General features: G+C 73.1%; 310 protein-coding genes, 7 tRNA genes, 1 other RNA gene and 4 pseudogenes. 137 read left to right on the top strand and 185 right to left on the bottom strand.

Features of this window, described 5'->3' with window-relative positions; genetic code table 11:
- A pseudogene (locus ACZ6EM_RS10450) lies at positions 1-500 on the bottom strand (hypothetical protein); the annotation flags it as partial.
- A 180-nt stretch (positions 501-680) separates the two neighbouring features.
- Positions 681-2,042: a type I glutamate--ammonia ligase gene (gene glnA, locus ACZ6EM_RS10445; protein ID WP_359896944.1), complete on the bottom strand. Its 1,362-nt coding sequence runs from the start codon at positions 2,040-2,042 to the stop codon at positions 681-683.
- A gap of 174 nt (positions 2,043-2,216) precedes the next feature.
- Here glnA and ACZ6EM_RS10440 point away from each other — a divergent pair, with 174 nt between their 5' ends.
- A complete protein-coding gene (locus tag ACZ6EM_RS10440) occupies positions 2,217-3,971 on the top strand; it encodes an NAD+ synthase (protein WP_401049290.1) in 1,755 nt (584 codons plus the stop codon).
- A gap of 3 nt (positions 3,972-3,974) precedes the next feature.
- Here the strand turns inward: ACZ6EM_RS10440 and ACZ6EM_RS10435 are convergent, their stop codons facing one another.
- From ACZ6EM_RS10435 to ACZ6EM_RS10425, 3 genes are all read right to left on the bottom strand, one after another.
- Positions 3,975-5,030, bottom strand: a complete 1,056-nt coding sequence (locus tag ACZ6EM_RS10435; protein WP_452178352.1) for an endonuclease/exonuclease/phosphatase family protein — start codon at positions 5,028-5,030, stop codon at positions 3,975-3,977.
- Positions 5,031-5,226: 196 nt separating this feature from the next.
- The gene (locus ACZ6EM_RS10430; protein WP_401049286.1) at positions 5,227-5,856 is read right to left on the bottom strand and encodes a TetR/AcrR family transcriptional regulator; all 630 of its coding nucleotides are present in this window, start codon (positions 5,854-5,856) and stop codon (positions 5,227-5,229) included.
- 161 nt (positions 5,857-6,017) lie between these two features.
- Positions 6,018-7,625, bottom strand: a complete 1,608-nt coding sequence (locus tag ACZ6EM_RS10425; protein WP_380540355.1) for an MFS transporter — start codon at positions 7,623-7,625, stop codon at positions 6,018-6,020.
- A 302-nt stretch (positions 7,626-7,927) separates the two neighbouring features.
- Here ACZ6EM_RS10425 and panB point away from each other — a divergent pair, with 302 nt between their 5' ends.
- From panB to ACZ6EM_RS10410, 3 genes are all read left to right on the top strand, one after another.
- Entirely contained in the window at positions 7,928-8,797 is an 870-nt protein-coding gene (gene panB / locus ACZ6EM_RS10420) for a 3-methyl-2-oxobutanoate hydroxymethyltransferase (RefSeq protein ID WP_359896934.1), read from the top strand.
- A gap of 201 nt (positions 8,798-8,998) precedes the next feature.
- On the top strand, positions 8,999-10,021 hold the full coding sequence (locus ACZ6EM_RS10415) for an ATP-binding cassette domain-containing protein (protein WP_401055773.1): 1,023 nt from the start codon (positions 8,999-9,001) through the stop codon (positions 10,019-10,021).
- Positions 10,018-10,851: an ABC transporter permease gene (locus tag ACZ6EM_RS10410; RefSeq protein WP_452178349.1), complete on the top strand. Its 834-nt coding sequence runs from the start codon at positions 10,018-10,020 to the stop codon at positions 10,849-10,851. Before ACZ6EM_RS10415 ends, ACZ6EM_RS10410 begins: the two co-directional genes overlap by 4 nt.
- A gap of 202 nt (positions 10,852-11,053) precedes the next feature.
- Here the strand turns inward: ACZ6EM_RS10410 and ACZ6EM_RS10405 are convergent, their stop codons facing one another.
- Positions 11,054-14,452 (bottom strand): AfsR/SARP family transcriptional regulator, encoded by a 3,399-nt coding sequence (locus ACZ6EM_RS10405; protein WP_465772230.1) that lies wholly within the window; start codon positions 14,450-14,452, stop codon positions 11,054-11,056.
- Between the two features lie 195 nt (positions 14,453-14,647).
- On the opposite strand from ACZ6EM_RS10405, the gene ACZ6EM_RS10400 reads away from it, so the two are divergent.
- Positions 14,648-15,463 carry a site-2 protease family protein gene (locus tag ACZ6EM_RS10400; RefSeq protein ID WP_401049704.1) on the top strand — a complete coding sequence of 272 codons (816 nt, stop codon included), beginning with the start codon at positions 14,648-14,650 and terminating at the stop codon, positions 15,461-15,463.
- Between the two features lie 27 nt (positions 15,464-15,490).
- Here ACZ6EM_RS10400 and ACZ6EM_RS10395 read toward each other — a convergent pair whose 3' ends face one another.
- Positions 15,491-15,676, bottom strand: coding sequence for a hypothetical protein (locus ACZ6EM_RS10395; protein WP_359896925.1), 186 nt, complete (start codon positions 15,674-15,676; stop codon positions 15,491-15,493).
- A gap of 112 nt (positions 15,677-15,788) precedes the next feature.
- Positions 15,789-16,481: an NADPH-dependent F420 reductase gene (gene npdG / locus ACZ6EM_RS10390; RefSeq protein WP_380540376.1), complete on the bottom strand. Its 693-nt coding sequence runs from the start codon at positions 16,479-16,481 to the stop codon at positions 15,789-15,791.
- A 47-nt stretch (positions 16,482-16,528) separates the two neighbouring features.
- Between npdG and ACZ6EM_RS10385 the strand changes: the two genes are divergently transcribed.
- Both ACZ6EM_RS10385 and ACZ6EM_RS10380 read left to right on the top strand, forming a co-directional pair.
- Complete coding sequence (locus tag ACZ6EM_RS10385) at positions 16,529-17,161, top strand: hypothetical protein (RefSeq protein ID WP_465772229.1); 633 nt, start codon at positions 16,529-16,531, stop codon at positions 17,159-17,161.
- A gap of 95 nt (positions 17,162-17,256) precedes the next feature.
- The gene (locus ACZ6EM_RS10380; protein WP_401049698.1) at positions 17,257-18,594 is read left to right on the top strand and encodes an MFS transporter; all 1,338 of its coding nucleotides are present in this window, start codon (positions 17,257-17,259) and stop codon (positions 18,592-18,594) included.
- 31 nt (positions 18,595-18,625) lie between these two features.
- On the opposite strand, the gene ACZ6EM_RS10375 is transcribed toward ACZ6EM_RS10380, so the two are convergent.
- From ACZ6EM_RS10375 to ACZ6EM_RS10365, 3 genes are read right to left on the bottom strand one after another with little or no spacing between them, the layout of a single operon-like run.
- Positions 18,626-18,889, bottom strand: coding sequence for a type II toxin-antitoxin system RelE family toxin (locus tag ACZ6EM_RS10375; protein ID WP_465772228.1), 264 nt, complete (start codon positions 18,887-18,889; stop codon positions 18,626-18,628).
- Complete coding sequence (locus tag ACZ6EM_RS10370) at positions 18,882-19,151, bottom strand: type II toxin-antitoxin system Phd/YefM family antitoxin (RefSeq protein ID WP_401049696.1); 270 nt, start codon at positions 19,149-19,151, stop codon at positions 18,882-18,884. The genes ACZ6EM_RS10375 and ACZ6EM_RS10370 overlap by 8 nt, the downstream gene beginning before the upstream one ends.
- A gap of 60 nt (positions 19,152-19,211) precedes the next feature.
- Positions 19,212-19,439, bottom strand: a complete 228-nt coding sequence (locus ACZ6EM_RS10365; protein WP_359896920.1) for a hypothetical protein — start codon at positions 19,437-19,439, stop codon at positions 19,212-19,214.
- Positions 19,440-19,551: 112 nt separating this feature from the next.
- Between ACZ6EM_RS10365 and map the strand changes: the two genes are divergently transcribed.
- A complete protein-coding gene (gene map, locus ACZ6EM_RS10360; RefSeq protein ID WP_401049694.1) occupies positions 19,552-20,397 on the top strand; it encodes a type I methionyl aminopeptidase in 846 nt (281 codons plus the stop codon).
- A gap of 42 nt (positions 20,398-20,439) precedes the next feature.
- Here the strand turns inward: map and ACZ6EM_RS10355 are convergent, their stop codons facing one another.
- Positions 20,440-21,135: a bifunctional DNA primase/polymerase gene (locus ACZ6EM_RS10355; RefSeq protein WP_359896917.1), complete on the bottom strand. Its 696-nt coding sequence runs from the start codon at positions 21,133-21,135 to the stop codon at positions 20,440-20,442.
- A gap of 534 nt (positions 21,136-21,669) precedes the next feature.
- Here ACZ6EM_RS10355 and ACZ6EM_RS10350 point away from each other — a divergent pair.
- On the top strand, positions 21,670-21,900 hold the full coding sequence (locus ACZ6EM_RS10350; protein ID WP_452180816.1) for a hypothetical protein: 231 nt from the start codon (positions 21,670-21,672) through the stop codon (positions 21,898-21,900).
- 81 nt (positions 21,901-21,981) lie between these two features.
- A complete protein-coding gene (locus ACZ6EM_RS10345; protein ID WP_359896913.1) occupies positions 21,982-22,179 on the top strand; it encodes a hypothetical protein in 198 nt (65 codons plus the stop codon).
- Between the two features lie 124 nt (positions 22,180-22,303).
- Here ACZ6EM_RS10345 and ACZ6EM_RS10340 read toward each other — a convergent pair whose 3' ends face one another.
- Positions 22,304-22,981, bottom strand: coding sequence for a PadR family transcriptional regulator (locus ACZ6EM_RS10340; RefSeq protein ID WP_359896911.1), 678 nt, complete (start codon positions 22,979-22,981; stop codon positions 22,304-22,306).
- Between the two features lie 171 nt (positions 22,982-23,152).
- Here ACZ6EM_RS10340 and ACZ6EM_RS10335 point away from each other — a divergent pair, with 171 nt between their 5' ends.
- Positions 23,153-23,551 carry an ACT domain-containing protein gene (locus ACZ6EM_RS10335; protein ID WP_465772227.1) on the top strand — a complete coding sequence of 133 codons (399 nt, stop codon included), beginning with the start codon at positions 23,153-23,155 and terminating at the stop codon, positions 23,549-23,551.
- Between the two features lie 102 nt (positions 23,552-23,653).
- The gene (locus ACZ6EM_RS10330; protein ID WP_465772226.1) at positions 23,654-23,911 is read left to right on the top strand and encodes a Prokaryotic metallothionein; all 258 of its coding nucleotides are present in this window, start codon (positions 23,654-23,656) and stop codon (positions 23,909-23,911) included.
- 130 nt (positions 23,912-24,041) lie between these two features.
- Here the strand turns inward: ACZ6EM_RS10330 and ACZ6EM_RS10325 are convergent, their stop codons facing one another.
- Positions 24,042-24,764 (bottom strand): GntR family transcriptional regulator, encoded by a 723-nt coding sequence (locus ACZ6EM_RS10325; protein ID WP_465772225.1) that lies wholly within the window; start codon positions 24,762-24,764, stop codon positions 24,042-24,044.
- Positions 24,765-24,988: 224 nt separating this feature from the next.
- On the opposite strand from ACZ6EM_RS10325, the gene ACZ6EM_RS10320 reads away from it, so the two are divergent.
- From ACZ6EM_RS10320 to ACZ6EM_RS10310, 3 genes are all read left to right on the top strand, one after another.
- Positions 24,989-25,147, top strand: coding sequence for a hypothetical protein (locus tag ACZ6EM_RS10320; RefSeq protein ID WP_465772224.1), 159 nt, complete (start codon positions 24,989-24,991; stop codon positions 25,145-25,147).
- A 238-nt stretch (positions 25,148-25,385) separates the two neighbouring features.
- Positions 25,386-26,768: a methyltransferase domain-containing protein gene (locus ACZ6EM_RS10315; protein ID WP_465772223.1), complete on the top strand. Its 1,383-nt coding sequence runs from the start codon at positions 25,386-25,388 to the stop codon at positions 26,766-26,768.
- Positions 26,769-26,773: 5 nt separating this feature from the next.
- Positions 26,774-27,349, top strand: coding sequence for a class IV adenylate cyclase (locus ACZ6EM_RS10310; RefSeq protein ID WP_465772222.1), 576 nt, complete (start codon positions 26,774-26,776; stop codon positions 27,347-27,349).
- 157 nt (positions 27,350-27,506) lie between these two features.
- Here ACZ6EM_RS10310 and rnpB read toward each other — a convergent pair.
- From rnpB to ACZ6EM_RS10290, 4 genes are all read right to left on the bottom strand, one after another.
- An RNA gene (gene rnpB / locus ACZ6EM_RS10305) (RNase P RNA component class A) lies at positions 27,507-27,904 on the bottom strand.
- Positions 27,905-27,917: 13 nt separating this feature from the next.
- Entirely contained in the window at positions 27,918-29,399 is a 1,482-nt protein-coding gene (locus ACZ6EM_RS10300) for a DHA2 family efflux MFS transporter permease subunit (RefSeq protein WP_401055709.1), read from the bottom strand.
- A gap of 158 nt (positions 29,400-29,557) precedes the next feature.
- Entirely contained in the window at positions 29,558-29,929 is a 372-nt protein-coding gene (locus ACZ6EM_RS10295) for a type II toxin-antitoxin system death-on-curing family toxin (protein ID WP_465772221.1), read from the bottom strand.
- The gene (locus ACZ6EM_RS10290) at positions 29,926-30,315 is read right to left on the bottom strand and encodes a hypothetical protein (protein ID WP_401052195.1); all 390 of its coding nucleotides are present in this window, start codon (positions 30,313-30,315) and stop codon (positions 29,926-29,928) included. The genes ACZ6EM_RS10295 and ACZ6EM_RS10290 overlap by 4 nt, the downstream gene beginning before the upstream one ends.
- A gap of 183 nt (positions 30,316-30,498) precedes the next feature.
- Here ACZ6EM_RS10290 and yaaA point away from each other — a divergent pair, with 183 nt between their 5' ends.
- Positions 30,499-31,284 carry a peroxide stress protein YaaA gene (yaaA, locus tag ACZ6EM_RS10285; RefSeq protein WP_401052193.1) on the top strand — a complete coding sequence of 262 codons (786 nt, stop codon included), beginning with the start codon at positions 30,499-30,501 and terminating at the stop codon, positions 31,282-31,284.
- A 20-nt stretch (positions 31,285-31,304) separates the two neighbouring features.
- On the opposite strand, the gene ACZ6EM_RS10280 is transcribed toward yaaA, so the two are convergent.
- The 3 genes from ACZ6EM_RS10280 to ACZ6EM_RS10270 are packed head-to-tail and all read right to left on the bottom strand — an operon-like array spanning position 31,305 to position 34,046.
- A complete protein-coding gene (locus tag ACZ6EM_RS10280) occupies positions 31,305-32,438 on the bottom strand; it encodes a bifunctional RNase H/acid phosphatase (RefSeq protein ID WP_452180904.1) in 1,134 nt (377 codons plus the stop codon).
- A gap of 4 nt (positions 32,439-32,442) precedes the next feature.
- A complete protein-coding gene (locus ACZ6EM_RS10275) occupies positions 32,443-33,186 on the bottom strand; it encodes a zinc ribbon domain-containing protein (RefSeq protein ID WP_387689403.1) in 744 nt (247 codons plus the stop codon).
- Positions 33,187-33,209: 23 nt separating this feature from the next.
- Positions 33,210-34,046, bottom strand: coding sequence for a Nif3-like dinuclear metal center hexameric protein (locus ACZ6EM_RS10270; protein WP_401052188.1), 837 nt, complete (start codon positions 34,044-34,046; stop codon positions 33,210-33,212).
- A gap of 745 nt (positions 34,047-34,791) precedes the next feature.
- Here ACZ6EM_RS10270 and ACZ6EM_RS10265 point away from each other — a divergent pair.
- The 3 genes from ACZ6EM_RS10265 (at position 34,792) to ACZ6EM_RS10255 (ending at position 38,410) form a co-directional block, all read left to right on the top strand.
- The gene (locus ACZ6EM_RS10265; RefSeq protein ID WP_465772220.1) at positions 34,792-35,871 is read left to right on the top strand and encodes a protein kinase domain-containing protein; all 1,080 of its coding nucleotides are present in this window, start codon (positions 34,792-34,794) and stop codon (positions 35,869-35,871) included.
- Positions 35,868-37,853 carry an alpha/beta hydrolase family protein gene (locus ACZ6EM_RS10260; protein ID WP_465772219.1) on the top strand — a complete coding sequence of 662 codons (1,986 nt, stop codon included), beginning with the start codon at positions 35,868-35,870 and terminating at the stop codon, positions 37,851-37,853. Before ACZ6EM_RS10265 ends, ACZ6EM_RS10260 begins: the two co-directional genes overlap by 4 nt.
- A gap of 383 nt (positions 37,854-38,236) precedes the next feature.
- Positions 38,237-38,410: a hypothetical protein gene (locus ACZ6EM_RS10255; protein WP_401052591.1), complete on the top strand. Its 174-nt coding sequence runs from the start codon at positions 38,237-38,239 to the stop codon at positions 38,408-38,410.
- Positions 38,411-38,576: 166 nt separating this feature from the next.
- On the opposite strand, the gene ACZ6EM_RS10250 is transcribed toward ACZ6EM_RS10255, so the two are convergent.
- The gene (locus tag ACZ6EM_RS10250) at positions 38,577-39,659 is read right to left on the bottom strand and encodes an alcohol dehydrogenase catalytic domain-containing protein (protein ID WP_401052594.1); all 1,083 of its coding nucleotides are present in this window, start codon (positions 39,657-39,659) and stop codon (positions 38,577-38,579) included.
- 285 nt (positions 39,660-39,944) lie between these two features.
- On the opposite strand from ACZ6EM_RS10250, the gene ACZ6EM_RS10245 reads away from it, so the two are divergent.
- The 4 genes from ACZ6EM_RS10245 to ACZ6EM_RS10230 all read left to right on the top strand — a co-directional run bounded on the left by ACZ6EM_RS10245 (position 39,945) and on the right by ACZ6EM_RS10230 (position 44,148).
- Positions 39,945-40,598 carry a class I SAM-dependent methyltransferase gene (locus ACZ6EM_RS10245; RefSeq protein WP_359896888.1) on the top strand — a complete coding sequence of 218 codons (654 nt, stop codon included), beginning with the start codon at positions 39,945-39,947 and terminating at the stop codon, positions 40,596-40,598.
- 137 nt (positions 40,599-40,735) lie between these two features.
- Complete coding sequence (locus tag ACZ6EM_RS10240) at positions 40,736-41,977, top strand: hypothetical protein (RefSeq protein ID WP_465772218.1); 1,242 nt, start codon at positions 40,736-40,738, stop codon at positions 41,975-41,977.
- Positions 41,978-41,984: 7 nt separating this feature from the next.
- The gene (locus tag ACZ6EM_RS10235) at positions 41,985-43,055 is read left to right on the top strand and encodes an N-acetylmuramoyl-L-alanine amidase (protein ID WP_465772217.1); all 1,071 of its coding nucleotides are present in this window, start codon (positions 41,985-41,987) and stop codon (positions 43,053-43,055) included.
- A gap of 187 nt (positions 43,056-43,242) precedes the next feature.
- The gene (locus ACZ6EM_RS10230) at positions 43,243-44,148 is read left to right on the top strand and encodes a hypothetical protein (protein WP_359896883.1); all 906 of its coding nucleotides are present in this window, start codon (positions 43,243-43,245) and stop codon (positions 44,146-44,148) included.
- A 150-nt stretch (positions 44,149-44,298) separates the two neighbouring features.
- Here the strand turns inward: ACZ6EM_RS10230 and ACZ6EM_RS10225 are convergent, their stop codons facing one another.
- The 3 genes from ACZ6EM_RS10225 to ACZ6EM_RS10215 form a co-directional block, all read right to left on the bottom strand.
- The gene (locus ACZ6EM_RS10225; RefSeq protein ID WP_380352536.1) at positions 44,299-45,360 is read right to left on the bottom strand and encodes a prenyltransferase/squalene oxidase repeat-containing protein; all 1,062 of its coding nucleotides are present in this window, start codon (positions 45,358-45,360) and stop codon (positions 44,299-44,301) included.
- The gene (locus ACZ6EM_RS10220) at positions 45,357-46,100 is read right to left on the bottom strand and encodes a class I SAM-dependent methyltransferase (RefSeq protein WP_401049646.1); all 744 of its coding nucleotides are present in this window, start codon (positions 46,098-46,100) and stop codon (positions 45,357-45,359) included. Before ACZ6EM_RS10220 ends, ACZ6EM_RS10225 begins: the two co-directional genes overlap by 4 nt.
- A gap of 170 nt (positions 46,101-46,270) precedes the next feature.
- Positions 46,271-47,581 carry a glycosyltransferase family 4 protein gene (locus tag ACZ6EM_RS10215; protein ID WP_465772216.1) on the bottom strand — a complete coding sequence of 437 codons (1,311 nt, stop codon included), beginning with the start codon at positions 47,579-47,581 and terminating at the stop codon, positions 46,271-46,273.
- A gap of 256 nt (positions 47,582-47,837) precedes the next feature.
- Here ACZ6EM_RS10215 and ACZ6EM_RS10210 point away from each other — a divergent pair, with 256 nt between their 5' ends.
- The 6 genes from ACZ6EM_RS10210 to ACZ6EM_RS10185 all read left to right on the top strand — a co-directional run bounded on the left by ACZ6EM_RS10210 (position 47,838) and on the right by ACZ6EM_RS10185 (position 54,238).
- Positions 47,838-48,434 (top strand): TetR family transcriptional regulator, encoded by a 597-nt coding sequence (locus ACZ6EM_RS10210; protein WP_359896874.1) that lies wholly within the window; start codon positions 47,838-47,840, stop codon positions 48,432-48,434.
- A gap of 123 nt (positions 48,435-48,557) precedes the next feature.
- Positions 48,558-49,979, top strand: a complete 1,422-nt coding sequence (locus tag ACZ6EM_RS10205; protein WP_452178918.1) for a prenyltransferase/squalene oxidase repeat-containing protein — start codon at positions 48,558-48,560, stop codon at positions 49,977-49,979.
- Positions 49,979-50,680 carry an SCO2322 family protein gene (locus ACZ6EM_RS10200; protein WP_465772215.1) on the top strand — a complete coding sequence of 234 codons (702 nt, stop codon included), beginning with the start codon at positions 49,979-49,981 and terminating at the stop codon, positions 50,678-50,680. Before ACZ6EM_RS10205 ends, ACZ6EM_RS10200 begins: the two co-directional genes overlap by 1 nt.
- Positions 50,681-50,700: 20 nt before the next feature.
- On the top strand, positions 50,701-51,807 hold the full coding sequence (locus ACZ6EM_RS10195) for a CbiQ family ECF transporter T component (protein WP_465772214.1): 1,107 nt from the start codon (positions 50,701-50,703) through the stop codon (positions 51,805-51,807).
- Complete coding sequence (locus ACZ6EM_RS10190) at positions 51,804-53,405, top strand: ABC transporter ATP-binding protein (RefSeq protein WP_452178915.1); 1,602 nt, start codon at positions 51,804-51,806, stop codon at positions 53,403-53,405. The genes ACZ6EM_RS10195 and ACZ6EM_RS10190 overlap by 4 nt, the downstream gene beginning before the upstream one ends.
- On the top strand, positions 53,402-54,238 hold the full coding sequence (locus ACZ6EM_RS10185) for an ECF transporter S component (RefSeq protein ID WP_401047389.1): 837 nt from the start codon (positions 53,402-53,404) through the stop codon (positions 54,236-54,238). The genes ACZ6EM_RS10190 and ACZ6EM_RS10185 overlap by 4 nt, the downstream gene beginning before the upstream one ends.
- Here the strand turns inward: ACZ6EM_RS10185 and ACZ6EM_RS10180 are convergent.
- From ACZ6EM_RS10180 to ACZ6EM_RS10165, 4 genes are all read right to left on the bottom strand, one after another.
- The gene (locus ACZ6EM_RS10180; protein WP_465772213.1) at positions 54,235-55,032 is read right to left on the bottom strand and encodes a helix-turn-helix domain-containing protein; all 798 of its coding nucleotides are present in this window, start codon (positions 55,030-55,032) and stop codon (positions 54,235-54,237) included. The genes ACZ6EM_RS10185 and ACZ6EM_RS10180 overlap by 4 nt on opposite strands.
- Positions 55,033-55,263: 231 nt before the next feature.
- A complete protein-coding gene (locus tag ACZ6EM_RS10175; protein WP_465772212.1) occupies positions 55,264-56,352 on the bottom strand; it encodes a methyltransferase domain-containing protein in 1,089 nt (362 codons plus the stop codon).
- Between the two features lie 441 nt (positions 56,353-56,793).
- Complete coding sequence (locus ACZ6EM_RS10170) at positions 56,794-57,231, bottom strand: ATP-binding protein (RefSeq protein ID WP_465772211.1); 438 nt, start codon at positions 57,229-57,231, stop codon at positions 56,794-56,796.
- A 495-nt stretch (positions 57,232-57,726) separates the two neighbouring features.
- The gene (locus ACZ6EM_RS10165; RefSeq protein WP_465772210.1) at positions 57,727-58,005 is read right to left on the bottom strand and encodes a hypothetical protein; all 279 of its coding nucleotides are present in this window, start codon (positions 58,003-58,005) and stop codon (positions 57,727-57,729) included.
- A gap of 752 nt (positions 58,006-58,757) precedes the next feature.
- Between ACZ6EM_RS10165 and ACZ6EM_RS10160 the strand changes: the two genes are divergently transcribed.
- The 5 genes from ACZ6EM_RS10160 (at position 58,758) to ACZ6EM_RS10140 (ending at position 63,234) form a co-directional block, all read left to right on the top strand.
- A complete protein-coding gene (locus ACZ6EM_RS10160; protein ID WP_465772209.1) occupies positions 58,758-59,297 on the top strand; it encodes a GNAT family N-acetyltransferase in 540 nt (179 codons plus the stop codon).
- Positions 59,298-59,457: 160 nt separating this feature from the next.
- Positions 59,458-60,108 (top strand): M15 family metallopeptidase, encoded by a 651-nt coding sequence (locus ACZ6EM_RS10155; RefSeq protein WP_401047373.1) that lies wholly within the window; start codon positions 59,458-59,460, stop codon positions 60,106-60,108.
- A 103-nt stretch (positions 60,109-60,211) separates the two neighbouring features.
- On the top strand, positions 60,212-60,625 hold the full coding sequence (locus ACZ6EM_RS10150; RefSeq protein ID WP_465772208.1) for an NUDIX hydrolase: 414 nt from the start codon (positions 60,212-60,214) through the stop codon (positions 60,623-60,625).
- Between the two features lie 117 nt (positions 60,626-60,742).
- The gene (locus ACZ6EM_RS10145) at positions 60,743-62,143 is read left to right on the top strand and encodes a hypothetical protein (RefSeq protein ID WP_452178909.1); all 1,401 of its coding nucleotides are present in this window, start codon (positions 60,743-60,745) and stop codon (positions 62,141-62,143) included.
- A 227-nt stretch (positions 62,144-62,370) separates the two neighbouring features.
- Positions 62,371-63,234, top strand: a complete 864-nt coding sequence (locus ACZ6EM_RS10140) for a LysR family transcriptional regulator (RefSeq protein WP_452178908.1) — start codon at positions 62,371-62,373, stop codon at positions 63,232-63,234.
- Positions 63,235-63,309: 75 nt separating this feature from the next.
- On the opposite strand, the gene ACZ6EM_RS10135 is transcribed toward ACZ6EM_RS10140, so the two are convergent.
- Both ACZ6EM_RS10135 and ACZ6EM_RS10130 read right to left on the bottom strand, forming a co-directional pair.
- Complete coding sequence (locus tag ACZ6EM_RS10135; RefSeq protein WP_117487522.1) at positions 63,310-63,633, bottom strand: antibiotic biosynthesis monooxygenase family protein; 324 nt, start codon at positions 63,631-63,633, stop codon at positions 63,310-63,312.
- Positions 63,634-63,734: 101 nt separating this feature from the next.
- Entirely contained in the window at positions 63,735-64,172 is a 438-nt protein-coding gene (locus ACZ6EM_RS10130) for a cupin domain-containing protein (protein WP_465772207.1), read from the bottom strand.
- A 35-nt stretch (positions 64,173-64,207) separates the two neighbouring features.
- Here ACZ6EM_RS10130 and ACZ6EM_RS10125 point away from each other — a divergent pair, with 35 nt between their 5' ends.
- The gene (locus ACZ6EM_RS10125; protein ID WP_359907145.1) at positions 64,208-64,684 is read left to right on the top strand and encodes a MarR family winged helix-turn-helix transcriptional regulator; all 477 of its coding nucleotides are present in this window, start codon (positions 64,208-64,210) and stop codon (positions 64,682-64,684) included.
- Positions 64,685-64,698: 14 nt separating this feature from the next.
- Here the strand turns inward: ACZ6EM_RS10125 and ACZ6EM_RS10120 are convergent, their stop codons facing one another.
- Positions 64,699-65,181, bottom strand: a complete 483-nt coding sequence (locus ACZ6EM_RS10120) for a CYTH domain-containing protein (protein WP_401052462.1) — start codon at positions 65,179-65,181, stop codon at positions 64,699-64,701.
- A gap of 44 nt (positions 65,182-65,225) precedes the next feature.
- Entirely contained in the window at positions 65,226-67,298 is a 2,073-nt protein-coding gene (locus tag ACZ6EM_RS10115; RefSeq protein WP_401052464.1) for an MFS transporter, read from the bottom strand.
- A gap of 433 nt (positions 67,299-67,731) precedes the next feature.
- Between ACZ6EM_RS10115 and ACZ6EM_RS10110 the strand changes: the two genes are divergently transcribed.
- The gene (locus ACZ6EM_RS10110) at positions 67,732-68,985 is read left to right on the top strand and encodes a peptidoglycan-binding domain-containing protein (RefSeq protein WP_465772206.1); all 1,254 of its coding nucleotides are present in this window, start codon (positions 67,732-67,734) and stop codon (positions 68,983-68,985) included.
- Between the two features lie 56 nt (positions 68,986-69,041).
- Here ACZ6EM_RS10110 and ACZ6EM_RS10105 read toward each other — a convergent pair whose 3' ends face one another.
- The 4 genes from ACZ6EM_RS10105 to ACZ6EM_RS10090 form a co-directional block, all read right to left on the bottom strand.
- Complete coding sequence (locus ACZ6EM_RS10105) at positions 69,042-69,626, bottom strand: TMEM165/GDT1 family protein (protein WP_387729587.1); 585 nt, start codon at positions 69,624-69,626, stop codon at positions 69,042-69,044.
- A gap of 313 nt (positions 69,627-69,939) precedes the next feature.
- Entirely contained in the window at positions 69,940-70,725 is a 786-nt protein-coding gene (locus ACZ6EM_RS10100) for an ABC transporter permease (RefSeq protein ID WP_452178904.1), read from the bottom strand.
- Positions 70,726-70,827: 102 nt separating this feature from the next.
- Positions 70,828-72,459: a dolichyl-phosphate-mannose--protein mannosyltransferase gene (locus ACZ6EM_RS10095; RefSeq protein WP_465772205.1), complete on the bottom strand. Its 1,632-nt coding sequence runs from the start codon at positions 72,457-72,459 to the stop codon at positions 70,828-70,830.
- 187 nt (positions 72,460-72,646) lie between these two features.
- Positions 72,647-73,951, bottom strand: a complete 1,305-nt coding sequence (locus ACZ6EM_RS10090; protein ID WP_359907161.1) for an MFS transporter — start codon at positions 73,949-73,951, stop codon at positions 72,647-72,649.
- Between the two features lie 144 nt (positions 73,952-74,095).
- Here ACZ6EM_RS10090 and ACZ6EM_RS10085 point away from each other — a divergent pair, with 144 nt between their 5' ends.
- Positions 74,096-74,677 carry a MarR family winged helix-turn-helix transcriptional regulator gene (locus ACZ6EM_RS10085; RefSeq protein ID WP_359907163.1) on the top strand — a complete coding sequence of 194 codons (582 nt, stop codon included), beginning with the start codon at positions 74,096-74,098 and terminating at the stop codon, positions 74,675-74,677.
- Positions 74,678-74,801: 124 nt separating this feature from the next.
- On the opposite strand, the gene ACZ6EM_RS10080 is transcribed toward ACZ6EM_RS10085, so the two are convergent.
- The 3 genes from ACZ6EM_RS10080 to ACZ6EM_RS10070 form a co-directional block, all read right to left on the bottom strand.
- A complete protein-coding gene (locus tag ACZ6EM_RS10080; RefSeq protein WP_465772204.1) occupies positions 74,802-76,625 on the bottom strand; it encodes a glycosyl hydrolase family 18 protein in 1,824 nt (607 codons plus the stop codon).
- A gap of 314 nt (positions 76,626-76,939) precedes the next feature.
- Positions 76,940-77,566 (bottom strand): hypothetical protein, encoded by a 627-nt coding sequence (locus ACZ6EM_RS10075; protein WP_401050819.1) that lies wholly within the window; start codon positions 77,564-77,566, stop codon positions 76,940-76,942.
- Positions 77,567-77,689: 123 nt separating this feature from the next.
- The gene (locus ACZ6EM_RS10070; RefSeq protein ID WP_359907172.1) at positions 77,690-78,250 is read right to left on the bottom strand and encodes a DoxX family protein; all 561 of its coding nucleotides are present in this window, start codon (positions 78,248-78,250) and stop codon (positions 77,690-77,692) included.
- A 221-nt stretch (positions 78,251-78,471) separates the two neighbouring features.
- Between ACZ6EM_RS10070 and ACZ6EM_RS10065 the strand changes: the two genes are divergently transcribed.
- Positions 78,472-79,104 carry a MarC family protein gene (locus ACZ6EM_RS10065; protein ID WP_387689547.1) on the top strand — a complete coding sequence of 211 codons (633 nt, stop codon included), beginning with the start codon at positions 78,472-78,474 and terminating at the stop codon, positions 79,102-79,104.
- A gap of 92 nt (positions 79,105-79,196) precedes the next feature.
- Here ACZ6EM_RS10065 and ACZ6EM_RS10060 read toward each other — a convergent pair whose 3' ends face one another.
- Together ACZ6EM_RS10060 and ACZ6EM_RS10055 are read right to left on the bottom strand one after the other, a co-directional pair.
- Positions 79,197-79,736 (bottom strand): NADPH-dependent FMN reductase, encoded by a 540-nt coding sequence (locus ACZ6EM_RS10060; protein WP_465772203.1) that lies wholly within the window; start codon positions 79,734-79,736, stop codon positions 79,197-79,199.
- Between the two features lie 109 nt (positions 79,737-79,845).
- Positions 79,846-80,307, bottom strand: coding sequence for an Lrp/AsnC family transcriptional regulator (locus tag ACZ6EM_RS10055; RefSeq protein WP_359907181.1), 462 nt, complete (start codon positions 80,305-80,307; stop codon positions 79,846-79,848).
- Positions 80,308-80,494: 187 nt separating this feature from the next.
- On the opposite strand from ACZ6EM_RS10055, the gene ACZ6EM_RS10050 reads away from it, so the two are divergent.
- From ACZ6EM_RS10050 to ACZ6EM_RS10030, 5 genes are all read left to right on the top strand, one after another.
- Entirely contained in the window at positions 80,495-81,325 is an 831-nt protein-coding gene (locus tag ACZ6EM_RS10050; protein WP_452178900.1) for a tryptophan 2,3-dioxygenase, read from the top strand.
- 113 nt (positions 81,326-81,438) lie between these two features.
- Complete coding sequence (gene kynU, locus ACZ6EM_RS10045; RefSeq protein WP_452178899.1) at positions 81,439-82,665, top strand: kynureninase; 1,227 nt, start codon at positions 81,439-81,441, stop codon at positions 82,663-82,665.
- Positions 82,666-82,730: 65 nt separating this feature from the next.
- Positions 82,731-83,366: a TetR/AcrR family transcriptional regulator gene (locus ACZ6EM_RS10040; RefSeq protein ID WP_359907188.1), complete on the top strand. Its 636-nt coding sequence runs from the start codon at positions 82,731-82,733 to the stop codon at positions 83,364-83,366.
- Positions 83,363-84,127 (top strand): SDR family oxidoreductase, encoded by a 765-nt coding sequence (locus ACZ6EM_RS10035; protein ID WP_465772202.1) that lies wholly within the window; start codon positions 83,363-83,365, stop codon positions 84,125-84,127. The genes ACZ6EM_RS10040 and ACZ6EM_RS10035 overlap by 4 nt, the downstream gene beginning before the upstream one ends.
- Before the next feature lie 115 nt (positions 84,128-84,242).
- Positions 84,243-84,740, top strand: a complete 498-nt coding sequence (locus tag ACZ6EM_RS10030) for a F0F1 ATP synthase subunit B family protein (RefSeq protein WP_465772201.1) — start codon at positions 84,243-84,245, stop codon at positions 84,738-84,740.
- 30 nt (positions 84,741-84,770) lie between these two features.
- Here ACZ6EM_RS10030 and ACZ6EM_RS10025 read toward each other — a convergent pair whose 3' ends face one another.
- On the bottom strand, positions 84,771-85,718 hold the full coding sequence (locus ACZ6EM_RS10025) for a hypothetical protein (RefSeq protein ID WP_465772200.1): 948 nt from the start codon (positions 85,716-85,718) through the stop codon (positions 84,771-84,773).
- Between the two features lie 76 nt (positions 85,719-85,794).
- Here ACZ6EM_RS10025 and ACZ6EM_RS10020 point away from each other — a divergent pair, with 76 nt between their 5' ends.
- The gene (locus ACZ6EM_RS10020; RefSeq protein ID WP_401054678.1) at positions 85,795-86,424 is read left to right on the top strand and encodes a TetR/AcrR family transcriptional regulator; all 630 of its coding nucleotides are present in this window, start codon (positions 85,795-85,797) and stop codon (positions 86,422-86,424) included.
- A gap of 188 nt (positions 86,425-86,612) precedes the next feature.
- Here the strand turns inward: ACZ6EM_RS10020 and ACZ6EM_RS10015 are convergent, their stop codons facing one another.
- Positions 86,613-88,067 (bottom strand): choice-of-anchor A family protein, encoded by a 1,455-nt coding sequence (locus tag ACZ6EM_RS10015; protein ID WP_465772199.1) that lies wholly within the window; start codon positions 88,065-88,067, stop codon positions 86,613-86,615.
- 300 nt (positions 88,068-88,367) lie between these two features.
- Between ACZ6EM_RS10015 and ACZ6EM_RS10010 the strand changes: the two genes are divergently transcribed.
- From ACZ6EM_RS10010 to ACZ6EM_RS10000, 3 genes are all read left to right on the top strand, one after another.
- A complete protein-coding gene (locus ACZ6EM_RS10010; RefSeq protein ID WP_465772198.1) occupies positions 88,368-89,075 on the top strand; it encodes a 4'-phosphopantetheinyl transferase family protein in 708 nt (235 codons plus the stop codon).
- Between the two features lie 213 nt (positions 89,076-89,288).
- Complete coding sequence (locus ACZ6EM_RS10005; protein ID WP_359907208.1) at positions 89,289-89,771, top strand: hypothetical protein; 483 nt, start codon at positions 89,289-89,291, stop codon at positions 89,769-89,771.
- Positions 89,772-89,864: 93 nt separating this feature from the next.
- A complete protein-coding gene (locus tag ACZ6EM_RS10000) occupies positions 89,865-90,752 on the top strand; it encodes a helix-turn-helix domain-containing protein (RefSeq protein ID WP_465772197.1) in 888 nt (295 codons plus the stop codon).
- On the opposite strand, the gene ACZ6EM_RS09995 is transcribed toward ACZ6EM_RS10000, so the two are convergent.
- Together ACZ6EM_RS09995 and ACZ6EM_RS09990 are read right to left on the bottom strand one after the other, a co-directional pair.
- Entirely contained in the window at positions 90,749-91,171 is a 423-nt protein-coding gene (locus ACZ6EM_RS09995; protein ID WP_452179319.1) for a hypothetical protein, read from the bottom strand. The two genes, ACZ6EM_RS10000 and ACZ6EM_RS09995, sit on opposite strands and share 4 nt — an antisense overlap.
- Before the next feature lie 156 nt (positions 91,172-91,327).
- Complete coding sequence (locus tag ACZ6EM_RS09990; RefSeq protein ID WP_465772196.1) at positions 91,328-92,320, bottom strand: Lrp/AsnC family transcriptional regulator; 993 nt, start codon at positions 92,318-92,320, stop codon at positions 91,328-91,330.
- Between the two features lie 190 nt (positions 92,321-92,510).
- On the opposite strand from ACZ6EM_RS09990, the gene ACZ6EM_RS09985 reads away from it, so the two are divergent.
- Positions 92,511-93,314, top strand: coding sequence for an inositol monophosphatase family protein (locus ACZ6EM_RS09985; protein ID WP_452179315.1), 804 nt, complete (start codon positions 92,511-92,513; stop codon positions 93,312-93,314).
- On the opposite strand, the gene ACZ6EM_RS09980 is transcribed toward ACZ6EM_RS09985, so the two are convergent.
- The 6 genes from ACZ6EM_RS09980 to ACZ6EM_RS09955 form a co-directional block, all read right to left on the bottom strand.
- Positions 93,315-94,154 carry an amidohydrolase family protein gene (locus tag ACZ6EM_RS09980; protein ID WP_359907261.1) on the bottom strand — a complete coding sequence of 280 codons (840 nt, stop codon included), beginning with the start codon at positions 94,152-94,154 and terminating at the stop codon, positions 93,315-93,317.
- Positions 94,155-94,273: 119 nt separating this feature from the next.
- Positions 94,274-95,908 (bottom strand): acyl-CoA dehydrogenase family protein, encoded by a 1,635-nt coding sequence (locus ACZ6EM_RS09975; RefSeq protein WP_380550469.1) that lies wholly within the window; start codon positions 95,906-95,908, stop codon positions 94,274-94,276.
- Complete coding sequence (locus tag ACZ6EM_RS09970; RefSeq protein ID WP_465772195.1) at positions 95,892-96,593, bottom strand: TetR/AcrR family transcriptional regulator; 702 nt, start codon at positions 96,591-96,593, stop codon at positions 95,892-95,894. The genes ACZ6EM_RS09975 and ACZ6EM_RS09970 overlap by 17 nt, the downstream gene beginning before the upstream one ends.
- 202 nt (positions 96,594-96,795) lie before the next feature.
- Complete coding sequence (locus ACZ6EM_RS09965; protein WP_380550463.1) at positions 96,796-98,316, bottom strand: S28 family serine protease; 1,521 nt, start codon at positions 98,314-98,316, stop codon at positions 96,796-96,798.
- A gap of 206 nt (positions 98,317-98,522) precedes the next feature.
- Positions 98,523-99,377, bottom strand: a complete 855-nt coding sequence (locus tag ACZ6EM_RS09960; RefSeq protein WP_380550460.1) for a S1 family peptidase — start codon at positions 99,375-99,377, stop codon at positions 98,523-98,525.
- Positions 99,378-99,772: 395 nt separating this feature from the next.
- Positions 99,773-100,402 (bottom strand): TetR family transcriptional regulator, encoded by a 630-nt coding sequence (locus ACZ6EM_RS09955; protein ID WP_465772194.1) that lies wholly within the window; start codon positions 100,400-100,402, stop codon positions 99,773-99,775.
- Between the two features lie 120 nt (positions 100,403-100,522).
- Here ACZ6EM_RS09955 and ACZ6EM_RS09950 point away from each other — a divergent pair, with 120 nt between their 5' ends.
- The 3 genes from ACZ6EM_RS09950 to ACZ6EM_RS09940 all read left to right on the top strand — a co-directional run bounded on the left by ACZ6EM_RS09950 (position 100,523) and on the right by ACZ6EM_RS09940 (position 102,327).
- Positions 100,523-100,678 carry a hypothetical protein gene (locus tag ACZ6EM_RS09950; protein WP_224277104.1) on the top strand — a complete coding sequence of 52 codons (156 nt, stop codon included), beginning with the start codon at positions 100,523-100,525 and terminating at the stop codon, positions 100,676-100,678.
- 57 nt (positions 100,679-100,735) lie between these two features.
- Positions 100,736-101,164, top strand: a complete 429-nt coding sequence (locus ACZ6EM_RS09945; protein ID WP_465772193.1) for a hypothetical protein — start codon at positions 100,736-100,738, stop codon at positions 101,162-101,164.
- Positions 101,165-101,442: 278 nt separating this feature from the next.
- Entirely contained in the window at positions 101,443-102,327 is an 885-nt protein-coding gene (locus ACZ6EM_RS09940) for a metallophosphoesterase family protein (RefSeq protein ID WP_465772192.1), read from the top strand.
- A 70-nt stretch (positions 102,328-102,397) separates the two neighbouring features.
- On the opposite strand, the gene ACZ6EM_RS09935 is transcribed toward ACZ6EM_RS09940, so the two are convergent.
- The 9 genes from ACZ6EM_RS09935 to ACZ6EM_RS09895 form a co-directional block, all read right to left on the bottom strand.
- Positions 102,398-104,971 (bottom strand): ABC transporter permease, encoded by a 2,574-nt coding sequence (locus tag ACZ6EM_RS09935; protein ID WP_452179311.1) that lies wholly within the window; start codon positions 104,969-104,971, stop codon positions 102,398-102,400.
- On the bottom strand, positions 104,968-105,723 hold the full coding sequence (locus ACZ6EM_RS09930; protein ID WP_380550445.1) for an ABC transporter ATP-binding protein: 756 nt from the start codon (positions 105,721-105,723) through the stop codon (positions 104,968-104,970). Before ACZ6EM_RS09930 ends, ACZ6EM_RS09935 begins: the two co-directional genes overlap by 4 nt.
- Positions 105,720-106,037: an SHOCT domain-containing protein gene (locus ACZ6EM_RS09925; RefSeq protein ID WP_452179310.1), complete on the bottom strand. Its 318-nt coding sequence runs from the start codon at positions 106,035-106,037 to the stop codon at positions 105,720-105,722. Before ACZ6EM_RS09925 ends, ACZ6EM_RS09930 begins: the two co-directional genes overlap by 4 nt.
- Positions 106,038-106,306: 269 nt before the next feature.
- Positions 106,307-106,984 (bottom strand): response regulator transcription factor, encoded by a 678-nt coding sequence (locus ACZ6EM_RS09920; protein WP_359907250.1) that lies wholly within the window; start codon positions 106,982-106,984, stop codon positions 106,307-106,309.
- Positions 106,981-108,237: a sensor histidine kinase gene (locus ACZ6EM_RS09915; RefSeq protein WP_465772191.1), complete on the bottom strand. Its 1,257-nt coding sequence runs from the start codon at positions 108,235-108,237 to the stop codon at positions 106,981-106,983. The genes ACZ6EM_RS09920 and ACZ6EM_RS09915 overlap by 4 nt, the downstream gene beginning before the upstream one ends.
- Before the next feature lie 94 nt (positions 108,238-108,331).
- A complete protein-coding gene (locus tag ACZ6EM_RS09910) occupies positions 108,332-110,878 on the bottom strand; it encodes an ATP-dependent Clp protease ATP-binding subunit (protein WP_452179308.1) in 2,547 nt (848 codons plus the stop codon).
- A gap of 213 nt (positions 110,879-111,091) precedes the next feature.
- The gene (locus ACZ6EM_RS09905; RefSeq protein WP_465772190.1) at positions 111,092-111,796 is read right to left on the bottom strand and encodes a VIT1/CCC1 transporter family protein; all 705 of its coding nucleotides are present in this window, start codon (positions 111,794-111,796) and stop codon (positions 111,092-111,094) included.
- Between the two features lie 178 nt (positions 111,797-111,974).
- A complete protein-coding gene (locus ACZ6EM_RS09900; protein WP_465772189.1) occupies positions 111,975-114,557 on the bottom strand; it encodes a tetratricopeptide repeat protein in 2,583 nt (860 codons plus the stop codon).
- A gap of 223 nt (positions 114,558-114,780) precedes the next feature.
- Positions 114,781-114,855, bottom strand: a tRNA-Val gene (locus ACZ6EM_RS09895).
- Positions 114,856-115,027: 172 nt separating this feature from the next.
- On the opposite strand from ACZ6EM_RS09895, the gene ACZ6EM_RS09890 reads away from it, so the two are divergent.
- Both ACZ6EM_RS09890 and ACZ6EM_RS09885 read left to right on the top strand, forming a co-directional pair.
- Positions 115,028-116,437: a coiled-coil domain-containing protein gene (locus ACZ6EM_RS09890; protein WP_380353456.1), complete on the top strand. Its 1,410-nt coding sequence runs from the start codon at positions 115,028-115,030 to the stop codon at positions 116,435-116,437.
- Positions 116,438-116,549: 112 nt separating this feature from the next.
- Positions 116,550-116,768 carry an FmdB family zinc ribbon protein gene (locus ACZ6EM_RS09885; RefSeq protein WP_359914456.1) on the top strand — a complete coding sequence of 73 codons (219 nt, stop codon included), beginning with the start codon at positions 116,550-116,552 and terminating at the stop codon, positions 116,766-116,768.
- 16 nt (positions 116,769-116,784) lie between these two features.
- On the opposite strand, the gene ACZ6EM_RS09880 is transcribed toward ACZ6EM_RS09885, so the two are convergent.
- The 3 genes from ACZ6EM_RS09880 to ACZ6EM_RS09870 all read right to left on the bottom strand — a co-directional run bounded on the left by ACZ6EM_RS09880 (position 116,785) and on the right by ACZ6EM_RS09870 (position 121,690).
- On the bottom strand, positions 116,785-117,618 hold the full coding sequence (locus ACZ6EM_RS09880) for an HAD family hydrolase (protein ID WP_465772188.1): 834 nt from the start codon (positions 117,616-117,618) through the stop codon (positions 116,785-116,787).
- On the bottom strand, positions 117,618-120,263 hold the full coding sequence (locus tag ACZ6EM_RS09875; protein WP_465772187.1) for a phosphoribosyltransferase: 2,646 nt from the start codon (positions 120,261-120,263) through the stop codon (positions 117,618-117,620). The genes ACZ6EM_RS09880 and ACZ6EM_RS09875 overlap by 1 nt, the downstream gene beginning before the upstream one ends.
- A gap of 179 nt (positions 120,264-120,442) precedes the next feature.
- On the bottom strand, positions 120,443-121,690 hold the full coding sequence (locus tag ACZ6EM_RS09870) for an HpcH/HpaI aldolase/citrate lyase family protein (RefSeq protein WP_452179302.1): 1,248 nt from the start codon (positions 121,688-121,690) through the stop codon (positions 120,443-120,445).
- Between the two features lie 356 nt (positions 121,691-122,046).
- Here ACZ6EM_RS09870 and ACZ6EM_RS09865 point away from each other — a divergent pair, with 356 nt between their 5' ends.
- Positions 122,047-123,228, top strand: coding sequence for a TerD family protein (locus ACZ6EM_RS09865; protein ID WP_465772186.1), 1,182 nt, complete (start codon positions 122,047-122,049; stop codon positions 123,226-123,228).
- A gap of 101 nt (positions 123,229-123,329) precedes the next feature.
- On the opposite strand, the gene ACZ6EM_RS09860 is transcribed toward ACZ6EM_RS09865, so the two are convergent.
- On the bottom strand, positions 123,330-124,070 hold the full coding sequence (locus ACZ6EM_RS09860; protein ID WP_380549977.1) for a Tellurium resistance: 741 nt from the start codon (positions 124,068-124,070) through the stop codon (positions 123,330-123,332).
- Between the two features lie 340 nt (positions 124,071-124,410).
- On the opposite strand from ACZ6EM_RS09860, the gene ACZ6EM_RS09855 reads away from it, so the two are divergent.
- Positions 124,411-125,580, top strand: a complete 1,170-nt coding sequence (locus ACZ6EM_RS09855) for a DUF2637 domain-containing protein (RefSeq protein ID WP_465772185.1) — start codon at positions 124,411-124,413, stop codon at positions 125,578-125,580.
- An 89-nt stretch (positions 125,581-125,669) separates the two neighbouring features.
- Here ACZ6EM_RS09855 and ACZ6EM_RS09850 read toward each other — a convergent pair whose 3' ends face one another.
- The 5 genes from ACZ6EM_RS09850 to ACZ6EM_RS09830 all read right to left on the bottom strand — a co-directional run bounded on the left by ACZ6EM_RS09850 (position 125,670) and on the right by ACZ6EM_RS09830 (position 129,679).
- Positions 125,670-126,764: a DUF475 domain-containing protein gene (locus ACZ6EM_RS09850; protein WP_380549982.1), complete on the bottom strand. Its 1,095-nt coding sequence runs from the start codon at positions 126,762-126,764 to the stop codon at positions 125,670-125,672.
- 147 nt (positions 126,765-126,911) lie between these two features.
- The gene (locus tag ACZ6EM_RS09845; protein ID WP_359914478.1) at positions 126,912-127,490 is read right to left on the bottom strand and encodes a TerD family protein; all 579 of its coding nucleotides are present in this window, start codon (positions 127,488-127,490) and stop codon (positions 126,912-126,914) included.
- Between the two features lie 227 nt (positions 127,491-127,717).
- Positions 127,718-128,293: a TerD family protein gene (locus ACZ6EM_RS09840; protein WP_359915653.1), complete on the bottom strand. Its 576-nt coding sequence runs from the start codon at positions 128,291-128,293 to the stop codon at positions 127,718-127,720.
- A 230-nt stretch (positions 128,294-128,523) separates the two neighbouring features.
- Positions 128,524-128,982 (bottom strand): peroxiredoxin, encoded by a 459-nt coding sequence (locus tag ACZ6EM_RS09835; protein ID WP_401044728.1) that lies wholly within the window; start codon positions 128,980-128,982, stop codon positions 128,524-128,526.
- A 259-nt stretch (positions 128,983-129,241) separates the two neighbouring features.
- A complete protein-coding gene (locus tag ACZ6EM_RS09830) occupies positions 129,242-129,679 on the bottom strand; it encodes a DUF3052 domain-containing protein (protein WP_359913037.1) in 438 nt (145 codons plus the stop codon).
- A 516-nt stretch (positions 129,680-130,195) separates the two neighbouring features.
- On the opposite strand from ACZ6EM_RS09830, the gene aceE reads away from it, so the two are divergent.
- Positions 130,196-132,946 carry a pyruvate dehydrogenase (acetyl-transferring), homodimeric type gene (gene aceE, locus ACZ6EM_RS09825; protein WP_359913040.1) on the top strand — a complete coding sequence of 917 codons (2,751 nt, stop codon included), beginning with the start codon at positions 130,196-130,198 and terminating at the stop codon, positions 132,944-132,946.
- A gap of 146 nt (positions 132,947-133,092) precedes the next feature.
- Here the strand turns inward: aceE and ACZ6EM_RS09820 are convergent, their stop codons facing one another.
- Positions 133,093-134,691, bottom strand: coding sequence for an MFS transporter (locus ACZ6EM_RS09820; protein ID WP_452180674.1), 1,599 nt, complete (start codon positions 134,689-134,691; stop codon positions 133,093-133,095).
- A 218-nt stretch (positions 134,692-134,909) separates the two neighbouring features.
- On the opposite strand from ACZ6EM_RS09820, the gene ACZ6EM_RS09815 reads away from it, so the two are divergent.
- From ACZ6EM_RS09815 to ACZ6EM_RS09785, 7 genes are all read left to right on the top strand, one after another.
- A complete protein-coding gene (locus ACZ6EM_RS09815) occupies positions 134,910-135,596 on the top strand; it encodes a TetR/AcrR family transcriptional regulator (RefSeq protein WP_465772184.1) in 687 nt (228 codons plus the stop codon).
- A gap of 127 nt (positions 135,597-135,723) precedes the next feature.
- Positions 135,724-137,037: a sensor histidine kinase gene (locus ACZ6EM_RS09810; protein WP_401055547.1), complete on the top strand. Its 1,314-nt coding sequence runs from the start codon at positions 135,724-135,726 to the stop codon at positions 137,035-137,037.
- Complete coding sequence (locus tag ACZ6EM_RS09805; protein WP_359913052.1) at positions 137,034-137,708, top strand: response regulator transcription factor; 675 nt, start codon at positions 137,034-137,036, stop codon at positions 137,706-137,708. Before ACZ6EM_RS09810 ends, ACZ6EM_RS09805 begins: the two co-directional genes overlap by 4 nt.
- Before the next feature lie 141 nt (positions 137,709-137,849).
- The gene (locus tag ACZ6EM_RS09800; protein ID WP_465772183.1) at positions 137,850-138,974 is read left to right on the top strand and encodes an alpha/beta hydrolase; all 1,125 of its coding nucleotides are present in this window, start codon (positions 137,850-137,852) and stop codon (positions 138,972-138,974) included.
- Between the two features lie 26 nt (positions 138,975-139,000).
- Positions 139,001-140,290, top strand: coding sequence for an acyltransferase family protein (locus ACZ6EM_RS09795; RefSeq protein ID WP_452180677.1), 1,290 nt, complete (start codon positions 139,001-139,003; stop codon positions 140,288-140,290).
- A 116-nt stretch (positions 140,291-140,406) separates the two neighbouring features.
- Complete coding sequence (locus ACZ6EM_RS09790) at positions 140,407-140,742, top strand: MmcQ/YjbR family DNA-binding protein (RefSeq protein ID WP_380358825.1); 336 nt, start codon at positions 140,407-140,409, stop codon at positions 140,740-140,742.
- A gap of 211 nt (positions 140,743-140,953) precedes the next feature.
- The gene (locus ACZ6EM_RS09785) at positions 140,954-142,168 is read left to right on the top strand and encodes an alpha/beta hydrolase (RefSeq protein WP_465772182.1); all 1,215 of its coding nucleotides are present in this window, start codon (positions 140,954-140,956) and stop codon (positions 142,166-142,168) included.
- A 17-nt stretch (positions 142,169-142,185) separates the two neighbouring features.
- On the opposite strand, the gene ACZ6EM_RS09780 is transcribed toward ACZ6EM_RS09785, so the two are convergent.
- Positions 142,186-143,178 (bottom strand): helix-turn-helix transcriptional regulator, encoded by a 993-nt coding sequence (locus tag ACZ6EM_RS09780; protein ID WP_401055964.1) that lies wholly within the window; start codon positions 143,176-143,178, stop codon positions 142,186-142,188.
- A 101-nt stretch (positions 143,179-143,279) separates the two neighbouring features.
- Between ACZ6EM_RS09780 and ACZ6EM_RS09775 the strand changes: the two genes are divergently transcribed.
- Positions 143,280-143,858 carry a TIGR03086 family metal-binding protein gene (locus ACZ6EM_RS09775; RefSeq protein WP_380358830.1) on the top strand — a complete coding sequence of 193 codons (579 nt, stop codon included), beginning with the start codon at positions 143,280-143,282 and terminating at the stop codon, positions 143,856-143,858.
- Between the two features lie 61 nt (positions 143,859-143,919).
- Here the strand turns inward: ACZ6EM_RS09775 and ACZ6EM_RS09770 are convergent, their stop codons facing one another.
- On the bottom strand, positions 143,920-144,933 hold the full coding sequence (locus tag ACZ6EM_RS09770; protein WP_401049047.1) for an aldo/keto reductase: 1,014 nt from the start codon (positions 144,931-144,933) through the stop codon (positions 143,920-143,922).
- On the bottom strand, positions 144,930-145,433 hold the full coding sequence (locus ACZ6EM_RS09765; RefSeq protein WP_452177038.1) for a MerR family transcriptional regulator: 504 nt from the start codon (positions 145,431-145,433) through the stop codon (positions 144,930-144,932). Before ACZ6EM_RS09765 ends, ACZ6EM_RS09770 begins: the two co-directional genes overlap by 4 nt.
- 133 nt (positions 145,434-145,566) lie before the next feature.
- Here ACZ6EM_RS09765 and ACZ6EM_RS09760 point away from each other — a divergent pair, with 133 nt between their 5' ends.
- Positions 145,567-146,403, top strand: coding sequence for a serine hydrolase domain-containing protein (locus ACZ6EM_RS09760; protein ID WP_465772181.1), 837 nt, complete (start codon positions 145,567-145,569; stop codon positions 146,401-146,403).
- Positions 146,404-146,407: 4 nt separating this feature from the next.
- Here ACZ6EM_RS09760 and ACZ6EM_RS09755 read toward each other — a convergent pair whose 3' ends face one another.
- Entirely contained in the window at positions 146,408-147,184 is a 777-nt protein-coding gene (locus ACZ6EM_RS09755) for a pirin family protein (RefSeq protein ID WP_452177040.1), read from the bottom strand.
- Between the two features lie 224 nt (positions 147,185-147,408).
- On the opposite strand from ACZ6EM_RS09755, the gene ACZ6EM_RS09750 reads away from it, so the two are divergent.
- From ACZ6EM_RS09750 to fabF, 5 genes are all read left to right on the top strand, one after another.
- Positions 147,409-148,605 (top strand): PucR family transcriptional regulator, encoded by a 1,197-nt coding sequence (locus tag ACZ6EM_RS09750; RefSeq protein ID WP_359913095.1) that lies wholly within the window; start codon positions 147,409-147,411, stop codon positions 148,603-148,605.
- A 91-nt stretch (positions 148,606-148,696) separates the two neighbouring features.
- Positions 148,697-149,647: an ACP S-malonyltransferase gene (locus ACZ6EM_RS09745; RefSeq protein ID WP_359913080.1), complete on the top strand. Its 951-nt coding sequence runs from the start codon at positions 148,697-148,699 to the stop codon at positions 149,645-149,647.
- Complete coding sequence (locus ACZ6EM_RS09740; RefSeq protein ID WP_359913083.1) at positions 149,644-150,675, top strand: beta-ketoacyl-ACP synthase III; 1,032 nt, start codon at positions 149,644-149,646, stop codon at positions 150,673-150,675. The genes ACZ6EM_RS09745 and ACZ6EM_RS09740 overlap by 4 nt, the downstream gene beginning before the upstream one ends.
- 75 nt (positions 150,676-150,750) lie before the next feature.
- Positions 150,751-150,990, top strand: a complete 240-nt coding sequence (locus ACZ6EM_RS09735) for an acyl carrier protein (RefSeq protein WP_224283099.1) — start codon at positions 150,751-150,753, stop codon at positions 150,988-150,990.
- A gap of 186 nt (positions 150,991-151,176) precedes the next feature.
- Positions 151,177-152,442, top strand: coding sequence for a beta-ketoacyl-ACP synthase II (gene fabF, locus ACZ6EM_RS09730; RefSeq protein WP_359913086.1), 1,266 nt, complete (start codon positions 151,177-151,179; stop codon positions 152,440-152,442).
- Between the two features lie 78 nt (positions 152,443-152,520).
- Here fabF and ACZ6EM_RS09725 read toward each other — a convergent pair whose 3' ends face one another.
- Both ACZ6EM_RS09725 and ACZ6EM_RS09720 read right to left on the bottom strand, forming a co-directional pair.
- Positions 152,521-153,015: a DUF3145 domain-containing protein gene (locus ACZ6EM_RS09725; RefSeq protein ID WP_188296478.1), complete on the bottom strand. Its 495-nt coding sequence runs from the start codon at positions 153,013-153,015 to the stop codon at positions 152,521-152,523.
- A 362-nt stretch (positions 153,016-153,377) separates the two neighbouring features.
- Positions 153,378-154,406: an NADP-dependent oxidoreductase gene (locus ACZ6EM_RS09720; RefSeq protein WP_401045743.1), complete on the bottom strand. Its 1,029-nt coding sequence runs from the start codon at positions 154,404-154,406 to the stop codon at positions 153,378-153,380.
- 137 nt (positions 154,407-154,543) lie between these two features.
- On the opposite strand from ACZ6EM_RS09720, the gene ACZ6EM_RS09715 reads away from it, so the two are divergent.
- Both ACZ6EM_RS09715 and ACZ6EM_RS09710 read left to right on the top strand, forming a co-directional pair.
- Entirely contained in the window at positions 154,544-155,008 is a 465-nt protein-coding gene (locus ACZ6EM_RS09715) for a MarR family winged helix-turn-helix transcriptional regulator (protein WP_359915259.1), read from the top strand.
- 119 nt (positions 155,009-155,127) lie between these two features.
- Positions 155,128-156,672, top strand: coding sequence for an LCP family protein (locus ACZ6EM_RS09710; RefSeq protein WP_465772180.1), 1,545 nt, complete (start codon positions 155,128-155,130; stop codon positions 156,670-156,672).
- Between the two features lie 54 nt (positions 156,673-156,726).
- On the opposite strand, the gene ACZ6EM_RS09705 is transcribed toward ACZ6EM_RS09710, so the two are convergent.
- From ACZ6EM_RS09705 to ACZ6EM_RS09685, 5 genes are all read right to left on the bottom strand, one after another.
- Positions 156,727-157,638 carry a 1-aminocyclopropane-1-carboxylate deaminase/D-cysteine desulfhydrase gene (locus ACZ6EM_RS09705; RefSeq protein ID WP_401051122.1) on the bottom strand — a complete coding sequence of 304 codons (912 nt, stop codon included), beginning with the start codon at positions 157,636-157,638 and terminating at the stop codon, positions 156,727-156,729.
- 101 nt (positions 157,639-157,739) lie between these two features.
- Positions 157,740-158,408, bottom strand: a complete 669-nt coding sequence (locus ACZ6EM_RS09700; RefSeq protein WP_465772179.1) for a GOLPH3/VPS74 family protein — start codon at positions 158,406-158,408, stop codon at positions 157,740-157,742.
- A 50-nt stretch (positions 158,409-158,458) separates the two neighbouring features.
- A complete protein-coding gene (locus ACZ6EM_RS09695) occupies positions 158,459-158,686 on the bottom strand; it encodes a type II toxin-antitoxin system antitoxin (RefSeq protein ID WP_359915252.1) in 228 nt (75 codons plus the stop codon).
- Positions 158,687-158,695: 9 nt separating this feature from the next.
- A complete protein-coding gene (locus tag ACZ6EM_RS09690) occupies positions 158,696-159,643 on the bottom strand; it encodes an SPFH domain-containing protein (RefSeq protein WP_380542394.1) in 948 nt (315 codons plus the stop codon).
- 335 nt (positions 159,644-159,978) lie between these two features.
- A tRNA-Ile gene (locus tag ACZ6EM_RS09685) sits at positions 159,979-160,052 on the bottom strand.
- A gap of 188 nt (positions 160,053-160,240) precedes the next feature.
- On the opposite strand from ACZ6EM_RS09685, the gene ACZ6EM_RS09680 reads away from it, so the two are divergent.
- Positions 160,241-161,098, top strand: a complete 858-nt coding sequence (locus tag ACZ6EM_RS09680; RefSeq protein WP_401051117.1) for a trypsin-like serine peptidase — start codon at positions 160,241-160,243, stop codon at positions 161,096-161,098.
- Positions 161,099-161,216: 118 nt separating this feature from the next.
- Positions 161,217-161,963, top strand: a complete 747-nt coding sequence (locus tag ACZ6EM_RS09675) for a trypsin-like serine peptidase (protein WP_401051115.1) — start codon at positions 161,217-161,219, stop codon at positions 161,961-161,963.
- 167 nt (positions 161,964-162,130) lie between these two features.
- Here ACZ6EM_RS09675 and ACZ6EM_RS09670 read toward each other — a convergent pair.
- A tRNA-Asn gene (locus ACZ6EM_RS09670) sits at positions 162,131-162,203 on the bottom strand.
- 62 nt (positions 162,204-162,265) lie between these two features.
- Positions 162,266-162,338 (bottom strand) — tRNA-Asn (locus ACZ6EM_RS09665).
- Between the two features lie 229 nt (positions 162,339-162,567).
- Here ACZ6EM_RS09665 and ACZ6EM_RS09660 point away from each other — a divergent pair.
- The 4 genes from ACZ6EM_RS09660 (at position 162,568) to ACZ6EM_RS09645 (ending at position 167,621) form a co-directional block, all read left to right on the top strand.
- The gene (locus tag ACZ6EM_RS09660) at positions 162,568-162,873 is read left to right on the top strand and encodes a hypothetical protein (RefSeq protein ID WP_380347968.1); all 306 of its coding nucleotides are present in this window, start codon (positions 162,568-162,570) and stop codon (positions 162,871-162,873) included.
- 202 nt (positions 162,874-163,075) lie between these two features.
- The gene (locus ACZ6EM_RS09655; protein ID WP_452177186.1) at positions 163,076-164,509 is read left to right on the top strand and encodes an FGGY family carbohydrate kinase; all 1,434 of its coding nucleotides are present in this window, start codon (positions 163,076-163,078) and stop codon (positions 164,507-164,509) included.
- Positions 164,510-164,611: 102 nt separating this feature from the next.
- Positions 164,612-166,015 (top strand): glutamate decarboxylase, encoded by a 1,404-nt coding sequence (locus ACZ6EM_RS09650; protein WP_401054917.1) that lies wholly within the window; start codon positions 164,612-164,614, stop codon positions 166,013-166,015.
- 397 nt (positions 166,016-166,412) lie between these two features.
- On the top strand, positions 166,413-167,621 hold the full coding sequence (locus ACZ6EM_RS09645; RefSeq protein WP_465772178.1) for a helix-turn-helix domain-containing protein: 1,209 nt from the start codon (positions 166,413-166,415) through the stop codon (positions 167,619-167,621).
- A 13-nt stretch (positions 167,622-167,634) separates the two neighbouring features.
- Here the strand turns inward: ACZ6EM_RS09645 and ACZ6EM_RS09640 are convergent, their stop codons facing one another.
- From ACZ6EM_RS09640 to ACZ6EM_RS09620, 5 genes are all read right to left on the bottom strand, one after another.
- Positions 167,635-168,861 (bottom strand): RNA polymerase sigma factor, encoded by a 1,227-nt coding sequence (locus ACZ6EM_RS09640; RefSeq protein WP_465772177.1) that lies wholly within the window; start codon positions 168,859-168,861, stop codon positions 167,635-167,637.
- A gap of 127 nt (positions 168,862-168,988) precedes the next feature.
- Positions 168,989-170,896, bottom strand: a complete 1,908-nt coding sequence (gene dnaG / locus ACZ6EM_RS09635; RefSeq protein WP_465772176.1) for a DNA primase — start codon at positions 170,894-170,896, stop codon at positions 168,989-168,991.
- Between the two features lie 57 nt (positions 170,897-170,953).
- Positions 170,954-172,264, bottom strand: a complete 1,311-nt coding sequence (locus tag ACZ6EM_RS09630; protein ID WP_401048409.1) for a deoxyguanosinetriphosphate triphosphohydrolase — start codon at positions 172,262-172,264, stop codon at positions 170,954-170,956.
- A 201-nt stretch (positions 172,265-172,465) separates the two neighbouring features.
- On the bottom strand, positions 172,466-173,473 hold the full coding sequence (locus tag ACZ6EM_RS09625) for an SGNH/GDSL hydrolase family protein (protein ID WP_401048408.1): 1,008 nt from the start codon (positions 173,471-173,473) through the stop codon (positions 172,466-172,468).
- Positions 173,474-173,660: 187 nt separating this feature from the next.
- Entirely contained in the window at positions 173,661-174,605 is a 945-nt protein-coding gene (locus ACZ6EM_RS09620) for a PAC2 family protein (protein ID WP_359902927.1), read from the bottom strand.
- Between the two features lie 706 nt (positions 174,606-175,311).
- Here ACZ6EM_RS09620 and ACZ6EM_RS09615 point away from each other — a divergent pair.
- Positions 175,312-176,046 (top strand): GNAT family N-acetyltransferase, encoded by a 735-nt coding sequence (locus tag ACZ6EM_RS09615; protein WP_401054503.1) that lies wholly within the window; start codon positions 175,312-175,314, stop codon positions 176,044-176,046.
- On the opposite strand, the gene ACZ6EM_RS09610 is transcribed toward ACZ6EM_RS09615, so the two are convergent.
- Together ACZ6EM_RS09610 and ACZ6EM_RS09605 are read right to left on the bottom strand one after the other, a co-directional pair.
- Positions 176,036-176,599 carry an ADP-ribosylglycohydrolase family protein gene (locus ACZ6EM_RS09610; protein ID WP_465772234.1) on the bottom strand — a complete coding sequence of 188 codons (564 nt, stop codon included), beginning with the start codon at positions 176,597-176,599 and terminating at the stop codon, positions 176,036-176,038. The genes ACZ6EM_RS09615 and ACZ6EM_RS09610 overlap by 11 nt on opposite strands.
- An 11-nt stretch (positions 176,600-176,610) precedes the next feature.
- Positions 176,611-176,823, bottom strand: a pseudogene (locus tag ACZ6EM_RS09605) (ADP-ribosylglycohydrolase family protein); the annotation flags it as partial.
- A 112-nt stretch (positions 176,824-176,935) separates the two neighbouring features.
- Between ACZ6EM_RS09605 and ACZ6EM_RS09600 the strand changes: the two are divergent.
- Entirely contained in the window at positions 176,936-177,931 is a 996-nt protein-coding gene (locus tag ACZ6EM_RS09600; protein ID WP_359902935.1) for a hypothetical protein, read from the top strand.
- 60 nt (positions 177,932-177,991) lie between these two features.
- Here ACZ6EM_RS09600 and ACZ6EM_RS09595 read toward each other — a convergent pair whose 3' ends face one another.
- The 6 genes from ACZ6EM_RS09595 to ACZ6EM_RS09570 all read right to left on the bottom strand — a co-directional run bounded on the left by ACZ6EM_RS09595 (position 177,992) and on the right by ACZ6EM_RS09570 (position 186,039).
- The gene (locus tag ACZ6EM_RS09595; RefSeq protein ID WP_452177192.1) at positions 177,992-178,543 is read right to left on the bottom strand and encodes a ribonuclease; all 552 of its coding nucleotides are present in this window, start codon (positions 178,541-178,543) and stop codon (positions 177,992-177,994) included.
- 248 nt (positions 178,544-178,791) lie between these two features.
- Positions 178,792-181,500: a pyruvate, phosphate dikinase gene (ppdK, locus tag ACZ6EM_RS09590; RefSeq protein WP_401049659.1), complete on the bottom strand. Its 2,709-nt coding sequence runs from the start codon at positions 181,498-181,500 to the stop codon at positions 178,792-178,794.
- Positions 181,501-182,064: 564 nt separating this feature from the next.
- A complete protein-coding gene (dusB, locus tag ACZ6EM_RS09585; protein ID WP_465772175.1) occupies positions 182,065-183,234 on the bottom strand; it encodes a tRNA dihydrouridine synthase DusB in 1,170 nt (389 codons plus the stop codon).
- Positions 183,235-183,332: 98 nt separating this feature from the next.
- Positions 183,333-184,190, bottom strand: a complete 858-nt coding sequence (locus tag ACZ6EM_RS09580) for a DUF4097 family beta strand repeat-containing protein (RefSeq protein ID WP_465772174.1) — start codon at positions 184,188-184,190, stop codon at positions 183,333-183,335.
- Positions 184,191-184,192: 2 nt separating this feature from the next.
- A complete protein-coding gene (locus tag ACZ6EM_RS09575; protein ID WP_359902950.1) occupies positions 184,193-184,837 on the bottom strand; it encodes a response regulator transcription factor in 645 nt (214 codons plus the stop codon).
- The gene (locus tag ACZ6EM_RS09570; protein WP_401049665.1) at positions 184,825-186,039 is read right to left on the bottom strand and encodes a sensor histidine kinase; all 1,215 of its coding nucleotides are present in this window, start codon (positions 186,037-186,039) and stop codon (positions 184,825-184,827) included. The genes ACZ6EM_RS09575 and ACZ6EM_RS09570 overlap by 13 nt, the downstream gene beginning before the upstream one ends.
- 135 nt (positions 186,040-186,174) lie before the next feature.
- Between ACZ6EM_RS09570 and ACZ6EM_RS09565 the strand changes: the two genes are divergently transcribed.
- Positions 186,175-186,657: a hypothetical protein gene (locus ACZ6EM_RS09565; RefSeq protein WP_401050903.1), complete on the top strand. Its 483-nt coding sequence runs from the start codon at positions 186,175-186,177 to the stop codon at positions 186,655-186,657.
- On the top strand, positions 186,654-187,043 hold the full coding sequence (locus tag ACZ6EM_RS09560) for a hypothetical protein (RefSeq protein ID WP_401050900.1): 390 nt from the start codon (positions 186,654-186,656) through the stop codon (positions 187,041-187,043). Before ACZ6EM_RS09565 ends, ACZ6EM_RS09560 begins: the two co-directional genes overlap by 4 nt.
- Here the strand turns inward: ACZ6EM_RS09560 and ACZ6EM_RS09555 are convergent.
- A complete protein-coding gene (locus tag ACZ6EM_RS09555) occupies positions 187,040-187,924 on the bottom strand; it encodes a helix-turn-helix transcriptional regulator (RefSeq protein WP_401050898.1) in 885 nt (294 codons plus the stop codon). The genes ACZ6EM_RS09560 and ACZ6EM_RS09555 overlap by 4 nt on opposite strands.
- A gap of 102 nt (positions 187,925-188,026) precedes the next feature.
- Between ACZ6EM_RS09555 and ACZ6EM_RS09550 the strand changes: the two genes are divergently transcribed.
- Positions 188,027-189,538 carry an MFS transporter gene (locus tag ACZ6EM_RS09550; RefSeq protein ID WP_465772173.1) on the top strand — a complete coding sequence of 504 codons (1,512 nt, stop codon included), beginning with the start codon at positions 188,027-188,029 and terminating at the stop codon, positions 189,536-189,538.
- A gap of 755 nt (positions 189,539-190,293) precedes the next feature.
- On the opposite strand, the gene ACZ6EM_RS09545 is transcribed toward ACZ6EM_RS09550, so the two are convergent.
- Positions 190,294-190,890: an alpha/beta hydrolase gene (locus ACZ6EM_RS09545; protein ID WP_465772172.1), complete on the bottom strand. Its 597-nt coding sequence runs from the start codon at positions 190,888-190,890 to the stop codon at positions 190,294-190,296.
- A 296-nt stretch (positions 190,891-191,186) separates the two neighbouring features.
- A complete protein-coding gene (locus ACZ6EM_RS09540; RefSeq protein ID WP_401049232.1) occupies positions 191,187-191,366 on the bottom strand; it encodes a hypothetical protein in 180 nt (59 codons plus the stop codon).
- Between ACZ6EM_RS09540 and ACZ6EM_RS09535 the strand changes: the two are divergent.
- A pseudogene (locus tag ACZ6EM_RS09535) lies at positions 191,332-191,625 on the top strand (phosphatase PAP2 family protein); the annotation flags it as partial. The gene ACZ6EM_RS09540 and the pseudogene ACZ6EM_RS09535 sit on opposite strands and share 35 nt — an antisense overlap.
- 294 nt (positions 191,626-191,919) lie before the next feature.
- Here the strand turns inward: ACZ6EM_RS09535 and ACZ6EM_RS09530 are convergent.
- Together ACZ6EM_RS09530 and ACZ6EM_RS09525 are read right to left on the bottom strand one after the other, a co-directional pair.
- Positions 191,920-192,624 carry a response regulator gene (locus ACZ6EM_RS09530; protein WP_465772171.1) on the bottom strand — a complete coding sequence of 235 codons (705 nt, stop codon included), beginning with the start codon at positions 192,622-192,624 and terminating at the stop codon, positions 191,920-191,922.
- Positions 192,625-192,685: 61 nt separating this feature from the next.
- Positions 192,686-194,269 carry a sensor histidine kinase gene (locus ACZ6EM_RS09525; RefSeq protein ID WP_465772170.1) on the bottom strand — a complete coding sequence of 528 codons (1,584 nt, stop codon included), beginning with the start codon at positions 194,267-194,269 and terminating at the stop codon, positions 192,686-192,688.
- Between the two features lie 71 nt (positions 194,270-194,340).
- Between ACZ6EM_RS09525 and ACZ6EM_RS09520 the strand changes: the two are divergent.
- The 3 genes and pseudogenes from ACZ6EM_RS09520 to ACZ6EM_RS09510 all read left to right on the top strand — a co-directional run.
- A pseudogene (locus ACZ6EM_RS09520) lies at positions 194,341-194,487 on the top strand (MarR family transcriptional regulator); the annotation flags it as partial.
- A 267-nt stretch (positions 194,488-194,754) separates the two neighbouring features.
- The gene (locus tag ACZ6EM_RS09515; protein WP_465772169.1) at positions 194,755-194,982 is read left to right on the top strand and encodes a hypothetical protein; all 228 of its coding nucleotides are present in this window, start codon (positions 194,755-194,757) and stop codon (positions 194,980-194,982) included.
- A gap of 103 nt (positions 194,983-195,085) precedes the next feature.
- Complete coding sequence (locus tag ACZ6EM_RS09510; protein WP_401049228.1) at positions 195,086-195,319, top strand: hypothetical protein; 234 nt, start codon at positions 195,086-195,088, stop codon at positions 195,317-195,319.
- Positions 195,320-195,342: 23 nt separating this feature from the next.
- On the opposite strand, the gene ACZ6EM_RS09505 is transcribed toward ACZ6EM_RS09510, so the two are convergent.
- Positions 195,343-196,455 carry a serine hydrolase domain-containing protein gene (locus ACZ6EM_RS09505; RefSeq protein WP_452178218.1) on the bottom strand — a complete coding sequence of 371 codons (1,113 nt, stop codon included), beginning with the start codon at positions 196,453-196,455 and terminating at the stop codon, positions 195,343-195,345.
- A gap of 138 nt (positions 196,456-196,593) precedes the next feature.
- Positions 196,594-197,040 (bottom strand): Lrp/AsnC family transcriptional regulator, encoded by a 447-nt coding sequence (locus ACZ6EM_RS09500; RefSeq protein ID WP_359902968.1) that lies wholly within the window; start codon positions 197,038-197,040, stop codon positions 196,594-196,596.
- 93 nt (positions 197,041-197,133) lie between these two features.
- Here ACZ6EM_RS09500 and ACZ6EM_RS09495 point away from each other — a divergent pair, with 93 nt between their 5' ends.
- The 6 genes from ACZ6EM_RS09495 (at position 197,134) to ACZ6EM_RS09470 (ending at position 203,181) form a co-directional block, all read left to right on the top strand.
- Complete coding sequence (locus ACZ6EM_RS09495) at positions 197,134-197,943, top strand: LLM class flavin-dependent oxidoreductase (RefSeq protein WP_401049676.1); 810 nt, start codon at positions 197,134-197,136, stop codon at positions 197,941-197,943.
- Complete coding sequence (locus tag ACZ6EM_RS09490; protein WP_401049678.1) at positions 197,940-198,377, top strand: nucleoside deaminase; 438 nt, start codon at positions 197,940-197,942, stop codon at positions 198,375-198,377. Before ACZ6EM_RS09495 ends, ACZ6EM_RS09490 begins: the two co-directional genes overlap by 4 nt.
- Positions 198,296-200,203, top strand: coding sequence for a threonine aldolase family protein (locus ACZ6EM_RS09485; RefSeq protein ID WP_465772233.1), 1,908 nt, complete (start codon positions 198,296-198,298; stop codon positions 200,201-200,203). Before ACZ6EM_RS09490 ends, ACZ6EM_RS09485 begins: the two co-directional genes overlap by 82 nt.
- 73 nt (positions 200,204-200,276) lie before the next feature.
- Entirely contained in the window at positions 200,277-200,855 is a 579-nt protein-coding gene (locus ACZ6EM_RS09480) for an NADAR family protein (protein ID WP_401049683.1), read from the top strand.
- Positions 200,852-201,970 (top strand): hypothetical protein, encoded by a 1,119-nt coding sequence (locus ACZ6EM_RS09475; RefSeq protein ID WP_401049684.1) that lies wholly within the window; start codon positions 200,852-200,854, stop codon positions 201,968-201,970. Before ACZ6EM_RS09480 ends, ACZ6EM_RS09475 begins: the two co-directional genes overlap by 4 nt.
- Positions 201,971-202,038: 68 nt before the next feature.
- Positions 202,039-203,181 (top strand): hypothetical protein, encoded by a 1,143-nt coding sequence (locus tag ACZ6EM_RS09470; RefSeq protein ID WP_452178205.1) that lies wholly within the window; start codon positions 202,039-202,041, stop codon positions 203,179-203,181.
- A gap of 156 nt (positions 203,182-203,337) precedes the next feature.
- On the opposite strand, the gene ACZ6EM_RS09465 is transcribed toward ACZ6EM_RS09470, so the two are convergent.
- Positions 203,338-204,720, bottom strand: a complete 1,383-nt coding sequence (locus tag ACZ6EM_RS09465) for a glycine--tRNA ligase (RefSeq protein WP_359902988.1) — start codon at positions 204,718-204,720, stop codon at positions 203,338-203,340.
- A 242-nt stretch (positions 204,721-204,962) separates the two neighbouring features.
- Between ACZ6EM_RS09465 and ACZ6EM_RS09460 the strand changes: the two genes are divergently transcribed.
- Genes ACZ6EM_RS09460 through ACZ6EM_RS09445 form a run of 4 tightly spaced genes read left to right on the top strand, consistent with a single transcriptional unit; the run spans position 204,963 to position 208,133 of the window.
- Entirely contained in the window at positions 204,963-205,982 is a 1,020-nt protein-coding gene (locus ACZ6EM_RS09460; RefSeq protein ID WP_465772168.1) for a metal ABC transporter substrate-binding protein, read from the top strand.
- Positions 205,983-205,996: 14 nt separating this feature from the next.
- On the top strand, positions 205,997-206,761 hold the full coding sequence (locus tag ACZ6EM_RS09455) for a metal ABC transporter ATP-binding protein (protein ID WP_380348007.1): 765 nt from the start codon (positions 205,997-205,999) through the stop codon (positions 206,759-206,761).
- Positions 206,758-207,687, top strand: coding sequence for a metal ABC transporter permease (locus tag ACZ6EM_RS09450; RefSeq protein ID WP_401047048.1), 930 nt, complete (start codon positions 206,758-206,760; stop codon positions 207,685-207,687). Before ACZ6EM_RS09455 ends, ACZ6EM_RS09450 begins: the two co-directional genes overlap by 4 nt.
- 35 nt (positions 207,688-207,722) lie before the next feature.
- A complete protein-coding gene (locus ACZ6EM_RS09445; RefSeq protein WP_189918013.1) occupies positions 207,723-208,133 on the top strand; it encodes a Fur family transcriptional regulator in 411 nt (136 codons plus the stop codon).
- 106 nt (positions 208,134-208,239) lie between these two features.
- On the opposite strand, the gene ACZ6EM_RS09440 is transcribed toward ACZ6EM_RS09445, so the two are convergent.
- The 4 genes from ACZ6EM_RS09440 to leuA form a co-directional block, all read right to left on the bottom strand.
- Positions 208,240-209,073: an isoprenyl transferase gene (locus ACZ6EM_RS09440; protein WP_401047051.1), complete on the bottom strand. Its 834-nt coding sequence runs from the start codon at positions 209,071-209,073 to the stop codon at positions 208,240-208,242.
- A gap of 4 nt (positions 209,074-209,077) precedes the next feature.
- Positions 209,078-209,824, bottom strand: coding sequence for a DNA repair protein RecO (recO, locus tag ACZ6EM_RS09435; protein WP_401047053.1), 747 nt, complete (start codon positions 209,822-209,824; stop codon positions 209,078-209,080).
- Between the two features lie 268 nt (positions 209,825-210,092).
- Entirely contained in the window at positions 210,093-210,638 is a 546-nt protein-coding gene (locus ACZ6EM_RS09430; RefSeq protein WP_359903002.1) for a TerB family tellurite resistance protein, read from the bottom strand.
- 359 nt (positions 210,639-210,997) lie between these two features.
- Entirely contained in the window at positions 210,998-212,794 is a 1,797-nt protein-coding gene (gene leuA / locus ACZ6EM_RS09425) for a 2-isopropylmalate synthase (protein WP_359903005.1), read from the bottom strand.
- A 341-nt stretch (positions 212,795-213,135) separates the two neighbouring features.
- Here leuA and ACZ6EM_RS09420 point away from each other — a divergent pair, with 341 nt between their 5' ends.
- On the top strand, positions 213,136-214,158 hold the full coding sequence (locus ACZ6EM_RS09420; protein WP_401047059.1) for a M4 family metallopeptidase: 1,023 nt from the start codon (positions 213,136-213,138) through the stop codon (positions 214,156-214,158).
- Positions 214,159-214,370: 212 nt separating this feature from the next.
- A complete protein-coding gene (locus ACZ6EM_RS09415) occupies positions 214,371-214,637 on the top strand; it encodes a protealysin inhibitor emfourin (RefSeq protein WP_359903011.1) in 267 nt (88 codons plus the stop codon).
- A 61-nt stretch (positions 214,638-214,698) separates the two neighbouring features.
- Here the strand turns inward: ACZ6EM_RS09415 and ACZ6EM_RS09410 are convergent, their stop codons facing one another.
- The 16 genes from ACZ6EM_RS09410 to hrcA all read right to left on the bottom strand — a co-directional run bounded on the left by ACZ6EM_RS09410 (position 214,699) and on the right by hrcA (position 229,953).
- A complete protein-coding gene (locus ACZ6EM_RS09410; RefSeq protein ID WP_401055555.1) occupies positions 214,699-215,403 on the bottom strand; it encodes an alpha/beta fold hydrolase in 705 nt (234 codons plus the stop codon).
- A 123-nt stretch (positions 215,404-215,526) separates the two neighbouring features.
- Entirely contained in the window at positions 215,527-216,456 is a 930-nt protein-coding gene (gene era, locus ACZ6EM_RS09405) for a GTPase Era (RefSeq protein ID WP_316521324.1), read from the bottom strand.
- A 70-nt stretch (positions 216,457-216,526) separates the two neighbouring features.
- Positions 216,527-216,703 (bottom strand): hypothetical protein, encoded by a 177-nt coding sequence (locus ACZ6EM_RS09400; RefSeq protein ID WP_452178207.1) that lies wholly within the window; start codon positions 216,701-216,703, stop codon positions 216,527-216,529.
- A 159-nt stretch (positions 216,704-216,862) separates the two neighbouring features.
- On the bottom strand, positions 216,863-217,216 hold the full coding sequence (locus ACZ6EM_RS09395) for a cytidine deaminase (protein WP_359903020.1): 354 nt from the start codon (positions 217,214-217,216) through the stop codon (positions 216,863-216,865).
- Between the two features lie 28 nt (positions 217,217-217,244).
- Positions 217,245-217,793, bottom strand: coding sequence for a DUF4383 domain-containing protein (locus tag ACZ6EM_RS09390; RefSeq protein ID WP_452178208.1), 549 nt, complete (start codon positions 217,791-217,793; stop codon positions 217,245-217,247).
- Positions 217,794-217,819: 26 nt separating this feature from the next.
- On the bottom strand, positions 217,820-218,056 hold the full coding sequence (locus ACZ6EM_RS09385; RefSeq protein ID WP_359903026.1) for a hypothetical protein: 237 nt from the start codon (positions 218,054-218,056) through the stop codon (positions 217,820-217,822).
- 33 nt (positions 218,057-218,089) lie between these two features.
- On the bottom strand, positions 218,090-219,415 hold the full coding sequence (locus ACZ6EM_RS09380; RefSeq protein ID WP_401049207.1) for a hemolysin family protein: 1,326 nt from the start codon (positions 219,413-219,415) through the stop codon (positions 218,090-218,092).
- A 19-nt stretch (positions 219,416-219,434) separates the two neighbouring features.
- On the bottom strand, positions 219,435-219,929 hold the full coding sequence (gene ybeY / locus ACZ6EM_RS09375; RefSeq protein WP_359903032.1) for an rRNA maturation RNase YbeY: 495 nt from the start codon (positions 219,927-219,929) through the stop codon (positions 219,435-219,437).
- 14 nt (positions 219,930-219,943) lie between these two features.
- Positions 219,944-221,077 carry a PhoH family protein gene (locus tag ACZ6EM_RS09370; RefSeq protein WP_452178210.1) on the bottom strand — a complete coding sequence of 378 codons (1,134 nt, stop codon included), beginning with the start codon at positions 221,075-221,077 and terminating at the stop codon, positions 219,944-219,946.
- Positions 221,078-221,271: 194 nt separating this feature from the next.
- Positions 221,272-222,195 carry a ribonuclease Z gene (locus ACZ6EM_RS09365; RefSeq protein WP_465772167.1) on the bottom strand — a complete coding sequence of 308 codons (924 nt, stop codon included), beginning with the start codon at positions 222,193-222,195 and terminating at the stop codon, positions 221,272-221,274.
- 6 nt (positions 222,196-222,201) lie between these two features.
- On the bottom strand, positions 222,202-222,555 hold the full coding sequence (locus ACZ6EM_RS09360) for a histidine triad nucleotide-binding protein (protein ID WP_359903038.1): 354 nt from the start codon (positions 222,553-222,555) through the stop codon (positions 222,202-222,204).
- 52 nt (positions 222,556-222,607) lie between these two features.
- Positions 222,608-223,369, bottom strand: a complete 762-nt coding sequence (locus tag ACZ6EM_RS09355; RefSeq protein WP_465772166.1) for an RDD family protein — start codon at positions 223,367-223,369, stop codon at positions 222,608-222,610.
- A gap of 114 nt (positions 223,370-223,483) precedes the next feature.
- Positions 223,484-226,747 (bottom strand): S41 family peptidase, encoded by a 3,264-nt coding sequence (locus ACZ6EM_RS09350; RefSeq protein ID WP_452178212.1) that lies wholly within the window; start codon positions 226,745-226,747, stop codon positions 223,484-223,486.
- A gap of 131 nt (positions 226,748-226,878) precedes the next feature.
- Positions 226,879-227,628 (bottom strand): 16S rRNA (uracil(1498)-N(3))-methyltransferase, encoded by a 750-nt coding sequence (locus ACZ6EM_RS09345; protein WP_401055699.1) that lies wholly within the window; start codon positions 227,626-227,628, stop codon positions 226,879-226,881.
- Between the two features lie 75 nt (positions 227,629-227,703).
- On the bottom strand, positions 227,704-228,843 hold the full coding sequence (dnaJ, locus tag ACZ6EM_RS09340) for a molecular chaperone DnaJ (protein ID WP_380542290.1): 1,140 nt from the start codon (positions 228,841-228,843) through the stop codon (positions 227,704-227,706).
- A gap of 75 nt (positions 228,844-228,918) precedes the next feature.
- Complete coding sequence (hrcA, locus tag ACZ6EM_RS09335; protein WP_359903053.1) at positions 228,919-229,953, bottom strand: heat-inducible transcriptional repressor HrcA; 1,035 nt, start codon at positions 229,951-229,953, stop codon at positions 228,919-228,921.
- A gap of 289 nt (positions 229,954-230,242) precedes the next feature.
- On the opposite strand from hrcA, the gene htpX reads away from it, so the two are divergent.
- Genes htpX through ACZ6EM_RS09320 form a run of 3 tightly spaced genes read left to right on the top strand, consistent with a single transcriptional unit; the run spans position 230,243 to position 232,639 of the window.
- Complete coding sequence (gene htpX / locus ACZ6EM_RS09330) at positions 230,243-231,163, top strand: zinc metalloprotease HtpX (protein WP_401047062.1); 921 nt, start codon at positions 230,243-230,245, stop codon at positions 231,161-231,163.
- 32 nt (positions 231,164-231,195) lie between these two features.
- Complete coding sequence (gene pspAB, locus ACZ6EM_RS09325) at positions 231,196-231,780, top strand: PspA-associated protein PspAB (protein ID WP_380542287.1); 585 nt, start codon at positions 231,196-231,198, stop codon at positions 231,778-231,780.
- A gap of 31 nt (positions 231,781-231,811) precedes the next feature.
- A complete protein-coding gene (locus ACZ6EM_RS09320) occupies positions 231,812-232,639 on the top strand; it encodes a DUF3097 domain-containing protein (protein WP_465772165.1) in 828 nt (275 codons plus the stop codon).
- Between the two features lie 6 nt (positions 232,640-232,645).
- Here ACZ6EM_RS09320 and ACZ6EM_RS09315 read toward each other — a convergent pair whose 3' ends face one another.
- From ACZ6EM_RS09315 to ACZ6EM_RS09305, 3 genes are read right to left on the bottom strand one after another with little or no spacing between them, the layout of a single operon-like run.
- On the bottom strand, positions 232,646-233,203 hold the full coding sequence (locus ACZ6EM_RS09315) for a Uma2 family endonuclease (RefSeq protein ID WP_465772164.1): 558 nt from the start codon (positions 233,201-233,203) through the stop codon (positions 232,646-232,648).
- 40 nt (positions 233,204-233,243) lie between these two features.
- Positions 233,244-234,473: a radical SAM family heme chaperone HemW gene (gene hemW / locus ACZ6EM_RS09310; RefSeq protein ID WP_359903067.1), complete on the bottom strand. Its 1,230-nt coding sequence runs from the start codon at positions 234,471-234,473 to the stop codon at positions 233,244-233,246.
- 57 nt (positions 234,474-234,530) lie between these two features.
- Positions 234,531-236,453, bottom strand: coding sequence for an AMP-dependent synthetase/ligase (locus ACZ6EM_RS09305; RefSeq protein WP_380542275.1), 1,923 nt, complete (start codon positions 236,451-236,453; stop codon positions 234,531-234,533).
- Between the two features lie 306 nt (positions 236,454-236,759).
- Between ACZ6EM_RS09305 and ACZ6EM_RS09300 the strand changes: the two genes are divergently transcribed.
- From ACZ6EM_RS09300 to ACZ6EM_RS09285, 4 genes are all read left to right on the top strand, one after another.
- The gene (locus ACZ6EM_RS09300) at positions 236,760-238,493 is read left to right on the top strand and encodes an ABC transporter ATP-binding protein (protein ID WP_452178216.1); all 1,734 of its coding nucleotides are present in this window, start codon (positions 236,760-236,762) and stop codon (positions 238,491-238,493) included.
- Positions 238,494-238,648: 155 nt separating this feature from the next.
- Complete coding sequence (locus ACZ6EM_RS09295; RefSeq protein ID WP_465772232.1) at positions 238,649-240,547, top strand: ABC transporter ATP-binding protein; 1,899 nt, start codon at positions 238,649-238,651, stop codon at positions 240,545-240,547.
- Between the two features lie 82 nt (positions 240,548-240,629).
- A complete protein-coding gene (gene sigJ / locus ACZ6EM_RS09290) occupies positions 240,630-241,628 on the top strand; it encodes an RNA polymerase sigma factor SigJ (RefSeq protein WP_465772163.1) in 999 nt (332 codons plus the stop codon).
- An 88-nt stretch (positions 241,629-241,716) separates the two neighbouring features.
- Positions 241,717-242,796 carry an NAD(P)/FAD-dependent oxidoreductase gene (locus tag ACZ6EM_RS09285; protein WP_452178217.1) on the top strand — a complete coding sequence of 360 codons (1,080 nt, stop codon included), beginning with the start codon at positions 241,717-241,719 and terminating at the stop codon, positions 242,794-242,796.
- Positions 242,797-242,925: 129 nt separating this feature from the next.
- On the opposite strand, the gene lepA is transcribed toward ACZ6EM_RS09285, so the two are convergent.
- Positions 242,926-244,794, bottom strand: coding sequence for a translation elongation factor 4 (gene lepA / locus ACZ6EM_RS09280; RefSeq protein WP_401053709.1), 1,869 nt, complete (start codon positions 244,792-244,794; stop codon positions 242,926-242,928).
- Positions 244,795-245,237: 443 nt separating this feature from the next.
- Here lepA and rpsT point away from each other — a divergent pair, with 443 nt between their 5' ends.
- Complete coding sequence (gene rpsT / locus ACZ6EM_RS09275; RefSeq protein ID WP_030309778.1) at positions 245,238-245,507, top strand: 30S ribosomal protein S20; 270 nt, start codon at positions 245,238-245,240, stop codon at positions 245,505-245,507.
- A 277-nt stretch (positions 245,508-245,784) separates the two neighbouring features.
- Positions 245,785-246,600 carry a hypothetical protein gene (locus ACZ6EM_RS09270; protein ID WP_401054371.1) on the top strand — a complete coding sequence of 272 codons (816 nt, stop codon included), beginning with the start codon at positions 245,785-245,787 and terminating at the stop codon, positions 246,598-246,600.
- A gap of 76 nt (positions 246,601-246,676) precedes the next feature.
- Here ACZ6EM_RS09270 and holA read toward each other — a convergent pair whose 3' ends face one another.
- On the bottom strand, positions 246,677-247,675 hold the full coding sequence (gene holA / locus ACZ6EM_RS09265) for a DNA polymerase III subunit delta (protein WP_401054372.1): 999 nt from the start codon (positions 247,673-247,675) through the stop codon (positions 246,677-246,679).
- Positions 247,676-247,749: 74 nt separating this feature from the next.
- Between holA and ACZ6EM_RS09260 the strand changes: the two genes are divergently transcribed.
- Positions 247,750-248,043, top strand: coding sequence for a hypothetical protein (locus tag ACZ6EM_RS09260; RefSeq protein WP_380542257.1), 294 nt, complete (start codon positions 247,750-247,752; stop codon positions 248,041-248,043).
- A gap of 158 nt (positions 248,044-248,201) precedes the next feature.
- Here ACZ6EM_RS09260 and ACZ6EM_RS09255 read toward each other — a convergent pair whose 3' ends face one another.
- From ACZ6EM_RS09255 to ACZ6EM_RS09220, 8 genes are all read right to left on the bottom strand, one after another.
- On the bottom strand, positions 248,202-250,853 hold the full coding sequence (locus ACZ6EM_RS09255) for a ComEC/Rec2 family competence protein (RefSeq protein WP_465772162.1): 2,652 nt from the start codon (positions 250,851-250,853) through the stop codon (positions 248,202-248,204).
- Positions 250,854-250,910: 57 nt separating this feature from the next.
- The gene (locus ACZ6EM_RS09250; protein WP_465772161.1) at positions 250,911-251,633 is read right to left on the bottom strand and encodes a helix-hairpin-helix domain-containing protein; all 723 of its coding nucleotides are present in this window, start codon (positions 251,631-251,633) and stop codon (positions 250,911-250,913) included.
- Positions 251,634-252,104: 471 nt separating this feature from the next.
- Entirely contained in the window at positions 252,105-252,950 is an 846-nt protein-coding gene (locus ACZ6EM_RS09245; RefSeq protein ID WP_387695713.1) for a DegV family protein, read from the bottom strand.
- Between the two features lie 83 nt (positions 252,951-253,033).
- A complete protein-coding gene (locus ACZ6EM_RS09240; RefSeq protein WP_465772160.1) occupies positions 253,034-253,825 on the bottom strand; it encodes a hypothetical protein in 792 nt (263 codons plus the stop codon).
- 366 nt (positions 253,826-254,191) lie between these two features.
- A complete protein-coding gene (gene leuS, locus ACZ6EM_RS09235) occupies positions 254,192-257,077 on the bottom strand; it encodes a leucine--tRNA ligase (protein ID WP_401049435.1) in 2,886 nt (961 codons plus the stop codon).
- A gap of 415 nt (positions 257,078-257,492) precedes the next feature.
- Positions 257,493-258,788 (bottom strand): hypothetical protein, encoded by a 1,296-nt coding sequence (locus tag ACZ6EM_RS09230; protein WP_401049433.1) that lies wholly within the window; start codon positions 258,786-258,788, stop codon positions 257,493-257,495.
- A gap of 98 nt (positions 258,789-258,886) precedes the next feature.
- Positions 258,887-258,959, bottom strand: a tRNA-Ala gene (locus ACZ6EM_RS09225).
- A gap of 330 nt (positions 258,960-259,289) precedes the next feature.
- Positions 259,290-260,729: an MFS transporter gene (locus ACZ6EM_RS09220; protein WP_452178650.1), complete on the bottom strand. Its 1,440-nt coding sequence runs from the start codon at positions 260,727-260,729 to the stop codon at positions 259,290-259,292.
- Between the two features lie 102 nt (positions 260,730-260,831).
- Between ACZ6EM_RS09220 and ACZ6EM_RS09215 the strand changes: the two genes are divergently transcribed.
- Entirely contained in the window at positions 260,832-261,731 is a 900-nt protein-coding gene (locus ACZ6EM_RS09215; protein WP_380543238.1) for a helix-turn-helix transcriptional regulator, read from the top strand.
- A 64-nt stretch (positions 261,732-261,795) separates the two neighbouring features.
- On the opposite strand, the gene ACZ6EM_RS09210 is transcribed toward ACZ6EM_RS09215, so the two are convergent.
- From ACZ6EM_RS09210 to ACZ6EM_RS09175, 8 genes are all read right to left on the bottom strand, one after another.
- Positions 261,796-261,868: transfer RNA gene (locus ACZ6EM_RS09210), tRNA-Ala, on the bottom strand.
- A 43-nt stretch (positions 261,869-261,911) separates the two neighbouring features.
- A tRNA-Ala gene (locus ACZ6EM_RS09205) sits at positions 261,912-261,984 on the bottom strand.
- Between the two features lie 164 nt (positions 261,985-262,148).
- Positions 262,149-262,799, bottom strand: a complete 651-nt coding sequence (locus tag ACZ6EM_RS09200) for a histidine phosphatase family protein (RefSeq protein WP_401053796.1) — start codon at positions 262,797-262,799, stop codon at positions 262,149-262,151.
- On the bottom strand, positions 262,796-263,254 hold the full coding sequence (gene rsfS, locus ACZ6EM_RS09195; protein ID WP_359910971.1) for a ribosome silencing factor: 459 nt from the start codon (positions 263,252-263,254) through the stop codon (positions 262,796-262,798). Before rsfS ends, ACZ6EM_RS09200 begins: the two co-directional genes overlap by 4 nt.
- Positions 263,255-263,410: 156 nt before the next feature.
- Positions 263,411-265,321 carry an LCP family protein gene (locus ACZ6EM_RS09190; protein WP_465772159.1) on the bottom strand — a complete coding sequence of 637 codons (1,911 nt, stop codon included), beginning with the start codon at positions 265,319-265,321 and terminating at the stop codon, positions 263,411-263,413.
- Between the two features lie 14 nt (positions 265,322-265,335).
- Positions 265,336-265,968, bottom strand: a complete 633-nt coding sequence (gene nadD / locus ACZ6EM_RS09185; RefSeq protein ID WP_401053795.1) for a nicotinate-nucleotide adenylyltransferase — start codon at positions 265,966-265,968, stop codon at positions 265,336-265,338.
- A gap of 123 nt (positions 265,969-266,091) precedes the next feature.
- Positions 266,092-266,247, bottom strand: a complete 156-nt coding sequence (locus ACZ6EM_RS09180) for a hypothetical protein (protein WP_359910967.1) — start codon at positions 266,245-266,247, stop codon at positions 266,092-266,094.
- A 210-nt stretch (positions 266,248-266,457) separates the two neighbouring features.
- On the bottom strand, positions 266,458-266,604 hold the full coding sequence (locus tag ACZ6EM_RS09175; protein ID WP_359910966.1) for a hypothetical protein: 147 nt from the start codon (positions 266,602-266,604) through the stop codon (positions 266,458-266,460).
- Positions 266,605-266,864: 260 nt separating this feature from the next.
- Between ACZ6EM_RS09175 and ACZ6EM_RS09170 the strand changes: the two genes are divergently transcribed.
- A complete protein-coding gene (locus tag ACZ6EM_RS09170) occupies positions 266,865-267,950 on the top strand; it encodes a M48 family metallopeptidase (RefSeq protein ID WP_380543244.1) in 1,086 nt (361 codons plus the stop codon).
- A gap of 102 nt (positions 267,951-268,052) precedes the next feature.
- Here the strand turns inward: ACZ6EM_RS09170 and ACZ6EM_RS09165 are convergent, their stop codons facing one another.
- The 5 genes from ACZ6EM_RS09165 to proB all read right to left on the bottom strand — a co-directional run bounded on the left by ACZ6EM_RS09165 (position 268,053) and on the right by proB (position 273,242).
- The gene (locus ACZ6EM_RS09165) at positions 268,053-269,114 is read right to left on the bottom strand and encodes an SCO2583 family membrane protein (RefSeq protein WP_401054937.1); all 1,062 of its coding nucleotides are present in this window, start codon (positions 269,112-269,114) and stop codon (positions 268,053-268,055) included.
- 141 nt (positions 269,115-269,255) lie between these two features.
- Positions 269,256-269,840, bottom strand: a complete 585-nt coding sequence (locus ACZ6EM_RS09160) for an SCO2584 family spore wall biosynthesis protein (protein ID WP_387695703.1) — start codon at positions 269,838-269,840, stop codon at positions 269,256-269,258.
- 89 nt (positions 269,841-269,929) lie between these two features.
- Positions 269,930-271,252, bottom strand: a complete 1,323-nt coding sequence (locus ACZ6EM_RS09155; RefSeq protein WP_380543253.1) for a glutamate-5-semialdehyde dehydrogenase — start codon at positions 271,250-271,252, stop codon at positions 269,930-269,932.
- A gap of 154 nt (positions 271,253-271,406) precedes the next feature.
- Positions 271,407-271,931 (bottom strand): hypothetical protein, encoded by a 525-nt coding sequence (locus ACZ6EM_RS09150; RefSeq protein ID WP_401053484.1) that lies wholly within the window; start codon positions 271,929-271,931, stop codon positions 271,407-271,409.
- A 174-nt stretch (positions 271,932-272,105) separates the two neighbouring features.
- Positions 272,106-273,242 carry a glutamate 5-kinase gene (proB, locus tag ACZ6EM_RS09145; RefSeq protein ID WP_401053482.1) on the bottom strand — a complete coding sequence of 379 codons (1,137 nt, stop codon included), beginning with the start codon at positions 273,240-273,242 and terminating at the stop codon, positions 272,106-272,108.
- A 306-nt stretch (positions 273,243-273,548) separates the two neighbouring features.
- Between proB and ACZ6EM_RS09140 the strand changes: the two genes are divergently transcribed.
- Positions 273,549-274,325 carry a hypothetical protein gene (locus tag ACZ6EM_RS09140; RefSeq protein ID WP_452178655.1) on the top strand — a complete coding sequence of 259 codons (777 nt, stop codon included), beginning with the start codon at positions 273,549-273,551 and terminating at the stop codon, positions 274,323-274,325.
- A 102-nt stretch (positions 274,326-274,427) separates the two neighbouring features.
- Here ACZ6EM_RS09140 and obgE read toward each other — a convergent pair whose 3' ends face one another.
- The 5 genes from obgE to ACZ6EM_RS09115 all read right to left on the bottom strand — a co-directional run bounded on the left by obgE (position 274,428) and on the right by ACZ6EM_RS09115 (position 281,751).
- Complete coding sequence (gene obgE / locus ACZ6EM_RS09135) at positions 274,428-275,909, bottom strand: GTPase ObgE (RefSeq protein WP_401054816.1); 1,482 nt, start codon at positions 275,907-275,909, stop codon at positions 274,428-274,430.
- 139 nt (positions 275,910-276,048) lie between these two features.
- Positions 276,049-276,306: a 50S ribosomal protein L27 gene (gene rpmA / locus ACZ6EM_RS09130; RefSeq protein ID WP_030309712.1), complete on the bottom strand. Its 258-nt coding sequence runs from the start codon at positions 276,304-276,306 to the stop codon at positions 276,049-276,051.
- Positions 276,307-276,320: 14 nt separating this feature from the next.
- The gene (rplU, locus tag ACZ6EM_RS09125; protein WP_045696828.1) at positions 276,321-276,638 is read right to left on the bottom strand and encodes a 50S ribosomal protein L21; all 318 of its coding nucleotides are present in this window, start codon (positions 276,636-276,638) and stop codon (positions 276,321-276,323) included.
- Between the two features lie 227 nt (positions 276,639-276,865).
- Entirely contained in the window at positions 276,866-280,552 is a 3,687-nt protein-coding gene (locus ACZ6EM_RS09120; RefSeq protein ID WP_465772158.1) for an Rne/Rng family ribonuclease, read from the bottom strand.
- A gap of 398 nt (positions 280,553-280,950) precedes the next feature.
- Positions 280,951-281,751, bottom strand: coding sequence for a TIGR03936 family radical SAM-associated protein (locus tag ACZ6EM_RS09115; RefSeq protein ID WP_387695373.1), 801 nt, complete (start codon positions 281,749-281,751; stop codon positions 280,951-280,953).
- 350 nt (positions 281,752-282,101) lie between these two features.
- On the opposite strand from ACZ6EM_RS09115, the gene ACZ6EM_RS09110 reads away from it, so the two are divergent.
- Positions 282,102-283,718, top strand: coding sequence for a recombinase family protein (locus tag ACZ6EM_RS09110; protein WP_465772157.1), 1,617 nt, complete (start codon positions 282,102-282,104; stop codon positions 283,716-283,718).
- Between the two features lie 202 nt (positions 283,719-283,920).
- On the opposite strand, the gene ACZ6EM_RS09105 is transcribed toward ACZ6EM_RS09110, so the two are convergent.
- From ACZ6EM_RS09105 to ACZ6EM_RS09085, 5 genes are all read right to left on the bottom strand, one after another.
- Positions 283,921-285,360 carry a replication initiator gene (locus ACZ6EM_RS09105; RefSeq protein WP_465772156.1) on the bottom strand — a complete coding sequence of 480 codons (1,440 nt, stop codon included), beginning with the start codon at positions 285,358-285,360 and terminating at the stop codon, positions 283,921-283,923.
- Positions 285,361-285,487: 127 nt separating this feature from the next.
- Positions 285,488-285,679, bottom strand: coding sequence for a hypothetical protein (locus tag ACZ6EM_RS09100; protein WP_392869933.1), 192 nt, complete (start codon positions 285,677-285,679; stop codon positions 285,488-285,490).
- Positions 285,679-286,986 carry an FtsK/SpoIIIE domain-containing protein gene (locus ACZ6EM_RS09095; protein ID WP_465772155.1) on the bottom strand — a complete coding sequence of 436 codons (1,308 nt, stop codon included), beginning with the start codon at positions 286,984-286,986 and terminating at the stop codon, positions 285,679-285,681. Before ACZ6EM_RS09095 ends, ACZ6EM_RS09100 begins: the two co-directional genes overlap by 1 nt.
- The gene (locus tag ACZ6EM_RS09090; RefSeq protein ID WP_465772154.1) at positions 286,983-287,189 is read right to left on the bottom strand and encodes a hypothetical protein; all 207 of its coding nucleotides are present in this window, start codon (positions 287,187-287,189) and stop codon (positions 286,983-286,985) included. Before ACZ6EM_RS09090 ends, ACZ6EM_RS09095 begins: the two co-directional genes overlap by 4 nt.
- Entirely contained in the window at positions 287,189-287,542 is a 354-nt protein-coding gene (locus tag ACZ6EM_RS09085) for an SCO3933 family regulatory protein (protein WP_465772153.1), read from the bottom strand. The genes ACZ6EM_RS09090 and ACZ6EM_RS09085 overlap by 1 nt, the downstream gene beginning before the upstream one ends.
- A gap of 253 nt (positions 287,543-287,795) precedes the next feature.
- Between ACZ6EM_RS09085 and ACZ6EM_RS09080 the strand changes: the two genes are divergently transcribed.
- Positions 287,796-288,569, top strand: a complete 774-nt coding sequence (locus ACZ6EM_RS09080; protein WP_465772152.1) for a GntR family transcriptional regulator — start codon at positions 287,796-287,798, stop codon at positions 288,567-288,569.
- A gap of 1,575 nt (positions 288,570-290,144) precedes the next feature.
- On the opposite strand, the gene ACZ6EM_RS09075 is transcribed toward ACZ6EM_RS09080, so the two are convergent.
- The 6 genes from ACZ6EM_RS09075 to ACZ6EM_RS09050 all read right to left on the bottom strand — a co-directional run bounded on the left by ACZ6EM_RS09075 (position 290,145) and on the right by ACZ6EM_RS09050 (position 293,657).
- On the bottom strand, positions 290,145-291,365 hold the full coding sequence (locus ACZ6EM_RS09075; RefSeq protein WP_465772151.1) for a hypothetical protein: 1,221 nt from the start codon (positions 291,363-291,365) through the stop codon (positions 290,145-290,147).
- Entirely contained in the window at positions 291,358-291,849 is a 492-nt protein-coding gene (locus ACZ6EM_RS09070) for a DUF4365 domain-containing protein (protein ID WP_465772150.1), read from the bottom strand. Before ACZ6EM_RS09070 ends, ACZ6EM_RS09075 begins: the two co-directional genes overlap by 8 nt.
- A gap of 242 nt (positions 291,850-292,091) precedes the next feature.
- The gene (locus ACZ6EM_RS09065) at positions 292,092-292,385 is read right to left on the bottom strand and encodes a hypothetical protein (protein ID WP_465772149.1); all 294 of its coding nucleotides are present in this window, start codon (positions 292,383-292,385) and stop codon (positions 292,092-292,094) included.
- Positions 292,386-292,547: 162 nt separating this feature from the next.
- Complete coding sequence (locus ACZ6EM_RS09060) at positions 292,548-292,835, bottom strand: hypothetical protein (protein WP_465772148.1); 288 nt, start codon at positions 292,833-292,835, stop codon at positions 292,548-292,550.
- Complete coding sequence (locus tag ACZ6EM_RS09055; RefSeq protein WP_465772147.1) at positions 292,832-293,152, bottom strand: hypothetical protein; 321 nt, start codon at positions 293,150-293,152, stop codon at positions 292,832-292,834. Before ACZ6EM_RS09055 ends, ACZ6EM_RS09060 begins: the two co-directional genes overlap by 4 nt.
- A gap of 145 nt (positions 293,153-293,297) precedes the next feature.
- The gene (locus tag ACZ6EM_RS09050) at positions 293,298-293,657 is read right to left on the bottom strand and encodes an ATP-binding protein (protein ID WP_465772231.1); all 360 of its coding nucleotides are present in this window, start codon (positions 293,655-293,657) and stop codon (positions 293,298-293,300) included.
- Between the two features lie 372 nt (positions 293,658-294,029).
- Between ACZ6EM_RS09050 and ACZ6EM_RS09045 the strand changes: the two genes are divergently transcribed.
- From ACZ6EM_RS09045 to ACZ6EM_RS09035, 3 genes are all read left to right on the top strand, one after another.
- Positions 294,030-295,208, top strand: coding sequence for a hypothetical protein (locus ACZ6EM_RS09045; RefSeq protein WP_465772146.1), 1,179 nt, complete (start codon positions 294,030-294,032; stop codon positions 295,206-295,208).
- 25 nt (positions 295,209-295,233) lie between these two features.
- The gene (locus ACZ6EM_RS09040) at positions 295,234-295,947 is read left to right on the top strand and encodes a creatininase family protein (protein WP_465772145.1); all 714 of its coding nucleotides are present in this window, start codon (positions 295,234-295,236) and stop codon (positions 295,945-295,947) included.
- Between the two features lie 129 nt (positions 295,948-296,076).
- Entirely contained in the window at positions 296,077-296,928 is an 852-nt protein-coding gene (locus ACZ6EM_RS09035) for an SAVMC3_10250 family protein (RefSeq protein ID WP_465772144.1), read from the top strand.
- 327 nt (positions 296,929-297,255) lie between these two features.
- Here the strand turns inward: ACZ6EM_RS09035 and ACZ6EM_RS09030 are convergent, their stop codons facing one another.
- Complete coding sequence (locus ACZ6EM_RS09030) at positions 297,256-299,199, bottom strand: TIGR03960 family B12-binding radical SAM protein (RefSeq protein WP_465772142.1); 1,944 nt, start codon at positions 299,197-299,199, stop codon at positions 297,256-297,258.
- 561 nt (positions 299,200-299,760) lie between these two features.
- On the opposite strand from ACZ6EM_RS09030, the gene ACZ6EM_RS09025 reads away from it, so the two are divergent.
- The 6 genes from ACZ6EM_RS09025 (at position 299,761) to ACZ6EM_RS09000 (ending at position 307,661) form a co-directional block, all read left to right on the top strand.
- Complete coding sequence (locus tag ACZ6EM_RS09025; RefSeq protein ID WP_465772141.1) at positions 299,761-301,065, top strand: M14 family zinc carboxypeptidase; 1,305 nt, start codon at positions 299,761-299,763, stop codon at positions 301,063-301,065.
- A gap of 154 nt (positions 301,066-301,219) precedes the next feature.
- The gene (locus ACZ6EM_RS09020; protein ID WP_465772140.1) at positions 301,220-302,023 is read left to right on the top strand and encodes an IclR family transcriptional regulator; all 804 of its coding nucleotides are present in this window, start codon (positions 301,220-301,222) and stop codon (positions 302,021-302,023) included.
- Between the two features lie 454 nt (positions 302,024-302,477).
- Positions 302,478-304,163, top strand: coding sequence for an ABC transporter substrate-binding protein (locus ACZ6EM_RS09015; protein ID WP_401054376.1), 1,686 nt, complete (start codon positions 302,478-302,480; stop codon positions 304,161-304,163).
- Positions 304,160-305,119 (top strand): ABC transporter permease, encoded by a 960-nt coding sequence (locus ACZ6EM_RS09010; protein WP_359908091.1) that lies wholly within the window; start codon positions 304,160-304,162, stop codon positions 305,117-305,119. Before ACZ6EM_RS09015 ends, ACZ6EM_RS09010 begins: the two co-directional genes overlap by 4 nt.
- Positions 305,116-306,027: an ABC transporter permease gene (locus ACZ6EM_RS09005; protein WP_465772139.1), complete on the top strand. Its 912-nt coding sequence runs from the start codon at positions 305,116-305,118 to the stop codon at positions 306,025-306,027. Before ACZ6EM_RS09010 ends, ACZ6EM_RS09005 begins: the two co-directional genes overlap by 4 nt.
- A complete protein-coding gene (locus ACZ6EM_RS09000; protein WP_465772138.1) occupies positions 306,024-307,661 on the top strand; it encodes a dipeptide ABC transporter ATP-binding protein in 1,638 nt (545 codons plus the stop codon). The genes ACZ6EM_RS09005 and ACZ6EM_RS09000 overlap by 4 nt, the downstream gene beginning before the upstream one ends.
- Before the next feature lie 198 nt (positions 307,662-307,859).
- On the opposite strand, the gene ACZ6EM_RS08995 is transcribed toward ACZ6EM_RS09000, so the two are convergent.
- Together ACZ6EM_RS08995 and ACZ6EM_RS08990 are read right to left on the bottom strand one after the other, a co-directional pair.
- On the bottom strand, positions 307,860-308,906 hold the full coding sequence (locus tag ACZ6EM_RS08995) for an SGNH/GDSL hydrolase family protein (RefSeq protein WP_465772137.1): 1,047 nt from the start codon (positions 308,904-308,906) through the stop codon (positions 307,860-307,862).
- Positions 308,903-310,375, bottom strand: coding sequence for an MFS transporter (locus ACZ6EM_RS08990; RefSeq protein WP_401052237.1), 1,473 nt, complete (start codon positions 310,373-310,375; stop codon positions 308,903-308,905). The genes ACZ6EM_RS08995 and ACZ6EM_RS08990 overlap by 4 nt, the downstream gene beginning before the upstream one ends.
- 206 nt (positions 310,376-310,581) lie before the next feature.
- On the opposite strand from ACZ6EM_RS08990, the gene ACZ6EM_RS08985 reads away from it, so the two are divergent.
- The 5 genes from ACZ6EM_RS08985 to asnB all read left to right on the top strand — a co-directional run bounded on the left by ACZ6EM_RS08985 (position 310,582) and on the right by asnB (position 318,229).
- A complete protein-coding gene (locus tag ACZ6EM_RS08985) occupies positions 310,582-311,769 on the top strand; it encodes an acyltransferase family protein (RefSeq protein WP_465772136.1) in 1,188 nt (395 codons plus the stop codon).
- A 92-nt stretch (positions 311,770-311,861) separates the two neighbouring features.
- Complete coding sequence (locus ACZ6EM_RS08980) at positions 311,862-313,064, top strand: cytochrome P450 (protein ID WP_465772135.1); 1,203 nt, start codon at positions 311,862-311,864, stop codon at positions 313,062-313,064.
- A gap of 203 nt (positions 313,065-313,267) precedes the next feature.
- Positions 313,268-314,887, top strand: coding sequence for an aromatic amino acid lyase (locus tag ACZ6EM_RS08975; RefSeq protein ID WP_465772134.1), 1,620 nt, complete (start codon positions 313,268-313,270; stop codon positions 314,885-314,887).
- 76 nt (positions 314,888-314,963) lie between these two features.
- Positions 314,964-316,415 carry a phenylacetate--CoA ligase family protein gene (locus tag ACZ6EM_RS08970; RefSeq protein ID WP_465772133.1) on the top strand — a complete coding sequence of 484 codons (1,452 nt, stop codon included), beginning with the start codon at positions 314,964-314,966 and terminating at the stop codon, positions 316,413-316,415.
- Complete coding sequence (asnB, locus tag ACZ6EM_RS08965) at positions 316,412-318,229, top strand: asparagine synthase (glutamine-hydrolyzing) (RefSeq protein WP_465772131.1); 1,818 nt, start codon at positions 316,412-316,414, stop codon at positions 318,227-318,229. Before ACZ6EM_RS08970 ends, asnB begins: the two co-directional genes overlap by 4 nt.
- 187 nt (positions 318,230-318,416) lie before the next feature.
- Here the strand turns inward: asnB and ACZ6EM_RS08960 are convergent, their stop codons facing one another.
- Together ACZ6EM_RS08960 and ACZ6EM_RS08955 are read right to left on the bottom strand one after the other, a co-directional pair.
- Positions 318,417-319,256: a class I SAM-dependent methyltransferase gene (locus ACZ6EM_RS08960; protein ID WP_387695386.1), complete on the bottom strand. Its 840-nt coding sequence runs from the start codon at positions 319,254-319,256 to the stop codon at positions 318,417-318,419.
- Positions 319,257-319,335: 79 nt separating this feature from the next.
- Complete coding sequence (locus ACZ6EM_RS08955) at positions 319,336-320,148, bottom strand: cyclase family protein (protein ID WP_359908120.1); 813 nt, start codon at positions 320,146-320,148, stop codon at positions 319,336-319,338.
- A gap of 86 nt (positions 320,149-320,234) precedes the next feature.
- Here ACZ6EM_RS08955 and ACZ6EM_RS08950 point away from each other — a divergent pair, with 86 nt between their 5' ends.
- Positions 320,235-320,741, top strand: a complete 507-nt coding sequence (locus ACZ6EM_RS08950) for a MarR family winged helix-turn-helix transcriptional regulator (protein ID WP_359908123.1) — start codon at positions 320,235-320,237, stop codon at positions 320,739-320,741.
- Between the two features lie 26 nt (positions 320,742-320,767).
- Here ACZ6EM_RS08950 and ACZ6EM_RS08945 read toward each other — a convergent pair whose 3' ends face one another.
- Positions 320,768-322,003: a serine hydrolase domain-containing protein gene (locus ACZ6EM_RS08945; RefSeq protein WP_359908126.1), complete on the bottom strand. Its 1,236-nt coding sequence runs from the start codon at positions 322,001-322,003 to the stop codon at positions 320,768-320,770.
- 213 nt (positions 322,004-322,216) lie between these two features.
- On the opposite strand from ACZ6EM_RS08945, the gene ACZ6EM_RS08940 reads away from it, so the two are divergent.
- Complete coding sequence (locus ACZ6EM_RS08940) at positions 322,217-322,870, top strand: nitroreductase family protein (protein ID WP_401052892.1); 654 nt, start codon at positions 322,217-322,219, stop codon at positions 322,868-322,870.
- A gap of 315 nt (positions 322,871-323,185) precedes the next feature.
- A complete protein-coding gene (locus ACZ6EM_RS08935; RefSeq protein WP_452179347.1) occupies positions 323,186-323,893 on the top strand; it encodes a LuxR C-terminal-related transcriptional regulator in 708 nt (235 codons plus the stop codon).
- Positions 323,894-323,906: 13 nt separating this feature from the next.
- On the opposite strand, the gene ACZ6EM_RS08930 is transcribed toward ACZ6EM_RS08935, so the two are convergent.
- Complete coding sequence (locus tag ACZ6EM_RS08930; RefSeq protein ID WP_465772128.1) at positions 323,907-324,887, bottom strand: LLM class F420-dependent oxidoreductase; 981 nt, start codon at positions 324,885-324,887, stop codon at positions 323,907-323,909.
- Between the two features lie 150 nt (positions 324,888-325,037).
- Between ACZ6EM_RS08930 and ACZ6EM_RS08925 the strand changes: the two genes are divergently transcribed.
- Positions 325,038-325,361, top strand: coding sequence for an ArsR/SmtB family transcription factor (locus ACZ6EM_RS08925; RefSeq protein WP_401048179.1), 324 nt, complete (start codon positions 325,038-325,040; stop codon positions 325,359-325,361).
- A 112-nt stretch (positions 325,362-325,473) separates the two neighbouring features.
- Complete coding sequence (locus tag ACZ6EM_RS08920) at positions 325,474-325,962, top strand: hypothetical protein (RefSeq protein WP_452179348.1); 489 nt, start codon at positions 325,474-325,476, stop codon at positions 325,960-325,962.
- Positions 325,963-326,051: 89 nt separating this feature from the next.
- Here ACZ6EM_RS08920 and rodA read toward each other — a convergent pair whose 3' ends face one another.
- The 8 genes from rodA to folC all read right to left on the bottom strand — a co-directional run bounded on the left by rodA (position 326,052) and on the right by folC (position 335,008).
- A complete protein-coding gene (gene rodA, locus ACZ6EM_RS08915; protein WP_359908141.1) occupies positions 326,052-327,251 on the bottom strand; it encodes a rod shape-determining protein RodA in 1,200 nt (399 codons plus the stop codon).
- A complete protein-coding gene (gene mrdA / locus ACZ6EM_RS08910; RefSeq protein ID WP_465772126.1) occupies positions 327,248-329,548 on the bottom strand; it encodes a penicillin-binding protein 2 in 2,301 nt (766 codons plus the stop codon). The genes rodA and mrdA overlap by 4 nt, the downstream gene beginning before the upstream one ends.
- 51 nt (positions 329,549-329,599) lie before the next feature.
- Positions 329,600-330,238, bottom strand: a complete 639-nt coding sequence (gene mreD / locus ACZ6EM_RS08905; protein WP_465772125.1) for a rod shape-determining protein MreD — start codon at positions 330,236-330,238, stop codon at positions 329,600-329,602.
- Positions 330,239-330,241: 3 nt separating this feature from the next.
- Positions 330,242-331,237 carry a rod shape-determining protein MreC gene (mreC, locus tag ACZ6EM_RS08900; protein WP_465772124.1) on the bottom strand — a complete coding sequence of 332 codons (996 nt, stop codon included), beginning with the start codon at positions 331,235-331,237 and terminating at the stop codon, positions 330,242-330,244.
- Positions 331,238-331,352: 115 nt separating this feature from the next.
- Positions 331,353-332,378: a rod shape-determining protein gene (locus ACZ6EM_RS08895; RefSeq protein ID WP_049648984.1), complete on the bottom strand. Its 1,026-nt coding sequence runs from the start codon at positions 332,376-332,378 to the stop codon at positions 331,353-331,355.
- A 364-nt stretch (positions 332,379-332,742) separates the two neighbouring features.
- Positions 332,743-333,156, bottom strand: coding sequence for a nucleoside-diphosphate kinase (ndk, locus tag ACZ6EM_RS08890; protein ID WP_359908153.1), 414 nt, complete (start codon positions 333,154-333,156; stop codon positions 332,743-332,745).
- 108 nt (positions 333,157-333,264) lie between these two features.
- A complete protein-coding gene (locus ACZ6EM_RS08885; protein WP_401051401.1) occupies positions 333,265-333,615 on the bottom strand; it encodes a DUF4233 domain-containing protein in 351 nt (116 codons plus the stop codon).
- Between the two features lies 1 nt (position 333,616).
- On the bottom strand, positions 333,617-335,008 hold the full coding sequence (folC, locus tag ACZ6EM_RS08880) for a bifunctional tetrahydrofolate synthase/dihydrofolate synthase (RefSeq protein WP_401051400.1): 1,392 nt from the start codon (positions 335,006-335,008) through the stop codon (positions 333,617-333,619).
- Positions 335,009-335,193: 185 nt separating this feature from the next.
- Between folC and ACZ6EM_RS08875 the strand changes: the two genes are divergently transcribed.
- From ACZ6EM_RS08875 to ACZ6EM_RS08865, 3 genes are all read left to right on the top strand, one after another.
- Positions 335,194-336,627, top strand: a complete 1,434-nt coding sequence (locus ACZ6EM_RS08875) for a glycosyltransferase family 2 protein (RefSeq protein ID WP_465772122.1) — start codon at positions 335,194-335,196, stop codon at positions 336,625-336,627.
- A 64-nt stretch (positions 336,628-336,691) separates the two neighbouring features.
- Positions 336,692-337,837 carry a non-hydrolyzing UDP-N-acetylglucosamine 2-epimerase gene (gene wecB / locus ACZ6EM_RS08870; RefSeq protein WP_465772120.1) on the top strand — a complete coding sequence of 382 codons (1,146 nt, stop codon included), beginning with the start codon at positions 336,692-336,694 and terminating at the stop codon, positions 337,835-337,837.
- Between the two features lie 165 nt (positions 337,838-338,002).
- On the top strand, positions 338,003-339,541 hold the full coding sequence (locus ACZ6EM_RS08865) for a chitinase (RefSeq protein ID WP_452179351.1): 1,539 nt from the start codon (positions 338,003-338,005) through the stop codon (positions 339,539-339,541).
- Positions 339,542-339,572: 31 nt separating this feature from the next.
- Here the strand turns inward: ACZ6EM_RS08865 and ACZ6EM_RS08860 are convergent, their stop codons facing one another.
- On the bottom strand, positions 339,573-340,097 hold the full coding sequence (locus ACZ6EM_RS08860) for a hypothetical protein (protein WP_380543344.1): 525 nt from the start codon (positions 340,095-340,097) through the stop codon (positions 339,573-339,575).
- A gap of 312 nt (positions 340,098-340,409) precedes the next feature.
- Positions 340,410-343,049, bottom strand: a complete 2,640-nt coding sequence (locus ACZ6EM_RS08855) for a valine--tRNA ligase (RefSeq protein WP_465772118.1) — start codon at positions 343,047-343,049, stop codon at positions 340,410-340,412.
- 190 nt (positions 343,050-343,239) lie between these two features.
- On the opposite strand from ACZ6EM_RS08855, the gene ACZ6EM_RS08850 reads away from it, so the two are divergent.
- Positions 343,240-344,109, top strand: coding sequence for a hypothetical protein (locus ACZ6EM_RS08850; RefSeq protein ID WP_465772116.1), 870 nt, complete (start codon positions 343,240-343,242; stop codon positions 344,107-344,109).
- Between the two features lie 73 nt (positions 344,110-344,182).
- On the opposite strand, the gene clpX is transcribed toward ACZ6EM_RS08850, so the two are convergent.
- The gene (gene clpX / locus ACZ6EM_RS08845) at positions 344,183-345,472 is read right to left on the bottom strand and encodes an ATP-dependent Clp protease ATP-binding subunit ClpX (RefSeq protein ID WP_045696864.1); all 1,290 of its coding nucleotides are present in this window, start codon (positions 345,470-345,472) and stop codon (positions 344,183-344,185) included.
- Between the last annotated feature and the right edge of the window lie 301 nt (positions 345,473-345,773).

Genomic DNA, 345,773 nt, shown 5'->3' with positions numbered 1-345,773 from the left:
ACCCGGGAGCCGTCGATCAGGCCGAGGTCGGCGGAGCTGGCGGAGTAGATCGCGTCACCGAGCGGGCCGACCGAGCCCGGGTCGATGTTGATGTAGTTCATCTCGTACTTGTTGTTGATCGGCCTGGGGCCGAGGCCCTTGCGGGCGTCCAGGCAGGGCGGCTGCTCCGGGTCGAGCGGCGCCTTGGTCTCGTCGCAGGTCATCAGCGAGTTGCTGACCCGGGTGATGGAGCCGTGGAAGTCGCCCTCGAAGCGGGTGGTGAAGGGCAGTTGGTTCTCGGCGATCGTGGTGGCCCGCTGCTTCGCGCGCTGTGCGGGCTGGGCTTGCTGTGCGTGCTGGACACCCGCCTCCGGCCCGGAGGGCGTCCCCGAACCACGGGCGTCGGCGATGGTCGGGGCGGCCAGCAGCTGGCCGGCGACGGCGGCGACGGCGGCGCCCGCGACGCAGGTCCTGCGGAGGAGCAGACGGGTGGCGGAGGCGCGACTGACGGAGGAGATCATGTGATCCTCTTTCAGGATGGACGGACGAGCAGGCCGGTCGGACCACAACCCTCCGTCACATAAGCATCACATTCCGCCACCGGTGCGGCGATTCCGCCGCAGGTCCACTCCATAGGAGGGCCCGCTGCCGCCCTCCTGGGCGACAGCGGGCCGACGGGGGTTTGAGCGGCCGTCACCCGCTCACAGCACCTGGAGGTTCTTCCGCAGCTCGAACGGGGTGACCTCGGAGCGGTACTCCTCCCACTCCTGGCGCTTGTTGCGCAGGAAGAAGTCGAAGACGTGCTCGCCGAGGGTCTCGGCGACGAGTTCGCTGCGCTGCATCAGGTCGATGGCCTCGCCGAGGTTCTGCGGCATCGGCTGGATGCCGAGGGCGCGGCGCTCGGAGTCGGACAGCGCCCACACGTCGTCGTCGGCGCCGGGCGGGAGCTCGTAGCCCTCCTCGATGCCCTTCAGGCCGGCCGCGAGGGTGACGGCGTAGGCGAGGTACGGGTTGCAGCCGGTGTCCAGGGAGCGGACCTCGATCCGGGTGGAGCCCTGCTTGCCCGGCTTGTACATCGGCACCCGGATCAGTGCCGAACGGTTGTTGTGGCCCCAGCAGATGTAGGACGGCGCCTCGCCGCCGGCCCCGGCGGTGCGCTGGGAGCCGCCCCAGATCCGCTTGTAGGAGTTCACCCACTGGTTGGTGACGGCGGCGGTCTCGGCGGCGTGCTTCAGCAGGCCCGCGATGAAGGACCGGCCGACCTTGGACAGCTGGTACTCGGCGCCGGACTCGTGGAACGCGTTGCGGTCGCCCTCGAACAGCGAGACGTGGGTGTGCATGCCGCTGCCGGGGTGCTCGGAGAACGGCTTGGGCATGAAGCTCGCGTGCACGCCCTGCTCCAGCGCGACCTCCTTCATGACCAGCCGGAAGGTCATGATGTTGTCGGCGGTGGACAGCGCGTCGGCGTAGCGCAGGTCGATCTCCTGCTGGCCGGGGGCGCCCTCGTGGTGCGAGAACTCGACCGAGATGCCCATCGACTCCAGCATGGTGATCGCCTGTCGGCGGAAGTCGTGGCCCACCCCGCGCGGGGTGTGGTCGAAGTAGCCGGAGTGGTCGGCGGGGATCGGCGGGGTGCCGTCGCCGGGCAGGTTCTTCAGCAGGAAGAACTCGATCTCCGGGTGGGTGTAGAAGGTGAATCCCTGCTCGGAGGCCTTCTCCAGGGTGCGCTTGAGCACGAACCGGGGGTCGGCGTAGGACGGCGATCCGTCCGGCATCAGGATGTCGCAGAACATCCGGGCGGTGCCCGGGGTCTCCGAGCGCCACGGCAGGATCTGGAAGGTGGTCGGGTCCGGCTTGGCGATCATGTCGGACTCGTACACCCGGGCGAAGCCCTCGATCGCCGAGCCGTCGAACCCGATGCCCTCCTCGAAGGCCTGCTCCAGCTCGGCCGGCGCCACCGCGACCGACTTCAGGAACCCGAGCACGTCGGTGAACCACAGCCGGACGAACCGGATGTCACGCTCTTCGAGCGTCCGAAGCACGAACTGCTGCTGCTTGCCCATGGGGACAGTCTCACCTCTGCTCTTTACGCTCGTGTTACGCCCCGGAGGCCGTGGAAAGACCTCGTAAAGCGGTTGCCCCCATCATGGCCGATCCCCGCCCGGCCCGGCAGCGCCGACCCCCGCCGCGGACCCCCGCCCAGGACATCGCGTCAGTTGGACGATTACACTCGGGGCATGCCCAATCTCCGTCTCGCCCTGAGCCAGATCGACCCCTGGGTCGGTGACCTCGCCCGCAACGGCGACGAGGTGGTGCGCTGGACCAAGCGGGCCGCGGAGGCCGGCGCGCAGTTGGTCGCCTTCCCCGAGATGGCCCTCACCGGATACCCGGTGGAGGACCTCGCCCTGCGCCACTCCTTCATCGAGGCCTCCCGCGCCGCGCTGGTCGAGCTGGCCGGCCGCCTGGCCGCGGAGGGGCTGGGCGAGGTCCCGGTGGTGGTCGGCTACCTCGGGCGCTCCGAGCACGCCTCGCCGCGCTTCAACCGTCCGGCCGGCTCTCCGCAGAACTGCGCCGCGGTGCTGCACCGGGGCGAGGTGGTGACCCGATTCGCCAAGCACCACCTGCCCAACTACGGCGTGTTCGACGAGTTCCGCTGGTTCGTCCCCGGCGACCAGCTGCCGGTGCTGCGGCTGCACGGGGTGGACGTCGCGCTGGCCGTCTGCGAGGACATCTGGCAGGACGGCGGCCGGGTCACCGCCGCCCGCGAGGCCGGCGCCGGGCTGCTGCTGGTGATCAACGGCTCCCCGTACGAGCGGAACAAGGACGACCAGCGGCTGGAGCTGGTGCGCCGCCGGGCGGCCGAGGCGGGCTGCACCCTGGCGTACGTCAACATGGTCGGCGGCCAGGACGAGCTGGTCTTCGACGGCGACTCGATCGTGGTCGGCGCGGGCGGCGAAGTCCTGGCCCGCTCCCCGCAGTTCGAGGAGCACCTGCTGGTGCTGGACCTCGACCTGCCGGCCGCCGCGGGGGACGACACCGACGGACTGCTGCTGAGCGACGGGCTGCACCTGGTCCGCACCGAGCTGGGCGGCGAACCGCAGGACGCGCCCGCCGGGAGGCTCACCGCCGGGGTGGCGCCGCGGCGGTCCGACGAGGCCGAGATCTGGGCCGCGCTGGTCTCCGGCACCCGGGCGTACGTGACCAAGAACGGCTTCTCGTCCGTGCTGATCGGCCTCTCCGGCGGCATCGACTCGGCGGTGGTGGCCGCGATCGCGGTGGACGCGGTGGGCGCGCGGAACGTGCACGGCGTCTCGATGCCCAGCCGCTACTCCTCCCAGCACTCCCGGGACGACGCGGCCGAGCTGGCCCGCCGCACCGGACTGCCCCTGCGGACCGTCTCCATCGCCCCGATGTTCGACGCCTACCTGGCGGCGACCGAGCTGACCGGCCTCGCCGAGGAGAACCTCCAGTCCCGGCTGCGCGGCACCCTGCTGATGGCGATCTCCAACCAGGAGGGGCACATCGTGCTCGCGCCCGGCAACAAGAGCGAGCTGGCGGTCGGCTACTCGACGCTGTACGGCGACTCGGTGGGCGCCTACGGACCCATCAAGGACGTCTACAAGTCACTGGTGTTCCGGCTGGCCCGCTGGCGCAACGAGGAGGCCGTGCGGCGCGGCGAGGTGCCGCCGATCCCGGAGCACACCATCACCAAGCCGCCGTCCGCCGAGCTGCGGCCGGACCAGGTGGACACCGACTCGCTGCCCGACTACGACCTGCTGGACGGCGTGCTGGCCCGCTACATCGAGGGCGACGAGGGCCGGGACTCGATCGTGGCGGACGGCTTCGACCCGGCCGTGGTGGACCGGGTGGTCCGGCTGGTCGACAGCGCCGAGTACAAGCGGCGCCAGTACCCGCCGGGCCCGAAGGTCTCGGCCAAGAACTTCGGCCGGGACCGCCGCCTGCCGATCACCAACCGCTGGCGGCGCGGCTGACCGCTACGCCGAGTACCGGTAGGTGGCGGCCACCGCGAGGTGGTCGCTGCCGTCCCGGGACAGGGTGCGGGAGTCCACCGGCGTGAGCCCGCCCTTGCTCATGATCTGGTCGATCCGGGCCATCGGGAAGGCCGCCGGCCAGCTGAAGCCGAAGCCGTCGCCGGCGGCGCCCTGGGCCGAGCGCATCTGCGAGGTGACCGGCGCCAGGCTGCGGTCGTTCATGGTGCCGTTGAGGTCGCCGAGCAGCAGGACCTTCTTCAGCGGCTCGGCCTGGATCGCGTTGCCGAGCGCCTGCGCACTGAGGTCCCGCTGGTTGACGGTGAAGCCGCCCTCGGCCTTCAGCCGCACCGAGGGCAGGTGCGCCACGTACACGGCGACCGGGCCCTGCGGGGTGGTGACCTCGGCCCGGAAGGCCCTGGTCCAGCCCATCTTCAGGTCCACCGGGGAGATGTCCTCGATCGGGTACTTCGACCAGAGCCCGACCGTGCCCTCCACGGTGTGGTACGGGTAGGCGCCGGCGAGCCCGGTCTCGTACGAGCGCAGCTGCCGGCCGGCCAGCTCCTGCAGGGCGACGATCTGGGCGCCGGAGTCCACCAGGGTGCGGACGGTGCCCGGCACGTCGGTGTTGGCGGCGGCGACGTTGTGGCTGACCACCGTCCAGTCGCCCTTGCCGCCGCTCTTGTCGGACAGCAGCCCGCCGAACAGGTTGACCCAGAGCACGACGGGCAGCAGCAGGGCCAGCAGCGCGGTGGCGGAGCGGCGCAGCAGCGCGGGTACCAGCAGCACCGGGACGGCCAGGCCCAGCCAGGGCAGGAAGGTCTCCAGCAGGCTGCCGAGGTTGCCGACGCTGTTGGGCACCTCGGCGTGGAAGGCGAGCAGCGCGGCGGTGAGCACGGCCAGCGCGGCGACCACCAGGCCGCGCCGCCAGGTGCCGCTGCCGCGGGCGTCCCGGCCCCAGTGGCGCAGGCCGAGGAAGCCGCCGCGACGCACCGCGGGGGCCGGGCCGTCGGCGTCGCCCCCGGGGGCCGCGATCCGCTCGGTCCTGTCCGCCTGCGCCATGAAGTGGCTCCCGTCGCTCGTGCCGTCGCCGCTCCGGTGTCCGGCCCGTCGTCGGGCGGGCACTCACCGGACCGGTGCCGGTTTGATCGATTGTCCGGCTCAGCCTATGCCGGGACAGACGTCGGTCCCGCTGAGCGGGTTCCGGCGTGGCCGGGTTTGGTGAGCGAGGCCACGTTCGGGCGCGGGTCGGGCGGGGTCAGCGGGGTGCGAGGCCTTCGAGCACGGAGTCGACCAGCTTGCGGGCCAGGTCCGGGTCCTCCAGGTCGGAGTCGTCCCACAGGATGCTGCGGTAGAGGATCGGCCCCATCAGGAGGTCGTTGAGCAGTTCCAGGTCGAGGTCGTCGCGGATCACGCCCTCGGCGACGGCCTGGCGGATCAGGCGGAGCCCGACCTCCCGGCGCGGCTTGATCACCCGCTCCCGGTACGCGGAGTACAGCTCGGGCAGGGTCTGCATCTGGCCGAGGGCGGCCTTGAGCACCCAGCGGGTGCGCTTGGCCAGGCCGCGCCGGCGGACGTGGTCGACCAGGGCGATCAGGTCGGCCCGGGCGCCGGCGCCGGTGGGCTCCGGCAGCGGCTCCTCCAGCCGGCTGACCACGTCGACCAGCAGGGCCTCCTTGTTGGACCAGCGCCGGTAGATGGTGGCCTTGCCGACGCCACCGGCGGCGGCGATGCCCTCGATGGTGAGCTCGGACAGCGCGGTACCGCCGGCCATCAGGTCCTCGACGGCCGTGAAGATGGCCTGCTCGGCGGCCTCGCTCCGGGGCCGGCCACGGCGTACCTCCGCGCAGTGCTGCCCGGTGTCGGCGGTCGGCGTGTCCGTCTTCATCCCCGCTGTCTCTCCCTCGCTCTCCCCGGCGGCGCTGGCGCCGTGGGGTGTCCCTCGGTGGGTCCGCGGCGGGGGCCCGCCCCGGACCGAGGCCCTGCCGCCCGGGGCGCACCCGGGTGGCAGGGCCATTGTCGCTCAGTCACGGTGGGCCCGGCCGCTGGTCAGGCCTCCGCGGCCGCGGCCTCGCGCTCCTGGCCGCGCTGTTCGGGGGCCGGGCCGGCCGGGCCGGCGGGGGCGGCCGAGCGGCGCGGCAGCAGGAACCAGGCGACGACGGCGCCGATCACCGAGACGCCCGCCGAGAGCGAGGCCACCACGTGCATGGCGTGGACGAAGGCGTCGTTCGCCGGGGCGATCAGCGCCTGGCCGCCGGGGATGCGGTCGGCGATGGCCAGGGTGGCCTCCAGCGACTCGCCGGCCTTGTCGCGCAGGCCCTCGGGCAGGTGGGTCAGGGTGTCGGCCATCCCGTCGCGGTAGACGGTGGAGAGCACCGCGCCGAGCACGGCGACCCCGAGCGAGCCGCCGACCTGGCGGAAGGTGTTGTTGACGGCCGAGCCGGCACCGGCCTTCTCCCGGGGCAGCGAGGCCATGATCGCGACGGTGACCGGCGGCATGACGTGTGCCATGCCGGCGCCCATCACCAGGCCGAGCACGACCAGCACCCAGATCGGGGTGGTGGCGGTCAGCACGACGTAGCCGACGAAGCCGACCGCGACCAGCAGCATGCCGCAGGTCGCGGTGGCGGCGACGCCGAAGCGGTCGACCACCAGCCGGGCCCGCGGGGCGAACACCAGCTGGGCGGCGGCCAGCGGCAGCATCAGCACACCGGCCTGGAGGGCGCTGTAGCCGCGCACGCTCTGGATGTAGAAGACGCCGAAGAACGAGACGCCCATCAGCGCGAAGAAGATCACGCCGACGACCACCACGGACGCGCTGAACACCTTGTTGCGGAACCAGGTGACGTCCAGCGCGGGGAACGCGGTGCGGCGCTCGAACCAGACGAAGGCGACCAGCGCGACCACGCCGACCAGGGTCGGCGCCCAGGCCTCGACCGCGGTGAAGTCGGCCAGCTCGCCGCCCTTGATGATGCCGTAGATCAGCGCGACCAGGCCGACGATCGACAGCAGCACGCCGATCGGGTCCATCCGGCCCGGGCTGGGGTCCTTGGACTCGGGGACCAGGATCACCATCGCGATCACCGCGACGACCACGATCGGGACGTTGATCAGGAAGACCGAGCCCCACCAGAAGTGCTCGATCAGCAGGCCGCCGGTGATCGGGCCGATGGCGATGGCCAGGCCGACCGCGCCGGCCCAGATCCCGATCGCCTTGGGCTGCTCGGAGCGCTCGAAGACGTTCATGATGATCGCCAGCGTGGCGGGCATCGCGAGCGCGCCGCCGACACCCATCAGGGCGCGGTAGCCGATGAGTTCACCGGGCGAGGCGGCCAGCGCGGACAGCAGCGAGGCGATGCCGAAGACCACCATGCCGGCCAGCAGCGCGCGCTTGCGGCCGAACCGGTCGCCGAGCAGGCCGGAGGTGAACAGCAGCCCGGCGAAGACCAGGGTGTAGGAGTTGATCGACCATTCCAGGTCGCTCTGGGTGGCCCCGAGTCCGACCGGCGCGGGCGTCGCGATGGTCTTCATCGCGACGTTGAGGATCGAGTTGTCGAGCACGACGACGAGCAGGGCGAGCAGCAGGGTGCCGAGGATCGCCCAGCGCCGACGGTGGATGGCTTCCGGCACGCGGGGTGGCGCGGCTGCGGTGGTCATGGGTGTTTCCCGTCCGTGGTGGTGTGACACTGGCGGGCATTCCGAGCCGCATACGTCTCGTAACCCCCCGCACCAGAGTAACGGGCGATACGATACGAGACGAATCCGTTTCGTAAAGAGCAGGCAAATTCGGCGGCCGCCCGCGCACCCCGGCGGGGGGTGACCCGCGCGCCCGGTGTGTCCTGGATCGCACCGGGACGCCCGCACCCCTCTTTGCGCGGGCGCCGGGGCGTGCAAGCATGGAGGTGATCCGGGGACGCCGTACGGCGCCACGAGACGACAACCCTTCAGGAGTCCGTTCGATGAACGCTTCTACGCCTTCGCCTGCCCAGAACCAGGCGTCGACCGCCACCCTCTACGGCGGGGTCACCAACCGCCGTGTCACCGTCCGCGACCTCGCCGCCGCCAAGCAGCGCGGCGAGAAGTGGTCGATGCTCACCGCCTACGACGCCCTCACCGCGGGCGTGTTCGACGAGGCCGGCATCCCGGTGCTGCTGGTCGGCGACTCGGCGGGCAACTGCCACCTCGGCTACGAGACCACCGTCCCGGTGACCATGGATCAGATGGTGATGCTCTCCGCCGCCGTCGTCCGCGGCACCGAACGGGCCATGATCGTCGCCGACCTGCCGTTCGGCTCGTACCAGGAGTCCCCCGCGCAGGCCATGCACAACGCGGCCCGGCTGATGAAGGAGGCCGGGGTCGGCGCGGTCAAGCTGGAGGGCGGGGAGCGCAGCGCCCGCTCGATCGAGCTGCTGGTCGAGGCCGGCGTCCCGGTGATGGCCCACATCGGCCTCACCCCGCAGTCCGTGCACGCCCTCGGCGGCTACCCCGTCCAGGGCCGCGGCGACGAGGCGGCGCACCAGCTGCTGCGCGACGCCAAGGCCGTCCAGCAGGCGGGCGCCTTCGCCGTGGTGCTGGAGGCCGTCCCGGCCGAGCTGGCCGCCCAGGCCACCGAGCAGCTGGCGATCCCGACCGTCGGCATCGGCGGCGGACCGGACACCGACGCCCAGGTGCTGGTCTGGACCGACATGGCCGGCATGACGGCCGGCCGGGTGCCCAAGTTCGTCAAGCAGTACGCCGACCTGCGGACCGTCCTCGGCGACGCCGCCCGGGCGTACGCCGAGGACGTGCGCTCCGGCGCCTTCCCGGCGGCGGAGCACAGCTTCCGCTGACGCCCGCTCCTCGCGGCCCCGTTCCGGTTCGGAGCGGGGCCGCTGCCGTCCCCGGGGGCCGCTGTCGTACCCCCGGCCTCTGCCGTACCCGGGGCCGCGTCCGGCGCCCGGGGAGCGCCTCCGGCGGCCGGTGACAGCGGCCTGACAGCACACGGCGCCGGCCGACAGGGAGCTGACAGCGCGGACGGACACCCTGGGGGCATGACACGAATCGCGACAGCCCCGAACGACCGGGGAACCACCTCTCGGAACGCCGTGGAGGTGCACGGCATCGTCAAGCACTACGGCGAGACCAAGGCCCTCGACGGGGTCGACCTCACCGTCGAGGAGGGCACCGTCCTCGCCCTGCTCGGCCCCAACGGCGCCGGCAAGACCACCCTGGTGCGCGTCCTCTCCACCCTGATCAAGCCGGACGCCGGCACCGCGTTCGTCGGCGGCTACGACGTGCTGCGCCAGCCCAAGCAGCTGCGCCGCACGATCGGCCTCACCGGCCAGTACGCCTCCGTGGACGAGCTGCTCTCCGGGTACGAGAACCTCTACCTCATCGGCCGGCTGCTCGACCTCCCCCGCAAGGAGGCCAGGGCCCGGGCCGCCGAACTGCTGGAGCGCTTCTCGCTCACCGAGGCCGCCAAGCGGACCGCCAAGACCTACTCCGGCGGCATGCGCCGCCGCCTCGACCTGGCCGCCAGCATGATGGGCCGCCCCCGGGTGCTCTACCTGGACGAGCCCACCACCGGCCTGGACCCGCGCACCCGCAACGAGGTCTGGGACGAGGTGCAGCGCATGGTCGCCGAGGGCAGCACCGTGCTGCTGACCACCCAGTACATGGAGGAGGCGGAGCAGCTCGCGAACGAGCTGACCGTCATCGACCGCGGCCGGGTGATCGCCAACGGCGCCGTCTCCGAGCTCAAGGCCAAGGTCGGCGGCCAGACCCTCCAGGTCCGCCCGACCGACCCGGCCGAGCTGCCGGAGATGGCCCGCTGCCTGCACGAGAGCGGCATCCTCAACGCCACCTTCTCCGCCGACACCGGCCTGCTCGCGGTGCCGATCACCGGCGAGGAGCAGCTGACCGCGGTGATCGGGGTGCTCGGCACCCGCGGCTTCGCCGTCGCCGGCATCGACACCAAGGTGCCCAGCCTGGACGAGGTCTTCCTCGCCATCACCGGCAAGCCCGCCTCCGCCGCGGTGCCCGCCCCCAGCCTCGCCAAGGAGCCCGTCGCATGACCACCGCCACGCTCACCCCCTCCCGGGCCCGGGACGCCCGGCCGCCGGCGGAGGACTCCCGGATCGGCCTGTCCGGCACCCTGCGCCACGTCGGCGCGCTGACCCGGCGCAACCTGATGCGGATCAAGGCCGACCCGGAGTCGATGTTCGACGCCGTGCTGATGCCGATCATCTTCACCGTGCTGTTCGTCTACGTCTTCGGCGGCGCGATGGCCGGCAACCAGGACGACTACAAGCAGTACCTGATCCCCGGCCTGCTCGGACAGACCGGCCTCACCCTCGCGATGGCCGTCGGCACCGGCCTCAACAGCGACTTCCAGACCGGCGTGATGGACCGCTTCCGGACCCTGCCGATCGGCCGGGCCTCGGTCCTGCTGTCCAAGATCGTCGCCGAGACCCTGCGCGGACTGCTCTCCTTCGCGATCCTGATCGGCTTCGCGATGTGCATCGGCTTCGAGGTGCGGACCGGACCGCTGGAGGTGCTGGCCACCATCGGCCTGGCCCTGGTGTTCGGCATGTCGATCGTCTGGATCTCGATGCTGCTGGGCATGGCCCTGCGCAGCGCCCAGGCCGTCCAGGGCGTGGCCATGCTGGTCCTGATGCCGATGCAGTTCGGCAGCTCGATCTTCGCCAGGCCCGACACCATGCCGGGCTGGCTGAAGTCCTTCACCGAGGTCAACCCGCTGTCGGCGCTGGCCGACGCCTCCCGCTCCCTGCTCAACGGCGAGGGCCCGGTGGCCCACCCGGTGATGATCGTGCTGGTCTGGTCGGCCGCCGTCACCGCGATCTTCGCCCCGCTGGCGGTCGCCCGGTTCCGCAAGCGGACCTGACCCCACGACCGCCGTCGGCTCCCCCTCGACTCCCGCCGGGGAGGGCCGGCGGGCGAGAACGGCCGGCCGCCCGGGACAGGCGCCGGCCGCGGAACGGGCCCGTGCGGCCGGTGACCGGGGGACGGGCGCCGGCCGCACGGGCCCAGGGAGTCCGGGGAGTCCGGGAAGTCCGGGGAGCCCGCAGAGCCCGCGGAGCCCGGGGCTAGCCGATCAGCCCCTCCAGCAGCTCGAAGGCCTGCTCCTGGGACGTCCCGACCCCGCCGGCCCGGGCCTCCTCGTACTCGGCGTCGCCCATCAGCTCCCGCAGGACGGCCTCCGTGCGCGCCCGCTCGGACCGCTCCAGGTAGCCGCCCTTGGGGCCGTTCAGCCCACCGTGCGCGCCGATCAGCACCGCCGCCGCCCGGGCCCGCTCCAGGTCCCCGTCGCGCCGGGCGAAGCTGCACAGCACCGCCGTCACCGCGGGCACCACCATGACCGTCATGTGCTCGGCGAAGCCGCTCGCCGCCGTCACCGCCCGCAGCTGCCGCCAGCCGTCGCGCAGCAGCTCGAACCCCGCCTCCGGATCGCCGGCCCGGGCCGTGATCCAGCCCCGGGCGCTCAGCAGCATCCCGGTCACCAGGCTCGGCGCGAAACCGCCGACCCGGACCGTGTCCAGCTCGTCCAGCTCGGCCAGCGCCAGCTCGAACTCGCCGCGCTGGGCGTGCAGACCGCAGAGCGTCAGGTGGCCGAACATCAGGGCCCCGGTGGTGGACTGGTTGAGTCCCGGGGTCTCGATCGAGGCCAGCGCCTCCCGGACGACCCGCTCGCCGCGGTCCACGTCGTGCTCCAGCAGGGCGGTGCCCAGATTCACCCGCAGGATCGGCACCTCCAGCGGCGCCCCCAGCTCCTCGACCAGCCCGATCGCCCGCTCGTACGCCTCCGCGGCGGCCGCGGACTCGCCCCGGTTGGCCAGCGACTCGCCGTGCGCCGACAGCGCCTGGGAGATCCCCCAGAGGTCGCCCGCCCGCTCGTACAGCTCCAGCGAGCGCTTGCCGTCCACGATGCTCTGCTCCGCGCCGCTCGGCCAGTCGTTCAGCATCCTGGCCCGCACCTGCAGGATGAACGCCAGGTCGCTCGGCCCGCCGTACCGCTCGCAGCCGAGCACGGCGTCGTCCAGCAGGTCCTTCATCACCTCCAGGCGGCCGGCCAGGAACGCGCCGAACACCCGCATCAGCGCCGGGAAGCGGTAGGACTGCGGCAGGTCCGGGGTGTAGGCGTCCATCAGCCGCTGGGCGACCTCGACCGCCTCCGGGTCGCCGAGGACGTCCAGGTTGCCCTCGAACAGCCCGATCAGCCGGAACATCGCGAGCAGCCGGCGGGCCTCCTCGACCACCGGCGCGGACAGCGGCGGCTCGTACGCGAACACGCTGTGCTCCAGCGGCACCGCCCGCGGGGCGTCCGGGGCGAACGGGTCCGGGCCGAGCGCGCCGACCGCGGTGTACCAGGTGCGCGCCTCCATGCTGTAGCCGCGCAGCGACCAGTACCAGCTCATGCCGAGGGCGAGCAGCAGCGCCTGATCCTCGTCCCGCAGGTCGATCGCCCGGCGCAGCGCCGCGCGGATGTTGTCCTGCTCGCGCTCCAGCACCGCCAGCCAGTGCAGCTGCCGGGGGCCGTGGATCTGCGTGTCCGCGACCGAGATCATGGTGCGGAAGTGCGCCAGGTGACGGGCCTCGGTGGCGGCGCGGTCCGCGGCGGACGCGGCCAGGCGCTCGGTCGCGTACTCGTGGATGGTCTCCAGCATCCGGTAGCGCGGCAGGCTGGCCCCGTCCAGGTCGGCCACCAGCAGGGACTTGTCGACCAGCGACAGCAGCAGGTCGGCGACCTCGCCGGTGGCCACCTCGACGCCGTCGGCGCAGACCGCCTCGGCGTCCTCCAGCTGCCAGCCGCCCGCGAACACCGCGAGCCGGCGCAGCACCGCCCGCTCCCGCTTGCCCAGCAGGTCCCAGCTCCAGTCGACCACCGCGCGCAGCGTCTGCTGGCGCGGCAGCAGGGTGCGGCTGCCCGCGGTGAGCAGCGCGAACCGGCCGTCCAGCCGGTCGGCTATCTGGCGCGCCGTCATCACCCGCAGCCGGGCGGCGGCCAGTTCGATGGCCAGCGGCAGCCCGTCCAGCCGGCGGCAGATCTCGGCGCAGGCCTCCGGGTCGCCCTGCGGATCGAAGCCGGGACGGGCGGCGGCCGCGCGCTCGACGAACAGCCGCAGCGCGACCGGGTCGGGTAGCGGCTCCACCGGCAGCACCGTCTCCCCCGGCACGCCCAGCGGCTCGCGGCTGGTGGCGAGCACCGTCAGCCCGGGGCACTCGGCGAGCAGGACGTCGGCGAGGTCGGCGGCCGCCTGGATCAGGTGCTCGCAGTTGTCCAGGACGAGCAGCATCCGGCGGTGGCCGCAGTGCTCGACCAGCCGGCGCACCGGGTCCTCGGCCCGCTTCTCGATCACCTCGGCGACCATGCTGGTGCTGTGCAGCACGATCTCGCGCAGGCCGAGCGCCGAGACCACGGCGGCGGGCACCGCGTCCGGGCTCTCCAGCGGGGCGAGTTCGGCCACCCAGACGCCGTCCGGCCAGCCTCCGGCGGACTGCTCGGCGCGGCCGGCCTCCGTCGAGAGGCTGGTCTTGCCGGAGCCGCCGGGGCCGGTCAGGGTCACCAGCCGACGGTCCGTCAGCATCGCGCGCAGCGCGGCGAGATCGTCCTCGCGGCCGACGAAGCTGGTCAGCCGGCCGCGCAGGTTGCCGCCGGGGCGCGGGAGTTGGGGCGCCGCGGGGGCGGGGGCGGGATCCGGGTTCCGCCCCTCCTGGGCCGCCGGGGCCTTCGGGGTCGCCGGGGCCGCCGGGCCCGTCAGCTCCGTCGGGTCCGTCGGAGCGAGCAACTCGGCGTACAGGGAACGGAGTCCGCGCCCCGGGTCGACGCCGAGCTCGTCGGCCAGGGCGCGCCTGGTCCGCTCGTAGTGGCGCAGCGCCTCGGCCGTCCGCCCGCTCTCGTGCAGCGCCCGGATCATCAGCAGCTGCAACGGCTCGTCCAGCGGCTGCCGTTCGCACAGCTCGGCCAGCTCGGCGATCAGCTCGGCGGCCCGGCCGAGGCCGAGGTCCGCGGTGATCCGGTGGCGCCGGGCCTCCTCGTGCTGGGCCTCCAGCCGGACGGCCGGGCCGGTGCGGTCCGGCAGGTCGGCGAGCGCGGGGCCGCGCCACAGGGCCAGGGCGGCGCGCAGCCGCTCGGCCGCGAGCGCGTGGTCCCCGGCGTCCAGGGCGCGGCGGCCCTCACCGGTCAGCCGCTGGAAGTCGGCGAGGTCGGTGGCCGGGCCGGTCAGCCAGTACCCGGCCGGGCCGGAGCCGACCTCGTCCCGGCCGATGGTCCGGCGCAGCCGGCCGACCAGGGTCTGGAGCGCGGCGGAGGAGTCCTGCGGCGGCTCGGCCTCCCACACCTCGTCCACCAGCAGGTCGGCCGGCACCGGCCGGCCCTGCCGCAGGGCCAGGGCGGTGAGCAGGGCCCGCAGCCGGGCGCCGCCGATCGCTACCGGCGTGCCGTCGTCGTGGTGGGCCGTCGTCGTCCCGAGGATGCCGTAGTGCACCGCACCATTCTGGTCGATGCCCGGGGGAAGGGCCGCACAATTGTGCTGGGCCCCTCCCGGCCCCGGCACGTAGGGTGGAACGCCACCGCGCGCCCGGACGTTCACCCGGGACGGCTTGTCCGGTCACCGGCCCGCCCGGCATGATCGACCCGCTCGCGCCCGCCCGCCTTCCCCTCCCCACGGAGCACCCAGACCATGACCTTCGCCGCCACGCCGCGCTCCCGCAGCGAGGACCGCCGGATCAGCCCGGTGTTCTGGGCGCTCCTCGCCGTCCTCGGCACCTCCGGCTGGGCGGTGCACCAGGGTTACGGCAACGCCTCGTTCGGGGTGTTCCTGTTCGTGGTCGCGGGCTGGATGGTCTCCCTCTGCCTGCACGAGTACGCCCACGCGCGCACCGCGCTGCACGGCGGCGACATCAGCGTCGGGGCCAAGGGCTACCTCACGCTCAACCCGCTGAAGTACGCCAACGTGCTGCTCAGCTTCGTGCTGCCGATCGTCTTCGTGATCCTCGGCGGCATCGGCCTGCCCGGCGGCTCGGTCTGGATCGAGCGGCACCGCGTCCAGGGCCGGCTCAAGCACAGCCTGATCTCGGCGGCCGGCCCGCTGGTCAACCTGCTCATCGCGGCGGCGCTGCTGATCCCGATCGGCGCGGGCTGGCTGGACGACCCGACCGTGCACGCGGTCTGGGAGGGCCACGAGCTGATCATCTCGCCGTTCTCCGGCGCGCTGGGCTTCCTCGGCTTCCTCCAACTGAGCGCGGCGGTGCTGAACCTGCTGCCGGTGCCCGGGCTGGACGGCTACGGGATCGTCGAGCCCTGGCTGTCGTACCGGACCCGGCGGGCCATCGAGCCGTTCGCGCCGTACGGGATGCTCGCGGTGTTCGCGCTGCTGTGGCAGCCCCAGGTGAACCAGTTCTTCTTCGGGATCGTCCACGGCCTGATGAGCCTGTTCGGGGTGGACCAGGACTACGCCACGCTCGGCCGGTACCTGTTCAGCTTCTGGAAGAACTAGCCCCACCGGCGGTCCGCGGGCAGGGCCTCAGCCCTGCTCGGCGGCGGCCGCGGCGATCCGGGCCCGGCGACGGTCCATCCACAGCACGTTGCTGGCCACGCCGGCCAGCGGCAGCCAGATCAGGCCCAGCCAGAAGCCCTGGACCAGCGAGACCACCAGGGCCACGAGCGCGAGGACGACGGCGGCCAGGGCGAAGAGGGACGTGCGAGGCATGGCGGGAGGCTCCTAGAACGGGTGCGGGCGGCCGGGTCACGGCCGCCACCCATTGTCGCCGACCTCACCTCCGGAGCCGGTCCAGGGGTGAGGTCGACACGGCCCGTGCCGGTCAGACGTCGGTGATCCGCAGGCCCGCGTGGGCCTTGTAGCGGCGGTTGACCGAGATCAGATTGGCGACCAGCGACTCCACCTGGTGGGCGTTGCGCAGCCGGCCCGCGTAGATGCCGCGCATCCCGGGGATGCGGCCGGCCAGGCCCCGCACGACATCGGTGGCGTCCCGGTCGTCGCCGAGCACCATGACGTCGGTGTCGATGCTCTCCACCGACTCGTCCTGGAGCAGCACCGCCGAGAGGTGGTGGAACGCGGCGGTGACCCGGGAGTCCGGCAGCAGGGCGGCGGCCTGCTCGGCGGCGCTGCCCTCCTCCGGCTTCAGCGCGTACGCGCCCTGCTTGTCGAAGCCCAGCGGGTTGACGCAGTCGACGACGATCTTGCCCGTGAGCTCCTCGCGCAACGCGGTCAGGGTGGCGGCGTGGCCGTCCCACGGGACCGCGATGATCACCACGTCGCTCTCCCGGGCGACGGTGGCGTTGTCGGCGCCGCGCACGCCGAGGCCCAGCTCGGCCGCCGAGGCCTCGGCACGGGCGGCGTCACGGGAGCCGATGAGCACCTGCTGGCCGGCCTTGGCCAGCCGCAGGGCCAGTCCCCGCCCCTGGTCGCCGGTGCCGCCGAGGACACCGACCACCAGCTGCGAGACGTCCGGCACCTCGTGGGCCGGGTTTGTCGCTGAATCGAGGGAAGTCATGGGCCGATCCTGCCAAATCCCCGGCCCGGCGGGACATCCTGGCCCGCATGGACGCGGTGAGAGTTTCGGCACTCCGGGAACGGCTGACGGGAACGGGCTGGCTGGAGGCGGTCGGCGGCTTCGCCGGGGCGCTGCGCCGCTCGGTGGAACGGCGCGGGGCGAGCGGGCTGCTGCTGGTCGGCACCGAGGCGTACGAGCCCTGGCACCTGGCCGCCCACCTGGACGACGAGGCCGCGTGGTCGGACGTCCCCCGGCTGGCGCCCACCCTGCTGCGGCACAGCCCGCCGGCCGGCGCCCCCGCCCACCTGCTGCACGACCTGCGGCGGCTCACCGGGGCCGGGCGCGGCGACACCGTGCTGGTGGTGGTCCCGGAGGCGGCCGGCGCCCCGCTGCTGGAGCGGGTGCAGGACGCCCGGCGGCGCGGCGCGACCGTGCTCGCGCTGGACGGCGGCGCCCCGGCCGGCGCCGGGACGGCCGGCGGCCCCGGTGGCCCCGGCGGCCTCGGCGAGCTCGCGCACGAGCGGCTGGCCGTCGGCACCGCCGCCGAGGGGCCCTTCGACCTCGCCCAGCACCTGGTCAGCGTCGCCGCCGGGCAGCGGACCCACCGCCGCTCCGTCCGGGACCGGCTCGCCCGACTCGCCGAACGGCTGACCTCGACGCCCGCGATCAGCCGCTGGTGAACCGGGCGCCCGAACCACCGGTGCGCGCGTCCCGACCGCCGACGGGCCGAAAACCCTTTGCGGAAGCGGTGACCGCCGTCCGAGGATGACGGTTCGTGAACGTCGACGAACCCCCGTATCCCTCCGTGCCCGGGCGCGCCCGGAGGCTGCTGCGATCGCTGACACCCGACCTGGCACCCTGGCGTGCCTCCCGCGACTTCCGCTACCTGTGGACCTCCGGCTGCGTCACCAGCTTCGGCGGCTTCCTGACCCTCGTCGCCGTACCGATGCAGATCAAGGAGCTCACCGGCTCCTCCTTCGCGGTCGGCCTGATCGGCGCCGTCGAACTCGTCCCGCTGATCGTCTTCGGTCTCTGGGGCGGCGCCCTCGCCGACGCCCTGGACCGCCGGAAGCTGGTGCTGCGGGCGGAGGTCGCGCTCGGCCTGCTGGCCGGGCTGCTGCTGGTCAACGCCCTGCTGCCGCACCCGCTGCTCTGGCCGATCTACCTGGTCGCCGCACTGGTCGCGGCCGCCGACGGCATCCAGCGCCCGGCGCTGGACTCGCTCCTGCCCCGGCTCGTCCCGCACCAGCACCTGACCGCCGCGTTCGCCCTCAGGTCGCTGTACCACAACGCCGCTTCGGTGGCCGGTCCGGCGCTGGCCGGGGTCGTGGTGGCCTTCGCCGGGGTGCAGACCGCGTACGCGCTGGACATCCTCACCTTCGCGGTCTCGCTGTTGCTGCTCGTCCGGATCAAGGCGGTGCCGCCGCCCACCGGCGCCGAACGGCCGTCCGTCCGGGCGGTGCTGACCGGCGTCCGCTACGCCTGGAGCCGCAAGGACCTGCTCGGCACCTACGCGATCGACCTCTGCGCCATGCTGTTCGCCTACCCGGTGGCCGTCTTCCCCTTCCTGGCCTCGGAGTTGGGGGCGGACTGGGCGCTCGGCCCGATGTACGCGGCCTCCGCCCTCGGCGCCCTGCTGGTCGGCGCCACCAGCGGCTGGACCTCCCGCGTCCACCGGCACGGGCGGCTGCTGGTGGCCGCCGCCGTCGGCTGGGGCGCGGCGATGGCGCTCGCCGGACTGTCCGAGCACATCGGGCTGGTGCTGCTCGGCCTGGCGCTGGCCGGCGGTGCCGACGAGATCAGCGGGCTCGCCCGCTCGACCATGTGGAACCAGTCCATCCCCGACGAGTTGCGCGGGCGGATGGCCGGCGTCGAACTGCTCAGCTACTCCGTCGGCCCGCAGCTCGGCCAGGTCCGGGCCGGCACCATGGCCGGGCTGGTCGGCGTGCGCGCCGCCGTCTGGGCCGGCGGCGTCGCCTGCGTGGTCGCCGTGCTCGCGGTCGCCGCCGCCCTGCCGAAGCTGCTCGGCTACGACGACCGCACCGACCCCCACGCCGCCGCCGTCCGCGCCGAGCACGAACGCGCCGAACGGGAGGCCGCCCCGACGGCGTGACGAGCCCGCCGGGCGGGGCCCGGTGTTTCCGTCAGGTGCCGTAGATCGTGGAACGGTGGCCGACGTGGACGATCCACACCACCACCTGCCCGTTGTCGACCGTATGGACGATGCGGTGGCCGCCCACGCGCAGGCGTCGACGCTCGGGCTGCGACACGAGTGCGGTGGTGTTGGAGCCGAACGGATCGCTCTCCAGCTCGGTCAGCTTGGCCAGGATGCGAAGCGCCATGTCACGAGGGATCTTCCGGAGCTCGGCCTGGGCCTCCGGCCGGAAGACGGTGCGGTACTCACTCACTGCGGGCCAGCGTCTCCCGCATGACGTCCTCGATCGGCACGCCCGGCGCGGGATCGGCCATCCGCTCGTCGATGATCCGGTTGATCTCGCGCGCTTCCCACTCCTGGTACTTCCGCAGGACCTCGATCGACACGACGGCGGCAACCTCCTTGCCCCGGCGCGTGATCACGGTGGGTACGTCGTCCCGGTCGGCCCGCTCGACGACCTCTGCCAGGTGCGCGCGGACATCGCGGATCGACTCCCTGGGCAACGGCTGCGTCATGAGCCCAAGTGTACGTGATGACCCAGGTGTACACATGGGCTCGGCACCGCACCGGGCGGGCTACTCGGCGTCGTCCTTCGGCTTGTCGCTCCAGCGCGGGTCGTTCTGCCACTCGCGGTTGCGCTCGTCGGCGATGCGCAGCGCCTGGGCGGCCTCCTCGGGGGTGGCGTACGGGCCCAGGCGGTCCTTCGCCGGGCACTCCGGGCCCTCTTCGACCTTGTTGTGCTTGATGCAGTAGAACCACTCGCCGGGTTTGCCGGTCGGCTTGCGGTTGAATCCGAGGGGCATGGCGCTCTCCCGTTCAGAAGGCCAGAAGGATGGGTCGGTACCGATCATTCCCCGCCCCGGCCCGGGCCGCACACCCCCCGGGGCCCCGGGGACCGGCGACTAGACTCGCGGCATGGCTCTCGTACCCGGCATCCAGTCCCCCACCCGCAAGGTCCCGGCGCACATCGCGCGCCCCGAGTACGTCGGCAAGTCCGCGCCGACGCCGTACACCGGGCCCGAGGTGCAGACCGCCGAGACGATCGAGAAGATGCGGATCGCGAGCGGGATCGCCGCCCGGGCGATGGAGGAGGCGGCCAAGCTGATCGCCCCCGGCGTCACCACCGACGCGCTGGACGCCGTGGCCCACGCCTACATGTGCGACCACGGCGCCTACCCGTCCGACCTCGGCTACCGGGGCTTCCCCAAGTCCGTCTGCACCTCGATCAACGAGGTGATCTGCCACGGCATCCCGGACTCGACGGTGCTCCAGGACGGCGACATCGTCAACATCGACGCCACCGCGTACATCCACGGGGTGCACGGCGACCTCAACGCCACCTACCTGGTCGGTGACGTGGACGAGGAGTCCCGGCTGCTGGTCGAGCGCACCCGGGAATCCCTCGCCCGGGCGATCAAGGCGGTCAGGCCGGGTCGTCAGATCAACGTCATCGGGCGGGTCATCGAGTCCTACGCCAAGCGCTTCGGGTACGGCGTGGTGCGGGACTTCACCGGACACGGCATCAACACGTCGTTCCACTCCGGCCTGATCATCCCGCACTACGACAGCGAGCGGGCCACCGAGGTGATCAAGCCGGGCATGACCTTCACCATCGAGCCGATGCTGACCCTGGGCACCTACGACTACGAGATCTGGGAGGACGGCTGGACGGTCGTCACCAAGGACCGCAAGCGCACCGCCCAGTTCGAGCACACCCTGGTGGTCACGGCGGACGGCGCGGAGATCCTCACCCTGCCGTGACCGGGGCACGGCCGGCGTGACCCGCGCCGCCCGGCGGGCGCCCTAGCCGATCAGCCACTGCTCCTCGGCGACGGCGCCCACCTCGGTGCAGGCGTCGGTGAGCACGTCCAGCACCCGCAGCGGGTCCGGCAGCGGCTGCTCGGGCCCGCGCAGCCACCTCACGTGGGAGCCGTCCGGCAGCGCGGCCGGCGGCAGCAGGGTGTACGAGCCGCGGCAGTGCCAGCGCAGGCCGGGGTGCTCCGACATGGTGTCCGGGGTGGAGTCGAGCGCGCTCGGCCACCACTCGTCCTCGTCCTGGGGGGTGCCGCGGGTGGCGGTGAAGAACAGGTAGCGGTCCTCGCCGACGGCGGCGACCGGGCCCTCGACGCCCAGTGCGGTCAGCCGCTCCAGCGCCAGCCGTCCGGCCTCCGCCGGGACGTCCAGCACGTCGTGCACCCGGCCGGTGGCGGTGATGAAGTTGGCCTGCGGGTCGCGGGCGAGCCAGCGGGAGAGCTGCTCGGGGTCGGTGGTGGCCTGGGTCTGCCAGGCGAAGGAGACCGGGTGCTGGGCGGGGGCCGGGCAGGCCACCCGGTCGCAGGAGCACCGGTAGCCGGCCGGGTGGGCGGCGGGCGCGAGCGGGAATCCGGCGCGCGCGGCACCGAGCAGCTGATCGAGTCCGGCGGCCGGGTCGTCGGCGCCCCCCGCCCGCTGACGTTCACGCTTCTGCCACCAGGTCGTCCACCTGCTGCCGGCTTCCATCGGGCCCCTTCCGCGCAACTGCCGTGCCTGGTGCGACACAGCGTTCGACGTACCACTCGACGCAACGCACGGCGCCCCCGACTGCTTCCCGGGGTGCTCGGCCCTGACGTCCGCGCCCTGCCGGCCGTGGACCGGGGTCACCGGGCGGCCGACGCCCGGGTCACGGTACGCAGTCGCGGCAGCACGCTGTCCGCGCCAAATCGGCCGGAGGGCGCGCGGATTCGCGCCTCGCCCGGCCCGTACGGGCCCGCTGACCCGGGTGGACCCCGAGGGCGTAACAGGAAGGATAAGGGTGCGGGGGGCCTCCGGATGACCGGGGGCGGTGCCTCTCCGGTCACACTCGCGGTGACGCCCACGGGCGCACCCCGGGCACACTCCCGGCACGCCGCCCGCACGCGACGTCCCGCCCGCCCTCCCGTCCGGGAGCCCCCGGTCGTCCCGGCGCTCCCCCTCCGGTGCCCCGTCCGGCGCCCCGGGCACGGCCCCGGCCCTGGTCCCGGTCCCGGTCCGGCGCGGAGGTGAGACCCTGGGGGGATGAAGAGCGCGGACACCGCATTCGTCGGCGGCCCCCTGGACGGGACGATCCTGCCCATCCCCCTGGGGCCGATACTCGGCGTGCCCAAGAAGTACAAGGTTCCGGTCCCCGCGCACGGCGAGGCCGCCGCGCGCACACTGGTGTACGTCCGGAGCAAGCAGGTTCGGGGCCTGAGCTGGTTCTGGCGCTACGAGTACGACGAGGCGGCCACCGTCCGCGCCTCCGGCTGACGGGCCGCGCGCTTCGCCGTCGCCCTGCGTCGCCCCGTGTTGCCCTGTGTTGCCCTTCGTTCGCCTCCCGGGGAGGTCGGCATGGCGAGGACGGTACGGCACCCGAGGAGCCGCTCCCGGGCGGTGGAGCACCACAACCGGCAGGTCGCGGGCGTCACCGGGGTGCTGCTCCTGGTGGTGTGCCTCTACAGCGTGGCCATCGGGCCGAACGCCTGGCTCTGGTTCGGCTGGGCGGTGCTGCTGCTGGTGTCCGTGGCGCTGTTCACGGTCCGGCCGTGAGGGCCATGAGCCCCGCGAGGTCCGTACGGCCCTCCCCCGGACCGCCCGGGCAGGCGGCACCGCCCGTCCCGGTCCCCCGCGGTTCGCCCGGCGGCGCTTCCCACGGGTCCTCCCCCCGGGCCGGTCAGTCGTCCTCGGCGAGGATGAGGTACAGCTTCTTGCGGGCCTCGGTCAGTACGGTCAGGCCCTTGGCGCGCTGCGCCTCGGTGCCGGTGGCCATGACCTGCCGGATCGCCTGGTCGACGGCGGCGAGTGCCTGGCCGACCTCCTGGACGGCCTCCCAGTCGACCTCCCGGCCGGCCTCCGCCCACGGTTCGGCCGGCCCGGCGTCGGCCTCGGCCCGGCCCGCGTCGGTGAGCGAGACCAGCCGCTTGCCACCGACCTCCTGCGCGGTGATCAGGCCCTCCTCCTCCAGCAGCTGGAGGTTGGGGTAGATCGACCCCGGGCTGGGCCGCCAGGCCCCTCCGGTCCGCTCGGTGATCTCGGCGATCATCTCGTAGCCGTGCATCGGCCGCTCCTTGAGCAGCGCCAGCAGCGAGGCCCGGACGTCACCGCGCCGGGCCCGGCCGCCGCGCCGGCCGTGCGGGCCTCCGCGCCGGCCGCCGTGGCCGCCGAAGCCGTGCCCGAACGGGCCGCCCATCGGCCGGCCGGGGCCGCCGCCGCCGAACGGCGGGCCGAACCCGCCGAACGCCTCCCGGCCCTCGACTCCCTCCCCGGGCATCCCCCGGAACTCGGGGCCCGGGCCGCGGCGCCGGCCGCCGCCCGGGCCGCCTCCGCGCGGGCCTTCCCAGCGGAATCGCATTCCTTGACCTTCCGAGCGCATCGCGCCCACCTCCGTCTCCACGGTTCGACGAGGCAGTCGAGTTACTGTCTCGATAGCTCGACGATATATCGGTGACTGTCGCTCGTCAACGGATTCCGACACGCCCACGGAGCACGACGCATCCCCCGTCCAGCCGCTACGGTGGCGGGCATGGCCGCAGAACGAGACCTCGCGACGCTGCTGCGCGCAATGAGCCCGCAGCTCAACCCGGGGCGGTACGTCTACTGCACGCTCCCCGCCCGGGTGCCCGCCGGCATGCGGCCGGTGGTGACCGTCGCCGAACCCGAGGGGGTGACGATGGTGGTCGCCCAGGAGGAGGCGGACGCGCTCGGGCTGCGCTACGAGTACGTGGCGGCCTGGATCACCCTGCGGATCCACTCGGCGCTGGAGGCCGTCGGGCTGACCGCCGCGGTGTCCGGCCGGCTCGCCGAGGAGGGCATCAGCTGCAACGTGGTGGCCGGTTTCCACCACGACCACCTGTTCGTCGCCGCCGACGACGCCGACCGCGCCGTCCGCGCCCTGGAGGACCTCGCCGCCCGCCCCACCTGAGCCGCCGCCCGCCCCCTCCGGGTGGCCGCCGCCGACCGGGCCTTCGACACTGGGAGACGAGCCGCCCCGCCGGGTCGGCCCCACCGGAAGGAGACGGCCGCCATGGCCATCTGCGTCACCTGCGGCAACGACTACTGGCTGGCCTTCGAGATCAAGACGGTCACCGGCGACACCTACACCTTCGACAGCTTCGAGTGCGCGATGGAGAAGCTCGCGCCGCGCTGCGAACAGTGCCACGTCCGCATCGTCGGCCACGGCGTCGAGGTCGCCGGCATGTTCTTCTGCTGCGCCAACTGCGCCCGCGTCAACGGCGGCCTCGGCGACCAGATCCGCGACGCCGTCGGCGCCCGCCCCGCCTGACCGGCGGGAGGAGGGAGCGGGCTGGGAACCCGTTCCTTGTAGTCCTCTGGACGCTCGAAGCAAAGCAAACCGCCCCGGCCTACTCGGCCGGGGCGGTTCTTTCGTTCGGTACTGATCCAGGTCCAGCTACTCAGGTGCCGTACTCGTAGCCGATCGTGACTCGTGTCGGCACGACCCAGAGGCCGAACTCGATCACGCCCTCGTCATCAGACCAGCGGTGAACCCCTCCCAGCACCGGCGATCCCACGCGGAGCCCCAACGCCGATGCCTCCCGGGCATCGCACTCCCGGGCGTGCACGTCGTCCCGGGCATGCGTGATCGTCCGACCAGACGCCTCAAGCACCTTCGCAGTGAGCCCTGCATTCTTGCTGGGCGCGGTCGAAAGCAAGTCAGGCACCAGCGCGGCGAAGTGCGCCGGATACCAGACCACCGCCAGCATGGTGCGGGTCTTGCCCCGTCCGGCGACGTACTCGCGTCGAACAAGCTGGTCGCCGGGGTCGAGATTGAAGATGTCCTGCACGTACAACGGCGGGACAACCAGCTCGGCCGCCGTGACCCGGCTGGTCTCGCCTTCCATCAGGCTGGACCTCAGCCGCTGGACCATCGCCAGCCGATCCCGTCCCGTTGCGGTTGCTGTCGCATCGTCCGCCACGAAGGTTCCGCGGGGGCTGGTCCTGATGAGTCCTTCAACCAGCAGCTGGTTCAAGGCCCTACTGACAGTTGCTGTCGCCACGTTCCACCGCTGGCACATCTCCCTGTTAGTGGGGAGCTTCTCACCGGACACAAGTTCGCCGGTGAGGATCGCCTGCCGGTAGTGGTCAGCGATCGCGGTGAACGTCTTTGGGCTGGCCATGCGCTACTCCTCAGTCGAGGTGATAGTCACTCAGGAGCACACTAGTGCACCGACATTCGACCCGAAAGCACTTCCCTAAGCTCTACCTTCTGCTCTAGGACACGAAGATTGTGCTCTAGGGAGCTGTAGTGGCGGTTCGCAAGAGGTCTCACGCGGTGATCTATCAGCCGAAGGCCGGCGAGGTCGTTAGGGACCGCGCCAATCTCGGTTGCGAGGGCGTCTACATGGAGACGAGGGGAGGTCTGATCTACCTCCGCCCCCGTCGCGGCGGCATCGAGTGGACCACCTTGCCCGGCGAGGTCGAGCAGGTTGGGCCGACGCCGGAGCTGCTTCCCGTCTACGGCCCCGCCCGTACGAGGGCCCAGAAGGGGCTCGCCTCGTGAGGCCCACACGCGCGGTCGTCATCGGCCGTGCTCTTCGCTCTCTGGTCACGGAACCACGCAACACCCTTGCGTGGATGTGGGGCGTGTACCTCCAGTTCACCTGGCCCGTGACGATGTTCAGCTCGTCTCGGCGCCGGCTCGCACGGCGCTACCGGCTACGGCGGAAGCTCGACGCCGCCCGAGCACGGGACTCCAAGTAAGCGATCCAGCAAACCAACTCAACTTCTGGGGTGGACAGTTGAACGGATCGAAGTTCGCCACCGAGTCGAAGACGGATGCCGGCTACCTCGACGTGGCCGCGAACGCGCATGGGGAGGAGAAGGGCTTTCTGGCCTACCAAGCCCTCCAGCGGGTTCGGAGCGACCGCCCGAAGGCGGTCGAGATCGGGCCGGGTGGCGGCTCGGCGGTCATCTTCCTTGCTTCGCAGCTCGCTACCGGCGGCGGCACGCATCGAGGTGTGGACCTCACGCTTGTCGAGGTTCCCGGCGTCGTTTCGGCCTCGCTCAACGAGGCGATGACCGAGTTCCAGAAGGTCGGCACGGTCGAACTCGTCAGCGGGTTCGCCCAGGACATCGGGACGCTGCTGCCGGAGCCCGTCGACGTGATCAGCGCGTCCGCGCTGCTGCACGAGGTCTACAGCTACGGCGGCGGCTACAACGGGCTCCACTCGATGATCCGCACCATCCCGACCGTGCTCCGGCCGGGCGGCCTCTTCGCTTACCGTGACGTGTACGCCGTCGACGGTACGTCGCTGCATGAACGCTCGGTGCAGACCTTCGCCGCCAGGTCTTGGATTCAGTTCCTCCGCATGTTCTTGCCGCAGTACCTCCAGGAGGGAACGCACCCGTACCACGGCGCCCACGACGAGGTGGTCACCCGCCAGGACTCCCGCATCGTCCCCGTCGGTGAGCTCGCGACCGGAACGGCCGCGTTCGTCTCCGCGCCGGTCGGGATCTTCCGCGAGGTCCAGCGGCACTACATCACCTTCCGGGACCACATCTGGCGGTCCGGGGCCCTCGGCTTCGTGCCGTTCCTCGACGGGCAGATGGCAGCGGACTGGATCGACGCCCGGACGGGGCACAAGCGGGTGCACTACCGCCTGACGGACGCCGAGTGGCTGCCCGAGTCGCAGAAGCGCATGATGCACGCGCTGAGCGAGCGCTACGGCGATCACTTCACGGTTGACGGAGACATCTTCGACGAGTGCACGGACATCGCGCTCTCACAGTTCCTCGCCACGGCGGAACGTGGCGACAGGGAGTGCCGGGTGATCTGGGAGCACTGGACCACCCGGGAGGGACGCGAGACCTACGCCTACATGACGCTCGACGCGCTGCTCGCCGCGTTCGCGGCCAGTTCCACCGAGTCGAGCCGGCCGGACCGGACCGTCCTGATGCCGGTGCAGGTGGCGGACGTGACCCAGCGGGATCGGGGCTACTACAACCGCTACTTGCGGCGGGCCCTCCCGAACCCGCTGCGCGACGCGAAGCAACTGGTGCTCTTCTCGAACATTCCGCTCAGCGATTCGGACACCTTGGGGAGGGCGATGGACTCGGTTCAGCGCTGGTGCAGTCACGCGAGCCTGGCCCGAATGTACGCGGCGGTGAACTCGGGAGAATGACCGGCATGACAGAAACCACTGAGGTGGAACGCAAGCGGGAGCTTCCCGACGACGGCAGCAGCATCACGCGACTGCTCTCCGAACTCGGTTACCTGACGGAAGCGCCCGTGACCGAGGAGGACACCTACTACAGCAGGCTGGACGTCGACTACCTGGAGACTGTCGAGTGCCTGCGGGTTCGGCGGCGGGGCGACTTCGCTGAGATCACCTACAAGCCCGCTTCCAACGGCACCACGCACCGCGAGGACGACATGGTGTCCAAGGTCGAGACCAACGCGATCCTCGCCGGGGCCGCTCAGGCGATCAGCGCCGAACGGCTTCTTCTCAACATCGGTATGCGGGAACTGGTCCGGGTGGTGAAGACCCGCGTCACCCACCGCCACCCGGAGATCCCCGGTGTCTCCGTCAGCATCGACACCGTGGCTGGGGCGGGTGTCTTCGTGGAGACGGAGGTGATTCGGGCCGCCCCGGACGGCGCCGCTGAGCTGGTCGAGGAGATCGAGAAGGCCCTGGGCATCGTCGGCCACCCGACGGTTTCACTCCCCTATCGTGACCTGGTTCTCGGGCAGACGGAGCGGTAATCCGGTCGCGATCACCACCACACCATCGCCACAGAGCGCCGGGAAACGGCCCCGAACGGGCAGAGCCACCCTGGATCGACACCCCGGGGTGACCCAGAGAAAGAGGCCCCTTGACCTGCTGTTTTGCAGGTCAAGGGGCCTCATCCAAGCTAGGGGGCGGAAGAGTCGGCCTGTACGCCGGGTTCTGTCTCCCGGGTTGCTTGCGCGGCCCGGGGAGGCGGCCATCCATCTAGGGCTGCCGTTGCCGACAGCCTCGTGCGGTCCACCCGCGGACTCGGGCGAGCAGCCTTCAAACGTCCGCGCACGGTGCCCGAGGGCACCGATCTTGACCTTGCTCCAGGTGGGGTTTACCTAGCCGGCCGAGTCACCCCGGTCGCTGGTGGTCTCTTACACCACCGTTTCACCCTTACCCACCACGAAAAGCGGTGGGCGGTCTGTTTTCTGTGGCACTGTCCCGCGGGTCACCCCGGGTGGGCGTTACCCACCACCCTGCTCTGTGGAGCCCGGACGTTCCTCGGCGGGTCTGGGACCCGTCGCGACCGCCCGGCCGACTCTTCCGCCGTAGTGGTCATGGTAGCCGCTCGGGCGGCGCCTCCCGTACACCGGACCGGACGGCCGGCGGCTCGGCGCCGAGGCGGGCGGCCACCCTGGCGGCCGTCGCGCTCGCCCAGGCCGTGGTGGTGACCAGGCCCAGGACGAGGACGGCGCCGCCGAGGCCGACCAGGATCCACCAGCCGGCGTGGCTGGCCCGGGCGAAGCCGGTCGCGACCGGCCCGACCACCGCCGAGGCGACGACCGTGCCGATCACCGCCACGCCCAGCGACTGGCCGATCTGACGGCTGGTCGAGGCGACCGCGGCCGCCACGCCCGCCTGGGCGCGCGGCATGCCGGACACCGCGGCGTTGGTGATCGGCGCGTTCACCATGCCGAAGCCGAAGCCGAACAGCCCGTAGGCGACCAGCAGCAGGGCGGGCGGGGAGTCGGCGGCGAGCCGGGTCAGCAGCAGCCCGCTCGCGGCGAGGCCGAGCCCGGCCGCGACCAGCGGCAGGCGCGGGCCCCGGCTCGCGACGATCCGCCCGGACAGCGGCGCGCAGACCAGCATCATCCCGGCCATCGGCAGCGTCCACAGGCCGGCCTCGACCGGGCCGTAGTGGCGGACGTCCTGGAGGTAGAGGGTGTTGAGGAAGAGGAAGCCCCCGAGCGCGGCGAAGGCGCAGACCGCGGTGACGGTGGCGCCGGTGAACGGCGCGCTGGCGAAGAACCGCGGGTCCACCAGCGGCTCGGCCACCCGGCGCTCCCAGAGCGGGAAGGCGATCAGCGCGGCCCCGGCGGTGAAGGCCAGCGCGAGGATCAGCGGGGACGTCCAGCCGTTGGCCGGCCCCTCGATGATCGCGGCGGTGCCGCAGCCGAGCAGCACGATCATCAGCAGCTGCCCGACCGGGTCCAGCCGGCGCGGCCGGGGCGCCCGGGACTCGGGCACGAAGCGGGCGGTCAGCGCGATGGCGGCGAGCGCCACCGGGACGTTGATCAGGAAGATCGACGGCCAGCCCGCGCCGTCCACCAGGAAACCGCCGAGCAGCGGGCCGAGCGCCATCGAGATGCCGACCACGCCGCCCCAGACACCGATCGCCCGGGCCCGCTCCTTCGGGTCGGTGAAGGTGTTGGTGATGATCGACATCGCCACCGGGTTGAGCATCGAGCCGCCCACCGCCTGGAGCGCCCGGAACGCCACCAGCCAGCCCAGGCTCGTCGCCTGGCTGCACAGCAGCGAGCCGAGCGCGAAGCAGACCAGCCCGGTCTGGAACACCCGGCGGCGACCGAAGCGGTCGGCCACCGAGCCGAACAGCATCAACAGCGAGGCCAGCACCAGGGTGTAGGCGTCGATGATCCACTGCAGCCCGGACGCCGGGGCGCCCAGGTCCCGCTGGATCACCGGCAGGGCGATGTTCACCACGGTGTTGTCGAGGCCGACGATGAACAGGCTCAGGCAGCAGATCGCCAGGACGAGCAGACGGCGGCGGGAGCCGGGCGCGGGCCCGGGCGCAGGCACGGGCGCGGCGGCGGCGCGGGGCTGGGGGGCGGGCACGGACCGATCCTCCCACCGCGAGGCGGCCCGGGGCGGGTTGGCGGCGCGTCCGGGTGGCGCGTCCCGGGCCTCGCCGCCCCCGGCCGGAGGGGTGGCGCGGCCCGGGAGCCCCGGCAAGGGGCTCACCGCCCCAGCAGGGACTTCAGGTCCTTGGCGGCGAGCGCGACCGCGTCGTCGTAGCCCCCGATGGCGAGCCGGAGCATGAAGGCCACGGCGTCGTCCGGGTGCGGGTCGGTGTACGGCTCGCCGTTGTAGTCCAGGAACAGCAGCATCGCCTCGAAGGCGGTGCGCTTGTTGCGGTCGATCAGGGGGTGATTGCGGGCCAGGCTCTGGCCGAGGGCCGCCGCCTTGGACCAGAGGTCCGGGTAGGCGTCCTCGCCGAACAGGCTCGCCTGCGGGCGGGCGATCGCCGAGAGCAGGCCGCCGAGGTCGCGGACGGTCTCCGGACCGCCGGCGAGGTAGGTGACGTCGTCGAGGTCCAGGTACTCGGTCACAGGTCCTTGAGCCTCTCCAGCGTCTCCGCGTTGGCGGTGCGGATCCGGGCCACCATGGCCGCCCGGCGCTCGGCCCTGCTCTCCCGACCGGCCTCCCGACCGGCCTCCCGACCGGCCTCCCGACCGGCCTCCGGAGCGGTCGGCCCGGTGAGCGCCCTGGGGACGTCGGACTGGCGGACCTCGAAGGCGAGTTCGGCGGTGTCCGCGCCGTCCGGCGCCCCGGTCACCCGTACCCGCCCGGCCATCACCGCCTGCGCGGCCGCCCGCAGCGCGAACTCCAGCGCCGTCCGGGTCTCGGCCGGCAGGCCGGCGGGCAGGCGCACGGACAGGGACTCCTCCACGGCGTCGTCGTCGCCGGGCACCAGGTCCAGGGGTCGCAGGGTCATCGCACTCACTCTCCTCGCCGCTCACCGTACTGGTGAACGCCCGGGTGCCCCACCGAATTGCCTGCCGCGCCCGCCCGCCCGCTGCGGGGCCAGGGCAAGGGGACGGTCGCGAGGGCGGGGTCCGTACGGCGGGCGCAGTAGGGTTGCGGGGTTCGTGTGCCACAGATCGTCGAGGAGTCCGCTGTGCTGGTGCTGTTGCCGCCCTCGGAGGGCAAGGCCGGATCCGGGGACGGCGGGCCGGTGGCGCTGGAGCGGCTGTCGCTGCCCGGGCTGACGGCGGCGCGCGGCGCGGTACTGGACGCGCTGGTGCGCCTGTGCCGGGGCGACGAGGACACCGCCGCCGAGGTGCTCGGTCTCTCCCCCGGCCTGCGCGGCGAGATCGCCAAGAACGCCGGACTGCCGACGGCCGGGGCCCGCCCGGCGGGCGAGGTGTACACCGGGGTGCTGTTCGACAACCTCGGCCTGGCCACCCTGGACGCCGCCGCGTACGACCGGGCCGAGCGCTCGCTGCTGGTCTTCTCCGGCCTCTGGGGCGCCGTGCGGATCTCCGACCGGATCCCGTCCTACCGCTGCTCGATGGGCGTGAAGCTCGCGGAGCTGGGGGCGCTCGGCGCGTATTGGCGGAGCGTGACGGCTCCCGTGCTCCCGGAGGTCGCGGACGGGCTGGTGCTGGACCTGCGCAGCTCCGCGTACGCGGCGGCGTGGAAGCCGGCCGGCGAGGTGGCCTCCCGGACCGCGACCGTCCGGGTGCTCCAGGAGCGCGACGGCAAGCGCACCGTGGTCAGCCACTTCAACAAGGCGACCAAGGGCCGGATCGTCCGGGACCTGCTGCTCGCCGGGGCAGAGCCGAAGACCCCCGGCGAGCTGATGGACGCGCTGCTGGAGCTGGGCCACCAGGTCGAGCTCGCGGCGGAGGGCACGGCGCGCAAGCCGTGGCAGCTGGACGTGGTGGTCACGGACGTGCACTGAGCACGTCCGTGACCGGTGGGTCAGCGCAGGTGCGAGGTGTCGTTGAGCAGCCGCAGCGAGGCGTTGCCGTCCGCGTAGTACTGGACGGCGCAGATCGAGGCGGCGGACAGCTCCATCCGGTACATGGAATCCGGCGGGGCGCCGATCGCCAGCCGGACCAGGGTCTTGATCGGGCTGACGTGCGAGACCACCAGGACGGTCTTCCCCGCGTACCGGGCGAGGATCTTGTCCCGGGCGACGCCGGCCCGGTGGGTGAGCGTGGTGAAGCTCTCGCCGCTGCCGGTCGGCCTGGCCTTGGCGGAGCCGAGCCAGGCGGTCAGGTCGTCCGGGTACCGCTCCCGCACCTCGGCGAAGGTCAGGCCCTCCCAGTCGCCGAAGTCGACCTCGCGCAGCCCGTCCTCGTACCGGACCTCCAGGCCGAGCCGGGCGGCGACGGTCTCGGCGGTCTGCCGGGTGCGGCGCATCGGGGAGGCGACGACCGCCTGGACGCTGCCGCGCGCGGCCAGCGCCTCGGCGGCCCGCTCGGCCTGCCAGCGGCCCTTGTCGGAGAGCTCCGGGTCGCTGCCGCCGCTGCCGGAGAAGCGCTTCTCCGGGGTGAGCGGGGTCTCGCCGTGACGCAGCAGGACGAAGGTGGTGGGGGTTCCGAGGTCGGCCGGGGCCGCCCAGCCGGCCTTGGGCGCGGCGGTCTCCAGCGGGGGTTCCTCGACGGCGGCCGCCGGCTTGCGGGGCTCCCACTGGCGCCCGGCCTTGCCCGCGTCCATCGCCTCGTTGGCCAGCCGGTCGGCGTCCTTGTTCCGCTCGCGCGGGATCCAGGTGTACGTGACCCGGGCGCGCGGGAAGACGGTGCGCGCCTCGGCGGCGAGCGGCTGCATGTCCGGGTGCTTGATCTTCCAGCGCCCGGACATCTGCTCGACGACCAGCTTGGAGTCCATCCGGACGTCCACCGAGGCGTCCGGGTCCAGCTCGCGGGCCGCCTTGAGCCCGGCGATCAGGCCCTTGTACTCGGCCACGTTGTTGGTGGCGTGGCCGATGAACTCGGCGGCCTCGGCGACGATCTGCCCGGTGTCCCCGTCACGGACCACCGCGCCGTAGCCGGCCGGCCCCGGGTTGCCCCGGGACCCGCCGTCAGCCTCGACGACGAAACGCGCCGTCACCGGCTCAGACGCCCGAGTCGGAGGTGCGGACCAGGATCCGCGAGCAGTTCTCGCAACGGACCACCTTGTCGGCCGGCTCGGCCTTGATGGCGTTCAGCTCGGTGATGGAGAACTCGGTGCGGCAGCCCTCGCAGCGGCGCTGGTAGAGGCGGGCCGCGCCGACGCCGCCCTGGGTCTCGCGCAGCTTGGCGTACACCTTCAGCAGGTCGGCGGGGATGACGGTGGCGACGGTCTCGCGGTCGCGCTTGACCTTGTCGGCCTCGCCGTCGATCTCGGCGAAGGAGGCGTCGCGGCGGCCCTCGGCCTCCTTGAGCACGATGGTGGAGTGCTCCAGGCGGGCGGACAGCTCCTCGACCCGGGTGTTGGCGCTCTCCTGGCGCTCCATGATCTCCAGCACGACCTCCTCCAGGTCGCCCTGGCGCTTGGCGAGCGAGCCGATCTCGTGCTGGAGGTTCTCCAGGTCCTTCGGCGAGGTGATCGCGCCGGAGTCCAGGCGCTGCTGGTTGCGGGCGGCACGGGAGCGGACCTGCTCGACGTCCTGCTCGGCCTTGGTCAGCTCGCGGGCGGTGTCGCCCTTCTGGGCCTCGGCGGCGACGACGAGGTCCTTGAGCGCGGTGTGGTCGGCGGTGGCCTTGTCGATCTCGGCGTGCTCGGGCAGGCTCCGGCGCCGGTGGGCCAGCTGGTCGAGCTTCGAGTCGATGGCCTGGAGGTCGAGCAGGCGGATCTGGTCGGCGGGCGCGGCGTTCAAGCGGAGAGCTCCTGTGAATCGGGTCAGGCGGTGAAGGACATGGGGGCGTGCGCGGTCCACGGGTCGGTGACCCGGTGGGAGACCTTGGTCTCCACGGCCCAGCCGCGCGTGTCGGCGACGGCCAGCAGGGCCCGCTCGGCCAGGGTGAGCCAGGGCCACTCGGTGGCCCAGTGGGCGGCGTCGAGCAGCGCGACGGGCGCCGCCTCGGCGGCCTCGGAGGCCGGGTGGTGACGCAGGTCGGCGGTCAGGTAGGCGTCCACGCCGGCCGACCGGACGTCGGCGAAGAGGCTGTCGCCCGAGCCGCCGCACACCGCGACCCGGCTGACCAGCCGGGTCGGGTCGCCGGAGACGCGGACGCCGGCGGCGGTGGCGGGCAGGCCCTTCGCCACCTGCGCGGCGAAGTCGGAGAGGGTCAGCGGGGGTTCCAGCAGGCCGATCCGGCCGGTGCCGCGGCGGCCCAGCGGGTCGGTCGGGTCCGGTACCAGCGGGCCGGTGACCCGCAGGCCCACCGCCTCGGCGAGCGCGTCCGAGACGCCGGGGTCGGCGTGGTCGGCGTTGGTGTGGGCGACGTGCAGGGCGATGCCGTTGGTGATCAGCGTGTGCACCACCCGGCCCTTGAAGGTGGTGGCGGCGACGCTGGTGGTGCCGCGCAGGTAGAGGGGGTGGTGGGTGACCACGAGGTCGGCGCCCCACTCCACGGCCTCGTCGACGACCGCCTGGACGGGGTCGACGGCGAAGAGCACGCGGTCGACCTCGGCCTGAGGGTCCCCGCAGACCAGGCCGACGGCGTCCCAGGACTCCGCCCACTGCGGCGGGTAGACCTCTTCGAGCGCGGTGATGACGTCGGACAGTTTCGGCACCTGTCGAGACTACCGTGCGCGCGGGCGCGGTCGGGCCTCGGCCGTTCGGCGGGCTGCCGGGGGAGTCGCCGCGGCTGTTCGGACGCGGGAGCTGTGGGCGTACGGGTGCGCGTCAATCTGTGACGGGAGGCGCCCGACGGGCCCGCGCGCTCCGTACGCGGCCGCGCGCCGGGCACCCGTTACTCACAGCAGGGTTCTCGTACGAATTCGAAACCACGCCTTGATCACCCTTACGAGTGAAGTGACCGGCTCTGCGTTGAGGCTTCGGTTGGCTCGAAAGTAACTTCACTCCTGCGAACGGGAGTTGCACCGGCGGCAGCCACGACCCGGAGTCGGGCGGATGCCGCGCGGGCCGGACGGGATCCGGGTGGGCACTCCGTGCCGGGGCGGCACCGCCGCCCCCTCCGGGGAAACCGATCGGGCCGGGCCGCCGCGCCGGGTGCCGCGAGCAGTGGGCACCCGGCGCGGCGGCGGAGACGAAGGGATGTGGTGGCGAATGAGGGCGGGCACATCGCTGCGTGCGGCCGGGGGCAGGGGATCGGTGGAGCGCGGACCGGATGCGGCGGGTTCGTGGCCGGAGACGACGCGGGCGGCACTGACCGGTGCCGGAGGCCGGGGAGGCGGCGGTGACCGGGACGTCACCGCTGGCGGCTTCCGGCGCACGGCCAGGCCGCCCGCGTCCTCGCCGCGCGTTCCTGCCCCTTCTTCCGGCGCTGCCCCTTCTTCCCGCAAGGCGCTTCCCTCCGTGCCTGCCCCTTCTTCCGCTTCCGCCGCGGCCCCTTCGGCCGGGGCGAAGCGCCGGGGCGGGGTGCTGCTGGCCGGGCGGTACGCGCTGACCGCCGCCGTCCGGCACGGCGCGAAGGGCGGGGTGTTCCTCGGCCGGGAGGTGTCGAGCGGTGCCGAGGTCGTGGTCAAGCAGGCCCGGGCGCACACGGGGGTGGACCGGGCCGGCACCGACGCCCGCGACGCGCTGCGGCACGAGGCCGCGCTGCTCGCCCGGCTGGCGGGGCAGGGCCTGGCGCCGCTCGCCGTCGAACTGATCGAGCAGGAGGACTCCGTCTTCCTGGTGCAGGAACGAATCGCCGGGCAGCCCCTGGACGACTGGGTGGCCGCGCGGCTGCGGCGCGACGGCAGCCCCGACGTCGGCTGGGCCGAGGCCGGGCCGATGGCGCACGGACTGCTCGACCTCGTCGAACAGGTGCACACCCAGGGGCTGGTGCTGCGCGACCTCTCCCCCGGCAACGTCATGGTCCGCCCGGACGGCACGCTGCGGCTGGCCCACCTCGAACTCGCCGCCGAAACCGGACGGCCCGCGGGCTCGGCCGGCGCCCCCGGCTACCGCGCCCCCGAGCACGGGCCCGGCCGGCTCGCCGCCGCCGACCGCAGCCGCGTCGCCGATCCGGCCGTCGACCTGTACGCCCTCGGCGGACTGCTCTTCCTGCTGGCCACCGGCCACGACCCGCTGCTGTCCGAGGACCTCCCGCAGGCCCGCCCGGTCGCCGAACGCCTCGGCCGCTGGCTCGCCCTCGCGGCCAGGACCGGCGGGACGGCCCGGCGGCTGGCGCCGGCGATCCTCGGGCTGCGCGCCGAGCATCCGCGGCAGCGGTGGGGAGTGGCCCGGGTGCGGGCGGCGCTGCGCGACGACCTCCTGGTGCTCCCGGACGGGGCCGGGGCCTGCCGCGCCCCCGGCTACGGCACCGGCGCGGCAGGCCCGCCGGCCTTCCTGCCGCGGCTGCGCCACGGCGGCCCCCGGCTCCGGCCGGACACGACAGGCCCGTCCGGCGCCGCGCGCCCGGCCGGCACCACCGGGGTGAGCGGAGCATGAACGTGGCCACCCGGACCGTGACCCAGGCCCTGCGCCGGCTGAGCTTCGCCTTCGCCGCCGACGGCAGCCACGCCGCCTGCCTCGCCTCCTCCGCCGACAGCGGCTGGTACGTGGAGAGCTGGCGGCTTCCGCAGGACGGCGGGCCGGCCGCGCCGACCGCACTGGCACTGCCCGGCAACCGCTCGGAGAGCCTGCGCTCGCAGCTGGTCGCCCTGCCGGACGGCTCGGTGCTGATCTGTCGGCACGACGGCGACCGGCACGACCTGGCCCGCCTGACGCCGGGCGCAAGCTCCGCCGTGGAACAGCCGTTGGGTGCGCTCAGGATGGCCGGACTGCGGGTGCTGCCGCTCCCGGCACCGGCCGGGCCGCGGACGCCGGTGGCGGTCGCCCTCGGCAGCGACACCCGCCCGGCGACCACCGCCTGGCTGGTGCGGACGGACGGCAGCGAGCCCGAACAGGTCGCCGAGATCCCCGGGTTGCACGGCGGCGGCACCTGGCTGGACCGTACGGGCACGCTGCTCGCGCTGGACCGGGTGAACGACGGCCTGGTCCGCAGCGTGGTGCTCGACCTGCGCACCGGCCGCACCACCCCGCTGCTGGAGATCGGCCCGCACAGCAACGACCGCCTCGTCCTGTTCGACCCGGAAAGCCGGTTCGCGATGGTGCGCAGCGACGCGCCCGGCACCGACCGGCTCGGCTGGGGCCTCCTCGGCACCGGGGAGCCGCTGCGGTTCCCGGAGTGCCTGCACGTCGCGGGCATGCTCCTGCGGCCGGTGGCCCTGCGGGTGGCGGCGGACGGCCCCCGGGTCGCGGTGCAGATCGACCACGGCGCGGGCTCGACACTCGCGCTGTGGCGGCCCGCCGCCGGACGGCTGGACCCGCTGCCGGCGCCGCCCGGGCGGCTCGGCGCGGTCGGCCACTGGGGCGAGGCCGGGCTTCGGCTGCCGTACTCCTCGCCCGACCATCCGACGGCGCTGGCCACCCTGGACGTCGACGCGCTGCTGGCGCACGGCCCGCTCCCGGCCGCCTCCGCCCCGGTACCGCTGCCGCTTCAACTCGCGCCGCTGGCCTCGGGGTTGCCCGGCCCGTGGCGGGACACCGTCCTGCCCTGGCAGCCCGGCGGGATGCGCCCGGTACGGACCACACCGCCCGGCTGGCGGCTGGACGGCAGCACCCCGCCCGGCGACGGCGGTCGCTGGCAGCCCGCACAGAGCCTCGAACTGGCGGGCTCCGCAGGCCCGTTGGAGGCCGTGGTGTACGGCGGGGACACCTGGCTGAGCAGCCCGCACCTGGTACTGGCGCTGCACGGCGGCCCGGCGGACGCCTGGCGGCTGGAGTTCGATCCGGCGCTGCAGCGGATGGCCGCCGAGGGCCTGGCGGTGGTCGCGCCCAACCAGCGCGGCTCCACCGGCTACGGCGTGGCGCACGCGCTGGCCATCCGGGGCGCCTGGGGCGGCCCCGACCTGGACGACGTCCTGTACCTGCTGGACGGCATCGCGGGCCAGCGCGCCGCCCTGGGCCTGGAGCCGCCCGCCCTCTTCGGGGTCAGCTACGGCGCCTTCCTGGCGCTGCTGGCGGCCGCGCACGCGCCGGCCGGGCAGGTCGCCCGCTGCGCGGTGGTCGCACCGTTCCTGTCCGGCGCCCGGCTGCTGGCCGAAGCGGCGCCCCCCGTAGGGGCGTTGGCCACCCGCCTGGGAGGTGGCGAGCCGATCGCCGACGCCCGCGGACCGCGCGACGTCCTGCAACTCGCACACCGGCTGAGCGCGCCGCTGCTGATGGTGCACGGCAACCGGGACGAGGTCGTACCGGTGAGCCAGTCCCGGTCACTGCGGCACGAACTGCTGCGGATCGGCCGGGTCGAGGGCGAGGACTTCCGGTACGTCGAGGCGGCGGGCTCCGGGCACGAGGTGCTCGCCGACGAGGGCGCCGCCGTCCTGCACGAGCTGCTGGCCACGTTCCTGCGGACCGGCCGTCCGGGCTGATCCGCCGCCCGCCCGCCGAAGCTCACGGACTCCCGGATCCTCCCGCGCGGCCGGGCGGCCCCGACGCCGCGCTGGGCGATCCGAGTGAACTCTCCGCAGGTGGGCGCGGGCTGTCGGCCCGGCCCGGCGACCCTCGGGCACCGCCCCGGTCCACCGCGAGCCGGTGCGCCGCCGGCCCGGCTCCGGGCCCCGGACCAGCACGGGACTCGCGTCAGGATCTCGATAGGATCTCGCCCGTCCCGGCCGTTATGGTGGCCGGGGCACGGGCCGTGATCACCGGCTACGGGCGCGTACCGAGCACCCGATCGGGGACCCGACCGTGCGCCACCGGCGCCGGCCGGGCGCCGATGACCCGCACCCTCCGCACGGAAAAGACGAATCTCATGTCCGACACCCTCACCGACACCACCGGACCCGCGGTTACCGGGACCGACGCCGACGAGAAGACGGCCAAGGACACCGGGTCGCACGGCCGCCACCGCGGTGGCTCCGCCGCCGACGACAGCCCGGAGACCGACCCGCACGGCCGCCACCGCGCGGCCGGCGCGCGGGGCTGACCGCACCACCACCAGGGCGTCGGCACCAAGGGCACCGCGCAGCAGCACCGCACGGCGGTGCCGCGCCCGAGGGCCCGCCCGGGAGATCACGGACTCCCCCGGCGGGCCCTCGCTCTTCCCCGCCCGCCCGGCCGTCCCCGGATCCCGCCCCGGCCCGGCCCGGCCCTCAGTCCATCGTGACGACCGTCCGCAGCGCCTCGCCGCTGCGCATCTGCGCGATCGCCTCGTTGACGTCCGCGAGCCCCACCCGGTGGGTGACCATCCCGTCGAGGTCGATCCGCCCGGCCCGCCAGAGGTCGACCACCAGCCCGATGGTGCGCGTCACCGTCGCCCCGCCGTACAGCGAGGGCAGCAGGCGCTTCTCGTTGAAGAACAGCTCGCCCATGGTGAACTGGGCGAGGTCGTCCTGCGCGCCCGCGCCGATGACCACCACCGCGCCGCCGCGCCGGGCGGCCTCGTAGCCGGCCCGGACGGTGGCCGCGCGGCCGACCGCCTCGAAGACGTAGTCGAAGCCGCCGCCGGGCAGCTTCTTGGCCGCCGCCTTCAGTTCCTCGGGCGCGATCGCCTCGGTGGCGCCGAAGGCCAGGGCGCGCTCGCGGCGCGAGGCCACCGGGTCGACGACGGTGATCCGGCCGGCGCCGCAGACCCGGGCGCCCTGCACGGTGGCCACGCCGACCCCGCCCGCCCCGATCACCGCGACGGAGGCGCCGGGCTCGACCCGGGCGGTGTTCACGGCGGCGCCGATGCCCGTGGTCACGCCGCAGCCGATCAGCGCGGCGGCCTCGTAGGGGAGGTCGGCGGGCACCTTGATGACGGCGTTCGCCGCGACCACGACCTCCTCGGCGAAGGCCCCGGTGCCGTAGAAGCCGGAGGCGTTCAGCTCGCCCTCGGCGATCCGGAAGCCCGGGGCGCCGAGGGCGCGCAGGCTGGCGATGCACAGGTGGCCGCGGTCCCGGCGGCAGTGGTCGCAGCGTCCGCACGGGGCCATCCAGCAGAGCACCACCCGGTCACCGGCGGCGAGGCCGGTGACGCCCTCGCCCACCTCCACCACGTCCCCGGCGCCCTCGTGCCCGGGGACGAACGGCGCGGGCTGCGGCAGCACGCCGCTCATCGCGGAGAGGTCCGAGTGGCAGAGGCTGGCGGCGCGCATCCGGACCCGTACGGTGCCCGGCCCGAAGCCCACGGCCGTCACGTCCTCGCGGACGTCGAGGGTCTCCTGGCCGGTCTTGTGCAGGACGGCTGCGCGCATGGTGCTGCTCCCGGGGTGCCTGGTGTTCCTCGGATCGGCGGTCGCGCCGATTCTGGCACGGGCGGCGCGGCGCGACGAGAACGCGTTCCACAACGACCGGCCGGCGGAACTGTGCGGATTCACCGTCCTTCCACCACCGGAACACGCCATGATCACCACCGTGTCGATACCCCCGCTGGCGTCCCCACCGACGTCGTCGCCGATGTCCCCGCCGCTCTCCCCGCCGCTACCGTCGAGTAGGGTCCGTGCACGTCCGCCCGCGTCCCGACCCCCGAGGAGCACCGCATGTCCGACCTGCTGCTGAGCGCCGAGCCGGCGCCCGAGGTGCTGGCGGCGTTCGAGGAGGCCACCGGGTTCATGCCGGTGGACGAGGGGCTCGCGCTGTACGCGGCGGCGGTGGCGGTGGCGCGCGGCACCGGGCTGCCGGTGCTGGAGATCGGCACCTACTGCGGCCGCTCGGCGATCCTGCTCGCGGCGGCGGCGCGGGAGGCCGGGACGGTCGCGCTGACCGTCGACCACCACCGCGGTTCGGAGGAGCAGCAGCCCGGCTGGGAGTACCACGACTCGACGCTGGTCGACCCCGAGGTCGGGCTGATGGACACCCTGCCGAGGTTCCGCCGCACCCTGCACGCCGCCGGGCTGGAGGAGCACGTGGTGGCGCTGGTCGGCCGTTCGCCGCGGATCGCCGCGCTGTGGGGGCGCCCGCTGGGCCTGGTGTTCATCGACGGCGGGCACACCGACGAGCACGCGACCGGCGACTACGAGGGCTGGGTGCCGCACCTGGCGCCGGAGGGCCTGCTGGTGGTGCACGACGTCTTCCCGGATCCGGCGGACGGCGGCCAGGCCCCGTACCGGGTGTACCTGCGGGCGCTGGCCGAGGGCTTCGAGGAGGTCTCGGTGACGGGCTCCCTGCGGGTCCTGCGCCGAGCCGCCCGGTAGCGCGTTCGTTCCCGCGTCCCCGCACCGATGCTCTAACGTCGTGCCAGGGCTGTCGGGCGGGGGTTCGAACGGTACGGTGGCCGCGCAGCACCAGGCAGAGCGCAGGGCATCGGCGGACGGTGGGGGCCAGCAGCGACATGACGGACCAGCAGAACAGCGCTCCGGCGGTCTGGGACCCCACCGCGCGCGGCGGCGCCGGCGGCTGGGTGCGCGGCCCGCAGCGCCCGGCCGAAGCGCAGTCCGCCCCCGGGGCACCCGTCGCCCCCCAGCCTCCCGCAGCCCCGCAGTCCACGGCTCCGCAGGCCGCCGCCCACCCCGGCCCGATGGCCCCGCCGTCCGTGCCCGGCGCCGTCGGCGACCAGGGCCCGCCGCTGGGCGCCCGCCCGTACCTGGCCGCCTCGCCCGGCTACGATCCGCCGACCGCCCGCCTGTTCCCCGCCGCCCCGCCGCCCCCGGCCGCCCCGCCCCCGGCCTCGCCGTTCCCCTCCCATGCGGGTCCGCAGTCCCACGCCCCGCAGCAGGCGCCGCAGCAGGCCCCCGGCTACGACTACCTCCTGCAGCCGCCCGCCGCCCCGCCGCAGTCCCCGTACGGCGCCCAGCCCCCCTACGGCACCCAGCCCGACCATCCGACCGGCCACGGGGACGACGAGGACCGGCCCACCAGCCGCAGGACCCCGCTGCTGATCGGCTCGGCCCTGCTGCTGGTGCTGGCGATCGGCGGCGGCCTGCTGTTCGCCCTCCAGGGCGGCGACAAGGACGACCGGGCCGCGCCCGCCCCGGCCTCCGCCCCGGCGACCGGCCCGGACAACCTGCCGCCCGCCCCCGCGCCCACGGGCACGGACGGCGCACCGAGCGCCGCCGCGAGCGCCTCCGGCTCGCCCACCGGCACGCCGTCCCCGACCGCGACCGGCCCCGGCCCGGCCGCCGGCACGCAGGCCCAGGCGCTGGACAGTCTGCTCAGCGAGGGCGAGAACGCCAAGGCCCCGATCGGCAGCGCCGTCGCCAAGGTGACCAGCTGCCCGCCGAAGGCCGACATCGAGAGCGCCGCGCAGGACTTCGACAACGGCGCGAGCCAGCGGGCCGCCCTGCTGGCCAAGCTCTCCCAACTGACCGTCACGGACGTGCCGGGCGGCGCGGACGCGGTGAACTCGCTGAAGTCCGCCTGGCAGCTGTCGGCCGACATCGACAAGGCGTACGCGAGCTGGGCGCGCGCCGTCGCCGCCCAGGGCTGCACCGGCAGGGCCCCGGCCACCCCTGACAAGAAGCGCGCGGACGAGCTCAACCCGAAGGCCACCCAGGCGAAGACGGACTTCATGACCAAGTGGAACGTGATCGCGAAGAACTACGGTCTGACTCCGCGCACCCAGGACAGGATCTGACCGACCAGTGACCGGTTCCGCCGCCCGACCGCCCCGCCGCTCCGCCCTGCTGCGCGCCACCACGGCCGCGGCCGTGGCCGTTCCGCTCTGCACGGCGGGCTGGTTCGGCTGGCGGGCCCTCGACCACTCCGGCCCGGCGGGCGCCGCGGCGGCCCCGGCCACGTCGTCCCCGGCCACGTCGCCCCCGGGCTCGGCCCCGGCCGCCGAACCCCCGGCTCCGACCACGGCTCCGACGGCCACGGACCAGCCGGCCACGGACCAGCCGGCCGCCACCGGCACACCCCTCACCCCTCCGGTCGCGCCGGCGCCCACCGACAGCGGCCCCACCGGCGGCGCCCCCTCGGCCGGGCCCCCGGCCCCGCCCGCCGACACCGCCACCGGCCTGGCCGGCCGCACCGTCCTGCTCGACCCCGGCCACAACCCCGGCAACTCCGCCCACACCGCCGAGATCAACCGCCAGGTGGACATCGGCAACACCCGCAAGGAGTGCGACACCACCGGCACCGAGACCAACGCGGGCTACTCCGAGGCCGAGTACACCCTGGACGTCTCCCGCCGGGCCCGCGCCATCCTGACCGCCCGGGGCGCCAAGGTGGTGCTGGCGCAGGACGGCGACCGCCCCTGGGGCCCGTGCATCGACGAACGCGCCCGCGCGGGCACCGACGCGCACGCCGACGTCGCACTCTCGGTGCACGGGGACGGCGGCCCGGCGAGCGGCAGCGGATTCCACGTGATCATGCCCGCCAGGGTGGTGGCCGGAAAGGCGGACAACGCGGCCATCGTCGATCCCTCGCACCGGCTCGGCCTCCTGCTGCGCGAGCGGTTCCACGCCGCGACCGGCGAACCGTACGCGGACTACATCGCCAAGGACGGCCTGGACACCCGCTCCGACCTGGGCGGCCTCAACCTCTCCACCGTCCCCAAGGTGTTCATCGAGTGCGGTAACATGCGCAACTCGACGGACGCGAAGCGGATGACGGACCCTCAGTGGCGCCAACAGGCGGCCCAGGGGATCGCCGACGCGCTGACCGCGTTCCTGACGACCCAAGAGAAGACCGAAGAGCGACACGGGAGTTGAACCGCACACCCCCGGAGGACGACGCTCCGCCCGGACCGCACGGTTTGCAACGACTTCGCCCCATTCCCGGTCCCGCCGTGCACCGGCAGGACGGTTGGGCCTAGGCTTCTGGTCCGTTCGGGAGTTTCGGCCGGTCGGCCCGACCGCACGAACCACCGTCCACGACACGTCAACGAGGGGAACGTTAGTGAATCTGCGCGCTCTCACCAGGGGAGACGCCGCCGTCGCAGGCGCGGCCGTCCTGCTCTTCATCGCCTCCTTCCTGCCCTATCTGGCCGCGGACTGCAGCGGTCGGCTCTGTGCGGACGCCTCAAAGAACGCGTGGAGCACCGATCTGTTCCCCGTCCTGCCCTCGATCTACCTGCTCGGCATCGTCGCCGCCGCGCTGATCCTGGTGCAGCGCTTCCAGGGCCAGGCCGCGGCCAACCGACAGGTCCTCGGCCTGCGACTGGACCAGTGGGGCATCGCCTTCGCGGTCGCCGCGCTGTGGACCTCGGTCTGGTCCCTGGGCGCCAGCCCGTACGGCCCGAACGTCAGCCACGGCTTCGGCGCCTGGCTCGGCTTCATCGCGCTGATCGTGCTCGCCGGCGCGGCCGCCGCGAGCCCCCTGGTGCCCGCACTGAAGGCCCCGCTGGTCTCCGACCGCCCGGCGGCCGTCCCCGGCCAGTACGGCTACCCGGGCCAGCCCGGTCACCCGGGTGCGCCCGGCCAGCCCGGTCAGTACGGCTACCCGGCCCAGGGCCACGACCCGGCGTTCGGCGGCCAGGGCGGCTACGGCTACCCGGGCGCCGGCCAGCCGCAGCCCGGCCAGCCGGTCCAGCCGCACGACGCCGGCACCCCGGTGCCGCAGCCGGCCCCGGCCGCGCAGCAGCAGGCGGCCGCCCCGGCGGCGGACTTCCAGCCGTTCTGGTTCGCCGTCCCGGCCCCGCGCCAGCTGGCCCCGAAGGACAACCCGGCCGGCGCCCCGGTCGGCGAGGTCGTGCCGGGCACCTGGTACCTGGCCGTCGAGCAGCGCGGCGCCGCGCTGGTCGCGCAGCTGCCGGACGGCAGCCAGGGCGTGCTGGCCGACACCACGGGCATCCAGCGCGGCTGACGCCCGCGGGCGCGTACCGCGAGGGGCGGGACCGGTTCTCCGGTCCCGCCCCTTCCGCTTGAGCGCTCGCCTTCCGTACGCGTACTCGACCGCCGTACGCGTCCGACTGCGCGTCCGACTGCGCGTCCGGCTACCGCACGCGCGTCCGGCTCAGCAGCAGTCCTCGACCACCAGCCCGGCCGGCAGCTGCTCCCCGCCGAAGACCGAGACCGTCGCCGGGTCCCCGCCGAGCGCGGCCACCGCGAGCAGCAGCGCCCCGGCCGTCCAGGTGGTGCGCTCCTCCGGCCAGATCGCGTCGTCCTCGAAGACGTACCCGGTCCAGTACGAGCCGTCCTCGTGCCGCAGGTGCTTCTGGATCCAGCGCAGGATGTCCACCGCGCGGTCGGACTGGCCGATCGCCCAGAGCGCGAGCGCCAGCTCGGCGCTCTCCCCGCCGGTCACCCACGGGCGGTCGCTGACGCAGCGCACGCCGAGGCCGGGGACGACGAAGCGCTCCCAGTCCCGCTCGATCCGGGCCACCGCCGCGTCGCCGCGCAGGCCGGTGCCGAGCACCGGGTAGTACCAGTCCATCGAGTATCGGTCCTTGTCCAGGAACCGCTCGGGGTGGTGGGAGACGGCGTGCCCCAGCCGCCCGGCCGCGAGCTCCCAGTCGGGCTGCGGCTCCTCCAGGTACTCGGCGACGGCCAGGCCGCAGCGCAGCGCGTGGAGGATGCTGGACGAGCCGGTGAGCAGCGCCTCGTCGGTGGCGGTGCCGTCCTCGGAGACCCGCCAGGCGATCGGGCCGCCGGGCAGCCGCAGGCCGACGATGAAGTCCAGGGCGCGCCGGACGACCGGCCAGATCCACTCCAGGAAGGCGTCGTCGCCGGTGCTGAGGTGGTGGTGCCAGACCCCGACCGCGACGTACGCGCAGAAGTTGCTCTCCTTGGCCCGGTCGGTGACCACGCCGTCGGTGTAGGCGGCGTACCAGGAACCGTCCGGGTTCTGGGCGGCGGCGAGCCAGCGGTAGGCGGCCTCGGCGGCGGCGTGCTCGCCGGCCGTGTCGAGGGCCATCGCGGCCTCGGTGTGGTCCCAGGGGTCGAGGTGGTGGCCGGCGAACCACGGTATGGCGCCGTCGGGGCGCTGCTCGGCCAGGATGCTGCGGACGGTGTCGGCGGCCTGCTCGGCGTCGAGCACCCCGTCGAGCAGCAGCACCTCGGGGACGGCGGCGGTCATGCCGTCCTGCCCGGCGCGCGGTTGGGCTTGGAGGCGTACGCGACGAAGCTCTTGCCGATCACCGGGTTGAGCGCCCGCTCGGCGGCCTTGGTGAGGCTGCTGATCACCGGGGTGCCGACGATGTCCCAGACCAGCAGCTGGTGGTACGCCTTCACCGGCAGCGCCTTGTCGTTGTCGACGCCGACCGCGCACTTGATCCACCAGTACGGCGAGTGCAGCGCGTGCGCGTGGTGGGTGCCGTACGGCTCCAGGCCGGCGTCCTTGAGTTTGCCGAGCAGCTCGTCGCCCCGGTAGATCCGGATGTGGCCGCCCTCGACCTCGTGGTACTCGTCGGACAGCGCCCAGCAGATCTTCTCGGGCAGCCAGCGAGGCACGGTGACGGCGAGCAGGCCGCCCGGCTTGAGGACCCGGAACATCTCGTTGAGCACGCCCTTGTCGTCCGGGATGTGCTCCATCACCTCGGAGATGATGATCTTGTCGAAGGACTCGTCCTCGAACGGCAGCGCCAGCGCGTTGCCCTCCATCGCGACCGCCGACGCCCCCTCGGGGGCCTCACCGGCCTGCTCCATCGCCGCGAACCACTTCCTGACCTCGGCGATCTCCCCGGCGTTCTGGTCGAGGGCGATCACGTTGGCGCCGCGGCGGTAGCACTCGAACGCGTGCCGGCCCCCGCCGCAGCCCAGGTCGAGCACCCGGTCGCCAGGGGCGAGCGGGAAGCGCGAGAAATCGACGGTCAGCACTGCTGGACTCCCATTCCTATTGCTGCCAAGCGTTCTTGACGCCTCGTCAGGCCTTCGTTCAGCACGTCGCACTGCGCCGGGCGGGCCCCGACCCGCCGTCACCGACCCGCCGTCACCGGCCGGGCGGCCGACCGGGACGGCGCCGCCGGCCCGTGCGCGTCGACCGGGCCCTAGGCCACGTACCGCCAGCCCGGCCCCGAGCGGGCCCGGGCGCCGACGCCGGTGGCGATCGCCGCGCGGTAGGCCTCGGCGGTCAGCTCGGCGGCCCGCTCCCAGGTGAACCGGGCCAGCACCCGCCGCCGTCCGGCCGCGCCGAGTCCGGCCCGCAGCTCGGGGTCGTCCAGCAGCCGGCCGAGCGCGGCGGCCAGCACGTCCGCCTCCCCCGGCGGCACCGCCAGGCAGGTCTCCCCGTCCGGCCCGGCCACCTCGGGGATCGCCCCGCCGGTGGTGGCGACCAGCGGGGTGCCGGTGGCCATCGCCTCGGCGGCGGGCAGCGAGAAGCCCTCGTACAGGGAGGGGACGCAGGCCACCTCGGCCGAGCGGTAGAGGTCGACCAGCTCGCGGTCGGTCAGTCCGCTGCGGAACTCGATGTGCCCCGCCAGCCCGAAGCGGCGCACCGCCTCGGCCACCGGCCCGTCCTCCTTCTGCGGCTTGCCGACCACCACCAGGTGGGCGTCCCGCTCGGTGCGCACCTTGGCGAGCGCCTCGACCAGGAAGACCAGGCCCTTCAGCGGGACGTCCGCGCTGGAGGTGGTGACGATCCGGCCGGGGACGCGCCCGATCTCCGCCGAGGGCGACCAGAGCCGGGTGTCGGCGCCGATCGGCACCACCGAGATCGCGTCCGGCGCGGCTCCCAGGTGCTCGGCGATCTCGCGCTGCGAGGTCCCGGAGACGGTGATCACGTGGTCCAGCCGGGCGGCGACCCGGCGCTGCATCCGGGTGAAGGCGTACCAGCGGCGCAGCGAGAGCCGCTTGCCCCGGGTGGTGGCGGCGTCCAGCTCCAGCTGCCGGTCCACGGTGATCGGGTGGTGGATCGTGGTGACCAGCGGGAAGCCGTGCCGGGCCAGGCCGAGCAGGCCGTAGCCGAGGGTCTGGTTGTCGTGGACCACGTCGTAGCGGCCCTTGTGGGCGGCCAGGTACCGGCGGGCGCGCAGCGAGAAGGTGAGCGGCTCGGGGAAGCCGCCGGTGCGCATGGTGGCGAACTCCAGCACGTCCACCGGGCCGCGGAACTCGCCCCGGGCCGGGGTGCGGAAGGGGTCGTCGGCGCGGTAGAGGTCCAGGCTGGGCAGCTCCACCAGGCGCACCGAGCCGGGGCCGTCGACCTCGTCGAGCACCGGGTAGGGCTGGGCGCCGATCACGTCCACGTGGTGGCCGAGCCGTGCCAGCTCGCGGGAGAGGTGTCGTACGTACACGCCCTGACCCCCGCAGAAGGGGTCACCGCGGTACGACAGCAGGGCAATCCGCAGCGGCTGCGCGGTCATCCTGGGCCCTCTTCTCTAGCTGCTATCGGTGCTGCCGGTCGTGCTTCCGGTCGCTAAAGTAGATCAGGTTTCAGTGGCTGGGGAACTCGTCGTCGACCACGTGAACCATGAGAGACCTCGAAGATACCGGCCCGTAGCTTTTCCCCAGGAGCCAGGGCTGGTGATTCCCGCCACGCCGAATCCTGCCGACCATGTGGAGCACGCCGCCACTCTCGCCCGCCCGGGAGCACCCTTGCCGCCACCCCCTCCTTCGACGTTGCCGCCGGTCTCCCCTCCGGGCGAGCCGCCGCTGACCGCGCGCCAGGCCGAACGGCGCCGGCGCATCCTGCGGGCCGCCACCGCACTGGCGGTGCGCGGCGGGTACGAGGCGGTGCAGATGCGGGAGGTCGCGGAGAGCGCGCAGGTCGCCCTCGGCACGCTCTACCGGTACTTCCCGTCCAAGGTGCACCTGCTGGTGGCGGTGATGCTGGAGCAGCTGCAGGGCCTCCACGAGCACATCCGGCGCCACCCGCCGACCGACCTCGAACCGGCGCTGCGGGTCGCCGACACCCTCACCCGGGCCTTCCACGCGCTGCAGCGCGAACCGCTGCTGGCCGAGGCCATGGTCCGGGCACTGTCCTTCGCGGACCGCTCGGTCGGGGCCGAGGTGGACCAGGTCAGCGTGGCCACCGGACAGCTCATCCTGGACGCGATCGGCCAGTCCGGACCGCCCACCGGGAGCCAGCGCGCGGCGGTACGGGTGATCGAGCACACCTGGCACTCGGCGCTGGTCGCCTGGCTCTCCGGCCGCGCCTCGATCGCCGAGGTACGGGCCGACCTGCACACCGCGGCCCGGCTGCTCACCCTGCCGTGAACCGTCCTCCTCCCGCCGCCGACTGGAACCTGTTCCTGCCCGCCCCGGGCCGCTCGTCGTGCTCCGGCGGCTAGAGTCGACAGTCGGCACAACTCGATCCCGCTCCTCCCCCGGGGAAAGCCGGTGCGAATCCGGCGCCGACCCCGCAGCCGTGAGACCGGCGCCGCCCTCGGCCGCCCGGACGAGTCGGAGCACCCGGGGAGGGGCGAGCGGCCCGTCCGGACGCACGCGCCCGGCACCGTCGAGGACTACGGAACGGCCCCGACCGGGCCACCACCGCTCACCGAAAGGCACACCCGCACCATGCTGACCGCCGCCCGCCTGGGCGCCGCCGCCCTGTCCGCCGCGCTGCTCACCGGCGTCGCCGCCGGCCCGGCCCTCGCCGACGTCTCCCCGCCCACGGTCCCGGACGGCCTGTACGGCAAGAGCGACCCGACGTACGACGGCGTCTGGCGGCAGTCCCTCGCGCTCACCGCGCTGGCGGCGGCCAAGGTCACCCCGGCCGACTCCGCGGTCGGCTGGCTCACCGGCCAGCAGTGCGAGGACGGCGGCTGGCCCTCCTACCGGAACGCCGGCACCGCCTGCGACCCCACGTTCGAGGACAGCAACGCCACCGCCGTCGCCGTCCAGGCCCTGGTCGCCCTCGGCGGGCACCAGGAGGCCGTCGACAAGGGCGTCGCCTGGCTCAGGACCAACCAGAACGCCGACGGCAGCTGGGCCTACAACCCGGGCAACCCCGGTGACGCCGACTCCACCGGGCTCGCCGTCAACGCGCTGTTCGCCGCCAAGGCCGACCCGGCGGGCGTCGCCAAGGCCGGCAGGTCCGCCTTCGACGGGCTCGCCCTGTTCCAGCTCGGCTGCGCCGCCCCCGCGGACCAGCGCGGTGCCTTCGCCTACCAGCCCGACCCGGCCGGCGGCACCCTCACCCCGAACGCCCTGGCCAGCGGCCAGGCCGCGCTCGCCGCCGGCGGCGGCCACCTGCCGGTCGCCACCTCGGTGCACGCCGACTCCGCGCCCAAGGCCCTCACCTGCGCCTCCGACGCCGCGGCCGCCTCCGCCCCGGTCCCGCACGCGGACTCCGGCGAGGCCGTCGGCGCCTACCTCACCGCCCAGCTCGCGGCCGGCGGCGACCACCTCACCCTCACCACCCCCGGCGCCGCCCCCACCCCGGACTACACCGCCACCGCCTGGGCCGCCCTCGCCCTCACCCAGAGCGGCCACCCCCAGCAGGCCGCCGGCGCCGTCGACTGGCTCACCAAGGAGGGCGCCACCTGGACCAAGGGCGGCACCGACGCCGGCGCCACCGCCACCCTCCTGCTGGTCGCCCAGGCCGCCCACCGCGACACCGCCGCCCTGACCGGCCAACTCACCGCCCTCGGCCCGACGCCCAAGGCCGCCGAAGCCGCCGCCTCGGCGACGGAGGCCCCGAAGGAGAAGAAGGACGGCGGCATCGGCCAGTACTGGCTCATCGGCGTCGGCCTCCTCGTCGGCATCGGCGGCGGCCTCGTGCTCAGCCTCCAGCGCAAGCGCACCCCCCACCTCTGATGCGCCCCGCACCCCGCCCCGCCCCGGCGGGCGCCGACGTCCGCACCCGCCGGGCCGTCGCCGCGCTGCTCCTGCCCCTCCTCGGGGCGGTGCTGGTGCTCACCTCCGCCGCCCCCGCGCAGGCCGCCGGCTACCGCTACTGGTCGTTCTGGCGCGGCGCCGAGGGCGGGGCCTGGACGTACCAGCAGCAGGGGCCCGCCGTCGCGGTACCGCCGGACGGCTCGGTGGACGGGTGGCGGTACGCGCTGAGCCCGGACGGCGGGCAGGACGCCGCGCAGCCCCGGACCGCCGGGAGCTTCGCGGAGATCTGCGCGGACACGCCCGCCCAGGAGGGCCGCAAGCGGGTGGCCGTCGTGCTGGACTTCGGGACCGCCGAGGACGCCGGTTCGTCCGCCGCCCCGGTGCCCGGGCAGCGGACCGCCTGCGCCGCCGTCGCGCCCCGCGCCACCTCGGCCGAGGTGCTGGCCGCCGTCGCCCCGCCGCTGCGCTACGACACCAACGGGCTGCTGTGCGCCATCGCCGGGTACCCGCAAGCGGGTTGCGGCGACCGGATCGGCGCGGCGGGCGCGGCCCGGACCGCCGACCAGGGCGGCGGCAGCAGCGGCAGCGGCCCCGACATCGGCCTGATCGCCGGTGGCGCGCTGCTCGCCGTCCTCGCCGGCGGTGCCGTCCGGCAGGCGCGCCGCCGCCGTCACTCCTAGTCCCCCACCCAGGAAACACCGTGAGCAGCACCGCCCGTAGCACCCGGCCGCCCACCGGCCCCCGTCAACTGCACCCCGGGGCCTGGTGGTTGTGGGCGCTCGGGCTGGGCGCGGCGGCCACCCGCACCACCAACCCGGCGATCCTGCTGCTGCTCGCCGCCGTCGCCGGGTACGTGGTCGCGGCCCGGCGCGGCGATGCGCCCTGGTCGCGCTCGTACGGGGCGTTCCTGCGGCTGGGCCTGCTGGTGCTCGGCATCCGGCTGGTGTTCGCCGTGTTCCTCGGCTCGCCGGTCGCCGGCACCCACGTGCTGTTCACCCTGCCCGAACTCCCGCTGCCCGTCTGGGCGCAGGGCGTGCGGATCGGCGGCCGGGTCACCGCCGAGGGGCTGCTCGCCGCACTGTACGACGGGCTGCGGCTGGCCACCCTGCTGATCTGCGTCGGCGCCGCCAACTCCCTGGCCAGCCCGGCCCGCCTGCTGCGCACCCTGCCCGGCGCGCTCTACGAGGCGGGCGTCGCCGTCGTCGTGGCGATGACCTTCGCGCCCAACCTGGTCGCGGACGTCCGCCGACTGCGTGCCGCACGGCGCCTGCGCGGCCGCACCGACAAGGGCGTCGCCGCCGTGCTGAGCGTCGGAATCCCGGTACTGGAGGGCGCGTTGGAGCGGTCCATCGCGCTGGCCGCCGCGATGGACACCCGGGGCTTCGGCCGCACCGCCGACGTCCCGCGCCGGCTCGCCCGGGCGACCGCGGCACTCACCCTGGCCGGGCTGCTCGGGGTCTGCCTGGCCGCGTACGGGCTGCTGACGGCCGGCGGCGCGGGCTGGGCCCTGCCCGTCCTGCTGCTCGGCCTGGCCGCCGCCTTCGCCGGACTGCTGCTCGGCGGCCGACGCTCCGCCAGAAGCCGCTACCGGCCGGACCCGTGGGCCCTTCCGGAATGGCTGACCGCCGGTTCCGGCGCGGCCGTGGCAGCCCTCACCGTCTACCTGGCCGCGCGGGACCCGGCCGCCTTCGCCCCCACCGTCGTCCCACCGACCGTCCCCGCGCTGCCCCTGACCGCCGTGCTGACCGTCCTGCTCGGCCTGGTGCCGGCGTTCGCCACCCCGACCCCGCCCCGGAGGGCATCGTGATCACCTTCGAGCAGGTCTCCGTCCGGTACGCGGACTCCGCCGCGCCCGCGCTCGGCGGCGTCGACCTCACCGTCCCCGAGGGCGAACTCTGCCTGCTGGTGGGCCCCTCCGGCTCCGGAAAGTCCACCCTGCTGGGGACGGTCAGCGGCCTGGTGCCGCACTTCACCGGCGGGGTGCTGCACGGCCGGGTCACCGTCGGCGGCCGGGACACCCGCGAGCACCGGCCGCGCGAACTCGCCGACCTGGTCGGCACCGTGGGGCAGGACCCGCTGGCACACTTCGTCACCGACACGGTGGAGGACGAACTCGCCTACGGCATGGAGTCCCTGGGCCTGCCGGGCGACGTGATGCGCCGCCGGGTCGAGGAGACCCTCGACCTGCTCGGCCTCGCCGACCTGCGCGACCGCTCGCTGACCACCCTCTCCGGCGGCCAGCAGCAGCGCGTCGCGATCGGCTCGGTGCTCACCGTGCACCCCCGCGTGCTGATCCTGGACGAACCCACCTCGGCACTCGACCCGGGCGCGGCCGAGGAGGTGCTGTCCGTCCTCCAGCGGCTGGTGCACGACCTCGGCACCACCGTGCTGATGGCCGAGCACCGGCTGGAACGCGTCGTCCAGTACGCCGACCAGGTGCTGCTGCTCACCCCCGGCGCCCCGCCCGTCCTCGGCGGGCCCGCCGAGGTGATGGCGCACTCCCCGGTGCATCCGCCGGTGGTCGGCCTCGGCCGGCTCGCGGGCTGGCGGCCGCTGCCGCTCTCGGTCCGCGACGCGCGCCGCAAGGCCGCCCCGCTGCGCGCCGAACTGGACGGCCGGACACCCGCCGCCGTTGGTTCTTCGTCCGGCACCCCCATCGCCGTTGCCGACCGCCTCGCCGTCCGGCGCGGGCCGGTCCCCGCCCTGCGCGGCGTGGACCTCGCGCTCCGCCCCGGCGAGATCACCGCCCTGATGGGCCGCAACGGCGCCGGCAAGTCCACCCTGCTCGGCAGCCTGGTCGGCCTGCACACCCCGGCCTCCGGCAGCGTCGAGGTCGGCGGCCGCACCCCGCACCGCACCCGCCCCGCCGAACTGATCCGCGAGGTCGGCCTCGTCCCGCAGGAACCGCGCGACCTGCTCTACGGCGAGTCGGTCGCCGCCGAGTGCGCCGCGGCCGACACCGACGCGGGCGCCGCCGCCGGCACCTGCCGCGCCCTGGTGGAACGCCTGCTGCCCGGCATCGCCGACGACGCCCACCCGCGCGACCTCTCCGAGGGCCAGCGGCTCACCCTCGCCCTCGCCGTCGTACTCACCGCCCGGCCCCCGCTGCTGCTCCTGGACGAGCCGACCCGCGGCCTCGACTACGCCGCCAAGGCCCGGCTGGTGGAGATCCTGCGCGCCCTCGCCGCCGAGGACCACGCCGTACTCCTCGCCACCCACGACGTCGAACTGGCCGCCGAACTCGCCCACCGCACGGTGATCCTGGCCGAGGGCGAGATCGTCGCGGACGGGCCGACCGCGGAGGTGGTGGTCTCCTCGCCGGCCTTCGCCCCGCAGGTCGCCAAGGTACTGGCGCCCGGGCCGTGGCTCACCGTCGGGCAGGTCGCGGAGGCGCTGGGCGCATGAGCACTCGTCCCGTCCCCCTGGGGCGCCGGTCCGTCACCGCGCTGCTCCTCGTCACGGCCGTCGGCGTGACGGCCTTCGGCTGGCCGCTGCTCGCCTCCACCAAGTCGGCGCTGGTCGGCCACTCCGCGGACGCGCCGTGGCTGTTCGCGCTCCTCCTCCCTCTTCTCCTCGCCGTCGTCATCGCCCAGATCTCCGAAGGCCGCTCGGCGGGCGGCGGGGCGCCCGGGCTGGACGCCAAGTCCGTCGCCCTGCTGGGCGTCCTGGCCGCGGCGGGCGCGGCGCTGCGGCCGCTCGGCGCGGGCACGGCGGGGCTGGAGCCGATGTTCTTCCTGATGGTGCTCTCCGGGCGGGTGCTCGGACCGGGCTTCGGGTTCGTGCTCGGCTCGCTGTCGATGTTCGCCTCCGCACTGCTGACGGGCGGGGTGGGGCCGTGGCTGCCGTTCCAGATGCTGGCGATGGGGTGGGTGTGCCTGGGCGCGGGTCTGCTGCCGGGTGCTTCCTCCCTGCGCGGGCGCCGCGAACTCTGGCTGCTCGCGGGGTACGGCGCCGTCGCGTCCCTGCTGTACGGCACGATCATGAACCTCCAGGGCTGGCCGTACATCGGCGGCCTGGCCGGCTCCATCTCCTTCGTGCCGGGCGACCCGCTGCCCGCCAACCTGGTCCGCTTCGCCGCGTACTGCCTGACCACGTCCCTGGGTTGGGACCTGCCCCGGGCCGCCCTGACCGTCGTCCTGTGCCTCACTCTCGGCACCCCCGTCCTGCGCGCCCTGCGCCGGACCACCCGCCGCGCCGCCTTCGACGCCCCGGTCACCTTCCGGCCGCCGGAGCCCTAACGGCGGCACACCCCGCACACCTGCCCTGCGCTGGCGACGGGCCGCCCGCACATCCCGCCCCGACCGGGGCACTCGTGTTGGCGCGGGCCGCCGCTTTCCTGCCTGGGTGCCGGAACGATCGGCACCTTGGCGATCCGCGCCGCCACGATCGCCCCCACGCTGTGCGTGACCCTGTCCGGCAGCGGCGCCGCGATGATCCCCGCCAGCGCGTCTCGCGTCCACCCGCCCGCGAGCAACCCCTCCACCCGCGCGGCCTGATCACTCAAGGGCTTCCCCGCCAATGCCATCCGGGGCTCCCGGCGACCGAGTTCGAGCAGCAGCGCCATGCCGGCCGTCAACTTCTCGGGAGGACGGACGGAAGGCTCTTCCACGTCCTTGGCCTTCAGTTCCTTGGAAGGGCTTCCCGCCTCCCCGCCGCCTGGCTTGCCTGGAGCTGGGGCACCGGCGGCCGGGGCCACGGGAAGCGGCGGCACGGTGTGCACCGCCTTGCCCGTCACCGGCACCTCGTGAACGGAAACGACCGTCCGCACCTGCCCGGTCAGCGGGTCCCGCAACGTACGACGCACGTAGTGCCCCGCCGCCTCCAACTCCCTGAGCGCTCGGGCGACGGTCGTGCGCCCCTCCACACTCTTGGCGGCGAGGGTACGGATGTCCTCCCGTGCCCCGTCCGGCAGGCTGAGCAGGTAGCTCAGCAGCCCGCGCGCGGCCCAACTCAGCGAGTGCTTACGGACGACGTGGCCGTTGTCGAGGATCGTGTACCCGGGGGCATGCTGTGGGATACGGTGAATCTGCATCTTGGAGTCTTCTTCTCCTGGTGCCATACCCCGGGGTGTTGGCGCACCGCCGGGGTTACCTATGTGCTCACGCACCGAGCACCCTCCCGAGCACCCGGCACCGCAATATTCACCGTAATTCGGTAACGCCTCATCAAACTCCATCTCACATCACCTATTCGGGCGGAGCGTGCGCGCACAACCCAGCGCGCCCCGGGCTCGCGAGCCCGGGGCGCGCTTCACCGCACCTCGTCAACCGACCACGTGGTCCGGGTCGTCCAGCCACGCCCGGTGCTCGCCGGCGACGGTGACGGTCAGGCCGAACCGGTCGAGGCCAGGCTCGCCCTGGCGCTGCCACCAGGCGTGGGCGGCGGTCACCTCGTCCCACAGGTCGCGGGGGCCGGACTGCGAGACGGCGTGCCTGCCATCCCAGTCGGCGAGGCGGCAGTGGGCGTACGAGACCCCATCCCAGGCCTCGAACCGGCCGGTGCCGAGCCGGTCGTAACCAGCCGAGACCTCCTGCCGGAACAGGCCAGGCAGCCGCAGCCCGATCGCGAAGGCGGCGTCGGTGTGCTCGGCCACGGCGGCGGGGTCGAGTCCGGACGGGCCGTGCCGGACGTCCTCGATCTCGAACTCGCCGCTGCCGGGGCGTTGGCCCCTCACCCACATGAAGGCGACGTCCTCGACGAACGGCCCGCTCGCAGACCGGCCGTCCTCGGCGACGGTGAGCTTCAGCAGCCCGCCGTTGCAGAACGCCGTGCCGTACGGGACGACGATCACGCCGCCGGGCACCGTCTGCTCGATCAGCGCCGCAGGGAGGCGCTGCACGGCGGCGGTGACGTGGACCCGGTCGTACGGCGCGCCCGCCGGATGGCCGAGCATGCCATCGCCGACAACGGCCTTGACTGGAAATTGATTTGATGCCAGACGGTGCTGCGCGGCGACGGACAGTTCGGCGTCCAGCTCGACGGTGGTGACGTTCGCCGCCCCGAGCCGGCGGGCCAACAGCGCGGCCGTCCAGCCCGTGCCGGTGCCGATGTCCAACACCCGCACGCCGTCCGCCACCTGGAGATGCCGGAGCATCCGGGCCACGACGGTGGGCATCGAGCCGGCCGAGGACGGCGTGCTGCCGTCCTCGTCCAGCCGGGTCACCAGGGGGAGGTCGGAGCCGACCAACTCACCCCACTCGACCGGGCGTTCCGTCCGATCGATCCACTCACCGCCGTGGTGGATCCGATCCGGAACGAACAGCCCGCGCGGCACGGCCCGGAACGCCCGCTCCCAGTCAGCCGACAGCGCCCCGGATTCCAGGAGTGCGTCGGCGAGCGCGTTCCACTTCACGTAGCTGCTCCTCTCAAGGCTTCGACCGCTTGGGCAGGTTGGTGGGCGGGGCGTCCCGCCTGCCGTCCTGCGACGCCGTGTCCGGCTTCCCGGAGTGGCTGCCACCCTTGCCTCCGCCCGCCGTGCCGGGCCCGTCACCGCCGGGCCCTCCGCCGTGCTTTCCCATCTGCCTGCTCCTCTCGACGCGTTGGAGATCGTGGTCGCCGGCCCACCGGTCCGGCGGGCGGGGCGTGCGCGGACCCGCCGGCTTCGGCGGGGGCGTTTTCGGCTCCTGCCAGGACATGGCGGCACTCCTTTCAAGGCGGAAAGCGGAGGAAGAGACGATCCCGGCCGCGCCGCCGGCCCGGCGGCGCGGCCGGGATTCAGTGGTGCGGCCGGAATTCAGTGGTGCGGCCGATCAGCACCAGGCCCGCGACGACGACATGCAACTCAGCGGCCGGTTCACCGCGACGTCGGATCGGACATCGGGAGATCAGCGTGCACGACCTTCCCGAACGGACGGAGGCTGACACCCCAGCGGCCTTGAGTGAGCCGGTGGACCAGCGCAAGCCCGCGCCCCGACGTCGCGTAGGGCCCGGCCTGGATCGTCACGGGCATCGTGCGGGAGCCGTCACCGACGAGAATGCGGACGATCCGGTCGCTCGGGCGACGCACGGCGACAACCATGTGCGTCTGGCAGCCGGTCTCGACGGCGTTGGTGGCCAGCTCACTGACGATCAACAAGGCATCGTCCACCAACGCGTCCAGCCCCCAATCCCGCAACTTCGCGCCAACGACGCGACGCGCAGCGCCCACAGACTCAGCCTGGTACGGCAGGCAGGCAGTAGCCGGCCTGGTGGCCACCCGAGGGATGACATCGAGGTCGGTGCCAGTGGTCACCGGAGGGCAGGTCGGCTGCTTCCGATTCAGGTCTACCTGGGCTGATGGCATAGGCGGAGACATCGAGGTCACTCCCTCGGGTGGTCTGGTCGATTCCTCCCTAGCGTCTGATCTGCCGGCGAGGTATTCCTAGTTCACTGCCCCGAGACCGCGCATGGGGCTTGTGCGACCGGACGTTTCACCGGACTTTTGGTTCCGGCAGGCATGTCCGGCGGAAGAGCGCGTATGACGGCTGGGGGTTCTGTGGCAACGCGATCACTGGGCGAGTTGCGGAAGGCTGCCGGCTACACGCAGGAGAACTTTGTTTCCGCGTTCTTGGACATGGCACGACGCATGGATGTCCGCTCTACGGTGAGCGTTCGCCATCTCAGGAGATGGGAGTCCACCAACCCTCCGCTGCCTCACCCTGGCCAGCAGGCTGTACTCGAAGCTCTGCTGGGTGTCCCCCTGGCTGAACTCGGCTTCGCAATGCCGCAGGAACGGGCAGCCGTCGCATCACAGGGCAGGTGTCAGGAGGACGCCGTGCAGCGTCGGCGGTTCGTTGTAGATGTCGGAGCGCTTCTTGGGGCTTCCGTCCTGCCCCCCGCGAGGAGGGGTCGGCGAATCGGTGCTGCCGATATTCAGACCTTTCGATCGAAGGTCGCCGACCTGTACACCATCGACCACTCGCAAGGTGGCCGCGTCGCCCGGCAAGCTGCCGTGAGCGTGCTCCAGAGCATCGAGAAGGCCATGACCGGAGGCGCCTATCTCGCTCCCATCGGACGCGATCTTCACGCGCTGGTCGGAACGTTGCACTCCCACCTCGGATGGATCGAGTTCGACGCGGGGAGATCGGCTTCCGCCCGTGCGGCGTGTACCGAGGCGCTGACCTCCGCCCGCCTGGTCGGCGATCCACTGTTGGAGGTTCGCGCCCTCGACAGTTTGTCCTTGCTGGCGGTCGAGCAGAAGCGGCCATGGGAGGCGGTCGCTGCCGCGACCGCCTCCGGGGAGATCGCTCAGACACAGGGCGGACCCAAGGTGAAGTCAGTGGTCGCCCTGCGACAGGCTCGGGCTCTCTCAGCTGCTGGTGACTACGCAGGTGCTCGGCGAGCCCTCTCTCGGGCAATGACATGGCAAGACCGATCGGATGGAGACACCGACGCACCTCCATGGACGGCGTTCGCCGGCCAGGTCGAGGTGGACTATGCCACTGCTGCGTGGCACGTGGAAACAGGACAACTCGCATACGCGGTCCCGTTCCTTCGGTCAGCAATCGAACATCTCGGTCCGACTTACAGCCGAAATGCAGCGCTGTACCGGGCGCGGCTGGCCGAGGTACTGATGAGGGCTGGAGAGGTCGAGGAGTCCTGCGCAGAGGCGGTGACCAGTGCCAGCGCGGCGAAAGGGATGACTTCGGCCCGGCTGACGGACCGGCTGCGCATGGTGGCGTCGCTGGCGGCCCACATGGATACGGCGGTAGCGCGAGACTGTGTTGAGGAACTTCGGGTACTTGGGGTTTCGGCCCGGAAGCAGAGGGCGGTGTGACAGTGACGGTTCAGCTCCTGAACGGTGAGCAAACTGCCGAGCTGGAGTCGGAGTTGAAGCAGGTGTTCGCCGAAGCATTCGCGGAGCCTCCCTACGGTGAAGGTCCGGCCGATGTGGAGCGAGCGTTTCGGCGGTTCCGCTCCCAGACACGGCGGCGCGGGTTCCGATCAGCGATCGCCTCCGACGACGACACCGTCGTGGGGATGGCCTACGGCTACCCGCTGTCGGCGGGCACCGGGTGGTGGGACACCCTGACCGATCCCGCGCCCGCCGATCTCAGGCACGAGGACGGCGAACGGACCTTCGGCCTCTTCGAACTGGCGGTCCGGCCTCAGTGGCGCCGCCAAGGCATCGCCTCCCGCATGCACCATGTCCTCATCGAAGCGCTCGACGACAGCCGAGTGATGCTGAACACCCGACCGGAGGCGACGAACGCCCAGGCCGCCTACCGGGCCTGGGGCTACCGGCGGGTCGGATCAGCAATTCCCTGGGAGGGCGCGGCCCGACACGATGTGATGGTCCTCGATCTGCCCCACCCGTAGCCCGACTCGCCGAACCGCTCAGACCGGCAACAGTCGGAGCAAGAACTGAGCGTCTCCGGGCCTACGCAAGCCGGCGCAGGGCCCGGCCCGCACTCAGGCCCTCTACCTGGAGCACGGCGTTCCCCTGCCGTAGCGTGGGTTCCCTTCCCCAGGAGGCGTGTTGAGCGAGATCATCCTCATGTCCGACCCGAAGGTCGCCGCGATCCCCGCCGGGGAGAGCGACGAACAGCTGCTGGACGTACGGAGCGGCACCAGGCTCCTCGTCGACGAGCGCAAGCAGGACGGCGACGGGGCCTTCGCGCAGCTGCGGGCCGGCGTCCTGGACCGGCTGCTCGACGCGCAGGCCGCTCTGCCCGACGGCCTGCGGCTGCTGTTCGTGGAGGGTTACCGGCCACCGGCGCTCCAGAGCCGCTACTTCGACGAGTACGCCGCCGAGTTGCGGGCCGCGAACCCCGACTGGCCGGACGACCGGATCAGGTCGGCGACGAGCCGCTACGTCTCACCGCCGGAGATCGCGCCGCACAGTGCCGGGGCCGCCGTCGACCTCACCCTCGTCGACGCCGACGGCCGTGAACTCGACCTCGGCACCAGGGTCAACGCCAGTCCGGAGGAGAGCGCCGGGGCCTGCTACACCCACGCCGAGAACGTCGGCGCGCAGGCCCGCGCCAACCGGCGGCTGCTCAGCGACGCCCTGACCGGCGCCGGTCTCGTCAACTACCCCACCGAGTGGTGGCACTGGTCGTACGGGGACCGCTACTGGGCGCTGGCCACCGGCGCGCCGTCCGCGCTCTACGGACCGGCGCACCGGTAGCCGGCGGCGGCCACGACACGCGGCCGCCCACCGGTACCCGATCGTGGCCTCGGCCTCGGGCCAAGATGGCGTCGACACCGGAGCAGGCCCGAGGAGCAGAGCGATGACCGAGCAGAACCCCGAGCAACTCCCCACCGTCGCCGTCGCGATCGTGGTCAAGGACGGCCGGGTGCTGATGGTGCGGCGGCGGGTCGCCGAGGGCAGGCTGTCCTGGCAGTTCCCCGCCGGGGAGGTCGAGCCGGACGAGTCCCCGGAGGAGGCGGCCGTGCGCGAGACCGCCGAGGAGACCGGCCTCCACGTCGCCGCCGCCCGGCTGCTCGGCGAGCGGGAACATCCGCAGAGCGGGCGGCGGATGGCGTACACGGCCTGCGAGGTGGTCGGCGGCACCGCCATGGTGAGGGACTCCGACGAACTGGACCGGGTGGTCTGGGTGTCCCGCGCCGAGCTGGCCGAGTACGTACCGCTCCCGCTGTTCCCGCCGGTGCGGGAGTACCTGGACGGCACGCTCGCCGGGTAGGGCACACGCGGCGGCGGCTCCCCTCGCAGCGGCGCGCCGGCGGTGGCCCGGAACTCCTCGCCGGTGGAAGGACGTTCGGCCGGGAGACCCCTCGTCCCCCGCCCCGGAAGGAATCGCGTGACACCCACGCACGGAGCCCCGTCCGACCACGCCGCACCGCGAGCACGCCGGTGGGGACGGGACCCCGTCACCGACGAGACGGTCGCCCGGCTCCGGGTCCAGGCCCGCACCGACCCCGCCTCGGGCCTGCCCGCGCTGGCCGAGGCGCTGCGGGGCCGGGCCTACGGCCGGCCCAGGCCCCGGCCCGAGGACGCCGTCCCGTTCCTGGAGGAGTCCGCCGGCATCTACCGCGCCCTGGTCGCCGACGGCGGCACCGAACACCTGGCCGCTGCCGCCCGCGCGCTGTCCTCCCTCGCCCTGCACCACTCCCGAGCGCATGCCGACGGCCCCGCCCTCGCCGCCCGACAGGAGGCGGCCGACCTGGCCTCGCGCGCCGAAGCGGCCCGGCCGGTGGAGGGCCTCGGCCAGGCCGCCGTCCTGCACGCCGACCTCGCCCACGGCCTCGCCGAGGAGGGACGGTTCGACGAGGCCGTGGACGCCGCCCGCGCGGTGGCCGACCGCTCCCGGGCGGTGACCGAAGCCGGCGGGAGCGACCTGACGTGGCGACTGCTCGACCTCACCGCGCTGCTCCGCCTCGCGGACCGCACCGAGGAGGCCGTGGCCATCGAACACGAGGCCCTCGCCTGGCTGCGCGAGGGCCGCACGGAACCGGCCCGCAGTCCCGTCCCGGCCCTACGGGCGGCCGGCGCCGCCCTGTGGTTCGCCGATCTGGGCCGCACCGAACAGTCGCACCGGCTGCTCGCGGATGCCGCCCGCTCCTGCGAGCGCCTGCCCGCCCGCGGCGACGCCGGCGACTTCGGCTTCAACGAGGGCCTGCGGAGCGCCTTGTTCGCCCGCTCCGGCGTACGGGACGAACAGGCCGCGGCCGACGCCCCGGACCCGCTCGCGCTCGGCGTCGACCCGGGACGGCGCCTCCAACCGGTGCTGGGCCTGGACCTCCACCACTGGTCCTTCAGCCTGCGCGCGTCCTTCGAGGACGGACTGGTCGCCCTCGCGCGGGCCGTCGAGGCCATCACGGGCAAGCCCGAGCCCACCGACCGCCTGCCCGACGAGGAGGGCCCGTCCGAGCACGCCGACGGCCCACTGCCCCTGCCGGAGGACCGCGACCTGCTCGCCACCCTCGGCACCCTCACCCGGCGGCTCGACCTGCGCCGGGCGGTCCGTGGAGACCATCCCAGCTCCTACGCCCACCTCACGCTCCCCCGGCTGCGGCGGAGCGTCCGGATCGAACGCCGCCTCCACACGACCGGCCCCGCCCACGACACCCGGCGCCTGGTCAGGGCGCTCACCGACCTGGCCATGGCCCAACTCGTCCACGGCGACCACGCCGGGGCGACCGGCACCCTGCACGAGGCCCACGCCCTCGCCGTACGGACGGAGAACCCGACCGGGCGCTGACCTCCGGTGGCGGCAGGCGTATTGCCCACCCGGAGCAGGTGGGCGTACCGGCCGTCCCGGGCCAGCAGTTCGGAGTGGGCGCCGCGTTCGTGGTCCGCCCGGGTTGGACGGGCCTCCGAAACCGGCCGGAATCCCCATCCGCCCCGTACACCCCCTACCCTGTCCCGCAGCACGGACACGGGTACGGACCTTCGGGGGAACCGGGGAAACCAGTGGAACTACGTCAGTTGCGCGTCTTCGAAGCCGTCGTCACCCACCGCACCGTCACCGGCGCGGCCGTGGCACTCGGACTCGCCCCGGCCTCCGTCTCCGAACAGGTCCGCACCCTCGAACACAGCCTCGGCACCGACCTGTTCGACCGGGCCCGGCACGACCTGACCCTCACCTCGGCCGGGGAACGACTACTGCCCTGGTCCCGCCGACTCCTCGACCAGGCCGAACAGGCCCGCCGCGAGGTCGTCGTGACCCGGACCCGCCTGCGCCTCGGCGTCCTGGCGGCCGTCGCCGCCACCCACCTCCCGACCGTCCTGGCCCGCCTCACCGACCGCCGCCCCGACCTGGACATATCCCTCCACACCCATGGCACCCGGGACGTCCTGCTCGACGGCGTCGCCGCCGGAGCCCTGGAAGCGGCGCTCATCCTCGACGCCCCCGGCCCGCTCGGCGCCCTCGGCTTCCCCCTGCCACCCGCCCTGCTCGACCACCTCGACCTCCAGGCCGTCCCCCTCGCCCTGGTCGCCGCCCCCACCCACCCGCTCGCCCGCGCCTCCACCCTCACCCCCGAGAACCTCCGCGGCCACCGCCTCCTCGTCGACACCCCCGCCTGCTCCTACCACCTCGCCGGTGAACGCCTCCTCGGCCACCACGTCCAACGCCTCCGCACCGGCGCCGTCCCCACCACCCGCGCCTGTGCCGAACAGGGCCTCGGCATCGCCCTCCTCCCCACCCACGCCGTCCACGACCACCTCACCGCCGGCACCCTCACCCGCCTCCCCCTCGACCCCCCACCCCTCCACCTCCGCCTCCTCTGGCGCGCCGACCACGCCCCCCTCCCCGCCCTGCGCCCCCTCCTCCGCACCACCCCGGCCTGAACTCCCCCGGCCCCCTCGAACAGCAGCGCGCCCCGGGTTCCGCGGAACCCGGGGCGCGCAACTGCCGGACGAACCTCAGGCCTTGGGGCCCGCCGACTGGACGACCTCGAAGGACCAGAGGGTGGAGCCGGAGGCGGCGGGGCGCTTGGGGGCCTCGCCGGAGGGGCCGTTCTGGTGGGCCGCCTTCATGGGGCCCTCCATCCAGGCCTTGAAGTCCTCCTCGCTGCGCCAGCGGGTGTAGACGAGGTACTGGTCGGTGCCCTCGACGGGGCGGAGGAGCTCGAACCACTCGAAGCCGTCCGAGTTCTCCACCGCGCCGGCGCGGGAGGCGAAGCGCTGCTCCAGCACCTCGCGCTGCTCGGCCGGCACCGTCAGCACGTTGATCTTGACGACGGACATGGGGCTCCTTCTGCTCCGGGGACTGCTTACGGCAGCAGTCTGCTACACCTCACGGCCGGGGCGGGCCCCCGGCCGTCCCCGTGGGCGCGAGCGGGTCGGGCTCAGGCGATCCACGGCGGCAGGACACGCTGGTCGTCGCGCGGGGCGAGGCCGCAGGCGCCCTCGGGGGTGCGGGCGTCGGGGTTGTAGGCGTGGGCGGGGGACGGGGAGGCGACGACGGCGGTGAAGCCGGTGTCGGTGGCGATCTGCCGGACAGTGTCGGCGGGGAGGACGGCGGTGTCGCCGGCGGCGAGGGTGAAGGCCTCCCCCGCCAGGTCGACCCGGGCGGCGCCGGTGAGCAGGGTCCAGATCTGCTCGGTGTCCATGGCGTGCAGCGGGCCCTTGGCGCCGGAGGCCATGTCGACGTGCCAGACGGCGAGGGCGGCGGAGCCCTGGGTGGGCGAGGCGTAGGTGGTCATGACGGCGTTCGGGGTCGCGGTGCGGCGGGCGTCGGTCCGGCGGATCACGGGCATGGTGAAGGAACCCCCTAAGATGGTCAATGAAGTTGTCTATATGGTCAATGAGGTTGTCTATCGTGTCAAGTGAAGCGCCCCCGCCGGGCTTCGAGCTGCCGCTGCGCCTGCTGCTCGCCTTCCGGACGATCATCGACGAGCTGCACGAACGCATCGCCCGCGAGGGCCATCCCGACCTGCGCCCGATGCACGGCTTCGTCTTCCAGGCGATCGGCCCGCACGGCACCACCGCCTCCGAACTCGGCCGCCGCCTCGGCGTCACCAAGCAGGCGGCGGGCAAGACCGTCGACAACCTGGAGCAGCTCGGCTACGTCGAGCGCGCCGCGGACCCCTCCGACACCCGGCGCAAGCTGGTCCGGCTCACCGGGCGCGGGGTGGACTGCCTGGTCCGCTCCGCCCGGATCTTCGACGAGCTGCGCGAGGAGTGGGCAGCGACCCTGGGCGAGGAGCAGCTGCGGCAGCTGGAGGACGGCCTGCGCCGGCTCGCCCCCGGCGACCCGTTCCGCCTCGACACCCCGCGCTGGTTCGGGGCGCCCTAACCCCGGCACCGAGGTCAGGACCCGGGGAGCCCGAGGGTCGCGAGGGTCTGGTTCTTGTACGCCTTCACGCCGGTGATCTCGGCGCCGAACCACTCCGGCACCGAGAACGCCTCCGCCTCGGCCTCCGAACCGAACTCGACCTCGACGGTGCGCAGCCCGGCCAACTCCCCCTGGTAGACGTCCGCGTAGACGGTGACGCCGGACGCCTCGAAGGTGTAGCGGTCCTTGACCAGGCGGGCGCCCTCGGTGGCCGGCCAGAGCTCGGTGAACTCCCGCTCCCCGAGCTCGCGTTCCACCTCGATCCGTACGGGGGATCCCTCCGAGGAGGAGGCGCTCCGCTTGACGCCGAGGACGCGGCTGTCGCCGATCCGCCGCAGCCGCACCTCCGTCCCGTCGCTCTTGATCGCGATGTACCCCTGCTCGATGCGCTGCCGCACCGCCGTGCCCGGCGGCTCGAAGGCCTCCAGCAGGAACTTGCGCTCGATTTCGAGCGGCATGCCGCACCACCCTTCCCTGCCACACCCGACGGGCCGACGCATGGTCAGAACGACCGCCCCTCCCCACGGTACGGCGGCTCCGGCCCCGAGGAGTCCGGCCGGTCCCGCAGGTCCGCGCAGAGCGAGGAGCTGAGCCGGTTGAGCACCCCGGCGAGCTCGGCGTACCGCTCCTCGTCCCAGTCCCCCAGCAGTTCGGCGAGCTGGGCGCGCCGGGCGGCGACCAGCCGCAACGCCACCTCCTCCCCCGGTTCGGTGAGCCGCAGCGGCAGCCCGCCGGACCGCGCCGCCAGCCCCCGGCCCTCCACCTCCCGGGCGGCCTCCTCGACGACGGCCACCGGGACGATCCGCCGCTCGGCCAGTTCGGCCGGCTCGACCGAGCCGTGCTGGTGCATCTGGAGGAGCAGCCAGCTGGAGGCGGGCCGCAGGTCCAGTCCGGCGGTCTCGGTGATCCGCCGGAAGAGGTCGCGCCGGGCCTCGCGGCCGTTCAGCACCGAGAGCGCGCGGGCGATCTCGTCCAGCGAACTGCGCTCGACCGGATTGACGCCGATGGACTCGCTGAGGTCCGGCGCGGTGACGGTGGAGCGCAGCTTCTGCTCGCGCAGGAACAGCGACAGCACGAAGGCGACCACCGCGACCGGCACCGCGTACAGGAACACCCGGGTGATCGACTCGGCGTACGCGTGGTAGACCGCCGGCTGGACGGCGGCCGGCAGTTGGGGGATGACCCGCGGGTCGGCGGTGATGGCCTCCGGCTGGAAGCCGGGCGGCAGCGGCACCCCCGCCAGCGCGTCGGCGAGCCGGCTGCGCAGGCCGCTGGCGAAGACCGTCCCGAAGATGGAGACGCCGAAGGAGGCCCCGATGGAGCGGAAGAAGGTGGCGCCCGCGGTGGCCACGCCGAGGTCCTCGTAGCCGACCGAGTTCTGCACGATCAGCACCAGCACCTGCATCACCAGGCCCAGCCCGAGGCCGAAGACCAGGAAGTAGAAGCTCATCTCGGCGGTGCTGCTGTGCTCGTCCAGCCGGGAGAGCAGCAGCAGCCCGACGGTGGTCACGGCCGTCCCGGCGATCGGGAAGATCCGGTAGTGGCCGGTGCGGGCGACGATCTGGCCGGAGCCGATCGAGGTGAGCAGCATGCCGAGCACCATCGGCAGCATGTGGATGCCGGACAAGGTCGGCGAGACCTGCTGGACCACCTGGAGGAAGGTCGGCAGGTAGGTCAGCGCGCCGAACATCGCGAAGCCGACGACGAAGGAGATCACCGCGACCAGGCTGAACGTCCGCGAACGGAACAGCCGCAGCGGCAGCACCGGCTCCACCGCGGTCCGCTCGACCTGGACGAAGGCGAGCAGCAGCACCAGGCCGAGCACGCCGAGGCCGACGGTCTGCCAGGAGGTCCAGGCCCAGGTGGTCCCGCCGAGCGAGGTCATCAGCACCAGGCAGGTGGCGACGGCGGCGATCAGGACGGTGCCGAGGTAGTCGATCCGGTGCTCGCGCCGGACCTCCCGCCCGTGCAGCACCGTCGCGATCACCACCAGGGCGACGATGCCGATCGGCAGGTTGATGTAGAAGACCCAGCGCCAGCTGAGGTGGTCGACGAACACTCCGCCGAGCAGCGGCCCGAGCACGCTGGTGACGCCGAACACGGCACCGAAGAGGCCCTGGTAGCGGCCGCGGTCCCGGGGGGCGACGAGGTCGCCGACGATCGCCTGGGAGAGCACCATCAGCCCGCCGCCGCCCAGGCCCTGGAGCGCGCGGAAGGCGATCAGTTCGCCCATGTTCTGGGCGATCCCGCACAGCACCGAGCCGAGCAGGAAGATCACGATGGAGGCCTGGAAGAAGCGCTTCCGGCCGTACATGTCGCCGAGCTTGCCCCACAGCGGGGTCGCGGCGGTGGAGGCCAGCAGGTAGGCGGTGACCACCCAGGAGAGGTGGTCGAGGCCGCCGAGGTCGCTGACGATGGTCGGCAGCGCGGTGGAGACGATGGTCTGGTCGAGGGCGGCCAGCAGCATCGCCAGCAGCAGAGCGCCGATCGGCACCCAGAGGTTGGGGACGGTGACCGCCGGCGGGCCCGTCCCGGCAGCGGCGCTCCGGTCGGACGCGGCGTGCGGCTCCGTCATGACGTCTCCGTCATGGCTTCTCCGTCGGCCATGGCTTCTCCGTCGACATCACGCGACGTCTCCGTGGGCATGGCGTCTCCGTGGGGGGTCGCGGGCCCGTCGGCCGGGCCGGCCAGATGATCACTCCCAGCTCACAACGCTCGCTGGTTCGTCCCGATTTGTTCCACCGGGTTGAGCCGAGCGTAAGCGCCGGGGACAACCGCCGCGCCCCGGGCGTTCTCCGGAGAGCCAACCGGCACCAATCGGCACAACCTCCCCGCGGGGGGACGGACGCCCCTGTCCACCCTTCGGGCGGTCCTGCATAATCAGGCGCGATCGTGCGCCCGGTTCCGCCCGGACGGCGCACCGAACGACCGAACAGCCGAACGACCGAACAGCCCGACGACCGAACAGCCGCCCGCGAAGTCGACGCGAAACCGAGGAGGACCGGCCGATGCCGGACCAGCACTGCCCGACGTGCGGCACCGCACGCTCCACCGGGTGCGGCTGCGTCCCGGACCCGAGCCTCACCGAGACCGCCGTCCTGCCCCACATCGAGGGCCCGCCGCTGGTCCGCCCGTACGTCCCGCAGACCGCCGACCAGCTGGCCGACGAGACCCACCCGAACGCACCGGTGGTGGACCCGTTCGCGACCACGGTGCTGCCGCCCGTACCCCCGGGGCAGCCCGGGCCGCCGGCCGCTCCGCCGCTCGGACCGGACGCGGACGCGTACGCCACCACCGTGCTGCCGCCCGTCGCCCCGGGGCAGGCCCCGTTCGGGCCGGGCGTCGGTGCCCACCCGGGCGCCGACGGCTACGCGGACGCACATGCCTACCCGGGCGCCGACGGCTACCCGGCAGGCGACGGTTACCCGGCGGCCGACGGCTACCCGGACCCCGGCGCCCACCCGGAGGCGTACGCCACCACCGTGCTGCCGTCGGTCCCGCAACCGCGAACGCCGGCCTCGGGGCCGGCCGGGAACGAGATCGGCCTCTTCTCCGTCGGCCCGGCCTCCGACACCGGTCAGGCCGCGCCCGGGCCGGAGGCCGGTGGCGGACGGGCCGCCAGGAGGGCGGCCGAACAGGCCGACCGGCACCCGCTCGCCCGGCGCAAGGGGCTGCTCGCCGGGGTCGGCGCCGCCCTGGTGGCGCTCACCATCGGTGTCGCGTACGCCGTGACGCCCTCCAACGAGCCGCCGGCCAAGCAGGCGCAGCCGCTGCCGACGACCACCCTGGCGCCCGCGCCGGTGGACCCGCCCACCCTGGCGACGCCCGTCCCGAGCGCGGCGGCGCCGACCAGCGACGCGCCGAGCCCCACGCCCACCCCCACCCGCAAGCCGAGCCCGACGAAGACGGCCACCCCGCCCCCGGCCGTCGCTCCGACCGCCGAGGCCCCGGCCGCTCCCCCCGTCACGGCTCCCACGCCGACCGCACCGGCACCGAGCACCCCCGCCCCGACCCCGACGCCCACCGCCAGCTCGACGCCGCGCGTCCTGCAGTACGGAATGAGCGGCCCCGACGTCACGGCCCTCCAGCAGAAGCTCGCCGTCGTCGTCTGCTGGGCGAGTGTGCCGGTGACCGGGCAGTACGACGACACCACCGTGAACACCGTCGGCTACGTCCAGTGGATGTGGGACGTCAAGGGCGACAAGCGGGGCATCTTCGGCCCCAACACCCGTGCCGCCCTGGACAAGCACAGCACCTGCTGACCGGAACGGCCCGGCCGGCGGTCACCCCTCGGGCCGACCGCCGGCCGTCCCCCGGATCAGCCGGTGATCGCTCCGAAGATGCTGATGCCCGCCAGCACGACCATGATCGTCGCCGCCACCCGGATGATCAACTTCATCGGCACGTACTTGAGCAGCTTCTGCCCGCCCACGATGGCGACCCCGCCGACCGCGCACAGCGCCAGCCAGGAGCCGAGGCCGACGGCCAGCGGGTCGGCGTACTTGGCGGCCAGGTTGGCGGTCATGATCTGGGTCAGGTCACCGAACTCGGCGATCGCGACGACCACGAAACTGGCCCCGGCCACCTTCCAGAAGCTGTTCGAGGACGGCTCCTTGGCCGCGTGCTCGTCCTCGTCCTCGCCGCCGTGGAACAGCAGCATCGCCGCGCCGACCAGGAACAGCAGGCCGGTGACGCCCTCCACCCAGCGGTGCGGCAGCAGCGTGAGCAGGTGCCCGGCGACGAGCGCGAGGCCCACTTGGAGGGCGAAGGCGGCGGCGATGCCCGCGAAGACGTAGCTCGCGCGGTACTTGGTGCCGAGCACCAGGCTGGCCAGCGCGGTCTTGTCCGGCAGTTCGGCCAGGAAGATGATGCCGAAGGTCAACGCGGCAACGGTGATACTCATAGGAGTCCTCGGTCGGGCTGCCCGGCCTCCGCAGGTCCGTCAGGGGACGCTTCGGCCCGACAGCACTGGTCATGGTCACAGCACTGCGGCCGAAGGTCTCGCCGGCACCGCTCATCGAGCGGTACCCCGGGCGCCGGGCCCCTGGGGGCCAGTATGTCGACGGTCCGGTGGAGGGCTACTCCCCTTCAACGGCCCCAAGCGTACCCGACGGCGTCGAGCGATCCGCCCCGGGAGATCCACGGAGGTCGACGCGGATCGACGGGGATCGACGGAGTCCGACGGCGGCCAACGGCGCTCGACGGCGGTCGACCCCCTACCGGGCGCCCCCGTCCGGCTCGGCCGCGATCAGCCCGCGCCCGACCAGTTCCAGTACCACCACGATCGCCACCGACTCCACCGCCAGCAACCCGATCAGCACGAACAGCTGCACCGCCCCCGCCTGGACCGGCGAGGCCCCGCCCAGCAGCATCCCGACGAAGGCCCCGGGCAGGGTGACCAGGCCGACCGTCCGGGTCTGGTCCAGCGCCGGGACGAGCGAGGTCGCCGCCGCCGTCCGGCAGATCTCCAGCCGGGCGTCGCGCTCCTCGAAGCCGAGCGCCAGCGCCGCCTCCACCTCGCCGCGCCGCAGCCGCAGCTCGTCCAGGGCCCGCCGCCCGGCCAGCGAGGTCGCGCTGAGCGCCCCGCCGATCAGGATGCCCGCGACCGGGATGACGGACAGGCCCTCGGGCGGCAGCAGCCCGACGCCCAGCAGCAGGGCGAGCACCGGCAGCACCCCGGCGCCGATCGGGGCGGCCGCCCAGACCCAGGCCGGGCCCGGGGTCATCCGCCGTCCGGCGGTGCGCACCGCGACCGAGAACATCAGCACCACGAACAGCGCCGACCACCAGAGCGAACCGACCACCCAACTGATCACCGCGGCGACGGCGGCCAACTGCACCACGGCGCGCAGCCCGGCCCGCAGCACCGCGTGCCCGTGGCCGAGCAGTCCCCGCCCGGCCACCGCGACGGCGGCCAGCAGCAGCACGGCCGTGACCACCCCGAGCACCGGGGTGACCGGCAGCAGCTGGCCACCGGAGGCCGCCAGGTCCGCCGGGGCCATCAGATCCGGCCCCTTCGGATCCCACCGGTGCAGGTCCCACCCGCAGAGATCCCACCCGTGCAGATCCCATCCGTCCAGATCCGGCCCATCGGGCGCGGGCCCTCAGATCCAGCTGGTGAACCACATCCGGTCCTGCCAGGACGACATCGGGATCACCTCCGCCGTGTACAGCGGGTAGAAGAAGGCGAAGCAGCCGACGATCGCGAGCACGATCGCCCCGGCCCCGATCGCCCCGATCCGGCGTCGCTCGGGGGTGCATCCGGGCGGGCCGAGCACCGCCCCGAGCATCTGGGCGACGGCCAGGCACAGGAACGGCACCAGCACGACCATGTAGAAGGAGAAGATCGTCCGCTCCTGGTACCGGAACCAGGGCAGGTAGATCCCGGCCACCGCGCACAGCACCGCGCCCGAGCGCCAGTCCCGCCGGAAGAACCAGCGCCACAGCAGGTAGACCAGCGCGAAGCAGGCCGTCCACCACAGGAAGGGCGTACCGAGGCCGAGGATCTGCGAGGCGCAGCCGCCCGAGGAGGTGCAACCGCGCTGCCCGTACGGGATCTGCTCCCAGTACATCGAGACCGGGCGGCCGTCGACCAGCCAGGCGAAGGGGTTGGACTGGTAGGTGTGCGGGGTGCTCAGACCGGTGTTGAAGTCGTACATCTGCGAGTGGTAGTGCCACAGGCTGCGCAGTGACGCGGGCACCCAGCTCATCGGGACCTGCGGCAGCGGGATGCCGAGGACGCTGTCCGGGGAGAGCCCGGCGCGCCCGTCGGCCCAGTGCCGGTCGTAGCCGCCCCCGCCGGTCGGGCCGGAGCCGCCGGTGGCCAGCCAGCCGCTCCAGGCGCCGACGTACACCACCAGGGCGGAGCCGACCATGGCGAGGAAGGCGGGGGCGGCGTCCCGGCGCAGCATGGAACGCCAGGGGCGGCGGGCGCCGGCGGCGCGGCGGCCGGACTGGTCCCACAGGACGGTCAGGACGCCGAAGGCGGCGAGGATCGGGGCGCCGTTCCACTTGACCGCGCAGGCGGCGCCGAGGAGCACCCCGGCGGCGATCCGCCAGGGGCGCCACCCGAGCCGGACGGCGTCGCCGCCGACGGTCTCGGCGGCGACGGCGAGCCGGGCGCGGACGTGGTCGCGGTCGATCAGCAGGCTGCCGAAGGCGGCGAGCACGAAGAACATCTGGATGCCGTCGAGCAGGCCGACCCGGCTCATCACCAGTTGGAGGCCGTCCACCGACATCAGCAGCGCGGCGGTGCAGCCGATCAGGGTGGAGCCGAAGAGGCGGCGGCCGATCCGGGCCAGCATCAGCACGGTGACGGTGCCGAGCAGGGCGGTCATGAACCGCCAGCCGAAGGGGTTCAGTCCGAACAGCTGCTCGCCGACCGCCATCACCCATTTGCCGAGCGGCGGGTGGGCGATGAACTCGGGCGCGGAGGTCAGCGGGATCGACTGCGGGGCGGACAGGATGTCGGCGTTGGCGTGGTCGGGCCAGGTGCCCTCGTAGCCCTGCTGGAGCAGGGACCAGGCGTCCTTGGGGTAGTACGTCTCGTCGAAGACGAAGGAGTCGGGGTGGCCGAGGTTCCAGAACCGCAGCAGGCCGGCGAAGAGCGCCACGGCGATCGGTCCGAGCCAGCCGGAGCGGTCGGCCGCCCAGCGGACCAGGCCCCCGCGCGGGGCCGGTGCCGGGGCGGCGGTGGCCGGGGCCGCCGGTGGGTGCGTGAGCGCCGCTTGCGTCATAGCCTCGCCGATTCGCCTGTCTGCTCTGTCCGGGTCCTGGCTCCGCCCGGGTCGTGCCGCTCCGGCCGGGGCAGGGCGGTCAACAGCCACTGACACTATGTGGCGGTGCGCGCGAAGCCAAGCGCGACGGGCGCCGACCAGGTGACCTGGTCGGCGCCCGTTTCGAACCCCCTTGCCGCCCGTTCCGCTACGCGGCGGTCTGCAGCTCCCGGACCGGGACGGTGTGGACCACGGCCGGGGCCGCGTTGTCCTGCTCCGGCGTGAGGTACGGGCGCAGCCGCAGCGCCATGGCGACGATCAGCAGCGTGGAGCCCGCCATGGCCGCCAGGTAGAGCGGCCAGGTGCCGGAGCCGACCAGCAGCACGCCGACGGCCGGGCCGACCGCGATCGCGATCTGCTTCACCAGGGCGTACCCGGCGTTGTAGGTGCCGAGCAGCCGGGCCGGGGCGAGGTCCGCGACGATCGGGCCCATGGTGGGCGCGAGCAGCGACTCGCCGACTCCGAAGAGGGCGTAGATCGAGACGATGGCGACCGTGGCGGCCATGGTCTCGGTCCGTATCAGGCCGGCCACCAGGGCCATCGCCCAGGCGCCGAGCCAGACCACGCCGGCCGCGGCCATCGCGGTGGTGCGGCGGCGCTTGGCGGTGATCCGCACCATGAACATCTGCAGCACCACGATGGTCAGCGCGTTGGCGCCGATCGCGAAGCCCAGGGTGGAGGGTGCGGTGCCGACGGTGTCGGTGGCGAAGGCCGCGACGCCGGACTCGAACTGGCCGTAGCAGGTGAAGAAGATCAGCCCGGCGAGGATGCTGAGCCGCACCATCGCCTTGTCGGCGAGCAGGGCGCGCAGACCGGTCGGGCCGTCGGCCTTCCCGTGGACGGCGGTCAGCTGGGTCCTGGGCATCCGGGCGGTGCCGGTGACCAGGGCGAGGCCGAGGAACGTCACCGCCTCGATGGTGAACAGCCGGGTCAGGCTGGCCGGGTCCGACACGTTCACGATCTGCCCGCCGACCAGCGCACCGATGCCCATGCCCAGGTTGACCAGGGTGAACTGGAGCGCGAAGGCGTGCGAGCGGGTGGCCGCCGTGGAGCAGCGGACGATCATCGTGGCGAGCGCCGGCTGGCAGGTGGTGACACCGGCGCCGAACAGGAAGGAGGAGACCAGCAGGGCCGGGGTGCCGGTGGCGTGGCCGAAGGCGAACGCACCGGTGGCGGCGAGCGCCGTACCGGCCAGCAGCACCGGGCGGGGACCGTACCTGTCGATGCCGCGGCCAGTGAACGGCAGGACGGCGAGGGCCGCCAGCGCGAAGACGGTGAACACCATCCCGGCCGCCAGCGAGCCCAGCCCGCGCACCTGGTCCACGTACACGAACATGTACGGCATCGTGAACCCGCTGCCGAACGCACTGAGCGCGTTGCCGATCTGGACGCGGCGCAGCGGGCCGCCCGCTCCACGCCGCTGCTGCCTCTGCTGCTTCACCGTGCCGGTCACCGTGCACATCCCTTCCTGGTTTCAACTGGATACTCTTAAGTCCAGAAGATTTCAGAGCTAAAGTTTGACGAGATAAAGTCTTAGCACCCGAAGACTGCGGAGTCAAAGGCTTAAGGAGTGCACCCTCGTGCGACACTGGTCCGCATGACTACGGACAAGCCGCCGCCGGCTGCCGGCAAGCCCGCCCCGGCCACCCCCCTGGAGTTCGGCATCGCCGAGCAGGTGGCCCTCTACCAGCGGGAATTCCCCACCGTCGACCCCCAGGTGGAGACGATCGTGCAGACCCTCAACCGGGTCTCCCGGCGGATGGGCGTGGCGTACGACCGGCAGCTGACTGTGCTCGGAATCACCTCCGCCGAGTGGGAGGTGCTCAAGGCGCTGGTGGTGTCCGGCAGCCCGTACCGGCTCGGGCCGGGCGAGCTGGCCAAGCGCCTCGGGCTCACCCCGGCGGCGATGACGCACCGGATCGACCGGATGGTGGCGGACGGGCTGGTCACCCGGGAGCGGGACGAGACCAACCGGGTGCGGGTGATCATCGAGCTCACCGAGACCGGCCGCGACAAGTGGCTGGAGTCGATGCGGATGGCCGCGGTCTTCGAGGAGGAGCTGCTCCAGGACGTCGTGGGCGAGGAGCGGACCGCGCTCTCCGCGATGCTGGGCCGGATGCTGCGGCGGATCGAGGAGAGCCGGCCGGACGCGCTCGGGCGCACCGCCGGCCTGGACTGACCCCGGGAGGCCGGGGAACGCGAAACGGGTCCGGCCCGCCGGGAGGATGCTCCTCCCGGCGGGCCGGACCCGTCGCTTCAGGTGCTGCGAGGATCCGTCAGGCCCTCGGCGGTCCGGTGGACCGTCAGCAGGGGCCGTTGTCGGTCCAGACGCCCCACTGGCCGCTCAGGCTCGGGTCGTCGCCCTTGGTCCACCACTTGTTGGTGTAGTAGTGGCCCTTCCACGAGACCTTGGTGCCGCCGGCCGCGTAGGTGGTGTTGGTGTCCCAGCTCGGGGCGGCCGGGCAGGAGGCCGGCGTGGTCGGGGTGCCGGTCGGGGTGCCCGTGGGGGTACCGGTCGGCGTACCCGTGGGGGTGCCGGTCGGCGTGCCGGTGGGGGTGCCGGTGGAGGTCGGGGTCGGCGTGCCGGTCGGCGGGGCCGGGCAGGCGGAGGCGGAGCCGTTGGTGGCGCTCACCATCTTGTCGAACAGGGCGGTCTTGGTGCCCAGGTCGTACAGCGAGAAGGCGAAGGAGCCGCCGAGGCCGTTGCAGTGCGCGTAGTCGAGCTTGGCCTGGATGGACTTGGCGTCCTCACCGCTCCAGAAGGTGTTGCCGTCGTAGAAGTACGTGGCCTGGGCCCCGTCGTCCCAGAAGGTCTTGGACGGGTTGTCGACGAAGCCCGCGAGCTCCTTGTACATCTGGATGCCGGGGACGTTGCCGGACATCGCCGCGCCGGCCGCCGGCTGGGTGGCGGGCTGGTACAGGCCGTGCTTGCCGTTGTCCTTCACGCCGGTCCAGCCGCGGTAGTAGAACGGCACACCCATGTTGATCTTGTTGGCGGGGAAGCCGCCGGGGATGCCGTACTCCTTGTCACCGGCCGTCCACGCCTTGATCGCGTTGTCGATCGAGTACTTCCCGTTGCCCGGCTTGGCCGGGGTCGACGGGTCGTCCGGGGTCGAGTAGAGCGCGGCCTGGTGGTTGGTCGGCCCCTGGGCGTCCCAGCCGCCGTGCATGTCGTAGGTCATGACGTCGAGGAAGGTCAGGTACTGACCGATCTTGTCGGTCTCGACGTTCATGATCTTGTCCTGGCCGGCGCCGACCGCCGCCGACAGGGCGTAGGTCTTCTTGTCCGCCGCGCCCTGCGCGTCCAGCTGGGTGCGGAACTCCTTCAGCAGGGCGGTGAAGTTCTGCTTGTCCGCCGGGCTGGAGAGGTTGCCGGTGTGGCCGCCGCCGCCCGGGTACTCCCAGTCGATGTCGATGCCGTCGAAGACGCCGGCCGCCGAGCCGGGGCCGCCGAAGCCGGCGTCGCTGGGCAGGTTGCCCTTGATGAACATGTCGATGCAGGACGACACCAGGTGCTTGCGCGAGGCGTCCGTGGCGGAGGCCGGCGAGAAGTACTTGGAGTAGGTCCAACCGCCCAGCGAGAGCAGGACCTTGAGGTTCGGGTTCTTCGCCTTCAGCTTCTTCAGCTGGTTGAAGTTGCCCGCGATCGGCTGGTTCCAGACGTCGCCGACGCCGTCGACCGAGATGTCCGCGCCGAAGCTCTTCTGGTAGTCGGCGAACGCGTCGCCCGCGCCGTCACCCGCGTTGGGGTTGTTGTCGTTCCCGTCGGCGGCCTTGGTGGCCTCGAAACAGCCCAGGTCGGTCGGGTGGATGTTGGCGAAGGAGTAGATCATGTAGTCCAGGTTCTTGGCGACGCCGGTGTCCTGGATCGTCTTGGGGTAGTACGCGTTCGCGTAGACCGACCACTGGTCGAAGTAGGCGACCTTGATGCCGCCGCTGGTGGCGGGCGCGCCGGTGGAGTTGGTGGTCGCGGCGTTGGCCGCGCCGCCGCCGGACAGCGCGAGGCCGGCGCCGAGCAGCAGGGAGGCGGTGGTGCCGGCCGCGATGGCGGCCATGCTCTTCGGGCGGCGTCGGCGGCCGCCCTGCGGCGCCGGGGTCCCGGCCCTTTCAATGCGTGAGCGCAGCATGGGTGCGTGACTCCTGGTTGTGGGGGTTCCCGTCGTCCCGGGGGCGCGCGTCCGGGGTGGGGCCGGACGACCGGGACATGACAGGTGTGGGTGGGGAATCGAGCGGGATCAGACCATGACGGACTACCGGGATGTGCCGAACCGGCGCCCGCGGCACGAGGCCGCTGACGCCGGTTCAGGGGCTCCCTGCACCTGGGCAATAAAAATGGACTAGACCAACTCACCCGTCAAGGGGTGCCGTTGGGCCTTGAGACCCGCTTAAGGTTCCACCCCCGCGCCGAGCTGGGCTGCCGCGTCCCGGGACGGCCCCGGAGTCAGTAACGGACGGCGTTGGCCACCTCGGCCTTGACCGTGCCGGAGAGGTCCCGGTGGGCGTGCGCGGTGGCCTGGGAGCTCTGCCCGACCGCCACGTCCTGAATGGTCACCGCGGCCGCGTCCATCACCTTGCCCGACTCGTCGGTGAAGTTCACCTGGATCACGTACCGGTACGACTGCTGCCCGTGGTTGGTGACGGTCAGCGGCACCTGCGGCTTGCCGTCCGAACCGGTGGTCACCGCCCCGGCGGTGACGTCCCCCTTGGCGTCCAGCCCGCCCTTGATCCCGGAGACGGCCGAGGAGGCCGCCGACACCGCTGCCGAGGCCTGCGCCTCGGCCGAGGCGATCGCGGACCCCGCCCCGCCGGCCGCCGAGCCCAGCGCCGAGGCGGCGGAGGCGACGGCGCTCGCGCCCTTCTCCACCGCGGACGCCGCCGCGGAGGCCACGCCGCTCACGGTCTTCCCGGAGGAGGAACAGCCCGCGAGCGCCGCCGTACCGACCACCGCCGCGACCAACACCCCCGCCACCGCCCGGCGTTGGTGACGCACCGGTGGTGCGTCCAGGTCCTGCGCGGTGACCCTCGGCGGGGTCGGGGAGCTGGCTCGGGTGAGCGGCTGGCGGTCCATGCGGTCCCTCGTTTCCGGTCGGCGCCGGGCTGCCCGGCGCACCTCCACGCCCACCCTCCGAGGGCCGCGGAGCCGCCGCCAGCAGGGCTGCTGCCTCCGGGTGAGCCGGGCCGGGAGAGCGCGTCAGGACAGCCCCGAGCCCTCCTGGGAGTCCGACTCCACCGCGGCCCGCTCCTCGCGCAGCCGCACCAGGTGGCGGCGCCGCGCGACGACGCCGTACGCCCCGGCGGCGCTCGCCACGAAGGAGGCCAGGCCGAGCCACGGCCGGTCGAAGACGTGGCCGGTCAGGTGGTCCAGCGAGTACCGGCCGGCGCCCGCCAGGCCGAGCGCCAGCCCGGTCGCACCGAGGAAGGCCGGGTACTCGTAGCCGCCGGACATCGCGAAGAAGCCGGCCGGGGCGTGCACCGACACCGCGCCCGCCATCGTCCCCGCCACCACCGCGCCGGCCGCCGGGGTCGCCAGCCCGGCCACCAGCAGCGCGCCGCCGCCCGCCTCGCCGAGGCCGGCCGCCAGCGCGCTCTGCCGGGCCGGGTGGAAACCCATCTGCTCCATGGCGTGGGTGGCGCCCTCCAGGCCGCCGCCCCCGAACCAGCCGAACAGCTTCTGGGTGCCGTGCGCGATCAGCACGCCGCCGACCGCGCCGCGCAGGGCCAGCAGGCCCAGGTCCTTACGGTTCAGGCACATGTCGCATCCTCGCTTCCGCGGCGGAGTGACCCCGCTCGGTGACAGTGGTGACGGTCCTGCCTCCATAGCAACCGAGGGCGCCCGTCCCTTCGAGCCGGGGCCGCCATCCGGGCGAATTCGGCCGCGACCGGGAATGAACCGCCGGCGGGGTGATCCACGCCGCGCCCGGCCGCGGGGCGTGGCGGACCGGCTGCCCGGGGCCCCGAGGTCATGCTTGGCCCATGTTCGTCTTCAACCTGGGCAGCGCCTTCATCACCTTCTTCGCCGTGGTCGGCCCGCCGAAGACCCTGCTGGCCTTCGCCCGGCTGGCCGGGACCCGCAGCAACCGGGAGCTGCGCCGGCTGGCCGCGCTGAGCACGGCCATCGCGGCGGTGATCGGCCTGGTACTAGGCTTCGGGGCCGACGAGCTGACCACCCTCTTCCACATCAGCGACCAGTCGCTCCAGCTCGCGGGCGGGGCGATCTTCTTCGTCTACGCCGTCGCCCTGGTCTTCGGCGTCCACCTCGGCTCGGACGCCGACGACGACGAACACCTGTCGAACCCGCTGGTGGACGGCATCCGCGAGCTGCTGCTGCCGTACATCGCCAGCCCGCTCGCCATCACGGCCGTCCTGGTCGCCTCGCTCAACCAGGACAACCTGGGCTGGAAGGCCGCCGTCTCCGGGGCGTACGTGGCCGTCGCGGTGATCAACTACCTCTGTGTGGCGGTGCTCGCGCCGCTGATGCGACGCACCCACCGCACCTCGCTGGAGGTGCTGTCCCGGCTGCTCGGGCTGCTGCTGGCGGCGGTCGGCGTCGAACTGTTCCTGGAGGGCCTGGCCGGGCTGGGAGTGCACCTGCCGGAGGGGCACTGAGCCCGCCACCGCACCCGCACCCGCACCGGGCTGACGGGCGCCGAACGGCGCTGACCGGCCCTGAACGGCGCCGAGCCCGGCGCCCGCCCGGGTCAGCCGGCCGCGAGGCGTGCCAGCACCTCGCCGATCCGCTCGCGGACCAGTGGATCGGCGACCAGCCCGTCCGGGCCGACCGCGCCGCGCTCCAGCGGAAGCCGGACGCAGGCCTCGTCCAGCACGGCCGCGCCGGTGTAGCCGAGGACGGTGCGCAGGGTGGCCTCGGCCCCCTGGCCGCGGCCCGGACCGGCGGCGTTGATCCAGCCGGTGGGCTTGTCCGAGATCTCGATCCCGCCGACCGTCCAGTCCAGCAGGTTCTTGAACGCGCCCGGCAGCGTCCCGGCGTACTCGGGGGTGCAGACCAGCAGCGCGTCGGCCGCCTCGATCGCGGCCCGCAGCTCGGCCACCGGCTCCGGCAGCGGGTCGGTGTCGTGGTCCGGGTTGAAGTGCGGCAGCCCGGCCAGCCCGGCGTAGTACGTGGTCCGCAGGCCCGGGGCGGCCGCGGCCACGGCGGCCACGGTGCGCAGCACGGTCTCGTTGGTGGAACCGGCTCGCAGGCTCCCGGGCAGCAGCAGGATGTGGCGCTCGTTCGGCATGCCGGGCAACCTACTCCTTGACGTCCGCGTCAAGGACAGCCGCCCGCCGCCCGCCCCGTCATCGGCACCGGCCGTGGACCAGTGACAGTGGCAGCGGCAGCGGCAGCGGTCAGCGCGGCACCACCGGCCGCCAGGGCACCGGGCTGGAGAGGATCATCGAGCTGGACGGCTGGCCGTAGCTTCCGAGCCGGTCGCACACCGCCTCGAACTCGGCCATCGTCGACACCGCGACCAGCAGCACGCAGCACGCCCCGCCGGTGACCCGGTGCAGCTGGACCACCTCCGGCCAGGTCGGCACCTCCGGATCGCGCAGCACGCAGCGCGGGCCGTAGCACTGGATCTGGACCAGCGCGGTGATCGGCAGCCCGGCCCGGGTGAGGTCCACGTGGGCGTGGTAGCCGCTGATCACCCCCTCGGATTCCAGCCGGCGGACCCGTTCGGCCACCGCGGGTGCGGACAGGCTCACCCGGCGGGAGAGTTCGTTGTACGAGAGCCGGGCGTCGGCCTGGAGCTCGGCGAGCAGGCGGCGGTCAACGGCGTCCAAGGCGACCTCCCGGGTGGTCGGGATCAAGGGATTTCCATTCGTAAAGCGAATCGGCGGAACGCATCGCGAACGACAGCTCCGAAGGCGGTTGCGATGCCCGTCGACCATTCAAACGGGGGGCACCGCCGCCGCACAATGGGCACCCGGTGGAACCCGGCAGTCCGGCTGGTTCACCGGACCGGGCGATGCGGCCCGGAGGATCAGGAGGATCGGGATGGGGCACGACACGGTGGAGACACCCAACCTGTCGTTCGGCCGGGGCGGAGCACCGGGCCGGGGCACCCCGTACGCCCAGTACGTGCGTCTGGAGGAGCTGCACGGCCTGCAGCACCCGCGCAGCAAGGAGCCGGCCGAGCTGTCGTTCATCGTCACCACCCAGGTGATGGAGCTGCTGTTCGACCTGCTGCGGCACGAGTGGACGCTCGCCCGGCAGGCACTGCGCGAGGACGACCTGCCCGCCGCGCTGGCCGCGCTGCGCCGGGGCACCCACGTGCAGGACGTACTGGTGGAGTCCTGGGACCTGCTGGCCACCATGACCCCGCACGAGTTCAACTCCTTCCGCTCGCTGTTCGGCGAGGCCTCCGGCTTCCAGTCCGCCGCCTTCCTGCGGCTGGAGTTCCTGCTCGGCAACAAGAACGCCGCACTGCTGAAGATGTACGACGGGATGCCCGACACCCAGGCCGAGCTGACCGAGGCCCTGCGCTCCCCCGGCCTGTACGACGAGGCGCTGGCGCTGCTGGCGCGCCGCGGCCTGGCCCCGCACCGGGCGCCCTCCGAGGAGCGCCACCAGCCGTCCGCGGAGGTCGAGGCGGCCTGGCGGCGGGTGTACACCGAGCCGGAGTTCGCCGCGCTCCAGCCGCTCGGCGAGGCCCTGTTGGACGTGGCCGAGCGGGTCACCCGCTGGCGCCAGCGCCACCTCTCGGCGGTCAAGCGGACCATGGGCGGCAAGCCCGGCTCGGGCGGCTCCAGCGGACTGACCTGGCTGCGCAAGTCGGCCGAGCAGGACGTGTTCCCGGAGCTGTGGACGATCCGGGACGGGCTGTGACGGAGCGGGCCGTGACGGAGCTTGATGCGACAAGGCTTGATGCGACAGAGCGCGATGCGACGGGACGGGCAGGGACGGAGCGGGCTGTGGGCGAGGGGCACGAGAGGACGGGCATGACCACGCGCGAGGACTGCGCGGCGCTGGACGCCGTCGACCCGCTGGCGGCGTTCCGCAAGGAGTTCGCCCTGCCGGACGGGGTGATCTACCTGGACGGCAACTCGCTGGGCGCGCTGCCGGTGCGCACGCCCGAGCGGGTGCGCCGGGTGGTCGAGGAGGAGTGGGGCCGGGAGCTGATCCGCAGCTGGAACGACGCCGGCTGGTTCGAGCAGCCGTACCGGCTGGGGCAGCGGATCGCGCCGCTGATCGGCGCCGGTCCGGCGGAAGTGGTCGTCTGTGACACCACCTCGGTCAATCTCTTCAAGGTGCTGTCGGCCGCGCTGCGGCTGCGCCCGGGCCGGCGCACCGTGCTCGGTGACGCCGAGGCCTTCCCCACCGACCTGTACATCGCCGAGGGCGTGACCGGTCTGGTCGAGGGCTCGCGCAGTGCACTGATCCGCCCCGAGGAGCTGGACCGGCATCTGGACGGGGACGTGGCCGCGGTCGTCCTCTCGCACGTGGACTACCGCACCGGCGAGCTGCTGGACATGGCCGGCATCACCGCCCGGGTGCAGGCCGCGGGCGCCCTGATGATCTGGGACGTGTGCCACTCGGTGGGTGCGCTGCCGGTCGAACTCGGCGCCGCCGGCGCGGACTTCGCGGTCGGCTGCACCTACAAGTACCTGAACGGCGGCCCCGGTTCGCCGGCCTTCCTGTACGTCGCCGAGCGGCACCTGGCGGCCGGTCCGCTCCAGCCGCTGAGCGGCTGGTTCGGCCACGCCCGGCCGTTCGCCTTCGAGCCCGGGTACGACCCGAAGCCGGGCATCGGCCGGTTCCTCACCAGCTCGCCCTCGCTGCTCGGCCAGGCCGCCCTCGACGCCTCGCTGGACGTCTGGGAGCGGGTCGACCAAGCGGCGGTGCGGGCGAAGAGCCTGGCGCTGACCGACCTGTTCGTCTCGCTGACCGAGGGGCTGGACGGCGTCGAGGTGGCGACCCCGCGCGAGCACGCCCGGCGGGGCAGTCAGGTCGCGCTGCGGCACGCCGACGGCTACCCGGTGGTGCAGGCCCTGATCGAGCGCGGGGTGATCGGCGACTTCCGCGCACCGGACCTGATGCGCTTCGGCTTCACGCCGCTCTACGTGTCGTACACCGAGGTCTGGGACGCGGCCCGGCAGCTGGCCGAGGTGCTGGAGAGCGGTGAGTGGCGGGCGGAGCGTTTCTCCCGCCGGGGCGAGGTGACGTAGGCCGGGGACCGGGACCGGGCCTGCCTCCTTTGCCATTAATAATGCGCAGCATTAATCTTGCGCGCATGGCAAGGACATCGGCGGGCCACGAGACCCGCGAGAGGCTGCTGCGGGCGGCGGAGGAACTCTTCGCCACCCGCGGCGTGGAAGCCGCCCTGACCAGGGACATCACCCGACTGGCCGGACAGAGCAACCCGTCCGCCGTGCAGTACCACTTCGGCTCCCGCGAGGGCCTGCTCGACGCGATCATGGCCGGCCGCCAGGAACGCGCCGAGCAGGCCCTCGCGCCGCGTCTGCCCGCCCTCGCGGACGCGGACCTGCCCGGACTGCTCGGCGCCCTGGTCGCGGCCGAGGCCACCGAACTGCGCACCGAACAGGGCCGGCACTGCCTGCGGATCTCCGCGCAGGTCAGCCACAACAGCGGCGTCCGCACCCGGACCCCGCACCCGACGCTGGCCGGCGGCGGCTACTGGCGCCTGATCGAGCTGGTCGAGGACCGTATCTCCGCCCTGCCGGAGCCGATCCGGCTGGAACGGATCGACCTGGTCCTCACCCTGATCGGTGCGGCCCTCGCCGACCGGGCGCAGCAGTACCTCACCGGCTCCACCCCCCTGACGGACGAGGAGACCTTCCTCGCCGACCTGGTGACGATGTCCGCCGCCATGCTCTCCTCCCCCACCCCCCGAAGGAGCAGGTCATGAACGACCTCACCGGCAAGACCGTCATCGTCACCGGCGGCGCCCGCGGCCTGGGCGCCGAGGCCGCCCGGCTCGCCGTCGCGTCCGGCGCCAACGTGGTGATCACCGACGTCCTGGAGGAGGACGGCAGGACCACCGCCGCCGAACTCGGCGAGCGGGCGCGGTTCGTACGCCACGACGTGACCTCCGAGGAGGACTGGCAGCGCGTGGTGGACTTCGCGGTGGCGGAGTTCGGCGCCCTGCACGGCCTGGTCAACAACGCGGGGATCTCCACCGGCACGCTGCTCGCGGACGAGAGCGTCGAGCACTTCCGCAAGGTCCTGGACATCAACCTGACCGGCGTGTTCATCGGGATGAAGACCGCCGTCCCGGCGATGCGCGCGGCCGGCGGCGGCTCGATCGTCAACATCTCCTCGGCGGCCGGCCTGATGGGCCTGGCGCTCACCGCCGGCTACGGCGCCTCCAAGTGGGGCGTGCGCGGCCTCAGCAAGATCGGCGCGGTCGAGCTGGGCACCGAGCGGATCCGGGTCAACTCGGTGCACCCGGGCATGACGTACACCCCGATGACCGCCTCGGTCGGCATCCGGCGCGGCGAGGGCAACTACCCCAACACCCCGATGGGCCGGGTCGGCGAGGCGCCCGAGATCGCCGGCGCCGTGGTCTACCTGCTCTCCGACGACTCCTCCTACGTCACCGGCGCCGAGCTGGCGGTGGACGGCGGCTGGACCGCCGGCCCGACCGTCAAGTACGTCATGGGGCAGTGAGCCCCCCGGCCGCCCGGGCCGCCGTGACGCAGCTCATGTCCGGGCCGAGTTCGACCGGCGTCACCCCTGGGGAAGCTTCCGACCGACGGAACGTCATACCCTGGGGAGGTAACGCGTGACGCTCGAACTCGGCCCGCTCAAGCCCGAACCGGCCCCACTGGTCCTCGGCCTGGCACTGTTCTTCCTGCTGCTGTGGGTGCTCGGCCGCCACTTGCTCCCCCGGATCGAACGGGTGCAGTCCGAACGCTGGGAGGCCACCGAGGGTCGCACCGAACGCGCCGAGGCCCTGCTCGCCGAGGCCGAGGCCACCCGGGAGGCCCGCCTGCGGGAGCTGGCCGAGGCCCGCCACGAGGCGGCCCGGATCCGGGAGGAGTACGCCGAGCGCGGCGCGGCGACGATGGTCGCGGCCCGCGCGGAGGGCATTCGCGACCGGGACGAACTGCTCGCCACCGGCCGCGCCCGGATCGCCGCCGACCGGGCCGAGGCGGCCCGCCTGCTGCGACAGGACGTCGGCGAGCTGGCCGTCGCCCTGGCCGGCCGGGTGATCGGCGAGCCGGTGGACGCCGTCGCCGCACAGCGCCGCACGGTGGAGCGCTTCTTCGAGGCGAACTAGCGGAACCGGCCGGCTCTCGTCAGCCCGCCGTCAGCCCCTCGTCAGCTCCTCGACCAGCGCGCGGTACACCGCGAAGGCCGGCTTGGGCGTGTAGTCGTCGCGCATCAGGCCGAAGTGCGGGAACAGCCCGGCGCCCGCACTGTCCGCGTCCCGCAGGGCGAAGAACGCGTAACCAATGACATTGAGTTCGGTGGCGAGCCCGGCGACCGTCCGGACCACCTCCGCCACCACCCCGGCCTGCCGCGCCTCGCTCCGCCCGGGGCCGGTGGGCCAGCCGTTCTCGCAGATCCGCAGCGGAACACCGGGCCCGATCCCGGCTCCGGGCAGCGTGTCCCGGCGGAAGCCGGTGAGCACCGCCCGTACCGCGTCGGCGAGTCGACCGGGTGGGACGGGACGGAAGACGTCCGGGAAGAAGTCCAGGCCTACGTAGTCCAGGGCACGGTGGAAGCGCTCGTCGGCGAGCCGGCCGAGCTCGGGCCAGAAGGTGTCCGCGGAGTCGAAGGAAGGCACCGCGTTGAAGCCGACGGCCAGCCGGTCGAATCCCCGGGCCAGCGCCTCCTCCTTCGCCGCGATCACGCCTTCGACCAGCGCCCGGCGGACGTTGGGGATGCTGCCGTCCACGGGCGGGAGGTCCAGGTTGGGCTCCTCGCAGATCTGGAGCAGCCCGAGGCGGTGTCCCTCCGCGCGGACCGTCCGCCGGACGAAGTCCAGCCAGCCCGCCAACTCCCCGCCACGATCCCGGTACTGGACCACCAGGTCGAGCCGGCGTCCCTCGACGGCGTACTGCTCGGGCCGCGCGGGGGTGTGCTCGCCGCCCGGGTAGGAGCGGTAGGCGCGGACCAGGAACTCCGCCGCACCGCCCTGGAGTTCGCGCAGGGCGGCGGTGATCCGGGCCGGGTCGTCGGGGCGGACGGGCGCGATCACGCCGGTGTCGTCACCGGCCAGTCCGCCGGGGTAGATGCCGAAGGTGAAGGTCATGCCGCCACCGTAGCGGATATTTTTGGTGTCACTGCAACTTTGGAGTGACACCATGCACTGCGGATAGGATCCGGCCATGGGACTTCGCGAACTCAAGAAGCAGCAGACCCGGGAGCTGCTCTCCGACACCGCCATGGGCCTGTTCGCCGAACGCGGCTTCGACCGGGTCACGGTGGTCGAGGTGGCCCGGGCCGCCGGGGTCTCACCGAACACGGTCTTCAACTACTTCCCCACCAAGGAGGACCTGTTCTTCGACCGGCAGGAGGAAGTCGTCGCCCACCTGGCCGGGGTGGTCCGGCGCCGCCCCGCGGGCAGCTCGGCCGTGGACGCCGTCCGGGCCGACCTGCTGGCGGCCTTCGCGAGCGGGGAGCCGACGGTCGGACTGCATCCGGGGATGGCGGCGTTCTGGCGGATCGTCGAGGACAGCGCCGCACTCCGGGCCCGGCTGCTGGAGCTCGGCGAACGGGCCGAGGCGGCGCTCGCGGCCGCCCTGGCCGAGGAGTCGGGAGCCGCGCCGGAGGACCCGCTCCCCCGGATCGTGGCCGGAGCCGTCACGGGGGCCCACCGGGCGGTGCTCGGCGAGATCCGGCGGGCCATGGTGGCCGGGGAGCCGGCCGAAGCCGTGCGGGCCCGGGTCGAGGCGGCGGTCGACCGGGCCTTCGGCCTGCTCGCCTCGGGCCTCGCCCACTACCCGTCCGAGCGGTAGGCGGCCGGGGCCGGGGAACGGCGCGCCGGAGGAAACGGGAGACGCGGACGGGGGCCACGAACGGGGACGGGCCGGGACCGGGGGCCGGGGGCCGGAACGAAACCGGGACGGCGCAGGCCGCCCGGTCGAGTCGACCCGGGCGGCCTGCGCCGCTGTTCGGCTGTTCGGCTCCTCAGCCGTACGGACCGTCAGCCGTGGCGGCCGCGACGACGACGGGCGGCCAGCACGGCCAGGCCGCCGAGGCCGAGCAGGCCGACGCCCGCCACGCCGAAGACCACCGGGGCGTTGCCCGCGCCGGTGGAGGGCAACTCACCGCCGCCACCGGGGTGGTGGCTGGTCGGCTGCCCGGTCGGACGGTGGCTGGTCGGGGCCGGACCGGCACTCGACGTCGTCGCACTGGCCGACGGCGAGGTCGGCGCGGGTGAGGTCGGCGACGGGGACGTCGGGGTGGGAGACGTCGGCGACGGCGACGTCGGGCTCGGAGACGTCGGCGACGGCGACGTGGGGGACGGTGAGGTCGGCGACGGGGACGTCGGGCTCGGAGATGTCGGGGACGGCGAGGTCGGCGAGGGCGAGGTCGGCGAGGGCGAAGGCGTCGGTGAGGTCGGCGACGGGCTGGGCGTCACGACGCAGTCCGGCAGGTCGCCGTCGAACGGGTAGCTGTGGATCTCGTAGCCGCCGGTGCCGGTGTGGATCAGGTTGCCCGCGAGGTACACCCGGCCGTTCATGCCCGGCTGGGCGATGGTCGTGGTGCCGCCGGGGTTGCCGGCCATGACCGAGCCCTGGAACTGGGCGCTGCCGAGGATCTGCGCCGAGGTCGCGGTCGGGAAGTTGTACATGAGCTTCGAGCGCATGTCGGTGGTCTGGTCGCCGGCCAGCCCGGTACCGGTGTAGGTGTTGATGATCGGGCTGTCCCCGAGCATGTTCACCACGACGGTGGCGCCGGCCGGGATGTTGTTGAAGACCAGGCCGATCTGCCCGCCGGACGGCGAGGCGAGGTTCTGGGTGACGTTGAAGACCTGCTTCATGCTGGTCCCGTCACCGGTGAAGGTCGCCTGACTGGAGGAGATGTCGACGGTGCCGGTCGCGGTGGCCCGGCCGACGCAGTCGGAGACCTCCTCGATCTGGGTCAGCACCGTCTGGTACGGCGCGGCGGCGTTCGGGTCCTGGATCGACTCGCCGGTGGGGTCGATGTTCACGGTGCCGGTGACGGAGCCCGCGTGCCGCAGGTTGCCGAAGGCCGGCCCGTGCGAGTCACTGCCGCCGATCAGGATCGCGTTGCCGGTCACCACGTCGACGTTGCCACCGGTGGTCACGAAGTCGCTGCCGTTCGGCGGCACCACGCGCGAACCGACACCGACGACGCCCATGTTGTAGATGCCGCCGCCGTTCTTGTCGACGGTCAGGTTCCCCAGCGCGACGATCTTGCCCTCGGCCTCCGCGGCCCGGCCGTTCACGGTGTAGTTGCCACCGGTGAAGACGTTGATGGTGGAGTCGCGGCCGGTGAAGTCGCCGTTGTTGGGCGGCGGCCAGGTGGCGGGGCAGTCGGGTCCCGTGCAGGCGCCCAGCGGCGGGGCCAGCGGAGCGGCCGAACCGACCGTCAGCACCGCGGCCAGCGGCAGCGCGGTGACGGCGGTCGCCACCGCGATCCTGATGGCCCGGCGCCCGCGCGTCGCCGGAGTTCTCACGGCGGTCGTTCTGTGATCCGGCGAACCGGTGGCCTGATCCATCGACAATTCCTCCGTGCACGAGAAAAGGGCGAGACCGGATGACCCGCCACGTTCCATACGATCTGCTGGCGATCCCATAGATCCGGGATATCCAATACCAAAACGGACTTATCGCAGCCTACAGACCCTCAGATCGGATCCGAAACTCATACGTACGGAGCAGGGATCCCCAGGGCGGGCGGCGACCGGCGGCGAGGGCCTAGGTTGGGAGGCATGACCACCGAGGCCCAGGAACAGAGCGCGCCGCTCGTCTCCGTCGCGTCCGCCGACGCCGTACTGCGGCATCCCGAGGCGGGCGAGCACCTGCTGACCGCCATGGAGCGGGAACGCGCCGCGCGCTTCCGGCACGAGTCCGGTCGGATCGACTTCACCGCCGGGCACCTGCTGGTCCGGCTCTGCGCCGCCCGGCTGCTCGACGTACCGGCGGCCGGCCTCGTCCTCGCCCAGCAGTGCCCGGACTGCGGGCTCGCCGACCACGGCAAGCCCTACCTGCCGGACCACCCCGGGGTGCACGTCAGCCTGTCGCACACCCGGGGCGTGGTCGCCGCCGGCGCCGGGTTCCAGCCGGTCGGGGTCGACGTCGAGCTGTCCGACCGGGGCGGCTCGCTGCGTTCGGTCGCCCGCCGGGTGCTGGCCCCGGCCGAGCTCGCCCTGGTCGAGGCCGACCCGGAGCCGGAACAGGCCTTCCTGCGGCTCTGGGTGCGCAAGGAATCGCTGATCAAGATCGGACGGGCCACCCTGGACACCCTCGGCCGGGTCGACCTCTCCGCCCTGCCGCTGTCCGTCCCGCCGGGCCCGCCGCTGCGCAGCCGGTGGGAGGACCTGCACCTGCTCGACTGGACCGACCCGGAGCACGCCGCCGCCGTGGGCGCCGTCAGCACCGCCCCACCCCGGATCGTGGAGCTCACGGCGGCGGGCTGAACGGCCGGGCCGGAGGGGGCTCGGCACCGGGACGGAGCCGGCTCGGTGCCGGAACGGGACGGGACGGGCCGAGTACCGGGCCGGAGCGGGCTCCCCGGCGCCCACCCGCGCGGTGGGCCGGGAAGTAAGCGGTGTTAGCGTGCCTGGTCGTGGGCACGCCGAACGCGGGTGCCCGCCCACCAGCTGCCCACCGGATCCAAAGGGTGCCCCGCCATGGCCAAGTTCCTGCTGAGCCTGCACGTCCTCGTGTCGGTCCTGTTCATAGGCCCGGTCGCGGTGGCCGTCAGCATGTTCCCGCGCCGGGCGAAGGCCGCGCTGGCCGGCGGCCCGGACCGGGCCTCCGACGCCGGCGTGCTGCGCGTGCTGCACCGGATCACCCAGGTCTACGCGCTGCTCGGGGTCGCGGTGCCGGTGCTGGGCATCGGCCTGGCCCAGGTGATGGACGTGCTCGGGCAGTCCTGGGTGATCGTCTCGATGGTGCTGACCGCGATCGCCGCGCTCGCCCTGCTGCTCTTCGTGCTGCCCGGCCAGCAGGCCGCGGTGGACGCGCTCGAACTCGACCCGTCGGACGAGCAGCACACCAAGGCCGTCGGCGGCCTGAAGATGCTGCCGATGACCGCCGGGGTGTTCAACCTGCTGTGGGCCGTGGTCGTGGTGCTCATGGTCATCCGCCCGGGGTCGAGCACCGGCGTCTGAGGCCCTGCTCCCCGGTCCCCTGCTCCCGCCGCGCCCTCCCGACCACCGCGCCCCCTCCCGCCGACCGGGCCCGTTCGAGTACCGTCCTGGGCCATGACGATCATGGCGGGCATGGGCAGCCCGACGGGAACCGGTGTCGGCCCGCTGCTGCGCGGCTGGCGGGAACGACGGCAGCTCAGCCAGCTGCAACTGGCACTGCGGGCGGACTCCTCGGCCCGCCACCTCAGCTTCGTCGAGAACGGCCGCTCCCGGCCGAGCCGGGAGCTGGTGCTGCGACTGGCCGAGCAACTGGACGTCCCGGTGCGCGAGCGCAACACCCTGCTGCTGGCGGCCGGTTACGCCCCGCACTATCGCGAGACACCGCTGGACGACCCGTCGATGGCCGCGCTGCGCGGCGGACTGGAACGGCTGCTGGCCGCCCACGACCCGTACCCGGCGGTCGTGGTCGACGGGTCCTTCCGGGTGCTGGCGGCCAACCGCTCGCTCGGGCTGCTCATCAACGGCGTCGCCCCTCACCTGCTGGAACCGCCGTTCAACGCGATCCGCGTCACCCTGCACCCCGACGGGCTGGCTCCGCGCATCGTCAACCTGCGGCAGTGGCGGCAGCACCTGCTGGAGCGGATGGAACGGCAGCTGGAGCTGGTCCGCGCCGAGCCGCTGCGCCGACTGTACGAGGAGGTCCGCGGCTACCCCGAACCGCCCGCCGAGGACCCGGCGGGCGGACCGACCGGGAACGGCTCGGCCGGGAACGGACCGGCCGCGGCCGGATCCGTCACGGGCGGACCGGCCGTCGACGGGTTCCCGTTCGCGCTGCCGATGCGGATCCGGCACGAGGGACGGGTGCTCTCCTTCCTCTCCACCATCGCGACCTTCAACACGCCGGTGGACGTCACCGTCTCCGAGCTGGCCATGGAGACCTTCCTCCCCGCCGACACGGAGACGGCACGGTTCCTGCAGGCCGCCGTCGGGCCCGAACGCTAGGCCCGCTCGCGGGCCTCTCGCCGCAGGGCGGTGAACTGGAGGACGGCGAACAGGGCCACCACCGCGGCCTGCATCGGGATCCAGACCGACCCGGCGGTGGTCGGCTCCAGCCACACCTCCATCGCGACCAGGCTGAGCACCACCCAGGCGAGGTTGACGTCGATCACGGTCCGCACCCCGAGCACCGGCGGCCGTCGGCGGGCGGCCAGCGCGCCGACCGCGAGCGCGTAGCCGAGGAGCAGCAGCCCGACATCGACCAGGGTGGTGCGGCCGGCGCCGAGCAGTTCGCCGAGCGGGCCGGAGAGGACCAGGTAGGCCAGGCCGTTGCCGCCGGTGACCAGGGCGTCCAGGGCGAGGGCGCCGCGCACCGTCCGGGGCGAGAGGACGGAACCGGGCCTGGCGGGGGTGAGGGTGTTCACGTGGGCGGACACGGCGGATCGCCTCCTGTCGGGGGTGGGAGCCCGGGACCGTGGCGGCCTCACCGGGTGCCACCACCCTGCCCGGTGCGGCGGCGGGCGTCGATTACCCCGCGGGTAACGGCCGTCGGGTGCCCGGCGGGAATTGTCAGACACGCCCTACGGCCTCCGGGGCGGCTGCCGGAGCAGCACGCCCGCCCGCTTCACCGCGCGGGCGGTGACGGTGGTCTCGGCGCGGGCGACGCCGAGCGGGCCGAGGGTGTCGGTGAGGAAGCGGTACAGCTCGCCGTGGTCCGGGCAGAACACCGTGGCCAGCAGGTTGGCCGGACCGCTGGTGGCGAACACCCCGTGCACCTGCGGGTGACGGGCCAGCGCCGCCCCGACCTCGGCGATCCGGCCGGGCGGCACGTCCAGCCAGAGGTTGGCGTCCACGGCCATGCCGAGCAGCCGCGGATCCACGGTGGCGTGGGTGCGCAGCAGCCCCGCCCCGTCGAGCCGGTGCAGCCGGCGGCGCACCGTGGACTCGGGCGCGCCGACGGCCGCGGCCAGCACGGCGTGGGACTGCCGGGCGTCCTCGCCCAGCCGCTCCAGCAGCGCGCGGTCGAGGCCGTCCAGCGGCGGGGGTGCGGCGGGGCGCGGGACGGCGGGCCGGGCGAGCGCCTCGGCCTCCTCCTCGGTCAGGTGCCCGGCCTGCCACTGCCCGGCGTCGGCGAAGGCGTGCAGCACCGCGTGGGTGGTGGTCTCGGTGACGGCGCCGGTCGCGGGCAACTGCCCGTACAGCAGCCGGTCGCGGGAACCGGCGTCGGTGACCATCACGGCGCCGACCTCGTGGCCGCCGAGCATCACGTCGACGAACGGGACGTCGGGGCGGTCGGCAAGGGCCTGGGCGATGGCGTCCACCCGGCCGCTCAGCACCCGGACCCGCAGCAGCAGCGCGCCCACGGCCGCGTCCTCGACGTCCGGCAGCCGGACCACCCGCAGCACCCCGGCCTGCCGCATCCGGCCCAGCCGGCGGGTGACCGTCCGCGCGGACACGCCCAGGACCTCGGCGATCCGGCCGGGCTCGGCCCGTCCGTCCACCTGGAGGGCGCACACCAGGCGGCGGTCGAGGACGTCCAGCACACTGTCCGGATCGGCGGTGGAGAGGTCCATGGTGTCCGATCCCCGTCACTCTCGGCGGCTTCTGCGTCCTGTTCGGCAGCCCTGACGGTACTCCTTGTCCCGGGCGGCCGGAGCACACCGGCCCCGAGCCCCGGTCGGAAGCTCCGGTCCGGGGGCTCCGGTCCGGGGGCTCCGGTCGGGGCCCCGGCCCGGGGTGAGGAATCGAGGAGGAGGAGTCACCGTGACGAACGAGCTGTGGACGCTGGCGGAGGGTGTGGAGGCCGCGGTGCGGGAGGTCGGTGCGGGGCTGGCCGCACGCCGGTCCGCCGACCCGGTCCCCGCCCGGACCGCCGAGGAGGCCGCGGCCCGCTTCGCCGAACTGGACGGCCCGGCCGCCGCCGTACTGCGGGAGCGGCTGACGGCACTGCACCCGCAGGCCGGCTGGGTGCCCGAGGAACTGGACGGGTCGGTGCCCGCCGAGGGCGAGTGGTGGCTGTGCGACGCGACCGACGGCGCGGTGCAGTACCTGCTCGGGCAGCCGCACTGGGCGGTGACCGCCACACTGGTCCGGGACGGCGCGGCGGTGCTGGCCGTGGTGCACGCCCCGGAACAGGACGGCCGCACCTACCGGGCGGTGCTCGGCGGCGGCGCCGAGCTGGACGGACGGCCGATCGCGCCCCTGGAACGGGAGTTGGCCGTCACCGTCGCCGCCACCAGCCAGCCGCCCCGGGTGGCCGCCGACCCGGTGGCGCTGCGCCGGGCGGGCGAGTCGCTGTCCGCGATGGCGGGTGCCGTCCTGGCGGTGCGCAACCTCGGCCCCACCGCGCTCCAGGTGGCCCAGGTCGGCTCCGGCCACCTGGCGCTGTTCTGGGAGTACGGCCTCGACGCGGGCAACCTGCTGCCCGGCGCGCTGATCGCGCGCGAGGCGGGCGCCGCGGTGACGGACGCCGCCGGGTCGGCCTGGACGACCGGCTCCGACGGCTTCCTCGCCGCCGCGCCCGGGCTGCACGCCCGGGCGCTGGAACTGCTGCGGACGGTGCGGTGATCAGTCCTCGGGCTTGATGCCGAAGAGGGCGGCCGCGTTGTCGTGGCAGACCGCCCGCAGCCACTCCTCCCCCAGCCCCAGCCCGGCCAGCGCCTCCAGCTGGTGCACGTACCGGTACGGGATGTTGGGGAAGTCGCTGCCGAGCAGGACGCGCTCCCGGAGCCCGCGCAGGCGCGGCAGCTCCCCGCGCGGGAACGGGACGTCGGCCTCGGCGAAGTCGGTGAACGCGATGGTCGTGTCCAGCCGGACGGCCGGGTGGCGCTCGGCCAGGTCGAGGAAGCCGCGGTACTCGGGCATCCCGAGATGGGCGACCACCAGGACCAGACCGGGGTGCCGCTCCAGCACCGCACCGATCGGGCCGGGGCCGGTGAACCTGCCCGGCACCGGCCCGGACCCGCAGTGGGTGACCACCGGGGTGCCGGTCTCGGCGAGCAGCCCCCAGACCTCGTCCAGCAGCGGGTCCGCCGGATCGTAGCCGCCGACCTGGAGGTGCGCCTTGAACACCCGGGCACCGTCCTCGATCGCCCGGGCCACGTAGCCGGGCGCCCCGGGCTCGGGGAAGAAGGTCGCGGTGTGCAGGCACTCCGGGGTGCGGGCGGCGAATTCGGCGGCCCAGGCGTTCAGCCAGCCGGCCATGCCGGGCTTGTGCGGGTAGAGCATGGACGTGAACGCCCGGACGCCGAAGTCCCGCAGCCGGCGGACCCGTTGTTCCTCCGCCTCGCGGTAGGTGATCGGCCAGGGCCGGTTCACCAGCGGGCCGGCCGCGTCGAAGTACGCCCACACCTTGTCGAGGACGTTCTTCGGCATGAAGTGGGTGTGCACGTCGATCAGCCCGGGCAGGCCGAGCTCCTGCCAGAACCGCCGTACGCCGTAAGCTTCCTGACCGCCCGCCCGGTCCTGGTCGTTCTCCCGACCCTGGTCGCTCGCCCGGTCCTGGTCGCTCGCCCGGTCCTGACCGCTCACACGATCACCGGGCGGGCGCGGTCGATGATCGCCGCGGTGTCGACCCCGGCCGGCAGGGTGCCGAAGGCCGCGCCGTGGTCGCCGCCCAGCCGACTCGCGCAGAACGCGTCGGCCACCGCCGGGCTGCCGTACCGGACCAGCAGCGAGCCCTGGAACGCCAGCGCCATCGACTCGACCAGCCGGCGGGTGCGGTACTCCAGGTCGCCCAGGTCGGTCAGCTCCTTGCGCAGCGCGGCGACGGCCGCGTCCAGCCGGCGGTCCGCGCCCGCGGCGGCGTCGAGTTCGCCCAGGAAGGCCTCGACGCTCTCCGGGCGCTTGGCCATGGCACGCAGCGCGTCCAGGGCGGCGACGTTGCCGGAGCCCTCCCAGATCGACACCAGCGGCGCCTCCCGGTAGAGCCGGGGCATCCCGGACTCCTCGACGTAGCCGTTGCCGCCCAGGCACTCCAGCGCCTCGGCGGAGTGCGCCGGACCGCGCTTGCACACCCAGTACTTGGCCACCGCCAGGCCCAGCCGCCGGACCAGCGCCTCGTTCCCGTCCCCGGCGAGGGTCAGGTCGGTGGCCCGGGCGAGCCGCATGGCCGTGATCGTGGCCGCCTCGGACTCCACCACCAGGTCGGCGAGCACGTTGCGCATCAGCGGCTGGTCGACCAGCGCCTTGCCGAACGCCCGCCGGTGCAGGGCGTGGTGGACCGCCCGGGTGGCGCCGTAGCGCATGCCGGAGGCCGCGCCGATGGTGCAGTCCAGCCGGGTCATGTTGACCATCTCGATGATGGTCGGGACGCCCCGGCCCTCCTCACCGACCAGCAGGCCGACCGCACCGTCGTACTCCAGCTCGGCCGAGGCGTTGGACTTGTTGCCGAGCTTGTCCTTGAGCCGCATCAGCTGGAGGCGGTTGCGGCTGCCGTCCGGCAGGACGCGCGGCAGCACGAAGCAGCTGAGGCCGCCCGGGGCCTGGGCGAGGGTCAGGAAGAGGTCGGACATCGGCGCCGAGGTGAACCACTTGTGGCCGGTGAGGCGGTAGGTGCCGTCGGCGTGCGGGACGGCGGTGGTGGTGTTGGTGCGGACGTCCGAGCCGCCCTGCTTCTCCGTCATCGACATGCCGGCGATCAGCCCGCGCTTGGTGCGCGGCTCGCGCAGCCCGAAGTCGTACTCTCGCGCGGCCAGCAGCGGCTCCAGCTCGGCGGCCAGCGCCGGGTTGGCGCGCAGCGCCGGGACGGCGGCGTAGGTCATCGAGACCGGGCAGGTGTGACCGGCCTCGACCTGGCCCCAGACGAAGAACCTGGCGGCACGGGCGGAGTGGGCACCGGGGCGCTCGTCGCGCCAGGGCGCGGCGTGCAGGCCGTACGAGACGGCGGTGCGCATCAGCTCGTGCCAGGACGGGTGGAACTCGACCTCGTCGATGCGGTGGCCGAAGCGGTCGTGGGTGCGCAGCACCGGCGGGTTCTCGTTGGCCAGCCGGCCCCACTCGGCGGCCTGCTCGGAACCGGCCAGCCGGCCCAGCTCGCGCAGCTCGGGCTCGGCCCAGCCGGCGTCGGCCCGCCGGAGGGCGTCGAGCAGGGTGGGGTCGGCGGCGGTGTCGTGGCCGTACGGCAGGGGCACCTGGTTGGTGACCTCATGCGTCGCTGTCATCGCGTCCTCCCAGGGCACGCAGGGTGAAGGAGACCAGGGCGGGGACCACCGCGGTGCTGTCGCTCCTGGTGGCGCCGCTGGTGGTAATGCTGCTGGTGGTGGCGCTGCTGCTGCTGGTGGTGCCGTCGCCGCGCTCGGGCCCGGCGGCGACCGGTGCGGCCGCGAGCGGGCCGGCCAGGGCCTCGCCGACCGCGCCGACCAGGGCGGCGGCGGTCAGTACCGGATCCTGCTCGGGCAGTTCGCCGCTCGCCACGGCGGCGGCGATCTCGGTGGCGATCACGTCCCGGAACGCCCGCCGGAACACCAGGCGCTCCTCGTCCACGACCGCGTCGGCCGGCTCGACCAGCAGCGCGTACGCCAGCCGGGGCACGCGCAGGGCACGGGCGGCGAAGGTCTCGACCACGGCGGCGATCCGCTGCCGCGGGGTGTCCCGGAGGGCGACGGCGGCGTTGACCGCGTCGATCTCGTGCGTGACCACCCGGCGGAAGAGCTGCACCGACAGCTCGGCCTTGCCGGAGAAGTGCTGGTAGAGGCTGCCGGTGGCGATCCCGGCGCGGTCCGCCACGGCGGCCATCGTGCAGCCGCCGTAGCCGCGCTCGGCGAGCAGGCCGACCGCCGACTGGAGCACCGCTTCCCGCTGGGCGTCCAGGCGGGCTTGTACGGCGGGGGTGCGTCGGTAGGCCATGGAAGCATTGAAGCACTGATTCACTGCTTCGGGGAGGGGGCGACCCGACCGTTTCCCGGCCCTGTGTCCCGGCCCCGCGTTCGCGCTTCCGGAACGGCTCCGCGGCCTGATGCTTCCGGGACGACGCGAGGAGGCCGCCCCCCGCGTACCAGGGGGCGGCCTCCTCCTCGTGCTTCGTGGCGCGGCCTACTGCGCGCGAGCGCTACAGCGGGCGGCGCTCCTGCTCCAGCCGCTGGCCCTCGACGTCGAGCGGGCCGAACTCCGCGCCCGCCTGCGGCGACTTGGCGAGCGAACGGGCGGCGTTGGGGTCACCCAGGCCCGCCCACTCCAGCACCTTGGCGGTGGCCTCCGCCGACTGCGCGGCCGGCAGCTGCTCGATCTTCGAGCCGTGGTTGCCACCGGGCACGGTGTAGACGTAGCTGTCCTCGCTGCCCCGGCCGAGACGGAACGGCTTGGCGCCCCACGGGTCGTTGCCGCCGTAGACGTACATGATCCGCTCGCCCTCGCGCTTCACCCAGCGGTCGATGTCGGGCATCGCGTTCGGGTTGAAGACGGTCGGGATCTCCTTCGGCACGTAGCTGCGGACCGAGTAGAGCTCCTTGTAGTCGTAGTGCAGCACGCCATTGAGGTGCGAGACGTCGAAGAACGGCGCACCCAGCTCGGTCGCGGCCTGGTAGTAGTACGCGGTGTACTTCGCCAGCGACTGGTCGCTGTTGCCGGTGATGCCGGACTGCGAGTCGAACCAGGCGTACAGCTCGTCGTCGGTCGCGGTGGCGGCCACCGGGACCTTGGCGCAGTCCGCCTCCAGGCTGTACTGCCAGAACGCCCAGACCACGTCCAGCACACCGGCCTCGTAGGCGCGGTCCGGGGTGCCGAGGGTGTTGAAGGTGGACCCGGCCGCCGTGTTGTCGGCGACGAAGCGGGCCTCCAGGCGGTCGCGGCGCACCAGCAGCTCACGCTGGGCGGCGTTCAGCCTGGCCCGGCACTCGGGGGTGCCGACGGTCCGGAAGAACTCGCTGTACGCCGCGTAGTCGTTGACGTTCGTGTTGTTCGGCGCGACGTAGGCGATCGTGCCGGCCACGTCGTCCGGGTAGAAGCGGCGGTAGAAGGTGGAGGACATGCCGCCCTTGCTGGCGCCGGTGGACAGCCACTCCTCCTGGTAGATCCGCTTGAGCGCGGTCACCAGCCGGTGCGAGTCCGCGGCGCCCTGGCGGATGCCGGCCTTGGACCAGTCCGCCGGGTTCGGGCGGGAGGGGGTGAAGAACCGGTACTCGATGGACACCTGGTTGCCGTCCACCAGCCGGGTCGGCTCGGTGCGGGACGGGTTGGTGCCCAGGGTGTAGCCGTTGGTGTAGAAGACGGTCGGGCGGTCGTAGCCGCGGTGCAGCAGGCTGAAGCGCTGCTGGAAGGTGCCCAGCCAGGGGCGGTTGTGGTCGATCGGCTGGGTGTACGTGGCGATGAAGTAGCGGTGACCGGTGGTGGTCGGCTTCTCCTCGGTGATGGTCACCCCGGGGATCGCCGCCAGACGGTCCTTGATGTCGGCGGTCGGGTCGTCGGCGGGGCTCCGGCCGTGGCGGGACCCGTTGCCCTGGCCGTCCTGCGCCCCCTGGGCACCCTGCGCGCCCTGGCCGTCGGCGGCGGACGCCGGGCTCGCCAGGCCGCCGAACGCGAGCAGCGGTATCAGCAGGGCCGACACCAGCAGCCTTCTCACGGTGGTGGTCATCAACTCTCCATCTGTTCAACTGACATGAATGCCGCCTGCCGGTGCGGCCGTGCGGCGCGGGTCGTGCTGGTCGTGCTGGTCGTGCTGGTCGTGCGGATAGTGCAGGTGGTGCGGTGGCCGACCGATGGACGGCCGAATGGGCCACCCGCCGTTCGCGGATGGCCCATCGGGAGAAACGTGCTGGTCAGCGGGGTTGTCCTGGCTTCCTACGGGCGGGGCAGGGTGCAGCCGGGGAGGGTGAGGTCGAAGCGGTTGCCGGCGGCGAAGCAGGCCGGGATCCCGTAGGTCTCCTGGGCGTAGCCGATGCCAGGACGAACCGTCACGGCACCGTTCTGGTCGACCTCACAGGGGTTGTCCAGGGTGCAGGTCTCGCCGCTCTCGTTGATCGTGTTGTTGACGGCGACCACCTGGCCGGTCGAGGCGTCGACCACCGGCGAGCCGGAGGTGCCGCCGATCACGTTGCAGGTGGAGGTGTAGCGGACCGAGTCCTTGAAGGTCCAGTCGGCTTCCTTCAGTCGGTAGGCGAAGCCGTCGACCGAGCAGGAGTAGATCTTCTTCCAGTAGCCGGAGACGACCCGGATCGAGGTGCCCTGGACCGGGTGGGTGGCGGCGAGGGTCAACGGGGCTATCCCGTACCGGGACTGGATCGACGCGTAGGTGGTGTTCAGCTGGTAGATCGACACGTCGGTGTCGGTCATCGCGCCGTAGACGATCTTGGTCGCACGTAGTGTGGCCGCGCTGCCGCCGCTCGCGTTGAGCAGGGTGAAGCTCCGGCTGGAGGACCGGTTGAGGACGACCTGGCCCGGACCGGGCATACCGGTCTCCAGGCAGTGGCCGTTGGAGAGCACGAGGGCCGGGTCGCTCGCGGCCGAACCGGGCATCCGCACCAGCGAGCCGGAGCAGTTGCTGAGCGCGACCGTCCCGGCGAAGGTGACGGCGGCGACAGGCTTGGCGGCGGGCTTGGCGGCCGTGGCTGCGGCCTGGGCCGGAACGGCTCCGACGAAGGCGGTGGCCCCGGCGACCAGGAGTGTGGCAACCGTGCCTATGAGCGGCTTCTTCATGAGAGACCTCTCGGTGTGGGGGGGTCCACGGGTGGGGGTCCACCAAAGCTGTCGCGGACATGACCCACTGTCAAGAGTCAAAGCAACACCAAGAACCTCCCAAGACGCATTGGCCGGTTACCGCCGCCGCTCGGCACGCGGTCCGGAGTACGGACCGGAGTGCGGACCGGAGTGCGGAGCGAAGTGCGGAGCGAAGTGCGGAGCGAAGTGCGGACCGGCACGCGATCCGGGACACAGGCCGAATCGCGGCCGGATCCACAGCCGGTTCACGGGCCGCGCGAGCCGGATCGCGGGCCGGCCGGGCCGGAACACCGCTGGATTCACAACCCCACCGCGGGCCGGCCACGCGCCGGCCACGGGTCTCCGCCGGCCGGTCAACTGCCGCGCCCCTACGGTCAACCCGCCTGCCAGCGCTCCCGGCCGAGGCTGATCAGGCGCAGTTGGAAGCGCGCGGTGGCGGCGATCCGCCGCTCCCGCGCCGGGTCCGTCTCCAGCGCCTCCAGGAAGGCGGCGGCCGTGGAGACCATGTGGTCGACGTACAGCTCGGCGAGCATCCGCAGGTCCCGCTCGCTCCACCCCCGTGACTCCGGCTGCAGCGCCAGGGCGGCTCCCACCTCGGCGGCGAAGCGGCCGAGTTCGGCATCGATCGCCTCCCGCACCTGCCGGACCCCGCCGTGCCGCTCACGCGCCAGGAAGCGGACGTGCCCCCGGTGCTCGCGGACGTGTCGTTCGATCACGTCCACCGCACGGTCGATCAGCTCGTCGGCACCACCGGCCTCGGTGAGCACCGCACGGATCATGATGTGCAGGCTGGCCAACGACTCCTCGACCAGTGCCACCCCGAGGGCCGCGAGGTCCGGGAAGTGCCGGTAGAAGGCGGCCGGGGAGAGCCCCGCCTCGCGGGTGACCTCGCGAACGCCCAGGCTCGCCAGGTTCTGATCGGCCAACAGGTGCAGTCCGGCGTCCAGCAAGGCCCGCCGACTCTGCTGCTTCTGGGCCTGCCTGGCCCCAACGGTGTGACTCACGCCATTCAGTAAACAATCGTTTGCTGAACTTGGCCAGCCGAGCGTACAGTGGGGCCGAAGTCAGTGAACACTTGTCAACCCAAATCGGCGCAGTCCCAGCCGCAGCCGAAGGAGCCAGCCGTGATCCTGTTCTCCGCCCTGGTCGCCATGGGTGTCCTGATCGGCACCGCCGCCCACACCTCGCTCCCGGTCTTCCTCGCCGCCTCCGCCGGCATCACCGCCTGGCTGCTCGCCTTCGGCGCCCGCGAGGGCATCGCCCGCCTCCGGCACCGCTGACCCGGCCGCTCCGCGGACCGCACCCGCGGCCACTCCACAGAGAGGACCCGCACCACCATGAGCACCGTCACCGGCCACCCGGCCGCCTCGCTTCCGACCACCGTCCGGCGGATCGTCAGCCGCCCGGCGAGCCTCGGCCAGGCGACCGACCGCCAGGCGGACATCCGCCGGACGACCGACCCTCAGGTACCTGACCGCCAGGGATCCGACCATCAGGGAACCGACCGTCAGGAACCGAACCGCCAGGGAACCGCCGAGGCCGACGGCCTCGCCATCGCCTCCTTCCTCCTCGGCCTGCCCGGCCTGCTGCTGTTCAACATCGTCCTCGGGCCGATCGCCATCACCCTGGCCACGCTGGCGTTGGTCCGCGGCACCAGCCGGCGCGGCCGCGCCCTCCTGGGCCTGGCCCTCGGCATCGCCTCACTGGCGATCCTCGCCGTCACCCTCGTCACCTCCCACGGGGCGCTCATCGACATCGGCTCCTGAATCCGGCCCAACTCCCCTTCCGTTCCTGGCTCCTGTACTCGCCCCTCGCTGCTCTCCGTTCCCGATCCGCCCTTCGCCCTTGATGCGCCCAGCGATTCACCCAGCGATTCACCCGGCGACGCGCCCAGCGATGCGCCGACGGTTCTCGTAGCGGCTCACTCGGCGGATCCCGACTGCCGGAGCGACTGTTCGAACGACTGATCCCGTCAACCCGCCCCGTTCCCCCGGCCCGCCCCGTAGGGTGGGCCCCATCGGCCGGACGACCTCAGGGGGCAGGAGTGACTACGGAGAACCGCAGCGACGCACAGCCGGAACGACCCACCCCAACGGGTGGACGGCTGCTCGCCGTAAGCGATCTGCACATCTCCTACCAGGAGAACCGCGACCTGGTGGAGAAGCTCCAGCCCTCCCACCCCGGCGACTGGCTGCTCGTCGCCGGTGACGTCGCCGAGCTCACCACCAGCATCGAGTGGGCCCTCGGCCTGCTCGCCGAGCGCTTCGCCCGCGTGGTGTGGGTGCCCGGCAACCACGAGCTGTGGACCCACCCCGAGGACCCGGTCCAGCTGCGCGGGGTGGCCCGCTACGAGCACCTGGTGGAACGCTGCCGCCGGCTCGGTGTGGTGACCCCCGAGGACCCGTACCCGGTCTGGGAGGGCCCCGGTGGTCCGGTCCGCATCGTCCCGCTCTTCCTCCTCTACGACTACACCTTCCGTGCGCCGGGCACGACCACCAAGGAAGCCTCCCTGGCGGCCGCCTACGAGACCGGCGTCGTCTGCGCGGACGAGCGGATGCTCTACCCGGACCCGTTCCCGGACCGCGACTCCTGGTGCCGCGAGCGCGTCCGGCTGACCGAGAAGCGGCTGGCGGCCTGCGACCCGGACGTCCCGCTGGTCTTCGTCAACCACTACCCGCTGGTCCGCCAGCCCACCGATATCCTCTGGTACCCCGAGTTCGCCCAGTGGTGCGGGACCGAGCTGACCGCAGACTGGCACACCCGGTTCAACACCGCGGCGATGATCTACGGCCACCTCCACATCCCGCGCCGGACCACCTACGACGGCGTCCCGTTCACGGAGGTCTCGCTCGGCTACCCGCGCGAGTGGCGCAAGCGCGGACTGCCGAACCCCCTGCTGCGGGAGGTCTTCCCGCAGACGGCGGACTGAGCATCCGGTTCAGCCGCTCCCACCTCCTTCTCCACCGCTCCTGCTCTGCCGTCTCCCGTTCCACCGCCTCCTACTCCGTCGCGATCGCCCGCAGGATGTCCAGCCGCGCCGCCCGGCCCGCCGGGCGGAGTCCGGCGACCGCGCCCGCCAGCAGCCCGGCCACCAGGACCACGGCCAGCTGGAGGGGCGGTATCGCGAACGATCCCGTCCCGGCGCTGTCCGAGGCCCGCACCAGGGCCCAGCCGAGGAAGGCTCCGAGCCCCAGACCGCCGACCGTCCCGAAGGCCGCCACCAGCACCGACTCCCAGCGCACCATGCCGCGCAGCTGGGCGCTGCTCTGACCGACCGCCCGCAGCAGCCCCAGCTCCCTGGTCCGCTCGTGCACCGCCAGCGTCAGGGTGTTGGTGATGCCCAGCAGCGCGATCAGCACCGCCAGCGCCAGCAGCGCGTAGACCACCGAGAGCATCGTGTCGACGCCGGAGGCCGCGCTCTTGGCGTACTCGGCGCGGTCCTGCACCTGCGGGCTGCCGTACGGGACCAGCGCCCGTTCCACCGCCGCCTTGCCCGCGGCGGCCGACACGCCGTCGCGCAGCCCGACCGCGACCATGGTGTCCGCGTCCTGCCCCCGGTGCGGGGCCCAGGCCTGCCGGGTCATCAGGTAGTCCCCGGCCAGGCTGCCGCCCTCGTACAGGGCACGGATCGTGAACGGACCGCTCGCCCCGTCGGTGAAACCCACGGTGACGGACTGTCCGAGCCGCCAGCCGCGCTGCTGCGCCTCGCTGCGGGAGACCGCCAGCCCGTCCGTGCCGAGCGCGGCCAGCGAGCCGTCGACCCGGCCGAGGTCCACGATCCCGGACAGCCGGGCCGGGTCGGTCACGTCCAGCGTCCGGCCGTGCCCGTCGATCCGGGCCACGCCGCGGCCGAGCCCGACCGTCTGCCGCACCTCGGGCAGGGCGGCCAGGGCGTCCGCCACCTTGGGGCCGATCCCGCTGCCGCCGGCCCCGAACGAGGCGGTGGTGACGGCGAGATCGCCCGCGAAGGACCTGCTCACCGTGGAGTCCAGGGTGGCCTTGATCGAGGCACCGAAGACGGTGAACAGCGTGACCACCGCGACCCCGATCATCAGGGCGCTCGCGGTGGCCGCCGTCCGGCGCGGGTTGCGGGCCGCGTTGCGCCGGGCGAGCACCCCGGAGACCCCGCGCAGCCTGGGCAGCGGCGCGCCCAGCGTCCGCACCGCGAGGGCCGCGGCGACCGGGCCGAGCACCACCATGCCGGCCAGTACCGCCAGGGCCCCGACGGCCGTCAGCAGCACGGACGGGCCGTCCGTCGCCCCGAGGACGGCCACCGGCACTCCCCCGGTCAGCAACAGGCCGCCGAGCACCACCCGGACGGCGCCCGAGCGCCCCTGCGCCGCCCGGTCGACCCCGGTCTCCCGCAGGGCCGCGAGCGGAGCCGTCCGCCCGGCCCGGACGGCCGGCAGCAGCGCGGAGCCCACCGCGACCAGCGTGCCGACCAGCAGCGGCAGCAGGACGGCGGCCGTGCCGATCACCATGCCGCCGGTCGGCAGGGCGAAGCCGAGTGCGGAGAAGAGCGCCTTGAGCCCGGCGGCCACCCCGATCCCGCCCAGCAGCCCGCCCAGCGAGGCCAGCAGGCCGACCGCCAGCGCCTCCGCCAGGGTCGCCCCGAGCACCTGGCCGCGCACCGCCCCGAGCGCCCGCAGCAGCGCGTTCTCCCTGGTCCGCTGGGCGACCACGATGGCGAAGGTGTTGTGGATGGTGAACGTCGCCACCAGCAGCGCGATCCCGGCGAAGACCAGCAGCAGCGTGGTGAACATGGTCAGGAACCGCCCGGACACCAGTTGGGTGGACTCCTGGGTGGCCGCCGCGCCGGTGATCGCCTGGACGCCTGCGGGCAGGTGCGGGGTGATCCGGTCGACCAGCTCCCGCTGGGAGACCCCGCCCGCGGCGCGGACCTGGATCGAGCCGGCCTGGCCCTCGCCCTTGGGCGTGAGGTACCGCTCGGCGTCCGCGAAGGTCATCGCGGTGAAGGTGCTCGGCCCCATACCGTCCGCGTCCGCCCCGAAGGTGGCGATGCCGACGACGGTGACCGGCACCGGATCGGGGGTGCGCAGCACGGTGGTCGAGCCGACGCGCAGCCCGCCCGACTTCGCCGCGCCCCGGTTCACCACCACCTCGCCCGGGGCGGCCGGCGCCCGGCCCTCGGCCAGCCGGTACGGATTGAGCCGGCCGTCGACCAGCCAGTTGCCCGCCAGGGTGGGCGGGCCCTGACCGCCGATCGGCTTGCCGTTGCTCCCGATGAGCTGGCCCGCGCCCTGGACGGACGGCTCCGCGGCCGCCACCCCCGGCACGGTGCGCAGCCGGTCGGCGAGCGTCACCGCCACCGGCGCCCGCACCCCGCCGACCGTGCCCGCCGAGTCCAGCACGTCGGCGCTGCGGACCACGACGTCGGTGCCGGCGTTGGCGTCGGCGAAGAGGGTGTCGAAGTTGGCCCGCAGGGTGTCGCCGAGCACCATCGTGCCGGTCAGGAAGCTCACCCCGAGCAGGATGGACAGGAGGGTGCCGGCCAGCCGCCGTTTGTGGGCGCGCAGCGAGCGCAGGCTGAGCCGGAGGGGAACGGCGTTCACGACCGCCCCCGTTCGAAGGCCTTCATCCGGTCCAGCACCAGGGCGGAGGTGGGCTGCCGCATCCGGTCCACCAGCCGTCCGTCGGCGAGGAAGAGCGCCTCGTCGGCCCAGCCGGCGGCCGTCGGGTCGTGGGTGACCATGACCACGGCCCGGCCCATCTCGTCCACCGCCCGGCGCAACAGGCCGAGCACCTCGCCGCCGCTGCGGGAGTCGAGGTTGCCCGTCGGCTCGTCGGCGAAGACCACCCGGGGCCGCCCGGCCAGCGCCCGGGCCACCGCGACCCGCTGCTGCTGGCCGCCGGAGAGCTCGCTCGGACGGTGCCGCAGCCGGTCGCCGAGTCCGACCACGTCGACCAGCGTCTCCAGCCAGGCCTGGTCCGGGGCGGCCCCGGCCAGGTCGAGCGGGAGGGTGATGTTCTCCAGGACGGTGAGCGTGGGCACCAGGTTGAAGGCCTGGAAGACGAAGCCGATCCGCTCCCGGCGCAGCAGCGTGAGCCGCCGGTCGTTGAGCGGGCCGAGTTCGGTGTCGCCGATCCAGGCGCTGCCGGCGGTGAGCCTGTCCAGCCCGGCCGCGCAGTGCATCAGGGTGGACTTGCCCGAGCCGGACGGGCCCATGATCGCGGTGAACCGCCCGGCCGGGAACTCCACCGTCACGTGGTCCAGCGCGCGGACCTCGGTGCCGCCGACGCCGTAGACCTTCACGGCGTCGGCGACCCGGGCGGCGGTGCCCCGTACGACGTCCAGGGTGGTCACCTGGCGCCACCTCCCTTGGCGTCGTCCCGCGGCGACTCGCTGAGCACGGCCCGCTTGGCGCGGTACTCCTCGGCGTCGATGTCCCCCTCCGCATAGCGCCGGCCCAGGACGGCCAGCGGATGCTCCGCCGCGACTCCGGCTCCGGTTCCGGCTCCGGTTCCAACCCCGTACCCGTACCCGAAGCCGCAGCCGTGCCGCCGCCAGACCGTGCGGCGCAGCACCGCGATCACCAGGACCACCACGGCGATCCAGATCAATGGGATCAGCAGGATCCATGGGCCGGGGCCGTGCCAGTCGGCCAGCTGGGTGTACATGGTGGTTCAACTCCTCGGTGGTGGGCCTCCAGGACCTCGGGTGGTTCCCGAGGTGACTGGAGCGTCCCGCAGCGAGGTCTCATCACGCGTCCTACCAGCAGCGGCAGTTGGGATACTCCCGGGAGAGTAGGAACCGCCTGCGACACGCGGGGCCGGAAGCAGCCGCGCGACGGCGACGACTCCGGCGCACCCGCCCTGTGGACCGCAACCGCCCATCGACCAACCACCCGTGGGCCGACCACCCGTGGGCCGCAACCGCCAGGAGCCGATCAGCCCAGCCAGCCCGGCCGCACCAGCCCCGACTCGTAGGCCAGCACCACCAGTTGCGCCCGGTCCCGCACGCCGAGCTTCACCATCGCCCGGCTGACGTGCGTCTTCGCCGTCAGCGGGCTGACCACCAGCCTCCGGGCGATCTCCTCGTTGGACAGCCCCATCCCGACCAGGGCCAGCACCTCGCGCTCCCGCTCGGTCAGCATCGAGATGTCCGAGAGCCCCTCCGGCACGGCCTCGGGCGCCTTCGACCGGGCGGCGAACTCGCCGATCAACCGCCTGGTGACGCCCGGCGAGAGCAGCGCGTCCCCCGCGACGGCGACCCGGATCGCCCGCAGCAGTTCGGCCGGCTCGGTGTCCTTGACCAGGAAGCCCGCGGCCCCCGAGCGCAGCGCCTCGAACACGTACTCGTCCAGCTCGAAGGTGGTCAGCACGACCACCCGCACGGGGGACAGCGCCGGGTCCTCGGCGATCCTCCTGGTCGCCTCCAGCCCGTCCATCCGCGGCATCCGGATGTCCATCAGCACGACGTCCGGCACGAGTTCACGGGCGAGCCGCAGCGCGGCCTCGCCGTCGTCCGCCTCGCCGACCACCGTCAGGTCGTCCTGGAGGTCCAGCAGGGCCCGGAAGCCCGCCCTGACCAGCAGCTGGTCATCCGCCAGCAGTACCCGAATCAATCGCTCTCCGCCTTCGGTGTCGGCAGCTCCGCCCGGACCCGGAAGCCGCCGTCGGGCAGCGGCCCCGCGGCGATGGTGCCACCGAACGCCGCCGCGCGTTCCCGCATCCCGACCAGCCCGCTGCCCGACCCGCCCGCGTCCGCGAGCACCGCGGGCCCCGGGTCCTCCACCCGGACCACCAGCACGGCCGGGTCCGTCCAGTCCAGCACCACGACCGCCTGGCGGGCCGCCGAGTGCCGGACCACGTTGGTGAGCGCCTCCTGGACGATCCGGAAGGCGGTGAGGTCGACGGCGGCGGACAGCGCGCGCCGCTCGCCGCGCTCCTGCACCTCCGCCGCCAGGCCCACCCGGTCCGCCTGCTCGGTGAGTTCGTCCAGCCGGTCCAGCCCCGGGGCCGGCCCGCGCGGCGCCGCCCCGGGCCCGCGCAGCGTCGCGAGCACCTGGCGGACCTCGCCGAGCGCCTCTTTGCTGGTCGACTTGATGGTGACCAGCGCGCCGCGGGCCTCCTCCGGCCGACGGTCGAGCAGCGCCAGCGCGACCCCGGCCTGGATGCTGATCAGCGACAGGCTGTGCGCCAGGATGTCGTGCAGCTCCCGGGCCATCCTGAGCCGTTCCTCGTTGGCCCGGCGCTCCTCCAGCTGCTGCCGGTAGGCCCGGTGGGCGGCGATCCGCTCGCGCCGGAACCGGACCAGCTCGCCCCCCGCCATCACCAGCAGCAGCCAGGCCAGCAGCCCGAGTTCCTGCGGCCAGACGCTGCCGGACGGCAGGGCCGCGCGCTGCCAGCTCTGCGGCAGGACGAAGGTGCCGAGCAGGTGCACCAGGTAGACGCCCCCCGCACCGGCCCAGGCCGCCCGGCGGTGCCCGGAGCCGATCGCCACGCAGCAGGCGATCAGCCAGCTCACGAAGGCCGGCCCGTACGGGTACCCGCCGGCCAGGTACCCGGCGGTGACCACCGAGGTGCCGGCCACCACCGCGACCGGCCGGCGCTCGCGCAGCACCAGCAGCGCCGGCCCGAGCAGCAGCAGGAGGTAGCCGAGGGCGTCCAGCGGGGCCCGCCCGTGCTGGTTGTGCCCGGCGAAGGTCGAGCCGACCACCTGGAGCACCGCGACCGCCGCCGCCGTCCCGAGCGGGTAGCCCGCCTTGGCCGCGCGCACCCACGGCGGGCTCCACGGCTCGGGCGGCTCCTCCGGCTGCTGCGCCGGTGGCCGCTCCGCCGAGGGCGGCTCGGTCGGCGGGGACGTGGGCGGCATCATGCCCACAAGCTAGACCCGCGACGCGTCCCCGCGCGTCCTCCAGCAGTGGCGTTCGGGCGTACTCCCGCTGGAGTACGCCCGCCCCCGGGCGTCCTCAGTCCCCCGAGGCCGCCGAGCCGGCCCGGGCCTTCGCCTCCGCCTCCTCGAAGGTCGCCGACGCCTCCGGCCGCGCCAGCGTCACCACCAGCTCCCCGTCGCTCACGTCCGCGATCAGCGTGTCCCCCTCCCGCACCGAACCGTCCAGCAGCAGGTTGGAAATCCGGTTGTCCAACTCCGACTGGATCGTCCGGCGCAGCGGCCGGGCCCCGAACTCCGGCTGGTAGCCCCGGTTGACCAGGTACTCCTTGGCCGTCCCGGTGACGTCCAGCTCGACGTCCTGGGCCCGCAGCCGGCGCCGGCTGCGGTCCAGCAGCAGGTCCACCACCGAGAGCAGGTCCTTCCGGGTGAGCGCGTGGAAGACGATCACCTCGTCGATCCGGTTGAGGAACTCCGGCCGGAACTGCTGCCTCAGGTCGCGCATCAGGTCGTCACGGATCTCGTCCACGTTCCCCGCGTGGTCGAGGATCCGCTGGGAGCCGATGTTGCTGGTCATGATCACCACGGTGTTGCGGAAGTCGACCGTACGCCCCTGGGAGTCGGTCAGCCGCCCGTCGTCCAACACCTGGAGCAGCAGGTTGAAGACGTCCGGGTGCGCCTTCTCCACCTCGTCGAAGAGCAGCACGCTGTACGGCTTGCGGCGCACCGCCTCGGTCAGCTGCCCGGCCTCCTCGTAACCGACGTACCCGGGCGGGGAACCGACCAGCCGGGAGACGGTGTGCTTCTCCTGGAACTCGCTCATGTCGAAGCGGATCATCCGGTCCGGGTCGCCGAACAGCAGCGCCGCCAGCGCCTTCGCCAGCTCGGTCTTGCCGACGCCGGTCGGCCCGAGGAAGAGGAAGGAACCGGTCGGACGGTCCGGGTCGCCCATCCCGGCCCGGCCGCGGCGCACCGCCTGGGCGACGGCCGTGACCGCCTCGTCCTGGCCGATCACCTTCTCGTGCAGGTGCTCCTCCAGTTTGAGCAGCCGCTCCTTCTCGGTCGCGTTCAGCTCCGCGACCGGGATACCGGTCCGGGAGGAGAGCACCTGCGCGATGTCGTCGGCCGTCACATCGACGACCTCCTCGCGGGACTCGGCCATCGCCGCCAGTTCGTCCTCGGTCTGCCGCAGCTCGGTCTTCAGGTTGGCGGCCCGGACGAACTCCTCGTCCGCGACGGCCTCGTCCAGCTCCCGCTTCAGCTTGGTGATCCGGTCCTGCACCCCGGTCGCCTCGGTCGACCCGCTCAGGCTGCGCAGCCGGACCCGCGCGCCGGCCTGGTCCAACAGGTCGATCGCCTTGTCGGGCAGGAAACGGTCGCTGACGTACCGGTCGGAGAGCGTCGCCGCCGCGTCCAGCGCCTCGTCGGTGAACCGCACCTGGTGGTGCGCCTCGTACGCGTCGCGCAGCCCGTGGAGGATCTCGACGGTCTCCTCGACGCTCGGCTCGGGCACCAGCACCGGCTGGAAGCGGCGCTCCAGCGCGGCGTCCTTCTCCACGTGCTTGCGGTACTCGTCCAGCGTGGTCGCGCCGACCACGCTCAACTCGCCTCGCGCGAGCGCCGGTTTGAGGATGTTGCCGGCGTCCATCGAACCCTCGCCACCGCCGCCCGCGCCGACCACGGTGTGCAGCTCGTCCAGGAACAGGATCACGCTCTTCTCGGCCGCGGTGACCTCGTCGATCACGTTCTTCAGCCGCTCCTCGAACTCGCCCCGGTACTTGGAACCCGCCACCAGCGCGGTCAGGTCGAGGGTGACCACCCGCTTCTCCTTGAGGCTCTGCGGCACGTCCCCGGAGACGATCCGCTGGGCCAGGCCCTCGACGATCGCCGTCTTGCCGACGCCCGGCTCACCGATCAGCACCGGATTGTTCTTGGTCCGCCGGGAAAGGATCTCGACGGTCTGCTCGATCTCCTCGGCCCGCCCCACCACCGGGTCCAACCGGCCCGAACGCGCCTCCTCGGTGAGGTCGCGCCCGTACTCGTCCAGCGTCGGCGTCTCGCTCGGGCGGGCACCCGTACTGCTGCGCTCGCCGCCGGTGCCGCGCCCCTCCAGCACCGACTTCAGCGCCTCCTGCGAGGGCGCCGCGTTGCGCAGCGCCACCCCGGCCCCCGAGCGCTCCTGGTCGAGCAGCGCGCCGAGGATGTGCTCCGGGCCGATGTACGAGGCGCCCACCGCCTGCGACTGGGCGTGCGCGGCGAGCAGCGCGCGCTTGGCCGAGGGGGTGAGCGCCGGTCGGCCGTCCACCGCCTCGGGGTCGCCCGCGGGCAGGGCGTGCTCCAGGTCCCCGGAGAGCCGGTCCGGATCGATACCGGCCCGTTCCAGCATCCGGCGCGAGGGTTCCACCCGGGTGGCCGCCCACGCCAGGTGCGCGGTGTCGAGGTCACTGGAGCCGTCCTCGGCCGCCCGCCGCGCGGCCAGCGCGAGCAGCTCCTGCGAGGACTCGCTGAGCAACCGCCCGATCGGCACCCGCTGCACGGCGGGCGGGGAAGCCAGCGGGCTCATCCCGAAGAACCGGCTGAGCAGATCGGAGAACGGATCGTTCGATCCGAACGGGGGCACGGTCACGGCGCTTCACCTCTCCCAAGCGGTTTGCAGCCACACAAACACAGGCCGCGGCACCTCGCCTGTCGAGCCGGGCGGCGCCGTCACCCGGCGTGCCCGGGCCTCGCCGCCGGCCGGACGTGCGGGGGGACGGGCGGGCGGGCGGACGGGCGGGCGGACGGGCGGGCGGACGGGCGGGCCCGACGTAGAACCGTTCACGGGGCCGGGAACTCGCGTTCACCCGATGACCTGATCCAGCAGCACACCGCCGCTGTACGTCACCCCCATCGCCAGCAGCCCGCCCACGACGTTGCGCATGATCGCCCGCCCCGGCCCCGCCCCGCCCAACCGGGCACTCGTCCAGCCCGACACGGTCAGCGCGACCGCCACCGCCACCACCGTCACCAGCAGCCGCCACGACTCCGGCGGCAGCAGCACCGCCAGCAGCGGCACCAGCGCACCCAGCGTGAACGCCGCCGCGCTCGCCAGCGCCGCCTCCCAGGGGTTGGTCAACACGTCCGGGTCGATGCCCAGTTCGGTCTGCGCGTGGGCCGCCAGCGCATCCCGCTCGGTCAGCGCCGTCGCCACCTCCCGGGCCAGGCCGTCCTCCAGCCCGCTGCCCCGGTAGTAGTCGGTCAGCTCGTCGAGCTCCCCCTCCGGATCCTCCGCGAGCTCCCGCCGCTCCTGCGCCAACGCGGCCCGCTCGGTGTCCCGCTGGGTGCTGACCGAGACGTACTCGCCCGCCGCCATCGACATCGCCCCCGCCAACAGCCCGGCCACCCCGGCCGCGAGCAGCGCCGTCCGGGAACCCTCCGCGCCCGCCACACCGGTCACGAGGCCGGCCGTCGACACCACGCCGTCATTGGCCCCCAGCACGGCCGCCCGCAGCCAGTTCAGGCGCGAGGAAAGCTCCGCCCGCGACTCCCCGACCTGCTCAGCCATCCGCCACCGCTCCCAGGGGTCCGCCCGGTCCCCCCGATCCTCGCCCGCCACCCGCGGCCCCGCCACCCGCCCGTCCGCTGTGACCGGCGTGCGCCGGTTCCGGCTCGCGTCGGGCCGGTGCCCCTACCTGCGCGGCCGAACCGTCCCCAACGGGCACCGACACCTACAGGACGGTGCCTCAGTCCAGCTTCGCTAGCAGGGAATCGACCAACCGGACCCGATCAGGCGCGCCGATCCGCTCGAAGATCCCCCGTGACGCCCGGTAGTGGACCGCTGATCCAGAGACGTCACCCGCCAGCTTCCGCACATTGCCGAGGTTGGCCAGCACGCTCGCCAGATGGAAGTCATCACCCATCTCCTCGAAGCGGGCGCTCGCGTACTCCAGGGCCTCGGTCGCTCTGCGCAGATCACCCATGTGCAGATATGTGGCCCCCAGGTTCAGGTGGGCGAGAGCCACCCCGAACTCGTCCTGGACCTCCTGGTAAGCGGTCAGGGAGTCCCGATAGCTGCCCAGCGCCGACTCGAAGCGACCGGAATCGTTGAAAACCAGAGCCAGCCCGCCGTGCGCCGAGGCTTCCTTCCGAAGGTCTCCGGATGCCTTGTGAAAGAGAATGGACTCGGCCAACGCTTCGCCAGCGTCCTTCAGTCTCCCGGATTCCCGAAACGCCGTGCCGAGATTGGTAAGGGCGGCACCGATCTTCACCGGGCTGCCCGTGCGCTTGGCCAGCCGGACCGACTCAAGAAGGACCGGGATCGCGGCAGCCGGGCTCCGACGCTGGCGCACGGCAGCGCCCAGGCTGGTGTTGGCGTCGCACTGACCTTCCAGGAAGCCGATCCGTTCGGCTATCGCAACCGCCTTCGTCAACTTCCTGATCGCGTCGTCGAACTCCCTCCGGGCCGTCAGACACAGTCCGAGGTTGTTCAGGGCACGGACCTGCCATTCGACGTTCCCGCACGCTCTGGCAGCCTCGAACGCCGCTGTCGCACACTGGAACATATCGGCCGCACGTCCCCGTATGTCGAAGAAGAGCACCAGTTGCATGAAGATGAAGTACGCGTCCTCGGGCAGGTCTTCGCTGGTCGCCCGCAACGCCGCCCCCTTCAGGTTCATGTGTTCCGTATCGAACCAGTCAAGCGCCCCGCTGATGGAATCGAAACGCCCGGTTCCGTCGCGGTGGGTGCTGCGCAGCGCCCTATCGGCCTCCTCGGAGATCTCGTAGTACCGCCTCGCAAGCTCTCCGAAGAGTTCGCGATGTCGGGACCTGACCATGAGTTCGTCGGACTTCTCCGAACTGAACAGATAGACGAGATCGTGCAGTACCCACCGCTCCGAGGAGTCACGGGACAGCAGGCTGGCCTGCCCGATCCGCCGGAGCACCGTTCGGACCCTCGCCACCGGAACCCCGATCAGGACGCTCGCGATCTCCTCGGACACCTGCGGGGTGGGGTTGACGGAGAGCCTGCAGAACGGCTCCTTCAAGTCTTCGTCGAGGTGCCGGAACGAGACTTCCAATGCGGCTCGGACGGCCGTGTCGCCGTATCGCAGGACATCCAGCCGGGTCCTGGCCTCCGCCAGTTCCTCGACCAGGCCAGAGACTCCCAGGGTCGGGTCCTCCTTCAGGATGGCCGCCGAAATCCGCATCGCCAGCGGGAGCCGGCCGCAGAGTTCCCAGAGCCGCTCGCGCTCCTCGCCCGCGTCGGCCCACCGGCTCGGCGTAAGGATCCTCCGGAAGAGCGCATCGGACTCCTCGACTGTCATGCAGCCCAGGGGTACACACTCGACACCGTCCATGATCCCAATGCGCATACGCGAGGTGATCACCAGCCCGTGCGCATCGGCTCTCGGGACCAGCTCCGCGACCTGCGAGAGCTGGGCCACGTTGTCGAACACCAGAAGCACCGGATTTCCCTCTGCGGCACGCCGGTCGAGGAAGTCGTGGTAGTAGGAGGGCAGCAACCCGACCTCGACCGGCAGCTCCGCCGCCGGGACTCCCAACGCCGAGAGCACGGGGGCATACGCGTCCTCGGGACGCCCCATGGTGCGGCGGTCACCGGTGAACCCGTTCATGTCGACGAAGACCAGGCCCCCCGGGTACGCCTCCCGAACTGACAGGTCTCCGAGGACGTTGTCGACAAGGGAGGTCTTGCCCACTCCGGCCATCCCCGTCAAGAGCAGCCTCCGGTTCGCTGCACCGGTCAGGATCTGCCGGAGCAGAGCGGAGTGCTCCTCACGGCCCACGAACCAGTTCGCCGGAGAACGCACCGCCCCGCGGACAGGACGGGCCTGGAGGATCGACTTCGTTCCCCCTCTGGATCTTACGGAGCGCGCATACTCGTGGACCTCGCTCAGAAAATCCGCGACCGTTGTACCGGAAAGCTTCCGAGTGGTCCCAAGCGGAATCCAGGAAGGCGGGTCGAAATCCTCCTGAAGCACCCTGCTGATATTGACCCAGAATAGCTTCCTCGAATCGACGTCGTACACCACGCCGAATACCGGGATGATGCTGTTGCGCCAGTCTTCGACATGACCGTCGACGGGAATCGCGTAACCGTTCGACCGCTTGTACTTCTGCCCGCTCTTGACCTGGATCGCCACACAGACACCAGTCCGGTACCCGCCTTCGGTGAGCATCACCAAAAGGTCTTCCCCGTAGTCGTTCCCCCCGTCGATCTCCTGAACGATCTGATCGTGCTCTTCCAGCAGCATGCGAAGCGCATTGACGCCGGCCCGCTCGATCCGCCTGGTCTGAGTAACCCTCACCGCGCCCCGACTTCCTCGCCACCCGATGTGACCACCCAGCACGGTAGCGTGCCGACCGAAAGGAGGCCGGAGGATTTTCCTTCGTTCACACCTATGGGTTCACCGGACAGCCGGGAATCGTCGAGTCCGTGGGGTGGCGCCGCCCTCGGTGTGCCAACCGGCACACCGGCAACGGCCGAGGGCCGGTCCGGGAGGTGTGTACCTCCCGGACCGGCCCTTGGGGTGGTGGGCGCGGACGGTTTCGAACCGCCGACATCTGCTTTGTAAGAGCAGCGCTCTACCACTGAGCTACGCGCCCCCTGCCGCATGCCCGGTGGGCGTACGACGAGTGCCTAGGGTACCTGGTCCCGGGAGGTGGTGTGGGCCGGGTGTCCGGTGGGCCAGCGGGTGGGCGGGGGTGCGGCGGGGTGCGGGGCCGTGAGGTGGATGGGGTGGGAGGGGGTGCCGGGCCGGTGGGGGGATCGGGGAGAATGGAGGCCGGATCAGCGGGTCGGAGCAGGGAGCGCGCAGTGACGGTGGCCGGCGGGAGCGGGCGGGGGCGGCGTCGGGCGGGGAGTGCGCTGGCCGACGCGTTGGTGTTGCCGGTGGTGCTGGCGGGTGCGCTGGGGGCGGTCGGGCTGGCCTCGGCGGGGACCGGCGGCTGGTGGGGCCGGCGCGGCGGCGGTGAGGGCGGACGAGCACAGGCCCGGGAGGCCCGGGCGGCGGCCCAGGAGGCGTTCTACGAGCTGGAGGAGACCCAGCGCGAGGTGCAGCTCGCGGTGGAGACGGTCCGCGCGGCGGAGGAGGGCCAGGCGGCGCAGCGCGCGCTGGCCGACCTGGCGGCGATCTCCGGCCGGGTCGACCAGGTCACCGTGAACTACCTCGCCGCGCTCGACGCCCACAACCTGGACAGCGAGACCCTGGACGCGGGCACGGCCGCGCAGGCCAAGCGCCAGTTGGAGGATGTGAAGGGCCAGCTGGGCTCAGCCAGGGCGGAGCTGAACGACTTCCTGCGCCGCCTCCAGCCGACCGTCCAGCACGCCGAGCAGCAGCTGATGCGGGTCACCCCGGCGGTCGAGCAGGCCAAGCGCGCGCTGCTCGCGGCCACCACCGCGCTGGACGAGGCGCGCGGCGCAGGCCTGCGGGCGGACGACCTGGCGGCCCGGCTGGCCGAACTGGCGCCCGAGCTCGGCCGGCTGAACGAGGGCCCGGCCCGGCACGGGGTCGCGGACACCCTGCGGCGCGCGGACGACGTGAAGCACCGCGCCGAGGCGATCGCCGCCGACGCCGGGCAGTTGCCGGAGCGGGCGCGGGAGATCGACCGGCGGGTGGCGAGCCTGCGGACCCGCATCCAGGCGCTGGAGACCAAGGCCGCGACGGTCGAGCCCGCTCTGAGCGAGCTGCGCCGCCGGTTCAGCACCGCCTGCTGGCAGGACCTCCAGCGGGTGTCGGACCAGGTCGCGGAGACCGGCCGCGCCGCCGAGCGCAAGCTCGCCGAGGCCGCCCGGGCGCGGGACGAGCAGCGCTGGGCGGACGCCACCGCCGCGATCGGGACGGTCCGCGCGCTGCTGGAGACCGCCGACGGCTCGGTGTCCGCGGTGAACGACCGGCTGCGGCAGCTGAACGAGGTGCAGCACGACCCCAACCGGGAGATCGAGCGTGCCCGCTTCGCGATCCGGGACGCGCAGCGGCTGGCGATGGCCGGGCGCAGCGCGCCGGACCCGCGGCACGCCGCCCCGCTGGACGAGGCGGTGGCCCGGCTGGACCGCGCGGTGGCCGCGCTGGAGGCGGCGGGCCGGCACCCCGACTACTGGCACTTCCTGACCGAGCTCGCGGGCGTGCGGGACACGGCGGCGCGGGTGATCGAGCTGATCCGCGGGGACCTCGGCGGTCACCGGTAGGACCGGGAAGGCCGGTAGGACCGGGAACACCGACGGCACCGACGGCACCGGCGGCACCGGCGGCACCGGAACAGGGCTCCCGGCAGCCACCCCCGCTGGGTACGCTGCCGGTATGCCACGCTACGACTTCCGCTGCCGCTCCTGCGGCGCCACCTTCGAGCTCCGCCGCCCGATGGCCCAGGCCAACGACCCCGCCGTCTGCCCGCAGGGCCACGAGGACACCGTGAAGCTGCTGTCCACCGTCGCCGTCACGGGTGGCGCGGCCGCCGCCCAGCAGGCCCCCGCCGCCGGGGGCGGGGGCGGTTGCTGCGGGGGCGGCTGCTGCGGCTGACCGGGGCCGGTCCCGGTCAGACCCCGACCGGCAGGGCGGACGCTCCGGCGAGGAACTGCCGGACGATCTCCTCCCCGGCCGTCACCCCCACCTCCGTCAGGGCGGTGACGCCGGGGGCCGTCCAGCCGCTGTCGGCGAGTTCGCCGTGTCCCGGGCGCCAGCCCGCGTCCGCCGCGAGCAGCAGGTCCGCGTCGAGCAGTGAGTCCCCGGCCGCCAGCACCGTGTCGGCGCCGGCGCGCCGGACGACCTCGGCCAGTGCGGCGCTCTTGGTGAGCGGCGCGGGCACCGCGTACACCTTGCGGCCCTGCAGGGAGACCGTCCAGCCGCGGTCGGCGCACCAGCCGGTCAGTTCGTCGAGCCAGCCCTCCGGCAGCGCGGCGCGCTCGACCACCAGGTAGGCGAACAGCTCGTCGGCGACCCGCCGTTTGTGCGTCCACTCCGGGTCGGCGCAGAGGGCGAGCCGCCGGGTCACCTCCTCCAGCGGGGCCGAGCCGGCCGCGATCCGCGTGGTGATCTCGGCCCGCCAGTCGCGGTCCGGCACGCCGTCCACCAGCAGCTGCCCGCCGTTGGCGCAGATCGCGTACGCGGGGACCCAGTCCGGCGTCGGGCCGGGCAGGTTGACCCGCCCGTACTGCTCCGGTGTCCGGGTAGTGGCCGGGACGAAGCAGACCTCCCGGGCGAGGTCGGCGAGCAGCCCGGCGGCCCGCTCGGTCATGAAGGACAGCGGCCGCCCCTGGTACACCTCGACGCAGAGCAGCCGCGGCGCGAGCCGGTCGGGCTCGGCCAGGGCCATCGCCCGTTCGGAGTAGATCAGCGTCCGGTCGAGGTCGCTGGCCACCAGAACACCCATCAGGATTCCCTCCCCGTAGTCTCGGTCGCGACGCGCCCATCGGTGAAGGCACGTCGGTCGGTCACGGCACGCCGGTCGGTCACGGCACTCCGGTCGGTCGCGGCGCTCCCGTCGGTGCCGGGGCGCACGTCGGTGCCGGGGTGTCCGTCGGTCACGGCACGCCCGTCGCCCCCGGTCGCCCCGCGGCTGTAGCGGGGGTGGATCAGGCCGACGCAGGTGTACGGCAGGCCGTCCACCTCCTCGACCTCGACTCCGCGCTGGGCGGCGAGCAGCCGGACGTGGTCGAGGTCCGCGCCGGCACCGCGCCGGGCGAGGATCCGCCAGGGGACGCGCCGCAGCAGCACCCGCGTCGTCTCGCCGACGCCGGGCTTGACCAGGTTGACGTTGTCGATGCCGTACTCGGCGCTGATCCGCTCGACCGCGGCCCAGCCGGCCCAGTCGGGCGTCCGCTGCGGGTCGTCGGCGAGTCGGCCGGCGCCCTCGGCCACAGCGGCACGGACCTCGCCGAAGCGGGCGGCCACCGCGTCCAGGAAGGCCGCCGAGACGTCGCTCCCGGCCAGTTCGGCGTAGTGCTTGGCGCCATGGAAGTCGTCCGGCCCGATCAGCCCGGCCCGCAGCACGGTGCGCGAGACCAGCCCGGAGACGGTGGAGTTGAGGCAGGCGGACGGGATCAGGAAGTCGTCCCGGGTGCCGTACGTCCGTACGCAGCGGCCCGGGTCGGCCAGCACCGCGAGGTCCGGGTCGAAGTCGGTGCCGGCCAGCGCGCCGGCCAGTTCGCGGGTGATCGCGCCCTTGCCGGTCCAGCCGTCGACGAACACCACGTCCTGCGCGCGGTGGTGGGCCGCCAGGTACCGCAGCGCGACCGGGTCGATGCCGCGGCCGCGCACGATCGAGACCGCGTAGTGCGGGACGGACAGGCCGTGCGCGAAGGCCAGCCAGCGCCGGACCAGGATGCCGACGGGCGTGCCGGCGCGGGCCAGCGAGGCGAGCACCAGCCCGGGGCCGCGCTCGCGCAGCAGCGTCTCGGCGACGGTGCCGACGGCGAGCGCGATCCGGCCGGCGGAGCCGCGCAGTGCCTGCTGGAACAGCTCCTGGTACTCGGGGCTGGGCTGGTACTCGACCGGCAGCGACTCGGCGTAGTGCGCGCCGCCGTTCTGGACGGCCTCCTCGCGCTCCTCGGTGGGGGCTTCGAGCGCGACCCCGGAGAGGTCCTTGAGGAGCCAGGCCACCTCCTCGGCCGGGTACGAGGAGAACGCCGGCCCGTACAGCGGCACGGGCAGCGGCACGGGCAGCGACGGCGACGGCGACGGCGACGGCGAAATGGACGGCGCAGCAGGCCCAGCCGGCGAAGCGGCACCCCCGGCCACCGGCCGGTGCGAGGGCAGCACGGCGAGCACCACCCGGTCGGTCACCTGCCGCAGCTGGCCGAGCAGCGCCCGCTCGCCCTCGTGCAGCGCCGGGGTGTCGGCCATGTCGTCCACCACCAGCACCACCGCGTCGAAGCGCCGCGCCGGGTCGCTGCCGGGGGCGACGTTGTACGCGTAGCGCTCGGGCGAGCCACCGTCCTGCGGGTCGTCGTGGGCGGGGAAGGCGAGCCTGGTGCGGATGGCGTAGCCGGGGTCGTCCACCGCCAGGACGGGCGAGCGGGTGGTGGTGGAGAACCGGACGCGGTTGCCGCCGAGCCGTTCGTCGAGGGCGCCGGCCAGGCGCAGCGGCGCGTACATCAGCTCCTCGAAGCCGAGCACCAGCACCCGCCGTGCCCCTGCGGGCAGGGCCTCGGCCAGCTGTCCGGCGAGTCGGGGCAGGGCGGCGTCCAGCCGGGCGCGGTCGCGGGCGGTGAAGCCGTGCCGGCCGCCGTCCGGGAGTCCGGCAGGCCAGTCCAGCGCGATCCGGGCCAGCGGCGCCGCGGGGGCCGCCGGTGGCGCTTCCTCCGGTGCCGCCCCGGCGATCAGCCGCTCGGCCCGGGCCACGACGTCCTCGGGCAGCTCGACGGTCCCGCTCGCGGTGGCCACCAGGTCCAGCCGGACGCCGAGTTCGGCGGCGGCCTCGTCGAGCCGGCGCCGGTCGGCCGCGGAGCGCAGGTCCACCAGGGCGACCACCACGTAGTGGCCGCGGGGGTGGCGGGCGTGCAGGTCGCGGATGGTGTTGAGCACCGTGCGGCCGGTGGAGAACTCGTCGTCCACCAGCACCAGTGGCCCGTCCCCGGCGAGGAGTGCGGGGTCGGCGGGGAGCAGCAGGTGCGAGGTGGCGTGCGAGTGCTCCTCCTCGAAGCCGCCGACCGGGGCCAGGCCGGGCACCGGTCGGCGGGTGGAGTGCAGGTAGGGGGCGTCCAGGCCGTCGGCGACGCTGTGGCCGAGGCCGGTGGCCGTCTCCGCGTAGCCGAGCACGACGGCGCGCGCGGTGGCCGCGGCGCCGAGCAGTTCGCGGACCCGGCGGCCGAGTTCGAGCCCGGTGCCGTGGACCACCGAGGGCCGCTGCGGCACGTGCTTGCCGAGCACGTTGGAGACCAGCAGGTGGGCGCGCTTGGGGTTCCCCGAGCGCAGCGCCAGGCCGACGAGTTCGGGGAGGCGCTCGGATCCGGTCAGCGCGATCCCGGCCCGGTCGGCGACCCAACGGCCGGTCCACGTCTGCGGTGTTGCTGTCACTGCTGGTCCTGCCTTCGATGGTGCGCTGGTGCGTTCGTGCGTTCGTGCGCTGGTGCGTTGCTTCGTCGGTGCGTTGCTTCGTCGGTGCGTCGGTGCGTCGGTGCCCCGCCACTCACGGATCCGTCATATCCCCGCCGGGGGCACCGGAGGGAACGGCTCGGGTTCGGTCGCGGAAACAGTCAGCCGCACAGACAGGCCGACAGCAGTTCCGCGAAGCTCACGTCCTCCCGGGCCACCCCGAACACCTCCGCCCGCAGCAGCACCCGCTCCGCCCAGGCCCGGTGCGGCCGGGCCTCGTTCATCTTGTTGGTGTACGCCGAGCGAAGTACCCCGCCGCCGTCCTGCTCCTGCCGGAGGATGTCTCGGGCGTCGCAGTACTCCTCGTGCGTGACCACGGAGAGGGCGTGCACGGCCGGCACATGGCTGGGGTGGATGCAGGTCTTGCCGAGCAGGCCGTTGGCCCGGTCGAGTTCGACCTCCCGGATCAGCCCGTCCAGGTCGTGTTCGATGATCCGTCGGCGGACCTCCTCCCCGGAGGCCCGCAGTGCCCCGGCAGTCCCGGCAACCCCGACAGCCCCGGCCGCAGCCCCGGCCGCGGCGGAGACGGACGCCCCGGCGAACGGGGTCCGGCGCAACTGCGGCTTGAACATCCGCTCCTGCACCGGGAAGTACTCCCAGACCGGTCCGGTGACGGTGTACCCGGTGCCGTCCGCCCGGCCGAGCACGTTGACCACGTCCCCGATCACCGACGCGACCAGCGCCACGTCGTACGCGGTGAGGTCGGGCGAGCGCCGCAGGCCGTACGCGGAGCAGAGGTCGGTGACACCGAGCCGGACGGCGAGCACCCGCTCGCGGTGGCCGGCGAGCAGGTCGGCGATGCCGAAGAGCTGGTCCCGCCTGGTCTCCAGGTGGGCGAGTTCGGGTGACTCCAGGACGGGCATGGCGAACAGCCGCCGCCCGGTCGCGGCCTCGGCGGCGGCCAGCGCGGCCAGGTACTCGCCACCGTTCTCGGGGGTGAACTTCGGCAGTACGAAGCCGCTCAGCAGTTCGACGGCCGGTCCGAGGCGCCGGGCCAGGTCGAGGATCTGGGTGGCGGTGCGGACCCTGATGAAGAGCAGGGGATGGCCCTGTGTACAGGAGGTGAAATCCTTGACCAGGTCATTCAGTTGCTCGACCAGGTTCCGCTCGCCCGCGTCCACCTCGTGGTCGGCGATCGCGTCCTCCAGGCAGAGCACCATCGACACCACGCCCCGACCAGCGAGTTTGCGGATGTCGGCGGCCAGGGCGGGCCGGGTGGCCGGGCTGTAGAGGGTGCCGCCGAGGGCGGTGGCGAGCACCGTCGGCTCGCTCCGCACGTCGAACGGGCGCGGCTGTTCCAGGAAGAGCCGGCCGCGTACGTCCTCGGCGAGGTGGCCGAAATGGCGCAAGGTGCTCTCCTCCAGGAAGTGGACCGGCCCCTGACCGGTTGCCGACGACACCCTGGTCAACCGGCCGACCGGGCGCCTTGGTTCCCGGGGCGCCTCCGCCGGGCGCCCCTGCGTCGAAACCCCGGGGACCTTTCGACCGCCCATCGTACGGACGGGATCCGGCCGGTCCCGGTTCCCCGGCACTGAACTCCCGGAACATCCCGGTCCACTTGGACGATCATGGGCGGAACGGCGACGAACCCCGGAAACGACGGCGGCAAACCTCGGAAAGCGCAAGTCTTGGCAAAGTCCGACCCGGCACGGACCGGTCCGGTCACGTTGTCCGAAGGGGTGGCGAACAGGCAGGATGGTCGGCTATGACGCACGTGATGGCCAAGGGCGCCAACATCGCACTGCCGGCGGCGGCGGTCCGCGCCGTGCTGCGCTGGAGCGCCACGCCCGGTGCGCCGGACGTGGACGCGTCGGCGCTGCTGCTCGGCGCCTCCGGCAAGGTCCGCTCGGACGCCGACTTCGTCTTCTACAACCAGCCCCGCCACCCCTCCGGCCTGGTCCGCCACCTGCCCAAGCAGCAGACCTCCGGCGGCGCCGAGATCATCGACACGATCGAGGTCGAGCTGGGCAAGCTGCCCGCCGAGGTGGACCGGGTGGTGCTGGCCGGCTCCTCCGAGGGCGGACCGTTCCGCGCGGTGCCGGGGCTGCGCCTGCTGCTCTTCGACGCCACGGCCGGCGAGGGCGTGCCCGCGCTCGCCGAGTTCGAGATCGACGACGCCGAGAACGTCACCGCCCTGGTCGCCGGCGAGCTGTACCGCCGGTCCGGGTCCTGGAAGTTCCGGGCGATCGGCCAGGGCTACACCTCCGGGCTGATCGGTCTCGCCACCGACTTCGGCATCATGGTGGACGACGAGGCGGAGGCCGACCAGGTGCCCGCCCAGGTGCCCGTGTCCACCACGCCGTCCGGCACTCTCGACCCGCGCAGCACCGCGATGCCGGACCCGCGCTCGACCACCCCCGAGCCGGGCACCTTCACGCTGGCCCCGGCCGTCCCGCAGTCGCCGCCGGCCCAGCCGCCCGCCCCGACCCAGCCGCCCACCCAGCCGCCGGCCACCGCCCCGGCCCCGGCCACCGCCGCCGCGAGCGCCTCGCCCGCACCGGCGACCCCGCCACCGCCCGCGGCCCCGCCGACCATGCCCCCGCCGCCCACCGCACCCCCGGGCCACCAGCCCGGCACCGGCTACGGCTACCCCCAGCAGACCGGTCCGGCGTACGGCCACCCCCAGCAGCAGCCCGCCGGCGGCTACGGCTACCCGCAGCCGGGCACCGGCCAGCAGCCCTACCAGCAGCAGCCGGGCGGTTACGGCTATCCCCAGCCGAACCAGCCCGTCCCGCAGCAGCAGCGCCCCGCCGGCTACGGCTACCCGCAGCCCGGCACCGGCCAGCAGCCGCCCGTCCCGCCGCAGCCGCCGACGGCCCAGCCCCCGGCCTCCACCGGCGAGGAGTTCGCGCTGCCCCCGCAGGGCCCGCAGTTCCAGCCCCGCTGACGTCCCCGGCGGGGCCGCCCGACAGCCCCGGCCCCGCCGAGACCCGGGCCCGGCCCCACCATGGAACCGCCATGGAACCGCCATGGAACCGCCGACCGCCGTCAGTCGCTCTTGTACCCGCGCTGCCACTGCATCCCGAAGCCGTACAGCCGGTCGATGTCCGCCTGGAACCCGTTGACGTACCGCACCTCGCGGCGCACCGTCAGCTGGTTGTCCCCCGAGTTCTCGATCAGCACCACCGCGCAGGAGCGCGCCGCCCGGGCCCGCTCCTCCAGCTTGATCTCGATCCGCGGCCCGGTCTGCGGCACGATCGTGACCACCGCGTGCGACTGCTCGAAGGCCGGCGTGCCGTCGTAGATGTAGACGAAGATCAGCAGCCGCTTGAACTTGTCCTTCTTCTCCAGGTTGACGTACATCGTCTCGCCGGACGGCGCCCCGTACTGGTCGTCGCCGCTGAGCTTGATGTACGGCGCGTTCTGGAGGTCTCCGAAGAGCCCGCCGAGCGGCTGCACCACGCCGGTGCTCCCGTCCGAGAGCTCGTACATGCAGGCCAGGTCGAGGTCGACGTTCGTCGGCTCGGTGCCCTGCGGCGAGTCCGGGTCCTGCGGCCGCAGGATCCGCGGGCTGAGGAACCGCTTCACGGACTCCCGGGTGCTCGGCCGGGCGGCGCCTCCGGCGCTCATCGTCCAGTGCAGGTTGACGTAGAGGTAGCCGGTGGTGGCGGCCGACCCGGTGATCGCGTGCTGCGGGGCCGACTTGGTGAGTATGACCTTGTGCTGACCGCCGGGGTTGTCGAAGGTGTAGCTCTTGTCCCCGCGCAGGTACTCCCAGATCGAGACCATGCAGTCCTCTCCCCCTGCTCCCGTCAGGCGTTCTGACGGTCCGCCGACCAATGATCGGGCATCGGCCCGGCCGTCGGATACCCAGTCCGCCCCCTCCTCTACCCAACCGGGCCCGACCGGCGGGTCGATTGGCGGGAGGAAGCCGCCCTCCCGTAGCATGCCGCCCCTTCGGACGCGATATCGTCTAGCCGCACAGGTGTCCCGTCCGCCCCTGCGCGGGCGCGGCGGGCCCGTCGTGCGGCGACGAACGAACCGTCAGGCAGCTCCCGCTCGGCGGGCCCTGACCGCCTGTGTCGCGCTGTGATCCTGTCCCCTGCGGAAACCCGAGGCCCGACCCGCAATGAACCTGACCTCCATACAGCTGGTCTGGACCGTCGTCGGCGGCGCAGCCCTGCTGTTCGTCGCCGTCCTGATGGCGACGCTGCGATTCAAGAGCTCGAAGAAGGACGAGTCCGGCGACTCCTGGGAGCGCAGCGAGGAGCGCCGTCGGCGCAAGGAGATGATCTACGGCATCTCCTCGTACACGCTGCTGTTCTGCTGCGCCGGTGTCGCGGCCGCCCTCTCCTTCCACGGCCTGGTCGGCTTCGGCAAGGAAAACCTGGGTCTGTCCGGCGGCTGGGAGTACCTCGTCCCGTTCGGTCTGGACGGCGCCGCGATGTTCTGCTCGGTGCTCGCCGTCCGCGAGGCCAGCCACGGTGACGCCGCGCTCGGTTCGCGCCTGCTGGTCTGGGTGTTCGCGATCGCCTCGGCCTGGTTCAACTGGGTGCACGCCCCGCGCGGCGTGTCGCACGACGGCGCCCCGCAGTTCTTCTCCGGCATGTCGATCTCGGCGGCGATCCTGTTCGACCGGGCGCTGAAGCAGACCCGCAAGGCCGCGCTGCGCGAGCAGGGCCTGGTGCCGCGCCCGCTGCCGCAGATCCGCATCGTCCGCTGGCTGCGCGCCCCGCGCGAGACCTACGCGGCCTGGTCGCTGATGCTGCTGGAGAACGTCCGCAGCCTGGACGAGGCGGTCGACGAGGTGCGCGAGGAGCGCCAGGCGAAGCTGGACGCCAAGGCCCGCGCCCGTACGGCCGACCGCCGCGAGCGGGCCGAGCTGAAGGCCATCTCCCGGCAGGGCGGCATGCTCGCCCGGACCCGCGGCGGCCGCCAGGTTCCCGCCCTCACGGCTGCCGGAGACGGCCCGAGCGCTACGGAGCCTGCCCTAGCCGCGGGATCCGACGCCACCACCTCGACCTCGGCCTCGCTCCTGTCCGGCGACTCGCCGGAGCCGGCCGCCCTGGACGCCGGCCGCCGCCCCCGCGCCGCCGTCGGCTCCTCGTACTCGTCCTCGTCCTCGTCCTACTCGTCCTCCTCCTACTCCTCGTCCTCGTACTCGTCGTCCTCCTCCGGCACCGGGTCGTCCCGCAGCGGCTCGGCCATCGACCTGACGGCCGACGACGACACCCTGTCGATGCCGAAGCTGGACTCGCTGGAGCGCAAGCTGCGCGCGATCGAGCAGCAGCTCGGCTGACCCCGGCACCCCGCGGCCACGACCGCGGACCACGAGGAACGGCCGCCCCCGGGAAATCCCGGAGGCGGCCGTTTCGCTTGCCCTGCGGACTACTTTCCGGTGCCGACCAGCTCCGGTTCCTCGTCCGCGCCCTCGCGCCGGTTGCGCAGGATCGACGAGCCGAGCGCCAGCCCGATGAAGGCGACGCCGATCAGCCCGGTGACGATCTCCGGGATGTGGTACTTGATCCCGATCAGCAGGATCGCCGCCAGCGCGCCGATCGCGTAGTGCGCGCCGTGCTCCAGGTAGACGTAGTCGTCCAGGGTGCCCTTGCGGACCAGGAAGACGGTCAGCGAGCGGATGTACATCGCGCCGATGCCGAGGCCCAGGGTGATCTGGAAGATGTCACTGGAGATGGCGAACGCGCCGACCACGCCGTCGAAGGAGAACGAGGCGTCCAGGACCTCCAGGTAGAGGAAGAGGAAGAACGCGGCCTTGCCGCCGACCTGGACGATCGACTTGCCGGCCTTCTCCGCCTCCTCCTCGCGCTCCTCCTCGGCCTCCAGCCCCGACTCGAAGATCGAGGAGAGGCCGTTGACGGCGAGGTAGGTGACCAGGCCGAGGACACCGGCGAGCAGAACGGTTTCCGCGTGCTCCCCGGCGAAGAAGTTGGAGGCGAGCAGCAGGGCGACCAGGGCGACGACGGTGGAGAAGGCCTCCAGCTTGCCGACCTTCTCCAGCGGGCGCTCGATCCAGGCCAGCCAGTTGTAGTCCTTCTCCTCGAAGATGAAGTCGAGGAAGATCATCAGCAGGAAGACGCCGCCGAAGGCCGCGATGGCCGGGTTGGCCGCTTCCAGGTACTGGCCGTAGGTGAGGCCCTCGTAGGTCTTCTCGGAGTGCAGCGCGAGGTCGATGACCGTCGCGGGGCTGAGCTTCGCGGTGAGGCCGACGACCAGCAGCGGGAAGACCAGGCGCATGCCGAAGACCGCGATGAGGACACCGACGGTCAGGAAGATCTTCTGCCAGTACGGGTTCATCCGCTTCAACACCGTGGCGTTGACCACCGCGTTGTCGAACGACAGGGAGATCTCCAGGATGGAGAGGATCAGCACGATGCCGAAGCCTTGGGCTCCCCAGAGCAGTCCGGCCGCGATCAGGCCGATGGCGGTGATCGCGAACGACCAGCCGAATGTGCGGAGGAACACGGGAGTTGGCTACCTTTCGGGTTCTGGCCGTGCCGGGGGCGGCCTCGTCCCCGAGACGTCCTGACCGGGCCCGGCCCGGTCAGGTCACCCCCGCACTGCCCTCTGTTCTCATGATCGGGTCGGGTGCGACAAGTCCGATTTCCGCCTTTACTGTACGTTCACGCCGAAGTCGAGCGCGATGCCACGCAGGCCGGAGGCGTACCCCTGGCCCACTGCGCGGAACTTCCACTCGCCCGCGTAGCGGTACAGCTCACCGAAGATCATCGCGGTCTCGCTGGACGCGTCCTCGGACAGGTCGTAGCGGGCGATCTCCTGGCCGTCGACCGAGTTGACGACCCGGATGTAGGCGTTGCGGACCTGACCGAAGTTCTGGAGCCGCGCCTCGGCCTCGTAGATCGAGACCGCGAAGATCACCTTGTCGGCCTGTGCCGGGACGAGGTCCAGGCTGACCAGGACCACCTCGTCGTCACCCGTTTCGTCGCCGCCGGTGAGGTTGTCGCCCTGGTGCTCCACCGAGCCCTCGGGGCTCTTGAGGTTGTTGTAGAAGACGAAGTACTCGTCACCGAGCACTCGCCCGCCACCGCAGATCAGGGCGCTCGCGTCGAGGTCGAACGGGGCGCCCGTGGTCGAACGGGCGGACCAGCCGAGGCCGATCTGGACCTGTGTCAGGTTCGGCGCGGCCTTGGTGAGCGAGACGTTGCCACCCTTGGCGAGCGTGACCACCATGACGTTCTTCCTCCCTTGCTTCTCCCGGGGCGCCTTCCAGGTGTAGTCCCCCGCGGCCCCGGCCGACCGGTTCTGGTCGGCTGAACTTCCTGAACTCACATCCTCGCAGTGCGAGGAACCGCCGCGGCACCGGGCCGGACGAAGCCGGGGCGGCCCCGGACCTCGGAGGTCCGGGGCCGCCCCGGGAGAACGGCGCGCAGCCCGCGCCGCAGGGCGCCGGCGCGGGCTCAGACGTTGACGCCGAAGTCCTGCGCGATGCCGCGCAGACCGGAGGCGTAGCCCTGGCCGATGGCGCGGAACTTCCACTCCACGCCGTTGCGGTACAGCTCGCCGAAGACCATCGCGGTCTCGGTGGAGGCGTCCTCGGAGAGGTCGTAGCGGGCCAGCTCCGTGTTGTCGGCCTGGTTCACCACACGGATGAACGCGTTGCGCACCTGGCCGAAGTTCTGGCCGCGGGTCTCGGCGTCGTAGATCGACACCGGGAAGACGATCTTCTCGACGTCCACCGGCACGCCGGCCAGGTTGACCTTGATCGCCTCGTCGTCGCCCTCGCCCTCGCCGGTCAGGTTGTCGCCGGTGTGCTCGACCGAGCCGTCCGGGCTCTTCAGGTTGTTGAAGAACACGAAGTTCCCGTCCGAGGTGACCTTGCCCTGGGCGTTGCACAGCAGGGCGCTGGCGTCCAGGTCGAAGTCCGCGCCGGTGGTGGTCCGGACGTCCCAGCCCAGGCCGACGACCACGGCGGTGAGGCCCGGTGCCTCCTTGGTGAGCGAGACGTTGCCGCCCTTGCTGAGGCTGACTCCCACTAGTCCTCCAAGAATCGGGAGGCACGTCCAGTGGTGCCCCCGGTGGTGCGGTCCGGGGCGGCGGGAGCCCATCGGCTCCCGCGTCCCACCCCGCCAACGGCCCGAGCGTAGTACGGGGTTCCCGTCCGCACCCCTGATCAGGCCGGACACGGCCCCGGGGCACTCGGCCGGCGGGTGCCGCGGGGCGCCCGCGACCCGGCCGAGGCGCGTGCGGGGCCCGGGCGGGGGTCTCAGAGCGCCGCGAGGACCTTCAGGTACTCCTGCTCGTCCCGGGCGTCCGGGAGGCCGTTGACGACGCTCCAGCGCACCGTGCCCGTGGTGTCGATCACGAAGGTGCCGCGCAGCGGGCAGCCCCGCTCCTCGTCGAGGACGCCGTAGGCCCGGGTGACCTCGCCGTGCGGCCAGAAGTCGGCCAGCAGCGGGAACTCCAGGCCCTCCCGGTCGGCGAGGACCCGCTGGGAGAACTGCGAGTCGCAGGAGAGGCCGAGCACCTGCACGGTGTCGTTCTGCAGGCCCGCCAGCTCCCGCTGGATCGCGCCCAGCTCGCCCGTGCACACGCCGGTGAAGGCGAACGGGTAGAAGACCAGGACGACGTTCCGCCGGCCGCGGAAGTCGGAGAGCCGGACGGCCTCGCCGTGCTGGTTGTTGAGCTCGAAGTCCGGAGCCGGGGTGCCGACCTCGATGGCCATGAGCGGGACCTTTCTGACGCGACCGCGCCGCGCGGCGGGCGCGGCGGGCCACATCCTCGCATTCGTTTACGGCCGTTGCGCCGAACGGATGAGGCGGGTGGCCGCGGCCCGCCGCGTTCGCCGTCCGCGAACGCCCCGGCGGGCGGGCCCGGGGCGCCGGCGCGGGGCCCGGAACCGGCCTCCGCGGCGGCGCACATGCGGCGGGCCCCGCCGGAGGGATTCCTCCGGCGGGGCCCGCCCGATGTGCTTCAGAGACCACTCAGCGCTTGGCGCCCTTCGCCGTGGACTTGGTCGCGAGCCTGGTGGCCGCCCAGTCCTTGACGATGTTGATCGAGCTGGTCTGGGAGAGGCCCGCGGTCTTGGCCGCGTCGCTGATGTCGGAGGCCTCGATGTGGCCGTCCCGCCCGGTCTTGGGCGTCATCAGCCAGATCAGGCCGCCTTCAGCGAGGTACTCCAGCGCGTCGACGAGGGCGTCGGTGAGGTCCCCGTCGTCGTCGCGGTGCCACAGCAGAACGGCGTCGGCGACGTCGTCGTAGTCCTCGTCGACGAGATCCGTCCCGATGAGCTCCTCGATTCCCTCGCGGAGCTCCTGGTCAGTGTCGTCGTCGTACCCCAGCTCCTGGATGATCTGGCCCTCTTCGAAGCCGAGACGGGTCGCCGGGTTGGACTTGTCCGCGGGGTCCGCGGTCGCGCTCACGGGAATAACCTCCAGTATTCGGCCCGGCATCCATGCCGAGGCTGTGGCCGTAGTCCACACGGGCGCGGCGGTTCGCGCAAGTACCCGACCCCCGATCCCCTCCAAAGGTTGACGTGTCGCAGGGGGACACGCCGCGCGAGGTGGCGGGAATCACACCGATTTGCCCTTTTCTGCATGGTCCAAGGATGCTTCGGGTGGTCCCGGCCCACAGGCCGTACGCACGCCCGAGATGCGAACGGCATTCGGGTCCGCGCGTGCGCGGGCGTAGAGTCTCCTGTTGGCCCTCACCCCGGCCGCCCGCCATCGGGCGGACGGGACACCAGGTCGGACCACCTCTTTTCGTAACACCCGGGGGTGTGCGGAGCGGACGAAGACGCCCGCACCGCACGCCGCCAGACCGGGCCGCCCGCCGGGCGGACCGGTTACCGATCGGTAGAGATGACGGATCTCCGAGCGCGGTAGCACGATGGAGGCGGCGCGACACACCTCAGTTTCGACCGACAGTGAAGGAACAGCGTGGCTTCCGGATCCGATCGCAACCCGATCATCATTGGCGGCCTTCCGAGTCAGGTCCCGGACTTCGATCCCGAGGAGACCGCGGAATGGCTGGAGTCGCTCGATGCGGCCATCGACGAGCGGGGGCGTGAGCGTGCCCGTTACCTGATGCTGCGGCTGATCGAGCGCGCCCGCGAGAAGCGTGTCGCCGTGCCCGAGATGCGCAGCACGGACTACGTCAACACCATCGCGACCAAGGACGAACCGTTCTTCCCCGGCAACGAGGAGATCGAGCGGAAGATCCTCAACGCGACCCGGTGGAACGCGGCCGTCATGGTCTCCCGGGCGCAGCGCCCGGGCATCGGCGTCGGTGGCCACATCGCCACCTTCGCCTCCTCCGCGTCTCTGTACGACGTCGGCTTCAACTACTTCTTCCGCGGCAAGGACGGCGAGGGCGAGTCCGGCGACCAGGTCTTCTTCCAGGGCCACGCCTCCCCCGGCATCTACGCCCGCGCCTTCCTGCTGGACCGGCTCACCGAGCAGCAGCTCGACGCGTTCCGCCAGGAGAAGTCGAAGGCCCCGTACGGCCTCTCCAGCTACCCGCACCCGCGGCTGATGCCGGACTTCTGGGAGTTCCCGACCGTCTCGATGGGCCTCGGCCCGCTCGGCGCGATCTACCAGGCCCGGATGAACCGCTACCTGGAGCACCGCGGGATCAAGGACACCTCCGACTCGCAGGTCTACGCCTTCCTCGGCGACGGCGAGATGGACGAGCCCGAGTCGCTCGGCCAGCTGTCGCTGGCCGCCCGCGAGGGCCTGGACAACCTGACCTTCGTGGTCAACTGCAACCTGCAGCGCCTGGACGGCCCGGTCCGCGGCAACGGCAAGATCATCCAGGAGCTGGAGTCCCAGTTCCGGGGCGCCGGCTGGAACGTGATCAAGCTGGTCTGGGACCGCAGCTGGGACCCGCTGCTCGCGCAGGACCGCGACGGCGTCCTGGTCAACAAGCTGAACACCACGGTGGACGGCCAGTTCCAGACCTACGCCACCGAGACCGGCCAGTACATCCGCGAGCACTTCTTCGGCGGCGACCTGCGCCTGCGCGCCATGGTCGAGAACATGACCGACCAGCAGATCCAGCACCTGGGTCGCGGCGGCCACGACCACAAGAAGATCTACGCGGCGTTCAAGGCGGCCCGCGAGCACAAGGGCCAGCCGACGGTCATCCTCGCCCAGACGGTCAAGGGCTGGACGCTGGGCCCCAACTTCGAGGGCCGCAACGCCACCCACCAGATGAAGAAGCTGACGGTCGAGGACCTGAAGCGCTTCCGCGACCGGCTGCACCTGCCGATCACCGACAAGCAGCTGGAGGAGGGCTACCCGCCCTACTACCACCCGGGTCGCGACTCGGAGGAGATCCAGTACATGCACGACCGCCGGGAGGAGCTGGGCGGCTACGTGCCGACCCGCAAGGTCCGCCCGCGGAAGCTGGAGCTGCCCGGCGACGACGCGTACAAGGCGGTCAAGAAGGGTTCCGGCAACCAGACCATCGCCACCACCATGGCGTTCGTCCGGGTGCTCAAGGACCTCATGCGGGACAAGGGCATCGGCAACCGCTTCGTGCCGATCGCGCCGGACGAGTACCGCACCTTCGGCATGGACTCGCTCTTCCCGTCGGCGAAGATCTACAACCCGCTCGGCCAGACCTACGAGTCGGTCGACCGGGACCTCCTCCTCGCCTACAAGGAGTCGCCGACCGGCCAGATGCTGCACGACGGCATCTCCGAGGCGGGCTGCACCGCCTCGCTGATCGCCGCCGGCTCGTCCTACGCCACCCACGGCGAGCCGCTGATCCCGGTGTACGTCTTCTACTCGATGTTCGGGTTCCAGCGCACCGGCGACCAGTTCTGGCAGATGGCCGACCAGCTGGCCCGCGGCTTCGTGATCGGCGCCACCGCCGGCCGCACCACGCTGACCGGTGAGGGCCTGCAGCACGCCGACGGCCACTCGCACCTGCTGGCCTCGACCAACCCGGGTGTCGTCGCGTACGACCCGGCGTACGGCTTCGAGATCGCGCACATCGTCCAGGACGGTCTGCGGCGGATGTACGGCTCCAGCGCCGAGCACCCGCACGGCGAGGACGTGTTCTACTACATGACCGTCTACAACGAGCCGATCAAGATGCCGGCCGAGCCCGAGAACGTGGACGTCGAGGGCATCCTCAAGGGTCTGCACAAGTACGCGCCGGGCACCGCCGGCCAGATCCCTGCCCAGATCCTCGCCTCCGGCGTGGCCGTGCCGTGGGCCCTGGAGGCCCAGCGCATCCTCGCCGAGGAGTGGAACGTCAAGGCCGACGTCTGGTCCGCGACCTCCTGGAACGAGCTGCGCCGCGACGCGGTGGAGGCCGAGGAGTTCAACCTGCTGCACCCCGAGGAGCAGCAGCGCGTGCCGTACGTCACCCAGAAGCTCCAGGGCGCCGAGGGCCCGGTCGTCGCGGTGTCCGACTGGATGCGCGCGGTGCCGGACCAGATCGCCCGCTGGGTGCCGGGTCAGTACCAGTCGCTGGGCGCCGACGGCTTCGGCTTCGCCGACACCCGTGGCGCGGCCCGTCGCTTCTTCCACATCGACGCGCAGTCGGTCGTCCTGGGGGTGCTCACCGAGCTCGCCAAGCAGGGCAAGATCGACCGCTCGGCGCTGAAGGACGCGATCGACCGCTACCAGCTGCTGGACGTGGCCGCGGCCGACCCGGGTGCCGCCGGCGGCGAGGCCTGATCAGCCCGTAGGCACTGAGGGGCCGGACTCCCGTCGGGGGTCCGGCCCTTCGGCGTTCGCCGTGGCGCGGCCCTCCGTTCGGTCCCCGGAACAGCAGGACGGCCCCGGACTCCGACGAGTCCGGGGCCGTGGCGCGGCGGGGCCGGTCAGATGTGCACGGCCGGGCCCGCGTCGGTGGCGCCGCGGCGGGTGAGCAGGCCGAGCACGGCGGCGCCGAAGGCCACCACGGCGGCCACCGCGAAGGCCAGCGACATGCCGCTGACGAAGGACTCGTGGACGGCGCCGGCCATCGCGTCCACCGCCTGCTGCGGGGTGCCGGCCGGGGCCGGCGGGGCGATGCCCAGCTGGGCGGCCTGCTTGAGGCCCTCGCCCGCCTCGCCCTCCACCGGCGGCAGACCGGCCTTGGCCCAGTTGCCCGGCAGGACGTCGCCGACCTTGGCGGCCATCAGCGCGCCCAGCACCGCGGTGCCGAGGCTGCCGCCGACCTGCATCGCGGCCTGCTGGAGGCCGCCGGCCACGCCGGACAGCTCCAGCGGGGCGTTGCCGACGATCACCTCGGTGGCGCCGACCATGACCGGGCTGATGCCCAGGCCCATCAGGACGAACCAGAGCGACATCACGCCGTTGCCGGAGCCGGTGTCCAGGGTGGACATGCCGAACATCGCGGTGGTGGTGATCAGCATGCCGGCCACGATCGGGATGCGCGGGCCCAGCTTGCCGATCGCCAGGCCGGCCAGCGGCGAGCCGATGATCATCATGCCGGTCATCGGCAGCAGGTGGACGCCGGCCTCGACCGGCTTCATCCCGTGCACGTTCTGGAGGTAGAAGGTCACGAAGAAGATCGCACCGAAGAACGCGAAGGCCATCAGCACCATCAGCAGGACGCCCGCCGACAGCGGCACCGAGCGGAACAGGCCGAGCGGGATCAGCGGCTCGCGGGCCTTGCCCTGCCAGAGCGCGAACAGCACCATCAGGACCACCGCGCCGATCAGGAACAGCAGTGTCCGCCCGTCGCCCCAGCCCCACTCGGGGGCCTTGATGATGCCGAAGACCAGCGCGAACATGCCCACCGAGAGCAGCGCGATGCCGGGCAGGTCGAAGGACTTGGCGGCGTTCTCGGCCCGGACGTCCTTGAGGATCCACACGCCCAGCGCCAGCGCGACCAGGCCGACCGGGATGTTGATGAAGAACACCGATTCCCAGTTGACGTGCTCGACCAGCAGGCCGCCGACGATCGGTCCGGCCGCGGTGGAGGCGCCGATCACGCCGCCCCAGATGCCGATCGCCATGTTGAGCTTCTCGGCCGGGAAGGCCCCGCGCAGCAGGCCCAGCGCGGCCGGCTGGAGCAGCGCGCCGAACAGGCCCTGGAGCACCCGGAAGGCGATCACGGTCTGGATGTTGCCGGCGAAGCCGATCGCGGCCGAGGTGACGGCGAAGCCCGCCGCGCCGACCAGGAAGGTGGACTTGTGGCCGAAGCGGTCACCGATCTTGCCGGCGGTGATCAGGAAGACCGCCAGGGCCAGCAGGTAGCCACTGGTGACCCACTGGATCTCGGAGGGCGCCGCGTGCAGCTTCTCCTGGATCACCGGGTTGGCGATGGCGACGATCGTGCCGTCCAGCGCGACCATCATGACGCCGACCGCGACGGTCAGCAGGGTCAGCCAGGGGTGTCCCTTGAGACCGCCCCCCGACGGTGGGTTCGGCGGCGCGTCCGCCTCGGAGTTCTTCACGACGGACTGACTCATCTGGGCCCTCCGGGGGCGTGGCTCGGTGCGGGACATGGGCGTGGCGCCCCGGCCCACCCGTCCCCACAGGTGCCCCGGCCCGACGGGCGCCACCCCGGCAGATTATGTCAGCCTCTGACATTCGGCAAACAGTGACTTCTGACCATCACTGCCATTTGTCAGAGCGCTAAAGTTGTGGTCCCACCCGCCACACCCCAGCGCTCCGGAAGGCCCCCGCCATGGCCGCTCACACCCCCCGCACCACCGGCACCCCGGCGGGCCCCGAACGCGCGCCGGGCCTGCGCGAGCGCAAGAAGCAGCAGACCCGCTACGCCCTGATCCAGGCCGCCCACCTGCTCTTCCTCAGGCAGGGCTTCGCCCACACGACCGTCGACGAGATCGCCTCCGCCGTCGACGTCTCCCAGCGCACCTTCTTCCGCTACTTCGCCAACAAGGACGAGGTCGCGCTCGCCGTGATGGCCGTGGCCGAGGACTACTTCATCGAGTGCCTGCGCCACCGCCCGGCCGAGGAGGCCCCGCTCCAGGCCCTGCGCGCCGCGATCGTCAAGGCCTGGCGCGACCTCGGCAGCGAGGAGTCCGCCGGCCCCGGTTCGATCCACAGCGCCCTGGAGCTCATGCGGATGATCGAGGAGACGCCCCCGCTGCTCGCCGCCCACCTGCGCCGGGTCACCGAACAGGAGCGCCTGGTGGTCCAGGTGCTCGCCGAACGCGAGGGCCTGGACCCGGCCGAGGACCTGCGCCCCGCCGTGCTCGCCGCCGTCTTCGGCAGCCTGCTGCGCGCGGCCCACCTGTCCTGGAGCGCCGAGCACGCACCGGCCGGCCCCGAGGGCATGGTCGCGGTGATCGAGCGCTACTTCGACCAGCTCGGCCCGGCCCTGGCCGGCCACTGGCGCGGCCCCGCGTAGCACCCGGCGCCGCACCCGCGTAGCACCCGGGTCATACCGGGGTATCACCCGGTACCCCGGTAGCCCCGCGGAAGTTCGCGCTCCAGTGCGACGACCCGCACGGCCCGCCCTCCTAGGCTGGCCCACGATGAAAACGCCCACCAAAGCCGACGCCCGCGCGTTCGCACTGCGCCAACTGCGCGCCCTGCGGCACCACCTGACCACCCCGAGCGAGGACGAGACCCCGCTGCTCGGCGACTCCCGGCGGCGCTGGGTGCGCCGACTGCCGTACATCGTCGTGATCGCCCTGCAGGGCTCGCTGATCCCCACCGGGATCGCCAACCTGGTCAGTTTCTACGACCTGGTGCTGCCGGTGGCCGCCGCGCTCACCATCGCCCAGACCACGCCGCTGTTCCTCGCCGTCACCCGGCCGCTGACCGCCTGGTGGATCAGCGCCGCCGCCATGGTCGCCACCGCCAGTATCACCGCCCGCCACCACCAGCTGATGGGCAGTTGGCCGTGGACGGCCCCGATGATCATCGCCTACGTCTTCCTGCTGCTCGCGCTCGCGCTGCGGGAGAGCCGGGCCACCGTGGTCTCGGTCTGGGTGGCCACCGTCCTGCTCACCGCGCTCACCACCACCCTCGGCCTGCCCCGCTCCGGCGACGGCACCACCGTGCTGCTGATCGCACTCAGCGGCGCCGCGCTGCTGCTCGGCTGGGCCGTCCGGGACCGCGCCGTGGCCCGCCGGCTGCTCACCGAGCAGGAGCACATCAGCGAGGCCGAACGCGAACGCCGCACCCTGCTGGAGGAACGCGCCCGGATCGCACGGGAGTTGCACGACGTGGTGGCGCACCACATGTCGGTCATCGCGGTGCAGGCGGCCAGCGCGCCGTACCGGATCACCGGGGTGCCGGACGAGGCCGCCGAGGAGTTCACCGCGATAGCCGGCACCGCCCGCGAGTCGCTGGCCGAGATGCGCCGACTGCTCGGCGTGCTGCGCAGCGAGGAGTCCGGCGGGGAGAAGGCACCGCAGCCCGGGGTCGGCCAACTCGCCCAGCTGGTCGAGACGGTGGGCCGGGCCGGGGTGCCGGCCGAGCTGACGGTGGAGCCGGACCTGGTGGACCTGGTGCCGCAGGCCGTCGGCCTGTCCACGTACCGGATCGTGCAGGAGGCGCTGGCCAACGTGGTGCGGCACGCCCCCGGCGCGCGGACCTGGGTGTCGCTGACCGCGGACGGCCCGGCGCTGCTGGTGACGGTGGTCAACGCGCCCCCGCCGGAGCACACCGAGTCGCTGGAGGCCTCGGCCGAGGGCACCGGGCAGGGGCTGGTCGGAATGCGTGAACGCGTCCGGCTGGTCGATGGCAGGCTGGACACCGGCCCGCTGCCGGACGGCGGCTTCAAGGTGGCCGCCGTCCTGCCCCTCGACCGTCCAGACACCCCCCGGGAGACCACCGCATGACCATCCGCGTGATCATCGTCGACGACCAGGCCATGGTGCGCGCGGGCTTCGCGGCCCTGCTCAACGCCCAGAGCGACATCGACGTGGTGGGGGACGCGGCGGACGGCGCCCAGGCCCTGGAGGTCAACGGCCGCACCCACCCGGACCTGGTGCTGATGGACGTCCGGATGCCCGTCATGGACGGCCTGGAGGCGGCCCGGCGGCTGCTCGACCCGGCCGTGCCGGGCGCCCACCGGCCCAAGGTGCTGATGCTGACCACCTTCGACGTGGACGACTACGTGTACGAGGCGCTGCGCGCCGGGGCCAGCGGCTTCCTGCTCAAGGACGCCCCGCCGGCCGACCTGATCGCCGCGGTCCGGGTGGTCGCGGCCGGCGAGGCGCTCCTCGCCCCCTCGGTGACCCGCCGGCTGATCGAGGACTTCGCCCGCACCCGCCCGGCCAAGCGCCACGACCCCAAGGTACGGCTCAACGGCCTGACCCCGCGCGAGACCGAAGTGCTGGAGCTGATCGCCCGCGGCCTGTCCAATCAGGAGATAGCCGCCAAGCTGGTGCTCGCCGAGCAGACCGTCAAGACGCACATCGGGCGCATCCTCGCCAAGCTCGGCCTGCGCGACCGCGCCCAGGCGGTCGTCCTGGCCTACGAGTCCGGCCTGGTGACCCCGGGTCAGTAGCGGCTGACCCCTCTGATACCCGGGTAGCACCCGGGAGTTGGCCCCGCGGTGTGACGTCCGCGGGGCCGTCGCGTTCCTACCTTCCTCCCCATCGGACGCCGAACGGATTCGGCGGCCGAACGGACGAGGGAGGGCAAGGACATGCGCAGGTTTCGGGCCGGACGGGCGATCGCCGCCACCGCGGTGGCGCTGGCGGTCGTACTCGGCGCGGGCGGCTGGGCCGCCGACACCCAGACCCCGGTCACCGGCCCGCCGCCCGGCAGCGCCGCCTGGACGGCCGACTCCTCGCTCGGCCGGCGGCTGCCCGACCCGGCCACCACCACCCCGGCCGGCGTCGCCGCGTTCTTCGCCGAGCTGACCCCGGCCGCGCAGGACGCCCTGGCCGTCCGGCACCCGCTGGTGGTCGGCAACCTGGACGGCGCCCCGGTCGCCCTCCGCTACCGGGCCAACGCCCTGGCCCTGACCGCCGAGCGCACCCGCGAACTCGCCCGGGCCACCGACCCCGCCCTCACCCCGCAGGACCACGAGGCCGCCCGCACCCGCGCCGAGCGCTACCGCGCCCTGCTGGACGGCGGCCGGAGGATCCTCGCCTTCGACCCGCGCGGCCGCGGCCAGGTCGCCGAGGTGTACGGCGACCTCGCCACCGCCCGCCGCACCGCCGTGATCGTCCCCGGCTCGGACATCGACCTGCTCCGCTTCGACCGCACGTCCGGCCCGTACGGCACCCCCGCCGGCATGGCCCGCGCGCTCCTGGACGCCACCGACGGGCGGACCGCCGTGATCGCCTGGGCCGGCTACACCACCCCGCTCGGCCTCGGCCCGGACGCCGCCACCGAGGACCTGGCCCGGGCCGGCGCCCCCCGCCTCACCCGGCTGCTCGACGGACTCGCCGTCACCACCCGCCCGCAGGCCCCGCCCACCGTGTTCTGCCACAGCTACGGCTCGGTCGTCTGCGGCCTGGCCCGCCCCACCCCCGCGCAGGCCTCCGGCGTGGTGGTGCTCGGCTCGCCCGGCATGGGCATCGGCTCGGCCGCCGACCTCGACCCGGGCGTCCCGCTCTGGGCCACCGCCCGCAACGACTCCGACTGGATCGGCGACGTGCCCAACGTCCGGCTGTTCGGCCTCGGCCACGGCGCCGACCCGACCGCCCCCGGCTTCGGCGCCCGCCCGCTGCCCGCCACCGGATCCCGCGGCCACGACGGCTACTTCGCCCCCGGCACCGCCTCCCTCGCCGCCTACGCCGCCGTCGCGCTCGGCCGCGCCTGACCGCCCGCACCGGAAGGAGCACCACCATGGCCAGCACCCTCGCCCCCCGGCCCCGCACCGCGGAGCCCCGCACCCCCCGGCCCCGCACGCCCCGGCCGCTCACCGCGCTGCGCCGCGCCGCCGCGCGGGTCGACGCGAAGACCCCGGCCCACCGCGACCGCGCCCTGGACGGGCTGCGCGCCCTCGCCCTGCTCGCCGTACCGGTCGGCCACTGGATGCTCGGCGGCCTCACCCGCTCCCCCGACGGCGCCCTGCACAACACCAGCCCGCTCTCCACCCTCGGCTTCTTCGCCCCGCTCAGCTGGGTGCTCCAGATGCTCGGGGTGTTCTTCCTGGTCGGCGGCCACTCCTCGGTCCGCTCACTGGAGCGGGCCCGGGCCAGGGGCGTGACGTACGGCGGCTGGCTGCGGGCCCGTACCGTCCGGCTGCTGCGCCCGGTGCTCGGGGTGACGGCCGTCTGGGCGGCGCTGATCCCGCTGCTGCCCGCGCTCGGCGTCCCCGCGGACACCCTGCGCACCGGTGCCACCCTGGTGGTGCAGCCGCTCTGGTACATCGGGGTCTACCTGGGGCTGACCGCGCTCACCCCGCTCTGCGTGGCCGCCGGGCGCCGGCTGGGCGGCTGGTCCGCGGGCCTGCTGGTGGCCTCGGTCGCCGCCGTCGACCTGCTGCGCTACGGGCCGTGGGCCGGGGCGGTGCCGTCCTGGGTCGCGCTGCTGAACATCCTGCCGGGCTGGCTGTTCGGCTACCAGCTGGGCGTGCTCTGGGCGCAGGGCCGGCTCGGCCGCCCGGCGGCCCGGTTGCTGCTGCTCGGCGGCGGCGCGCTGTTCGCCGCGCTGCTGCTGGTCTTCCACTACCCGGCCAGCATGGTCGGCGTGCCCGGGGCCGAGCGCACCAACTCGCACCCGCCGTCCCTGCTGGTGCTCGCCCTGGCGGCGTTCCAGTGCGGCGCCGCGGTGCTGCTGCGGGAGCGGCTGGGCCGGCTGCTGACACGGCGTCCGCTGCTCTGGCTGCCGGTCGTGGTGGTCAACCTGTCGGCGATGACCATCTTCTGCTGGCACCAGAGCGCGATGCTCGCGGTCGCCGTGCCGGGCGCGGCCGGCCTGGGCGCCGTCCCGGGGCTGACCACCGCGCCGGACTCGCTCGGCTGGGTGGCCGCCAGGCTGGCGCTGCTGCCGCTGTTCGCCGCCGTGCTGGTGGCGCTCGGCTGGTTCACCCGCCGGTTCGACGGCCCGTGGACGGCCTTCTCCCGGGGCGGCAAGGCGGTGGCCGGCGCCGCGGCGGCGCTCTTCGCGGCGTACGCGCTGGGCGTGGTGTGACGGCCCACCGGGTGCGGGCCGCTCCGGGCGGCGGAGCACGGCGTGCCGCAGGGGCGCGGGCCGATCGGTCCGCGCCCCTGCGGCGCGCTGTCGGTGTCCTGCCCTACCCTGCCGCCATGGTGACGTTCGACGAGTTCCGCACGATGGCGCTGGCCCTGCCGGAAGCCGCCCAGGAGCCGACCTGGGACATCGAGACGCTGCGGGTCCGCGGCCGGATCTTCGCGATGGGCGCGCCCGACGGGGACCGGGTCACCGTCAAGGCCTCCCCCGAGGACCAGGCCGAACTGCTCGCCGCCGAACCCGAGGTGTTCTCCTCCGCCCCGTACGTCGGACGGCACGGCTGGGTGAGCGTCCGGCTGGACCTGGTGGACCGGGACGAGCTGCACGACCTCGTCACCGAGGCCTGGCGGCGGACGGCGCCGAAGCGCCTGGTACGCGAGTTCGACGCCTGAACGGGGCCCTGTCGAACGGCCGCACGGGCCACCGTCCGAACCACTGGGAGACGTAGCGCGGACACCCCGGGTTCATGTGATCCATCCCACAGTTTAGGCGTTCCCGTCCTCCCTCCGGGCCCCCTAGGCTTGCGCAGGGAAGTCAGCAGAGCTATCGCACCCTCCGGGCACCGCCCGCGAAACGGTGACGGGCCCCAAGGGAGTTGGTGCGGTGCGCAACCGTCGGCGCTGGAAGCGGGTACTGATCGGGGCGTTCGCCGGCTGCGCGGTGCTCGCCGACGCCGGAGGCGCCGCCGCCGCGGCCGCGGTCTCCTCCGAACAGCTGGCGATCTCCACGCCTCCGGCCGGCAGCGCCGCCTGGGTCCAGGACCACTCCTTCGGCCACTCCCTGCCCGACCCGGCCACCACCACCCCGGCCGCCGCCGCGGCGTTCTTCGCCTCACTCGCGCCCACCGAACTGGACCGGCTGATCCAGCAGTACCCGCTGGTCGTCGGCAACTACGACGGCGCCCCGCTGGACCTGCGCTACCGCGCCAACAGGATCGCCCTGGCCGCCGAGCGCGACCGGGCCCTGGCCCGCGCCGCCGACCGCGAACTGGACTCCGACACCCGCGCGCTGGCCGTCTCCCGCGCCAACGACGTCGAGCACCTGCTCGCCCCCGACCGGCAGGTCCTGGCCTTCGACCCGCGCGGCCGCGGCCTGGTCAGTGAGGTGTGGGGCGACCTCGCCGACGCCGAGCGGATCTCCGTGCTCGTCCCCGGCTCGGACGCCGACCTCGGCCACCACGACCAGGCCGCCGAGCCGCTGCGCTCCCCGGCCGGCATGGCCCGCGCCCTCTACGCCGAGGAACGGCGCCAGGCGCCGAACACCCGGACCGCCGTGATCTCCTGGACCGGCTACGTCACCCCCTCCGGCCTCGGCCCGGACGCCGCCACCTCCCGGCTCGCCGACGTCGCCGCCCCCCGGCTGGAGCGGCTGCTCTCCGGGCTGAAGGAGACCACCCGGCCGGACGCGCCGCCGTCGCTGCTCTGCCACTCGTACGGCTCGGTGGTCTGCGGCACCGCCGCCCCGGAGATCCCGCGCGCGGCGGCCTCGCCGTCCGACACCTCCGGCATCACCGACCTGGTGGTCTTCGGCAGCCCCGGCATGGGCGTGCAGAGCACCACCGAACTGGGCGCCGGCGTGCACGTCTGGGCCACCCGCAACCCCAGCGACTGGATCGGCAACGTGCCGTTCCTGGAGGTCGGCGGACTCGGCCACGGTGCCGACCCGGCGGCGAGCGGCTTCGGCTCCGAGCAGATCTCCTCGGCCCGCGCGGCCGGCCACAACGGCTACTTCACCGAGGGCACCGACAGCCTGCGCAACTTCGCGGCGATCTCGCTCGGCCGCTACCAGGACGTGGTCCGGGCCAACCCCGGCTCCTGAGGCCCGCCCCCGGGGGCTCAGGACGGCTGGTCCTGGTACAGCCGCAGGGCGTCCGCCGCCGCCCTGGCCAGCTCGCGCCGGGCGGCCGGCGGGACCAGCACCTCGACGTCCGCGCCGAAGGCCAGCAGCGACCGGACGGCCGCCGGGGCCGGGAAGGCCATCGCCACCTCGGCCCACTCCTCGGGCGGCCCGGCGCCCGCCTCCGGCGGCGGCGCGGTGACCCGGCCGCCGTGGATGCGCAGGAACATGTCCAGCCGTCCGCGCCGGACCCGCACCCGCACCGGCAGGTCCTTCGGCAGCCGCTCCACCTGCTCGCGCAGCACCGCCCAGACGTCACCGAGCCCGACCCCGGCCCGGCGTCGCACCGTCTCCTCGGTGGTGTCGGCGGCCAGCACCCGGTCGGCCCGGAACAGCCTCGGCTCGCCGTGCAGATCGGCCACCAGGTACCAGACCGCCGCCTTGCTCACCAGCCCGTACGGGTCGACGGTGTACTCCACCGGCGCGGGCGTGCCGCCGTGCCGGTAGCGCAGCCGCAGCCGCCGGTCGGCGAAGACGGCGTACTGCAGCTCGCCCAGGTCCGGCCCGGCGGCGGGGCCGACCGCGCCGGGGGTCTGCATCCAGCGGGCCGGGTCGACCAGGATCCGCTCGCTGATCCGCTCGGCGGCCGGCCGGTGCGGGGCCGGCAGCGCCGCCATCACCTTGCGCAGCGCCGAACCGAGCGCCCCGTCCAGCCCGAGGTCGCTGTGCGCGCCCTGGGCGGAGAGCACGAACAGCGCCCTGGCCTCGTCCGCGGTCAGGCCCGTGACGTCGGTGCGGTAGCCGGGCAGCAGGCCGATGCCGCCGTGCCGCCCGCGCTCGGTGAACACCGGCACCCCGGCGGCGGAGAGCGACTCGACGTCGCGGTAGATGGTGCGGACGGACACCTCCAGCCGCTCGGCGAGTTCGGTGGCGGACACCCGGCCGCGGGTCTGGAGCAGCAGCAGGATCGAGAGCAGGCGGTCGGCCTTCATGCCCCAAGAATCCCAGTAATCCTGACGGCAGTTGTCAGGTTTTACTGGGAAATTGCGTTCCGAGCCCGAAAGACCACCCGACACCAGGGAGTTGAGCGCCGATGACCGCCGTCCAGGATGCCCGCCCGCAGTACCTGACCGCCCTCGACCAGCTGGAGAAGCTGTTCGCCACGATCACCCCGGCCGACCTCGACCGGCCCACCCCCTGTACCGAGTTCACCCTGCGTCAGCTGCTGAACCACGTGGTCGGCGGCATCCACCGGTTCGCGTACATGGGCGAGGGCGGCCGCGCCGAGGACGTCGTGGCCGCCGTCGAGGACCCCTCGGACGAGGGCTGGCCGGCCGCGCTGGGCCGGGCCCGCGCCCGGGTCACCGCCGCCTGGGCGGACGACGCCAAGCTCGGCCGCCCGACCGTCGCCCCCTGGGGCGAGGTGCCCGGCGCGGCGGCGGTGGCCGGCTACCTGATGGAGCTGGTGACCCACTCCGGGGACATCGCCGGGAGCCTCGGCAACGGCTTCGCCCTGGACGACGACCTGGCGCGGACCGCGCTGGCCGTCGCCGAGTTCGTGCTGCCGGCCGAACAGCGGGTGCCGGGGGTCCCGTTCGCCGCCGTCCGGCCGGTCGCCGAGGACGCCGACGTGCACACCCGGCTGGCCGCCTGGATGGGCCGGACGGTCTGAACCCGGCACCGGCCCGGCGGCCCGGGGGCCCGCACCGGCTCCCCCCGGGCCGCCGGTCCCGCTACTCGCGCGCCGCCGAGGTGGAGCTCATGTCCGCGTAGCGGTTCCCCGCCACCCGGCCGGCCACCGGCTCCAGCAGCGCCAGCTCCTCGGCGGTCAGCCGCAGCGTCGCCGCCGCGGTGTTCTCGGCGAGCCGGCCGCGCCTGCGGGTGCCCGGGATCGGCACGACGGCCAGCCCGTGCACCTCGGCCCGCTGGTGCACCCAGGCCAGTGCGACCTGGGCGAGCGTCACGCCGCGGGCCGCCGCGATCTTCCGCAGCGGGTCCAGCAGTTCGCCGTTGGCGGCCGCGTTGTCGCCGGTGTAGCGCGGGTGGGAACGGCGGTAGTCGTCCACCGAGAGCTCCTTGGCGTCCTGGAAGGCGCCGGTCAGGAAGCCCCGCCCGAGCGGCGAGTACGGCACGAAGGCGACGCCCAGCTCCGCCGCGGCCGGGACCGCCGTGCGCTCGACGTCGCGGGCGAACACCGACCACTCGGACTGGAGCGCGGCGATCGGGTGGATCGCGTGCGCCTCGCGCAGCTCCGCCCCGGTCACCTCGGACAGGCCGAGGTGGCGCACCTTGCCGGCCCGCACCAGCTCGGCCATGGCACCGACCGAGTCGGCCAGCGGCACGGCCGGGTCGCGGCGGTGCATGTAGTACAGGTCGATCACGTCCGTGCCCAGGCGGCGCAGCGAGGCGTCCACCGCGGTCCGGATGTACGCCGGGTCGTTGCTGATGCCGCGGACCGCGCCGTCCTCCTCGGAGCGCACGATGGAGAACTTGGTGGCGAGCACCACCTGGTCCCGGTTGGCCCGGACGAAGGGGCCGATCAGCTCCTCGTTGCGGCCGGAGCCGTACATGTCGGCGGTGTCGAAGAGGGTGACACCGGTCGCCAGCGCGGCGTCCAGGGTGGCGAGCGCCTCGCCGGTGTCGGTGGGGCCGTAGAACTCGCTCATGCCCATGCAGCCGAGGCCCTGGACGCCCACCAGCGGGCCGCCGGTGCCGAGTTCGACGGCGGGAAGGACGGTCTGAGTCATGCGCTCTGCTCTTCCTCTCCATGGATGTTCTGGCACTTGGCCGGGATTCCGGCGCCACCGGCGACCTTCCCGGCATAGAGATCGATCTTGTAGTCGAGGACGGCGAGGGTGGCCCGGAGGTCCACGATCCGCTGTCGGACCTCCTCGCGCTGGGCCTCCAGGAGCAGCCGCCGCTCCCCGTAGGTCTGCTCGCCCTGGCGGGCCATGTCCACGTACTTGAGCATGTCCGCCACCGACATGCCGGTCAGCCGCAGCCGGCCCAGGAAGGCCAGCCGGTGCAGATCGGCGTCGGAGTAGCGGCGCTGGCCGCCCGCCGCCCGGTCGACCGGGTCCAGCAGACCGATCCGCTCGTACCAGCGCAGGGTGTGGGTGGTCAGCCCGCTCGCCGCGGCGACCTCGCTGATGGTGTGCCTCGGCCTCGGGTCCGGATCCCCGACGGGGCGGCTGAACACCTCGGAGCAGCTGCGCAGGTCGATCTCGATGCGTGCGGGTGCGGCCATCGCTCGTTTCCCCCTGTCCTGTACGACGTGAACGACGCTACCGAGTTGGAGTGCACTCCAAGCAAGCCCGACACCCGGGTGGCTCCACCACCACCTTCTCCGCGGAATTTCCCGGCGACTACAGTCGGATCCCATGGAGAGCTTGCGGATGATCGAGAACTGGCCGGTGCCCCATGCCGCGGCGGCGGTGGTCCGGGGGGCGGACGGCGCGGTCCTGGGCGCGCACGGGCCGCAGCAGCACCTGTTCCCGCTCGCCTCGGTGACCAAGCTGCTCACCTCGTACGCGGCGCTGGTCGCCGTCGAGGAGGGCGTGTTCGAGCTGGACGACCCGGCCGGTCCGGCCGGCTCGACCGTCCGCCACCTGCTCGCGCACACCTCCGGACTGGGCTTCGACGAGCACCGGGTGTTCGCCGAGCCCGGCAACCGCCGGCTCTACTCCAACGCGGGCTTCGACGTGCTGGCCCGGATGCTGTCCGAGGCCGCCGGGATCGAGTTCTCCCGCTACGCCGCCGAGGCGGTGTTCGAGCCGCTGGGCATGACGGACACCCTGATCAACACCGCGCACAAGTCCCCGGCCGGCGCCGGCGGCCTGTCCACCGTCGCCGACCTCGCCCGGTTCGCCGCCGAGCTGCAGGCACCCAAGCTGCTGGACCCGTCCACGCTCCGGCAGGCCACCCGCGAGGTCGCCTTCCCCGGCGCCAGCGGCGTGCTGCCCGGCTACGGCCACCAGCGCCCGAACGACTGGGGCCTCGGCTTCGAGATCCGCGACGGCAAGAGCCCGCACTGGACCGGCGCCGCCAACTCCCCCGGAACCTTCGGGCACTTCGGCCAGTCCGGCACCTTCCTGTGGGTCGACCCGCGGGCCGGCGCCGCCTGCGTCGCGCTCACCGACCGGGACTTCGGGCCGTGGGCGGTCGAGGCCTGGCCGGCCTTCTCCGACGCGGTGCTCGAAGAACTCCCGAAGCGCTGAGCCGCTAACCGTAGGAGACCGGCGAGTGCATCTCCCAGAGCAGGAGTTCGGCGCCGGTCTCCCCCGCCGCCGGGTCGGCGAAGGCCTCGCCGGTGATCCGCACGCTGTCGCCCGGAACCATCGAGCGGCCGCCGCCCTTGGGCCCCGGGACGGTCCGGTAGCCCAGCGAGCCGGCGGTCAGGTGGGCGTACCGCCAGGGCGCCCCGGGCAGTAGCGGCAGCGGCTGCCACGGCCCGGCGGTGGCCAGCCAGAGCGCGGCGTCGCCGCGGCGCAGCCGCAGGGCGTCCGTCCCGGCGTCGCGCTCCAGCCCGGAGGCGAGCAGCGTCAACCCGCCGTCCGCCGGTTCCACCTTGCGCAGGCCGTAGGCGGGGGGCGCGTCGAACTCGTCCGGCTGGAGCCACATCTGGACGAAGCGGACCGGCCCGGTGGCGCCGCCGACGTTGCGCTCGGTGTGGCTGACCCCGGAACCGGCGCTGAGGTGCTGGACCATCCCGGGTCGGACCACCCCGCTGTGGCCGTAAGAATCGCGGTGGGCGAGCGCGCCCTCCAGCACCCAGGTGAGGATCTCGGTGTCGCGGTGCTTGTGCTCCTCGAATCCGGCGCCGGGGGCGAGGAGTTCCTCGTTGCACGCGAGCAGCGCCCCGAAGTGGGTGTTCTTCGGGTCGTAGTGGCCGGAGAAGGAGAACGCGTGCCTGGTCTCGACGCCCTCGGCCGGGACGGAGCGGTAGCGCTCGGCGGTGCGGCGCAGGTCGGCACGGGGGCGGTCGGGGGCTTCGGTCACGCCCCCACCGTAGTGGCTGGGCCCGCGGTGTGACTCCTGCCACCGCGCCACCGTGCCGGGGGGGTGTGCACGAGCAGTCACTCGCGTGAGGCAGTCTTGTCCTTGTGCCAGCCGCCTCCGCGAACTCCAAGAGCGAACCCAGTCCCAGCCCCGCACCCGACCCCGCCGGAAAGGGCCCGGCCCCCCGGTCGGCCCGTGACCGCCCCGGCCGTGCGGCGCCCCGCCTGACCGCCCAGGAGCGCAGAAACGCCGCCGAGCGCGCCGAGCGCCGGGCGGCGACGCTCAAGCGGCTGGAGAAGTCCTCCGGCAAGCTGGCCACCGCCGCGATCTCGCGGATGGACGACCAGCTCGGCTGGTACCGGCGGATGCCGCCGGAGCACCGCTCCTGGATCGGCCTGGTGGCCCAGGCCGGCATCGCCGCCTTCACCGAGTGGTACCGCCACCCCGACACCGCCCAGGCGATCTCCACCGACGTCTTCGGCACCGCTCCGCGCGAGCTGACCAGGGCGATCACCCTGCGCCAGACCGTCGAGCTGATCCGCACCACGATCGAGGTGATGGAGGAGGCCATCGAGGAGGTGGCCGCCCCCGGCGACGAGGCGGACATGCGCGAGTCGGTGCTGGTCTACGCCCGGGAGATCGCCTTCGCGACCGCCCAGGTGTACGCCCAGGCCGCCGAGGCACGCGGCGCCTGGGACGCCCGGCTGGAGGCGCTGGTGGTCAACTCGCTGCTGTCCGGCGACGCCGACGAGGGCGTGCTCTCCCGCGCCGCCGCACTCGGCTGGGGCCAGCCCAGCCAGGTCCGGGTGGTGATGGGCAGCGCGCCGGACGGCGACAGCGAGCTGGTGGTCGAGGCGATCCGCCGGGCCGCCCGGTACGCCAAGCTGAACGTGCTGACCGGAGTGCTGGGCAAGCGCCTGGTGGTCGTGGTCGGCGGCGAGAAGGAGCCGGTGCACGCGGCCCGGGCGCTGATCGGCCAGTTCGCGCCGGGCCCGGTGGTGGTCGGCCCGACCGTGCCCGACCTGCTCTCCGCGACCCGCTCGGCCCACGCCGCCGCGGCCGGCCTGCGGGCCTGCGCCGCCTGGCCGGACGCCCCCCGCCCGGTGCTGGCCGACGACCTGCTGCCCGAGCGGGCGCTGGCCGGCGACCAGGCCGCGCGCCGTCAGCTGGTGGAGGAGATCTACACACCGCTGGACGAGGCCGGGTCCGCCCTGCTGGAGACCCTGAGCGTCTACCTGGAGCAGGCCTCCTCGCTGGAGGGCGCGGCCCGGATGCTCTTTGTCCACCCCAACACGGTGCGCTACCGGCTGCGACGTGTGACTGACGTCACGGGGTACGCCCCCTCCGACGTACGTTCGGCGTTCACCCTGCGGATCGCACTGGCCCTCGGCCGGTTGGGCGCCGTCGGGGAGCCCGGCTGAGCCGGAGTGTAGGAACCGCACAATCAGGGATGGTTTTCTTCGTTACCGTCGCCTACCCGCCCCTGGGCGCCTGGCGAGAGAGGGTTGAACCGTGCTCGTAATCGTCGCCCCTGGACAGGGTGCTCAGTCCCCCGGTTTCCTCAGCCCCTGGCTGGAGCTCGACGGCGTCGCCGACCGCCTGCGCGGCTGGTCGGAGGTCGCCGGGCTCGACCTGGTGCACGCCGGTACCGAGGCGTCCGCCGAGGAGATCAAGGACACCGCCGTCGCCCAGCCGCTGCTGGTCGCGGCAGGTCTGGTGACCGCCCGGGAGCTGTTCCCGGACGAGGACGCCGCCCGCAAGCTGGTCGGCGCCGTGGCCGGTCACAGCGTCGGTGAGATCACCGCCGCCGCCGGCGCCGGGGTGCTCGGCGCCCACGACGCGCTGACCTTCGTGCGTGAGCGCGGCCGGGCCATGGCCGAGGCCGCCGCCGTCACCGAGACCGGCATGCTCGCCGTGCTCGGCGGCGAGCCGGAGGAGGTCGCGGCGAAGCTGGCCGAGCACGGTCTGACCGCGGCCAACAACAACGGCGGCGGCCAGATCGTCGCCGCCGGCACGCTGGACCAGCTGGAGGCGCTGAAGGCGGACCCGCCGACCCGCGCCAAGCTGATCGCCCTCAAGGTGGCCGGCGCCTTCCACACCGAGCACATGGCCCCGGGCGTCGAGCGGCTGGCCCAGCTGGCCCCGACGCTGACCGCGGCCGACCCGCTGGTCCGCTACGTCTCCAACAGGGACGGCGCGGTCGTGGACACCGGTGCCGAGGTGCTCGCGCGCCTGGTCTCGCAGGTCTCCAACCCCGTCCGCTGGGACCTCTGCATGGAGACCCTCGGGCAGCTGGGTGCGACGGCCGTGATCGAGCTGTCCCCCGCCGGCACCCTCACGGGGCTGCTCAAGCGCAACCTCAAGGGTGTGGCCACGCTCGCCCTCAAGACCCCCGCCGATCTGGACAAGGCCCGCGAGCTCGTTGCGGAGCACGGCGGTCAGGAGCAGGAGACCCAGGCATGACCAAGCCCCAGATCCGTCCGGTGAGCGGCGCGCAGTACTCGCGCATCCTCGGCGTCGGCGGCTACCGCCCGGTCCGGGTGATCCCCAACTCCGAGGTCCTGGAGTGGATCGACTCCTCGGACGAGTGGATCCGCACCCGCAGCGGGATCGCCGAGCGCCGCTGGGCCGGCCCGGAGGAGTCCGTCGCCGAGATGTCGGTCCAGGCGGCCGGCAAGGCCATCGCCCAGGCCGGGATCTCCGCCGAGCAGATCGGCGGCGTGATCGTCTCGACCGTCTCGCACCTCAAGCAGACCCCCGCGATCGCCACCGAGATCTCCGAGCGGCTCGGCTGCGGCAACGCCCCGGCCTTCGACATCTCGGCCGCCTGTGCCGGCTTCGGCTACGGCCTTGGCCTGGCCGACGGCATGATCCGCGGCGGCAACGCCGACTACGTGCTGGTCATCGGCGTCGAGCGGCTCAGCGACCTGACCGACCAGTCGGACCGCTCCACCGCCTTCATCTTCGGTGACGGCGCCGGCGCCGCGATCGTCGGCCCGTCGGACACCCCCGGCATCGGCAAGCTGATCTGGGGCTCGGACGGCTCGCAGGCCGACCTCATCACCCAGACCCAGGCCTGGGACACCGCCTTCGCCAAGTCCGACGCGATCAACGGCGCGGGCGAGGAGACCAAGTGGCCGGCCCTGAGGATGGACGGCCAGCCGGTCTTCCGCTGGGCGGTCTGGGAGATGGCCAAGGTGGCCCAGCAGGCGCTGGACGCCGCCGGGATCACCGCCGACCAGCTCGGCGCGTTCATCCCCCACCAGGCCAACATGCGGATCACGGATGCCATGATCAAGGCGCTCAAGCTGCCGGAGTCGGTACCCGTCGCCCGCGACATCGCCGAGACCGGCAACACTTCCGCGGCCTCCATCCCGCTGGCGATGGAACGCATGCTGGAGAGCGGTGAGGCCCACAGCGGGGACCTGGCCCTGATCATCGGGTTCGGGGCGGGTCTCGTGTACGCCGCAGCAGTCGTTACTCTCCCCTAGGCGCATTCGCCCAATTCACAAGCCTGTGTCCGGCCGCCGGCCGGACACGCTCAACACCGTAGAGGAGCAGCCAGTATGGCTACCCAGGAAGAGGTCCTGGAAGGTCTCGCCGAGATCGTCAACGAGATCGCCGGCATCCCGACCGAGGACGTCCAGCTCGACAAGTCCTTCACCGACGACCTGGACGTCGACTCGCTGTCCATGGTCGAGGTCGTCGTGGCCGCCGAGGAGCGCTTCGACGTCAAGATCCCGGACGACGAGGTCAAGAACCTGAAGACCGTCGGCGACGCGGTGAACTACATCCTCAACGCCTGATCGATCGACCAGTTCGACTCGGCCAGCCCGTCCGGCGTCCCGTACGCCGGCGAAGGCTGACCGGTCGGCCGGGCTCATCGAGCCTGGCCGACCCCGCCGGCCGGGACGCCCCCACTCGGGGCGCCCGGCCGGGCCCTTCCTCGGCACGCCGCCGACCCCCCGCACACGTGAGAGAAGAAGAAACCAGTGACCGCTGAAAACCGCACCGTGGTCGTCACGGGTATCGGCGCCTTCACGCCGCTGGGCGCCGACGCCGCCAGCACCTGGGAGAACCTGGTCGCCGGTCGGTCCGGCGTGGCGGCCCTGACCGAGGAGTGGGCCGAGGACCTGCCGGTGAAGATCGCGGCGAGGACCGCCGTCGAGCCGGGCGAGATCCTGCCCCGCCCGCTGGCCCGCAAGCTGGACCGCTCGGCCCAGTTCGCGCTGATCGCCGCCCGCGAGGCCTGGGCCGACGCCGGCTACGAGACCCCCGCCACCGACGAGTCCTCCAAGCTCGCCCCCGAGCGCCTGGGCGCCGTGATCGCCTCCGGCATCGGCGGCGTGACCACGCTCCTCGACCAGTACGACGTGCTGAAGGAGAAGGGCGCCCGCAAGGTCTCCCCGCACACCGTCCCGATGCTGATGCCCAACTCCCCGGCGGCCAACGTCGGTCTGGAGGTCGGCGCTCGCGCGGGCGTGCACACCCCCGTCTCCGCCTGTGCCTCCGGCGCCGAGGCGATCGGCTACGCGATCGAGATGATCCGTACCGGCCGCGCCGACGTCGTGGTGGCCGGCGGCACCGAGGCGGCGATCCACCCGCTGCCGATCGCCGCGTTCGCCAACATGATGGCGATGTCGAAGAAGAACGACGACCCCCAGCGCGCGTCCCGCCCCTACGACAAGGCCCGCGACGGCTTCGTGCTGGGCGAGGGTGCCGGCGTGGTCGTGCTGGAGTCGGTCGAGCACGCCGAGGCGCGCGGCGCCCGGATCTACTGCGAGGCCGTGGGCCAGGGCCTGTCCTCGGACGCCCACCACATCGCCCAGCCCGAGCCGACCGGCGCCGGCGTGGCCCGCGCGCTGGCCGACCTGTTCGAGCGCAACGAGCTGGACAAGGCCGAGATCGTGCACGTCAACGCGCACGCCACCTCGACCCCGCAGGGCGACACCGCCGAGCTGAAGGCGCTGCGCAAGGAGCTGGGCGACGACCTCGACCACATCGCGGTCTCGGCCACCAAGTCGATGACCGGCCACCTGCTGGGCGGCGCCGGCGGCATCGAGACCGTCGCCACCGTGCTGGCCCTGTACCACCGGATCGCCCCGCCGACCATCAACGTGGACGAGCTGGACGACGACGTGGACGCCGACATCGTCCGTGACGAGGCCCGCAAGCTGCCCGAGGGCCGGATCGCCGCGCTGAACAACTCGTTCGGCTTCGGCGGCCACAACGTGGTGCTGGCCTTCCGCACCCGCTGACGCCCGTGACGAAGGGGCCGGCGCTCTCCTTGAGCGCCGGCCCCTTCGTCGTGCCTGCCCGGTCCGTGCGGGGCGGCCTCAGACCACCTGGTGCAGCCAGCGCACCGGCGCGCCCTCGCCCGCGTACCGGAACGGCTCCAGCTCGTCGTCCCAGGGCTTGCCGAGCAGCCGGGCGATCTCGGCCTCCAGATCGGCCCCCTCGCTGCGGGCGCGCAGCAGGACGGCGCGCAACCGGTCCTCGGGGATCAGGATGTCGCCGTGGATGCCCGTGACGGCGTGGAAGATGCCGAGCGAGGGCGTGCTGCTGTACCGCTCCCCCTCCGCCGTGGCGCAGGGCTCGCTGGTCACCTCGTACCGCATCAGCTGCCAGCCGCGCAGCGCGGAGGCGAGCTTCGAAGCCGTACCGGGCTCCCCCTGCCAGGAGAGCTCGGCACGCCAATGCCCGGGTGCGGCCGGCTGGCGGATCCAGTCCAGGCTCACCCGCACACCGAGCACCCCCGCGACGGCCCACTCGACGTGCGGGCACAGCGCGCGGGGCGCGGAGTGGATGTACAGAACTCCACGTGTCGTCACCGGGACCTCCAGGCTGTGGACGAGGGTCGCCTTCCCCAGCTGCCTCGTGCCTGCAGTTGATCCGCAGTTACTCACGTTAGCCGACATTAAGCTACTAAATTGAGCAAAACGGACAGGCTTTCGCTCAATGCTAGTCGAATCCTCAACGAGGTCCACCCCTCGGCCGGATCTCTCCCCCGAACGGCCCCATCGCCGGCGGGACCACCGTACCGCGCGGCGCCACAGGATGGATGACGCACTTTCGGATCCGGCCGGAATGCGGTAGTGCGGCCGCGACGCCCGCGCCCGAGCGCGCACCGCCGATGCCCGACCGCCCCGCCGCCCGGTGCGGGCGACGGGGCGGTCGGTGACCTGACGAAGCGTCAGCCATCCAAGCGGACGACCATCTTGCCGGTGTTGACGCCGCGCAGCAGGTCGAGGAAGGCCTCGGCGGCGTTCTCGAAACCGTCCACCACGGTCTCCTCGGTGCGCAGTTCACCGGACTTCAGCCAGCCGGCCACCTCCGCGACGAACTGCGACTGGAGCCCGGCGTGGTCGCCCACCAGCATGCCCTCCAGGCGCAGCCGCTTGCCGATGGCGAGCGCGAGGTTGCGCGGGGCGGCGGGTGCGGCGGTGTCGTTGTACTGGGCGATGGCACCGCAGAGCACCGCGCGGCCGTGCACGTTCAGCGCGCCGATCGCGGCCTCCAGGTGGTCGCCGCCGACGTTGTCGAAGTAGAGGTCGATGCCGTCCGGGGCGGCCTCGGCGAGCTGCTCGGCGACCGGGGCGTCCTTGTAGTTGAAGGCCGCGTCGAAGCCGTACTCGCCCACCAGCCTGGCCACCTTCTGCGCCGAGCCGGCCGAACCGACCACCAGCGAGGCGCCCTTGAGCCTGGCGATCTGGCCGACCAGCGAGCCGACCGCGCCGGCCGCGCCGGAGACGAAGACCTTGTCGCCCTCCTTCAGGGCGCCGACGGCGAGCAGGCCGGCGTAGGCGGTCAGGCCGGGCATGCCGAGCACGCCGAGGTAGGCGGAGAGCGGGGCGGCGGCCGGGTCGACCTTGACCGCGCGCCCGGCGTCCAGGGTCGCGTACTCGCGCCAGCCGAGCCCGTGCAGCACCGCGTCGCCCGGGGCGAAGCCCTCGGCCCCGGAGGCGACGACGTAGCCGACCGCACCGCCGTCCATGGCCCGGCCCAGCTGGAACGGCGGGACGTACGACTTCACGTCGTTCATCCGGCCCCTCATGTACGGGTCCACCGAGAGGTAGGCGTTGCGGACCAGGATCTCGCCCGGGCCGGGGGCCCGGACCGGGGCCTCGACCAGGGCGAAGTCGGTCGGCACCGGCCAGCCCTGCGGGCGGGCGGCGAGGTGCCATTCACGGGCGGTCGCGGGGGCGGCGGCCTGCTCTGCCATCGGGGGCGCTCCTTGCGGTTCGGCTGCGGGTTCAGGTGTGGTTCAGGTGCGGTTTCGGCACCTGAAAGGTTGAGCAACTGAAGTAACGATGGGCATGAAAGGTTCATGTTGTCAACTTTTCAGGTAGACTGTCGACCATGGACACCCAGTCGATCCAGGACGCCGCGCCGCAGCCCGACGAGATCACCCGCGAGGTCGTCGACCTGATGGCCAACCTGGTCGCACTGTTCCACCGCGAGTACGAGGAGGCCGCCGCCGCCCGCTCGCTCACCGGCGCCCAGGCCAAGGTGCTCGCGCTGCTGCGGCGCGGCCCGATGCCGATGCGCCAGATCGCCCAGACGCTCAGCTGCGAGCCCTCCAACATCACCGGCATCGTCGACCGGCTCGAATCCCGCGGCTTCGTGACCCGTGAGGCCGACCGGCACGACCGCCGGGTCAAGCTGGTCGCCGCCACCGGCACCGGCTCGGCCGCCTCCGAGGAACTGCGCGAGTCGCTGAACTTCGCCCGCGAGCCACTGGCCGCGCTCGGCCCGGACGAGCGGACGGCGCTGCGCGACCTGCTCCGGCGGATGCTCGCGGGCGCCTCCGGCCCCGGCGCGTGACCAGCATCACAGGACCCGGGGGCCTTCCGCAGGCCCCAGGGGGGTAACCGAACAGCCTCCCGGAACGTCTAACGTTCGAACATCGAACGCGAGAGACCTGAAGACGGGGGGCACGGAGGATGAGCAGCAGCACGCGTCGGCGCCGCTACCTGCGGACCGCCATCGGCCTGGCCGCCGTACTGGTGCTGTCGGTCGTGGGCGCCGGAGCCTGGTTCTACCACCGGCTGGACAACAACATCACCACCTTCGACTCCGGCGGCGTCGCCACCGAGCGCCCGCCGGCACCCGTCCCGGCCAGCCCGGGCGCCTCCGTCCCGGTCAACGTGCTGCTGCTCGGCTCGGACACCCGCGACGAGGGCAACGACTCGCTGGGCGGCGGCGACGAGGGCGTCGGCCACTCGGACACCGCGATCCTGGTGCACGTCTACGCCGACCACAAGCACGCCGTCGGCGTCTCGATCCCCCGCGACACCCTGGTCACCATCCCGTCCTGCAAGCTGCCGAACGGCACCTGGACGACGCCGAAGACCGACCAGATGTTCAACTCCGCCTTCACCGTGGGCCTCGCCGAGAAGGGCAACCCGGCCTGCACCCAGAACACCGTGGAGAAGCTCACCGGGCTGCGGATCGACCACACCGTCGTGGTCGACTTCAAGGGCGCGGCCGCGATGTCCGACGCCGTGGGCGGCGTGGAGGCCTGCGTGCCCAACGACGTCAACCAGTACGGCATACACCTCAAGAAGGGCCTCCAGAAGCTCTCCGGACAGTCCGCGGTGGACTACCTGCGGACGCGCCACGGGATCGGCGACAACTCCGACATCGGTCGGATGAAGCGTCAGCAGGCCTTCCTCTCCTCGATGATCAAGAAGGTCCAGGGCCAGGGCTTCTCACTGCCCACCCTGCTGCCGCTGGCCGACGCGGCCACCAAGTCGCTCACCGTGGACGAGGGGCTGGGCACCGCGATGAAGCTGGTGGACTTCGCCCGTTCGATCCAGGACATCAAGCTCTCCGACGTCTCCTTCGTCACCGCGCCCTGGCGCTTCGCCGGCGACCGAATACGGCTGGTGCAGCCGGACGCCGACGCCCTCTGGAAGCTGCTGCGCGAGGACCGCACCCTGGACGGGCAGAGCACCTCCGGGACGGGCCAGGTGACCTCCTCCCCCGGCGCCGACCCGGGCACCGCCCCCGGCACCCCGCTCACCCCGCTCACCCCGGAGCAGAGCGCGGCGCCGATCACCGTGGTCAACGGGGTCGGCACGCCCGGCCTGGCCGGCTCCGGCGCCGAGACGCTCAAGGCCCGCGGCTTCCGGAACGTCGCGCTCGGCCAGAACACCCCCGGCCAGCAGGCCACCCAGGTCTCCTACGACCCCGCGCTGAAGGCCACCGCCGACCAGGTCGTGGCGCTCTTCCCCGGCGCCAAGGCGGTCGAGGAGCCCGGCTCGGAGGCGATCACCGTCACCCTCGGCGCCGACTTCCGCGCGGCCGGCCCCCGGATCGACCCGGTGACCGCCCCGAGCCCGGAGCCCGGTGCCCCGGCCGGTGCCGCGGCGGGAGCCACCCCGAGCGGCGTCCCGAGCGGCGTCCCGGGTGGCATCCCCACCGGCATAGCGGAGAACACCCGCAACGCCGACACCGACCCGTGCGCCAACCTGACCTTCGGCTGACCGGCCGCCTGCCGGCCGTGGGCCGTGGGCCGTGGACCGTGGGCAGACCGACCGCTACTGCGGGTCCGGCAACCCGGTGACGACGGCGGTGAGGCGGGTGCCGCGGGGGAAGGCGCCCGCCCCCGCCAGGTCCGCCAGCGCGGCGAGCAGCTTGGCGACGTAACGGCGCTCCAGCGCGATCCCGTGGCGGCGCTCGAACCGCTCGGCGAAGTCGGCCAGCTCGGCCGGGACCCTGCCGTAGCCGCCGCCGTGGTGCCCGTGGTCGATCCGCCAGTTGCCGAACCCGCGCCCGTAGGCGGCCCGGTGCAGCCGGGTGACCTCCGCCTCCAGGTAGCCCTCGCCGCCGCGCAGCACGGCCACCCCGAGCGCCCGCGCGCCCGCCGGCAGACCGGCCGCGATACCGGCCAGGGTGCCGCCGGTGCCGACCGGGCAGCAGACCACGTCCCGCTCGCCGAGACCGGGCAGTTCGGCCGGGATCGCGGCCGCACCGACGGCGGCCAGGGCATTGGAGCCGCCCTCCGGGAGCACCAGGCAGCGGCCCCAGCGACGGAGCGGCGCGTCCGTGCCGTGCTCCCCCTCGGCCCGGCCGGTGGCCTCCCGGTACTCGGCCCGGCTCAGGAACTCCAGCCGCATCCCGGCCGCCTCGGCGGCCCGCAGCGACCAGTTGCGCGGCCGGTCGGCCAGTTCCTCGCCGCGCACCAGCCCGACGCTCTCCAGCCCGAGCGCCCCGGCGGCGGCCGCGACGGCCCGCAGATGGGTCGAGTAGGCGCCGCCGAAGGTCAGCAGCCGGGTGTGGCCCTGCTCCACGGCGGCGGCCAGGTTGGGCGCCAGCTTGCGCCACTTGTTGCCGGGGACGGTCGGGTGCAGCAGGTCGTCCCGCTTCAGCCGCAGCTCCACCCCGGCCCGGGCGAAGGCCTCGTCGGCGCAGTCCACCAGCGGGGTCGGCAGCAGGGCGGGTTCGAGCATCCGGCCAGCTTACGGGCCCGGACGGCCGGGAGCCCGGCCGCCGGACGGGCGACCGGGCTCCGCGGCCCCGCGGACGGACCGTCACCCCCGTGGACGGTCCGTCAGCCCAGGGCCGCGCTCTCCGCGGCGTGGCCCGCCGTCCGCCAGGCCAGGGCGGTACCGAGCGCGCGCGGGACCGGGCCGGCCGCCGGGGCCAGCTTCGCGATCCGGCCGCGGTGCTCCCGGCGCTCCCTGGAGCCGAGCACCGTACGGAGCTTCCCCGCCGCCACCAGGGCGGTCAGCGCCGCGTCGGCCGGGTCGACCCGGCTGAACGGGCCCGTCAGCGCCCCGGTGACGCGGGCCTCCAGCGCCTTGCGGACCCCGGGGTCGTGCACGGTGACCAGGGTCACCGGGAACAGGCCGGCCACCCGGTGCGGCCGGAGGGTGATCCGGCCGGATTCCGCCAGGCCGTCCCGGACCCGGCGGATCGGCTGGTCGCGCCCGGTGCTCCTGGCGCGGCCGACCCACGAGCTCCAGCTGTGCGGCCGGGTGGCCCTGATCCGGCCCAACAGGTCGGCACTGTACGGGTCGAGGCCGTCCTCGGCGGCGCCGCCGCGGACCCGGGCGACGGCCTTGCGGCCCTCCTCGTACAGCAGGCCCCGGCGCAACAGCTCGGTCAGCGCCGCCGCCTGCAGCAGCAGGTTGAGCGAGGAGTGCTGGGTGGTCCGCCCGCGCCGCGGGTCGTGGGCGAGCAGGTACAGCTTCTCGGGCAGGTTGGCAGGCAGGTCCATCTCGTTCTCCCAGGATCTGGAGGATCTGTGGGTGGCCCGGGCCGCCGCGGTCAGTCCCCGCCGGGACCGCCGCTCTCCGGGTCCTCCTTGGGCGGGCGTCCGCGCCGGGGAAGCCGGGCCGCGCCGCCGGGCATCCGCCCCGCGTCGGTGAGGGCGCGGCGGAGCAGGAACTCGATCTGCGCGTTGGTGCTGCGCAGGTCGTCCGCGGCCCATCGGGCGAGCGCGTCGTGAACTGAAGGGTCCAGTCGCAACAGGAGCTTCTTCCGTTCCGTCGCCAAGGCCTCGCCTTACTGGTAGAGGGAGCCCGTGTTCACGACGGGCTGGGTGCCGCGGTCGCCGCAGAGCACCACCAGGAGGTTGCTCACCATGGCGGCCTTGCGCTCCTCGTCCAGCTCCACGACATCGCGTTCGGCGAGCCGTTCCAGCGCCTCCTCGACCATACCGACGGCGCCCTCGACGATCAGCCTGCGCGCCGCCACCACGGCCCCGGCCTGCTGACGCTGGAGCATCACCTGGGCGACCTCCGGAGCGTACGCGAGCCTGGTGATCCGGGACTCGACGACCCGCACCCCGGCCGCGGCGACCCGGGCGGAGATCTCGGCGGAGAGCTTGCGGGCGATCTCGTCCGCACCGTCGCGCAGCGACAACTGGCCCTCGTGGTGGGCGTCGTACGGGTAGCTGGTGGCGATGTGCCGCACGGCCGTCTCGGTCTGGATGGCGACGAAGTCGGCGTAGTCGTCCACCTCGAAGAGCGCCATCGCGGTGTCCTCGACCTGCCAGACCACCACGGCGGCGATCTCGATCGGGTTGCCGTCCGCGTCGTTGACCTTGGTGGTCTCGGTCTCGTGGTTGCGGATCCGCAGCGATATGTGCCGGCGGTTGGTGAACGGGTTCAGCCAGGTCAGGCCCTCGGCGCGGATGGTGCCCCGGTAGCGCCCGAGCAGCTGGACCACCCGGGCCTGACCGGGCGAGACCACCGTCAGCCCGAACGTCGTCAGCAGTGAGCCGAGCAGCAGCAGCGGCCCGGCGATCACCAGGGCGATGCCCAACCCGCTGGTCTTCGAGGACAGTTGGGCCGCGCCGGCGATGACCGAGCCGACCCCGGCGAGCAGGCCGAACAGTGCGCCGCCGAGCACCGGCAGGCCGGCCGCCCCGGTGATGACCCGTTCGGTGATCCTGGGGACCGGGAGGTCCAGCGCGGGGCCGTCCTCGACGGCGAAAGGCGGTGTGGTCATGGGAGCGACTCCTTCTGCGAGCATCCGCATCCGATGTCAAAGTGATATCACTTTTTTGCCGCACCGCGCCAGGGACCGGCGACGGGCACAGGGGAACGGACGGCCGCCCAGCGGCGACGGGAACGGGGGAGGAACGGCCGCCGAGTGGCGGCGCACGACCGTCGGGGACGGCCCGGCCCGATGCCCACGGGCGGGTGAATTCCGGCGCGCCACACGGGGAAGGGGGTGGCCGCGGCCTAGACTCTGCGACGTCGCAGGCGGTGGGAAGGCGGTGGGCGCCGGCTCGGCGGCCCGCCAGCGAAGGGTCGTACGACACTCGTCGCACATCGAGAAGGTGGGGCGGGTGGGACTCGAACCCACGACCAAGGGATTATGAGTCCCCTGCTCTAACCGGCTGAGCTACCGCCCCGGTTCGCCGCACGCGCCGGTCGTCGGCACGGCAGCAGCAGACGGCCCCAGCGAGGCCGTCCCGGGCAGCATAGCCGGTCGATCACCCGTGGTGCGCGCCGGGGGCCAGCTGGGTGCGCGACGGTACGCGCCTCCCGGGCGGCGCAGCCCGGGTGGCGGCGGGGCACCCGTTCGGGGCAGCCTGGGCGGATGACGACTCGTGGGACGGGGGCGGCGGCCGCGACGCTCGCACTGGTGCTGGCCGCGGCCGGCTGCACCACCGCGGCGGGCCCGGGCGGGGGCACCCCCACCGTCACCTCGGCACCTCCCACCGCCTCCTCCGCCTCCGTCGACAGCCACGGCTGGAACCGGCAACGGCTCAGGGGAGCGGTCGGCCGGCACACCGGGGTCACCCGCACCGCCAAGCCCACCGTGCTCAACGGCCTGGTCGGCGCGGTGTTCACCCGCAACGCCGACGGCGACCACTTCTGCACCGCCAGTGTGGTCGACAGTGCCGGGCTCAACCTCGTCGTCACCGCCGCCCACTGCGTCTGGGACCCGAAGCTCGGGCGGCGCGGCGATCTGGTCTTCGTCCCCGGCTACCGCGACGGCGACACCCCCAGCGGCGTCTGGCCGCTGCTGACCGTCACCGTGGACGACGGCTGGAACGACCACGCCGACCCGGACATGGACGTCGCCTTCGCGGTCGTCCAGGCGCAGGACGGCCGCCAGGTCCAGCAGGTGCTCGGCGCCAACCGACTGGGCGTCAACCGCGGCTACCGGCTCCCGGTGAAGATCACCGGCTACCCGAGCAGCAGCGGCGTCCCGATCACCTGCTCCAACACCACCGACCGGCAGAGCCCCACCCAGCTGCGGATCGACTGCCCCGACTACACCGGCGGCACCAGCGGCAGCCCGTGGGTCACCGACTTCGACCCGGCCACCAGGACCGGCACCGTGGTCGGCGTGATCGGCGGCTACCAGGAGGGCGGCAACAGCCCGGACACCTCGTACAGCAGTTACTTCGGCGACCGCGTCCAGGCCCTGTACGACCGCGCCACCGGCTGATCCGCGGCGGACCCGACACGCGGTGGTGGCGCCGCCGGGCACGGCCTGGTAGATCTTCCTCACGAACGGCGGAACGCACGGCCCCGGTGCCCGCCCCGAGGAACGAGACGGAGCCCCGATGGCCTCCCGCCCGCCGCGGCCCCCGCGCACGGCACGAACGGCCGCGCTGGCCGCCCTGCTGCTGGCCGCCGGCACCGCGTGCGGCGGGCAGGACGGGGCGCCGACCGCCGAGGTCGCGCAGCAGAGCCCCGCCCGGGACCGGATCGGCACCCTCTCCATCCGCACCGCCCAGGGCCCGCGCGCCTGCACCGCGAGCGTGGTGCACAGCCCCCGGCGCAATCTGCTGGTCACCGCGGCGCACTGCGTGCAGACCCGCCGGATCGGCCTGCTGGACGGTCTGGTGTTCACCCCCGGCTACCGCAACGGGTCCACGCCGTACGGGACTTGGCCGGTACAGGCGATCACCGTCGACCCGCGCTGGGCGGCCGGCGACGACCCCGAGTACGACGTGGCCTTCGTCACGGTGGGCACGGTCGACGGCCGGCAGGTCGAGGACGCGGTCGGCGGCAATCCGATCGGCACCGGCCAGGGCTTCGGCCTGTCCGTCGCCGTCACCGGCTACCCGAACGAGAGCGACGAGCCGATCACCTGCGCGGCCCGGACCAGTTCGCAGAGCGCCACCCAGGAACGCTTCGACTGCGGCGGCTACACCGACGGCACCAGCGGCAGCCCGTGGGTCGCCGCGAACGGCACGGTGATCGGCGTGATCGGCGGCTACCAGGAGGGCGGGGAAACCCCCGGCACCTCGTACAGCGTCACCTTCGACCAGCGGGTCGCCGACCTCTACCGGAAGGCGACCGCCTGACCCGGGAGCCGGCCGCGGGACCGGAACCGGGCGCACGGGCGGATCCGGGGGGAAGCCGGGCGGTATCGCGTACGTCACGCCGCGGGACCGGGCGACGACAACACGAAGGCCCCCCGGTCGACCGAGGGGCCTTCGCTCTGAGCAGTCACCGGGCGGACCCGGTGCAGCTCCCGCAATTGGACTCGAACCAATAACCTGCCGATTAACAGTCGGCTGCTCTGCCAATTGAGCTATGCGGGATCGCGGTACTCGACTTCCGTACCACGGACGGGAAGCAGGACCCCGAAGGACCTTCTCCCGAGCTCCCCCAATTGGACTCGAACCAATAACCTGCCGATTAACAGTCGGCTGCTCTGCCAATTGAGCTATGGGGGATCGGCTCCCGCCTCGGCCCCCGGTCTCCCGGGCTCCTCGGCGCTCGCTGCGGGACATACATTAGCGCACTCGGGGGGGTGGTCCGCCAATCGCTTTCCCGGCTTGCCCCCGGGTTGCCGCCCGGCGTGCCCCGCGCGCGCCCGGCGACGGGGCCGGGGATGCTGGGGCGCGGACGGTTCGCCGTCCCGACGGACGGGTAGGGCAATGCGGCAGAAGCCGCCAGGAGAGGGTGGATCCGACCATGTGGAAGCTGTCGTTGGCCGCGGGTTTCGCGGCCGGCTACGTCCTCGGCTCGCGAGCCGGGCGCCGGCGCTACGAACAGATCGCCAGGGTCACCCGGCAGGTCGCCCGGAACCCCACGGTCCAGGGCGCGACCGACCGGGCCCGGCAGCAGGCCGGGGCGGTGGCCGGGAGGGCGGCCGGCGCGGTCGCGGACCGGGTCGGCGACCGGCTGCCGAACGCCGTCACCGACCGGGTGCCGTACTTCAACCGCTCCCGGGCGGAGGACGACGGCTGGGGCACCTTCCGCCCGTGACGGGCGGCGGCCGACCCGCCGGTGGCCCCCGTGCGCCACTGGTCCGGGCCGTGTGTCGCGCGACACACGGCCCGGCGGCTACCCCCCGTCAGTGACGGGACGGTGACGCCGGACCCAAGCGAACCCCAACGCGCGGTCGCGAACCGGCAACGTCTCACCCGGCCCGGACGCGTCCCGGGCCGGGCTGAGGCATGATCTCGGCATGGCCATCGTCGCGGGGATAGACAGCTCGACCAACCGCACCCGGATCGTCGCGTGCGACGCCGACACCGGCGCCGTCCTGCGCTCCGGCAAGGCGCCCCACCCCGTCCCCGAGGACCAGGACCTGCGCCCGGGCGAGGCCGACCCCCAGGTCTGGCTGCACTCGCTCGGCGACGCCGCGACCGGCGGCCTGTTGGAGGGCGTCCGGGCGATCGGCGTCAGCGCCCAGCAGCACGGGATGATCGGCCTGGACGCGGGCGGGGTACAGGTCCGCCCGGCGCTCCTGTGGAACGACCCGCGCTCCAGCGGGGCCGCCGCCAAGCTGCTGGACGCCTTCGGCGGCCCGGCCGCCTGGACCGCCGCGATCGGCGCCGTGCCCGCCCCCACGTACACCATCGCCAAGCTGCGCTGGCTGGCCGAGTTCGAGCCGGCCAACGCCCGTCGGATCGCCGAGGTGCTGCTGCCGCACGACTGGCTGGTCTGGCAGTTGCTCGGCCACCCCAAGCGCCGCACCACCGACCGCGGCGACGCCTCCGGCACCGGCTACTGGTCGCCGATCACCGGCGAGTACCGGCAGGACCTGGTCGAGCTGGCGCTCGGCCACGAGCTCAGGCTGCCCGACGTCCTGCCCCCGGCCGAGCCCGCCGGGCACACCCCCGAGGGCCTGCTGATCTCGGCCGGAACCGGGGACAACATGGCCGCCGCACTGGGCCTGGGCCTCGGCCCGGGCGACGCGGTGGTCTCCCTCGGCAGCGCCGGAACGATCTTCGCGGTGCACGAGGAGGCCGTGGTGGACGCCTCCGGCCTGGTCTCCTCCTTCGCCGACGCCAGCGGCCGGCACCTGCCGATGGTCGCCACCCTCAACGCCGCCGAGGTGCTGCGCTCCACCGCCGCCCTGCTCGGCCGGGACCTGGAGGGCCTGAGCGACCTCGCCCTGCACTCCTCCCCCGGCGCCTACGGCCTGGTGCTGCTGCCCTACCTGGACGGCGAACGCACCCCCGCGCTGCCGCACGCGGCCGGCACCCTGACCGGGCTGCGGGCCGAGGCGATGACCCCTCAGCACCTGGCCCGGGCCGCCGTCGAGGGCATGCTGTGCAACATCGCCGACGCCCTCGACGTGCTGCGCGCCCGGGGCGTCGCGGTGAAGCGGGTGTTCCTGCTCGGCACGGCCGGGCGGCTGGCCGCCGTCCGGCACATCGCCCCGATGCTGTTCGGCGTCCCGGTCGTGGTGCCGCCACCGGGCGCCCACGCCGCCCGCGGGGCCGCCCGGCAGGCCGCGTGGGCGCTGGCGGGCACCCCGGAGCCGCCGGAGTGGGAGCTGCCGGACGCCGAGACCGTCGAGCCCGACGGGGAGCAGGACCTGGCGATCGGCTCGGCGGTGCGTCAGCAGTACCGGGCCGCCCGCGACCAGATCCACCCGGAGGCCGCGGCCTGACCCCGGCCCGGGGGCGGTGACGGCCGTGCGGATGCGGCACCCGGCGCCCGGTGGCAGCGTGGAACGGGACACGGCCACCGACGCGGAAGGCGGCAGGACGCCATGGCGCTGCACAAGGGAGCCGGCGGCGACCGCCGGCTGAGCATCGGCCCGTACCCGACCGTCGCCGACCCGTTGGGCGCGATGAAGCTGGCCCCGCCGCTGCACCGGCTCGGCGAGGGCCCGGTCGCGGCCGAGACCACGTACCAGCTGATCCACGACGAGCTGATGCTGGACGGCAACGCGAAGCTCAACCTGGCGACCTTCGTCACCACCTCGATGGACGCCCAGGCCACCCGGCTGATGACCGAGTGCCTCGACAAGAACATGATCGACAAGGACGAGTACCCGCAGACCGCCGAACTGGAGCGGCGCTGCGTGGCGATCCTCGCCGACCTCTGGCACGCCCCCGACCCGGACACCGCCGTCGGCTGCTCCACCACCGGCTCCAGCGAGGCCTGCATGCTGGCCGGCATGGCGCTCAAGCGCCGCTGGATGCGGCGCCACCCCGACCGCTACGCCGCCGGGGCCCGGCCGAACCTGGTGATGGGCGTCAACGTGCAGGTCTGCTGGGAGAAGTTCTGCAACTTCTGGGAGGTCGAGGCCCGCACCGCGCCGATGGAGGGCGACCGCTTCCACCTGGACGCCGAGCGGGCGGCCGCGCTGTGCGACGAGAACACCATCGGTGTGGTCGCCGTGCTCGGCTCCACCTTCGACGGCTCGTACGAGCCGGTCGCGGAGATCTGCGCGGCCCTGGACGCCTTCCAGGAGCGCACCGGCGTCGACGTCCCGGTGCACGTGGACGGCGCCTCCGGCGGCATGGTGGCACCCTTCCTCGACCCGGACCTGTCCTGGGACTTCCGACTGCCCCGGGTCGCCTCGATCAACACCTCCGGCCACAAGTACGGCCTGGTGTATCCCGGGGTGGGCTGGGCGCTCTGGCGCGACAAGGAGGCACTGCCGGAGGAACTGGTCTTCCGGGTCAACTACCTGGGCGGCGAGATGCCGACCTTCGCCCTCAACTTCTCCCGGCCCGGCGCCGAGGTGGTCGCCCAGTACTACATCTTCCTGCGGCTCGGCCGGGATGGCTTCCGGGCCGTCCAGGGCGCCTGCCGCGAGGTCGCCACCTACCTCGCCGGGCGGATCGGGAAGCTGGACGGCTTCCGGCTGCTGACCCGGGGCGACCAGCTGCCGGTATTCGCCTTCACCACCGAAGGGGACGTCCCGTTCGACGTGTTCGACGTCTCGCGGCGGCTGCGCGAACGCGGCTGGCAGGTGCCGGCGTACGCCTTCCCGGCCAACCGGGAGGACCTGTCGGTGCTCCGGGTGGTCTGCCGCAACGGCTTCTCGCGGGACCTCGCCGACCTGCTGCTGGCCGACCTCGACCGGCTGCTGCCGGAACTGCGGCGCCAGCCCGTCCCGCTCCAGCAGCTCGGGGTGCCGCCCCGCTCGGGCTTCCACCACTGACCCTTCGCACACCCGGGAGAACGTCACGGCGGGGAGGGCGCAGCGAAGCGCCCTCCCCGCCGGACCATCCCGGCGGGCCGGGGCAGCCTCCCCCCGCGAGGCTGCCCCGGTCCGGTGGGGGCCGGGAACGGGTGCGGACCGACGGGTGATCGATCGGCGTCCGAACGGTTCCACCGACGGGTGAACCGCACCGGCCAGAGAACTCTGCACGATGACCACGTGAATGTTCGAGCGTCTCCGGGGGTTGTGAGACACTTCCGTCCGTCTCAGCGCCATGACCTGGGGTTTGGGACGCCAGGCCGATCAGGTTGGAGAAGCGGAGACGCCGAACGGCCCGGGCCGGGACCTGCCGCTCACCCGTTCCCCGTCCCCGTTTCTCTAGTTTGGAGCGCCCGCGTTGGGTTCCGCCTGGAAGCAGCTGCCCGAGGAGCTGTCCGAGCCCGCCAGACGCCTGGCGGAGGAGCTCCGGGCCATCAAGGACACCGCCGGACTGTCACTGTCCGAACTGGCCGCCCGGACCCACTACAGCCGGGCCTCCTGGGAGCGCTGGCTCAACGGCAAACGGGTCGTCACCGAGCAGGCGCTGGACGCGCTGGTCGGGACGGTCGACTGCGACGCGGCCGCGCTGCGGGCGCTGTGGCGGCGGGCGGTGGCGGGGCCGGAGGCCGCGGCGCCGGTCACGGGCGCGGGCACGGACGCGGACGCGGGCACGGACGCGGGCTCCGGCGCAGGCACGGACGCGGGCGCGGGCGCGGCGGTCGCCGAGGAGCGCGACGGCCAGGGCCCGCAGCGGCCGGCCGTCGCTGACGAACCCCCGGGCCCCGAGGAGTCCGCGGCCAAAAGCCCCGCCCCCGAGGAGACCACCGCCCCTGAACCGGCCGCCGGCGAGGCGCCGACGACCGGGCAGGAGTCCGGGCCCGCCCCCCTCGCCTGGTGGCGGCGTCCGGCGGCGCTGCTCTCCGGCGCGGCCGTGCTGGCGCTGCTGCTGGTGCTGGTGGGCCTGCGGATCAGCCGGCACGACGGGCAGGCCTCGGCGGCCGACCGGCCCGCCGCGACGGCCGACGCCGGCACCTCCCCCAGCGCCAAGCCCGCCCCGGGCGCCCCGGCCTGTCAGGCCGTCGGCTGCGCGCACAAGGACCCGAAGACCACCGGCTGCGGCAAGGACGCCCGGACGCTGCAGACCCAGGTGATCGGCAAGGTGGTCGTCTACCTCCGGTACAGCCGGACCTGCCGGGCGGCCTGGGCGGCCATCACCGAGGGCGAGCCGAAGGACTACGCGACGATCAGCGACAGCGCCGGCGACGCCGAGACGGCGCTCATCCACTGGGGCTACGACAACTACTCGGCGATGCTGAACGCGGCGGACCCGACCGTCACCTTCCAGGTCTGCGGCTACCAGCCGGCCGGCCACGACTGCACCGCGGTGGTCTCCGACCTGGCCATGGTGGTGGCCTCCACCCCGATCCCGATCGGTCCCGCCTCTCCCCCGCCGGGCACCGGCGCGGGAGCGCCCACGACCCCGGCCCCGGCCACACCGGCCGACCCGGCACCGGCCGACCCGGCAGCACCGGCCGCCGCTCCGACCGAGTCGGCCGGTCCGTCCTGACCACGACCGGCCGCTAGTCGAGGTAGCCGCGCAGCTGCTCCGCGCTGGCGTGGTCGCGGAGCTTGACCAGGGTCTTCGACTCGATCTGGCGGATCCGCTCCCGCGTGACACCGAACACCGCGCCGATCTCCTCCAGCGTGCGCGGGCGGCCGTCGTCCAGCCCGTAGCGGAGCTGGACCACCTGGCGCTCCCGCTCCCCCAGGGTGGCCAGGACCGCCTCCAGGTGCTGGCGCAGCAGCAGGAAGGTCGCGGACTCGGCGGGCGAGGCGGCGTCGGCGTCCTCGATCAGGTCCCCGAGCGCGACGTCCTCCTCCTCGCCGACCGGCGTGTGCAGCGAGATCGGCTCCTGGGCCAGCCGCAGCAGCTCGCGCACCCGCTCCTCGGTCAGCTCCAGGGCGGCGGCGATCTCGGCCGCCGTCGGTTCCAGGCCGCGCTCCTGGAGCAGGCCGCGCTTGGCCCGGACCACCCGGTTGATCAGCTCGACCACGTGCACCGGCACCCGGATCGTCCGGGCCTGGTCGGCCAGCGCCCGGCTCATCGCCTGCCGGATCCACCAGGTCGCGTACGTGGAGAACTTGAAGCCGCGGGTGTAGTCGAACTTCTCCACCGCCCGGATCAGTCCCAGGTTGCCCTCCTGGACCAGGTCCAGCAGGGTCAGTCCGCGGCCGACGTAGCGCTTGGCGACGGAGACCACCAGCCGCAGGTTCGCCTCGATCAGCCGCCGCTTGGCGATCCGGCCCCGCACCACCAGGGAGTCCAGCTCGACGGCCAGCGGGTCGGGCGGCGGCGGATCGCCGTTCAGCCGCTCCTCGGCGAAGATGCCGGCCTCCACCCGGCGGGCCAGCTCGACCTCCTCCGCGGCGGTGAGCAGGCGGATCCGGCCGATCTCGCGCAGGTACTGGCGCAGCAGGTCGGCGGCCGGCCCGGTGTCCTCGGCGGGCCCCCGGCGCTCCCGCCGGTCCTCGGCCCCGGCCCGCGCTCCGGGCGAGGGCTCGAACCCGGACACGGCCCCGGGCTCGGCCTCGGGGACGGCCTCGGCCTCGGCCTCGGGGGCCGGGCTGTCCGGGTGGCCCTCCGGCAGGCCCTGGGCGGGGATCCGGGCACCGTCCGGGGGCGCGGCCCGGGCCCGGCCGTGGTGGGTCTCCTGCTCCCCGGTCTCCTGCGGTCCGGCCGGTCCGGCCGGTCCGGCGGGCTTCGTTCCCGTACTGGTGGTGGTCGCTGCGACGAGGCCTTGCTCCACGGGCATCCCCTCGGGGCGGGCGCGACTCTGGCGGACCCGCGCTGTACGGAGGTGGGACGTCCTCCAGTGTGCGGTACGCCACGCTCCGTGGCCGAGACTCGTGCGCCGACTTTCTGTGAAGCGAACGCTAGAGAGCGGCCGCACCCCGGCTGCGCAGCTCCTGCCCGTACTGCTGGAGCTGCCACAGCTCGGTCTGCACCGCGTGCAGCCGTTCGGCCTCGGCCCGGGGGCCGAGCCGCTGGAGGTAGCCGCGGACCTCGGTGATCCGCCGGTCCACCGCCAGCATGCGCAGCTTGACCAGGAACTCCCCCGCGTAGATCGCGTCCACCTTGCGTCGCGAGCGCACCGGCTCGACGGTCAGCTCGGTGACCAGCGAGCGCACCTGGTCGTCCGGGGACGCCTCGCGCACCGCGCTGGTGAAGTCGGGCAGGCCCGCCCCGTGCGCGGCGCCTCCGGCCTTGGCGATGGCCTGCCGGACGGCGGTGTACGGCGGGGTCGGGAACTCGTCCTCGCCATAGTGGTCGAAGGCCGGACTGACCAGGTCCGGGTGCTGGAGGGCCAGCTTGAGCAGCTCGCGCTCGACGAACTGGGCCGGGTCGCGCGGGTTGAGCCGGAAGGCGGGCTGCGCCGGGCGCTGCGACGGGGCCTGCTCCGGGCGGCGCTGGGCGGCCGCGCCGCGCGGGTTCTGCTGGCGCTCGCGGTCCCAGCGGGCCAGCTGGGAGATCCGGCGGACGACGAACTGCTCGTCCAGGATGCCGAGCATGCCGGCCAGGCGGACGGCGTACTCGTGCTGGATCGAGCGGTCCTTGATCTTGGCGACGATCGGGGCCGACTCCTCCAGTGCCGCCGAACGCCCCTCCGGGGTGTCCACCCGGTGCCGGGCCACCACCGAGTTCAGCGCGAACTCGAAGAGCGGGACCGGGTTGTCGATCAGGTGCTTGACCGCCTCGTCGCCCTGGGCCAGGCGCAGCTCGCACGGGTCCATGCCGCCCGGGCTGACCGCGATGGAGGTCTTGGCGGCGAACTTCTGGTCGTCCTCGAAGGCGCGCAGGGCGGCCTTCTGGCCGGCCGCGTCGCCGTCGAAGGTGAAGACGGTCTCGCCCCGGTACTGCGAGGTGTCCATCAGGAGCCGGCGGATGATCTTGATGTGGTCCTCGGCGAAGGCGGTGCCGCAGGTGGCCACCGCCGAGGTGACCCCGGCCAGGTGGCAGGCCATCACGTCGGTGTAGCCCTCGACCACCACCGCGCGGCCCGACTTGGCGATCTCCTTCTTCGCCAGGTCGATGCCGTACAGCACGTGGGACTTCTTGTAGATCGGGGTCTCGGGCGTGTTGAGGTACTTCGGGCCGTTGTCGTCCTCGCGCAGGCGGCGGGCGCCGAAGCCGACCACCTCGCCGGCGATGTCCCGGATCGGCCAGACCAGCCGGCCCCGGAAGCGGTCGATCAGGCCGCCGCGCTGGCCCTGCGAGGCGAGGCCGCCCAGCAGGATCTCCTTGTCGGTGAAGCCCTTGCCGCGCAGGTAGCGGACCAGGTGCTCCCACCCCACGGGGGCGTAGCCGACGCCGAAGACCGTGGCGGCCTCCTCGTCGAAGCCGCGCTCGGCCAGGAAGCGGCGGCCGATCTCCGCCTCCGGCGAGGCCAGCTGCTCCCGGTAGTAGGCGGCGGCCACCTTGTGCGCCTCGACCAGCCGGGTGCGCTCGCCCTGCTGGTGGCGGGGGCTGTAGCCGCCCTCCTCGTAGCGCAGGGTGATGCCGGCCTGGGCGGCCATCCGCTCGACGGCCTCGGCGAAGGTGAAGTGCTCGATCTTCATCAGGAAGGCGATGGTGTCGCCGTTCTCCTGGCAGCCGAAGCAGTGGAAGACGCCCTTGGCGGGGTTCACGTAGAAGGAGGCGGACTTCTCGTCGTGGAAGGGGCAGACGCCCTTGTACTCACCACCGCCACCGTTGGTCAGCTGTACGTAGTCGCCGACCACCGCGTCGATCGGCAGTGCGCTGCGCACCGCCTGTACGTCTTCGTCCCTGATCCGCCCGGCCACCCCGGAAGTCTACTGGGGCGGCCGGGCATTCGATCCGCGGCGGCCGCCTCCGGGCGGCTACGCCCAGGCGGCGCCGACCAGCTTGGCGTGCAGGGCCAGGGCCGAGGCGTCCGTGAGGGTGGCGATCTGGTCGATGACCGTGCGCAGGGCGGCGCGGTCGTCCTCGGCCTCGCGGTACATGGCGGCGAACACCGGGTCCAGCCCCTCGGGGGCGCGCTGGGTGAGGACGTACGCCAGCTCGGCGATCACGATCCGCTGGCGGGCCCGCAGCTGGGTCTGCTCGTCGCGCTGCATGACGTAGCGGACGGCGACCGCCTTGAGCACCGCGCACTCCAGCCGGACGTCCCTCGGCACCACCAGCTCGGCGGTGTAGCGGGTGAGCCGGCCGGGGCCGTAGCGGGCGCGGGTGGCCTGCTCGGCGGCCAGGCAGAAGCGGCCGATCAGCTGGCTGGTGAGGTCCTTGAGCCCGCCCCGGGCGCGGGCGGTGCCGTCGTAGGAGCGGGGCCACCACTCCTGGGCGAGCAGCCGGTCCAGGGCGTCGGACAGCTCCTGGGGCTCGGCGTCCCGGGCGTAGCGCTCGGCGACCTTGAAGAGCTCGGCGCGCTCACCGGGGGCGCGCAGGGCGGCCGGGTCGATGTGGCCGGCCTGGAGGCCGTCCTCGACGTCGTGGGTGGAGTAGGCCACGTCGTCGGACCAGTCCATCACGGTGGCCTCGAAGCACTTGCGCCCGGTCGGGGAGCCGGCCCGCAGCCAGCGGAAGACCGGCAGGTCGTCGGCGTAGACGCCGTACTTGGGCGAGGCCGGGTCGGTGGGGTGGGCACCCTTGGTCCACGGGTACTTGGTGGCGGCGTCGAGGGCGGCCCGGCTCAGGTTGAGGCCGACGCTGCGGCCCGGCCAGGGGGCGAGCCGGGTGGCGGGCTGCTCCTCCTGGGGCGCGAAGCGCTTGGGTTCGAGCCGGGTCAGGATGCGCAGCGACTGGGCGTTGCCCTCGAAGCCGCCGCAGGCCTCGGCGGCCTGGTCGAGGGCCTCCTCGCCGGTGTGGCCGAACGGCGGGTGGCCGATGTCGTGGGCCAGGCAACCGGTCTCCACGAGGTCCGGGTCGCAGCCCAGGGCGGCCCCCAACTCCCGCCCGACCTGGGCGCATTCGAGGGAGTGGGTGAGCCGGGTGCGCGGGAAGTCGCTGCGCATCGGGGCGACCACCTGGGTGGTGCCGGCCAGCCGGCGCAGCGCGGCCGAGTGCAGCACCCGGGCACGGTCGCGCTGGAAGGCCGTACGGCCCGGGCGCTTGTCGGGTTCGGGGACCCAGCGGGCCTCGGCAGCGTGGTCGTACGGGATCGGGGCGGCGAGGCGGTGCGTGGTGTCGTCCATATGCCCTTCACCGTACGCCGGGCCCCCGACACGCGGGGTGTGCCGCGCGCGAAGGAGCGCGGGCCGGGGCGTGAACGGTGCGCGGCGCGCGGGTGCCCGCCCCGGCGAGTCGACCCCACCCGGACGGCGCAGCCCCGCGCGCCCCCTGCGTCCCTGCGCCCTACGCCCCTGCGTCCCGAACGTCCCCCGGCCCGGGCGGCCTCAGCCCCTGATCGCCTTCAGGACCACGCCGGACACCGCCTCCTGCCCCTTGGCGTTGGGGTGGATCGGCACCAGCCCCTGGGCCGGCAGGGGCGGCTCCACCCAGCGCTTGTCCTCCCCCGCGCACATGTCGTGCCCGGCCGAGGGCCCGGCGAGGTCCACGAACACCGCTCCGGCGGCCTCCGCGCGCTTCTTGAGCATGCCGTTCAGCTGCTGCTGCTTCTCCACCAGGAAGCCCAGGTCGGAGGCGGCCACGGCGTTGCCGAGCACCGGCAGGCAGCTCGCCGGGTCGGCCGGGAGCAGCCCCGGGTACCCGATCACGTACACCCTGGCCTTCGGGGAGCGCTTCTTGACGTCCTGGAGCACCTGGCCGATCCGGTCGCCGGCCGCCTCCACCTTGCGCTGGACGTCGTCGGTGCCGTTGCCGGCCGCGTAGTGGTCCCGGCAGGGCGAATCGCTGATCCGGTCGGCACTGTCGGTGATCACGCCCTTGACGATGTCCACCAGGTTGGCCTTGGCGCACTCGGTCACGACCTCCATGAAACCGGCGTCGTTGCCGCCGATCCCCAGGGTGACCAGCCGGGTGTCCGCGGTCAGCGCGTCCAGCTGGGCCGGGTTGGTGCCGTCCGCGACCTTCTGCGGACCGGTCAGGTCCCCGGTGCGGGCGCCGCTGCAGCTGACGTCCTTGAACTGCCCGGCGGCGAGCGAGAGCTCCTTCGCCACCAGGGACGGGTAGTTGGCCCCGGAGCGGTAGCAGGCGCCCGGCTCGCCGACCTGCGGCGGGAGCTTCATCCCGGCCGTGTACGAGTCGCCGAGCGCGACGTACGGGCCGGTCGGCGGCGGGGCGGCGGTCGGCGACGGGTTCGCGCCGGCCTGCGCGCGGGCGGGCGTCGCGCCGGCGGCGGCGCTCCCCTGCTGGTCGGTACCGGCGTTGTCGGTGCAGCCGGCCAGCAGCACTGCGGCCAGTCCGACGGTCAGGGCGATGGTCGGGCGTGCGGTCCTCGGCATGGTCTCCCCCCGGGGATACGGGTCACGGTCGGCTCCTTACGGCGGCCCGTCCCCCGGGCACACCAGGGGCCAACGAACGATCGCGGCCGATCACTCCCACCCGCGCCCGATCGCCGCACGACGAGCCGGATCCGGCCGGAATCCGCCCCTCGGACCCCGTCCGGCCGCCCGGTTCCGCCCGCCCCGGCTACTCCGCGCCGCGCTCGTGCTCGGCCAGGAACTGCTCGAAGCGCCGCCCCAGTTCGTCCGCCGAGGGCAGGTCCGCCGGCTCGGCCAGCAGGCTCTCCCGGCCCTCCGCGCCCGCCACGGCGTCGTACTGGCCCTCCATGCCGCGGATCGCCGAGCGCAACTCGCCGTCCCCCTGGGCCAGCTGCTCCTCGATGTCGGCGTAGACCTCGGGGACCCGCTCGCGCAGCCCGGTACCGGGCAGCACCAGCCCGGTGGCGGACTGCACCGCCTCCAGGACCTGGACGGCCGCCGCCGGGTAGGCGGAGCGGGCCACGTAGTGCGGGACGTGCACGGCGAAGCCCAGGACGTCGTGCCCGGCCTCGCCCAGGCGGTACTCCACCAGCGCCTGGGCACTGCCCGGGACCTGCGCCTGCTCGAACCACTGCGGGTAGCCCGGGGCGAGGTCCAGCCGGTTGCCGTGCGGCGTCAGGCCGACCGGGCGGGTGTGCGGCACGCCCATCGGGATGCCGTGGAAGTCGATGGAGAGCCGCACCTCGAAGCGGTCCACCAGCTCGCGGACGGCACGCGCGAAGCGCTCCCACTCGACGTCCGGCTCGGGGCCGGTGAGCAGCAGGAACGGCGCGCCGGCGGCGTCGTGGACGAGCTGGAGCAGGATCTCCGGCGGGTCGTAGGACGTCCAGTGGTCGTGGTCGAAGACCATCGCCGGGCGACGGGCCCGGTAGTCCACCAGACGGTCGTGGTCGAAGCGGGCCACCACCTGCGGCGCGCCCGTCTCCAGCAGGTGGGCCACCACCTGGCCGCCGGCCTCCCCGGCGTCCATGAAGCCCTCGAAGTGCTGGAGCAGCACGAGGCCGGCACCGGTGTCGCGCAACTGCTCGTTGGCCGCGGCAACGGCGGCCACGCCCTGCTGATCCAGCTCGTACAACGCCTGGAAGTCACGCACCGCGCACCCAACCCCGTTCCCTGCTCGTCCCGGTCGACCGGCTTCTCGTCCTGTCCAGCGCGCCGGGCGCCGCCGGAATTCCCACCCCCGGCCCCCGCCCTGCGGACCTCCCGTCCGCGCGCCCCGCGGGGCCCGTCCGACGGCTCCCCGGGGGGCTCGCCCGACGGCCTCGGACGAACGCTCCGGACCATGATCGCACCCGGCCGAAGACTCCCTGGTCAGGGCCCTGCGAGGGGCCGGTCCGCAGGGCACGCGAACGGCCCGCGCGGCCATTCGCGTGCCGCGAAGTGACGCACCGCCTTCTGGCGGGTATCGTCCTCTCGCTGCCTCGCATCGTCGCGTCGTCGTCACGTCGTCCGTAACGCCGTCGGCCACGTCCCGGTCCGGTGCTCGGCCAGCCACCCACGACGCATCTTGCCTTCACCTGGCCGCCTGCTTCCCTTCGCGCTCTCGTACCCTCCTCGGCCATCTCGCGGACGCACACTGTCCCGTCGCTCTTCCCGCCGGACCGGTCCGAGGATCCGTGTCCGTTCCGGCACCCCGCGCCGCCCGTTCCGGGCCGCCGCCCCCACCCCGTCCGACCGGACCTCCGGCGTGCGCGGGTACCCGGCCGGCGGACCCGGGCCCAGGCGTACCCAGCCCAGAGCACCCCGAGCCGTACCCCGGCGCGGGAGGCACCCTCCGACCGATGAAGGACCAAGGTTCCGTGCCCGTACCTGTCATCCTCACCGGCCGCACCGTGCGGCTGGAGCCCCTCGCCGCGCACCATGCCGAGGCCATCGCCGAGGCCGGCGCCGAGGACCGTACGACCTACGCCTTCACCCCCGTCCCGCACGGCCGGGAGGCCGCCCGCGACTACGTCGCGCGGGCGCTCGCCGACCAGGCCGCGGGCCGGTCACTGCCGTTCGCGACGGTGAACCTCGCCGACGGCCGGGTGGTCGGCTCCACCCGGTTCCTGGAACTCGACTACTGGCAGGGCCCGATGGTGTGGCCGCCCGTGCCCGGGGTCCCGTTCGGCGATCCGGCCACGGCCGTCCCGGACGCGGCCGAGATCGGCAACACCTGGCTCTCGCCGCGCGCCCAGGGCACCGGCATCAACACCGAGGCCAAGCTGCTGATGCTGCGCCACGCCTTCGAGACCTGGGGCGTGCAGCGGATCTCGCTGCGCGCGGACGCCCGCAACCTGCGCTCGCGCACCGCCATCGAACGGCTCGGCGCGACCTCCGAGGGCGTCCGCCGGGCGCACTCGCGCGGGCTGGACGGCGTGGTGCGCTCCACCGCGTTCTACTCGATCCTCGACGACGAGTGGCCGGCCGTCCGGGACATCATCGAGCTGCGGATCGCCGCCGCCACCTCGCCGAGCGCCCCGGATCCGGCGATCAACCAGGAGTGCCTTAGACAGGGCGGCAGCGGCGCCGGGCAGCTGATGATCACCGCCTGAGGCCGTCCCGGAACGGCTCGTGGCCGAAGACGGCCACCGGCAGGACGGCCGACAGCGCGTCGTGGTCGTCCCAGGCCCGGTGGCGTCCCGGGTGCGCCTCGACCAGGGCCTCCACCGGCCGCCAGCCACCCCGCACCCGGGCCACCCGGACCCGGTAGACCTCCGCGCCGTCCACGCCGCGGTACAGGTGCAACACACCCTCGGAGACGACCGGGACCCAGCGCTCGTCCGCGCCCCGGGCCCGCAGGCCGCGCCTGATCCGCTCCCAGTCGGCGTCCGACCAGAGCAGGTCGGGCACGGGGTGCGGGCGGGGCAGGCCGATCGGCGTCAGGTGCGGTTCGCCGGCCGCGCGGACGCCGCCCGGCTCCGGGAACGCCCAGTCGGGCAGCGGCTCGCAGGCGGCCAGCCAGGTCCGCGGGATGCCGCCGGTGCCGGTGTGCGCGGCCACCACCCCGCCGGTGATCGCCGCGACGGTGTCCATGTCGCCGCCGGCCGCGATCGCGTCCCACACGGCGGCGCGGTAGTCGGCCAGGTTCCGGGCGGCGCACCACAGCGCGTAAAGGTGTCGATCGCGCCGCGCTCGGTGTGCGCGGCGTGGACCGAGCAGGCCATCTCGGTGTCGTCGGTCCAGGGCCAGGGGCCGGGCGGTTCGGTGCGGGCGGCGAGGTGGGTCCGGGCGGTCTCCGGGACGAAGAACTGGGCTCCGAGGGCGTCGCCCGTGCGGAGGCCGAGGAGCGCGTCCAGCGCGGGGCCGGCGTGCGTGAATGGAATGGTCATATGGCATCCAGCTGAGCGGCTCGGCCGCCGTCGCGTCAACACCCGTGACCGCCGGCCCCACCGACGGGGGATGTTTCGCATACCTCCGATTCCGGCGGGCAGGCACCGGGGCATGACCCGCGCGAATCCCCTCGATCCGGTCGCCCTGCTCGGCGCCGACCAGCAGCACATCGCCACCCGCGCGCAGCTGCGCCGGCTCGGGGTGCCCTCCGGCACCATCGCCCACCGGCTGCGGCCGGGCGGGCCGTGGCAGCAGGTGCTGCCCCGGGTGATCTGCCTGCAGAGCGGAAGACTGACGTTCCATCAGAGGCTGCGGGCCGCCCTGGCGTACGCGACGCCGAAGGGACGCGAACCACGGACCGGGGAGGTGCTGCTGACCGGCCTGGCGGTCCTGGCCGAGGCCGGACTGCCGAGCGCCGGCCACCCGTCCGACCTGAACGCGGTCGACATCCTGATCCCCGGCCAACGACGGGTCGGGGACCGGGAGTTCGTCCGGATCCACCGAGCCTCCGGGGCGATGCCGGGCGGCTTCGAGCGCGCCGACGGACTGTGGAGCACCACGGTCGCCCGGGCCCTGGCGGACCTCGCGCCGAGGGAGACCGGGCAGCGCCGGTTCCGGGCGCTGTGCGCGGAGGCCGTCCAGCGGCGGCACTGCGAACTCGGCGAACTGCTCGACCAGTTGCTGTCCCGCCCGGGTGCGCTCGGGCTGCCCCAGGTGGCCGGGGTGGTGGAGGAGCTGACGGTCGGGGTGCGGTCGGTGGTGGAGGGCGAGGCCCGCGAACTGCTGGCGCACGCCGGGCTGCCGGACCCGCTGTGGAACCCGGTGCTCTTCCTGGACGGCCGCTTCCTCGCCGTCCCGGACGCCTACTGGCCGCACGCCTGCGTGGCCCTGGAGATCGACTCCCGCGCCTGGCACCTGCGCCCGGCCGAGCACGAACGGGGGCTGGCCCGCGCCAACCGCCTCACCGCCGCCGGCCTCCCGGTGGTGCGCACCACCCCGGCCCAGCTCCGCCGCGACCCGGCCCCGGTGCTCCACGAGCTGACGGCCCTGGTCACCACCGGCCCGCACGCACCGCACCCCCGGATCACCTGGCGGCGGGCGCGGTGAGGCGGGCCCGCGCGGTGAGGCGGGCCGCCGACGCGGTGCGGGCGGCCCGGCCGGCCCCGTTCAGCAGCGGGAGTCGATCTCCTGGAAGGTGGCGTAGTGGTCGGCGGACCAGTACTGCTCGCCGGAGTCGCCGGTCACCACCCGGCGGGTGCCGCGGTCGTTGGAGCCCGGGGTGACCACGGTGTACTCGTGGTAGTAGCCGCCGGTCTTCTTGGGGAGGCGGCTCTCCCGGTTCTCGAAGACGATGCCGTCGCGGTTGTACGGGTAGGGCCCGCCCTTGGCGATCAGACCGAGGGTGTCCTGGGCCTGGCCGGGGAGCTTGGTGCGGCAGACGTCGGCCATGGCCGGGTCGGTCGGGACCCAGGACCCGGCCGGGGCCGGGGTGCTGCCGGCGCCCCCGGCGGGCGGGGTCGGCTTGGGGGCCGAGGGCTTGGGCGCCGCGGACCCTGACGTCGTGGCACCGGTGCCGGCGGCCGCGCCGGCACTCCCGGTGGCGCTCGCGGCGGCCTTGGGGTGGCTGCTCCCCCGGTTGGCGAGGAGGTACCCGGCCCCGGCCAGGAGCGCCAGGATCAGCACGGCCACGACGACGAGCGGGTTTTTGCGGTTGGTCATGCGGTCCAGCTTGGCAGGCGGCCGGGCCGCTCCGGGGGAACCGCACACGTGGCCGCCGCCACACCGGCCGGCGCGGCGGCCCGGGCGCACAAAACGTACGGCCGGGCGGGAACGGACGCCGTTGTCCGTTCCCGCCCGGCCGTGTCACGTACGCCGGTTCTCCTGCGCCGAGCTCCGGTGTACGCCCTCCCGACGGGAGGGAGAGCGGTCAGTCGTACCCGCGCGTGCGGAGGGGATGCCTACCCTCCTCAGCGCGAGTCGCTGCCCGCCGACTCGATGGCGGCGCGGCCGGCCTCCAGGCGCGCCACCGGGATCCGGAAGGGGGAGCAGGAGACGTAGTCCAGCCCCACCTCGTGGAAGAAGTGGACCGAGTCCGGGTCGCCGCCGTGCTCGCCGCAGACGCCGAGCTTGAGGTCGGGGCGGGTGGCCCGGCCGGCCTCGACGGCGTGCTTGACCAGCGAGCCGACGCCGTCGCGGTCGATGGTCTCGAACGGGGAGACCCCGAAGATGCCCTTCTCCAGGTAGGCGGTGAAGAACGAGGCCTCCACGTCGTCCCGGGAGAAGCCCCAGACCGTCTGGGTCAGGTCGTTGGTGCCGAAGGAGAAGAACTCGGCGGCCTCGGCGATCTGCCCGGCGGTCACCGCGGCGCGCGGCAGCTCGATCATGGTGCCGAGCTTGATGTCCAGCTGGACTCCGGTGGACCGGGCGACCTCGGCGAGCACCCGCTCGCACTCGTCGCGGACCAGCTCCAGCTCCTGGACGGTGCCGACCAGCGGGATCATCACCTCGGGACGCGGGTCCGCCCCGGCCAGCTTGCGCTCGGCGGCGGCCTCGGCGATGGCCCGGACCTGCATGCCGAACAGGCCGGGGATGACCAGGCCGAGGCGCACACCGCGCAGGCCGAGCATCGGGTTCTGCTCGTGCAGCTTGTGCACCGCCTGGAGCAGGCGCAGGTCGTTCTCGTTCGGGTCCTTGCGGGCCTCGGCGAGGGCGACGCGCACCGACAGCTCGGTGATGTCCGGCAGGAACTCGTGCAGCGGCGGGTCGAGCAGGCGGACGGTGACGGGCAGGCCGTCCATCGCCTGGAAGAGCTCCAGGAAGTCGCCCTTCTGCAGCGGCAGCAGGGTGGAGAGCGCGGCCTCGCGGTCCTTGTCGTTGTCCGCCAGGATCAGGTGCTCGACCTCCTTGCGGCGCTCCTCACCGAGGAACATGTGCTCGGTGCGGCACAGGCCGATGCCCTGGGCGCCGTAGCGGCGGGCGCGCGAGCCGTCCTCGGCGTTGTCGGCGTTGGCGCGCACCGCGAGGCGGCGGCGGCCGTCGGCGTGGGACATCAGCCGGTGCACGGCCTGGACCAGACCGCCCTGGACGTCGGCGCCGGCGTGCAGGGTGCCCTCGAAGTACTCCACCACCGCGGAGGGGAGCACGGGTACCTCGCCGAGGTAGACCTTGCCGGTCGCGCCGTCGATCGAGACGACGTCGCCCTCCTCCAGCACCAGGCCGTCGGCGGTGGTCATCCGGCGGCGCTTGGTGTCGACCTCCAGCTCCTCGGCGCCGCAGACACAGGTCTTGCCCATGCCGCGGGCGACGACGGCGGCGTGCGAGGTCTTGCCGCCGCGCGAGGTGAGGATGCCCTCGGCGGCGATCATGCCGTCCAGGTCGTCCGGGTTGGTCTCGCGGCGGACCAGGATGACCTTCTCGCCGGAGCGGGACCACTTGACGGCGGTGTACGAGTCGAAGACGACCTTGCCGATCGCGGCGCCGGGCGAGGCGGCCAGGCCCCTGGCGATCTGCTGCGACTCGGAGTCGGGGGCGAAGCGGGGGAACATCAGCTGCGAGAGCTGGCCGCCGGTGACCCGCATCAGGGCCTCGTCCAGGTCGATCAGACCCTGGTCGACCAGCTGGACGGCGATCCGGAAGGCGGCAGCGGCGGTGCGCTTGCCCACGCGGGTCTGCAGCATCCAGAGCTTGCCGCGCTCGATGGTGAACTCGATGTCGCAGAGGTCGCGGTAGTGGTTCTCGAGCTTCTGCATGATCGCCATCAGCTCGTCGTACGACTTCTTGTCGAGCTTCTCCAGCTCGGAAAGCGGCAGGGTGTTGCGGATGCCGGCGACGACGTCCTCGCCCTGGGCGTTGGACAGGTAGTCGCCGTAGACGCCCTGGGTACCGGTGGAGGGGTCGCGGGTGAAGGCGACGCCGGTGCCGGAGTCCTCGCCGAGGTTGCCGAAGACCATGCTGCAGACGTTGACCGCGGTGCCCAGGTCGTTCGGGATGCGCTCCTGGCGGCGGTACAGCCGGGCGCGGTCGCCGTTCCAGGAGTGGAAGACGGCGTGGATCGCGAGGTCCATCTGCTCGCGCGGGTCCTGCGGGAAGGCCCGGCCGGTCTCGCGCTCGACGATGCCCTTGAACACCTCGACCAGGCCCCGGAGGTCGGCGGCGTCCAGGTCCAGGTCGTTGACGGTGCCCTTGGCGTGCTTGGCCTCGTCCAGGGCCTCCTCGAACAGCTCGCCGTCGACGCCCAGCACGGTCTTGCCGAACATCTGGACCAGGCGGCGGTAGGAGTCCCAGGCGAAGCGCTCGTTGCCGGACTGGGCGACGAGGCCGGCCACCGAGACGTCGGAGAGGCCGATGTTGAGGACGGTGTCCATCATGCCGGGCATGGAGAACTTCGCGCCGGAGCGCACCGAGACCAGGAGGGGGTTGTCGGCCTGGCCGAGCTTCTTGCCCATCCGCTCTTCGAGGGCGTCCAGGTGGGCGCTGATCTCCTCGTGCAGGGAGGACGGCTCGCTGCCGGTCTCCAGGAAGACCTTGCAGGCCTCGGTGGTGATGGTGAACCCCGGAGGGACGGGGAGGCCCAGGTTGGTCATCTCGGCCAGGTTCGCGCCCTTGCCGCCGAGAAGGTCCTTGAGGTCCTTGTTTCCTTCGGTGAAGGAGTAAACAAACTTCTGCTGGGACGGCACGGGTCGGTCTCCTCGTACGCGGTTGCCCTGACGCCGGAGAACATACCCATTTCGAAGGCACTTCTCTGCCCTGAATAGGCCACCCGAGGCTGGTACCCAGCGGTAACCCGCTAGATCGAAAGCACATAAAGGCGTTCACCTCTGTTGGTGAAATCGTCCGCCTGACGCGAGCAGGCATTCAACTCTTGAACACAAGCAAACCCGAAGATCGTACGATCCGGACGCACGGTAGCGACCGCGGGTCGATGGCGTTGCCCCGGCTTGATTTCCTGCACCCGGATCGCCCGATCACCGGCCGACCGACTTCGGGAAGCGATTCACAGCCGACCTGTCCATTTCGTCCACTGACCGGCCGTCAGCCCCCACCGCGTGTGGCAAGCGTCACCAGCGCATCTCACGGGTCGAACGTAGAGCGACTCCGCCGATCGTCGCACACCGTCCAGAAATGTGCTCTCTCCGTGACATTCGGACGACGAAAAGGAGCCCTCTTGTCCAGGATGGACAAGAGGGCTGCGACCTAGTGGCAGTCGGCCCCATGGGGCCATTTTTGCCGGTCCGTACAGATCATCCGCCAGAGGTGTCCGATTCGGCGTCCACGCCCGGTCGGGCGCAGTCATACGGATCGTCCAACCAGCCCTCCGGCAGGACCACCCGGTTGTTGCCGCTGGTCCGTCCGCGCGGGCCGTCCGCACCGTCCGGCCAGCCCTGGGACTGCTCCACCTGGGAGAGGGTTTCGGCCAGTTCGGCCAACGAGGAGGAGCCGGCCAGCTTCACCCGCAGCTCCGAGCCGACCGAGAAGCCCTTGGTGTACCAGGCGACGTGCTTGCGGAAGTCGATCACGCCGCGCGCCTCGTCGCCCAGCCACTCGCCGAGCAGTTGCGCGTGCCGCACCATCGCCGCGGCCACGTAGCCGAAGTCGGGGCGGGCGTAGTCCACGTCGCCCTCGAAGATCGCGACCAGGTCCCTGAACAGCCACGGCCGGCCCAGGCAGCCGCGGCCCACCACCACGCCGTCGCAGCCGGTCTCGCGCATCATCCGCAGCGCGTCGTCGGCCGACCAGATGTCGCCGTTGCCCAGCACCGGGATGTGCGCCGGGACGGACTCGCGCAGCCGGGCGATCGCCGACCAGTCGGCCGTCCCGCCGTAGTGCTGGGCGGCGGTGCGCCCGTGCAGGGCGATCGCCGCCACGCCCTCCTCCGCGCCGATCCGGCCGGCGTCCAGGTAGGTGAGGTGGTCGTCGTCGATGCCCTTGCGCATCTTCATGGTCACCGGCAGGTCGCCGGCGTTGGCGACGGCCTCGCGCAGGATCTCGCGCAGCAGGTTGCGCTTGTACGGCAGCGCCGAGCCGCCGCCCTTGCGGGTGACCTTGGGGACGGGGCAGCCGAAGTTGAGGTCGATGTGGTCGGCCAGGCCCTCGTCGGAGATCATCCGGGCGGCCTTGCCGACGGTCACCGGGTCCACCCCGTACAGCTGGATGGAGCGCGGCTTCTCGCTCGGGTCGAACGTGATCAGCTGCATGGTCTTGGCGTTGCGCTCGACCAGCGCCCGGGTGGTGATCATCTCCGAGACGTACAGGCCCCGGCCGCCGCTCTGCTCACGGCACAGGGTGCGGAACGGCGCGTTGGTGATGCCGGCCATCGGCGCCAGCACGACGGGCGGCCACACCCGGATCGGGCCGATGTCGAGCGGCGCGAACGCGGTGTCGGACGCGGTGGGTGCGGGCGTGGCTGTCATGCGCGGCTGACCTCGGGTGATGGGGACGGGACTCTCCATTGTCCCCCACCCGTCCGCCGCCCGGGTGAGCGGCCGCCACCCGCTCCGAGGCGCTCCCGCTACGGAGCCGACGGCGGCACCGACGGCGCCGCGGACTGCGCGGGCTCCGCCGGGTCCGCCGGTTCCGCGGGCTCCGGCGGCTCCGAGCTCGCCGGGACGACGGTGATCGACCCGGAGGTGACCGCGGCGTGCAGCCGGTTCGGGCTCGACGAGTCCACCAGCCCCGTGTCGATCCGGCCATTGCCGCTGCCGATCTCACTGGAGACCGCGTACCGGCTGCCCCCCGGCAGGGCCAGCTCCACCGAGCCGGAGGTGGCCGTGGCGTCCACCTCGCGCGGGGCCTTCGCGAAGCCCAGCTGCACCGAACCCGAGCCGACCCGCGCCGTCACCCGCCGGGTGCTCAGGTTGGTGCCCCGCACCTGACCGGAGGTGGCGTGCGCGGACACGTTCCCGGAGGTGTCGAACAGCACCAGCTGGCCGGAGGTCAGCTCCATCCGCACGTCCCCGCTCAGCCCCTCCACCTGGACGGAGCCGGAGCCCACCGAGCCGGACACCTCGGTCGCCGCCGGCACCTCCAGTTCGATCTCGGCGCCGCAGCCGACGTCCACGAACGGCAGGACCAGCCGACAGTGCATCCCGACCGTCAGCACGTCGCCGTCGAAGACGGTGGACACCACCGGTTTGCGCACCAGCCAGTCCAGGCTCTGCCGGACCACCACGTGGCCCTCCCGGCCGGCCCGCACCCTGACCGAGGCGTTGCCGGTCTCCAACTGGAGCCGGTGGATCGCCACGTCGTACGGTCGGCTGGTGCTGGTCCGCTGCTGCACCGCCATCGACCAGGTCTGCAGTCCGGCCCCCAGCATGACCAGCACGATCACGACCGTCCCGGTGACCCGCCAACCTTTCGTCCCCTTCACCGCTACCCGACCTCCAGGAAGCGCAGCACCGCCATCACCCGGCGGTGGCTGTCCGCGACCGGCGGCAGGTCGAGCTTGGTGAAGATCGAGTTGATGTGCTTGGCCACCGCACTGTCGCTGACCACCAGCGAGCCCGCGATCGCGGCGTTGGAACGGCCCTCCGCCATCAGGGCGAGCACGTCGCGCTCGCGCGGGGTCAGCTTCTCCAGCGGGTCCCGGTGGCGGCGCACCAGCAGCTGGGCGACCACCTCCGGGTCCAGCGCGGTGCCGCCCTCGGCGACCCGCTGGAGCGCGTCCACGAAGTCGTCGACATTGGCCACCCGCTGCTTGAGCAGGTAGCCGACGCCGCTGGTGTTGGTCGCCAGCAGGTCCGCGGCGTAGCGCTCCTCCACGAACTGGGAGAGCAGCAGGACGGCGGTGTCCGGCCACTGCCGGCGGATCACCATCGCCGCCTTCACCCCCTCGTCGCTGAAGCCCGGGGGCATCCGGACGTCGGCCACCACCACCTTCGGGCGGTGCTCCTCGACGGCGGCCAGCAGTTCGGTGGCGTCCCCGACGGCGGCCACGACCTCGAAGCCCACCGCCTCCAGGACCTTGACCAGGCCGACCCTCAGCAGGACCGAGTCCTCGGCGATCACAGCACGCACGGCAACTCCACGGTGATGGTGGTGGGGCCCCCGAGGGGGCTGAGAACGGACAGCGTGCCGTCGACCGAGGCGGCGCGCTTGCGCAGCCCGGTGAGCCCGGTGCCGCGCGAGGGGTCCGCGCCGCCGACGCCGTCGTCGCTGATGACCAGCCGCAGCCGGCCGCCGGCCGTCCGCACCGAGAGGTCGACCCGGTGGGCCCTGGCGTGCTTGGCCACGTTGGTGAGCGCCTCGGAGACGGTGAAGTAGGCGACCGCCTCCACGGTCGGGGCGACCTGCTCGGAGAGTGCCACGTCCAGGCGCACCGGCAGCGGGGCGCGGGCGGCGATGCCGGACAGCGCCGCGTCCAGGCCGCGGTCCTCCAGGACGGCCGGGTGCAGGCCGCGGACCAGGTCGCGCAGCTCGTCGATGGCCGCCTGGGCCTCCTCGTGCGCGTCGACGATCACCTGCATCACCTCGGGCGGCACGTCCTTGAGGGTGCGCCGGGCCAGGCCCAGGTTCATCGCGAGGGAGGTGAGCCGCTGCTGGGCGCCGTCGTGCAGGTCCCGCTCGATGCGGCGGCGCTCGGCGTCCACCGCGTCGACCAGCCCGGCCCGGCTCTCGGCGATCTCCTCGACCCGCCGCTCCAGCGCCTCCGCCCGGTCCGGGCCGAGCAGCCGCCGGGCCACCCACACCTCCAGCCGGGCCAGCTGGGTGCCCGCCGGCGGGAGGACCGCCAGCAGCAGCAACCCACCGAGGGTGACCAGGACGTCCTCCCCGGCCAGGCCGGAGCGCACCGCCGTGCCGGCGGGCAGCAGCCACATCCAGCCGTACACGGTGGCCAGCACCACGGCGGCCGCCCAGGCGTACAGCACCGCCAACGCGCCCGCCGCCAGCAGCGGACCGGCCACCAGGTGGTGGAGGGCCTGGCGCCAGGTCATCCCCAGCAGCCAGGCCTGACGCCCCGTCGGCGGGCGCAGCGGCGGCACCTCCACCCCGTGCAGGGCGCGCAGCCGGCCGCGTTGGAGGGCGGTCAGCGGGCGGGCGCAGAGCAGGACGGCGGCGAGCACCGGGAAGAGCAGCGTCGACTCGGTGACGGCCAGCCAGACCGGCAGCGCCATGGGTATTCCGGCGGCGGTGAAGCGGACGTCCCGCCAGACCTCGGGCGACCACGGTGGGCGCCGGAGGCTCCTGACGAGCGCTCGGCGCAACGTGGTGGAGGACATGCCGAACAGCGTAGGGCCCGATGATCACGGGCCGCCATGAAGGGGGGTGCCGGGTGGGGGTGTAGCTGGATACACCCCCGATTCGGTGTGGAGCACCACCGACAGGACCGGGGTCCCGGCGGAAGGCTTGAGGGCATGACGAGCACCGCATCGCACTCCGCCACTGCGCCGAACGGGCGGCCCGGTCCCGGAGGTGCCTCCGCAGCGCCGGAGGGGGCGCTGCCGGCCGGGGCCGGGCCCTGGTCGGTCCGCAGCGCCGGGTCCGGCCGCGGCCGGGCCGCGCTGGAGCTGTACCAGTACGGGGAGTTGACCGACGTCCTGGTCGCCGCCCGGCTCACCCCGCACCTGCTGCGCGGGGCCCGGCACTGCCCGTCCACCGGGCGGAACCGGTACGTGCTGGCCTGGGGCCGGCTGGCGGCCGACGGCGTCGCACCCGCGGTGGTGTTCACCGGGCGGCGGCCGTTCCGCCGGGCGCGGTCGACGGCCGAGGTGGCCGTGGTGGCCGACCGGTTCTGGATCGCCTGGGCCGAGGGCCCGTTCGACGCGGTGCGGGTCGAACACTCGGCGGGCGGGACGGCCGAGCGGCTGCCGCTGGAGCGGGTGCGGGGCATCGCATGAGTACCGCCGTCCTCTCCGTCCGCCCCACCTCCTCGTACGCCCCGCCCGCGCGCCTCGGCCGGCTCCCGGTCATGGCCGCGGTCGCGCTGCTGCCCTGGCTGGCGGTCCTCGCCGTCTGCCACGAGACCCCCTGGGTCGTGCTCGACCTCACCGAGTTCGCCGCCCTGCTCTCGCTGGACGCGCTGCTGCGCCGGCGCAGCCCCGCCGCGCTCTGGGCCGGCGCGGCGGTGGCCCTGCTGCTCGCCGGGGACGCCCTGGCCGACATCGCCTGCGCCGGGCCGGGCCTCCCGATGCTCGCCGCGCTGGTCATGGCCACCTGCATCGAACTGCCGCTCGCCGTGGTGTGCCTGTGGCTCGGCCGGGACGCGGCACTGCGGACCGCCTAGGGCGTCGGCAGCTCGTCCATCAGCGCGCGGGTCCCGTCGTCCAGCGGGGTGTACGTGATCATCCGTGTCCCCAGCTGCGGACTGAGCCAGAAGTTGGTGTACTCGCAGCGCAACAGCCCGACCCCCGGCACCTGGAACCGCTTGATCCCGTTGCCCGGCCGCATCACGTCGTGCCGCTGCCAGAGCTCCGCGAAGTCCGGCGAGGCCTTGAGCACCCGGGCCACCAGCGCCTTCCAGGCCGGCTCCGAGCTGTGGTCGGCCATCGCCGAGCGGAACCGGGCCACCATGCCGAGGCGCTCGGTGCGGTAGTCGATCAGCACGTCGCGGAACTGCGAGGGCGTGAACGCCATCCACATCAGGTTCCGGTCCTCCGGGGCCAGCCGGTCGAGGTCACCGACGATCGCGGTGTACTGGGCGTTGTGCGCCAGCACGTCGTAGCGGGAGTTGAGCACCACCGCCGGGTACGGCGCCAGCCGCTCCAGCAGCAGCCGCACGCTCGGGGTCACCGAGGGGCACTCCCTCACCGGCACCGGGTCGTCCGTGCCGGCCAGGGTGAACAGGTGGGCCCGCTCGCTCGGGTCCAGCAGCAGCGCCCGGGCCACCGAGTCCAGCACCTGGGTGGACACCTGGATGTCCCGCCCCTGCTCCAACCACGTGTACCAGGTCACCCCGACCGCGGCGAGCTGCGCGACCTCCTCCCGGCGCAGCCCCGGCGTCCGGCGGCGCCCGGTCATCGGCAGGCCCACCTGCTCGGGCGTCAGGCGCTCGCGGCGGCTGCGCAGGAACGCGGCCAGCTCGTGCCGGCGGGCTTCGTCGGGAGTGGCCGGGCGCGGACCGGCCGAACCGGTGCGGGCTTGCGCGGGAGGTGTGGCGAGGCTCATGCTCCCCAGCATGCGACAGCAGTCAGCCTGTTGCCAGGTACTTCTTATACCCGGATAACCACACTCTGGTACCAGGGTACGACCCGGCGGATCGTAGGACCCGTGACCCGACAACTCGCCGCCGCCCCCGCATCGAGCCGCACCGCCACCCCCGCCACCACCCCCGGCACCGCGGCCGCCCGTACCTCCGCCCCAGGACCGGACGGCCCCGCCACCACTCCCACCGGCCCCGCCGCCACCCTCGGCACCGCCGGGCTGGTCACCGTCCTGCTCGGCGCCTTCCTGCCGATGCTCGACTTCTTCATCGTCAACGTCGCCCTGCCCACCATCGACCACGACCTGGCCGCCGGGCCCGCCGTCCTCGAACTGGTCGCCGCCGGCTACGGCATCGCCTTCGCCGTGCTGCTCGTCCTCGGCGGACGCCTCGGCGACAACTACGGCCGCCGCCGGCTCTTCGTCGTCGGCGCCGTCGCCTTCGCCCTCACCTCACTGGCCTGCGGCCTCGCCCCCGGCGCGTGGTCCCTGGTCGCCGCCCGGGCCGCCCAGGGCGCCTCGGCCGCACTGCTGATCCCGCAGGTGCTCGGCACCATCACCGCCGCCACCGAGGGCGCCCGGCGCGGCCGCGCGCTCAGCGTCTACGGCGCGGTCGGTGGGATCTCGGTGGTGATCGGGCAGGTGCTCGGCGGCATGCTGGTCGCCGCCGACCTGTTCGGCACCGGCTGGCGCTCGGTGTTCCTGCTGAACGTGCCGTTCGCGCTGCTCGCCGTGGTGCTCGCGGTCCGCTACGTCCCGGAGAACAGGGCCGCCACGGCCGCCCGGGTCGACGTCCCCGGCACCGTCCTGCTCACCGCCACGCTGCTCTCCCTGCTCATCCCGCTGATGGAGGGCCGTGCCGCCGGCTGGCCGCTCTGGTCCTGGGTGCTGCTGGCCCTGTTCCCCGTCCTCGCCGTCGCTTTCGGTACCGTCGAACGCCGCGCCGAGCGGCGCGGGGACACCCCGCTGGTGCCGCCGTCCCTGCTGCGCATCCCGGAGATGCGACGCGGCCTCGGCATCGCGCTCCCCTACTTCGCGGGCTTCGGCGGCTTCATGTTCGTCATCGCGGTCGCCCTCCAACAGGGCCTCGGGCTCGGCCCGGTCGCGGCCGGCTGGGCGCTCGTCCCGATGGCCGTCGGCTACTTCTGCGCCTCGCTGGCCGGCCCGCGGCTGATCGGCCGCTGGGGCAGCCGGGTGCTCAGCGCCGGTGCCGTCGTCCAGGCCACCGGCCTCGCCACCCTCGCCCTGACCGTCCTGGCCGACTGGTCGCACTTCTCCCCGCTGCGGATGGCCCCGGGCGTCGCCCTCGCCGGCATCGGGCAGGGCCTGATCGGCACCCCGCTGTTCCGGGTCGTCCTCTCCACGGTGCCCGCCGCCCGGGCCGGCGTCGGCAGCGGCGTCCTCGCCACCGGGCAGCAGTCCAGCCTCGCCCTCGGCGTCGCCACCCTCGGCACCCTCTACCTCTCCCTCTCCCCCGTCCTCGGCATGGACCGCGCCCTCGCCCTGTGCCTGGGCATCCAGTTCCTCGGCTCCTTCACCATCCTCTACCTGACCACCCGTCTCCCCCGCTCCATCGGCTGAACCCCGGCCTGCGGGGCCACCCTGGCCCCGGCGACGGCGACGGCGACGGCGAAACGGCCCCGCGATCGGTATCACCGGCCGCGGGGCCGTCGGCGCTCCCGGGCCGGCCCGGCCGGGGGCATCGCCCAGTCGCTGCTCGTCACCTGCTGGCACGTCGGCATCGCCACCGGCGGCCTGGCCGGCGGCCTCCTCCTCGACCACGTCCGCCCGACCGCCCTGCCCTGGTCCGCCCTCGCGCTGCTGGCCGTCCGCCCGGCCGCCACCCTCGTGGCCGCGCCGCACGCCCGCCGTGCCGTGGGGCCCACGACAGCCGGAGTCCCCGTTCGCCGACGCCCTGCTCACCATGCGGGAGGAGGACCGTTGATCCACCTCGACTCCTGCGCGCTCCTCACGCTCCTGATCCCTGAGAACGAATCCACCGCTCCGCGCGCATTCCTCTCCTCGCACGGCTCCGCGAGCCGTGCGACCGGCGCGCCGGCCAGGTCGAGGCACCACCCGCACTGATCCGGGTCGGCGCACCACGGGACGTGCCGGACACGCCGGCCGACCTGCTCGACCGGCTGCTCCGCGTCCGGCGCTCCGATGCCGTGCCCGGGGCCGCCTGCCGGACCCCCGACCGGCAGTTCGGTCGCCTCGACGCCGTCGCCTCGGCTCAATGCCGGGTCGGCCAACCGCCTCCCGATGAGCGGGCGTCCGGGAGCACCGACCGCGTCGGGCCTCCCGGACGTGTCGGGACCGACCGCTCCGAAGGCGGGCTACCGTCCCGCGTCCAGGGCCGCGACGAAGCGGTCCAGCCGGGAGGTGACCTGCCGCAGGGCGTCGATCGAACCCACGGGGTCGTCGGGCAGTTCGAGGCCGTGGTCGGCGGCGGGCAGTTCGAGGACCTCGTGGCCGGTCGCGTCGGCGGTCGGGCGGCTCCACAGCCTGTCGGCGGCGCCGCCGACGAGCAGGGTCGGCGCCCCGGTGCGGTGGAGAGCACGGACCACGTGGTCGACGGTCAGGACCGGGGTCAGCCAGGCCGCCGGGAGGTCCCGGTCGGCGGCGACCGAAGCGGCGAAGGAGCCGAGGGACTTGCCGACGACCAGGCGGCAGGCGCCGTGCTCGGCGTCGACGGCCCGGGCGGCCTGCCGCTCGACCCAGGCGATCCGCTCCTTGGGCTCGAACTCGCTGAACCCGTCGGGAAGTTGCCACCACAGTTCCTGGACGGTCCAACCGTGCCGGAGGAGCACCGCGCGGGCGAAGTGGAGGAGGGGTCTGGCGGGTGTGTACCCGACACCGGGGAGGACGAGCGCGACGCGGTCGGGGGCACCCCCGAAGCGGGTGGGGACGGCCGGCGGGGACGGATTCGGCATGGGCGCAGACTACGTGGCCGGCGCGTGTGACGTGCTGTCAACCCTGACCATCGTCAGGGGCGCCGCTTGACTTTCGGGTCGGGTGGAAAGGGCTCTTCGGCTTCTACCGTCCGGACCATGACGTACACGGACAGGAATGCGAGGAAGGCCGGCGCGACAAGGGGCGCGGCCAGGCCCAGGCCCGTCCTCGCCGCGGCCATGCTCGGCGCGGGGGCCGGGGCGGTGGCATGGCTGGCGCCGGAGCGGGGCGGCGGGGCGGGGCCGGCTCGGGTGTCGGCCGGGTGGTCGGCCGACGGCTACCGGCGGACGGTGGAGGCCGTCAACGATGCCCCGCATGCGGTGGCCTCGCTGTCGGGGCCGGCCACCGAGGTCGGGCTGCTGGTGCTGGGGCTGCTGCTGGCGTTCTGCTGGTGGACGGCCCGGGCCCGGCGGGCCGCCGGGGTGGTCGCGGGGGTGGCGCTGGTCGGGCTCGGCACGGTGCTGGCCTACGGGGCGAGCGAGGTGCTGAAGGTGCTCCTCGACGAGGAGCGGCCCTGCCGGGCGCTGGCCGGGTTGCCGGGCACGGCGGTCGCCGAGTGTCCACCACCGGGGGACTGGTCGTTCCCCAGCAACCACGCCACCCTGGCGGTCGCGCTGGCGACGGGGCTGGTGCTGCTGCGTCCGCGCTGGGCACTGCTGGTCATACCCGTCGGCGGTGCCACGACCGCACTGCGGGTGGCGGCCGGGGTGCACTACCCGCACGACGTGCTCGCCGGTGCCGCGCTCGGCGCCACGGTCACGGCGGCCGCGGTCCTCACCCTGCGGCCGGCGGCCACCACCGCCGTGACGGCCCTGACCGGGGTGCCGGTCCTCGGGCGGCTGTTGTCGGCACCGTCGACACCGTCGACACCGAACCGGGGCACGGCACCGGACCGGGGCACGGCACCGGACCGGGGCACGGCACCGGACCGGGGCACGGCACCGGACCGGGGCACGGCACCGGACCGGGGCACGGCACCGGACTGGGGCACGGCACCGGGCGCGGCGGGCTCAGTCCCGCGGGCCGCCCGCGCAGGTCGCGCCGAGGGTCAGCCCGGCCTCGTGGGCGAGGACGGCGGCGGCCGCCCGGTTGGCCACACCCAGCCTCGCCAGGATGGAGCTCACATGGGCCTTCACGGTTCCTTCCACCACCCCCAGCCGACGGGCGATCTGACCGTTGGACAGCCCGGCGGCGATCAGCGTCAGCACGTCCCGTTCCCGGCTGGTCAGGGCGGCCACCTGTTCCCGGGCGCCGGCACGCCGGTCGGCGGGGCGGCCGGCCCCGGTGGCGGCCAGGTGGGCGACCACCCGGGCGGCCACCTTGGGTGAGAGGTAGGCCGCCCCTGCCGCCACCGCGTGCACCCCGGCGAGCAGTTCCTCGGGCTCGCCGGACTTGATCAGGAAACCGTTCGCACCGCCGCTGAGCGCGCGCAGGATGTAGTCGTCCTCACCGAAGGTGGTCAGCATGAGTACTCCGGTGGCCAGGCCGTTCCGACGGATCTCGGCAGCCGCCGTGATGCCGTCCGTCCCGGGCATCCGGATGTCCAGCACGGCGACGTCGGGCCGGTGGCGCCGGACCAGTTCGACGACCTCCCGGCCGTCCCCGGTCTCGGCGACGATCTCGATGCCCGGGTCGGTGGTGAGCACGGCGCGCAGTCCCGCGCGGATCATGGGCTCGTCGTCGGCGAGCAGCACCCGGATCGGTGCGGTGGTCATCGGCGGCTCCTGTCGGTCGCTCGGTACGGAGGTGGTGCGGGGAAGGAGGTCGTACGGGAGGTCAGGAGACGAGCACATCACGCGAGACCAGCCGGGAGTCCCGGAAGCAGAGCCGGTAGGCGTCGCCGGCCCGGTCCACGAACAGCTGGGCGGTGATGGCGTAGTACGTGCACGAGACCCCCTCTCCCGCCGGCGGTGCCGGCGTCGACGGCCCGCTCGGCGGGCGGTACGGCAGCCGGTGGCCCGGCAGCAGCCGCTCGACCGAGGCCTGCTCCTGCCCCACCTGGAGGGAGGCGAAGACCCCCGGGTCCAGCACCGACAGGCTGACCACGTAGAGCGTCCATACTCGCAGCGCCACGGTGAGCAGCACGGCCGTCGTCAGCGGGACGAGCACCACGGCGGCCAGCGTCCGGCCCACCCTGCGCCGTGCCTGCCGCAGTTCGCGGACCGGCGACGGCGGAGCGGGGGGCAGCGGCGGGACGGGCCCGGCGGCACGGCGCGGCAGGTCGGCCACGACCTCGAACCCGCCGTCCGCGCGGGCCCCGTGGGCAAGGGTGCCGCCCGCGAGCCGGACCCGCTCAGCCAGCCCGACCAGGCCGCGACCGCCGGTGGGCGGCGCGGCGGGCACGGCGGCGGAAGCTGCGGTGGGGGTGCCGGTGGACGCTCCGGTGGGCGTTGCGCCGCGCGCGGTTGACGCGGGTGCCGGCGACGCCGCACCGAGGGCGGCGGGCGCGGGTACGGGCACAGTCGCGGGTACGCGCACAGTCGCGGGCGCGGGCACAGTCGCGGGCGCGGGCACAGTCGCGGGCGCGGGGCCGTTGGCCACCCGCAGGCGGACGCCGTCGTCCGAGTACGCCACCTCCACGGTGACGGACGCTCGCGGTGCGTGCTTGGCGGCATTGGTCATGGCCTCCTGCACCACCCGGTACGCGGCGTGCTCGGTGGCGCGCGGGAGCCCGTCCGGCTCCCCGCTGATCTCCGAGCGGACGTCCAGTCCGGCGGCGGCCGCCTCGGCGACGAGCTGCGGGATGTCCGCGTCGGCCGGCCCGTGGGCCGTGGGAGTGCCGCCCTCCCCCTCGTCGCCGTCGCGCAGGATGCCGATCACCTCGCCGAGCCGGTCGACGGCGGCGGCCGCACCCGCCCGGATCTCCTGGACGGCCTCCCGGTGGGGCGGGGCCAGGCCGGGGGCGAGCTTGAGGGCCCCGGCGCGCAGGGCGATCAGACTGAGGTCGTGCCCGAGGGCGTCGTGCATGTCCTGGGCGATCCGGGCCCGTTCGCGCAACCGGGCCTGCTCCGCGACGAGTTGCCGCTCGCGCTCCAGCCGCTCGGCCCGCTCCCACCCGGCCCGCACGAGCTCCTGCGACTGCCGCCAGAACCGGCCCAGCAGCCACGGGCCCATCCCGGTGCTCACGGCGAGCGCGACGAACCGCAGGCCCAGAACGATCCAGGAGGGCACCGAGCCGACCACCAGCACCCCGGCCGCCACCAGGACGCCGAACACCACCGCCGCCGGCCGTACCCGCTCCATCCGCAGCCCGGCCAGGAAGGAGACCCCGATCGCGGGCAGCGCCCACCAGAGGCTCGTGACACCCAGCCCGATACACACCACCACCACCACGGGCAGCGCCGCCCCACTCATCCGCATGCCCACGACCCTACGAAAGCCGTTGCTGCGGCGGATCTGTCGAAAGTCATGCCCGAGCCGCCCCGCGCACGGTGGTCCAGGGCCTCCTGGACCAGCTGCTGGAGCCGCTCGGCGGTCAGGACAGCCCCCGCGCACGGGAGTTCACCCGCGAACTGACCGCCCTGCTCGACGCACCTCTTGATCCGCTGCACGCCGAGAACGACGAGGAGCCGACATGACCAGCACCGCCACCGCCACCGCCACGCCCGCCGAACCCTCCGCGGCCGACGGGCCCGCCGCACCCACCCCGTCAACGGCCGGGTCATCGCCCTGGCCCACTACGCGGCGCGCGCCCTCCTGGAGGACGTGCTGGACCGCCACGGAGCCACCTTCCACCAGAGCGTGACGCTCCGGGTCGTCGCGGTCGAAGGCGGCTCCGTCGCCCGGGACGCGCTCGTCCGCGAGTCACCGGTTCGCCGAAGGCCGACGAGTCCCTGGTCCACGGCGTGATCGGGGAACTGACGGCCGCCGGCCTGTCGGAGCAGGACCCGGCGGAGTCCTCCCGGCTGCGCCTCACGGCGGCCGGCCGCGGACTGTACGAGCGCACCACCGCCGAGTCCGCCGGGATCACCGCGCGGCTGTACGCCGGGATGCCCACCGAGGACCTCGCCGTCGCGGGCCGCGTCCTGGCGCGGGTCACGGAGCGCGCGAACGCCGAGCCCGCCCGCACCTGAGGCCCCGCACGGCCGTACGGCGAATTCGGACGATTCGAGTGCGGCCGTCGAACGTCCGTGAGATAAAAGTCAGACGCACTCGAACCGGGGGAACGGTGACGTCATGGCTCTCGTCCTGGTGTTCCTGCTCGTGCTCGTCGGCACGGTCGTCGGTGCCACGGTCTTCCTGGTGCTCCGGGAACGCGCTCGCCGGCACCAGTTCGACGACGCCGAGGGCCTGCTGATCGAACAGCAGCGGACCGCCCAGGCCACGCGCATGCGGGCGACGTACTCCAGCATCTCGGTCCACCACGGCACCGGCGTGATCGGCGACGAGGGGAACCACTACCGCTCCTGACGGCTCGCGGCCCGGCGGCCGGCTCAGCGGCACAGGGCGGCGTCCACCACGTCCTCCAGGTGCCGGGTGACGGCGTAGTCGGCCGGAATGGTGGTCACCGCGATGTTCACGGCGCGCCCGTCGTCGGTGGCGCCGCCCCGGGTCTCGTAGCCCGGAATGTCGCCGCCGTGCCCCCAGTAGACCCCGCCGCAGGAGAGCGGCCGGCTGAAGACGCCCAGCCCGGAGCCCATGCCGCTGTCCCCGACCGGGACGGTGGTGCGCATCTGGGCGAGCTGGGCGGCGGGCAGCAGGCGGTCCGGGACCAGCAGTTCGGTGAAGAAGCGGTCGAGGTCCGCGTTGGTGGAGATCATCTGCCCGGCCGCCCAGCCCGCCGACGGGTCCAGCTCGGTGAAGTCGGTCAGCGGCCCGTCGGCGGAGTCCTTGCGGTACCCCTTGGGGTGGGCTTCCCGGATGGTCCGGTCGCCGGCGGCCGGGAAGTAGGTGTGCCGCAGCCCGATGCGCCGGACGATCCGCCGGTCGATCTCCTCGGCGAGCGGCCGGCCGGTCACCCGCTGGACGATCAGTCCGGCCAGCACGTAGTTGGTGCTGCTGTAGCCGAACTTCTCCCCGGGCGCGGAGACGGGCTTCTGCCCGAGGGCGAGGTCCAGCAGCTCCCGGGGCTCGAAGTACCGGTGCCGGAGGGAGGCTTCGTCCAGCAGCCCCTCGTAGTCGGGCAGGCCGCTGGTGTGCTGGAGGAGCTGCCGGACGGTGATGCCGCGTCCGTCCCCTCCCTCGCCGCGGACCAGTCCGGGGAGGTAGGTGTCGACGAAGGCGTCGAGGTCGACCTTCCCCTCCCCCACCAGCTGGAGCACGGCGACGGCGGTGAAGGTCTTGGTGTTGCTGCCGATCCGCACCTGCCCGTCGACGGGGACCTTCGCGCCGGTGGCCAGGTCCCCCACCCCTGCCGTGTAGTCGCGGGTCCGGCCCCGCCCGTCCCGGACGGTCGCGAGCGCGGCGGGCACCCCGTCCGTCCGCACCAGCGCGTTCAGGCCCTGCTGCACGACGTCCGGCGGGGCAGCGGCGGACGCGGCCGACGCCGCGGGCGGTGTCAGCGCCCCGACGGCCGCGGCGGTCGAGAGGGCGAGGGCGAGTGCCATGTGGCGGACACGCGAAGGACGCACGGGTCAACTCCTGTGGGATCGTGGGGATCGGGAACCGCTCCCGGTCACGATCGCCAGTCTGGCCGCGCGGCGGATGGCCGGCCTCCCCCGATCGAGGGAGCACCTCCGCCGGCGTCAGGGCCGGCCGGGTCCCCGCAGGGGCAGTGTCCGGCTGTAGACGACGCTCGTGGTGGTGCTGCCGAAGCCGGCCAGCTCGTCCACCAGGGTTTCCAGGTGTTCCATGGACGTCGCCGCCACCTTCAGGGTGTAGCAGTCGTCGCCGGTGGTGCGCAGGCACTCCAGGATCTCCCGCCGCTCGTCGAGCAGCCGCCGCAGCGGCTCGTGCCGGTTGCCCGGGTACTTCAGCCGGACGACGGCGAGCACCGGGTAGCCGACCTTCGCCAGGTCCACCGTCGCGCGGTAGCCGGTGATGACGCCCAGCGACTCCAAGTTCCGCACCCGTTCCGTGGTCGCCGACGCGCTCAGCGACACCCGCCGTCCCAGCTCGCTGAGCGAGATGCGGGCCTCCCGTTGCAGCTGCTCGATGATCGCCCAGTCGGTGTCGTCAAGATTCACGGCCATGACGCGAATCTACCGGGAGAACCACGGCGATCCGCCGGTCACAGCGGGAGAACCCCGTTCCGTCCGCCATGATCGCGGGGATAGCCTCGAAGCATGCAACTTGGCGTCAACGTACCGAACTTCGGCCCGGGAACCGACCCCGGCGTGCTGCGCGAGTGGGCCCGGACCGCGGAGGGCCTCGGCTTCGACCTCCTCATGGTGTCGGACCACGTGGCGGTGACCCCGGACGTCGCCGAGCGGTACCCGGAACCCTTCTACGAGCCCTTCACCACGCTGTCCTGGCTCGCCGGAGTCGCCCCGAACCTGCGGCTGGGCACGACCGTGCTCATCCTGCCCTACCGGAACCCGCTGCTGGTGGCGCGGATGACGGACACCCTCGACCGGCTCAGCGGCGGCCGGTTCGTCCTGGGCGTGGGAGTCGGCTGGGCCCGCCGGGAGTTCGCCGCCCTCGGCGTGCCGTTCGGCGAGCGCGGCAGACTGACCGACGAGTACCTGAGCACCCTGCGCGACGCCCGGGCCGAGGAGTCCGACCGCCGGTCGGTACCGGTCTGGGTCGGCGGCCACAGCGAGGCCGCGCTCCGGCGGGCACGCCGGTTCGGCGACGCCTGGCACCCGCTGCGGCTGCCCCTCGCCCGGATGCGGTCGGTCCTGGCCGAGCACCCGATGCCGGGGTTCGCGCCCCGCATCGCCCTGCGGCCCACCGGCACGCCGGTCGACGACCCCGAGCGGCCCGCCGGCGTCGGCACCGTCGACCAGATCCTCGACGACCTCCGCCACCTGCGCGATCTCGGCGCGGAGACCGTCGTCCTCGACCCCTACCACGGCGATCCGGAGGAAACCCGTCGGCCGCAGCGGGCCTGGCAGGACCTCACCACCGTGGCCACCCGGTGGAGGGCCGTGTGATCACCGACGCCGACCGGGCCCTGCTGCGCCGCGCCCTCGCCATCGCCGCCCACGCGATCACCCTGGGCGACGCCCCCTACGGCTCCCTGCTCGCCGGCCCGGACGGCGGGATCCTCGCCGAGGCCCACAACACCGTACGGCGCGACGACGACATCACGGCCCACCCCGAACTGAAGCTCGCCCGCTGGGCCGCCCGCGAACTGGCCCCCGGCACCGCCGCGCGCACCACGATGTACACCAGCTGCCAGCCCTGCGGCATGTGCGAAGGAGGCATCCTCCGCTCCGGCCTCGGCCGGGTCGTGTACGCGCTCTCCACCGAGCAGCTCGTCGAGCTCAACCCCGACTCGGGCGCCTGGAGGCCGGTGCCGACGGACGGCCCGGCCCTGCCCGACGAGGCCCGGGCCCCGATCACGGCCTACTACGGTCCGCGCTGAGCCCCGGCCGCGCCGGGCTCCGGCCGCACCGGGCCCGCTCCCGCCGGAGCCCCGAGCGACCCGGGCCCTGGAAGAACAGCAGGAGCCAGCCGCCGGCCGAGAGGACGGCCGCCTTCCCCGGCGCGGAGATCATCGACGTCACCTCCAGGGCGCCGGACCCGTGGGTCCGGCTGAGCCCGTTCCATCCGCACGGCGGCATCCCGGTCCCCTGGAGCGACGGCGTGACCAGCGAGTCCGTGGAAGGCGTCCGGCAGGCCCTCAAGGTCTTCCGGGACGCCGACGTCGACCCCGCGAAGCTGCGCGTCACCTCGATGAAGGGCCTCAAGCGGACGGTGCGCCGGTACGGCCCCGTCCAGGGCCACCGGGCCGGCCTGCACGGCGACCGGCTCCTGCCCTACGAGACGGCCCGCCGCCGCATCTACCTCCCGGCCTACCGCTGGGTCCTCGAACACCGCGCCGCCGATCTGGTCGAGCGGCTCCGGGAGAAGGACGAGGTCGTGCTCCTGGACTACACCACCAACGGCGACGTCGCCGACCCGACCAGCCCGCTCTCCCACGCCGCGCTCATCCGGCTCCACCTGGAGGGCCGTTGGCCTGACGAGGGCGACACGGACGGGCAGCCCCGACAGCCCCGGCCCGGACCGCCTTTCCGGCGCCCGCCCCGCCCTGGGGAAAAGCAGTTGGTCCGACCGCGTCACGAGTTCGACAATCACCGGATGACCGATGACCAGAGCGCGGTCCAGCGGCGCCGCGCGGCCCGCACGACCTGCAAGCGCCTCCTCTCCGGCGACCGCGTCCTCAGCATCCGCGAGCGCCTCGCCCAACTCTCCGCCCTGGACGGCCTGGACGTCCCCCACGACTTCTACGGCAGCGACGGTCCCGTGCGGCAACTGGAGGAACGGACCGCCGCACTGCTCGGGAAGGAGGACGCGGTCTTCTTCCCCACCGGGACGATGGCCCAGCAGGTGGCCCTGCGCCACCACGCCGAACGCACCGGCAACACGGCGGTGGCCCTGCACCCGCTCAGCCACATCGAGCGGCACGAGCGGCACGCCTACACCCAGCTCACCGGCCTGCGCGGCCTCTGGCCCACCACCGGGCAGCGCCAGCCGACGCCCGGCGAACTCGGCGCGCTGGGCGAGCCGTTCGGCACCCTGACGGTCGAACTCCCCCTGCGCGACCCCGGCTACCTGCTCCCCGACTGGGAGGAGCTGACCGCCCTCGTCGCCGCCGCCCGCGAGGCCGGCGCCCGGGTGCACTTCGACGGCGCCCGGCTCTGGAACACCACGGTCCACTTCGGCAAGCGGCTCGACGAGATCGCCGCCCTCGCCGACAGCGTCTACGTCTCCTACTACAAGGACCTCGGCGGGATCAGCGGGGCCGCCCTCGCCGGCGATGCCGCCCTCACCTCCTACGCCCGCACCTGGCGCCACCGCTACGGCGGCCAGCTCTCCCAGCAGTGGCCGGCCGCCATCGCCGCCCTCCACGGCCTGGACACCGCCCTGCCGCGCATCCCCGGCCTGATCCGCCACGCCGCGTCCACCCTCACCCCGGCCCTGGCCGCGCTCCCCGGCGCCCGCCTGTATCCCGAGGTGCCGCCCACTCACGAGTACCGACTCTGGCTCCCGCACCCGGCCGAGGCCCTGAACGCCGCCCATCTGGCCCTGGCCGAGCAGGAGGGCGTCTGGTTCGTCCCCCACTGGGAGGACGCCGCCCCCGGCCTCGCCGTGGCCGAGGTCAGCCTCGGCGAGCCGGCGCAGGCGTGGACGGCGGAGGAGGTGACGGACGTCGGGCTGCGCTTCCTGGAGCTGGCGGCCAGGGGCTGACGGCGGGGATCCCGCGAGGAGCGCCGCAGTCAAACGGTTCGCGGCCACCACCCCTTTGTGTCAGACTGACGATATGAGCGAGATGCACGTGGGGGACCTGGCCGCCGTCCGCAGCCGCGAGGAGCTGACCGCGCTGATGGCCGACGGGCTGCGGCCGAAGTGGGTGATGTTCTGGGGGCACACCGAGCGCAAGGGCGGTGGCACCCGACAGGAGTGCCTGAGCCAGTGGTGGCCCGGCGAGTTCACCGTCGACGGGCTCACCTACACCTCCGCCGAGCACTGGATGATGGCCGGCAAGGCCCGGATGTTCGGTGACGAGGAGATCGCGCGGCGGGTGCTCTCGGCCCGGACCCCCGCCGAGGCGAAGAAGCTAGGGCGGCTGGTCAAGGACTTCGACGAGAAGGTCTGGACGGCCGGCCGGTTCGAGCTGGTGGTGGCGGGCAACGTCGCGAAGTTCGGACAGGACGAGGCACTGCGCGACTACCTCCTGGGCACGGGCGACCGGGTGCTGGTCGAGGCCAGCCCGCTGGACCGGATCTGGGGCATCGGGCTCGCCGCCGACGACATCCGGGCCCAACAGCCTGCCGAGTGGCGCGGGTTGAACCTGCTCGGCTTCGCCCTGATGGAGGCGCGGGCGCGGTTGGCCGCATGAGCGCGATCGCTCCGCTGCTGGACGGGACGGTGGTGGCCTCGGCCGCCGCCGCCCTGTTCCTGGCGCCGGGGGTGTTGCGGCGGAAGGCCCGGCCCCCGCGGCGAGAAGGAACGTACGGGCCGGAGCCGCTGCTGGCGGCCGTCGTCGCACTGATCCACCTCAACCAGGTACTCGTCGCGGTCTACGTGAACCGGGTGCACCACGGGGACGTCTCCTTCATCGCCCGCCACCTGCCGCCCGGCTGGTTCGACGTGCCCCGCCTGGATTTCCTCGCCGCCCGCTTCCCGGCCCCGGAGCTCCTCGCGCCGTCGGTGCTCCGGGTGCAGGCGTTCCTCGAACTGCCGCTGGTGCTGCTGGCGTTCGTCGCCGTCGTCCGACGGCTGGACCGCGCGCTGTACGTCCGGTTGGCCCGCTCGCCGTTGATCCCGCTCGCCGCCGTCTCGTACACGGTGGCGTTCTGCGCGGTGGAGTGGGACCTGCGGAACCCGTACACCGTGGACGACCTCGTCCTGCGGGTGCTCGCGGCCTGCCTCACGCCGCCGCTGATCGCCCGGCTGGCCCGACGCGAACCCGAAGCGGACGCCGAGCCCGCCCGCGGCCCGTTCCGCTTCGCGCTCGACCTGTGGGCGTACGGCCAGCTGATGCTGGTGCTGTACGACACCGCGCTGCTCTACAACCTCGCCCGGCTCGGGGACCATCTCCCGTCCGCCGCGGCCGCGTTGGCGGTGCTCGTCGCCACCCGCACCCTTCCGCGCCGGATCCCGCGCGGGCGGCCCGGCCCGTACACCGCCGCACTCTCCGGGACGGTCGGCCGGGCACTGGCGCTGTTCCTCGTCCCCGCCCTGTCGATCCGCTACGCGCAGTCCTTCGGCACGCCCGAACTCTCCGCCCTGGCCGGGCTCCTGGTGATCGGGGCGGCGGTCCGCCGGGACGCGCTGCTCCTCCTGCCGCCCGCGCTCGTGGGCGCGCTGGTCGGATACGCCGTCGCGGCACTCGCTCCCGGCCCGCACTACGAGGCGACCCTCCTCCGGAGCGCGACCGGCGCACTTCTCGCAACGACCGCCGTCTGCGCGCTCCTTGACACCACTCGGACACGACTGGTCGTGCACTCTTAACTCCCACGCCACATACTGACGCCAGGATGTCACACAGTCAGGGTGCAGATGGACAGGTTGGGGCGATCATGCGCATGCGGCCGACGGCACAATCCGCAGGCCAGCGGCCGGAAGGCGAGCAACAGGCCGAGGAACTCCGCGCAGAACTGGACGAGTTACTCCGTGCGAGCCGCTACGCGGGCCAACGTGAACGGCGCCTGAACGAGGCGATCCGGGCCGCCCCGGGCCGCCAGCGGCCGGACGGGGAGCTGCTGCGCCAGCTCGCCCAGGCCCGCACGCTCCGCGAGGGCCTGGGCGCCCGCTGCCTCCAACTCAGCGACCAGCTGGAGGAGTTGGAGAGCAGGATCAGACAGCGGCAGCAGCCACCGCCGCCACCGCAGCATCAACAGGCACCGGCCCATCAGCAGCCCGCACAGCAGCCACCGCGACAGCAGCAGCCACCTCAGCAGCAGCCGGCGCCCGCCCGCCCCGACCTCGGCGCTCTCACCGAGCGGATCACCGCCCTCCACCGGGCCGGCTCCCTCGCCGAGGCCACCGGGGTGATAGACGCGGCCGCCGCCCGCCTCACCCCCTCCGACGCCGCGCTGCTGGTCGGCATGCTGGCCCGGTACGGTCCGACCGGCGGCTCGCTCCTCCTCGCCCGCAGCATCGCCCGGTCCGCACCCGACCATTCCGTCACCGTGCTCGCCGAGTTGCGCGAACTGGGCCTGGCCGAGGAGGCGGCCGAGGTGTTCCACGCCTTCTGGGGCTACCCGGCCGCCTCCGTCCCCGGCCTGCTCTCCGCGCTGGACCGGGCCGGGCTGGCCGCCGACAGCGCGACGCTGCTCTGGGAGTGGGGGTCCGCGCCGATGCCCGAGCTGACCTCCCTGGCCGCCTGCCTCCAGCAGCACGGCCGGTCCGCCGACGTCAGGACCCTGCTGCGCCAGGCCGCGGGCCGCTCCACCGCCGACCTCGCCGACCTCGCGGCCGGGCTGCCGCCGGCGCTCGCCGCCCTCCTGCTGAGCGAGCTGGCCGTCCTGCGCCCGCCCGTCGAGGTGGTCCGGCTGGCCGCCGCCCTGGACGGCGCCGGCAGTTCCGGGCTCTACGCGCAGCTGCTGGCCGCGCTGCTCGCCGACGAGGCCCGCCACCGCACCACGCTCGCGGCCCTGCGCACCGCCGGCCTCCCGACCCGCCCGCCCACGGCCCCGCGCTCGCGCTGGGGACGGCGGTAGCGGCGGCCGCACGGGAAACGGCCGCGGGACGGACCGGGGACGGCCTGGGCCGGCACTCGGCCCCCGACCCCGGTCCCGACCCCGGTCCCGGACAGCAAGGAGCCCCCGTCCGCCCCACCAGGGCGGACGAGGGCTCCCGGGCCGTGCCGGAGGCTGCTAGCAGCCGATCAGCCGCGCGCCCAGGTACGCCTTGACCTGGTCCAGCGAGACGCGCTCCTGCGACATGGTGTCGCGGTCGCGGACGGTCACCGCGTTGTCCTCAAGGGTGTCGAAGTCGACGGTGACGCAGAACGGCGTGCCGATCTCGTCCTGGCGGCGGTAGCGCTTGCCGATGGCGCCGGCGTCGTCGAACTCGACGTTCCACGCGGTGCGCAGGTCGGCGGCCAGGCCGCGGGCCTTCGGGGACAGCTCGGCGTTGCGCGACAGCGGCAGGACGGCGACCTTGACCGGGGCCAGGCGCGGGTCGAGCCGCATGCCGACGCGCTTCTCCATGACGCCCTTGGCGTTCGGCGCCTCGTCCTCGAAGTAGGCGTCGATCAGGAAGGCCAGCATGGCGCGGTTGAGGCCGGCCGCCGGCTCGATGACGTACGGGAAGTACCGCTCGCCGGACTCCTGGTCGAAGTACTTCAGGTCCTGGCCGGAGGCCTCGCTGTGCACCCGCAGGTCGTAGTCGGTGCGGTTGGCGACGCCCTCCAGCTCGGAGAACTCGCTGCCACCGAAGTTGAAGCGGTACTCGATGTCCACCGTGCGCTTGGCGTAGTGGGAGAGCTTCTCCTTCGGGTGCTCGAAGAAGCGCATGTTCTCGGTGCGCAGGCCGAGGCCGACGTACCAGTCCCAGCGCTGCTGGAGCCAGTACTCGTGCCACTGCTCGTCCTCGCCCGGCTTGACGAAGAACTCCATCTCCATCTGCTCGAACTCGCGGGTCCGGAAGATGAAGTTGCCGGGGGTGATCTCGTTGCGGAAGCTCTTGCCCGTCTGGGCGATGCCGAACGGCGGCTTCTTGCGCGAAGTGGTCTGGACGGCCTTGAAGTTGGTGAAGATGCCCTGGGCGGTCTCCGGGCGCAGGAACGCCAGGCCGCTCGCCTCCTCGGTGACACCGAGGTGGGTCTTCAGCATGCCCGAGAAGTCCTTGGGCTCGGTGAACTGGCCCTTGGTGCCGCAGTCGGGGCAGTTGACGTCCTGGAGACCGTTCGGCGGCGGGAAGCCGTGCTTGGCCTCGTACTTCTCCTCCAGGTGGTCGGCCCGGTGGCGCTTGTGGCAGGAGAGGCACTCGGTCAGCGGGTCATTGAAGGTGGCGACGTGACCGGAGGCCTCCCACACCTCGCGGGCGAGGATCACCGACGAGTCGAGTCCGACGACGTCCTCACGGGCCTGGACCATCGCGCGCCACCACTGGCGCTTGATGTTCTCCTTGAGCTCGACACCCAGCGGCCCGTAGTCCCAGGCGGCACGCGTGCCGCCGTAGATCTCGCTGCAGGGGTAGACGAAGCCACGGCGCTTGCTCAGGCTGACGATCGTGTCGATCTTGTCGGCGGCCACAGTGCTCTCTTCAGTACGTACGGCACGGTCAGGGCACGGCTGGTTGCGCGTACCCGAATACCTCAGGTTACCGGCCCTACGGGTACGTGATTCAAATCGGTATCGTCCGGCCGCCCCCACCCTCCGTCACCTTCCGTTCACCCGTCCGAGTGATTTGACAATCATTTCCATGTGAGATGAGAATGATTGTCATGATGATCGGACTGCCTCGACTCGGACTGTCTCGCCGGACCCGCCGTTCCATGGCCCTCGGCACCACCGCCCTCGCCGCCTCCCTCGTCCTCACCGCCTGCGGAGGCAGCAGCAGCGCCGACAGCGGCACGGGCAAGCTGAAGGTCGTCGCCTCCTTCTACCCGATGGAGTACCTGGCCCAGCAGATCGGCAAGGAGCACGTCGCGGTCACCGACCTGACCGCCGCCGGCGTCGAGCCGCACGACCTGGAGCTCACCGCCAAGCAGGTCGGCACGGTCCAGAAGGCCGACGCGATCATCTACCTCAAGGGCCTCCAGCCCACCGTCGACCAGGCCGTCGCGCAGTCGTCCAGCAAGCACAAGATCGACGCCACCGCCGCCAGCCCGCTGGTCGACCACCACCTCGACGAGGGCACCGGGGACGCCGACCACGGCGGCGACGGCCACGGGACCGACGGCCACAAGCACGAGGACCCGGCCGGCGACCCGCACATCTGGCTCGACCCGACCCGCTACGCGGCGATCGCCAAGAGCGTCGGCGACGAGTTCGCCAAGGCCGACCCGGCCCACGCCGAGGACTACCGGAAGAACACCGACGAGCTGGTCACCAGGCTCACCGCGCTCGACCAGGAGTTCCGGGACGGGCTGAAGGACGCCAGGACCCGGACCTTCGTCACCAGCCACGCCGCGTTCGGCTACCTCGCCGACCACTACGGCCTCACCCAGGTCGCCATCAACGGCGTCGACCCGGAGTCCGAGCCCACCCCGGCCCGCCTCGCCGCGGTGCAGAAGGCCGCCAAGGACAACGGCGTCTCCACCGTCTTCTTCGAGACCCTGGTCAGCCCCAAGCTCGCCGAGACCGTCGCCAAGGACCTCGGCCTCAGGACCGCCGTCCTGGATCCGCTGGAGGGCGTCAAGGACCCGTCCAAGGACGACTACCTGACCGTGATGAAGCAGAACCTGGCCAACCTGCGGGCCGCCCTCGGTGCCCCGTCCGGGACCGCCCCGACCGGCACCGCCCCGACCGGCACCGCCGGGACCGACGCCGCCACCCCCGCCCCCGCGAACTGACGGGACCGAGCACCATGACCGACCCGATACCCCCGGCCGTCCGCCTCCGTGACGCCGTCGCCTCGCGCGGCGGCCGGCCGGTGCTGCGCGGCGTCGACCTCACCGTCCGGCCCGGAGAGGTCGTCGCCCTGCTGGGCGCCAACGGCTCCGGCAAGTCGACCACCGTCAAGGCCGTGATCGGGTCCGTCCCGCTGGAGCACGGCACCCTGGAGCTGTTCGGCACCCCGTTCCGCTCCTTCCGCGCCTGGCACCGGATCGGGTACGTCCCGCAGCGCACCACCGCCGCCTCCGGCGTCCCCGCCACCGTGCGCGAGGTGGTCTCCACCGGACGGCTGCCGCAGCACCGGCTGCTGCCCTTCCGCCGCAAGGACCGCGAGGCGGTGGACCGCGCGCTGGCCGCCGTCGGCATGCTGGAGCGGGCCTCGGACGGCGTGGCCGACCTGTCCGGCGGCCAGCAGCAGCGGGTGCTGATCGCCCGCGCCCTGGTCGGCTCCCCCGACCTGCTGATCATGGACGAGCCGATGGCCGGCGTCGACGCCGCCAGCCAGCAGGTGCTCGCCGACACCCTGCGCACCGAGGTCGGCCGCGGCGCCTCCGTCCTCCTCGTGCTGCACGAACTCGGACCGCTGGAACCGCTGATCGACCGCGCCGTGGTGCTGCGGGACGGCTGCGTCGCCCACGACGGCCCGCCCGTGCCCAACACCGGCCTGCACGCGCTGCCCGGCCACGACCACGTCCACCCGCACGCCGACCTGACCCCGCCGAGGCTGCTCGCATGACCGAGATGCTGTCCTACGACTTCATGCAGCGGGCCCTGCTCGCCGCCGTCCTGGTCGGGATCACCGCCCCGGCCGTCGGCATCTACCTGGTGCAGCGCCGCCAGGCCCTGATGGGCGACGGCATGGGCCATGTCGCGATGACCGGCGTCGGCCTCGGCTTCATCTTCCAGACCAGCCCGGTCTGGATGGCCGTGCTGGTCTGCGTGCTCGGCGCCGTCACCATGGAGCTGGTCCGCTCGCGCGGCAACCAGCGCGGCGACATCGCCCTCGCGATGCTCTTCTACGGCGGCATGGCCTGCGGCAAGCTGCTGGTCTCGATGTCCGCCCAGGCCGGGGCCGGCTCGCTGGAGAGCTACCTGTGGGGCTCGATCCTCACCGTCGCCCCCGCGGACCTGGCCACCATCGCGGTGCTCGGCACGGTGGTCATCGCGGTCACCGTCGGCCTGCGCCGCCAGCTCTTCGCGATCTGCCAGGACGAGGACTTCGCCCGGGTCACCGGCGTGCCGGTGCGCACCCTCAACCTGCTGCTCGCGGTGATGGCCGCGGTCACCGTCACGGTCGCCATGCGGGTGGTCGGGCTGCTGCTGGTCAGCGCGCTGATGGTGGTCCCGGTGGTCGCCGCCCAGCAGCTCACCCGCTCCTTCGCCGCCACCCAGGCCGCCTCGATCGCGCTCGGCGTGGTCGTCTCGCTGGCCGGCGTCACGGGCTCCTACCAGCTCGACGTGCCCTCCGGCCCGGCCATCGTGCTGCTCGCCATCGCGGTCTTCGCGGTGTTCAGCCTGCTCGCCGCGCCACTGGCCCGACGGCGCCACCGCGGCACGGGCGAGAACGGACCGAAGGTGTGCGACGTCGAACTGCCGGGGCAGGCCGTCTCCGGGCCGTCCGGCACGACCACCCCTGAGCGGCGGGCCGGGCTGGCACAATGATGTGCGAGACGCCCACGACCCCAGGAGGACCCACGGTGACCACCGCAGGCCCGTCGCCGCGCGCCCGCTCGACCCGGCAGCGTGCCGCCGTCTCGGCAGCCCTGGACGAGATCGCGGACTTCCGCAGCGCGCAGGAGCTCCACGACCTGCTCAAGCACCGCGGGGACTCCGTCGGTCTGACCACGGTCTACCGCACGCTCCAGTCGCTCGCGGACGCCGGTGAGGTGGACGTGCTGCGCACCGCCGACGGCGAGGCGGTCTACCGCCGGTGCAGCAGCGGGCACCACCACCACCTGGTCTGCCGGCACTGCGGCGCGACCGTCGAGGTGGAGGGCCCCGCGGTGGAGCGCTGGGCCAACTCGGTCGCCGCCGAGCACGGCTTCAGCGACATCGCGCACACCCTGGAGATCTTCGGGACCTGTGCGGAGTGCGCCAAGAAGGCCTGAGCCGCCGACACGAAGGAGAGGACCCGCCGGGCAGATCCCGGCGGGTCCTCTCCTTTTCGTCCGGCACGGCCGTCGCGTCCGGCACGGCCTCGGGACCGTACGCCCGTCAGCGCTGGGACGGCACCGGCGCGCCGACCTCGTTGGGGATCGCCCCGCCGAAGCGCCGGTCGCGCATCGCGTACTGCTCGCAGGCGCGCCACAGGTCACGGCGGTCGAAGTCCGGCCAGAGCACGTCCTGGAACACGAACTCGGCGTAAGCCGACTGCCAGAGGAGGAAGTTGGAGGTGCGCTGCTCGCCGCTGGGGCGCAGGAAGAGGTCCACGTCCGGCATGTCCGGGTGGTACATGTACCTGGCCAGGGTCTTCTCGTTGACCTTCTTCGGGTCGAGCTTCCCGGCCGCGACGTCCTGGGCGATCGCCTGCGCCGCGTCGGCGAGTTCGGCCCGGCCGCCGTAGTTGACGCACATGTAGAGCGTGACGGCGTCGTTGTCCTTGGTCTGCTCCTCGGCGACCTGGAGCTCCTGGACGACGCTCTTCCACAGCTTGGGCATCCGGCCCGCCCAGCGGATCCGCACGCCCATCGCGTCCATCTCGTCGCGGCGGCGGGCGATGACGTCCCGGTTGAAGTTCATCAGGAACTTCACCTCGTCGGGCGAGCGCTTCCAGTTCTCGGTGGAGAACGCGTACAGCGAGATGTTCTTGACGCCGAGCTCGATGGCGCCCTTGAGGACGTCCAGCACCACGGACTCGCCGACCTTGTGGCCCTCGGTGCGGGGCAGCCCGCGCTCCTTGGCCCAGCGGCCGTTGCCGTCCATCACGATCGCGACGTGCTCGGGGACCAGCTCGCCGGGGATCTTCGGGGGCTGTGCGCCGCTGGGGTGCGGGGTCGGGGGGACGTACGTCCGCTGCTTGCCGCCGCCGAAGAGCCGTCGCGCTGCCATGTGCTCACTTCTCCACGTATCTCATCGAGCGGATGCCCCGCTCCAGGTGCCACTGCAGATAGGCCGCGACCAGGCCGCTGCCCTCCCGCCAGTACCGCGGCTCGCAGGCGTCGGCCGTCCGCCAGTCCCCTGACAGCAGCGCCCCGAGCAGTACCAGTGTCTCAGGGGAGGGTACGGCACATCCGGGCACTCGGCAGTCCCCGCAGAGCACCCCGCCCGCGGGGAGGGAGAAGAAACGGTTCGGCCCTTCCAGGCCGCATTTGGCGCAGTCGGTGAAGCTCGCGCCGTACCCGTTCACCGCGAGCGAGCGCAGCAGGAAGGCGTCCAGTACCAGGTGCGACTCGTGCAGCCCGGCCGCCAGCGTGCGCAGCCCGCCGACCAGCAGCAGGTACTGCTGGACGGCCGGCTCGCCCTCGTTCTCGGCGAACCGCTCGGCGGTCTCCAGCATCGCGGTGCCGGCCGTGTAGCGGCCGTAGTCGGCGACGATCGGGCCGCCGTACGGCGCGATGGTCTCCACCTGGGTGCAGAGCGGCAATCCCCGGCCGATCAGCTCACTCCCCCGGCTGAAGAACTGCACGTCCACGTGCGAGAACGGCTCCAGGCGGGCACCGAACTTGGACTTGGTCTTCCGCACCCCGCGCGCCACCGCCCGCACCTTGCCGTGCTGGCGGGTCAGCAGGGTGATGATCCGATCGGCCTCGCCGAGCTTCTGCGCCCGCAGCACGACGCCGTCGTCCCGGAAAAGACTCATGGGGACCATTCTCCCCCACCGCCCGCCGGCGCCGGACAGCCGTGTTGCCCGCACCGGCGGCCGTGGGGGAGGCCATGCGGTGCGGGTCACGGCGGGCCCGGGGTGGGGAGTCCAAGGCCCGTTGTGGGGGATTCGGAGATGGTCTGCGGATTCCGGAGGTCCGGACGGTGCTCGGCGGGCGGTGGTGGTGGCCGGTGATCACGAGCAGTGATCGTGAGCGGTGAGAGGTGGTCGGCGAGCAGCGCTGCGGGCGGGCCGGCGGGCGGCGCTACTTGTACGGGGTCCTGGTCGCCGCCTCCAGCAGCGCCCCGACCCGGGACTTCGGCAGGTCCAGGCAGCCCCCGACCGCGGCGAGCGCGTCGCGCTCCTGCGGCAGGTAGCGCCCGTCCGCCAGGGCGATCGCCGCACCCTGCAGCAGCAGCCGCTCGCGGCCGTGGTGGGCCAGGTGCGGGGTGAGCGGTTCGAGCACCGCGTGCAGTTCGACGGCCAGTCCGCCGGACATCCCCCGGGCGTCGTGGAGTTCGCCGCCGAGCCCGGAGAGCGCGGCGAGCGCGGCCAGCACCTGGGCCTCGCCGCAGTCCTCGAACCCGGCCTCGCGGACCGCCGCGCAGGCCGCGTCGCGGGCCGCCCGGTGGGCGGTGCCACCGGCCGCGAGCAGGGCCAGCGCGATGGTGTACTGGGCGTCCCGCAGCATCGCGCCGAGGCGCACGCTGGTGGGCTGCTCCAGGCTCTCGACGCCGTACCGGCCGTGGCAGCTGGTGCACTGCACACTGCCGATCACCGGGCCGAGCGGGACCACCGGGGTCCCCAGCAACCGCAGCCACCGCCGGCCGTGCTGCCGACGGTAGTTGCGGTCCCCGCCACAGCCCGGGCAGAAGAAGTCACCGAGAACGTCAGTCCGCCACCGCGGGCGAACACCCCACAACCTGGTCACGGCGCCACTCCCCAGACATGGCAGGCGGCCTGCTCGACAATGGGCAGGTCACGCGACCGGACACCGAGGCCGTCCCACCGACCCGGCTTTCCGGTGGATCGATGTTGCCACGGTTACCGGCACGTGTCAGTACCTCGAACGGCTTCCGATTCGAAAAAATGTGGCGCAGGACACAACCCCAGGCCGGCACGGCGAAGGGCCGCCCCGCGGGACGGCCCTTCGCACACCACCCGTTCGAATTAGCCGCGCTGCGAGCGGTTGACGGCGCTGATCATGGCCTTCAGCGAGGCCAGCACGGTGTTGCCGTCGATGCCCACGCCCCACAGCACCTTGCCGTCCACCGCGCACTCCACGTACGCGGCGGCCTGGGCGTCGCCGCCCTCGCTCAGCGCGTGCTCGGCGTAGTCCAGGACGCGCACGTCCACGCCGATCCGGGCCAGCGCGTCGGCGAAGGCCGAGACCGGGCCGTTGCCGGTACCGGTCAGGGTGGTCGGGACGCCGTCCACCAGGGCCTCGGCGGTCAGCGCGTCCCGGCCGTCCTCGGTGGTCAGGGTGCGCGAACCGCTCAGCGAGATCCGGCCCCACGGGTTGTCGGTGGTCGGCAGGTACTCGTCCTCGAAGACCCGCCAGATCTCGGCCGGGCTGACCTCGCCGCCCTCGGCGTCGGTCTTGGCCTGGATGATCCGGGAGAACTCGATCTGCATCCGGCGCGGCAGGTCCAGCTTGTGGTCGTTCTTCAGCACGTACGCCACGCCGCCCTTGCCGGACTGGCTGTTGACCCGGATGACCGCCTCGTAGGTGCGGCCGACGTCCTTCGGGTCGATCGGCAGGTACGGCACGCCCCAGGTGTGCTCGTGCACCGGTACGCCCGCGGCCCTGGCGTCCGCCTCCAGGACGTCGAAGCCCTTCTTGATGGCGTCCTGGTGCGAGCCGGAGAAGGAGGTGTACACCAGGTCGCCGGCGTACGGGTGGCGCGGGTGCACCTCCATCTGGTTGCAGTACTCGGCGGTGCGGCGCACCTCGTCGATGTCGGAGAAGTCGATCTGCGGGTCGATGCCCTGCGAGAACAGGTTCATCCCCAGCGTCACCAGGTCGACGTTGCCGGTCCGCTCGCCCTGGCCGAACAGGCAGCCCTCGATGCGGTCGGCACCCGCCATGTAGGACAGCTCGGCGGAGGCGACGGCGGTGCCGCGGTCGTTGTGCGGGTGCACCGACAGGCAGACGAACTCACGGCGGGACAGGTGGCGCGACATCCACTCGAACTGGTCGGCCTGGACGTTCGGGGTGGCCCGCTCGACGGTGGCGGGCAGGTTCAGGATGATCTCGCGGCCCTCGCCCGGCTGCCAGACGTCCATGACCGCCTCGCAGACCTCCAGCGCGAAGTCCAGCTCGGTGTCGACGAAGATCTCCGGCGAGTACTGGTAGCCGAAGACGGTGTCGTCGCCCAGCAGCTTCTCCGCGTACTCCATCACCAGCCGGGTGCCCTCGGTGGCGATCGCCCTGGTGGCCGCCCTGTCGTTGCGGAACACCACCCGGCGGAACAGCGGCGCGGTCGCGTTGTACAGGTGGACGGTCGCCCGCGGGGCGCCGACCAGCGACTCCACGGTCTTCTCGATCAGCTCCTCGCGGGCCTGCGTCAGCACCGAGATGGTGACGTCCTCGGGGATCGCCCCCTCCTCGATCAGCGAGCGCACGAAGGCGTGGTCGGTGGCCCCGGAGGAGGGGAAGCCGACCTCGATCTCCTTGTAGCCCATCTTCACCAGCAGGTCGAACATCATGCGCTTGCGGGCCGGCGACATCGGGTCGATCAGCGCCTGGTTGCCGTCCCGCAGATCGGTGGAGAGCCAGCGCGGCGCCTTGGTGATCACCTTCTCCGGCCAGCTGCGGTCCGCCAGGTCGACGGTGCCGAACGGCAGGTAGCGCCCGTGACGCATGCCCGAGGGCCGCTGGCGCACCGAGGCGGCGGTGATCGGGGTGGGGCGGTCGACGAAGGGACGGCCGGCGGGAACGGACGCGGCGGAGTTCTGCTCGGTCATGGAGGTGACTCGGCTTCCTGTGATGCGTGGTGCGGGCGGGTCGGGAGGGGTCAACACCTGGTCGACACCGACTGGCCGGCCTCGGCTGCCGCTCGCGATACACCAGTGGATCGCCGATCGCGCGCACAGCTCGTTCCCCGCGGCGAGGGTGCCGGCCCGGTGGACTACAGGCCCTCGACGCGGCAGCTAAGAAGAAGCAGCCCGTTGCGCATGATGGCCCCAGCGTAACCCAGCGCCGCGCGCCCCCGAAGTGATCCGGGCTTCCGTTCCACTCCTTGAGACGTCGACCGGTCATGCCGAAGGTGGTGACAACCGGTCATCGAGGCCTCACCCTGGGCCACATGACTGCAGCAGTACCGATCTGCACGATCGTCCCGCCGTACGTCCTGGACCGCCTCGCCGAGGCCGGCCACGAGCCCGCCGTCCACTCCCTGGCCCTCGACGCGGCGCACCGCGCGGCCCGACTCTCCCCGCCCCCGCCCGTCGCCGCCGCCCCGGGCCTCAACCGGGTGATCTACGACGCCGGACACGGCCAGCGGCTGCCCGGGCGCAGCGTGCGCACCGAGGGCCGCGGCGCGTCCTCCGACAGCTCCGTCAACCACGCCTACGACGGCCTCGGCGCCACCTTCGCGCTCTACGCCGACGTCTTCGGCCGGCACTCGATCGACGACCGGAACCTGCGGCTGGACGCCAGCGTCCACTACGGCCGCGACTACGACAACGCCTTCTGGAACGGCCACCAGATGGTGTTCGGCGACGGCGACAACGTGGTGTTCGGCGACTTCACCGCCTGCATCGACGTCATCGGCCACGAACTCACCCACGGCGTCACCCAGTTCACCGCCGGGCTGGACTACCAGGACCAGCCCGGCGCGCTCAACGAGTCGGTCTCCGACGTCTTCGGCTCGCTGGTCAAGCAGTACTCGCTGCACCAGAGCGCCGCCGACGCCGACTGGCTGATCGGCGCCGGGCTGCTTGCCCCGGGCGTGCAGGGCGTGGCGCTGCGCTCGATGAAGGCGCCCGGCACCGCCTACGACGACCCGCAGCTGGGCAAGGACCCGCAGCCCGCGCACATGCGGGACTACGTGAACACCTCCCAGGACAACGGCGGGGTGCACATCAACTCCGGCATCCCCAACCACGCGTTCTACCTGCTGGCCACCGCGCTCGGCGGCTCGGCCTGGGAGCGCGCGGGGCGGATCTGGTACGACGCGCTGACCGGGCGCACGCTGCCCGCCGACGCCGACTTCACCGCCTTCGCCCGGGCCACCGTGGCCGCCGCCAAGGCCCGCTACCCCGACGACCGGTCGGTGGTGGACACCGTCACGGCCTCCTGGGCGCAGGTCGGGGTCAGCCCGGGGTGACCCTCCGGGGGCGCGGCCCGCGGGGCTCGCCTGGAGCCCCAGGAGCCCGTCCGGAGCCCGTCCGGAGCCACCGGAGCCACCGGAGCCACCGGAGCCACCGGAGCCACCGGAGCGAGCCTGAAGGGTGGTTGAGACCGGGTTGAGGCGGGCTTAAGGTCACGGTCCGGGAAAAGCCCGGCAAACCCCCCTCCCTGCGTAGCACCATGGACACCATGCGTATCCAGGTGACCCGGACCGGCGGTTTCGCGGGGCTCGTCCGCCAGGCGGAGATCGACACCGCCGACCGCACGGACGCCCCGCACGTGCACGCGCTCGCCCGCGAGGCCGTCGCGGGCGGGCTGCGCGCGCCCTCGTACGGGGTGCCGGACGGCTTCCACTACGAGATCACCGTCGACGGCCGGTCGGTGTACTGCGCCGACCCGAAGCTCACCGACTCGCAGCGCGAGCTGATCTCCCTGGTGCTGCGCGAGGGCGCGTAGCACCGGGGTCGCGCGGCAGGGCCCGCCCGCGGAGCGCGGAGGACCCGGCGGCCCGGGAGGGTCAGAGCCAGCCGTCGAGCGCGGCCAGGAAGCCGGCCGGGTCGTCCCGGTGGACGGTGTGGCCCGAGCCGGGCACGGTGCGCACCTCGAAGCCCCGGGCGCGCAGCGCCCGGGCGCTGGACGCGTCCACCAGCAGGCTGCGGTCGGCCAGCACCGCCAGCGAGGGCACCGCCGGCCGGGTCGGCAGGTCCGAGCGCTGGTCGGCCAGGGCCCACGCCGAGTCCTCGTCCCAGGCGGCCGCGGCGGCGAGTTCGGCGTCCACGTCGTCCGGCTCCCAGCTCGGGCTGAGCGCGACGATCTGCTCCCGGGTGAGGTGCCTCAGCTCCGCCATCACCCGCGGGTCCATCCCGGTCTGGGCGAACCGCCAGGCCGGATCGACGTACACCGCGCGGGCCGGCTCCAGCCGTTCGACCGCGCCCGCCAGCGCGATGCCGCCCAGCGAGTGGCCGATCGCGAGCTCGACGCCGGTCGGCAGGTTCTCCACCAGGTCGTCGGAGTACGCCTCCAGGGGGTAGCGCTCCAGCGGGCTCCCGCCGGTGCCGCGCGGGCTGCGCCCGTGCCCGCGCAGGTCCACCGCGAGCACCCGGTAGCCCCGCTCGGCCAGCGCCGGACCGATCAGCCGCCAGGTGCGGTGGTCGGACATGATGCCGTGCACCAGCACGGCCAGCCGGTCCCCGCGGCCCCACTCCCGGGTGTGCAACTTCATCGCGCTGTGCCCCTTCTGACGTCGCGTACGGCCGGACCATGGCAAGGGCCCGCCCGGACGCACAACGTCCGAACGGGCCCCAGGCCTCCCGGTGGCTCGAACCCGCCGGTCCGGAGCCCGGACTCAGAAGCCGAGCTTGCGCAGTTGCTTGGGGTCGCGCTGCCAGTCCTTGGCGACCTTGACGTGCAGGTCCAGGTAGACCGGCGTGCCGAGCAGCGCCTCGATGTGCTTGCGGGCGGTGGTGCCGACGTGCTTGAGCCGCGAGCCCTTCGCGCCGATCACGATCGCCTTCTGGCTCTGCCGCTCGATGTAGACGTTGGCGTGGATGTCCAGCAGCGGGCGGTCCGCCGGGCGGCCCTCGCGCGGCAGCATCTCCTCGACCACCACGGCCAGCGAGTGCGGCAGTTCGTCGCGCACGCCCTCCAGCGCGGCCTCGCGGATCAGCTCGGCGACCATGATCTGCTCGGGCTCGTCGGTGAGGTCGCCTTCCGGGTAGAGCTGGTCGCCCTCCGGCAGCAGCTTGGTGAGAAGGTCGGCGACCAGTTCCACCTGCTTGTCGCCCACGGCGGAGACCGGGATGATCTCGGCCCACTCGAAGCCCAGCTCGATGCCGAGCTGGTGGATGGCGATCAGCTGCTCGGCCAGGCGCTTGGAGTCGACCAGGTCGGTCTTGGTGACGATGGCGACCTTCGGGGTCTTCTTGATCCCGGCGATCTCCTTGGCGATGAACTTGTCGCCGGGGCCGATCTTCTGGTCGGCGGGCAGGCAGAAGCCGATCACGTCGACCTCGGCCCAGGTGGTGCGGACCAGGTCGTTGAGGCGTTCGCCGAGCAGGGTGCGCGGCTTGTGCAGGCCGGGGGTGTCGACCAGGACGAGCTGGGCGTCCGGGCGGTGCACGATGCCGCGCACGGTGTGCCGGGTGGTCTGCGGGCGGTCGGAGGTGATCGCGACCTTCGTCCCCACCAGGGCGTTGGTCAGGGTCGACTTGCCCGCGTTGGGCCGGCCGACGAAGCACGCGAACCCGGAGCGGTACGAGGAGGAAGGGGCATTCATGGGCTCCATTCTCCCTGATCACCGGAGCCCCGCCGTCCGGGCCCACCCCCGGGGGTGTCCGGGGGCGCGTTCAGGCCTTCTTCCCGCCCTTTCCGCCCTTGCCGTCGGTGGGGATCAGCGAGACCACCACCAGCACCAGCAGGAAGCCGAGCGAGCCGAAGAGCCAGAGCTCCGACTTGGTCTCCTGCCACTTGCCCAGCCCCATCACGAACAGCAGCAGCCCGGCGAAGAACGCCACCGCCCCCATGCCCCAGCCCCCTCAGCGCATCCACTCCCCCGGTGAGATTATCTGCCGGGCGTGGGCCGGGACCATGCCCCTCGGCACGGCCGCCGAAGGCCCGGGGCACGGCCCCAGGCGGCCCCGCCCAGGCCTCTCACCGGGCCTCACAGCGGGCCCCGCCGGGCCTCAGCGAGCCTCGGCGGACACCCGCAGCGCCCCGTCCGGCCCGGCCAGCAGCACCGGCGTCCCGGCCCCGCCCAGGTCCCGTACGGCCGCCAGGTCCGCCTCGGCCGGCTGCTCCGCCTCGCTCACCACGGCCGCCGCCTCCAGCGACCTGGCGCCGCTGGCCACCGCCATCGCCACCGCCGCCTGGAGGGCGCTCAGCCGCAGCGACTCCAGCGCGACCGTCCCGGCCACGTAGGTGCGTCCGGTCTCGTCACGCACCGCGGCCCCCTCGGCGACGCCGTTGCGGGCACGGGCCGAGCGGGCCAGGGTGATGATCTTCTTGTCTTCGGGGTCGAGCTCGACGATGTCACTCATGCCGCCGAGCATAGGCACCCGGCGCCGCTCAGTGGCCGACCGGGTGGGTCGGCCCCGGGTTCGGGTGCAGGACCTTGACGAAGGTCTTCGGCCCGGACGGCTGCGGCTCCTCGTGCTCGACGCGCTCGCGCCAGAACGGGTTGTCGTGCGGCAGGTGGCTGCTCACCCGGCCGTACATCCCGAAGGTCGTCAGGACGATCCCGAAGATGAACGCGAACAGCACGTTCGACATCCGGAAGTTGAGGATGTTCGCGTCCGGCCGCTCCAGCACCGTCAGACCGTAGAAACCGGACAGGACGAACAGCACGCCCACCGCCATGTTGAGGTTGGACGCGAAGTTCCCGCCGATCACCGCCCCCACCAGCAGGACCGCGCCCGCCACGATGGACAGGATGCTCAGCGCCCCGTTGGTCGACAGCCCGGTGACCTGGTCGCCGTGGGTGGACAGGAACCCGGGGTGGTCGGCCAGCCCCAGGCACCCGAACACGATCAGGAAAACCCCCCCGGCCCCCGCCCCGATCCGCCACACCATGGCGAGACGGCGGTCGACGGGCTTCAGCGTGTCTTGCAGCTTCATGGCGACCTCCAGAGCTCGGCCATGGTCTAGCTGTAGGGATGGAGCTTCTCCATGTGCGGGGTCTCGTGCATGTAGAGCGAGCCGCACTGCTGGCAGCAGCGCAACCCGGTGCCCCACTCCTCCTCGGGCCGCGTCTCGGCGTCGTCGGGCATGTCCCGGCCGCAGAGCGCCACCGACAGGTCCTCGTCCCGCACCACGTGCCAGGACTTGACTCCGCCGGCCGCCCCCTGCGGGCCGTACTCCGCGCGAAGTTTGTGCGTCATGCCCTCCATGGTCGCTCGGCGACCGCCCGCCCGCTACTCGCCCGCCGGGGCCCCGGCGCCCTCGGTGCGGCGGACGGGGGCGGCGACCATGGAGCCGATCCGGTTGCGGCGGCCGGCCGAGGACTCGGCGGTCAGCAGGATGCCGGTCAGGCCGCCCCCCACCGGCTCGGGCAACGGGATCTCGCAGGACGAGCCGGGGATCGGCACCCGGCCCAGGTGCTTGGCCAGCAGGCCGCCGACGGTCTCGACGTCCTCGTCCTCCAGCTCGAAGCCGAACAGCTCGCCCAGGTCCTCCACCGGCAGCCGGGCGGTGATCCGGTACGAGCCGTCGCCGAGGTCCTCCACCGGGGCGATCTCCCGGTCGTACTCGTCGGTGATCTCGCCGACGATCTCCTCCAGGATGTCCTCGATGGTGACCAGCCCGGCCGTGCCGCCGTACTCGTCGATCACGATCGCCACGTGCGAGCGGCGCTGCTGCATCTCGCGCAGCAGGTCGCCGGCCGGCTTGGAGTCGGGGACGAAGACGGCCGGGCGCATCACCGCGCCGACCTCCTCGGACTCCGCGTTCCGGTTGATGTGGGTACGCCGCACCAGGTCCTTGAGGTAGACGATGCCGACCACGTCGTCCTCGTTGTCGCCGACCACCGGGATGCGCGAGAAGCCGGAGCGCAGCGCCAGGGTGAGCGCCTGCCGGACGGTCTTGTGCCGCTCGATCATCACCAGGTCGGTGCGCGGCACCATCACCTCGCGCACGATGGTGTCGCCCAGCTCGAAGACCGAGTGCACCATCCGGCGCTCCTCGTCCTCGATCAGGTCGTCCTTCCCGGCGAGGTCCACCAGGGCCCGCAGCTCCGCCTCCGAGGCGAACGGACCCTCCCGGTAGCCCTTGCCCGGGGTCAGCGCGTTGCCGAGCAGGATCAGCAGCCGCGGGATCGGGCCCAGCACCGCGGCCAGCGGCAGCAGGACGAAGGAGGCCGCGGTCGCGGTGGTGATCGGGTGCTGGCGCCCGATCGTGCGCGGCGAGACCCCCACCGCGACGAAGGACACCAGCACCATCACGCCGAACGCCAGCAGCACGGCCTGCCAGGTCGGGCTGACGTTGCGCACGCACACCACGGTGACCAGGACGGCCGCCGCCATCTCGCTGGCCACCCGGATCAGGGTGGCCAGGTTGAGGTAGCGGATCGGGTCGGAGGCGACGGTCAGCAGCCGCGCGGAGCCGCGCCGGCCGCTGCGCACCGCCTCCTCCGCCCGGAACCGGGAGACCCGGGAGATGCCCGCCTCGGCGCACGCGGCCAGCCAGCCGAGCACGACGAGCAGCACGGCACCGAGGATGAAGCTCGTACTCTCACCACTCACAGGGGTTCGGGCTCCGCGCTCAGTGGGTGGTGGGGGCCGGGGAGATGCCGCCGAGGCCGCGGCCCGCCCGCCAGTCGTCCAGGATGCGCTTCTGGAGGGCGAACATCTCCTCCTCTTCCTCCGGCTCCTCGTGGTCGTAGCCGAGGACGTGCAGCACCCCGTGCACGGTGAGCAGTTGCAGCTCCTCGTCCATCGAGTGCTTGGAGGGGGCGGCCTGGCCCTGCTGCTCGGCGACCTCGGGGCAGAGCACGATGTCGCCGAGCAGGCCCTGCGGCAGCTCCTCGCCCTCCTTGCCGGGACGCAGCTCGTCCATCGGGAAGGACATCACGTCGGTGGGCCCGGGCAGGTCCATCCACTGGATGTGCAGCTCCTCCATCGCCGCACTGTCCACCAGGATCACGGACAGTTCTGACTGCGGGTGGATCCGCATCTTGTCCAGGGCGAAGCGGGCGACGTCGAGGATGGACTCCTCGTCGGCTTCCCAACCGGACTCGTTGGCGATGTCGATCGACATGACGGGCTGTGTGCTCAGCTTTCGGTGCGATGGGACTGTCGGGGAGCGCGGGGCGCGGTGGCCTTGCCGGGGCGCCGCTGGGCGGGCTTGCGGGGAGCCGGGGAGCCGTCCTCGGCCTCCTGCCGGGCGTCCCAGCGCTCGTAGGCGTCCACGATCCGGCCGACCAGCTTGTGGCGGACCACGTCGGTGCTGGTGAGGACGGAGAAGTGGATGTCGGGCACGTCGGCCAGGATCTCCTGGACGACCTTGAGTCCGCTGCGGGTGCCGCCCGGGAGGTCGATCTGGCTGGTGTCGCCGGTGACCACCACCCGGGAGTTGAACCCGAGGCGGGTGAGGAACATCTTCATCTGCTCGGGCGAGGTGTTCTGGGCCTCGTCGAGGATGATGAAGGCGTCGTTGAGGGTGCGGCCGCGCATGTACGCGAGCGGGGCGACCTCGATGGTGCCGGCCGCCATCAGGCGCGGGATGGAGTCCGGGTCCATCATGTCGTGCAGCGCGTCGTACAGCGGGCGCAGGTACGGGTCGATCTTCTCGTAGAGGGTGCCGGGCAGGAAGCCCAGCCGCTCCCCCGCCTCGACCGCCGGGCGGGTCAGGATGATCCGGTTGACCTCCTTGGCCTGGAGGGCCTGGACGGCCTTGGCCATCGCCAGGTAGGTCTTGCCGGTGCCGGCCGGTCCGAGGCCGAAGACGATCGTGTGCTTGTCGATCGCGTCGACGTAGCGCTGCTGGTTGAGGGTCTTCGGGCGGATCGTGCGGCCCCGGTTGGACAGGATGTTCGCGGTGAACACCTGGGAGGGCGCCGGGCTGTCCGGGTCCTGGTCCTGGCTGCGGAGCATGGCGATGGAGCGCTCCACGGAGTCCTCCGTCAGGGGCTGGCCGGTGCGCAGCACCAGCATCATCTCGTTGAAGAGCCGCTGCACGAGGGCGACCTCGGCCCGGGCTCCGGTGGCGGTCACCTCGTTGCCGCGGACGTGGATGTCGGCGGCGGGGAAGCCCTGCTCGATCACGCGCAGCAGCGAGTCCGCGGTGCCGAGCAGGGTGACCATCGGGTGCTTCTCGGGGATGACGATCCGGGCGCTGACGCGGACGTCGTCGGCCGGTTCGGGGCGCGACTGTCCGTTGGTACGGGTCTGCGATGTGTCACTCATAGGTCGGCGCTGGGGCCTGCCTCATCCCATCCGTGGTCTCGGGTGCCGCTCGGTGTCTCCGGGGCACCAGGGTACGCCGCGAGCGTGATCGCCGTGGCGGGCGGCGGGGCCGCACCCGACGATGCTGCGGCAGATCGGAGGCCGATGCGAGCGTATTTTTCCCGCCGGCCGCGGCTCGGTGGTTCCCGGGCCGGTCACGACGGGCGGCGGGCCGGGACGGGCACCCGGTCGAGGTCGGCGGCCAGCACCAGTTCCCCGTCGAAGTGCTTGCGGGCGTCGGCCAGGTGCTGGCCGAGGTCCGGGTAGCGCTGCGAGAAGTGGGTCAGCACCAGGGTGCGCACCCCGGCCTCGGCGGCGACCTTGGCGGCCTGCCCGGCGGTGAGGTGGCCGTGCTCCTCCGCGAGGCGGACGTCGGCGTCGGTGAACGTCGCCTCGACGACCAGCAGGTCGGCGCCCTCGGCGAGGGTGTGCACGCCCTCGCACAGGCGGGTGTCCATCACGAAGGCGAACTTCTGGCCCGGCCGCGGCTCGCTGACCTCGCCCAGCGTGACGGTGCGGCCGTCCACCTCGATCGCGCCCTCGTGCTGGAGCCGGCCGACCGCCGGGCCGCGCACGCCGAGCGCGGCGAGCCGCTGCGGCACCAGCCGGCGGCCGTCCGGCTCGGACAGCCGGTAGCCGAAGGACTCCACCGGGTGGTCCAGCCGGACGGCGTCCAGCGCGAAGCGGGCGCCGGGCGCGGGCAGCGGACCGGGCTCGTCGATCGGGCGGGGCCGCAGCACGGCCGTCTCGTGGTAGGCGGTGGAGTGCCGCAGCCGCTCGAAGTAGACCTCGCCGGAGGCCGGGAAGTAGACGTCGACGGGGTGCGGGACCCGGTCGAGGTTGATCCGCTGGATCACCCCGGCGAGGCCCAGGCAGTGGTCCCCGTGGAAGTGGGTGACGGCGATCCGGGTGATCTGGGTGGCCGTGACCCCGGCGTGCAGCATCTGGCGCTGGGTGCCCTCGCCGGGGTCGAACAGCAGGCCCTCGCCGTCCCAGCGCAGCAGGTAGCCGTTGTGGTTGCGGTGCCGGGTGGGCACCTGGCTGGCGGTGCCGAGGACGACGAGTTCGCGCTGGGACACCTGCGGTCAGACCATGCTCTCGGTCATCTTCGCCCCGCCGAGCACGTGGACGTGCGCGTGGAAGACGGTCTGTCCGGCGCCCGCACCGGTGTTGAAGATCAGCCGGTAGTCCTCGATGCCCTCGTCCCTGGCCACCGCGCCCGCCTCGGCGAGCAGTTCGCCGGCGATCTCCGGCTCGGCGGCGGCCAGCGCGGCCGCGTTCGGGTAGTGCGCGTGCGGGACCACCAGCACGTGCACGGGCGCCTTGGGGGCGATGTCGCGGAAGGCGAGGGTGCGCTCGGTCTTGCGCACCACGGTCGCCGGGATCTCGCCCGCCACGATCTTGCAGAACAGGCAGTCGGGCTGCGGCTCGCCGGCCATGGTTCCCTCCTCGGGATCGGTACGTCGGGTGGTGGGGCCGTACGGGCGCAGCCTAGCCGAGCGGGGCGACGGCCTGCTGGTACTCCTGGAGGTGCTTCCGGCGCACCGAGCGCATGCCGACGATGTCGCCCTCGTCCGTGTCGAAGTCCTCGGTGAGGAAGGAGACCGCGAGGATGACGAAACCGATCAGCCAGCGCCTGGTGAGCCGCCAGGTGTTGGGCCGCATCACGCCCTTGCGGCGCACCACCCGCATCGCCATGACCCCCTTGCCGACGCTGAAGCCGGTCAGCCGGGCGAGCACCACCTGGTTGAGGAAGGACGCGGCCAGGCCGACGACCAGCAGCGCCACGAAGTAGGGCACCACCGGTCCGCTCTGCACGGCGTGGCCGGCCGCGTGCCCGGTCCTCGGGCGGCTCGCGGCGTTGGCGGCGACGAAGCCGAGGCCGATCGCGAACAGCCAGTCCAGCACGATCGCCAGGAACCGCCGGCCGCCGCCCGCCTCCTTGGGGCAGGGCGGCAGCGCCCGCCGCGGCTGCTCGCTCCGCGGGTAGGGGTCCGGGTACGGCTGCGGGTACGCCTGCGGGGCGTGTCCCTGCGGCGGGTACGGCTGTGCCGGCGGCTGCTGGTACGGCTGTGCCGGCGGGTACGGCTGCGGCGCGGCGTACCCCTGCGGCGGGTACGGCTGCGGCGGGTACGGCTGCGGCGGGTACGGCTGTGCCGGCGGCTGCTGGTACGGCTGCGCCGACGGATGGGGCTGCGGCTGCTGTGCGTAAGGATTCTGGCCGTACTGCGGCGGCGGGTAGCCCTGCGCCATGTGGTTCCCCCGTGAGCTGTGGATCAAGAAACAGCCCCGCATCCTACCCACGCCCCCGCACCCCGGAGCGGGAAGCCGGCCGGTACGGCCTCCCGCTCCGGGGGCGGAGCCCCGCTACCGCCAGGGCAGCGGCGGCGCCGTACGGGCCGGGGTCTCGGCGAGCCGCTCCAGGGCGAGCCGGACGCCCTCGGCCAGCTGGGGGTCCTCGCCGGCCGCCCAGTGGTGCGGGGCGAACGGCACCTCGACGTCCGGGTCGACGCCGTGGTTCTCCAGACCCCAGCCGTAGTTCTCCAGCCAGAGCGCGTACTTGGGCTGGGTGACCAGGGTGCCGTCGACCAGCCGGTAGCGGCTGTCGATGCCGATCACCCCGCCCCAGGTGCGGGTGCCGACCACCGGGCCGATGCCGAGCGCCTGGACGGCGGCGTTGACCACGTCGCCGTCCGAGCCGGTGAACTCGTCGGCGAGCGCGACCACCGGACCGCGCGGGGCGTCCGCCGGGTAGGGCACCGGGTGGTCGGTGTCCCGGATGACGTCCCAGCCGATGATCCGGCGGGCCAGCTTCTCGATCACCAGCTGCGAGGTGTGGCCGCCCCGGTTCCCCCGGACGTCGACGACCAGGCCCTCCCTGGCCATCTCGCTGCTCAGGTCGCGGTGCAGCTGGGCCCAGCCGGCCGTCTGCATGTCGGGCAGGTGCAGGTAGCCCAGCCGCCCGCCGGACAGCTCGCGCACCGCGGCCCGCCGCCCGGCCACCCAGTCGTGGTAGCGCAGCGCCTCCTCGTCGGCGAGCGGGACGACCACCGGGTGGCGCCGGTCGGTGCCGTCCTTCCCGGCCACGGTCAGCTCGACCGGCTGGCCCGCCGTGCCGGCCAGCAGCGGGGCCGGGCCGGTGACCGGGTCCACCGGGCGGCCGTTGACGGCCAGCACAGCGTCGCCCGGGCGGACCGCCGCGCCGGGCGCGGCCAGCGGCGAGCGGGCCCTGGGGTCGGAGGACTCCCCGGGCAGGATCCGGGCGATCCGCCACTGCTCGCCGTCCCGGACCAGGTCGGCGCCGAGCAGGCCCTGGCGCCGGGCGGGCTCGGTGTACCGGCCGTAGGGCATCACGTAGGCGTGCGAGGTGCCCAGTTCGCCGTGCACCTCCCAGAGCAGGTCGACCAGTTCGTCGTGCGAGCCGACCCGCTCGACCAGCGGCCGGTAGCGCTCCAGCACCCCGTCCCAGTCGACGCCGGAGAGGTCGGGGCGCCAGAAGTTGTCCCGCATCAGCCGGCCATTCTCGGCGTACATCTGCCGCCACTCGGCGGCCGGGTCGACGGTCACCCGCAGCCGGGCGAGGTCGACGGTGGTCTCCTCGTCGTCGCCGCCCTTGTGGTCGGCCGGGACGACCCGCAGCTCGCCCTCGTCCAGCACGGCCGCCCGGGTGCCGTCCGCGCTGACCGAGAAGTCGTCCAGGCCGTGCACCAGCTGCTCGACCCGGCGCTTCCTCAGGTCGAAGCGCTCCAGCACCGGGCGGGGCCGGTCGTCGTCCAACGAGGCGGCCTCGTCGCCGAGTTCGCCCATCAGCGGGGCCCTGGTCCAGAGCACGCCGTCCTTGGCGGCGGCCAGGTCCTCGAAGCGGCCGCCCTCGACCGGGAAGGGGACGATCCGGTCGGCGATGCCGTCCAGGTCCACCCTGGTCACCGGCGCGGCGTCGGCCGCCGCCTCCTCACCGTCCGCCTTCCGGGCCTTCGGCTCGTCCTCCTCCCCGCCGAGCGGGCGCCCGGCCCGCTGCGGCCCGAACGGGGAGGGCGTGTCGGCGGCCAGCGTGACCAGGTAGGGGCGGCAGCCGTTCGGGAAGGACAGGTCGAAGACGTGCGCGTCGTAGACCGGGTCGAAGTTGCGCACCGACAGGAAGGCCAGGTAGCGCCCGTCCGCGGTGAAGGAGGGCGAGGTGTCCACGAAGCGCGGCTGGGTGACCTCGCCGACCGTCCGGGTGGCCAGGTTGGCCAGCACGATCTGGCGCAGCGAGTGGGGGCCCATCCCGCGCACCGGGCGCGACCAGGCCAGCCAGGCCGAATCCGGGCTGAAGGCCGGCCCGCCGGCCTCTCCGTCGGCGCTGCGGTCCAGCTCGTGCACGGCGCCGTCGGCCAGCGAGACCAGCAGCACCCGGCCGTCGTGCACGCCGAGCGCGGCCTGCTTGCCGTCCGGCGAGACCACCAGCGAGTTGACCCGGCCGAGCTGCCCGGCGGCCAGCCGGCGGCGCTCGGCGCCGTGCAGGTCGGGGGCGAACTCCAGGGCGTCCTCGCCCTCGGCGTCGGACACCCACAGCACGCCCTGGGTGCCGTCCTCGCCCGGCACCACCCGGACCAGCCGCCCGCGCACGCCCGGGGTCTCGTCCAGCACCCGCGCCGGGCCCTCGCGGTGGGTCAGCCAGTGCACGCTGCCGCGCACCACCACGGCGCTGCCCCGGCCGGTGCGGTCGGGGGCGACGGAGTCCAGCCAGTGCGCGGCGGGCACCGGGCGGGGGCGGCGCCCGGCCCGCGGACCGGCGAGGCGGACCTCCAGCCGGCGCGGCTCGGCGCCGTCCAGGTCGTCCAGCAGCCAGAGGTCGCCGGCCCGGTGGAGGACCACCCGGGTGCCGTCGGTGGTGGCGCCGCGGGCGTAGAAGCCGTCCGGGTCGGCGGTGTGGCGGCGCAGGTCGGTGCCGTCCGGGCCGCTGGACCACAGCTCGCCGACGCCCTCGTGGTCGGACAGGAAGGCGATCCGGCCGCCCCGCCCGCCCGGCCCGGCCACCCACAGCGGGGAGTCCAGCTGCCCGTCCAGCTCCGCGTGGACGCGGACGAACTCGTCCCGGCCCAGCCACAGCTTGCCGGCCCGCCCGCCCCGGTACCGCTTCCACCAGGCCGGGTCGCGACCGTTGACGCTGCTCAGCAGCACCCGGTCCCCGCCCGGCTCGAAGGCGAGCCCGCCGACCGGCCCGTACGGCAGCCGCTGCGGCTCGCCGCCGTCCAGCGGCACGGCGTGCGCCCAGGTGCGGCGGAAACTGGCCTCGCCCGCGGCGGTGGCGGCGATCGGGCGGCCGTCGGCGGTCCAGCCGAGCACCCGGGTCTGGTGGCTGCCCCAGTGGGTGAGCCGGCGCGCCGGGCCGCCGTCCACCGGCACCACGTGCACCTCGGGCGCGCCGTCCCGGGTGGAGGTGAAGGCGAGGTGCCGCCCGTCCGGGGAGAACCTCGGGTGGTGGACCGGCAGGTGGTCCGCCGTCAGCCGCCAGGCCCGGCCGCCGTCCAGCGGGGCGAGCCAGAGGTCGTCCTCGGCGACGAAGGCGACCAGGTCGCCGTGCAGGTGGGGATGGCGCAGGTAGGCGCCCGCCGAGCTGTTCGAGGAGGTGCTCAGAGAGTCCGTCACCCGGCCAGCCTAAGCAGGTGCGCGTACGATCCGCGCCGTTTTTCCCAGACTTCCGGCGCCGCCCGCGGAGGGCTGTTACGCCCTCCCGGGAACCACCCCGCAGGCCGCCCCGACCGCCTGCACGGCCGCCGTCACGACCAGCGGCCGGTGCGCCCGAGCAGCAGCGCGCCGGCGGCCACCCCGGCGGTCGAGGTGCGCAGCACCGAGGAGCCCAGCCGGTACGGCTTGGCGCCCGCCTCGGCGAAGGCGGCCAGCTCCTCCGGGGAGACCCCGCCCTCGGGGCCGACCACCAGCACGATGTCCCCGCCCTCCGGCAGCCCGGCGTGCGCCAGCGGCTCGGCGCCCTCCTCGTGCAGCACGGCGGCGAACGCGGCCTGCGCCAGCACCGGCGCCAGCTGCCGGGTGGTCATCGGCTCGCGGACCTCGGGGAAGCGCAGCCGGCGGGACTGCTTGCCCGCCTCCCGGGCGGTGGCCCGCCACTTGGCGAGCGCCTTGGCGCCGCGCTCGCCCTTCCACTGGGTGATGCAGCGCGAGGCGGACCACGGGACCACCACGTCCACGCCGACCTCGGTCATCGTCTCCACGGCCAGCTCGCCGCGGTCGCCCTTGGGCAGCGCCTGGACGACCACGATCCGCGGCGCGGGCTCCGGCTCCCGGCGCACGGCGGCGACCGTCACGTCGATCGCGTCCTTGCCGAGCACCTCGGCGACCGTGCCGTCCACCCCGAGTCCCAGCCCGTCGGCCAGGGTGACCGCCTCGCCCCGCTCCAGCCGCTTCACCGCGGCCGCGTGCCGCCCCTCCGGGCCGTCCAGACGCACCACGGCCCCGGGCACGGCGGCGGCGATCCGCTCGGTCTCGACGACGAAGACGGGCGCGGTCATGACGGGGGAACCTCCAGGAGTGGGACGGGAACACGGAAGGGGTGCCGGGATCCCCCGGCACCCCTCCGCGGACGACTACCGGCCGTTGAAGGCGTCCTTCAGGCGGGAGAACAGGCCCTGCTGGCCCGGCGCGAACTGGCCGGACGGCTGCTCCTCGCCGCGCAGCACCGCGAGGCGGCGCAGCAGCTCCTCCTGCTCGGCGTCGAGCTTGGTGGGCGTCTTCACCTCGACGTGCACTATCAGGTCGCCCCGGCCGCCGCCGCGCAGGTGGGTGATGCCCCGGCCGTGCAGCGGGATCGACTGGCCGGACTGGGTGCCGGGCCGGATGTCGACCTCCTCCAGGCCGTCCAGGGTCTGCAGCGGCACCCGGGTGCCGAGCGAGGCCGCCGTCATCGGGATGGTGACGGTGCAGTGCAGGTCGTCCCCGCGCCGCTGGAAGATGGCGTGGGTGGTCTCGGCGATCTCGACGTACAGGTCGCCGGCCGGGCCGCCGCCGGGGCCGACCTCGCCCTCGCCGGCCAGCTGGATCCGGGTGCCGTTGTCGACCCCGGCCGGGATCTTGACGGTCAGGGTGCGGCGGGCGCGCACGCGGCCGTCGCCGGCGCACTCCGGGCACGGGGTCGGCACGACGGTGCCGAAGCCCTGGCACTGCGGGCAGGGGCGGGAGGTCATGACCTGGCCCAGGAAGGACCGGGTGACCTGGGAGACCTCGCCCTTGCCGCGGCACATGTCACAGGTCTGCGCCGAGGTGCCGGGGGCCGCGCCCTCGCCGCTGCAGGTGGTGCAGGTGACGGCGGTGTCGACCTGGAGTTCCTTGGTGGTGCCGAACGCGGCCTCCTCCAGGGTGATCTCCAGCCGGATCATGGCGTCCTGGCCGCGGCGGGTGCGCGAGCGCGGGCCGCGCTGGCCGGCCGCGGCGCCGAAGAAGGCGTCCATGATGTCGGAGAAGCCGAAGCCCGCCGCGCCGGCGCCGAAGCCGCCGGCACCGCCGCCGCCCGGGGACAGCGGGTCCCCGCCGAGGTCGTAGACCTGACGCTTCTGCGGGTCGGAGAGCACCTCGTAGGCGGCGTTGATCTCCTTGAACCGCTCCTGCGTCTTCGGGTCCGGGTTGACGTCCGGGTGCAGTTCGCGTGCCAGGCGCCGGAACGCCTTCTTGATCTCGTCCTGCCCCGCATCCCGTCGGACGCCGAGTACCGCGTAGTAGTCCGTGGCCACCAAATGCTCCGCTTGTTCCGCCTGTAGTAGTGCTGCGACTGGACGCCACCGTTGAAATTCTAACGGTGGCCCTTGCTAGGACTCGGCCAGGATCTGGCCCACGTACCGCGCCACCGCTCGCACCGCCCCCATTGTGCCGGGGTAGTCCATCCGGGTCGGACCGATCACACCCAGTTTCGCCACGCTCTCGTCGCCCGAACCGTAGCCGACCGAAACGATCGAGGTGGAATTCAGCCCTTCATAGGCGTTCTCCCGCCCGATCCGGACCGTCATCGCGGCGTCCGCGGTCTCACCCAGGAGGCGGAGCAGGATGACCTGCTCCTCCAGGGCCTCCAGCACCGGCTGGATGGTGAGCGGGAAGTCGTGCCCGAAGCGGGTCAGGTTGGCCGTGCCGGCCAGCATGATCCGCTCCTCGTTCTGCTCGGCGAGCGTCTCGAACAGGGTCGCCAGGACCGTGCTGACCGTCGGCCGGTCGGCCTGTTCGAACAGCGCCGGCAGCTCCTCCAGCAGCCCCGGGACCTCCGGGAGGCGTCGGCCGGCGGCTCTCGCGTTGATCCGGGCCCGCAGGTCCGCCAGCACCGTCTCGCCGACCGAGCCCGGGCAGTCGACCATCCGCTGCTCGACCCGGCCGGTGTTGGTGATCAGTACCAGCATCACCTTGGCCGGGGCCAGCGCCACCAGCTCGATGTGCCGGACGGTGGAGCGCGTCAGCGAGGGGTACTGCACCACCGCGACCTGCCGGGTCAGCTGGGCGAGCAGCCGCACGGTGCGGGCGACCACGTCGTCCAGGTCGACCGCGCCGTCCAGGAAGTGCCGGATGGCCCGGCGCTCGGGGGCGCTCATCGGCTTGATCTCGGCGAGCTTGTCGACGAAGAGGCGGTACCCCTTGTCGGTCGGGATACGGCCGGCGCTGGTGTGCGGCTGGTGGATGTAGCCCTCCTCCTCCAGCGCCGCCATGTCGTTGCGGACGGTCGCCGGCGAGACCCCGAGGTTGTGCCGTTCCACCAGGGCCTTGGAGCCGACCGGCTCCTCGGTGCCCACGTAGTCCTGCACGATCGCGCGGAGTACGGCGAGCTTGCGTTCGTCCAGCTGGCGGACCTCACCGGCCATGGGGCACGCACCTCCGTCTTCGCACGTTGTCCGACTGTGTCCCTCGCTGCTGCGGGCCGCTCCGGGAGGCCCCCGGTCTTGGCACTCTGAACCTACGAGTGCCAGAACCGTACCTGCCAGTGTAAGGCCCGGGTCCCGCGGCAGGAACGGCCCGAGGGGCGTGATCCTCCCCGCAGTTCCGGACACGGCCCGCGGGGCCCCGGCGGTTCGATCCTCCCGGCACCGGGGTGGTGCCGGGAGGCCGTCCGGGTGGCAGCATCGAAAGCGACGGCGAACGGAGGAGCAAGCGATGTCGAGCTCGGGCCAGCACACCCGTTTCGCGCCCGACCGCGGCCTGACCGGCCGCATGGTCGCGACGATGTTCGTGATCGGGTTGCTGTACGTCGGTTTCACCGGCCTGCTGATCGCGCTGCTGCGCGGCGCCTGGCCACTGATCGTCCTGATCTCCGGCGGGCTGTTCGTGGCCCAGTTCTGGTTCAGCGACAAGATCACCGAACGGGCGATGGGCGCCCACCAGGTGTCCCCGGAACAGTTCCCCCAACTCCACGGCACCGTCGACCGGCTCTGCGCCCTGGCCGACATGCCCAAACCGCGGGTGGCGGTCGCCGACAACGACATGCCGAACGCCTTCGCCACCGGCCGCAACCCGCAGAACGCGGTGATCTGCGTGACCACCGGGCTGCTGCGCCGGCTGGAACCGGAGGAACTGGAGGGAGTCCTCGCGCACGAGCTGTCGCACGTCGCCCACCGGGACGTCGCGGTGATGACGATCGCCGGGTTCCTCGGCGTCCTCGCCGGGGCGATGACCCGGATCGCCGTGTACGGCGGTTTCATGGGCGGCGGGCGCAACAACAACGACCAGAACGCCGCCATCCTGGCGCTGATCATCCCGCTGGTGTCGATCGTCGTCTACGCGATCAGCTTCCTGCTCACCCGGCTGCTCTCCCGCTACCGCGAACTGGCCGCCGACCGGGCCGCCGCCCAGCTCACCGGCCGGCCCAGCGCCCTGGCCTCGGCGCTCACCAAGGTGACCGGGCAGATCGCGGCCATCCCCAGCAAGGACCTGCGCCAGGCGCAGCCGTACAACGCCTTCTACTTCGCCCCCGCGCTGAGCGCCCGGGAGGCCGCCTCGCAGCTGTTCTCCACCCACCCCAGCCTGGAGAAGCGGCTGGAGCAGTTGGCGAGGATCTCCGAGCAGCTCGGCCGCTGAACCCGCCGAGCCCCTGACGCGAAAGGACCGCCGTGGGAATCCTGGACACCCTGTTCGGCCGCACCAAGCCCGTCAAGCCCGACCTCGACCAGCTGTTCGGCGTGCCGTCCGCCGCGCTCACCCTGGAGGCCGGGGCCGGGTTCACCCCCACCGGGCTCGGCTCGGTCTGCTTCGCGGCCGTCGAGGGTGCGGCCTTCGTCCAGGTCGAGCAGCAGGTCCGGGCCCTGCTGGACGCCGACACCGAGCGCGGCGGCGTCCCGGTGGAGGCCTCCAAGGACGACTACGGCTACTCCTGGCTGCTCGCCCGGCACCGGCCCGAGGAGCTGCCGGAGCTGGTCAACGACCTGCACGCGGTCAACAGCGAGCTGGAGGCGAACGGCTTCGGGCCGCAGCTGCTCTGCTCGCTGGTCGGCTTCCGCGATCCGCAGGGGCGGTCGCTGGCCCTGGTCTACCTCTACAAGCGCGGGACGTTCTACCCCTTCGCCCCGATGCCCGGCGGCGGGGAGAAGCGCAACAGCCCACTGGAGCTACAGGTCAACGCGATGCTGGGGAACGACCTGCGGCTGGAGAAGGACCTGAGCCGCTGGTTCCCGGTCTGGGGCGCGCCGGGCCTCTGACACACCGTCCGCCGTCCCTATGATCACCCGTATGCGCAGCCGCCAGTACGGACCCGACCTGACCCCGCCGTGGAAGAAGCAGCAGCCCGCCCCGGAGGTGCCCGCCGAGCGGGACCTGGTGGTCGAGGAGACGGCGACCGGCTTCTGCGGGGCGGTGGTGCGCTGCGAGAAGACCGCCGAGGGGTTCACCGTCACCCTGGAGGACCGGTTCGGCAAGCACCGGGTGTTCCCGCTGGTGCCGCGCGGCTTCCTGCTGGAGGGCCGGGCCGTCACCCTGGTCCGCCCGGCCGGCCCGGCTCCCGCCCGGACGCCGGGCCGCACCGCCTCCGGCTCCGTCGCCGTCCCGAACGCCCGCGCCCGGGTCGCCCGCGAGTCCCGGATCTACGTCGAGGGCCGGCACGACGCCGAGCTGGTCGAGCGGGTCTGGGGCGACGACCTGCGGATCGAGGGCGTCGTCGTCGAGTACCTGCGCGGCATCGACGACCTGCCCGCGATCGTCGCCGACTTCGCCCCCGGCCCCGGCCGCCGCCTCGGCGTCCTGGTCGACCACCTGCTGCCGGGGACGAAGGAGCACCGCATCGCCGCCCAGGTCACCGGCGACTCGGTGCTGGTCGCCGGCCACCCCTACATCGACATCTGGCAGGCCGTGAAGCCCTCCAGCGTGGGCATCCCCGGCTGGCCCGCCGTCCCGCGGGGCGAGGACTGGAAGGAGGGCACCTGCCGCCGCCTCGGCTGGCCGGTGGACACCCCGGCGGCCTGGAAGCACATCCTGTCGAAGGTGAACAGCTACAGGGACCTTGAGCCCGAACTGCTGGGCCGGGTGGAGGAGCTGATCGACTTCACGGCCCTGCCGGAGTGAGGCCGGTCAGACGTATTTCTGAAAGTCCGTGGTGTCCAGATTGATTTCAAGCAGCTCGATGGGGACGGGCTCGCCGAACTTACTGGTCCGCTCGGACATGTACCTCGGGAGACCGGAGCCGGGCTCCTGACCCAACTCGGTCAGCAGCACACACACTCCCTTGATCGGGTCGACGATCAGATACGCGGGGACAGTGCCCTCGGCATAGAGCTCCCGCTTGGTCCGGTAGTCGCGGTCGACACTGGTCTTCGACACCACCTCGACCACCAGGGAGACCGCCGGCGACGGCAGTAGCCGTCCGTGCTCCTCGACCGCCCCGCGTTCGAAGACGACCAGGTCGGGCTGAGGTTCGCTGGCCTGGCCGGGGATCCCCAGGTCCTGCGTGGTGAGAGGGCGCCACCGACCGTACGGAATCTGGTGCTGAATCGCCAGGACGATGAGGTTGTGGACCATGTCAGGCCCGGCCATCATCACGATTTCCCCCCTGATGAGCTCGGCCTTGACGCCTTCCGGCACCTCCAGGTTCTCGAAGATCCCGGTCATCCGATCATCGATGGCGGTCATGGCGCTCTCCCTCCGACGGCTGACACCACGTTAACGACAATCAGTCCACCAGGTCACGTACCACCGCGTCGGCCAACAGCCGTCCCTGCAAGGTCAGTGCGGCGCGGCCCTGCTCGTAGGGACCGGCGGCGAGGAGGCCGTCGGCGAGGTGCCGGTCCGCCGCCTTGCGGCCGGTGTCGGTGAGCAGGTCGAGGGGGATGCCGTCGACCAGGCGCAGCTCCAGGAGGATGCGCTCGACGCGGCGGTCCTCCTCGGCCAGCACCTCGCGGGCCAGCGCCGGGGTGCGCTGCTCGGCGAGGGCCTGGGCGTAGGCGGCGGGGTGCTTGGCGTTCCACCAGCGGACGCCGCCGACGTGGCTGTGGGCGCCGGGGCCGGCGCCCCACCAGTCGGCGCCGGTCCAGTACAGCTCGTTGTGGCGGCAGCGGCCCTCGGGGGCGGTGGCCCAGTTGGAGACCTCGTACCAGGAGTAGCCGGCGGCGGCGAGCGCCTCCTCGGCGATCAGGTAGCGGTCGGCGTGCACGTCGTCGTCGATCATCGGCAGTTCGCCGCGCTTGACCCGGGCGGCGAGCCGGGTGCCCTCCTCGACGATCAACGAGTACGCGGAGACGTGGTCGGGCCCGGCGCCGATGGCGGCGTCCAGGGAGGCCCGCCAGTCGTCGTCGGACTCGCCGGGGGTGCCGTAGATGAGGTCGAGGTTGACGTGCTCGAAGCCGGCCGCGCGGGCCTCGGCCACGCAGGCCTCGGGGCGGCCCGGGGTGTGGTGGCGGTCGAGCAGCTTCAGGACGTGCGGGCGGGCGCTCTGCATGCCGAAGGAGAGCCGGTTGTAGCCGCCCTCCCGCAGTTCGGCCAGGTACGCCGGGTCGACCGACTCCGGGTTGGCCTCGGTGGTGACCTCGGCGTCCTCGGCGAGCCCGAACTCCTCGCGGATCGCGGCGAGCATCTTCACCAGGTCGCGGGCGGGCAGCAGGGTCGGGGTGCCGCCGCCGAGGAAGACGGTCCGCACCGGGAGGTCCGTGTCCCCCAGCACCTTCCGGGCGAGGCGGATCTCGGCGACCACGTTGTCCGCGTACGTGTCCTGCGAGGCGACCGCCCCGGAGGAGCGCAGCTCGGTGGCGGTGTAGGTGTTGAAGTCGCAGTAGCCGCAGCGGCTGGCGCAGTACGGGACGTGCAGGTAGAAGCCGAACGGCCGGTCGCCCAGCCCGTCGAGGGCGTGCGCGGGCAGGGAACCGTCGGACGGCACCGGATCGCCGTCGGGGAGTGCGGAGGGCATGAGCCCATTGTCCCGTACGGCGCACCCGTTCGGGTGAGCCGTACGGGGCGGGGCGGCTCAGGCCTCGTTGGCGCCCGCGTACATGGCCGCCACGGCGTCCGCGTAGGTCCGCTCGACCACCGGGCGCTTGATCTTCAGGCTCGGGGTGAGCTCGCCGTGCTCGATGTCCAGGTCGCGCGGCAGCAGGTGGAACTTCTTGATCGTCTGCCAGCGCTGGAGGTCGGCGTTGACCCGCTTGACGAAGCCCTCGATCAGCTGGTGCACGGCCGGCTCGGCGGCCAGTTCGGCGTAGCTCTTGCCGGCCAGGCCGCGCTCGGCGGCCCACGGCAGGAGGACCGCCTCGTCCAGGCCGATCAGCGCGGTGCAGAAGTTGCGGCCGTTGCCGATCACCAGGATGTTGCTGACGAACGGGCAGACCGCCTTGAACTTGCCCTCGACCTCGCTGGGCGCCACGTACTTGCCGCCGGAGGTCTTGAACAGGTCCTTCTTGCGGTCGGTGATCCGCAGGAAGCCGTCCGGGGTGAGCTCGCCGATGTCCTCGGTGTGGAACCAGCCGTCCGACTCCAGCACCTCGGCGGTCTTCTCCGGCAGGTTGTGGTAGCCGCGCATGACGCCCGGGCCGCGCAGCAGGATCTCGCCGTCCTCGGCGATCCGCACCTCGGTGCCGGGCAGCGGGCGGCCCACCGTGCCGATCCGCACGTCCTCCGCGCGGTTGACGCAGGAGCCGGCGCTGGTCTCGCTCAGGCCGTAGCCCTCCAGGATCGGCACGCCGGCGCCGATGAAGAAGTAGCCGATCTCCGGGGCGAGCGCGGCGCTGCCGGAGACCGCACCGCGCAGCCGGCCGCCGAAGGCCGCCCGGATCTTCGCGTACACCAGCTTGTCGGCGAGCGCGTGCTGCGCCCGCAGGCCCAGCGGGGCCGTCTCGGTGCCGGTGGCCACCCGGCTCTCCTGGACCGCCCGGGCGTGCTCGCGGGCGACCTTGGCCGCCCACAGGAAGATCTTGTACTTGGCGCCGCCCTCGGCCCGGGCCTTGCCCGCGATGCCGTTGTAGACCTTCTCGAAGATGCGCGGGGCCGAGGCCATGATGGTCGGCCGGATCACCGGCAGGTTGTGGATGATCCGGTCCACCCGGCCGTCCACCGCCATCACATGCCCGGTGGCGATCTGCCCGGAGATCAGCGTCTTGCCGAACACGTGCGACAGCGGCAGCCACATGAACTGCACGTCGTCGGGGCCCAGCAGTCCGCTGGCCTCCTGCGCCCGGCCCTCGTACGCCCAGCAGTCGTGCACCAGGCGCACGCCCTTGGGGCGGCCGGTGGTGCCGGAGGTGTAGATGAGGGTGGCCAGCTGCTCCTTGTCGAGCCCGTCGACGGCCTTCTCCACCGCGTCCGGGTGCTCCGCCAGGTACCGGGCGCCGCGCTCCTCCAGCTCCGCGAGGGTGAGCAGCTCCAGGCCGGCGCTCTCGGGGGCCTCGGCGGGCGCGTCGAAGAGGATCACGGTGCGCAGCTCGGGCAGCTGGTCGAGCTGCTCGACGGCCTTGGCCAGCTGGGCCGCGTTCTCGGCGAACAGCGCCCGGGAACCGGAGTCGGAGAGGATGAACGCCGTCTCGTCCGCGTTGGTGCTCGGGTAGACGGTGGTGATCGCGGCGCCCGCGCACATGGCGCCGAGGTCGGCGACGATCCATTCCAGCCGGGTCGAGGAGGCCAGGGCCACCCGGTCCTCGGGGTGGATGCCGAGTGCCATCAGGCCGGCGGCCACGGCCTTGACCCGGGTCGCGGTCTGCGCCCAGGTGAGCGAACGCCACTGCTCGGCGCCGGGCGCGCCGTCGGCGGCCTGCTCGTCCACGGGCGAGGGGTAGCGGTAGGCCTCGGCGTTCGGGGTCAGGGCGACCCGCTCCAGGAACAGGTGGGCGACGGAGGCCGGACGCCCGGCGACGAGGTCGGACCTGCCGGAGCCGATCAGGGACTGCGCGGAACTCAACGAGGACCTCCGGGGGCGGGTGGCCGTCTGGATTGTCGCGGCGTCCGTGGGGGCGGTCGCCGGGCCCCGGTTCACCTGAACGGTACCGGTCAGTAACAAAGGGGCAATCAGCAGCCTAGGGGGAAACCGGTCATTCCGTAAGAGGGCAGCGCCCGACGGCACGCCCCCGCGCCACCGGTGCCGGACCCGTCCGTTCGGCAAAGGCCCGGCAAACCTCCGGCTCCCGCACGCCGAATGACCTGTACGACGCTACAGAACACGGAGAATTGGGGTGCGAACCCGACCGGCGACGACAAGAGTGTGCTAGTGCTGATCAGATTGCTGAGGGCGTACCTGCGCCCGTACTCCCGACCGATCACCCTGCTGGTACTGCTCCAGCTGGTGTCCACCCTCGCGGCGCTCTACCTGCCGACGCTCAACGCCGACATCATCGACGACGGCGTGGTCAAGGGCGACACCGGCTACATCCTGCGCGTCGGCGGGGTGATGATCGCCGTCACCGTCCTCCAGGCCCTGTGCTCGGTCGGCGCCGTCTTCATCGGCGCGCGCACCGCCATGGCCTTCGGCCGGGACGTCCGCGCCGCCGTCTTCGACCGGGTGCAGAGCTTCTCCGCCCGCGAGGTCGGCCAGTTCGGCGCCCCTTCGCTGATCACCCGGACCACCAACGACGTCCAGCAGGTCCAGATGCTCGCCCTGATGAGCTTCACGCTCATGGTCGCCGCGCCGATCATGTGCGTCGGCGGCATCATCATGGCGCTCAACCAGGACGTCCCGCTGTCCGGCCTGCTGCTCGCCGTCATCCCCGCGCTCGGCGTCGTCGTGGTCCTGCTGGTCCGCGCGCTGCGCCCCCGGTTCCGCAGCATGCAGGAGCGGATCGACACCGTGAACCGGGTCCTGCGCGAGCAGATCACCGGCATCCGGGTCATCCGCGCCTTCGTCAAGGACGACCAGGAGCAGGCCCGCTTCGCCGACGCCAACGAGGACCTCACCCAGGTCGCCCGCCAGGTCGGCCGGCTGATGTCCATCATGTTCCCCACCGTCATGCTGGTGGTGAACGTCTCCAGCGTCGCCGTGCTCTGGTTCGGCGCCCACCGCATCGACAGCGGCGCCATGGAGATCGGCGCGCTCACCGCGTTCCTCTCCTACCTGATGCAGATCCTGATGAGCGTCATGATGGCCACCTTCATGTTCATGATGGTGCCGCGCGCCGAGGTCTGCGCCGAGCGCATCGAGGAGGTCCTCGGCACCCACAGCAGCGTCGTCCCGCCCACCGACCCCGTCCAGAAGGTGCTGCGCCGCGGCAACCTGGAACTGCGCGACGTCGACTTCCGCTACCCCGGCGCCGAGGCCTCGGTGCTGCGCGCCATCGACCTCACCGCCCGCCCCGGCGAGACCACCGCGATCATCGGCTCCACCGGCAGCGGCAAGTCCACCCTGCTCGGCCTCGTCCCCCGGCTCTTCGACGCCACCTCCGGCCAGGTCCTGCTCGACGGCGTCGACGTCCGCGAACTCGCCCCCGCCGCGCTCGCCGAGAACGTCGGCATCGTCCCGCAGAAGCCCTACCTCTTCTCCGGCACCGTCGCCAGCAACCTCCGCTACGGCCGGCCCGACGCCACCGACGAGGAGCTCTGGCACGCCCTGGAGATCGCCCAGGCCAAGGAGTTCGTCGAGAAGCTGCCCGAAGGCCTCGACGCCCCCATCGCCCAGGGCGGCGGCAACGTCTCCGGCGGCCAGCGCCAACGCCTGGCCATCGCCCGGACCCTGGTCCGCCGGCCATCCGTCTACCTCTTCGACGACTCCTTCTCCGCGCTCGACTACGCCACCGACGCCAAGCTCCGCAAGGCCCTCGCCCGCGAGACCTCCGACGCCACCGTCCTGATCGTCGCCCAGCGCGTGTCCACCATCCGCGACGCCGACCGGATCGTCGTCCTCGACGAGGGCGCCGTCGTCGGCACCGGAACCCACCACGAGCTGATGGCCGACAACCCGACGTACCGGGAGATCGTGCTCTCCCAGCTCACCGAGCAGGAGGCGGCGTGACCACGCCCGGAAAGCCCGACCTGGACAAGGGGCAGGCCCCCGGCGGCGCCCCCACGGACACCCTCAAGAAGGACGCCCCGCCGGAGGACACCGGACTGCCCAGCGACTCCCAGGCCGCCGCCGCCCGCCGCGGCCCCGCCGGCCCCGGCCGCTTCATGGGCGGCCAGGGCACCGAGAAGTCCATGGACTTCAAGGGCTCCGGCAAGCGCGTCCTCGGCCTGCTGCGCCCCGAACGCAACACCCTGATCGGCGTCCTGCTCCTCGGCGTCATCGGCATCGGCTGCGCCGTCATCGGCCCCAAGATCCTCGGCGACGCCACCGACCTGATCTTCGCCGGCGTCGTCGGCGCCCGCTTCCAGGCCGGTACCTCCAAGGAACAGGTCGTCGACGGGCTGCGCGCCCACGGCGAGGGCGGCGTCGCCGACCTGCTCTCCTCCGTCGACTTCACCCCCGGCCAGGGCATGGACTTCGGCGCCATCGGCACCGTCCTGCTCTGGGTGCTCGGCATCTACGTCACCTCCGCCGTCTTCGGGATCTTCCAGGGCCGACTGGCCACCCGGGCCATCCAGGCCGCCGGCTACCGGCTGCGCCAGGACGTCGAGGCCAAGCTCTCCCGGCTGCCGCTCAGCTACTTCGACAAGCAGCCGCGCGGCGAGGTGCTCAGCCGGGTCACCAACGACATCGACAACATCGGCCAGTCCATGCAACAGACCCTCGGACAGGTCGTCAACTCGCTGCTCACCGTGGTCGGCGTGCTCGCGATGATGTTCTGGATCTCCCCGCTGCTCGCCGTGATCGCACTGGTCTCGGTGCCCGCCTCGGTGATCGTCGCCACCAAGGTCGGCAAGCGGGCCCAGCCGCAGTTCGTCCAGCAGTGGAAGTCCACCGGCCAGCTCAACGCCCACATCGAGGAGATGTACACCGGCCACACCCTGGTCAAGGTGTTCGGGCGCCAGCAGGAGTCCGCGGAGACCTTCCGCGAGCACAACGACGCGCTCTACCAGGCCAGCTACAAGGCCCAGTTCATCTCCGGCACCATCCAGCCCGCGATGATGCTGATCGGCAACCTCCAGTACGTGCTGGTCGCCGTCGTCGGCGGCCTGCGGGTGGCCAGCGGCTCGCTGTCCATCGGCGACGTCCAGGCGTTCATCCAGTACTCGCGGCAGTTCAGCCAGCCGCTCACCCAGGTCGCCAGCATGGCCAACCTGGTGCAGTCCGGCGTCGCCTCCGCCGAACGCGTCTTCGAGCTGCTGGACGCCCCCGAGCAGAGCCCCGAACCGGCCATGCCCGAACGGCCCGACGTGCTGCACGGCCGGGTCTCCTTCCAGGACGTGGCCTTCCGCTACGACCCCGAGAAGCCGCTCATCGAGGACCTCTCGCTCAAGGTCGAACCCGGGCAGACCGTCGCCATCGTCGGCCCCACCGGCGCCGGCAAGACCACCCTGGTCAACCTGCTGATGCGGTTCTACGAGGTCAGCTCCGGACGGATCACCCTCGACGGCGTGGACATCGCCGCGATGTCCCGCGAGGAACTGCGCTCCGGCATCGGCATGGTGCTCCAGGACACCTGGCTGTTCGGCGGCACCATCGCCGACAACATCGCCTACGGCGCCGAGTCGGCCACCCGCGAACAGGTCGTCGAGGCCGCCAGGGCCGCCCACGTCGACCGCTTCGTGCGCACCCTGCCGGACGGCTACGACACCGTCATCGACGACGAGGGCACCAACGTCAGCACCGGCGAGAAGCAGCTGATCACCATCGCCCGGGCGTTCCTCGCCCAGCCGTCCATCCTGGTCCTGGACGAGGCGACCAGCTCCGTCGACACCCGCACCGAGGTGCTGATCCAGCGGGCCATGGCCCGGCTGCGCACCGGCCGCACCAGCTTCGTGATCGCCCACCGGCTCTCCACCATCCGGGACGCCGACGTGATCCTGGTGATGGAGAACGGCTCGATCGTCGAGCAGGGCTCGCACGACGAGCTGATCGCCGCCGACGGCGCCTACGCCCGGCTCTACCAGGCACAGTTCGCCGAGGCCGCGGTCGAGATGGACTGACGTCCGGCCGACCGGAGGGCCGGGGCGGGGACTTCCCGCCCCGGCCCTTCGCTTCGCGGACACCGCGCGCTACGTTGGGCCCGTGATCGACGACCAGGCCCCGGACCGCCCGGACACCCCTGCCGCCCCCGGCACCCCCGCTGCCCCCGGTACTCCCGCTGCCTCCGGTACTCCGCGGACGCCGGACGCCTTCGAGGCGAACCGCCGCTACCTGGGCTCGGTCGCCTACCGGCTGCTCGGCTCGTTCACCGACGCCGAGGACGTCCTCCAGGACGCCTGGCTGCGCTGGCGGGCCGCCGACCGCTCCGCCGTCGCCGACCCGCGCGCCTTCCTCACCACCGTCGTCACCCGGCTCTGCTACGACCAGCTGGGCTCCGCCCGGGCCCGCCGCGAGGCCTACTACGGCGAGTGGCTGCCCGAGCCCGCCGTCACCTACGCCACCGGCCCCGACTCCCCCGCCGAACTGGCCGAACGCGGCGAGTCCGTCTCGCTCGCCCTGCTGGCCGTACTGGAACAGCTCACCCCCGCCGAACGGGCCGCCTTCGTGCTGCACGACGTCTTCGCGGTCGGCTTCGAGGAGATCGCCGCCTCCCTGGAACGCACCCCCGACGCCGCCCGCCAGCTCGCCTCCCGGGCCCGCCGCCGGGTCCGCGACGGCGGCCGCGCGCAGGACGCCGCCCGGCGCACCGGCGGGACCGACCGGGCCGAGCACCGCCAGGCCGTCGAGGCCTTCGCCGCCGCCAGCACCCGCGGCGACATCCTCGCCCTGATGGAGGTCCTCGACCCCGACGTGGTCTGGCACTCCGACGGCGGCGGCATCGTCCGCGCCGGAGTCCGCCCGATCCACGGCGCCGACCGGGTGGCCCGGATGGTGGCCGGCCTGGTCGCCAAGTGGTTCACCCCCGACACCGCCACCACCACCGCGGTGGTCAACGGCGAGCCCGGACTGGTCTGGTACGACCGGGCCACCGGCACGGTCGGCGGCGTCCTCGCCTTCACCGTGGCCGACGGGCGGATCGCCGAGGCGCACGTCGTGGTCAACCCCGAGAAGCTCGCCCGGGTCCCCGCCGTGGAGCTGTGACACGGGTCACCGTCACACCCCGGCCGGCTGCCTCGTCCCCTTCCCGAACAGCGCTCCACCGGAGCGCCCTCGCGAGGAGGCGGACGAGATGAGCAGCACCACCACCGGGCAACGGATCGTCGTACTGGGCGCCGGGTACGCCGGGCTCACCGCGGCCAAGGGCGCCGGCCGGCACCACGACGTCACCCTGGTCGCCCCCGAGGAGCGGATCCTGCACCGCATCCGCCAGCACGAGACCGCGGCCGGCCGCGGCCGCGACTGGCCCACCGTCGGCGAACTCACCCGCGGCGGCCGGATCACCCACCGCCGGGCCCGGGCCGTCGGACTCGACCCGGCCGCGCACGAGGTCCGGCTCGACGACGGCACCACCCTCGGGTACGACACCCTGGTCCACGCCCTCGGCAGCCGCACCGCCTGGCACGCCGTCCCCGGCGCCGAACAGCTCGCCTACCCGGCGGAGCGCGCCGCCGAGCTGCGCCGCCGGATCGACACGGCCGACCGGCCCGGCACCCTGGCCGTGGTCGGCGGCGGCGCCACCGGCATCGAGCTGGCCACCGAACTCGCCGAGGCCCACCCCTCCTGGCAGGTGCGGATCGTCGCGTCCGGCCTGGTCGGCGGCGTCTACTCGGCCAAGGGCCGGGCCCACGTCCGGCGCGTCCTCGCCCGGCTCGGCGCGAGCGTCCACGAGAACACCACCGTCACCGAGGTCACCCCGGACGGGCTGCGCACCACCGCCGGCCCGATCGAGGCCGACCTCGTCGTCTGGGCCGCCTCGCTGGAGCCGCACCCGCTGGCCGCCGAGGCCGGACTGGCCGTGGACGGGCGCGGCCGGGCCGTGGTGGACGACCACCTGCGGTCGGTCTCCCACCCGGACGTCCATGTGATCGGCGACGCCGCCGCGGTCACCGTCCCCGGCATCGGCACCCTGCGGATGGGCTGCGCCACCGCCCTGCCGCAGGGCCAGTACCTCGGCAGGCTGCTGGACGGGCGCACCGAGGGGCCGTTCTCGTTCCGGTACCAGGTGCAGTGCGTGAGCCTCGGCCGGCGGGACGGGCTGCTCCAGGTGGTCCGCCCGGACGACTCGATGCGGCCCACCGTGTTCACCGGCACCGCGGGGCGGCTGGCGAAGGCGGCGATCGTCGCCGTGGTCCTCAACAGCCTGAAGTAGGCCCGCCGTCCCCGCCGGCCGCTGCCGGAAGCGCCGGACGTGCCGGGGCCGGGGGCCGGGGGCTCCGGAAACGCCGGAAGGGCCCGGGCGGGTGCCCGGGCCCTTCCGGCGTGCGTCGCCGCCGTGCCGCTACTTCTTGTCCTTCGGCGTCTCGGCGTCGGTGGACAGCGCGGCGATGAAGGCCTCCTGCGGGACCTCCACGCTGCCGACCATCTTCATCCGCTTCTTGCCTTCCTTCTGCTTCTCCAGCAGCTTCCGCTTACGGGAGATGTCACCGCCGTAGCACTTGGCGAGGACGTCCTTGCGGATCGCGCGGACCGTCTCACGGGCGATCACCCGGGAGCCGATGGCCGCCTGGATCGGGACCTCGAACTGCTGGCGGGGGATGAGCTTCTGGAGCTTGCCCGCCATCATCACGCCGTAGCTGTAGGCCTTGTCCTTGTGGACGATCGCGGAGAACGCGTCCACCGGGTCGCCGTGCAGCAGGATGTCGACCTTCACCAGCTGGGCGGCCTGCTCGCCGATGGGCTCGTAGTCCAGCGAGGCGTAGCCGCGGGTCTTGGACTTCAGCTGGTCGAAGAAGTCGAAGACGATCTCCGCGAGCGGCAGGGTGTAGCGCAGCTCGACCCGGTCCTCGGAGAGGTAGTCCATGCCCTGGAGGTTGCCGCGGCGGGACTGGCAGAGCTCCATGATCGCGCCGACGAACTCGTTGGGCGCCAGGATGGTGCCGCGCACGACCGGCTCGAACACCTCGGAGATCTTGCCGGTCGGGAACTCGCTCGGGTTGGTGACCGTGTGCTCGGTACCGTCCTCCATCACCACCCGGTAGACCACGTTCGGGGCGGTGGAGATCAGGTCGAGGTTGAACTCGCGCTCCAGGCGCTCCCGGATGATCTCCAGGTGCAGCAGGCCGAGGAAGCCGCAGCGGTAGCCGAAGCCGAGCGCGACCGAGGTCTCCGGCTCGTACACCAGCGCGGCGTCGTTGAGACGCAGCTTGTCCAGGGCGTCGCGCAGCAGCGGGTAGTCCGAGCCGTCCAGCGGGTACAGGCCGGAGAACACCATCGGGCGCGGGTCCTTGTAGCCGCCGAGCGGCTCGGTGGCGCCCTTGTGCATCGAGGTGATCGTGTCACCGACCTTGGACTGCCGGACGTCCTTCACACCGGTGATGATGTAGCCCACCTCGCCGACGCCGAGGCCGTCCGCGACCTTCGGCTCGGGCGAGATGACGCCGATCTCCAGCAGCTCGTGGGTGGCGCCGGTGGACATCATCGCGATGCGCTCGCGCTTGGTGAGCTGGCCGTCCACGACACGGACGTAGGTGACCACGCCGCGGTAGGAGTCGTACACCGAGTCGAAGATCATCGCGCGGGCCGGGGCGTCCTTGACGCCGACCGGGGCCGGGACGGTGTTGACGATGTGGTCCAGCAGGTCCTCGACGCCCAGGCCGGTCTTGGCGCTGACCTGGAGCACGTCGGACGGGTCGCAGCCGATGATGTGGGCGATCTCGGCGGCGTACTTCTCCGGCTGGGCGGCCGGGAGGTCGATCTTGTTGAGGACCGGGACGATCGTGAGGTCGTTCTCCAGCGCCAGGTACAGGTTGGCGAGGGTCTGCGCCTCGATGCCCTGGGCCGCGTCGACCACCAGGACGGTGCCCTCGCACGCGGCGAGGGAACGGGACACCTCGTACGTGAAGTCCACGTGGCCGGGGGTGTCGATCATGTTGAGGATGTGCGTCGCCCCGGCGTTCGGGCCGGTCTTCGGCGCCCACGGGAGGCGGACCGCCTGCGACTTGATGGTGATGCCGCGCTCACGCTCGATGTCCATGCGGTCGAGGTACTGGGCACGCATCTGCCGGGGGTCGACGACGCCGGTGATCTGCAGCATCCGGTCTGCGAGCGTCGACTTGCCGTGGTCGATGTGGGCGATGATGCAGAAGTTGCGGATCAGCGCCGGGTCGGTACGGCTGGGCTCTGGCACATTGCTGGGGGTCGCGGGCACCTTGGTCCGATTCTCCGTTGGTCCGGGGCCGGGGGTGTCCGGATCATCGCTGACCGGTTTCCCGGGGACCGGACAGTCTCGTCCGATCGAAATAGTTCCTCCCATCTTCCCACGACTGCGGCCCGGGGCACCGTCCGGGAGTCTCCCGGGCACCCGGGGCGGTCCCCGGGGGCGTCGGGGAAGCTCCTCTCGGGCGTCGGGGGCGGTCCTCGCGAACGTCCGGGGGCGGTCCTCGCGAACGTCCGGGGGCGGTCCTCGCGAACGTCCGGGGGCGGTCCTCGCGGGCGCCCGGGTGCGGTCCTCGCGGGCGCCCGGTTTGGGGCGGGCAGCGGGCCCCTGGTAGCGTGGGCTGCTGCACCTGGCCTCGGCATGCCCTCTCAGCCTGACCGAAGGCCGCCGGTTGCAACCCCGTTCACAATCTTTAGACAGACTGAGGCTCCTTCGTGGCGAACATCAAGTCCCAGATCAAGCGCAACAAGACCAACGAGAAGGCGCGCCTGCGCAACAAGGCCGTCAAGTCCTCGCTGAAGACCGCTCTGCGCAAGGCCCGTGAGGCCGCTGCCGCCGGCGAGACCGAGAAGGCCACCGAGCTGGCCCGCGCCGCCTCCAAGGCGCTGGACAAGGCCGTGAGCAAGGGCGTCATCCACGCCAACCAGGCCGCCAACAAGAAGTCGGCCATCACCAAGCGCGTCAACACGGCCGTCCAGGCCTGACGCCCCCGGGGGCGGTGACCCCCATCGCTTCGGGACGACCCGGCCCTCTACCCGGACCCCCGAGGCGCGCGAGACTCGCACCGTACGCGGCCTGCGTTCGCCACGCGGGTGCGGTGCAACCAAGCAGTGCGACAGGCGTCGCAGTCGGCCTCCTCCCCGGAGACCACTGCGGCGCCTGTCGCGTTCCGCGGTCCGGCCGCTATGGTCGGTCGGGTCCGTTCGAGGTGCGGTTCGAGGTGCGGGGAGCACCCCGACGCCAGGTCCAGGGGGAACTTCCATGACGACGCCACCACCGCCACCGGCACCGAACGGACCGGGGTACGGCTTCCCGCAGCAACCGGGCGGGGGCGCGCAGCCGGTACCGGGCGCTCCGGGGCCCGCGGGCGCGGGCGGCTTCGGACCGCCGCCGGGGCTGCCCACCGCGCCCGGCCTGCCCGCCGCCCCGGGCCCCGGACGGAGCGGGAACCTGCGGCGCAACGCCGTCTGGGCGTTCGTCGGAGCGGTGATCGTCTCGGTCGGCTGGGCCGCCGCCGTGATGACCGTCCCCGGCCTCGTCACCAGCCAGTCCTCCCCGCGCGACCTGCGCGGCTACCGGCTCTCCGACGACTTCTGCACCACCGGCAAGCCCACGAAGATCCTCCAGACGTACTCCGTCTCGGACACCTCCAAGCCGACCCACCACACCGACCGGCACCCGGCGCTGGACAGCATGAACTGCTCGATGTCGCTCAAGCGCACCGGCGGCACCAGCGACAGCGAGTACGCCAATCTCTACATGCGCGTCGACCTGCACAAGGCGGTCAACCCGGCACCCGAGCTGGAGGCCAACAAGGAGCTCTACCGGGCGCGCGGCTACCAGGTCACCGACATCGCGGGGCTCGGCGAGGAGGCGTACTTCCTGTACAAGGACGACGGCTCGGACCAGTACCACAGCGTCTACGCCGAGCTGGACATCCGCGACGGCGGGATGACGTACTACGTCACCTACTCGGCCAGCTACACCGAGGGCAAGGGCAAGCCGCCGTCCAAGGACGAGCTGCGCGGCGCCCTCCAGTCCGACGGGCAGGACGCCCTCCGGGCCATGAAGAAGTAGGCCGGACCGCTCGCACCGCCGCCCCGCGCCGCCAGTGGGCGGGCCGTCAGTGGGCGGACCATCAGTGGGCGGGCCGTCAGTAGGTGGGCCGGGAGCCGGCCCGGGCGGCCCGGGCGACGGCGACCACCGCGCGTTCCAGGGCGTAGGCCGGGTCGTCCGATCCGCCCTTGACCGCGGCGTCGGCCTGGGCGATCGCGGTCAGCGCGGTGGCCACCCCGTCGCCCGTCCAGCCGCGCATCTGCTGGCGGACCCGGTCGACCTTCCACGGCGGCATGCCCAGCTCACGGGCCAGGTCGCCCGGGCGCATGTTCCGCCCGGCGCTCGCCAGCCGGCCGATGCTGCGCACCCCGGAGGCCAGCGCGTAGGTGATGCCGGTCGGCGGCTGGCCGACGGCCAGCGCCCAGCGCAGCCGCTCCAGCGCCTCCGCGGCCCGGCCGGTGACCGCCAGGTCCGCCACCTCGAAGCCGGTCGCCTCGGCCCGGCCGCTGTAGTAGCGGGCCACCACCGTCTCGTCGATCGCGCCCTCGACGTCCGAGGTCAGCTGGTGGCAGGCGGCGGCCAGCTCGCGCAGGTCGCTGCCGAGCGCGTCCAGCAGCGCCTGGCAGGCCTCCGGGGTCGCGGAGCGGCCCAGGGTGCGGAACTCGCCCTTGACGAAGGCCAGCCGCTCGCTCGCCTTGGCCAGCTTGGCGCAGGCCACCTCACGCCCGCCGGCCTTGCGCCCGGCGTCCAGCAGGCCCTTGCCCTTGGCGCCGCCGGCGTGCACCAGCACCATGATCACTTCCTCGGCCGGCGCCTCGATGTACGCCTTGACCTCCTTCACCGAGTCGGCGGAGAGGTCCTGTGCGGCCCGGACCACGATCACCTTGCGCTCGGCGAACAGCGACGGCGTGGTCAGCTCGGCCAGGCTGCCGGGCTGCAGGCCGCCGGGCGGCAGGTCCCGCACGTCGGTGTCCGGGTCCGCCGCCTTCGCCGCCGCCACCACCTGGGCGACCGCGCGGTCCAGCAGCAGCTCCTCCTGGCCGACCGCGAGGGTCAGCGGGGCGAGCAGGTCGTCGGGTGCACTCTTCCTGGCCATCGCCTACCAGCATCCCACGGGCCGCGGACACTCCCGCCCGACGGAGCGGGCGGCCCGACCTGGACAATGGCCCGGTGAGCGAGAACCAGACCACCGACCTCCCGGACGTCGACGACCCGTACGCCCGGCAGCTGCTCGTCCTGCCCGACCGCGACACCGCCCAGGAGGCGGCCGAGGAACTCGGCGCCACCCAGCCCGACCTCGGCGAGCTCGAAGTCGTCCGTGACGCGCTCGCGGGCGAGGACGACGCCGAGGACGCCCAGTGGCTGGTCGTCGCCGAGGCCCCGGAGAACGGCTGGACCCCCGCCCTGCTGCACGCCCTCGACACCCTCGCGACCGGCTACGAGGGCTGGCGCGAGGAGGCCTGAGGCCCGCGCCCTGAGCTTGTGGCATTTCTCCGGCGCGCTCCGGGCCGAGCCCGGAGCGCGCCGGAACGTTTCTGCTGGCGCTGCGCCGCTCCTCCTCCCACCACCCCCTTCTACTTTCCATGCCCCCACGTGATTGGTGGGAGGAGGAGAGCGGGGGGTCAGGTGGGCGGGGCTCGGGGGGTGCCTGGGGTCTGCTCGGGGTGGGCGTGGGGTGCGGGGCCGTGCCCGTCAGCGCCACCGGGCCCGGCGTGGGCGCCGGGACGGCGGGCCGCGTGGGCGGGCCGGGGACGGACGGCGACGCCGAGGGTGGTCGGGGAGTCGCCTGTCACCGCGATGTCCCCCTCCCGGTCGGTGCGCAGCACGGTGGCGCCGAGTGCGCGCAGGTGGTCGACCGTCCTCGGGGACGGGTGACCGTACGGGTTGCCCTCGCCGCAGGAGATGAGGGCCAGCCGGGGCCGCAGGGCACCCGCCAAGTCCCAGTCCTGGTGGGCCGATCCGTGATGCGCCACCTTCACGACATCGGCCTTCCCCATCCGGCCCAGCAGTGCCGACTGGGCCTGCGGTTCGAGATCGCCGAGCAGTGCCATCCGTAGTCCTCCTGTCAGTGCCACCATCAAGGCGACGCTTGCGTTGTTCGGGCCCGGCGCCTCGACCGCCGAGCCGGGGACGGGCCACACCACGTCCCAGGCCAACCCAGCGCCGGCCGACCGCCGTTCACCTCGACCGGCTCTCAGCAGCGGGAGGCCCGCGCCTGCCGCCCAGCCCGCCACCCGGGCGGCCTCGCCCGGTGGATCGTCCAAGGTGGTGCCCTCGACCGCGCCGACCCTGCGGCCCCGCAGCACCCCCGGCACGCCCTCGACGTGGTCGGCGTGGAAGTGCGTCAGCAGCAGTAAGGGAACCGTCGTGATGCCGAGGTCGCGCAGGCATCTGTCCGCGGCGTTCGGATCCGGCCCGGCGTCGATCACCACCGCGCTGTCCGGCGCCCCCGCCGCCAGGGCCAGCATGTCTCCCTGTCCGACGTCGCACATCACCAATCGCCACCCCGGTGGCGGCCAGCCGGTGGCGATCCGGGTGAGCTGCGGCGGGCGCAGCAGCACGGCCAGCAGGACCGCCGTCAGCGCCCCCGTCACCAGGGCTCGCGCCCAGCGCCGCCGCCCGAACGCCGGCGGCGGGCTGCCGGGCTGCGCCCGTCGGGGCAGCAGGAGCGGCGCCGCCCAGCAGCCGGCCAGGACGGCCATCGCGACCGTCGCCGTCCCGAACCACCCTCCCGGCCAGTCCAGTTGGCCGCCCGGAATCCCGGCACCACGGCGTGCCACGAGGGAGAGCCAGCCGGCCGGCACTCCGGCCGGTTCCGCGAGCAGACGGGCCAGGTCCGGAAGGAGCGGCTGCAGGGCGAGCACCCCGAAGCCGAGCAGCGTCGCCGGGGCCACCGCCGGCTCGGCCAGCAGGTTGCAGGGGATGCCGACCAGGCTGATGTGCCCGGACAGCACCACCGTCACCGGCGCGCACAGGGCCTGGGCGGCCGCCGTGGCCGCGAGCGCGCCTGCCAGGTGGTACGGCCAGCGGCGGGCCCGCAGGGCCTCGGCCCAGTGCGGTCCGAGGACGAGCAGCCCGGCGGTGGCGAGCACCGACAGCAGGAAGCCGAACGAGCGGGCCAGGAACGGGTCCAGCAGGACCAGCACCAGGACCGCTCCGGCGAGCGCGGGCACCGCCTTGCGGGGACGGCCGGCGGCCAGGGCCAGCATGCCGATCAGCCCCGTCCCGGCGGCCCGCAGCACGCTGGGCTCGGGCCGGCAGACGGTGACGAAGGCCAGGGTCAGCGCGGTGCCGAGCAGCGCACCGGTGCGCAGTGACAGCCCCAGCAGCGCGGCCAGCCCGTGCCGTTCCGGGGTGCCGGCCTGCCCGGGCGGGCCCAGCAGCGCACCGAGGACGATCGCCAGGTTGGCCCCGCTGACCGCCACCAGGTGGACCAGGTCGGTAGCCCGGAAGGCGTCGTCGAGGTCGTCGGGCAGTCGAGACGTGTCGCCGACCACCAGCCCCGGGAGCAGCCCGCGCGCGTCCGCCGGAAGTCCGTCGGTGGCCGTGCGCAGGCCTTCGCGCAGCCGGCCGGCGATCCGCTGGGGCAGGCTCGGCGGCGCCAGCTGCCGGGGCTGCCCGTGGACGACCAGCAGCGCGGCCGACTCGGTGTCATGCCCCTCCCCCGCCGGCCGCACCTCGGCCTCCGCCGCCAACCGCTGGGACGGGAGCACCCGCTGCCAGGGCTCGCTCCGCGCCCCTCGGACCATGACCGTCACCGGCGTCCGCGTGCGGGTGCTCCGCCCGTCCGGGAGCAGGGTGACGCGGTCGGCCACCGCCTCGACGGTGAGGAGCGCCTGCCCGGCGGCGGGGCCGCCCCGGGAGACGTGGGCCTTCGGGTCCCCCGTGATCGTCAGCTCCACCTCCACCACCGGGGACGGCGTTCCCGGCTCGGCGGCCACGGACGCGCGGGCGAGCTCCGGCAGCGGCCCCCGGTGGAGGTCGGAGGTGTGCAGCGGGGTGGCGATCGCGGCCGCCGCGCCGGTGAGCAGGACGGCGGCCAGCGTCGCCGAGGACCCGCGCCTGCGCAGGACCCCCGGCCGGGTGAGCAGCAGGACGGCCGCGAGCACGGCAAGGCCGGCCGCGGTGAGGGCGAGGGCCTCGTACCCCGGTTCCAGACCAAGGAGCGCCGCCGTGACCGTCCAGGCCGAGACGGCGGGCAGCAGCAGCCGGAAGTCGGCGCCCGCGGAGCGGGGCGCGGCGGCCGGACCGGCCGGCGTGGTGGCGGCGGACATGGCGGTACCTCCCTTCGGTGGCCGGGGAAGCGGGCGGGGACGACGGCAGTGGCGGCATCAGAGGGTGAGGAGCGGGCGGAGTTCCGCGTACGTGCGGGCGCCGATGCCGCTGACCTGCCGGAGTTGGTCGAGGGAGCGGAAGGAGCCGTGCGAGGTGCGGTAGGCGAGGATGCGCTGGGCGAGGGTGGGGCCGACGCCGGGAAGGGTGTCGAGCTGTTCGAGCGTGGCGCGGTTGAGGCTGACGGGTGGTCGGGGCGCGGCGGGGCCCGGAGGTCCGCTCCCGCTGCCGACGACGGCCGGGGCGGGGGCGGGCCCCGGTTCGCCGACCAGGATCTGCTCACCGTCCGTCAGGATGCGGGCCAGGTTGAGGCTCCTGGTGTCCGTCTCCGGCAGCGGCCCGCCTGCCGCACGCAGGGCGTCGGCCACCCGGGAGCCGCCGGGCAGGGTGTGCAGGCCGGGGAGGTGGACCCGCCCGCCGATGTCCACCACGACCTCCGCCCCGGCACCGGCGGCAGGCCCGGCCCTGGGGTCGACGGCGGAGGCGTCGGCGGGAGCGGGCGGCTCGACTCCCGCCGGTGCCGCGACGGCCGCCGGCGCGGGCACGGCGACCGTCTCCGGCCGGGCCAGCCAGAAGTACTGTACGGCGTAGCCGACCGCGAACAGCAGCAGGATGGCCAGCCCGGCCACCGCGCGCCGGTCGAGCGCCAACGCCGAGCCGAGCGGGGGGAACGAGGCGAACGAGGGGACTCGCGGACGTGCTCCGGCCTCCGGTGGATCCACAGCGTCACCCGGATTCACAGTGTCACCCGGATCCGGCGCGGCACCCGCGTCCGGCGTTGCCGGCACCGCCGCCGGCACCGCTGCCTGAGACGGCAACGACGGGCCGCCGGCAGCCGCCGCCCGGCCCCTTGTCGGCGATGCGGCCGACCCCGGGGAGCCCCCGCCGGCGCCGCCCTCCGGCTCGTCACCCGCCGGCTCGTCACCCGCCGGCAGCAGCGCGGCCATCCGCAGCCGTACCGTCTCGTCGATCGCATGGCGCTTCGCCGCGCCCAGGCCCATGGTCGTCATGCCGAGGACGGTAGGAGTCCTCCGGCGAGCGCACGGAAATCAACCAAACCCTGTGGACAACCCGGGGGTTGTGGATAAAAAGTGTCACTCACAGGAGTGAGCACGGCCGTCCGAAATTGACCAGCCGACCAAGCAACCGGGCACCCAGCCGGACCGCCCGACACCGGCAACCACCCGCACCACTCAGCGCGGCGCGACCACCACCGCCAGCAGCCCCGGCCCGACGTGCGCGCCGATCACCGCCCCCACCTCGCCCACGTACAGCTCCCGCAGCCCCGGCACCCGGGCCCGCAGCCGCTCCGCGAGCGGTTCGGCCCGGTCCTCGGCCGCCAGGTGGTGCACGGTGATGTCGACCTCCTGCTCCCCCGACCGCTCGACCGCGATCTCCTCCAGCCGCGCGATCGCCCGCGACGCCGTCCGCACCTTCTCCAGCGGCTCGATCCGCCCGCCGTCCAGGTGCAGCAGCGGCTTGACCGCCAGGGCCGAGCCGAGCAGCGCCCGCGCCGCCCCGATCCGGCCGCCGCGCCGCAGGTGCTCCAGGGTGTCGACGTAGAAGAACCCGCTGGTCCGGGCCGCCCGCCGCTCGGCCGCCTCGGCCGCCTCGGCCAGGCCCTGCCCGGCCGCGATGGCCTCGGCCGCCGACAGCACCCCGTACCCGAGCGCCATCCCGACCAGCCGGCTGTCCACCACCCGCACCGGTACGGGAGCCTCGGCGGCGGCCAGCCGGGCGGCCTCGACGGTGCCGGACAGTTCCCCGGAGATGTGCACCGAGACGATCCCCTTCGCCCCGGCCTCGGCGGCCGCCCGGTAGGTGGCGGCGAAGGTCTCCGGGTTCGGCCGGGAGGTGGTCACCCGCTGCTTGCCGCGCAGCGCCTCGGCGACGTCCTTCGGGGAGATCTCGACGCCCTCGCTCAGGACCGAGTCACCGACCGCGACGCTCAGCGGGACCACCGTGATCCCGTGCCGGTCGAGGGTCTCCTGCGGCAGATAGGCCGTGGAATCGGTGACAAGCGCGAGGTCGGAGGGCATGAGCCGGAGGTTACTCCCCGCCGGTCCGGGAGGACAGCGCCCGGTCCGGGCACCGGCCGAAGGCCTCGCGCCGCCCCGTCGGCTCAGCCTGCCGAGGGCCCCGTCGAAGGCCCGGCCGAGGGCTTGCGCAGCCGCTGCGCCAGCTTGGCCAGCGGATCGGCGAGCCCGAGCAGCTCCTCGGCACTCGCACGCCCCTTCCCGTCGGTCAGCCGGGCCCGAGCCGCACTCCCGGCCGCACCGCCGGAACCGCCGGAACCCGAAGCACCCCGAGCACCCGAAGCACCCGAAGCACCCGAAGCCTGGCCGGAGGACGCACCCCCCGCGGTGTCCCAGTGCCGCAGCGCCCCCGCCTCGCTCTCGCACTCCTGGCTCAGCCGGCTCAGCTCGTCGTCCGCGAACCGCTGCATCCGGTCCTGCGCCGCCCAGCGCATGGTCTCCGCCGAGTGCGTGATCCGCTCGGCCCGCTCGCGCAGCTCGGGCAGCTTGGCGGCGATCCGCGCGGTCTCCGGCTCACGCTCCAGCATCCGCAGCTCGCCGTCGAGCTCGGCGGCGTGCTCGTCGAGCCGCTTCAACAGGGCGAGCGACTCGCCGAGCTGGCCGTCCTGCGCGAGGCCGCTCTCCAGCACCTGCCGGGTGCCGTCGAGCGAGGTCCGCAGGCGGAGCCGGACGGAGGCGATCTGTGCGGACGGGCCGACCTTGGTGTACGTCTTCGCCTTGAGGGTGGCGGTCTCCACGGCCCGGCGGGCGTTGGCCTCGTGCTTCTCGATCTTCGCGCCGACGGCCTTGGCGGCCTTGACCGTGCCGACCACGGCCAGCACCGTCACCGCGACCCCGAAGAGCAGGACCAGGCCGATCATCACGCCGAACACGTCCATCGCGCGCCACCTTCCGCCGTCGTTCCGGCCCCCACCGGGCCCAACGCGGGCCGCAATTGCCGAGGGTTCCACGGTAGCCGCCGGAAGCCGTCCGGGGGCAGCCCGAGCGGCCCCCGCGGACGGAGATCAGGGTCAGATCCGGGATCTCCCCGAGGGTCCCCGACCGCCGTGGAAAGCCCCCGCGAGCACCCTCCGGCCCCTCCGCGCAACGCCGGGCGGGAAACCCGTCCGGCCCCCGCCTCCCGCAAAAACGCCGGGCGGGCGCCCGAAGGACGCCCGCCCGACCGCTCCGCGCTCGCTGCCTCGGCAGCCACTCGCAGCCGTACTCGATCAAGCACAGCCGCGCTCGATCGAGCTCAGCCGCACTCAGCCGGTGACGATGTTCACCAGCTTCGGCGCCCGCGCGATCACCTTCCGCACCTCGGCCCCGCCGATCGCCGCGACGACCGCCGGCTCGGCCAGCGCCAGCGCCTCCAGCTCGGCGTCCGAGATGCCCGGCGCGACCTCCAGCCGCGCCTTGACCTTGCCCTTGATCTGGACCACGCAGGTCACCGTCTCGTCCACCACGTACGCCGGGTCGGCGACCGGGTAGTCGGTGTGCGCCAGCGAGTCGCCGTGGCCCAGTCGGCGCCACAGCTCCTCGGCGATGTGCGGGGCCAGCGGGGCGACCATCAGCACCAGCTGCTCGGCCACCGCCCGCGGCGTGGAGCCGCGCTTGACCAGGTAGTTGTTCAGCTCGATGGCCTTGGCGACGGCCGTGTTGAAGCGCAGCCCGGCCATGTCGCCGCGGATGCCGTCGATCGCCTTGTGCAGGGCGCGCAGCGTCGCCTCGTCGGGCGCGTCGTCGGTGACGACCAGCTCGCCGGTGGTCTCCGAGACGACGTTGCGCCACAGGCGCTGCAGGAAGCGGTACGAGCCGACGACGGCGCGGGTGTCCCACGGGCGGGAGACGTCCAGCGGGCCCATCGACATCTCGTACAGGCGCAGCGTGTCGGCCCCGTACTCGTCGGCGATGTCGTCCGGCGCGACGGCGTTCTTCAGGGACTTGCCCATCTTCCCGGCTTCGCGCTTGACCGGCTCGCCCTGCCAGAAGTACTGGCCGTCGCGCTCCTCGACCTCGGCGGCGGGCACCGGGAAGCCGCGCTCGTCGCGGTAGACGTCGGCGGTGATCATGCCCTGGTTGAACAGCTTGTGGAACGGCTCGACGGACGAGACGTGGCCCAGGTCGTGCAGCACCTTGTGCCAGAAGCGCGCGTACAGCAGGTGCAGCACGGCGTGCTCGGCGCCGCCGACGTACAGGTCGGCGCCACCGGCCGGCTTGGTCTCCGTCGGGCCCAGCCAGTACTTCTCGTTGGCCGGGTCGACGACCGCCGAGGAGTTCGACGGGTCGACGTAGCGCAGCTCGTACCAGCAGGAACCGGCCCAGTTGGGCATGGTGTTGGTCTCGCGGCGGTACTTCCGGACGCCGTCGCCCAGGTCCAGTTCGACGTTGACCCAGGCCTCGTTGCGCGACAGCGGGGTCTCCGGCGAGGAGGCGGCGTCGTACGCGTCGTAGGTGCGCGGCGAGTAGTCGTCGACCTCGGGGACCTCGACCGGCAGCATCGACTCGGGCAGCGCGTGCATGACGCCGTCCTCGTCGTAGACGATCGGGAAGGGCTCGCCCCAGTACCGCTGGCGGCTGAACAGCCAGTCGCGCAGGCGGTAGTTGACGGTGCCCTCGCCGATGCCGCGCTCGGCCAGCCAGGCGGTGACGGCGGCCTTGGCGTCGACGACGCTCAGCCCGTTCAGCGACAGGTCGCCTTCGGAGCGGGCGGAGTTGACGATGACGGAGTCGTAGGTGTCGAACGCGTCGTCCCACTCGGCGGGGTCGGAGCCGCGCCCGTCGGTCGGCTCGACGACGCAGCGCATCGGCAGCGCGAAGGCGCGGGCGAAGGCGAAGTCGCGGTGGTCGTGGGCGGGGACGGCCATGATGGCGCCGGTGCCGTAGCCCATCAGCACGTAGTCGGCGATGAACACCGGCACGGACTCGCCGCTGACCGGGTTGACGGCGTAGGCGCCGGTGAAGACGCCGGTCTTGACCTTGGCCTCGACCTGGCGCTCGACGTCCGACTTGGCGGCGGCCGTGGCGCGGTAGGCGGCGACGGCCTCGGCGGGGGTGGCGGCGCCGCCGGTCCACTCGGCGGGCACGCCCTCGGGCCAGGCGGCGGGGACGATCGAGTCAACCAGGCCGTGCTCGGGGGCCAGCACCATGTAGGTGGCGCCGAACAGGGTGTCGGGCCGGGTGGTGAAGACGGTGATCTTCCCGCCGTCGACGGCGAAGTCGACCCGGGCGCCCTCGGAGCGCCCGATCCAGTTGCGCTGCTGCAGCTTGATGGCCTCGGGCCAGTCCAGCAGGTCCAGGTCCTCGATCAGCCGGTCCGAGTACGCGGTGATGCGCATCATCCACTGGCGCAGGTTGGACTTGAACACCGGGAAGTTGCCGCGCTCGGAGCGGCCGTCCGCGGTGACCTCCTCGTTGGCCAGCACGGTGCCCAGGCCCGGGCACCAGTTGACCGGCACCTCCTTGGCGTAGGCCAGGCGGTACTCGCCCAGCACCTCGTCGCGCTCGGCGACGGACAGCTCGGCCCAGGCGCGCCCGCCCGGCAGCTCGCGCGCGCCGGACTCGAACCGGGCGACCAGTTCGGCGATCGGACGGGCCTTGCGGGCGTCCGCGTCGTACCAGGAGTTGAAGATCTGCAGGAAGATCCACTGGGTCCAGCGGTAGTACTCCGGGTCGATCGTGGAGATCGAGCGGCGCGGGTCGTGGCCCAGGCCCAGCCGGCGCAGCTGCTGGCGCATGTTGGCGATGTTGGCCTCGGTGGAGACCCGCGGGTGGGTGCCGGTCTGCACGGCGTACTGCTCGGCGGGCAGGCCGAAGGCGTCGTAGCCCAGCGTGTGCAGCACGTTGTGGCCGGTCATCCGCTGGTAGCGGGCGAAGACGTCGGTGGCGATGTAGCCCAGCGGGTGGCCGACGTGCAGGCCCGCGCCCGAGGGGTACGGGAACATGTCCATGATGAAGCTGTGCGGCTTCGCGGTGACGTCGCCGGCCGCCGGGTCGGCCAGCGCACCGGTGGGGTTGGGGGCGTGGAAGGTGCCCTCCTTCTCCCAGATGTCCTGCCAGCGGGACTCGATCTCGGCCGCCAGCGCGGCGCTGTACCGGAACGGCTCGGTCACGGTCTCGGCCGCGCCGGACGCAGGGGTCGTCTCGCTCATGGTCCTTCAAGCTCCATCGATGTCGGTTGGCGAACCGCACAGGCGGCCGGCCCGTGTACCCGGCCCGGGACGGGGTCGGGGGCGGAAAACAAAAAATCCCCTCGCAGGAGGGGACGCCACGCCGACTCCGGCACCGCCCGAGGGCTCAGCCGGTCCTGGTCAGCGCGGCCGGCTAAGGAGCAGGCGCACGGTTCGCATGGGCTCAGGGTACCGCAAGCGGGTCGGCGGGCTGCGGGGTGCACATGCCTGCGTGCGGGGCCGCACGCAGGCATGCGGGGCCGCACGGGACGGGACGGCGCGCGGGGCCGTACGGGACCGGCGTGCGGGGCCGTACGGGACGGGGCCGGAGAGCGGATCCAGTCCCGGACCGCGCCGGGCCGCGCCGGACCGAACTGCGCCGGAGATCCGGAGGGCCCTACCGCGCCGCCGCCCGCCCCGCCGCGTCGAACTCCCGCAGCGCCTTCGCCAGCCGCTCGGACTGCATCCCGGCCGCGAGCGAGCGCGCCAGCGCGGCGGTGCGGGCCGCCTCCCGCTGGTCGCCGAGCCTGCGGTGGGCCTCGGCGAGGCGCACCATGAGCAGCGCCTTGGAGCGGGCCCGTCCCGGCCCGAGCCCGGCCACGGCCTCGGCGAGCAGCACCTTCGCCATCCGGTACCCGCCGAGCGCCAACCGTCCCTCCCCCACCATCCCGGCGACGCCGGCCCGGGTCTCCTCGGCGCCGGGCAGGCCGTCCAGTTCGGCGAAGGCCCTGGCGGCGGCGGCCTCGGCCAGCTCGGCCTCGCCCCGGCGGCCGTACGCGCGGGCGAGCCGGCCGTACTGGCGGGCCCGGGCGGTGGCGCCGAGCGCGGCTCCGTGGGTGTCCAGGGCGGTCGCGAGCGCGGAGACGGCGTCCAGTCCGCGCCCGCCGGGGCCCTGGGTGGCGAGGACGGCCAGTGCGCCGAGCACCGCGACCCCGAGCCGGGGGTCGCCGCCGACGTGGGCGGCGCGCAGCGCGGCGACGAAGGCGCGCTGCGCGGCCGCGTCGTGGCCGAGGTCGTACGCGGCCCAGCCGGCCAGCCGGGCGAGCCTGCTGGCCGTGCCGTACAGCTCGCGGCCGAGCCGTTCGTCGTACGCGCCGAGTTCCAGCAGCTTGGCCAGCATGGCGAGTTCGGCCCGGACGGGGCCGAGGACGAGGCCGCCGCCGCAGGCCCGTTCGAGCTTCTGCTTGCTTCGGTAGGACAGGCCGAGCTCGCCGACCAGCCCGGGTTCGACGCGCAGCGCGCCCTCGCCGCCGCCGACGGGCGGTGGCGGGGAGTCGAGGCGGGCGGCGGCCTGGTCGAGGTCGGCGCTGCGGAACAGGTCGGTGAGGCGGACCGGTCCGGCGTCGGTGGCGGCCTCGCGCAGCGCGGTCTGGGCGGTGTCGGCGGTCCACGGGTCGGTGAGCAGCCGGGGCGAGAGGATCTTGGCGCCGCGGTGGCCGCCCATCCGGCCCCAGAGCTGCTCGTAGGTGACGGCGATGCCGAGGGTCCGGCTGAGCACCTCGCAGACCGCCTGGTCGTGCGGGCTGCGCGGCACCATGCCGCGGTCGCGCCACTTGTACGGGGCGGTGGAGCTGATGGCGAGGCCCGGTGGCAGGGCGAGGCTCACCTCGCGGGCGAGCCGTTCCGGACTCCATCCGAGCTGGTGGAGTATCCGGGCCAGTTCCTCGTTCCGCCTTCGCTCCAGATCGGCCATGGCACGACGGTAGCGGGATTCCGGCCGCCGCGACCGGTGGCGCGGGCAGAACGGCGAAGAGCCGCCTCCCGTTTCCGGGAGGCGGCTCTCGACTGCTGTGGAGCTATGGGGAATTGAACCCCAGACCTCTTGCATGCCATGCAAGCGCTCTACCAACTGAGCTATAGCCCCTTGACCTGCGATGTCACCGTGGTTCCCGGTTGTTTCCGGCCGTTTCCCTCGGCGACATCGACTACTTTACACGGTCCTGGGCGTGCTCCTGAAATCCGTTTCCCGAGGCCCGCACCACGCGCCCCGGGAGCCCCGTCCGCGAAGCCCGGGGGGTCCTTCTTCCGCGCCCCGGGCGTGCACCTCCCGCCCGGGGCGCACGGCAACCGCGTACGCGCCCCGCTGACGTGCCGACCTCCGCCCGCCGCCCGCACCCGACCGCTGCCGTCCGCCCGCACCCGGCTGCCGCGCCGCCGACCGCACCCCACCGCCCTACCGCCGACCGCACCCCCGCTACCGCGCCGCCCGCCGGCCGCGCACCGCGAAGCCCGCGGCCACCAGCACCGCCGCGGCGTCGACCAGCAGCGTGGTCCGCAACGCCGCCCCCGACTCGGCGGCCGGCGCCGGCAGGTCGACCTGGCCGAGGAACACCGAGCCCAGCACCGCGACGCCGATCACCTGGCCGAGCTGGATGACCGTCACCATCACCCCGCTGGCGTCGGCCGCGTCCTCGGGCGCCACCCCCGCGAGCGCCCGGGCGACCAGCGGCGCGTACGCGCAGCCGGCGGCCAGGCCGAGCGCGGCCATCTCCACCAGCGGCCCGGCGCCGATCTCCGCCCCGCCGCCGAGCAGCAGCCCGAGCAGCAGGTAGCCGCCGCCGAGCAGCACCCCGGCGAGCGCCGGCAGGATCCGGTGCAGCCGGCCGGGCAGCCGGTGCCAGTGCATGCTGGACACGCCGAAGCCGACGGCGACGGGCGCCGAGCAGAGCCCGGCCCTCAACGCGGTGTGGCCGAGCCCGGCCTGCTGGTGCAGGGCGAAGGCGAACATGAAGCCCGCGAAGGCCGCCATGATCGCGAACAGTCCGGCGGCCGCGGGGCGCAGCCCCGGCGCGCCCAGCACCCGCCCGGAGATCAGCGGCTGTCCGCCGCGCCGGGCGATCCTGCGCTCGACGGCCACGAACAGGCCGAACAGCAGCACACCGGCCGCGATCATCGCCCAGCCCCAGACGGGCCAGCCCAGCTCGTGGCCGAGGACGAGCGGGACCACCAGCAGGCCGAGGGCCGCACCGAGCACCACCAGGCCGGGGAGGTCGAAGCCCCGGGTGGCGTCGCCGGGCAGCCGGGGCAGCAGCCGGGCGCCGGCCGCGAGCAGCACCACGCCGATCGGCACGTTGACCAGGAACACCGGCCGCCAGCCGCTGCCGAACAGGTCGGCGCTGACCAGGACGCCGCCGAGCACCTGGCCGAGCGCCATGCCGCCGGCCAGCACCGCCGCGTAGAGGCCGAGCGCCCGGACCCGGGCGGCGCCGGTGAAGGTGCGCTGCACCAGGCTCATCACCTGGGGCACCATCAGGGCCGAGCCGGCCCCCTGGAGCAGCCGGAAGGCGATCAGCCAGCCGGTGGCCGGGGCGAGGCCGCAGGCCAGCGAGGCGGCGGTGAAGGCGGCCAGGCCGAGCTGGAAGAGCCGGCTGTAGCCGTACCGGGCGCCGAGCCGGGCGCCGGTGATGAGCAGGACGGCGTAGGCGATGGTGTAGCCGGCGATGACCAGCTGGAGGGCGGCTCCGGAGGCGCCCAGGTCGGTTCTGATGGTGGGGACCGCGACGTTGACGATGGAGACGTCGAGCACGGCCATGAACTGCCCGCACAGGACGAGTGCGAGGAGCAGCCCGGGCCGTACCGCCGGGGCGCCGGTGGTGCCTGCGGCCGCGCGGGGCCGGATCTGAAGGTCCGTCATGGCAGTCAGCCTGGCCCCGTACCGGTACTGGTGGTTAGAGCCTGCCGATCCTGGTACCGGCAGCACCTGTATCGGCGGCCCGGGCTGCGGCACCATGGGGCCATGACCGTCCTGGAGGAACTGCCCGCCGCGGCCGGCGGGCGCGACCGCCGCCGCACCGAACTGGCCCGCTTCCTGAAGGCCTGCCGGGCGCGGGTCACCCCCGAGGACGTGGGGCTGCCGCCGGGGCTGCGCCGCCGTACGCCGGGGCTGCGGCGCGAGGAGGTCGCGCAGCTCGCCGGGGTCGGGGTCACCTGGTACACGTGGCTCGAACAGGGCAGGCCGATCAACGCGAGCGAGCAGGTGCTGCTGGCGGTGGCCCGGGCGCTGCGGCTGGACGGCACCGAGCACGAGCACCTGTTCCGACTGGCCGGGGTGTCCGCCTCGGCGCGGGCGCTGCCGTCGGTGCCGGAGCTGTCGCCGTCGATCCAGGTGATCCTGGACTCGCTGGCCCCGCTGCCGGCGGCGGTCTCCAACACCCGGTTCGACGTGCTGGGCTTCAACGGCCCGTACCGCGCGATGTTCGGCACCGACCGGATGCGCCCGTCGCGCGGGGTGGTGTTCAACAGCCTCTGGTGCATGCTGACCGCCCCGCCGTGCTGCAACCCGTGCGAGAACCGGGAGGAGACCCTGCCGCGGATGGTGGCGGTGCTGCGCTCGGCGTACGGCAAGCACGTGGGCGAGCCGGCCTGGGAGGCGCACGTGCAGCGGATGTCGGCGCGCAGCGAGCTGTTCCGGGAGCTGTGGGACCGCCAGGAGGTCGCGCCGCCGGAGGCCTGGCTGCGGGTGTTCCGCCACCCGGAGGTCGGGGTGCTGCGGCTGAACGCCACCTATCTGACGATGCCGGGCGTGCCCGAGTGCTACATCGTGGTGTACCTGCCGGCCGGCCCGGAGGACCGGGAGCGGGTGGAGCGGCTCGACTCGCTGCCGCCGGGCGGCTGGAGCCACACCTGCGAGGCCTGAGGCCGGCCGGGCCCGGAACGCCGGAAGGCCGCCACCCCTTGGGTGACGGCCTTCCGAACTGCTGTGGAGCTATGGGGAATTGAACCCCAGACCTCTTGCATGCCATGCAAGCGCTCTACCAACTGAGCTATAGCCCCGCGACACGGGCGACCCTGGCTGACCACGACCGCCGATGCGGAGTGGAGCTATGGGGAATTGAACCCCAGACCTCTTGCATGCCATGCAAGCGCTCTACCAACTGAGCTATAGCCCCGCACTCACCGGATCTCCCGCTTCCCTTCCGGGCCGCGTTCCTTCCCTGCGAACGAGGAAGACTCTAGCTGGTCAGGGCCGGAACTGCGAAATCCGCTGCCTCCGGACCCCGGCCGAGGGCCCCGAGAGGCCCCCGGCCCCCGGTGCCGCCCGCACCGGTACCGCTCAGGTGTCGTCGCCGATGACCGGCTGCGGGAGCGTGCCCGCGTTGTGCTCCAGCAGGCGCCAGCCGCGCGTGCCCAGGCCGAGCACCGACCAGCAGCAGTTGGACAGTCCGCCGAAGCGCTCCCACCGGGAGGGCTCCAGTTCGAGCAGCCGCCCGAGCATGGTGCGGATCGTCCCGCCGTGGCTGACCACGACCAGCGTGCCGTTCTCCGGGAGTTTGCCGACGGCCTCCAGGACCACCGGCACCGAGCGGTCGGCGACCTCGGTGGCCAGCTCGCCGCCGCCCCCGCGCCGCACCGGCTCGCCGGCCGCCCAGGCCTCGTACTCCTCCGGGAAGCGCTCGCGGATCTCGGCGTTGGTCAGGCCCTGCCAGGAGCCCGCGAAGGTCTCCCGCAGGCCCTCGTGGTGCTGCACGTCCAGCCCGGTGACCTCGGCCAGCTCCGCGGCGGTGCGCCGGGCCCGCTTGAGGTCCGAGGAGATCAGCAGGTCGGGACGGAGCCCGGAGAGCAGCCGGGCCGCCCGCTGGGCCTGCAGGACGCCCTGGCCGGTCAGCTCGATGTCCGTGGTGCCCTGGAAACGCGATTCGAGGTTCCAGGAGGTCTGGCCGTGCCGCCAGAAGACGATGCGCGGGCCCCGCGCGCCGCGGCTCAGTGCAGATCCTCGGGCTTGCCGAAGTCGTCGGCGGGCGCGACGGCGTTGCCGGCCTCGTCGGTGTGGGCGTCCGGGCGGTTGCGCGAGGCCACGGCGTCCTCGGGCAGCGGCAGCTCGGGGCAGTCCTTCCAGAGGCGGTCCAGCGAGTAGAAGGAGCGCTCCTCGGAATGCTGGACGTGCACGACGATGTCCAGGTAGTCGAGCAGGATCCAGCGGCCCTCGCGCTCGCCCTCGCGGCGCACCGGCTTGATGTCCAGCTGCTCGCGCAGCTGGTCCTCGATCTCCTCGGCGATCGAGCGGACCTGGCGGTCGTTGTTCGCGGAGGCGATCAGGAAGGCGTCGGTGATCGACAGCACCTCGCTGACGTCGAAGGCGATGATGTTGTGCGCGAGCTTGTCGGCCGCCGCCTGCGCGGCGACGGTGATGAGCTGCTGGCTGTGGTCGGTGACGGTCACGGTGTTCTTCCGGCTCGGCGGCTTGGGGTGCCCCGGCGCACGGCCGGGGTCGCCTTCCAGGATCTCACGCCGCCCGGGCGGGCCCGGAACCGTTTTCCGGGCCCGCCCGGGCCACCGCACCGCGACACCCGGACCGCAGGAGCCCGGGCCGCCGCCCTACTGGTTCTTCGGCGGCTGGTAGTCCTTGCCGAGCAGGACCAGCAGGTCCGCGTTCTGGGCGTCGCCGGTCACCTTCTTCACCGCCGTGTCCGGCAGCCCGAGACTGGTCGCCAGCGACTTCGCCGCGCCCTGCCGGGCGTCGTCGGTGTAGCGGATCTCACTGGCCGGCTGCGGAGCCGCCTTGGCGCCGCCCGGGATGAAGGTCAGGCCGGAGTTGACGATCTGGACCTGCGCGGCGGCCGCCGCCGCGTCGTTGCCGGTGGCGTCCTGGAGCGCGACCCGGACCGGGGCGTCGCCGACGGCCGCGGACTTCACGGTGCCGCCCAGCACGTCCTTGACCTGCTTGCCCGCGGTCGCCTCGTCCAGGCTGCCGTCCGGCTTGACGGTCAGCGCCGTGGTGCCGAAGTGGCCGTCCTTCGCCTGCTGGGCGAGCTGGACGAGCACTCCGGCGAGGGCGTCCTCGGGCAGCGAGGGGTCGAGCACCGCGTTCATCCGGTGCACGTCGTCCTTGGCGTCCTTGAACTCGGTCGGCATGGTGCGCACCACCGCGTCCAGGACCTGCCCGAACCGGGCCAGCTGGGCATCCCGGTTCTCACCGGGCGCCTGCCAGGTCGCGTACGCGACCGCGGCCTTCCCGCTGAGCATGGTGTTCTTCCCGGCCGCGGACAGCAGCTTGCCGTCCGGCTTGCCGCCCTCGTGGGTCTCGGCGTTGGTGTCCACCCGGACGCCGCCGAGCTGGGAGACCAGCAGTTCCAGGTACGGGGTGTCCAGCCGCCAGGTGCCGGCCACCGGGGCGCCCAGCACGGTGGACAGGCCCTCGCGGGTCGCCGAGGCGCCGATGCCGTCCATGGACTGGCCGACCGTGCTGACCGGCGGGTCCCCCGGGCCGGGCAACCGCAGGTTGTCGGGCAGCAGCAGCACCGTGCCCTTCTTCCCGGAGGCGTCGTTGACCAGCAGCGCGCTGGACACCTTGCCCTGGAGGTCGCGCAGGTGGACGACGTTGACCTGGCGCCCGCCGGCGGCGGTGGCCGCGGTCGGCTTGTCGCCGGTCAGGAAGAGGTAGCCGCCGACGCCGCCGGCCGCGAGCGCCACCACCGCGCCGAGGCCGATCAGCCGGTTGCGCAGCTTGCGGCGGCGCTCGGCGCGCACCTCGCTGCGGGACTCGGCGAACTTCAGCCAGTCGATGACGTCCTCGGTCTCCTCCGCCTCCTCGTCGACGAAGGTGAACTCGCCCGTGGTGTAACTGTCCTTGGGCGCCTTGCTCCCGGCCTTGCCTGCCTTGCCGGCCTTCCCGGCCCGCGCCCCGGCGACCTGCTCGGACGGCGGCACGGCCTTGGCCGGCACCGCTTCCTCGGCGGGCCGGGGCACCCGCGGACGCGGCGGCGCGGCAGCGGGTGCCGCTGCGGCCGCTGCGGCGGCGGACTGCGCGACGGCCTCGGCCTGCGTCGGCGGCACCGGCGACGGCGCCTGCGGCTCGGCGGCGACCGGGGCGGCGGCCTGGTACGGCTGCTGCTGGTAGCCCTGGTAGCCCTGCTGCTGGTAGCCGTACGGGTCCTGGCCGTACACCGGCTGCCCGTACTGGTCGTACTGCTGGTCGTACTGCTGCTGCTCGTACGACTGCTGCTGCGGCTGCTGTGGTTGCTGCTGCTGCGGCTGCTGCGGGAACTGCCCGCCCTGCTGGTACCCGTCGTACCCCTGGTAGCCCTGCTGCTGGTAGCCGTACGGGTCCTGCCCGTACACCGGCTGCCCGTACTGGTCGTACTGCTGGTCGTACTGCTGCTGCTCGTACGACTGCTGCTGCGGCTGCTGTGGTTGCTGCTGCTGCGGGTTCTGGTAGCCCTGGTACGGCTGCTGGTACTGCCCGGTGGACCAGTCCTCCGGCCGCCGGCCGTCGCTGCGATCAGTCATGCACCGCTCCTGGATCAGTCCCCGCGCGGCGCGTACAGCGCCCGCTTGTCGATGTAGCGGACCACGCCGTCCGGGACGAGGTACCAGACGGGCTCACCCTTGGCGACCCGGTTGCGGCAGTCCGTGGAGGAGATGGCCAGCGCCGGGACCTCCACCAGGGAGACCCCGCCCGCCGGAAGCCCGGCGTCCGACAGAGTGTGCCCCGGGCGGGTGCATCCGATGAAGTGGGCCAGCGAGAAGAGCTCGTCGGAGTCGCGCCAGGAGAGGATCTGGGCGAGCGCGTCGGCGCCGGTGATGAAGAAGAGGTCGGCGTCCGGGTGCAGGGCGTGCAGGTCGCGCAGGGTGTCGACGGTGTACGTCGGGCCCTCGCGGTCGATGTCGATCCGGCTGACCGAGAACTGCGGGTTCTCGGCGGTGGCGATGACCGTCATCAGGTAGCGGTCCTCGGCCGGGGTGACGTGGCGGTCGCTCTTCTGCCACGGCTGCCCGGTCGGCACGAAGATCACTTCGTCCAGGTGGAACGCGCTCGCGACCTCACTGGCGGCGACGAGGTGGCCGTGGTGGATCGGGTCGAAGGTGCCGCCCATCACGCCGAGGCGCTTCTTCACCGGTTCCGGTCCGCCGGGATTCCCGGCCTGCTCTCCCATGCCGCCACACCTTACGCGACACCCGTTACGGTGCGGGAACGGCCGGGTGGGGGTTCTCCGCAGATGCGTGAGGGAGCGGCCGGCCGGTGGCCGGACGCTCCCCGAGCGGTCCGCGCGGCCGGCTCAGCGGTCCCGGTTGAAGCGGGTGGTGATGAAGAGCAGGACCAGCAGGATGAACAGCGCGGCGCCACCGGTCAGGGCCGGGTTCAGGCTGTCGTGGTTGCCCCCCTCGCCCTCGGCGAGAAGGTTCAGAACGGGGAGTGCGGCAGCAGTGCTCATGGTCGGCGGGACCTTCTCGGCTCGGGGAACGGACCTGGGGGTGGTTCCGGGCCGGTGAGGGCCCACCCGTCATCGTACGGGGGGTTACACGGCAACCGCTCGGCGGCCCACCGCCGCTGACCGGGCGTGAGCACGAGCCGGGGGCAAGGGCCGGGAACGGGCCGCGAGCCGGCCGGGAACGGGCCCGGTGACAGGCCCGGGAGGGCGGCCCTAGTTGTTCTTGAAGGCGCGGGCCATGATCCAGACCAGCAGGCCGATGCCCACGAAGGACGCGACCACGATGATCCGCAGGAACAGGCCCGGGCCGGTCTCGTCGGAGATGGGCGCGGCCAGGCTGACAAGCGTGTCGGTGGACATCTGCGGGGGCTCCTCGAACTGCTCGGTACCGCGGCCGGGTCCGGTCTCGGTCGTCCAGGACTCAGGTTAAACCGGCCTCACACCGACGCCGCCCACCGGCCCCGGTGACGCGCCCGCCGCCCCCGGGACGCTCCGCGCGTACGCTGCCCCGGGGACGAGTACGCAACCGCGCGCGTTGCACAGGCAGTCGTTGCAGGCGAAGACCAACGGGGGGCGGGCCAGCGGGCCGCGGCCGCCGTCGACCAGGAGGTACTCAGACCATGACCGACACGACCGTGAAGGCCCCGAGCCGCCGCCGCGAGCGCTTCCCCGGAATCTCCACCCGGGCCTGGGAGCACCCGGCGGACCGCTCGGCCCTGGTCGCGCTGCGCAAGCTCACCGGCTTCGACGACATCCTGAAGAAGCTCGCCGGCCTGGTCTCCGAGCGGGCGATCCGGCTGATGTTCCTGGCCACCGCCGTGAAGACCTCCGAGCGCCAGTTCCCGGAGCTGCACGACATGGTGCGGGACGCCGCCTACGTGCTCGACCTGGAGCAGGTCCCCGACCTGTACGTCTCCCAGGACCCGACGGTCAACGCGTACTGCATCGGCATCGACACCCCGGTCATCGTGGTCACCAGCGGCCTGGTCGAGCTGCTCGACGAGGAGGAGCTGCGCTCCGTCATCGGCCACGAGGTCGGCCACGCGATGTCCGGCCACGCCGTCTACCGGACGATGCTGATGATCCTCACCAACATCGCCACCCGGATCGCCTGGGTGCCGCTGGGCAACCTGGCGATCACCGCGATCATCACCGCGCTCAAGGAGTGGTTCCGCAAGGCGGAGCTGTCCAGCGACCGGGCCGGCCTGCTCGCCGGACAGGACCTCCAGGCGTCCATGCGGGCCCTGATGAAGCTGGCCGGCGGCCACAACCTGGCCGAGATGAACGTCGACGCCTTCCTGGAGCAGGCCGAGGAGTACGAGAAGGCCGGCGATCTGCGCGACGGCGTGCTCAAGGTGCTCCAGCTGCTGCCGCAGACCCACCCCTTCGCGGTGGTGCGGGTCGCCCAGCTGAAGAAGTGGGCGGAGAGCGACGACTACCGCTCGATCGTGGCCGGCGCCTACCCGCGCCGCGCGGACGACCCGGACGCCTCGGTCTCCGAGCAGTGGAAGGCCGCCGCCGACCACTACACCAGCTCGGTCAAGGAGAGCAAGGACCCGCTGATGGGCCTGCTCCGGGACGTCGCCGGCGGCGCGGCGACCGTCGGCGGCAAGCTCCGCGACACCTTCACCGGCGCCGCCGGCCGCAACGGCTCCTCGGGCAACGGCTCCTCGGGATCGGGTTCCGCGGACCGCGACGGCAGCTGACCCCCGGGGCCGCGACGACCGCCGGCCCACCGCGACCGCGACGGCGGCCGGTGTCCCGTCCGGGGCACCGGCCGCCTCGCCGTTCCACGGCCGGGGTACGCCTCAGCCGCCCGCCAGCACCGCGCACACCTGCCAGCCCGGCCGGGCGTGGTTGCCGGGGTCGACCGGCGCCGGCGGCGCGACCGCCGTGCCCTGCGCGGTGGCCAGCACCGGCTGCAGGAAGCCCGCCATCGAGGTGTCGCAGGGCTCCGGACCGGCCTGCACCACCGAGTCCACCAGCCGCAGCTGCGCCGAGGCCAGGTCGACCCGGTCGAACTCGAAGGTCAGCTGCCGCCGCACGGTCTCCAGGGTGACCGGCGCTCCGGCCGGGGCCCCGGCCGGCTTCAGCGCGTAGACGAAGGTGTGGTCGGTGGTGATCTGCAGGGTCCCGCCGTCCGCCTCGTCGATCCGCATCGCGCCGGCCACCTTCACGGTGTTCGAGGCCAGCGCGACCTGCGCCGGGTCGAAGCGGACCATCCAGCCGGTCACCGCGTGGTGCCGGTCGTCCACCGGCTGCGCCACGCTCGCGTCGAACTCCGCCTGCTCACCGGGCGTGACGAAGGCCCGCACGTCGGCGGTGGCGCCCTGGACCAGCGCGGCCGGGGCCAGCGAGGAGGCGACCAGGTAGCGCTGGACGGTGTCGAGCGCCTTGGTCACCTCGACCCGGCTGAAGTGCTCGGTGGCGGCCCCGGTCGGGGTGTTCAGCCCGATCGTGCCGTCCCCGTACCCGGGCTGCAGCGCGGTGAACGGGTCCGCCGGGTCGGCGACCGGGCGGACGGCCGACGCCGGGCTCAACGCGACCAGGCTGACGGTCAGTTGACTGCCCTCGGGCCGCACCGCGGTCCCCCTCGGCGAGCTCACGCCGAAGTACACCGCGGTCCCGAAGGCGAGCAGGATGAGCAGCAGCAGGATGAGCGCCTGGCGCGGGACGGTGCCCAGCGGGCCGAGCCGCACCCGCGGCCGGGTGGCCTTGCCGAAGGAGCCGGCCAGCCGCTCCCGGGCGGACAGTTCCTGGATGCGGGCAGCCCGAACGAACGATTCGTCGAACACGACGGACCGGAATTCGTCCTCGTTGCCGGAACCGCCCTCGGGCGTACCCTCCGGAGGCTCTCGCGGGTCACCCACACCACCAGGGTAGGCCGACACCGGCGCCGCCACGAGGGTGCGGGCGCACATTCCCGGGAACGCTCAGTGACCACCGCCCCCGGGCGTGCGCCCGCGCCCGGGGCGACCGCCCCGGCCCGCCGAAGCCCGCCGAAGCCCGCCCTAGCCCGCCGGCGCCGTGACCACCAGCGGGGGGTCGGCCGGGGCCTGCCCCGGATCGACCCCGGCGCTGCTGGTGCCGGACTCGGGGCGCCGGGGCGCTCCCGCGGAACCGCCCACGCCCTGGTAGATCGCCGCGACCGCGATCGCCACCAGGCCCACGCCCATGATCACGGCGAGCACCCAGGCCACCGGCCGGTGCCACCGCTGCTGGGCCACGTACCGCCCGCGGGAGCGCACCGGGTCGTAGCCGCGTCGCCACCGCCGCCGGACCCGGCGGTCGGCCGCCCGGTCCGGCCCCGACCAGGGATCGGGGTAGAGGTGGTCCGCGTCGAGCCCGCTCGGGTACGGGCGCAGTTCCAGCGGCAGTCCGTCCCCCGCAGGGACGTCACAGCCCCAGCCCGGGCCCGCGGCGTCCGACTCGAACCGGGCCTCGGCGGCGGCGAGTTGCCGCTCCTTGGCGGTCGGCTCGTGCACGGCGGCGGACCGGACGAAGGCCTCATCGAAGACCACGGTGGCGAACTCGTCGTCCGCACCACCGTGGTCGGCGCCGTCGGGGTACGGGAAGCCCCCCACATCCTCAGCCACGGATTCAGCGTATTACCGGCCGGGCGATTTGTCTGTGGCTCCCGGCAGTTGGTCCGTCACACGTGTGACGGACGCCCCTCCCCCGGCGTTCAGCGGCCGTGCGCGTCCCCGCCCACGGTCTGCGCCGCCTCGCCCCGCACGTGCCCGTCACCAGTGACGATGTACTTGGTGCTGGTCAGCTCGGGCAGGCCCATCGGGCCGCGGGCGTGCAGCTTCTGGGTGGAGATGCCGATCTCCGCGCCGAAGCCGAACTCACCGCCGTCGGTGAAGCGGGTCGAGGCGTTGACGGCCACCGTGGTGGAGTCGACCAACCGGGTGAACCGGCGGGCGGCGGCCTGCGAGGTGGTGACGATCGCCTCGGTGTGGCCGGAGGACCAGCGGCGGATGTGCTCGACGGCGGCGTCCAGCGAGGGCACCACCGCGGCGGCCAGGTCCAGCGAGAGGTACTCGGCGCCCCAGTCCTCGTCGGTGGCCGGCACCACGGTGGCCGGGCCGCCCTCGGCGGCCTTCAGCACCGCCTCGTCACCGTGCACCGTCACCCCGGCCTCGGCGAGCGCCGCCAGCGCGAGCGGCAGGAAGGCGTCCGCGACGTCCTGGTGGACCAACAGCGTCTCGGCCGCGTTGCAGACGCTGACCCGCTGCGCCTTGGAGTTCAGCAGGATGCCGACGGCCATCGCCAGGTCCGTCTCGGCGTCCACGTAGACGTGGCAGTTGCCGGTGCCGGTCTCGATCACCGGGACGGTGGAGCCCTCGACCACGGTGCGGATCAGCGAGGCGCCGCCGCGCGGGATCAGCACGTCCACGTGGCCGCGGGCGCGCATCAGCTCCCGCACCGAGTCCCGGCTCTCGCCCGGCACCAGCTGGACCGCGTCGGCGGGCAGCCCGGCCGCGGCGACGGCGTCGCGCACCACGGCGACCAGCGCGGTGTTGGAGCGGTAGGCGGAGGCGGAGCCGCGCAGCAGCACCGCGTTGCCGGACTTGAGGCAGAGCGCGGCGGCGTCCGCGGTGACGTTCGGGCGGGCCTCGTAGATGATGCCGACCACGCCGAGCGGCACCCGGACCTGCCGCACGTCCAGGCCGTTGGGCAGGGTGTAGCCGCGCACCACCTCGCCGACCGGGTCGGGCAGGCCGGCCACGTCGCGCACGTCGGAGGCGATCGCGGCGATCCGCTCCTCGGTCAGGGTCAGCCGGTCGATCACCGACTCGGCCGTGCCGGCCGCCCTGGCCCGCTCCACGTCCTCGGCGTTGGCCGCGACGATCTCGGCGCCGCGGGCCACCAGGGCGTCCGCGACCGCCAGCAACGCGGCGTCCTTCGCGCCGCGCGGCAGCGGGGCGAGCGCGGCGGCGGCCTCCCGGGCTCGGCGCGCTACGGCGAGGACGGGGCTGTCGGCGGTGGCGAGGTCGCTGGTCATGCCGCCAAGGGTAGCGACTGCACCCGCCCCGCCCGGGCGGTATTTCGCCCGGTGAGACGCCGCTCGGCCGGTCCCGGTCCGACGGGGCCGCCCGGCCGCCGGGGGCGGCCCAGTACGGGACGGCTCAGTACGGGACGGCTCAGTACGGGGCGGCTCAGTACGGGTGCACGCCGCCCAGGTGCGGCGGCGGGTCGCCGAAGCCCTCCGCCACCCGTTTGTGGTACGTCGCCCGGTCGACCACCTCCAGCCCGACGATCTCCCAGGGCGGCAGGTTCGCGGTGACCTTGTGCTCGCCCCACAGCCGCAGCGCGATGGCCGCCGCGTCGTGGAGGTCCCGGGCCTGCTCCCAGTAGCGGATCTCCGCGTGGTCGGCGGCGTAGCGGGCGGTCAGGAAGAACGAGTGGTCGTGCGCCAGCTGCTCCAGTGAGGCGCGCAGCGAGGGCAGCGGGGTGACCTGCCCGGCCACGCTCAGCACCACGTGCCACAGCCGCGCCTGCTCGGGCACGGTGGGCGGCTGGGCCGCCCGGTCGCGTTCGGGCCGCAGCCTGCGCACCCCGCCGGGCCTCTGCGGCGGCGGACCGGCCGGCTCGGCGGGGCCGTCCCCGCGCCCGCCGTCGATGCTGGTCAGCCGCCGGCCCGCCGTCCCTGCGGTCAGCGCTGCCTCGCGCCTGCGTTCCACCGGCGGCCTCCTGTTCGGCGATGTCCTGTCGTCCCCACCGGCCCCGTCGGCCCTCGGCCGACCGGTACGGCTGCGCCCCTCCTCGCCCGTGGCCGGGCCGCTCCCGGTACGGAGCGGCCCGCCGTGCGCGCTGCGCCGATCGGCCGGGCGGCCGGTGCCGGCCCGCCGGGCCGGTCAGCCGCGCAGAACGACCAGGTCGTCGCGGTGGACGACCTCGCGCTCGTACGCGGCGCCGAACTCCTGGGCCAGGTCGCGGGTGGACCGGCCGAGCAGGCGGGGCAACTCCCTCGCATCAAAGTTGACCAGTCCGCGAGCCACGATGTGGCCGTTTTCGGCAAGAAGGTCCACCGGATCACCCGCGGCGAACTCCCCGTCGACCTTGGTGACCCCGGCCGGCAGCAGCGAGGCGCCGCCGGAGACGACCGCCCGGACGGCACCCTCGTCCAGGTGCAGCGCCCCGCGCGGGCTGCTCGCGTGGGCCAGCCAGAGCATCCGGTCGGAGGTCCGGCTTCCGGTGCGCAGGAAGAGCGTGCCGGTGGGCCGGCCGGCCAGCGCGTCGGCGGCGTGGCTGGCGGCGGTGAGCACCACCGGGATGCCGGCGCCGGTGGCGATCCGGGCCGCCTCGACCTTGGTGACCATGCCGCCGGTGCCGACCCCGGCCTTGCCGGCGCTGCCGATCTCGATGCCGTCGAGGTCCTGCGGGCCGCGCACCTCGGCGATCCGGCTGGTGCCGGGGCGGGACGGGTCGCCGTCGTACAGGCCGTCCACGTCGGAGAGCAGCACCAGCAGGTCGGCGCGGACCAGGTGGGCGACCAGGGCGGCGAGCCGGTCGTTGTCGCCGAACTTGATTTCGGCGGTGGCGACGGTGTCGTTCTCGTTGACGATCGGCATCGCGCCCATCGCCAGCAGCTGGTCCAGGGTGCGGTAGGCGTTGCGGTAGTGGGCGCGCCGGCTGGCGTCCTCGGCGGTGAGCAGCACCTGGCCGACCCTGATCCCGTACCGGGCGAAGGAGGCGGTGTAGCGGGCGACCAGCAGGCCCTGGCCGACGCTGGCGGCGGCCTGCTGGCGGGCCAGGTCCTTGGGCCGCCCGTCCAGACCGAGCGGGGCCAGACCGGCGGCGATCGCGCCGGAGGAGACGAGCACGACCTCCGGCGCCCCGGGTCGGCCGCGCAGCTTGGCGAGCGCGTCCACCAGGGCGTCGACGCGGTCGGCGTCCAGGCCGCCGGCCGCCGTGGTCAGGGAGGAGGAGCCGACCTTGACGACGATCCGGCGCGCGGTCAGCACCTCGTCCCGCAGAGAGTCCTCGCTCATCTCGCTGTACGCCCTTCCGGTGTGGTGCGGGTACGGCGGGGCCCGGGCCCGGCCGTCACCCCCGCAATCTACGCGATCGGCGCAGGTCACCCGCCGGATGTTTCACCGGCTGGACCCGGCCTGGTCACGGGCCCGCCACAGCCCGTCCGGCAATCCGGATGACTGGTATGGTCCCTGACCGCAAGCCAGATCGGGGGACGGCTTCTTGCCCGCTGGACCCATGTCGTCATCGACCCTTCCTGTCACGACGGGCGGCGCCGCACTGGGCAAAGGCCGGCAACGGTCGCGGCCGTGCGCCCAGGAGAAATGCGCACCATGCGTTCGTACACCACCAAGCTGACCTTCGCCGCGCTCGCGGCGGCCACCGCCCTGTCGCTCGCGGCCTGCGGGCCGGACAACGCCGACCCGGCCGCACCGGCGGGCGGCTCGACCGGTGCCGCTCCGGCGCCGACCAGCGGCGCTCCGGGCACCGCCACCGGGGGTGCCGCCACCGGGGGCACCGCGACCGGCGGCGCGGCCGGCGGTTCGACCGCGGCCCCGTCGGGTGCGGCGACCGGCGGAGCGGCGGCCGGCGGCGCGGGCACCGCCGGTGCGGCGGGCGGTGGGGCCGCCGGCGGAGCCGTCCCGGCGGCCGCCAGCAGCGTGAAGGTCGGCCAGAGCGCCACCGTGGACTTCGCCGACAAGACCTCCAAGGTCGCCACCAAGCTGGAGATCACCGTCACCGGCGTCGAGGTCGGCTCGGTGCAGGACTTCACCGCCGCCAAGATCAGCATCGTCGGCCTGGAAGGCCGCACCCCGGTGTACGTGAGCTACACCATCAAGAACGTCGGGGACGCCAGCCTCTCCTTCACCGCCCCGGACTCGAAGTTCGTCGTCTTCGACACCGCCGGCAAGAAGGGGCTCAACGTCATGACCGCCGCCACCCCGCTGCCCAAGTGCACCGGGGCGAAGTTCCAGGGCGTGACCAAGGGCGCCGAGACCAAGGGCTGCACCATCATCTCCATCCCCGGGAACACCCCGGCCGCGGTCGGCTACACCGACCTGGCCGACCCGCTGAAGCTCCAGGCCTCCTGGACCAAGTGACGCCCGGTCACCGCTGAACACGCGGACGGCCCCCGCCACCTTCGACAGGTGACGGGGGCCGTCCGACAGCGGCCCCGGGGACGGGCCTCAGGACTCCGAGGCTCAGTGGTCCTCGTCGTCGTCGCCCTCGATGGCGGCCTGGCGGCCGCTGGAGAGCGCCTCGAAGGCGAGGAACTCGGACTCGGCCGCGTCCCGGCCCTTCTGCTTCTCGCGGCGGCGGTCGACCGCCGGGCGCGGGTTCTCGAAGCGGTGGTCCTCACCGCGACGGCCGAGCATCTCGGCACCGGCGGCCATGGTCGGCTCCCAGTCGAAGACGACGGCGTTCTCCTCGGGGCCGATGACGACGGTGTCGCCCTCGTGCGCCCCGATCTTCCACAGCTCCTGCTCGATCCCGAGGCGGGCCAGCCGGTCGGCGAGGTAGCCGACGGCCTCGTCGTTGCTGAAGTCGGTCTGGCGGACCCAGCGCTCCGGCTTGACGCCGCGGATGTGGTACGCGCCGTCCTCCTCGGTGATGGTGAAGCCGGCGTCGTCGACGGCCTTGGGCCGCAGCACGATCCGGGTCGACTCCTCGGCCGGCTTGGCGGCACGCGCCTCGGCGACGATCCCGGCCACGGCGAAGCTCAGCTCGCGCAGGCCCTTGCGGGAGGCGGCGGAAACCTCGAACACCCGGTAGCCGCGCTCCTCCAGGGAGGCGCGGGTCAGGTCGGCGATGTCCTGGCCGTCCGGGACGTCCACCTTGTTGAGCGCGACCAGGCGCGGGCGGTCGTCCAGGCCGCCGTACTCGGCGAGCTCGGCCTCGATGGTCTCCAGGTCGGTCAGCGGGTCGCGGCCGGGCTCCAGGGTGGCGCAGTCCAGCACGTGCACCAGCACCGAACAGCGCTCCACGTGGCGCAGGAACTCCAGGCCCAGGCCGCGGCCCTGGCTGGCGCCCGGGATCAGGCCGGGCACGTCGGCGATGGTGTAGACGGTGTCGCCCGCGGTGACCACCCCGAGGTTGGGGATCAGGGTGGTGAACGGGTAGTCCGCGATCTTCGGCTTGGCGGCGGAGAGCACCGAGATCAGCGAGGACTTGCCCGCGCTCGGGTAGCCGACCAGGGCCACGTCGGCGACGGACTTGAGCTCCATGACGATGTCACGGGCCTCACCGGGCTCGCCGAGCAGCGCGAAGCCGGGCGCCTTGCGGCGGGCCGAGGCCAGCGCGGCGTTGCCGAGGCCGCCGCGGCCGCCCTGGGCGGCGACGAAGCTGGTGCCGTGCCCGACCAGGTCGGCCAGCACGTTGCCGTTGCGGTCCAGCACCACGGTGCCGTCCGGCACCAGCAGGACGAGGTCCTCGCCGAGCGCGCCGGTGCGGTTGCCACCCGCGCCCGGCTTGCCGTTGGTGGCCTTGCGCTTGGGCGAGTGGTGGTACTCCAGCAGGGTGGTGACCTGCGAGTCCACGGTGAGGATGACGCTGCCGCCCTCACCGCCGTTGCCGCCGTCCGGGCCGCCGAGCGGCTTGAACTTCTCGCGGTGCACGGAGGCGCAGCCGTGGCCCCCGTTACCCGCGGCGACATGAAGTTCGACGCGGTCCACGAAGGTGGTCATGGGTGTGCCTCCAGTGCGCGAGAGTCTGCTTGCTACCTGCGTAAAGCGTGAAGGGTGGACCGGAGAATTCCGGCCCACCCTTCACTGTGAGTCTTGTCCGACCCGGTGGGTCTTCTCAGACTCGGGAGTCCGCGGGGACTCAGGCCTCGACGGCCACGATGTTGACGACCTTGCGGCCACGACGGGTGCCGAACTGCACCGCACCGGCGGTCAGCGCGAACAGGGTGTCGTCGCCACCGCGACCGACACCGGCACCCGGGTGGAAGTGGGTGCCGCGCTGGCGGACGAGGATCTCGCCGGCGGAGACGACCTGGCCACCGAAGCGCTTCACGCCGAGGCGCTGGGCGTTCGAGTCACGGCCGTTACGAGTAGAGCTTGCGCCCTTCTTGTGTGCCATTTTTCGCTATCCCCTTACTTGCTGACCGAGTCGATGCTCGTGATGCGCACCGCGGTGTGCTGCTGACGGTGACCCTGGCGACGGCGGTAGCCGGTCTTGTTCTTGTAACGCAGGATGACGATCTTGTCACCCTTGGTCTGGTCGACCACCTCGGCGTGAGCCTTCACGCCGGCCAGGACCCACGGGTCGGAGGTGACGGCGTCACCGTCGACGACGAGGATGGTCGAGAGCTCGACCGAGTCACCCGGCTTGGCCTCGATACGGTCGATCTCCAGCACGTCGCCCACGGCGACCTTGTGCTGGCGGCCGCCTGCGCGAACGATCGCGTACATGCGGTACCTGCTTTCCTTGCTCGGTCGGAACCCCCGACGCCAGCCACCTGGGTACGGACACAGGAGCCTCTCCCCGGCCCTCCGCGCGAACGCGGCGACCCGGGAAGGTGATGTGCTCGGGAGCATGGCGTAGACACGCCGATGGTCAAGAATACGGACCGGCCGCCCGGGGGGCAAACCGGCCCGTACGACCCGGGGCGGGATCACTCCCGCCCCGGGCGTGGGCACTACTCGGACGCCGTATCACCCTCGGCGGCCGCGGCCTTCTTGGCCGCCGCGCTCGTCCGCTTGGTGGCGGTCTTGCGGGCGGTGGTCTTCTTGGCCGCCGTGGTGGTCTTCTTGGCGGCGGTCTTCTTCGCGACGGTCTTGCGGGCGGCCCGCTTCTTCGGCGCCGGCGCCTCCTCGGCCGGAGCCTCGCCGGCCTCGGCGGCCTCCGTGGCCTCGGGAGCCTCCGTGGCCTCGGGGGCGTCGGCGACGACCGCGGTCTCCGCGACCACGACCGGCTCACCCGGCGCCTCGGCGACGGCCTCGGCGGCGGCTTCCGCGACCGCCGGGGCGGCGGCCTCCAGGGCCGCCTCCAGCGCCGCCTCGGCCTTGGCCTGGAGCACCACGATCTCGGCGGTGTCCGGGGAACCCGCCGGAGCGGTCGCCTTGCGCACCGCGCGGCGACGCGGACGGCCCGCCGGAGCGGCGGCCGGGGCCTCGGCCACGGGGGCCTCGACGGTCGGCGCGGCCGCCTCCGCCGGAGCCTCGACGCCCGGGACCTCCAGGGCCAGCTGGCCCTCGATCTCCTCGCGCACCGGCTCGGCGACGTCCTCCGCCGACTCGGACAGGATGGTCACCACGGGCTCGACGGCCTGCGGCTCCTCCTGGCCCGCGCCGCCCTTGCCGCGGCGACGGCGCTTGCCGCCGCCCGCACCGGCCTCGCCCGCCGCCACGGGGGCGTGGACGTGGGCGCTCGGCTGCTCCATGTGGACGATCACGCCGCGGCCGTTGCAGTGCACGCACGGCTCGGAGAAGGACTCCAGCAGGCCCTGGCCGACCCGCTTGCGGGTCATCTGGACCAGGCCCAGCGAGGTGACCTCGGCCACCTGGTGCTTGGTCCGGTCCCGGCCCAGGCACTCCAGCAGGCGGCGCAGCACCAGGTCGCGGTTGGACTCCAGCACCATGTCGATGAAGTCGATCACGATGATGCCGCCGAGGTCGCGCAGCCGCAGCTGGCGCACGATCTCCTCGGCCGCCTCGATGTTGTTCCGGGTGACCGTCTCCTCCAGGTTGCCGCCCTGGCCGACGAACTTCCCGGTGTTGACGTCGATGACGACCATCGCCTCGGTGCGGTCGATCACCAGCGAACCGCCGCTGGGCAGCCAGACCTTGCGGTCCAGCGCCTTCATCAGCTGCTCGTCGATCCGGTAGGTGGCGAACACGTCCACCTCGGAGGTCCACCGCTGGAGCCGCTCGGCGAGGTCCGGGGCCACGTTGGAGACGTACTCGTGGATGGTCTTCCACGCCTCGTCGCCGGAGACGATGACCTTGCTGAAGTCCTCGTTGAAGATGTCGCGGACGACCCGGACGGTCATGTCCGGCTCGCCGTACAGCAGCGCCGGGGCGTTGCCGGTCGCGGCCTTCTTCTGGATGTCCTCCCACTGCTGCTGGAGGCGCTGGACGTCGCGGGTCAGCTCCTCCTCGGAGGCGCCCTCGGCGGCGGTGCGCACGATGACGCCCGCGTCGTCCGGGACGATCTTCTTGAGGATCTGCTTCAGCCGGGCGCGCTCGTTCTCCGGGAGCTTGCGCGAGATGCCCGTCATCGAGCCCTCGGGCACGTACACCAGGTAGCGGCCGGGCAGCGAGATCTGGCTGGTCAGGCGGGCGCCCTTGTGGCCGATCGGGTCCTTGGAGACCTGCACCAGCACGGACTGGCCGGACTTCAGCACCGACTCGATCCGGCGCGGGCCGCCGTGGCCGCCCAGCGCGCCGAAGTTGACCTCACCGGCGTACAGCACCGCGTTGCGGCCCTTGCCGATGTCGACGAAGGCGGCCTCCATCGACGGCAGCACGTTCTGGACCTTGCCCAGGTAGACGTTGCCGACGTACGAGGTGGCCTGCTCCTTGTTGACGTAGTGCTCGACCAGCACGCCGTCCTCAAGGACGCCGATCTGGGTGCGCTGGCCGCTCTGGCGCACCACCATGACGCGCTCGACCGACTCGCGGCGGGCCAGGAACTCGGCCTCGGTGATGATCGGCACCCGGCGGCGGCCCAGCTCGCGGCCCTCGCGGCGGCGCTGCTTCTTGGCCTCCAGTCGGGTCGAGCCCTTGATGGACTGCACCTCGTCCGGGTCGAAGGACGGCTCGGTGGAGCGGCGGCGCGGCTCGCGCACCTTCACCACCGTGCGGACGCCGTCCTCGGTGGTCTCGGCGGCCTCGACGGCGCCGGCCTCACCGCTGCGGCGGCGGCGACGACGGCGGCGACGCGACGAGGACAGGCCGGCGGCCAGGTCGTCGTCCTCCTCGCCCTCGTCCTCGGCGACGGCCTCGGCCGACTCCTCGGCGGCGGGCTGCTCGGTCTCGACGGCCTCGGCGGCCTCGAACTCCTCGGCCTCGCCACGACGGCGGCGGCGGCCACCCCGGCGGCGACGGCGCGACGGACGGCCGTCGTCCTCCCACTCGCCCTCGGTCTCCGGACCGGCGACGGGGGCCTCCACGGCGGGCGCCTCGGCGACCGGGGCCTCGACGACCGGCGCGGCCTCGACCGGGGCCTTCACGGGGGCCTTCGCCGGCGCCTTCGCCTGGGCCTTCGCCTGGGCCTGGGCCTTCGCCTGGGCGGCCGGCTTGCGACGGGTCGGCTCGACCCGGGTACGGACCCGGCGGCGACGGCCGACACCGCTGTACTCGAACTCGTCGTCCTCCTCCGTGCGCTCGGCCACGGCCGGGGCCTCGGCCTGCACCGGGGCGGCGACGGGCTGCTGCGGCGCGGCCGCGGTGGCCGGCGCGGACGGCGTGGACGGCGTGGACGGCGCGACGAAGGGAGCCGGCTCCTGGAACACCGGCGCCTGGAAGACCGCGGTGGCCGGGCGCACGGCGCGGCGGCGCACCCGGTGGTGCGGCTCGGCGGGGGCCTCGGTGACGGGGGCCTCAGGGGCGGCGGCCTCGACGGCCTCCTCCTCGGGCTCCTCCGCGGCGGCGGGCTCCTCGGCCTGCGGCGCCTCGGCGACGGGCTCCTCCACCGGGGCCTCGACGACCGGCGCGGCCTCGACCACGCGACGGCGGCGGGGGCGGCGGGCCGGAGCGGCCGGGGCCTCCTCGGCCACCGGCTCGGCGGCGGGGGCCTCGGGGGCAGCGGCCTCCACGACCGGCGCCTCGACGACCGGCGCCTCGGCCTCGGTCGTGGGAGCACCGGCGGGCGCCTCCGCGCGCTTGCGGGTGCGCCGGGCCCGGGCGGGCTTCTCGGCGACGGCCTCGGCGACCTCGGCGACCTCGGCCTTCTCCGCCTTCTCGGTCTTGCCCGCCTTGGTGGCCCTGGTGGCCCTGGTGGCCTTCGCGGGCTTCTCGGCGGCGGGCTCGGCCGCCGGGGCCTGCGCCGTCTCCGGAGCGGTCACCACGATCGGGGTGGCCTCCGGCGCCCCGGCCGGGGCCTCGGCGCGCTTGCGGGTCCGGCGGGCCCGGACCGGCTTCTCGGCGGCGGGCTCGGCCGCCGGCTCCACGGCCGGAGCCGGGGTGGCCGCGGCGGTCGGCGTCTCGGCCGGCAGCACCGTCTCGGCCGCCTCGGCGGCCGCACCCTGCGGGGTGCCCGCCGGGCGGGACACCGCGCGGCGACGACGGCGCGGCGGCGCGGCGGACGCGCCCTCGCCACCGGTCGCGGCGGTTTCGTTCTGGTCCGTGGCCGCAGTCTGCTGCGGATCGGTGTTATCGAGCATGCGGGTGGATCTCCCGTCAGGCCCCCGGGCTCCACATCCGGGCACGGCACGGCACCGCTGGGCGGCCGGCATCGCGACGATGCCCGGACCGGACCCTTTTGACGGTGCCGCCGCGCGGACGCGACGCCGCACAGGGGCTCGTAGTCTCGCTCGGCGCCCCGCGCTCGGCGGGGTGTCGAAAGTCTTCTGGTTCTGACCAGTCTTCTGAGGTTTTCCCAAGCTGCGCCGTCCCCCAACCCCGGGTGGCTCCCGGACGGGGTCCCGGACCGGCCGACCTTCCTGGTCGGCAGGCCCCGGGTGGCAGGCCTGTGCTGCGACGACGCTCGCTCCCCTGGGGAGCCGCGGGAACCCTGGAGGACCGTCGGGTCCAGTGAGGCACTGGACCCGGCCTCCCCCCGCTAGGCGGACGCGGTAGCGTGCGGCCCCACGGCCGGCTCCGAGCCGACCGGGGCCGCCGCGCGGTCGAGCGCCAGCGGGTCGGTCACCGTGCCGGTCTCCTCGTCGAGCGGCCCCTGCGCCAGCCTGGTCACCTCTGCGGGGACCGGCGGCGCCAGGTCGGCCGTCGCACGGAGACCGGACAATACGTCGTCGGGTCGTACGGCGGGTGTGGCGTGTCGTACTACCAGGCGCAGTATCGCACAGGGACGGCCGGTCCGAACATCGCGGTCGGTTCCGGGCCCGGCGTCCGCACCGGCCTCGACCTGGGCCGGGACGGCTTCAAGCGCCGCCACCGCGCCCCGCGCGTCGAAGACCCGCAGGCCGTTCTTGGTGCGGCGCTCGACCTCGACCCGCTCGGCGGCGAGGAAGCGCGCGACCGCCTCGGCGGCCACGTCGGGCTCCACGCCGTCCAGTCGGAGCAGCCACTCGGAGGCCTCCAGGCGCTCCACGAAGTTCGGCGTCCGGACCTCGACCGCGTCGATCACGTCCAGGCCGGCCGGCAGCGACTCGTCCAGCTGCGCCCGCAGCTGCTCGGGGTCGCGGACCGCGGCCAGGCCGATCTCCAGGTACTCCGCCTCGCTCGCCACCCCGGTCGGGGCCGCGTTGGCGTAGGAGACCTTCGGGTGCGGGGTGAAGCCGGCCGAGTAGGCCATCGGAACGGCGGACCGGCGCAGGGCGCGCTCGAAGGCGCGCTGGAAGTCGCGGTGGCTGGTGAAGCGGAGCCGGCCGCGCTTGGTGTAGCGGAGACGAATCCGCTGCACCGTCGGCGCGGGCGGCGGACCGTCGGGCGTACGGCGTGCCAGGGTCGCTCAGTCCTTAGTCAGTTGTCCCCGTCCGGTGCGGCGTCTTCCCGCCACTGTCCGGACTCTGTCACCTCAAAGGGTACGCGCCCCGCGCTCCCCCTCGCTCCGCCCCTGGTCAGCCTCCGCTCCACCGCACGCCGCGACCCCCGGCCGGAACGTTCCGGCCGGGGGTCGCGGGATGGGGGACGCGCTACTTGTTGACCACCGTCAGGGGGAGCATCTTCTTGCCGGTGGGGCCGATCTGGATGCTGGTGTCCATCTGGGGGCACATAGACACAGAGCCAAAAGGCTCGCTAGCGTCCTCGGACATGGGACGAGGTGCGAAGCGCGCCGTATCGGCGCAGCGACAGCAGCAGTACGACGTGGACGCCGAGTGGTCGCCGGCGGACCTCAGACTCCTGAAGGACCTGAAGCAGGCGGAGACGCTCCTGCCCGAGGACGCTCCGCGGGCTCTCCTCTCCATCCGGCTCAGCGTGCTCACGGACGAGACCACGTCGCCGGTGCGCCAGGAGCTGGACCTACGGATGCTGGCCCGCGACATGGGCGTGCGGGTCATCGGAGTGGCGAGCGACCTCAACGTGAGCGCCACGAAGGTGCCGCCGTGGAAGCGCAAGCAGCTCGGGGACTGGCTGAACAACCGGGCGCCCGAGTTCGACGTCCTGCTGTTCTGGAAGCTGGACCGCTTCGTGCGCCGCCTCTCGGACCTCAGCACCATGATCGAGTGGTGCCTGAAGTACGGGAAGAACCTCGTCTCCAAGAACGACGCGATCGACCTGACCACCGTGGTCGGCAAGGTGATGATCACGCTGATCGGCGGGATCGCGGAGATCGAGGCGGCGAACACCTCCACCCGGGTCACCAGCCTCTGGGACTACGCCAAGACCCAGGCGGAGTGGCTGGTCGGCAAGCCGGCCTACGGCTACAAGACGGTCGTGGACGAGACCGGCAAGACCGTCCTGGCCATCGATGAGACCGCCTACAAGGTGCTGCACTGGAGTCGGCGCCGGGCATCGAAGATCTCCGCGTCCCACCAGGTGCGGATCATCAAGCGCGCGGGCGTACCCGGCTCCGAAGGGCTCACCACGTCGACCCACCTCCGGAGGCTCCGGAACCCCGCCCTCATGGGGTACCGGGTAGAAGAGGACAAGAGCGGCGTCGGCCGCCGGTCGAAGCAGATCCTCGGCAAGGACGGCAAGCCGATCAAGGTCGCCGAGCCGATCTTCACGGAGGACGAGTTCGCACAGCTCGGCAGGGACCTCGACAGGTGGGGAAAGAACCAGCCCACCCGGCAGGAGGGCGGTGCCACCAAGTTCCTCGGAGTCTTCGAGTGCGAGGACTGCAACACCAACATCACGGTGCAGGTCACGACGACCAAGGGCGTCCAGTACAAGTACATGCGGTGCAGCGGCTGCAAGGGCGGCGGGGCCGGGGTCAACGATCCGGACGGGGTGTACGCCGCCCTCGTCCAGGACGTGCTCAAGGTGCTCGGTGACGAGCCGGTCCTGGTCCGCGAGTACGCCAAGGGCACCGAGGCGCTGAAGAGGAAGAAGCAGCTGGAGGAGTCCGTCTCGTACTACATGAAGGGCCTGGAGCCCGGCGGACGCTTCGCGCGCACCACCTTCACGCGCGAGCAGGCCGAGGAGACGCTGAACCAGCTCATCGACGAGTTGGAGGCTATCGACCCCGAGTCCACCCAGGACCGGTGGATCAACGCGGCCAACGGCAAGACCTTCCGTGAGCACTGGGAGGCCGGCGGCATGGAGGCCATGGCGGCCGACCTCCGCCGGGTGGGCGTCACCTGCAAGGTCACCCGCACGAAGGTCCCGGGCCAGCGGCAGCCGGCCGTGCACCTCAAGCTCAGGATCCCCAAGGACTACCGCGATCGCCTGGTCATCAAGGAGGACGACTTCGCGAGCAAGCTCTGAGGCAACGGCAGCCCCCACCATCGTGGCGGGGGCTGCCGTGATCAGTGCTTGGCGGAGTCGTACGGCTCTTCGTGGCCCTCATCGTCCACGATAACGATCTCGCTCTCGATGGTCGGAGCTCGGAGCGCCTTCGGTCGTGCGAGCGGCACGGGTAACGCCTGCCTCGGATCGTTCGAGGCCTTGAGCCCTGCGCGCTGGGCTCTCACGCTCTCCCCTTCGTCCGACCCGTGCTGTCCGCTTCTTCACGGACGACCTCCCGGTTGGTGGCGAGGTCTTCGGCGATGCCCGCGGCGATGAGTGCTTCGGCCACGGTGTGCCCGGCTCCGACGAAGCGCCAGGCACCTTCGACCACGGTCTCGCTGTCCCAGTCGGCGTACAGGCCGCGGGCGTGTTCAGCACGGGCGGCTCGGAGCTGCCCATATGTAGTGGAGTAAGCCCGTGTCTTGGTGAGGCAGTGTCCCCGGTAACCGAGCATGTGGGCCCAGGCACGAAGCCGCAGGTGTTGCAGTTCGGGCAGACCGCCGAGGCGCCAGGCGGTGGCGATGAGGGCTCGGACATGTGGGCTGACGTGCAGGGACCGTATCTCGGCCAGGGACTCGATGCGGCGGTCGACGGCGCCGGCGGCTTCCACGCTCTTGCTCGTGTACTTGGCGACATAGGCCGCTACGGCATCGTCCGTGAGCCGCCCTCCGTCCCCACGACCAAGGGGGTGGGCATCGAGCTGGGCGCCGAAGCCGAGCCGGCCACCGTTGAAGGCGGCCGAGTCGGGACACGGCAGTGCCACAGCGGCAGCCGCCGAGCGGGCGGTCTCCAGGAGAAGGCCGCCCGTGGCCCAGGACGGAGGGGGCTCGGTGGGCCCACCGGGTCCGTCGAGACGGATGACCGTGTGGAAGTGGATGGCACCGCGCTTCTGGTACTCGGCAACCTTGGCCACGGAGACCCGAACCAGGGTGCGTATCTCTGACCGGCCGACGCCCGCCCGGGCAGCGAGGTGGTGGTGGAGGTTGTCGCGGAAGGCCTTCCACAGCGCCGGGGCCATGGCGTTCCAGAGGATGTGGCCGGGGTAGTCGTAGCAGTCCGCGCAGAGCGGCTGCCCGACGAGCGGGTCAGCGTCCAGGTGGGTTCGGCCGCAGCCGTGCCGACCGCCGTGTTCGCAGCGCCGGCGCCGGGCAGGGCGGCAGACACCCGCTCGGTGGACCGGGCCGAAGGAGGGGGCGGTCAGGGTGACGAACAACCGCGGGTGCGTCCGCACCGTCTCCGGGACGCCTTTGCCGCCGATGAGGCCGGAGCGGACCAGGTGGAAGGTGTCGCCGCTGTGCTCACGGGAGCAGGGCGCGCAGCGGGAGGCCCGGCGGTTGCGGCAGCGGACGGCGAGCCGGCCGCCGGGTTCGGTGGCGGTCACGAAGTGCCGGAGCACTTCACCGGTCTCCGCGTCGAGGGTCGTGGTGTGCCCGGAGAGGTACACCGGTTCGGCACAGCCACCGGTGGCACGGATCTGCTCCAGCCAACGGTTCAGGTCCGGCAGCTCGCCGATGCGGACGAAGTCACGCTCCACCGGCGGCAGTTGGCGCAGCCGCGCCTCCCGGTCGAGGAAGGCGCGGCGTGCGGTGAGGTCGGTGTACGGGTTGGTGCCGGCGGTCATGGTGGGTGTCTCCAGGGCCAGGGTTCGCCGGGCCCCGGCCGGGCCAGGCAGGCGGTGGCGCGGCCGGGGGTGGCGTTGGGGCGGGCGGGCCGGGTGGTTGGTCGGGTTGGCACGGTGATCACGCCTCTCAGGTGGTGTGGGTGAGTCCTTGGACGATCCAGGTCACGGCGTAGACGACGGGGTCGGCCCACCCGATGCGGTCGAGGTAGACACCGAGGACGCCGGTCAGGACGACGTGCCAGACCTTGAGTTCGCCGGAGCGGACCAGGAGGAAGGTGACGAGGGCCAGGACGGCGGTCAGGATGAGGGCGGCGCCCATCAGAGGTGGACCCCTTCGCTCGACTCGTCCGGCACGTGGAGGCCGGGCCAGGCCGGCGCCAGCCGGGCGTACTTTCTGGCAGCGCGACGCGCCTGTTCAGGGGTGATGTGGACGGACCGGGCCCGAGCCCATCGGCCGTCGGCGTCCGCCGCGATGGCGACCCCCTGCTCGGCAACAGTGATCTGCTGGGCTGCGACCAAGGCGTCCTTGTCGAGGTCGCCGAGCGCCATCTCCGCCGTCCCGGCATCGTTCACCCGGTGGCAGACCCGACCGGCCAACTGCGCTCGCAGGGCGGTCACCCCGGGCCCGAGGTCCGAGCCGACCCGTTGCCCCGCGATCACCAGGTGGACGCCCAGGGCCGCGCCGAGCTGGGCAAGCCTGAGCAGGTTGGTGGAGATCTCCCCCACCTCCGCCTTGTCCTCTCTGGTCGCGGCCAGGTACAGCTCCGCGACCTCGTCCACGATGAGCACGACGGGCATCTTGCGGAGCTTCGCCGGGAGGTCCCAGATCGACCGGGCCCCGACCGAACGGCACAGCTGCATCCGCGCTTCGGACTCCGCGACCAACTCCGCGAGCAGGTGTGCGGCTTCGGCCCGGGTGGCCGCCAGCGCCGACAGCCGGTCCTCGAACAGGGACAGCTCCATGCCGCCCTTGAGGTCGATGCCGAACAGGGCGACGCGTTGCGGGGCGAGTTCCTTCACCAGCGCGGCGATGAGCGTGGACGTCCCCGAGCGGGTCGCGCCGACGATCAGCCAGTGCGGCACCCGTCGTAGGTCGATCGCCCAGGCCCGGCCGTCCTCCAGCAGGCCGACCACCGCCCGCAGCAGCCGTTCCTTCAGCCGGTACGGCAGCACCGGCGCACGAAGCGGGTCCCAGGCCAGAGCGGACAGGGTGACGAATCCGCGTTCTTCGGACAGCAGCCGGACCGAGTGGACCCGCCACGCGTGCGCGAAGGCTTCCACGACGACGGTGAAGTGTTCGGGCACCTGTCCGGGGTGGAGCCGCACCACCACGTCCAGGCCGCCGTGCCGCAGCTTCGGTACGCCCAGGCGGGGCGGGGCCGGCCGCAGCGGATCACCGCGGACGACCGTGTCCCCGATCAGCGCGCGCCCGGGACGCTTCGCCACGGCGAGGCCGAGGTTCGTGGTCAGCCGCCGCCACGTCACCCGGACCCGCACGGCACTCACCGGGTAGCCGAGCAGGCACCACCAGAGGTAGGGGTAGTTGCGCCGCAACGACGGGGCGATGCTGAGCCCGATGAGCACCGTCGCCAGCAACGCGACCCAGAGCAACTGAAGGACGATCACGGCCGTCCCCCGTTCTCCAGCACCGCGTTCTGCGCCTCGACCTCCAGGTCGCGGGCCTGATCCGCGGTCTTGGTGGCGACGGCGGCGATGTGGTCGAAGAGCTGGGCCCCCTCGCCGTCCGGACCGAACGGGTCGACCTCTTCCGCCAGGTCCCCCAGCTCCCTCAGCAGGCCGCGCAGCCTCACGCGCGTAGCGCTGCTCATCAGGCGTCGCCGCCCTTGCGCGAGGCCGCCGGAGCAGCGACCGGAACGGGCGTGATGGCGTCGGCCCGGAAGGACAGGCCGTGTCGGTCCCCCATCGCCCACGAGAAGGCGGTCAAGCCGGTGACGTGCACCCGCACGCCCTCCACCACACCGACCGGTTCGCCGGACACGCTGATCTCGATGATCGAGGCCCGCCGGCCGTCCTGCCGGACCGCGACACCGACCGTGTAGACGGTCTGGCCGTCCCGGTCCTTCCTCAACTCCCCGGTCTCACGGTTCGCCACCCGCGCCTCGGCGGCAACGATGCAGGTCATCGTGCCGAGCCGGGTTCCGTCAACGGGAATGGACTGCATGAGCGCACACTCCTCTGACACCAAGGCCGCATGACGTCAGTCGTCAAACGTACTTACCTTTGGCGCCTCGATGATGCTCCTCCTTGACGCCCCGACGCAAGCAATTCATGCTTACGTTTAACGGCTAGCAATTGACGACAGACATAGAGATGCCGCCCGACCAGGGCAAACGACCACAGACGAACCCTCGAAAACGACACGGCACACGCGAAGCGGGCCTCTCCCCCGACGCCCGCACCAAGGGGTCAACACCATGGCGATCATCCGGAACGAGGCACTGCACAAGCAGGTCGCAGCTGCGATGCGACAGTCGATCGCCACCGGCGAGTGGCCCCCCGGCACCCAGCTGCCCACCGAAACCGATCTCGCCGAGATTTATGGTGTCTCCCGACCAACCGTCAGGCTCGCCGTCGCCGCCCTCCGCAGCGAGGGCCAGTTGGACGTGAAGCAAGGCCGCGGCACCTTCGTCCGCGCCGCCGTCCACGGCCCCAACGCCAGCATGGATCGAACCATCACCACCCAGGGCGACACCTTCTCAACGCCCATCGACACCTGGTTCGATCACGCGGAGAAGCCTTCGGTCTACCGCACCCGCACCGACGCCATCACCGCGCCACTGCTGGAGATGGACCAGGACGAACTGATGCTCGGCTGCGACCGCCTCCTCACCAACCCCACCGGCGACGGCCGCGCCCTCCACCGCCTCCTGCTCCCCATGGAACGCATCGAGGCCACCCCCCTCGCCCAACACCCCGCCGCCACCCCGGCCGAGGCCTACGCCACGCTCGCCGCAGCCGGCCACGACCTCACCTGGCGCGAGCGAGTCACCGCCCGCGTCCCCCAGCCCGACGAGCGCGAAGCCCTCCAACTCTCCGAGGCCGCCGTCCTCCTGGTCGCCCACCGCATCACCTGCGACCAGGCCACCGGACTGCCCCTCATCCTGGAGGAGACCCGCCTCGGCGCCGAAACCACCGCCCTCACCTACGCCATCGACGCCCGCAAGCCCAGCCGAACCGCAGGAGCGTGATCGCTCAAGTCTTTGAAGTTGCGGCGAGTCAGCTCGGTCAGCTAGCTGCCCGTCTGGCAGCGGCACGGGCCGTCGCGGCGTTGGCTGCCGAGTTCACGCGAGCAATGTGAGCTCGCCGAGAAACGTCCCCGCCAAAGGCACTCCAGCCATAGAGAGACGCCAGTACCCCTGCAACAAGCGCAGCCCACGCGGACACTGTCGCTGTGACCCGAGCCATCAGGGCTGGCGGAGCGGCAACCAGACGGCCCCTGGTCTGCGAAGCCGTGATGGCACACCGCTCCGACCAGAGCTCGAAGAACTGAGCAAGACGGGCAAAGAATGCCGAAATAAGGGCTATCAAGGCATAGGTAAGAACGAAGCCCATACCGATACGCTCGCCGACTCCGGGGACTGCCCCACCTGGGGCCATCGGCCATCCCATCATCTCGTGGAGGCTGCCGTAAGCAAAGCCTGGCGCGAAGATCAAGCAGGCCACCATTGAGCTACCAACACCGTCATAGTCGGTCTCATCCGGCTGCGGCTGCGGAGCCCCGTCTCCTGGCGAGGCAGGACCAGAGGCCTTCTTGCCGTAAGGCGGCAGGAAGATCTGCCAGAGGCCACCGTGGACGCTTCCACCAACAAACGTGCCAGAGCCGTGGTTGTGCTGCTCCTTTGGCTCACCGTCCGTCATCAGGACCGCCGCCTTGTCGGATGGTCAGGCCGCCATACACGTTCCCGCCAACGAAGGTGCCCGTTCCCGTGTTGTGCTGGTTCCACACACTCGATTCCGCAGACCTGGGTCGCCCAAGGCCATCGACTTCGCCCAGAAGGTCGCGGTGGCCAGACAGGTACTGCGCTAGAACTTCTGTCCATGCCGCAGCCGCCGCGGCCCTCGCGCCGTCCCCGCCAGAAGACAGCTCAGCCGCAGTCGCGTTCACAGCCTCCATCGCTGCGCGCTGCTCCTGGGGCGTGCCGCGTCGGAAGAAGTGGTCGACTGCGACCTGCATCTTTCCGGCACCCCACGTTGCAATCGCCGCAACAAGCGTTCCAGCTGCACCAGTTGCCACCGCCGTGACTTCAGCGTCGTACATGATCGAGAAAACTCCCCGCCCTGTGGCCGCATCTAGGAGCAAGAACCTACCTCCCGACACCGACAACTGGCGCCGGTTCGACTGAAACACAGGCCGCCAGCGCGTGAGGCGTCGCAACTCTTCTTCACTTACTCAAGGGCGCGCACAGAGCGCCAGCACGCGGCCCTGCCGCACGCCGCCGCTCCTGTCTGCGCCCCACGTCGGCGGCGGCCGGCCGCGCACGCGAGCGTGCGGCCGGGAGGGATGCAGAGGTCGGAGCCCGCCATGGCTGGGGGCGGGCGGCTCCACGGTTTTACCCACCTCCCAGGCTCGGGACCCGAGTCGAGCAAGAACGGGGGGCCACTCGGCCAAATTGCGGTCAGGCCCAGAAGCCCTGACCGAGTCGCAACAGCTTACGGCCCCCCGATCATGCTCGACCCCAAACCAGGCAGGACACCGACCAAAACCGCTCCGCCGCCCGCAAGCTCATAGAGAACGTCAACCCGAAACGGCGCGGGTGCTTGAGCTAGAACATGCCAAGCTGTCCAGGAATCTCTTCCCGCTTGGGCCGTCGATGACTTTCATACTCATCAAGCGGCCCGAGAGTTCGAATTACCGTACCGTCGTAAAGCCAACTCAAATTCCCTTCCTTCTCCAGGCGCCCGCTGACGAGAATTGCCAGGTCCTCTTCGTGTGCACGGATAGCCTCATGGTAGTCCTCATCATCTGCAAGTCGAACTCGCACCTTCCTTGGGCCAGAAGATTGAAGAGAGTCGATCCCGAAGACGCCAGGGCTACCCGCCTCCTTCTTTGCCAGAATGTGAACACGCCCCGTTACTGTGACTTGCGTGGACTCCTGGTCTTCAGCAAGGCGGACGGCCGCCTGAGTTAGCGGCGCAGCATCCGATGCATGGAAGGTGAAGCGGCTCTCAACTCCGTCCGGCAGCTGTCGCGTCTGATCCCATTCAATGGTTATATCTGCCTCATCAGAATTTGCAGCGATACCCAGGATGGCATTCGTCATTTCGTATGAGACGCCATCAATGACACCGCGTTCAAATCCTGCCAGAGAGCCGCTGGAGCGGTAGTGCTCAAGGGCCTCAACCGTTGCCCCCACCGCATGCGCTACAGCCTCATTCACGGTCCTGACCCGAGTAGCTTCCATGTCCAAGGGGCTAGAGAGTGGGCCAGAGGAGCCCTTCAAAGAGATTGCAGCATCTGGCGGAGCTAGCGCAGTAACGATGTAGCTACCCGGCGCAGTCTGGCCCATCAGAACCTGATCCATATACCGGCTCGCGAACCGCCCATGCCTATTAACAAAATGACGCTGCGGCCCGATGAAGTACTTAGCGCCAGCAAGGAGCGTTCGACGGGCACTTTCAATCAGTCGCTCACCTTGACGCCAGGAGATTAGGCCACTCGGGGCACTCGACTCCTTACGGAACCGAAACTCATCTGTGGCGGTTAGCGCGATCCGTGGATAAAGAGACCGCACCCAAAGGTCACGATTGCGCGCCAATTGGAGAAGCGCAGAATGCATCAGGTGGCCAAAATCAGGAGCAGCTTCATTCAGTGGAATGAGAACACTAGGGAGCGTTCCCGCATTTTCCCCTGCCTCCGGAGGGGCGAAGCGCGCATATATTCCTTCGCGCCCGCCAGCATGCCGCCAGCCGAGATCAATGAGAATGGTCAAAAGACGCCCCGGATCGACATTCTGGGGGATGGTCAGGCCATTGACTTCATCCATCAAGTGACTCACCCCTATCATGCCTTTCCATGATTCGTATCAGGGTTGCGGCGTCAAACACATTTTCCGTCGGCACGTCGATGACTGGCTTGACCAGCGGAGAGGTCTCACCCTCCAGGTGCACCCAGTAGCACTCCCGCCGAACAAGCAGCCCACCCTCGACTACCTGAGTCCATTCGAGCTGCTCGACTGGCACTGTCATAACGATCAGGATCTTCTTGGGGTACGAGCGCGTCATGGCCAGGCTCTCAAAGTACTCGCGCTTGGAGAACCGGTACTGAAACGACTTCGCGTTGCGGTCGGGAACGACCTGCGTGGTGCACTTCAACTGGGCAAAGAGCATGCTCTCTTGCTCCAGATGGGTGCGAGGGGGCCGGATGAACTGAACATCGACGCCGAAGGTGTCCTTGCTGAGAACCTCGGCGGAGCAGCCGGCGGTGGCGGCGACGCTAGAGACGTACCCCTCTTGAAGCTGCTCCATCATCTTCGTGACGGTGCGGGGGTCCACGGCCTTGATGCGCTGCGTGCGGGGCTTCCCGCCCCCGTCCGCCTTCGGCGAACCCCCCATACGATGCACCCTTCATGCGCCTGCACAGAAGAGTAGATCATCGGACTTGTCTTAGGGAGGGGCTCTCATCATCGCCATAATCGAACACTAGACCTATCCTCTGACAGTGGCTCCCAACAGCCTCGGGCCGGTGCATGCCTATGTGAATACTGGGCCAGTTAGGCCGACTCACTACGCACCTGTGCGGCAAGGCACAGCAGTTCTTCGAGGCTGAGCCACCCCAACGTGATGCCCTCTAGCCGAACCACCGGACCGCCCTCGGCGTCAGTATCGGCGACAGCCCGAAGCTGCGACCGCTTGACGCCACACATGGTGAGCAGACTGTTCAGCTCGTCGGCTGTCCGTCTCGCGGCACGCCAGCTGGCGGCGTAGTCCACACCCGGCAGCCACACCCACGTGTCAGGGTCGAGGCTCGCCGCCAACTCCGCACCGAAGTCGTCGTCCCCGTCCAACTGTTCTTCAACTCCCCTGGTCAAGAACCGAACCGGCCGTCCGTGCATTGGCATGCCGAGGAGCCCGATACCATCGGCATCGGGTTCCGACCCACCGGACCTCTCCTCTCCCGCCAAGGTTCCGGGGTGGTCCGGCACGTCTTCAGTTGTCCCTGATCAGAGTCAGGTGCGGTCCCGAGTCGACTCCTCGCAGCCGAAGATCCGCCGGAACAGCTCCGCCTCGGTCAAGTCGAGCAGCGGATCATCGACGCCGGTCTTCTCCCGCCAGATCTGCCGCATGAGCAGCAACCGCTGGTCTTCGGCGAATTCGGGCTCGGCGTACCACGCCAGCGCGTCACGGTGCGCGGCCCGCCGACTCGGAGAGACAGCCCGCACCGGCCAGGAGAACTGGCCGTCCAGCAACCACCAGGTCGAGAGCCTGCCCCACCGGGTCCGCAGGTGCCGGATCACTGAGACGTCTCCGGGCCAGCGGAGTACAAGCGAACGACAGTCGGGGTCAGGTCGATGAAGGCCGGGGCCCGCACCTCTCCGTGCGTCGCGAGCCGACGCCCGATCGCCTGCTCCTCCGACGGCCCGAACAGCTCGGCGAAGTAGGCCTGCTGGTCCGGGCCGAGCGGAAGCGTGCCGACCGCGGTCAGGAGCGCGGCCATCGCCTCCAGCAGCTTGCCGAAGTGCTCGGGCTCCGCGACACCGCGAACTTCCAGGATCACCGGGAAGGGGTACGGCGAGACCGTCTCCGGCGCATTGGGGACTCCAAGCAGCGTCACTTCCCCGGCACCTCCCCCGCGCGGCGCGGGTGCCACCTGTGGACACTTACCGTCTGGCCGTTCACCACGATGCTTCGGGTCAGCGCCTTGCTCAGCCCCGCGCCGCAGTAGAAGAACCGCGTCGCCGCCCCGGACGCCCGCCTGCTCATTCCACACCGCCTTCCGGGCCCACCAGGGCCCAAACGATCTTTCCGATGCCTTCGGGCCGGGGCTCGAAGCCCCAGTCCCGGGACAGGGCCTCCACCAGGTACAGCCCGCGCCCCGAGACATCACTCAGGTCAGCGGCGCACCGGATCGAGGGCTTCTCGCTGCTCGCGTCGTGCACCTCGATCCGCAGGTGGTCGCACACCACCTCGAACCGGACGGCGATCTCACGCCCAGGCGAAACACGCGCGTGCGTCACCGCATTGGCCACCAGTTCGCCGAGCACCAGCTGAGCGTCGTCCATGAGGGCCGGGCCGCCCGGGACGTTCCGAAGGAAGTCACGCAGATGGTTCCTCGCCACCGTGGCGGACCGCCTGTGCCGCGTGAGCCTCGCCTCGAACGCGGGTATCCCGGGGGCCGGCTTGTAGGGTTCGGAGCCGTCGGGGGGTTCTCCCGAGCTGGTCACGTGCACCGCCTCCCGATGCCCAATTGGCGGCCCGAAACCCGGACGTTCCGGCCCTTGACTCCAGGCTGCCGGGAGGAAGTGCGGACTTCGTACCCAAGCTGGTTACCCAATGTGGGTAAACTCACAGTCAATCAACTTGCTTGCAGCGGCTGCTGATCGACAGCGGGGGCAGTGGTGACCGAGGCTCGCGTACCGGACCGGCTCCCAGCGGGTCTGCTGTCCAACCCGGAGATGATCGCTGCGTGTCGAGGGCGAGACTTCGCCGCCGTGTTCCGGCTGCTCAAGACGGCGGGGATCTACCCGTCGCTCATTGCCCGCGCCTGTGACATGACACCGAGCCGGGTCGGTGAGGTCATGTCCGGGAAACGCCGGATCGAGAAGATCGATCTCATCGAGCGGATCGCCGACGGCCTTCACATCCCGGGCTGCATGCTTGGTCTGGCTTCTCGTTCATGGGAGCTGGAGGCGCCGGTCCGGCAGCCCCGTCGCCGCCCACAGGAGCCGTCCGCCGGCGGGAGGGGTCACAACGCACCGATCGACCCCGAGCTCTTCGTCAGCCATCTGCGCGGTGCGATGCCCGGCCACTACAAAGCCGCGAACCTGCTCGGCTCCCGCCACGCGCTCGACCCGGTGACGAGGCACGTCCGGCTACTCGACCGCCTCCAGCAGATCGCCGAGGGCCGCGCCCGCGACGAACTGCTCACGATCGGCGCGCGCACCGCGGAGTTCCTGGGCTGGCTGAACCAGGATCTCGGGGACTTCGACCGGGCCCTGTTCTGGTCGGACCGCGCCATGGAGTGGGCGCAGGAGGCCGGCGACGACGTGATGGCCGCCTACGTGCTCTTCCGGAAGAGCAACCAGGCCACCGCCCAGCGGAACGCCCCGAAAGCCGTCAGCCTTGCTCGCGCGGCCCAACGATCGGTCGGGGCCACTCACCGGATCCGGGCACTGGCGGCGCAGCAGGAGGCTCAGGGCCACGCGATGATGGGCAACCCTCGCTTCGCACAGGCGAAGTTCGACGAGGCTCACGAGATCGCGGCCGCGCCGGACGATTCGCACGCCGACGACGCTCTTGATCTCGCCTACTGCACACCGACCTACATCGAGATGCAGCGCGCGAACTGTCTGATCGAACTCGGCGACCCGCACACGGCCGTGGGCATGTTCGAGGCGGAGCTCCGAGTTCTGCCGCCGGTCTACCGCAACGACCAGGGCGTCTACCTCTCCCGGTTGGCGCGGGCCTACGCGGTGTCCGGTGAACCCGAGCAGGCAGCCGCCGCAGCGGACCGCGCCTTGTCCATCGCCGTCGACACCGAGTCGGCGCGCGCAATGTCCGAACTGTCCGCCGCGGGCAAGGCACTCCAGCGCTGGAGTGCCGTACCCCAAGTGGCCACGTTCACCCACCGCTTGGCACTGATGAGCAGCGGAAGCCCTCTCGACCGCTGACGACCCGATGGGAGAGGCTGGGCCCATGGACGCACTGATCACGGCCGCCACCTCCGCAGACGAACGCCGGCGCGGCGCCAAGATCGCCGTGCTGCCGGTCGGCAGCTTCGAGCAACACGGCGATCACCTGCCCCTGACCACCGACACCGTCGTCGCCAGCCTGATCGCCCAGCGGATCGCCACCGACTACGACCTGTTCCTGCTACCGCCCATCACGCTGTCCTGCTCGCACGAGCACGCCCACATGCCGGGCACCGTCAGCATCAGCGCCGCCACGCTCTACGCCGTGATCAACGACATCCGGAAGTCCCTCCAGGCCTCCGGCGTCCCCGGTCTGCTGATCGTGAACGGGCACGGCGGGAACTATGTCCTCTCGAACGTGGTCCAAGAGGCCAACACCGAGGGTCCGTACGTCGCCCTCTTCCCGGTCCGAGAGGACTGGCACCAGGCCCGCGAAGCCGCCGCTTTGGAGAGCAGCGGCGGCGAGGACATGCACGGCGGCGAACTGGAAGTCTCGCTCCTCCTCCACGGTGCTCCTCACCTCATCCGCGACGGCATCGAGCAAGACGACCACGACGCCCCGGAGCGCCCCCACCTCCTCACCCTGGGAATGGCCGGCTACACCGAGAACGGCATCATCGGCCGCCCGTCGCTCGGCACCGCGGAGAAGGGCAAGGCTCTTCTGGACAGCCTGTCCAAGTCGGCCACCGCACACCTGTCACTCATTCGAGGCAGCTAACAGCCGCAAGCCGCCACCCGAAGGTGGGAGAGCCCGCCGAGGGGATGGCGTCCGCCCGAAGCCTCAGTCCGCCTACATCGTTGAGTAACCAGACCCATGCGGGTCATCGTCCGTCTGACATAGGAACCTATGCGCCAGGCGGACGCGGTTACGAACCGTGGAGGGGTGATGCAGGAACTTCATGAGCTTCACTACCTGTCGACCGCGAAACTTGCGGAGTTTCAGAGAACTCTCCCGCGCAGGGGTACGGGGAGGGCGGTTGAAGCAGAAGCATCAATGCTCGGTGCCAGTGCCCGTCTGTCTGTGGGAGAGAAGGCAGCAGACGACCTTCCAGGTGCCCCCACCCTGGAGGAAGTGGTGGCCCACATCCGGGAGAAGACCTGGGCACACAACAAGGTGCCTGACTCTTGCGAGTCGCTGATGACCCGAGACTGGATGGAGTTCACCGGGCGCTTTCGATTCGGGCGAGGTCTGAGCGACGTTGGTCTCAGGGACTGCGGGGTGTACGCGTACGTCTCGATCGAGGACGAGCCTTGTCGCCAGCAAAGCGGCGCACCCTGTTCTGGTGTGGAGGTCATCCTGTGTGGATCTATCCAGCACGTCCTGGAGCATCGCGACGCCAGAGCCACCCGCACGGGATCGGGTTCCGACTGGCTCCACGATCTTGCGGCTGAACTCGTGGAGAGGGAGGCCCGAGGTGACACATCGTTTCCCGACAGGTTGGCCTCCACGCGCTTCAGCGATCAAGAGTTCGCGGCTCGCTCCTGCTACTCGATGCTGTCGTGGTATCTGGACGGTCCTGCCTACCTGCACGGGTATGCCCGTGTGCTGTGCAACTTCCCGCCTGATCAGTGGCAACACCGAATGATCGTGGCAACACCCCTCTTCGTTGAAACCGGCACGCGCCCCACCCCGGCAGCTTCCGTTTCGCAGCGAGCCTTGCCGTCCCGGTGGTGGCAACGCTGGCGGCCGCGGCGGTAGGCGTCGCCCTCGATTGGTGGTTGCACCCCTGTCCCCTTGGGTTCCCCACCCGCAACCCCGTAGAGCCCTCCCCGAGAGATTCGGGGAGGGCTCTACGCATGGCCTCAAGGCCTCAGACCCACTCGATCGAGGACTCGATGCCCGGGGCACTCCGGGCGGCGGGCAGAGGGGTTCTCGGGCTGCCTTGCCGGACCTCCCCGAGGGCGAGTGCAGGCCCGCCCGGGGCGCGCGTCATGCCGAGCGCGCCCAGGACGAGCTCCCGCTCACCCTCCGAGAGGCTGTGAAGTAAGTCACACAGCTCGCTCGCCGTGTCCCCCACGCCGCCGCCTACTTCTGCTGGTCAGCGGCGTTGACGACCGTCAGGGGGAGCATCTTCTTGCCCGTCGGGCCGATTTGTATGGCCGTGTCCATCTGGGGGCACACGCCGCAGTCGAAGCACGGGGTCCAGCGGCAGTCGTCGACCTCGACCTCCTCCAGGGCGTCCTGCCAGTCCTCCCAGAGCCAGTCCTTGTCGAGGCCGCTGTCCAGGTGGTCCCAGGGCAGCACCTCCTCGTAGGTGCGCTCGCGGGTGGTGTACCAGTCGACGTCGACGCCGGTGCCGGACAGGCCCTTGTCGGCGCAGGCCATCCAGCGGTCGTACGAGAAGTACTCGCGCCAGCCGTCGAAGCGGCCGCCGTCCTCGTAGACCGCGCGGATGATCGCGCCGACCCGGCGGTCGCCGCGGGAGAGCAGGCCCTCGACGATGCCCGGCTTGCCGTCGTGGTAGCGGTAGCCGATGTTCTTGCCGTACTTGCGGTCGCCGCGGATCGAGTCGCGCAGCTTGGCCAGGCGGGCGTCGGTGTCCTCGGCGGACAGCTGCGGGGCCCACTGGAACGGGGTGTGCGGCTTGGGCACGAACCCGCCGATGGAGACGGTGCAGCGGATGTCGTTCTGGCCGGTGACCTCGCGGCCCTTCTGGATGACGTTCTTCGCCATCTCGCCGATCTGGAGCACGTCCTCGTCGGTCTCGGTCGGCAGGCCGCACATGAAGTACAGCTTCACCTGGCGCCAGCCGTTGCCGTACGCGGTGGCGACGGTGCGGATCAGGTCCTCCTCCGACACCATCTTGTTGATCACCTTGCGCATGCGCTCGCTGCCGCCCTCGGGGGCGAAGGTGAGGCCCGAGCGGCGCCCGTTGCGGGACAGCTCGTTGGCGAGGTCGATGTTGAAGGCGTCGACGCGGGTGGACGGCAGCGACAGGCCGATCTTGTCCTCGGTGTACCGGTCCGCCAGGCCCTTGGCGATGTCGCCGATCTCGGTGTGGTCGGCGCTGGACAGCGACAGCAGGCCGACCTCCTCGAAGCCGGTCGCCTTCAGCCCGCGCTCCACCATCTCGCCGATGCCGGTGATGCTTCGCTCCCGCACGGGGCGCGTGATCATGCCGGCCTGGCAGAAGCGGCAGCCGCGGGTGCAGCCGCGGAAGATCTCCACGGACATCCGCTCGTGCACCGTCTCCGCGAGCGGGACGAGCGGCTGCTTCGGGTACGGCCACTCGTCCAGGTCCATCACGGTGTGCTTGGACACCCGCCACGGCACGCCCGGGGCGTTCGGCACGACGCGGCCGATCCGGCCGTCGGCCAGGTACTCCACGTCGTAGAACTTCGGGACGTACACCCCGCCGGTACGGGCCAGGCGCAGCAGCAGCTCGTCCCGGCCGCCCGGGCGGCCCTCGGCCTTCCAGGCGCGGATGATCTCCGTGATGTCGAGGACGGCCTGCTCGCCGTCGCCGACCACGGCGCAGTCGATGAAGTCGGCGATCGGCTCCGGGTTGAAGGCCGCGTGGCCGCCGGCCAGGACGATCGGGTCCTCGTCGGTGCGGGCCGCGGCCTCCAGCGGGATGCCGGCCAGGTCGAGCGCCGTGAGCATGTTGGTGTAGCCGAGCTCGGTGGAGAACGACAGCCCGAACACGTCGAAGGCCTTCACCGGGCGGTGGGCGTCCACGGTGAACTGGGGGACGTCGTGCTCGCGCATCAGCGCCTCGAGGTCCGGCCAGACGCTGTAGGTGCGCTCGGCGAGTACGCCCTCGCGCTCGTTCAGCACCTCGTAGAGGATCATGACGCCCTGGTTGGGCAGGCCGACCTCGTAGGCGTCGGGGTACATCAACGCCCAACGGACGTCGCAGGCGTCCCAGTCCTTGACGGTCGAGTTGAGCTCGCCGCCGACGTACTGGATCGGCTTCTGGACGTGCGGGAGGAGGGCCTCCAGGCGTGGGAAGACCGATTCGACAGTCATGTACTAGGAACCCTTACGACGTGATTCGGTGCCGCTGGCCGGCACGGGAGGGGTGACCCTCAAGGGTAGCCCAATCCGGGGAACGGACCGTCTGCCCCGGATCACGGGCCCCGCGTGCTCCGGCGCCTCCCGGACGGCCGGTGCCCGCCCGTGCCCGCCGCCGTCCGCCGGCACCCGCCGGTGCCCGCCCCGGCACGCGCAGTGCGCGCCCGCCGGCCGGTGCCGTCCGCCGTTGACACGCCCGGAAGGGCCGTGCGGTACTGACAGGGCTCCGCCAAAGAGATCTGCCCCCCTTCCGGACAAGGAAGTTGAGTCGTACGCTCGGCCCTCTCGGTTTTCCGGCCGGCGCGACCCTCCCTCACCACGGGCCGCTCCGGCACGGCCCTGTCCGCCCCCGCCAGGCCCCGTCCCGGCTCCGCTCGGCCCCCGTCCCGGCCCGCGCGGTGCTCCCGCCCCGTTCCCGTTCCCGTCCCCGTCCCCGTCCCCCGCCCGCACGCCGTGCCCGGCGGCGCACCCGCACGCCCGCGCCCCGGCGGCCGTACGACCGGCGCTAGGAGAACCATGACCGACACCGGTCGGCGGATCCGCCCCCTCCGGCCCCTCGACAACCGGCCGGCCCGCTACCCCACGCCCGCCCAGGCCGAGTCCGCCGCCCGCCGGCTCGCCCTGCGGCACCCGGACCGCTGCCGGCTGCGCGAGGTGGGCCGCTCCCGGGCCGGACGCCCGCTGATGCTGCTCTCCGTGGACCGCGGGCCGCGCGCGGTGCTGGTGGTCGGCGGCCCGCACCCCAACGAGCCGATCGGCACCGCCGGGACCGTCCGGCTCGCCGAGGTGCTGCTGGACCGTCCCGCCTGCCCCGGCGTCTCCTGGCACCTGCTGCTCTGCCTCGACCCGGACGGTGCCGCGCTCAACGCCGGCTGGCTGGACGGCCCGCTCACCATGCGGCGCCACTACGAGCACTTCTTCCGCCCCTCCTTCGAGGAGCAGCCCGAACTGCTGCCCGCCCCCGGCTCCGGCCGCCCGCCGATGCCGGAGAGCCTCGCGCTGACCGGCCTGATCGACGAGCTGCGCCCCTTCCTCCAGTGCTCGCTGCACGGGGTGGACTTCGGCGGCGCGTTCGTCCAGCTCACCCGCCCGGTCCGGGGCCTGGCCGGGCGCTTCGCGCGCTCCGCGGAACGGGCCGGCGTCCCGCTCGACGTGGATTCCTACGACGCGATCGGCTGGGCCAGCCCGGACCCGGGCACCTATCTGATGCCGGCCCCGGGCACCGGGGGTTCCCGGGCCCTGCCGGACGAGCCGGAGCTGTCCACCTGGTCGTACGCGGCCCGGTACGGCGCGGTCAGCGCGGTGCTGGAGGTCCCGATGTGGGCCGTCGACGCGGTCGGCGACGCCCGTCCCCACCCGGCCGGGGCGCAGACCCTCGCCGCGGCCGCCCGCGACCTCACCGCGCGCGCCGAAGAGCTCGCCGCCCTGCTCCCGGGCGTCGCCGCGCACCAGTACGAGGCCTACGGCCACGAGGCGTTCGGCCCGCTGCTGCGCACCGTCGAGCTCAGCCTGGCGGCCGCCCCGCGGGTGGCCGAGGAGTGGCTGGAGCGCTGGGGCTCCGAGCCGCTCACCGCCTCCCGGGTGACCACCGCCGGCCTGGTCGCGGCCCGCGTGCCGCTGCGGGTCGCGTCGGTCCTGCTGCGGCTGCTCGCCGACGCCCGCGACCCCGCCGCCGAGGCCGCCCGCGACCGCGCCCGCGCCGTCGTCACCGACAGCCTCGACCGGCTGCGCCACCGCTTCGGCGCCCGCTGGGTCCCCGTCCAGGAGCAACTCGCCCACCAGACGCGGGCCGTCCTCACCACCGCCGACTGCCTGCTCTAGGCCGCCCGGCCCGGTTCCGCCGGCCCGGTTCCGCCGAGCGGCCTCGCGCAGGGCCGCGGTACGCGGAACCCGCACCGCGGAATCCGCGTGCCGGGCGCGGGCGTTGGGGCGGGTGACGGGATGTGGGCGGCGGTGGCGGTGGAGGGTGGGGCGGGTGGCGGGGAATTCGGGGGAGGCCGGGGGACGCTCGGTGGCCGGGCGGGTGTTCTCGGTGCTGGAGGCGTTCGACGGGGAGCGGGAGTCGCTGCGGCTGGCCGAGATCGCGCGGCAGACCGGGCTGCCGGCGCCGACGGCGCTGCGGATGGTGCGTGAACTGGTCGCCTGGGGCGCGCTGGAACGGCAGCGGGACGGCGGGTACCGGCTGGGGCGGCGGCTGTGGGCGCTGGGGTCGTTGGCGCCGTGCCTGCGCCGCATCCGGGAGCTGGCGCAGCCGGCCCTGCGGGAGTTGCACGAGCGGACCGGGCAGACCGCGCTGGTGGCGGCGCTGGACGGCCGTTCGGCGCTGCTGCTGGACCGGCTGCCGAGTGCGGCGGCGCAGTCCTCGCCGTTCCAGGTGCGGGTGGGCGGGCGGATGGACCTGCACGCCACGGCGGTGGGCCGGGTGCTGCTGGCGCACGCGCCGGAGGCGCTGGTCCGGGAGGTGGCGGCGGGTCTGTCGGCGGCGGGCGCGCGGCACACCCGGTACACGGTGGTGGCGCCGGGCCGGCTGGGCCGGGAGCTGGCGGCGGTGCGGCGCGGGGGCGTGGGGTACGCGCGTCGGGAGATGCAGCCGGCGTACGGGGCGGTGGCGGTGCCGGTGTTCCATCCGGACGGTTCGCTGCTGGCCGCGCTGGGGCTGGTGGTGGCCTCACCGGTGGATCCGGCCCGGTACGAGGGGCGGTTGCGCGAGGCGGGGCGGCTGATGGCGGCCGAGGTCGCGCGTTCGGTGGCCGCGGAGGGAGCGCACCCCGCCGGATGACACGCCCCCGGAGGGGGTCTTCCCCCGGGTGACGCGCCCCGCCGGACGGTGTCTTCCACTGGGTGGAACGCCGCGGTGGCCAGGAACCGCCGGTAGCGGGCACCCTGGTGCGCGAAACGGGCGAACGCGCAGGCATCGGAGGCCGCAGTGCACAGCAGCGGTGGCAGGACACCGGCCGCGCGGGGCCTCGCCCCGTCGGCGGGTGGTCCGGGCAGCCGTGGCCGATGTCGCGCCCTCGACCGCGCCCGTGGCACCGGTGTGCCCGGCGCCCCCTGCCGCACCTCGGCCTGACGCGCCTCGGCCCGACGCCCGGGCGAGGCCCGGCAGCGGATCCGACGCGGGATCCGACGCAGGATCCGCCCCATCTCTCTCCTCTCCCCCTTCCCCCGCCGTGCGCGCCCGCGCCCGGCGGCGGTCCCGTACGCCCTCCACCGGCACCACCAAGGAGTCACCCATGCCCAGCAGACCCGTGCCCGCCGCCCGGCGCGTCCGCCGTCCGTTCGTCGTCCCCTCGTCCGTGCCCGCCGCCGGTCTGGCGGCCGTCCTGCTCGCCGGCTGCTCCTCGGCGGGCCCGGCCGGGCCGGGGGCGGGCGCCGAGGGGGCCCCGGTGCGCGGCGGCACCCTGAAGTACGCGGTGGCGGTCGGCACGTCCTGCCTGGACCCGCACGTCAGCCCGGGCGACGTGACGGCGGTGATCCAGCGCAACGTCTTCGACTCGCTGGTGTACCTGGACGACAAGGGCGCCTTCCACCCGTGGCTGGCGAAGTCCTGGCAGATCTCGCCGGACGCCCGGACGTACACCTTCCAGCTGCGCGAGGGCGTCACCTTCCACGACGGCACGGTCTTCGACGCGGCCGCGGTGAAGGCCAACCTGGACCACGTCAAGGACCCGAGGACCAAGTCGCTGTACGCGGCCAGCCTGCTCGGCCCGTACACCGGGACGGAGGTGGTGGACCCGCACACCGTCCGGGTGTCCTTCGCCGAGCCGTACGTGCCGTTCCTGCAGGCGGTCGCCACCCCGTACCTGGGCATCGCCTCGCCGAAGTCGCTGGCGGAGAAGGCGGACCAGCTGTGCGCGGGCGGCGAGAACTCGGTGGGCACCGGGCCGTTCAAGGAGACCGAGTACGTCAAGAACGACCACGTCGAGTTCAAGCGCAACGACGCCTACGCCTGGGCCCCGGAGGGCGCCGCGAACCAGGGCGCGCCGTACCTGGACGGGCTGACGATCCGCTTCCTGCCCGAGGACTCGGTCCGCAGCGGCGCGCTGACCAGCCGCCAGGTGGACGCGGCCACGCTGCCGGTCACCGCGGTGCGCACGGTGCGGGCGGCCACCGGCATCGAGGTGAACCGCACGCAGAACCCCGGCGTGGTCTACTCGCTGTTCCTGAACACCACCCGGGGGCCGCTGCAGGACGAGCGGGTGCGCCGGGCCGTCCAGCGGTCGGTGGACGTGGACGCGCTGGTCAAGAGCATCTACTTCGGCGAGTACGAGCGCGCCTGGAGCCCACTGAGCCCGACCACCCCGGCGGCGTACGAGGCCGGGCTGAAGGACGCGCTGCCGCACGACCCGGCGGCGGCCGGCAAGCTGCTGGACGAGGCCGGCTGGAGCGCCAGGGACGCGGACGGCTACCGGGTGAAGGACGGCAAGCGGCTGACCCTGCACTGGCCGTACATCGCCTCGCTGGTGCGCGACCAGCGCGACACCCTGGCGGCGGGCATCCAGGCGGACCTGAAGAAGGCCGGGGTCGAGCTGGTCCGCGACTCGATCGACAACGGCACCTACTTCAAGATCTACGCGAGCGGCGACTACGACCTGTGGGACAACTCCTGGGTGCGGGCCGACCCGGCGATCCTGGCGGGCTTCTACCTCTCCTCCAACACCCCGGCGGCCGGCGGCCAGAACGTGTCGCTCAGCAAGGACCCGGAGCTCGACGGCTGGCTGACGGCGGGCGCGGCGACCACCGATCCGGCCGCCCGCAAGGCCGACTACACCAAGGCCGAGCGGTGGGCGGTGGAGCACGGCACGGTGCTGCCGCTGTACGTGACCACCAATCTGATCGGGCACACCCAGCTCGTCCGGGGCCTGGTGTCCGACGCGAACGCGTGGCCGCAGTTCGCCGGCGTCTGGAAGAACAAGTGACACGGGTCGCGCGCGCGGTGCTGCACCGGCTGGGCGGTGCGGTCCTGGTGCTCTGGGGCGCGGCCACCCTGGGGTTCCTGGCGCTGCACCTGGTGCCCGGCGACCCGGTGTCGACCCTGCTCGGCGGCTCGGTGACCACCGGTTCGGCGGCCGTCCGGGCCGAGATCACCCGGGAGTTCGGGCTGGACCGCCCGCTGTTCGAGCAGTACCTGACCTTCCTGGGCCGGCTGCTGGGCGGCGACCTCGGCCGCTCCTACCAGCAGCAGCAGCCGGTGAGCCGGATCATCGGCGAGCAGCTCGGCCCGACCGCGGGGCTCGCGCTGACGGCGTTCGGGCTGATCCTGGTGTTCGCCCTGGTGTCCGCGGTGACCACGGCCGGGCGGCGACGGGCGGTGCGCGGCGCGGCCTCCGGGGCGGAGCTGCTGGCGATCTCCACCCCGCCGTTCTGGCTGGGGGTCCTGCTGCTCACGCTGTTCTCCTTCCACCTGCGGCTGTTCCCGGTCGCCGGGGCGGAGGGCTGGCAGTCGCTGGTGCTGCCGGCGGTGACCCTGGCGGTGCCGTTCGGCTCGCTGCTCTCGCAGGTGCTGCGGGAGGGGCTGGAGTCGGCGCTGCACGAGCCGTTCGCACTGACCGCCCGTTCGCGCGGGATCGGCCCGCTGGCGCTGCGCGGCCGGCACGCGCTGCGGCACGCGCTGGTGCCGGCGGTCACGCTGGGCGGCTGGCTGGTGGGCGGGCTGCTGGGCGGGACGGTCCTGGTGGAGACGGTGTTCGCCCGGCCGGGTCTGGGCCGGGTGGCGCTGGACGCGGTCACCGGGCACGACCTGCCGGTGGTGATCGGGCTGATCCTGCTGTCCGCCGCGGTCTACCTGGTGGTGAACACCGCGGTGGACGCGCTCTATCTGCTGATCGACCCCCGGCTGCGCGGCGCCGGCCGGGTGCGGGAGGTGGCGGCATGACCGGCCCCGTCGCCCCCGGCATCGCTCCCGCCCCCGACGCCGACGCCGCGCCGGCCGCCGGGCCCGCCGCCCGGGCGGTCCGCTCGGGCGGCGGGCGGGCGGCCCGGGTGCGGCCCGGAGTGCTGCTCGCCGCGCTGGTCCTGGCGGCGGCGGTGGTGGCCTGCGCCTGGCCCGCCCTGCTCGCGCACGCCGACCCGACGGCGGCCGACCCGGTCGCCGCGCTCACCCCGCCGGGGGCAGAACACTGGCTGGGCACCGACCAGTTGGGCCGGGACGTGTACGCCCGGGTGGTGCACGGCGCCCGGTACTCGCTGCTGATCGGGCTCGGCGCGACGGCGCTGTCGGTCCTGGCGGGTCTGCTGGTCGGCCTGCCGGCCGCGCTGTCCGGACGGATCGGCGACCAGGTGGCGATGCGCGCGGTGGACGTCCTCCTGGCGCTGCCCGAACTGCTGCTCGCGCTGCTGGTGATCGCGGTGGTCGGTCCGGGCACCGGCAACGCGCTGCTGGCCATCGCGATCGCGGCCACCCCCGGGTTCGCCCGGCTGGTGCGCGGGCAGGCGATGGTGGTGCGCGGCTCGGAGTACGTGCGCGCCGCGACGGCCCTGGGGGTGCCCCGGGCGGCCGTGGTGCTGCGGCACGTGCTGCCGAACACCCTGGGGCCGCTGACGGTGCCCGCCACGCTGGCCGTCGGCACCGCCGTGGTCTCGGGCTCGGCGCTCAGCTTCCTCGGGCTGGGGCCCAAGGCGCCCGCCCCGGAGTGGGGGGCGATGCTCTCCCAGGGGCGCGACTTCCTGTCCACCGCCTGGTGGATCGCGGTGTTCCCGGGGGCCGCCATCACCGCCGTGGTGGTCGCGATCACCGTGCTCGGCCGTCAGTTGCACCGCCGCCTGGAAGGACGGACGTCATGAGCCCGATCGTCGAACTGGAGGGCCTGAGCGTCGAGTTCGGCCACGGCAGGCAGCGGACCACGGCGGTGGCCGGGGTGTCGCTGTCGCTGTCGGCGGGCGAGTGCCTGGCGCTGGTCGGGGAGTCCGGCTCGGGCAAGAGCGTCACGGCCCGGACGCTGGTCGGACTGACCGCGCCCGGTGCCGCCGTCCGGGCCGAGCGCTTCCTGGTCGAGGGCCGGGACGCCGCCGCCTTCGGCGAGCGGGAGTGGCGCCGGGTGCGCGGTCGCACCGTCGCACTGGTGCTCCAGGACGCGCTGTCCGCACTGGACCCGCTGCGCCGGGTGGGCACCGAGGTGGGCGAGCCCCTGCTCGCCCACCGGGTGCTGCCGAAGGCCGAGGTGCCGGACCGGGTCGAGGAGCTGCTGCGCGACGTCGGGGTTCCGGAGCCGGCCGAACGGGCCCGGCAGTACCCCCACCAGCTCTCCGGCGGGCTGCGTCAGCGGGCGCTGATCGCCTCCGCGCTGGCGGCGGGGCCGCGGGTGCTGGTCGCGGACGAGCCGACCACCGCGCTGGACGTCACGGTGCAGGCCCAAGTGCTCGATCTGCTCGGCGAGTTGAAGGCCGAGGGGACGGCCCTGCTGCTGATCAGCCACGACCTGGCGGTGGTGGCCCGGCTGGCGGACCGGATCGCGGTGATGAAGGACGGCCGGATCGTGGAGAGCGGACCGGCCGACCGGGTGCTGGGTTCACCCGAGCACCCGTACACCCGGATGCTGCTGGCGGCCGCGCCCGATCCGGACCGGCCGGGGCCGTCCCCGGCGGCCGACGCGCAGGAGCGGAAGCAGGAACAGGACCAGGAGCAGAAGCAGGACCGGCTCCTCACCGCCAGGGGCCTGGTGAAGCGCTACCGCAGCCCGGACGGCGGCCTGCGGGAGGCGGTCGCCGACGTGTCGTTCGCGCTCGCGCCCGGCGAGACCCTGGGCATCGTCGGCGAGTCCGGCTCCGGCAAGAGCACCACCGCCCAGCTGGTGATGGGCATGCTGGCCCCGGACGCCGGGGAGGTGCTGCTGGACGGCCGCCCGTGGAGCGCGCTGCCCGAGCGCGAGCGCCGTCCGGCCCGGGCCGCCGTGCAACTGGTCCACCAGGACCCGCTGGCCTCCTTCGATCCGCGCTTCACCGTCCGGCGGATCCTGGCCGAGGCGCTGGCGGTCGCCGGGGTGGCCCGCGGCGCGGCGCGGCGGGAGCGGGCGGTCGGACTGCTGACCCAGGTGGGCCTCGGCGAGCAGCACCTGGAGCGGCGGCCGCGCTCGCTGTCCGGCGGGCAGCGCCAGCGGGTGGCGATCGCCCGGGCGCTGGCCACCGGGCCGCGGCTGCTGGTCTGCGACGAGCCGGTGTCGGCACTGGACGTCTCGGTGCAGGCGCAGGTGCTGGAGCTGCTGGCCCGGCTGCGGGCCGAGCTGGGCCTGGCGATGCTGTTCATCTCGCACGACCTCGCGGTGGTGCGCCAGGTGAGCGACCGGGTGCTGGTGATGAAGGACGGCCGGGCGGTCGAGTACGGCCCGGCCGAGCGGGTGTTCCGCTCCCCCGAGCACCCGTACACCCGGCAGCTGCTGGCGGCCGTGCCCCGGCTGCCCGCACGGACCGCTGCGGTCTGACGGGCCCCGGCAGACGGCGGTGCCCCGGCGGGAACGTCCCGTCGGGGCACCGTCGTTCGGAGCCGGACGCCAACCCGGCCGGGTGCGACGTCAGCCCGGCCGGGTGCGACATCAGCCCGGCCGGGTGCGACCGTCGGCCCGGCAAGAGCCGGACGCCGGGCGGGCAGGAGCCGGGCGTCGGCCCGGCAGGACCGACCGTCAGCCCGGCAGGAACCGCCGGAGGATCGGCGCGGCCCGGTCGGCGAGGTCGTGCTCGCCGTCCGGGGTCGGGTGCAGCCCGTCCGCGTAGACCCGGTCGGCCTCGGCGACGGGCAGCACCTCGCGGCCGTCGACCAGGTGCAGCCGCCGGTCGCCGAGCCGCTGGAGCACCCGGACCGCCTCGCCGGTCAGCTCCCGGATGCCCTCCAGGGTGAGCCCGGCGGCGTTGACCGCCTTCTCCCGCTCCACCGAGGGCAGCGCGGCGATCACCGCGATCGGGGTGTCGGGGTGGCCGTCGCGGACGGTCTCGACGAAGCCGCACACCGCCGAGCCCCAGCTGCGCGCGGTGAACACGCTGCGGATGTAGGCGTTGGTGCCGATCTCCAGGGTGATCAGCTCGGCCGGGGTGTCCCGCAGGACGCGGGCGACCAGCGGGTCCAGGTACGCCTCCCCGGCGAAGCCGAGGTTGCGCAGCCGCCAGCCGTGCCGGACGGCCACCAGGGAGACCCAGCTCTCGGACGGGCCGTGCGGGAACATCGCGTGGGTGAGCGAGCTGCCGTACGCGATCCAGCGCGGGCCGGTGCGTTCGAGCGGCTCCAGCACCCGGTGGCCGTGCAGCGAGAGCCGGCCGATCCAGGTGCGGCTGAGGTGCGGCAGCCAGATCTCCACCTCGGCCGGGCCGTTCGCGCCGGCGGGCAGCGGCAGGGCGAGCCGGTGGCGGCCGGGCACCGGGTGCCACCGGTGGGCGACGACGCCGTCCACCACCACGTCCAACGGCGCGCTGCCGGGTTCGGCGTCCAGTTCCAGGACCAGTTCGACGGCGTCGGTGCGCAGGCCGAAGCGGGCGCCGGCCGGGAGTCGGGCGAGGCGGGCGAAGTCGGCGGAGAGGGTGGTCGCCACCCGGTCCAGCGGCAGGCGCAGCGGGATCCAGCGGTCCTCGTGCCGGGCCAGGCCGCTGATGCCGTCCCAGGAGAGCCGGGGGTCGTCCGGGGTGAGGCGTTCGACGGCGGTGGCGGCGGTGGCGGCGGCGGGCCGGGTGGCGGTCACGCCCGGCCCTCCTGGAGATCGGCGGCCAGGGCCTGCGCCTCGGCGGGCGCATCCTCGGCGGGCGGCGCCTGCGCGGCGTCCCCGCCCTTCGGCGCGCCCAGCCCGAGGGCGGCGGCGACCAGCCCGACGGCCGAGAAGAGCGCGGCGACCAGGAAGGCCCAGTGGTACGCGGAGAGCGAGGGCGAGGCGCCGCCGACGCCGGTGAGCACCGCCGCGCCGACGGCGACGCCGATGCCGCCGCCGAGCTGGAGGGCGGCGGTGACCAGCGCGGTGGCCAGCCCCTGGTCCTCGTTCTTCACGCCGCCGACCGCGGCGATGTTGAAGGCGAGGAAGCTGGTGCCGTTGCCGAGCCCGTGCACGATCAGCGCGGGCAGCAGGACGCTCAGGTAGTTGCTGTCGGTGCCGGTGCGCAGGAACAGCAGGATGCCGCCGCCCTGGAGGAGCAGGCCGAGGACGGCCGCCGGGCGCAGCCCGGAGCGGTTGATCAGCTTGGGCGCGAGGTTGACGGCGAGCAGGATCGCGGCGGCCATCGGGACGATCGCCAGGCCCGCCTGGAGGGCGCTGTAGCCGAGCACCTGCTGGAGGTAGAGCAGGGCGATGAACTGCCAGCCGATGGTGGCGCAGGCCCAGACCAGGCCGACGGTGTTGGCGGTGGACAGGGTGCGCGAGCGGAAGATCCGCAGTGGCAGCAGCGGGTCGGTGCGGCGCTGCTGGATGACCACGAAGACGACCAGCAGCACGACGGCGGCGATCAGCGAGCCGAGGGTGGCGGCGGAGCCCCAGCCGGCTTCGGGGGCGCGGACGAGTCCGAGGACGAGCAGCAGGACGCCGGCGGTGGCGGTGAGCGCGCCGGCCGCGTCGAAGCCGGGCCGTTCGCCGGTGCGCGCCTGGTCGGGGGCGACGGCGTAGTTGGTGACGGCGAGGACGAGCGAGGCGACGACGAAGGGGACGAAGAAGATGAGCCGCCAGTGCACTTCGGTCAGGACGCCGGAGAACACCAGGCCGGCCGCGTAGCCGCTGGCGCCGGTGAGGGAGAAGATGCCCATCGCGCGGGTGCGCTCGGGGCCCTCCTTGAACGTGGTGGTGATGATCGACATCGCTGCGGGGGCGATGAAGGCGGCGGCGACGCCCTTGATGACGCGGCTGACGACCAGCAGGGTGCCGTCGGAGACGAGCCCGCCGGCGAGGCTGACGAGGGCGAACACGGCGGTGGCCCAGAAGAACAGCCGGCGCCGGCCGAAGAGGTCGGCGGCTCGGCCGCCGAGCAGCAGGAAGCCGCCGTAGGCGACGGCGTAGCCGGAGATGATCCACTGCAGCGTCTCCGGCCCGAGGCCGAGGTCCTGCTTGATCTCCGGCAGGGCGACACCCATCAGGGAGACGTCCATCGAGTCGAGGAAGAGCTGGGCGCAGAGCACCAGGAGTGCCAACCCCTTGTGCGCGCCGAGGGTGCGGGGCGCCGTGTCCGGCATCGGCCCTCTCCCAATCCATCTGGCAGACAATCGTCTGCATCTCAATCAAGTGGGCTGAACGTAGCAGTCAAATCATCTAGCGTCAAACAATCTCCGCGCCACGCGACCCCCAACACCCCTTGCGTCTCCGTGAGTTGACTTCCTATTGTTTGATAATTGCCGAACCTTAGAAATATCGGCCCTACCCACGGGGGAGTTGCCCACCCATGCCCGAATCCGTCAGACGTCCCCGCCTGCCCTCGCTCACCGGCGTCAGATTCCTGATCGTGGTCCCGGTCTTCGCCTTCCACGCGGACATGGAGAAACCGTTCGGCGACGCGGGGGTCGCCGACGCCTACGCCTGGCTCGTCGCCAACGGCGCCTGGACCGCGATCAGCTGCTTCTTCGTCCTCAGCGGCTTCGTGATCACTTGGGGCTCACGCCCCGACCACAGTGCCCGCGGCTTCTGGCGCCGCCGGGCCGCCAAGATCTACCCGCTGCACGTGCTCACCTGGGCCGCCGCACTGGTGCTGCTCGCCGTGGCCGGCCACGCCGCGACCGCCCGCCAGGCCGTTCCCAACCTGTTCCTGGTGCACACCTGGAACCCGGACCGCGAGGTCTTCTCCAGCCTCAACGACGTCAGTTGGTCGATCTCCTGCGAGATCTTCTTCTACGCCGCCTTCCCGCTGCTGGTGCACTGGATCCGGAAGATCCGCCCCGAACGGCTCTGGGCCTGGACCGCCGGGGTGATCGCCGCGGTCCTGCTCGTCCCGGCCGCCTCCGCCCTGCTGCCGGACCGTCCGCCGCTGCCCTTCGGCTCCGGCTCGGTGTGGCAGTTCTGGTTCGTCTACGTGTTCCCGCCGGTGCGGCTGCTGGAGTTCGTGCTGGGCATCCTGCTCGCCCGGATCGTCCTCACCGGCCGCCGGCTGCCGATCGGCGCCCTGCCCGCCGCCCTGCTCCTGATCCCGGCCCAACTCCTGGCCAAGCAGCTGCCGTTCCTGTGGGGGCTGACCACCCCCGCGATCGTCCCGATCGCCCTGCTGCTGCCCGCGCTCGCCGCCCGGGACGTGGCCGGCCGGCGCTCCTTCCTCACCTCCCGGCCGCTGGTCACCCTCGGCAGCTGGACCTTCGCCTTCTACCTGGTCCACCGGCTGATCCTGGACCACGGCCACCGCGCCCTCGGCGCCGGACGGACCTTCACCACCCCGGTCGCCGCCGCGCTGCTGCTCGGCGCGTTCACCGCCGCCTGGCTGCTCGCCGGGCTCCTGCACCGGTACGTCGAGCTCCCGGCCGTACGGCTGCTCGCCGCACCCCGCCGGCGCCCCACCGGCGCCACGCCCCCGAGCCCCCCGAGCGGCCCGGCGCCCGCCCCCGACCCGGACACCGGCCGCCTGACCGAAGCCCCGACCACCTGATCACGCGCCCGCACCCGCACCCCGACCGGAACCACGACCGGAACCACGACCGCCGGACCACGACCCCGGCGATCCCACCGAGAGGCAGACCGATGACCGACCAGGACCTCACCGCCTACCCCCTTCCGCTCTCCCCCTACGGCGAGCCACCCGCCGAGTTCGCCGAACTGCGCGCCAAGTGCCCGGTCAGCCGGGTCCGGCTGCCCAGCGGCGACCAGGCCTGGCTGGTCACCGGCTACGACGAGGTCGTCTCCGCGCTCTCCGACCAGCGGCTGTCCCGGGCCGCGCTGCGCGAGCCGGGCGCCGTACGCACCGTCTCCGGCGAGGACTTCTCCGACAACCCGTACAACCTGCTCAACCAGGAGGGCCCCGACCACGCCCGGCTGCGCCGGCTGATCTCCCCCGCCTTCACCCCGCGCAAGGCCGAGCGCTGGCGCTCCCGTGTGGTCGAGATCGCCGACGAGCTCATCGACCGCCTGGTCGAAGGTCCCCGACCGGCCGACCTGCACCACGACTTCGCCGCCGTGCTGCCGGTCTGGGTGATCTGCGAGATGGTCGGCGCCCCGGTCGAGGACCGCCCGCTGCTCCAGCAGTGGACCGACCGGCTGGTCTCCATCACCGCCCACACCCCCGAGGAGCGGCTCGCCGCCCGCCAGGAGTCCGCCGCGTACGTCGCCGGGCTGGTCGCCGAACGCCGCGCGAATCCCGGCGAGGACCTGCTCTCCACCCTCATCTCGGCCCGCGACGACGAGGACCGCCTCGACGAGCGCGAGCTGGTCTGGCTCGGCATCAACCTGCTGGTCGCCGGCCACGACACCACCGTCAGCGCGGTCTCCCGGGCGCTGTACCAGCTGCTGCGCCACCCCGACCAGTGGCGGCTGCTCACCGAGCGCCCCGACCTGCTGGACAACGCGACCGAGGAACTCCTGCGCTACGCCCCGCCGTCCGAGATCGGCTTCATGCGGGTCGCCACCGAGGACCTGGAGCTGGCCGGCACCCCGGTCGCCAAGGGCGAGGGCGTCATCCCGGTGATGCACGCGGCCGGCCGCGACCTCCGCCGGGTGGACGACCCCGAGCGGCTCGACCTCACCCGCGCCGACCCCAAGCACATCGCCTTCGGCCACGGCGCCCACTACTGCCCCGGCGCGGGCGTCGCCCGGATGGAGCTCCAGGTCGCCTTCGGCACCCTGGCCCGCCGGCTGCCCTCGCTGCGGCTCGCGGTGCCCGCCGAGGAGGTCGAATGGCTCGGCGGCCTGCTGACACTGCGTCCGAAGGCGCTGCCCGTCGAGTGGTGACGGGGCTCGGCGGACGCCCCGGCGACCCGGTCCGACGGCCCGTCCGTTGGGCCGGGTCGCCGCCCGCCGCCCGGCCGTTGGGACGGGATCCGGTCCGTACCGACGCCCGAAGACGGAACACCTGTCCGATCCCGAGACTTGGGGCCAGCCGGTACACCGCCCCCTCCGACCGGACCGCCCGCTCCGCCCAGGAACGAGGACCCATGCCCACCACGCGTCCCCTGGCCCTGACCGGCCACGACCTGACCCTCGCCGACATCGTCTCCGTCGCCCGGGCCCGCCCCGGCACCGCCGGACCGGTCCTCGCCCCCGCCGCCACCGGGAGGATGTCCGCCTCCGTCGCCCTCAAGGAGGACTGGCTGGCGCGCGGCATCCCGCTGTACGGCATCACCACCGGATTCGGCGACTCCGTCGGGCGGCAGATCTCCGCCGACCGCGCCGCCGCGCTCCAGCGGAACCTGATCACCTACCACCTCAACGGCACCGGCCCGACCGCCGCGCCCGAGGTCGCCCGCGCCGTCCAGCTGATCCGCGCCAACTGCCTGGGGCGCGGCCCCTCCGCGATCCGGCCCGTCGTGGTCGACACCCTGCTGCGCCACCTGGCCGCCGACATCCTGCCGCTCATCCCCGAACGGGGCTCGCTCGGCGCCAGCGGCGACCTGGTCCCGCTCTGCTACCTGGCGCACGCCCTGCTCGGCGAGGGCGACGTGCTGCACCGCGGCCGGATCCGCCCGGCCGCCGAGGCACTCGCCGAGGAGGGCATCGAACCGGTGGTGCTCGCCGCCAAGGAGGGCCTGGCACTGATCAACGGCACCTCCTTCACCTCCGCCTTCGCCGTCCTCGCCACCCACGACGCGGCCGAACTCGCCGCCGCCGCCGACATCGCCACCGCCCTCGCCGTGGAGGCGCTGCACGGCAACGCCTCGCACTTCCACCCGTTCCTGCACCGCCAGAAGCCGCACCCCGGCCAGCTCGCCTCCGCGGCCGCGATCCGCGCCCTGCTCGACGGCTCCGAACTCGCCACCGACTACCGGGGCATCCTCGACCGCCAGGAACGCCTGGGCGACCGCGGCTTCCTCACCCACGAGCACCGCATCCAGGACCCGTACTCGCTGCGCTGCGCCCCGCACGTCACCGGCGTGCTGCGGGACACCCTGGACTGGGTGCGGCCCTGGCTGGAGACCGAGGTCAACTCCTCCACCGACAACCCGCTGTTCGACACCGAGGAGGGCCTGCTGCACCACGGCGGCAACTTCTACGCCGGCCACGTCGGCCAGGCCATGGACGGCCTCAAGACCGCCGTCGCCAACACCGCCGACCTGCTCGACCGCCAGCTCGCCCTGCTGGTCGACCCCAAGTTCAGCCGCGGCCTGCCGCCCAACCTGATCGCCCCCGCCGCCGACACCGACGCCCACGCCGGGCTCCACCACGGCTTCAAGGGCATGCAGATCGCCGCCTCCGCGATCACCGCCGAGGCGCTCAAGACCGCCGTACCCGCCTCACTGTTCTCCCGCTCCACCGAGGCGCACAACCAGGACAAGGTGAGCATGGGCACGATCGCCGCCCGCGACGCCCGTACGGTCGTCGAGCTCGCCCGCGACGTCACCGCGATCCACCTGCTCGCCGTCGCCCAGGCGGTCGAGCTGCGCGGCCTGCGCAAGGCCTCGCCCACCCTCCAGAAGGTGCACGGACTGATCCGCGAGCAGGCCCCGTTCACTGACCGCGACCGGCGGATGGACGGCGACATCGCCGCCGTGGCCGGCCTGGTCCGGGACGGTTCGCTGCGCCGTGCCGCCGGGCTCCCGGAGCCCTTCGCCGCCTGAACCCCCGCCGTTCGCCGTCTCCCCCGCACCGGCACGTCCCCGACCGTGACTCCCACAGCCCGAGGAGCTATCGAAGATGCTGCTACTGCGCGACCCCGCCCAACGCCAGGACGCCGCCGAGCGCCTGGACTCCCACACCGCCCTGATCCACCGCACCTGGCAGGGCCAGGACCCGGCCGAACGCTACGGCGCCAAGCTGGCCACCACGCTGGCCGCCGCCGTGCGCTCCCCGATGTACGCCGGCACCCTCACCGGGGACCTCGCCGAGCGGCTGCGCTCGGACACCCCGCTGACCCCCGCCGAGGCCCTGGACGCCTTCGCCGCGCTGCCCTTCCTCGGCAAGAAGGAACTCGGCGGCCACGGCGCCGGCGCGTTCACCCGCCCGCTGTCGGAGTTCCTGCACTACTACGAGTCCTCCGGCACCACCGGCGACCCGGCCCCCGCCCCCAAGGCGGTGGACGACCTGCTGGTCAACACCCTCAACATCGGCGAGATGTGGGGCCGGCTGCTGCGGCCCGCCGATGTCGCCCTGATCCTCATCAACGCCCCTTTCGCACCCGCCGCCTACCAGTTCGAGAAGGTGCTGGAGTACCTCGGGGTGATGTCCTTCCGCCCCTGGGTGGACAACATCACCGGCGACTACACCCGGGTGCTGCGACTGATCTCCGAACTGAACGCCAACGTCTACGTCGGACCGCCGTCCCGGCTGCTGGAACTGGCCCAGTTCTCCCAACGGAACGGCCTGCCGCTGCCCCGCTTCGACCGGCTGCTGCTGATGGCCGAACAGACCGGCCCCAGCTTCGTGCGCCACCTCGAACGCCTCACCGGCGGCACCGCCTACGTCGGCTCGTACGGCTCCTCGGAGACCGGCACCCTCGCCGTCACCTGCGAACACCGCCGGCTGCACCTGCAGTTGCAGAGCTACCTGCTGGAGATCGACGACGGCGAGGGCACCACCGTGCTCGGCCCGGACACCGACCCGGTGCAGGGCGAGCTGATCGTCACCACCCTGGACATCCCCTCCCGCCCGCTGCTGCGCTACCGCACCGGCGACCTGGTCCGGATCGAGACCGACCCCTGCGACTGCGGCATCCGGCTGCCCGTCCTGCGCACCCTCGGCCGGGCCCAGGACGTCCTGCTGCTCGCCGAGAACAACATCCGCCAGGACGACCTGGAGGAGGTGCTGTGGGCCGAGGCCCTGCCCGGCGCCTCGGTGTTCAACTACATGCTGGTGCTGCGCGGCAAGGCCCTCGTCTGCCTGGTCACCACCGACGGCACCCCGGACGGCTCCTGGTCGAAGGTGCTGGAGCAGCGCCTCGCCCCGCTCTTCGAGGAGTACACGGTGACCGTCCACCCGGTGGAGAAGCTGCCCCCGCTGGCCTCGCTCGGCCAGTACCTGGGCTGGAAGCTCTCCCGGGTCCTGGACCTCAACGAGGAGGCCAACTGGGGCCGGCTGCCCGCGCCGCTCACCTCACTGGTGCGCGAGTCGCTGGCCCAGGTCGCCGAGGCCACGGGGGTCGGGGCATGAGTGGAATCGCCGGGCTGGTGTCGCGCAGCGGGGATGTGCGCGAACAGGCCCAACTCGTCCAGGAGTTCACCGACACCCTGACCCACCGCGGCCCGCGCCGCGGCGGCACCTGGCTGGCCCGGCACGCCGGCCTCGGCCACCGCCAGTTCCACACCGGGCCCCGCAACGACGTGCCCCAGCCCTGGTTCCCGCCCGAGCTGGACCCGGCCCCGGCCGTCATCGCCTTCTCCGGCGAACTGCTCAACCCCGGCCCGCTGCACACCACGCTGACCGCCCGCGGCCACCGCATCCGCAACGGCTCGGACGCCGAACTCGTCCTGCGCGCCTACCTGGAGTGGGGCGCCGACGCCGCCGACCGACTGGTCGGCGGTTACGCGGCGGCGATCTGGGACGCCCGCACCGAGGAGCTGGTGCTGATCCGCGACCGGCTCGGCGTCGAGCCGCTCTACTGGGCCGAACTTCCGGACGGTTCCCTGGCGTTCGGCTCCGAACCGAAGGCCCTGCTGGCCGCCGGGCTGCCCGCCGAGGTGGACGCGAACGGCCTGGTGGACGTCCTCACCGTCGCGCTCAAGCGCCCCGGCGACGCCGTCTACCGCGGCCTGCACGAGGTCCGTCCCGGGTGGCTGCTGGTCGCCGGTCCGAACGGCGTGCGCCACCGGCGCTACTGGGCGCCGGAGGCCGCCGAGCACACCGACGACGAGCCGACCACCGTCCGGCGGGTGCGCGCCCTGCTCGCCGACACAGTGCGCCGGCAGTCCGCCGACACCGGGGTCAAACCCGGCGCCCTGCTCTCCGGCGGCCTGGACTCCAGCGCCATCGTCGGCCTGGCCGCGGCCGGCGGCGACAAGATCGCCACCTACTCGGTCGACTTCGCGGGCAGCGAGACCGACTTCAAGGCGGACGCCCTGCACGTCAGCCGGGACGCCCCGTACGTCCGGGCGGTGGTCGACCACGTGGGCACCAGGCACGCCGAGATCCTGCTGGACGCCCCCTCGCTGCTCGACCACCTGGGCGCCACCCTGCGCGCCCGCGACCTGCCCGGCGTCGGCGACCTCGACGTCTCGCTGCACCTGCTCTTCCGCGAGGTGCGCGGCCACGCCGAGGTGGTGCTCTCGGGCGAGGGTGCGGACGACGTCTTCGGCGGCTTTCCCTGGTTCACCGCCGAGGCCGACCGCCCGACCGCCAACTTCCCGTGGTCGGCCGGGATCACCGACCGCAGCGGGATGCTCTCCGCCGAGCTGCGCCGGCACCTGGACGTGGACGCCGAGGTGGCCGCCCGCTACGGCGAGGCGCTCGCCGAGGTCCCGCGGCTGGCGGGCGAGTCGGGCGCGGACCGCCGGCTGCGCGAGGCCTTCCACCTCCAGCTCACCCGCTTCCTGCCCTTCCTGCTGGACCGCAAGGACCGGATGAGCTTCGCGGCGGGCCTGCTGGTCCGGCTGCCGTTCACCGACCACCGGCTGGTCGAGTACGTGTGGAACACCCCGTGGGCGCTCAAGCGGCTCGGCGGCCAGGAGAAGGGGCTGCTGCGCGAGGCGGTCGCCGATCTGCTGCCCGCCGAGGTGGTGCGGCGACAGAAGAGCGGTTTCCCGTTCGGGCAGAGTCCGGAGTACCTGGAGGCGGTCCGCGAGGCCGTCCGCGCCCTGCTCGCCGACCGCGACTCGCCCGCCCTTCCGCTGCTGAACGCCGACGCGCTGCGCGCCCAGGTGGACGGCGGCGGCTGGCACACCGGCACCTTCACCCCGCCGCCCTGGCTGCCGCGCGCCCTACTGCTGGACGCCTGGCTGCGGACGTACGGCGTCCGCGTGGTGCTCTGACCCTCCGACCGCACCGCACGCGCCGCCCGTACCCCCGCTCCACCGGGGTACGGGCGGCGCCGCGTTCACCCCGGCCACGCCCGGACGGAACGCCCCGACGGAACGCCCGGACGGAACGCCCGGACGGAACGCCGACGGGCCGGCCGCCCCCGCAGGGGTGACCGGCCCGTCGGCGTGCGCGGGCGCGTCAGGCCCGCTTCCCCCAGGCGGTGAAGACCGCGAGGGAGAGGTCCCGGAACTGCGGGTCGGCGAGCTCCCGGTACGCCGCCTCGAAGTCCTCCTCGGTGGCGAGTCCGGCGGCCACCACGGCCGGCCGGGTCTGCTCCAGGGTGAGCCGCCACCACTCGGCCTCGTCGTCCCCGCCGGCGATCAGCTGGAAGCGCGCGTCGTGGCCGAGGCCGCTCAGCCCCTTGCCCTCCAGCGGCACCGGCAGGCTGCGCGCCCATTCGGTGTCGGTGCCCACCGCGGTCTCCAGGTGGCGGCGGAAGGCCCGCAGCACGGTCCGGTAGCCGGGGTGCGGCGAGTCCTTGATCGGGAAGAAGGCCGGCTCCTCCAGCACCAGCGTCCCGCCCGGGGCCAGCCACTGGACCAGCCGCTCCACCGCCTTCTCCGGGTCGGGCAGGTGGATCACCACGTACCGGGCGTGGATGAAGTCGAAGGAGGCGGGCGGGAAGTCGTCGGTGTAGACGTCGTGGCGCAGCACCCGCACGCCGTCGGCGGCGAGTTCGTCCAGGAAGGTGGTGTCGAGGTCGGTCACGGTGACCTCGGCGCCCTGTTCGGCCAGCCAGCGGGCGACCGAGCCGCCGCCCCCGCCGACCTCCAGCACCCGGTGCCCGGCCCGCAGGCCGAGCCCCCGGAAGCGGCTGCGGGTGTGCTCGTCCAGGACGGACTCCAGCAGCCGCAGCCGGTGCAGTTCGGTGTCCACGGCGTGGCTGAACACCCCGTCGCGGTAGCGCTCCTCCTTCCACTCCCAGCGTTCGCCGGTGGCCCCGGCGAAGACGGACTCCGAGTCGGTCTGTACGGTCATGGGCTTCTCCTGTGATCGCGGGTCGTTGTGATCGCGGGTCGTTGTGATCGCGGGTCGTGCCGTTCGCGGGTCCGCCGGTTCAGACGAAGGCGAGGACGCGGACCGGGCCGCCGGTCCCGCCGAGGTGCTTGGGCGCGCCGACCACGGCGACCGCGCCGAGGTCGGGCACGGTGTCGAGCCCGGCGAGGCACTCGATGGCGTACTTGCCGGCCGGCAGCAGCACCCGGTGGGTGTCCGGGTCGGCCGGGCGGGTGCCGGGGTCGAGGCTGATCGAGTCGGTGCCGACGCCCACCACCGAGCGCTCGGTGACCAGGAAGTGCGCGGCCTCCACCGAGATCCCGGGGAAGCGGTAGAGCCCTTCCGCGGGGTCGAGGTTGAGGAAGGCGCCGGGGGTGTCGATCCGGTGCGCCCAGTCGTTGTCGACGGCGAGCAGCGCGCCGTCGGGGATGCGGCCGTTGCGGCTCTCCCACGCCAGCAGGTCGTCGACGGTCAGTTCGGTGACGTGGTCGCGGGCGGCGCGCTCGCCGATCCGGACCACGGCCAGCGGTGCGACCAGGGTGTCGGCCGGGATCTGGTGGGTGGCCAGGCCGTCGTCGTCGAAGTGCGAGGGCGCGTCGAGGTGGGTGCCGATGTGCTCGTTGTAGGTGAGCTCGAAGGCGTTGTACTCGTGCTCGGCGAGGTTGGCGAGCCGCTTGATCTCCATCGGCTTGACGTACAGCTCGAACACCGGCCAGTCCGGGCCGACCACGTGGGTGAGGTCCCGGACGGCCCCGCGCGGCAGGCTGATCGGGGCTCTGGCCCGGAGCGGCGCCGAGACCTCGGCGGGCGCGGCGGCGACGGGCCCGGTGGCGGTGTGGCCGGTGGCGCCGGCCACCGTTTCCGGTGAGCACATGGGATTCCCCTTCCTTGAGAACGTCTACGGAAAAACAATCTCCTGAACGCGTTATGCTGATGGCCCCGCCCGCAGAAGGAGTTCCGATGGCCACCGCCCCGCGGACGCCCCGCCTCGCCTCGCCCAGCCGGACGGACGACGGGGGCGAGCGCCGGCAGTACTTCGCGACGCTCACCCGGGAGCGCCCGGACATCGCGCTCTGCCGGGCCACCACCGTGGTCGCCCGGGCCATCGACGAGGAGCTGACCGGCGCCCGGCTGACGGTGGCCCAGCACCTGGTGCTGAAGATGCTGGACGCGGTCGGGGCCTGCTCCCAGCAGGAGTTGAGCGAGCAGCTGCGGATCGACCGCAGCGTGATGGTCGGCTGCATCGACGGCCTGGAGAGCTCCGGACTGGTGGTCCGCGAGCGTCACCCGCGCGACCGCCGCGCCTACGCCGTCACCATGACCGAGGTCGGTTCGCGGGCCCTGGCCGAGGCGGAGGCGGGCATCGCCCCGATGATGGACCGGGTGTTCGCCGCGCTCACCGCGGAGGAGCGGGACACGCTGATCCGGCTGACCCGCAAGCTCCTCGCCGTCCAGCCGGGCGGGTGAGCCCCGGAGCGGGGCGGGCGGACCCGTTATCCGACCAACGCCTGGTTGACCAACTGCCGCAGGCGTCCGTGCAGTTGGTGCGCACTGGAGGGCATCAGCTGGGTCAGGAACAGCACCGTCAGCCGCTCCGCCGGGTCCACCCAGAAGATGGTGGACGCGGCGCTGTGCCAGCCGTACTCCCCGGCGCTGGCCGGCACCCCGGCGGCGGCCGGGTCCTGCACCACCGCGAAGCCGAGCCCGAAGCCGACCCCGGCGGTGGGCATCTCGGAGAACACCGGCCGCCCGACGCTCTTCAGGTCCCCGCCGCCGGGCAGGTGGTTGCGCAGCGCGTGCCGCAGGGTGTGCCGGCCGAGCACCCGTACGCCCTGGTACTCGCCCTCGCCGAGCAGCATCTGGCTGAACCGGTGGTAGTCGGCGAGCGTGGTGACCAGTCCGGAGCTGCCGGAGAGGCAGTGGGGCTCGCGCAGCACGTCACCGCCGAAGGCGTCGTTGCGGACGGCCTTCCCGCTCGCCGGGTCGACGACGTAGAAGCCGGCCAGCCGGTCGGCCTTGTCGGCCGGGACGTGGAAGCCGGTGTCGGCCATGCCGAGCGGGCCGAGCACCCGCTCGGCCAGGAACTCGTCCAGCCGCCTGCCGGAGGCGACCTCGATCACCCGCCCGAGCACGTCGCTGGAGGCGCCGTAGTTCCAGGCGGTGCCGGGCTCGAAGAGCAGCGGGAAGGAGGCCCACTTGGTGACGCACTGGGCGAGGTCGAGGCCGGGCGCGGTGGTCCACTCGAAGCCGTTGGCGGTGTAGATCTCGTCCACCGGGTGCGCCCGGTGGAAGCCGTAGGTCAGGCCGGAGGTGTGGGTGAGCAGGTGCACGATCCGGATCGGCTCGGCGGCGGGGACGGTGACCGGCCGGGAGGCCGGCCCGCGCTGGTAGACCCGGACGTCGGCGAACTCCGGCAGGTAGCGGGAGACCGGGTCCTGGAGGCCGATCGCGCCCTCCTCCAGCAGCACCAGCGCGGCCACCGAGGTGACCGGCTTGGTCATCGACCAGGACCGGTAGATGGTGTCCGGGGTCTGCGGCAGGCCCTTCTCGACGTCGCGGTGCCCGTATCCGGCGAGGTGGGCGACCTTCCCGCCGCGGGTCACGGCGAGCTGCCAGCCGGGCAGCCGGCCGTCGTCCACGTAGGCCCGGAGGTAGGAGTCGATCCGGCGCAGCCGCTCGGGGTCCAGCCCGACCTCGGCCGGTTCGACTTCGACTTTGATCTGCGACATGGCGTCCTCTCGCGGTCGAGCACTCTCGTCATGTTTCGAATGTTCGAAGATAGTGGAAGCATAGAAAGAATCAACTCGGCACACAAGAGCGGAACTTGAGATCCCGTCCGGTCCACCCACTGGACTTCGAATGTTGCGCAAGTTTCGAACCATCAATAGGATCCGGAAGGATCCGCACCCCCTTCCGACCCGACCGGAGCTGGAGCCCCGCCCATGTCGCCCCTCGCGCTTTCCATCGACGAACTGCTCACCACCACCCGGGCGGTGCGCAAGCGGCTCGACCTCACCCGCCCGGTGGAACGCGAACTGATCGAGGAGTGCCTGGCCCTGGCCACCCAGGCCCCCACCGGCCGCAACCGCCAGCGCTGGGACTTCATGATCATCACCGACCCCGCCAAGCGCTCCGCGATCGCCGACCTCTACCGGCTCGGCCTGGTCCGCCCCCGCCAGCAGGTGGTCGGCACCGGCGTGGACCGCACCGTCGGCGACCAGCTGCGCCGGCTCCGGCTCGCCGAGAGCGCCCAGCACCTCTTCGACCACCTGCACGAGGTCCCGGTCCTGGTGATCCCCTGCGTCCGGATCGAGGGCCGACACGAGGTCGACTCCTTCGTCGGCCAGGCCAACACCTGGGGCTCGATCATCCCGGCCACCTGGCAGTTCATGCTCGCCGCCCGCTCCCGCGGCCTCGGCACCGCCTGGACCACCCCGCACCTGCACTACGAGCGCGAGGCGGCCGAGATCCTCGGCATCCCCTACGAGACCGTCCTGCAGGCCGCGCTGATCCCGCTGGCCCACACCATCGGCACCGACTTCCGCCCCGGCCCCCGGGTCGGCACCGAGCAGATCGCCCACTGGGACGCCTGGTAGCCCCCCTGGTGGGACCGCGCCCACCAGGAAGTTCTTGACCACCGATCAGGCCGATCTTTAGGATGGCTTCCATGTTCCGGGAATGTCGAGTCAACGGCCTTGCTGCCGCAGCGACTTCCGACTGCGCGACGCACCGCTGCCGCTGTCGCCCCTGAACTCTCCTCCCGCGTCCGCGCACCGACCGCGCACCGACTCGACGCCGGAAAAGAAATCTCCTCTCATCATCACGATTCCGCCCCCGCGGTGGTGCCCCCACGCACCCCGCCGATTCCGGCTGCCCGGAGTCCCGGAATCTCGACGGCAAGGAGAACGAACATGAGCCTGTCCCTCTACCGCCCCGCCGACCCCTCCGATCCCACCGGCCCCACCGTCCGCGTGCTCATCTGCGCCGCCTCACCGCTGCTGCGCACCGGGCTGCGCACCATCCTGCAGCGCTCACCCGGGCTGCAGCCCCTGACCGAGCTCTCCACCACCGCCAGGATCGCCCAGGCCTGCGCCGCCAAACGCCCGGACGTCGTCGTCATCGACGCCGACATGCCCGGCATGGAGGCCTGCGAGGTCAAGAAGCTCACCTCCGACCGGGAGACCGGGCAGCCCGGCGTCATCCTGCTGGTCCGCCCCGGCGACCCGGACCGGATGCTCGACTACCTCAGAGCCGGCGCCCGCGGCCTGGTCCTGCGCGACGGGCCCGAGTCCGACATGGTGCACGCGGTCCGCGCGGTCGCCGCCGGGAACGCGCTGATCTCCCCGCCGATCACCGCCGAGGTGGTCACCGAGATGGCCCGCCGGCTGCCCGGACCTCCGCTGCACACCCCACCGCTGCTCCATCTGCTCACCCCGCGCGAACAGGAGGTGCTCACCCTGATCGCGGGCGGGCTGTCCAACGCCGAGATGGCCGCCGAGCTCCACCTCAGCGAGAAGACCGTCAAGTTCCACGTCTCCAACGTGCTCGGCAAGCTGCGCGTGCGCAGCCGGGCCCAGGCCATGGTCTACGCCCGGTCGGGACACCGGGCGGCCGGATAGGGGCTGCGCGGCGTCACGTCTGCGGGGCCAGGGCCCGCAGCGTGTCGCGCATCCCCTCCGGCCCGGGGCCGAACTCCGGCACCGGCAGCACCGCCAGCAGCGGCGTGTCCACCCCCGCCGCCGCGAACTGCGCGACCCGCTCCCGGCACTCCCCCGGGGAGCCGTGGATCAGCAGCGCGTCGACCAGGTGCTCGGGCACCGCCTCGCACGCGCCGTGGAAGTCGCCCGCCGCCCACGCGGCGTGCGAGGCGGCCAGCTCCTCGCCGCGCCCCAGCCAGTCGTGGAAGCCGCCGTACGTCCGGGCGTTGAGGATCGGCCCGAGCAACTGCCGCCCCTGCCAGCGGGCGTGGTCGCGGTCCTTGGTCGGGCAGACGAACAGCCGGGCCACCACCTCCTTGGTGCGGCCCTCCTCGCCCATCGCCTCCCGCACCCGCGGTACGTCCGCGGCCGCCAGGAAGTTGGTCACCAGCCCGTCCGCCTCCCGTCCGGCCAGCCGCAGCATCTGCGGGCCGAGCGCGCCCATCATCACCGGCGGCACCGGGTCGGGCCGCAGCGCCGGGGTGTACCCCTCGATGGTGAAGGAGTCGAACGCGCCCCGTACCGTCCGGCCGGCCAGCACGTGCTTCAGGAACCGCACGGTGTCGCGGACCTGACGGTACGGATGCTCGAACGGGATGCCGTTGATCCGGGTGACGAACGGCGGGCCGGAGGAGCCGACGCCCACCACCACGCGGCCGGGAGCGGCCTCGGCCAGCGAGGCGACCGTCATGGCGAGCAGTGCCGGCCCTCGGGTCTGCACCGGCACCACCCCCGTGCCCAGCCGCAGCGCGGGCGCCCAGGCCGCGGCGAGCGCCAGCGGGGTGAAGCCGTCGTAGCCCGCCGCCTCCCCGGTCCACACGTCGGTGTAGCCCAGATCGGGCAGTTCCTCGACCAGTGCGCGGTGGCGGTGCAGCGGGACGCCGCGCAACGGGAGCGTCAGACCGTAGCGGCCCACGGGCACCTCCCGGCGGTTCGCTCGCGGCGTTCACTCATCGGGTGTCCTTCCGCGGGAACGGCGGTGCGGGCCGGCCCCATTGCCTAAGATTGGATAGTACGCCAAAGTTCGAACAATCCATCGCACGACCAGGACGACCAAGGAGCCGCCATGCGGACCCCGAGCCACCCGGCCACCGACTCCATCCAGCTCGCCGGCATCTTCCACGCCCTCAGCGACCCGGCCCGCCTCTCCATCGTGACGGGCCTGTCCGAGGTCGACGAGCAATGTTGCAGCGACCTGGACATCCCCCTGTCCAAGTCGACCCTCTCGCACCACCTCAAGGTGCTGCGCGAGGCCGGCGTCACCACCACCCGGGTCGAGGGCACCCGCCGGCTGATGTCGCTGCGCCGGGACGACCTCGGCCAGCGCTTCCCCGGCCTGCTGGACGCCGTCCTGGACGCCGCGACCCGTGAGCCCGCCGACGCCCACTGATTCTCCCCGACACTCCCGGGGCGGCTCTTCGGCCGTACGACCGGTCTGTGCCCCGGCCTTTGGACCTGAATCGGCCCCGCCCGGCCCCACCGGGCGCGCCGGTGGACCAGGCTTGCCGCGTCCCTGCCGTCCGCAGCCCGCCCTGGAGGCCGCCGTGCCCGCCGACACCCGCGCCCACGAGACCGCCGCCCACGACACCCCCGCTCACGACACCCCCGCTCACGAGGCCGCCGCCCGCGCCGCCCTCGACGCCTTCCTCGACGCCCTCAACAGCCGCGACCTGACGGCCTGGGCGCGGACCCTGCACTACCCGCACGTCCGGGTGCACGAGGGTGAGGTGACGGTCTGGGAGGACGAGGCCGGCTACGTCGAGCGGTCCACCCCCGAGCTGGCCCTGCTGGTCGACTCCGGCTGGGCCCGCAGCGGCTGGGAGAGCGTCGAGCTGAGCCAGTCCTCCCCCGACCAGGTGCACGCCCTGGTCCGCTTCGCCCGCTACGACGCGGCCGGGGAGCGCACCGGCTCCTTCGACTCGGTCTACGTGCTCACCCGGCGCTCCGAGCGCTGGGGCGTGCTCGCCCGGATCGGCTTCCCGGCCGTCTGACCGCGGCGCCCCCCGGCCGCGGGAACGCCCCGGACACGACGGCGGGGCCGGCCCGGGAAGTCCCCGGCCGGCCCCGCCGCGATGCTCGCTCAGGCCGCTATCGGCCGCTGGCTGCGCACCGCCTGGAGCAGCCCGATGGCCATCCAGTTCGCGAACATCGAGGAGCCGCCGTACGAGACGAACGGCAGCGGGATGCCCGCGACCGGCATGATGCCCAGGCACATCCCTATGTTCTCAAAGGCCTGGAAGGACAGCCAGGCGATGACCCCGGCCGCCACGATCGTCCCGTACAGGTCGGTCGCCTGCCGGGCGATCCGGCAGGCCCGCCAGAGGATCACGCCGACCAGCGCGATGATCGCCAGCGCCCCGACGAAGCCCAGCTCCTCGCCGGCCACGGTGAACACGAAGTCGGTCTGCTGCTCCGGCACGAACTGCCCGACGGTCTGGGTGCCGTGGAACAGCCCCTTGCCGGTCAGCCCGCCCGAGCCGATCGCGATCCGGGCCTGCGCGGTGTTGTAGCCGACGCCGTTCGGGTCCAGCTGCGGGTTCGCGAAGGCGGCGAAGCGGTCGATCTGGTACTGGCTCAGCAGTCCGAACTTCCAGATCGCCACGCACCCGGCGGTGCCCGCCACCAGCAGGCCGAGCACCCAGCGGTTCGCCGCGCCCGAGCCGAGCAGGATGCCCAGCACGATCGCGGCCATCACCATCACCGAGCCGGCGTCCGGCATCAGCAGCACTATGCCCATCGGCAGCCCGGCCCAGAGCAGTCCCCGGAACACCGCCCGGTGCGAGGGGAACTCCCGCTCCCCCGCGTCCACCTGGTCGGACAGCACGACCGCCATCGCCAGCACGATCGCGAGCTTCGCGAACTCGGCCGGCTGGATCGAGAAGCCGCCGCCGAGCTGGATCCACGAGTGCGCGCCGTTGATGGTCGAGCCCAGCGGGCTGAGCGTCGCCAGCAGCATCAGGAGCACGCCGACGTACAGGAACGGCACGATCGTGCGGAAGCGCCGGCTCCCTATCGCTATCACCACGGAGCACAGCACCAGCCCGACCACGAAGTTGGTCAGGTGCCGGTACAGGAAGTACTGCGGGTCCCCGTGGGTCAGCGAGTCGCGCCCGCGGGTGGCCGACCAGACCAGCAGCGAACTGCCGGCCGAGAGGGCCAGCGCGGCCAGCAGCAGTATCCAGTCCAGCCGCCAGAGTGGGGAGTCCTTGGCCAGGGCCTTGGAGACCCCGCTGCGCTGCGGGGCCAGCCGCAGCTGCCGGTACGAGCCGTAGGAGGTCATGCCCGTCCCCTTCCCGGTCCGCGCGTGGGTTCGAGCGCGGCGTCGGCCGCGGTGTACGACGCCGGACGGTCGGCCGGCGGCGTCCGGTCGAGGAAGGCCGTCGCCGGGGCCGGCTGCGCGGCGGCCGCGTCGAGCAGCGCCGGAGCCGGTGCGGCGGCCTGCGCCTGGGCGCCCGGCGCCGCGTCGACGCCGTACGAGACCGGCTTGATGATCGCGGTGCCGTCCGGGTTGAACTTCGGCAGCTCGGCCTGCGGCGCGGGCAGCAGCGCCTTGCCGGTGTCGATGCCGCCCTTGTCGTCCACGCCGTACAGCGCCTGGTAGATCCGGCGGATGGCGTCGCCGGAACCGCCGGAGCCGGTGCCGCCCTGGCTTATCGTCATGACGACGGCGTAGTCCTTGCTGTACGTGGTCAGCCAGGAGGTGGTCTGCTTGCCCTCGACCTCGGCGGTGCCGGTCTTGGCGTGCAGCGTGATCTTGTCCTGCGGCCAGCCGTTGAACTTCCAGGCGGCGGTGCCGCTCTTGATGACGCTCTCGGTGGCCTGGTTGATGTAGCTGAGCAGCTTCTCGTCACCGGGGAACCTGGCGTCCTCGTGCGGGGCGATCTCGCGGACGAGGTCCCCGCCCGGGCTTATCACCGCCTTGGCGATGGTCGGCCGGTAGAAGGTGCCGCCGTTGGCCAGCGCCGAGTAGATCCGGGCCATCTGGACCGGGGTGACGAGGGTGTCGCCCTGGCCGATCGCGAAGTTGACGGCGTCACCGGCGCGCATCTGGTAGCCGTCGACGCAGTTCTCCCGGGCGATCTGGTCGGAGTAGCTGTTGCCGCCCTTCTGCCCCTGGGCGCACCAGGCGTCCTTGTTGTTGTCGTAGAAGGACTGCTTCCACTGCCGGTCCGGCACCCGGCCGGTGACCTCGGACGGCAGGTCGATGCCGGTCTTGGCGCCGAGGCCGAACTCGTGGGCGGTCTTGAAGAACCAGTCGCCCGGCTCCTTCTTGGGCTTGATGCCGCCGTCCTTCAGCCACTGGTCGTACGCCAGGCCGTAGAAGACGGTGTCGCAGGAGACCTCCAGCGCCTTCTCCAGGGAGATCTGGCCGAAGTTCTCGCTCTCGAAGTTCTTGAACTCGCGGCCGCCGATGGTCATGCTCTTCGGGCAGTCGTAGTGGCCGTCCAGCGAGTAGCCGGCCTGCACGGCGGCGGTGGTGGAGATGACCTTGAAGGTCGAACCGGGGGCGGACTGACCCTGTATGGCCCGGTTCAGCAGCGGGAAGTTGGAGTCCTTGCTGGTCAGCGACTGGTAGTCCTTGCCGCTGATGCCGCCCACCCAGAGGTTCGGGTCGTAGGTCGGGGCGCTCGCCATCGCGACGATCCGCCCGGTGTGCACGTCCATCACCACGGCGGCGCCGGAGTCGGCCTCGTAGTTGCGGTTGGTGACCTTGTCGAAGGTGTTCCGGGCGTCGTTCATGGCCTGCGCCAGGTTGTCCTCGACGACCTTCTGCACCCGGGCGTCGATGCTGGTGACCAGGTTGTCGCCGGTCTGCGGGGCGACGGTGCCGGCGTTGCCGATCACCCGGCCGAGGTTGTCCACCTCCAGCTTGGTGATGCCCGCGGTGCCGCGCAGGTCGCGGTCGTACACCGACTCCAGGCCGGCCCGCCCGATCTGGTCGGCCGGCAGGTAGCGGTCCAGGCCGCTCCTACCCGCGGTCTTGCTGACCTCCTCGTCGGTGACCGGCGAGAGGTAGCCGAGCACCTGGGCCATGTTGGCGCCCTCGGCGCCGGTGTAGCGGCGCACGGCGGTGGGCTGCGCGGTGACCCCGGGGAAGTCCTCGCGGCGCTCCATTATCTGCATCGCCTGCTGGGTGGTCGCCTCCTTGGTGACCGGGATCGGCTGGTACGGCGAACCGTTCCAGCACGGCTGCGGGGTCTTGGCGTCGCAGAGCCGGACCTTCTCCTGCACGTCCTTGGCGGGCATCCCCAGCACCTCGGCCAGCCGGGACAGCACCGCCTTGCCGCCGTCCTTCTGCTGGAGCAGCGAGGTGCGGCTGACCGAGACCACCAGCCGGGTCTCGTTGCCGGCCAGCACCCGCCCGGAGGCGTCCAGGATCTCGCCGCGGACGGCCGGCTCGACCACCTCGCGGATGTGGTTGCCGGTCGCCTTCGCGGTGTACTCCTTGGCGTTGCGGATCTGCAGGTACCACAGCCGCCCGCCGAGGGTGGCGAGCAGCGACAGCACCAGGATCTGCAGCACCACCAGACGGATCGTCACCCGTCGGGTGCGTCCGGTCTCGGGGATGTTGCTCACGTCTCGTGCGCTCCAGGATGCGGGGAGGTCGGGTGGTCGGGGCCGGGCCGGTTACGGCCGGCGGACGAAGCCGGGCACGCGCCGCTTCTTGTACGACGGGCCCGTCGAGGCCTCGCGGGTGGTGCGGTAGCGGGCCAGGGTGCCGAGACCGGAGCTGCCCTCGTCGTCGTCCGCCGAGGCCACCGGGTCGCGCCCGAAGCGGCGGCCGAGGTACATCACCAGCGGCACCACGAAGGGCGCCAGCAGCAGGTCGTAGAGCAGGGCGCTGATCACCAGTCCGCCGAGGCCGACGTGCCGGGCCGCGGTGTCGCCGACCAGGGCGCCGACCATCGCGTAGAGCAGGGTGGAGGCGACCGCCGCGGCACCGACCACCAGCAGCGAGCCGGCCACGGAGCGCTGGCGGCCGTGGTCCGGGCGCAGCAGTCCGGCGGCGTAGCCCATCAGGCAGAGCACCAGCGCGTAGCGGCCGATCGCGTGGTCGGAGGGCGGTGCGAGGTCGGCCAGCAGGCCGCCCGCGAAGCCGACCAGGCAGCCGCCGGTGGGCCCGTAGACCATGGCCAGGCCGACCACGACGAGCAGCAGTATGTCCGGGGTGGCTCCCGGGAGCTGGAGCCGGCCGAAGACGCTGACCTGGAGGATCAGGCCGAACAGGACGAGGCCGGCGGAGACGGGGATGCGGGCGAGGCGCATGGCTCAGTTCCCCCCAGTGGGCTTGGCGGGCGGGGCGGCGGGCGCGGAGGCCGGGACCTGTCCGGGCACGGAGGCCGGGACCTGTCCGGGCACGGAGGCCGGGACCTGGCCCGGCGCGGCGGCCGGCTGGCCCGCGGCGGGCGCCGGCGGCAGGACGGCGTCGCGCGGGTCGGCGCGCGGCGGCACGACCACCACGCCGACCAGGTCCAGCCGGGTGAACTGGACGAAGGGCTCGACCATGACGGTCTTGGTCAGCTGGCCGGCGTTGGCCTGGACCTCGACGACCTTGCCGACCGGGACGCCGGGCACGAACGGGCGGCCGCTCTGCGAGCCGAAGGTGACCAGCCGGTCGCCGGCCTTGACCTGGGCCTTGCCGTTGAGCAGCGAGACCTTCATCGGGCTGTCGCCGCCGCCGGAGGCGAAGCCGATCTCGCCGGTGCTCTCCAGCCGGGTGCCGGCCGAGAAGCCGGGGTCGGAGGCGAGCAGCACGGTGGCGGTGGTCGGGGCGACGGTGGTGATCCGGCCGACCAGGCCCTGACCGTTGATCACCGTCATGTCGCGGGTGAGGCCGTCGTCGCTGCCGGCGTCGATGGTGATGGTCCAGGAGAAGCCCTGGGCCGGGCCGATCGCGATGACCTGGGCCGCCTTGACGGTGTAGCCGCCGGCGCCGGCGGTGCGCAGCAGGTCGTCCAGCTGCTTGGTGCGCCCGGTGGCCATGTCGGAGGAGGCGAGCTTCTGCCGCAGTTCGGTGTTCTCGCGGGCGAGCTGGTCGGTGCGGCCGCTGTCGGTGGCCGCGTCCCGGAAGGCGCGGACGGTGTCGGCGACCGGGTCCACGACGGTGGCGGCTCCGCGCTCGACCGGTCCGAGGACACTGGCGGCGGCGTGCCGGGCCGGGCCGAGCGGGGAGTCCTCACCGCCCTTGATGTCCACGGTGATCAGCGCGAAGGCGACGGCCACCAGCAGGATGAGCAGCAGCCGGCTCTCTCGTGTGTCCCTCACGGTGCTGGTACTGCCCCTTCGTACCTGGCCGCCGTCCGGGGCTGTGGGGCCCGGGCGGCGGCCCGTTCAGTCGAGTGTCGGATGTGACGCGTGGTACCGGTGGTGCGGCGACGTGTCAACGACGCGGCGAGGCGTCGAGTACCTGCTGGAGGGCCTCGAACTCCTCGACGCACTTGCCGGAGCCGAGCGCGACGGAGTCGAGCGGGTTCTCCGCGATGTGGATCGGCATGCCGGTCTCGCGGCGCAGCCGCTCGTCCAGGCCGCGCAGCAGGGCGCCGCCGCCGGTGAGCACGATGCCCCGGTCCATGACGTCGCCGGCCAGCTCGGGCGGGCACTGGTCGAGGGTGGTCTTGACCGCGTCGATGATCGCGTTGACCGGCTCGTCGATGGCCTCGCGGACCTCGGCGGCGGAGATCACCACGGTCTTGGGCAGACCGCTGACCAGGTCGCGGCCGCGGATCTCGGCGTGCTCGTCCTTCTCGCCCTCCAGGCCGAAGGCGCTGCCGATGCTCATCTTGATCTGCTCGGCGCTGCGCTCGCCCAGGAGCAGCGAGTACTCCTTCTTGATGTGCTGGACGATCGCGTTGTCCAGCTCGTCGCCGGCCACCCGGATGGACTGGGCGGTGACGATGCCGCCGAGCGAGATCACGGCGACCTCGGTGGTGCCGCCGCCGATGTCGACGACCATGTTGCCGGTGGCCTCGTGGACGGGCAGGCCGGCGCCGATCGCGGCGGCCATCGGCTCCTCGATGATGTGCACCTGGCGGGCGCCGGCCTGCGAGGAGGCCTCGATGACGGCGCGGCGCTCGACGCCGGTGATGCCGGAGGGCACGCAGACCACGACGCGGGGGCGGGCGAGGTAGCGACGGCGGTGGATCTTGAGGATGAAGTACCGCAGCATCCGCTCGGTGATCTCGAAGTCGGCGATCACGCCGTCCTTGAGCGGGCGGATGGCGACGATGTTGCCCGGGGTGCGGCCGATCATCTTCTTGGCCTCGGCGCCGACCGCGAGGATCCCACCGGTGTTGGTGTTCACCGCGACGACGGACGGCTCGTTCAGGACGATGCCCTTGCCCCTGACGTACACCAGCGTATTGGCTGTTCCGAGGTCGATCGCCAAGTCGCGGCCGATGAACGACAGGTTGCTCGCCATGGGGTGTGGGTGCCTTCCCGGGCTCGGAGTTCATGGGGGGTGGACGAATGCGCGCCCACGCTTGGGCGGAGACCAGCTGAGCTGCCTTACCGGGCCCTTGAGTCGCGTCCATCGTAGTCACGCCGCGCGGCACGGACGTAGACGTGGGGCATACCGTCCATTGTCCGGGGCGTGATCGCATCTCCGAGGATTGGGACGCCGTGTCGGCGCCTCCAGTTCCCTATTTCACGATAAGAATGCCCCGGCCGGGCCAATGGTCCCGACCGGGGCGGACGAAGGTCCTGCGGGTGCGTCACCCGCTTCCCCGGGGTGTGTCACCCCTGGTCCCGCCGGGCGTGTCGCCCGGTCCGGGTCAGGCGTGCGCGGGGAAGAAGATCTTGATCTCGCGCTCGGCGGACTCCGGGGAGTCGGAGGCGTGGATCAGGTTCTCGCGGGTGATCGTCGCGTAGTCGCCGCGGATGGTGCCGGCGCCGGCCTCCAGCGGGTTGGTGGCGCCGGCCAGCATGCGGATGCCCTTGACGACCTCCTCGCCCTCGACGATCAGCGCGATCGACGGGCCGGAGGTCATGAACTCCAGCAGCGGCTCGTAGAACGGGCGGCCCACGTGCTCCGCGTAGTGCTGCTCCAGCGTCGCCCGCTCGAAGGTGCGCAGCTCGACGGCGGCGAACCGCCAGCCGGCCTTGCGCTCGATGCGGCTGATGATCTCGCCGGCCAGGCCGCGGCGGACGGCGTCGGGCTTGAGCAGGACGAGAGTGCGCTGGGACACGGTGCGTCTCCTGGGGATTCGGTTCGGCGGACAGTCGGGTCGACAAGCGGCGCCGACAGGGCAGAGATTACCTTGCGTACACGGCGTGTCGGTCCGCCGGTCCGGGCCTCAGACCTGTACTGCGGCGGCCTCCGCGGCGGCCCGGGCGGCCTTGAACTCGTCGACCTTGCGGCCGTAGTGCACCGAGCACCACCACAGGCCGGCGAAGACCACGCCGAGACCGAACATGGTCGGCAGGATGAAGCCGCCGGCGATCAGCCCGATCTGCAGCGCCCAGCCGATCTGCACCGCGCCGGGGCGGTCGATCATGCCGCAGAGCAGGACGCACAGCGCCATCGCGATGCCGCTGACCGTCCACACCTCCGCGCCGGAGACGTCGGTGAGCCGCACCGCGACCAGCGCCGCGAAGAGGATCAGCAACGCTTCGCCGATCAAGGTCGAGGAGCAGAGCGTCCTCATGTCACTTCCTCCCGAGCAGCAGGCGGGCCTCGCCCACCGTGATGACCGAACCGGTGACCAGCACCCCGGAGCCGCCGAGGTCGCCCTCCTCCTCGGCGAGGGTGACGGCGGCGGCGATGGCGTCGTCGAGCCGGGGCTCGACCTGGACGCGGTCCGGGCCGAAGACCTCCACGGCCAGCGCCGCGAGCGCGTCGACGTCCATCGCGCGGTGGGTGGAGTTCTGGGTGATGACGACCTCGGCCAGGATCGGCTCGAAGGCCTCCAGCACGCCGGCCACGTCCTTGTCCCCGGAGGTGCCGATCACGCCGACGAGCCGGGTGAAGCCGAAGGACTCGGTGAGCGCGGCCACGGTGGCGCGGGCGCCGTGCGGGTTGTGGGCGGCGTCCAGGACGATCGTGGGGCTGCGGCGGACGACCTCCAGGCGGCCCGGCGAGGAGACGCCGGAGAAGGCCTGGCGGATCTTGTCCACGTCCAGCTGCCCGCCGCGCGCACCGCCGACGCCGAAGAAGGCCTCGACCGCGGCCAGGGCGAGGGCCGCGTTGTGCGCCTGGTACTCGCCGTGCAGCGGGATGAAGACGTCCTCGTACTCCTCGCCGCCGAGTCCGCGCAGCGTCACCAGCTGTCCGCCGACGGCGAGTTCACGGCGGATCACGCCGAACTCCATGCCCTCGCGGGCGACCGTGGCATCCACCTCGACGGCGCGGCGCAGGATGGTCTCGGCGGCGTCCAGCTGCTGCTGGGCGACGACGGCGACGGCACCGGACTTGATGATCCCGGACTTCTCGACCGCGATCTCGCCGGTGGTCCCGCCGAGCTTGTCGGTGTGGTCCAGCCCGATCGGGGTGATCACCGCGACGGCGGCGTCGATGACGTTGGTGGCGTCCCAGGAGCCGCCCATCCCGACCTCGACCACGGCGACGTCCACCGGGGCGTCGGCGAAGGCCGCGTAGGCCATGCCGGTCAGCACCTCGAAGAAGGACATCGGCACCGGCTGCGCCGCGTCGACCATCCGCACGTAGGGCTCGATGTCGCGGTAGACCTCGACGAAGCGCTCGGGACTGATCGGGGCGCCGTCCAGGCTGATCCGCTCGGTGACGGACTCCACGTGCGGGCTGGTGTAGCGGCCGGTGCGCAGCTCGAAGGCGTTGAGCAGCTGCTCGACCATCCGGGCGGTGGAGGTCTTGCCGTTGGTGCCGGTGATGTGGATGGAGGGGAAGGACCGCTGGGGCTGGCCCAGGATGTCCATCAGCGCCTCGATCCGGTCGAGCGAGGGCTCCAGCTTGTTCTCCGGCCAGCGTTCGGAGAGCTCCACCTCGACGTCGCGCAGGGCGTCGCCGGTGCCGCCGTCGGCGGGGCGGATGGTGTACGGGTTCGGGTCGGCCTTGTCGCTCACGACCACAGTCTACGGAGCGCCGACGGGTCCTCCTCACGGGGTGAGAACCACCACTTTGCCCGCCCTTTGCCGTGATCGCCCATTTTTCTCCCTTTACTATCGATTTGGCGATTTGAACCGCAATGAAGCATCGATTCGCAACTGATGGGAGCCCCCCAGCCTTTGATCACAAGGAGCAGTTCGCCATGCCCGACGCCCTGCACGCATGGATCGTGCTTCGCCAGGACTCCGTCGTCCGGATCGCCGGACTGATCTCCCTGGCCCTCGTCGGCTACATGCTCCTGGTCTTCGGCCGCTTCCTCGTGTACTGGGCGGGCTCCCGGCACGCCTTCCGGCACGGCCGCCCCGCCGAGCCCGGCGACCCCGCCGCCTTCCAGTGGCACCTGGTGATCCCCTGCCGCGACGAGGAGGCCGTGGTCACCCAGACCCTGGACGGCCTGCGGGCCGGCGCGCCCGAGGCCCACCTGTGGGTGATCGACGACGACAGCGAGGACGCCACCCGCGAGCTGGTGCTCGCCGCCGCGGCCCGCGACCCCCGGATCCACCTCGTCCAGCGCCGCCGCCCGCACGCCCGGATCGGCAAGGGCGCCGCTCTCAACGCCGCCTACCGGGAGATCTCCGCCTCGCTGCCCGAGGGCACCGACCGCGCCCGGGTGGTGATCGGCGTGGTCGACGCCGACGGGCGGCTCGGCCCGGGCACCCTCGCCCGGGTCTGCAACGCCAAGGCGCTCGGCCGCCCCGACACCGGCGCCGTCCAGATCGGCGTCCGGATGCGCAACGCCGACGACGAACTCCCACCGCCCGGCCGCGGCCGGGCCGCCAACGCCCTGGCCCGCGCACTGGTGCGGATGCAGGACGTCGAGTTCCAGGCCACCAACACCGGCATGCAGCTGCTGCGCCGCCGCACCGGCAGCGTCGGCCTCGGCGGCAACGGCCAGTTCGTCCGGCTCACCGCCCTCGACTCGCTGACCGCCGAGGAGGGCCGGGCCGGCCGCCCCTGGCCGGAGCGCGCCCTGCTGGAGGACTACGAGTCCGGCCTCGACCTGCGGCTGGCCGGCTGGCGGCTCACCCACGTCACCGAGGCCCAGGTCTCCCAGGAGGGCCTGATCTCGCTGCGCCGCTTCCTCACCCAGCGCACCCGCTGGGCCCAGGGCAACATGCAGTGCCTGCGCTACACCGGCCGGGTGCTGCGCTCCCCGCACTACACCCCGTCCGGCAAGGCCGAGGTGCTGTACACCTTCCTCCAGCCGGTGGTCTGCGTCCTGCTGGTGCTGCTCTTCCCGCTCTCGCTCGGGATCACCGGCGCCGGGGTGGTGCTCTTCCCGGAGGAGACCGCCGAGTTCCAGCTCAGGTTCGGCCCGTGGATGCTGCTCGCCTTCGTGCTCGCCGCCCTGCCGATGGTGTTCTGGGGCTTCGCCTACCGCAGGGCCGTCCACCCCGACCGGAGCCGGCTCACCGCACTGCTCTGGGGCGTCCTGGTCTGGCTCTACGCCTACCACCTGTTCGTGGTCGCCACCCGGGCCGCGATCCGGATGCTGCTCGGCCGCAACGGCTGGGCCAAGACCCGCCGCAACGCCGAGAAGGTCGCCGTCGGCGCCCCCACCGCGCTCGAGTCCTGACCCGCGTCCCGAGCCGCCCGCCCCCACGCCTCCTCCCCGCACCACGTCCCGACCGGAGTCCCGCATGAGCACGTGCCTGCCCCCGTCCAGCGTCGCCGTCGTCCTCGGTACCCGCCCCGAGCTGGTCAAGCTCGCCCCGCTGATCCACGAGCTCGGCGACGCCAGCCGGCTGGTGCACACCGGCCAGCACTGGGACGAGGCGATGTCCGGCCGCTTCCTGCGCGACCTCGACCTGCCCGAGCCCGAGCTGCTCACCGGTGTCGGCGGCCGCCCCCGGGCCGGCCAGATCGCCCGCTCGCTGGGCCAGCTGGACACCGCCTTCGCCGAGGACCGCCCGGTGGCCGTGGTCGTCCAGGGCGACACCAACGCCACCCTGGCCGGGGCCCTGGCCGCCAACGCCCGGGGGGTCCCGCTGGTCCACGTCGAGGCCGGGCTGCGCAGCTTCGACCGGGCGATGCCCGAGGAGCACAACCGGGTGATGGTCGACCACGTCTCCGACCTGCTCTGCGCCGCCACCGGGGAGAACGTCGCCAACCTGCGCGCCGAGTCGCTGGCCGAGGAGCGGATCGAGCTCACCGGCAACACCGTCGTCGAGGTGGTCCGCCGTCAGCTGCCGGACGGGGCCGCCCGCGCCGCCCTGCTCGCCGCGCACGGGCTGCGCCCGGACGGGTACGTGCTGGCCACCGTGCACCGCCCGGAGAACACCGACACCGCCGAGGCGCTCGGCGCGGTGCTCGCCGAACTGGACCGGATCGCCCGGGCCGGCACCCCGGTGCTGTTCCCGATGCACCCGCGCACCCGGGCCGCCGTCGAGCGCTTCGGCCTGGACGGCCTGCTGGAGCGGCTGGCCGTCACCGGCCCGGTCGGCTACGGCGACTTCCTGGGCCTGGCGGGCCACGCGGCCCTGCTGGTCTCCGACTCCGGCGGCGTGCAGGAGGAGTGCACGGTGCTCGGCCGCCCGCTGCTGGTGGTGCGCCGCTCCACCGAGCGTCCGGAGGCGGTGGCGGCCGGCTTCGCCGCGCTGGTGCCGCCCGGCGAGGAGCTGGGCGCCCTGGCCCGCGCCTGGCTCTCCGACACCCCCGAGCGGCTCGCCCGGCTGGCGGCCACCCCGAGCCCGTACGGCGACGGCCTGGCCTCGGCCCGGATCGCCGCGCTGACCGCGGCGATCGCCGGGCCGGCCGGGGTCGGATCCGCACCACCGGCCGCGTAGCGCCCCCTTGACAGCAGAATTGGTCTACTCCACCTTGTGAGGCAAGTCTCCGTTCCCGACCGGGACTTGAGTTGTCGGTAGCTCCCGCACGCGCACCATCGACACCCCGGACGACGTTCCTCCCCCACGAGGCGCCGCCGGGCCTCCCCCACTGGAGACGGAGTCATGCCACCTGCCCGACACCGGCGCCCGCGCGCCGTCCGTTCGCTGCTCGCCGGAGCGAGCGCCCTGGTCATCGGACTGGGCGGACTCGCCCTGGCCGACGGCACCGGCGCCCACGCCGCCGACACCGATCTGATCACCAACGGCGGCTTCGAGACCGGGAACCTGTCCGGCTGGACCTGTTCGAGCGCCACGGTCCGGAGCACCGCCGCGCACTCCGGCACGTACGCCCTGCAGTCCACCCCGAGCGGGAGCGACACCGGCGAGTGCACCCAGACCGTCGCGGTGAAGCCCTCCTCCTCGTACACCCTGAGCTCCTGGGTCCAGGGCTCGTACGTCTACCTGGGCGCCCGCGGCACCGGCGGCACCGATCCGAGCACCTGGACCCCCGGCGGCACCGGCTGGACCCAGCTGAGCACGGGCTTCAGCACCGGCCCGAACACCACCAGCGTCACCGTCTACCTGCACGGCTGGTACGGACAGCCGGCCTTCGCCGCCGACGACGTCTCGCTGCTCGGGCCCGGCGGACCGCAGCCGTCCCCGAGCCCGACCGCCACCACCACCGCCTCGCCGAGCCCGACGGCCACCGCCACGGGCACCGGCAGCCCCACCCCCACCGGGACGTCGACCCCGACCAGGCCCCCGGGCCTGCCCAAGCACATCCTCACCGGCTACTGGCAGAACTTCGACAACGGCGCCACCGTCCAGCGGATCAGCGACGTCCCGGCCGCCTACGACATCATCGCGGTCTCCTTCGCGGACGCCACCGCCACCCGCGGCGGCCTGAGCTTCACCCTCGACCCCGCCCTCTCCTCCCGCCTCGGCGGCTACACCGACGCCCAGTTCAAGGCCGACATCGCGGCCAAGCGGGCGGCCGGAAAACGGGTGGTGCTCTCCATCGGCGGACAGAACGGCACCGTCTGGGTGGGCGATTCCGCCTCGGCCGCGAACTTCACCGACTCCGCCTGGGCGCTGATGCAGGGTTACGGCTTCGACGGGATCGACATCGACCTGGAGAACGGCATCAGCTCCACCTCCATGGGCCAGGCGCTGCACGCCCTGGCGGCGAAGGCCGGGAGCGGATTCGTCCTCACCATGGCGCCGCAGACGATCGACATGCAGTCGACCGGCATGGAGTACTTCAAACTGGCGCTGAACGTGAAGGACATCCTCACCATCGTCAACATGCAGTACTACAACTCCGGCGCGATGAACGGCTGCGACGGGAACGTCCACTCGCAGGGCACCGAGAACTTCCTCACCGCGCTGGCCTGCATCCAGCTCAAGGGCGGGCTGCGCCCCGACCAGGTGGGGCTCGGGGTGCCGGCCTCCACCAGCGCCGCCGGCGGCGGGTACCTCGCCGCCGGCACGGTCAACAACGCGCTGGACTGCCTGGCGTCCGGAACCAACTGCGGCAGCTACAAGCCGGACACCAAGTGGCCGGGCATCGGCGGCGCGATGACCTGGTCGACCAACTGGGACGCCAAGGCGGGCAACCCGGTCGCGAGCACCATCGGTTCGCATCTGCACGCCATGCCGTAGCCGGACCGGCCGGCCTGCCGGCGGCCCGGGTTCAGACCCCGGCCCGGGCCTCCGGCACGTGCGCGGCGCCGCCGTGCCGACGGCGCAACTCGGCCGTGATCTCGGCCAGTTCGCCGTCGGGCAGCAGCGGCAGCATCATCGCGACGCCCTGCAGCAGGCCGCCGAGCAGGAAGGTGGTGTCCGGCGTCGCCGCCACCAGGCCGCGGACCTCGGCCACCTCGCCGGCCGCCACCGCCTCGATCAGCCGGGCGGCGCTCGCGGTCTCCTCGTCCACGTCGACCGCGCCGGTGTCCTCCGGGGCGCGCCGGGCCATCGCCCGCAGCACCCTGTCGCCGACCTCGGGGGCGTACGCCTTGCGGACGGCCTCGGCGGCGATCCAGGTGAGCAGGGTGGTCACCTCGCGCTCGGCGTGCTCGGCGAACAGCAGGTCCAGCTCGTGGTCGAACGCGATCTGGTTGCCGTGCCGGAACGCGAGCAGCAGGGTCGCCGCCCTGGCCTTGGCCTCCTCGACCGCCTCCACAGGCAGTTCGTCGGCCAACTCCTCGGTCACCACCACGCCATGCCCTCCCGTCCGCCGCTCAGCAGGAACGCTCAGCGGAAACACCCATTCGGAAACTCCGTGCACACGGTACACAGCGGACCTGCAAACTTCCGCGAACCCGCGCGGGCAAGACCGGAATCAATTCGCTCGGAATAGGACCTCACCCGGTCGCAGGATGATAATTCGCCGGAAGGGAGCAATGTTTCTGGGCTATTTGGTGTAGTGAAAGCACCCGGGTAGCCATTCCGGAAGCGAACACCGGAAAAACGCCCGAGGGGCCGCACTCCGCGTGTCGCGGTGTGCGGCCCCTCGGGGACCGGTCCGGGCTCAGCCCTGCGGCAGCGCCGCGAGCTGGGCGGTGATCCGGGCGATGTCGGCCTCGGCGGCCGCCTGGCGGCCCCGGATCTTGGCGACCACCTCGTCCGGCGCCTTGGCGAGGAACGCCTCGTTGCCGAGCTTGGCGGTGGTCTGGGCCTTCTCCTTCTCGGCGGCCGCGAGGTCCTTGGCCAGGCGCTTGCGCTCGGCCGCGACGTCGATGGTGCCGGAGAGGTCCAGCGCGACGGTGGCACCGGCGACCGGCAGCGAGGCGGTGGCCGCGAAGCCCTCCTCGGGAACGGTCAGCCGCAGCAGCGAGCGGATCGCGTCCTCGTGGACGGACAGCACGGTGCCGGCCAGCTCCAGCTGGGCCGGGACGCGCTGCGCGGGCTGGAGGCCCTGGTCCGAACGGAACCGGCGGACCTCGGTGACCACCTGCTGGAGGGTGGCGATCTCCGACTCGGCGGCCGCGTCACGGTAACCGCTGTCCTTCGGCCACGCGGCCACGACCAGCGACTCGGCGCCGGTGAGCGTCGTCCACAGCGCCTCGGTGACGAACGGGACGACCGGGTGCAGCAGCCGCAGCGTGACGTCCAGGACCTCGCCGAGCACCCGGCGCGAGGCGTCCGCCTGCGGGCCGCCCTTGGCCAGGGTGGTCTTGGAGAGCTCGACGTACCAGTCGAAGACCTCGTCCCAGGCGAAGTGGTACAGCGCGTCCGTCGCCTTGGCGAACTGGAAGTCGTCGTACAGCGCGTCCACCTTGGCGACGGTGGCGTTCAGCCGCGACAGGATCCAGCGGTCGACCGCGGTCATGTCCTCGGGCGCGGGCAGCGCGCCCTCGGTGGTGGCGCCGTTCATCAGCGCGAAGCGGGTCGCGTTCCAGATCTTGTTGCAGAAGTTGCGCGAGCCCTTGACCCAGTCCTCGCCGATCGGCACGTCGGCGCCCGGGTTGGCGCCGCCGGCCAGGGTGAAGCGGACGGCGTCGGCGCCGTAGGCGTCCATCCAGTCCAGCGGGTCCACGGCCGTGCCGGAGGACTTCGACATCTTCTTGCCGAACTCGTCGCGCACCAGACCGGTCAGGGCGACGGTCTTGAACGGCGCCTCGCCGTCCATCGCGTACAGGCCGAACATCATCATCCGGGCGACCCAGAAGAAGATGATGTCGTGGCCCGTCACCAGGACGTCGGTCGGGTAGAACTTCTCCAGGTCCGCGGTCCGCTCCGGCCAGCCGAGCGTGGAGAACGGCCACAGGCCGGAGGAGAACCAGGTGTCCAGGACGTCCGGGTCCTGAACCCAGCCCTCGCCGGTCGGCGGCTGCTCGTCCGGACCGACGCAGACGACCTCGCCCTCGGGGCCGTACCAGACCGGGATCCGGTGGCCCCACCAGAGCTGGCGCGAGATGCACCAGTCGTACATGTTGTCGACCCAGTCGAAGTAGCGGCGCTCCAGCTCCTTCGGGTGGATCTCCACCTTGCCGTCGCGGACGGCGTCGCCGGCGGCCTTGGCCAGCGGCTCGACCTTGACCCACCACTGCAGCGACAGCCGCGGCTCGACCACGGTGTGGCAGCGCGAGCAGTGGCCCACGGCGTGCATGTACGGGCGCTTCTCGGCGACGATCCGGCCCTGCTCGCGCAGCGCTCCGACGACGGCCGAGCGGGCCTCCAGCCGGTCCATGCCGAGGAAGGGACCGTGCACGGTGATCGCACCGCGATCGTCCATGACCGTCAGGTTGGGCAGGTCGTGGCGCTGGCCGATGGCGAAGTCGTTCGGGTCGTGCGCGGGCGTCACCTTGACGGCGCCGGTGCCGAACTCCGGGTCGACGTGCTCGTCCGCGACGACCGGGATCTCACGGTCGGTCAGCGGCAGCTTGATGGTCCGGCCGACCAGGTGCCGGTAGCGCTCGTCCTCGGGGTGGACGGCCACCGCGGTGTCGCCCAGCATCGTCTCGGCCCGGGTGGTGGCGACGACGATCGAGTCCTCGCCCTCGCCGTAGCGGATCGAGACCAGCTCGCCCGGCGTGTCCTCGTGCTCCACCTCGATGTCGGACAGCGCGGTGAGGCAGCGCGGGCACCAGTTGATGATGCGCTCGGCGCGGTAGATCAGGCCGTCGTCGAAGAGCCGCTTGAAGATGGTCTGGACGGCCTGGGACAGGCCCTCGTCCATGGTGAAGCGCTCGCGCGACCAGTCCACGCCGTCGCCGAGGCGGCGCATCTGGCCGAGGATGCGGCCGCCGTAGCTCTTCTTCCACTCCCAGACCTTCTCGACGAAGGCCTCCCGGCCCAGGTCGTGGCGGGAGAGGCCGGACTCGGCGAGCTGCTGCTCGACCTTGTTCTGGGTGGCGATGCCGGCGTGGTCCATGCCCGGCAGCCAGAGCGTCTCGTAGCCCTGCATGCGCTTGCGGCGGGTCAGCGCGTCCATCAGCGTGTGCTGGAAGGCGTGGCCCAGGTGCAGGGCGCCGGTGACGTTCGGCGGCGGGATGACGATGGTGTAAGCGGGCTTGTCGCTCTTCGCGTCCGCGGTGAAGTAGCCACGCTCCACCCAGCGCTCGTACAGCTCGCCCTCTACGTCCGCGGGGGTGTAGGTCGTCGGGAGGGTCGCTGCTTCGTCCCCGGCAAAGGTGCTCACGGGGCGCTGGTTCGTCGTGTCGGTCACGACGCACAGTTTACGTAACCGGGGGGAGGGTCACGAACCGCTTTCGGTGCCCGGACCCGCCGCGCCCGGGCGGGCCCCGGTCCGCCACCGTGCGGTAGCGTGCCCGGGCACTCGTCCGGCGGACCGGACGGGCACGGAACGACTGGACACCACGACAGGCCGCGGGTGCGGCGGGGGAGCACGAACGCAGATGTACGGCCAGGGACAGCAGTACCCGCAGGGACAGCCGCAGCCCTACGGCGGCCAGCCGCCGCAGTACGGGGGGCAGCCGCCGCAGTACGGCCAGCCGCCGCAGCAGCCCTACGGCGCACCCCAGCCCCCGTACGGCCAGCCCCAGTACGGGCAACCGCCGCAGCAGCCCTACGGCGCTCCCCCGCAGCCGTACGGCACGCCGCCGCAGGCGCCGTACGGCCAGCCGGGCTACCCGCCGCCCCAGCAGCCCAAGGGCAAGGGCGGCCTGGTGATCGGGCTGGTGATCGGCGCGCTGGTGCTGGGCGGCGGCGGCTACGCCGCCTGGTCGTTCCTCGGCGGCAAGGACGCGGGCGGCCAGTACAAGCTCACCGCCCCGCAGACGCTGCTGGACGGCTACGTCCAGAAGTCGGCGAAGGAGGAGGCCGCCGACATGAGCAAGCCCGAGGTCTCCAAGGTCGGCAAGGACCTGCACGCGGTGGTGGCCAGCTACGGCAAGGGCACCGACGTCAAGAACGTGGACTCGCTCTCGGTGATCGGGATCTACGGCGACCTCAACGACCCGGACCAGATCATCGCGGACTCGAAGAAGGACGGCGGCGGGGTCAGCTGGACCACGCCGATGACCGACTACCCCGCGAAGGACAGCCACGCCTCCGCCGGGAAGCTCAGCTGCGGCGTGATCAGCGTGATCGCCGGCAAGGCCGGGCCGACGGTCTGCGTGTGGGCGGACAAGTCCACCTACGGCCGGGTCACCTTCACGAAGATGAGCCTGGGCAGCACCGGCGGCGACAGCGGCCAGGGCGTCACCCCGGACCAGGCCGCGGAGAAGACCCGGGCGATCCGCGACGCCATGAAGGTCGCCAAGTAGCGCGCACGTGACACGGGAGGGGCCCCGCACCGGATCCGGTGCGGGGCCCCTCCCGTGTCACGGAGGCCTCGGGTCAGGCGCTCTTCTCCCGGCGCTCGCGCTTGATCATGTCGCGCGGCACCAGGGTGGGGATGGCGTGCTTGGAGACCACGTCGCCGGTGACCACCACGCGGGCGACGTCCTGGCGCGAGGGAACCTCGTACATCACGGACATCAGCACCTCCTCCATGATGGCCCGCAGCCCGCGCGCGCCGGTGCCGCGCAGGATCGCCTGGTCGGCGATCGCCTCCAGCGCGTCCCGGGAGAACTCCAGCTCCACGCCGTCCAGTTCGAACAGCTTGCGGTACTGCTTGACCAGCGCGTTGCGCGGCTCGGTGAGGATCTGGAGCAGCGCCTCGCGGTCCAGGTTGTGCACGCTGGTGATCACCGGGAGACGGCCGATGAACTCGGGGATCATGCCGAACTTCACCAGGTCCTCGGGCATCACCTGGCGGAAGTGGTCGCTGGCGTCCGACTCCCGCTTGGAGCGGATGTTGGCGCCGAAGCCGATGCCCTTGGCACCCGCGCGGCCCTCGATGATCCGCTCCAGGCCGGCGAACGCGCCGCCGACGATGAACAGCACGTTGGTGGTGTCGATCTGGATGAACTCCTGGTGCGGGTGCTTGCGCCCGCCCTGCGGCGGCACCGAGGCCGTGGTGCCCTCCAGGATCTTCAGCAGGGCCTGCTGCACGCCCTCGCCGGAGACGTCCCGGGTGATCGACGGGTTCTCGCTCTTGCGCGCGACCTTGTCGATCTCGTCGATGTAGATGATCCCGGTCTCGGCCTTCTTGACGTCGTAGTCGGCCGCCTGGATCAGCTTGAGCAGGATGTTCTCGACGTCCTCGCCGACGTAGCCGGCCTCGGTCAGCGCGGTGGCGTCCGCGATGGCGAACGGCACGTTGAGCATCCGGGCCAGGGTCTGCGCCAGCAGCGTCTTGCCGGAGCCGGTGGGGCCCAGCAGCAGGATGTTGGACTTGGCCAGCTCGATGGCGTCCTCGCGGCCGTTGCCGCCGCTGCGGCCCGCCTCACCGGCCTGGACCCGCTTGTAGTGGTTGTAGACGGCGACCGACAGCGCCTTCTTGGCGAGGTCCTGGCCGACCACGTACTGGTCCAGGAACTCGTAGATCTCGCGCGGCTTCGGGAGCTCCTCGAAGCGCACCTCGGAGGTCTCGGCGAGTTCCTCCTCGATGATCTCGTTGCACAGGTCGATGCACTCGTCGCAGATGTACACGCCTGGGCCGGCGATCAGCTTCTTCACCTGCTTCTGCGACTTGCCGCAGAACGAGCACTTGAGCAGGTCGCCACCGTCTCCGATGCGTGCCACGAGGTGCTTCCCCTTCGCCAGGGGCCCCGCAGGGTTCCGGGGCCTGGTGCTGTGGACCGTCAACGCCGACGGCGCTCGGTCTCGCTATCCGACGGTACTCTGCCGGGCCCGTGATTCCGGCCTCTTCGCCAGGTCTGCCCTACGCCCTGGGCGAATTGATACCGAACAGATGCCGTCGCGCGGGCCCGCCGATGGGCCGGGGCGGGGGGGGGGAAAGGGGGGGCGAACAGACCCGAAGGGACTCGGGAAGGGGGGGGGGGGGGGGGGGAGGTGACCCCCCAAGGGCACGAGGGGGTTGTGG

It is taken from the genome of Kitasatospora sp. NPDC041917, assembly GCF_055589745.1.
This window is presented reverse-complemented; position numbering and strand designations above follow the sequence as displayed.

Bases quoted from the DNA above. Each gene is read 5' to 3' on its own strand.
- ACZ6EM_RS10250 (WP_401052594.1), bottom strand. From the start codon at position 39,659: ATGCGCGCAGCCGTCCTGCACAAGACCGGCCAGGAGACCCTCGACGTC.
- ACZ6EM_RS09315 (WP_465772164.1), bottom strand. From the start codon at position 233,203: ATGACCGCCATCGATGATCGGATGACCGGGATCTTCGAGAACCTGGAG.
- ACZ6EM_RS10215 (WP_465772216.1), bottom strand. From the start codon at position 47,581: ATGACCGCGCAGCCGCTGCGGATTGCCCTGCTGTCGTACCGCGGTGAC.
- ACZ6EM_RS09680 (WP_401051117.1), top strand. From the start codon at position 160,241: ATGACGACTCGTGGGACGGGGGCGGCGGCCGCGACGCTCGCACTGGTG.
- ACZ6EM_RS08875 (WP_465772122.1), top strand. From the start codon at position 335,194: ATGCCCGACGCCCTGCACGCATGGATCGTGCTTCGCCAGGACTCCGTC.
- ACZ6EM_RS10320 (WP_465772224.1), top strand. From the start codon at position 24,989: ATGGAGACGAGGGGAGGTCTGATCTACCTCCGCCCCCGTCGCGGCGGC.
- ACZ6EM_RS09070 (WP_465772150.1), bottom strand. From the start codon at position 291,849: ATGATGGAGCAGCTTCAAGAGGGGTACGTCTCTAGCGTCGCCGCCACC.
- ACZ6EM_RS10440 (WP_401049290.1), top strand. From the start codon at position 2,217: ATGCCCAATCTCCGTCTCGCCCTGAGCCAGATCGACCCCTGGGTCGGT.
- ACZ6EM_RS09805 (WP_359913052.1), top strand. From the start codon at position 137,034: ATGACCATCCGCGTGATCATCGTCGACGACCAGGCCATGGTGCGCGCG.
- ACZ6EM_RS10075 (WP_401050819.1), bottom strand. From the start codon at position 77,566: ATGGACCGCCAGCCGCTCACCCGAGCCAGCTCCCCGACCCCGCCGAGG.
- ACZ6EM_RS09035 (WP_465772144.1), top strand. From the start codon at position 296,077: ATGCGCCAGGCGGACGCGGTTACGAACCGTGGAGGGGTGATGCAGGAA.
- ACZ6EM_RS09090 (WP_465772154.1), bottom strand. From the start codon at position 287,189: ATGAGCAGCGCTACGCGCGTGAGGCTGCGCGGCCTGCTGAGGGAGCTG.
- ACZ6EM_RS09220 (WP_452178650.1), bottom strand. From the start codon at position 260,729: ATGACGGACCTTCAGATCCGGCCCCGCGCGGCCGCAGGCACCACCGGC.
- ACZ6EM_RS10370 (WP_401049696.1), bottom strand. From the start codon at position 19,151: ATGACGCAGCCGTTGCCCAGGGAGTCGATCCGCGATGTCCGCGCGCAC.
- mreD (WP_465772125.1), bottom strand. From the start codon at position 330,238: ATGCGCCTCGCCCGCATCCCCGTCTCCGCCGGCCTCGTCCTGTTCGGC.
- ACZ6EM_RS09140 (WP_452178655.1), top strand. From the start codon at position 273,549: ATGCGCACCATGCGTTCGTACACCACCAAGCTGACCTTCGCCGCGCTC.
- ACZ6EM_RS10010 (WP_465772198.1), top strand. From the start codon at position 88,368: ATGACCACCGAGGCCCAGGAACAGAGCGCGCCGCTCGTCTCCGTCGCG.
- ACZ6EM_RS10180 (WP_465772213.1), bottom strand. From the start codon at position 55,032: ATGCAGATTCACCGTATCCCACAGCATGCCCCCGGGTACACGATCCTC.
- ACZ6EM_RS09170 (WP_380543244.1), top strand. From the start codon at position 266,865: ATGACCGACACGACCGTGAAGGCCCCGAGCCGCCGCCGCGAGCGCTTC.
- ACZ6EM_RS08980 (WP_465772135.1), top strand. From the start codon at position 311,862: ATGACCGACCAGGACCTCACCGCCTACCCCCTTCCGCTCTCCCCCTAC.
- ACZ6EM_RS10050 (WP_452178900.1), top strand. From the start codon at position 80,495: ATGGGGCACGACACGGTGGAGACACCCAACCTGTCGTTCGGCCGGGGC.
- ACZ6EM_RS09360 (WP_359903038.1), bottom strand. From the start codon at position 222,555: ATGGCCGGCGAGCCGCAGCCCGACTGCCTGTTCTGCAAGATCGTGGCG.
- ACZ6EM_RS10035 (WP_465772202.1), top strand. From the start codon at position 83,363: ATGAACGACCTCACCGGCAAGACCGTCATCGTCACCGGCGGCGCCCGC.
- ACZ6EM_RS09450 (WP_401047048.1), top strand. From the start codon at position 206,758: ATGACCGAGATGCTGTCCTACGACTTCATGCAGCGGGCCCTGCTCGCC.
- ACZ6EM_RS10400 (WP_401049704.1), top strand. From the start codon at position 14,648: ATGACCTTCGCCGCCACGCCGCGCTCCCGCAGCGAGGACCGCCGGATC.
- ACZ6EM_RS10065 (WP_387689547.1), top strand. From the start codon at position 78,472: ATGTTCGTCTTCAACCTGGGCAGCGCCTTCATCACCTTCTTCGCCGTG.
- ACZ6EM_RS09595 (WP_452177192.1), bottom strand. From the start codon at position 178,543: ATGACCAACCGCAAAAACCCGCTCGTCGTCGTGGCCGTGCTGATCCTG.
- ACZ6EM_RS09415 (WP_359903011.1), top strand. From the start codon at position 214,371: ATGCGTATCCAGGTGACCCGGACCGGCGGTTTCGCGGGGCTCGTCCGC.
- ACZ6EM_RS09820 (WP_452180674.1), bottom strand. From the start codon at position 134,691: ATGAGTCAGTCCGTCGTGAAGAACTCCGAGGCGGACGCGCCGCCGAAC.
- ACZ6EM_RS08945 (WP_359908126.1), bottom strand. From the start codon at position 322,003: ATGTCGCAGATCAAAGTCGAAGTCGAACCGGCCGAGGTCGGGCTGGAC.
- ACZ6EM_RS08990 (WP_401052237.1), bottom strand. From the start codon at position 310,375: ATGCCGGACACGGCGCCCCGCACCCTCGGCGCGCACAAGGGGTTGGCA.
- ACZ6EM_RS09855 (WP_465772185.1), top strand. From the start codon at position 124,411: ATGAACCTGACCTCCATACAGCTGGTCTGGACCGTCGTCGGCGGCGCA.
- ACZ6EM_RS09765 (WP_452177038.1), bottom strand. From the start codon at position 145,433: ATGGCCGCACCCGCACGCATCGAGATCGACCTGCGCAGCTGCTCCGAG.
- ACZ6EM_RS09480 (WP_401049683.1), top strand. From the start codon at position 200,277: ATGAGCGAGATGCACGTGGGGGACCTGGCCGCCGTCCGCAGCCGCGAG.
- ACZ6EM_RS10100 (WP_452178904.1), bottom strand. From the start codon at position 70,725: ATGGCCCCGGCGGACCTGGCGGCCTCCGGTGGCCAGCTGCTGCCGGTC.
- ACZ6EM_RS09175 (WP_359910966.1), bottom strand. From the start codon at position 266,604: ATGTCCACCGACACGCTTGTCAGCCTGGCCGCGCCCATCTCCGACGAG.
- ACZ6EM_RS10000 (WP_465772197.1), top strand. From the start codon at position 89,865: ATGACGATCATGGCGGGCATGGGCAGCCCGACGGGAACCGGTGTCGGC.
- ACZ6EM_RS08850 (WP_465772116.1), top strand. From the start codon at position 343,240: ATGTACGGCCAGGGACAGCAGTACCCGCAGGGACAGCCGCAGCCCTAC.
- ACZ6EM_RS10435 (WP_452178352.1), bottom strand. From the start codon at position 5,030: ATGGCGCAGGCGGACAGGACCGAGCGGATCGCGGCCCCCGGGGGCGAC.
- ACZ6EM_RS08970 (WP_465772133.1), top strand. From the start codon at position 314,964: ATGCTGCTACTGCGCGACCCCGCCCAACGCCAGGACGCCGCCGAGCGC.
- ACZ6EM_RS09720 (WP_401045743.1), bottom strand. From the start codon at position 154,406: ATGGCAGAGCAGGCCGCCGCCCCCGCGACCGCCCGTGAATGGCACCTC.
- kynU (WP_452178899.1), top strand. From the start codon at position 81,439: ATGACCACGCGCGAGGACTGCGCGGCGCTGGACGCCGTCGACCCGCTG.
- ACZ6EM_RS10410 (WP_452178349.1), top strand. From the start codon at position 10,018: ATGACCACCGCCACGCTCACCCCCTCCCGGGCCCGGGACGCCCGGCCG.
- ACZ6EM_RS09410 (WP_401055555.1), bottom strand. From the start codon at position 215,403: ATGAAGTTGCACACCCGGGAGTGGGGCCGCGGGGACCGGCTGGCCGTG.
- ACZ6EM_RS10150 (WP_465772208.1), top strand. From the start codon at position 60,212: ATGACCGAGCAGAACCCCGAGCAACTCCCCACCGTCGCCGTCGCGATC.
- rpmA (WP_030309712.1), bottom strand. From the start codon at position 276,306: ATGGCACACAAGAAGGGCGCAAGCTCTACTCGTAACGGCCGTGACTCG.
- ACZ6EM_RS09775 (WP_380358830.1), top strand. From the start codon at position 143,280: ATGACCGCCGTCCAGGATGCCCGCCCGCAGTACCTGACCGCCCTCGAC.
- ACZ6EM_RS08885 (WP_401051401.1), bottom strand. From the start codon at position 333,615: ATGAGGACGCTCTGCTCCTCGACCTTGATCGGCGAAGCGTTGCTGATC.
- ACZ6EM_RS09925 (WP_452179310.1), bottom strand. From the start codon at position 106,037: ATGTACACCCAGCTGGCCGACTGGCACGGCCCCGGCCCATGGATCCTG.
- ACZ6EM_RS10135 (WP_117487522.1), bottom strand. From the start codon at position 63,633: ATGTCCGTCGTCAAGATCAACGTGCTGACGGTGCCGGCCGAGCAGCGC.
- ACZ6EM_RS09120 (WP_465772158.1), bottom strand. From the start codon at position 280,552: ATGCTCGATAACACCGATCCGCAGCAGACTGCGGCCACGGACCAGAAC.
- ACZ6EM_RS09100 (WP_392869933.1), bottom strand. From the start codon at position 285,679: ATGGGCGCCGCCCTCATCCTGACCGCCGTCCTGGCCCTCGTCACCTTC.
- glnA (WP_359896944.1), bottom strand. From the start codon at position 2,042: ATGGGCAAGCAGCAGCAGTTCGTGCTTCGGACGCTCGAAGAGCGTGAC.
- ACZ6EM_RS09345 (WP_401055699.1), bottom strand. From the start codon at position 227,628: ATGACCGCGCCCGTCTTCGTCGTCGAGACCGAGCGGATCGCCGCCGCC.
- era (WP_316521324.1), bottom strand. From the start codon at position 216,456: ATGAATGCCCCTTCCTCCTCGTACCGCTCCGGGTTCGCGTGCTTCGTC.
- ACZ6EM_RS09390 (WP_452178208.1), bottom strand. From the start codon at position 217,793: ATGAAGCTGCAAGACACGCTGAAGCCCGTCGACCGCCGTCTCGCCATG.
- ACZ6EM_RS09990 (WP_465772196.1), bottom strand. From the start codon at position 92,320: ATGGACCTCTCCACCGCCGATCCGGACAGTGTGCTGGACGTCCTCGAC.
- ACZ6EM_RS10040 (WP_359907188.1), top strand. From the start codon at position 82,731: ATGGCAAGGACATCGGCGGGCCACGAGACCCGCGAGAGGCTGCTGCGG.
- rodA (WP_359908141.1), bottom strand. From the start codon at position 327,251: ATGACCTCCTACGGCTCGTACCGGCAGCTGCGGCTGGCCCCGCAGCGC.
- ACZ6EM_RS09790 (WP_380358825.1), top strand. From the start codon at position 140,407: ATGGTGACGTTCGACGAGTTCCGCACGATGGCGCTGGCCCTGCCGGAA.
- ACZ6EM_RS09240 (WP_465772160.1), bottom strand. From the start codon at position 253,825: ATGGACGTGTTCGGCGTGATGATCGGCCTGGTCCTGCTCTTCGGGGTC.
- ACZ6EM_RS09835 (WP_401044728.1), bottom strand. From the start codon at position 128,982: ATGGCCATCGAGGTCGGCACCCCGGCTCCGGACTTCGAGCTCAACAAC.
- ACZ6EM_RS10110 (WP_465772206.1), top strand. From the start codon at position 67,732: ATGCCGGACCAGCACTGCCCGACGTGCGGCACCGCACGCTCCACCGGG.
- ACZ6EM_RS10385 (WP_465772229.1), top strand. From the start codon at position 16,529: ATGGACGCGGTGAGAGTTTCGGCACTCCGGGAACGGCTGACGGGAACG.
- ACZ6EM_RS09355 (WP_465772166.1), bottom strand. From the start codon at position 223,369: ATGGCGCAGGGCTACCCGCCGCCGCAGTACGGCCAGAATCCTTACGCA.
- ACZ6EM_RS10080 (WP_465772204.1), bottom strand. From the start codon at position 76,625: ATGCTGCGCTCACGCATTGAAAGGGCCGGGACCCCGGCGCCGCAGGGC.
- ACZ6EM_RS08940 (WP_401052892.1), top strand. From the start codon at position 322,217: ATGTCGCCCCTCGCGCTTTCCATCGACGAACTGCTCACCACCACCCGG.
- ACZ6EM_RS09915 (WP_465772191.1), bottom strand. From the start codon at position 108,237: ATGATGCCGCCCACGTCCCCGCCGACCGAGCCGCCCTCGGCGGAGCGG.
- ACZ6EM_RS09545 (WP_465772172.1), bottom strand. From the start codon at position 190,890: ATGCCGAATCCGTCCCCGCCGGCCGTCCCCACCCGCTTCGGGGGTGCC.
- ACZ6EM_RS09400 (WP_452178207.1), bottom strand. From the start codon at position 216,703: ATGGGGGCGGTGGCGTTCTTCGCCGGGCTGCTGCTGTTCGTGATGGGG.
- ACZ6EM_RS09180 (WP_359910967.1), bottom strand. From the start codon at position 266,247: ATGAGCACTGCTGCCGCACTCCCCGTTCTGAACCTTCTCGCCGAGGGC.
- ACZ6EM_RS10025 (WP_465772200.1), bottom strand. From the start codon at position 85,718: ATGACCTTCACCTTCGGCATCTACCCCGGCGGACTGGCCGGTGACGAC.
- ACZ6EM_RS09600 (WP_359902935.1), top strand. From the start codon at position 176,936: ATGACCCGCGCGAATCCCCTCGATCCGGTCGCCCTGCTCGGCGCCGAC.
- ACZ6EM_RS10290 (WP_401052195.1), bottom strand. From the start codon at position 30,315: ATGACCCTGCGACCCCTGGACCTGGTGCCCGGCGACGACGACGCCGTG.
- ACZ6EM_RS09530 (WP_465772171.1), bottom strand. From the start codon at position 192,624: ATGACCACCGCACCGATCCGGGTGCTGCTCGCCGACGACGAGCCCATG.
- htpX (WP_401047062.1), top strand. From the start codon at position 230,243: ATGTCGAGCTCGGGCCAGCACACCCGTTTCGCGCCCGACCGCGGCCTG.
- ACZ6EM_RS09420 (WP_401047059.1), top strand. From the start codon at position 213,136: ATGACTGCAGCAGTACCGATCTGCACGATCGTCCCGCCGTACGTCCTG.
- ACZ6EM_RS09025 (WP_465772141.1), top strand. From the start codon at position 299,761: ATGACCGACACCGGTCGGCGGATCCGCCCCCTCCGGCCCCTCGACAAC.
- ACZ6EM_RS09960 (WP_380550460.1), bottom strand. From the start codon at position 99,377: ATGAAGAAGCCGCTCATAGGCACGGTTGCCACACTCCTGGTCGCCGGG.
- ACZ6EM_RS09715 (WP_359915259.1), top strand. From the start codon at position 154,544: ATGGACACCCAGTCGATCCAGGACGCCGCGCCGCAGCCCGACGAGATC.
- ACZ6EM_RS10105 (WP_387729587.1), bottom strand. From the start codon at position 69,626: ATGAGTATCACCGTTGCCGCGTTGACCTTCGGCATCATCTTCCTGGCC.
- ACZ6EM_RS09770 (WP_401049047.1), bottom strand. From the start codon at position 144,933: ATGACTCAGACCGTCCTTCCCGCCGTCGAACTCGGCACCGGCGGCCCG.
- ACZ6EM_RS10120 (WP_401052462.1), bottom strand. From the start codon at position 65,181: ATGCCGCTCGAAATCGAGCGCAAGTTCCTGCTGGAGGCCTTCGAGCCG.
- ACZ6EM_RS09155 (WP_380543253.1), bottom strand. From the start codon at position 271,252: ATGACCAGCGACCTCGCCACCGCCGACAGCCCCGTCCTCGCCGTAGCG.
- leuS (WP_401049435.1), bottom strand. From the start codon at position 257,077: ATGAGCGAGACGACCCCTGCGTCCGGCGCGGCCGAGACCGTGACCGAG.
- ACZ6EM_RS10185 (WP_401047389.1), top strand. From the start codon at position 53,402: ATGAGCACTCGTCCCGTCCCCCTGGGGCGCCGGTCCGTCACCGCGCTG.
- ACZ6EM_RS09460 (WP_465772168.1), top strand. From the start codon at position 204,963: ATGGCCCTCGGCACCACCGCCCTCGCCGCCTCCCTCGTCCTCACCGCC.
- ACZ6EM_RS09495 (WP_401049676.1), top strand. From the start codon at position 197,134: ATGCAACTTGGCGTCAACGTACCGAACTTCGGCCCGGGAACCGACCCC.
- ACZ6EM_RS10425 (WP_380540355.1), bottom strand. From the start codon at position 7,625: ATGACCACCGCAGCCGCGCCACCCCGCGTGCCGGAAGCCATCCACCGT.
- ACZ6EM_RS09760 (WP_465772181.1), top strand. From the start codon at position 145,567: ATGGAGAGCTTGCGGATGATCGAGAACTGGCCGGTGCCCCATGCCGCG.
- ACZ6EM_RS09470 (WP_452178205.1), top strand. From the start codon at position 202,039: ATGCGCATGCGGCCGACGGCACAATCCGCAGGCCAGCGGCCGGAAGGC.
- ybeY (WP_359903032.1), bottom strand. From the start codon at position 219,929: ATGTCGATCGACATCGCCAACGAGTCCGGTTGGGAAGCCGACGAGGAG.
- ACZ6EM_RS10395 (WP_359896925.1), bottom strand. From the start codon at position 15,676: ATGCCTCGCACGTCCCTCTTCGCCCTGGCCGCCGTCGTCCTCGCGCTC.
- nadD (WP_401053795.1), bottom strand. From the start codon at position 265,968: ATGGGAGAGCAGGCCGGGAATCCCGGCGGACCGGAACCGGTGAAGAAG.
- ACZ6EM_RS10365 (WP_359896920.1), bottom strand. From the start codon at position 19,439: ATGCCCCTCGGATTCAACCGCAAGCCGACCGGCAAACCCGGCGAGTGG.
- ACZ6EM_RS09320 (WP_465772165.1), top strand. From the start codon at position 231,812: ATGCGCAGCCGCCAGTACGGACCCGACCTGACCCCGCCGTGGAAGAAG.
- ACZ6EM_RS09000 (WP_465772138.1), top strand. From the start codon at position 306,024: ATGAGCCCGATCGTCGAACTGGAGGGCCTGAGCGTCGAGTTCGGCCAC.
- ACZ6EM_RS09865 (WP_465772186.1), top strand. From the start codon at position 122,047: ATGACGCACGTGATGGCCAAGGGCGCCAACATCGCACTGCCGGCGGCG.
- ACZ6EM_RS09800 (WP_465772183.1), top strand. From the start codon at position 137,850: ATGCGCAGGTTTCGGGCCGGACGGGCGATCGCCGCCACCGCGGTGGCG.
- ACZ6EM_RS09005 (WP_465772139.1), top strand. From the start codon at position 305,116: ATGACCGGCCCCGTCGCCCCCGGCATCGCTCCCGCCCCCGACGCCGAC.
- ACZ6EM_RS09710 (WP_465772180.1), top strand. From the start codon at position 155,128: ATGAGCAGCAGCACGCGTCGGCGCCGCTACCTGCGGACCGCCATCGGC.
- ACZ6EM_RS09885 (WP_359914456.1), top strand. From the start codon at position 116,550: ATGCCACGCTACGACTTCCGCTGCCGCTCCTGCGGCGCCACCTTCGAG.
- ACZ6EM_RS09505 (WP_452178218.1), bottom strand. From the start codon at position 196,455: ATGGCACTCGCCCTCGCCCTCTCGACCGCCGCGGCCGTCGGGGCGCTG.
- ACZ6EM_RS09295 (WP_465772232.1), top strand. From the start codon at position 238,649: ATGGGCGGCCAGGGCACCGAGAAGTCCATGGACTTCAAGGGCTCCGGC.
- ACZ6EM_RS09740 (WP_359913083.1), top strand. From the start codon at position 149,644: ATGACCAAGCCCCAGATCCGTCCGGTGAGCGGCGCGCAGTACTCGCGC.
- ACZ6EM_RS09500 (WP_359902968.1), bottom strand. From the start codon at position 197,040: ATGGCCGTGAATCTTGACGACACCGACTGGGCGATCATCGAGCAGCTG.
- ACZ6EM_RS10260 (WP_465772219.1), top strand. From the start codon at position 35,868: ATGAACGTGGCCACCCGGACCGTGACCCAGGCCCTGCGCCGGCTGAGC.
- ACZ6EM_RS08975 (WP_465772134.1), top strand. From the start codon at position 313,268: ATGCCCACCACGCGTCCCCTGGCCCTGACCGGCCACGACCTGACCCTC.
- ACZ6EM_RS09965 (WP_380550463.1), bottom strand. From the start codon at position 98,316: ATGACCACCACCGTGAGAAGGCTGCTGGTGTCGGCCCTGCTGATACCG.
- proB (WP_401053482.1), bottom strand. From the start codon at position 273,242: ATGAGCGAGGACTCTCTGCGGGACGAGGTGCTGACCGCGCGCCGGATC.
- panB (WP_359896934.1), top strand. From the start codon at position 7,928: ATGAACGCTTCTACGCCTTCGCCTGCCCAGAACCAGGCGTCGACCGCC.
- leuA (WP_359903005.1), bottom strand. From the start codon at position 212,794: ATGACCGAGCAGAACTCCGCCGCGTCCGTTCCCGCCGGCCGTCCCTTC.
- recO (WP_401047053.1), bottom strand. From the start codon at position 209,824: ATGAGTCTTTTCCGGGACGACGGCGTCGTGCTGCGGGCGCAGAAGCTC.
- ACZ6EM_RS09845 (WP_359914478.1), bottom strand. From the start codon at position 127,490: ATGGTGGTCACGCTCGCCAAGGGTGGCAACGTCTCGCTCACCAAGGCC.
- ACZ6EM_RS09945 (WP_465772193.1), top strand. From the start codon at position 100,736: ATGAGCACCGTCACCGGCCACCCGGCCGCCTCGCTTCCGACCACCGTC.
- ACZ6EM_RS10325 (WP_465772225.1), bottom strand. From the start codon at position 24,764: ATGGCCAGCCCAAAGACGTTCACCGCGATCGCTGACCACTACCGGCAG.
- ACZ6EM_RS09190 (WP_465772159.1), bottom strand. From the start codon at position 265,321: ATGACTGATCGCAGCGACGGCCGGCGGCCGGAGGACTGGTCCACCGGG.
- ACZ6EM_RS10245 (WP_359896888.1), top strand. From the start codon at position 39,945: ATGTCCGACCTGCTGCTGAGCGCCGAGCCGGCGCCCGAGGTGCTGGCG.
- map (WP_401049694.1), top strand. From the start codon at position 19,552: ATGGCTCTCGTACCCGGCATCCAGTCCCCCACCCGCAAGGTCCCGGCG.
- ACZ6EM_RS09215 (WP_380543238.1), top strand. From the start codon at position 260,832: ATGACCGTCCTGGAGGAACTGCCCGCCGCGGCCGGCGGGCGCGACCGC.
- ACZ6EM_RS09880 (WP_465772188.1), bottom strand. From the start codon at position 117,618: ATGGGTGTTCTGGTGGCCAGCGACCTCGACCGGACGCTGATCTACTCC.
- ACZ6EM_RS09440 (WP_401047051.1), bottom strand. From the start codon at position 209,073: ATGGCAGCGCGACGGCTCTTCGGCGGCGGCAAGCAGCGGACGTACGTC.
- ACZ6EM_RS09735 (WP_224283099.1), top strand. From the start codon at position 150,751: ATGGCTACCCAGGAAGAGGTCCTGGAAGGTCTCGCCGAGATCGTCAAC.
- ACZ6EM_RS10345 (WP_359896913.1), top strand. From the start codon at position 21,982: ATGGCGAGGACGGTACGGCACCCGAGGAGCCGCTCCCGGGCGGTGGAG.
- ACZ6EM_RS09630 (WP_401048409.1), bottom strand. From the start codon at position 172,264: ATGGACGACACCACGCACCGCCTCGCCGCCCCGATCCCGTACGACCAC.
- ACZ6EM_RS09700 (WP_465772179.1), bottom strand. From the start codon at position 158,408: ATGGACCTGCCTGCCAACCTGCCCGAGAAGCTGTACCTGCTCGCCCAC.
- dusB (WP_465772175.1), bottom strand. From the start codon at position 183,234: ATGACAGCCACGCCCGCACCCACCGCGTCCGACACCGCGTTCGCGCCG.
- ACZ6EM_RS09510 (WP_401049228.1), top strand. From the start codon at position 195,086: ATGGCTCTCGTCCTGGTGTTCCTGCTCGTGCTCGTCGGCACGGTCGTC.
- ACZ6EM_RS09570 (WP_401049665.1), bottom strand. From the start codon at position 186,039: ATGTCCTCCACCACGTTGCGCCGAGCGCTCGTCAGGAGCCTCCGGCGC.
- ACZ6EM_RS10340 (WP_359896911.1), bottom strand. From the start codon at position 22,981: ATGCGATTCCGCTGGGAAGGCCCGCGCGGAGGCGGCCCGGGCGGCGGC.
- ACZ6EM_RS09475 (WP_401049684.1), top strand. From the start codon at position 200,852: ATGAGCGCGATCGCTCCGCTGCTGGACGGGACGGTGGTGGCCTCGGCC.
- ACZ6EM_RS10430 (WP_401049286.1), bottom strand. From the start codon at position 5,856: ATGAAGACGGACACGCCGACCGCCGACACCGGGCAGCACTGCGCGGAG.
- ACZ6EM_RS10060 (WP_465772203.1), bottom strand. From the start codon at position 79,736: ATGCCGAACGAGCGCCACATCCTGCTGCTGCCCGGGAGCCTGCGAGCC.
- rplU (WP_045696828.1), bottom strand. From the start codon at position 276,638: ATGTACGCGATCGTTCGCGCAGGCGGCCGCCAGCACAAGGTCGCCGTG.
- ACZ6EM_RS08925 (WP_401048179.1), top strand. From the start codon at position 325,038: ATGCGGACCCCGAGCCACCCGGCCACCGACTCCATCCAGCTCGCCGGC.
- ACZ6EM_RS09780 (WP_401055964.1), bottom strand. From the start codon at position 143,178: ATGAAGGCCGACCGCCTGCTCTCGATCCTGCTGCTGCTCCAGACCCGC.
- ACZ6EM_RS08935 (WP_452179347.1), top strand. From the start codon at position 323,186: ATGAGCCTGTCCCTCTACCGCCCCGCCGACCCCTCCGATCCCACCGGC.
- hemW (WP_359903067.1), bottom strand. From the start codon at position 234,473: ATGCCCTCCGCACTCCCCGACGGCGATCCGGTGCCGTCCGACGGTTCC.
- holA (WP_401054372.1), bottom strand. From the start codon at position 247,675: ATGGCCAGGAAGAGTGCACCCGACGACCTGCTCGCCCCGCTGACCCTC.
- obgE (WP_401054816.1), bottom strand. From the start codon at position 275,909: ATGACCACCTTCGTGGACCGCGTCGAACTTCATGTCGCCGCGGGTAAC.
- ACZ6EM_RS09565 (WP_401050903.1), top strand. From the start codon at position 186,175: ATGACGAGCACCGCATCGCACTCCGCCACTGCGCCGAACGGGCGGCCC.
- ACZ6EM_RS09030 (WP_465772142.1), bottom strand. From the start codon at position 299,199: ATGACTGTCGAATCGGTCTTCCCACGCCTGGAGGCCCTCCTCCCGCAC.
- ACZ6EM_RS09525 (WP_465772170.1), bottom strand. From the start codon at position 194,269: ATGCGGATGAGTGGGGCGGCGCTGCCCGTGGTGGTGGTGGTGTGTATC.
- ACZ6EM_RS09675 (WP_401051115.1), top strand. From the start codon at position 161,217: ATGGCCTCCCGCCCGCCGCGGCCCCCGCGCACGGCACGAACGGCCGCG.
- hrcA (WP_359903053.1), bottom strand. From the start codon at position 229,953: ATGGCCGGTGAGGTCCGCCAGCTGGACGAACGCAAGCTCGCCGTACTC.
- ACZ6EM_RS10335 (WP_465772227.1), top strand. From the start codon at position 23,153: ATGGCCGCAGAACGAGACCTCGCGACGCTGCTGCGCGCAATGAGCCCG.
- ACZ6EM_RS09230 (WP_401049433.1), bottom strand. From the start codon at position 258,788: ATGGCCGATCTGGAGCGAAGGCGGAACGAGGAACTGGCCCGGATACTC.
- ACZ6EM_RS08960 (WP_387695386.1), bottom strand. From the start codon at position 319,256: ATGACCGTACAGACCGACTCGGAGTCCGTCTTCGCCGGGGCCACCGGC.
- ACZ6EM_RS09455 (WP_380348007.1), top strand. From the start codon at position 205,997: ATGACCGACCCGATACCCCCGGCCGTCCGCCTCCGTGACGCCGTCGCC.
- ACZ6EM_RS09080 (WP_465772152.1), top strand. From the start codon at position 287,796: ATGGCGATCATCCGGAACGAGGCACTGCACAAGCAGGTCGCAGCTGCG.
- ACZ6EM_RS09110 (WP_465772157.1), top strand. From the start codon at position 282,102: ATGGGACGAGGTGCGAAGCGCGCCGTATCGGCGCAGCGACAGCAGCAG.
- ACZ6EM_RS09040 (WP_465772145.1), top strand. From the start codon at position 295,234: ATGGACGCACTGATCACGGCCGCCACCTCCGCAGACGAACGCCGGCGC.
- ACZ6EM_RS08950 (WP_359908123.1), top strand. From the start codon at position 320,235: ATGGCCACCGCCCCGCGGACGCCCCGCCTCGCCTCGCCCAGCCGGACG.
- ACZ6EM_RS09370 (WP_452178210.1), bottom strand. From the start codon at position 221,077: ATGAGTGACACATCGCAGACCCGTACCAACGGACAGTCGCGCCCCGAA.
- ACZ6EM_RS09970 (WP_465772195.1), bottom strand. From the start codon at position 96,593: ATGGCCTACCGACGCACCCCCGCCGTACAAGCCCGCCTGGACGCCCAG.
- ACZ6EM_RS09255 (WP_465772162.1), bottom strand. From the start codon at position 250,853: ATGTCCGCCGCCACCACGCCGGCCGGTCCGGCCGCCGCGCCCCGCTCC.
- ACZ6EM_RS10085 (WP_359907163.1), top strand. From the start codon at position 74,096: ATGACTACGGACAAGCCGCCGCCGGCTGCCGGCAAGCCCGCCCCGGCC.
- ACZ6EM_RS10005 (WP_359907208.1), top strand. From the start codon at position 89,289: ATGGCCAAGTTCCTGCTGAGCCTGCACGTCCTCGTGTCGGTCCTGTTC.
- ACZ6EM_RS08955 (WP_359908120.1), bottom strand. From the start codon at position 320,148: ATGTGCTCACCGGAAACGGTGGCCGGCGCCACCGGCCACACCGCCACC.
- ACZ6EM_RS10200 (WP_465772215.1), top strand. From the start codon at position 49,979: ATGCGCCCCGCACCCCGCCCCGCCCCGGCGGGCGCCGACGTCCGCACC.
- ACZ6EM_RS10095 (WP_465772205.1), bottom strand. From the start codon at position 72,459: ATGACGCAAGCGGCGCTCACGCACCCACCGGCGGCCCCGGCCACCGCC.
- npdG (WP_380540376.1), bottom strand. From the start codon at position 16,481: ATGACTTCCCTCGATTCAGCGACAAACCCGGCCCACGAGGTGCCGGAC.
- ACZ6EM_RS10225 (WP_380352536.1), bottom strand. From the start codon at position 45,360: ATGACCGCCGCCGTCCCCGAGGTGCTGCTGCTCGACGGGGTGCTCGAC.
- ACZ6EM_RS09905 (WP_465772190.1), bottom strand. From the start codon at position 111,796: ATGGCTGAGCAGGTCGGGGAGTCGCGGGCGGAGCTTTCCTCGCGCCTG.
- ACZ6EM_RS10350 (WP_452180816.1), top strand. From the start codon at position 21,670: ATGAAGAGCGCGGACACCGCATTCGTCGGCGGCCCCCTGGACGGGACG.
- ACZ6EM_RS09560 (WP_401050900.1), top strand. From the start codon at position 186,654: ATGAGTACCGCCGTCCTCTCCGTCCGCCCCACCTCCTCGTACGCCCCG.
- ACZ6EM_RS09690 (WP_380542394.1), bottom strand. From the start codon at position 159,643: ATGACCACACCGCCTTTCGCCGTCGAGGACGGCCCCGCGCTGGACCTC.
- ACZ6EM_RS09395 (WP_359903020.1), bottom strand. From the start codon at position 217,216: ATGAGTGACATCGTCGAGCTCGACCCCGAAGACAAGAAGATCATCACC.
- ACZ6EM_RS10070 (WP_359907172.1), bottom strand. From the start codon at position 78,250: ATGTGCCTGAACCGTAAGGACCTGGGCCTGCTGGCCCTGCGCGGCGCG.
- ACZ6EM_RS09650 (WP_401054917.1), top strand. From the start codon at position 164,612: ATGGCGCTGCACAAGGGAGCCGGCGGCGACCGCCGGCTGAGCATCGGC.
- ACZ6EM_RS09075 (WP_465772151.1), bottom strand. From the start codon at position 291,365: ATGGATGAAGTCAATGGCCTGACCATCCCCCAGAATGTCGATCCGGGG.
- ACZ6EM_RS09860 (WP_380549977.1), bottom strand. From the start codon at position 124,070: ATGGTCTCGATCTGGGAGTACCTGCGCGGGGACAAGAGCTACACCTTC.
- ACZ6EM_RS10115 (WP_401052464.1), bottom strand. From the start codon at position 67,298: ATGACGGAGCCGCACGCCGCGTCCGACCGGAGCGCCGCTGCCGGGACG.
- ACZ6EM_RS09815 (WP_465772184.1), top strand. From the start codon at position 134,910: ATGGCCGCTCACACCCCCCGCACCACCGGCACCCCGGCGGGCCCCGAA.
- ACZ6EM_RS09655 (WP_452177186.1), top strand. From the start codon at position 163,076: ATGGCCATCGTCGCGGGGATAGACAGCTCGACCAACCGCACCCGGATC.
- ACZ6EM_RS08985 (WP_465772136.1), top strand. From the start codon at position 310,582: ATGCCCGAATCCGTCAGACGTCCCCGCCTGCCCTCGCTCACCGGCGTC.
- ACZ6EM_RS10020 (WP_401054678.1), top strand. From the start codon at position 85,795: ATGGGACTTCGCGAACTCAAGAAGCAGCAGACCCGGGAGCTGCTCTCC.
- ACZ6EM_RS09105 (WP_465772156.1), bottom strand. From the start codon at position 285,360: ATGACCGCCGGCACCAACCCGTACACCGACCTCACCGCACGCCGCGCC.
- ACZ6EM_RS09245 (WP_387695713.1), bottom strand. From the start codon at position 252,950: ATGCCCTCCGACCTCGCGCTTGTCACCGATTCCACGGCCTATCTGCCG.
- ACZ6EM_RS09385 (WP_359903026.1), bottom strand. From the start codon at position 218,056: ATGACGCACAAACTTCGCGCGGAGTACGGCCCGCAGGGGGCGGCCGGC.
- ACZ6EM_RS09975 (WP_380550469.1), bottom strand. From the start codon at position 95,908: ATGACAGCGACGCATGAGGTCACCAACCAGGTGCCCCTGCCGTACGGC.
- ACZ6EM_RS10240 (WP_465772218.1), top strand. From the start codon at position 40,736: ATGACGGACCAGCAGAACAGCGCTCCGGCGGTCTGGGACCCCACCGCG.
- ACZ6EM_RS09285 (WP_452178217.1), top strand. From the start codon at position 241,717: ATGAGCAGCACCACCACCGGGCAACGGATCGTCGTACTGGGCGCCGGG.
- ACZ6EM_RS09015 (WP_401054376.1), top strand. From the start codon at position 302,478: ATGCCCAGCAGACCCGTGCCCGCCGCCCGGCGCGTCCGCCGTCCGTTC.
- ACZ6EM_RS10310 (WP_465772222.1), top strand. From the start codon at position 26,774: ATGACAGAAACCACTGAGGTGGAACGCAAGCGGGAGCTTCCCGACGAC.
- wecB (WP_465772120.1), top strand. From the start codon at position 336,692: ATGAGCACGTGCCTGCCCCCGTCCAGCGTCGCCGTCGTCCTCGGTACC.
- ACZ6EM_RS10355 (WP_359896917.1), bottom strand. From the start codon at position 21,135: ATGGAAGCCGGCAGCAGGTGGACGACCTGGTGGCAGAAGCGTGAACGT.
- ACZ6EM_RS09890 (WP_380353456.1), top strand. From the start codon at position 115,028: ATGGAGGCCGGATCAGCGGGTCGGAGCAGGGAGCGCGCAGTGACGGTG.
- ACZ6EM_RS10415 (WP_401055773.1), top strand. From the start codon at position 8,999: ATGACACGAATCGCGACAGCCCCGAACGACCGGGGAACCACCTCTCGG.
- ACZ6EM_RS09555 (WP_401050898.1), bottom strand. From the start codon at position 187,924: ATGAGCCTCGCCACACCTCCCGCGCAAGCCCGCACCGGTTCGGCCGGT.
- ACZ6EM_RS09705 (WP_401051122.1), bottom strand. From the start codon at position 157,638: ATGCTCGAACCCGCCCTGCTGCCGACCCCGCTGGTGGACTGCGCCGAC.
- ACZ6EM_RS09795 (WP_452180677.1), top strand. From the start codon at position 139,001: ATGGCCAGCACCCTCGCCCCCCGGCCCCGCACCGCGGAGCCCCGCACC.
- ACZ6EM_RS08865 (WP_452179351.1), top strand. From the start codon at position 338,003: ATGCCACCTGCCCGACACCGGCGCCCGCGCGCCGTCCGTTCGCTGCTC.
- ACZ6EM_RS09810 (WP_401055547.1), top strand. From the start codon at position 135,724: ATGAAAACGCCCACCAAAGCCGACGCCCGCGCGTTCGCACTGCGCCAA.
- asnB (WP_465772131.1), top strand. From the start codon at position 316,412: ATGAGTGGAATCGCCGGGCTGGTGTCGCGCAGCGGGGATGTGCGCGAA.
- ACZ6EM_RS09270 (WP_401054371.1), top strand. From the start codon at position 245,785: ATGACGACGCCACCACCGCCACCGGCACCGAACGGACCGGGGTACGGC.
- ACZ6EM_RS09625 (WP_401048408.1), bottom strand. From the start codon at position 173,473: ATGCCGAGGACCGCACGCCCGACCATCGCCCTGACCGTCGGACTGGCC.
- ACZ6EM_RS10255 (WP_401052591.1), top strand. From the start codon at position 38,237: ATGTCCGACACCCTCACCGACACCACCGGACCCGCGGTTACCGGGACC.
- ACZ6EM_RS10330 (WP_465772226.1), top strand. From the start codon at position 23,654: ATGGCCATCTGCGTCACCTGCGGCAACGACTACTGGCTGGCCTTCGAG.
- ACZ6EM_RS09085 (WP_465772153.1), bottom strand. From the start codon at position 287,542: ATGCAGTCCATTCCCGTTGACGGAACCCGGCTCGGCACGATGACCTGC.